This window comes from Lysobacter sp. GX 14042 (assembly GCF_021390425.1).
Classification (GTDB): Bacteria; Pseudomonadota; Gammaproteobacteria; order Xanthomonadales; family Xanthomonadaceae; genus Novilysobacter.
The window spans coordinates 165,013-614,128 of record NZ_JAJUWY010000002.1 but is presented as its reverse complement, the minus strand read 5'-3'; the positions used below and the strand labels follow the sequence as shown (position 1 = coordinate 614,128).

410 protein-coding genes, 2 tRNA genes, 1 other RNA gene, 2 pseudogenes and 1 riboswitch (1 of these 416 cut by a window edge) are annotated in these 449,116 nt (G+C 70.6%); of the genes and pseudogenes, 194 read left to right on the top strand and 221 right to left on the bottom strand.

All coding sequences use genetic code 11. The features are described 5' to 3' along the window. Positions 1-341: 341 nt before the first annotated feature. Both LY625_RS06225 and LY625_RS06220 read right to left on the bottom strand, forming a co-directional pair. The gene (locus LY625_RS06225; protein ID WP_096009710.1) at positions 342-743 is read right to left on the bottom strand and encodes a hypothetical protein; all 402 of its coding nucleotides are present in this window, start codon (positions 741-743) and stop codon (positions 342-344) included. Between the two features lie 842 nt (positions 744-1,585). After that, a complete protein-coding gene (locus LY625_RS06220) occupies positions 1,586-2,080 on the bottom strand; it encodes a hypothetical protein (protein WP_233738317.1) in 495 nt (164 codons plus the stop codon). Positions 2,081-3,108: 1,028 nt separating this feature from the next. Here LY625_RS06220 and LY625_RS06215 point away from each other — a divergent pair. Next, a complete protein-coding gene (locus LY625_RS06215; protein WP_233738316.1) occupies positions 3,109-4,125 on the top strand; it encodes an integron integrase in 1,017 nt (338 codons plus the stop codon). Between the two features lie 390 nt (positions 4,126-4,515). Further along, positions 4,516-4,812: a hypothetical protein gene (locus LY625_RS06210; RefSeq protein ID WP_233738315.1), complete on the top strand. Its 297-nt coding sequence runs from the start codon at positions 4,516-4,518 to the stop codon at positions 4,810-4,812. A gap of 75 nt (positions 4,813-4,887) precedes the next feature. On the opposite strand, the gene cfa is transcribed toward LY625_RS06210, so the two are convergent. The 10 genes from cfa to LY625_RS06160 all read right to left on the bottom strand — a co-directional run bounded on the left by cfa (position 4,888) and on the right by LY625_RS06160 (position 16,282). Continuing rightward, positions 4,888-6,096: a cyclopropane fatty acyl phospholipid synthase gene (cfa, locus tag LY625_RS06205; RefSeq protein ID WP_233738314.1), complete on the bottom strand. Its 1,209-nt coding sequence runs from the start codon at positions 6,094-6,096 to the stop codon at positions 4,888-4,890. A 106-nt stretch (positions 6,097-6,202) separates the two neighbouring features. After that, a complete protein-coding gene (gene plsB, locus LY625_RS06200; protein WP_233738313.1) occupies positions 6,203-8,806 on the bottom strand; it encodes a glycerol-3-phosphate 1-O-acyltransferase PlsB in 2,604 nt (867 codons plus the stop codon). Further along, positions 8,806-9,693: a hypothetical protein gene (locus LY625_RS06195; RefSeq protein WP_233738312.1), complete on the bottom strand. Its 888-nt coding sequence runs from the start codon at positions 9,691-9,693 to the stop codon at positions 8,806-8,808. Before LY625_RS06195 ends, plsB begins: the two co-directional genes overlap by 1 nt. A 180-nt stretch (positions 9,694-9,873) precedes the next feature. Beyond that, positions 9,874-10,746: a 5'-nucleotidase, lipoprotein e(P4) family gene (locus tag LY625_RS06190; protein WP_233738311.1), complete on the bottom strand. Its 873-nt coding sequence runs from the start codon at positions 10,744-10,746 to the stop codon at positions 9,874-9,876. Positions 10,747-10,880: 134 nt separating this feature from the next. Then, on the bottom strand, positions 10,881-12,659 hold the full coding sequence (locus LY625_RS06185; protein ID WP_233738310.1) for a S8 family serine peptidase: 1,779 nt from the start codon (positions 12,657-12,659) through the stop codon (positions 10,881-10,883). Positions 12,660-12,823: 164 nt separating this feature from the next. Continuing rightward, complete coding sequence (locus LY625_RS06180) at positions 12,824-13,012, bottom strand: hypothetical protein (protein WP_233738309.1); 189 nt, start codon at positions 13,010-13,012, stop codon at positions 12,824-12,826. Beyond that, positions 13,009-13,281, bottom strand: coding sequence for a hypothetical protein (locus LY625_RS06175; protein ID WP_233738308.1), 273 nt, complete (start codon positions 13,279-13,281; stop codon positions 13,009-13,011). Before LY625_RS06175 ends, LY625_RS06180 begins: the two co-directional genes overlap by 4 nt. A gap of 59 nt (positions 13,282-13,340) precedes the next feature. After that, positions 13,341-14,672: a CBS domain-containing protein gene (locus tag LY625_RS06170; protein WP_233738307.1), complete on the bottom strand. Its 1,332-nt coding sequence runs from the start codon at positions 14,670-14,672 to the stop codon at positions 13,341-13,343. Positions 14,673-14,747: 75 nt separating this feature from the next. Further along, on the bottom strand, positions 14,748-15,074 hold the full coding sequence (locus LY625_RS06165) for a hypothetical protein (RefSeq protein WP_233738353.1): 327 nt from the start codon (positions 15,072-15,074) through the stop codon (positions 14,748-14,750). Between the two features lie 26 nt (positions 15,075-15,100). Beyond that, positions 15,101-16,282 (bottom strand): fatty acid desaturase, encoded by a 1,182-nt coding sequence (locus tag LY625_RS06160; protein WP_233738306.1) that lies wholly within the window; start codon positions 16,280-16,282, stop codon positions 15,101-15,103. 141 nt (positions 16,283-16,423) lie between these two features. Between LY625_RS06160 and mutM the strand changes: the two genes are divergently transcribed. The 3 genes from mutM to LY625_RS06145 are packed head-to-tail and all read left to right on the top strand — an operon-like array spanning position 16,424 to position 19,879. Further along, a complete protein-coding gene (mutM, locus tag LY625_RS06155) occupies positions 16,424-17,236 on the top strand; it encodes a bifunctional DNA-formamidopyrimidine glycosylase/DNA-(apurinic or apyrimidinic site) lyase (RefSeq protein WP_233738305.1) in 813 nt (270 codons plus the stop codon). 36 nt (positions 17,237-17,272) lie between these two features. Continuing rightward, positions 17,273-17,857, top strand: coding sequence for an ECF-type sigma factor (locus tag LY625_RS06150; protein ID WP_233738304.1), 585 nt, complete (start codon positions 17,273-17,275; stop codon positions 17,855-17,857). Positions 17,858-17,890: 33 nt separating this feature from the next. Beyond that, on the top strand, positions 17,891-19,879 hold the full coding sequence (locus LY625_RS06145; protein WP_233738303.1) for a serine/threonine-protein kinase: 1,989 nt from the start codon (positions 17,891-17,893) through the stop codon (positions 19,877-19,879). Positions 19,880-19,884: 5 nt separating this feature from the next. On the opposite strand, the gene LY625_RS06140 is transcribed toward LY625_RS06145, so the two are convergent. Continuing rightward, a complete protein-coding gene (locus LY625_RS06140) occupies positions 19,885-20,508 on the bottom strand; it encodes a thymidine kinase (RefSeq protein ID WP_233738302.1) in 624 nt (207 codons plus the stop codon). A gap of 9 nt (positions 20,509-20,517) precedes the next feature. Next, on the bottom strand, positions 20,518-21,117 hold the full coding sequence (locus tag LY625_RS06135) for a hypothetical protein (protein WP_233738301.1): 600 nt from the start codon (positions 21,115-21,117) through the stop codon (positions 20,518-20,520). On the opposite strand from LY625_RS06135, the gene LY625_RS06130 reads away from it, so the two are divergent. From LY625_RS06130 to LY625_RS06115, 3 genes are all read left to right on the top strand, one after another. Further along, positions 21,116-23,095 (top strand): UvrD-helicase domain-containing protein, encoded by a 1,980-nt coding sequence (locus LY625_RS06130; RefSeq protein WP_233738300.1) that lies wholly within the window; start codon positions 21,116-21,118, stop codon positions 23,093-23,095. The two genes, LY625_RS06135 and LY625_RS06130, sit on opposite strands and share 2 nt — an antisense overlap. A gap of 638 nt (positions 23,096-23,733) precedes the next feature. Then, positions 23,734-31,311, top strand: coding sequence for a cell surface protein (locus LY625_RS06120; protein WP_343223466.1), 7,578 nt, complete (start codon positions 23,734-23,736; stop codon positions 31,309-31,311). 47 nt (positions 31,312-31,358) lie between these two features. Next, positions 31,359-33,227 carry a S8 family peptidase gene (locus LY625_RS06115; RefSeq protein ID WP_233738299.1) on the top strand — a complete coding sequence of 623 codons (1,869 nt, stop codon included), beginning with the start codon at positions 31,359-31,361 and terminating at the stop codon, positions 33,225-33,227. Positions 33,228-33,477: 250 nt separating this feature from the next. Here the strand turns inward: LY625_RS06115 and rpmG are convergent, their stop codons facing one another. The 7 genes from rpmG to LY625_RS06080 form a co-directional block, all read right to left on the bottom strand. Beyond that, positions 33,478-33,642 carry a 50S ribosomal protein L33 gene (gene rpmG, locus LY625_RS06110; protein ID WP_052631863.1) on the bottom strand — a complete coding sequence of 55 codons (165 nt, stop codon included), beginning with the start codon at positions 33,640-33,642 and terminating at the stop codon, positions 33,478-33,480. Between the two features lie 14 nt (positions 33,643-33,656). Next, the gene (rpmB, locus tag LY625_RS06105) at positions 33,657-33,893 is read right to left on the bottom strand and encodes a 50S ribosomal protein L28 (RefSeq protein WP_233738298.1); all 237 of its coding nucleotides are present in this window, start codon (positions 33,891-33,893) and stop codon (positions 33,657-33,659) included. A gap of 268 nt (positions 33,894-34,161) precedes the next feature. Next, entirely contained in the window at positions 34,162-35,889 is a 1,728-nt protein-coding gene (locus tag LY625_RS06100) for a DUF885 family protein (protein WP_233738351.1), read from the bottom strand. A 177-nt stretch (positions 35,890-36,066) separates the two neighbouring features. Beyond that, positions 36,067-37,020: a ParB/RepB/Spo0J family partition protein gene (locus LY625_RS06095; RefSeq protein WP_233738297.1), complete on the bottom strand. Its 954-nt coding sequence runs from the start codon at positions 37,018-37,020 to the stop codon at positions 36,067-36,069. Beyond that, entirely contained in the window at positions 37,017-37,835 is an 819-nt protein-coding gene (locus tag LY625_RS06090) for an AAA family ATPase (protein ID WP_233738296.1), read from the bottom strand. The genes LY625_RS06095 and LY625_RS06090 overlap by 4 nt, the downstream gene beginning before the upstream one ends. A gap of 129 nt (positions 37,836-37,964) precedes the next feature. Next, a complete protein-coding gene (gene rsmG / locus LY625_RS06085) occupies positions 37,965-38,627 on the bottom strand; it encodes a 16S rRNA (guanine(527)-N(7))-methyltransferase RsmG (RefSeq protein ID WP_233738295.1) in 663 nt (220 codons plus the stop codon). Next, a complete protein-coding gene (locus tag LY625_RS06080) occupies positions 38,624-39,229 on the bottom strand; it encodes a 4'-phosphopantetheinyl transferase superfamily protein (protein ID WP_233738294.1) in 606 nt (201 codons plus the stop codon). Before LY625_RS06080 ends, rsmG begins: the two co-directional genes overlap by 4 nt. A gap of 78 nt (positions 39,230-39,307) precedes the next feature. On the opposite strand from LY625_RS06080, the gene LY625_RS06075 reads away from it, so the two are divergent. Together LY625_RS06075 and LY625_RS06070 are read left to right on the top strand one after the other, a co-directional pair. Next, positions 39,308-40,648 (top strand): AMP-binding protein, encoded by a 1,341-nt coding sequence (locus LY625_RS06075; protein WP_233738293.1) that lies wholly within the window; start codon positions 39,308-39,310, stop codon positions 40,646-40,648. A 126-nt stretch (positions 40,649-40,774) separates the two neighbouring features. Continuing rightward, positions 40,775-41,044 (top strand): GlsB/YeaQ/YmgE family stress response membrane protein, encoded by a 270-nt coding sequence (locus tag LY625_RS06070; RefSeq protein WP_233738350.1) that lies wholly within the window; start codon positions 40,775-40,777, stop codon positions 41,042-41,044. A gap of 155 nt (positions 41,045-41,199) precedes the next feature. Here LY625_RS06070 and xth read toward each other — a convergent pair whose 3' ends face one another. The 4 genes from xth to LY625_RS06050 all read right to left on the bottom strand — a co-directional run bounded on the left by xth (position 41,200) and on the right by LY625_RS06050 (position 45,179). Continuing rightward, entirely contained in the window at positions 41,200-41,976 is a 777-nt protein-coding gene (gene xth / locus LY625_RS06065; protein ID WP_233738292.1) for an exodeoxyribonuclease III, read from the bottom strand. 21 nt (positions 41,977-41,997) lie between these two features. Further along, positions 41,998-43,029, bottom strand: coding sequence for a type VI secretion system protein TssA (tssA, locus tag LY625_RS06060; protein WP_233738291.1), 1,032 nt, complete (start codon positions 43,027-43,029; stop codon positions 41,998-42,000). Positions 43,030-43,113: 84 nt separating this feature from the next. Continuing rightward, entirely contained in the window at positions 43,114-44,382 is a 1,269-nt protein-coding gene (locus LY625_RS06055) for a heme biosynthesis HemY N-terminal domain-containing protein (RefSeq protein WP_233738290.1), read from the bottom strand. Further along, entirely contained in the window at positions 44,379-45,179 is an 801-nt protein-coding gene (locus tag LY625_RS06050; RefSeq protein ID WP_233738289.1) for a uroporphyrinogen-III synthase, read from the bottom strand. Before LY625_RS06050 ends, LY625_RS06055 begins: the two co-directional genes overlap by 4 nt. 75 nt (positions 45,180-45,254) lie before the next feature. Between LY625_RS06050 and LY625_RS06045 the strand changes: the two genes are divergently transcribed. The 5 genes from LY625_RS06045 (at position 45,255) to LY625_RS06025 (ending at position 48,388) form a co-directional block, all read left to right on the top strand. Next, the gene (locus LY625_RS06045; protein ID WP_233738349.1) at positions 45,255-45,749 is read left to right on the top strand and encodes a YiiD C-terminal domain-containing protein; all 495 of its coding nucleotides are present in this window, start codon (positions 45,255-45,257) and stop codon (positions 45,747-45,749) included. 46 nt (positions 45,750-45,795) lie between these two features. Next, the gene (locus LY625_RS06040) at positions 45,796-46,212 is read left to right on the top strand and encodes a hypothetical protein (RefSeq protein ID WP_233738288.1); all 417 of its coding nucleotides are present in this window, start codon (positions 45,796-45,798) and stop codon (positions 46,210-46,212) included. A 63-nt stretch (positions 46,213-46,275) separates the two neighbouring features. Beyond that, complete coding sequence (locus LY625_RS06035) at positions 46,276-46,713, top strand: rhodanese-like domain-containing protein (protein ID WP_233738287.1); 438 nt, start codon at positions 46,276-46,278, stop codon at positions 46,711-46,713. A gap of 87 nt (positions 46,714-46,800) precedes the next feature. Further along, positions 46,801-47,340: a protein-export chaperone SecB gene (secB, locus tag LY625_RS06030; RefSeq protein WP_233738286.1), complete on the top strand. Its 540-nt coding sequence runs from the start codon at positions 46,801-46,803 to the stop codon at positions 47,338-47,340. Between the two features lie 16 nt (positions 47,341-47,356). Beyond that, a complete protein-coding gene (locus LY625_RS06025; RefSeq protein ID WP_233738285.1) occupies positions 47,357-48,388 on the top strand; it encodes an NAD(P)H-dependent glycerol-3-phosphate dehydrogenase in 1,032 nt (343 codons plus the stop codon). Positions 48,389-48,487: 99 nt separating this feature from the next. Here the strand turns inward: LY625_RS06025 and LY625_RS06020 are convergent, their stop codons facing one another. Then, entirely contained in the window at positions 48,488-49,042 is a 555-nt protein-coding gene (locus LY625_RS06020; protein WP_233738284.1) for an Ax21 family protein, read from the bottom strand. Positions 49,043-49,332: 290 nt separating this feature from the next. Here LY625_RS06020 and wrbA point away from each other — a divergent pair, with 290 nt between their 5' ends. From wrbA to LY625_RS05990, 6 genes are all read left to right on the top strand, one after another. Beyond that, positions 49,333-49,932 (top strand): NAD(P)H:quinone oxidoreductase, encoded by a 600-nt coding sequence (gene wrbA / locus LY625_RS06015; RefSeq protein ID WP_233738283.1) that lies wholly within the window; start codon positions 49,333-49,335, stop codon positions 49,930-49,932. A gap of 57 nt (positions 49,933-49,989) precedes the next feature. Continuing rightward, positions 49,990-50,709, top strand: coding sequence for a GTP cyclohydrolase II (ribA, locus tag LY625_RS06010; RefSeq protein ID WP_233738282.1), 720 nt, complete (start codon positions 49,990-49,992; stop codon positions 50,707-50,709). 153 nt (positions 50,710-50,862) lie between these two features. Continuing rightward, on the top strand, positions 50,863-51,546 hold the full coding sequence (locus tag LY625_RS06005; RefSeq protein WP_233738281.1) for a hypothetical protein: 684 nt from the start codon (positions 50,863-50,865) through the stop codon (positions 51,544-51,546). 77 nt (positions 51,547-51,623) lie between these two features. Beyond that, positions 51,624-52,625, top strand: coding sequence for a glutathione S-transferase family protein (locus LY625_RS06000; protein WP_233738280.1), 1,002 nt, complete (start codon positions 51,624-51,626; stop codon positions 52,623-52,625). Between the two features lie 5 nt (positions 52,626-52,630). After that, complete coding sequence (gene glk, locus LY625_RS05995; protein ID WP_233738279.1) at positions 52,631-53,614, top strand: glucokinase; 984 nt, start codon at positions 52,631-52,633, stop codon at positions 53,612-53,614. Positions 53,615-53,695: 81 nt separating this feature from the next. Beyond that, complete coding sequence (locus tag LY625_RS05990) at positions 53,696-54,040, top strand: GFA family protein (protein ID WP_233738278.1); 345 nt, start codon at positions 53,696-53,698, stop codon at positions 54,038-54,040. Positions 54,041-54,105: 65 nt separating this feature from the next. Here the strand turns inward: LY625_RS05990 and LY625_RS05985 are convergent, their stop codons facing one another. Continuing rightward, complete coding sequence (locus tag LY625_RS05985) at positions 54,106-56,226, bottom strand: TonB-dependent copper receptor (RefSeq protein ID WP_233738277.1); 2,121 nt, start codon at positions 56,224-56,226, stop codon at positions 54,106-54,108. A gap of 60 nt (positions 56,227-56,286) precedes the next feature. Next, a complete protein-coding gene (locus tag LY625_RS05980) occupies positions 56,287-56,679 on the bottom strand; it encodes a DUF2946 family protein (RefSeq protein WP_233738276.1) in 393 nt (130 codons plus the stop codon). Positions 56,680-56,900: 221 nt separating this feature from the next. Here LY625_RS05980 and nirK point away from each other — a divergent pair, with 221 nt between their 5' ends. The 3 genes from nirK to LY625_RS05965 all read left to right on the top strand — a co-directional run bounded on the left by nirK (position 56,901) and on the right by LY625_RS05965 (position 60,747). Beyond that, the gene (nirK, locus tag LY625_RS05975) at positions 56,901-58,274 is read left to right on the top strand and encodes a copper-containing nitrite reductase (protein WP_233738275.1); all 1,374 of its coding nucleotides are present in this window, start codon (positions 56,901-56,903) and stop codon (positions 58,272-58,274) included. A gap of 150 nt (positions 58,275-58,424) precedes the next feature. Further along, on the top strand, positions 58,425-60,236 hold the full coding sequence (locus LY625_RS05970; protein ID WP_233738274.1) for a DUF885 domain-containing protein: 1,812 nt from the start codon (positions 58,425-58,427) through the stop codon (positions 60,234-60,236). Positions 60,237-60,330: 94 nt separating this feature from the next. After that, positions 60,331-60,747, top strand: a complete 417-nt coding sequence (locus LY625_RS05965; protein WP_233738273.1) for a BON domain-containing protein — start codon at positions 60,331-60,333, stop codon at positions 60,745-60,747. A gap of 148 nt (positions 60,748-60,895) precedes the next feature. Here the strand turns inward: LY625_RS05965 and sstT are convergent, their stop codons facing one another. The 3 genes from sstT to LY625_RS05950 are packed head-to-tail and all read right to left on the bottom strand — an operon-like array spanning position 60,896 to position 63,542. Next, positions 60,896-62,128 carry a serine/threonine transporter SstT gene (gene sstT, locus LY625_RS05960; protein ID WP_233738272.1) on the bottom strand — a complete coding sequence of 411 codons (1,233 nt, stop codon included), beginning with the start codon at positions 62,126-62,128 and terminating at the stop codon, positions 60,896-60,898. Between the two features lie 32 nt (positions 62,129-62,160). After that, positions 62,161-63,039, bottom strand: coding sequence for a DUF817 domain-containing protein (locus LY625_RS05955; RefSeq protein WP_233738271.1), 879 nt, complete (start codon positions 63,037-63,039; stop codon positions 62,161-62,163). A gap of 8 nt (positions 63,040-63,047) precedes the next feature. Further along, positions 63,048-63,542, bottom strand: a complete 495-nt coding sequence (locus LY625_RS05950; protein WP_233738270.1) for a tRNA (cytidine(34)-2'-O)-methyltransferase — start codon at positions 63,540-63,542, stop codon at positions 63,048-63,050. Positions 63,543-63,650: 108 nt separating this feature from the next. On the opposite strand from LY625_RS05950, the gene LY625_RS05945 reads away from it, so the two are divergent. From LY625_RS05945 to LY625_RS05935, 3 genes and pseudogenes are all read left to right on the top strand, one after another. Then, positions 63,651-66,518, top strand: coding sequence for a pitrilysin family protein (locus LY625_RS05945; protein ID WP_233738269.1), 2,868 nt, complete (start codon positions 63,651-63,653; stop codon positions 66,516-66,518). Positions 66,519-66,620: 102 nt separating this feature from the next. Further along, positions 66,621-66,935 (top strand): annotated as a pseudogene (locus LY625_RS05940) (DUF4156 domain-containing protein); the annotation flags it as partial. A gap of 158 nt (positions 66,936-67,093) precedes the next feature. Then, entirely contained in the window at positions 67,094-68,110 is a 1,017-nt protein-coding gene (locus tag LY625_RS05935; protein ID WP_233738268.1) for a 3-oxoacyl-ACP synthase III, read from the top strand. A 176-nt stretch (positions 68,111-68,286) separates the two neighbouring features. Here the strand turns inward: LY625_RS05935 and LY625_RS05930 are convergent, their stop codons facing one another. Beyond that, positions 68,287-69,126, bottom strand: coding sequence for a hypothetical protein (locus LY625_RS05930; protein WP_233738267.1), 840 nt, complete (start codon positions 69,124-69,126; stop codon positions 68,287-68,289). A 182-nt stretch (positions 69,127-69,308) separates the two neighbouring features. On the opposite strand from LY625_RS05930, the gene LY625_RS05925 reads away from it, so the two are divergent. The 6 genes from LY625_RS05925 (at position 69,309) to LY625_RS05900 (ending at position 78,040) form a co-directional block, all read left to right on the top strand. Then, positions 69,309-70,175 carry a M15 family metallopeptidase gene (locus tag LY625_RS05925; protein ID WP_233738266.1) on the top strand — a complete coding sequence of 289 codons (867 nt, stop codon included), beginning with the start codon at positions 69,309-69,311 and terminating at the stop codon, positions 70,173-70,175. Positions 70,176-70,321: 146 nt separating this feature from the next. Beyond that, a complete protein-coding gene (locus tag LY625_RS05920) occupies positions 70,322-71,803 on the top strand; it encodes a hypothetical protein (RefSeq protein ID WP_233738265.1) in 1,482 nt (493 codons plus the stop codon). Between the two features lie 31 nt (positions 71,804-71,834). Next, complete coding sequence (gene tssM / locus LY625_RS05915) at positions 71,835-75,623, top strand: type VI secretion system membrane subunit TssM (RefSeq protein ID WP_233738264.1); 3,789 nt, start codon at positions 71,835-71,837, stop codon at positions 75,621-75,623. After that, a complete protein-coding gene (tagF, locus tag LY625_RS05910; protein ID WP_233738263.1) occupies positions 75,623-76,633 on the top strand; it encodes a type VI secretion system-associated protein TagF in 1,011 nt (336 codons plus the stop codon). The genes tssM and tagF overlap by 1 nt, the downstream gene beginning before the upstream one ends. Before the next feature lies 1 nt (position 76,634). After that, positions 76,635-77,432, top strand: a complete 798-nt coding sequence (locus LY625_RS05905) for an OmpA family protein (RefSeq protein ID WP_233738262.1) — start codon at positions 76,635-76,637, stop codon at positions 77,430-77,432. 77 nt (positions 77,433-77,509) lie between these two features. Beyond that, positions 77,510-78,040 (top strand): gamma carbonic anhydrase family protein, encoded by a 531-nt coding sequence (locus tag LY625_RS05900; protein WP_233738261.1) that lies wholly within the window; start codon positions 77,510-77,512, stop codon positions 78,038-78,040. Here LY625_RS05900 and aroE read toward each other — a convergent pair. The 4 genes from aroE to LY625_RS05880 all read right to left on the bottom strand — a co-directional run bounded on the left by aroE (position 78,037) and on the right by LY625_RS05880 (position 81,421). Further along, the gene (gene aroE, locus LY625_RS05895; protein ID WP_233738259.1) at positions 78,037-78,891 is read right to left on the bottom strand and encodes a shikimate dehydrogenase; all 855 of its coding nucleotides are present in this window, start codon (positions 78,889-78,891) and stop codon (positions 78,037-78,039) included. The two genes, LY625_RS05900 and aroE, sit on opposite strands and share 4 nt — an antisense overlap. 110 nt (positions 78,892-79,001) lie before the next feature. Next, positions 79,002-79,994 (bottom strand): porphobilinogen synthase, encoded by a 993-nt coding sequence (hemB, locus tag LY625_RS05890; RefSeq protein ID WP_233738258.1) that lies wholly within the window; start codon positions 79,992-79,994, stop codon positions 79,002-79,004. A 94-nt stretch (positions 79,995-80,088) separates the two neighbouring features. Further along, positions 80,089-80,337 (bottom strand): hypothetical protein, encoded by a 249-nt coding sequence (locus LY625_RS05885; RefSeq protein WP_233738256.1) that lies wholly within the window; start codon positions 80,335-80,337, stop codon positions 80,089-80,091. A gap of 52 nt (positions 80,338-80,389) precedes the next feature. Next, positions 80,390-81,421 carry a pteridine-dependent deoxygenase gene (locus LY625_RS05880; protein ID WP_233738255.1) on the bottom strand — a complete coding sequence of 344 codons (1,032 nt, stop codon included), beginning with the start codon at positions 81,419-81,421 and terminating at the stop codon, positions 80,390-80,392. A gap of 102 nt (positions 81,422-81,523) precedes the next feature. On the opposite strand from LY625_RS05880, the gene LY625_RS05875 reads away from it, so the two are divergent. The 9 genes from LY625_RS05875 (at position 81,524) to LY625_RS05835 (ending at position 88,538) form a co-directional block, all read left to right on the top strand. Then, on the top strand, positions 81,524-81,793 hold the full coding sequence (locus LY625_RS05875) for a phosphopantetheine-binding protein (RefSeq protein ID WP_233738254.1): 270 nt from the start codon (positions 81,524-81,526) through the stop codon (positions 81,791-81,793). Between the two features lie 7 nt (positions 81,794-81,800). Then, positions 81,801-82,499, top strand: coding sequence for a ketosynthase (locus LY625_RS05870; protein ID WP_233738253.1), 699 nt, complete (start codon positions 81,801-81,803; stop codon positions 82,497-82,499). 41 nt (positions 82,500-82,540) lie between these two features. Then, entirely contained in the window at positions 82,541-82,837 is a 297-nt protein-coding gene (locus tag LY625_RS05865; RefSeq protein WP_233738252.1) for a hypothetical protein, read from the top strand. Further along, positions 82,834-83,799, top strand: a complete 966-nt coding sequence (locus LY625_RS05860; RefSeq protein WP_343223465.1) for an acyltransferase — start codon at positions 82,834-82,836, stop codon at positions 83,797-83,799. The genes LY625_RS05865 and LY625_RS05860 overlap by 4 nt, the downstream gene beginning before the upstream one ends. Then, positions 83,729-84,382, top strand: coding sequence for a LolA-related protein (locus tag LY625_RS05855; RefSeq protein WP_233738250.1), 654 nt, complete (start codon positions 83,729-83,731; stop codon positions 84,380-84,382). The genes LY625_RS05860 and LY625_RS05855 overlap by 71 nt, the downstream gene beginning before the upstream one ends. Further along, complete coding sequence (locus LY625_RS05850) at positions 84,379-86,730, top strand: MMPL family transporter (RefSeq protein WP_233738249.1); 2,352 nt, start codon at positions 84,379-84,381, stop codon at positions 86,728-86,730. Before LY625_RS05855 ends, LY625_RS05850 begins: the two co-directional genes overlap by 4 nt. Further along, positions 86,727-87,167 (top strand): phosphotransferase, encoded by a 441-nt coding sequence (locus tag LY625_RS05845; protein ID WP_233738247.1) that lies wholly within the window; start codon positions 86,727-86,729, stop codon positions 87,165-87,167. Before LY625_RS05850 ends, LY625_RS05845 begins: the two co-directional genes overlap by 4 nt. A 59-nt stretch (positions 87,168-87,226) precedes the next feature. After that, on the top strand, positions 87,227-87,961 hold the full coding sequence (gene fabG / locus LY625_RS05840; RefSeq protein ID WP_233738245.1) for a 3-oxoacyl-ACP reductase FabG: 735 nt from the start codon (positions 87,227-87,229) through the stop codon (positions 87,959-87,961). Between the two features lie 100 nt (positions 87,962-88,061). Continuing rightward, positions 88,062-88,538 carry a hypothetical protein gene (locus LY625_RS05835; protein WP_233738243.1) on the top strand — a complete coding sequence of 159 codons (477 nt, stop codon included), beginning with the start codon at positions 88,062-88,064 and terminating at the stop codon, positions 88,536-88,538. A 20-nt stretch (positions 88,539-88,558) separates the two neighbouring features. Here LY625_RS05835 and LY625_RS05830 read toward each other — a convergent pair whose 3' ends face one another. From LY625_RS05830 to LY625_RS05820, 3 genes are read right to left on the bottom strand one after another with little or no spacing between them, the layout of a single operon-like run. Continuing rightward, a complete protein-coding gene (locus LY625_RS05830) occupies positions 88,559-89,395 on the bottom strand; it encodes a glycosyltransferase family 2 protein (RefSeq protein ID WP_233738348.1) in 837 nt (278 codons plus the stop codon). Then, a complete protein-coding gene (locus tag LY625_RS05825; RefSeq protein ID WP_233738242.1) occupies positions 89,376-90,215 on the bottom strand; it encodes a beta-ketoacyl synthase chain length factor in 840 nt (279 codons plus the stop codon). Before LY625_RS05825 ends, LY625_RS05830 begins: the two co-directional genes overlap by 20 nt. After that, positions 90,212-91,414: a beta-ketoacyl-[acyl-carrier-protein] synthase family protein gene (locus LY625_RS05820; protein WP_233738240.1), complete on the bottom strand. Its 1,203-nt coding sequence runs from the start codon at positions 91,412-91,414 to the stop codon at positions 90,212-90,214. Before LY625_RS05820 ends, LY625_RS05825 begins: the two co-directional genes overlap by 4 nt. Before the next feature lie 265 nt (positions 91,415-91,679). On the opposite strand from LY625_RS05820, the gene LY625_RS05815 reads away from it, so the two are divergent. Continuing rightward, a complete protein-coding gene (locus tag LY625_RS05815) occupies positions 91,680-94,013 on the top strand; it encodes a DPP IV N-terminal domain-containing protein (RefSeq protein WP_233738239.1) in 2,334 nt (777 codons plus the stop codon). A gap of 166 nt (positions 94,014-94,179) precedes the next feature. Here the strand turns inward: LY625_RS05815 and LY625_RS13485 are convergent, their stop codons facing one another. The 3 genes from LY625_RS13485 to LY625_RS05800 form a co-directional block, all read right to left on the bottom strand. After that, complete coding sequence (locus LY625_RS13485) at positions 94,180-95,718, bottom strand: hypothetical protein (RefSeq protein WP_343223464.1); 1,539 nt, start codon at positions 95,716-95,718, stop codon at positions 94,180-94,182. A 257-nt stretch (positions 95,719-95,975) separates the two neighbouring features. Beyond that, on the bottom strand, positions 95,976-96,428 hold the full coding sequence (locus LY625_RS05805) for a DUF3597 domain-containing protein (RefSeq protein WP_233738238.1): 453 nt from the start codon (positions 96,426-96,428) through the stop codon (positions 95,976-95,978). Between the two features lie 45 nt (positions 96,429-96,473). Beyond that, entirely contained in the window at positions 96,474-96,926 is a 453-nt protein-coding gene (locus LY625_RS05800) for a PA2169 family four-helix-bundle protein (protein WP_233738236.1), read from the bottom strand. Between the two features lie 198 nt (positions 96,927-97,124). Between LY625_RS05800 and LY625_RS05795 the strand changes: the two genes are divergently transcribed. Continuing rightward, on the top strand, positions 97,125-97,706 hold the full coding sequence (locus LY625_RS05795; RefSeq protein ID WP_233738235.1) for a hypothetical protein: 582 nt from the start codon (positions 97,125-97,127) through the stop codon (positions 97,704-97,706). Positions 97,707-97,715: 9 nt separating this feature from the next. Then, positions 97,716-99,911 carry a DNA helicase II gene (uvrD, locus tag LY625_RS05790; RefSeq protein WP_233738234.1) on the top strand — a complete coding sequence of 732 codons (2,196 nt, stop codon included), beginning with the start codon at positions 97,716-97,718 and terminating at the stop codon, positions 99,909-99,911. A gap of 88 nt (positions 99,912-99,999) precedes the next feature. On the opposite strand, the gene chaB is transcribed toward uvrD, so the two are convergent. The 5 genes from chaB to LY625_RS05765 all read right to left on the bottom strand — a co-directional run bounded on the left by chaB (position 100,000) and on the right by LY625_RS05765 (position 103,083). After that, a complete protein-coding gene (gene chaB / locus LY625_RS05785) occupies positions 100,000-100,227 on the bottom strand; it encodes a putative cation transport regulator ChaB (protein WP_233738233.1) in 228 nt (75 codons plus the stop codon). A gap of 118 nt (positions 100,228-100,345) precedes the next feature. Continuing rightward, positions 100,346-100,738: a DUF805 domain-containing protein gene (locus LY625_RS05780; protein ID WP_233738232.1), complete on the bottom strand. Its 393-nt coding sequence runs from the start codon at positions 100,736-100,738 to the stop codon at positions 100,346-100,348. Positions 100,739-100,863: 125 nt separating this feature from the next. Continuing rightward, positions 100,864-102,294 (bottom strand): MFS transporter, encoded by a 1,431-nt coding sequence (locus LY625_RS05775; RefSeq protein WP_233738228.1) that lies wholly within the window; start codon positions 102,292-102,294, stop codon positions 100,864-100,866. Positions 102,295-102,374: 80 nt separating this feature from the next. Next, the gene (locus LY625_RS05770) at positions 102,375-102,770 is read right to left on the bottom strand and encodes a cupin domain-containing protein (RefSeq protein ID WP_233738226.1); all 396 of its coding nucleotides are present in this window, start codon (positions 102,768-102,770) and stop codon (positions 102,375-102,377) included. Positions 102,771-102,792: 22 nt separating this feature from the next. Further along, positions 102,793-103,083, bottom strand: coding sequence for a DUF2782 domain-containing protein (locus LY625_RS05765; RefSeq protein WP_233738225.1), 291 nt, complete (start codon positions 103,081-103,083; stop codon positions 102,793-102,795). Positions 103,084-103,161: 78 nt separating this feature from the next. Between LY625_RS05765 and polA the strand changes: the two genes are divergently transcribed. Next, positions 103,162-105,981, top strand: coding sequence for a DNA polymerase I (gene polA, locus LY625_RS05760; RefSeq protein ID WP_233738223.1), 2,820 nt, complete (start codon positions 103,162-103,164; stop codon positions 105,979-105,981). Positions 105,982-106,422: 441 nt separating this feature from the next. Here the strand turns inward: polA and hemF are convergent, their stop codons facing one another. After that, a complete protein-coding gene (gene hemF, locus LY625_RS05755) occupies positions 106,423-107,361 on the bottom strand; it encodes an oxygen-dependent coproporphyrinogen oxidase (RefSeq protein WP_233738222.1) in 939 nt (312 codons plus the stop codon). Between the two features lie 31 nt (positions 107,362-107,392). Then, complete coding sequence (locus tag LY625_RS05750; RefSeq protein WP_233738347.1) at positions 107,393-109,762, bottom strand: S9 family peptidase; 2,370 nt, start codon at positions 109,760-109,762, stop codon at positions 107,393-107,395. Positions 109,763-109,958: 196 nt separating this feature from the next. Between LY625_RS05750 and LY625_RS05745 the strand changes: the two genes are divergently transcribed. The 3 genes from LY625_RS05745 to LY625_RS05735 all read left to right on the top strand — a co-directional run bounded on the left by LY625_RS05745 (position 109,959) and on the right by LY625_RS05735 (position 114,617). Then, positions 109,959-110,231 carry a YcgL domain-containing protein gene (locus LY625_RS05745; RefSeq protein WP_233738221.1) on the top strand — a complete coding sequence of 91 codons (273 nt, stop codon included), beginning with the start codon at positions 109,959-109,961 and terminating at the stop codon, positions 110,229-110,231. Then, the gene (locus LY625_RS05740) at positions 110,224-113,673 is read left to right on the top strand and encodes an ankyrin repeat domain-containing protein (protein WP_233738220.1); all 3,450 of its coding nucleotides are present in this window, start codon (positions 110,224-110,226) and stop codon (positions 113,671-113,673) included. Before LY625_RS05745 ends, LY625_RS05740 begins: the two co-directional genes overlap by 8 nt. A gap of 80 nt (positions 113,674-113,753) precedes the next feature. Continuing rightward, positions 113,754-114,617 (top strand): energy transducer TonB, encoded by an 864-nt coding sequence (locus LY625_RS05735; protein WP_233738218.1) that lies wholly within the window; start codon positions 113,754-113,756, stop codon positions 114,615-114,617. Between the two features lie 130 nt (positions 114,618-114,747). Here LY625_RS05735 and rho read toward each other — a convergent pair whose 3' ends face one another. Together rho and trxA are read right to left on the bottom strand one after the other, a co-directional pair. Continuing rightward, complete coding sequence (gene rho / locus LY625_RS05730; protein WP_233738216.1) at positions 114,748-116,511, bottom strand: transcription termination factor Rho; 1,764 nt, start codon at positions 116,509-116,511, stop codon at positions 114,748-114,750. A gap of 246 nt (positions 116,512-116,757) precedes the next feature. Next, positions 116,758-117,084, bottom strand: coding sequence for a thioredoxin TrxA (trxA, locus tag LY625_RS05725; RefSeq protein WP_233738209.1), 327 nt, complete (start codon positions 117,082-117,084; stop codon positions 116,758-116,760). A 207-nt stretch (positions 117,085-117,291) separates the two neighbouring features. Between trxA and rhlB the strand changes: the two are divergent. The 9 genes and pseudogenes from rhlB to rpoH all read left to right on the top strand — a co-directional run. Beyond that, positions 117,292-118,863, top strand: a pseudogene (gene rhlB, locus LY625_RS05720) (ATP-dependent RNA helicase RhlB); the annotation flags it as partial. Between the two features lie 321 nt (positions 118,864-119,184). After that, positions 119,185-119,874, top strand: a complete 690-nt coding sequence (gene ftsE / locus LY625_RS05715) for a cell division ATP-binding protein FtsE (protein WP_233738206.1) — start codon at positions 119,185-119,187, stop codon at positions 119,872-119,874. After that, the gene (ftsX, locus tag LY625_RS05710; protein ID WP_233738204.1) at positions 119,871-120,791 is read left to right on the top strand and encodes a permease-like cell division protein FtsX; all 921 of its coding nucleotides are present in this window, start codon (positions 119,871-119,873) and stop codon (positions 120,789-120,791) included. The genes ftsE and ftsX overlap by 4 nt, the downstream gene beginning before the upstream one ends. Positions 120,792-120,824: 33 nt before the next feature. Then, entirely contained in the window at positions 120,825-121,667 is an 843-nt protein-coding gene (locus tag LY625_RS05705) for a response regulator (RefSeq protein WP_233738202.1), read from the top strand. A gap of 56 nt (positions 121,668-121,723) precedes the next feature. After that, entirely contained in the window at positions 121,724-122,572 is an 849-nt protein-coding gene (locus LY625_RS05700; RefSeq protein ID WP_233738200.1) for an N-formylglutamate amidohydrolase, read from the top strand. Next, positions 122,563-123,756, top strand: coding sequence for a tyrosine/phenylalanine carboxypeptidase domain-containing protein (locus LY625_RS05695; RefSeq protein WP_233738198.1), 1,194 nt, complete (start codon positions 122,563-122,565; stop codon positions 123,754-123,756). Before LY625_RS05700 ends, LY625_RS05695 begins: the two co-directional genes overlap by 10 nt. Further along, positions 123,753-124,838, top strand: a complete 1,086-nt coding sequence (locus LY625_RS05690; RefSeq protein ID WP_233738196.1) for a hypothetical protein — start codon at positions 123,753-123,755, stop codon at positions 124,836-124,838. Before LY625_RS05695 ends, LY625_RS05690 begins: the two co-directional genes overlap by 4 nt. 7 nt (positions 124,839-124,845) lie before the next feature. Beyond that, a complete protein-coding gene (gene ung / locus LY625_RS05685) occupies positions 124,846-125,649 on the top strand; it encodes a uracil-DNA glycosylase (RefSeq protein ID WP_233738194.1) in 804 nt (267 codons plus the stop codon). A 108-nt stretch (positions 125,650-125,757) separates the two neighbouring features. Further along, on the top strand, positions 125,758-126,639 hold the full coding sequence (gene rpoH, locus LY625_RS05680; protein WP_233738193.1) for an RNA polymerase sigma factor RpoH: 882 nt from the start codon (positions 125,758-125,760) through the stop codon (positions 126,637-126,639). Between the two features lie 80 nt (positions 126,640-126,719). Here the strand turns inward: rpoH and LY625_RS05675 are convergent, their stop codons facing one another. Next, the gene (locus LY625_RS05675) at positions 126,720-128,930 is read right to left on the bottom strand and encodes a primosomal protein N' (RefSeq protein WP_233738191.1); all 2,211 of its coding nucleotides are present in this window, start codon (positions 128,928-128,930) and stop codon (positions 126,720-126,722) included. 435 nt (positions 128,931-129,365) lie between these two features. Between LY625_RS05675 and LY625_RS05670 the strand changes: the two genes are divergently transcribed. Genes LY625_RS05670 through sppA form a run of 4 tightly spaced genes read left to right on the top strand, consistent with a single transcriptional unit; the run spans position 129,366 to position 134,396 of the window. Continuing rightward, positions 129,366-130,412 carry a hypothetical protein gene (locus tag LY625_RS05670; RefSeq protein WP_233738189.1) on the top strand — a complete coding sequence of 349 codons (1,047 nt, stop codon included), beginning with the start codon at positions 129,366-129,368 and terminating at the stop codon, positions 130,410-130,412. Beyond that, positions 130,399-131,043 carry a DUF3106 domain-containing protein gene (locus LY625_RS05665; RefSeq protein ID WP_233738188.1) on the top strand — a complete coding sequence of 215 codons (645 nt, stop codon included), beginning with the start codon at positions 130,399-130,401 and terminating at the stop codon, positions 131,041-131,043. Before LY625_RS05670 ends, LY625_RS05665 begins: the two co-directional genes overlap by 14 nt. A 25-nt stretch (positions 131,044-131,068) precedes the next feature. Beyond that, the gene (locus tag LY625_RS05660; RefSeq protein ID WP_233738187.1) at positions 131,069-132,469 is read left to right on the top strand and encodes an MATE family efflux transporter; all 1,401 of its coding nucleotides are present in this window, start codon (positions 131,069-131,071) and stop codon (positions 132,467-132,469) included. 31 nt (positions 132,470-132,500) lie between these two features. Continuing rightward, entirely contained in the window at positions 132,501-134,396 is a 1,896-nt protein-coding gene (gene sppA, locus LY625_RS05655) for a signal peptide peptidase SppA (RefSeq protein WP_233738186.1), read from the top strand. Between the two features lie 45 nt (positions 134,397-134,441). On the opposite strand, the gene LY625_RS13375 is transcribed toward sppA, so the two are convergent. Further along, on the bottom strand, positions 134,442-134,570 hold the full coding sequence (locus LY625_RS13375) for a hypothetical protein (protein ID WP_255703311.1): 129 nt from the start codon (positions 134,568-134,570) through the stop codon (positions 134,442-134,444). 86 nt (positions 134,571-134,656) lie between these two features. Here LY625_RS13375 and LY625_RS05650 point away from each other — a divergent pair, with 86 nt between their 5' ends. After that, positions 134,657-135,433 (top strand): SDR family oxidoreductase, encoded by a 777-nt coding sequence (locus LY625_RS05650; RefSeq protein WP_233738185.1) that lies wholly within the window; start codon positions 134,657-134,659, stop codon positions 135,431-135,433. Here LY625_RS05650 and LY625_RS05645 read toward each other — a convergent pair. Then, a complete protein-coding gene (locus LY625_RS05645) occupies positions 135,421-135,924 on the bottom strand; it encodes a winged helix-turn-helix transcriptional regulator (protein ID WP_233738183.1) in 504 nt (167 codons plus the stop codon). The two genes, LY625_RS05650 and LY625_RS05645, sit on opposite strands and share 13 nt — an antisense overlap. Before the next feature lie 137 nt (positions 135,925-136,061). On the opposite strand from LY625_RS05645, the gene LY625_RS05640 reads away from it, so the two are divergent. Together LY625_RS05640 and alr are read left to right on the top strand one after the other, a co-directional pair. Continuing rightward, on the top strand, positions 136,062-137,372 hold the full coding sequence (locus tag LY625_RS05640; RefSeq protein WP_233738181.1) for a D-amino acid dehydrogenase: 1,311 nt from the start codon (positions 136,062-136,064) through the stop codon (positions 137,370-137,372). Continuing rightward, the gene (gene alr, locus LY625_RS05635; RefSeq protein ID WP_233738180.1) at positions 137,351-138,487 is read left to right on the top strand and encodes an alanine racemase; all 1,137 of its coding nucleotides are present in this window, start codon (positions 137,351-137,353) and stop codon (positions 138,485-138,487) included. The genes LY625_RS05640 and alr overlap by 22 nt, the downstream gene beginning before the upstream one ends. Before the next feature lie 34 nt (positions 138,488-138,521). Here the strand turns inward: alr and LY625_RS05630 are convergent, their stop codons facing one another. From LY625_RS05630 to LY625_RS05605, 6 genes are all read right to left on the bottom strand, one after another. Next, complete coding sequence (locus LY625_RS05630; protein WP_233738178.1) at positions 138,522-139,331, bottom strand: DUF4124 domain-containing protein; 810 nt, start codon at positions 139,329-139,331, stop codon at positions 138,522-138,524. A gap of 93 nt (positions 139,332-139,424) precedes the next feature. Further along, positions 139,425-139,988, bottom strand: coding sequence for a Sua5/YciO/YrdC/YwlC family protein (locus LY625_RS05625; RefSeq protein WP_233738176.1), 564 nt, complete (start codon positions 139,986-139,988; stop codon positions 139,425-139,427). Next, positions 139,988-142,444, bottom strand: coding sequence for a DNA topoisomerase I (locus tag LY625_RS05620; RefSeq protein WP_233738175.1), 2,457 nt, complete (start codon positions 142,442-142,444; stop codon positions 139,988-139,990). The genes LY625_RS05625 and LY625_RS05620 overlap by 1 nt, the downstream gene beginning before the upstream one ends. A gap of 157 nt (positions 142,445-142,601) precedes the next feature. Beyond that, positions 142,602-143,090 carry a DUF494 family protein gene (locus tag LY625_RS05615; protein ID WP_233738174.1) on the bottom strand — a complete coding sequence of 163 codons (489 nt, stop codon included), beginning with the start codon at positions 143,088-143,090 and terminating at the stop codon, positions 142,602-142,604. A gap of 66 nt (positions 143,091-143,156) precedes the next feature. Next, on the bottom strand, positions 143,157-144,317 hold the full coding sequence (dprA, locus tag LY625_RS05610; RefSeq protein ID WP_343223463.1) for a DNA-processing protein DprA: 1,161 nt from the start codon (positions 144,315-144,317) through the stop codon (positions 143,157-143,159). A 96-nt stretch (positions 144,318-144,413) separates the two neighbouring features. Continuing rightward, positions 144,414-145,571, bottom strand: coding sequence for a LysM peptidoglycan-binding domain-containing protein (locus tag LY625_RS05605; RefSeq protein WP_233738173.1), 1,158 nt, complete (start codon positions 145,569-145,571; stop codon positions 144,414-144,416). Between the two features lie 167 nt (positions 145,572-145,738). Between LY625_RS05605 and def the strand changes: the two genes are divergently transcribed. The 3 genes from def to rsmB are packed head-to-tail and all read left to right on the top strand — an operon-like array spanning position 145,739 to position 148,473. Then, positions 145,739-146,251, top strand: coding sequence for a peptide deformylase (gene def / locus LY625_RS05600; protein WP_233738172.1), 513 nt, complete (start codon positions 145,739-145,741; stop codon positions 146,249-146,251). Between the two features lie 9 nt (positions 146,252-146,260). After that, positions 146,261-147,175, top strand: a complete 915-nt coding sequence (gene fmt, locus LY625_RS05595; RefSeq protein WP_233738169.1) for a methionyl-tRNA formyltransferase — start codon at positions 146,261-146,263, stop codon at positions 147,173-147,175. After that, a complete protein-coding gene (gene rsmB / locus LY625_RS05590; protein WP_233738168.1) occupies positions 147,172-148,473 on the top strand; it encodes a 16S rRNA (cytosine(967)-C(5))-methyltransferase RsmB in 1,302 nt (433 codons plus the stop codon). Before fmt ends, rsmB begins: the two co-directional genes overlap by 4 nt. A 2-nt stretch (positions 148,474-148,475) precedes the next feature. Here rsmB and LY625_RS05585 read toward each other — a convergent pair whose 3' ends face one another. Continuing rightward, a complete protein-coding gene (locus tag LY625_RS05585; protein ID WP_233738166.1) occupies positions 148,476-149,273 on the bottom strand; it encodes a glycosyltransferase family 2 protein in 798 nt (265 codons plus the stop codon). Between the two features lie 75 nt (positions 149,274-149,348). Between LY625_RS05585 and LY625_RS05580 the strand changes: the two genes are divergently transcribed. Continuing rightward, positions 149,349-150,188 (top strand): glycosyltransferase family 2 protein, encoded by an 840-nt coding sequence (locus LY625_RS05580; RefSeq protein WP_233738164.1) that lies wholly within the window; start codon positions 149,349-149,351, stop codon positions 150,186-150,188. Positions 150,189-150,191: 3 nt separating this feature from the next. Here the strand turns inward: LY625_RS05580 and LY625_RS05575 are convergent, their stop codons facing one another. From LY625_RS05575 to LY625_RS05565, 3 genes are read right to left on the bottom strand one after another with little or no spacing between them, the layout of a single operon-like run. Further along, the gene (locus tag LY625_RS05575) at positions 150,192-151,703 is read right to left on the bottom strand and encodes a PH domain-containing protein (RefSeq protein WP_233738163.1); all 1,512 of its coding nucleotides are present in this window, start codon (positions 151,701-151,703) and stop codon (positions 150,192-150,194) included. Next, entirely contained in the window at positions 151,687-152,274 is a 588-nt protein-coding gene (locus tag LY625_RS05570) for a PH domain-containing protein (RefSeq protein WP_233738161.1), read from the bottom strand. The genes LY625_RS05575 and LY625_RS05570 overlap by 17 nt, the downstream gene beginning before the upstream one ends. Continuing rightward, entirely contained in the window at positions 152,274-153,206 is a 933-nt protein-coding gene (locus LY625_RS05565) for a lauroyl acyltransferase (RefSeq protein ID WP_233738345.1), read from the bottom strand. Before LY625_RS05565 ends, LY625_RS05570 begins: the two co-directional genes overlap by 1 nt. Positions 153,207-153,240: 34 nt before the next feature. Between LY625_RS05565 and dtd the strand changes: the two genes are divergently transcribed. The 3 genes from dtd (at position 153,241) to LY625_RS05550 (ending at position 156,812) form a co-directional block, all read left to right on the top strand. Then, positions 153,241-153,681, top strand: a complete 441-nt coding sequence (dtd, locus tag LY625_RS05560) for a D-aminoacyl-tRNA deacylase (protein ID WP_233738159.1) — start codon at positions 153,241-153,243, stop codon at positions 153,679-153,681. 111 nt (positions 153,682-153,792) lie between these two features. Then, complete coding sequence (gene rpoD, locus LY625_RS05555; RefSeq protein WP_233738157.1) at positions 153,793-155,685, top strand: RNA polymerase sigma factor RpoD; 1,893 nt, start codon at positions 153,793-153,795, stop codon at positions 155,683-155,685. A gap of 554 nt (positions 155,686-156,239) precedes the next feature. Beyond that, entirely contained in the window at positions 156,240-156,812 is a 573-nt protein-coding gene (locus tag LY625_RS05550; protein ID WP_233738155.1) for an NADPH-dependent FMN reductase, read from the top strand. Between the two features lie 141 nt (positions 156,813-156,953). Here LY625_RS05550 and cueR read toward each other — a convergent pair whose 3' ends face one another. Both cueR and LY625_RS05540 read right to left on the bottom strand, forming a co-directional pair. Next, a complete protein-coding gene (cueR, locus tag LY625_RS05545) occupies positions 156,954-157,349 on the bottom strand; it encodes a Cu(I)-responsive transcriptional regulator (RefSeq protein ID WP_233738153.1) in 396 nt (131 codons plus the stop codon). Beyond that, entirely contained in the window at positions 157,346-159,838 is a 2,493-nt protein-coding gene (locus LY625_RS05540) for a heavy metal translocating P-type ATPase (protein ID WP_233738151.1), read from the bottom strand. The genes cueR and LY625_RS05540 overlap by 4 nt, the downstream gene beginning before the upstream one ends. Before the next feature lie 305 nt (positions 159,839-160,143). On the opposite strand from LY625_RS05540, the gene LY625_RS05535 reads away from it, so the two are divergent. From LY625_RS05535 to hemC, 4 genes are all read left to right on the top strand, one after another. Next, the gene (locus LY625_RS05535; RefSeq protein WP_233738149.1) at positions 160,144-161,415 is read left to right on the top strand and encodes a DUF2254 domain-containing protein; all 1,272 of its coding nucleotides are present in this window, start codon (positions 160,144-160,146) and stop codon (positions 161,413-161,415) included. Positions 161,416-161,521: 106 nt separating this feature from the next. Continuing rightward, a complete protein-coding gene (locus LY625_RS05530) occupies positions 161,522-162,211 on the top strand; it encodes an alpha/beta hydrolase (RefSeq protein ID WP_233738148.1) in 690 nt (229 codons plus the stop codon). Between the two features lie 3 nt (positions 162,212-162,214). After that, positions 162,215-162,931 carry a LytTR family DNA-binding domain-containing protein gene (locus LY625_RS05525; protein WP_233738146.1) on the top strand — a complete coding sequence of 239 codons (717 nt, stop codon included), beginning with the start codon at positions 162,215-162,217 and terminating at the stop codon, positions 162,929-162,931. Between the two features lie 72 nt (positions 162,932-163,003). Further along, positions 163,004-163,930 carry a hydroxymethylbilane synthase gene (gene hemC, locus LY625_RS05520; protein WP_233738144.1) on the top strand — a complete coding sequence of 309 codons (927 nt, stop codon included), beginning with the start codon at positions 163,004-163,006 and terminating at the stop codon, positions 163,928-163,930. On the opposite strand, the gene LY625_RS05515 is transcribed toward hemC, so the two are convergent. Beyond that, positions 163,927-164,580 (bottom strand): DUF481 domain-containing protein, encoded by a 654-nt coding sequence (locus tag LY625_RS05515; RefSeq protein ID WP_233738143.1) that lies wholly within the window; start codon positions 164,578-164,580, stop codon positions 163,927-163,929. The genes hemC and LY625_RS05515 overlap by 4 nt on opposite strands. Positions 164,581-164,671: 91 nt before the next feature. Continuing rightward, positions 164,672-166,426 carry an SLC13 family permease gene (locus tag LY625_RS05510; RefSeq protein ID WP_233738141.1) on the bottom strand — a complete coding sequence of 585 codons (1,755 nt, stop codon included), beginning with the start codon at positions 166,424-166,426 and terminating at the stop codon, positions 164,672-164,674. A gap of 198 nt (positions 166,427-166,624) precedes the next feature. Between LY625_RS05510 and LY625_RS05505 the strand changes: the two genes are divergently transcribed. Continuing rightward, the gene (locus LY625_RS05505; RefSeq protein ID WP_233738139.1) at positions 166,625-167,602 is read left to right on the top strand and encodes a YafY family protein; all 978 of its coding nucleotides are present in this window, start codon (positions 166,625-166,627) and stop codon (positions 167,600-167,602) included. A gap of 12 nt (positions 167,603-167,614) precedes the next feature. Here the strand turns inward: LY625_RS05505 and LY625_RS05500 are convergent, their stop codons facing one another. Continuing rightward, positions 167,615-168,340, bottom strand: coding sequence for a DUF481 domain-containing protein (locus LY625_RS05500; protein WP_233738138.1), 726 nt, complete (start codon positions 168,338-168,340; stop codon positions 167,615-167,617). 143 nt (positions 168,341-168,483) lie between these two features. On the opposite strand from LY625_RS05500, the gene LY625_RS05495 reads away from it, so the two are divergent. The 10 genes from LY625_RS05495 (at position 168,484) to hslU (ending at position 178,736) form a co-directional block, all read left to right on the top strand. Then, a complete protein-coding gene (locus LY625_RS05495) occupies positions 168,484-168,813 on the top strand; it encodes a hypothetical protein (RefSeq protein ID WP_233738354.1) in 330 nt (109 codons plus the stop codon). Positions 168,814-168,887: 74 nt separating this feature from the next. Continuing rightward, complete coding sequence (locus LY625_RS05490) at positions 168,888-170,999, top strand: prolyl oligopeptidase family serine peptidase (RefSeq protein WP_233738137.1); 2,112 nt, start codon at positions 168,888-168,890, stop codon at positions 170,997-170,999. Between the two features lie 214 nt (positions 171,000-171,213). Continuing rightward, the gene (locus LY625_RS05485) at positions 171,214-173,370 is read left to right on the top strand and encodes a S9 family peptidase (RefSeq protein ID WP_233738136.1); all 2,157 of its coding nucleotides are present in this window, start codon (positions 171,214-171,216) and stop codon (positions 173,368-173,370) included. Positions 173,371-173,389: 19 nt separating this feature from the next. Then, entirely contained in the window at positions 173,390-173,800 is a 411-nt protein-coding gene (locus LY625_RS05480) for a YbaN family protein (protein WP_233738135.1), read from the top strand. A gap of 46 nt (positions 173,801-173,846) precedes the next feature. Continuing rightward, the gene (locus LY625_RS05475) at positions 173,847-174,176 is read left to right on the top strand and encodes a lipoprotein (protein ID WP_233738134.1); all 330 of its coding nucleotides are present in this window, start codon (positions 173,847-173,849) and stop codon (positions 174,174-174,176) included. Beyond that, positions 174,169-175,059, top strand: a complete 891-nt coding sequence (gene dapF, locus LY625_RS05470) for a diaminopimelate epimerase (RefSeq protein WP_233738133.1) — start codon at positions 174,169-174,171, stop codon at positions 175,057-175,059. The genes LY625_RS05475 and dapF overlap by 8 nt, the downstream gene beginning before the upstream one ends. Next, positions 175,056-175,724 carry a DUF484 family protein gene (locus LY625_RS05465; RefSeq protein WP_233738128.1) on the top strand — a complete coding sequence of 223 codons (669 nt, stop codon included), beginning with the start codon at positions 175,056-175,058 and terminating at the stop codon, positions 175,722-175,724. The genes dapF and LY625_RS05465 overlap by 4 nt, the downstream gene beginning before the upstream one ends. 33 nt (positions 175,725-175,757) lie before the next feature. After that, positions 175,758-176,645 carry a tyrosine recombinase XerC gene (gene xerC, locus LY625_RS05460; protein ID WP_233738127.1) on the top strand — a complete coding sequence of 296 codons (888 nt, stop codon included), beginning with the start codon at positions 175,758-175,760 and terminating at the stop codon, positions 176,643-176,645. A gap of 135 nt (positions 176,646-176,780) precedes the next feature. Beyond that, positions 176,781-177,332 (top strand): ATP-dependent protease subunit HslV, encoded by a 552-nt coding sequence (hslV, locus tag LY625_RS05455; protein ID WP_233738124.1) that lies wholly within the window; start codon positions 176,781-176,783, stop codon positions 177,330-177,332. Between the two features lie 3 nt (positions 177,333-177,335). Continuing rightward, entirely contained in the window at positions 177,336-178,736 is a 1,401-nt protein-coding gene (gene hslU / locus LY625_RS05450) for an ATP-dependent protease ATPase subunit HslU (RefSeq protein ID WP_233738123.1), read from the top strand. A gap of 12 nt (positions 178,737-178,748) precedes the next feature. On the opposite strand, the gene LY625_RS05445 is transcribed toward hslU, so the two are convergent. From LY625_RS05445 to LY625_RS05435, 3 genes are all read right to left on the bottom strand, one after another. Further along, positions 178,749-179,147 carry a hypothetical protein gene (locus tag LY625_RS05445; RefSeq protein ID WP_233738122.1) on the bottom strand — a complete coding sequence of 133 codons (399 nt, stop codon included), beginning with the start codon at positions 179,145-179,147 and terminating at the stop codon, positions 178,749-178,751. Continuing rightward, positions 179,126-179,947: a hypothetical protein gene (locus tag LY625_RS05440; RefSeq protein ID WP_233738120.1), complete on the bottom strand. Its 822-nt coding sequence runs from the start codon at positions 179,945-179,947 to the stop codon at positions 179,126-179,128. The genes LY625_RS05445 and LY625_RS05440 overlap by 22 nt, the downstream gene beginning before the upstream one ends. 99 nt (positions 179,948-180,046) lie before the next feature. Then, positions 180,047-180,505, bottom strand: a complete 459-nt coding sequence (locus LY625_RS05435; protein WP_233738115.1) for a nucleoside deaminase — start codon at positions 180,503-180,505, stop codon at positions 180,047-180,049. Between the two features lie 89 nt (positions 180,506-180,594). On the opposite strand from LY625_RS05435, the gene ubiE reads away from it, so the two are divergent. The 3 genes from ubiE to LY625_RS05420 all read left to right on the top strand — a co-directional run bounded on the left by ubiE (position 180,595) and on the right by LY625_RS05420 (position 184,394). Continuing rightward, positions 180,595-181,362 (top strand): bifunctional demethylmenaquinone methyltransferase/2-methoxy-6-polyprenyl-1,4-benzoquinol methylase UbiE, encoded by a 768-nt coding sequence (gene ubiE / locus LY625_RS05430; protein WP_233738113.1) that lies wholly within the window; start codon positions 180,595-180,597, stop codon positions 181,360-181,362. 82 nt (positions 181,363-181,444) lie between these two features. Beyond that, the gene (locus LY625_RS05425; protein ID WP_233738112.1) at positions 181,445-183,388 is read left to right on the top strand and encodes a M1 family metallopeptidase; all 1,944 of its coding nucleotides are present in this window, start codon (positions 181,445-181,447) and stop codon (positions 183,386-183,388) included. A gap of 274 nt (positions 183,389-183,662) precedes the next feature. After that, positions 183,663-184,394, top strand: a complete 732-nt coding sequence (locus LY625_RS05420; RefSeq protein ID WP_233738110.1) for a hypothetical protein — start codon at positions 183,663-183,665, stop codon at positions 184,392-184,394. 22 nt (positions 184,395-184,416) lie between these two features. Here the strand turns inward: LY625_RS05420 and LY625_RS05415 are convergent, their stop codons facing one another. Further along, positions 184,417-185,349: a carbohydrate kinase family protein gene (locus LY625_RS05415; RefSeq protein ID WP_233738108.1), complete on the bottom strand. Its 933-nt coding sequence runs from the start codon at positions 185,347-185,349 to the stop codon at positions 184,417-184,419. A gap of 265 nt (positions 185,350-185,614) precedes the next feature. On the opposite strand from LY625_RS05415, the gene LY625_RS05410 reads away from it, so the two are divergent. From LY625_RS05410 to LY625_RS05355, 12 genes are all read left to right on the top strand, one after another. Continuing rightward, entirely contained in the window at positions 185,615-186,661 is a 1,047-nt protein-coding gene (locus LY625_RS05410) for a rod shape-determining protein (protein ID WP_233738106.1), read from the top strand. A 55-nt stretch (positions 186,662-186,716) separates the two neighbouring features. Further along, positions 186,717-187,658 (top strand): rod shape-determining protein MreC, encoded by a 942-nt coding sequence (gene mreC / locus LY625_RS05405; protein ID WP_343223468.1) that lies wholly within the window; start codon positions 186,717-186,719, stop codon positions 187,656-187,658. Further along, positions 187,655-188,140 (top strand): rod shape-determining protein MreD, encoded by a 486-nt coding sequence (mreD, locus tag LY625_RS05400; protein WP_233738105.1) that lies wholly within the window; start codon positions 187,655-187,657, stop codon positions 188,138-188,140. The genes mreC and mreD overlap by 4 nt, the downstream gene beginning before the upstream one ends. A gap of 3 nt (positions 188,141-188,143) precedes the next feature. Beyond that, the gene (gene mrdA / locus LY625_RS05395) at positions 188,144-190,024 is read left to right on the top strand and encodes a penicillin-binding protein 2 (protein WP_233738102.1); all 1,881 of its coding nucleotides are present in this window, start codon (positions 188,144-188,146) and stop codon (positions 190,022-190,024) included. Beyond that, the gene (gene rodA / locus LY625_RS05390) at positions 190,021-191,133 is read left to right on the top strand and encodes a rod shape-determining protein RodA (protein ID WP_233738101.1); all 1,113 of its coding nucleotides are present in this window, start codon (positions 190,021-190,023) and stop codon (positions 191,131-191,133) included. Before mrdA ends, rodA begins: the two co-directional genes overlap by 4 nt. A 98-nt stretch (positions 191,134-191,231) precedes the next feature. Continuing rightward, complete coding sequence (mltB, locus tag LY625_RS05385) at positions 191,232-192,401, top strand: lytic murein transglycosylase B (RefSeq protein WP_233738099.1); 1,170 nt, start codon at positions 191,232-191,234, stop codon at positions 192,399-192,401. Next, on the top strand, positions 192,398-193,633 hold the full coding sequence (locus LY625_RS05380) for a septal ring lytic transglycosylase RlpA family protein (RefSeq protein WP_233738097.1): 1,236 nt from the start codon (positions 192,398-192,400) through the stop codon (positions 193,631-193,633). Before mltB ends, LY625_RS05380 begins: the two co-directional genes overlap by 4 nt. Before the next feature lie 49 nt (positions 193,634-193,682). Next, positions 193,683-194,915, top strand: coding sequence for a D-alanyl-D-alanine carboxypeptidase family protein (locus LY625_RS05375; RefSeq protein ID WP_233738095.1), 1,233 nt, complete (start codon positions 193,683-193,685; stop codon positions 194,913-194,915). Beyond that, a complete protein-coding gene (locus tag LY625_RS05370) occupies positions 194,900-195,193 on the top strand; it encodes a DUF493 family protein (RefSeq protein ID WP_233738093.1) in 294 nt (97 codons plus the stop codon). The genes LY625_RS05375 and LY625_RS05370 overlap by 16 nt, the downstream gene beginning before the upstream one ends. Then, entirely contained in the window at positions 195,181-195,864 is a 684-nt protein-coding gene (gene lipB / locus LY625_RS05365; protein ID WP_233738091.1) for a lipoyl(octanoyl) transferase LipB, read from the top strand. The genes LY625_RS05370 and lipB overlap by 13 nt, the downstream gene beginning before the upstream one ends. A 15-nt stretch (positions 195,865-195,879) precedes the next feature. Next, positions 195,880-196,893: a lipoyl synthase gene (gene lipA / locus LY625_RS05360; RefSeq protein WP_233738090.1), complete on the top strand. Its 1,014-nt coding sequence runs from the start codon at positions 195,880-195,882 to the stop codon at positions 196,891-196,893. Between the two features lie 363 nt (positions 196,894-197,256). Then, positions 197,257-199,419: a carboxy terminal-processing peptidase gene (locus tag LY625_RS05355; protein WP_233738344.1), complete on the top strand. Its 2,163-nt coding sequence runs from the start codon at positions 197,257-197,259 to the stop codon at positions 199,417-199,419. Positions 199,420-199,442: 23 nt separating this feature from the next. Here LY625_RS05355 and LY625_RS05350 read toward each other — a convergent pair whose 3' ends face one another. The 4 genes from LY625_RS05350 to LY625_RS05335 all read right to left on the bottom strand — a co-directional run bounded on the left by LY625_RS05350 (position 199,443) and on the right by LY625_RS05335 (position 203,965). Then, positions 199,443-200,759 (bottom strand): ABC transporter permease, encoded by a 1,317-nt coding sequence (locus tag LY625_RS05350; RefSeq protein ID WP_233738088.1) that lies wholly within the window; start codon positions 200,757-200,759, stop codon positions 199,443-199,445. 12 nt (positions 200,760-200,771) lie between these two features. After that, positions 200,772-201,932 (bottom strand): ABC transporter permease, encoded by a 1,161-nt coding sequence (locus tag LY625_RS05345; RefSeq protein WP_233738086.1) that lies wholly within the window; start codon positions 201,930-201,932, stop codon positions 200,772-200,774. Positions 201,933-201,945: 13 nt separating this feature from the next. Further along, positions 201,946-202,638: an ABC transporter ATP-binding protein gene (locus LY625_RS05340; RefSeq protein ID WP_233738084.1), complete on the bottom strand. Its 693-nt coding sequence runs from the start codon at positions 202,636-202,638 to the stop codon at positions 201,946-201,948. A gap of 67 nt (positions 202,639-202,705) precedes the next feature. Further along, on the bottom strand, positions 202,706-203,965 hold the full coding sequence (locus LY625_RS05335) for an efflux RND transporter periplasmic adaptor subunit (protein ID WP_233738083.1): 1,260 nt from the start codon (positions 203,963-203,965) through the stop codon (positions 202,706-202,708). Positions 203,966-204,177: 212 nt separating this feature from the next. Here LY625_RS05335 and LY625_RS05330 point away from each other — a divergent pair, with 212 nt between their 5' ends. From LY625_RS05330 to LY625_RS05315, 4 genes are read left to right on the top strand one after another with little or no spacing between them, the layout of a single operon-like run. Next, a complete protein-coding gene (locus tag LY625_RS05330) occupies positions 204,178-205,092 on the top strand; it encodes an ABC transporter ATP-binding protein (RefSeq protein WP_233738081.1) in 915 nt (304 codons plus the stop codon). Then, positions 205,092-205,868 (top strand): ABC transporter permease, encoded by a 777-nt coding sequence (locus LY625_RS05325; protein ID WP_233738080.1) that lies wholly within the window; start codon positions 205,092-205,094, stop codon positions 205,866-205,868. Before LY625_RS05330 ends, LY625_RS05325 begins: the two co-directional genes overlap by 1 nt. 57 nt (positions 205,869-205,925) lie before the next feature. Further along, complete coding sequence (locus tag LY625_RS05320) at positions 205,926-207,191, top strand: sensor histidine kinase (RefSeq protein WP_233738079.1); 1,266 nt, start codon at positions 205,926-205,928, stop codon at positions 207,189-207,191. Then, positions 207,188-207,790 (top strand): response regulator transcription factor, encoded by a 603-nt coding sequence (locus tag LY625_RS05315; RefSeq protein WP_233738078.1) that lies wholly within the window; start codon positions 207,188-207,190, stop codon positions 207,788-207,790. Before LY625_RS05320 ends, LY625_RS05315 begins: the two co-directional genes overlap by 4 nt. Positions 207,791-207,806: 16 nt before the next feature. Here LY625_RS05315 and LY625_RS05310 read toward each other — a convergent pair whose 3' ends face one another. The 7 genes from LY625_RS05310 to LY625_RS05280 all read right to left on the bottom strand — a co-directional run bounded on the left by LY625_RS05310 (position 207,807) and on the right by LY625_RS05280 (position 213,983). Next, entirely contained in the window at positions 207,807-209,189 is a 1,383-nt protein-coding gene (locus tag LY625_RS05310; RefSeq protein WP_343223461.1) for a leucyl aminopeptidase family protein, read from the bottom strand. Continuing rightward, complete coding sequence (locus LY625_RS05305) at positions 209,186-209,914, bottom strand: HAD family hydrolase (RefSeq protein WP_233738076.1); 729 nt, start codon at positions 209,912-209,914, stop codon at positions 209,186-209,188. Before LY625_RS05305 ends, LY625_RS05310 begins: the two co-directional genes overlap by 4 nt. 38 nt (positions 209,915-209,952) lie before the next feature. Further along, positions 209,953-210,987 carry an AI-2E family transporter gene (locus LY625_RS05300; RefSeq protein ID WP_233738343.1) on the bottom strand — a complete coding sequence of 345 codons (1,035 nt, stop codon included), beginning with the start codon at positions 210,985-210,987 and terminating at the stop codon, positions 209,953-209,955. Positions 210,988-211,088: 101 nt separating this feature from the next. Next, complete coding sequence (locus LY625_RS05295) at positions 211,089-211,523, bottom strand: hypothetical protein (RefSeq protein ID WP_233738074.1); 435 nt, start codon at positions 211,521-211,523, stop codon at positions 211,089-211,091. A 40-nt stretch (positions 211,524-211,563) separates the two neighbouring features. Beyond that, positions 211,564-212,109, bottom strand: coding sequence for a phage holin family protein (locus LY625_RS05290; RefSeq protein ID WP_233738067.1), 546 nt, complete (start codon positions 212,107-212,109; stop codon positions 211,564-211,566). Positions 212,110-212,138: 29 nt separating this feature from the next. Continuing rightward, a complete protein-coding gene (locus LY625_RS05285) occupies positions 212,139-212,477 on the bottom strand; it encodes a hypothetical protein (RefSeq protein WP_233738342.1) in 339 nt (112 codons plus the stop codon). A gap of 123 nt (positions 212,478-212,600) precedes the next feature. Continuing rightward, a complete protein-coding gene (locus LY625_RS05280; RefSeq protein WP_233738341.1) occupies positions 212,601-213,983 on the bottom strand; it encodes a Do family serine endopeptidase in 1,383 nt (460 codons plus the stop codon). Between the two features lie 479 nt (positions 213,984-214,462). Between LY625_RS05280 and LY625_RS05275 the strand changes: the two genes are divergently transcribed. The 3 genes from LY625_RS05275 to LY625_RS05265 all read left to right on the top strand — a co-directional run bounded on the left by LY625_RS05275 (position 214,463) and on the right by LY625_RS05265 (position 217,982). After that, on the top strand, positions 214,463-216,613 hold the full coding sequence (locus tag LY625_RS05275) for an adenosylcobalamin-dependent ribonucleoside-diphosphate reductase (RefSeq protein WP_233738065.1): 2,151 nt from the start codon (positions 214,463-214,465) through the stop codon (positions 216,611-216,613). A gap of 10 nt (positions 216,614-216,623) precedes the next feature. Further along, a complete protein-coding gene (locus LY625_RS05270; protein ID WP_233738063.1) occupies positions 216,624-217,433 on the top strand; it encodes an NrdJb in 810 nt (269 codons plus the stop codon). 138 nt (positions 217,434-217,571) lie between these two features. Then, positions 217,572-217,982, top strand: coding sequence for a hemerythrin domain-containing protein (locus LY625_RS05265; protein WP_233738061.1), 411 nt, complete (start codon positions 217,572-217,574; stop codon positions 217,980-217,982). A 7-nt stretch (positions 217,983-217,989) separates the two neighbouring features. Here LY625_RS05265 and LY625_RS05260 read toward each other — a convergent pair whose 3' ends face one another. The 3 genes from LY625_RS05260 to LY625_RS05250 form a co-directional block, all read right to left on the bottom strand. Continuing rightward, positions 217,990-218,709: a hypothetical protein gene (locus LY625_RS05260; protein ID WP_233738060.1), complete on the bottom strand. Its 720-nt coding sequence runs from the start codon at positions 218,707-218,709 to the stop codon at positions 217,990-217,992. A gap of 51 nt (positions 218,710-218,760) precedes the next feature. After that, on the bottom strand, positions 218,761-219,567 hold the full coding sequence (locus tag LY625_RS05255; protein ID WP_233738059.1) for a hypothetical protein: 807 nt from the start codon (positions 219,565-219,567) through the stop codon (positions 218,761-218,763). A gap of 78 nt (positions 219,568-219,645) precedes the next feature. Next, the gene (locus LY625_RS05250) at positions 219,646-220,947 is read right to left on the bottom strand and encodes an APC family permease (RefSeq protein WP_233738057.1); all 1,302 of its coding nucleotides are present in this window, start codon (positions 220,945-220,947) and stop codon (positions 219,646-219,648) included. Between the two features lie 105 nt (positions 220,948-221,052). On the opposite strand from LY625_RS05250, the gene LY625_RS05245 reads away from it, so the two are divergent. The 3 genes from LY625_RS05245 to LY625_RS05235 all read left to right on the top strand — a co-directional run bounded on the left by LY625_RS05245 (position 221,053) and on the right by LY625_RS05235 (position 224,480). Then, positions 221,053-222,921, top strand: a complete 1,869-nt coding sequence (locus LY625_RS05245; protein ID WP_233738055.1) for an FUSC family protein — start codon at positions 221,053-221,055, stop codon at positions 222,919-222,921. A gap of 59 nt (positions 222,922-222,980) precedes the next feature. Further along, complete coding sequence (locus tag LY625_RS05240; RefSeq protein WP_233738054.1) at positions 222,981-223,820, top strand: N-acetylmuramoyl-L-alanine amidase; 840 nt, start codon at positions 222,981-222,983, stop codon at positions 223,818-223,820. 78 nt (positions 223,821-223,898) lie between these two features. Next, the gene (locus LY625_RS05235; protein WP_233738053.1) at positions 223,899-224,480 is read left to right on the top strand and encodes a hypothetical protein; all 582 of its coding nucleotides are present in this window, start codon (positions 223,899-223,901) and stop codon (positions 224,478-224,480) included. A gap of 38 nt (positions 224,481-224,518) precedes the next feature. Here the strand turns inward: LY625_RS05235 and LY625_RS05230 are convergent, their stop codons facing one another. Both LY625_RS05230 and LY625_RS05225 read right to left on the bottom strand, forming a co-directional pair. Beyond that, positions 224,519-225,721, bottom strand: coding sequence for a PQQ-dependent sugar dehydrogenase (locus tag LY625_RS05230; RefSeq protein WP_233738052.1), 1,203 nt, complete (start codon positions 225,719-225,721; stop codon positions 224,519-224,521). 4 nt (positions 225,722-225,725) lie between these two features. Then, on the bottom strand, positions 225,726-226,223 hold the full coding sequence (locus tag LY625_RS05225; protein WP_233738051.1) for a hypothetical protein: 498 nt from the start codon (positions 226,221-226,223) through the stop codon (positions 225,726-225,728). 215 nt (positions 226,224-226,438) lie between these two features. Between LY625_RS05225 and LY625_RS05220 the strand changes: the two genes are divergently transcribed. The 9 genes from LY625_RS05220 (at position 226,439) to LY625_RS05180 (ending at position 233,165) form a co-directional block, all read left to right on the top strand. Next, positions 226,439-226,846: an EF-hand domain-containing protein gene (locus LY625_RS05220; RefSeq protein WP_233738050.1), complete on the top strand. Its 408-nt coding sequence runs from the start codon at positions 226,439-226,441 to the stop codon at positions 226,844-226,846. A 117-nt stretch (positions 226,847-226,963) separates the two neighbouring features. Further along, the gene (locus LY625_RS05215; protein ID WP_233738048.1) at positions 226,964-227,695 is read left to right on the top strand and encodes an HAD family hydrolase; all 732 of its coding nucleotides are present in this window, start codon (positions 226,964-226,966) and stop codon (positions 227,693-227,695) included. A gap of 78 nt (positions 227,696-227,773) precedes the next feature. Continuing rightward, the gene (locus tag LY625_RS05210; protein WP_233738047.1) at positions 227,774-228,178 is read left to right on the top strand and encodes a hypothetical protein; all 405 of its coding nucleotides are present in this window, start codon (positions 227,774-227,776) and stop codon (positions 228,176-228,178) included. Positions 228,179-228,255: 77 nt separating this feature from the next. Then, positions 228,256-228,699, top strand: a complete 444-nt coding sequence (locus LY625_RS05205; RefSeq protein ID WP_233738046.1) for a hypothetical protein — start codon at positions 228,256-228,258, stop codon at positions 228,697-228,699. Between the two features lie 115 nt (positions 228,700-228,814). Beyond that, entirely contained in the window at positions 228,815-229,417 is a 603-nt protein-coding gene (locus LY625_RS05200) for a hypothetical protein (protein ID WP_233738044.1), read from the top strand. Between the two features lie 27 nt (positions 229,418-229,444). Continuing rightward, positions 229,445-230,440, top strand: a complete 996-nt coding sequence (gene dusA, locus LY625_RS05195) for a tRNA dihydrouridine(20/20a) synthase DusA (protein WP_233738042.1) — start codon at positions 229,445-229,447, stop codon at positions 230,438-230,440. 137 nt (positions 230,441-230,577) lie between these two features. Further along, the gene (locus LY625_RS05190; RefSeq protein ID WP_233738040.1) at positions 230,578-230,952 is read left to right on the top strand and encodes a hypothetical protein; all 375 of its coding nucleotides are present in this window, start codon (positions 230,578-230,580) and stop codon (positions 230,950-230,952) included. 64 nt (positions 230,953-231,016) lie between these two features. Next, complete coding sequence (locus LY625_RS05185; RefSeq protein ID WP_233738039.1) at positions 231,017-231,700, top strand: response regulator transcription factor; 684 nt, start codon at positions 231,017-231,019, stop codon at positions 231,698-231,700. A 61-nt stretch (positions 231,701-231,761) separates the two neighbouring features. Beyond that, a complete protein-coding gene (locus LY625_RS05180; protein ID WP_233738037.1) occupies positions 231,762-233,165 on the top strand; it encodes an ATP-binding protein in 1,404 nt (467 codons plus the stop codon). Here LY625_RS05180 and LY625_RS05175 read toward each other — a convergent pair. Next, positions 233,162-233,917 carry a M90 family metallopeptidase gene (locus tag LY625_RS05175; protein WP_233738340.1) on the bottom strand — a complete coding sequence of 252 codons (756 nt, stop codon included), beginning with the start codon at positions 233,915-233,917 and terminating at the stop codon, positions 233,162-233,164. The two genes, LY625_RS05180 and LY625_RS05175, sit on opposite strands and share 4 nt — an antisense overlap. Before the next feature lie 17 nt (positions 233,918-233,934). Then, a complete protein-coding gene (locus LY625_RS05170) occupies positions 233,935-234,201 on the bottom strand; it encodes a hypothetical protein (protein WP_233738036.1) in 267 nt (88 codons plus the stop codon). A 142-nt stretch (positions 234,202-234,343) separates the two neighbouring features. On the opposite strand from LY625_RS05170, the gene LY625_RS05165 reads away from it, so the two are divergent. The 10 genes from LY625_RS05165 to LY625_RS05120 all read left to right on the top strand — a co-directional run bounded on the left by LY625_RS05165 (position 234,344) and on the right by LY625_RS05120 (position 241,304). After that, positions 234,344-235,177 (top strand): biotin--[acetyl-CoA-carboxylase] ligase, encoded by an 834-nt coding sequence (locus tag LY625_RS05165; RefSeq protein ID WP_233738035.1) that lies wholly within the window; start codon positions 234,344-234,346, stop codon positions 235,175-235,177. Further along, the gene (locus LY625_RS05160; RefSeq protein WP_233738034.1) at positions 235,170-235,910 is read left to right on the top strand and encodes a type III pantothenate kinase; all 741 of its coding nucleotides are present in this window, start codon (positions 235,170-235,172) and stop codon (positions 235,908-235,910) included. Before LY625_RS05165 ends, LY625_RS05160 begins: the two co-directional genes overlap by 8 nt. Before the next feature lie 22 nt (positions 235,911-235,932). Next, entirely contained in the window at positions 235,933-236,640 is a 708-nt protein-coding gene (locus tag LY625_RS05155) for a hypothetical protein (protein WP_233738033.1), read from the top strand. Positions 236,641-236,655: 15 nt separating this feature from the next. Further along, a tRNA-Thr gene (locus LY625_RS05150) sits at positions 236,656-236,731 on the top strand. 18 nt (positions 236,732-236,749) lie between these two features. Then, complete coding sequence (gene rocF / locus LY625_RS05145) at positions 236,750-237,673, top strand: arginase (protein ID WP_233738031.1); 924 nt, start codon at positions 236,750-236,752, stop codon at positions 237,671-237,673. A 126-nt stretch (positions 237,674-237,799) separates the two neighbouring features. Further along, positions 237,800-237,949: an entericidin A/B family lipoprotein gene (locus tag LY625_RS05140; protein ID WP_233738026.1), complete on the top strand. Its 150-nt coding sequence runs from the start codon at positions 237,800-237,802 to the stop codon at positions 237,947-237,949. A gap of 169 nt (positions 237,950-238,118) precedes the next feature. After that, a complete protein-coding gene (locus LY625_RS05135; RefSeq protein WP_233738024.1) occupies positions 238,119-238,319 on the top strand; it encodes a CsbD family protein in 201 nt (66 codons plus the stop codon). 95 nt (positions 238,320-238,414) lie between these two features. Further along, a complete protein-coding gene (locus LY625_RS05130; protein ID WP_233738022.1) occupies positions 238,415-239,761 on the top strand; it encodes a tryptophan--tRNA ligase in 1,347 nt (448 codons plus the stop codon). After that, positions 239,758-240,090, top strand: a complete 333-nt coding sequence (locus LY625_RS05125; RefSeq protein ID WP_233738020.1) for a hypothetical protein — start codon at positions 239,758-239,760, stop codon at positions 240,088-240,090. Before LY625_RS05130 ends, LY625_RS05125 begins: the two co-directional genes overlap by 4 nt. A gap of 74 nt (positions 240,091-240,164) precedes the next feature. Then, on the top strand, positions 240,165-241,304 hold the full coding sequence (locus tag LY625_RS05120; RefSeq protein ID WP_233738018.1) for a sensor domain-containing diguanylate cyclase: 1,140 nt from the start codon (positions 240,165-240,167) through the stop codon (positions 241,302-241,304). A 56-nt stretch (positions 241,305-241,360) separates the two neighbouring features. On the opposite strand, the gene LY625_RS05115 is transcribed toward LY625_RS05120, so the two are convergent. The 8 genes from LY625_RS05115 to LY625_RS05080 form a co-directional block, all read right to left on the bottom strand. Next, entirely contained in the window at positions 241,361-242,758 is a 1,398-nt protein-coding gene (locus LY625_RS05115; RefSeq protein WP_233738017.1) for a dihydrolipoamide acetyltransferase family protein, read from the bottom strand. A 58-nt stretch (positions 242,759-242,816) separates the two neighbouring features. Further along, positions 242,817-243,815, bottom strand: a complete 999-nt coding sequence (locus LY625_RS05110) for an alpha-ketoacid dehydrogenase subunit beta (RefSeq protein WP_233738015.1) — start codon at positions 243,813-243,815, stop codon at positions 242,817-242,819. Beyond that, the gene (gene pdhA / locus LY625_RS05105) at positions 243,812-244,885 is read right to left on the bottom strand and encodes a pyruvate dehydrogenase (acetyl-transferring) E1 component subunit alpha (protein WP_233738014.1); all 1,074 of its coding nucleotides are present in this window, start codon (positions 244,883-244,885) and stop codon (positions 243,812-243,814) included. The genes LY625_RS05110 and pdhA overlap by 4 nt, the downstream gene beginning before the upstream one ends. Positions 244,886-245,066: 181 nt before the next feature. Further along, positions 245,067-245,636: a lysozyme inhibitor LprI family protein gene (locus tag LY625_RS05100; protein ID WP_343223460.1), complete on the bottom strand. Its 570-nt coding sequence runs from the start codon at positions 245,634-245,636 to the stop codon at positions 245,067-245,069. A 669-nt stretch (positions 245,637-246,305) separates the two neighbouring features. Then, on the bottom strand, positions 246,306-247,136 hold the full coding sequence (locus LY625_RS05095) for a hypothetical protein (protein WP_233738011.1): 831 nt from the start codon (positions 247,134-247,136) through the stop codon (positions 246,306-246,308). A gap of 114 nt (positions 247,137-247,250) precedes the next feature. Next, positions 247,251-247,964, bottom strand: a complete 714-nt coding sequence (locus LY625_RS05090) for a hypothetical protein (RefSeq protein ID WP_233738010.1) — start codon at positions 247,962-247,964, stop codon at positions 247,251-247,253. 29 nt (positions 247,965-247,993) lie between these two features. Beyond that, complete coding sequence (locus LY625_RS05085; RefSeq protein WP_233738009.1) at positions 247,994-250,747, bottom strand: calcium-binding protein; 2,754 nt, start codon at positions 250,745-250,747, stop codon at positions 247,994-247,996. A 25-nt stretch (positions 250,748-250,772) separates the two neighbouring features. Further along, on the bottom strand, positions 250,773-253,331 hold the full coding sequence (locus tag LY625_RS05080; RefSeq protein ID WP_233738008.1) for a type VI secretion system Vgr family protein: 2,559 nt from the start codon (positions 253,329-253,331) through the stop codon (positions 250,773-250,775). Between the two features lie 232 nt (positions 253,332-253,563). Between LY625_RS05080 and LY625_RS05075 the strand changes: the two genes are divergently transcribed. The 3 genes from LY625_RS05075 (at position 253,564) to LY625_RS05065 (ending at position 257,784) form a co-directional block, all read left to right on the top strand. Then, positions 253,564-254,406, top strand: a complete 843-nt coding sequence (locus LY625_RS05075; RefSeq protein WP_233738339.1) for a tryptophan 2,3-dioxygenase family protein — start codon at positions 253,564-253,566, stop codon at positions 254,404-254,406. A gap of 84 nt (positions 254,407-254,490) precedes the next feature. Next, positions 254,491-256,068: an AbgT family transporter gene (locus LY625_RS05070; protein ID WP_233738007.1), complete on the top strand. Its 1,578-nt coding sequence runs from the start codon at positions 254,491-254,493 to the stop codon at positions 256,066-256,068. Between the two features lie 141 nt (positions 256,069-256,209). Next, on the top strand, positions 256,210-257,784 hold the full coding sequence (locus tag LY625_RS05065; RefSeq protein ID WP_233738006.1) for a peptide MFS transporter: 1,575 nt from the start codon (positions 256,210-256,212) through the stop codon (positions 257,782-257,784). A 94-nt stretch (positions 257,785-257,878) separates the two neighbouring features. Here the strand turns inward: LY625_RS05065 and LY625_RS05060 are convergent, their stop codons facing one another. Beyond that, positions 257,879-258,421 carry a MarR family winged helix-turn-helix transcriptional regulator gene (locus tag LY625_RS05060; protein WP_233738004.1) on the bottom strand — a complete coding sequence of 181 codons (543 nt, stop codon included), beginning with the start codon at positions 258,419-258,421 and terminating at the stop codon, positions 257,879-257,881. A 105-nt stretch (positions 258,422-258,526) separates the two neighbouring features. Between LY625_RS05060 and hppD the strand changes: the two genes are divergently transcribed. From hppD to LY625_RS05045, 3 genes are all read left to right on the top strand, one after another. After that, on the top strand, positions 258,527-259,612 hold the full coding sequence (hppD, locus tag LY625_RS05055) for a 4-hydroxyphenylpyruvate dioxygenase (protein ID WP_233738001.1): 1,086 nt from the start codon (positions 258,527-258,529) through the stop codon (positions 259,610-259,612). A 67-nt stretch (positions 259,613-259,679) separates the two neighbouring features. Continuing rightward, positions 259,680-260,981: a homogentisate 1,2-dioxygenase gene (gene hmgA, locus LY625_RS05050; RefSeq protein WP_233737994.1), complete on the top strand. Its 1,302-nt coding sequence runs from the start codon at positions 259,680-259,682 to the stop codon at positions 260,979-260,981. 69 nt (positions 260,982-261,050) lie between these two features. Beyond that, positions 261,051-261,650 carry a lectin gene (locus tag LY625_RS05045; protein WP_233737993.1) on the top strand — a complete coding sequence of 200 codons (600 nt, stop codon included), beginning with the start codon at positions 261,051-261,053 and terminating at the stop codon, positions 261,648-261,650. Positions 261,651-262,272: 622 nt separating this feature from the next. Here the strand turns inward: LY625_RS05045 and lpxC are convergent. From lpxC to LY625_RS04970, 15 genes are all read right to left on the bottom strand, one after another. Continuing rightward, a complete protein-coding gene (lpxC, locus tag LY625_RS05040; protein WP_233737992.1) occupies positions 262,273-263,184 on the bottom strand; it encodes a UDP-3-O-acyl-N-acetylglucosamine deacetylase in 912 nt (303 codons plus the stop codon). Positions 263,185-263,541: 357 nt separating this feature from the next. After that, complete coding sequence (gene ftsZ, locus LY625_RS05035; protein ID WP_233737988.1) at positions 263,542-264,747, bottom strand: cell division protein FtsZ; 1,206 nt, start codon at positions 264,745-264,747, stop codon at positions 263,542-263,544. Between the two features lie 65 nt (positions 264,748-264,812). After that, the gene (gene ftsA / locus LY625_RS05030) at positions 264,813-266,060 is read right to left on the bottom strand and encodes a cell division protein FtsA (RefSeq protein WP_233737987.1); all 1,248 of its coding nucleotides are present in this window, start codon (positions 266,058-266,060) and stop codon (positions 264,813-264,815) included. Beyond that, positions 266,057-266,779, bottom strand: a complete 723-nt coding sequence (locus tag LY625_RS05025; RefSeq protein WP_233737986.1) for a cell division protein FtsQ/DivIB — start codon at positions 266,777-266,779, stop codon at positions 266,057-266,059. The genes ftsA and LY625_RS05025 overlap by 4 nt, the downstream gene beginning before the upstream one ends. After that, a complete protein-coding gene (locus LY625_RS05020) occupies positions 266,776-267,756 on the bottom strand; it encodes a D-alanine--D-alanine ligase (protein WP_233737984.1) in 981 nt (326 codons plus the stop codon). The genes LY625_RS05025 and LY625_RS05020 overlap by 4 nt, the downstream gene beginning before the upstream one ends. After that, positions 267,753-269,195, bottom strand: a complete 1,443-nt coding sequence (gene murC / locus LY625_RS05015) for a UDP-N-acetylmuramate--L-alanine ligase (RefSeq protein ID WP_233738338.1) — start codon at positions 269,193-269,195, stop codon at positions 267,753-267,755. The genes LY625_RS05020 and murC overlap by 4 nt, the downstream gene beginning before the upstream one ends. Before the next feature lie 8 nt (positions 269,196-269,203). Next, positions 269,204-270,394 carry an undecaprenyldiphospho-muramoylpentapeptide beta-N-acetylglucosaminyltransferase gene (gene murG, locus LY625_RS05010; protein ID WP_233737983.1) on the bottom strand — a complete coding sequence of 397 codons (1,191 nt, stop codon included), beginning with the start codon at positions 270,392-270,394 and terminating at the stop codon, positions 269,204-269,206. Continuing rightward, positions 270,391-271,752 carry a putative lipid II flippase FtsW gene (gene ftsW / locus LY625_RS05005; RefSeq protein ID WP_233737982.1) on the bottom strand — a complete coding sequence of 454 codons (1,362 nt, stop codon included), beginning with the start codon at positions 271,750-271,752 and terminating at the stop codon, positions 270,391-270,393. Before ftsW ends, murG begins: the two co-directional genes overlap by 4 nt. Beyond that, the gene (gene mraY / locus LY625_RS05000; protein WP_233737981.1) at positions 271,752-272,831 is read right to left on the bottom strand and encodes a phospho-N-acetylmuramoyl-pentapeptide-transferase; all 1,080 of its coding nucleotides are present in this window, start codon (positions 272,829-272,831) and stop codon (positions 271,752-271,754) included. The genes ftsW and mraY overlap by 1 nt, the downstream gene beginning before the upstream one ends. Further along, the gene (murF, locus tag LY625_RS04995) at positions 272,821-274,317 is read right to left on the bottom strand and encodes a UDP-N-acetylmuramoyl-tripeptide--D-alanyl-D-alanine ligase (protein WP_233737980.1); all 1,497 of its coding nucleotides are present in this window, start codon (positions 274,315-274,317) and stop codon (positions 272,821-272,823) included. The genes mraY and murF overlap by 11 nt, the downstream gene beginning before the upstream one ends. Next, positions 274,314-275,795 (bottom strand): UDP-N-acetylmuramoyl-L-alanyl-D-glutamate--2,6-diaminopimelate ligase, encoded by a 1,482-nt coding sequence (locus LY625_RS04990; RefSeq protein WP_233738337.1) that lies wholly within the window; start codon positions 275,793-275,795, stop codon positions 274,314-274,316. The genes murF and LY625_RS04990 overlap by 4 nt, the downstream gene beginning before the upstream one ends. A 20-nt stretch (positions 275,796-275,815) precedes the next feature. Further along, positions 275,816-277,678 carry a penicillin-binding protein 2 gene (locus LY625_RS04985; protein WP_343223459.1) on the bottom strand — a complete coding sequence of 621 codons (1,863 nt, stop codon included), beginning with the start codon at positions 277,676-277,678 and terminating at the stop codon, positions 275,816-275,818. Next, the gene (ftsL, locus tag LY625_RS04980) at positions 277,675-277,941 is read right to left on the bottom strand and encodes a cell division protein FtsL (RefSeq protein ID WP_233737979.1); all 267 of its coding nucleotides are present in this window, start codon (positions 277,939-277,941) and stop codon (positions 277,675-277,677) included. The genes LY625_RS04985 and ftsL overlap by 4 nt, the downstream gene beginning before the upstream one ends. Beyond that, positions 277,938-278,894: a 16S rRNA (cytosine(1402)-N(4))-methyltransferase RsmH gene (gene rsmH / locus LY625_RS04975; protein WP_233738336.1), complete on the bottom strand. Its 957-nt coding sequence runs from the start codon at positions 278,892-278,894 to the stop codon at positions 277,938-277,940. Before rsmH ends, ftsL begins: the two co-directional genes overlap by 4 nt. 11 nt (positions 278,895-278,905) lie before the next feature. Continuing rightward, positions 278,906-279,352, bottom strand: coding sequence for a division/cell wall cluster transcriptional repressor MraZ (locus LY625_RS04970; protein ID WP_233737977.1), 447 nt, complete (start codon positions 279,350-279,352; stop codon positions 278,906-278,908). A 477-nt stretch (positions 279,353-279,829) separates the two neighbouring features. On the opposite strand from LY625_RS04970, the gene rnpB reads away from it, so the two are divergent. Further along, positions 279,830-280,197: RNase P RNA component class A (gene rnpB, locus LY625_RS04965), an RNA gene on the top strand. A 593-nt stretch (positions 280,198-280,790) separates the two neighbouring features. On the opposite strand, the gene LY625_RS04960 is transcribed toward rnpB, so the two are convergent. The 23 genes from LY625_RS04960 to LY625_RS04850 form a co-directional block, all read right to left on the bottom strand. Beyond that, positions 280,791-282,239 carry a sigma-54-dependent Fis family transcriptional regulator gene (locus tag LY625_RS04960; protein WP_233737976.1) on the bottom strand — a complete coding sequence of 483 codons (1,449 nt, stop codon included), beginning with the start codon at positions 282,237-282,239 and terminating at the stop codon, positions 280,791-280,793. Next, entirely contained in the window at positions 282,236-282,634 is a 399-nt protein-coding gene (locus LY625_RS04955; protein WP_233737974.1) for a response regulator transcription factor, read from the bottom strand. Before LY625_RS04955 ends, LY625_RS04960 begins: the two co-directional genes overlap by 4 nt. A gap of 12 nt (positions 282,635-282,646) precedes the next feature. Next, positions 282,647-284,068 carry an RNA polymerase factor sigma-54 gene (rpoN, locus tag LY625_RS04950; protein ID WP_233737971.1) on the bottom strand — a complete coding sequence of 474 codons (1,422 nt, stop codon included), beginning with the start codon at positions 284,066-284,068 and terminating at the stop codon, positions 282,647-282,649. Between the two features lie 155 nt (positions 284,069-284,223). Further along, on the bottom strand, positions 284,224-284,850 hold the full coding sequence (locus LY625_RS04945) for a response regulator transcription factor (protein ID WP_233738335.1): 627 nt from the start codon (positions 284,848-284,850) through the stop codon (positions 284,224-284,226). 103 nt (positions 284,851-284,953) lie between these two features. Next, complete coding sequence (locus LY625_RS04940; RefSeq protein ID WP_233737969.1) at positions 284,954-285,529, bottom strand: PilZ domain-containing protein; 576 nt, start codon at positions 285,527-285,529, stop codon at positions 284,954-284,956. Continuing rightward, positions 285,526-285,819 carry a hypothetical protein gene (locus tag LY625_RS04935; RefSeq protein WP_233737968.1) on the bottom strand — a complete coding sequence of 98 codons (294 nt, stop codon included), beginning with the start codon at positions 285,817-285,819 and terminating at the stop codon, positions 285,526-285,528. Before LY625_RS04935 ends, LY625_RS04940 begins: the two co-directional genes overlap by 4 nt. Positions 285,820-285,826: 7 nt before the next feature. Next, positions 285,827-286,240 carry a flagellar export chaperone FliS gene (gene fliS, locus LY625_RS04930; protein ID WP_233737966.1) on the bottom strand — a complete coding sequence of 138 codons (414 nt, stop codon included), beginning with the start codon at positions 286,238-286,240 and terminating at the stop codon, positions 285,827-285,829. 22 nt (positions 286,241-286,262) lie between these two features. Then, the gene (fliD, locus tag LY625_RS04925) at positions 286,263-287,600 is read right to left on the bottom strand and encodes a flagellar filament capping protein FliD (RefSeq protein ID WP_233737964.1); all 1,338 of its coding nucleotides are present in this window, start codon (positions 287,598-287,600) and stop codon (positions 286,263-286,265) included. Positions 287,601-287,862: 262 nt separating this feature from the next. Continuing rightward, positions 287,863-289,035, bottom strand: a complete 1,173-nt coding sequence (locus LY625_RS04920) for a flagellin (RefSeq protein WP_233737963.1) — start codon at positions 289,033-289,035, stop codon at positions 287,863-287,865. 244 nt (positions 289,036-289,279) lie between these two features. Continuing rightward, the gene (locus LY625_RS04915; protein WP_233737961.1) at positions 289,280-289,795 is read right to left on the bottom strand and encodes an RES family NAD+ phosphorylase; all 516 of its coding nucleotides are present in this window, start codon (positions 289,793-289,795) and stop codon (positions 289,280-289,282) included. Beyond that, positions 289,792-290,160 carry a DNA-binding protein gene (locus LY625_RS04910; protein WP_233737959.1) on the bottom strand — a complete coding sequence of 123 codons (369 nt, stop codon included), beginning with the start codon at positions 290,158-290,160 and terminating at the stop codon, positions 289,792-289,794. Before LY625_RS04910 ends, LY625_RS04915 begins: the two co-directional genes overlap by 4 nt. A gap of 51 nt (positions 290,161-290,211) precedes the next feature. After that, positions 290,212-291,405: a flagellar hook-associated protein FlgL gene (gene flgL, locus LY625_RS04905; RefSeq protein ID WP_233737958.1), complete on the bottom strand. Its 1,194-nt coding sequence runs from the start codon at positions 291,403-291,405 to the stop codon at positions 290,212-290,214. 28 nt (positions 291,406-291,433) lie between these two features. After that, the gene (gene flgK / locus LY625_RS04900; RefSeq protein WP_233737957.1) at positions 291,434-293,317 is read right to left on the bottom strand and encodes a flagellar hook-associated protein FlgK; all 1,884 of its coding nucleotides are present in this window, start codon (positions 293,315-293,317) and stop codon (positions 291,434-291,436) included. A 2-nt stretch (positions 293,318-293,319) separates the two neighbouring features. Further along, positions 293,320-294,426, bottom strand: a complete 1,107-nt coding sequence (gene flgJ, locus LY625_RS04895) for a flagellar assembly peptidoglycan hydrolase FlgJ (RefSeq protein WP_233737955.1) — start codon at positions 294,424-294,426, stop codon at positions 293,320-293,322. A gap of 6 nt (positions 294,427-294,432) precedes the next feature. Next, entirely contained in the window at positions 294,433-295,548 is a 1,116-nt protein-coding gene (locus LY625_RS04890) for a flagellar basal body P-ring protein FlgI (protein ID WP_233737954.1), read from the bottom strand. Between the two features lie 10 nt (positions 295,549-295,558). Beyond that, positions 295,559-296,305 carry a flagellar basal body L-ring protein FlgH gene (locus tag LY625_RS04885; RefSeq protein WP_233737952.1) on the bottom strand — a complete coding sequence of 249 codons (747 nt, stop codon included), beginning with the start codon at positions 296,303-296,305 and terminating at the stop codon, positions 295,559-295,561. Between the two features lie 95 nt (positions 296,306-296,400). After that, the gene (gene flgG / locus LY625_RS04880) at positions 296,401-297,186 is read right to left on the bottom strand and encodes a flagellar basal-body rod protein FlgG (protein ID WP_233737950.1); all 786 of its coding nucleotides are present in this window, start codon (positions 297,184-297,186) and stop codon (positions 296,401-296,403) included. Between the two features lie 24 nt (positions 297,187-297,210). Beyond that, positions 297,211-297,957, bottom strand: a complete 747-nt coding sequence (locus LY625_RS04875; RefSeq protein WP_233738334.1) for a flagellar basal body rod protein FlgF — start codon at positions 297,955-297,957, stop codon at positions 297,211-297,213. 55 nt (positions 297,958-298,012) lie between these two features. After that, positions 298,013-299,233, bottom strand: a complete 1,221-nt coding sequence (gene flgE / locus LY625_RS04870) for a flagellar hook protein FlgE (protein ID WP_233737948.1) — start codon at positions 299,231-299,233, stop codon at positions 298,013-298,015. A 28-nt stretch (positions 299,234-299,261) separates the two neighbouring features. Then, a complete protein-coding gene (locus LY625_RS04865; protein ID WP_233737947.1) occupies positions 299,262-299,930 on the bottom strand; it encodes a flagellar hook capping FlgD N-terminal domain-containing protein in 669 nt (222 codons plus the stop codon). Positions 299,931-299,949: 19 nt separating this feature from the next. Continuing rightward, entirely contained in the window at positions 299,950-300,357 is a 408-nt protein-coding gene (gene flgC / locus LY625_RS04860) for a flagellar basal body rod protein FlgC (RefSeq protein WP_233737945.1), read from the bottom strand. Positions 300,358-300,370: 13 nt separating this feature from the next. Then, positions 300,371-300,733: a flagellar basal body rod protein FlgB gene (gene flgB, locus LY625_RS04855; protein ID WP_233737943.1), complete on the bottom strand. Its 363-nt coding sequence runs from the start codon at positions 300,731-300,733 to the stop codon at positions 300,371-300,373. 237 nt (positions 300,734-300,970) lie between these two features. Continuing rightward, the gene (locus tag LY625_RS04850; protein WP_233737941.1) at positions 300,971-301,924 is read right to left on the bottom strand and encodes a chemotaxis protein CheV; all 954 of its coding nucleotides are present in this window, start codon (positions 301,922-301,924) and stop codon (positions 300,971-300,973) included. A gap of 188 nt (positions 301,925-302,112) precedes the next feature. On the opposite strand from LY625_RS04850, the gene flgA reads away from it, so the two are divergent. From flgA to LY625_RS04830, 4 genes are all read left to right on the top strand, one after another. Then, positions 302,113-302,799 carry a flagellar basal body P-ring formation chaperone FlgA gene (flgA, locus tag LY625_RS04845; RefSeq protein WP_233737940.1) on the top strand — a complete coding sequence of 229 codons (687 nt, stop codon included), beginning with the start codon at positions 302,113-302,115 and terminating at the stop codon, positions 302,797-302,799. A gap of 76 nt (positions 302,800-302,875) precedes the next feature. After that, complete coding sequence (gene flgM / locus LY625_RS04840) at positions 302,876-303,193, top strand: flagellar biosynthesis anti-sigma factor FlgM (protein ID WP_233737939.1); 318 nt, start codon at positions 302,876-302,878, stop codon at positions 303,191-303,193. After that, on the top strand, positions 303,190-303,546 hold the full coding sequence (locus LY625_RS04835; RefSeq protein WP_233737937.1) for a flagellar protein FlgN: 357 nt from the start codon (positions 303,190-303,192) through the stop codon (positions 303,544-303,546). The genes flgM and LY625_RS04835 overlap by 4 nt, the downstream gene beginning before the upstream one ends. Continuing rightward, positions 303,543-304,817 (top strand): ATP-binding protein, encoded by a 1,275-nt coding sequence (locus LY625_RS04830; protein ID WP_233737935.1) that lies wholly within the window; start codon positions 303,543-303,545, stop codon positions 304,815-304,817. The genes LY625_RS04835 and LY625_RS04830 overlap by 4 nt, the downstream gene beginning before the upstream one ends. Positions 304,818-304,844: 27 nt before the next feature. On the opposite strand, the gene LY625_RS04825 is transcribed toward LY625_RS04830, so the two are convergent. From LY625_RS04825 to LY625_RS04805, 5 genes are all read right to left on the bottom strand, one after another. Then, positions 304,845-306,584, bottom strand: a complete 1,740-nt coding sequence (locus LY625_RS04825) for an EAL domain-containing protein (protein ID WP_233737934.1) — start codon at positions 306,582-306,584, stop codon at positions 304,845-304,847. Between the two features lie 31 nt (positions 306,585-306,615). Beyond that, entirely contained in the window at positions 306,616-308,043 is a 1,428-nt protein-coding gene (locus tag LY625_RS04820; RefSeq protein ID WP_233737932.1) for a M28 family peptidase, read from the bottom strand. Between the two features lie 69 nt (positions 308,044-308,112). After that, positions 308,113-308,547 carry a large conductance mechanosensitive channel protein MscL gene (mscL, locus tag LY625_RS04815; RefSeq protein ID WP_233737931.1) on the bottom strand — a complete coding sequence of 145 codons (435 nt, stop codon included), beginning with the start codon at positions 308,545-308,547 and terminating at the stop codon, positions 308,113-308,115. Positions 308,548-308,616: 69 nt separating this feature from the next. Continuing rightward, positions 308,617-309,327 carry a fumarylacetoacetate hydrolase family protein gene (locus LY625_RS04810; protein WP_233737929.1) on the bottom strand — a complete coding sequence of 237 codons (711 nt, stop codon included), beginning with the start codon at positions 309,325-309,327 and terminating at the stop codon, positions 308,617-308,619. After that, positions 309,327-309,614, bottom strand: coding sequence for a hypothetical protein (locus LY625_RS04805; protein ID WP_233737928.1), 288 nt, complete (start codon positions 309,612-309,614; stop codon positions 309,327-309,329). Before LY625_RS04805 ends, LY625_RS04810 begins: the two co-directional genes overlap by 1 nt. A 71-nt stretch (positions 309,615-309,685) precedes the next feature. On the opposite strand from LY625_RS04805, the gene LY625_RS04800 reads away from it, so the two are divergent. Next, positions 309,686-310,051 carry a Rieske (2Fe-2S) protein gene (locus LY625_RS04800; RefSeq protein WP_233737926.1) on the top strand — a complete coding sequence of 122 codons (366 nt, stop codon included), beginning with the start codon at positions 309,686-309,688 and terminating at the stop codon, positions 310,049-310,051. Positions 310,052-310,066: 15 nt separating this feature from the next. On the opposite strand, the gene LY625_RS04795 is transcribed toward LY625_RS04800, so the two are convergent. The 4 genes from LY625_RS04795 to thiS all read right to left on the bottom strand — a co-directional run bounded on the left by LY625_RS04795 (position 310,067) and on the right by thiS (position 313,750). Next, positions 310,067-311,905 (bottom strand): SLC13 family permease, encoded by a 1,839-nt coding sequence (locus LY625_RS04795; protein ID WP_233737924.1) that lies wholly within the window; start codon positions 311,903-311,905, stop codon positions 310,067-310,069. Between the two features lie 26 nt (positions 311,906-311,931). Next, entirely contained in the window at positions 311,932-312,666 is a 735-nt protein-coding gene (trmB, locus tag LY625_RS04790; protein ID WP_233737917.1) for a tRNA (guanosine(46)-N7)-methyltransferase TrmB, read from the bottom strand. Positions 312,667-312,668: 2 nt separating this feature from the next. Continuing rightward, a complete protein-coding gene (locus tag LY625_RS04785; protein WP_233737915.1) occupies positions 312,669-313,466 on the bottom strand; it encodes a thiazole synthase in 798 nt (265 codons plus the stop codon). A gap of 83 nt (positions 313,467-313,549) precedes the next feature. Continuing rightward, positions 313,550-313,750 (bottom strand): sulfur carrier protein ThiS, encoded by a 201-nt coding sequence (gene thiS / locus LY625_RS04780; protein ID WP_233737914.1) that lies wholly within the window; start codon positions 313,748-313,750, stop codon positions 313,550-313,552. A 90-nt stretch (positions 313,751-313,840) separates the two neighbouring features. Between thiS and LY625_RS04775 the strand changes: the two genes are divergently transcribed. From LY625_RS04775 to LY625_RS04750, 6 genes are all read left to right on the top strand, one after another. After that, positions 313,841-315,682, top strand: coding sequence for an autotransporter domain-containing protein (locus LY625_RS04775; RefSeq protein WP_233737913.1), 1,842 nt, complete (start codon positions 313,841-313,843; stop codon positions 315,680-315,682). Between the two features lie 42 nt (positions 315,683-315,724). Continuing rightward, positions 315,725-315,798: transfer RNA gene (locus LY625_RS04770), tRNA-Gly, on the top strand. 59 nt (positions 315,799-315,857) lie between these two features. Next, positions 315,858-316,742, top strand: a complete 885-nt coding sequence (rimK, locus tag LY625_RS04765; protein ID WP_233737912.1) for a 30S ribosomal protein S6--L-glutamate ligase — start codon at positions 315,858-315,860, stop codon at positions 316,740-316,742. Between the two features lie 123 nt (positions 316,743-316,865). After that, positions 316,866-317,342, top strand: coding sequence for a hypothetical protein (locus LY625_RS04760; protein ID WP_233737911.1), 477 nt, complete (start codon positions 316,866-316,868; stop codon positions 317,340-317,342). A 255-nt stretch (positions 317,343-317,597) separates the two neighbouring features. Next, positions 317,598-318,281 carry a response regulator transcription factor gene (locus tag LY625_RS04755; protein WP_233737910.1) on the top strand — a complete coding sequence of 228 codons (684 nt, stop codon included), beginning with the start codon at positions 317,598-317,600 and terminating at the stop codon, positions 318,279-318,281. Continuing rightward, positions 318,268-319,608 (top strand): HAMP domain-containing sensor histidine kinase, encoded by a 1,341-nt coding sequence (locus LY625_RS04750; RefSeq protein WP_233737909.1) that lies wholly within the window; start codon positions 318,268-318,270, stop codon positions 319,606-319,608. Before LY625_RS04755 ends, LY625_RS04750 begins: the two co-directional genes overlap by 14 nt. A 9-nt stretch (positions 319,609-319,617) precedes the next feature. Here the strand turns inward: LY625_RS04750 and LY625_RS04745 are convergent, their stop codons facing one another. From LY625_RS04745 to metF, 3 genes are all read right to left on the bottom strand, one after another. Next, on the bottom strand, positions 319,618-320,193 hold the full coding sequence (locus LY625_RS04745; RefSeq protein WP_233737908.1) for a hypothetical protein: 576 nt from the start codon (positions 320,191-320,193) through the stop codon (positions 319,618-319,620). A 44-nt stretch (positions 320,194-320,237) separates the two neighbouring features. After that, positions 320,238-320,909, bottom strand: coding sequence for a hypothetical protein (locus tag LY625_RS04740; RefSeq protein WP_233737907.1), 672 nt, complete (start codon positions 320,907-320,909; stop codon positions 320,238-320,240). A gap of 105 nt (positions 320,910-321,014) precedes the next feature. Beyond that, the gene (gene metF, locus LY625_RS04735) at positions 321,015-321,839 is read right to left on the bottom strand and encodes a methylenetetrahydrofolate reductase [NAD(P)H] (RefSeq protein ID WP_233737906.1); all 825 of its coding nucleotides are present in this window, start codon (positions 321,837-321,839) and stop codon (positions 321,015-321,017) included. A 123-nt stretch (positions 321,840-321,962) separates the two neighbouring features. On the opposite strand from metF, the gene LY625_RS04730 reads away from it, so the two are divergent. Beyond that, a complete protein-coding gene (locus LY625_RS04730; RefSeq protein ID WP_233737904.1) occupies positions 321,963-322,520 on the top strand; it encodes a DUF3228 family protein in 558 nt (185 codons plus the stop codon). Between the two features lie 13 nt (positions 322,521-322,533). On the opposite strand, the gene LY625_RS04725 is transcribed toward LY625_RS04730, so the two are convergent. From LY625_RS04725 to ahcY, 3 genes are all read right to left on the bottom strand, one after another. Next, on the bottom strand, positions 322,534-323,478 hold the full coding sequence (locus LY625_RS04725; RefSeq protein ID WP_233737902.1) for an ABC transporter substrate-binding protein: 945 nt from the start codon (positions 323,476-323,478) through the stop codon (positions 322,534-322,536). A gap of 33 nt (positions 323,479-323,511) precedes the next feature. Beyond that, on the bottom strand, positions 323,512-325,548 hold the full coding sequence (locus LY625_RS04720; protein ID WP_233738333.1) for a TonB-dependent receptor: 2,037 nt from the start codon (positions 325,546-325,548) through the stop codon (positions 323,512-323,514). 447 nt (positions 325,549-325,995) lie between these two features. Beyond that, on the bottom strand, positions 325,996-327,441 hold the full coding sequence (ahcY, locus tag LY625_RS04715) for an adenosylhomocysteinase (protein ID WP_233737900.1): 1,446 nt from the start codon (positions 327,439-327,441) through the stop codon (positions 325,996-325,998). Between the two features lie 59 nt (positions 327,442-327,500). Next, positions 327,501-327,580: riboswitch (S-adenosyl-L-homocysteine riboswitch) on the bottom strand. 169 nt (positions 327,581-327,749) lie between these two features. On the opposite strand from ahcY, the gene LY625_RS04710 reads away from it, so the two are divergent. Both LY625_RS04710 and LY625_RS04705 read left to right on the top strand, forming a co-directional pair. Further along, a complete protein-coding gene (locus LY625_RS04710; protein WP_233738332.1) occupies positions 327,750-329,393 on the top strand; it encodes a LysM peptidoglycan-binding domain-containing protein in 1,644 nt (547 codons plus the stop codon). Between the two features lie 182 nt (positions 329,394-329,575). Beyond that, entirely contained in the window at positions 329,576-332,044 is a 2,469-nt protein-coding gene (locus LY625_RS04705) for a prolyl oligopeptidase family serine peptidase (RefSeq protein WP_233737898.1), read from the top strand. 188 nt (positions 332,045-332,232) lie between these two features. Here LY625_RS04705 and metK read toward each other — a convergent pair whose 3' ends face one another. The 5 genes from metK to LY625_RS04680 form a co-directional block, all read right to left on the bottom strand. Then, complete coding sequence (gene metK, locus LY625_RS04700) at positions 332,233-333,450, bottom strand: methionine adenosyltransferase (RefSeq protein ID WP_233737897.1); 1,218 nt, start codon at positions 333,448-333,450, stop codon at positions 332,233-332,235. 195 nt (positions 333,451-333,645) lie between these two features. Then, positions 333,646-334,644: a tRNA dihydrouridine synthase DusB gene (gene dusB, locus LY625_RS04695; protein ID WP_233737896.1), complete on the bottom strand. Its 999-nt coding sequence runs from the start codon at positions 334,642-334,644 to the stop codon at positions 333,646-333,648. A 21-nt stretch (positions 334,645-334,665) separates the two neighbouring features. After that, positions 334,666-335,607: a ribokinase gene (locus LY625_RS04690; RefSeq protein WP_233737895.1), complete on the bottom strand. Its 942-nt coding sequence runs from the start codon at positions 335,605-335,607 to the stop codon at positions 334,666-334,668. Positions 335,608-335,610: 3 nt separating this feature from the next. Then, the gene (locus tag LY625_RS04685; protein WP_233737894.1) at positions 335,611-336,909 is read right to left on the bottom strand and encodes a nucleoside transporter C-terminal domain-containing protein; all 1,299 of its coding nucleotides are present in this window, start codon (positions 336,907-336,909) and stop codon (positions 335,611-335,613) included. A gap of 85 nt (positions 336,910-336,994) precedes the next feature. Continuing rightward, a complete protein-coding gene (locus LY625_RS04680; RefSeq protein ID WP_233737893.1) occupies positions 336,995-338,131 on the bottom strand; it encodes a GGDEF domain-containing protein in 1,137 nt (378 codons plus the stop codon). A 108-nt stretch (positions 338,132-338,239) separates the two neighbouring features. Here LY625_RS04680 and LY625_RS04675 point away from each other — a divergent pair, with 108 nt between their 5' ends. The 4 genes from LY625_RS04675 (at position 338,240) to LY625_RS04660 (ending at position 341,843) form a co-directional block, all read left to right on the top strand. Then, entirely contained in the window at positions 338,240-339,208 is a 969-nt protein-coding gene (locus LY625_RS04675) for an aldo/keto reductase (protein ID WP_233737892.1), read from the top strand. 77 nt (positions 339,209-339,285) lie between these two features. Beyond that, a complete protein-coding gene (gene gcvT / locus LY625_RS04670) occupies positions 339,286-340,404 on the top strand; it encodes a glycine cleavage system aminomethyltransferase GcvT (protein ID WP_233737891.1) in 1,119 nt (372 codons plus the stop codon). 71 nt (positions 340,405-340,475) lie between these two features. After that, the gene (gene gcvH / locus LY625_RS04665; protein WP_233737889.1) at positions 340,476-340,871 is read left to right on the top strand and encodes a glycine cleavage system protein GcvH; all 396 of its coding nucleotides are present in this window, start codon (positions 340,476-340,478) and stop codon (positions 340,869-340,871) included. 462 nt (positions 340,872-341,333) lie between these two features. Then, positions 341,334-341,843 (top strand): histone H1-like repetitive region-containing protein, encoded by a 510-nt coding sequence (locus LY625_RS04660; RefSeq protein ID WP_233737888.1) that lies wholly within the window; start codon positions 341,334-341,336, stop codon positions 341,841-341,843. 103 nt (positions 341,844-341,946) lie between these two features. On the opposite strand, the gene LY625_RS04655 is transcribed toward LY625_RS04660, so the two are convergent. Further along, a complete protein-coding gene (locus tag LY625_RS04655) occupies positions 341,947-343,374 on the bottom strand; it encodes a serine hydrolase domain-containing protein (RefSeq protein ID WP_233737884.1) in 1,428 nt (475 codons plus the stop codon). Between the two features lie 69 nt (positions 343,375-343,443). On the opposite strand from LY625_RS04655, the gene LY625_RS04650 reads away from it, so the two are divergent. The 3 genes from LY625_RS04650 to LY625_RS04640 are packed head-to-tail and all read left to right on the top strand — an operon-like array spanning position 343,444 to position 347,343. Next, entirely contained in the window at positions 343,444-344,049 is a 606-nt protein-coding gene (locus LY625_RS04650; protein ID WP_233737882.1) for a LemA family protein, read from the top strand. Between the two features lie 22 nt (positions 344,050-344,071). After that, complete coding sequence (locus LY625_RS04645) at positions 344,072-345,982, top strand: M48 family metallopeptidase (RefSeq protein WP_233737881.1); 1,911 nt, start codon at positions 344,072-344,074, stop codon at positions 345,980-345,982. Next, positions 345,979-347,343, top strand: coding sequence for an Npt1/Npt2 family nucleotide transporter (locus LY625_RS04640; RefSeq protein WP_343223458.1), 1,365 nt, complete (start codon positions 345,979-345,981; stop codon positions 347,341-347,343). Before LY625_RS04645 ends, LY625_RS04640 begins: the two co-directional genes overlap by 4 nt. Positions 347,344-347,370: 27 nt before the next feature. Here the strand turns inward: LY625_RS04640 and LY625_RS04635 are convergent, their stop codons facing one another. Next, positions 347,371-349,824: an acyl-CoA dehydrogenase gene (locus LY625_RS04635; protein ID WP_233737880.1), complete on the bottom strand. Its 2,454-nt coding sequence runs from the start codon at positions 349,822-349,824 to the stop codon at positions 347,371-347,373. 143 nt (positions 349,825-349,967) lie between these two features. On the opposite strand from LY625_RS04635, the gene LY625_RS04630 reads away from it, so the two are divergent. Together LY625_RS04630 and LY625_RS04625 are read left to right on the top strand one after the other, a co-directional pair. Further along, positions 349,968-350,597: a TetR/AcrR family transcriptional regulator gene (locus tag LY625_RS04630; protein WP_233737879.1), complete on the top strand. Its 630-nt coding sequence runs from the start codon at positions 349,968-349,970 to the stop codon at positions 350,595-350,597. A 60-nt stretch (positions 350,598-350,657) separates the two neighbouring features. Beyond that, a complete protein-coding gene (locus tag LY625_RS04625) occupies positions 350,658-352,448 on the top strand; it encodes a phosphoenolpyruvate carboxykinase (GTP) (protein ID WP_233737878.1) in 1,791 nt (596 codons plus the stop codon). Between the two features lie 525 nt (positions 352,449-352,973). Here LY625_RS04625 and LY625_RS04620 read toward each other — a convergent pair. From LY625_RS04620 to LY625_RS04600, 5 genes are all read right to left on the bottom strand, one after another. Then, positions 352,974-355,805, bottom strand: coding sequence for a TonB-dependent receptor (locus tag LY625_RS04620; RefSeq protein WP_233737877.1), 2,832 nt, complete (start codon positions 355,803-355,805; stop codon positions 352,974-352,976). Positions 355,806-356,075: 270 nt separating this feature from the next. Next, complete coding sequence (locus LY625_RS04615) at positions 356,076-357,386, bottom strand: aspartyl/asparaginyl beta-hydroxylase domain-containing protein (protein WP_233737876.1); 1,311 nt, start codon at positions 357,384-357,386, stop codon at positions 356,076-356,078. A gap of 98 nt (positions 357,387-357,484) precedes the next feature. Further along, on the bottom strand, positions 357,485-360,361 hold the full coding sequence (locus LY625_RS04610) for a TonB-dependent receptor (RefSeq protein ID WP_233737874.1): 2,877 nt from the start codon (positions 360,359-360,361) through the stop codon (positions 357,485-357,487). 256 nt (positions 360,362-360,617) lie between these two features. After that, positions 360,618-361,457 carry a hypothetical protein gene (locus LY625_RS04605; protein WP_233737872.1) on the bottom strand — a complete coding sequence of 280 codons (840 nt, stop codon included), beginning with the start codon at positions 361,455-361,457 and terminating at the stop codon, positions 360,618-360,620. A 115-nt stretch (positions 361,458-361,572) separates the two neighbouring features. Beyond that, positions 361,573-362,493 (bottom strand): Hsp33 family molecular chaperone HslO, encoded by a 921-nt coding sequence (locus LY625_RS04600; protein WP_343223457.1) that lies wholly within the window; start codon positions 362,491-362,493, stop codon positions 361,573-361,575. Positions 362,494-362,570: 77 nt separating this feature from the next. On the opposite strand from LY625_RS04600, the gene mtgA reads away from it, so the two are divergent. Genes mtgA through LY625_RS04585 form a run of 3 tightly spaced genes read left to right on the top strand, consistent with a single transcriptional unit; the run spans position 362,571 to position 364,793 of the window. After that, a complete protein-coding gene (mtgA, locus tag LY625_RS04595; protein ID WP_233737871.1) occupies positions 362,571-363,314 on the top strand; it encodes a monofunctional biosynthetic peptidoglycan transglycosylase in 744 nt (247 codons plus the stop codon). A 50-nt stretch (positions 363,315-363,364) separates the two neighbouring features. Next, entirely contained in the window at positions 363,365-364,405 is a 1,041-nt protein-coding gene (locus tag LY625_RS04590) for a glycosyltransferase family 2 protein (protein ID WP_233737869.1), read from the top strand. Further along, complete coding sequence (locus tag LY625_RS04585; RefSeq protein WP_233737867.1) at positions 364,365-364,793, top strand: CBS domain-containing protein; 429 nt, start codon at positions 364,365-364,367, stop codon at positions 364,791-364,793. Before LY625_RS04590 ends, LY625_RS04585 begins: the two co-directional genes overlap by 41 nt. A 56-nt stretch (positions 364,794-364,849) precedes the next feature. Here the strand turns inward: LY625_RS04585 and LY625_RS04580 are convergent, their stop codons facing one another. From LY625_RS04580 to LY625_RS04570, 3 genes are all read right to left on the bottom strand, one after another. Beyond that, positions 364,850-366,931, bottom strand: a complete 2,082-nt coding sequence (locus LY625_RS04580) for an AsmA family protein (protein WP_233737866.1) — start codon at positions 366,929-366,931, stop codon at positions 364,850-364,852. 7 nt (positions 366,932-366,938) lie between these two features. Further along, on the bottom strand, positions 366,939-367,343 hold the full coding sequence (locus tag LY625_RS04575; protein ID WP_233737864.1) for a hypothetical protein: 405 nt from the start codon (positions 367,341-367,343) through the stop codon (positions 366,939-366,941). A gap of 88 nt (positions 367,344-367,431) precedes the next feature. Continuing rightward, positions 367,432-369,036, bottom strand: a complete 1,605-nt coding sequence (locus LY625_RS04570; protein WP_233737863.1) for a peptide chain release factor 3 — start codon at positions 369,034-369,036, stop codon at positions 367,432-367,434. Positions 369,037-369,217: 181 nt separating this feature from the next. Here LY625_RS04570 and LY625_RS04565 point away from each other — a divergent pair, with 181 nt between their 5' ends. Beyond that, a complete protein-coding gene (locus LY625_RS04565) occupies positions 369,218-370,342 on the top strand; it encodes an HDOD domain-containing protein (RefSeq protein WP_233737861.1) in 1,125 nt (374 codons plus the stop codon). 91 nt (positions 370,343-370,433) lie between these two features. Beyond that, a complete protein-coding gene (locus LY625_RS04560; RefSeq protein ID WP_233737859.1) occupies positions 370,434-371,204 on the top strand; it encodes a DUF1521 domain-containing protein in 771 nt (256 codons plus the stop codon). Here the strand turns inward: LY625_RS04560 and LY625_RS04555 are convergent. The 3 genes from LY625_RS04555 to LY625_RS04545 all read right to left on the bottom strand — a co-directional run bounded on the left by LY625_RS04555 (position 371,182) and on the right by LY625_RS04545 (position 376,708). Further along, the gene (locus LY625_RS04555; protein WP_233737857.1) at positions 371,182-372,093 is read right to left on the bottom strand and encodes a M23 family metallopeptidase; all 912 of its coding nucleotides are present in this window, start codon (positions 372,091-372,093) and stop codon (positions 371,182-371,184) included. The genes LY625_RS04560 and LY625_RS04555 overlap by 23 nt on opposite strands. Positions 372,094-372,166: 73 nt before the next feature. Next, on the bottom strand, positions 372,167-375,226 hold the full coding sequence (locus LY625_RS04550) for a ligand-binding sensor domain-containing diguanylate cyclase (RefSeq protein WP_233737856.1): 3,060 nt from the start codon (positions 375,224-375,226) through the stop codon (positions 372,167-372,169). Between the two features lie 99 nt (positions 375,227-375,325). Next, on the bottom strand, positions 375,326-376,708 hold the full coding sequence (locus tag LY625_RS04545; RefSeq protein WP_233737854.1) for an L-serine ammonia-lyase: 1,383 nt from the start codon (positions 376,706-376,708) through the stop codon (positions 375,326-375,328). Between the two features lie 92 nt (positions 376,709-376,800). Here LY625_RS04545 and LY625_RS04540 point away from each other — a divergent pair, with 92 nt between their 5' ends. Both LY625_RS04540 and LY625_RS04535 read left to right on the top strand, forming a co-directional pair. After that, positions 376,801-377,040 carry a glutaredoxin family protein gene (locus LY625_RS04540; RefSeq protein WP_233737853.1) on the top strand — a complete coding sequence of 80 codons (240 nt, stop codon included), beginning with the start codon at positions 376,801-376,803 and terminating at the stop codon, positions 377,038-377,040. Positions 377,041-377,210: 170 nt separating this feature from the next. After that, entirely contained in the window at positions 377,211-380,654 is a 3,444-nt protein-coding gene (locus LY625_RS04535; protein WP_233737852.1) for an ATP-binding protein, read from the top strand. Here LY625_RS04535 and hemE read toward each other — a convergent pair. The 4 genes from hemE to LY625_RS04515 form a co-directional block, all read right to left on the bottom strand. Continuing rightward, on the bottom strand, positions 380,641-381,714 hold the full coding sequence (gene hemE, locus LY625_RS04530) for a uroporphyrinogen decarboxylase (RefSeq protein WP_233737850.1): 1,074 nt from the start codon (positions 381,712-381,714) through the stop codon (positions 380,641-380,643). The two genes, LY625_RS04535 and hemE, sit on opposite strands and share 14 nt — an antisense overlap. Before the next feature lie 124 nt (positions 381,715-381,838). Further along, positions 381,839-382,093 (bottom strand): WGR domain-containing protein, encoded by a 255-nt coding sequence (locus tag LY625_RS04525; RefSeq protein WP_233737846.1) that lies wholly within the window; start codon positions 382,091-382,093, stop codon positions 381,839-381,841. Between the two features lie 10 nt (positions 382,094-382,103). Then, positions 382,104-383,276, bottom strand: coding sequence for a 3-dehydroquinate synthase (gene aroB, locus LY625_RS04520; protein ID WP_233737845.1), 1,173 nt, complete (start codon positions 383,274-383,276; stop codon positions 382,104-382,106). Beyond that, the gene (locus tag LY625_RS04515) at positions 383,273-383,815 is read right to left on the bottom strand and encodes a shikimate kinase (protein ID WP_233737839.1); all 543 of its coding nucleotides are present in this window, start codon (positions 383,813-383,815) and stop codon (positions 383,273-383,275) included. Before LY625_RS04515 ends, aroB begins: the two co-directional genes overlap by 4 nt. 122 nt (positions 383,816-383,937) lie before the next feature. On the opposite strand from LY625_RS04515, the gene LY625_RS04510 reads away from it, so the two are divergent. The 5 genes from LY625_RS04510 to LY625_RS04490 are packed head-to-tail and all read left to right on the top strand — an operon-like array spanning position 383,938 to position 387,025. Next, on the top strand, positions 383,938-384,141 hold the full coding sequence (locus LY625_RS04510; protein ID WP_233737837.1) for a dodecin family protein: 204 nt from the start codon (positions 383,938-383,940) through the stop codon (positions 384,139-384,141). 57 nt (positions 384,142-384,198) lie between these two features. Then, positions 384,199-384,804, top strand: coding sequence for a pyridoxamine 5'-phosphate oxidase (pdxH, locus tag LY625_RS04505; protein ID WP_233737835.1), 606 nt, complete (start codon positions 384,199-384,201; stop codon positions 384,802-384,804). Continuing rightward, the gene (locus LY625_RS04500; RefSeq protein ID WP_233737833.1) at positions 384,801-385,598 is read left to right on the top strand and encodes an ABC transporter substrate-binding protein; all 798 of its coding nucleotides are present in this window, start codon (positions 384,801-384,803) and stop codon (positions 385,596-385,598) included. Before pdxH ends, LY625_RS04500 begins: the two co-directional genes overlap by 4 nt. A 60-nt stretch (positions 385,599-385,658) precedes the next feature. Next, positions 385,659-386,033, top strand: coding sequence for a PA2779 family protein (locus LY625_RS04495; protein ID WP_233737831.1), 375 nt, complete (start codon positions 385,659-385,661; stop codon positions 386,031-386,033). Next, complete coding sequence (locus LY625_RS04490) at positions 386,033-387,025, top strand: PA2778 family cysteine peptidase (protein WP_233737829.1); 993 nt, start codon at positions 386,033-386,035, stop codon at positions 387,023-387,025. The genes LY625_RS04495 and LY625_RS04490 overlap by 1 nt, the downstream gene beginning before the upstream one ends. Positions 387,026-387,072: 47 nt before the next feature. On the opposite strand, the gene LY625_RS04485 is transcribed toward LY625_RS04490, so the two are convergent. Next, a complete protein-coding gene (locus LY625_RS04485) occupies positions 387,073-387,585 on the bottom strand; it encodes a DUF4426 domain-containing protein (RefSeq protein WP_233737827.1) in 513 nt (170 codons plus the stop codon). Continuing rightward, complete coding sequence (proC, locus tag LY625_RS04480; RefSeq protein ID WP_233737826.1) at positions 387,575-388,411, bottom strand: pyrroline-5-carboxylate reductase; 837 nt, start codon at positions 388,409-388,411, stop codon at positions 387,575-387,577. The genes LY625_RS04485 and proC overlap by 11 nt, the downstream gene beginning before the upstream one ends. A 203-nt stretch (positions 388,412-388,614) precedes the next feature. On the opposite strand from proC, the gene LY625_RS04475 reads away from it, so the two are divergent. Together LY625_RS04475 and LY625_RS04470 are read left to right on the top strand one after the other, a co-directional pair. After that, entirely contained in the window at positions 388,615-389,652 is a 1,038-nt protein-coding gene (locus LY625_RS04475; RefSeq protein WP_233737822.1) for a type IV pilus twitching motility protein PilT, read from the top strand. A gap of 22 nt (positions 389,653-389,674) precedes the next feature. Then, positions 389,675-390,844, top strand: coding sequence for a PilT/PilU family type 4a pilus ATPase (locus LY625_RS04470; RefSeq protein WP_255703306.1), 1,170 nt, complete (start codon positions 389,675-389,677; stop codon positions 390,842-390,844). Between the two features lie 15 nt (positions 390,845-390,859). Here the strand turns inward: LY625_RS04470 and LY625_RS04465 are convergent, their stop codons facing one another. From LY625_RS04465 to LY625_RS04455, 3 genes are all read right to left on the bottom strand, one after another. Continuing rightward, on the bottom strand, positions 390,860-391,768 hold the full coding sequence (locus tag LY625_RS04465; RefSeq protein ID WP_233737820.1) for a DUF72 domain-containing protein: 909 nt from the start codon (positions 391,766-391,768) through the stop codon (positions 390,860-390,862). 63 nt (positions 391,769-391,831) lie between these two features. Continuing rightward, the gene (locus tag LY625_RS04460) at positions 391,832-392,269 is read right to left on the bottom strand and encodes a response regulator (protein WP_233737819.1); all 438 of its coding nucleotides are present in this window, start codon (positions 392,267-392,269) and stop codon (positions 391,832-391,834) included. Next, positions 392,266-394,059, bottom strand: coding sequence for an ATP-binding protein (locus tag LY625_RS04455; protein WP_233737810.1), 1,794 nt, complete (start codon positions 394,057-394,059; stop codon positions 392,266-392,268). The genes LY625_RS04460 and LY625_RS04455 overlap by 4 nt, the downstream gene beginning before the upstream one ends. A 165-nt stretch (positions 394,060-394,224) precedes the next feature. On the opposite strand from LY625_RS04455, the gene LY625_RS04450 reads away from it, so the two are divergent. The 3 genes from LY625_RS04450 to LY625_RS04440 are packed head-to-tail and all read left to right on the top strand — an operon-like array spanning position 394,225 to position 396,274. After that, the gene (locus LY625_RS04450; protein WP_233737808.1) at positions 394,225-394,800 is read left to right on the top strand and encodes a YqgE/AlgH family protein; all 576 of its coding nucleotides are present in this window, start codon (positions 394,225-394,227) and stop codon (positions 394,798-394,800) included. Beyond that, positions 394,797-395,327, top strand: a complete 531-nt coding sequence (gene ruvX / locus LY625_RS04445; protein ID WP_233737806.1) for a Holliday junction resolvase RuvX — start codon at positions 394,797-394,799, stop codon at positions 395,325-395,327. The genes LY625_RS04450 and ruvX overlap by 4 nt, the downstream gene beginning before the upstream one ends. Continuing rightward, complete coding sequence (locus LY625_RS04440) at positions 395,324-396,274, top strand: aspartate carbamoyltransferase catalytic subunit (RefSeq protein ID WP_233737805.1); 951 nt, start codon at positions 395,324-395,326, stop codon at positions 396,272-396,274. The genes ruvX and LY625_RS04440 overlap by 4 nt, the downstream gene beginning before the upstream one ends. Here the strand turns inward: LY625_RS04440 and LY625_RS04435 are convergent. Both LY625_RS04435 and mgtE read right to left on the bottom strand, forming a co-directional pair. Continuing rightward, a complete protein-coding gene (locus tag LY625_RS04435; protein ID WP_233737804.1) occupies positions 396,259-397,143 on the bottom strand; it encodes a DNA ligase in 885 nt (294 codons plus the stop codon). The two genes, LY625_RS04440 and LY625_RS04435, sit on opposite strands and share 16 nt — an antisense overlap. A gap of 154 nt (positions 397,144-397,297) precedes the next feature. Further along, positions 397,298-398,659 (bottom strand): magnesium transporter, encoded by a 1,362-nt coding sequence (mgtE, locus tag LY625_RS04430; protein ID WP_233737803.1) that lies wholly within the window; start codon positions 398,657-398,659, stop codon positions 397,298-397,300. Between the two features lie 145 nt (positions 398,660-398,804). On the opposite strand from mgtE, the gene LY625_RS04425 reads away from it, so the two are divergent. Continuing rightward, positions 398,805-399,191, top strand: coding sequence for a hypothetical protein (locus LY625_RS04425; protein ID WP_233737799.1), 387 nt, complete (start codon positions 398,805-398,807; stop codon positions 399,189-399,191). 1 nt (position 399,192) lies between these two features. Here the strand turns inward: LY625_RS04425 and ptsP are convergent, their stop codons facing one another. The 13 genes from ptsP to LY625_RS04360 all read right to left on the bottom strand — a co-directional run bounded on the left by ptsP (position 399,193) and on the right by LY625_RS04360 (position 409,245). Beyond that, the gene (gene ptsP, locus LY625_RS04420; protein ID WP_233737796.1) at positions 399,193-400,926 is read right to left on the bottom strand and encodes a phosphoenolpyruvate--protein phosphotransferase; all 1,734 of its coding nucleotides are present in this window, start codon (positions 400,924-400,926) and stop codon (positions 399,193-399,195) included. A gap of 9 nt (positions 400,927-400,935) precedes the next feature. Continuing rightward, entirely contained in the window at positions 400,936-401,202 is a 267-nt protein-coding gene (locus LY625_RS04415) for an HPr family phosphocarrier protein (protein ID WP_233737794.1), read from the bottom strand. Between the two features lie 12 nt (positions 401,203-401,214). Beyond that, complete coding sequence (locus tag LY625_RS04410; RefSeq protein ID WP_233738329.1) at positions 401,215-401,607, bottom strand: PTS fructose IIA subunit family protein; 393 nt, start codon at positions 401,605-401,607, stop codon at positions 401,215-401,217. Beyond that, the gene (rapZ, locus tag LY625_RS04405; protein ID WP_233737793.1) at positions 401,604-402,512 is read right to left on the bottom strand and encodes an RNase adapter RapZ; all 909 of its coding nucleotides are present in this window, start codon (positions 402,510-402,512) and stop codon (positions 401,604-401,606) included. Before rapZ ends, LY625_RS04410 begins: the two co-directional genes overlap by 4 nt. After that, complete coding sequence (gene hprK / locus LY625_RS04400; RefSeq protein WP_233737792.1) at positions 402,505-403,485, bottom strand: HPr(Ser) kinase/phosphatase; 981 nt, start codon at positions 403,483-403,485, stop codon at positions 402,505-402,507. Before hprK ends, rapZ begins: the two co-directional genes overlap by 8 nt. After that, positions 403,482-403,943: a PTS sugar transporter subunit IIA gene (locus LY625_RS04395; RefSeq protein ID WP_233738328.1), complete on the bottom strand. Its 462-nt coding sequence runs from the start codon at positions 403,941-403,943 to the stop codon at positions 403,482-403,484. The genes hprK and LY625_RS04395 overlap by 4 nt, the downstream gene beginning before the upstream one ends. Before the next feature lie 4 nt (positions 403,944-403,947). Further along, positions 403,948-404,277, bottom strand: a complete 330-nt coding sequence (gene raiA / locus LY625_RS04390) for a ribosome-associated translation inhibitor RaiA (protein ID WP_233737791.1) — start codon at positions 404,275-404,277, stop codon at positions 403,948-403,950. Positions 404,278-404,347: 70 nt separating this feature from the next. Further along, on the bottom strand, positions 404,348-405,766 hold the full coding sequence (locus LY625_RS04385; RefSeq protein ID WP_233737789.1) for an RNA polymerase factor sigma-54: 1,419 nt from the start codon (positions 405,764-405,766) through the stop codon (positions 404,348-404,350). 76 nt (positions 405,767-405,842) lie between these two features. Then, positions 405,843-406,562, bottom strand: a complete 720-nt coding sequence (gene lptB / locus LY625_RS04380) for an LPS export ABC transporter ATP-binding protein (RefSeq protein WP_233737787.1) — start codon at positions 406,560-406,562, stop codon at positions 405,843-405,845. Then, positions 406,562-407,134 (bottom strand): lipopolysaccharide transport periplasmic protein LptA, encoded by a 573-nt coding sequence (gene lptA / locus LY625_RS04375; RefSeq protein WP_233737786.1) that lies wholly within the window; start codon positions 407,132-407,134, stop codon positions 406,562-406,564. The genes lptB and lptA overlap by 1 nt, the downstream gene beginning before the upstream one ends. Next, the gene (gene lptC, locus LY625_RS04370; protein ID WP_233737785.1) at positions 407,121-407,687 is read right to left on the bottom strand and encodes an LPS export ABC transporter periplasmic protein LptC; all 567 of its coding nucleotides are present in this window, start codon (positions 407,685-407,687) and stop codon (positions 407,121-407,123) included. Before lptC ends, lptA begins: the two co-directional genes overlap by 14 nt. Then, the gene (locus tag LY625_RS04365; protein WP_233737784.1) at positions 407,684-408,238 is read right to left on the bottom strand and encodes an HAD hydrolase family protein; all 555 of its coding nucleotides are present in this window, start codon (positions 408,236-408,238) and stop codon (positions 407,684-407,686) included. The genes lptC and LY625_RS04365 overlap by 4 nt, the downstream gene beginning before the upstream one ends. Next, on the bottom strand, positions 408,238-409,245 hold the full coding sequence (locus LY625_RS04360) for a KpsF/GutQ family sugar-phosphate isomerase (protein ID WP_233737783.1): 1,008 nt from the start codon (positions 409,243-409,245) through the stop codon (positions 408,238-408,240). Before LY625_RS04360 ends, LY625_RS04365 begins: the two co-directional genes overlap by 1 nt. Before the next feature lie 181 nt (positions 409,246-409,426). Between LY625_RS04360 and LY625_RS04355 the strand changes: the two genes are divergently transcribed. Then, positions 409,427-409,672, top strand: coding sequence for a BolA family protein (locus LY625_RS04355; protein WP_233737782.1), 246 nt, complete (start codon positions 409,427-409,429; stop codon positions 409,670-409,672). Continuing rightward, complete coding sequence (gene murA, locus LY625_RS04350; protein ID WP_233737781.1) at positions 409,660-410,916, top strand: UDP-N-acetylglucosamine 1-carboxyvinyltransferase; 1,257 nt, start codon at positions 409,660-409,662, stop codon at positions 410,914-410,916. The genes LY625_RS04355 and murA overlap by 13 nt, the downstream gene beginning before the upstream one ends. Here the strand turns inward: murA and LY625_RS04345 are convergent. From LY625_RS04345 to purM, 4 genes are read right to left on the bottom strand one after another with little or no spacing between them, the layout of a single operon-like run. After that, entirely contained in the window at positions 410,909-411,607 is a 699-nt protein-coding gene (locus LY625_RS04345; RefSeq protein ID WP_233737780.1) for a DUF3108 domain-containing protein, read from the bottom strand. The genes murA and LY625_RS04345 overlap by 8 nt on opposite strands. Beyond that, positions 411,607-412,377 (bottom strand): DUF3108 domain-containing protein, encoded by a 771-nt coding sequence (locus LY625_RS04340; protein WP_233737779.1) that lies wholly within the window; start codon positions 412,375-412,377, stop codon positions 411,607-411,609. Before LY625_RS04340 ends, LY625_RS04345 begins: the two co-directional genes overlap by 1 nt. Positions 412,378-412,385: 8 nt before the next feature. Next, a complete protein-coding gene (gene purN, locus LY625_RS04335) occupies positions 412,386-413,069 on the bottom strand; it encodes a phosphoribosylglycinamide formyltransferase (RefSeq protein ID WP_233737778.1) in 684 nt (227 codons plus the stop codon). Positions 413,070-413,073: 4 nt separating this feature from the next. Then, on the bottom strand, positions 413,074-414,099 hold the full coding sequence (gene purM / locus LY625_RS04330; RefSeq protein WP_255703332.1) for a phosphoribosylformylglycinamidine cyclo-ligase: 1,026 nt from the start codon (positions 414,097-414,099) through the stop codon (positions 413,074-413,076). A gap of 273 nt (positions 414,100-414,372) precedes the next feature. Between purM and LY625_RS04325 the strand changes: the two genes are divergently transcribed. Genes LY625_RS04325 through hda form a run of 3 tightly spaced genes read left to right on the top strand, consistent with a single transcriptional unit; the run spans position 414,373 to position 417,338 of the window. Continuing rightward, a complete protein-coding gene (locus LY625_RS04325) occupies positions 414,373-415,431 on the top strand; it encodes a DUF2066 domain-containing protein (protein ID WP_343223467.1) in 1,059 nt (352 codons plus the stop codon). Between the two features lie 3 nt (positions 415,432-415,434). Continuing rightward, a complete protein-coding gene (locus tag LY625_RS04320; RefSeq protein WP_233737776.1) occupies positions 415,435-416,589 on the top strand; it encodes an AI-2E family transporter in 1,155 nt (384 codons plus the stop codon). After that, on the top strand, positions 416,586-417,338 hold the full coding sequence (hda, locus tag LY625_RS04315; RefSeq protein ID WP_233737775.1) for a DnaA regulatory inactivator Hda: 753 nt from the start codon (positions 416,586-416,588) through the stop codon (positions 417,336-417,338). The genes LY625_RS04320 and hda overlap by 4 nt, the downstream gene beginning before the upstream one ends. 8 nt (positions 417,339-417,346) lie before the next feature. On the opposite strand, the gene murU is transcribed toward hda, so the two are convergent. Genes murU through LY625_RS04300 form a run of 3 tightly spaced genes read right to left on the bottom strand, consistent with a single transcriptional unit; the run spans position 417,347 to position 420,614 of the window. Further along, the gene (gene murU, locus LY625_RS04310) at positions 417,347-418,096 is read right to left on the bottom strand and encodes an N-acetylmuramate alpha-1-phosphate uridylyltransferase MurU (RefSeq protein ID WP_233737774.1); all 750 of its coding nucleotides are present in this window, start codon (positions 418,094-418,096) and stop codon (positions 417,347-417,349) included. A gap of 8 nt (positions 418,097-418,104) precedes the next feature. Beyond that, on the bottom strand, positions 418,105-419,115 hold the full coding sequence (locus tag LY625_RS04305) for a phosphotransferase (protein ID WP_233737773.1): 1,011 nt from the start codon (positions 419,113-419,115) through the stop codon (positions 418,105-418,107). Between the two features lie 8 nt (positions 419,116-419,123). Beyond that, positions 419,124-420,614, bottom strand: coding sequence for a M20 family metallopeptidase (locus LY625_RS04300; RefSeq protein WP_233738327.1), 1,491 nt, complete (start codon positions 420,612-420,614; stop codon positions 419,124-419,126). Between the two features lie 224 nt (positions 420,615-420,838). On the opposite strand from LY625_RS04300, the gene LY625_RS04295 reads away from it, so the two are divergent. Then, positions 420,839-421,150, top strand: a complete 312-nt coding sequence (locus LY625_RS04295) for a ComEA family DNA-binding protein (protein ID WP_233737772.1) — start codon at positions 420,839-420,841, stop codon at positions 421,148-421,150. Between the two features lie 202 nt (positions 421,151-421,352). Beyond that, positions 421,353-421,952, top strand: coding sequence for a HutD family protein (locus LY625_RS04290; RefSeq protein WP_233737771.1), 600 nt, complete (start codon positions 421,353-421,355; stop codon positions 421,950-421,952). On the opposite strand, the gene LY625_RS04285 is transcribed toward LY625_RS04290, so the two are convergent. The 12 genes from LY625_RS04285 to LY625_RS04230 form a co-directional block, all read right to left on the bottom strand. Beyond that, a complete protein-coding gene (locus tag LY625_RS04285) occupies positions 421,946-423,439 on the bottom strand; it encodes a sulfite reductase subunit alpha (RefSeq protein ID WP_233737770.1) in 1,494 nt (497 codons plus the stop codon). The two genes, LY625_RS04290 and LY625_RS04285, sit on opposite strands and share 7 nt — an antisense overlap. Then, positions 423,436-424,464, bottom strand: a complete 1,029-nt coding sequence (locus LY625_RS04280; RefSeq protein ID WP_233737769.1) for an FAD:protein FMN transferase — start codon at positions 424,462-424,464, stop codon at positions 423,436-423,438. The genes LY625_RS04285 and LY625_RS04280 overlap by 4 nt, the downstream gene beginning before the upstream one ends. Before the next feature lie 3 nt (positions 424,465-424,467). Next, a complete protein-coding gene (locus tag LY625_RS04275) occupies positions 424,468-425,301 on the bottom strand; it encodes a DUF4198 domain-containing protein (protein ID WP_233737768.1) in 834 nt (277 codons plus the stop codon). A gap of 47 nt (positions 425,302-425,348) precedes the next feature. Further along, positions 425,349-425,864: a DUF2271 domain-containing protein gene (locus LY625_RS04270; protein WP_233737767.1), complete on the bottom strand. Its 516-nt coding sequence runs from the start codon at positions 425,862-425,864 to the stop codon at positions 425,349-425,351. Between the two features lie 13 nt (positions 425,865-425,877). Then, a complete protein-coding gene (locus LY625_RS04265) occupies positions 425,878-426,516 on the bottom strand; it encodes a PepSY-associated TM helix domain-containing protein (protein WP_233737766.1) in 639 nt (212 codons plus the stop codon). 97 nt (positions 426,517-426,613) lie between these two features. After that, positions 426,614-426,934: a non-heme iron oxygenase ferredoxin subunit gene (locus LY625_RS04260; protein ID WP_233737765.1), complete on the bottom strand. Its 321-nt coding sequence runs from the start codon at positions 426,932-426,934 to the stop codon at positions 426,614-426,616. After that, the gene (locus LY625_RS04255) at positions 426,931-427,512 is read right to left on the bottom strand and encodes a GNAT family N-acetyltransferase (RefSeq protein WP_233737764.1); all 582 of its coding nucleotides are present in this window, start codon (positions 427,510-427,512) and stop codon (positions 426,931-426,933) included. The genes LY625_RS04260 and LY625_RS04255 overlap by 4 nt, the downstream gene beginning before the upstream one ends. Positions 427,513-427,518: 6 nt before the next feature. Continuing rightward, positions 427,519-428,742 carry a cysteine desulfurase gene (locus LY625_RS04250; protein WP_233737763.1) on the bottom strand — a complete coding sequence of 408 codons (1,224 nt, stop codon included), beginning with the start codon at positions 428,740-428,742 and terminating at the stop codon, positions 427,519-427,521. Beyond that, positions 428,739-430,043 (bottom strand): Fe-S cluster assembly protein SufD, encoded by a 1,305-nt coding sequence (sufD, locus tag LY625_RS04245; protein ID WP_233737762.1) that lies wholly within the window; start codon positions 430,041-430,043, stop codon positions 428,739-428,741. Before sufD ends, LY625_RS04250 begins: the two co-directional genes overlap by 4 nt. Continuing rightward, positions 430,040-430,801 carry a Fe-S cluster assembly ATPase SufC gene (gene sufC / locus LY625_RS04240; RefSeq protein WP_233737761.1) on the bottom strand — a complete coding sequence of 254 codons (762 nt, stop codon included), beginning with the start codon at positions 430,799-430,801 and terminating at the stop codon, positions 430,040-430,042. The genes sufD and sufC overlap by 4 nt, the downstream gene beginning before the upstream one ends. Positions 430,802-430,932: 131 nt before the next feature. Beyond that, the gene (gene sufB, locus LY625_RS04235) at positions 430,933-432,390 is read right to left on the bottom strand and encodes a Fe-S cluster assembly protein SufB (protein WP_233738326.1); all 1,458 of its coding nucleotides are present in this window, start codon (positions 432,388-432,390) and stop codon (positions 430,933-430,935) included. A gap of 44 nt (positions 432,391-432,434) precedes the next feature. Further along, positions 432,435-432,893, bottom strand: coding sequence for an SUF system Fe-S cluster assembly regulator (locus LY625_RS04230; RefSeq protein ID WP_233737760.1), 459 nt, complete (start codon positions 432,891-432,893; stop codon positions 432,435-432,437). Positions 432,894-433,041: 148 nt separating this feature from the next. On the opposite strand from LY625_RS04230, the gene LY625_RS04225 reads away from it, so the two are divergent. Continuing rightward, positions 433,042-433,521 carry an SET domain-containing protein-lysine N-methyltransferase gene (locus LY625_RS04225; protein WP_233737759.1) on the top strand — a complete coding sequence of 160 codons (480 nt, stop codon included), beginning with the start codon at positions 433,042-433,044 and terminating at the stop codon, positions 433,519-433,521. Between the two features lie 11 nt (positions 433,522-433,532). After that, positions 433,533-435,758, top strand: a complete 2,226-nt coding sequence (locus tag LY625_RS04220) for a DUF5916 domain-containing protein (protein ID WP_233737758.1) — start codon at positions 433,533-433,535, stop codon at positions 435,756-435,758. Between the two features lies 1 nt (position 435,759). Here the strand turns inward: LY625_RS04220 and LY625_RS04215 are convergent, their stop codons facing one another. From LY625_RS04215 to LY625_RS04200, 4 genes are read right to left on the bottom strand one after another with little or no spacing between them, the layout of a single operon-like run. Next, positions 435,760-436,509: a hypothetical protein gene (locus LY625_RS04215; protein WP_233737757.1), complete on the bottom strand. Its 750-nt coding sequence runs from the start codon at positions 436,507-436,509 to the stop codon at positions 435,760-435,762. A gap of 2 nt (positions 436,510-436,511) precedes the next feature. After that, the gene (locus tag LY625_RS04210) at positions 436,512-437,069 is read right to left on the bottom strand and encodes a DUF1439 domain-containing protein (RefSeq protein WP_233737756.1); all 558 of its coding nucleotides are present in this window, start codon (positions 437,067-437,069) and stop codon (positions 436,512-436,514) included. A gap of 59 nt (positions 437,070-437,128) precedes the next feature. Further along, positions 437,129-437,710 (bottom strand): M23 family metallopeptidase, encoded by a 582-nt coding sequence (locus tag LY625_RS04205; RefSeq protein ID WP_233737755.1) that lies wholly within the window; start codon positions 437,708-437,710, stop codon positions 437,129-437,131. A 36-nt stretch (positions 437,711-437,746) separates the two neighbouring features. After that, on the bottom strand, positions 437,747-438,982 hold the full coding sequence (locus tag LY625_RS04200) for a DUF2272 domain-containing protein (protein ID WP_233737754.1): 1,236 nt from the start codon (positions 438,980-438,982) through the stop codon (positions 437,747-437,749). A 126-nt stretch (positions 438,983-439,108) separates the two neighbouring features. On the opposite strand from LY625_RS04200, the gene LY625_RS04195 reads away from it, so the two are divergent. Continuing rightward, a complete protein-coding gene (locus tag LY625_RS04195) occupies positions 439,109-439,546 on the top strand; it encodes an OsmC family protein (RefSeq protein WP_233737753.1) in 438 nt (145 codons plus the stop codon). A gap of 27 nt (positions 439,547-439,573) precedes the next feature. Here LY625_RS04195 and LY625_RS04190 read toward each other — a convergent pair whose 3' ends face one another. Then, positions 439,574-440,452: a PhzF family phenazine biosynthesis protein gene (locus LY625_RS04190; RefSeq protein WP_233738325.1), complete on the bottom strand. Its 879-nt coding sequence runs from the start codon at positions 440,450-440,452 to the stop codon at positions 439,574-439,576. Between the two features lie 140 nt (positions 440,453-440,592). Here LY625_RS04190 and LY625_RS04185 point away from each other — a divergent pair, with 140 nt between their 5' ends. The 5 genes from LY625_RS04185 to LY625_RS04165 all read left to right on the top strand — a co-directional run bounded on the left by LY625_RS04185 (position 440,593) and on the right by LY625_RS04165 (position 447,715). Then, positions 440,593-443,172, top strand: a complete 2,580-nt coding sequence (locus LY625_RS04185) for a bifunctional aspartate kinase/diaminopimelate decarboxylase (RefSeq protein ID WP_233737752.1) — start codon at positions 440,593-440,595, stop codon at positions 443,170-443,172. Beyond that, positions 443,169-444,569, top strand: coding sequence for a UDP-N-acetyl-alpha-D-muramoyl-L-alanyl-L-glutamate epimerase (murL, locus tag LY625_RS04180; RefSeq protein WP_233737751.1), 1,401 nt, complete (start codon positions 443,169-443,171; stop codon positions 444,567-444,569). Before LY625_RS04185 ends, murL begins: the two co-directional genes overlap by 4 nt. Then, a complete protein-coding gene (murD, locus tag LY625_RS04175; RefSeq protein WP_233737750.1) occupies positions 444,550-445,941 on the top strand; it encodes a UDP-N-acetylmuramoyl-L-alanine--D-glutamate ligase in 1,392 nt (463 codons plus the stop codon). Before murL ends, murD begins: the two co-directional genes overlap by 20 nt. A gap of 171 nt (positions 445,942-446,112) precedes the next feature. Then, a complete protein-coding gene (locus LY625_RS04170) occupies positions 446,113-446,451 on the top strand; it encodes a helix-turn-helix transcriptional regulator (protein WP_233737749.1) in 339 nt (112 codons plus the stop codon). Continuing rightward, the gene (locus LY625_RS04165; protein ID WP_233737748.1) at positions 446,441-447,715 is read left to right on the top strand and encodes a type II toxin-antitoxin system HipA family toxin; all 1,275 of its coding nucleotides are present in this window, start codon (positions 446,441-446,443) and stop codon (positions 447,713-447,715) included. The genes LY625_RS04170 and LY625_RS04165 overlap by 11 nt, the downstream gene beginning before the upstream one ends. Before the next feature lie 23 nt (positions 447,716-447,738). Here the strand turns inward: LY625_RS04165 and LY625_RS04160 are convergent, their stop codons facing one another. Further along, positions 447,739-448,731 (bottom strand): polyprenyl synthetase family protein, encoded by a 993-nt coding sequence (locus tag LY625_RS04160; RefSeq protein WP_233737747.1) that lies wholly within the window; start codon positions 448,729-448,731, stop codon positions 447,739-447,741. A gap of 84 nt (positions 448,732-448,815) precedes the next feature. Beyond that, positions 448,816-449,116: the end of an MFS transporter gene (locus LY625_RS04155; RefSeq protein ID WP_233737746.1), read on the bottom strand. The gene runs 1,385 nt beyond the window's last position; 301 of the gene's 1,686 nt are visible here — the last part of the coding sequence; its start codon lies off the right edge, out of view; the stop codon is at positions 448,816-448,818.

The following is a 449,116-nucleotide window of genomic DNA, read 5'->3' as shown; positions in this document are numbered from 1 at the left end:
CCACGACGTTTCCTTCCTGTAAGAGTCCACACTCTCTTGGAACTCTAATGCGCACGAACTCCCCTGTCGCAAGGCTTACTGAAATAGCCTGTGGAGATTCTCCACGAAACGCGTATCCGTCCACGTAACCCGCATATCGGACGACACCTGAAATACGATCCTGCGTCTGTCCGTGGCTATCGAGTATCTGATACCCGATCAGTGCCATTAGCCCGAAGACGATGACTCCGAGCCAGAGCATCTTCTTGCCCGAAGTCAGAAGTAGGTAGCGGCGAGTCGAGAACAAGGCCTAACGCCGGAATTAAGCCGACCCGCGAAGCGGGTTCGGCTTGAATGACTTGTTAGGCCTGCTGCCAGATCTGTGCGGAACGGAACGCATAGAGGAATACCGTCAGATCAATGGGCAACACAAGAGCTGTGTTGACCAAATAGGCAGCAAGCCCAGCTCTTTTACCGTGCTCAGCCTGAAGTGAAGAGATGAAGCGCCCCGACCAAAGCAAGCTGCCAACACTTACCACGAAGAAAACTGCCCAGAACCATGGATGAAGAATGGGGCGCTGAACGATGTAGCCATAGCACGCTACGAACATAAGGCCGCTGGCGAGCGCAAGCGCCAGGCCACCATAGGTCTTCCTTGGGCCACGAAACTCTAGATCTGATCGGATAGAGCGGACACGCAGAACCAGCCCGTAGAGATAAAGGAGAAGAAAAAGTGAGGCGTAGATCGTGATGGCTATGCGCATTGCTGATTGCAGGCCTAACACCTAAGTTAAGCCGCGCCGCGCAGTGGAGCAAAGCACATGGCAAGCTCTTCCTGCCATGTGCTTTGCGTAACGAAGCGGTGTCGGCTTGAACGCATTGTTAGGCCCTTCCGCGACCATGGTTTCCCTGCTAGTTCTGGAGCTCTGCATAGCGGCTACGAGATGCCACCAGCAGAACGACCAAGGAAAAAGCCAAGCCAATTGCAACGAATGTCCAAGCTACATACCACGGCCAGACGATGCCTGGATAAAGCCACGTTGCTACCCAGGCGAGGCCAAACCACAGCGCGCACTTGAGCAAGGTCTTCACGAGCCCCCGGCGTGAGATTGCGCCGAGTTGCTCGGATGGTGCGACTACGAGCTGCTCGTGATCAGACATAAGGGCCTAACACCAGAGTTAAGCCGTGCCGCGAAGCGGCATCGGCTTGAATGAATCGTTAGGCGCGCGACCGACGCACCAGAAGCACTGCCGACGAGATTAGAGAAGTCACTGCGAGCAGGCCAAACGCCGCAAGCGCGAGGCCCAGCCCTGTACTGTCGACGCCTCGACACGCTCCAGCGATACAGAAGCTCTTGACCGCAAAGTAGAGCACGGCGGGGAAGCTAAACAGACCCACAAGGCCCGAACTGAACGCAACGCGCTGAAGCCAGTCTCGGGTGAGCCGGCCCAGGACTATCGCGACAAGATGAGTCAGTGCGATGAGTGCAGCCACTAGAATCCAGACCATTCAAAGCCTCTATGCCACTCGCGATTGCGGCCTAACGCTTGAGTTAAGCCGAGCCGCGAAGCGGCTTCGGCTTGAACGAATTGTTATACGTGACCGTCAAGGCCGCCACATGTCCATTGCGATCATGAGCGAATCGTTGGCCACGTTGAAGTTGTTGAGCTGATCTTGCAGGTGATATGCCCACTTGGGGCCATGAAAATAGTTGTTACGAAAGCGGTAGATGACAATGAACAAGGCAACCACCGAATCCACAGGACCAGGGTTGGCGCCAGATAGCACGGCCTTGACTAGATCAGGGCTGTCATTTGGCCGAAGGTTGAGGCTGTGGAAGTGGTGCGTGAAATTGCCCTGGGAGTAGTAACGATTCTTGATGTAGTCCAGTGCTGTGGAAAAGGCGGATGAGTTGAGCCTGCCCTGAGCATTGAGGTCGCGGATCCATGCGGCAACTGCATTGGACGAGCCGTTTGCGTGTAATGCCTCTGCCTCGAAGTAGCTCCACAACAGTGAGAAGTGCATTGGAGCGGCACGCTCCGGCTCTGTCAGGGCGCTAAAGCCCATAGCTTTTTGTTCCAGCCACCGGATTGCGTCCATCACGTATAACACCCAAGTTAAGCCGAGACGCGCAGTGGAGCAAAGCACATGGCAAGCTGCACCTGCCATGTGCTTTGCGGAACGAAGCGGATTCGGCTTGAACGAATTGTTAGGCCTCTCATAGTCCCTCGAGGAACGGGTACGAGAGGCCCGCAAGCAGATTAAAGGTAAGAAGGCCTAGTAGAACTGGCTTGTGAAGATTTTGGCTGTGCCTGATGCAAAAAAATAGCGTAATCACAGAAATTAGCAGAGCGAGGCCGATGAGCGGAGTGAGTGAGACTAGAGCGTATCCGCGTCCGCCTTCGAAGCTAGACATATCCCGCGTAAGAAAGTAGGAGAGGGGCACAGCTCCTAGCACCACTGCGAGAATCCCAAGCATCCAAAACGCGGGTGCGAAGATTGAAGGGTCTTGATGGTCGTTCACAACAGTCCTTGTTGGTGGATGGGCCTAACACCGGAATTAAGCCGACCCGCAACGCGAAGAACGGTAGAACGACGCGCTTGCCGGTGCGGTGATGTTGCCGAAGTCACGAAGCGGGTTCGGCTTGAATGACTAGTTAGGAGGCAAATGTAGCAGACCGCGATGACCTTGCCGCCGCGACGCCGTGGCCGAGTGACGATCCGAAAGCCGGCGAACCCCAAGCGCAAGTCCCTGCGACGTTTGGCCGATCCGAAGTCGGCGACGGCCGGGTCGCTACGACGTTGCTGCCGAAGCAAAACAGGCAGAGTTGCGAGCGCCCCGAGCGACGAGGCCACTGTAACTGCCGCAGCCGGCGAACCCACCGCGCACGCGATCTGCAATGTTGCCGAGGCGGCAAAACGCAACGACCCGGCGCAGTAGCCAACTTACAGAAACCACTGCCGCCTAACACTAAGTAGATACGAAAAATCCATGATAGCGCCGGGATGCACAGCGGCCGGGCTGCCTGCAAAACAGAAAAAACCTACCCCAGATCAGTGACTTGCCTGCTCCCGCTCCCCCGGGCTGGCTGCCACCCTGCAGGCAATTGTGGCGAATTTTGGGTGCTATGTCTTATCACCGGAAAAGTGGGGTGATATCAAGTCCAGCGGCTGCAGCCGGCCAAGGGGCTCCGCGGCTGCTGGACCAGGTCCGTGCCGCACTGCGCGTGCGCCACTACAGCATCCGCACCGAGCGCGCCTACCTGCAGTGGATCCGTAGGTTCATCGTGGCCAACGGCAAGCGGCATCCGCGGGACATGGGGCCCAGGGAAGTCGAGGCCTTTCTCTCCATGCTTGCGGTGAAGGGGAACGTCGCTGCCAGCACGCAGAACCAGGCGTTGTCGGCGCTCTTGTTCCTCTACCGCCAGGTGCTCGGCATCGAGTTGCCCTGGATGGACGAGGTCGTTCGCGCCAAGCGCCCCCAGCGCATCCCGGTGGTGCTGACGCGCGAAGAGGTCACGCGTTTGCTTGCGCTGATGGAGGGGCGCTACGGGTTGATGGAGTCCCTCCTTTACGGCACCGGCATGCGCCTGATGGAATGCGCCCGGCTGAGGGTCAAGGACGTGGACTTCGGCAGGAATGAAATCTGCGTGCGCAACGGCAAGGGTGGCAAGGATCGGAGGGTCCCGCTGCCCCGCAAGCTTGAGGAGTTGTTGCGGGCGCAAATCGCCAGGGTCGAGGTGATCCACGCGGAAGATCTTGCGGCAGGCCACGGGGAGGTCCACCTGCCCCACGCGCTTGCGCGCAAGTATCCGAACGCAGGGCGCGAGTTGGGCTGGCAGTATGTATTCCCCGCCAGGGGCAGGTCACGCAATCCGCGCACTGGCCTCACGGGGCGCCACCATCTGGACGAGGGAGGCCTGCAGCGGGCGGTAAAGGCTGCCCGCTTCCAGGCAGGTATCACCAAGCCCGCCACCTGCCACACCCTGCGCCATTCCTTTGCCACCCACCTGCTCGAAGCCGGCCACGACATCCGCACGGTTCAGGAGCTGCTGGGCCATAAGGACGTCGCTACCACGCAGATCTATACGCATGTGCTGGGGCGCGGCGCGGGCGCGGTCCTCAGTCCGCTGGACCGGGAATGAGCCAAGCCACCCCTCTGGCAGTTGGGTTCGATCTTTCTCGTGGTTGATGCGTCTGGACCAGCAGGTCCGGAGCACACCTCGAGGAGATATCCATGCAGCTTCATTCATTCCGCAACGGTGCCATCGGCATCGCGCTGGCCCTGTCCTTTTACCGTTCCGGCCCTGTTGGCAGCCGGCGATGCCGGTGCCGCCCCTGCCGGATCCTCGCAGCGCGCAGTACCAAGCCGTCCCCCGGTATTGGCTCCGGCGCCGGACCCGGACACCCAGTACTTGCTGCTGCGTATCCTGGATCGGCTCCGGGCGATGGAGGCTCGACTTACGCCCGGTACGGTCACCTTGTCGTCGGGGATCTTCTCGCTGCCAGCGAATGCGCGCTCCGTTGATTGGTAGTTGCTCAACAATGACACGACGCCACAAACCGTCACCGTGACCGTGTATGAGACGTGGATCGGGCGGGAGAAGGAGGTGGTGGCGCCTGGTCCCGTCACCGTCACGCTGGCACCGGGTCATACGACGCACAACGCGAACTCCGTTCCGACCATCTTCCAGGTGGGCCACAGTTACGAAGTCGTGGTGACCGGCGGCAGCCCCAAGGTCCTGCCAGTCGTGATGGTCTGGTCGGACATGGGCAACACTGTGATCCCCGGTACCCAGATCCACGCGGGGGAATGGATCCGGGTCGATTGAGCGCGATTGCCGGGGCGGTCAGCGTGGCAGGTATCTTCTGCCACGTTGGCCGGGACGTCTGGCCAACCAGACGGTTCAACTGATTCGCCGATATCCGCCGTCGACTCCCTCTGGCGACAACACCCACTGCCAAAGCTGGATGTTCCTGGCCCGGAACGCGCCCGCGCACGACAGCAGGTAATACCGCCACTTCCGCCGGAAGGTCTCACCCAACCGTTCGGCAAACCGCGGCCATGCGGCCTCGAAGTTGCTGTTCCAGGCCATCAGGGTGGGGTCGTAGTCGGCGCCGAAGTTGTGCAGGTCCTCGACGACGAACAGGCCGGCGCTCGCTTCGCCCACCTGGCCGATGGTGGGGAGTTCGCCGTTCGGGAAGATGTGCTTGTCGGTGAAGCGGTCGGTGACCGCGCTGCGCTGCAGTTTCCCGATGGTGTGCAGCAGGAACAGCCCGTCGTCGGCCAGGCAGCGGCGGGCCACCTGCATGTACTCGCGGTGGTTGCGCCCACCCACGTGCTCAAACATGCCCACGCTGACGATGCGGTCCACCTTGCCGCCAAGGTTGGACGGTTCCAGTTCGCGGTAGTCCTGCAGCCGGAACTCCAGCGGCAGGTCCCTGAAGCGGTCCGTGGCGTAGGTCGCCTGCTGCTTCGAAATGGTGACCCCGATGGCCTCGATGCCATGGTGCTTCGCGGCGTAGCCCATGAAGCTGCCCCAGCCGCAGCCGATGTCCAGCACCCGCATGCCCGGCTGCAGGCCGAGCTTGCGGCAGATCAGTTCGAGCTTGGCTTCCTGGGCGGCGGCGAGGTTGTCGGCGTCCTTCCAGTAGCCGCAGGAGTAGGCCATCCACGGGTCGAGCATGGCCTGGTAGAAGTCGTTGCCCAGGTCGTAGTGGGCGCGGCCGACCTCCCAGGCGCGGCTGCGGTTCTGGCGGTTGACCAGGCGGGCCTGCAGGGACAGCCAGGCCAGGCGGGCGGGCTGGACTTCGCGGTCGACGTGGGCGCGCAGCAGGCGGTCGAAGAACAGGTCCAGCCGGTCGCAATCCCAGGCGCCGGCCATGTAGGACTCGCCCAGGCCGAGGTTGCCTTCGGCGATCGCGCGGTCGAGCGCCTGCGGGTCGTGCAGGCGCAGGTCCCAGGGGCGGTCGCCGTTGATGCGGATGCCGGCGCGCTCGAGCAGTTCGGCCGCGAGGCGCTGCGGCGCGGTGTCCAGCGGCAGCGGCGGGCGCTCTTCGCCGGAGGGTGGAGCGCCCTGCCGGGGCAGGGCCGTAGTGGATTGCGGCGGTGTCATGCGCGTTCCCTCCAGCTGGGTCGCGGCATGTGCGGGCCGCGGCGGTCCCGCGACTGCTCCGCCGCCGCTCCATCCTAGCGCTGCCCGCGGAAGGTTGCAGGTCCGCTCAATCCTCCGGCATCGCCTCGTCATCCGGCCGCGCGGCCTCGGGGCTGACCTTCTCGATGCTGTGGCGCAGCTCGCGGCCGAGGATGAACTTGGCGTCGCGGGCCCAGCCTTCCAGCTCGCGGTCGAAGGCCAGCTTGCCGTTCTCGTCCAGTTTCACCAGGCCCAGTTCGCGCAGCTTCTGGATGAAGCCGCGGAACAGGGTCTTGTCGAAGAACTCCGGGGCGGCCGGGGCGTAGAGCAGGCTCAGGCGCTGGGCGGCGAGCTGGCACAGGCTTTCCAGCTGGCCGCTGGACAGGGTGCCGCTGCCGTTCTTCACCAGCACCGAAACGGTGATGTAGTAGCGCTCGAAGGCCTGTTGCAGCGAGTGGCCGATCGCGCGCAGGCGGAACACCTCGTCGGACTGGCCGGCGGCGCGGGTGAGCACGGAGGGGTCGTCGGCATTGCGGTCGAGCAGGCCCTCGCGCACGAAGATGTCGATGGTCGCGTCCAGCCGCTGCTCGAACTCCTCCGCGTTCCAACGGATGAACAGCTCCTTGCGCAGGAACGGGTACACCGTCCGGCCCAGCCGCCGCACGGTGTCCACCGACATGCGGCGGTTGTGCTGGAAGCAGCAGGCCACCCAGCCGGCGGCGGTGAACAGGTGCAGGACGTTGTTGCGGTAATAGCTCAGCAGCACCGCGGTGTCGCCGCCCACGTGCAGTACGTCGCCCAGTGGGTGGACCGTGCGGGTGAGCATGCCGATCTCCTCGCCGTGGGCGATGATCTGCCCGGGCGTATGCGGGGTCACGGTGACCCGGTCGGAGTACGGCAGCTCGGCCAGCAGGGTCTTGGACAGGGTGATCTGCGCGGTGAGGTCGGCCACGCTCATGGCGTGCTTGGGCGTGGACAGCAGGGCCAGCGCCAGCAGGTTGACCGGGTTCACGTCGGCGGCGCGGTTGATGTTGACCTGGATCTGCCCGGCCAGTTCCTCCACCGTCCCCGACAGCCAGGACGGGCGCTCATCGTCGGACAGCGGCCGCCCGTCCCATTCGGGAGCGCGCGCGGCCAGCACCTCGCCCAGGCGGATCGGTTCGCCGAAATTCACCACCACCTGGCCGTAGTTGGAGCGCAGGACCTTCGGTATCGAGCTGAGCAGCTGCCAGATCGATTCCTTTTCCTTGGGCTTGCCGGACAGCTCGTCCAGGTAGCTGTCGCCTTCCATCAGCTTCTCGTAGCCGATGTAGACCGGCTGGAACAGCACCGGGCGGGTCGGCTGGCGCAGGTAGGCCCGCACGGTCATGGCGATCATCCCGCCCTTGGGCGGCAGCAGCCGGCCGGTGCGCGAGCGCCCGCCTTCGACGAAGTACTCGATCGAGTAGCCACCGGCTACCAGTTGCGCCACGTACTCGCCCAGCACCGCCGAGTACAGCGCGCTGCCGCGGATGCTGCGGCGGATGAAGAACGCTCCGCCTTTGCGCAGCAGGGTGCCGATCACCGGCAGGTTGAGGTTGATGCCGGCCACGATGTGCGGCGGAACGATGCCGCGGGTGTACAGCAGGTAGCTCAGCAGCAGGTAATCCATGTGGCTGCGGTGGCTGGGCACGTAGACCACCTCGTGCCCGGGCGCGGCCTGCTTGAGCTTGTCGAGGTGGTGGACCAGCACCCCGCGGTAGATCCGGTTCCAGACGAAGGTCAGCAGGAAGCTGGCCGAGCGCACCACCGGGTGCGAGTAGTCGGCGGCGATCTCGTAGGCGTAGCCGTAGGCCTTCTTCCAGGCGTCTTCCAGGCTGGAGTTGTCGCGCCGGGCCTGGTCGGCGATGGCGTCCTTCACCGCCGGCACGGCCAGCACCCGGTCGATCAGCAGCCGGCGGGTGGACAGGTCCGGGCCGATCACCGCCGCGCGGATGCGGCGGAAGTGCGCACGCAGCACGCGGGAGATCTTGCGCACCGTGCGCTCGGGCGGCAGCTCCTCGGCCAGTACCTGGCGCAGGCTGATCGGCTGGGCGAAGCGCACGGTGGTGTCGCGCCCGTTGAGGGCGATCGCCAGCAGCCGGCGGAAGCGGCCGACCAGTGCCCAGTTCTCCGAGAACAGCACGCTGAACCAGCTGCTGTTCTTGTCCGGCGCGCGGCCGACGAAGATCGACACCGGCACCAGTTGCACGTCCAGACGCGGGTCGGCGCGGTGGGCCTCGAGCAGGGTGGCCAGCGAGGCGGAATGGGTCTTCGATACCGCCGGGCGGCCCAGCGGCTGCTGCAGCGGGCCCAGGGTGCTGACGTTGCGGCGCGACAGCGCCAGGTAGCCGCGGCGGCCCAGCAGATCGCCAGGCAGCGGCTGTAGCGGCGCTGGCAGCCCGGCCTCGTGGCAGGCGCGGTCCAGGATCAGGATGTTCGACAGCCCGTAGTCCTCGAGGACGTAGCAGACCTCGCGATCACCGATCTCGTCCAGGTGGGCGGCCACGTCGGGGGGCTCGATGCTCAGCGAGATCCACGGCGCGAGCACGCGGCCGAGCAGTCGCGCCCACCACGGCCGGCGCTGTCCGGGGCGGCGCGCGGCCGCGGGCGGCGCGGGGTCGCGGTCGGGCGGGGGGAAGGGCAGGTCGTTCTGGTCGGCCATCGGCCGCATTATGCCGGCTGCGGCGGTGGCGCCGCCGTGCCCAGTGCGGCCTCCAGCCGCTCCAGGGTGCGCGCGGGGTACCACTGTCCTTCGCGACGCTCCATCAGCAGCACCGCCCGTACCGTGTGGCCGCCCAGTTCGTACTCCAGACCGACCTTCGCACGCTCGCCGGTCTGCTCCACCAGTTGCAACCGCACGCTGTCCAGGGCGGCATCCGCGTCCAGCCCGTACAGCTCCAGGACCTGCTTGAAGCGGCCCATGAGCGGCCCCAGCCGCTCCAGGCTGCGCTCCATGCCGGTGCGGCGCAGGGCGTCGGGAGCGGCCAGGCCGGTGGTCCGGGCGGCGCCCACCAGCTGCGGCAGGGCCTCGCGCGCCAGCGCCGGGTCACCCAGCGGCGCACTGCGGCCCCAGTCGGCCAGCGCCGTCACCATTTGGGTGTAATGGCTGCGTTGTTCGACGCTGTAGTCCTCGGCGGAGGCGACGTACTGGGTGGCGAACAGGCCCAGGGTGGCGGCCGCGGTGCGCAGTTCGCGGTGGGCCCCGGCGAACTGCCGGTTGTAGCCGGCCAGCAGGGTCTTTTCCGACTGTGGCGCGGCGAGGGTGGCGAGCAGTGCCGGCAGGTGCTCGTCCAGCGGCAGTGCACTCAGCGGCCAGGTGCTGGTGCCGGCGGCCCAGGCCTCGGCGGCCTGGCGGTGCAGCGCGGGCGGCACCGAGTGGCGCGCATAGGCGGCCGGATCGTTGCGCCGCAGGTCGTCGACCAGCCGGGTGACCGCCTCGACCGGCGTGCCGGCGGTCTCGATGGCCGGGGACTCGGCGTTCCGGCAGGACGCCAGCACCAGCGCGAAGGCGGCGGCGAGCAGCAGCGGCGCGAGGTGGCGTAGCGGAGCCAGGGACATGCGTTGCCGGCTTTCTCCTGACGGAAAAGAAAAAAGGAGGCCTGGAGGCCTCCTTGAAACCGGCCGTGGCCGGAACGACATGGCGCCGGCCAAATGGCCGGACGCCGGCAGCTTAGCCGCTGCCCGATGCTGACGCAATGCGTGCGGATTGGCGTTCAAGTGCTTGATGCACCGTGGCGCTCAACGCGCCGGCCGGAGCGCACGGAGCTTGGCTGCGCGCTGCGCCTGCGGCGGCAGGCTCCAGTCGTTGCCGAACACCGCCGGCTGCCAGTCCCCATAGGTCGGGTTGGGCAGCATCCACCAGCGCTCGCCGAACCAGTCGCCGTGCTCGCTCATCAGCCGGTCACGGCCCGGCGGAGTGTTGTCGGACACCTCGACGAAATCGCCCAGCTGGTCACCGAACTGCATCAGCACCCGGTGGCTGCGGCCGACCAGCTGGCGGCGGCATTGCTTGTCGCCCGACGAGGCTTGGGTGCAGCCCGGCACTTCGGCGCCCTTGCCCAGGAACACGTGTTCGCCCGCCACCGGCAGGCCGACCTTGCGCAGGTTGGCCAGGCTGGGTGCCTGCTGCGCCTCGGTCCGGTTGCTCAGGTAGAAGACGGTGACCCCGCGCGCCTGCGCCGCGCGGGTGAATTCGAGCACTCCGGGGATTGCGTCCGCCTTGCCTTCATCGACCCATGCCGCCCAGGTGCCGCTGTCGTAAGTGGTGCCGTCGAGCACCATCCGGGCCTGGTAGGGCGAGTTGTCGAGTACGGTTTCGTCGATGTCGACGATCACCGCCGGCGGCAGGTCCGCCGGTGGGTTGGCCCGTTCGGACGGGACCAGCGCATCCCAGTGCGGATCGGCCAGGGCCCGGTCCAGCTGCAGCAGCGCCGCCCGCCAGGTCTGGATCGAGGCGGCGCGGTATTCCTGCGAGGCCTGCATCCACAGCACGGCGTTGAGATTGTCGTCGGCCTGTGCGCCCGGGCTCGCAAGCCGGGCGGGCTGGTGGACGCAGCCGGCGAGGACGAGGACGGAGGCGAGCAGCAGGGAGCGTGGCAAGGTCGGGTGCATCGGGGAACTCGGGTCGCGGGACTCGGCGCAGTCTAGCCATTACCGCGATGCGGCCCAAAACAGCGCGACCGCCGGGGAGGCGGCCGCGCGTGCCGGGAGGGCGGATGGCATCGGTCACCCGCCGCCCGCGCAGGTCAGAAGGTGATGCTCCAGCTGTTGATGTAGCCGGTATCCCCGCTGTAGTGATCGCGCACCCGCAAGCGCCAGGTGCCGTTGATCTGCTCACTGGACAGGTTGAGGTTGGCGTAGCCGATCACGTTGTCGGCGCTGTCGCTGCCGTTGGCGCTCTTGATCCGGTAGGTGGAGCCGTCCGGTGCGACCAGGTCGACCTGCAGGTCGCCGCGGTAGCTGTGCCGGATGTCCACGTCCACCCGGGTCGGGTTGGGTGCGTTGCCGCTGCGGCCGGAGATGCTGATCGGGCTGTCGACCGTGCCGGGACTCGGGATCGCGTAGTCGCCGCCGTTGCTGTAGGTCTGCGTGCCGCCGCCCGGATCGCCGGGCTGGCCGGGGCCACCCGGGTTGCCGCCGCCGGCGACCGCGGCGACTGCCGCGTTCGCATCGACGATGCCCGCCCCGCAGCCGCTCGAGCAGCTGCCGGGCAGCGACCTCGCGGTGCTCTTGAGCGTCTGCTCGACCTGCGCCGGGGTCAGCCCGCCACCGGCGGCGGCCTGCATCAGCGCGACCACGCCGGCCACGTGCGGCGCCGCCATCGAGGTGCCGGACATCAGGCTGTAGCCCTCGGCCGAGGGGGTGGTGCTGCCGGTGTTGATGGTCGAGGCGATGTCGCTGCCGGGTGCCGAGACATCGATCAGGCTGCCGTAGTTGGAAAAGCTCGAGCGCGCGCCCTGGCGGGTGGTGGAGGCCACGGAGACCACGTTGGAGCAGTTGCCGGGGTTGAAGCCGCTGACGTTGGCATTGGAATTGCCGGCCGCCACGACGACCGTGGTGCCGCGGTTGACCGCCGAATTGATCGCGCTCTGGTAGGTCGACGAACAGCTGCCGCTGCCGCCCAGGCTCATGTTGATGACCTCGGCGGGATTGGCATTGGCCGGCACGCCGGAGACGCTGCCGCCGGCGGCCCAGACGATGCCGTCGGCAATGTCCGACAGGTAGCCGCCGCCCCGGCCCAGTACGCGCACCGGCACCACCCTGGCGCCATGCGCGACGCCGGCCACGCCCTTGTTGTTGTTGGTGACCGCGGCGATGGTGCCGGCCACGTGGGTGCCGTGCCAGCTGGAGCTGTCGCCGCCGTAGTAGTCGCCCGGGTCGCTGGGGTCGGAGTCGCGGCCGTTGCCGTCGCCTGCCACCGTCGCGTCGCTGATGAAGTCGTAGCCGGGCAGGATGTTGGCGTTGAGGTCGCTGTGGTTGGTGATGCCGGTGTCGAGCACGGCCACCACCACGCCGGCGCCAGTGGTCCGGTCCCATGCCTGGTTGGCGCGGATGCCCCCGGTGGATTCGAAGTAGTGCCACTGGTTGCTGGTGTAGTAGGTGTCGTTCGGGGTCAACGCCGGGTACATCTTCTGGTCGACCTCGACGTACTCCACCGCGGGGTCGGCGGCCAGCCGGCGCATCAGTGCCTCGGCATCGGCGCGGTCGAGCTTGCGTGCGGTCTGCAGCACCTCCGCCCCGGTGGCGGTCCGGCGGAGCTTCTGCAGGCCCAGTGCCGACCCCTGAAGGGAGGCGCGCCCGGCAGTCTGCAGCGACTGTTGCAGCGCGCTGTCACTGCTGCGCTGGGGGCTGCCCTCGCGGTACTTGACGATGAAACGGTCGTGGCTCTCGCCCGATTCCAGGCTCGAGGTATTGATCACCGCATCGCCCGCGGCGGATGCGGTTGTGGCGGCCACGGCGAGCACGGCAGCGGTGGCGACGGCGAGCGCCGTACGGCGCAGGGAACGACGGTCAGCTGTGGACATGCGGATACCTGCTGTTGAAGGGCCAGCCCGACAGTCAAGGGACCGCCGGGAGCCCGAGCATCCGCCATTCGGCTGACGTTCAGCGTCAAAGATGGGTCAAATTTGTCACGGGAAAGTCATGAACTGTGCCGCGTGTCACTGCCGTGCCGGAGTGGCGGGCCGGCTCAGCCGTGCGGCCGCATGTCCGCCGGCCGAAGGGCGGGTGCCGCTGGCGGTGCCAGGGGGCGCGGTGCGGGCTGGCCGGCCTGGACGGTCGGTGCTGCCGTATCGAGCAATCCGTAGGGTCCGCCCACCAGCACGCCGGTGGGCGGCGGGTAGCTCGGGGCGGTCCAGCTGCCCGCGCGCGGGGTCATGACGCCACCTCCCCGAACGGCGGATCCGGCACCAGCATCATGCGCGGGCGCTGGTAGCTCCAGGCGCTGTACGCGGACTCCACCACCCGGGTCCAGGTGCCCAGGTGGCCGTAGTTGCGCTCCCAGCATTGCGACAGGGTCGGTTCGATCTCCGCCCAGGGGCGCGCACCGAAATAGGCCCGGGCTTCGATGCCGAGGGTGCAGGCTGCGGCCATCGCGGCACCGTCGCGGCCCTCCGCATCAGGGGAGTGACGAGGCTGTCCTTTCATCACGCGGCTCCTGTCGCGACCGGGCCGATGAGTGTCGGCCCGAAGGCATTAAGCCGCGGTCAATTCGGCGTTCGCGTGGCATCGGGAGTCGCTGTGGCGGCGGTGCGGGTGTCGGCCAGGTCGCCGGCGATCGCCGCCAGCAGGTCGTTGGCGGTGAACAGGCCGGCCACCCTGTCGTCCGCATCACAGACCACCGCCAGCGGGATCGGATGCCCGCGCACCAGCTCCAGTGCCTGCAGTGCGGTCGTGGCCTCCGGGACCCGCAGCGGCTGGCGCATGGCGCGATCGAGCACGCTGCCACCGTCCTCGAGCAGTGCCGCCAGCAGGTCGCGTGACTGCACCACGCCCCTGAGGTTGTCCAGCGCGCCCTCGGATACCAGCATGCGCGTATGGCTGGTCGAGGCCAGCACTTCGCGGGCGTGGTCGCGTCCCGCGGCCGCGTCGATCCACACCACCCTGTCGCGCGGCACCATCAGGCTGGTCACCGGTCGCTCGGCCAGGCGCAGCACCCCGCGGATCATGTCCTGCTCGGCCGGGTACAGGCCGGTGGCCGGTGCCTGGCCGGCCAGGCGGTCGCCGGGGGTGACCGCCGGTCCGGGCGCATTGCCGGCATCCTCGCCGCCGAGCAGGCGCATCACCGCGTCGGTGGTCCGTTGCCGCGCCGGTATCCCGCCCACGGCCTTGGCCTGCTTGCGCCTGGCCCACTGGTTCAGCGTCTCGATCAGGATCGAAAAGCCGATCGCCGCATACAGGTAGCCCTTGGGGATGTGGAAGCCCAGGCCGTCGGCGACCAGGCTGAACCCGATCACCAGCAGGAATCCCAGCGCGAGCACCACCACCGTGGGGTGGCTGTTGACGAAGGTGGTGAGGGGCTTGCTGGCCACCAGCATCAGCATCACCGCGACGATCACCGCGGCCATCATCACCGGCAGGTCGTTGACCATGCCGACGGCGGTGATGACCGAGTCCAGCGAGAACACCAGGTCCAGGGCAACGATCTGCACGACCGCCATGCCGAAGCCGGCGTACGCCGGGTTGGCGCCGGACCCGTTTTCGCCGCCCTCCAGGTGGGCGTGGAGCTCGGTGGTCGCCTTGTAGAGCAGGAACAGGCCACCGCCCAGCAGGATCAGGTCGCGCCCGGAAAATCCCCGGTCGAAGACCGTGACCAGCGGCCGGGTCAGTCCCATGATCCACGACAGCACGGCCAGCAACGCCAGGCGCATGCCCAGTGCCAGGCTCAGGCCGAGCACCCGCGCCTTGTCCCGGTGCTCCGGCGGCAGCTTGCCGACCAGGATCGCGATGAACACCAGGTTGTCGATGCCGAGCACCAGCTCGAGCACGACCAGGGTCAGGAACCCCGCCCATATGGCGGGATCGGCCAACAGCTCCATGGACAGCACCCTCGGCAGCGAAGCGGCGAGTGTCGCGCCGGGGCTGTTCAGGTGCCGTGGTGACGTTCGGCCGGGTCAGTGCGCCGGCGGCGCCGCCAGCTCCCGCGCGTCCAGCTGGCCGTCCCCATTGCGGTCCTGGCGGGCGAAACCCGCAGCCAGCGCGGCCTGGTGCCGCTCGCGGGTGACCGGCGCGCCACGCCCGCCCGGCAACTCGTCGCCGCGCAGGACACCGTCGCCGTCGGCGTCCATCCTGTCGAACGCATAGCCCATCCATTGCTGGTACTCGGCCAGCGAGACCCGGCCGTCACCATCGGCGTCCATGCGCGCCAGGTAGCCCGCGCTGTCGCCGACCTGCGCCGCCAGCGGAAGGCTGGCGCAGGCCAGGCAGGCCGCCGCGAGCAGCGCGGGAACGGGGCGCACCGCGCGGCTCAGGCGGGCTGCACCAGCGTGTAGCCCTTGAGTCGGGCGGAGAACTGCTGCAGCGCCTTGATGCCGCTGGCCTCGGCCTCGGTGCACCAGCTGTGCAGGCGGGCAAGGGTTTCCTGGGCGTCGTGGGAGCGCTCGTCGAGCACCTGCTGCAGGCGCTGGCGGTAGGCCGCCAGGGTCGCCATCTGCGGGCGCTCGTCGAGCCAGGCCTCGAGCCGCGCGCGCTTGTCGGCGTCCAGCCAGCGGCCGCCGTCGGCCAGGCCGCGACGCAGCTTGCGCGGCAGCCGGGCGTCGGATTCGCGCAGCGCCGGCAGGGTCACCCGGCGGTAGTAATCGGTCATCGCCTGGAAGCGGATCGCCAGCAGCGCCCGCAGGGTTTCGCGGTCGGGCATGGCGATGTTGGGGCGCACGTCCAGCGTCGGCGCGACCCGCAGTACCTTCGCCAGCCGCAGCGCCTGCAGCGCGCGGATCGCCGACCAGCCGATGTCGAACTCGAAGCGGCGCATCGAGAACCGTGCCGAGCTCGGGAACGCGTGGTGGTTGTTGTGCAGCTCCTCGCCGCCGATCCAGAACGCCCAGGGAGTCAGGTTGGTGGCCTTGTCGGTGGTCTCGAAGTTGCGGTAGCCCCACCAGTGGCCTAGACCGTTGACCACGCCCGCGGCCCAGAACGGGATCCAGGCCATCTGCAGCGCCCACATCGCCACGCCGGCGAAGCCGAACAGGGTGAAGCTCAGGACCAGCAACAGCACCGGGCCCATCGTCGCGTGCGGGGTGTAGAGCCGGCGCTCGATCCCGTCATCGGGACAGCCCCTGCCGTACTTCTCGATCGACGCGCGGTCGGCGCGCGCCTCGCGGTACAGCTCCACGCCGCGCCAGAACACCGTGCGGATGCCACGGGTCTGCGGGCTGTGCGGGTCCTCCTCGGTCTCGCAGGTGGCGTGGTGCTTGCGGTGGATGGCCACCCACTCGCGGGTGATCATCGAGGTGGTCAGCCACAGCCAGAAGCGGAAGAAGTGGCCCAGCGCCGGGTGGAAGTCGACGCCGCGGTGGGTCATCGAGCGGTGCAGGTAGAGGGTCACCGAGAAGATGGTGAGCTGGGTGGCGACCAGGAAGTAGGCCAGCAGCCAGCCAGGGCTGGCCTGCAGCAGGCCGCCGGCGAGGAAGTCGAGCAGGGAAGCGGGCATCGGGGAAACGGACTCCGGGGAGCGGGTGTGTGCGGTGCGCCCTCCATCATGCCACCGCGCCGGCCGCGAATCGCGGCGCTCCCGCCATGTGCGGCGCCTCGTTCAGTCGCCCGCGGCCATGGCCGGCACTAGACTTCCGCGATGCCCGAACTGCCCGAAGTCGAGACCATCCGAGCCGGCCTGGAGCCGCACCTCACCGGTCGTGCCGTGACCGCGGCGACGCTGCGCCGGCCGGACCTGCGCTGGCCGATCGCCGCGGAGGTCGCCTCGCTGCTGCCCGGCCACCGGATCACCGCGGTCCGCCGGCGCGCGAAGTACCTGCTGCTGGACACCGGTGCCGGCAGCGCGCTGCTGCACCTGGGCATGTCCGGCAGCCTGCGGGTGTTGCCCGGCGATACGCCGGTGCGCGCGCACGACCATGTCGACCTCGCTCTGGACGACGGGCGGGTATTGCGCTTCAACGACCCGCGGCGTTTCGGCTGCCTGCTGTGGCAGGCCACCGGGCAGGTGCACCCGCTCCTGGCCCGGCTCGGGCCCGAGCCGCTGGGCCCGCAGTTCCACGGCGACCACCTGTTCGCCGCCAGCCGTGGCCGCCGCGGGCCGATCAAGGCCTTCCTGATGGACCAGACGGTGGTGGTCGGAGTGGGCAACATCTACGCCGCCGAGGCACTGTTCGCCGCCGGCATCTCGCCGCTGCGGCCGGCCGGCTCGGTCTCGCGCGAGCGCTACCGGCGCCTGGCCGCCGAGGTGCGGGCGGTGCTGCAGGCGGCGATCGGGCGCGGTGGCACCACGCTGCGCGATTTCGTCAGCCCCGATGGCAGTGCCGGCTATTTCGTGCAGGACCTGGCGGTCTATGGCCGCGGTGGCAAGCCGTGCCCGCGCTGTGGCGCGCGGCTGCGCGAGGCGCGGATCGGCCAGCGCGCCAGCGTGTGGTGCGGACGCTGCCAGCGCTAGGGCGCTATAGTCCCGCCGTACCTTCGAGGGACGACGATGGCTGATGACGCCGACATCACGCGATTGCTGGATGCAGCGCGCGGCGGGGACAGGGAAGCACTGGACCGGGTCCTCGCGACTCTGTACCGCGAACTGCGCGGCATGGCGCGACGCCAGCTCGCCGGCCAGTACGGCCAGACCCTGGACGCGACCGCCCTGGTCCACGAGGCCTACCTGAAGCTGGCGGGCCGCAGCGGTACCCATTTCGACGACCGCGCGCACTTTTTCGCCTACGCCGCCTCGGCGATGCGCTCGGTGGTGGTCGACTACGCCCGCCAGCGCATGGCGCGCAAGCGCGGCGGCGACCTGCACCGGGTAACCGACCTGCCCGAGGACCTGGAGGGCGGCCTGCGCTTGGACGACGACATGCTGGCGCTGGACGTGGCCCTGCAGCAGCTCGCGCGGGTGGACGAGAAGCTCGCCCGGGTGGTCGAGCTGCGTTATTTCGCCGGGCTGGCCGAGCAGGAGATCGCCACCCTGATGCAGCGCTCCGAGCGCAGCATCCGGCGAGACTGGCAGAAGGCGCGGATGTTCCTCATGGCTGCGTTGCGCGAGGACCCGCACCCGGCCGCGGAAGACTGACCATGGGCTGCGCCGCCCGCCAGGAGTGCCGGCATGGACCCTGAGCGCTGGCAGCGCATCTCCGCCGAGCTCGACCTGCTGCTGGAGCTGCCGCCCGGCGCGCGCACGCAACGGCTGGACGACCTGGCCGGCGTGGATGCCGGCCTGGCCGCGGAGTTGCGGCGGATGCTCGAGCTGGAGGACGTTTCCGCCGACTTCCTGTCCGAACCGGTGCTGGCGCCCGCCGGGATGGTGCTGCCGGGCAGCGCGGTCGGGCCCTATCGCCTCGAGCACCTGCTGGGGGAGGGCGGCATGGGCCAGGTGTGGCTGGCCGCGCGCGCCGACGGGCTGTACCAGCGCCGCGTGGCGCTCAAGCTGCTGCGCCCCGGACTGGCCGACAAGGACCTGCAGGCGCGCTTCACCCGCGAACGCGAGATCCTCGCCCGGCTCGAGCACCCGCACATTGCCCGGCTGCTCGATGCGGGCATCAGCGCCAACGGCCTGCCTTACCTCGCCCTGGAGCGCGTCGACGGCATCCCGGTGACCGACTGGTGCCGGCGCCACCGACCGAGCGTGGCCGACCGGCTGGAGATGTTCCTGCAGGTCTGTGCCGCGGTCAGCCACGCCCACGCGAACCTGATCGTCCACCTTGACCTGAAGCCGTCCAACATCCTGGTGACCCCCGCCGGCGAGGTCCGTCTGCTGGACTTCGGTATCGCCAAGCTGCTCGACCTGGAGGCCGCGCTCGAGCGCACCCGCACCGGCACCCGCGCCTTCACCCTGCACTACGCCGCCCCCGAACAGGTCCGCGGCGAGCCGGTCAGCACCATGACCGACGTGTATTCGCTGGGGGTGATCCTGTACGAGTTGCTGGTCGGGGCCCGGCCGTACCGCCCGGTGCGCGACAGCGATGCCGCGATGGAGGAGGCGATCCTGCTGCAGGAGCCGATGCGCCCCTCGAGCGCGACCGCCTCCAGGCGCGGGCGCGACCTGTTCGGCGATGACGAGGCGGCGCGGCGCCGGCACGCCCGGCGCCTTTCGGGGGACCTGGACAACATCGTCTGCAAGGCGCTGGGCAAGTCGCCGGACCAGCGCTACCCGTCCGTCGAGGCACTGGCGCAGGACCTGCGCCGCCATGCCACCGGCCGCCCGGTGCACGCCCGGCCGCCGAACCTGCGCTATCGCCTCGGCAAGTTCCTGCTGCGCCACCGCTGGCCGCTGGCCACCGGCACCCTGACGTCCCTGGTGGTGCTCGCCGCGTTCGGCCTGGTGGCCTGGCAGGCCCGGCAGTCGGCCGCGGAGGTGGGCCGTGCCCAGGCGATGCAGGCCTTCATGGTCGGGGTGTTCGAGCACGCCGACCAGGGGCCGGCGGGGCAGCCGGTTTCCCTTCGCGAGCTGCTCACCCGGACGGTGGAGCGCGCCGACCGCGAGCTTGCGGGACAGCCACTGTCACGCGCGGAGGTGCTGGCCATGGTGGCGCGGGTGCGGCTGGGCCTGGGCGACCTGGACGAGGCATCGGTGCTGCTGGCCAGGCAGGAGCGCCTGTTGCGGGCGGCCGACGACGTGCCGCCGGCCCTGCGCCTGCAGTCCCGGCTCCAGCAGGGAAGGCTGCTGTCGCTGCGCGGCGAGCCGTCGCGCTGCATCGAGCTCATGCACCGTGGCCATGCCGATGCGGTCCGCAAGCAGGCCCACCTGCCCATCCTCGCCGCGGCGTACCACGCACAGCTGGGCCGCTGCCACCGGCAGGCGGGGGAGCTGCAACAGGCCAGGATGATGTTCGAGCGCGCGCTGGTCCTGCGCCGCGCGCATCCGGGGCCGACCGCCGCCGACGAGGTCGGGATCCTCGTCGAGCTGGCCGGCCTGCACGCCGACGCCGGACGGAGCGGCATGGCCGGAATCGAATTGCGTGCCGCGCGCCAGCGACTGCTCGCCGACGGCGCCCCGGACCATCCGATGCTGGCCGACATCGACCGGCAGCTTGCGATGCTGCAACGGGCATCGGCAAAGGTGCGGGCCCCGGAGCCGGTCGCGACCGCCGACTGAGCCGGTCAGTCCAGCGGAAGCGACGGCTGCAACGGCTCGATCACCCCTTCCCCGCGCACCACCCGCTTGTACTCCGCCCGCGATACCGACATGTAGCGCTCGTTGCCGCCGATCTCCACCTGCGGCCCGTCGCGCACCGCGCGGCCCTGGCCGTCGACCCGCACGGTCATGGTCGCCTTGCTGCCGCTGTGGCAGATGGTCTTGATCTCGCTGATCTCGTCGGCCCAGGCCAGCAGGTACTGGCTGCCCTCGAACAGCTCGCCGCGGAAGTCGGTGCGCAGGCCATAGCACAGCACCGGGATGCGGTACGCGTCGACCACCTCGCTCAGCTGCCAGACCTGCGCGCGCGACAGGAACTGCGCCTCGTCCACCAGCACGCAGTGCAGGGCGCCGTCGCGGGCGATGTCGGCGGCGACCAGCGCCTGCAGGTCGTCATCCGGGCCGAAGCCACTGGCCGCCGCACTCAGGCCGATGCGCGAGGCGACGGTGCCGCTGCCGGCCCGGTCGTCCAGCCGCGGCGCCAGGATCGCCACCCGCATGCCGCGTTCGCGGTAGTTGTGCGCCGACTGCAGCAGGGTGGTGGTCTTCCCCGCGTTCATCGCCGAATAGTAGAAGTAGAGCTTGGCCATCGCGCCAGTTTACGGCGCGTCGTCCTCTTCATCCGGGGTCCGCAGGCTCTCCAGCTCGCCCACGTCGACGTTCCCGGTCCGCGGCTCCATCCAGACCTGGTCGTGCCAGGCCTGGTACTGCTGCGGGTCCCAGTACACCGGGTCGTAGAACCGGGTCCCGTCGATGCCGATGGACGTGCCGTTCGGACCCGGCACCTCGATGCGCAGGTGGCCGACCGGATGGCCGGTGCGGCTGCCGGTGATCTGGCGCCGCGCATGGCGCAGTTCACGGTCGATCCGGGGGCGCGCCGCCTCGTCGCCATACCGCGCATAGACCGCCCCGCCTTCCTCCAGCGCGCGGGCCCGGGCCGGCTCGTCGAGCCGGGTCCAGTAGCGTTCGCGCAGGGTCAGGAAGCCGCGGTAGCCGCGCTCGGCTGCCAGGTCCATCCACGCGTAGGCGAGGGCGCCGTCCCGCGGCACGCCCTGGCCGGTCCACAGCATTTCCGCGACCATGCCCTGGGAGGGCTTGTCGGCATAATAGGCGGCCCTGCGGAAGTACTCGAAGGCGCGTTCGTATTCCCGGGCGCGGTAGGCCTCCACCCCCAGCAGGCGATAGCGCGTAACCCCCATGCACGGCCTCAATCCCCAGCAGCGCGAAGCGGTCGCGCACACCGACGGTCCCCTGCTCGTGCTCGCCGGCGCGGGCAGTGGCAAGACGCGCGTGATCGTGGAGAAGATCGCCCACCTGATCGGCTCCGGCCGCATGCCGGCCAAGCGCATCGCGGCGATCACCTTCACCAACAAGGCGGCCAAGGAGATGCGCGAGCGCGTGGCCAAGCGCATCCGCGGCGACGCGGCCGAGGGACTGACGATCTGCACCTTCCACGCGCTGGGGTTGAAGTTCCTGCAGATCGAGCATGCGAAGCTGGGGCTGCGGCGCGGCTTTTCGATCTTCGACGCCGATGACTCCGCGGCGCAGGTCAAGGACCTGGTTGGCAGTGGCGCCAAGCCCGATGCCGTGGACGACGTGCGCAACCTGATCTCGCGGGCCAAGAACGCGGGCCTGTCGCCGGAGCAGGCGCTGGCCGAGGCGCGCAGCCCGCGCGAGGTCGACGCGGCGACCGTGTACGGGCTCTACCAGGCGCGCCTGGGCAGCTTCAACGCGGTCGATTTCGACGACCTGATCCGGCTGCCGGTGCAGTTGCTGGAATCCGACTCCGAGTGCGCGCTGGCCTGGCGCGAACGCATCGGCTACCTGCTGGTCGACGAGTGCCAGGACACCAACGATGCGCAATACCGCCTGCTCAAGGCCATCGCCGGGCCACGCGGGCTGTTCACCTGCGTGGGTGACGATGACCAGTCGATCTATGCCTGGCGTGGCGCCAACCCGGATAACCTGCTCGAGCTCGGCCGGGACTATCCGGCACTGCGGGTGGTCAAGCTGGAGCAGAACTACCGGTGCTCCAACCGGGTGCTGCGCGCGGCCAACGCGCTGATCGCGAACAACCCGCACGAGCATCCCAAGACCCTGTGGAGCGAGCAGCCCGATGGCGAGCGGATCCGGGTCTGGGAGTGCCGCGACGCCGCCCACGAGGCGGAGAAGGTCGCCGCCGAGATCGAGTTCATCGCCAACTCGCGGCAGGCGCCGTGGAGCGATTTCTGCATCCTGTTCCGCGGCAACTTCCAGTCCCGCGCGCTGGAGAAGGCGCTGCAGCTGTTGCGTGTGCCCTATCACCTGACCGGCGGCACCGCGTTCCTGGAGCGCGGCGAGGTCAAGGATGCGCTGTCCTGGCTGCGGCTGGTCGCCAATCCGGACGACGATGCGGCCTTCCTGCGCGCGGTCACCAGCCCCAAGCGGGAAGTGGGGGCGACGACCCTGGCCAGGCTGGCGGAACTAGCGCGCAACGCCCACATGCCGATGTCGCGCGCGATCGAGTCGGTCGGCGCGCTCAAGCAGCTGCCTCCGCGTGCCGCCAATGCACTGGACGGCTTTGCCGGGATCGTGCGCGGGCTGCGCGCCGATGCGCAGCGGCTGGCGCCGGCCGACCTAGTGCGTGAGCTTGCCCATCGTTCGGGGCTGCTGCAGGCGATCCGCGCACAGTGCCGGGACGAAGCCGGCTACCAGCGCCGCAAGCAGAACCTGGAAGAGTTGGCCGGCTGGTTCGATGGCGGCAAGGGATCAGGCCCAGGCGAACTGGCCGCCCAGCTCGCGCTGCTGTCGCATGCCGACAAAGGCGATGCCGGCAACCAGGTCCGGCTGATGAGCCTGCACGCGGCCAAGGGCCTGGAGTTCCGCTACGTCTTCATCGTCGGCGTCGAGGACGGCACCCTGCCGCACGAGGCCAGCATCGAGGAAGGCCGCCTGGACGAGGAGCGACGCCTGCTCTACGTGGGCATCACCCGGGCCAAGGAGCGGCTGTGGCTGTCGCATTCGGTGCGGGCGCAGAAATGGGGTGAAGTGCTGCGGCTCAAGCCCAGCCGGTTCTTCGATGAGCTGCCGGCCGCCGAGGTCCAGCGCGATGGCGCCGATCCGGCGGCTGACGCCGAGCGCAAGAAGGAGCGCGCAAGCGCCGGACTGGCGGCGATCAAGGCGCTGCTCGACGCCTGACGCCCTCTTGATCGCGGTGAACTGTCCGTAAACCTCGGGTTTGCCCGCGGCCGGAGGGTGGATCGTGCGCAAATCGGACGCGAGTGGCGCTTAATGACGCGTCGCGTCAGAGGGTGATGGGTGTCACCTTGTTGCCGGACCTTTCTTTGCTTATCAAGCGTTTAAGTTGATCAATTGGGCGTATTTTGACGCAGCGCGTCATGACGGGTTGCGCTTCTGGTCAGGTTCTGTGCTATCGCTTTCCCCATGCAGTCGTGGCTGAACCGCGCCTGCACGACGTCCCGGATCGCGGCCCGCCGCGCCTTACTGGAAGCCACAGGGGAGACCTGCGCATGTCCGTCTCGAAGTCGAAGTCCCGCCGCCCTGCCGCCACGAAATCCGTGCCGCACCGCGCGCCTCTCTATCTCGCCCTCGCCGCCGCCCTGAGCATGCTCAGCGTGCCGGCACTTGCGGCTGATGAATGCGAAATCACGAGCAGCGGAGGCTTGGCGTGCGGCGAAGGTGCCGAGGCGTCCGGGTCAAGTGCCACTGCGGTCGGCCCGTACAGCCGTGCATCCGCCGCCCTCTCCACCGCAGTCGGCAACAACGCCCACGCACGGGGCGCCCGCTCCTCTGCCTTGGGCAACGGTGCCCAGTCGGTGGGCATCGGGAGCGTCGCCGCAGGCGATGGGGCCTATGCCCTTGGCCGGGATTCGGTGGCGCTGGGATCCGGCTCGATCGCCGAGCGCGCCAACACCGTATCGGTGGGAGCCGAGGGCGATGAGCGCCAGATCACCAACGTCGCCGCGGGTACCGAAGCCACTGACGCGGTGAACCTCGCCCAGCTCGAGGAAGTCGCCGAGGTCGCCGAGGAGACCGCGCAGTATTTCCAGGCCAATGGCGAGGGCGAAGCCAGCGCCAGCGGCAGCAATGCGGTCGCGGCCGGTTCCGGCGCCAACGCCGCTGGCGCCGGAAGCGTGGCGATGGGCGCCGACAGCAGCGCCGCCGGTTACTCCTCCGCGGCGGTGGGCAAGTCCGCCTCCGCCGATGGCGGGTATGCGACGGCAGTCGGCGGCTTCTCCGACGCCAGTGGCTTCAACTCCACCGCCGTCGGCAACTTTTCCGATGCCAGCGGTTTCAGCAGCACTGCGCTGGGTGGCGATGCCGTGGCCAGCGGTAGCGAGAGCCTTGCGCTGGGCAGTGGCTCGACGGCCAGCGGCGCCAACAGCGTCGCGCTGGGCAACAACACGACCGCGACCCGCGACAACAGCGTGGCCGTGGGCGGGCGCCAGGTCACCGACGTGGCCGACGGCACCGAGGACACCGATGCGGTGAACCTTGGCCAGCTCAACGAGGTCGCCGAGGTGGCGGAGAACACCGACCGCTACTTCAAGGCCAGTGGCGAGGGGGAAGCCACCATAGAGGGCGAGGAGGCGGTGGCCTCCGGGGCGAATGCGTCTGCCACCGATTACGGCAGTGCCTTCGGGTCTACCGCGGGTGCGTACGGTTTCGGTTCGTCCGCGTTCGGAAGCGGCGCGATGGCCTTCGGCATCTATGCCAATGCCTCCGGCTACGGATCGGCTGCGGTTGGGGACTCCAGCACCGCCGTCGGCGGCTGGCTGTACTACGAGGACCCGGTGACAGGCGAGGTCCTGCTTGACCAGACAACGACCGCCGGCGAGGTGGGTGCCTCCGCGTTTGGCGCCGGCGCACTGGCGATGGGCGCCTTCTCCACCGCGAACGGCGCGGGCGCGGTCGCCAACGGGCTGCAGTCGACGGCAGTCGGCTACAGCAGCCAGGTCGACAGCGACTACGCCACCGCGGTCGGCGCCTTCAGCAACGTCACCGGTGCGTACGGCACGGCGGTGGGTTATGGCAGTGATGCAAGTGGCGATTACGGTCTCGCGGTGGGCGGCATCGCCGATTACGGCGACCTCATCATCGGCTGGCCCGGGTTGATCCTGCAGACGACCGAGGCCTCCGGCGTGGCTTCCACCGCCCTGGGCAACGGAGCGGTCGCCTCGGGCCTCGGCGCCACGGCCACCGGTACCCTTGCCGAAGCAACCGGCCTGCAGTCCACCGCGCTGGGCACGCTCGCCGCCGCCGCGGCCGACGGTGCGAGCGCCCTGGGCAGTGGCAGCTACGCCGCCGCCGTCGATTCGACGGCGGTCGGGTTCCTGGCCTACGCGGATGCGGAGAACAGCGTGGCGCTGGGCGCCGATTCCTACACGGACCGCGCGAACACGGTTTCGGTGGGCGATGCCGGCAACGAACGCCAGGTGACCAACGTCGCCGCCGGCACCGAGGACACCGATGCGGTGAACCTCGCGCAGCTGGAGGAGGCGACCGAGCACACCGGCTACTTCAAGGCCACCGGCGAAGGCGAAGCCTTCGTCGCCGGCGAGGATGCGACCGCTGCTGGTTCGGATGCCTATGCGGGTGCTGACTACGCCACGGCGGTGGGTTCCGGCAGCAATGCCCTCGGCCTGGGCGCCTCGGCCTTCGGCAGCGGCGCCTTCGCCGATGGCGAATTCGCCACCGCGAACGGTTACGGTGCCACGGCCGAGGGCGACAACTCGCTGGCCAGCGGCAGCAATGCCTCCGCCACCGGCGACTCCAGCGTCGCGGTCGGCGGCGAGCTCTACATCGTCGATGAGGTCACCGGCGAGGTGATTCTCGACGGCGGCCCGACCATGGCCGACGGGATGGGCGCGGTGGCACTCGGCTCGGGTGCCCAGGCCAATGGCGCCTTCAGCCTGGCCAATGGCACGGCGGCGGTTGCCGATGGCCTGCAGGGTTCGGCGGTCGGATACAGCAGCAGTGCCGCTGGCGATGCGGGCTCGGCTTTTGGCGGGTTCAGCGAGGCGGCCGGATTTGGCGCCAGCGCGTTGGGGTACGGGGCGGTGGCCTCGATGGACGGCAGCACCGCGGTCGGATTTTCCTCGACCGCCAGCGGCGAGTCGAGCGTGGCGGTAGGCGAGGGCTCGCTGGCCACCGGCTACAACAGCGTGGCGGTGGGTGGTGCCAGCTTCTTCGGCCTGCTGCCAACGGAAGCGGCCGGCGATTACGCCACCGCGATAGGTGCCGCAGCCTGGGTGCCGGGTTACAACAGCACCGCGGTCGGCAGCTGGTCGACCGCTTCCGGCGACAACGCACTGGCGCTGGGCGCGGATGCCACGGCCTCGGCCGAAGGCAGCGTCGCTCTCGGCCAGGGTTCCACGGCCGACCGCGCCAACACGGTTGCCGTCGGCGACCGGCAGATCACCGATGTCGCAGCGGGCACCGAGGGCACCGATGCGGTGAACCTGGACCAGCTCAACGCAGTCGCCGACGTGGCCGGGAACACCGACCGCTACTTCAAGGCCTCGGGTGAGGGCGAAGCCTGGGTTGATGGCGAGGAGGCGACCGCCTCCGGTTCCAACGCCACGGCCGGCGCCGACTACGCCACGGCGGTCGGTTCGGCCAGCAGTGCGTTTGGCATGGGGGCCTCCGCCTTCGGCAGCGGCGCCCAGGCCTTCGGCGTATTCGCAACGGCTACCGGCTTCAACGCGGTCGCCATCGGCGATTCCAGCACGGCGATCGGTGGAACCCTCTACTACGAGGATCCGGTCACCGGCGAGGTCGTCTTCGAACAGACGACCTCGGCGGGCGATTTCGGTGCCAGCGCACTCGGTGCGGGCGCCCAGGCGAACGGGTTCCTGAGCACGGCGGTGGGTGCCGCCGCGGTTGCCGACGGTGCACAGGCGATCGGCTCGGGTTACAGCAGCTCGGCGTCGGGTGATTACTCTTCCGCCTACGGCGGCTTCAGCTCGGCCGGCGGCTACCAGTCCACGGCCATGGGCTACGGCGCCGAAGCCGCCAGCGATTACGCCACCGCAGTGGGCGTTGCCGCCCTGGCAAGTGGTGCCGGCAGTGTCGCGGTCGGCGAATACAGCGAAGCCAGCGGCGCCGAGAGCGTCGCGGTCGGCGGCACGGCCTACGGCCTCATCTCCACCGAGGCAACCGGTGACGGAGCATCTGCATTTGGCGCCGGCGCCTGGGCGTCCGGTGACGAGAGCACCGCGGTCGGCTGGATGAGCAGTGCCGACGCGGCCGGCTCCACCACCCTGGGTGCTGGCACCTGGGCCGCCCAGGTGGACTCCACGGCCATCGGCTTCGGCGCCTACGCGGCAGCCGCCAACAGCGTGGCGCTGGGCGCGGGCTCGGTTGCCGACCGCGCAAACAGCGTGTCGATGGGTGAGGCCGGTGGCGAGCGCCAGGTCACCAACGTTGCGGCCGGTACCGAGGGCACCGATGCGGTGAACCTGGACCAGCTCAACGCTGTCGCCGATGTCGCCGGGAACACCGACCGCTACTTCAAGGCGAGCGGCGAGGGCGAGGCTTTTGTTGATGGCGAGGACGCCACGGCCGCCGGCTCGGATGCCATGGCCGGCGCGGACATGGCGACCGCAATCGGTGCCGGGAGCACCGCCTGGGGTGTCGGCTCGGCTGCCTTTGGCGCGTTTGCCTTCGCCGATGGCGAGTACGCGCTCGCTTCCGGCTACGGCGCCACGGCGACCGGGAACAACTCGGTCGCAAGTGGCAGCAATGCTATCGCCGCGGGTGACTCGAGCGTCGCGGTTGGTGGCGAGCTCAACATCGTCGACGAGGTCACCGGCGAGGTGATCCTAGAGGGTGGACCGACCCAGGCCAACGAGATGGGTGCGGTCGCCCTGGGCTCCGGTGCCCAGGCCAACGGCGCCTTCAGCCAGGCCAGCGGCACGGCCGCCATCGCCGACGGCACCCAGGCTTCCGCGGTGGGCTACAGCAGCTACGCCGGTGCGGACGGTGCCTCGTCCTTCGGCAGCTTCGCCGAGTCGAGCGGCTTCCTGTCCTCCGCCCTGGGCTACGGCGCGGTCGCGACCGGCGACTACGACACCGCCGTCGGCGCGGCAGCCACGGCCAGTGGCGGCGGCAGCACCGCGGTGGGTGAGTACGCGCAGGCCACCGGTGCCGAGAGCACCGCCGTAGGCGGCAGCACCTTCTTCGGGCTGATCAGCACCCAGGCAAGTGGCGAGGGCAGTGCCGCCTTCGGCAACGGCGCCTGGGCGACCGGGGTCTTCTCCACCTCGATCGGCCACAACAGCTATGCAAGCGGTGAGTACGGCCTCGCCCTGGGTGCCAATTCCTTCGCGACGGCCGCCAACAGCGTGGCCCTGGGTGCCGACTCCTACGCCAACCGCGCCAACACCGTGTCGGTGGGCGACGCCGGCATGGAGCGGCAGATCGCCAACGTCGCGGCGGGTACCGAGGACACCGATGCGGTGAACCTGGCCCAGCTCGAGGCGGTGGCCGAGGTGGCCGGGGAGACCAACCGCTACTTCAAGGCAACCGGCGAGGGCGAGGCCTTTGTCGACGGCGAGGAGGCGCTCGCCTCCGGGTCTGATGCCTACGCGGGGGCCGATTACGCCACCGCGGTCGGCTCGGCGAGCAACGCGCTCGGGGTTGGCGCCTCGGCCTTCGGCAGCGGGGCCATGGCGCTCGGCGAGTACGCCACCGCCAACGGCTTCAATGCCTCGGCGGTCGGCGCCAACTCGGTGGCCAGCGGCAGCGGTGCCACGGCGGCCGGGGACTCCAGCGTGGCCGTGGGTGGCGACCTCTACCTGGTCGATGAGAACGGCGAGGTGATCCTTGAGGGCGGTCCGACCCAGGCCAATGAAATGGGCGCGGTGGCACTGGGCGCGGGTGCCCAGGGCAACGGTGCCTTCAGCCTGGCCAACGGCACCGCGGCGATCGCCGACGGCACCCAGGCCTCCGCGGTGGGTTACAGCAGCTACGCCGGTGAGGACGGAGCCTCGTCGTTCGGCAGCTTCTCCGAATCGACCGGCTTCCTGTCTTCCGCGATCGGTTACGGAGCGCTCGCCAGCAGCGACTACGCGACCGCCGTCGGTGCGGCAGCGACGGCCAGCGGAGCCAACAGCACCTCGCTGGGCAGCTACAGCACCGCCAGCGGCACCGACAGCACCGCCGTCGGTGCCGATGCGATCGCCAGCGGCACCAACAGTGTCGCGGTCGGCGGGGCGCTGTTCGGCTACCTGCCGGCCGAAGCCTCCGGGGCGTACTCCACCGCGGTAGGCGGAGGCGCATGGTCGCCCGGCACCTACAGCACCGCGCTGGGCAACGCTTCGATGGCAATCGCCGACAACAGCGTCGCCCTCGGTGCCGACTCGCTCGCCGACCGTGCCAACACCGTCTCGGTGGGCGACGTGGGCAACGAGCGGCAGATCACCAACGTGGCCGCCGGTACCGAGGCCAATGACGCGGTGAACCTGGCGCAGCTGCAGGCGGTCGCGGATACCGCAGGCGAGACCGGCCGCCACTTCAAGGCGACCGGGGAAGGGGACGCGGCGGTGATCGGCGAGGAGTCGCTTGCCGCCGGTGCCGATTCGCTGGCCGAGGGTGACTACGCCACCGCGGTCGGCTCGGCCAGCACCGCAAGCGGCGAGGGGGCCAGTGCCTTCGGTTCGGGTGCAGTGGCCATGGGTGCCCAGGCCACCGCGACCGGTGCCAACAGCATCGCGACCAGTGAGTACGCCACCGCGACCGGTGCCGAAAGCGAGGCCACCGGCCTGTACGCGACGGCTACTGGCGCAGCGGCGATCGCCAGCGGCGAGGGTGCCGTGGCCACCGGTACGCTGAGCGAAGCGTCCGGTTCGGAGGCGACCGCCAGCGGCTTCTACGCGACGGCCTCGGGTGAGCTGGCGACAGCCGTCGGCGCCGAGAGCAGCGCCAGCGGTGTGGCCGGCGCGGCCTTGGGCTACGCCGCCGATGCTTCGGGCATGTTCTCCACCGCCCTGGGCAGCATGTCGACGGCCAACGGCCGCAACAGCACCGCGGTCGGCAACAGCGCACGTGGCGCGGGCGTGGACTCGACGGCAGTGGGTGCGGACAGCCTGGCGGTGGGTGCCGGGTCGACCGCGCTGGGTCAGGGCGCCGTGGCCGTTGCACGCAACAGCGTGGCGATCGGCCAGGACGCCATCGCCGACCGCGAAGCGACGGTGTCGGTGGGGGCCGATGGCGAGGAGCGCCAGATCGTCAATGTCGCCGCAGGCACCATGGCGACCGATGCCGCCAACATGGGCCAGCTCGGTGCGATGGCATCGGCGCTGGGCGGCGGAGCCGGCTTCACCGGCGGCGCGTTCACCCCGCCGAGCTACATGATCCAGGGCAGCAGCTACGGCAATGTCGGCGCGGCCTTTGCCGCCGTGGATGCGAGGTTGAGCGAACTGCAGGTGTCGATCGACGGTATCGACTTCGTCACCGGGCCCCAGGGGCCCCAGGGGCCGCAGGGCCCGGCGGGTCCGGCCGGCCCGCAGGGACCGGGCGGCGAGAGTGGCCCGAAGGGCGATCCGGGGGCACAGGGTGCGCCGGGGCAGGCGCTGGTCCGCGGCTCGGGCGAGGGCCTCTCGACCGGCAACAATGCCTACGCCTACGAAGACGGCGATATCGCGATCGGCAACAACAGCAAGGTGGATGCGGCCAACAGCACGGCGCTGGGCAGCAACAGCCACGTCTCCGCCGAGGCAAGCAACGCGGTGGCGATAGGTGCGGACACCAGTGTGGAGGCGACCGGTGGTACCGCCGTTGGCCAGGGTGCAGTGGTCACCGCGGAAGGCGCGGTTGCCCTGGGCCAGGACTCGGTGGCGGACGAGGCGAACACGGTGTCGGTCGGTTCCGCCGACAACCAGCGCCGCGTCACCAACGTAGCGGCTGGAACCGCGGCCACCGATGCGGCCAACGTCGGCCAGGTCCAGTCCGGTGATGCGGCGACGCTCGCTTCGGCCCAGGCCTACTCCGATGCCGGCGCCACGCAGACGCTGAGCTCCGCGAATGCCTACACCGACACCACCGCCACGCAGACGCTGACCTCGGCGAATGCCTACACCGACCAGCGCTTCACCGTCCTCAACGACGACTTCAACCAGCTGCGGGCGCAGGTCGACCACCGCTTCTACGAGGTCGATAAGCGCTTCGACCAGATGGGCGCGATGAGTGCGGCGATGTTGAACATGGCCACCAGCGCGGCCGGCGTGCGCACCCAGAACCGCATCGGCGTCGGTGTCGGCTACCAGGGTGGCGAGTCGGCGCTCTCGGTCGGCTACCAGCGCGCGATCTCCGACCGCGCCACGATGACCATCGGCGGTGCGTTCAGCGGCGATGACACTTCGGTGGGTGCGGGCGTCGGCTTCGGCTGGTGACCCGCCCCGTCCTCTACGCGACAGTTCCAACTGGAGAAGGAAAGGATATGACCGTGAACACCAAGACCCTCCGTGTATCCCTGCTGGCGTCGGTGATCGCCGCGGCAGTGGCCGGACCCGCCGGCGCCGTCGACCGCACGCCCCTGGAGGCGCGTCCGATGGCGGCCGCCGTGGCGCAGCAGGATGCGGGGGCCCGGCTGATCGTGAAGTACCGCGACAGCCGTGCCGCTCCCGCCACCAAGGCCCAGACCGTGGAGTCCGCCGCCCGGCGTGCCCACGCCTCGCGCCTGGTCCGCAACAGCGCCGATGCGGCAAGTGCGGCTCCGGCCGCGCGCCACCTGCGCAAGATGTCGATGGGCGCCGATGTCGTGGCGCTGTCGCGCAAGCTCGACGACGCGCAGCTGCAGGCGCTGGTCCGCGAACTGCAGGCCGATCCGGCCGTGGAGCATGTCGAGATCGACCAGATGCTCCAGCACACCGGCACGGCGCGGGTGACCACCGACGTGCAGCCGCAACTGGTCCCCAACGATCCCTATTACGCCCAGTACAACTGGCACCTGCAGAACACCGCGGGTGGCATCCACGCCGAGAGCGCCTGGGACGAGTCCACCGGCGAGGGCGTGGTGGTGGCGGTGCTCGACACCGGCATCATCCCGCACCCGGACATGGACCCGAACATGCTCGAGGGTTACGACTTCATCACCGATGCCTGGGTGTCGCGCCGTGCCACCGACGATCGGGTGCCGGGTGCGCACGACTACGGTGACTGGAACGACGATCCGCTCGAGTGCGACGTGACCGGCAGCTCCTTCCATGGCACCCACGTGGCCGGCACCGTCGCCGAGCTGACCAACAATGGCGAGGGCATGGCAGGTGTCGCCCACGACGCCAAGGTGTTGCCGGTTCGCGTGCTGGGACGCTGCGGTGGCTACACCTCCGACATCGCCGACGCGATCGTCTGGGCCGCCGGTGGCGAGGTGCCAGACGTGCCGACGAACCCGAACCCGGCGGAGATCATCAACATGAGCCTGGGCGGCAGCGGCGCCTGCCGCAGCGTGTCGCAGGATGCGATCAACGTGGCCACCGGCATGGGCACCCTGGTCGTGGTCGCCGCCGGCAACAGCAACGGCGACGTGGCCAACTTCTCCCCGGCCAGCTGCGACAACGTGGTCAGCGTCGGCGCCGCCCGGATCAACGGCGGCCGTGCGTCCTACTCCAACTACGGATCGCTGGTCGACCTGGCGGGTCCGGGCGGTGGCGGTGGGGTCGACGGGAACCCGAACGGATACGTGTGGCAGGCCAGCAACGACTCCGACACCTCGCCGGAGCTCGGCGTTGCGACCTACATGGGCATGGCCGGTACCTCGATGGCCTCTCCGCACGCCGCCGGCGTGGCCGCGCTGGTGCAGTCGGCGGTGGTCGCCAGTGGTGGCGAGCCGAAGACACCAGCCGAACTGGAGCAGATCCTGGTCGAGAGCGTGCGCGCCTTCCCGGCCGCCCCTGACCGGCCGCTCGGTGCTGGCCTGCTGGATGCCCCGGGCGCGATCGCGCTGGCGCTGGGGGATCCGGGGGATCCGGGCGAGCCCGGTGACCCGGACGAGCCCGATGCCATCGAGCTGACCAACGGCGTGGCCCTGACTGGCCTTTCCGGCGCCGCCGGCAGCAGCGTGCTGTACAGCATCGAGGTTCCCGCCGGTGAGCGCCTGCTGAGCGTGCTGACCTATGGTGGCAGTGGCGATGTGAGCGTCTACGTCAGCGCCGGCGAAGCGCCGACCGCCGCTGATCACGACAGCGGTTCGTCGCGCCCCGGCACCAACGAGACGGTGCGCATCAGCAACCCGCAAGCAGCCACCTACTACGTGCTGGTGGTCGGCGAGCGGGCCTTCAGCGGCGTGTCGCTGCAGGCGCGTTACTGAGTAGAGAGGGATCGCACTGCCGCAGGGACGCGGCGCGGGACCCCGGCTTCGGCCGGGGTTCTTTTTGCCCGGCGTTCCGGTTGCCCAGAGGCGGATGGCAACGGCAGCCCGGTACGAAAAAGCCCGCCGGGAAGGCGGGCTTTTTTGCCCCGCCTGGGCGGGGGGCATCGCGGAAGCGTCTGGATCCCCGCGTTCGCGGGGATGACGCGCCGGCAAAGGTGGCTGCGCATGGCGCAGCCACGCCGGTGCGTCACTTGATCTTGCCTTCCTTGTAGATCACGTGCTTGCGGACGACGGGATCGTACTTCTTGATCTCCATCTTGGCAGGCGTGTTCTTCTTGTTCTTGTCGGTGGTGTAGAAGTGACCGGTACCGGCCGAGGAGATCAGGCGGATCTTGTCGCGCTTGGAAGCCATGGTTCAGTCCTCCCTCAGATCTTTTCGCCGCGGGCGCGGAGGTCGGCGAGCACGGCATCGATGCCGTTCTTGTCGATGGTGCGCAGGGCGGCAGCGGAAACACGGAGCTTCACCCAGCGGTTTTCGCTGGCGACCCAGAAGCGGCGCTCATGCAGGTTCGGCATGAAGCGGCGGCGGGTCTTGTTCATGGCATGCGAGACGTTGTTGCCGGTCGTCGTACGCTTGCCGGTGACTTGGCATACACGGGCCATTACGCACCTCGTAGGGGTTCGGTTGGGCCTCCCTTGGCCAGGGAAGCGGCGGCCCCGCCGGGCCACGGATGTGGCTGGCGCGCGATACGGGAACACTTCCGCGCGGAGCGGCGCTGGAACCGACGGCCCGGAATCGCGCTTCCGGGGGTGCCGCCTTGCCGATCATTCGTCGGCCGGACACAGCGAGCCGGGCATTATGCCCCCGGCGCCCCGTAGGGCGCAATAGCCGCCTGCGGGCGGCGTATTGCGCCCACAGCTCCGTCGCACCCTACGCGTCGGTGGGGGTGGCGTTTGTCGCCTGGTCGGCGATCCAGTTGCGGACCTGGTCTTCGAGTACGGGGAGGGGCACCGAACCCAGCGCCAGCACCATGTCGTGGAACGCCTTGATGTCGAAATCCGCGCCCAGGGCCTGCTCGGCCTCGCCGCGCAGGCGCACGATCGCCAGCTCGCCCAGCTTGTAGCTCAGCGCCTGGCCGGGCCAGGAGATGTAGCGGTCGACCTCGGTGGTGACCTCGTGCTCGCTCAGTGCGGTGTTGTCGCGCAGGTAGGCCAGGGCCTGCTCGCGGGTCCAGCCCTTGGCGTGGACGCCGGTGTCGATCACCAGCCGGGCGGCGCGCCACATCTCGTAGGTCAGCCGGCCGAAGTGCTGGTAGGGGGTCTCGTAGATGCCCATTTCCTCGCCGAGCTTCTCCACGTACAGGCCCCAGCCTTCGCCATAGGCGGAGATGTAGGTGTGGCGGCGGAAGTCGGGCAGCACGTCCTGCTCGGCCGCCAGCGCGCCCTGCATGGCGTGGCCGGGGGCGGCCTCGTGCAGGGTCAGCGCGGGCAGGTTGTACAGCGGCCGGGAGGGCAGGTCGTAGGTGTTGACCCAGTAGGTGTTGTTGCCGCCGCGGCCGGCGGTCCAGAACGGGGCGATCTCCGGCGGCACCGGGACGATGGTGAAGCGTGCCCGCGGCAGGGTGCCGAAGTAATCGCCGATCACCGCGTCGATGCGTTTGGCGATCCAGGCGGCGTGGTTCAGCAGCTCCTGCGGGGTATCCACGTAGAACTGCGGGTCGGTGCGCAGGAAGTGGATGAACTCCGCGAAGCTGCCCTCGAAACCGGCCTCGGCGATCACCCGGTCCATTTCCGCGCGGATGCGCGCCACCTCGTCCAGGCCGATCCGGTGGATCTCGTCGGGGGTCAGGTCGAGGGTGGTGTATTCGCGGATCTGCTGGGCGTAGTACGCCTCGCCGCCGGGCATGTCGCTGGCGCCCAGGGTGGTGCGTGCCTGCGGGACGTATTCGTCACGGAAGAAGGCGAGCAGCTCCTGGTGGGCCGGGACCACGCTGTCGCGGATCGCCTCGCGCGCCGCCTCGCGCAGCTGCTCCTGCTCGGCGGCGGGGATGCTGGCCGGCATGCGCTTGAACGGCTCGTACAGCGGCGATGCGGTGGGATCGTCGAGTTCGGCGACCATGGCGATCGACACGTCGCGCCCGTCGAGCACCGCGTGCGGCACGCTGAAGCCGCGCGCCAGGCCGGCCCGCATGTTGTCGATCTGCTGGTCGAAATGGCGCGGGACGTCGTTGAGCCGGCTGATGTAGTTGCGGTAGTCGGCGGCACCGGTCATGGAGCGGCGCGCCATGAACGCCAGGCTGGACCAGAACGAGGAGTCCGAGTTGAACGGCATCTCGTAACCGCGCAGGCGGACCTCGGCGGCCAGGTTCTCCAGCTGCGGCCGGTACACCGCCAGGTGGATCCGGTTCTCCGGCGAGAGCTGCCCGACATCGAGTGTGTCCAGTTCGGCCAGCACCTGCTCCCATTTCTCCAGCCGCGCCTGCTGGCTGGCCGGGTCGACCGAATACAGGCGCCCGTTGTCGCTGTCCTCGCCGCGACCGAACTGCGCCTGCCGCCAGCTCCATTCCGCCTCATGGATGCGGGTGAAACGGCGGTCGGCCTCGGATTCGGGAACGGCTTCGGTCGCCGCCGTGCCGCATTCGCAGGCGGCCTGGGCCAGGACCGGCGCGGACAGCGCAAGGCCGATGGCAAGGACGAGGGGGGCAATGAGCGGCTTGGGATTCACGGGGCACTCCGCAGGCGGTGACCGGCCCATGGTCGCACTACCGCCGCGCGGCCGGCTGTGCCGGAAGTGCCGTGCAGGGGCGGACGGGCGACCCCCAACCCCCCCCCCCGCTCAGTCGCGGGTGCGCAGGCGTCCGAGCACGCCCTCGAGCGAATCCAGGTCGCTGTAATGGATCACCAGCCGGCCCTTGCCGCCACGCCCGTGCAGCACGTTGACCCGGGTGCTCAGGGTTTCCGAGAGCTCGCGCTCGAGGCTGGCGATATCGGCCTGCGGGCGTGGCTGCACGGTACGGCCGCGCTTGCGCTCGGGTACCCGGCCCAGGGCGAACTGCTGGGCGCGGTGCTCGACCTCGCGCACCGACCAGCCGTTCCCGGCCGCCTCGCGGGCCAGCTTGACCGCCAGTTCGGGCGCCAGGGTGAGCAGCGCGCGGGCGTGGCCCATTTCCAGCTGGCGCTCCTCGACCAGGGCGCGGATCGCCGGCGGCAACTCCAGCAGCCGCAGCATGTTCGACACCGAGGCACGCGAGCGGCCGACCGCATCGGCGGCCTGGGCGTGGGTCAGGTCGAATTCGTCGATCAGCCGCTGCAGGGCGTGGGCTTCCTCCAGCGGATTGAGGTCCTCGCGCTGGATGTTCTCGATCAGCGCCATCGCGACCATGGTCCGGTCATCGACCTCGCGCACGACCACCGGCACCTCGGACAGTCCGGCCTGCCGGCTGGCGCGCCAGCGGCGCTCGCCGGCGATGATCTCGAACACCTTGCTGCCGCGGCCGTCGGCGCCGTCGATCTCGCGCACGACGATCGGCTGGATCACGCCCTGGGCGCGGATCGACTCGGCCAGTTCGGCCAGCTTGTCCTCGTCCCAGTGCTGGCGCGGCTGGTAGCGGCCGGGAACCAGGGCGTCGACCGGCAGCGTGCGCAGCCGGTCACCCTTGCCGGCCTCCAGCGACGGCGCCTGGGCCTTGGGGCCGAGCAGGGCCTCGAGCCCGCGCCCCAGGCGCTTCTTCGCCGCCGTCTTGCTGGCCGGGGCCCGGGTTGCGGGTGGCTTGGGCGGCTCGGCGCTCATGCGGCGGTCTCCGGATCGGTTCGTGGTTCGCCGGGCGCCGCCCGGCGGTCGCGCTCGCGCTGGCGGCGCAGCAGTTCACCGGCCAGGCCCAGGTAGGCGATGCCGCCGCGGCTGGCCTTGTCGTAGCCGACGATGCTCTGGCCGTGGCTGGGTGCCTCGGCCAGGCGCACGTTGCGCGGGACGATGGTGCGGAAGACCTGCTCGCCGAAGTGTTCGGTGAGCTCGGCCGACACCGCGTTGGCGAGGTTGTTGCGCACGTCGAACATGGTGCGCAGCACGCCCTCGATCTCCAGCCGCGGGTTGAGCGATTCGCGGATCGCCGCGATGGTATCGAGCAGCGCGCTGATGCCTTCCAGTGCGTAGTACTCGCACTGCATCGGCACGATCACCGAATCGGCCGCGGTCAGCGCGTTGAGGGTCAACAGCGACAGCGCGGGCGGGCAGTCGATGATCACGAAGTCGTAGTCACCGGCCACCGGGGCGAGGGCGTGGGCGAGCTGGCGCTCGCGCCCGTCGGCCGCCATCAGCCGGATCTCGGCCGCGGTCAGGTCGATGTTGCCCGGCAGCAGGTCGAAATCCTCGGCGGTGCGCACGATCGCCTCGGCCGCCGTGTTCTCGCCCAGCAGCACCTCGCATACCGAGGTTTCCAGCTCGCGCTTCTCGACCCCGCTGCCCATGGTCGCGTTGCCCTGCGGATCCAGGTCCACCAGCAGCACCTTGCGCGGCATGCGCGCCAGGGCGGCGGCCAGGTTGACCGCGGTGGTGGTCTTGCCGACTCCGCCTTTCTGGTTGGCGACGGCGATGATGCGGGCCATTCGGCGCGTCCCCTCGGGTGGCTGCTGGGTGGAGAAGGAAGGTGCGGACCGCGGGCGGGCAATCCGGGCCGGACCCGGGATTATGCCCGCCCCGTGGCCGGGCTGCCGAGCGCCCCGGCGCGGCCGTCTTCAGCCGGGGCCGGCGCGCCCGACCTCCACCAGGTGGCGTTCGGCGTCCAGTCCGGGCACCTGCAGCCGGTGCGAGCCGAGCAGCCGCCATCCCGGCGGCAGCGCGGCCAGTTCTTCCGCCGGGTGCACGCCCTTCATCGCCAGCAGGCGGCCGCCGGGGGCGAGCAGGTGCCCGCCCAGCTGCAGGATCAGCGGGATCGTCGCCAGTGCGCGGGCGGTGATCGCGGCATAGGCGCCGGGCCGGTCCAGCGCCTCGATCCGGGTTTCCGCCACGTCCACGTGCCCGAGGTCGAGCCGGCGCACCACCTCGCGCAGGAAGCGGGCCTTCTTGCCGTTGCTTTCCACCAGCGTCACGCGCAGGCCCGGGCAGGCGATCGCCAGCGGGATGCCGGGCAGGCCCGGGCCGGTGCCCAGGTCGGCCAGGCGGCCGCCGGTGGCGGCCAGCGGGGTGGCAAAGGGCCGCATCGCCAGCGAGTCGATCAGGTGCCGGTCGACCATCTCCAGCGGGTCGCGCACCGCGGTGAGGTTGTAGGTGCGGTTCCAGCGCGCCAGCAGCGCGAGGTAATCCAGCAGCGGTGCGTGCGCGGCCGGCACGACAGCGAGCGCGTCGAGACCGGCCGCCAGGCGGTCGGCGGCGGAAGGGGGCAGGAGGCCGTCGTTCATGGGCGCGCAGTATGCCGCGCGGGCGCCGCGGCCGGCGACGGGAGCCAGGCCAGCATGCCCAGGTAGCCAGGCGACAGCTGCAGCTCCAGCAGCTGCCACCGGTCGGGCGCGCCCAGGTCGGGGTCGCATTCGACCAGCTGCAGGCGTCCCTTGTCCTCGCCGAATGCCAGCCGGGCCAGCCCGAAGGCCAGTCCCCGCCCGTGTGCCTTGAGTACGGCTTCCTTCGCGCACCACAGGCGCACGAAGTCGCGGGTGCGCGCGTCGCCGTCGCGGCCGGCCAGCCAGGCGGCTTCGGCCACGGTGAAGTGGCGCCGTGCCAGTTCGAGCGCCTTCGGCCGCGGGCGAAGGCATTCGATGTCGATGCCGACCCGCATCCCTCGCGCCAGCGCGAACGCCAGCAAACCGCCGGAATGGCTCCAGTTGCAGTCGAATCCCGGTGGTGATTGCAGCATCGGGCGGCCATGGGCGCTGCGGGTGATCAGGACCTCGCCGGGCGCGCAACCCAACCGCCCGGCCAGCCACCGGCACGCCAGCGGTTCGGCGGCCTCGCCCGCGGCGAGGGGCGTGGTGTCCCAGTACGGTGCAGGGGGCAAGGTGGGCATCGCGGGTTGGCGGCTGTCGGGGAGGCCAGCGTAAAGTAGCCGCCGGGGGCGGCGCTGGCCGCTGGAACAGGCAACCGCATGTCCGCAGTCATCGAACCAGTCGCCGAACAAGTGGGCAGCCCCCTGGTCGCCGGCGATCCGCAGCAGCCGTTCGCCTTCGGCCCGGAAGGGATCGTGAGCCGCGGGCTGTTCCTGCGGCACGTGCGGGCGGTGGCGGCGACACTGCCGCAGGCCGGATTCGCGATCAACCTGTGCGAGGACCGCTACCGGTTCCTGGTCGCCTTCTGCGCCGCCGCGCTGCGCGGCCAGACGACGCTGCTGCCAAGCTCGCGCGCACCGGCCGCGGTGGCCGCCGCGCAGGCCCGCCACCCGGGAAGCTACTGCCTCGGGGACGGGCCGCGAGCGCTGCCGCCGGAGCGCTTCCATTGCCTGCCGGCGCGGTTGCCGGAACTGGGCGATGGACCCACCGTGATCCCCGCCGATGCCCTGGTGGCGATCGGCTTCACCTCCGGCAGCACCGGCCAGCCCGGTGCCCATGCCAAGCACTGGGACTCGTTCCGGACCAGCACCCGGCAGAACCTCGCCGCGCTGGAGGGCCTGCTCGACCCGTCGGGCAGCTGGCTGGTGGCGACCGTCCCGCCGCAGCACATGTACGGCATGGAGTTCTCGGTGCTGCTGCCATTGCTGGCGCCGGTGGCGGTGCATGCCGGCCGGCCGTTCTTCCCCGGCGAGGTGGCGCGCGCGCTGGCCGATCCGCCGGCCCCGGCGCTGCTGGCCACCACCCCGGTGCACCTGCGCGCGCTGATCGAGTCCGGTGCCGGGTTTCCGCCGCTGGCGGGCATCGTCTCGGCGACCGCGCCGTTGCCACGGGCACTTGCCGCGGCCGCCGAGGCACGCTTCGGCTGCGAGGTGCGCGAGGTGTTCGGCTCCACCGAGACCTGCGTGTTCGCCCGCCGCCGCACCGCCCATGAGGACGCCTGGACTCCGCTGGCCGGAGTGCGGCTGGCGCCGCGTCCGGATGGCACCGCCGTGCACGCCCCGCACCTGGCCGAGCCGGTGGTGCTGGCCGACCTGTTCGAACTTCACCACGATGGCCGCTTCGAGCTCCGCGGGCGCCAGGCCGACCTGCTGGAGATTGCCGGCAAGCGCGCTTCGTTGGCCGAGCTGACCTCCACGTTGCTGGCGGTGCCGGGGGTGTCGGACGGAGTGGTGCTGCAACTCGAACCCGACACTGCCGGGGTGCGCCGCATCGCGGCGGTCGCGGTCGCCCCGGGGCTCGACCGCGCGGCGGTGCTGGCGGCCCTGAAACCGCAGTTCGACCCGGTCTTCCTGCCCCGCCGGCTGCGCCTGGTCGATGCCCTGCCACGCAACGCGACCGGCAAGCTCCCGCGGCAACGGGTGCTGGAACTGTTCGACTGAACAGGCGGGATTTCCGCCCGTTCAGCACAGACGTCCCCATCACGCAAGCCCCAACAGACTGGCCGTGCCCCCGCAGTCAGGGGTTTGCGCTATCCACAAACCGGACGGACGAAGGAGAACAGCATGATCAGTTTCATCATTTGGCTGATTATCGGCGGCATCATCGGCTGGATCGCCAGCCTCATCATGAAAACCGACGCCCAGCAGGGTGTCTTCCTCAACGTCATCGTCGGCATCGTCGGTGCGCTGCTCGGTGGCTGGCTCGCCGGCATGCTCGGGATCGGCGGCGGCTCGATCAACGACGGCATCAGCTTCGTGAGCATCCTGGTCTCGCTGATCGGCGCGATCGTCCTGCTTGCAATCGTCAACCTGTTCCGTCGCGGCCGGGTGCGCTGAGTTCCCACGCGAGACAGGAGCGTCCCTCCTCCGTCCGCGGATCAGGTCCGGATCAGGTCCTTTCCCGCGCACGGCAGATCGGGGAGGCGACGCCTAGATGCGGAAAAGGCCCGGGAGTTTCCCGGGCCTTTTCCGTTTGCGGCGCGCGGCCGGCGTCAGGCTGGCGCAGCCAGCCGGACCCATGCCGGAGCGTGGTCGCTCGGGCGCTCCAGGGCGCGGGGCTCACGGTCGATGCCGGCGCCGATGCAGCGCGTGCGCAAGGCATCGGACACGAGGGTCAGGTCGATGCGCAGGCCGAGGTTCCGCCGGAACGCCGCCTGCCGGTAATCCCACCAGCTGAACTCGGCCGGGCCGTCGTGGTGAAGGCGATAGGCATCATGCAGTCCCAGCGCCAGCAGCCGCTGCAGTTCGGCCCGTTCCTGCGCCGATGACAGGATGTGGCCCTCGTGCCAGACCTCCGGGTCGTGCACGTCGCGGGCATCCGGGGCGATGTTGAAGTCGCCCAGTACCACCAGCTCGGGGTAGCGCTGCAGTTCGGCGGCCAGCCAGTCGTGCACCGCCTCCAGCCAGCGCAGCTTGTAGGCGAACTTGTCGCTGCCCACCGACTGGCCGTTGACCACGTACAGGTTGACGATGCGGATGCCGTCGACGGTGGCGGCGATCACCCGCTTCTGGTCGTCCTCGAAACCGGGGATGCCCATCTGCACGTCCACGGCGGGCAGGCGGCTGAGGATGGCGACGCCGTTGTAGGTCTTCTGGCCACTGAACACGCTGCGGTAGCCGGCCGCGGCGAGCTCGGCGTCAGGGAAACGGTCGTCCGGAAGCTTCGTCTCCTGCAGCCCCACCACGTCGGGACTGGCGGCTTCCAGCCACTGCAGCAGGTGTGGAAGGCGGACGTTGAGGGAATTGACGTTCCAGCTGGCGATTTTCATCGCACCAGTCTAGCCGCCGCCTCAGTCCCCGGTCGCCGGCTCGGCGCTGTCGAGCAGGTCCTCCAGCTGTTCCAGGGTGCCGTGGTCCCTGACCACCCGGCGCAACCACACGTGCAGCGGCATCTCGCCCCAGTGCGCCGCTTTCTCGGCCAGGTAGGCGACCGGGCTGTGCGGCTCGGTGCGGCGGAAGTACTCGGCGACCTCGCGCAGGCGGGCGATCGCCTCGCGCCGGCTGGCGATCGGGCCGACCGGCGCCGCCTCTGCTGGCGGCGCGATGTCGGCGGTGGAATCCCCGGCAAAGGACTCGACCGTCGGCGCGGCGCCGTCGAGCAGCACGCCGGCCTCGCGGGCAAACCGCCGTCCGGCGGTGCGGACGCCGTCGAGCGTATCGCGCAGCGCGCCAAAGCCCGGGCCGTCCATCCCGAGCCGGAAGTCCACCGCCGCCTCCATCGCCGCCAGCGCCTCGGCGCACTCGTCGAGCCGCTCGACCAGCCGGACGTAGAACTCATGGGGGGTATCGCGGCGCGCGGCATCGATCGTGGCACTGTCGGGTCCCTCGGCTTCGGCCCCGCGTGCAGCGGCCGCCTCGATCTCCGCCAAGCCATAGCTGCCGCGCGGGGACTGGACCAGCGGCAGCTCGCGCAACCAGCGCGCCGAATGGGTGATCAGCCAGGCCAGGTTGCCGATGCGCGGCTCCGCGTCGCCGTCCTCGGCAAGCGGGTACAGCGCGTCCCAGTAACGCTCGCACAGGCCGGCAACCAGCCGGTAGCCCCGCGCCAGGCCGGTGAAACCGTGGTTGCGGGCCTGGGCCTCGGCCCACCAGCCGGCCAGCCGCAGGTCCTTGCTGCGCGTGCGCAGCAGCTCCCCGGCCTGCCGCTCCACCGCGGGCCAGTCGGACTGCTTGAGGTCGGTGATCCATTCGCCCTGTTCCAGCGAGGGATCGTCGGCGCGCCGCGCCTCGGCGATGGCGTCGTACTCGGGGGAGAACGAGAGGTCCTCCCCACCCGGGCCCGGACCGGCGACCGGCTCGAGCAGTGCATCCAGCTCCTGCATGGCAATCCGTTGCGTTGCTTGGGTACCGCGGATCCTAGCGGATCGCGCCTGGCCGATCACGCCTGGTCAATGAGGCCGGCAGGCTCACTCCGGCGTGCGTGGCAGTCCGTGCCCGTCGCGCAGTTCGCTGGCGGGTTGCGGGGCGGGATCGCCCGGCGCCACCGGCGGATCCTCCGGCAGCGCGCTGACCGGTTCGCCGCGCGCGGCCTGCAAGGCGTTGGAGTAGGCGATGCGGGCGTGGCGGTCGCGCCCCGCCTGCGCCTCGGCGTGGCCCAGCTCCTCCCACGCCTCGCTCCCGCCGCCGTGCGCCAGCGCCGCCCGGGCGTGGTCGTGGGCCTGGGGCCACTGGCCGCGGGCGCGGGCCAGGCGGGCCTGTGCCAGCAGCAGGCCGGGGCTGTCGGGATGCTCGCGCGCCCACTGCCCGGCGCGACGCTGGCGCTCCTCCAGCCGCCCGACCGGCAGGCGCCCGTAGAGGCTCGCCAGGGACTCGTCCCAGCCGGCATCCAGTGCCCGCTCCACGCTGCCGGTGGCCGCGTCTTCCCAGCGCAGGTCCGCGGCACGCCGGGCATAGGCGGCAACGATCGCCGGATCCTGGCGGGCCGCGGCGGGCATCGCTTCCCAGCGGTCGGCAAGGGTGTTGGCATCGCCGGCCTGTTCGAGTGCGCGCGCCGCCCAGCGCGCCTGCAGGCGGTCGAGTTCGGTGGCGGGCAGGGCGTGCTGGCTGCGCAGTGCGCCGAGCATGCCGTAGGCCTCGTCCGGCCGCCCGGCGGCGTCGAGCGCGCGTACCCGCAGGGCCAGCCCGTGTGGCGGCAGGGGTTGCGCGGCGGGCTCGTCCAGCGCCCGCAGTGCATCGTCCGCACGGCCATCGCCCAGCGCCGCCTCGGCCTGCAGCACGGCGCGTTCGCTCGGCCGACCGTCGAGTGCCTGCAGGTGGCGCTCCAGCCGCGCCCGGTCACCGGTCGCCATCGCCGCGCGCGCAGCGGCGATATGGGCCAGGCGCGCGCTGCCGTCATCGGCGATCACCGGTGAGCGGGCCGCCTCGTCCAGGCGCTGCGCGGCGCGTTCCCAATGTCCCAGCTCGTAGGCTTCCAGGCCTTCATACAGGCGGCTGCGGGCGGTACGGCGGCGACGCCGGCGCAGGCCGAGCACCGGGGCGGTCACCAGCTTCCACAGCAGCCACAGCGCCAGCAGCACGCCCGCGCCCACCAGCACCACCACGGCCAGGGTGGTGGTGTAGTCCATGCCGCGGAAACGCACCAGCACGTAGCCGGGATCCTGCATCAGCATCTGCGCGACCAGCGCGCCGAGCAGGGCCAGCACGATCCAGAACAACAGGTTTCGGAACAGCTTCATCGTGGGGTCTCCTCGGGCCCGGGGGCCGGTGATCGCGCGAGTCTGCCGCGCACGCGGGCAAACGCCGGTGAAGCCGCCAGCACGGCGGCCGCGGCCACCATGTCGGCGGGGCGTGCGCTGGCGGCGCGGTGCCTGTCGGCAAAACCCAGGTCGGCGGCGAGCGTGGCCAGCCGGTCGCTGGCGGCGATCACCGGCAGGGCCCGCAGGCGGTCCAGCGCCGCGGCACCGGCGGCCTCGACCACCCGCTGCAGCGCCTCGCCGCTGGAAACCGCCAGTACCGCCGGTGCGTCGAGGGTGTGCAGCCGCGCCAGTTGCCGCGGTGGCAGCGGATGCGGGACGCGTTCGTAGACATCGGCGCGCAGCACCAGCGCGCCGCGTGCCTCGAAGGCCGGGACCAGGGTTCCCCGTCCGCCCGGGGCGGTGACCAGTCCCAGGCGCCTGCCGGCCAGCCGCTGCAGCCCGGGGAGCGCCAGCAGGCCTTCGCTGTCCATGCGCGCGGGGGAGTCGACCGTGTCCACTCCCGCACGCCGCAGGGCTGCCGCGGTGCCGGCGCCGACCGCGAACCACTGCTGGCCGGGTTGGCGATGCAGCGCCTGCAGCGCGCCCGCCATGCCTGCCGCGGCCGGGCTGGTGAACACCACGAACGGCGCCGCCAGGGCCGCCTGCAGTGACTCGCGTGCGGCCCTGGAATCCCGCGGCTGGACCGACCATGGCGAGAGCGCGACCACCGCTCCCCCATGTCGCGCCGCCGCCCTGCGCACCGGGCCGTGCTGGCCGGTCGGGCGCAGGGAGATCACGTACCATTCCGGTGGGCCGGAGCGTTGGGTGTGGCTGTGCATCGCACCAGCTTGGCACGACCCTTCAACCCCTGCATCCGTCCGGCGCCGACCATGACCACTCCGCTCCAGCACCTGCAGCAGCACTACGACTCGATGCCGCCGGTGGCGGTGATGCAGCTGTCGATCGAAGGCTTCGCGGAACACCGGCTGGGCCTGCGCGCGCCGCTGGCGCCCCACGTCAACGACAAGGGCTGCGCCTTCGGCGGCAGCCTGGCCTCGCTGATGACCCTGGCCGGCTGGGGCCTGGTGTGGCTGGAACTGGACGCGGCCGGGATGGAGGCCGACATCTACGTCGCCGACAGCACCATCCGCTACCTGGCGCCGCTGTATGACGAGCTGCGGGTGACCGCCGAAGCCGCAGCCGATGCGGACTGGGGCGCTTTCGCTACCCGGCTGCGCGAGCGCGGGCGCGCCCGCATCGAGCTGGTCGCCAGGGTGCCGCTGCCCGATGGCCGGGTCGCGACCACGTTCACCGGCCGCTACGTCGCCATTGCCCGCCCGCTCGCGGCCGCCGGCGCCACCGGCTAGCATTGCCGACTGGCATTTGACGGTCCGTTCCGGGCCCGGAATCTCCATGCGCCTGATCAAGCTGCTGCTGCTCGCGAGCGTCATCGCCGTCACCGCCTGCGCCACCGGTGGTTCCGCCTCGGATGCGCTGGAGAAGGCCCAGTACGCGTGGTCGGGCGCGATCCGCTGGGGGGATTTCGCCGGCGCCCGGAACCTGGTCGATCCGGAGGTGCGCCAGGCAAGGCCGCTGAGCGAACTGGAACTGGCCCGCTACGAACAGGTCCAGGTCTCGTCCTACCGCAGCAGCGGTGCCAGTACCGACATCGACGCCGGCATTGCCGTGCGCGAAGTGCGCATCGGGGTGATCAACCGCCACACCATGGCCGAGCGCGAGGTCAGCTACCGCGAGCAGTGGCGATGGGATGACCAGGCACGCACCTGGTGGCTGACCAGCGACCTGCCGGACCTGTGGGGCGGCAACTGAGGTTTTGCACCGCGGCTGCGCGGTGGGCGACAATCGCCGCCCCGCATTGCCGGTCCCCTGCCCGTGAGCCCTGAAGAACTGCTGGCCTTCGCCAGTCGAAACCTGATGCTGTCGCTGGCCCTCGCGGGGCTGACGGTGGCCATCGCCTGGGTCGAGGTCACCCGGCTGTTCCGTGGCTACAAGTCGCTGCGTCCGGGCGAGCTGTCCGCTTTGGTCAACCGCGAGGACGCGCTGGTCGTCGACCTGTCGCCGATCAACGACTACCAGAAGGGCCACATCGCCGGCAGCAAATCGGTGCAGCCCAGCCAGTTCGACCCCGAGAACAAGCTGCTGGCCAAGGCCCGCTCGCTGCCGGTGGTCGTGGTGTGTGCCAACGGAATGGGCGCCGGCAACGCTGCCCGCCGCCTGGTGAAGGCCGGGTTCGAGCGGGTGTATGTACTCGACGGCGGGATCCAGGCGTGGCGGCAGGCCGACATGCCGCTGGTCAAGGGCCGCGGCTGACGGCTGCGGAGCCACGGCGGGAGGTGGGGAGCGGGTGGCGGCGCATGCCATAATCGGTTCCTTTCCGCCTTCACGCTGGAGTCACCCATGTCCGAAGAGAACCTCAACGGCGCCGCCGCCGGTGCCGCCGCCCAGCCCGATGGCCAGACCGGCCCGTCGTTCACCGTCGAGAAGATCTACACCAAGGACGTCTCGTTCGAGGTCCCGGGTGCCCCGGCGGTGTTCTCCGAGCAGGCCCAGCCGCAGCTGCAGATGAACCTCAGCCAGAACGTGCAGCGCGTGGGCGACAACGCCTACGAGGTGGTGTTGGGCGTGACCCTGAACTGCACTGTCAACGAGAAGCCGGCCTACCTGGTCGAGGTCAAGCAGGCCGGCGTGTTCGGCGTCTCCGGTTTCGAGGCCCAGCAGCTGGACGCCATGCTCGGCGTGCACTGCCCGAACATCCTCTACCCGTATGCCCGCCAGCTGATCAGCAGCCTGATCCAGACCGGCGGCTTCGCCCCGTTCCTGTTGCAGCCGATCAACTTCGAGGCGCTGTACGCCGAAGGCCTGCGCCAGCGCGCCGCGCGCCAGGAGCAGGGTGCCCAGGAGAGCCTCGGCGACGCCGAGACCCAGGGCAACGCCTGACCGCAGCGGCATGGGCATGAACGAGGGCACCGTGAGGGTGCCGGTAACGGTGCTGGGCGCGGGTTCCTGGGGGACCGCCCTGGCGGCCCTGGTTGCCCGGCACGGACATCCCACGGTGCTGTGGGGCCGGGACGCGGAGGCTGTCGCGGCCATCGACTCCGGGCAAGGAAACCCGCGCTACCTGCCGGGGATCGCGTTGCCTGACGGGTTGCGGGCCACCACCGACCTGGCCGCCGCGCTGCGCGGCGCCGGGCTGGTGCTGGTGGTCACGCCCTCGCATGCCTTCGCCGACACCCTGCGCGCGCTCGCGCCGCACCGGCCGGAAGGCGCCGGCGTGGCCTGGGCGAGCAAGGGCTTCGAGCCGGGCAGCGGCCGCTTCCTGCACGAGGTCGCGGCGGGGTTGCTGGGCCCGGACGTCCCGCTGTCGGTGGTCACCGGCCCGTCCTTTGCCAAGGAGGTCGCGCTGGGCCTGCCGACCGCGGTCACCGTCCATTCCGAGCAGGCGGCGTTCGCCCAGCAGGTCGCCGACGTGCTCCACGGCCCGTCGTTCCGCGCCTACACCGGCAACGACATGCTCGGCGCCGAGCTGGGTGGGGCGATGAAGAACGTGCTGGCGGTGGCCACCGGCGTCGCCGACGGCATGGACCTGGGGCTGAATGCCCGCGCCGGCCTGGTGACCCGTGGCCTGAACGAGATGCTGCGGCTCAACCGCGAGCTCGGCGGCCGCCCGGAAACCCTGATGGGCCTGGCCGGGATGGGCGACCTGGTGCTGACCTGCACCGGTGACCTCTCGCGCAACCGCAGGCTCGGTCTGGCATTGGGCCGCGGGCAGGGGATCGAAGAGGCGGTGCGGGAGATCGGCCAGGTGGTCGAATCGATCCAGACCGCCGACGAGGTGATGCGCCTGGCGCGCCGCCACCAGGTCGAGCTGCCGATCGCCGAGGCGGTGCACGCGGTGCTGCATGGCGAGATCAGCCCGGCCGAAGGCCTGGCGCAGCTGATGGCGCGCGAGCAGAAGGCGGAATACGCCACCCCGCTGCTGGGCTGAGGAAAGCACGGACAAAAAAGAAGGCCCCGGCTGATGCCGGGGCCTTGGTCGCGACCCACTGGGGGGGGAGAGAGAGGCGTCGCGTAAACGCAGGTCCGCTCAGAACGACATGCGCGGACCGATGAACCACTGGGTGTCGCCGTCGACGAACTTCACGTCGCCGCTCAGGCCCCAGGTCGGGTTGAACTTCACCAGCGCGCCGAGGCGGCCGTAGAAATCGCCGCTGTAGGTGTCGCCGTCCTCGTAACCGGCCAGCGCGTAGCCCTCGAAGTTGGGGGCCAGGCTGCCATGCACGCCGGCCTCGACGCTCCAGCCGTCGAAGTCCGCGCCGCGGCCGGCATCGAACTTCTCATAGGCGACGCGGGTCAGCAGGTCGGCGCGCGGCGAGATCGCGTGGTTGTAGCCCACGCCGGCACGCCACTGGTCGAAGTCGATGTTGGTGTGGTCGATTTCCTGGTTGGAGAACTCGCCAAACAGGTGGAAGTTCGGTGCGATCGCGCCGGAGCCCTTGATGGCCCAGCCGTCGGCATCGGCGCCGTCGACGTCGGTGGCGGCGTAGCCGGCCTCGAGATAGTTGTAGGAAACACCGTCGGCGGCGGAGGCGGCGAACGGCAGCGCGGCAATCAGGCTCAGGGCGAGCAGGGACTTCTTCATCGGGGTATTCCCTCTTGTATTCGAATCCGGACTGGCGGTCGCCGCGGCAGGCGCCACGGATCGGGGGGTTCCGCCAGCAGGGGCGAGTATCCGGGGAGGTCCCAAATCCCTCCTGAACCGCCATCCCGGCAACGGCTCGGCTGACATGCCCTGTTCAGTTTTGCCCACAAGGGTCCGGAAGAGCCCGTGGAACCGGGGACGGAATGCAACAATCCGTTTCCGCCGCGCGCGGTGGGAACCCGTGCGCGGCCCTTACATTGCCGGTCCCCACATGATTCCGAGGAGACACCATGGCGAAGGTCCTGGTCCTGTACTACTCCGCCTACGGCCATATCGAGCAGATGGCCGGGGCAATCGCCGAAGGTGCGCGCGAGGCCGGTGCCGAGGTGGATGTCCGCCGCGTGCCGGAGCTGGTTCCTGAAGACGTCGCCCGGCAGGCGGGGTTCAAGCTCGGCCAGCAGGCTCCGCTGGCCCGGGTGGAGGAGCTTGCGGACTACGACGCGATCATCATCGGCACCGGCACGCGCTTTGGCCGGATGTCATCGCAGATGGCGAGCTTCCTGGACCAGTGCGGTGGCCTGTGGGCCAGTGGTGCGCTCAATGGCAAGGTGGGCGGGGCGTTCACCTCCACGGCCAGCCAGCACGGCGGCCAGGAAACCACGCTGTTCTCGATCCTGACCAACCTGATGCATTTCGGCATGGTCACCGTGGGCCTGCCCTACAGCTACCAGCCCCAGGCCACCCTGGACGAGGTGGCCGGCGGCAGCCCGTACGGTGCCACCACGCTGGCTGCCAGTGACGGTTCGCGCCAACCCTCGAAGATCGAGCTCGACGGGGCTCGCTACCAGGGACGCCACATTGCCGGGATCGCCACCAGGCTGTTCGGCTAGGCGCGGCACAATAGGCATACGCGGCGCGTTGCCGCGAGCCCCACTGCAGGATCCACGATGCCCGACCGCAAGCCCGACCCCAGCGCCGCTCCGGCCGGCGATGTCGCCGCCACCACCCTGGCCCACCAGGACCTGGGTGGCGAGGTGGCGCCATTGCCCGGAAGCAATCCGGAGCAGTGGGTGCGGCTGGTCGATTCCTGTGACCTGCCGACCCGCTGGGGCAACTTCCGCCTGCACGGTTTCGTCGACCTGCGCAGCGGGCAGGAACACGTCGCCCTGAGCCTGGGCGGGCTGGACGACGGCGCCCCGGTGCTGGCCCGGGTGCATTCGGAGTGCCTGACCGGCGACGCCTTCGGCAGCCGGCGCTGCGACTGCGGCGCCCAGCTGGAGTCGGCCATGCAGCGCATCGCCACCGAGGGCCGCGGGATCATCCTCTACCTGCGCCAGGAAGGACGCGGGATCGGCCTGGTCAACAAGATCCGCGCCTACCACCTGCAGGACGAGGGTGCCGACACCGTCGAGGCCAATCAGGCGCTGGGCTTCGCCGCCGACCTGCGCAACTACGACCTGGTGGCGCCGATGCTCGGTCGATTCGGCGTCGGCGCGGTGCGCCTGATGACCAACAACCCGCGCAAGGTCGCCGCCTTGCAGGCCGCCGGGGTCGCGGTCGCCGAGCGGCTGCCGATCCGGGTCGGCCGCAATCCGGCCAATCAGGGCTACCTGGACACCAAGCGCAGCAAGCTGGGGCATTTGCTCGATCCCGACGCAGGGGCGTAGCGCGGTCGCATTCCCGGCGACGTGATTCCCACGCCCGCGGAAACCGCTTGCACGAAGCTGAACGGCCCTACCGTTAGCGTTCGTTCACTCCATGAATGAACGCTCATTTAAAATCGACATCCGGACGCCATCCCGGCGTCATGAACCCCTGAAATGAAGAACGAGCTCAGATTCGTGGGCGCCATTGCCGGCCGGTACGCCGGCCTGGCGTTGCTGACCGCCTTGCCGGTCCTCCTGTTCCACCTCGACACCCTGTGGCTGGGCAACAACATCGGCGAGTGGTCGCTGGTCGAGCTGGTGGCCGAGGCCTTCGTGTTGAGCTGCATCCTCAGCTTTGCCCGGCTGGCGCGGCACAGCGCCGTCGACCGCCGCTTCGCGGTGCTTGTCGCCGCCTTCTTCGCCTGCGTGCTGGTCCGTGAGCTGGACGCACTCCTCGATCTGGTGTTCGACGGACTGTGGCAACTGCTGGTGACCGTGATCGCCGTGTCGGCGCTGGCGTGGGCCTGGCGCGATGTTCCCGGCACGGTGGTGCCGATGCGCCACTTCCTGCTGTCGCGCCAGGGCTCGACGATGGCCGCGGGGCTGGCGATCGTGCTGGTGTTCTCGCGGCTGTTCGGGATGGGCGACATCTGGAGCCAGTTCGTCGACCTCGAGAGCGCCCGCGTGGTCAAGAATGCGATCGAGGAGTGCACCGAACTGCTTGGCTACACCCTGGCCATGGTCGCCAGCGCGGGCTATCGCCAGCGCCGGATGCGCGCGCTGCGCCGGCAGGCGGTCCGGGCACAGCCGGACCTGCCGGAGATCGAGGCGCCGCTCCCCGCCGCGCAGCCGCGGTAGGCTCGGCCTCCGCTGGTATGGTGACCTGCGGCGCGGGCCTGCCGCCGCAGGACCGCCGCACATGCGAGGAGGCGTCGATGGGCCTGTTGATCGATGGCCGCTGGGTCGACCAGTGGTATGACACCAAGAGCAGCGGCGGCAAGTTCGTCCGCAGCCGGTCGCAGTTCCGCAACTGGGTAACCGCCGACGGCAGCGCCGGCCCCAGCGGCGGCGAAGGATTCCGCGCCGAGGCCGGCCGCTACCTGCTGTACGTCTCGCTGGCCTGCCCCTGGGCCCACCGCACGCTCATCTTCCGCCAGCTCAAGGGCCTGGCGGGGATGATCGACGTCGCCGTGGTCAACCCGTACATGGCGGAGAACGGCTGGACCTTCGAGCCGGGTCCCGGGGTGACCGGCGACCCGCTCGGCGACTCCGACTACCTGTACCAGGTCTACCTGCGCGCCGACCCGTCCTACAGCGGCCGGGTGACGGTGCCGGTGCTGTGGGACCGCGAGCGCGGGACCATCGTCAGCAACGAATCCGCCGACATCATCCGCATGCTGGACTCGGCCTTCGACGGAGTGGGCGCGGCGCCGGGTGACTACGCGCCGCGGGAGCTGCTGGAGGCGATCGACGAGGTCAACGCCCACGTCTACGACACGGTGAACAACGGCGTGTACAAGGCCGGCTTCGCCACCGCGCAGGACGTCTACGAGCGCGAGGTCACGCGGCTGTTCGAGTCGCTCGACGGGCTGGAGGAACGGCTGGCGACCCGCCGCTACCTGCTCGGCGAGCGCATCACCGAGGCCGACTGGCGGCTGTTCACCACCCTGGTGCGCTTCGACCCGGTCTACCACGGCCACTTCAAGTGCAACCTGCGCCGCATCGCCGACTACCCCAATCTGTCGGGCCACCTGCGCGAGTTGTACCAGTGGCCCGGCATCGCCGGCACGGTCGACTTCGACCACATCAAGCAGCACTACTACCGCAGCCACCCGACCATCAATCCCAACCGCATCGTGCCGCTGGGACCGGTGCAGGACCTGGGTGCGGCGCACGGGCGCGGGCACCTGCAGGCTGCGGCGCGTCCGGGAGCGTAGTCGCCATGGCGCGCCACCTGGCCCTGATCGCCGACATCGGTGGCACCAATGCCCGCTTCGGGTTGACCGACCCGGCGGCGGAGGCGCCGGAGCTGCTGCAGCCGCTGGCGCTGCGCAACGCCGACTTCGCCAGCCTGCAGCAGGCCGCCGGGCATTACCTGGCGACAGTCGGCGTGCAGCCAGGGCGTGCCGCGATCGCCCTGGCCTGTCCGGTCGCGGGGGACCAGATCCGCCTGACCAACCGCGCCTGGTCGTTCAACCGCGGCGAGCTGCAGGCCGCGCTGGGGCTGGACGACTTGGTGCTGCTGAACGATTTCGGTGCCATCGCCCATGCGGTGCCGGCACTGGGCGAGGGCGACCGCGTCCGCCTGTGGGGCCCGGCCCGTGATGCGCTCACCGGACCGGTCAGCGTGCTCGGCCCGGGAACCGGACTGGGCGTGGCGATGCTGGTCGGTTCGCCGGCCAACGGTTGGCACGTGGTCGAGACCGAGGGCGGGCACGTCAGCTTCGCCCCGCTGGGCGAGGAGGAGCAGGAGATCGCGCGCTGGACCAGCGCCCGCCACGGACGCACGTCCTGGGAACGGCTGCTGTCCGGCGCCGGCCTTGCGACCCTGGACGCCGTGCTGCGGACCACGCCCGGCGGCCGGGACCCGACCGTACGCGAGCCGGCCGAGGTGGTCGCCGCGGCGCTGGGTGGCCATGACGTCGCCGCGCGCCGCGCGCTGGCGCGCTTCTGCGCCATCCTCGGCAGCGTCGCCGGTGACATCGCCCTGGTGCAGGGTGCGCGCACGGTGATGATCGCCGGCGGCATCGTGCCGCGCTTCGTGCCGTTCCTGCGCTCCAGCGCGTTCCGTGAGCGCTTCCTGGCCAAGGGCCGTTTCGCCGCCTACCTGGAGCAGGTCCAGGTGCAGGTGGTGACCCATGCCCATCCGGGCCTGCTGGGCGCGGCGGTGGCGCTGCGCATGCCGGCGCGGGACGGTGGTGCATGAGCGTGCCGCTCAGCGACGGCGTGCACCATCCATCGGATCGGAGCACCCTTGGCGCCCCACCCACCTGACCGGAGAACACCCATGCACAAGGGAAGCTGTCATTGCGGCGCCGTCCGCTTCACCGTTGACGGCGGGATCGACCAGGGCATCGAGTGCAACTGTTCGCACTGCAGCCGCAAGGGGTTCCTGCTGTGGTTCGTGCCGCGGCCCGCGCTGACGATCAGCGAAGGCGAGGACCGTCTCACCACCTACACCTTCAACAAGCACGTGATCCAGCACCGGTTCTGCCAGGTGTGCGGGTGCCAGCCGTTCGGGCTGGGGAAGATGCCGGATGGGACCGCGATGGCGGCGATCAATATCCGGTGTCTGGAGGATGTGGAACTGGATGAGGTGAAGCGGGTGGCGGTAAATGGGCGGGAGTTCTAGCGGCGGACTTCGTTGCGGCACATCGGGGGCGGCGGCTTGCGCACGCCGCCCCCGGGGACCCGCCGCTACCAGTTGTAGTTGAGCTTCACCCAGGCGGTACGCCCGGGTTCGTTGATCCGCACCGGGTCGGCGGGGTAGCCGAAGTCGGCGTTGCCGGCCAGGTTGAGGTGCTCGCTGTAGGTGCGGTCGAACACGTTGTCGACGCCCGCGGTCAGCTGCAGCTTTTCGTTGAAGCGGTAGCCGCCATTGAGCGCGAGGGTGGCGAAGCCGGGACTGGCATCCAGGTCCTGGCCGACCACGTTGCCGTAACCCGGGGCGACCCGGTCCTGGCCGTCGACCGCGCGCAGCAGTACGCCGGCCGACCAGCTGCCGTTTTCCCAGGCCGCGGTCAGGCGCGCCTCCAGCGGGGTCATCTGCGGCATCGGGCGGTTGGCGTCACGGATCTCGCCGCGGGCGTAGGCCAGGGTGCCGCCGAGCTTCCACTGGTCATCGGGCCGGTACTCGATCCCCAGCTCGGCGCCGCGGATGTCGGCATCGACGTTGCCGACCGCGCTCATGCCGCCGTGCATGTAGTGGAACTGGATGTAGTCGTTGATCCGCCCGGCATAGGCCGACACCCAGGCATCGAAGCTGGCGCCGCGGTACTGCAGGCCGACGTCCAGCTGGGTGGTCTTCTCGGTGTCGACGCCGGCGAAGGCGTTGGCCGCGTCGATCGGGCCCCGGCCTCCATCGAACATGTCGGGCGAGAACAGCTCCCAGTAGTCGGGCATGCGCTCGGTGTGGCCCAGGCCCGCGTACCAGGTCAGCGGGGCGTCCGCGGCGTCGCGCTCGTAGCGCACGAAGCCGGCGGTCAGGGTCTCCTTGCGCTCCATCCCGGCGGTCGGGTTGGGCATCGCATGGCCGCCGCCATGGCCGTGGCCGCCGCCGGAGAGCACGTGACGCTCGTCGGTGGCGCTGGCGCGGTCGACGCGGGCGCCGGCGATCAGCCGCGTGTAGTCACCCTGGAACCAGGTTCCCTCGGCGAACACGCCCAGGTTCTCGAAGCGGGCGTCGGTCGTCCATGGCGTCGAGCGGAAGGCGCCGCGGCCCATCGCGCTGCGGTTGCGGTGGCGGCTGTCCTGGTAGTCCATGCCGGCGGTCAGCTCCCACTGCGACGCGCTCCACTCCAGCGCCGCGCGCCCGCCGGCGGTGCGCCGCTCGACGTTGGAGGCCATCGGCATCGGCATCGAGCTGTCCGGGTTTGGCTCGCGCAGGCTGTAGTTGTCCATCACGTGGTCGGCGAGGTTGTGGTACGCGGTCGCCTCGAAGTGGTGCAGGTACTCGCCCAGGTCGTGCTTCTCGAAGCGCAGGCCGAAGTTCTCGCGCTTGAAGCGGCTGCCGTCCATGCCGCGGGTGGCGTAGCGCGACTCGCCGTCGCCGAAGCCCGCGGAGACCTCCAGCAGGGTGTCTTCGTCGGGCGTCCAGCCGGCCGCCAGGTCGGTGTTCCACTTCTCCCAGGCCGAGCCGACCCGGTTGCCGTCGCCGTCCTTGTAGTCGTCGGAATCGGAACGGTTGCCGCTGAAGCGCAGGTAGCCCAGGCGGTCGCCGTAGGTCGCATCGATCACCTGGTCGTTGCGCCCGAAGGAGCCGCCCAGCAGGCTGCCGGCGAGCTTCACCGTCGGCTCCTCGAAGTACTCGCGGTCGCGCTCGAAGCGCACCGTGCCGGCGGAGGCACCCGGGCCCCACAGCACGGTCTGCGGGCCCTTGATCACCACCAGGTTGTCGTAGGTCTCCGGCGAGACGTAGGACATCGGGTTGTCCATGCGCGAGGGGCAGGCGCCGGGCATCGCGCCGTCGTTGGTCATCAGGTTCAGCCGCGAGCCGAACATGCCGCGCAGCACCGGGTCGCCGTTGGTGCCGCCGTTGCGGACCGCGGAAAAGCCGGGGATGGTCTTGAGGTAATCGGCGCCGTCGCTGGCCGGGACCGGCTGGCGCGGGATCTTGGGGCTGGCCTCGAACTGCAGCGGCGAGACCGGGGCCAGCGCGGTGACGATGACCGCGTCGAGGTTGACCGGATCGATCTGCAGGCCGCCGTCGGGACCGGTTTCGGCGAGGGCGGACGGGGCGGCCAGCGCCAGCACGAGGGCCTGGGCAATGGCGAGGGACAGGCGCGACGAAACCTTCGCCGCGTTGCGGGAATTCGACATGGAACACTCCTGGATACAGGCGGGCGCGGCACGGCGGCGCGCGCGTGATGGGCGCTGTACTCAGGCGTGGGGCGGGCCACGCGAACCCAGGCCCCACGGGTGGCGCCAGGCCAGCAGGGGATTGGCCGCGCGTACCGGCAGGCGGGTGTCGTGGCGCCCGGAGGGCAGCGTCAGGTGTGCCGGCGCCGGGGGCACCGTCGAAGCCAGCAGCGGGCAGTAGCCGCAGTCGTAATGGGCCGCGCCGCCCGGCTGCGGCACCGTTGGCGCCGCGGGTGTGCCCGGCCCGCCATGGCCCGCGTGGCCGCCATGGCCGCCGTTGGCGTGCATCGCATGCGCCACTCCCGCTGCCGGGCCATTGCCCGCAAGCCGGCCGAGCGAGGGCACCAGCGCCATCAGCATGATGGCGGCCAGTGCCAGGCGGAGCATCCAGCGGTGGAGGGGGAGGTGCCTCATGGCAGGGAGAGTCTGGCAGGCGCGCGCGGGTGGCGACATGACGCGGATCAAGACGCAGGCGTATGGAGCGGTGCTGCGGTATGGCCCCCGGCTTTGCGCAGCTGAGCCATACCTGTCCGTACGGCGGAACTTGACGCAAGTCATGGCCGCACATCGGGCGGCTGCCTATGGTGCACCCCGAACGAGTCGACCGACTCGGATTACGCGAAGGAAGAAGACTGATGAAAGACCTGGTTCTGCTGCTTGCCCTGGCAACGGCCGCCGGCTTCACCCCCCAGGCCCTCGCCCAGAGTTCCTCGGCGGTAACGCCTGTCGCGGATGTCACCTTCACCCTGAAAACCGCGATCGATGAAGGACGCCTGGTCTTCGTCGGTGAAGCCGGTGCGATCAAGGGCGTGGTGAATCCCGAACTGAAGGTGGAGGAAGGCGCGGTCGTCGCGATCACCATCATCAACGGCGATGGCGCGATGCACGACATCGCGGTGCCGGACTTCGGCGCCCAGTCCGACCACCTGGTCGGCCAGGGTTCGGCGACCACCATCGTGTTCCGCGCCAACAAGGCAGGCACCTACGAGTACCTGTGCACGATTCCCGGGCACAAGGCGGCGGGCATGTTCGGCAAGCTCACCGTCGGTGACGTGGAGGAAGTGGCCTCCACCGCCGCGGACGTGGCCAAGGACCCGACCGAAGTCGGTGAGAAGGTGGGCGACCGCGCCGCGCAGCACGTCACCTACGACCTGCTGACCACGGAGCTGGAAGGCAAGTTGTCCGACGGCAGCACCTACCGCTACTGGACCTTCAACAACACCGTCCCCGGTCCGATGCTGCGCGTGCGCCACGGCGACACCGTCACCATCAACCTGAAGAACGACGAGAGCAGCATCAACATCCACTCGGTGGACTTCCACGCGGTCACCGGTCCCGGTGGCGGCGCGGCGGTGACCCAGGTGGCGCCGGGCGAGACCAAGAGCTTCACCTTCAAGGCGCTGCAGCCGGGCCTGTACGTGTACCACTGCGCGACCCCGATGATCGCCCACCACATCACCAACGGCATGTACGGGATGATCCTGGTCGAGCCGGAAGGCGGCCTGTCCGAGGTGGACCGCGAGTTCTACGTCATGCAGGGCGAGCTCTACACCGTGCAGAAGCACGGCTCGCGGGGCCTGCAGGAGTTCTCGCTGGAGAAGCTGCTCGACGAGAGCCCCGAACACCTGATGTTCAACGGCTCGATGACCTCCCTGACCAAGGACCACGTCATGAAGGCCAACGTCGGCGAGACCGTGCGCATGTACTTCGGCGTCGGTGGCCCGAACCTGGTCTCCAGCCTGCACCTGATCGGCGAGATCTTCGACCGAGTGTATGACCAGGCCTCGCTGACCAGCCCGCCGCTGACCGACGTGCAGACCACCCTGGTGGCGCCCGGTGGCGCGACGATGGTCGAGTTCAAGGTCGATTACCCGGGCCGTTACATCCTGGTGGACCACGCCCTCAGCCGTGCCGAGAAGGGGCTGGCCGGCTTCCTCGACGTGGAGGGCAAGGCCGACCCGGCGATCTTCAACAGCAACGAGAAGATCGACGCCAGCTCGGGCCACTGAGCAACCGCAGTACCACGGAACCGGGCCGCCTGTGCGGCCCGGTTTCTTTTTGCCCGTGCTGGGACTGACCAACGGCACGGCGCCGGGGGCCATGGAGGCGGCTACCATCAGCCGGTCGCGGCCTGGCCGCCCCTCACGCGGAGTTTTCCCATGCGCAACAGCACCCTTGCATTGGCCCTGGCGGCCAGCTTCGGCCTTCTTGCCGGCTGCCAGGCCCCGGCAACCCCCGCGCAGGACGGCGGTGGCACGGGTGTTGGCGCCACGGCCGGCGCGGAGGACACGCGCTTTGCCGAAGCGGCGGAGTCGCTGCTGATGCGCGCGCTGGAGCGTAGTCCGGAGTGGTCGATCTACGCCGGCCGTTACGACAACGCCGGGCAGCTTACGATCCCGGACGCCGCCCGCCGGACGGAGGACCTCGCCTTCGCCAGGGCCGCGCTGGCCGAACTGGCGGCCTTCGATCCTGAGCAGCTGCCGGCGGCGCAGCGCATCGACCACATGCTGCTGGTCAACCACTTCGAGTCGATGGTCTGGTACCAGCAGGAGTTCCGCGACTGGGCCTGGGACCCGTCCAACTACAACGTCGCCGGCACCGTCGCGCTGTTGCTCAACACCCCGTACGCCGACGAGGACGAGCGCCTGCGCGCGGTGATGGCGCGGCTCGAGCACGTCCCGGCGTATTACGAGGCCGCCCGCGCCAACATCGACGACCCCACGGCCGAGCACGTGGAACTGGCGATCGTGCAGAGCCGCGGTGCGCTGAGCGTGTTCGACGACGGGCTGCGCGGGCGCATCGATGCCTCGGGCCTGGATGCCGGCGACAGGGACCTGTTCAACCGGCGCATCGATGCCGCGCGCGGCGCGATCGAGGGCTGGATCGGCTGGCTCGAGGGCGAGCAGCAGCGACTGGCCGCCAGCGGTGACGCGCGCTCGTTCCGCATCGGCGAGGCGTTGTACGGACAGAAATTCGCCTACGACATCCAGTCCCACTACACCGCCGCCGAGCTCTACCAGCGCGCGGTCGGGGAGAAGGAGCGCCTGCACGCGCAGATGGACGACATCACCCGCGAACTGTGGCCGAAGTATTTCTCCGGCACCGCCATGCCGGAGGACCGGCTGAAGCGGGTGGGCATGATGATCGACCACCTCGCGGCGCGGCACGTCGAGCGCGGGGAGTTCGTCGACGAGATCAAGCGGCAGATCCCGCAGCTGGGCGAGTTCGTGCGCGAGCACGACCTGCTCGACCAGGACGAGAGCCGCCCGCTGGTGGTGCGCGAGACTCCCGAATACATGCGCGGCGGTGGCGCGGGTGCCTCGATCAGCGCGCCGGGCCCGTTCAACCCGACCGCCGACACCTACTACAACGTCAGTCCCCTGGATGCCTACAGCGACGAGCAGGCCGAGAGCTTCCTGCGCGAGTACAACCACTGGGTGTTGCAGGTCCTCAACATCCACGAGGCCATCCCTGGCCACTACACCCAGCTGCTGCATGCCAACAAGAGCCCGAGCCTGGTCAAGAGCCTGCTCGGCAACGGCGCGATGATCGAAGGCTGGGGCGTGTACGCCGAGCGGATGATGCTCGAGCAAGGCTGGGGCAACCAAGAGCCGGAGATGTGGCTCATGTACGACAAGTGGAACCTGCGCGTGGTGACCAACGCGATCCTCGACTACGCCGTGCACGTGGACGGGATGACCGAGGACCAGGCCATGGACCTGCTGCGCCGCGAGGCGTTCCAGGAGCAGACCGAGGCGGCCAACAAGTGGCGCCGGGTAAGGCTGTCGCAGGTGCAGCTGGCCAGCTACTTCACCGGTTACGCGGAGATCTACGACCTGCGCGAACAGCGCAAGGCCGAGTTGGGCGACGCGTTCAGCCTGAAGGACTTCCACAACCGTTTCCTGTCCTACGGCAACGCCCCGGTGTCGGCTATCGCCGAACTGATGCGCGAGCAGCATCCGGAAGACTGAACGGAGGCAGGCGGCGGCTAACTTCCGCCTCACGGGTCGTGAACACTCCATCCGGAGACTCGGGAGCCATCACCCCAACACGTGGAGCTCGCAGATGAAGAACACCCGTACCCCGCAGACCACCCTCGCCATTGCCCTGGCAACCGGCCTGATGTTCGCCGCCGGCGGCGCCATGGCCAACGACCCGGCGCAGGCCCAGCATGCCGACCACGCGATTGCCCAGGACAGCACGCTGACCAACACCGAACAGCTCGACCGCGCCGACTCCGATCAGCCGGGCACCGACACCTGGATCACCACCAAGGTCAAGGCCAGCCTGCTTGCCGACAGCGACACCGCCGGCACCCAGATCGAAGTCGAGACCAACAACGGCGTGGTCGGCCTGTCCGGCAACCTCGACAGCCAGGCGCAGGTGGATGCGGCCAAGCGCATCGCCGAGGGCATCGAAGGCGTGACCGAGGTCGACGCCAGCGACCTGCACTACGGCACTATGGCGGATTACGAGGAGTAATCCCGCGCGTCGGCTGGAATGACGTGCCAGCAGGAACGACAGGAGCGTGGCGCGAAGGCGCCACGCTTTTTTTTGGTCGCGTGGAGCCACTTGGCGGGGGGATCTGGAGCTGCCGCCCCGCCTGTAGCGGCTGCCTTTCAAGTCGCGGTCAGCCTGGAGTTCCAGCCGGCGCCGGCGGAAGCCGCGGCGACTCCGGTGCCGCCGCAGCCGTGAACAGCACATCCGTCGACGAGTTCAGCGCTGTTTCCGCCGAATCCTGCACCACTCCGACGATGAAGCCGATCGCCACCACCTGCATCGCCAGGTCGGTGGCGATGCCGAACAGCCCGCAGGCCAGCGGGATCAGCAGCAGCGAGCCGCCCGGGACGCCGGATGCTCCGCAGGCCCCTACCGTCGCGACCAGACTCAGTAGCAGGGCGGTGGGCAGGTCGACCGCGATGCCCAGTGTGTGCACCGCCGCCATCGCCAGCACGGTGATGGTGATCGCCGCGCCGGCCATGTTGATGGTCGCGCCGATGGGGATGGACACTGCGTAGGTTTCCTCCGGCAGTTCCATCCGGCGGCACAGTTCCAGGTTGACCGGGATGTTGGCGGCCGAGGAGCGGGTGAAGAAGGCGGTGATGCCGCTCTCGCGCAGGCAGGTGAGGACCAGTGGGTAGGGATTGCGGCGGGTCCTGAGGAACACGATCAGCGGGTTGCCTACCAGTGCCATGAACAGCATGCAGCCCAGCAGCACCGCCAGCAGTCGGGCGTAGTCCAGCAGCGCGGACAGCCCGGTCTCGGCCAGGGTCGCGGCGACCAGGCCGAAGATGCCCAGCGGTGCCAGCCGGATCACCAGCCGCACCACCCAGGTGATCGCATCGGACAGGTCGGACAGCGCCGCGCGGGTGGTGTCCGAGGCGTGCCGCAGCGCCAGGCCCAGGCCGAGCCCCCACGCCAGCAGCCCGATGTAGTTGGCGTTGACCAGGGCGTTGACCGGGTTGTCGAACACCTGCATCAGCAACGTGTTCAGGACCTGGCCGATGCCCTCCGGCGGCGTCAGCTCGATGCCTTCCGGCAGCACCAGCTGCAGCGTGGTCGGGAACAGGAAACTGGCGATCACCGCCACCAGTGCCGCGGTGAAGGTGCCGACCACGTACAGCAGCAGGACCGGGCGGATGCCGGTCTGCTGTCCCCGCCGGTGGTTGGCGATCGCCGCCGCGACCAGCACCAGGACCAGGATCGGCGCGACCGCCTTGAGCGCGGAGACGAACAGCGTGCCCATCAGTCCCGCCGCCGCGCCGGCGCGGGGCGAGGCGAGCGCCAGCAGCGTGCCGGCGATCAGGCCGATGACGATCTGGGTGACCAGGCTGGGGTGGCGCAGGAAGGCGGGAAGCGGCATGGCGGGGCCGTCGTGGCGGAAACGCCCGATTGTCACCGAGCCGGCACCGCGGTGCGAGGGCCGATGGTCCCCGGCTCTTCACCGGGACGATGGACGATCGACACCAGCACGACCGACAGGATCATCAACAGGAACCAACTGCCCAGCTTGGCCAGCCCGACCATCTCCCAGCCCGCCTCCTGGCCCGGGTACACCCAGGCCCTCCCGAAGGTGCCCAGGTTCTCGGCCAGCCAAATGAACAGAGCGACCAGGAAGTAGCCCAGCAGCAGGGGCATCGAGCGTCGCCGGCGGTCGGTGGTGAACCAGAACCATCCGCGCCCGAACAGCACCACGGTGGCGGCGAACAGCAGCATCCGGATGTCCGGCAGCCAGTGGTGGGCGAAGAAGTTGACGTAGATCGCCGCCGCCAGCACCCAGGTCGTGCACGGCGGCGGATAGCGGCGTACGCGGATGTGGAACACCCGCTGCACCCGGGCGATGTAGCTGCCCACGGCGGCATACATGAAACCCGAGAACAGCGGCACACCGCCGATCCGCAGCAGGTTGTCCTCGGGATACAGCCACGAGCCGTGGGCGGTCTTGAACAGCTCCATCACCGTGCCGGCGACATGGAACAGGAAGATCACCCGTGCCTCCTCCCAGCTCTCGAGACGGAACGCCAGCATCAGTGCCTGGATCGCTACTGCGCCCAGCACCAGGAAGTCGTACCGTGCCAACGGTGCCTGTGCGGGCCAGTACAGGTGGGTGGCCAGGATCAGCGCCAGCATCGCCCCGCCGAACAGGCAGGCCCAGCCCTGCTTGAGCCCGAACCAGAGGAACTCGAACGCGGCGTGGCGCCAGGGGCCGCGGTCGGCCCATGCCTGGACCCCGGAAAGCCGGCGGCGCCCCCACGCCTCCAGCGGCAGGCGCATCCCCGTGATCACGCGTCCGCCGCACCCGCGAAGCCGAGCTGCCGCCAGGCCTCGAACACCGTCACCGCTACCGCGTTTGACAGGTTGAGGCTGCGGTTGCCGGGGCGCATCGGCAGGCACAGGCGCTGGCCGGGCGGCACCGCCTCGAGCACCTCGCCGGGCAGCCCCGCGGTTTCGCAGCCGAACAGGAAGGCGTCGCCGGCGCGGTAGGCGGGCGTATCGAAACGCGTCGTGCCGCGCGTGCTCAGCGCGAACAGCCGTGGCGGCGTGCCTGTGCCGCCGGTCCGGCCTGCAATGGCGGCCAGGGCGGCGTCGAGGTCGTCGTGCACCTGCACCGCGGCGTACTCGTGGTAGTCCAGCCCGGCCCGGCGCAGCTGCCGGTCCTCCAGCGTGAAGCCCAGTGGGCGCACCAGGTGCAGCCGGGCGCCGGTATTGGCGCACAGCCGGATCACGTTGCCGGTGTTGGGCGGGATTTCGGGCCGGAACAGGATCACATCGAGCATCGGTGGAGTTTACGGCCACGACTTGTGACCCATGCCATCCGCCTTGCGCGCGGCTACGATCGGCCCCTGGTGCCCGACCGGGCGAACCGCCGAAACAAGGAGTGTCCGATGACCGTGTTGCTGCGAAAGGGCGTGCTTGCCCTGGCCCTGTCCACCGCCCTGGGCACCGTCGCCCTCGCACCCGTGCCGGCCGTGGCGCAGGCGGCGCCGGCGCCGGCCGGCGTCGACATTCCCTACGAGGAATTCACCCTTCCCAACGGTCTGAAGGTGGTCGTGCACACCGACCGCAAGGCGCCGATCGTCGCGGTCAACATCTGGTATCACGTCGGCAGCAAGGACGAGCCGAAGGGCCGCACCGGCTTCGCCCACCTGTTCGAGCACCTGATGTTCAACGGCTCGGAGAACCACCGCGGCGAGTACTTCGAGCCCTTCGAGATGGTCGGCGCCACCGACCAGAACGGCACCACCAACACCGACCGCACCAATTACTTCCAGAACGTGCCGACCACCGCGCTGGACACCGCGCTGTGGATGGAGTCTGACCGCATGGGCCACATGCTCGGGGCGGTCGACCAGGCCACCCTGGACGAGCAGCGCGGGGTGGTGCAGAACGAAAAGCGCCAGGGCGAGAACCAGCCCTATGGCCAGGTGTGGACCAAGCTGATGGCCGCGCTGTACCCGGCCGGCCACCCGTACCACCACAGCGTGATCGGCTCGATGGCCGACCTCAACGCCGCCTCGCTGGAGGACGTGCACCAGTGGTTCCGCGCCTGGTACGGCCCGAACAACGCGGTGCTGGTGCTGGCCGGCGACATCGACCTGGCGACCGCGAAGGAGAAGGTCGCGAAGTACTTCGGCGACATCCCGGCCGGACCGGACATGGCGCAGCCCGCGGTGGATGTCGCCAGGCGTCCCGCCGACACCCGCGAGGTGATGGAGGACCGGGTCCCGCAGCCACGCGTCTACCGCGCCTGGAACGTCGCCCAGACCGGTACCGTCGAGGCCGACCGCCTGCACCTGCTGGCCAACGTCCTGGGCAGCAGCAGCACCTCGCGGCTGCAGCGCCGGCTGGTCCATGAGGAGCAGCTGGTCGACAGCATCAGCGCGTTCATGAGCGAATCGCAGCTGGGCTCCAACTTCATCGTGCTGGCCAACGTCAAGGCCGGGGTCGATCCCGCGGTGGTCGAGCAGGCGATCGACGAGGAGGTCGCGCGGATGATCGCCGAGGGCCCGACCGAGGCCGAGCTGGAGCAATCGAAGACGGTGTTCCGTGCCGGCTTCATCCGCGGCGTGGAGCGCATCGGCGGCTTTGGCGGCAAGGCCGACGTGCTGGCCAGCTGCGAGGTCTACACCGGCGACCCGGGCTGCTTCCGCGGCTCGATGGACAGCATCGCCAGCGCGACCCCGGCCCAGGTCCAGGCGCTCGCCGGCAAGTGGCTGGACGAAGGCTCGCACACCATCGTGGTGGCGCCGGGCGAGCGGACGCCGTTGCCGGAAGACCCGGCGGTGGATCCGGAGCCGCTGGCGATCCCCGTGATCGACCCGGCCTATTCGACCAGCGACAGCGTGGTCGACCGCGCCACCGGCGTGCCGTTGCCGGAGGAGTTCCCGGAGCTGGTGTTCCCCGAACTGCAGCGCGCGACCCTGTCCAACGGGCTGAAGGTGATCCTGGCCGAGCGCCACACGGTCCCGGTGGTGCAGTTCAACCTGCTGCTGGACGGCGGCTACAAGGCCGACGTCGCGGGCGAGCGTGGCCTGGGCACGTCCAGTTTCGCCATGGGCATGCTCGACGAGGGTGCGGGTGAATACGACGCGCTGGGCTTTGCCGCGCGCGCCGAGTCCCTGGGCGCCAACCTGGGCGCCGGCGCCTCGCTCGATGGGGGCAGTGCCAGCCTCTCGGCGCTGAAGGACCAGCTCGACCCGTCGCTGGGACTGTTCGCCACCATGTTGCGCGAGCCCCGCTTCGACCCGGCCGAGATCGACCGGGTCAAGGCCAGCTGGATCGCCGGCATCCAGCAGGAGAAGGCACGACCGAACTCGGCCGCGCTGCGCGTGCTGCCGCCGCTGCTGTACGGCGAAGGCCATGCCTACGCCATGCCGTTCAGCGGCTCCGGCACCGAGGACTCGATCGCTGCGCTGGGCCGCGACGACCTGCTCGACTACCACCGCGACTGGGTGCGGCCGGAAGGCGCGACGCTGGTGGTGGTCGGCGATACCACGCTCGGTGAGTTGCTGCCGATGCTCGAGCGCCACCTCGGCGACTGGAAGGGCACCGGCCAGGCACCGGCCCCGGTCGAGGTTGCACGGGTGGCCCTGCCCGACAGCCCGCGGGTGTTCCTGATCGACCAGCCCGGCGCGGTGCAGGCGAACATCTTCGCCGGCCAGCTGGTGCCGTCGACCCGGTCCCCGGACGCCACCGAGCTCGATCTGGCCAACACCGTGATCGGCGGCCAGTTCAGCTCGCGGCTCAACATGAACCTGCGCGAGGACAAGCACTGGGCCTATGGCGCCTACAGCTTCGCCAGCAATGCGGTGGGCCAGCGGCCGTGGATCGCCTTCTCGCCGGTGCAGATCGACAAGACCGCCGAGTCGCTGGCCGAACTCAACCGCGAGATCAGCGAGTTCGCCACCGGCGAGGTGCCGCCGACCGCCGAGGAGGTCGCCAAGGTCAAGGCGACCGAGATCCGCAGCCTGCCGGGTGCCTACGAGACCGCCAGCTCGGTGGCCGGGACGATCGCCGGCATCGTGCGCTACGACCGCCCCGACGACTACGTGTTCCAGCGCCGCGACGAGATCGCCGGGTTGAGCGCGCCGCAGCTCGCCGACGTGGTCCAGCGGACCCTGGACCCGGCCGCGCTGACGTGGGTGGTGGTCGGTGACCTGGGCGAGATCGAAGTGCCGGTGCGCGGACTGCAGCTGGGCCCGGTCCAGGTGCTCGATGCCGATGGCCGCCCGGTGGCCCCGGCCGCCGAGTGACCGCAGCCGCGGGCGCAGGCGGCCGTGGCAATGCCACGGTTCAGCCTGCGCTCCGCGGCGCCGGCCAGAATCGCCCCACCCGCACCTGCCAGGAGTTCCACCATGCGCCTGTCCTCCCCGGTCCTCGCCGCCCTCGCCGTCGCCAGCCTGTCCGCCGGTTGCACCTGGGTGCACATGGCCCCCGGCGCCAGTGCGGTGCGGGTAATGCCCGCCGGCAGTCCGCCGGCCTGCGACAAGCGCGGCGACATCGCCGTCTCGGTCAAGGATTCGGTGGCTTTCTACGGCCGCAATCCGCTGCGCGTGCGCGAGGAGCTGGAAACCCTGGCGCGCAACGAGGCCCCCGCGCTTCAGGCCGATACCATCCAGCCGCTGGTCGAGCCGGTGAACGGCGAGCAGCGTTTCGTCGCCTACCACTGTGGTGCCAATCCCCCGGTCCCCGCGCCGTCCCGGGACACCCGCGGCGATGCGACCACCTATCCGATCGGCGGCTGAGCGGTTTCCGTCGCCCACCGTTAATGCACGGCATCCGGCGAAGCGTTAATCTGGCGTGATCCCTGCGGTACGGTAGCCCGCCCATGCTCTTCCAACACGTTGCCATCGCCGGCCTGGCCCACATCGACGCTCCGCGTCGGCTGAGCTCGGTCGAGATCAATGCACGCCTGAAGCCCACCCTCGACAGGCTGGGCATCCGGGCCGACGTGTTCGGCGATGTCGCCGGGGTGCATGAGCGGCGGCTGTGGGACGGCGACATGAACGCGTCCGATGCGGCCACCCTGGCGGCGGTGAAGGCGCTGGCCGATGCCGGCATCGATCCGGACAAGGTCGGCCTGCTGGTCAACACCTCGGTCAGCCGCGACTACCTCGAGCCGTCCACCGCCTCGATCGTGTCCGGCAACCTGGGACTGTCGGAGGACTGCCAGAACTTCGACGTCGCCAACGCCTGCCTGGCCTTCATCAACGGCATGGACATCGCCAGCCGGATGATCGAGCGCGGCGAGATCGACTACGCCCTGGTGGTCGACGGCGAGACCGCCGACCTGGCCTACGAGAAGACCCTGGAGCGCATGATGCGCGCCGACTCGACCGCCGAGGACTTCAGGAACGAACTGGCCACCCTGACGCTCGGCTCGGGTGCGGCGGCCATGGTGATGGCGCGCGCGGAGCTGGTTCCGGGCGCGCCGCGCTACCGCGGCGGGGTGACCCGCGCGGCCACCCAGTGGAACAAGCTGTGCCGCGGCAACATCGACGGCATGGTCACCGACACCCGCATGCTGCTGCTGGAAGGCGTCAAGCTGGCGCAGAAGACCTTCCAGGTCGCCACGACCAAGCTGGGCTGGGCCGCCGACGGGCTGGACGAGTACGTCATCCACCAGGTCAGCAAGGTGCACACCGCCGCCTTCACCAAGGCCATGGGCATCGACCCGCGCAAGGTGCTGACCATCTTCGGCGAGCACGGCAACATCGGCCCGGCCTCGGTGCCGATCGTGCTCAGCAAGCTGCGCGAGATGGGCCGCCTGCAGAAGGGCCACCGGATCGGGCTGCTGGGCATCGGCTCGGGCCTGAACTGCTCGATGGCCGAGGTGGTCTGGTAGACCCCGTCCTCCCCGCGCACGCGGGGATCCATGGACGTTCGGTTTTTCGGAGAAGGCTGGTTGGCCGGTTTCTTCGGAGCTTTCGGGGGAGCCGGTCAGCGGGGGTGTTGCTCCGCCATCACGCCGCCGCTTTTACTCGTTTCTCACTCCTCTTCACTCGTTCCTTGTCCTCGCCATCACCCCGCCGGACAGGCCGGGTCCCGCCCTGCGTAGACCTCGCAGATCGCCTTCCGGCAGGCCACGCCCCTGGCGGTGTTGGCCGGGGGACACTCGCGCAGGTTCAGCTGGATCTGCCAGGACCTGAATTCCGCGCCCGGGGCCTGTGCCTGCGGCGCGGCAATCGCACCCTCGCGCGCCAGTTGCCCGACCATCCGGTCCATCCCTGATTGCGGGTGCGGCCCGGCCTCCGGGCGGGTGTTGATGTGCCCGAGCAGGGTCGCGAGCAGGGCGGGGGAATCGCCGCTCGTGGCCGGTGTCGCCGCGCGTGGGCGCGGCGTTGCGTGCCGGTCGGCAGGCGCACGGCTTTCGGCAAACGGGTTGCGTGCGCCCGCTGTGTTCCCGGCGTTCGCCAGCGATGCAAACGGCGAGTCGGGGGCGGATCCGGCAGCCTCCACCTCCGTCGCCGCGGCGGTCCCGCCCGGTGCGGGCGACGGGGCCGCGCGCGGGATGGCCGAAGGCCCCAATGCGACTTCCGTGGGCAGCGCCATGTCTTCGATGATGGTGGCCGCGCCGCTCGCCCGGGCATGCCCGTCGCCGGGAGGAGTGGCGGCGGTCGGCGCCATCACTGCCGGCTCCGGTGCCGGCCGCTGCAGCCACGCCATCGCGGCCGCGACCAGGGCGAGTGCGGCCAGCGCCAGCAACCAGGTCCGCGCGCGGGCAGGCGGACGCGCCGGCGCCCCGGCGGGGGCGGCATCGATCGACGGAAGAATGCGTTCGCACGCGACGGCGTGGTTCGCGGGCTCCGGGCCGCCGGCCAGCAGGCTCGGGCGGCGGGTCATGGCATCGTGCCGTTCCACCTGGTCTCCTTTCCTTGCCGGTCCGCCCGGCACGCCGCATCGCCGGGGACACGGGCGCCGGCATTCTGGGCTGCCGGCGTCCGGGCCGTCAATTGCGCCCTGGCCGGGGCCGCTGGTCATCGCCGCTCCCGGCAGGGACAATCCGCCTCCGGACCACGGAGGGCCCAGGGATGGTGCTTTGGATGGCGGTGTTCTTCCTGCTCAGCGTGGCGGCGGCCTGGCTGGCGCTGTTCCCGGCGGCCCGCGACGGGGTGGCGGCCGGGGTCGGGCGCGCGCTGGGACGGCTGGCCTGGGTCGGCGGACGGATGCAGGCCGGCGCTGGCCGCCGGGCGGATGGCATCACCCGGATGCTGCGGCAGCGCGTTCGCGGGCTGGCGGGATTCCTGCACCGCCACCGCCGGCTGGCCGTGCTGGCCCTGGTGTTGCTGGCGTTGCCTCCGCTGCTGGTCATGACCGTGCGTCGCGAGGTGGTGCTCGAAGGACTCGACCCGGCGGTGGTCACGGCCGCCGACCGCCATGTCCTGGACCTGCTGCGTGGTGAGCGGCTGGCCCCGCCCCCGGACCTGCCGCCCGCGGTGTTCACCGCCGCCGAGGCGGAACTGCAGCGCAGCGCCGCGGGCGCGGCGGTGCCACGGGCAATCGCCAGTGCCGACCGGCGCTGGGACCGGGTCGACGCCGGGTTGCGCCAACAGCTGCTGGCGATCCACCAGGCGATGGCCCGGCAGGGCTACCGCATGGTGCTGGTCGAGGGCTACCGCAGCCCCGGGCGCCAGGCCGAGCTGGCGCGCCGCGGAAGCGGCACCACCCTGGCCGGCGCCGGCCGCAGCTGCCACCAGTACGGCCTGGCGGTCGACAGCGCGCTGTATCGCGACGGGCGCCTGCAGTGGGACATGGGCGACCCGTGGACCCGCCGTGGCTATCTGCTGTACGGCCGGCTGGCCACCGACGCCGGGCTCGAATGGGGCGGCAACTGGCGCAGCCTGAAGGATTACGTGCACGTGGAGGCGCGCGATGCCTGCCGTGAGGCCCGCCGCGCCGCCGGTTATTGAGCGGTGTTGGCGGGTGAACGCGTCCGCCAGTCCTGCTATCTTCCCGCGACGGCGCACGGAAGTCGCCGGATCCCCGTTTCCCGACGGGGCTGCCAGGGAGCAAGGCCGATGTCCGCATCCACCGCTGGTGCCCACCGGAGGCCGTCGTGAAAGCGGCGCCGCTGTTGCGCGTGCTCGGCCTGGGTGCGCTGGTGTTCGGGCTCACCTGGCTGGGCGCGGTGGCGTACTGGCGTGCGGCCGGGGCCGAGGTCACGGCGGGGCGCCTGGTGGCCTGGTTGCTGGTCCTGCCGTTGTTGCTGCTGGGGGTGGTGCTCGGAGGGCGGGCACTGCTGCGCCGCCGCCGGACGGCCGGCGCTGCCGGGAAGAACGAAGCCCCGCCCGTGGCGGCTGCCGCTTCCGGGCCGAGGCGCCCGCTGCTGATCCATTCGACCGCGACCTGGACCCGCCTCGGCACCGATCCGGCCGCCCTCGCCGATGCCCTGGCACGCCCCACGCGTCCGCCGCTGCACCCGGACCTGCGTGATTCGATGGGGTTGCCGGTGTTCGCGGCGGGAATCGAAGAAGCCGATCCCGGCTCCGTTGCCCACGTGCTGGCGGCGGGGCCCGGCGGGCTCCGCAATGCGGCGCCACTGCATGCGTTGCGCGCGCTTGCGCTGCTCGATCCGGTGGCGGAGGCGCTGCTGCTGGCCGCGCGTGCGCTGGATGCCGCGGAAGCGCCGCCACGCACGGCGGCGGGCACCGCGGACGGCCTGCATCCGCATGCGATGCACCATTCGCGCTCGGCGCAATCGCAGGCGGAGACTCCCTGGGCGCCACCGCTGCAGGTACACCTGCTGTTGCCGGCCAGCTGGGCGCCCACCCTGCATGAAGCGGCCGTGGCGCGGGTGGTGGCGCTGGCAGGCACGGCCGGCCTGGGCGGGGATCGGGTCGCGGTCCAGCTGCACTCCGTCGCCGAGGCCGGGCAGTGCTGGCACCTGCTCGACCGCCTTGCGGCGGCCGACCCGGAGCCGGGTGCCCGCCACCTGCTGCTGGCCACCGATTCGATGCTGGACCCGCGCGTAATCGCGCAGCTGGAAGCCCAGGGCGCCCTGCTGGTGAGCGGCCATCCGGAAGGGCGGATCCCCGGCGAAGCCGCGGCCGGGCTGCTGCTCACGCCGGCCGGTGACAGTGCGGACCCGGACCGCCCGCTGAGGCTGCACGCGTGTTGCCATGCGCCCGCCAGCCGCGGGCGCGCCGCCGCCGCGGACTCCGCGCGCCTGCTCCGGACCGCGCTGGAAGCCGCCACGCTGCAGGCCGGACCCGACATCTTGGTGTTCACCGATGCCGACCATCGCCCCAGCCGGGCGGTGGAAGCCGCCGGGGCCATCACCGGCGCACTGCCGGAGTCCGACCCGGTCGAGGTGGCCCGCCACCTTGGCATCGCCTGCGGCGATACCGGCATTGCCGCACCGCTGGTGCTCCTGGCAGCCGCCGCCGCGCAGGTGCGCCAGGCCGGAGCGCCAATGCTGGTGCTGGCGCTGGCCGGTGACACCCGGCGCACTGCCCTGGCGCTCTCCGCGGCACCGGAAGCGGCCGGCCACTCCGCAGCCGTTGCAGACCCCTCCATCGCCGAAGCGGTGACCGCATGAACATGGACGTACCGCGATGAGAAGTTTCTGGATGAACCTGCGCTACTGGTTGAGCGACTACCGCGTGCTCGGTGCGCTCGCATTGCTGGCCGCGGGCGCGGTGGCGTACTTCGGCAAGGACGGCCTGCTCGCGGCCGGTGGCTGGCTGCTGGCGGCCGTGGTCGTGGCGGTGCTGGCCTGGCTGCTGCTGATGGCGGTGCGGCGTTACCGGGCACGCAGGGCCGGTGCCGGGCTGGACGCGATGGTGGCCGGCCAGGCCGACCAGGCGGTCGCCAGCGCCGAACCGGCGGCGAAGGCGCAGGCCGAGGCATTGCGTGGGCGCATGGCCGAGGCGGTCAAGGCGATCAAGACCTCGCGCATCGGCCAGGCCCGCGGCACCGCCGCCCTGTACGAGCTGCCGTGGTACGTGATCATCGGCAACCCGGCCGCCGGCAAGAGCACCGCGATCCTCAATTCCGGGCTGCGCTTCCCGTTCGAGGACAACCGCAGCGCGGTGATCCACGGCTTGGGTGGCACCCGCAACTGCGACTGGTACTTCACTACCGAGGGCATCGTGCTCGACACCGCCGGGCGCTACTCGGTCAGTGCCGAGGACCGGCTGGAGTGGCTGACCTTCCTCGACCTGCTGAAGAAGCATCGGCCGCGCGCGCCGATCAACGGGATCCTCATCGCCGCCTCGATCGCCGAGCTGTCGGGCAGCAAGCCCGAGTTCGCCATCGACCTGGCCAAGAACCTGCGCCAGCGCGTGCAGGAGCTGACCGAGCGGCTGGAGGTCCACGCCCCGGTCTACGTGGTGTTCACCAAGGCCGACCTGATCAACGGTTTCTCCGATTTCTTCCAGGGCCTGGACCCGTCCGAGCGCGAGAACGCCTGGGGCGCCACGCTGCCCTACGGGGTCGGGGCGCAGGACGATGCACTGGCCACCTTCGACCGCCACTTCGACGAGCTCGCCGACGGGTTGCGCGAGACCGGGCTGGCCCAGATGGCAATGGCCCGCGGACGCGAGCTGGCGCCGGGGCTGCTGACCATGCCGATGGAGTTCACCGGCATCAAGCCGGCGCTGCGGACCTTCATCGCAACCCTGTTCGAGGAAAACCCCTACCAGTTCAAACCGGTGTTCCGCGGCTTCTACTTCACCAGCGCGCTGCAGGAAGGCGTGGCGGTGCAGCCGGCATCCGAGCGCGTCGGCCGCCAGTTCCAGCTGGATGCCGGCACCGGCGATGCCGCGCCGGTGCCGCCGGCGGATGCCAGCTATTTCCTGCAGGGCCTGTTCCGCCGGGTGATCTTCGCCGATCGCGGGCTGGTCAGGCAGTACGCCAGCCGGACCCGGACCCGGTTGCGGCACGCGGCGTTCTTCGGGGCGGTGCTGCTGCTGGGCGGAGCGCTGGCGGCATGGACCTGGTCCTACACCGGCAACCGCCAGCTGGTCGCCGACGTCGCCGCCGACCTGGACAAGGCGGTCGCGGTGCAGGAGGGCTCGTTCGGCCTGGGCTCGCGCATCGAGGCGCTGCTGGTGCTGCAGGACCGGCTCGAGCAACTCGAGCGCTACCGCCAGGACCGTCCGCTGGGGCTGGGTTTCGGCCTGTACCAGGGCGGGGCGATGGAGGCGAAGCTGCGCCAGGAGTACTTCGACGGCATGCGCCAGGTGATGCTCGTGCCGGTGGCCACCCGGCTGGAGGACTACCTGTCGCAGGTGGTCGCCAACCGCGCGGCGCTGCGTCCGCCGGTCGGCGCCGCGGCTGCCGGATCCGGTGGCCACGGCCCCGGTACGGACGAGGACGGAGCCGATGCCAGCGCTGGCGCCGGTGGGAGCCCGGCCCGGCTGTACGAGGAGGCCTCGCCGACCGACTCGCAGGACGCCTACAACGCGCTCAAGACCTACCTCATGCTGGCCGATCCGGCCCGGGTGGAGGGCGTGCACCTGGGCGACCAGCTGACCCGCTTCTGGCGTGGCTGGCTGGAGGCCAACCGCGGCGACATGCCGCGCGAGGACATGCTGCGTGCGGCGGGCCGGCTGATGAGCTACCACGTGCGCCAGGCCGACCGGCCCGGCTGGCCCCTGGTGGATGCGCGCTACGGCCTGGTCGACGACAGCCGGCAGGCACTGCGGCAGGTCATGCGCGGCGCGTCCGCGCGCGACCGGGTGTATGCCCAGATCAAGGCCCGCGCGGCAACCCGCTTCAGTCCCGCCACCGTTGCCGGCTTGCTGGGCGAAGACCATTCCGGGGGGCTGCTCACCGGCAGCCACCAGGTCTCCGGCGCGTTCACCCGCAAGGCCTGGGAAGAGTACGTCGCCGATGCGATCGCCGAGGCCGCCGGTACCGAGCTCAGCAGCACCGACTGGGTACTCGAGTCGACCGTGCAGAACGACCTCACCCTCGCCGGCAGCCCGGAACACATCACCCGCGAGCTGACCGGGCTGTACAAGACCGAGTACGCCGGGGAGTGGCAGCGCTTCCTGCAGGGCGTGAGCGTGGCCCGCTTCGGCGACTTCGAGGACGCGGTGGAGCGCATGAACAGCCTCGGCGATCCATCCGCCTCGCCGCTGCGCGCACTGCTGCAGGCGGTGAACCGGGAAACCGTGTGGGACAACCCGGCCGCTGCCAACGCACTGGCCGGAGCCGCACGCGGCGGCATCGTCGCCTGGTTCAACCGGGTGGTGATGCGGCGCAACCCCACTCCGGTCGCGGTGCAGGTCGACTCCGGCACCGGCGCATCCGGGGCGCAGGAGCCGGCCGGGGCGGGGCCGGTCGGTCGCCAGTTCGCCGGGCTGGCCCGGCTGCTCGCCGGGCATGAAGGCGGCCCGCCACTGCTGGACCGCTACTTCGAGGCGCTGGGCGCGGTACGCAGCCGTTTCAACGCCCTCCACACCCAGGGCGACCCCGGTCCGGGCGCGCGCAAGCTGATGCAGCAGACGCTCGATGCCGAGGGTTCGGAACTTTCGGTCGCCCTGCGGCTGGTCGACGAGCAGATGCTCAACGGCCTGGAAGCGGGCCAGCGCGAGGTGCTGCGGCCGTTGTTGCTGCGCCCGCTGGTGCAGGGCTTCGCCGCGCTGGTCGCGCCGACCGAGGCCGAGCTCAACCGCACCTGGGCGGCGCAGGTGCACCAGCCGTTCGAGGACGGGATCGGCCGGCGCTATCCCTACGCCGCCGGCGCCGACGTCGAGGCCGCGCGCGGCGACATCGACCGGATCTTCGGGCCTTCCGGGGCGATCGCGCGCTTTGGCGAGGAGGCCCTGGGCACGCTGGTGATCCGCCGTGGCAATACCCTGACCCCGCGGCGCTGGGCCGACATCGGCATCAGCCTGAGTCCGGAACTGGTCGGCGGCTACGGGCAGTGGGTGGGCGGGAGCGCGGCCGACAGCCCGCAGATGGTGTTCCAGGTGCTGCCGATGGCGGCCACGGGGCGCGAGTACTCGCTGGTGGTCGACGGCCAGCGCATGCGCTACCGCAACACCCCGCCGCAATGGCACACCTTCCAGCTGCCCGGCGAGGGGGTGCCCGGGGTGGAGATCACCGCGGTCACCGGCGACGGGCGCGAGGTGCAGGTGTTCAACGCACCCGGCGCCGGTGCCACCGAGGCCATGTTCGCCGCCGCGGAGGCAAGCCGGATCGGCGATCAGCACTACCGGCTGGCCTGGAAGCGCGACGGTGCCGAAGTGGCCGTCGAGCTGCGCATCGTCAGCGCGGTGCAGCCCAATGCCACCGCCAGTGATTCGCTGGGCCTGCGCCTGCCCCCGCAGGTCGCTGGCACGCTGGGACCGGAGCCCGCCGGCAGTTCCGGCGGCGGCGTGGTCGCCAGCCCGGCCGGAGTGCCGTGATGGGCGTCGCCGAACTCCAGGACATCCGCCTGCCGGTCGGCTGCTTCGGCAAGCTGCCCAGCCGCGGCGACTTCGTCGGTGGCGACGGCAACCACCAGCTGATGCAGATGCTCGACCGCTGGACCGGTCAGGCGCTGGAGCAGATGGCCGGCAATCCGGCCTGGCGCCAGCTCTACGACCAGGCGCGGCCATTGCACTTCGCTTTCCTGGGTTCGGGCAGTCGGGTCGTCATCGGCGGGCACTTCCTGCCCAGCCGCGATGCCTCCGGCCGGCGCTTCCCCTTCCTGATCGCGACCCGGCTGGAGGTACTGCGGCCGCTGTCGTTCATCGGCCGCAGCCCGCTGGCGCTGGCACGGCCCTGGTCGCTGATGGCGCGGCTGGGGCAGCAGGCGCTGGGGGCCGACGATACCGCGGCGGCGCTGCGCGAGATCGCCGCCACCCGATTGTCGATCAGTGCCGAGCCGCAGGCCTGGGATGCCGCCTTCGCCGACTTCCTCGAGCTGCAGGACCTGGGCACGCTGCAGGCGCTGCTGCAGGGTTCCGGCCATCCGCGGCTGTGCCTGAGGCGGATGCTGCCGGCGCTGGGATTGCTGATGCAGCCGGTGGCGGCGGCCGGTGGCGGCGTCGACAAGGGCCTTTCGCTGCCGCTGCCCGCCGACGGCCTGTACCGCCCGCTGGTGGCGGCGTTCTGGCTCGACCTGGTGTCCGGCTTCCTGGCACGCGCCGACTTCGAGCTGGTGCTGCTGGTGCGGGAGGGCGGCGGTCTCGACGGGGAGGGCGGCCCCCGGCTGCTGGTCGGCCTCAACGGTGCCGATGGCCGCACCCTGCACGCCGCGCTCGATCCCGCCGAGGGCGCCGAGCGCTTCATCGCGATCGACGACGCCGACTGGGTCGACGAGCCGCTCGCCGCCGATTACGGACTCAACAAGCTGGCCAGCCACCTCGATCGCGGGGACCTGAGCCTGCGTACCGCGCGCGAGGCCTTCAACCGTACCTTCCTGGGGATCTGACATGCGCCACGTTTCCCGACGCTCCAACGTCCAGCTGCGCCTGGCCGCCGTGCTGCTGCTGCCGCTGCTGCTGGCCGCGACGCCGGCATTGGCCCGGGGCCCTGCCGTGGCGCCGGTCATCGCCGCCGGCACCGTGCCCGACGAGGCCACCCGCGCCGCGGTGCTGGCCCGGCTGCACGAGCTGTACGGCAGCGCCCGGGTCGTGGATCGGATCGAGGTCGGCGCGGTGGTCGCCCCGGCCAACTGGGGCGAGCGGGTCGCCGGAATGCTGGATCCGGCGCTCACCGGTGTTTCCGGCGGCGAGCTGGTGATCGAGGGCAGCAGCGTGCGCATCACGGGCCAGGTCGGCAACGAAGCCCGGCGCCAGCAGGTCGCCAGCGTGCTGGCCACCGCCGCCGGGCCCGGCTACCAGGTGCGCAACGGCCTGCAGGCCGGGGGCGGCGACAGCCAGGCGGTACTCGACCAGGCCCTGGCCGACCGGATCATCGAATTCCGCAGCGGCAGTGCCGAGCTGACCGCGGGTGGCCGGGCGATCCTCGACGAGATGGCCGCGGCGCTGATGGAGATCGGCGACCAGCAGGTACAGGTGATCGGCCACACCGACAGCGTCGGCTCGCGGCAGGCCAACGTCGCGCTGAGCCTGCAGCGGGCGATCGCGGTCAAGACCTACCTGGAGGCCGCCGGCGTGAATGCCGACCACCTCGGCGTGCAGGGCTTCGGCCCCGACCGCCCGGTCGCCGGCAACGACACCGACGAGGGCCGCGCCCGCAACCGCCGCATCGAATTCCGGGTGTTGTAGCGCCGTACCCGCTTCCGCAGCCCGGGCAAGCAAAGCGCACCCGGGTTCGCACCGACGCCCCCCGCTACAATCCCCGGATGAACATCCGACCTTTCCAGACCCACCACCCGGTGCTCGGCGAGCGCGTCTACGTGGACCCGGCCGCCACTGTCATCGGCCGCGTCGAACTCGGCGACGACGCCTCCGTCTGGCCCGGCTGCGTGGTCCGCGGCGACGTCAACTTCATCCGCATCGGCGCCCGGACCAACGTCCAGGACGGCACCGTCATCCATGTCAGCCACGAGGGCCCGTACACGCAACCCGGCGGCTTTCCGACCGAGATCGGCAATGACGTGACCATCGGCCACGGCGCGATCGTGCATGCCTGCCGGATCGGCGATTACTGCCTGATCGGCATGGGCGCGAAGATCCTCGACGGTGCGGTGGTCGAGGACTACGCCTTCGTCGGCGCCGGCGCGCTGGTCGCGCCGGGCAAGACCGTGCGCAGCGGCGAACTGTGGCTGGGAAATCCGGCGCGGATGGCCCGCAAGCTGTCCGACACCGAGATCGAACAGCTGCGCTACAGCGCCGGCCACTACGTCCGCCTCAAGGACATGTACCTGGGCTAGGCGGAGGCGAGGGGCGAGCCGAATTCCCTGCGCAGCTCCCCGTACACCTCGTCGGTGTACGGGCGCTTGCCGTGCCAGATCCTGAAGCTGTCGGCGGCCTGCTCGACCAGCATCCCGAGGCCGTCGAACAGCCGGTCGGCGCCGGCCGCGCGTGCCCAGGCCAGGAAGCCGACCGCGGCCCGCCCGTAGGACAGGTCGACCACGTCGGTGCGCGGGGTGAGCATGCTGCCGGGCAGCGGGACCGGTTCGCCGCCTCCGTCGCCGTGGCCGATCGAGGTGGCGTTGATGATCAGGTCGAACGGGCCGAGGTCGTCCATGTCCGCGTAGTAGCGCGGGTGCACCCGCGCCGGGTCGGCCAGCAGGTCGGCCAGGGCGTCGGTGCGGGCGTCGGTGCGGTTGACGATGAACAGCGCGGAGATGCCGGCGTCCAGCAGGGCCGGGGCGACCCCGTGGGCAGCCCCGCCGGCGCCGATCAACAGCACCTTGCGCCCGCGCAGGTCCTGGCGGCGACGCTCGGTGAGGTCGCGCACCAGGCCGCTGCCGTCGGTGTTGTGCCCGCGCCAGCCGCCGTCGATGCGCGCCAGGGTGTTGACCACGCCGCAGCGCTTCGCGGTCGGGCCGAGTTCGCTGCACAGGCCGTACGCCGCGCGCTTGTGCGGCAGGGTGACGTTGAGGCCGCGACCACCGGTGCCGGCGAACTTGGCGACCTGGTCGGCCAGCTGCTCCGGCGGACAGTCGATGCTGCCGTATTCCAGCTCGATGCCGGCCTGGCGTGCGAAGGCCTGGTGGATCCGCGGGGACAGCGAATGGGCCACCGGGTGGCCGATGACGGCGTAACGGGCTGCGGACATGGCGACTCCATGCGGGGACGGGGGCCGGCTCGAAACCGGTTCCGCCGCAGTCTAGGCCCGTGCGCGTGCAAGCGTCGTCCCCGCGCTCCCGGTCCCTGCCGGACGCCCGCTCAGCCCTCGCGCAGCCAGCGCGCGGCGTCCAGCGCGAAGTAGCTCAGCACCCCGTCGGCGCCGGCGCGCTTGAAGCCCAGCAGCGCCTCCAGCGTGCACTTGCGTTCGTCCAGCCAGCCATTGGCGAACGCGCCCCGCAGCATCGCGTACTCGCCGCTGACCTGGTAGGCGAAGGTCGGCACGCCGAACTCGTCCTTCACGCGGCGCACGATGTCCAGGTACGGCATGCCCGGCTTGACCATGACCATGTCGGCGCCTTCCTCCAGGTCGCGGGCGACCTCGTGCAGCGCCTCGTCACTGTTGCCCGGGTCCATCTGGTAGGTGCGCTTGTCGGCCGCGCCCAGCGCCGCGGAGGAGCCGACCGCATCGCGGAACGGGCCGTAGAAGACGCTGGCGTACTTGGCGCTGTAGGCCAGGATCCGGGTGTGGATGTGGCCTTCCTGCTCCAGCGCGCTGCGGATGGCGGCGATGCGCCCGTCCATCATGTCGCTGGGGGCGACCACGTCGGCGCCGGCTTGGGCGTGCGAGAGCGCCTGCTTCACCAGCACCTCGACGGTCTCGTCGTTGAGCACGTAGCCGCTGTCGTCGACCAGGCCGTCCTGGCCGTGGCTGGTATAGGGATCCAGGGCGACATCGGTGATGACGCCGAGCTCCGGGAAGCGCTGCTTGAGCGCGCGGATCGCGCGCTGGCACAGGCCCTCCGGATCCCAGGCCGCCTCGGCGGTGGCCGACTTGGCCTGCGGCGCGGTGACCGGGAACAGGGCCAGGGCGGGGATGCGCAGCTCGCTGGCCTGCTCGGCGACCTTCAGCAGCTCGTCGATCGACAGCCGCTCGATGCCCGGCATCGACGGCACCGGCTCGCGGCCGGGCGGCTCGTGGACGAAGACGGGGTAGATCAGGTCGTCGGCGGTGAGGACCGACTCGCGCATCAGGCGGCGCGAGAACTCGTCCCGGCGCATGCGCCGGGGGCGGGAGAAGGGGTGGGTGCTCATGGGGGCGATTGTACGCCGTGGGGTGGTCTGGTCCCGGGGGTGATCCGGGTCCCGGGTACGGCCTTTGGCCTTGCCCGGGCTACGACTTCCCGGGTCAGATGATGCCGCCGCCGATGGAGAGGCGGAAGACGGCGACCACGATGACGATGGCGTTGAGCAGCAGGCCGGTCTTGGCGCGGCTGCGGTTCCCCGGCGAGGTCACCGCCATGCCGATGGCGGCGATGATCACGCCGATGGCGGCGAAGGGGATCAGGAACCAGTTGCCCCAGCCCAGCAGCGGGATGAGGGCCACGAGCATCCACAGCAGCGAAACGATGCCCCACAGCAGGCTGATCAGTCCCATTGGTTCGCCCTATCGTTAGTTTGGTTGGGGGAGGATAGCGGGTCGGGGGCGCTCAGCGCGGGGCGTCGTGGGTGCCGTCGATCTCGATGCGCAGTTCGCGCCGGCAGACCGCGGCGTGCAGCAGCAGGTACGGGACGCCATCGCCGAGCCGCTGGCGCAGCAGCGCATCGGCCGGGCCCAGGGCGTCGGCATCGCGTACGTAGACCTTCAGCCGCGAGCCCGGCCCGAAGCCGGGCGGCAGGCAGGGCCGGTGCACGCGGGCGGCGCCGATCAGCGCCTCGAAGTTGGCCAGGGTCTCGTCGAGCTGGGTCTCCAGCGAATCGACGTGGCGCGACTCGTGGCCGACGATCGCGGCGGTGCCTGACAGCAGCAGCGGCATGTCGCTGCCGTCGGGCGGCAGCATGGCGCGGGCGAAGCTGGGCGGCTGCGGACCGTAGCGGCGCGGGTAGCGGTAGGCGCTGAGCTGGCGCGGGTTCTCCAGCGGGGTGCCGGGCCGGATGCCGGCCAGCCAGTAGACCTGCAGGCGGCGGTCGCCATCGCGGCGGCCGATCGCGGTGGCGGCCGGCAGCCCGCGGGTATCGAATTCGCCCAAGCCCGCCGCACGGCCGACGCAGAAGCGCCGGTAACGCTCGGCGTCGTCTTCGCCCAGGGTGATCGCGTCGAGGTAGTTCCAGATCCGCAGCAGGTGCGGGTGGCCGTGGCCGGCGACGAAGCCAAGCAGCTGCCGGTAAGCCTGTTCCGCCGCGCCCTCCAGGCCTTCCGGGCCTACCTCGCCGATCTCGATGGCGCCGAACTGCAGCCCCCCGCCATCGGCCCAGGCGATGCCGCCGGCGCGCCCGCGCCGGACCGGCCCGGCGGTACGCCAGACTTCCAGCGGCGCCGGCCCATGCGGCTGCAGGGAGACCCGCAGGAAGCGCGGATCGTCCGCCACGGGCGCGTCTTGGCCGAATCCGAACACCGCCAGGACATCGTCGTCGGTGAGCACGGTGGCAGGGTCGGTATGGTGGTATTCGACCGCCAAGCGCGGGTTCGCGCCCGGGTCTGCGGCGCCGGCTGCGGGGCCGCGTGATGCTGCTGGGATCATCCGCCGATGATACGCGCCTGCCGCACCGGCGGTCCCTGCGGCTTGCGCTGGCGGGGCGGATGACTGATCTTTCCCCGGCTTGTCCCTGCAGGAAGTACCCCGATGTCCGCACAGACCCCCGCCGAAAACGAGCTCGCCCGCCTGCTGGTCGAAAGCCTGAACCTGGAGGACGTCGAGGCCGGCGCGATCGACCCCGCGGCGCCGCTGTTCGGTGACGGGCTGGGGCTGGATTCCATCGATGCGCTCGAGCTGTCGCTGGCGATCAGCAAGCGCTACGGGGTGCAGCTGCGCTCGGATGGGGAGGACAACCGCCAGGTGTTCGCTTCGCTGCGCGCGCTGTCGGCGCACGTGGAGAGCAACCGCGCCGCCTGAGGCCGCCATGGACCGCCTGGTGCCGGTGCGGCTGCTGCTGGCAGTGGCCTATCCGTTGCTCGCCCACGCCGCCAGCGTCCGCCACGACGGCATGCTGGCCGGGCTGGCCTTGCTCGACCTGGCGCTGGTCCTGATGCTGGAGCCGCTGGCGCGGGGCCGGGCGTGGGCATGGGCGTTGCTGGCCGTCGCCGCCGGGGTGTTGTGGCAACTGCGGACCGGAGCGGTGCCGGAACTGCTGCTGCTGTTCCCGCCGATGCTGTTCACCGCGGTGCTGGGCTGGTGGTTCGCGCGCTCCCTGGCTGCAGGCCGGACACCGCTGATCGCCCGCATCATCGCCGCGCTGGAGGGCGGGCCAGACGGGTCGCTGGAACCGGCGCTGGCGCGCTACGCCCGTGGCCTGACCGCCGCCTGGGCGGTGCTGCTGGGGAGCATGACCCTGTCCAACCTGGTGCTGGCACTGCTGGCCGAACCCAACGGACTGCTGTTGCGCGCGGGGCTCCCGCCGCCGCTGCCGGTATCGCAGCAGGCCTGGTCCACGGTCGCCAACCTGCTCGACCACGGTGTCATCGCAGCGTTCTTCGTCGTCGAGTTCCTGTGGCGCCAGTGGCGGTTCCCGGAGCGCCGCCAGGGGCCGCTGGCGTTCGCCCGGGCGATGCTGCGGCTGGGACCGGCATTCTGGCGCGACCTGTTCCGCCGGGCACCCTAGGCGGCTGGCTTATCCTTGCCGCGCAAAAGCCGGAGCCGCGCGTGTCGACCACCTTCGCCATTCCCCGTGACCATCCCTGCCTGCCCGGGCACTTCCCGGGGCGGCCGGTGGTGCCCGGAGTGGTGGTACTGGAGAAGGTGCTGGCGGCGATCGCCGAGTCGCATGGCCCGCTCCATGGACCCTTGCGGCTGCCGCGGGTCAAGTTCGTCCAGCCGCTGCTGCCGGGTGAACGGGCGCGGATCGAGCTGGGCGGCGAAGCGCCGCGCTGGCGCTTCCGGGTGTTGCGTGGCGAGGCCCTGCTGGCCAGCGGCGAAGTCCGCGCCGGGGACGGGGAATGAACGCGGACTGGAGGCAGCGCCCGGAGGGCGGCGGCCGCATCGCGATCTGGATGATCCGCGGTGTCGCCCGCCATGGTGGCCGGGCCGTCTCACGGGCGCTGCTGCTGCCGATCACGTTGTACTTCCTGCTGGTGCGTGGCCCGGAGCGGCGCGCTTCCAGGGACTGGCTGCGCAGGGTGGGCGGGCGCCGCGCCGGACTGTGGAGCACGGCCCGACACATCCATGCCTTCGCCTCGACGATCCTCGACCGGGTGTTCCTGCTCGGCGGCGAGCTGGAGCGTTTCCGGATCGAAGTGGAAGGGGCGCAGGCGCTGCACCGGCAGCTGGAAGCCGGCCGCGGGGTGCTGATGTTCGGCTCGCACCTGGGCAGCTTCGAGGTGTTGCGGGTGCTGGCCCGCACCCGGCCGGAGATCCGCCTGCGGGTGGTGCTGGACGTCGGCCACAATCCGGCGATGACCCAGCTGCTGGACGCGCTCAATCCCGAGGTCGCGCGGACCGTCATCGACGCCGGGCGCGACGGACCGGGCGTCGCGCTGGCGATCGCCGAGGCACTGGAGCAGGGCGCGCTGGTGGCCCTGCTGGTGGACCGCGCCCACGAAGGCCAGGCGAGCGTGCCGGCGGAGTTCTGCGGCCACCCGGCGCCGTTCCCGCAGGCACCGTGGCTGATCGCCGCCGCCACCGGCGCGCCGGTGGTACTGGGCTTCGGCCTGTACCGTGGCGGCAATCGTTACCGGCTGGTGTTCGAGCCGTTCAGCGAGGGCATCCGCATGCGCCGGCAGGATCGGGCGGTGGCACTGCCCGCGCTGGTGGGCGACTACGCCGCGCGGCTGGAGCACCATGCCCGCAGCGCGCCGTACAACTGGTTCAACTTCTACGACTTCTGGCAGAACGATGAAGCATGCGATCACCGCAGCGATGCTGTTGGCACTGGCCGGCACCTGGCCGGCCGCCAGGGCGGCTGAGCCGTCGACCGGCACCGGCGTCGAGGCCGGCTGGATCCTCGAGCGCCTGGTGCGCCCGGCCCCCTCGCGCACCCCGTTCGTCGAGCTGCGCCAGTCGCGGCTGCTCAAGACGCCGTTGCGGCTGGAGGGCGAGTACCGGCGCCCTGCCGACGACGTGCTGGTGCGCGAGGTCCAGGTCCCCTATGCAGAAACCACGACCCTGCGCGACGGCGAGGCGGTGATCGAGCGCGCCGGCCGCAACCCGCGCCGGGTGTCGCTTGACGGTGCGCCGGAACTGGCAGGCCTGCGCGGCAGCTTCGAGGCGCTGCTGGCCGGCGACCGCGACGTGCTGGAGCGCGAGTTCGACCTGCGCGCCGAAGGCGGCCGGGAACGCTGGACGCTGCACTTGGCGCCGAAGGACGCCGCACTGCGCCAGCTGGGAACGTTGATCCTGAAGGGCCGCGGCAGCGAGCTGCGCTGCATCGAGGCGGTTCCGGAGGCAGGGGCGCCACAGCGCACGCTGCTGGCCGGCGCGGCGATGGACGCGCACGGTCTCGAGGCGCCGGAGGCGCTCGCCGCGCTGTGCCACGCGCCGGCCCGATGAGCCGGGCCGCCCGCTGGACCCTGGTGCTGGCGTGGCTGGCGCTGCTCGCGCTGGCCGGCGCCTGGCTGGCCGGCAACCTGGAGGTCGCCGGCGACCTGCGCCGCTTCATGCCCGAACCGCGCACCGCCGAGCAGAAGCTGCTGCTCGAGGGGCTGGGCGAGGGCCCCGGCTCGCGACTGTTGCTGATCGCCCTGGAAGGCGCGGAGCCGCAGCAACTGGCCGCGCAGTCCGCGGCGATCCGGCAGTCGCTTGCCGCCGATCCGCGCTTCGCCCTGGTCGCCAACGGCGAGGCGGCAACCCTCGACCAGATCCCCGAAGGACTCCGCCCGTACCGCTACCTGCTGGCCCCGACCCTGGACCGGCAGGCGCTGGACCCGGATTACCTGCACGAAGAGTTGCAGGCACGGCTGCAGGACCTGGGCTCGCCGGTCGGCCAGTGGCTGGAGCCGCTGCTGCCTTCCGACCCGACCCTGCAGACCCTCGCCCTGGCCGAACAGTGGCAGGGCGCCGCCACCCCCACGCGGCGGCACGGGGTGTGGTTCGACCCCGCCGGCGCCCGCGCGCTGCTGCTGGTCCAGACCATGGCGCCGGGCTTCGACCCGGACGGGCAGGCGCAGGCGGTGGAGGCGCTGCGCGAGGCGTTCCGCCAGGCGCGCGGGGAGAGCGGCTCGGACATCGTCATCACCGGACCGGGCGCGTTCGCGGTCGAGGTCGGCGGCCGGACCCGGGAGGAGGCCGCGCGGCTGGGCAGCATGGACACGGTCGCCTTCGTGCTGTTGCTGCTGATCGCCTACCGCAGCTGGCGTGCGCCACTGCTGGGCGCGCTGCCGCTGGCCAGCGGCGGGCTGGCGGGGCTGGTCGCGGTGGTCGCCGGTTTCGAGGCGGTGCACGGCATCACCCTGGCGTTCGGCTTCACGCTGGTGGGAGTGGCGCAGGACTACCCGATCCACCTGTTCAGCAACCAGCGCGCCGGACAGTCGGCCTGGACCAGCGTGCGCGCGCTGTGGCCGGCGCTGGTGGTCGGCGTGCTCTCGACCTGCATCGCCTACCTGGCCTTCCTGGCGGCGGGGGTCGAGGGGCTGGCGCAGCTGGCGGTGTTCACCATCACCGGGCTTGCGGTGGCGGCGCTGTCGACCCGCTACGTACTGCCGGCCCTGCTGGATGACGGCAGCGGCCGCGGCGCGTTCGCCGACCCGGCGGAGTCGAGGCGGATGCAGCGGCTGTGGAGCGCAGTGCAGTCATTGCCGCGGTTGGGCGGCACCGCCGCCCTGGTGATCGCGATCCTTGCCGCCGGCGTGGTCTGGTGGATGCCGGGCCACTTCTGGCAGAACGACCTGTCGCGGCTGACACCGGTGCCGGAGGCCTCGCTGCAGGCCGACGCGGTGCTGCGCCGCGAACTGCGCGCCCCGGACGTGCGCCACCTGGCGGTAGTCCGCGGCGCCGACAGCGAGGCGGCGCTGCAGGCCTCCGAACACCTGCTGCCGGTACTGGAGGCGCTGCGCCGCGACGGCGTGCTGGCCGGCTACGACCTGGCCGCGCGCTACCTGCCCAGCGCGGCCACCCAACGGGCCCGCCAGGACCGCCTGCCGGAACCGGCCGCGCTGCGTGGGGCGCTGGAGGATGCGGTGGACGGCACGCCCTTCCGCGGCGACGTGTTCGAACCTTTCCTGGCCGATGTCGAGACCGCCCGCACCGCCGCCCCGCTGGTACCGGAAGCCCTGGCCGGCACCCCGTTGGCAGTGCCGCTGGAGGGCCTGCTGCTGCCCTACGGGGACGAATCGATCGCCCTGGTCTCGCTGAGCGGGATCACCGACCTGCACACGCTCGAGGCCGCGCTGGCGTCGCACGGGGCGCGACTGCTGGACCTCAAGGCGGCCTCCGAGTCGCTGGTGGCCGAATACCGCACCCGACTGCTGTGGACCCTGCTGGGGGCCTTCGCACTGCTGGGACTGGTGGTCGCCGTTGCCCTGCGTTCGCCGCCGCGCGTGCTGCGGGTGCTGGCGCCGATGGTGCTGACCACGCTGGTGGTGCTGGCGGTGCTGCGCGCGGCCGGGGTGGAGCTGAACCTGTTCCACCTGGTCGCGTTGATCCTCGCCGCCGGCCTGGGCCTGGACTACGCGTTGTTCTTCGACCACGCCGGTGATTCGCGCGCCAACCAGGTGCGGGCGCTGCACGCGATCATCATGTGCAGCCTCACCACCCTGCTGGTCTTCGCGGTGCTGGCGAGTTCGTCGATACCGGTGCTGCGGGCGATCGGCGGTACGGTGGCGCTGGGCGTGGTCGGGAACTTCGTTCTGGCGCTGCTGATCGCGCGGCGGCCGGTTGCCGGCCGGGAGGCAGCGGCATGAGTGCCGGTGCCCTGCCCGATGCCGCGGCGATCGAGGCGCTGGTCCCGCACGCCGGCGCCATGTCGCTGTGGGACGAGGTCGTGGGCTGGGACGCCGAGTGGATCCAGCTGCGCACCTGGCGCCACCGCGACCCGGCCCACCCGCTGCGCGCGGACGGCCGCCTGCACGCCGTTCACCTGTGCGAATACGGTGCCCAGGCGATGGCCGTCCACGGCGGGCTGCGCGCCCGGGCCGCGGAGGCGGACGCGCGTCCGGGGCTGCTCGTGGGGCTGTCCGGCATCGAACTGTGCATCGACCGCATCGACCGCCTGCCCGGCGCACTGGAGTGCGAGGCCCACTTGCTGATGGACAGCCCGGCCGGTTGCCAGTACCGCTTTGCCCTGCACCATGCCGGCACCCGGCTGGCGGAGGGACGGGCGACGGTCATGCCGGGCTGAGCCGGCAGCGGCCGCAGCCGCTACGCTGGCGCCCCCGGAACAGCCGCAAGGAGCCCCCGATGTCAGTCCCCCACCTGCGACGCGCGCTGGTCACCGGCGCCAGTGGCGATATCGGCAGTGCCATCGCGATGCGGCTGGCGGCCGACGGCCTGCACGTCATCGCCCACGCCAACAGCAACCTGGCGCGCGCCCGGGAACTGGTCGAGGCGATCCATCACGAGGGCGGAAGCGGCGAGGCGGTGGCCTTCGACGTCGCCGACCACCAGGCCACCGGTCAGGCCATCGAGACGCTGCTGGCGGACGGCCCGGTGCAGGTGCTGGTCAACAATGCCGGCATCCACGACGACGCGCCGTTGGCCGGCATGGACCCCGTGCGCTGGCGCCGGGTGATCGACGTCAGCCTGCACGGCTTCTTCAATGTCACCCAGCCACTGCTGCTGCCGATGGCGCGCCAGCGCTGGGGGCGGATCGTCAGCGTGTCCTCGGTGGCGGCGGTGCTGGGCAACCGTGGCCAGGCCAACTACGCCGCCGCCAAGGCCGGCCTGCACGGGGCCTCGAAGTCGCTGGCGCGCGAGATGGCCAGCCGTGGCATCACCGTCAACGTGGTGGCGCCGGGCGTGATCGAGGGCCGCATGACCGCCGACGCGATCCCGGCGGAGACGGTGAAGCAACTGGTGCCCGCCGGCCGTGCCGGACGCCCGGAGGAGGTCGCCGCACTGGTCGGCTTCCTCTGCTCGGACGGAGCCTCCTACGTCAACGGCCAGGTGATCGGGGTCAACGGAGGAATGGGATGAATGCTTCATCCGCCGATGCGGCGTGGTTCACCCCGCGCTTGCCGCGGCAGCCGGATACTTGCAGGCCCACGCCGCCGGTGTTGCATCCGCTGGAGCCGAAATGAAGAACGCGATCGTATTCCGAACCTTCCTGCTGCTGAGCCTGGCCCTGCTGGCCGCCGGCTGCGCGAGCACCTCCAAGGTGATGCTGGCGCCGGCCCGCGCGCCGATCCACCCCGAGCAGGTGCGGATCTACTACACGCCGCCGACCGGCGCGTTCGAGGAGATCGCCGTGCTGGAGACCGCCAGCGGCGGCTTCACCTGGGGCGACCAGAACAAGATGAACGAGGTGATGCACAAGCTGCGCGTGGCCGCCGCCGAGGTCGGGGCGAACGGCCTGCTGCTGCAGGACGTGCGCCAGGGCTACAGCGGTGGCGGGGCGAGCGTCGGGGTTGGCAGCGGGCGCTTCGGTGGCCGCAGCTACACCAGCGGCGGCATCGGCGTGAACGTGACGCCGACGCCGAAGCAGGCGGCGGCGATCGCCATCTACGTACCCGGCCAGCCGGCTGCCCCGGTGAATCCGGCGCCGGTGCGCTGAGGCCGACCGGCCGCGCCCGCTCAGCGGGTGCCCAGGGGTTCCTGGCTGGCCAGCCGCGCGAACTCGCCGCTGGGGTCGTCGATCAGCGGCGGGTGGGCGCGGATGCTGCGGTGGACCTCCAGCATGTTGCCGCGCTGCAGGACGCAGGCGACCACGTGGCCGGTGATGCGGCTGAAGTCCCGCAAGGGCCGGAAGTGGCTGGCGCGGAACACCTCCGGCTGGCCCGCGGCTTCTTCCTCGGCCTGGACGCAGGCATAGCGCGACTCGATCGGGATCGACACGCAGCGGGTGCCCAGCTGCTGGGCGGCGGACATCAGGATCTGCGCCTCGAACACGAAGTCCTCGCCGGGCACGTCGCCCAGCGCGGCGACCTCCGCCGGATACAGGCGCTGCCCGCTCTGGGTGTCGGCGATCCGGTAGCCGGTGCCCCAGGCGATCCCCCAGTCCCCGAACGCGTTCGCCAGCCGGCGGTAGGCCGGCTGCTGCGAGCGCTTGCGCAGGCGCGCGCCGATCACGATGTGCCCCGGGTAGCGGCGCGCGGTGTCGAGCATGCGCGGGATGTCCGCCGCGGAATGCTGGCCGTCGCCGTCCATGGTCAGCACGCCGGAGCGGCCCTGCCGCAGCGCCTCGGCGAAGCCGTCGCGCAGGCTCGCCCCCTTGCCCTGTCGCGTGGCATGGCGCAGCACGGTCACCGGCAGGCCGCTGATCCGGGCGACGGTGTCATCGTCGGAACCGTCGTCGACCACGATCACGTGCGGGCATTCGGCGAGCGCCCCCTGCACCACGTCGCGGATGCGCAACGATTCGTTCAGCGCGGGAATGACCACCGCAATGTCGTCACGATTCATGCGCGCCACCTTGCCGGCCGGCTTGTTCATCGAAAGTGATTTCGAGGCGGCGGCCGGCACCGGCGTCCAGTGTCGCTCCGGTCGTGCCGCGGGCGAGGGCATCGAACAGCGGTAGCATCGGCGAGCTGGCGTTGCCGACGGCGTGGCGGGCGAGCGGGCCGGCCGCGTCGACATCCGCGTCGGCCGCCCCGTGGTTTGCGCCATGGCCGGCCAGCCGCGCACGCAGCCGCGGTGCGCCGGACCGGGCCTCGCGCCCGAGCACCAGCGCGCACCCGAGCAGGCCTTCGCTGCGTACCACCCCGCCCAGCGGCCCAATGGCGGCCCCGTCATAGCCCACCAGCAACACCGCCGGGGCGCCACAGGCGAGCTGGGCCAGCGCTTCCAGCAGTCCCTGGGCAAAGGTCCCGGGGCCGGCGCTGAGCGCGGTGGCCGGGTGCATGGCCCCGGTGCCGATGGTCCAGTAGCCGGCGGCGGCGTTGTGCACCGAGTTGTGGAAGCGGGTCGGGGAGATCGCCGCCGGGCTCGCGGCCAGGGTCGCGGACATGTAGTCGGCGATCACCAGGTCCCCCTGGCTGGAGGCGAACACCGAGGGCAGGCTGCCCGGCTCGCGGCCGGCATCGCGGCACGCGGCCAGCGCGACTTCCAGTGCGACGGCAACGGTTTCCGGCGCGCGCCGGCGCTCGTTGGCTGCCAGCAGTTGCGGGGAGGGCTTCGCCGGCGCCTGCTCCGGCAGCACGCCGGCGCGGGCGAAGGCCAGCGCGGCTTCCCAGGACGGCAGCCCGCGGCTCCAGAAGCCGATGCCCTCGATCGTGCAGGCCAGGCTGCTCATCGGCCGAACACCAGCGAGCAGTTGTTGCCGCCGAAACCGAAGGAGTTGTTCATCGCGTACCCCACCGGCGCGCGCGCACCGGCCAGCCGCACCTGCGGGCCGCAGGCCGGGTCGGGCGCGGTGCTGCCCAGGGTTCCCGGCAGCAGCCCTTCGCGCAGGGCGAGCAGGGCGAACACCGATTCGACGATCCCCGCCGCGCCCAGGGTGTGCCCGGTCCAGCCCTTGGTCGAGGAGGCGTGCAGCGCCGGCGGGAACAGCGCCGCCACCGCGGCCGCCTCGACCCGGTCATTGGCCGGTGTCGCGGTGCCGTGCAGGTTCAGGTAGCCGACCTGGCCGGCGCCGATGCCGGCACGTGCCAGCGCATCGCGCATCGCCAGCCGCGCCCCTTCGCCTTGCGGATGCGGGTGGGACATGTGGTGGGCATCGCTGGACTCGCCGTAGCCACACAGTTTCAGGACGTCGTCGCCGGTCGCGGTGCGCTCGAGCAGGGCGAAGCCGCCGGCCTCGCCCAGTGACAGGCCGTCGCGCGCCGTGTCGAACGGACGGCAGGGTCCAGGCGAGACCAGCTGCAGCGAATTGAAGCCGTACAGCACGCTGCCGCACAGGGTGTCGACGCCGCCGACCAGCACCGCATCGGCCAGCCCGGCGTGCAGCAGCCGTGCCGCCTGGGCGAACACCTTGGCGCTGGACGAGCAGGCGGTCGCTACCGTCATGCAGGGTCCGGCCAGGCCGGTGGCCTCCTGCACGAAAGCACCCAGTGCATGGACGGTATGGATCGCCGGGCGTGCCAGGTCGGGCGGGAACGAGGCGGTCCCATCCGCGGCCGGTTGCAGCCGGGTGTAGGCCTCCTCGGTGGCGCCGATCGCCGAGGTCGAGGTGCCGACCACCACCGCGACGCGGTCGCGACCGTGGCGCCCGGCAGCCGCGGCGATCGCCTCCGGCAGGCCGTCGGCCTGCAGCGCCATCCACGCCAGCCGGTTGTTGCGGCACTCCCAATGGGCCAGCACGTCGGGCAGCGGGCTGTCCTCGACGCCCTCGACCCGGCCGATCCAGCATGGCAGCGGTGCGCCATCGACCAGCGGCCCGAAGTCGTTGCGCCGCAGGCCGCTGCGGCCGGCGACCAGGGCGTCCAGCTGTGCCTGGACCCCACGGCCCAGGGCGGTGGTCGCCGTCCAGGCGCGCACCGCCACCGGCTCCATCGGCGCCGGTGGCGCGGCGGAGTGCCGGCGGAGGGGGGCGGAAGCGGGCGGGGTGGAGTCTGGCAACGCTGGCGACACGGGTTTCCCTGGCTGCAGCGGGCTCCCCACCCGCCGGTACCGCCGCAGTATGCCAGCGGGCCCGTGCGGGGCGGCAACGCGTTCAGGCGCCGCCGGCGCCGGGCCGACGCGGGTGCGGCCCACCCCTGGTGGCCGATCCGGGTAAGGTTGCGGCGATGTGTTCCAGCTCTGAGATCCGGGGATTCCGATGAAGACCACGCGTCCCGGCCTGCGCCTGCTCGGCGCGGCCCTGGGCGGCCTGCTGGCCGCCACCGCCACCGCCACCGCACAGCCCTCCCAGTCCGATGCACCCGTGATGTTGACCCACGACGACTACGCCCGCGCCGAAGCCTTCATGGGCTACAACGCCACTCCGCTGCTCGACCACGCGGTGACCCGGGTGGAGTGGCTCGACGACGGCCGCTTCTGGTACCGCGACCATGACGCGCGCGGCGACCACTACCGGATCTTCGACCTGGCGACCGGCCAGGCGCGCGAGGCTTTCGACCACGCGGTCGTGGCCGCTGCGCTCAATGCGCTGGGCGGCAAGGTGCACGAGGCCGGCAAGCTCGAGCTCACCGCGCTGGACTTCGATGCCGATGGGCGCCTGGAGTTGACCATCGCCAGGCAGCAGTACCGGTGCGAAGGCGAGGGCGAGGCCCTGTCGTGCACGCAGCGGGAGGCGGGCGGCGGCGAGCCGGCGGTCGCGTCCCCCGACGGTCGCCTGGGCGCCTTCATCCGTGACTGGAACCTGTGGGTGCGCGAACTGGACACCGGGAAGGAAACACAGCTCACCACCGACGGTACCGAGCACTACGGCTACGCCACCGACAACGCCGGTTGGACCCACAGCGACCGCGCGATCCTGGTCTGGTCACCGGACTCGACGCGGATCGCCACCTTCCGCCTGGACCAGCGCCAGGTCAGCGAGATGGTGATGGTGCGCACCGCCGTGGGCGCCCCGGGGGTGGAACGCTGGAAGTATCCGTTCGCCGGCGACGAGCACGTCAACATGATCGAGCGGGTGGTGATCGACGTGCCCGCCCGCACGCTGGTGCGGCTGGACATGGAGCCCGACTTTCACCGCTCCACCCTGTGCGACCACATCAGCTGCGATGGCGGCTGGGAGGACGTTCAGTGGGCGCCGGATGGCGCATCGCTGGCCTTCGCCTCCACCTCGCGCGACCACCGCGACACCTGGCTGCGAATCGCCGACCCGCGCACCGGCGCGGTGCGCGAGGTCTACCACGAGCACGCGCCGAGCTACTTCGAGAGCGGCAACGGCAAGGTCAACTGGCACTACCTGCCGGGCAGCGGTGAGTTCCTGTGGTTCTCCGAGCGCAGCGACTGGGGCCATCTGTACCTGTATGGCCTGGACGGGACGCTCAAGCACGCGGTGACCACGGGCGAGGACAACGTCACCCAGGTGCTGCGGGTGGACCCCGACAGCCGCACGGTGTGGTTCCGCGGCGTCGGCATGGAGGACGGGCGCGACCCGTACTACCAACACTTCTACAAGGTCAGCCTGGATGGCGGCGAGCCGGTGCTGCTGACACCCGAGAACGCCGACCACACGGTCTTCCTGTCCCCGGACGGCCGGCACTTCGTCGATGCGCATTCCACTCCGGCTACCCCGCCGGTGACCGTCCTGCGCAGCAGCGGCAATGGCCGGGTGCTCGCCACTGTGGCCCAGGCCGAGGCCGGCCGCCTGTACGCCGCCGGCTGGATCCCGCCCGAGTCGTTCACCGTGAAGGCTCGCGACGGAGTGACCGAGCTGTACGGGATGCTGTTCAAGCCGACCGATTTCGACCCGTCGCGCAAGTACCCGGTGGTGAACTACATCTACCCCGGTCCGCAGACCGGCTCGGTCGGCAGCCGCAGCTTCAGCCCGGCCCGCCGCGACCACCAGGCCCTGGCGGAACTGGGCTTCATCGTGGTCACCCTCGACGGGCTGGGCACCCCGTGGCGCTCGAAGTCCTTCCACGACGCCTTCGATGGCGACATCGGCGACAACACCCTGCCCGACCAGGTCGCCGGCCTGCGGCAACTGGCCGAACGCCACCCATGGCTCGACCTGGAGCGCGTCGGCGTCTGGGGCCACTCCGGCGGCGGCTACGCCACGGCCGATGCGCTGTTCACCTATCCGGAGTTCTACAAGGTCGGCGTGTCCCAGGCCGGCAACCACGACAACCGCAGCTACGAGGACGACTGGATCGAGAAGTGGATGGAGCTGGAGGTGCGCGGCGCCGACGGCACGCCCATCTACGAGGCCCAGGCTAACCAGAACCGCGCCGGCAACCTGCAGGGCAAGCTGCTGCTGGCGCACGGGATGATGGACGACAACGTCCCGGTGACGAATACCCTGCTGCTGGTCGACGCCCTGGTGAAAGCCAACAAGGACTTCGACCTGATCGTGTTCCCGCACGCCCGCCATGGCTTCGGCGAGGACGATGCCTACATGACCCGCCGCCGCTGGGACTACTTCGTCCGCCACCTGATGGGGGCCGAGCCGCCGCGCGAGTACCGGATGAAGGCCCCCTGATCGCTTCATTCCCGCGAATGCGTGCATCCACCCTCAGTGGAGCAGCTTGAATCCTTCCGGCGCCCTGTCCGGCACCGGCGCGTCGCAGTGATACATGTCCATGTAGACCTCGACCTTTGAATCACCGCAGTCGAGTTCATACCGGTCGACTATGTGGTATTCCGGGTCACGGCTCCGGCGACACTTGCATGGGCGTGTCCGAGGGGGCCGTGGTTGCGTTGGGCGGTTCGATCGTCTCTGGCGGGATACTCCGCGCGCCCTCCGGGACCGGCAAGGCGCCGACCCGCCGCAGGGCCGCAACCACCGCTTCCCGATTGCCATCCTCCGCCCAGCCGGACACGCTTTCGGCCACCTCGCCCGACTTGAGGAAATAGAACACCGGCGTACTGCCGGTTTCGATGAAGCGCCACGAGGTGGGCTGGTCGATCAGGCCGATGCGCTGTTCGGGGTGGCTTGCTTGCCACTGTTCGATCGGACCCAGTGGCAGGTTTCCCGGCGGCGCGACGATCCAGGTCGCGTGGCGGGCGAACAGGTCGCCCAGCTCGGGGTCGTTGCTGATCGCTTCCGCCGCGGCCTTCGAGAACCCACAAAGCGGATGCGAAACCACGAGCACCTGGTACTCCGTATCCAGGTCGATCGCCTCACGCCGGAGCACGCTGCCTTCCGGATGCCAGGTCAGCAAGCCCGGGCCGCTGCTCGTTGGTCCGTCTACGGCCTCGACCGCGGGTACCCGCCGCGCTTCAAGGCCGGGGTGTAGATCGTGGAACGCGCGCGCCTCATCGAGCAGGCGCGCGGCGACAAGGACCTCATGGGTACGCTCGAGCTGTTCGGGTGTGGCGCCCGAACGGCGTTCCAGCTCCGCGGTGATCGCCAGCAGCTCGCGAGCCGGCGCTTCCTCGTCCAGATAGAAGGCGACTGTGGACAGCGATTCGAACAATCCCTCCAATGCTGCGTCGTCCAGTGCTTCCGGGCGGGTTTCACCGTAGACCGCCAGATAGCGCTCGCGCAGGGCGCGCCCCCTTTCCGCAGAGGGTCGATCACGGTAAACGGTGTCAGCCAGGTCCTGGAGCGTGCCCGCATCTGCATCCAGGGGCTCCGCGGCGTTGGCTCCGGATTCCGCCGGGGCGGACACTCCGTTCTCATCCGACTGCCCTTGGCGACACGCTGGATCGCCGTACGCGATGCTGTAGCTGCTTTCGAAACACGTCACCAGCGCGTCCACCACCTCGAGGTTCGGAGGCCAGCGAAACTTCATCTCCGGTTGCCCGGGGGCCGAAGGAAAGGTGACGTATCCGTCGATCAGCGGCGGGAAGCCGGAGCCTTCGGGAACCGGGATCGCCGCCAGTTCCCGGCGGGCGGCCAGCAGACGGTCCATGTCGCGCTCGAGGAAGGCGATGCTGGCGTCCACGTAATGGTTCCAGCCGGCGGGGTCTTCCGCAGGCTTGCGGCGCGCCGCCCTGAACAGGCGCGCGGCTTGGACGTACTGCCCGGCCGAAGCGCGCATCTGGCCTTCGTGCCAGGCCAGGATTCCGCCTTCCACGCCGTGGCGGTCGCGATAGGCGCGGATCAGGTCTGCGGTATCCAGTTCGCAGCCCGGCTCGCGGGCGATTTTCCGCCACCCGCCGCCCCCGTCAGTGAGATCCTGGTCGAACGCCTGCTCGTCGAGCTCGAGCATCGCTTCCAGGTCGTAGTCACATGCCGCCATGGCCGGAACTGCGCAGGTGGTTGCCGCCAGCGCCAAGGCCAGAAGAAGAGTTCCCCGCATTCCTTGCCTCCCCTTGGATGCCTGTTCCCCGGCTCGACTCTACACACAGCAGTCGACAGGAACTCCTGGAGGCTACTTCGTCCGCCACCTGATGGGGGCCGAACCGCCGCGCGAGTACCGGATGGCCCCGGGCCAACCGGCAACCCCGTGCAAACCGGAACGGAGGCCGGCCCCGGACTGGCCGGGGCCGGTGAACTTCAGTCCTTCAGCTCGTCGGGTACCTTGCCGCCGTTTTCGGCCAGCTTGCGCATTACCGCCCGGTGCAGGGCGATGTTCTGCTCCGCGCTGCCATGCGCCCCGGCATTGACGCCCAGTTCGGCCGCCAGTTCCTTGCGCGCTTCCAGGCTGGAATCGAGGTCAAGCAGCTTCAGCAGGTCGACGATGGAGTGCCGCCAGTCGCTCTGGCCGCCCTTCTCCGCGGCCATGGCGGTGAGCACGGCTTCGACATCGACGGGCGCGGGTGCAGGGCTTGGCGCGGGGGCCGGAGCCGGCGCAGCCCGCGGCGCGGGCGGCGGCGCGACGGCAGGGCCGTTCCTGCTGCCACCGGAAACACCGGCTGCGGGCGCGCGGTTGCCTGCGGGGTTGGGCGTCGATGCGGATGCGGTCTTGCGGCTGAAGATGCGGTCGCGGATCTTCGAGAACAGCCCCATGGGCTACCTCCTTGAAGGCGGGTTACGGGTGGTGTCGCGCGCGGCTCAGCGCGTGCCCTTCATGGCGAACTTGCGGTTGCGCATGGTGTTGTGGCATTCGGTGACCTGCGGCATGTACTTCTGCGCGGCGGCGCGGGCGGCGGCCGGGGTGTCGCTGTCCTCGAGCGTGTCCTTGAACGCCCCGAGCAGGCGGTCCTCCAGCTCTTCCAGTTCCGCCACGTAGGCGTAGTCGGTATTGCCCAGCGCGGCACGGGCCTTGGCATAGGCTTGGCGCATCGAGCCGACCATGGTGCCGTGGTCGGCGGGATCGCCACCCGCCACCGCAACTTCGCTGGCCAGGCCGCTCGCGATTTCGCGCTTGTGCTCGCCCATGCGCCTGAAGAGGTCCGCCAGCTCGGCGTTGTCCACCTTGCCGGCCGCCTCGCTGTAGAACTCGCTGCCGTCCCGGGCGATCTCGATCAGGTCGTTCAGGGTGTGCTGGATCTTCTTGTCGGTCATGTCGGGTTTCCTTGAAACGGGCCGTCCAGTCTTTCTGCCAGGCCATGAAGTCCTTGTGCAGCCGATGCGTGGTTGAAGCCGGCAGGCGTTCCGCTGTCTACGGCATCCGCAGACACACCGCCTCCGGCGCGGCTCTGAAGGAACCTCCGCGGCGTCCGGCGGTCCAAGCCGCGACTGTTTCCCAGGGAAAGGGACGGAATGGACGAGCGCGGTGCGCATTACACAGCGATGGTTGTCGCGCTTGGGGTGCCGGTCCTGGCATTCCTCGCCTTGCAGCGGCCGGTGGCTCATCGGCAGGTTTCCGGCTCCGGTGCGCCCATGCAGGTCGTGCTCGTCGCCAACATGCCGCCGCCTCCCCGGGTGCAGGAGATTCCATTGCCACCGGCGCAGAAGGAACAGGTGATCCAACGCACCCGGGAGCCCTCCCGGGTGCGGGCCGGTGACATGCGCCCTGATCCGCACGCCCGGGCCGGGGCCGAGGATCTGGCCGGCACTACGCTGAACCTGCGATTGCCGGAGCGGGAAACCACCGGGTTCCGTTCCTCGGCGGCGCCGTCCACCAGGGCCTGGCAACCGTCGTTGCCCAGGCTTCGCGTGCGGATGGAGGATGCATCGTTCGGCGGCCGGCTGGGCCGCATGCAGAAGGCGGCGACGTGCAGCGAGCTGCGGATGATGCTGGACGGACCGGGCGGCTCGGCAGTTGGCGCCAGCCGCGAGCTGGTGATGCGCGAGTTGCGTGAGCTGGGATGCCTGCGCCGGGGTGCCGGGCAGGGCCGGTAGAATGGCGCGATGGATGTTTCCCACCTGCTCGACGGGCTGAACCCGGCCCAGCGCGAGGCCGTATCCGCGCCCCCCGGCCATTACCTGGTCCTAGCCGGTGCCGGTTCCGGCAAGACCCGCGTGCTGACCCACCGCATCGCCTGGCTGCACGAGGTCTTCGGGGTGCCGATGCACGGCATCCTCGCAGTCACCTTCACCAACAAGGCGGCGGCCGAGATGCGCCACCGGGTCGATGCCCAGCTGGGTGGCGGTACCCGCGGGATGTGGATCGGCACCTTCCACGGCATCGCCCACCGGCTGCTGCGGCTGCACTGGCGCGAGGCGAAGCTGCCGGAGGGCTTCCAGGTGCTCGATTCCGACGACCAGCTGCGGCTGGTCAAGCGGGTGGTGCAGGGGCTGGAGTTGGACGACAGCCGCTTTCCGCCGCGGCAGATCGCCTGGTGGATCAACGCGCAGAAGGACGAGGGCCGGCGGCCGCAGCACATCCAGGCCGACCCGGGCGACCAGTGGGCCGACGTGATGCTGCGCTGCTACGCCGCCTACCAGGAGCGCTGCGAGCGCGCCGGGCTGGTCGACTTCGCCGAGCTGCTGCTGCGCGCCCACGAGCTGCTGCGCGACAACCCGGCGTTGCTGTCGCACTATCGCCACCGCTTCGGCCAGGTGCTGGTCGACGAGTTCCAGGACACCAACGCGATCCAGTACGCCTTCGTGCGGGTGCTGGCCGGCGACAGTGGGCAGGTGTTCGTGGTCGGCGACGACGACCAGTCGATCTACGGCTGGCGCGGGGCCAAGGTCGAGAACGTGCAGAAGTTCCTGAAGGACTTCACGCTCCCCGACGGCAGCGCCGCGAAGACCATCCGCCTGGAGCAGAACTACCGTTCCTCGGCCAACATCCTGGACGCCGCCAACGCGGTGATCGCGCACAACCCCGGACGGCTGGGCAAGAAGCTGTGGACCGACAGCGGCAGCGGCGAGCCGATCGACCTGTACGCGGCCTACAACGAGATCGACGAGGCGCGCTTCGTGGTCGAGCGGCTGCGCCAGTGGGTGCGCGACGGCGGCAGCTATGGCGAGGTGGCGATCCTCTACCGCAGCAATGCCCAGTCGCGCGCCTTCGAGGAGGCGCTGCTGTCCGAGCAGGTGCCGTACCGGGTATACGGCGGGCAGCGCTTCTTCGAGCGCGCCGAGATCAAGGACACCCTGGCCTACCTGCGGCTGGTCACCAACCGCAGCGATGACGCCGCCTTCGAGCGCGCGGTCAACACGCCGGCCCGGGGCATCGGCCAGCGCACCCTGGACGAGGTCCGCCTGCGCGCCCGCGCTGACGGCGCCCCGCTGTGGGTGGCCGCGCGCTGGCTGAGCGAGGAGCCGGTGCTGGCCGCCCGCGCCCGCAATGCACTGGCCGGTTTCCTGCAGCTGGTCGAAGCCATCGAGGCGGAGATCGCCGACATGGGCCTGCAGGAGAAGATCGACCACGTGCTCGCCCGATCCGGGCTGCGCGAGCACTACGCGAAGGAATCCAAGGGCCAGCTCGATTCGCGCACCGACAACCTCGACGAGCTGGTGTCGGTGGCTTCGCGCTTCACCCGCAGCGACGACGAGGACAGCGAGGCCATGCCCGAACTGGTCGCCTTCCTGTCCTACGCCGCACTGGAGGCCGGCGAAGGCCAGGCCGAGGCCGGCGAGGAGGGCGTGCAGCTGATGACCCTGCACAGCGCCAAGGGCCTGGAGTTCCCGCTGGTGTTCCTGGGCGGGCTGGAGGAGGGGCTGTTCCCCAACAACAAGTCGATCGAGGAATCCGGCCGGCTGGAGGAGGAACGCCGCCTGGCCTACGTCGGCATCACCCGTGCCCGCGAGAAGCTGGTGCTGAGCTACGCCGAGGCCCGGCGCATCCACGGCATGGACATGTACGGCGTGCCCTCGCGCTTCCTGCGCGAGATCCCGCCCGCGCTGCTGCACGAGGTGCGCCCCAAGGTGCAGGTCTCACGCCCGGTGGCGGGGGCCGCCCCGCGCCGCAACTTCGGCCACGCGGCGATCGAGGCCCCCCCGCTGCCGCTGGGTGCCAACGTGCGCCACGCCAAGTTCGGCACCGGCGTGGTCACCGACTACGAGGGCAGCGGCGCCCACGCCCGGGTGCAGGTCAACTTCGACGACGCCGGCAGCAAGTGGCTGGTGCTGGCCTACGCCAACCTGCAGCCGGCCTGACGTCATGCCTGCGAACGCGGGCATCCATGGACGTTCGTGACGCAGGCAGTGGATTCCCGCGTTCGCGGGCATGACGATGCGGGCGCTCCTACTTCGCGTGCCACTTGTCGTCATCCCCCTTCTCGTACTTCTCCTTCACCGCCGCCCACGCCACCTTGTGCGCGGTCTCCTCGCGCGAGGTGTCGCCGCGACGGTCGTCGGGATCCTTGTACTCGTCCCAGGCGCTGTTGAACGCCTCCTTGTAGATCTCCTGCGCGTGCTTGGGCACGTTGTCGCGGACGGAGTCGGGGAGGTCGGAGATACGGTCGTAAGGCATGACAGCCTCCTGCTGGCAGTGGCTACGACTATCCGCAAGGCCGGTTAAGTCGCCGCGAACGCCGTGGAAAGGCAGACGGCGCCCAGGGGCGCCGTCTCAATGCTGCCCTGGGAGGCTCTCAGGCCAGTGCCGGAGCCCCGCCCTCTTCGCCGATTTTCGGGTCGGGTCCAAAGCGATTGTTGCTGTTGGTGCCCTCTCTGACCGCGAACACCAGAAGGACCAAGATACCGACAAGTGGAACAAACATGATCAGCAGCCACCAGCCACTCTTGTCGATGTCGTGCAGCCGGCGGACGCTGACGGCCAAGCCTGGCAGGAACACCGCCAAGCCATACAGCGTACCGAAGAGGCCCCAGCCACTTTCCGCGTCGAGCGTCCCGAAGATGACGTCGATGACTGCGATCAGGATGGTCGCAATCAGGCTGAAGAGAGTGAACATCCAGTATTCCTTCCGACGGGCTCGCCCCTCGAAGCCCACGTAATTTTTCAGCACCTTCAAATACCAGTACATGTGGTTCCCCTAGTGTCTTGAATGCGTGGCCTTTCCCCTGCACACGCGCGGCGATAGTAACAACGGGCATGGTTCCGCGGTGGCTCGTGGAAACATTCCGGCTACCTTCCGCCATAACTGTGCGATCAGGTCGCCGACCGCTGCTCCACCTTCGGCTCCGCCACCTCACGCCCCTCGCGCGCACGCGACGCCATCTCCGATCCTGCGTTCCTGGGCAGCTTCGCCATCATCCACGCCGAGGTTGCCGACACCACTCCGATGCTCAGGAAGGCGAAGGTGAAGTTGATCGCCGCGCTGGTCGGCTCGCCGGTGGCCAGGCTCGACACGGTCAGCGCGTAGCCGCCCAAGGTGATCCCCAGCGCCAGCGAGACCTGCTGGGCCATTGCCGCGAAGCTGCTGGCCTGGCTCATGCGGGCCTGGTCGACCTCGGCATAGGCGATCGCGTTGAGGCTGGTGAACTGCAGCGAGCGGAAGCAGCCGGAGGCCAGCAGGATGCCGACCATCAGCGGGTAGGGGGTGTCGGCGCGGAACAGGCCGAAGGCGCACAGCATCAGCGAGGCGATCAGCGCGTTGGCGATCAGGACCGGGCGGAAGCCGAAACGGTTGAGGATGCGTCCGGCCAAGGTCTTCATGAACATCGAGCCGGCCGCCGAGGTGAAGGTGATCAGGCCGGACTGGAACGGGCTCAGGCCAAAGCTGGTCTGCAGCATCAGCGGCAGCAGGAACGGCAACGCCCCCACGCCGATGCGGAACAGCGAGCCGCCGAGCACCCCGGTGCGGAAGGTCACCTGCTTCAGCAGCCGCAGGTCGATCAGCGGGTGCGGGTGACGCAGCGAGTGCCTGACGTAGCCGCCCAGCAGGACCACGCCGACCAGCAGCGCGCCCAGCGAGAGCTGCACGCTGAGCAGGTGCCGGCCCAGGGTGGAGAAGCCGAACATCGCCAGCCCCAGACCGCTGGCCGAAAGCGAGAACCCGCGCCAGTCCAGCGGCTTGACCGGCTGCTTCAGCAGCGGGATGTAACGGCGCGCCAGCCAGATGCCCAGCAGTCCCATCGGGATGTTGATCAGGAAGATCCAGCGCCAGTGGGCGTAGGTGGTGATCAGCCCGCCCAGCGGCGGACCCAGCATCGGCCCCAGCAGCGCCGGGATCGACAGCCAACTCAGCGCCTGTACCAGTTCGGCCTTGGACACGCTGCGCAGCAGCACCAGCCGGCCGACCGGCACCATCATCGCCCCGCCGCAGCCCTGCAGGAAGCGCGCGGCCACCAGCCCGCCCAGCGACTGCGAGACGGCGCAGGCGACCGAACCGAGCAGGAACACCCCGATCGCGCCCATGAACACCGGGCGCGCGCCGAAGCGGTCGGCGACCCAGCCGCTGACCGGGATGAACACCGCCAGTGCCAGCATGTAGGTGGTCAGCGCCAGCTTCAGGCCGACCGGCTCGACGCCGAACTCGGCCGCGATCACCGGCAGCGAGGTGGTGATCGCGGTTGAATCCATGTTCTCGATGAACAGGGCGGTGGCGATGATCAGCGGCAGCAGGCGTTCGCGGCGCAAGGCTCCGTCCAGGCTGGCGGGGGGGGTAAACGACGACAGCCGGCACGAAGCCGGCTGTCGGGAGTCATCCGGGTACGCGGTTATTCCGTCGTGCGCCCGTCGAAGTGTTCCTCTTCGGACTCGGCGGCGGGCTTGTCCGGATGGACCACGTCCAGCCGGTGCTCCGGCGGCCCGTACAGGGTGTACAGCTTCAGCGGTGAATCGCCGGTGTTGAGGACGTTGTGGCGGGCGCCGGCCGGCACGATGACCGCGAAGTCGTCCTCGACCCGGTGGGTGGTGCCGTCGATCACCACCTCGCCCTCGCCTTCCTCGAAGCGCAGGAACTGGTCGTGGCCCTCGTGCACCTCGGCACCGATCTCCTCGCCGGGCTTGAGGGTCATCAGCACCAGCTGCATGTGCTTGCCGGTGTAGACCACGCGACGGAAGTCGTCGTTGCCGGTGGTGAGTTTCTCGATGTCGTCGACAAAGCCTTTCATCGGCTGCTTCTCCTTGGGGGTGTCAGTTCCACTCGAACAGCTTCCAGTACACCGCCGGGACGTTCTCGTCCGGGTTGCCGTCGCGGTCGCTGTCCATCAAGTAATAGACCGGCCCGCGCCCGGGCGTGACCTTCACCACCTGCAGGCGGCCGTTGACCCGGTATTCCTCGATCACGTCGCCGTTTTCGGCCACGGTGCGCGTGACCTCGGGGTTCTGCAGGGCGAGGGTCGGATCCTCCGGGGCCGCCGGGACGCTGGCGCAGGCGGCGAGCAGCAGGGCGGACAGGGCAGCGGTGACGGCGGCGGTGCGCATGGCGGGAACTCCTGTCGGGCGGACCCGTTCAGCATACGCCGCCGGGGTGGCGCCGGCAGTCCACGTAGAATCGGCGGGATGAAACGACTGGTCCTGATCGACGGCTCGAGCTACCTGTACCGGGCCTTCCACGCATTGCCGCCGCTGAGCAACGAGGCCGGCGAGCCCACCGGCGCCCTGTTCGGCGTGGTCAACATGCTGCGCGCCACGCTCAAGGAGAAGCCGGACTACGTCGCCTTCGTGGTCGACGCGCCCGGCAGGACCTTCCGCGACGACCTGGACGCCGAGTACAAGGCCAACCGCCCGCCGATGCCCGACGAGCTGCGCAGCCAGCTGCAGCCGATGTGCGACATCGTCGAGGCGCTGGGCATCAGCATCCTGCGCATCGACGGGGTGGAGGCCGACGACGTGATCGGCACCCTGGCGGTACAGGCGGCCGATGCCGGGGTGGACGTGACCGTGTCCACCAGCGACAAGGACTTCGCCCAGCTGGTGCGCCCCTGCCTCGACGGCGAGGGCGCGCCGTGCCCCGGCATCGGGCTGGTCAACACCATGAGCGGCAGCCGCCTGGACAGCGTCGAGGCGGTGGTCGGCAAGCACGGCGTGCGCCCGGACCAGATCATCGACTACCTGGCGCTGATGGGCGACAAGATCGACAACATCCCCGGGGTCGAGAAGTGCGGTCCCAAGACCGCGGCCAAGTGGCTGGCCGAGTACGGCGACCTGGACGGAGTGATCGCCAACGCCCATGCCATCAAAGGCAAGATCGGCGAGAACCTGCGCGCGGTGCTCGAGCGCCTGCCGCTCAACCGCGAGCTGACCACCATCCGCCTGGACGTGCCGCTGGAGGTCCGCCACGACCAGCTGCTGCTGCGCGAGCCGCACGTGGACGACCTGCGCACGCTGTACACCCGGTACGGCTTCCGCCAGGCCTTGCGCGACCTGGAAGGCGAGGGTGGCCAAGCCAGCGTCGCGGCCGATGCCGCAGGCGACCGCATCGGCCTGCGCGCCACGGCCGCCGGCTACGCGCGCAATGCCGCCGCGCCCGCGCCCGACGTCGATCCGGCGCTGGCCGCGCCCGGCGAGTACGAACTGGTGCTGACACCCGGGCAACTCGCGGACTGGGTCGCGCGGGTGGAGGCGGCCGACGAGTTCGCCTTCGACGTGGAGACCGACTCGCTCGATGCCCTGTGCGCGCGGCTGGTGGGCATCAGCCTGGCGGTGGAGCCCGGCCGTGCCTGCTACATCCCGGTCGGCCACGGCTATCCCGGCGCGCCGGCACAGCTGGCGGTGGAAACCGTGCTGGCCGCCCTGCGCCCGGTGCTGACCGACCCGGCGAAGCGCAAGATCGGCCACCACGGCAAGTACGACCTGCACGTGCTGCGTTGCCATGGGCTGGCGGTGGCCGGCTATGCCGACGACACGATGCTGGAAAGCTTCGTGCTCAACGCCACCGCGACCCGGCACGACATGGACTCGCTGGCCAGCCGCTACCTGGGCTACCAGACGCTCACCTATGCCGATGTCGCCGGCAAGGGCGCCAAGCAGATCACCTTCGACCAGGTCGGCGTGGACGAGGCGCTGCGCTACGCCGCCGAAGACGCCGACATCACCCTGCGCCTGCACCGGGTGCTGGGCCCGAAACTGGCCGCCGAACCCGCCCTGGAGCAGGTCTACCGCGGGATCGAGATGCCGCTGGTGCCGATCCTGGAGCGGATCGAAGCCAACGGGGTGCTGGTGGACGCCGGGGAGCTGCGCCGCCAGTCCGCCGACCTCGCCGCCCGCATGCTCGCCGCCCAGCAGAAGGCGACCGCGCTGGCCGGGCGCAGCTTCAACCTCGACTCGCCCAAGCAGGTCTGCGCGCTGCTGTACGACGAACTGAAGCTGCCGGCGCTGGTGAAGACGCCCAAGGGGCAACCCTCGGCCAACGAGGAGGCCCTGGAGGCGATCGCCGACCTGCACGAGCTGCCCAGGGTGATCCTGGACTACCGCAGCCTGGCCAAGCTGCGCGGCACCTACACCGACAAGCTGCCGCAGATGATCAACGCCGACAGCGGACGGCTGCACACCAGTTACCACCAGGCCGGCGCGGCCACCGGGCGGCTCGCCTCGTCCGACCCGAACCTGCAGAACATCCCGATCCGCACCGCCGACGGCCGGCGCATCCGCCAGGCCTTCGTCGCGCCGGAGGGCCGGCGCATCGTCGCCTGCGACTATTCGCAGATCGAACTGCGGATCATGGCCCACCTGTCGGCCGACCCTGCGCTGCTGCGCGCCTTCGGCTCCGGCCAGGACATCCACCGCGCGACCGCCGCGGAGGTGTTCGGCAAGGCGATCGACCAGGTGGAGCCCGGCGAACGCCGCGCCGCCAAGGCGATCAACTTCGGCCTGATGTACGGCATGAGCGCGTTCGGGCTGGCCAGGCAGATCGGCGTGCCGCGCGGCGAGGCGCAGGACTACATCGGCCTGTACTTCAGCCGCTATCCGGGGGTGCGCGAGTACATGGACCGCACCCGCGAGCAGGCGCGCGAGCAGGGATACGTGGAGACCGTGTTCGGCCGCAGGCTGTACCTGGACAACATCCACGCCCGCAACCAGGGCCTGCGCGCCGGCGCCGAGCGCGCGGCGATCAACGCCCCGATGCAGGGCACCGCGGCGGACATCATCAAGCGGGCGATGATCGACATCGATGCCTGGCTGGCCGGACAGCGCAATGGCGGCGGAAGCCCGGCGTTGATGATCCTGCAGGTGCACGATGAACTGGTGTTCGAGGTCGACGCGGGCTTCGTCGATACCCTGCTGGCCGAGGTGCCCGCGCGCATGTGTGCAGCGGCCGAACTGGCGGTGCCGCTGCTGGTCGAGAGCGGAGTCGGGGCCAACTGGGACGAGGCACACTGACCTCCCCCCGCAAGGTGTCGCACAATGGCATTTGCCGCCGCGCCTTGACAAAAATGAACGGGCGTGTTTTGCACGATTCCAAGGCTCTGAATTTGCCCTGAACCCTTCTGTTCCAAGGCCCGGTGCCTTCACGTGCCGTGCATGTTTCAAATGCTCATATAGCCCTCGACAGGTGCAACGCCTGTCACCGATCTCTCCCTCCCCTGGAGTGATCCCGGGAACGGAAAACGACCCCTCCCCAGGTCTCCGTTCCCTGTCCCGAGCCCCGCCGGCCCCCCTCCGGCGGGGCTTTTTATTGGTTCTTCGCCCGCCGTGCGCGCGTACGCACCGGCCCCGTCACGCCCGAACCCCTCATGCCCGCACCCCCGCCATGCCCGCGTACGCGGGCATCCATGGACTCTCCCCGGGTGCGCTTCGCTTACCCGGGCTACGGGCTACGGGCTACGGGGCGGGAAGCCAGTCGCGGGGCTTGAGGTACTCGTCCAGCCTGGCTTCGGGGCTGCCCGGCTCGGGCTGGAAGCCGTACTCCCAGCGCACCAGCGGCGGCAGGCTCATCAGGATCGACTCGGTCCGGCCACCGGACTGCAGGCCGAAGTGGGTGCCGCGGTCCCAGACCAGGTTGAACTCCACGTAGCGTCCGCGCCGGTAGAGCTGGAACTGGCGCTCACGCTCGCCGTACTGGCTGTCGCGGCGGCGCTCGACGATCGGCAGGTAGGCGTCGAGGAAGCCGTCGCCGACCGCGCGCAGGTAGCCGAAGTCGGCCTCGAAGTCCTCGTTGAGGTCGTCGAAGAACAGCCCGCCGACGCCACGGCACTCATCCCGGTGTTTCAGGAAGAAGTACTCGTCGCACCAGCGCTTGTGGGCCTGGTAGCGCGCCTCTCCGCCGTATGGCGCGCACAGTTCGCGGGCGGTGCGGTGCCAGTGCAGCACGTCCTCGTCGAAGGGGTAGAAGGGCGTCAGGTCGAAGCCGCCGCCGAACCACCGGGCCACCGTCTCGCCGTCGCGCTGGGCGTGGAAGTGGCGCACGTTGGCGTGGGTGGTCGGCAGGTAGGGGTTGCGCGGATGGAACACCAGCGACACGCCGGCCGCGCGCCAGGAGGCGCCGGCCAGCTCCGGCCGGTTGGCGGTCGCCGAGGGGGGCAGGCGGGTGCCGGAGACGTCGGAGAAGCCGATGCCGGCCTGCTCGAACACCGTGCCCCCGCGCAGCACCCGGGTCCGTCCGCCGCCGCCCAGCAGGCCCTGTCCGTCGCCGGGGGGCGTCCGTTCCCAACGGTCCTCGACGAACCGCGCGCCGCCGTCCGCCTGTTCGATCGCCGCACAGATGCGGTCCTGCAGTCCGGTCAGGTAGTCCCGGACGTCTTCGAAGTCACGTTCGCTCATGCCGGTGCATTCTACGCGGCGGGCGCGGAGCCTACTTCAGGGCGTCCTCGAACAGCTCCAGGATCCGCCGGTACTCGTCGTACCAGCTGTCGGGATGGACGAAGCCATGGCGCTCCAGCGGGTAGCTGGCCAGCTCCCACTTGTCCTTGCGCAGCTCGATCAGGCGCTGCGCCATCATCACCGAGTCCTTGTAGAACACGTTGTTGTCGATCATCCCGTGGGCGATCAGCAGGCGGTCCTGCAGGCCCGCGGCGAGCTCGATCGGCGAGGAGCGCAGGTAGGCCTCCGGGTCGAGCTCGGGGGTGTTGAGGATGTTCGAGGTGTACTGGTGGTTGTACTGCGACCAGTCGGCCACCGGGCGCAGCGCGGCGCCGGCCTTGAACGCGCCCGGCTCCTTGAACAGCGCCATGAAGGTCAGGAAGCCGCCGTAGCTGCCACCGTAGATGCCGGCGCGGTCGACGTCGCCCTGCCGGTGCTCGCCCAGCCAGGCCAGCCCGTCCAGGTAATCCTGCAGCTCCGGAGTGCCCATGTCGCGGTAGATGGCGGTGCGCCAGTCGCGGCCGTAGCCTTCCGAGGCGCGGAAATCCAGGTCCAGCACGATGTAGCCGCGCTGCACCAGCAGGTTGTGGAACATCTGCTCGCGGAAGTAGTTCGGGTAGCGTGCGTGCACGTTCTGCAGGTAGCCGGCGCCGTGGACGAACATCACCACCGGGTACTTGCGGCCCGGCTCCATCTGCGCGGGCCCGTAGTACTTGCCCCAGATGGTGCCGGCGCCGTCGGTCGAGGGGATCTGCACGATTTCCGGCTCGATCCACTGGCGGGCACGGAACTCCGCGGTGCGGGTGTCGGTCAGCTGCCGGGCGCCGCCGCCGGCCACTTCGACCACCGAAAGCTGCGGCGGCAGGTAGGCCAGCGAGTGGCGCACCAGCAGCTGCGAGCCATCCGGGGACAGGGCGAAATTCTCCACGCCGTCCAGCGAGGTCACCTCGCGTACCGGGCCGCCGTCGCGGTCCACCGCGCAGACCTCGTAGTCGCCGGGCCAGTTGCGGTTGCAGGTGAAGTAGAAGGTGCGACCGTCAGCCGACAGTTCCGGCGCGGAGACCTCCCACTCGCCCGAGGTCAGCGCGCGCGGGGTGCCGTTGCCTTCGGCGAGGTACAGGTGCGAGTAACCGGTCTGTTCCGACAGCAGCCACAGCGCGCCATCGGCGGTCCAGCCGAAGTCGTTGAAGCCCCAGTTGATCCAGGCCGGGTCGGTCAGGCGGTGGCGGCTGGCCAGCGATGCCCCGGCCGCCGCGCCGGCGCGCGGAGTGACCGTGGCGATCCAGCGGTCCTTGTTGTCCACCGCGCGCAGCAGCACCGCGGCGGCGCTGCCGTCGTCGCGCCAGGCGATCGCAGGCCCGGAGCCGTACGCGTCGCGCTCCACCCGGAGCGCGCGGTTGCCTTCCAGCGGGGGCAGTTCGGCCTTCTCGCGCAGCTCCGCCAGCGGGTCCCTGGCAATGCCGGGCAGGCCATCGAAGGACAGCTCGGACACCGCGCCGCTGGAGGTCTCCACCAGCCACAGGCGATGCGGGACCGGTGCGTTGCGGCCGACCCGGGTGCGGACGTCCTCGAACTCCTCGTAGCCCGACTCGGTGACGTACCTGGGCATCTGCCCGGCCTTGCCCTTGTCGGCGCCCTTGGCCTCGGTGACCACCAGCAGCCAGTCGGCGTCGGGCGAGAGCGCGCTGTCGACGATGACCAGGTCCTCGCCCAGCCAGGCTGTCGGCGGGGCGCGGGTGGGATCGACCTCGCGCCAGGCCTCTTCCTGCTCGCGCACTGCCTCGCGGCGCGCGCGCTCGGTGGCCAGGGTGTCGATCAGCCGCAGCTGGCGGTCGCGCAGCTCGTCGGCCCTGGGCTCGGTGGCCGGGTCCTTCGCCGCCTGGACCGCCGCCGCCTGGCTGGTGCCCAGCCCGGGCTGCCACTGGAACCACTCGTTGCCGGCGCGGAAGACCAGGTTGCCCTGGCGGCTCCACTGCGGGCGCGACTCGCGCGCCTCGGTGCGGGTGACCTGGGTCAGTGCGCCGCTGCGCAGGTCGCGCACGAACACGTCGCCATTGCGGACGAAGGCCATCCGGCTGCGGGTGGCGTCATAGGCGGGCAGGGGGCCGTCCAGTTCTGCCCGGGCGGCGCCGTCGATGCGCTCGGGGGTGCCGCCGGCGATTCCCGCCTGCCAGGTGTCGCGGATGGCCTCGCCGTCGCGCTTGAGGTTGTACTGCACGCGCTGGCCGTCCCAGGCCCACCAGGCCGCCTCGACCGGCGGGCCGATCCAGTCGGGGTCCGCCATCGCCTGGTCCAGGGTGATCGGAGTCGCGCCGGTGGGGGCTGCGGTGGACTGGGCGAGGGCATGGGGCGCAACGCCCATGAGCAGGGCGAAGGCGAGCAGGCTGTGGCGCATGGGTGCTACCGGACGTGGAAAACCGGGGGAGCGTAGCAGCGCCCCGCGCGGGCCCTCGCGGGCCGATGGTCACGTCAGGCGGGCCTTTCGCGCGCGCGCGTGTTCGCCCGCCCGCGGGTTGTGGGTATCCTGTTCCACAGCCCCGCCCGCGCGCCGTACCCCAATGCACGCCTACGTCTACAAGAGCCTGCGCAAGGACGACACCTATGTGTTCCTTGCCGCACGCGATGCGTTCGACCGCATCCCCGCGGGGGTGCGGGACGCGCTCGGGCGGCTGGAGCTGGTGCTGGAGGTCGACCTGTACCCGGGGCGCAGGCTGGCCCGGGCCGATGCCGGCACGGTGATGGAGGCGTTGTCCACGCGCGGTTTCCACCTGCAGGTGCCGCCGCGGCCGGACCTCGATCCGATGACGGAGGACTGGGGCACCGATGCCTGAGTCCCCGCCTCACGTTCCCTTTGTTGCGGCACTGCTGGCAGTGGCGGTCGTCCTCGCCGCCCTGGTGGCGGGCGTGCCGGTAGCGGCCGCCCCGGCCGGCTGGCTGCTGCAGCCGGTCCTGGCGCTCGCGGCCCGCGGCCGGCGCAGCCATCGTGTGCCCGGGGTCATGCAGTTGCGCGCCGGGGCCTTGCCGTTGCTGGCCCTGTGGGCGCTTGCGCTGGGCGGGTTTGCACTGATGCTGGCCTGGCCGCTGTCGGCGTTGCTGTCCAGTGGCGCGCTCGGGCCGGTCCTGATGGCCAGCAGCGTGGTGGGGATCGCGCTGCTGGTGCTGTGGCGCCTGTGGCCGCTGTGGCAGGGGCTGGAGCGTGATGGCGGCTCGCTGGGCGACCACCGGCGCGCGCTGCCGGGGCTCGAGCCGGGAGTCTGGCGTGGCCTGGGCGTGGCGACCGGCGTCGCCGCCGTGGCCGCGCTGGTCCTGCTGCTGGCCTGGCCGGGCCTGTTCACGGGCGGCCCCCGCTGGGCACTGGCGGGGCTGCTGCTGGCTGTTTCCGTTGGTTTGCACCTGTGGCTGCAGTACGTCGCACCGGCGCCGGCGATCACCTGGATGGAGGACGATGAAACCGCGCGCGCAAGGGACGAGGTGGAGCCCGCCACGCCCGTGGCGCCAGGCACGCTGGCCGGGACCCTGGTTCCGGGAGCCGACGGAACCGTGCAGGCCGCACCGGATGCATCCGGTGCGGCCACGGGCGTCCGGTCCGGGCACGCGGCAGGGGCCTCCATGGAGGTGGCCGAACCCGCGGCGCCGGCCGAACCGCTGGAGCCGGCGATGTATGAGGCGGCGCGGAACGGCCGCGTCGAGCAGGCGCTGGAACTGCTGGAGGCCGGGGCCGATCCGCACGCGCTGCCGCAGCCCGGCGATCGCGACCAGCGCAGCCTGGCGGCGCTGGCCGCGGTGCTTCCCGACCTGAGGCTGCTGCGTGCGCTGATCGCCCGCGGAGTCGACCTCAACCTGGCCCATGCCGGGCTCACTCCCCTGCTGGCGGCCACCCGCGACAGCTGGCACGGCCGGCCCGACGCGGTCACCACGCTGCTGGCCAATGGCGCCGATCCGCGCACCCGCGATGCCGGCGGCAACACCCCGCTGCACTACGCCGCCCGCAGCTCGGACCCGGGCGTGGCCGCCCTGTTGCTGGATGCCGCCGCCGAGCTCGAGGCGGTCAATGCCGACGGCTGGACGCCACTGGGCCTCGCCTGCGCCGCCGGCAACTGGCGCCTGGCGCGCTTCCTGCTCGAGCGTGGCGCCAAAGCCGAACCTCCCGATGCACAGCCGTCCCTTCTCGCCGCCGCCGCGGTGGAGGACGACGACCCTGCCGGCGTGGCCCTGTTGCTCAAGTACAAGGCGCGGGCAGGTGCCACGGGCCGGGGCGGACGGACGGCATTGCACGAGGCCGCCCTGGCCGGCCACCCTGCGATCGCCGCGGCGTTGCTGGCGGCGGGCGCGGATCCGGCGGGGCGTGATGCCCAGGACCGGCAGCCGGTCCACGAGGCGGCCCGTGGCGGTCACCTGGGCCTGCTGGAGTTGTTGCTGGAGAAGCTGTCACCCGACGACCTGGCGGCGGCGGTGCTGCTGCCCGACGACGCCGGCCGTGACCTGTTGATGCTTGCCGCCGGCCTGGAAGGCGCGGAGCCCGGGCTGCTGCAGGCCCTGGTGGCCGGTGGCGCCGATCCCTCCCGGCGCGACGATGAGGGCCGCAGCGCCCTGGACCGGGCGCTGGACGCCCGGCGCTGGCCGCTGGTCGCGGTACTCGACCCGTCGCGGGTGTTGCCGGTCGCCGGTGAAGAGCCGGAGGGCGAATCCGGGCGCGCGCCATTGACCCTGCTCCGCGAGGCCCTGGCGGAGGGCCTGGAGGACGGGATGGCGGCGGTCGCCGCCCGGCTGTCGCCACGTGAACTCGGAGCGCTGCTCCATGATGGTGGCGGTGCCCCGCCGGCGCACCAGGTCGTATGGTTGCTGGCCCGCGGTGCCGATCCCGAAGTGCGCGACGGCCTCGGCAACACGCCGCTGTTCGACTGGCTGGGCCAGGGGACGGCCGCGATCGAGCCGGTGCGCGCGCTGCTGGCGGCTGGCGTGTCGCCGGCCGGAGCGGGGGGACTGGCCCGCTGGCTGGGCGCGTGTGCCGCCGGCAACGGCCGGGGTCGCGGGCCCGAGGCGGAGTTGTTCGCGCTCGAGTTGCTGGAGCGTGGCGCCGACCCGTTCGGCGCCGGACCCGCCGGCGACCCGCCACTGACGCTGGCCGTGCGCCTGGACTGGAGCCGCCTGGTGGACCGGCTGCTGGGCGCCGGCGCCGACCCCGACCTGCGTGACAGCCATGGCATGGGCCCGCTGCACCTGGCCGCGGCCCTGGGCCGCGACTCGATGCTGCGCCAGCTCATCGCCCATGGCGCCAATCCGGAACTGTTGGCCGCCGACGGCCAGAGCCCGCTGGGCGTGGCGCTCTCGGCCGGCCGGCGCGACCTGGCCGACTGGCTCGACTGGCGTGGCTGGCCACTGCCGCGCCGGCGCCTGCTCGATGCCGATATCCCGGCGGCGGCGATCGTCGGCGACGCCGACGCGGTGCGCCGGCTGCTGGAACTGGGCCTGCCGGTCGAAGCGGTCGACCGGCAGGGCTGCACCGCGCTGCTGCGGGCCGCCGGAGGCGGCCATGGCGCACTGGTCGACCTGCTGCTGGCGCGCGGCGCCAACCCTTCCTGCACCGCCGGCACCGGCGCCACCCCGCTGTCGGCGGCGGTGAGCATGCGCAAGGCCGCGATCGTCGACCAGCTGATCGCCGCCGGTGCCGAAATCGAACAGCGCCTGCCCGACGGGCTGACCGCGTTGATGCTCGCCTGTGCGCTCGGCCTGCCGGACATGGCCGCGCGCCTGCTCGGCGCCGGCGCCGACATCCACGCCACCGACGATCACGGCCGCACCGCGCTGCACTGCGCGGCGATGTTCGGCTTCTCCGCCGGCGACCGCGCGCGGCTGGTCGCGCTGCTCGATGCCCTGCTGCTGGCCGGCGCGGAATCCGACCTGGAGCACGAGGCCGGCGGCGCCACCCCGCTGCTGCTGTTGCTGGGCGCACGCGCCGAGCCGGGCAGCACCGCCGACGAACAGGTGCTGCTGGCGGGCCTGGAGTTGCTGCTCGACAACGACGCCCGGCTCGACGTGCGCGACCCGCGTGGCTTCGGCCCGCTGCACCTGTCCGCCCTGCACGGCCTGCTGGACGTGGCCCGCTGGCTGCTGCGCCGCGGTGCCGACCCCGGCCAGCGCGACGGCCTCAACCGCACCCCGCGCGAGATCGCCGTCATGCGCGGCTTCGTCGACATCGCCGCCGAGATCGAGCCGCCGCCGGCGGCGCCGGGGGACGTTTCGATGGCGCGGTTCCTGCGCGAGCGGGACTGATCACCGGAATGCGTGCGTTGCTTGCCCGCCGCGCTTTCCGCAGCTAGCCTGCGGATCGACCGGGGAAGGGAGGCAGTACCATGGGGTTGAAGGGAATTCTTGTCGCGTCGGTGCTCGGCTGGGGTCTCGCCGTCGCGCCAGCGACGTTTGCAAAGCAGCCGGATGCGGCGTTGCTCGAGCGCGTCGAAGCCAGCCTGGTGGTGACGGGCACGGTCGACATCGAGCCCGATGGCAGCGTTTCCGGCTACGCGCTGGACCAGCCGGAGCAGATCCCGGAGTACGTACGCGCGGCACTGGCCGGGCGCGTGCCAGCCTGGCGTTTCGAGCCCGTTCTGGTGGAGGGTGAACCGGTCCGTGCACGCAGCCCCATGAGCGTGCGGATGCTGGCCAAGCCGGTAGGGGAGGAAGGCCTTGCCATTTCAGTCTCCGGGGCGAGCTTCGGCGAGAGCGGCGATCATCCCGCGCCGGCCAGGAAGCGCTTCGCGCCTCCGCGATATCCGACAGGGCCGCTGTACGACGGTGTGCAGGGCGACGTGTACCTGCTGCTGAAGGTCAATCTCCAGGGTGCCGTGGACGACGTGGCAGTCGAGCAGGTCAACCTGCGCACACTGGTGCCGGAAGGCCGCATGGAGGCGATGCGCCGGGAGTTCGCAAAAGCCAGCACGCGTGCGGCGCGTGCCTGGCGCTGGACCCGCACCGATGCGGAGAATGCGCCTGAAGAGGGGTATTGGACCTTCCGGATGCCGGTGGCTTTCAGCATAGGGCGCCCGGGTGACGACATGGAGCCGGAATACGGCCAATGGCAGCCGTATCTTCCGGGCCCGCGTCACCGCCCTGGCTGGGTTCCCGAGTCCGACGCCAGCGCCCCGGATGCGCTTCTTGCCGGTGAGCCGCAAGCTTTGGGCCGCGGGCCGAAGTTGCTGACGCCATTGTCCGATAGCTGAGCACCCGGGTGGGAACGCAGAATGCCCCGCGTGTGCGGGGCATTCCGGTTTCCCGGGCCGTGGATCCCCGCGTGCGCGGGGATGACCGGCAGGTGCGTGGGACGGACGATGGATGGCCGCGGCGAGGTGTTCAGCGCTTCATCGAAGCGAAGAACTCGTCGTTGGACTTGGAGCTCTTCATCTTGTCGAGCAGGAACTCCATCGCGCCGATCTCGTCCATGCCGTGCAGCAGCTTGCGCAGGATCCAGATCTTCTGCAGCAGCTCGGGCTCGATCAGGTAGTCCTCGCGGCGGGTGCCGGAGCGGTTGATGTCGATCGCCGGGTAGACGCGCTTCTCGGCGATGCGGCGGTTCAGGTGGACCTCGGAGTTGCCGGTGCCCTTGAACTCCTCGTAGATCACCTCGTCCATCTTGCTGCCGGTGTCGACCAGCGCGGTGGCGATGATGGTCAGGCTGCCGCCTTCCTCGACGTTGCGCGCCGCCCCGAAGAAGCGCTTCGGCCGGTGCAGGGCGTTGGCGTCCACGCCGCCCGACAGCACCTTGCCCGAGCTGGGGACCACGTTGTTGTACGCGCGCGCCAGGCGGGTGATCGAGTCGAGCAGGATCACCACGTCCTTCTTGTGCTCGACCAGGCGCTTGGCGCGCTCGATCACCATCTCGGCGACCTGCACGTGGCGCGCGGCCGGCTCGTCGAAGGTCGAGCTGATCACCTCGCCGCGCACGGTGCGCTGCATCTCGGTGACTTCCTCGGGCCGCTCGTCGATGAGCAGCACGATCATGTGCACGTCGGGATGGTTGTGGGTGATGGCGGTGGCGACCTGCTGCATCATCATCGTCTTGCCGGCCTTGGGCGGGCTGACGATCAGGGCGCGCTGGCCCTTGCCCTGCGGGGCCATGAGGTCGAGGATCCGGCCGGTGATGTCCTCGGTGGAGCCGTCGCCGCGCTCGAGCTTGAACTTGCGCCGCGGGAACAGCGCGGTCAGGTTCTCGAACAGCACCTTGCCCTTGCTGGCCTCGATCGGCTCGCCGTTGATGGTGTCGACCACCGCCAGGGCGAAGTAGCGCTCGCCGTCCTTGGGCCAGCGGATGCGGCCGGCGATGTGGTCGCCGGTGCGCAGGTTGAAGCGGCGGATCTGGCTGGGCGAGATGTAGGTGTCGTCCGGGCCGGCCAGGTAGCTGGCCTCGGCGGCACGCAGGAAGCCGAAGCCGTCGGGCAGGATCTCCAGCACGCCGTCGGCGGCCACGCCCTCGCCGTGCCGGGTCAGCACCTTGAGCACGGCGAAGATGACGTCCTGCTTGCGGGCGCGGGCAACGCCGTCGGTGATCGACAGCTGCTCGGCGATCTCCAGCAGCTTGTGCGCCGGCATCCGCTTCAGGTCGGTCAGCGAATAGGTCGGGAAGCCTTCCGGGACCTGGGGATTGGGCCTGGGTACGAAGTTTTCGTTGCCGCCTTCGTCGGCCGGCAGGCCGTCGCGGCTGCGCGGGCGGTCGCGGCGGTTGCGGTTGCGGTCGCGACGGTTGTTGCGGCCGCCGCCGGCATCCTGGCGATGGCCGCCGTTCTCCTGGCGCGGGCTGTTGCCTTCGGACCCGCCGCTGCCATTGCCACCGCCGTCGGCGCCGGCCGCCGGCCGGGGCTCCGCCGCGGGCGATGGTGAGGGTGCGGCCGGCGACGCAGCTGCAGGGGCGGGCGCCGGCGTGGCGGCCGGTGCAGGAGGTGCGGCCGGGGCGGGCGCAGGCGCCTGGGCGGCGGTCGCCGGCGCGGCCTTCGGCTGCGGTGAGTCGGGCGCGGTCGGCGCCGGAGCGTCGGCCTTGCTGGTGGTGGCCTTGGTGGCGCGCTTGCGCACGCGCTTCTCGGCGGTGGCGCCGGTGCCGGCGTCGGGGGTGGTATCGGACAAGCGGGAATTCCTCGCCAAGGGGGAAGCGCCCGCGGCAGGGGCCGTCAGGGCGTTACTGGGGACGTTGATCCGGAAGGACGTGCGGCGGTGCGGACCTCGCGGCCGCCGCCAGGAGCGGGGCCGCGGCAGCCGAAAAACGCCGGTTCCGCGAAACTAGCACTGCCCGGTGGCGTCACGCAAGCGCCGGGAAGGCGCGGCGGCGGGCGGTTCAGGTGCCGCGCACCGCCGGGGCGCGCGGCGTTGGCGTCAGAGCGCCTTGTCGATCATCTGCGCGAGCTGGGCCTTGCCCACCGCGCCGATCTGGGTGGCCTGCACCTGGCCGTCCTTGAACAGCAGCAGCATCGGAATCGAGCGCACGTGGTACTTCATCGCGGTGGCGCGGTTGTGGTCCACGTTCACCTTGGCCACCCTGACCTTGCCGGCGTACTCGTCGGCCAACTGGTCCAGGGCCGGCGCGATCATCCGGCACGGGCCACACCACTCGGCCCAGAAGTCGACCAGCACGGGCTCGGGCGACTGCAGAACGGCGGTCTCGAAATCGGCATCGCCGACCTGCATGACTTTATCGCTCACAACGATCTCCTGCGGGGTAATGCCTGGATTGGGCCCCGGCCGCGACGGCCGGGCAGGCGCTACGTTAGACTGGGCTGTTTCGCGACGGCGTCAAGGCCATCGCACGCTGCGGTCAGGGACACACACTGGCCGACCCCGGCAGTCTGCAGTCGCAGGCGCCACCCACGCAAGCGCGCGCGACCGGCGCCGCTGCCACCCGGCCTACGCATGAGCGACAAACCACTTACCGACGTTTCCTTTTCTTCATTCGAACTGCACCCGGCGCTGCTGGCGGGGCTCGAATCCGCCGGCTTCACCCGCTGCACCCCGATCCAGGCCATGACCCTGCCGGTCGCGCTCAAGGGCGGCGACGTGGCCGGCCAGGCCCAGACCGGCACCGGCAAGACCCTGGCCTTCCTGGTCGCGGTGGTCAACCGGCTGTTGAGCCGGCCGGCCCTGGCCGAGCGCAACCCCGGCGACCCGCGCGCGCTGATCCTCGCGCCGACCCGTGAACTGGCGATCCAGATCCACAAGGATGCGGTGAAGCTCGGCCCCGAACTGGGCCTGAAGTTCGCGCTGGTCTACGGCGGCGTCGACTACGACAAGCAGCGCGAGCTGCTGCAGCAGGGCGTGGACGTGATCATCGCCACCCCCGGCCGGCTGATCGATTACGTCAAGCAGCACAAGGTGGTCAGCCTGCACGCCTGCGAGATCTGCGTGCTAGACGAGGCCGACCGGATGTTCGACCTGGGCTTCATCAAGGACATCCGCTTCCTGCTGCGGCGCATGCCGATCCGCACCGAGCGCCAGACCCTGCTGTTCTCGGCCACCCTCAGCCACCGCGTGCTGGAGCTGGCCTACGAGCACATGAACGAGCCCGAGAAGATGGTGGTGGAGTCCGAGCACATCACCGCCGCCCAGGTCCGCCAGCTGATGTACTTCCCCTCCGACGAGGAGAAGATCCCGCTGCTGCTGGGCCTGCTGTCGCGCAGCGAGGGCGCGCGCACCATGGTGTTCGTCAACACCAAGGTATGGGTGGAGCGGGTCGCCCGGGCGCTGGAGCGCGGTGGCTACCGGGTCGGCGTGCTGTCGGGCGACGTGCCGCAGAAGAAGCGCGAGACCCTGCTGGCGAAGTTCCAGAAGGGCCAGCTGGAAGTACTGGTGGCCACCGACGTGGCCGCCCGCGGGCTGCACATCGACGGCGTGAAGTACGTCTACAACTACGACCTGCCGTTCGACGCCGAGGACTACGTGCACCGCATCGGCCGCACCGCGCGGCTGGGCGAGGAAGGCGACGCGATCAGCTTCGCCTGCGAGCGCTACGCCATCGGCCTGCCGGACATCGAGGCCTACATCGAGCAGAAGATCCCCACCGCGCCGGTCGACGCCGACCTGCTGGTGGCGCGCCCGCGGCCGAAGCGCGAGGCGGTGGAAGGCGAGGAGCACGAGAGCGTCAGCGCGATCTTCAAGGAGGCGCGCGAGCAGCGTGCCGCCGACGAGGAGCGCCGTGGTGGCGGTCGTCACGCTGGCGGCCGGGACGGCCGCGGCGGCGCCGGTGGGCGGAAGCCGGCCGGGGAGCGCCCGCGCCGTCGTTCCGACGGAGACGCGGCGGCAAGCGCCCCGGTGGTGGAGGGAGCGCCGCAAGCGGCCCCGGCCGCCACGGTCGCGCAGGCACAGCCGGCAGCGGTCCCCCCGGGCGCGCCTGCAGCCGATGGCGAGGCACCGCGCAAGCGTCGTCGCCGGCGCCGCAAGCCGGCCGGCGAACGCGCCGGCAGCGAAGGCGGGCAGCAGGCCACCGGACCGGACACCGGCACCGCCGGCAAGGGTGAGGGCGGCCGCCGCCAGCCACCGCGCGCGGAAGGCGAGCGGCGCCGTCGCGGCGCCGGCCAGGAGGCCAGGCGTGGGCCGGCGCATGCGCAGCCGCAGTCCTCGGCCCCGCCTGCACCGAAGGCGGCCAGCGCTCCTGTCACGCCGAAAGCGGCTCCTGCCGCGGCTGCGAGGCCGGGCCTGATCGGCCGGCTTGGCCGTGGCATCCGCTCTTTGCTCGGCGGCGGCAACTGAGGCTGGCCGCCGGCGGCGTTCGGCCGTAGCCTTCGCCTGCCTTCCCGAGCACCGCCGCCGATGCCCGTCCTGCGTTTCGACAATGTCAGCAAGCAGTATCCCGGCGGGCAGCAGGCGCTCTCGGAAGTCGGTTTCCAGGTCGACGCCGGCGAGATGCTGTTCGTCACCGGGCATTCGGGTGCCGGCAAGAGCACCCTGCTCAAGCTGATCCACCTGGCCGAGCGCCCCAGCCGGGGCGCGGTGCTGTTCGATGACCGCAACCTGCTGCGGGTGCGCGGCAGGCAGGTCGCCCTGCACCGGCGCCGGGTCGGCGTGGTGTTCCAGGACCACCGCCTGCTGGCCGACCGCAGCGTCGCCGAGAACGTCGGCCTGCCGCTGCTGCTCCAAGGCCTGCGCCGCGGCGAGATCGCCAAGCGGGTCCGCGCGGTGCTCGACCGGGTCAGCCTGGGTGCCCGCGCCACCGCGCTGCCGGCGCAGCTGTCGGCCGGCGAGCAGCAGCGGGTGGGCATCGCCCGCGCGATCGTCGGCGAGCCGGCGCTGCTGGTGGCCGACGAGCCCACCGGCAACCTCGACCCGACCCTGGCGGCGGAGATCATGACGCTGTTCGAATCGCTGCCCGAACGCGGCACCAGCGTGCTGGTCGCCAGCCACGACCTGGGCCTGGTCAAGCGCATGCGCAGGCGCGTGCTGGTGCTCGACGGCGGGCGCCTGGTCGACGACATCGCCCCCGACGAGCTGGCCGCGCCATGAGCACGCGTTCGTCCTTCGCCACCTGGCTCGACCACCACGGCTACAGCCTGGTGGCCAGCGCCGGTCGCATGGCGCGGCGGCCCTGGTCGACCCTGCTGACCGTTGGCGTGATGGCGGTGGCGCTGGCCCTGCCGCTGGGCCTGTGGGCTACCCTCTCCAACGTCGAGCGCTTCGCCGGCGACGTGCAGCAGGCGCGCGAGGTCAGCCTGTTCCTGAAGACCGGTGTCGAACTGCCGAGGGCGCGCGCGCTGGCCGATGAGCTGCGCGCCCGTCCCGATGTCGCCGCGGTCGAGCTGCGCGACCCGGACCGGGGCCTGGCCGACTTGCGCGAGGCCACCGGGCTGGGCGAGGCGATCGACGTGCTGGGAGCCAACCCGCTGCCGAGCCTGCTGATCGTGCGCCCCACCGGTGACGAACGCGCGCTGGCCGGGACGCTGGAACAGCTGCCCGAGGCCGACCTGGTGCAGCACGATGCGGCTTGGCGCGAGCGGCTCGATGGCTGGCTGCGCTTCGGGACCCGGTTGGCCTGGGTACTGGCGGCGATGCTCGGGCTTGGCGCGCTGCTGGTGGTCGGCAACACCGTGCGGCTGGACATCCAGCAGCGCCGCGAGGAGATCGGCGTGCTGCAGCTGCTGGGCGCGACCGACGGCTTCATACGGCGCCCGTTCCTGTACCTGGGCGCCTGCTACGGGGTGATGGCCGGGTTGCTGGCCCTGGGCCTGCTGACCGCTGCGGAGCTGGCCCTGCGCACGCCGCTTGCGGACCTGGCGCACAGTTACGGTAGCGGCTTTGCATTGCGTGGATTCGGGCTGCAGCATGGAGCGATCATCCTGGTTGCCGCGGCGCTGCTGGGGTGGCTGGGGGCCGGGCTGGTCACCGGGCACTTCCTGCGCCAGACCCGTCCCACCGACACCTGACGGCGGGGCCGTGAACCCCCTGCAGGCCTGCCCATGACACGTACCGCCGGAAAGCTCAGCCACGTCGTCAGCGACGCGCCACGGGTGATGGTGGTGGACGGCTCGAGGCTGGTGCGCAGGTTGATCGGCGACGTCTTGGCCGGTGAGCTCGGCAACGCCACCGTGGTCGGCTGTGCCAGCATCGCCGAGGCACGCCAGGCACTGGACGCGGGGGCGGTCGACCTGGTCACCACCTCGCTGGCGCTGCCCGACGGCGACGGCAACGAGCTGGCCCGCGCGGTGCGCGAGGCGGCCGGGCAGGCGTACGTGCCGGTGATCGTGGTCTCCGGCGATGCCCAGTCGCACCTGGAGGCGCGGCGCTTCTCCGAGGACGTCACCGACTACTTCGACAAGGCCCTGGGGCACGCCGCCCTGGCCGCCTTCATCCGCGGCTACGTGCAGCCCGAGCCGATCCCCGACGCGCGGGTGCTGTACGTGGAGGACAGCCGGGTGGTGGCGCTGGCGACCAAGCGCATGCTCGAGCGCCAGCAACTGCAGGTGCTGCATTTCGCCGGCGTGGAAGAGGCGCTCGACTATCTGCAGCAGCGCCGCGACGCCGGTGACGGCGACCTCGGCGCCGACCTGCTGCTTACCGACGTGTACCTGAAGGGCGAGCTCGACGGCCACGACCTGCTGGACCGGGTGCGCGGGCACTTCGGCTACGGCAAGCGCCGGCTGCCGGTGCTGGTGATGACCGGGGACGCCAACCCGGAGAACCAGGCGCTGCTGCTGCGTGCCGGGGCCAACGACCTGGTGCTCAAGCCGATCGAGGAGCGCCTGCTGGCGACCAAGGTGCTGTTCCAGCTGCGCCTGTCGCGGTTGCCTGCCCACGCCTGAACGCGCCGGAGGCCCGCTCACGGGTCGATGATGCCGCCGATGGAACCATGCCCGGCATGGATGATTCGAAGGTTTACGGGGACTGGTTCGATACATGCGCCCGCCTGGTCAGTGCCCGCCGTGTCCCGGAATGGGACCTGGTGGTCGGCCACGGTCCGGTGATCGCCACCGCCGTCCACGACGGCCACCGCATGCGCCCGGCACTGGTCCCGCACCTGGCGGTGGACCGGGCGGAACGGCGGCGCGACGAGGACCCGATGACAGGGCTGTTCACCGAGGTCGGTGACGTGCGCCTGCGGGTGCGCACCTCGCGTTTCGAGGTCGACCTCAACCGCCCGCGCGGGCTGGCCCTGTCCACCGACCCGGCCGACACCTGGGGCATCCGGTTCTGGAAGGGCCCGCTGCCGCGGGAGGAACTGGAGCGCTCGCTGGCCATCCACGATCGCTTCCGCGCCATGTTCAGCGAACTGATGGAGCGGATGATCGACCAGTGGGGCTGCGTGCTGGTGCTCGACATCCACAGCTACAACCACCGCCGCGACGGCACGCATGCCGCGCCGGCGGATCCGCAACGCAACCCCGACATCGACCTGGGCCTGACCACCTTGGATCCGGACCGCTGGGGCGCGGTGGCCGAGCGCTTCACCCGGGAGTTGGGCCGCCATCCGGTCAACGGGCGCAAGCCCGACGTCCGCGCCAACGTGCGCTATCCCACCGGCGGCGACTTCCCCGAGTGGGTCTACTCCAACTGGGGGCCGGCGGCCTGCACTGTTTCCATCGAGTACAAGAAGGTCTACATGGACGAGTGGACCGGCCAGGTCGACCTGGAGGCGATGGAAGACCTGCGCGGCGGCCTGCAGGCGGCGGTCGACGCGGTGCGCCCGGAGTTCCTGGCGTGCCGCTGAGCAGTGCGCCGCTGAGGCCGCTGCCGCCAATCGCCGCCCGGGTGGACAACGCCCTGGCGGACATGGACGGCGAGGTCGACTGGTTGCTGGCGCTGTCGCCGATCGACAACGAGGCGATGTGGCACGCCTTTGCCGACAGCGGCTACCGGTGGTTGCCGGAGCTGAAATACATCGACCTGGAGGTGGACCTGCGAGAGGTCCGCGAACGTCTGCACGCGATGCCCGTCGACGAGGTCGAGTCGCCCCTGTTGTCGGCGCTGCTGGCCGAGAAGCGGCGCGAACTCGAGCGCCAGGTCGAACTGGTGCGCCTGCGCGGCACCGACGGCTTCCTCAACGCAAGCCTGGACCTGTTCGGCGGGGTCGACGCCCCGTTGCTGGAGTGCGCCGAGGCGATCATGCGTGACGTGCGGCCGGGTGCGCCGCTGAAGGCCGATGCCGGCATCGACGACGTGCTCGAGGCGGTCGAGGCCGAGCGCGACTGGTACCGCGAGAGCCAGCCGGGCTTCGATTTCGACGTGGTGGTCGACACCGACCTGAACTCGATGATGATGGTTTCCCACGGCACCTTCTACGTGGACGGGGATGTGCGCCTGCCGCACGCCCGGGTGCAGCCGCTGGTGCAACACGAGATCGGCACCCACGTGGTGACCCGCCACAACGGCGGCAGGCAGCCGCTGCGCCAGTTGCAGGTCGGGCTGGCGCACTACGATCCGCTGCAGGAAGGGCTGGGGGTGCTGGCCGAGTACCTGGCCGGCTTCCTGCCCGGCGAGCGCCTGCTGGTGCTCGCGGCGCGGGTGATCGCCACCGACATGGCGATGAACGGCCATGGCGTGCCGGAGATCTTCGACCTGCTGCACAACACCCACGGCATGGCGACCGACGACGCCTTCGATGTCGCCGTGCGGGCGTTGCGCGGCGGCGGCCTGACCAAGGACGCGGTGTACCTGGGCGGTTTGCGCGACCTGCTCGACAGCCTGGCCGACGGCGCCGACCTGGCGGACCTGTATGCCGGCAAGTTCGCGCTCAGCCACCTGGCCGTGCTCGGGCAGCTGGCCGAGGAGGGCTGGGTCGGTGCGCCGCAGGTCCTGCCGCGCTTCTTCCACCATCCCGGCTTCGCCGAGCGGCTGGAGTGCTGCCGCTCGATCAGCGTCGCCCAACTCCACCACGAGGTGCCCGTGGCATGACCGCCGTTCCTTCCATTCCCGACCCCGCGCGGCCGATCAGGCTCGGCTTCGTCATCAACGAGATGGCAAGCGAGCAGGAGAACTACACCACCATCCGGTTGGCCCGTACCGCGGTGAGCCGTGGCCACCAGGTCGCGCTGATCGGCCTGGGCGGCTTCATCTACGACGCCAACGACACCGTCCGCGCCCACGCCCACGTGCCCTCGGCGGAGCAGTACGGGAGCGATGCCGAACTGCTGGAGGAACTGCAGGGCGAGGGCGCTTCCACCGAGCGGATCTCGGTGGAGGAACTGGACGTGCTGATGCTGCGTTCCGATCCTGCCGACGAGGTCGAGGAGCGTCCCTGGGCGCCCAACAGCGGCCTGCTGTTCGCGCACCTGGCGGCGTTGCGCGGGGTGCTCGTGCTGAACGACCCGACGCACCTGGCCCATGCCTCCAACAAGACCTACTTCCAGCACTTCCCCGACGAGGTGCGGCCGGCGACCTGCATCACCATGGACCCGGAGGAGATCAAGTCCTTCATCAACGCCCACGAGGGCCACGGGGTGATCAAGCCGCTGCAGGGCTCGGGCGGGCAGGGGGTGTTCGTGGTGACGCCGGAAAGCGGCGGCAACCTCAACCAGATGATCGACGCGGTGATCCGCGACGGCTACGCGATCGTCCAGGAGTACCTGCCGCGCGCCACCGACGGCGACCTGCGGCTGCTGACCCTCAACGGCCGGCCCCTGCATATCGACGGCACCTATGCCTGCATCCGGCGCTACAACGACAGCGGCGATGCGCGCAGCAACATCAGCGCCGGTGGCAAGTACGAGCTGGTGACGCCCGACGCGGACGCGCTGCGGATGGCCGGCATCGTCGCGCCCAAGCTGATCCGTGACGGGATGTACCTGGCCGGCTTGGACATCGTCGGCGACAAGATGATGGAGATCAACGTCGACACGCCCGGCGGCCTGAACATGATCGAGGACCTGAGCGGACTGCCGTTCGCGGCCTGGATCATCGCCGACCTGGAGCGCAAGGTCCGGCTGCGCGACTACTACAAGCGCACGCTGACCAATACCGAGCTGGCGATGATGTAATACGCGGATGGGCACCTCCGTCGACACCACCGGGGCCGCCACCGGCCGCATCCAGCTGGAATCCTCGTGGAAGCAGCGGGTGGGCGACTACCTGGCGCGCCCGGACATGCGTGGGCTGGCCGACCACCTGCGCGAGCGCAAGCGTGCCGGGGTGCAGGTGTTCCCGCCCGGCGGGGAGATCTTCAGCGCACTCGATGCCACGCCGTTCGACCGGGTGCGGGTGGTGGTGCTGGGCCAGGACCCCTATCACGGCCCGGGGCAGGCGCACGGGCTGTGCTTCTCGGTGCGGCCGGGGGTGCCGGTGCCGCCCTCGCTGGTGAACGTCTACAAGGAGCTGCAACGCGACCTGGGCATCCAGCCGGCTCCGCACGGTTGCCTGCTGCCCTGGGCGCGCCAGGGCGTGCTGCTGCTCAACTCGGTGCTGACGGTGGAGGCCGGCCGCGCCGGTTCCCACCAGGGACGCGGCTGGGAGGGCTTCACCGACCACGTGGTCGAGACCCTGGCACGCGAGCACGAGGGGCTGGTGTTCCTGCTGTGGGGCAGCTATGCGCAGAAGAAGGGGGCGGTGATCGACCGCAACCGGCACTGCGTGCTGCGGGCGCCGCATCCCTCGCCGTTGTCGGCGCATCGCGGATTCATCGGCTGCGGGCATTTCTCCAAGGCCAACCGGTATCTGGCCGGGCGCGGCGGGACGCCGATCGACTGGGCGCTGCCGGCCAGCGCCGGGGCGGCCTGGGGGGGGAGACGGGTTGGTGGTGCCTTGAGGGCGGGTGCTGTTGATGGGGAACTTACGGCGAGGGGCGCACTCTAAGTCCGCAGCATGTGGCCGGTTCCGGCGAGCGATAGTTCCATGAACAGAACGCCGGGGCGCCACAAACCGCATTAGCGACCATCTATCACAACTGGTAAAATCATCGCCATGACTGATATTGCCGCCTCACAGGCGCTTGTCGCCAACAACCTGCCGGTTCCCGGCAGTGCACTGGGTTCGCTCGACGCCTACATCGGCGCGGTGCACCGCATCCCGGTGCTGACCGTGGACGAAGAGCAGCAGCTCGCGCGCCGTTTCCGTGACGAGGAAGACCTTGCCGCCGCCCGCGAGCTGGTGCATTCGCACCTGCGTTTCGTGGTCCACGTGGCCCGTGGCTACAACGGCTACGGCCTGCCGTTGGCGGACCTGATCCAGGAAGGCAACATCGGCCTGATGAAGGCCGTCAAGCGCTTCGATCCCGACCACGGCGTGCGCCTGGTGAGCTTCGCGGTGCACTGGATCCGTGCCGAGATGCACGAGTTCATCCTCAAGAACTGGCGCATCGTCAAGGTCGCCACCACCAAGGCCCAGCGCAAGCTGTTCTTCAACCTGCGCAAGAGCAAGAAGCGCCTGGGCTGGATGAACGCCGAGGAAGTCCGGCTGGTGGCGCAGGACCTGAACGTGTCCGAGCGCGAGGTGCTGGAGATGGAGTCGCGCCTGTCGGGCCGCGACATCGGCTTCGATGCCCCGTCCAGCGACGACGAGGACCACGCCCCGCCGTCGCCGGTGGCCTTCCTCAGCACCGACGAGGAGGACCCGTCCGAGCTCTACGAGCGCGAGGACGAGGAGGACAGCCAGCTGACCCTGCTGCGCGAGGGCCTGTCCACCCTGGACGCGCGTTCACGCGACATCGTCGCCCGGCGCTGGCTGGGCCAGGACAGCAAGGTGACCCTGCAGGAACTGGCCGACGAATACGGCGTGTCCGCCGAGCGCATCCGCCAGATCGAGGCCAACGCGCTGAAGAAGATGCGGGCGCTGTTCACCGCCTGAGCATCATCCACGAGTCTCACGGTGGGCGGCCCGGGAAACCGGGCCGTCCGCTTTTCCGCCCCCCGTGGGTGGGTTGCGGATCAGTAGAGGTCGACCGGGTCGACGTCCAGCGACCAGCGCACCTTGCGCGCTTCCGGCAGGGCGTGGATCGCCGGCAGCGCCGCATGCAGCGCGGCATGCAGGGCCGGGCGTCCGGGCGAGGACAGCAACAGCTGGGTGCGCTGGTAGCCGGCGCGGCGCGGCATCGGGGCCGGCAACGGGCCACTGAGCTCCAGTTCCTCGCCGGCCACCTGCTCGATGCGTTCGCGCGCCGCCCGCAGGAAGCCGTCGCAGTCGGCGACCTGTTTCGCCTCCGCGCGCATCAGCGCCAGGTGGGCGAACGGCGGGAACCCGGCCGCCGCGCGCAGCTCCAGTTCCTGATCGGCAAAGGCGTGGTAGCCGCCCTGCAGCAGAGTGGCCAGCAGCGGATGGTCGGGGTGGTGGGTCTGCAGCAACACGCGGCCGGCCTTCGCCGCGCGGCCGGCACGCCCGGCGACCTGGATCAGCAGCTGGGCCAGCTTCTCCGGTGCGCGGAAGTCGGCGCTGAACAGCCCCTCGTCGATGCCGACCACCGCCACGAGGGTGAGATTGGGCAGGTCGTGGCCCTTGGCCAGCATCTGGGTGCCCACCAGGATGCCGGGTGCGTCGCCGAACTCCGCCAGGCGCTTCTCCAGCCCGTCGCGCTGTCGGGTGCTGCCGCGGTCGATGCGGACCACCCGCTGGCCGGCGAAGCGCTCCTGCAGCACCTCCTCGATCCGTTCGGTGCCCGCGCCCTGCGGCTGCAGGCCCAGGCCGCCGCAGTCCGGACAGGCGCCGGGGGCAGGGCGGCGCGCGCCGCAGTGATGGCACTGCAACCGGCGGCCGGCGGCGTGCACGGTCATCGGGGTGCCGCGCTCCTCGCTGCTGCAGCGGGCACAGCAGGCGCTCCAGCCGCAGTCGTGGCACAGCAGGACCGGGGCGTAGCCGCGGCGGTTGCGGAACACCAGCACCTGGCCCCCGGCATCGAGCTCGCGCTGGACCGCGTCCAGCAGCTCTGGGGACAGGCCGGCCTGCAGCGGTCGCTTGCGCACGTCCACCACGCGCACGGCGGGTGGACGTGCCCCGCCGGCGCGCTGGTGCAGGCGCAGGTGGCGGTAGCGTCCACCCTGCGCGTTGGCCAGTGACTCCAGCGACGGGGTCGCGCTGCCCAGCACCACCGGCACCCCGAGTGACCTGGCGCGGTACAGGGCGAAGTCACGGGCGTGGTAGCGGATGCCGTCGAGCTGCTTGAAACTGCTGTCGTGCTCCTCGTCGACGACGACCAGGCCGGCCTCCGGCAGGGGCAGGAAGACCGCCGAGCGCGTTCCCACCACCACCCGGGCCTGTCCGGAAAGCGCCGCCGCCCAGGTGCGCGCGCGCTCGCCGTCGGCCAAGCCGGAATGCAGCACATGGACCGGTACTCCGAGGCGGGTGCGGAAGCGCGCCAGCAGCTGCGGGGTCAGGCCGATCTCCGGCACCAGCACCAGGGCCTGGCGGCCGCGCGCCAGGCAGCCGGCGATGGCGTGCAGGTAGACCTCGGTCTTGCCGCTGCCGGTGACGCCGTCGAGCAGGAACGGGGCAAAGCCGGCTGCCGTCGTGATCGCTTCGATCGCCGCCAGTTGGTCTGGATTGGGCGGCGGACCGTCGACGCCACCGGGCGCGGCCGGAGAGCCCTCCAGGATCACCGCCTCGGCAAGGCCGCGGCGCTCCAGGGCGCGGGCGGCCCCGCGCCAGCCCTCGAGCCGCGCCGCCAGCAGGGCTTCGTCCACCGCGCCCGCGGCAAGCGCCGTGGCCAGGATCCGCGGGCGCCCGGCACGCATCGAGGCCAGCGCCCCGCGGCCGTCGGCGGTGAGCTGCCAACCTCGGCGGCGGATGTCGGGCAGCGGCTCGCCATGACGCAGCGGGCCGGGCAGCGCGGTCGCCAGCACTTCGCCCAGCGGCGCATGGGTATAACGCGCCAGCCAGCGCAGCGAGGCCAGCAGCTCGCCGGCCAGCAAGGGGGTGTCATCGAGGTTCGCCAATACCTGCTTCAGCCCGTCGGGCGCATCCGCCCCGGTGCCGTGGCCGGCGACCACCCCGACCAGCTCCCGGCGGCCGAAGGGCACCCGCACCCGGCAGCCCACCTCCGGCAAGGCGCCGGATGGGGACAGGTAGTCGAACAGCCGCGGAAGTGGAACCGGCAGGGCGATCCTGAGCACCTGGCCGGCGTTCGCGGCAGGGTCGTCGGAAGCCATGGCGGACAGTCTATCGGGCCTGCCGCAGTGCGGGCGCGGGGGTCAAGCGGCAATTGTCGCGTACTCCTGTCGGATTTCTTCGCAATCGGTCGCAAGTGCATGCCAGCAAAGGAGAACCCCGCTTATCCACATGCCCTGTGGACAACTCTGTGCATTGTTCGTCGGCAACGTTGCGCAACCCCGGTGCCATAAGCCCCCGGGTTGGGTTGGTGAAAAAAGCGCCAAGACCTGTTTTCCGTAAGGAATCAACCACTTGGTCGTGAAACATTCGCGTAACGAATGCGTGGATCTTGCTGAACACCGGTTCAGACGTGGCTTGCATGCCTGTGCAAAACCCTTCGTGGCACCCAAGCCCCCACCGGACAGGGGCCGTGGGCTCGTGAAGGACAAGTCAAGTCCTCGGAGAGCGGGTCCGCGCCGGTATGATCGACACCGATGACGAGCGCTGCCACGACTCCTGGACCCCGGCCTGCGGGCTCGCCCGCGCTGGCTGCGTTCCTGCGCGGAATCGAGCGTCGTGCCGCGGTGCTTGCCGAGCTGCAATGCGGCGACCCCGACCGTGGCGACCGCGCCCTGGCGGCGGCCATGGCGGAGTTCCAGTTCACCGCCGCCAGCGAGGATCCCGCTGCCGGACAGGTCATGGCGGCGTGGCCGGCGCGGTTCTGGAGCCTGTTGCTCGCCCACCCGGAACTGCGCAACCACGCGCCGGTCCGGGTCGAGCTGTCGGCGACCGACAGGCTGGCCTCGCTCGGCTCCGGTCCCCGCGCGGCGTTGCTGCTGAGCCTGGCCGCCAGCCTGGAGCAGGACGCCGCCGCAGAGGTGATGGGGGTCGCCTCCGGCAGCTACGAGCTTGCCGTGCGCCGCGCGCTGGCGCAGCTGAGCGGCAGCGAGGACCAGGCGGCACTGGCCAGCCAGTGGCGCCGGTTGCGCGAGCAGGTGCATCACCGGATCAAGAACCTGCCGGCCGGCCGCCAGCGTTTCCTGGCCGAGGCGCGTGCCGAGGCACTGGCCGGCGGCGGGATCGAGGCCGGCAGTATCGCGATGCCCGAGCCGTTGCCGGCATCCGGCCGCCCGCGCTGGCTGGTGCCGGCGCTGTGGGGCCTGCTGGCGTTGTGCGCGATTGCATTCGTGGCGACATTCTTCGGCGACGCGCTGCTCAGGCGCCTGGCCGGTCCGGAGGAGGGCGAGGTGTGGAGCGGTTCGCTGCAGGCCGGGGAGGAGCCGGCCTCGCGCTACGGCCGGCAGCTGGAGGTGCTGACCCATCGCGATTTCGAGCTGCTGGCCGACCCCGACGGGATGGCCGAGGCCGGACAGCTCGGCTTCCATTCCTGGCTCGCGGCCCAGGGCGTGAGCGCGGCCACCCCGGGCGCCGGGCCAGGCCTGGCACGGGGAGACATGCAGGCTGCCGCGCGCGGCGGCGCGGCTGCTGCCGGCGACGCGCCCGCCGGTGAACATGTGGAGACCGACCATGAGCCGCACTGACCGTCGACGGCGCTGGGGCCTGCTGCCGGCACTGCTGGTCGCCGGCGCGGCGGCTGCCGTCCCGCCCGGCCTCGAGGAACTGGCGGACGCCTGGGACAGTCTCGATCCCGGGCGCCGCCAGCAACTGCAGGAGCGGGCGGCAACCTGGGAGCGCTGGGACAGCGTGGCGCAGGAGGCCTTCCTCGGCCGGATGACCGGATGGGACGCGCTGGACCGCGAGGAGCGGGCCGCCGGCCGGGTGCGCTACCAGGCCTGGCGGGAGCTGCCCAACTACGACCGCGCCCGCGTGCGTGCGGCCGCGAGTGGTTACGCGCAGCTGCCGCCGGACGAGCAGCAGGCGCTGCGCGGGGAATTCGATGCGCTGGACGCCAGCGAGCGGCGCGGTTGGCTGCTGGGTCCGGAGCTGGGCGCCGACTATCCGGCCCTGCAGCCGTTGCTGGCGCAGGTTCCAGGCGACGAGCACGACGCGCTCCTGGACGCGCTGCGCGGGCTGGACAGCCGCCAGCGCGGCGACCTGGCGGTGCTGGTGCAGCGCACCGCCCCGCAGGACCGCGACCAGCTGCGGCGCGAACTGGTATCCACCGCCGCCGAGAGCCGCGGCCAGTGGTTGCGCACCCGGCTCGGGCGCTGACGTACTTCCCGCTGACGTATTCCCGATGCCCGCCCCGCACCCGTCTTCCGGGCCGCGCTTCCGCCATGAAGTCGGCCGTACCGCCACGCTCGCCGCGCCACTGGTCGCCGGGCACCTGTCGACCGGCCTGATCGGCTTCGTCGACAGTGTGATCGCCGGCCACCACGGCACCGACACCCTGGCCGCGGTGGCGGTCGGCACCGCGTTGTTCTGGCTGCCGGTGATGGTGCCGATGGGCACGCTGATGTCGGTGCCGCCGGCGGTCTCGCGGCTGGACGGCAGCGGCCGGCGGGCGGAGGTGGGCGCGCTGTTCCGCCAGGCGCTGTGGCTGGCGGCGGGACTGGGCGTGCTGCTGTTCGGCTTCATGACCGTGGTGGTGCATGCCCTGGAGCCGCTGGGGATCGCTCCGGGGATCGTCCCCGGGGCCACGGCGTTCATCCACGGGATCCGCTGGGGCGTGCCGGCGCTGACCCTCTACCTGTGCATGCGCTACCTGAGCGACGGGCTGCACTTCACCCTGCCGAGCATGGTGCTCGGCTTCGGCGGGCTGCTGGTGCTGGTGCCGGTCGGCTACGTGCTGACCTGGGGGCTGTTCGGCTTTCCCGAGCTGGGTCCGGCGGGGCCGGGCTACGCCTCGGCGGTGATGCTGTGGTGCCAGGCGATCGCCTTCGCGGCGTACCTGTGGCGGGCCCGGCGGTTCGCCGATCTTGGCTTGTTCGCGCGTTTCGACCCGCCGCGCCGGGCGCCGATCCGCGGCCTGCTGGTGGTCGGCCTGCCGATCGGGGTGACGGTGGCCATGGAGGGCGGACTGTTCGTGGTCACCGCGCTGCTGATCGGGCGGCTGGGCGAGGTGCCCGCCGCGGCCCACCAGATCGCGATCAACGTCGCCAGCCTGTGCTTCATGGTGCCGATGGGGCTGGCCGAGGCGACCACCGTGCGGGTCGGCCATGCTCTGGGGCGCGGGGACGGCGACGGAGTGCGCCGGGCGGCCCGCGCCGGGCTGCTGATCGTGCTCGGCACCCAGGCGGTCTCGGCATCGCTGCTGTTGCTGGGCAACGAATGGGTGGTCGGCTTCTATACCGCCGATGCCGCGGTGGCCACGCTGGCGGCCGGGTTGATGCTGTACGCCGCGGTGTTCCAGTTCCCCGACGGGGTGCAGGTGATCAGCGCCGGCGCCCTGCGCGGCCTGGGCGACACCCGGGTGCCGATGCTGCTGGCGGCGGTTTCCTACTGGGGCGTGGGGATGGTCCTGGGCAGCGTGCTGGGTTTCGGCCTCGGCGGGCTGGTCGCGCCGATGGGACCGCGCGGCATGTGGATCGGGCTGATCGCGGGATTGCTGGTCGCCTCGGTGCTGCTGGGCCTGCGTTACCGCCATTCGGCCAGCGGATTACCAACGGCGCATGCCGGGGAAGCGCCGAACCGGTAGTCTGCGCCGATCGATACGGAGTCCACCGAAAATGAACCAGCCCGCCCGTCGCGGCCCCATCGCCCGGTTCTTCATCGGCGTCTGGGACGCGATGAACTTCACCCGGCGGTTGATCCTCAACCTGCTGTTCTTCTTCCTGCTGTTCCTGTTCATCGCCATCCTCGGCTCCGGCGAGGGGCTGGCGCCGCTGCATGGGCGCACCGCGCTGGTGATCGCGCCGGAAGACCGGCTGGTCGAGCAGTACACCACCGACCCGTTCACCCGTGCCCTCGCCGAGGGGATGGGCCAGCGGGGCGGCGAGCTGCAGCTGCGCGACCTGCTGGCCGCGCTCGACCACGCCGCCGGGGACGGCAACATCGAACGGGTGGTGCTGGACCTGGACGGGCTGACCGGTGGCGGCATGGCCTCCTGGCGCGAGGTCGCCGCGGCGGTGGACCGCGTGCGCGAAGCCGGCAAGCAGGTGGTCGCCTTCAGCGAGGGGATGATGCAGGGCCCGTACCTGGCCGCCTCCCATGCCGACGAGCTGTACGTCGACCCGATGGGTGGAGGCGTGCTGCTGGAGGGCTTCGCCAGCTACCGCCAGTACTACCGCGAGGGTCTCCAGGACAAGCTCGGCGTCGACATCCACCTGTTCAAGGTGGGCGAGTACAAGTCGGCCGCCGAGCCGTTCATCCTCGACGCGGCCTCGCCGGAGTCCAAGGAAGCCGACCTGTACTGGATGAACGACCTGTGGCAGCGCTACCTCGCCGACGTCGGCGAGGGGCGCGGCCTCGACCCGGCGCGACTGGCGGCCGACGTCGACAGCCTGCCGGAGGGCATTGCCGCGGCCGGCGGCGATGTCGCCCAGTACGCGGTCGCCCACGGCCTGGCCGACGGGCTGATGACCCGCGAGCAGTTCGGCGACCTGATGACCGAGCGCGGGGTGGCCGATGCCGATGCCGAGTACGGCTACCGCCAGATCTCGCTGAAGGACTACCTCGCGCACCGGAAGGGCGCGATCAAGAGCGCCGGCGATGCCCGCCCGCAGGTGGCGGTGGTGGTCGCGGCCGGCCCGATCACCGACGGCGACCAGCCGCCCGGCACGATCGGCGGCGAATCGACCTCGGCACTGCTGCGCGAGGCGCGCGACGACGAGCACGTCGAGGCCGTGGTACTGCGGGTCAGCTCGCCCGGTGGCGGGGTGTTCCCGTCCGAGCAGATCCGCCGCGAGGTGGTCGCGCTGCAGGAGGCGGGCAAGCCGGTGGTGGTGTCGATGGGCGACGTGGCGGCTTCGGGCGGCTACTGGATCAGCATGGATGCCGAGCGCATCTATGCCGACCCGTCGACCATCACCGGCTCGATCGGCATCTTCGGCATGTTCCCGACCCTGCCGCGGGCGCTGGACAAGGTGGGCATCCACACCGACGGCGTCGGCACCACCCCCATCGCCGGTGCCTTCGACATCACCCGGCCGCTGGACCCGCAGGTGGGTACGGTGATCCAGTCGGTCATCGAGAAGGGCTACCGCGACTTCACCGGCAAGGTGGCGCAGGCGCGCGGGCAGAGTGTCGACCAGATCGACCAGGTCGCCCGCGGCCGTGTCTGGAGCGGGGCCCAGGCGCTGGACCGCGGCTTGGTCGACGAGATGGGCTACCTGGGTGATGCCGTGGCGCATGCCGCCACGCTCGCCGGGCTCGAGGAGGACCATTACCGGGTGCGCTACATCGAGAAGCAGGGCAGCCCGTTCCAGCAGTGGATGGGCGGCTTCGCCTCCAGCGGCATCGGCGCCATGCTGCTGCGCGACTCCGACCTGGTCCGCGGCCTGGTGACCGCCGCGGTTCCGGGTGTCGAGCGCGACCTGGCGCTGTTCCGCGACGCGCTGGCGCGCGACCCGGGCGTGCCGGTCAAGACCCTGGCCCACTGCTTCTGCGACCCCGAGGGCCTGTAGGGCGCCGATAGCCGCCCTCTGGGGCGGCGTATTGCGCCGGAAGCCTCAACCGCGCTGGTCGGCGGCCTGGGGTTCGGGCGGCTGCTCGGGGTCCGGGGGTTCGGGGCGGCCGCAGGCGGCGAGCATGAGTGCCGCCACCATGGCGGTGGCGGTGGCGTACCAGGTCCTGCGCATGGCGGTCTCCTTCGTGCGGAGAGGGGCGACGCCGCTATCCTAGGGCCGGCCGCGCCAAGGCGGCGTACACCGATCCGAGGAGCACGATGGACCCCAGGCGCTGGCGGCTGGACGGACAACTGGCGGTGGTGACCGGCGGCAGCGCCGGCATCGGCCGGGCGATCGCCCGCGAGCTGGCGGGTTTCGGCGCCGACCTGCTGCTGGTCGGGCGCGATGCCGACGCGCTGGATGGCGTGCGCGAGGAACTGGTCGAGCTGTTCCCCGGTCGCAGCGCGCATGTCCACGTTGCCGACCTCGCGGACGCCTCCGCGCGTGGCGAGCTGCTGGACCGCATCGAGGACCTCGGCGAGGGCCCGCACATCCTGGTCAACAACGCCGGCGGCAACCTGCCGCGGGCGGCGACCGACTACGCCGAGGACGAGTACCGGGCGATCTTCGAGCTCAACGTGTTCGCCGCCTTCGAGCTGTGCCGGCAGCTGCACCCGCTGCTGGCCCGCCACGGCGCGGCCAGCATCGTCAACGTCGGCAGCGTGTCGGGCAGCACCCACGTGCGCACCGGCGCGCCCTACGGCATGAGCAAGGCGGCGCTGCACCAGATGACCCGCAACCTGGCCGTCGAGTGGGCCGGCGACGGCATCCGGGTCAACGCGGTGGCGCCGTGGTACATCCGCACCCGGCGCACCTCCGGCGCGCTGGCCGATGCCGACTACCTGGACGAGGTGCTCGAGCGCACCCCGCTGGGCCGCATCGGCGAGCCGGAGGAGGTGGCCGCGGCGGTCGCCTTCCTGTGCCTTCCGGCGGCCGGCTACATCACCGGCGAGTGCATCGCGGTGGACGGCGGCTTCCTGCGCTACGGCTTCTGAGCCCGCTGCCCGCGGTCGGGGATGGGCAGGCTCAGGGTTTCCTTGGCCTCTTCCATCACGATGTAGCTCTTGGACTCGCGCACGTGCGGCAGCGCCAGCAGGGTGGTGCCCAGCAGCTTGCGGTAGGAGGCCATCTCCGAGATCCGCAGCTTGATCAGGTAGTCGAAGTCACCCGAAACCAGGTGGCATTCCAGCACGTTGGGCAGCTTGAGCGCGGCGGCGCGGAAGTCCTCGAAGATGTCGCCGGACTTGTAGGCCAGGCTGATCTCCACGAACACCAGCAGCCCGGCCCCCACCTGCTGCGGATCCAGCCGGGCGTGGTAGCCGGTGATGATTCCCTCGCGCTCCAGCCGGCGGACCCGCTCGGTGCACGGGGAGGTGGACAGGCCGATCCGCTCGCCCAACTCGGTGAAGGAGATCCGCCCCTCCTCCTGGAGGATGCGCAGGATCCGGCGGTCGATCTTGTCGAGTTCACGGCTGCGTACGGGCATCTGCGGCTGGACAGTGGCTGAACCTACCGGAAGTATCCCTGTTTTATCGCGCCAAGTCAGGAAAAACGTCGGTGGACGCCGGCCTATACTCCCGCCCTGTCGGCGGCGGGCCCGAGCCGCCCCTCGGAGCGATGTCCATGCGTGTCCTGGTGCTGGGTGGTGGCGTGATCGGCGTGTGCAGTGCCTGGTACTTGGCCCAGGCCGGCCATGAGGTGGTGGTGCTCGACCGCCAGCCCGCGGTGGCGCGGGAAACCAGCTTCGCCAATGCCGGCCAGGTCTCCCCCGGCTACGCCTCGCCGTGGGCCGCGCCCAAGGTGCCGCTCAAGGCGGTCAAGTGGCTGCTCTCGCGCCATGCCCCGCTGGCGATCAAGCCCACGCTGGACCCGCGCCAGTACCTGTGGATGGCGCGGATGCTGCGCAACTGCACCGCCTCGCGCTACGCCGTCAACAAGGCGCGCATGGTCCGCCTGGCCGAGTACAGCCGCGACTGCATGGTCGAGCTGCGCAGGGCGACCGGCATCCATTACGAGGAGCGCCAGCTCGGCACCCTGCAGCTGTTCCGTACCCAGGCCCAGCTGGACGATGCGGCCAAGGACATCGCCGTGCTCCGGGAGTACGGCGTGCCCTACGAACTGCTCGACCGCGCCGGAACGGTGGCCGTCGAGCCGGGCCTGGCCCATGCCGGCGCGTCGATCGCCGGTGGCCTGCGGCTGCCCCACGACGAGACCGGGGACTGCGAGATCTTCACTCGCGAACTGGCGGAGATGGCGCGCCAGGCCGGGGTCGAGTTCCGGCTGTGCACCCGGATCGAGCGCATCGAGCATGACGGCGGCCGGGTGACCGGAGTGCAGGTCGACGGCGCGCTGGAGGTCGCCGACCGCTACGTCGTGGCCCTGGGCAGCTACAGCGCGCCGATGGTCCGGCCGCTGGGCCTGGACCTGCCGGTCTACCCGCTCAAGGGCTACTCGCTGACCCTGCCGATCCTGGACGCCGCGTGCGCGCCGGTTTCCACCGTGCTCGACGAGAGCTACAAGATCGCGATCACCCGCTTCGACGACCGCATCCGCATGGGCGGCATGGCCGAGGTGTCCGGCTTCGACCTGTCGCTGTCCCCGCGCCGCCGGGCGACCCTGGAGAAGGTGATCAACGATCTCTATCCCGGTGCCGCCGACGTGCCGGCGGCCGAGCTGTGGACCGGCCTGCGCCCGGCCACCCCGGACAGCACCCCGGTGGTGGGCGCGACCGCCTGGCCCAACCTGTACCTCAACACCGGCCACGGCACCCTGGGCTGGACCATGGCCGCCGGCTCGGGCCGCTACCTGGCCGACCTGATGTCCTCGCGCCAGCCGCAGATCAGCACCGAGGGCCTGGACATCAGCCGTTATGGCGGCCGCAAGGCGCGCCCCATTTCCCAGGAGCTGGAGCCTTGCGCCCCGCCCGCGCGCTGATCGACCTGCAGGCGCTGCGGCACAACTACCGCCTGGCCCGGCGGCTGGGCGGCGGGCGCGCGCTGGCGGTGGTCAAGGCCGATGCCTACGGCCATGGCGCGGTGGCCTGCGCCCGTGCGCTGGAAGCGGAGGCCGACGGCTTCGCGGTGGCCGCGATCGAGGAGGCGCTGGAGCTGCGCGAGGCCGGCATCACCGCGCCGATCCTGCTGCTGGAAGGCTTCTTCGAAGCCGCCGAGCTCGAACTGATCGACCGCCACCGGCTGTGGACCGTGGTGCAGGCGCCCTGGCAGGTCGAGGCGATCGCCCGCGCGCGCCTGTCGGCCCCGCTGCAGGTCTGGGTGAAGCTGGATTCGGGCATGCACCGCCTCGGCCTGTCCCCGGCGGAGTTCACCGGTGCCTGGCGGCGCCTGCGTGCCCTGCCACAGGTCGCCGGACTGGTCGCGATGACCCACTTCGCCCGTGCCGACGAACTCGACAGCAGCCGCACCGCGGAGCAGGCGGCCGTCTTCAGCGATGTGCTCGCGGGTCTGGACGAGCGTCCGGTGGCCAGCCTCTGCAACTCCGCCGCCATCCTGGGCTGGCCCGCTGTCCTCCCCACCCCGCCTGCGGACCGGGACGCGGATGCGGAACGGAGCCGGGAGGAGGGCGGCACTTCCTGGGCGCGCCCCGGCCTGATGCTTTACGGCGCCAACCCGTTCGCCGGTCCCCACGCCGGGGCCGACCTGCTGCGCCCGGTCATGACCGTCGAGTCGAAGCTGATCGCGGTGCGCGAGCTGGCCGCCGGCGAGCCGGTCGGCTATGGCGCCCGCTACGTCACCCCGATGCCGATGCGGATCGGCGTGGTGGCCATGGGCTACGCCGACGGCTATCCGCAGTTCGCCCCCGATGGCACCCCGGTGTCGATCGACGGCCGGCCGGGCCGGCTGGCGGGGCGGGTCTCGATGGACATGCTGACGGTGGACCTGTCCGGCCATCCCGACGCGACCGTCGGCACCCCGGTGCAGCTGTGGGGCGACAGGGTGCGGGCCGACGAGCTGGCGCGGCACTGCGGCACCAGCGCCTATGAACTGCTGTGTGGCCTCAAGCGGATGCCGAGGGGCATTCGCGGGGCATAGGCGGGACTGCCGACAGCCGGGTCACGGCGGACGGTCAGCAGTCGCTCTCCATCCGCAGGGCGATCCGCTTGCGCTCGGCGGTGATCTCGCGCTGTTCGCCCTGCAGCGCATGGTTGAAGCGCTGGCGCAGCGTCCAGCTGCGCTCGCGCAGCAGCTCGCATGCCTCGTGCTGCGGAAGCAGACGGCAACTGTCCTGTACCCAGGTACCTCCAGCGGCGTAGGGAACGCCGCCGTGATGGTGCCAGTGGCCGCCCTGTTCCGCCGGCGGCGCCTGTGGCGGGCGCGGCTGGTTGCGCGGCAGTTCCGGCGAGGGGCGGCCCACGCCGTCGAAATGGAAGCCGCTGCCGGTCGGTGCACCCGCCGCGGCCGGCCGCACCGGTGCGCCGATGGGCGGCCGCATGCGTGGCGGCGCTTCCCGCCGGGGCGGCTGCGGATGACGGGAGTGGACGCCGTAGCCCAGCGTCCACAACGGCACCCAGCGCGGATTCCCCTGGCCGTCGTCGCTGGTGTAGGTGTCCCCCTCCGGCGTCGTGCACTCGTACATCGGCGCCGGGGCACGAGCGATGACCGTGCGGGTCGCAGCGGCGGCCGCGGGTGGCGGCGCAGGCTCCGCCGGTGCGGGCGGCGCGGGTGGCGGTGACGGCGGGTCGACCGGGCGCTGCAGGGTGGTCACCCGGCGCTCGGTCTGGCCGGCGGCGCACGGGCTGTCGCGGATCACCGGCTGCCCCCGGGCATCGGTGCAGTGGTAGATGGTGACCGCCTCCGGGTCGGCGGACTGCGGCTCCGCGGAGCCGGCGCCTGTGGGCACCAGCGCCAGTGCCACCAGCACGGGGAAGGCAGGCAAGGTCAGGACGGATCGGCCATGCATGGGCGCATCTTGCCTCAGGCCGCCATCGCCGCGGGTGAGCGGGACCGGTAGGCCTGACCGGCCCCGGGTTCAGGGGCGAAGTACTTTCCCGCTGCGGGCATCGCGGATCTCGGTGGGTGTCGCCAGTCCGCCGGTCTCGCCCTCCACGACCGCATCAAGGGAGGCAAGCAGCCGCGGATCGAGTGCCTCGCGCCTCCGGGCAGGTGGCCGGCCGGCCAGGTTGGCGCTGGTCGACACGATCGGGCTTCCGGCCTCCCGGCACAGCGCCGCCACCACCGGATGGGCACTGACCCGCAGCGCGACGCCGGCATGCGCGCCGCAGATCCAGCGCGGGACCCGAGCGGTGACCGGAACGATCCAGGTGTTGGGGCCGGGCCAGCTGTCGTGGACGGCATGCTGGCGGGACTCCGGCAACGCGGCCCAGTCGGCGAGCCCGTCGAACTGCCCGGCCGAGGCGGCCACCAGGATCAGCCCCTTGGAAACCGGCCGCTGCTTGAGCGCGAGCAGCCGCTCCACCGCGCCCTGGTTGAACGGGTCGCAACCCAGGCCCCACACGGCCTCGGTCGGGTAGGCGATGAGACCGCCCCGCGCCAGGGCAAGGACCGCAGCATCAAGGTCGGTCCGGCCAGGCATCAGTCGGCGGTCTTGGCGACCTTCTTCGCGGCGGTCTTCCTGGCGGCCTTCTTGACGGTCTTCCTGGCGGCCTTTTTCGCCGCGGTTTTCTTCGCCGCCTTCGTCGCTTTCTTCGCGGCGGCCTTCTTCGCCACCTTCTTCGCTGCCTTCTTGGCGAAGCGACCGCGTGCCGGCTTGCCGGTTTCCTCCAGCAGGCGGGTGGCCTCCTCCTGGCTCAGCGAGGCCGGCTCCGCATCCTTGGGGATCTTGGCATTGAGCTGGCCGTTGCTGATGTACGGGCCGAAACGCCCGTTGAGAACCTGGACATCGCTGCCCTCCCACTGGCGGATGATCCGGTTGCGGGCGATCTCCTCCTTCTCCTCGATCAGGAACACCGCCCGGTCGAGTTCGATGGTGTAGGGGTCGTCTTCCTTCTGCAGCGAGGCGTAGGTGCTGCCGCGCTTGGCGAAGGGGCCGAAGCGGCCGATGCCGACGGTGACAACCTCGCCGTCGTGCTCGCCCAGGGTGCGCGGCATCTTGAACAGCTCCAGCGCCTGCTCCAGGGTGATCGAGTAGATGCTCTGGCCCGGCTGCAGCGAGGCGAACTTCGGCTTCTCCTCGTCCTCGACGGTGCCCATCTGCACCAGCGGGCCGTACTTGCCGATGCGCGCGCTGACCGGACGGCCGCTGGCCGGGTCGTCGCCCAGGATGCGGACACTGCCGGCGTCGACCTTGTCCAGCGACTCCTTCTTGTCCTCGACCAGCTGCTTGAACGGCGCCCAGAAGCGCTCCATCAACGGGACCCATTCCTCCTCGCCGCGGCTGACCGCGTCGAGCTCGTCCTCCAGCTTCGCGGTGAAGTCGTAGTCCACGTAGCGGGTGAAGTGGCCGGAGAGGAACTTGCTGACCGCGCGGCCGACGTCGGTCGGGCGAAAGCGGCGGCTTTCCAGTTCCACGTACTTGCGGAACAGCAGGGTGGCGATGATCGAGGCGTAGGTGGAAGGCCGGCCGATGCCGTACTCCTCCAGCGCCTTGACCAGGCTGGCCTCGGAGTAGCGCGGCGGCGGCTCGGTGAAGTGCTGGTTGGCGATGACCGCTTCCAGCGGGATCCGGTCGCCGGGCTGCATCGGCGGCAGCTTGCGGCCCTCGTCCTCGGCATCGGCGGCGCGCTGGTCGCGGCCTTCCTCGTAGACTGCCAGGAAGCCGGGGTCGACCACCGTGGTGCCCGACACCCGGAAGGAATGCTCGCTTCCGGCGGCCAGGTCGATGGAGACGGTGTTGAGCGTGGCCGGCACCATCTGGCTGGCGACCGCACGCTTCCACACCAGCTCGTACAACCGGCGGCCGTCATCGTCCAGGAACCGCGCCACCTGGGCCGGCGTGCGCAGGGCGGAGGTCGGGCGCACCGCCTCGTGGGCCTCCTGGGCGTTCTTGGTCTTGGACTTGTAGAAGTTCGGCTTGTCGGGGACCGCGCCGGTGCCGAAGTCACGCGCGATCACGTCGCGGATCTCGGACAGCGCCTCGCCCGACAGGTTCACCGAGTCGGTACGCATGTAGCTGATCAGGCCGACCGTGCCTTCATCGCCGAGTGCCACGCCCTCGTACAGCTTCTGCGCCACCTGCATGGTGCGCTTGGTGGTGAAGCCGAGCTTGCGCGCGGCCTCCTGCTGCAGGGTCGAGGTGGTGAACGGCGGTGCCGGGCGGCGCTTGCGCTCCTTGCGGCTGACGTCGGTGACCTGGAGCACCCCGCCGGCATCGCGGGCAATGCGGTTGCGGGCGTCCTCGGCGGTCCCGCCATCGGTGATGGTGAACTGTTCGAACTTCGCCCCGTCCAGCTTCACCAGCCGGGCATTGAAGACCTGCGAGGGGTGCCGGCACTCGGCCTCCAGGCTCCAGTACTCGCGCGCGGTGAAAGCCTCGATCTCCTCCTCGCGCTCGACGATCATCCGCAGTGCCGGGCTCTGCACCCGGCCGGCGGACAGCCCGCGCTGGACCTTGCGCCACAGCACCGGCGAGAGGTTGAAGCCAACCAGGTAGTCCAGCGCCCGGCGCGCCTGCTGCGCATCGACCAACGGCACCGCCAGTCCGCGTGGACTGGCGATCGCTTCCTTGATCGCGCGCGGGGTGATCTCGGTGAACACCACCCGCTGCAGCGGCTTGTCCTTCAGCAGGCCGCGCTCGCGCAGGATCTCGGCGATATGCCAGCTGATCGCCTCGCCCTCGCGGTCCGGGTCGGTGGCCAGGTAGAGGTTCTCGGCGGATTTTGCGGCCTTGGCGATGGCGTCGACGTGTTTCTGGTTCTTCTCGATCACGTCGTAGCGCATGGCGAACCCGGCGTCGGGGTCGACCGCTCCCTCCTTGGGCACCAGGTCGCGCACATGGCCGTAGGAGGCCAGCACGGTGAAGTCCTTGCCCAGGTACTTGTTGATCGTGCGCGCCTTGGCGGGCGACTCGACGATTAGGAGGTTGCGGGCCATCGGGGGAAAGAGCCTGTCGGTTGGGGGCGGGGCGAGGCGTGAAGGCGGCGCGGTGGCGCAGGTACGCCGCCACGGCCGGCCTGCCGCGGGGCGCGCACTATATCAAGAGGTGTCACGCGGCCGTGGGGCGCCAGGCAGCACCACCGCCGCGGGCCGGTCAATGCACCGGTTCCGGGTCGTCGGCGTACATCTGGGTTTCCATCCAGGCATACGCGGCTTCGCTGCCGGGCTGGTCGAACAGCACCATGAGCACGACCCATTTCAGGTCGTCCAGGTCGAGTTCGTCCTGGTCCAGGGCCATGGCCCGGTCCAGCACCAGTTCGCGCTGCCCGGCGTCGAGCACCCGGTGCTGCTCCAGGAACAGCAGGAACCCCCGGCACTCCGCATCCAGCCGGTCCAGTTCCGGGCCGGCATAGATCCGCACCGGCGCGTCGGCACGCAGCGGCTGCGGGACCGGGCGCTGGCGCGCCAGGTCGTCGAGCCACTCGAAGGCCTTGTTGATCTCGGCGGGGCTGAAGCCGGCCTGGCCGAGCTCGGCGATCAGGGCATGGCTGTGGAGGTGCTCGCGGTCGCGGACCAGGTCCGCGTCTTCGGCGAAGTAGTGCTCGAACAGGTACAGCAGGACGTCCAGGATGCTTTCTTTCATTTCCTCGGCCTGCGCGGCTCGCGCGGTGGTCGACGACGGGGTGCGCAGCGCTGGGGGTTCGGGGCCTCAGCCGGTGCGGTACCAGCGGCCGTGGCGGGCCGCGACGCGTCCTTCCAGTTCCAGCGCCAGCAGCATGGACGACACCTCGGTGGGGGTCAATCCGCTGCGGACGATCAGCTGGTCCATACTGCTGGGGTCATGGCCCAAGGCCTGCCACAAGGGGTTGTGGGAGGGTGCCGGGGCCGCGGGGGCGGCAACGTCGCCGGCCTCCCCACAGATGGGGGCGTCCAGCCGCACCCGCAAGTCGGCCGCGAGCCGGGCCGCCACCGGGGCGACCAGCTCCAGTACCTCGCCGGGGCCTTCCACCAGCGCCGCGCCGTCGCGGATCAGGCGGTGGCAGCCACGGACGGCGGGATTGCGGATCGAGCCGGGGTAGGCCATGACCTCGCGCCCGCATTCGCCGGCCAGTCGCGCGGTGATCAGCGCCCCGGACCGCTGCGCCGCCTCCACCACCACCGTCGCGATGCCGAGCGCGGCGAGGATCCGGTTGCGGCTGGGGAAGTGGCTGCTGCGCGGTCCGGTACCCGGCGGATGCTCGCTGACCACCGCGCCCTGCCGTACCAGCCGTTCATGCAACCCGGCATTGCGGTGCGGGTAGGGCACGTCGGGCCCGGTGCCCAGGACGGCGTAGCTGCCGCCGCCGACCGCCAGCGCCGCCTGGTGCGCGGCGGTGTCAATGCCGGCGGCCATGCCGCTGGCCACCACCAGCCCGGCGCGGGCCAGCGCCGCCGCCAGTTCGCGCGCGGTTTCCAGCCCGCCGGGGCTGGGCGCGCGGCTGCCGACCACGGCCACCGCAGGACGCCACAGCAGTGCCGGGTCGCCGTCGACGAACAGCACTGCGGGCGGATTGGGGCCGCGCCGCAGCAGGGGCGGGTAATCGGGGTCGTGCCAGCCCAGCAGCTGTCGCCCGGGGGCGGCGAGCCAGTGGCGGCCGCGCTCCATCAAGGCGGCATCCGGGCAGTGCAGCCGCGCCTGTTGCAGCCTGGTCAGCCCGCAGCTGCGCCACAACGCAGGACCGGCGGCCAGCGCCGCGGCCGGGCCGGCGAGCTCGAGCAGGCGGCGGATGCCTTTGCTGCCGGAGCAGCCGGCGAGCCGCAGCAGGGCCTCGGTGTCGGGGTCCCGGGTGTCGGGCGGGGCCGGGCGGGCGTCGGTGGTGAGCATGGTCATGCCCGCCAGCGTGCACCGCATGCGAAGACGGCGCCCTAGGGCGCCGTCGCGTTGCGTCGTGGGAATTTTCCCCGCCGGGGCCGCTCCCGGGCCGTATCAGTACGGCGCGTCGGGGTGCTTGAGTTCCTGGCCGATCTGCACCGGGCGGATGCCCTCCATCACCAGCGCATAGCTCACGTTCTCGAAGGTACGGAACACCATCAGGTGCGCCGCGTACTCGTCGGGGAGCCGGACCCGGTCGCCGCGGGCGAAGCTGTCGCCGCTGCGGTCCCAGGGTCCCTTGGACACCCGGTCGGGTGCCGTGTCGCCCTGGTGCCAGGTCGAGAACACGGTGCCGTTGTCGATGCCGTCGCGGGCACCGACCGACAGGGCCACCACGTCGCGCGGGCCACCGGTACGCAGCATGTCGGCCACTGCCAGCACCCGGGCGCGGCCGTACTCGAACTGCTGGCGCGGCGGGTGCGGGAAGAACTGCAGGTCGTAGGGCTGGGCCTCGACCGGGACCAGGCGGTCGCCGACCCGGACTTCGCGGCCGTTGCTGTCGAGCACGAAGGTGGATGCCTCGATGCCACCGACCTCGCCCCGGCTGATGGTGCCGGTCCCCTGGCGCATCAGCTCGTAACCCAGCAGCTCGTGGCCATGGTCGGGGACCACGGCGTTGGTCCACATCTGCTCGAAGTCGAGGTTGCGCTTGCCGCGGAAGTCGAGCCGGTCGCGGTGGAACAGGTCGCAGCAGGCGGTGCGGTCCAGGCGGGTGTAGCGCTGGATCGGCCGGACCACCGCGTAGCGCTGCCCGGGCTGGGCATCGGGCAGGCCCTTCACGTAGGCGACCTGGCCCTCGGCGCTGCGCAGGCGGTTCTCCTCGAGCCCCACCACGTACGGCAGGTGCTCGAAGGCGTCGACCACCCGCAGGTCCTTCAGGAACGGTTCGATCTCCGACAGCGGCACGCCGGTCAGCGGGCTGGCGGCGCGCGGGCCCGGCTGCACCTGCGCGGCGGCCACGCGGTCGAGGTAGGCCAGCGAGACCACGTCGCCCGGGTAGATCAGGTGGGGGTTGGCGATCTGCGGGTTGGCCTGCCAGATCTCGGGCCACAGCCACGGGCGCTCGAGGAAACGGCCGGCGATGTCCCAGAGGGTGTCCCCCTTCTGGACCACGTAGGTATCGGGGTGGTCGCCCCGCAATTCGGCGGCCACGGCGTAAGTGGCAATGGTCAGCAACGCTGCGGCGATGACCGCGCGGATCGGTTTCAACATGGCGTGTACCTGGCTCCCCTTCAGGTGCGCCCGGGCGTCATAAATCGACGCGGGCAGGGCACTATAGCCCAGAAAATACGCACCGTTGCAAGGTTCCAGACAGGCTTGCGCGTTAGAATGGGCACCCGTTGCTTGTGTCTGTGACAGGCACCCCCATTTCCAACGCCATGGCCCAGCTTCCCATCCTAGAGTTCCCGGACCCGCGCCTGCGGACCGTCGCCGCGCCGGTCGACGTCGCCCAGGTGGCCACGCCGGAGTTCCAGCAGCTCCTCGACGACATGTTCGAGACCATGTACGCCGCGCCGGGCATCGGCCTGGCGGCCAGCCAGGTGGATGTCCACCAGCGCTTCATGGTGATCGACGTGAGCGAGGAGCACGACCAGCCGCTGGTGTTCATCAACCCGGAGATCACCGAGCGCTCCGGGGAGCAGGTCTGCCAGGAGGGTTGCCTGTCGGTGCCCGGCATCTTCGCCGACGTCACCCGCTCCGCCGCAATCACCGTCCGGGCGGTCGGCCGCGATGGCCAGCCGTTCCAGATGCAGGCCGAGGGCCTGCTGGCGGTCTGCGTGCAGCACGAGATGGACCACCTGCTGGGCAAGCTGTTCGTCGACTACCTCTCGCCGCTGAAGCGCGAGATGGTCCGCAAGAAGCTGGCCAAGGCCCGCCGCAAGGCGGCGTAGGGCCGGGTCTTGAGGATCGTCTTCGCCGGCACGCCGGAATTCGCCGTCCCGTCGCTGCGCGCCGCCGCCACCCGGGCGGAACTCATCGCCGTCTACACCCAGCCCGACCGGCCGGCCGGCCGCGGGCGCGGGCTTGCCGCCTCGCCGGTCAAGCAGGCCGCGCTGGAGATGGGCGTGGAGGTCCGCCAGCCGGTGAACTTCCGCGACCCCGCCGACGTCGAGGCCCTGCGCGCGTTGCAGCCGGATCTGATGGTGGTGGTGGCCTACGGGCTGATCCTGCCGCAGGCGGTGCTCGACATCCCCGCCGAGGGTTGCTGGAACGTGCATGCTTCGCTGCTGCCGCGCTGGCGCGGGGCGGCGCCGATCCAGCGGGCCATCCAGGCCGGCGACGCCGAGACCGGGGTGTGCCTGATGCGGATGGAGAAGGGCCTGGATACCGGCCCGGTGCTGCTGGAGCAGCGCACCGCCATCGCGCCCGACGAAACCGGTGGCCGGCTGCACGACCGGCTGGCGGAGATGGGCGCCTGGGTCCTGGCCGACGGGCTGGGCCTGCTGCGCGCCGGCCTCTCCCCCAGCCCCCGGCCACAACCGGCGGAGGGCGTGACCTACGCCCGCAAGCTCGACAAGGCCGAGGCCAGGCTGGACTGGTCGCGCCCGGCACGCGAGCTGGCCGACACCGTGCGCGCGTTCAATCCATGGCCGGTCGCCGAAGCGCAGCTGGCGGGCGAACGGGTGCGCATCCACGCCGCGCGCGCGCTGGACCTCGACCACGCCGCGGAGCCGGGTGCGGTGCTGGCCGCCGGGCGCGACGGCATCGACATCGCCTGCGGCCACGGCGCATTGCGCCTGCAGTCGCTGCAGCGCGAGGGCGGCCGGGCGGTCAGCGCGGCCGACTACCTGAACGGCCGGCCGGGCCTGGGATGAAGGCATCCCCGGGAACCGCGACCCGGGTGGCCGCGGCCCGCGTGCTCGACGCGGTGCTGCACCACGGACGCTCGCTCAAGTCGGAACTGGCGGCGGTCCTGCCGACGCTGGCCGACCCGCGCGACCGTGCCCTGGTCGAGGCGGTCTGCCTGGCCGCGCTGCGCCAGGCCCCGCGCTACGACGCCGCGCTCGCCAGCTGGCTGCCGCGCCCGCTGGCGCGCAAGGACCGGCCGCTGCGCGCGTTGCTGCTGGCCGGATTCGCCCAGCTCGACCCCCTTGGCCTGCCAGCGCATGCCGCGGTGGCTTCCACCGTCGAGGCCGCCCGCGTCCTTGGCCGGGCCCACCAGGCCAAGCTGGTCAATGCCCTGCTGCGCCGTGCCCAGCGCGAAGGCCTGCCACCGGCCGCGCCGGGCGCCGGCTGGCCGGACTGGCTGCTTGCCCACCTGCGGCGGGACTGGCCCGGGCGGCACGAGGCGATCCTGGCCGCCTGCGCCGCGCCGCCGCCGATGTGGCTGCGGGTCAACGCCCGGGCCATCGGGCGCGATGCCTATCGCACGCAGCTGGAGGGGGCCGGCATCGAGTCGGCGGTCGACCCCCGGCTGCCCGACGGCCTGCGTCTGGACCGGCCGGTGCCGGTCACCGCGCTGCCCGGCTTCGCGGACGGCCGGGTTTCGGTCCAGGACGGCAGTGCGCAACAGGTGGTCGAGGCGCTGGCGCCGCCCCCGGGTGCCCGCGTGCTCGACGCCTGCGCGGCGCCGGGCGGCAAGCTGGCGCACCTGCTGGAGCGCGATGGCTCGCTGCAGGTGCTGGCGCTGGACTCCGCCCCGCTGCGTCTCGAGCGGATGGCCGGGAACCTCGCGCGCCTGCGCCTGGACGAAGGTGCACGGCTCCAGGTCGCCGATGCCGCGGCAACGGAGCCGTGGTGGGACGGCCGGCCTTTCAATGCCGTCCTGCTCGACGCGCCCTGCTCGGCCACCGGTGTGATCCGCCGCCACCCCGACGTGCTCCTGCACCGCCGCCCGGCCGACCTGGCGGCGCTGGTCGGGTTGCAGGGGCGCCTGCTGGACGCGCTGTGGACGACCGTCGCGCCCGGTGGCGTGCTGCTGTACGCGACCTGTTCGATCCTGGCGGTGGAGAACCGGGACCAGGTGGACGCCTTCCTGGCCCGCACCCCCGATGCCGCGGCGGACCCGCTGCCGGAGGATTTCGGCCATGCCTCCGGCGCCGGCCGCCAGCGGCTGCCGGGCGAGGACGGGATGGACGGCTTCTTCTACGCGCGGCTGCGCAAGGCGCGCTGAGCTCAGTCCGCGGACTTGCCGCGCGGCGGCTCCAGCCCGTTCTGCAGCAGCCACAGGCGGACCGTCTTCTGCCTCGCGGTCCAGGCGGTGACATAGGCGTAGACCAGTCCCGGCCAGCCGTCGAGGAAACCGCCGCGCAGCACATAGCCGCGGAAGAAGCGCCACGCCGGCCCCAGCAGCAGCTTGCCCAGGCTGGCGCGCTTGCCGCGGGCATGGGCGTGCTCGGCCATCATCCGTGAGTACTGCATGCCCTTGGCCAGCTGGTGGTCGAAGGAGCGGAACGGACGGTGCAGCAGGTCGCCCGGCAGGGTGACCACCTCGCCATCGACCGTGGCGGTCTCGTGGATCTCGCGCTCGCCGCGCCAGCCGCCGCGGCGGCGGTCGAACAGCCGCAGCTTGCGGTCCGGGTAGGCATTGCCATGGCGCAGGTAGCGGCCGAAGTACTCCGAGCTGCGGGCGAAACGGTAGCCCGCCGCACCGGCGAAGCCGCGGCGCTGTTCGGCGCGGATCGACTCCGCCAGCCGCGGGTCCAGCGACTCGTCGGCATCCAGGCTGAGGATCCAGTCGTGGCGGGCCTGCTCCACGGCGTACTGCTTCTGGCTGCGGAAACCGTCGAACGGCCGCACCAGCACCCGCGCCCCGGCCGCCTCGGCCAGCTCCCGGGTGGCGTCGGTGGAGCCGGAGTCGACCACCACGATCTCGTCGCAGAACGCCAGCGAGGCCAGGCACTCGCCGATCCGGTCGGCCTCGTTCCAGGTGATCACCGTGGCCGAGATCTTCGGCGGCTGGATGTGTTCCATGGGCGTGCATGCCGTGGGCGGGGGCGACAGGGTACCCTTGCCGCCCCTGACCCGGACACCAAGGTCGTGCCCCAGATGCCCGCAGCCAGCGTCGTGTTCACCACCTACAACCAGCCCGACTGGCTGGAGAAGGTGCTGGTGGGCTTCGGTGTCCAGGACCGTACCGATTTCGAGGTGCTGGTGGCCGATGACGGCAGCCGCGACGAGACCCGCCAGCGGATCGAGGCGATCGCCGCCAGCCTGCCGGTCACCGTGCGCCACCTGTGGCAGCCCGACGAGGGTTTCCGCAAGTGCGAGGCGATGAACATGGCGATCACCGCCGCCGCCTCGGATTACCTGATCTTCACCGACGGCGACTGCATCCCGCGCGCCGACTTCGTCTCCACCCACCTCAGGCTGCGCGAACCCGGGCGTTTCCTGTCGGGCGGCTACCACAAGCTGCCAATGGACACGAGCAAGGCGATCGGCAACGAGGACATCCGCAGCCAGCGCTGCTTCGACGCCCGCTGGCTGGCGGCCCACGGGATGCCCGGTTCCTACCGCAACATCAAGCTGACCGCCGGCCCGGCGCTGCGCCGGATGCTGGACACGGTGAGTCCGGCGCGGGCCAGCTGGAACGGCCACAACGCCTCGGGCTGGAAGGCCGACATGCTGGCCATCAACGGTTTCGACGAGCGCATGCGCTACGGCGGCCAGGACCGGGAGTTCGGCGAGCGGCTGGAGAATGCCGGCATCCGCGGCAAGCGCATCCGTTACCGCGCGATCGTGGTCCACCTGGACCACAAGCGCGGCTATGCCACGCGCGAGAGCATCGAGTTCAACCGCAGCCTGCGGGCCCAGACCCGCGCCAGCGGCCGCAGCTGGACCGAACACGGGATCGCCAAGGGGCCGCCGCCGGGACAGGCCACGGCCTGACGGCTACCAGCGCAGCGGCCTGCGTGCCAGCTCGCCGGCCAGCAACTGCCGCAGGGCCAATGCCCTTCGCAGCGGCAGGAAGCGGATCCGCAGCGGCGCCCGCATCCCGCGCGCGCCGGCCGTGTCGAGCACCAGCGTCGCGGTGCCGCAGCGGCGGTCGACCACGTTCCGGCTGACCTGCAGCGACTGCAGTTTGTCCAGTTCGGCCCAGTACCAGTGCCGGCTCCACCAGCCGGTACGCAGGGCCACCAGCCGGCCGTTGAAAGCCCAGCCCATGCGCGCGGCCTGGCGCCGGGCCCTGAACCCGGCCCAGGGCAACCAGGCCAGCGCCAGCGCCCCGGGCAGGCCGAAGCGCCAGCACGACAGGCTGGTCACCAGCACCACCAGCGGCAGCGCGGGCCAGAACAGGCGCCACCAGGTGGCGTGCCCGAAGTGCACCCAGTCCAGGGTGTCCCATCCCGCCCGCGGGAGCAGCCGGGTGACCAGCGCGGCGCACTGTTCCGCGGTGCCGACCGGCGCGAGTTCGCGCAGCGCCCGGGCCTGCTGCTGACCGCCGCCAGTGGCGATGTCGACCTCCAGGCTGCGCCGGCGCAACAGCCGGTGCACGACGCCCTCGTGCATCCGCCAGGCCTGGATCCGCCGGCGCGGGGCACTGCTGCGCCAGCGCGCCAGCAAGCCGCGCTCCACCGTCAGGCGCCGCCCGTGCGCGGCCAGGGTGAAGCCGTAGTACTGCAGCATCGCCAGCACCACCGACAACAGGCGCACCGCGGCCAGGGCGAGCAACAGCAGCACGCCCCCGGCGGCGATCCACTGCGGCGTGTTGAAGGCGTCGGTATCGACCCAGCCGAACAGCCAGCTGAAGAGGGTCTCCCACACCACCGCGGACTTGCCGCCCAGCTGGCCCATCGCCGCGAACGCCGCGGCCACCAGCACCATCCCGCGGTTGGAGATGATCCCCAGGCGCAGGACCTCGCCCGGGGGCAGATGATGCAGCACCGAGCCGGTCCCGTCCGCGGCGGTCCCGTCCGTACCCGGTGTCGCGGCCGCAGCCGCGCCCCGGTGGCGGATCAGGTCCTCCAGCGCGAGTGCACGATCCAGCCGCAGCACCCGCATTTCCGCCTCGGGCTTGTTGCCACCGGCCGACTCCAGCCGCACCGCGGCCACGTCGAACAGCCGGTGCAGCAGGGTCTGGTCGACCGCCACGTTGTGGATGCGGCCGTAGGGCACCACCCGCACGTTGCGCGACAGCAGCCCGGTACGCAGCACGAGCTGGTCGCCACCGGCGTGGTAGCGGAAGGTGAAGTAGCGCCACAGCGAGGCGATGATCAGCGCCGCGACCCCGACCAGTGGCCACAGCTCGTTGCGGTCGCCGCGGCCGAACAGGAACAGCGCCAGCAGCGGCACCAGGAACTGCCGCAGCTGGGCGATCAGCTCGAACAGCCACGACATCGGGTGCAGCCGGCTGCCCGGCTGCGCCCGGGACCCGTCCGCAGGCAGCTCAGCCGGCGTCGTCATCGTCTTCGATCTGCCGCGACAGCCGGTCGCGCAGGTACTCGGCATCGGCCGCATCCAGGTGCGGCACGGTCACCGAACTGTTGGCGGTGCCCGCCGTGTGCACCACCAGGGTGGCCAGCCCGCGCCGGCGCTGCAGCGGCCCGCGCTGGATGTCGAGGTGCTGTACGCGGGTGGCCGGTACCCGGTTCTCGCGCCACCACAGGTGGCCGCGGCGCACCGCCAGTCCCTGCCGGTCCAGCCGCCAGAAGGTGCGCCGGTACTGGCGTGCCGCGAGCCAGCTGCCCCAGCCGCCAAACACGACCAGGCCCGCTGCGGCGCCCTGCATCACCGCCACCAGGGTGGAAGGCGCGTCCAGCACCGTGCTGGCCAGCAGTCCGGCCAGTCCGCCGGCCGCCAGGCCCGCCAGCGCGAGGACAAGGCCGGTGTCGAGCAGGAACAGCAGCCGCGCCGTGCCCGGCAGCGGGCGCCAGCCGGTATCGGCGGGCCAAGACCGCAACCCGCCCGCCCGGTCGTCGACGCCCGCGACCGGTACCTGGCTTCCGGGTGGCGGAATCACGGGTCGTGAGGGCATCAGCGGTAGCACTCCGGCCAGTAGGGGTTGTCCTCGCCGCGCCCGGAGGGCGTCATCGAGTAGCGCTTGTAGGTCCACTGGTACTGCGAGGGATCCCGGCGGACGATCTGCTCGATTTCGGCGTTGAGTGCCGCCACCGCGAGCCGGGGATCGTCCGCGCCCACTGCCGCGGCGGCGGGGCGCACGTGCACCGCGAACCGCGGCCGGCCATCGGGACCATGGCCGGGCAGCCGTTCGCACCAGGCCATCAGCACGCTCGAGCCGCTGCGGTGGGCCAGCCGGCCCAGCAGGGTCATGGTCGCCGCCGGTACGCCGAAGAACGGCGCGAACTCGCCCTCGCCACCGCGCGGCTGCTGGTCGGGCAGGATCCCGACCACCCCGCCGGCGCGCAGGGAGCGCAGGAGCTGGCGGACCCCGGTGGCCTCGGCACGGACCTGGGTGACCCGGTCGGCGTCGGCCCGCACCCGCTGCAGGAAGCCTTCCAGCACCTTCGAATCCGGCGGGGCGTACAGGATCGACAGCGGCGTGCGCGCGGCCAGCCACTGGTTGAGCAGCTCCCAGTTGCCGAAGTGCGGGGCGGCCACGATGACCCCCCGGCCCGCGGCGATGGCCGCGTCCAGGTGCCCGCCGCCGTGCTCCTGCACCACCAGCTGTTCCAGGTTGTGGTTGGCCGGGCGGACCCACAGCCGCACGGTTTCCAGCGCCTGGCGCGCGGTGCCGTGGAGGATGGCGCGTTTGAGCGCCGCATGCTCCTCCCCTTCCAGCCCGGGGAATGCCAGCCGCAGGTTGCAGGCGGTCACCTTCGACTCGCGCCCGTCGGCGGCCAGGTTGCGCGTGGCGAACCAGTCGCCCATGCGCCACAGCCAGCGCCACGGCAGCCGTCCCACCAGCAGGGCGCACAGGTACAGCAGGCGGGCAGCGAGTCCGGTCATCCCGGGCAGTGTAGCCACCGGTTAAGCTGTGGCGATGCTCGCGCTTATCCAACGGGTCGAACGGGCCTCGGTAACAGTCGATGGAGAGGCGGTCGGCGACATTGCCGGCGGCCTGCTGGCACTGGTGGGCGTGGAGCCCGGCGACGGTGCGGCCCAGGCCGGGAGGATGGCCCGCCGGCTGCTCGGCTACCGGGTATTCGCCGATGCCGGCGGGCGCATGAACCTCGCCCTGTCCGACACCGGTGGCGGGCTTCTGCTGGTCAGCCAGTTCACCCTGGCGGCCGACACTTCCAGCGGCATGCGCGCGGGCTTCAGTACCGCGGCGGCGCCCGGTGAGGCTGAACCGGTGTTCAACCAGTTGGTCGCGAGCTGCCGTGGCGCGCACCGGGGGAGGGTGGAAACCGGGCGCTTCGGTGCCCATATGAAGGTGGACCTGGTCAATGACGGCCCGGTGACATTCCTGCTGCGGGCCTGAACGGCCTGCCGCGCATACCGCGCTCCGGCCGTGCCTGACAGGTGGGGAACCCCCGCCGCTGGTATACTGGAGCGTTTCTCCCCATCCCCAAATCCACGGTGGCGCAGCCCTATGGCCAATGAACGTCCGGCCCCCCAGTCCGACATCAAGCAGCTGATCAGCAAGGGCCTGGAGCAGGGCTACCTGACCTATGCCGAGGTCAACGATCACCTCCCGGACGACATCGTCGACCCGGAGCAGATCGAAGACGTGATCGCGATGATCAACGGCATGGGAATCGAGGTCCACGAAGTGGCCCCCGATGCGGACTCCCTGTCGCTGGGCGACAGCAGCACGAGCAGCAACGAAGTCGACGAGAGCACCGCCGAGGAGGCCGCCGCCGCCCTGACCGGGCTCGACGCCGAAGGTGGCCGCACCACCGACCCGGTGCGCATGTACATGCGCGAGATGGGCACCGTCGAACTGCTCACCCGCGAGGGCGAGATCGCCATCGCCAAGCGCATCGAGGAGGGCCTGAACCAGGTCCAGGCCTCGCTGGCGCTGTTCCCCAGCACCATCGAGCTGGTGCTCGAGGACTGGGAGCTGCACAAGGCCGGCAAGAAGCGCCTGCCCGAGCTGCTGGTCGGCTTCCTCGACCAGCTCGAGGACCCGACCGTCGCCGCCTCCCCGGTCACCCTGGTCGAGGAGAAGGAAGAAAAGCCCGCCAAGGACGAGGACGCCGACGAGGCGGACGAGGACGCCGACGAGGAGGAAGAGGACGACAGCACCACGACCGAGGAGGCGCCCTCGGGCCCGGACCCGGCCGAGGTCGAGCACCGCTTCGAGGCGCTGGTCGAGCTGTTCGGCAACTTCGAGAAGGCGTACGCCAAGCACGGTGCGGGGCACAAGACCGTCACCGGCCTGCGCCAGGACATGGCCGACATCTTCGTCACCTTCAAGCTGCCGCTGCCGCTGACCGACGTGCTGGTGCAGAACCTGCGCGACACCCTCAACGACATCAAGCGCCACGAGCGCCGGATCCTCGAACTGGCCACCCGCCGGGCGAAGATGCCGCGCAAGGACTTCATCCGGGCCTGGGACGGCAACCAGGAGAACCTGGGCTGGGTCGACGAGATGCTCAAGCGCAAGCAGAAGTGGGCTTCGGCCCTGCGCGAGGTGAAGGACGAAATCGTCGCCGAGCAGCAGGCGATCCTGGACATCGAAAAGCGCATGCGCATGACCTTGGGCGACCTGCGCGACATCAGCCGCACCATGGCCTACGGCGAGGCCAAGGCGCGCAAGGCCAAGCGCGAGATGGTCGAGGCCAACCTGCGCCTGGTGATCTCGATCGCCAAGAAATACACCAACCGCGGCCTGCAGTTCCTGGACCTGATCCAGGAGGGCAACATCGGCCTGATGAAGGCGGTCGACAAGTTCGAGCACCGCCGCGGCTTCAAGTTCTCGACCTATGCCACCTGGTGGATCCGCCAGGCCATCACCCGCTCGATCGCCGACCAGGCGCGGACCATCCGCATCCCGGTGCACATGATCGAGACCATAAACAAGCTCAACCGCATCTCGCGTCAGATGCTGCAGCAGTACGGCCGCGAGCCGACGCCGGAGGAGCTTGCCCGGGAGATGGAGATGCCCGAGGACAAGATCCGCAAGGTGATGAAGATCGCCAAGGAGCCGATCTCCATGGAGACCCCGATCGGCGACGACGAGGACTCCCACCTGGGCGACTTCATCGAGGACACCAACGCCGAGTCCCCGGTCGAGAACACCACCAACATCAACCTGTCCGAGACCGTCCGCGACGTGCTCGGCGGGCTGACCCCGCGCGAGGCCAAGGTCCTGCGCATGCGCTTCGGCATCGACATGAACACCGACCACACCCTCGAGGAAGTCGGCAAGCAGTTCGACGTCACCCGCGAGCGCATCCGCCAGATCGAGGCCAAGGCCCTGCGCAAGCTGCGCCACCCCAGCCGCTCCGAGCAGCTGCGCAGTTTCCTCGACACCGAGTAGGGTGCAAAGACGGCAAGAAGCAGGAGCCCCGCGAGAGCGGGGCTTCGTCGTTTCCGGCGATACAAGTACGTCCGCCCTGTTTCCGCATGGGTGCTGCGGCAGGTTGCCCGCACTGCTACGATCCGCCCACGGGCCTATAGCTCAATGGTTAGAGCAGGGGACTCATCGAAAAGGTGCCGCCGCGGCGTAATCCGCGGACGGGATCGGGATGAATTCAGGGAAACCTCAGCGGCGGCAGCGATGCCGGACGGTGGCAACCCTGAGCCAAGCCGGCGGTACACCGCCGGAAGGTGCAGAGACTACCTGGGGGCTGGAGTGCCCTTGATCACAGGCTAGAGCGTCCCGCACCCCACCCGCCCGAGGCGGAGGGTGAAGAGATAGTCCGCTCCGGGGGGAAACCCGCGGGTACAGCGAATCCCTTGGTTGCAGGTTCGAGTCCTGCTGGGCCCACCATCCCTCCGTTCCGATCACCACTCCTGGCGTACCCTCGACCGGCGGTCGTCTCCGGCCGCGGCAGCATCCACCGATGCCGTCATCCAAGCCGGGAGAGAACGATGAAGACCTACAACGTCGGATACCTGATCGGAAGCCTCGCCACCGGGTCGATCAACCGCAAGCTGGCCAACGCGCTGATCAAGCTGGCGCCGGAGCAGCTGAAGTTCCATGAGATCTCCTACAAGGACCTGCCGCTCTATAGCTACGACTACGACGCCGACTACCCGGAGGCCGGGCGCAACTTCAAGAAGGCCATCGAGTCCTCGGATGCGATCCTGATCGTCACCCCCGAGTACAACCGCTCCATCCCCGGCGGGCTGAAGAACGCGATCGACTGGGCCAGCCGTCCGTGGGGCACCAACTCCTTCGCCCACATCCCCTCGGCCGTGATCGGCACCTCGCCCGGCGCCATCGGCACCGCGGTGGGCCAGCAGCACCTGCGCAGCATCCTGGGCTTCCTCAACTCGCCGCAGATGAACTCGCCCGAGGGCTACATCCAGTTCAAGGAAGGCTTCTTCGACGAGGCCGGCGAAGTGGCCGACCCGGACACCGCGAAGTTCCTGGCCGGCTACATGGAGGAATTCCACCAGCACATGGCCCGGGTACTGACGGTGCTGCCGCGGGGCGCGTGACGCCGTCACCTCGAGGCTGGCCCAGGACCACCGGCAGTGGCGAGCCGGCCTACACCACGCGCGGCGCGCCGGGATCTCCGTCGCGCACCCGGTGGCCCCCCCCAGCCGTGCCCGATCCTGGCCGACAACGGTCCGGCGAGCCTACTCCGGCGGCTGCTCCAGCCCCTGCAGGATCGGGCAGTCCGGTCGCTCGTCACCGGCGCAGCAATCGCTGAGCGTCTGCAGCGTATCGGCCATCTGCTCCAGGCCCTCGATCTTCCGGCGCAGTCCGGCAATGTGTGCCTGGGCCAGCCGCTTGACGTCGGCGCTGTGGCGCGCGCGGTCACGCCACAGTCCCAGCAGATCGTGGATCTCCGCGACCGGGAAACCCAGGTCGCGCGCCCGCCGGATGAAACGCAGCACGTGGACGTCGGACTGCGAGTAGGTCCGGTAACCCGAGGCCGTGCGGCTGGCCGGCGGGACCAGCCCGGCCTGCTCGTAGTAGCGGATCATCTTCGCCGACACACCCGAGGCTTTCGCCGCCTGTCCGATGTTCATGCCCGCGCCTCCATGACCGGTGCCCGGAAGCCCCGCAACCGCAACGCATTGCCCAGCACGAACACGCTCGACAGCGCCATCGCCCCGGCGGCGAACACCGGCGACAGCAGCACCCCCCAGGCCGGATACAGCACCCCGGCCGCCACCGGCACCAGCGCGGTGTTGTAGGCAAAGGCCCAGAACAGGTTCTGCCGGATGTTGCCGATCGTTGCCCGCGACAGCGCGATCGCATTCGGGATGCCCAGCAGGCTGCCGGACATCAGCACCACGTCGGCGGCCTCGATGGCCACGTCGGTGCCGGTGCCGATCGCCAGGCCGACATCGGCCTCGGCCAGCGCCGGGGCGTCGTTGATGCCGTCGCCGACGAAGGCCAGCCGGCCGTGCGCGGCCTTCAACCGGCGCACCGCCTCGACCTTGCCCTCCGGCAGGACTTCGGCGACCACCTCGTCGATCCCCAGCCGCCGGGCGATGGCGCGAGCGGTGCGCTGGTTGTCGCCGGTGATCATCGCCACCTTCAGGCCCAGGGCGTGCAGTGCCGCGATGGCCCGCGGGGTATCGGCCTTGACCGGGTCGGCGACGGCGATGACCGCCGCCAGCCGGCCGTCGATCGCGGCGTACAGCGGCGACTTGCCCTCGTCGCCCAGCCGCTGGGCGATGTCGGCGAAACAGTGGACGTCCAGCCCCAGCCCACGCATGTGGCGGTCCGCGCCCACCTCCACGCGGGCGCCGGCGACGGTGCCGCGCACGCCCATGCCGGTGACCGACTCGAAGTCCTCCAGCGCCGGCAGCGCGATGCCTTCGTCCCTGGCGGCCTCTACGATGGCGCGGGCGATCGGGTGTTCGGAGCTGGACTCGACGGCGGCGATGCGGCCCAGCACGTCGGCGCGGGTGAAGCCCTCCGCCAGCTCCAGGTCGGTCAGCGCCGGACGACCCTCGGTCAGGGTGCCGGTCTTGTCCACCGCCACCACCTTCGCGTCCTTCAGCAGCTGCAGCGCCTCGCCGCGGCGGTACAGCACCCCCAGCTCGGCGCCGCGGCCGGTGCCGACCATGATCGAGGTCGGCGTGGCCAGGCCCATCGCGCAGGGACAGGCGATGATCAGCACCGCCACCGCGTTGACCAGCGCAAGGCCCAGTGCCGGCGAGGGCCCGAACACCAGCCACACCAGGAAGGTCAGCGCCGCCACGATCATCACCGCCGGCACGAACCACAGGGTCACCCTGTCCACCAGCGCCTGGATCGGCAGCTTGGAACCCTGGGCCTGCTCGACCAGGCGGATGATCTGCGCCAGCACGGTCTGGCCGCCCACCGCGGTCGCGCGCAGGCTGAAGGCGCCAGTCTGGTTGACCGTGCCGCCCACCACCGTGCTGCCGACGGATTTCTCGACCGGCACCGGCTCGCCGGTGATCATCGCCTCGTCGACGTAGCTCCGGCCGTCGATCACCTCGCCGTCGACCGGCACCCGCTCACCGGGGCGCACCAGGACGGTGTCGCCGGCGACCACCCCGGCGATGGGCAATTCCACGGTGGCGCCATCGCGCAGCACCCGTGCGGTCCGCGGCTGCAGGCCGACCAGGCGCCTGATCGCGTCCGAGGTCCGGCCCCGGGCACGCGCCTCCAGGACGCGCCCGAGCAGGATCAGGGTGACGATCACCGCGGCCGCCTCGTAGTAGACGTTCACCGTGCCGGCCGGCAACAGCCCGGGGGCGAAGGTGGCGAGCACCGAATAGGCGTAGGCGGCACCGGTGCCCACCGCCACCAGCGAGTCCATGTCCGGCGCCAGCCGGACCAGTGCCGGCACACCCTTGCGGTAGAAGCGCCGGCCCGGAACCGCCAGCACCAGGGTGGTCAGCAGGAACTGCAGGTACCAGCTCCACTGCAGGCCGATGCTGCGCTCGACCAGGCCGTGCACGCCGGGGACCAGGTGCGAGCCCATCTCCAGCAGGAACACCGGCAGGGCCAGCGCCGCCGCCAGCAGCAGGTCACGCCTGAGCGCGGCGTGTTCGGCCTCCTTCTTCGCCGCGGCTTCCTGGTCGGCGCCTCCGACGCCGGGTTCGATCACCCGCGCCGCGTACCCCGCCCCGCCCACCGCGGCGACCAGCGCACCGGCGTCCGCCACCCCGCGCACGCTCGCCCGCCCGGTGGCCAGGTTGACGGTGGCCTCCTGCACCCCCGGCACCGCCCTGAGTGCGCGTTCGACGCGCCCTACGCAGGAGGCGCAGGTCATGTCCTCCACCGCCAGCTCGACACCCGCGGCGGGGACCTGGTAACCGGCTTTCTCGACCGCCCGCACCAGTGCCAGGCGGTCGATCGGGCCGGAGGCCTGGATGTCCGCCCGTTCGGCGGCCAGGTTGACGGCGACGCCCGCGACACCGTCGACCCGGGCGAGGGCGGCTTCCACCCGGCCGACGCACGAGGCGCAGTTCATGCCCTCCACCGGCAGGGTGATCCGGGCGGGGCGGCCGCGGCCGTGGTCATGGCGTGTGTTCATGGGGGGCTTTCCGGCTGTGGTTTCCGACATGCCCCCAAGCCTAGGCCTTCCCACGATGGGAAGGTCAAGCGCCGCGAACAGCCGTGCCGGCAGGCCGCGGTACCCGCTCAGGAAGAGATGCAGTTGAGGTGGTGGATGCGCATGCTGCCTCCGGCGGCCGGCCGCCCGGTGGACGTGTCCGCCGGACTGTGCGGGGCCGCGAATAAGCAGGCGGTGACGGCCTGCCCGGGCGGGACGCCACGGAACATTGACCCGGCGGGCCGCAGGCTCGGCTTTTCCCCTCGCCGTGGAGGACCGGGCCGCCGATGAGCACACGACTGCAATGGGCGTCGCTGCAGGTGCTGCGGCGCCTGTGGTTCCGGGCCACGGCCTTCTCGGCGATCGCGGTTGCCGCGGCCCTGCTGGCGACGGTGGTGGAGCCGGACGTCCCGCCCGGGCTGGCTGCGCGCATCGACGTGGAAGCGGTCGGCACCCTGCTCGACATCATCGCCACCAGCATGCTGTCGGTGGCGATCTTCTCGCTCACGGCACTGGTCGCCGCGCATGCCAGCGCGACCAGCAACGCGACCCCGCGGGCGACCCGGATCCTCAGCGAGGACAACCTCTCGCAGAACGCGCTGGGCACCTTCATCGGTGCCTTCATCTACAGCTTGGTCGGGATCGTGGCGCTGCAGGCCGGCCTGTACGACCAGCGCGGCCGGGTGTCGCTGTACGTGGTGACCCTCGCCGTGCTGGCGGTGATCGTGGTCGCGTTGCTGCGCTGGATCGGACACGTGCTGGGCATGGGGCGGGTCGGCGAGATCACCGCGCGGGTCGAGAAGCGAACCGCCGAGGTCATGCACCGCCAGCACGCGAGCCCGCACCTGGGCGGCACCCCGCTGGCGCCCGGAGCGGGCGTGCCGGAAGGCGCGGTCGCCCTGTATGCCGGACGTTCCGGGCATGTGCGCAACATCGACATGCGGGCGCTGCAGCAGACCGCCGGGCGGACCGGCCTGCGGGTGCACGTGGCCAGCCTCCCCGGCACCTACGCCGACGCCTGCCGGCCGCTGGCCTGGGTGGTGGGCGGGCGCCCCGACCGTGCCTGTCGCGACGGGCTGCGCGAGGCGTTCGCGGTCGGCGATACCCGGACCTTCGACCAGGACCCGCGGTTCGGGATGATCGTGCTGGCGGAGATCGCCGTGCGCGCGCTGTCGCCGGCCTTGAACGACCCGGGCACGGCGATCGACGTGCTCGAGCGGGCGGCCCGCTTGCTGGCGATCCGGGCCGGACCGCGCGAAACGCCCGCGCAGGTCGACTACCCCGACGTGCACGTGCCGGCGGTGCCGCTGGCGTCGCTTTTCGAGGACGTGTTCGCCCCGATCGCCCGTGATGGCGCCGGCATGGCCGAGGTCGGGGTGCGCCTGCAGGAGGCGCTGCACGGGCTGGCATTGCTGGGCGACGCGGAGCTGGCCCGGCTGGCGGCATGCCACTCGGCGGCCGCGCTCGAGCGGGCCCGGCAGCGGCTGGAGTTCGCTCCCGACCTGGAGCGGGTACGCCAGGCAGTCGCGCCGGTGCAGGCGCTCGCCCCGCGCCGCTGAGCGCCTGCCGTCCTTGCCGCATCGATGCCGTGCCGCGGGGGCGCGGCCCGGCCGCCTGTCCGGCCACGCCATGCATTCGCGGCGGTCCTTGGCCACAATGGTGCCCATGGACAAGACTGCATTGCTCGAGACCCTCGAGTGCGAGACCGGCCCCTCCCCGCAGTGGTCGGTGATCTGGCTGCATGGCCTGGGCGCGGACGGGAACGACTTCATGCCGATCGTGCCCGAGCTGGTGCGCCCGGACTGGCCGGCGCTCCGCTTCGTCTTCCCGCACGCGCCGGTCCGCCCGGTGACCGTCAACAACGGCGTCCCGATGCGCGCCTGGTACGACATCCGCGATTTCGACCTGGCCAACCGCGCCGATGCCGCCGGGGTGGACGAGTCCGTCGCCCGGGTCGAGGCCCTGATCGCCCGCGAGGGCGAGCGCGGCGTCCCGGCGGAGCGGGTGATCCTGGCCGGGTTCTCGCAGGGCGGGGCGGTCACCCTGGCCGCGGGCCTGCGCCGCCGCGAGCCGCTGGCGGGACTGGTGGCGCTGTCCACCTACCTGCCGCTCGCCCCGGACGTCCTGCAGGCACTCGGCTCCACCACCGGCGCGGAGGCCCGCCGGCAGCCGGTGTTCATGGCCCACGGCAGCCATGACCCGGTGGTGCCGCTGCAGGCCGGACGCATGAGCGCGAAGATCCTCCGGGACCTGGGCGTGGAACTGGAGTGGCACGAGTACCCGATGGCGCACCAGGTCTGTGCCGAGCAGATCGGCCATCTGGCCGAGTGGTTCGGCAGGCGGTTGAAGGGCTGAGCGGTGCGGGTGGTGCTCGCCGACGACGAGCCGCTCGCCCGCGACCGGCTGGCGGCATTGCTGGCCGCCTTCGACGATGTCGAACTGGTCGCCCGGGCCGCCGATGGCGAGCAGGCGCTCGCCGCCTGCGCCGAGCACCAGCCGGACCTGTTGCTGCTGGACATCGCCATGCCCGGCATCGATGGCATGGAGGCGGCGCGACGGCTGCGCCGGTTCGGCTCGCCCCCCGCGGTGGTGTTCTGTACCGCCTACGACGGCCACGCGGTGTCCGCCTTCGAGGTCGATGCGGTGGATTTCCTGGTCAAGCCGGTGCGGGTGGAGCGCCTGGCCGCGGCGCTGGCCCGTGCCCGCACCTTCCTGGCCGGCCGGTGCCAGGCCGCCGGTGCCGGCCGCCGCCACCTGTGCTCGCGGGTCGGCGGCAGCATGAAGCTGATTCCGCTGGAGGAGGTGCATTACCTCCAGGCCGAGGAGAAGTACGTGGTGGTCGCCCACGCCGGTGGCGAGCACCTGATCGAGGAGTCGCTGAAGTCGCTGGAGGAGGAGTTCGGCGCGCGCTTCATCCGTATCCACCGCAGCTGCCTGGTGGCGCGTGAGCGGATCACCGGCCTGCACCGGACACCCGACGGGCGCCACCTGGTGGGCCTGCGTGGCGTGGAGGCGCCGCTGGAGGCCAGCCGTCGGTGTGCGCCGGGCCTGCGCGAGGTGTTGCGGGAGCTGTGACGCGGGTGCGGCAGACCCTGTGCGGCCGGCGGCCTTGCTCGGGCCACGTTCGGGCGGTGCGATAATCGCGCCATGAAGACCCTCCGCATCGCCACCCGCAAGAGCCCGCTCGCCCTGTGGCAGAGCGAACACGTCGCCGAGGCGCTGCGCGCCGCCCACCCGGGACTCCAGGTCACGCTGGTGCCGATGAGCACCCGCGGCGACGAGGTGCTGGACCGCTCGCTGGCGGCGATCGGCGGCAAGGGCCTGTTCCTGAAGGAGCTCGAGGTCGCGATGCTGCGCGGGGAGGCCGACTGCGCGGTGCACTCGCTCAAGGACGTGCCGATGGAACTGGAGCCGGGTTTCGCGCTGCCGGCGATCCTGCCGCGCGCCGAGCATGCCGACGGCTTCATCAGCAACGGTTTCGACGACCTGGAGGCGCTGCCGCCGGGTGCGGTGGTCGGCACCTCCTCGCTGCGCCGGCAGGCCCAGGTGCGCGCGTTGCGGCCGGACCTGGTGCTGCGCGACCTGCGCGGCAACGTGAACACCCGGCTGGCCAAGCTCGACGCCGGCGAGTACGACGCGATCATCCTCGCCTGCGCTGGCCTGCAGCGGCTCGGGCTGGAGGCGCGCATCCGCTCGAAGCTGGCCGCACCGCAATGGCTGCCGGCGCCGGCGCAGGGGGCGATCGCGATCGAATGCCGGGACGACGCCGGTGATGTCGCCGCGCTGCTGGTGGCGCTGGACGACGCGTCCACCCGCCGCTGCGTGGAGGCGGAGCGGGCGATGAACCAGGCACTGCACGGCAGCTGCCACGTGCCGGTCGCCGCGCTCGCGCTGGAGCAGGGCGCCGGGCTGCACCTGCAGGGCCTGGTCGGCTCGGCGCAGGACGGCCGGGCGGTGCGGGCAGAGGCCAGTGGCGGTGATCCGCAGGCGCTGGGTCGCGAAGTCGCCGCACTGCTGCTCGAACGCGGGGCCGGTCCGCTGCTGGACCTGGAGCCGGACGCAGCCGGCGCCTAGAACCGGCGGTGCAGCTGCACCGAGGATTCCGCCGATTCCAGTCCGCTGCGGCCCATCTCGTCGTGGCGGATGGCGAAGTCGGTTTCCAGCATCCAGTCCGGCCACAGCGCCACATCCAGCCCGACCGATTGCTTGACGAAGGTCTGCCCCTGGCCGGCTTCCCACTGGATCAGCTGGTTCCAGTGGGCGCGCTCGCCGAAGCGGTAGCCGAAATCGAGCGCGCCGCGCATGACCGGCCCGGGCAGGTGGATGCCATCGTCGCCCAGCGGTGCCATGCGGTAGCCGGCCCCGACCTGCACGGCGATGCGCGCCGGGCCATCACGCAGGGCCTGCACGCCGTACCGGGTGCCGATGCGCCAGTCGTTGGCGTAGCTGGCGCGGGAGTCGCGCGGGGTGGCCGGGGCACTCAGGCCGATCCACGGCTCGCTGCCCGGCAGCGGGCCGGCCCCGGTTTCGCTGGCGAACTGCAGCGCCACCGGCCCCGGCGAACGCCACTCCTCGTCTCCACAGCGCAGCGAATAGCACCACAGGCGCATGCGCGCGGGATCGGCGCCGAGCGCCGCCACTTGCGGGGCGGGTTCAGCGGTTGCGGTCGCGGGCAGGGTGACGAACGGGCCGGCCAGCAGGGCCAGCCCCAGGGCGCCGAGCATGGCGGGTCAGGGCAGTGGCGGACGGCCTTTCATTATGCCGACCGCACTCGCTTGCCGGGCGCTGGACCTGAACGGCGGCGGGACCGCGGGCTCAGAAAGGGAAAAAGCGTGGAATCAGCACAACCGCCGCGATCCAGAAAATCAGGTTGAGCGGCATGCCGATGCGGATGAAGTCGGCGAAGCGGTAGCCGGCCGCCGCGTGGACCATCGCGTTGGTCTGGTAGCCGACCGGGGTGGCGAAGGAGGTGGAGGCGGCGAACGCCACGGCGACCAGGAACGGCTTGGCGTCCACCCCCAGCGACTCTGCCGTGGCGATGCCGATCGGCACCACCAGTACCGCCGCGGCGTTGTTGCTCATGACCTCGGTGAGTATCGAGCTCAGCAGGTACACCACCGCCAGGCAGGCCACCGGCCCCATCCCGCCCACCAGGCCGATCGCGTTGCGTGCCAGCCAGGACGCGCCGCCGGAGTGTTCCAGTGCGATGCCCAGCGGCAACACGCCGGCCAGCAGCATGACGACCTTCCAGTCGACCGCGGCATAGGCCTCGTCGGGTTTCAGGCAACGCAGCACCACCAGCGCGACGCAGCCCAGGATCGCCGAGGCCACGATCGGCAGCAGTCCCAGTGCCGCGGTGCCGATCACCCCGGCCATGACCAGCGCCGAGGTCCAGGCCCGGCGGGCATCGATCCGCGGCTGCGCGCGCTCGCCGAGCACGATCAGCCCGGGATCGTCGCGCAAGGTGCGCAGGGCCTTCTCGGTGGAGTCCACCAGCAGGATGTCGCCGACTGCCAGCGGCATGTGGTCCAGGCGCTGGCGCAGCGGTGCGCGCTGGCGCTGCAGGCCATGCACGCGCACCCGGTAGACGTGGCCGAAGCGCATGCCCGCCAGGGTGTGGCCGATCAGGTGCGAGCCGGGGGCGACCATCACCTCGGCGTGCAGGCGCTCGGCCCCGGCGTGGCCTTCCAGGTCACGCGCGACCTGGTCGTGCTCCAGCTTGAGTTGCCTGCGCAGCGCCTGGATCCGGCTCCACTCCCCGCGCAGCAGCAGGCGGTCGCCGGCTTGCAGTTCGACATGCCGGCTGGGCTGGACCACGCCATCGCGGATCACCTGCAGCACACTGACCGGGCCGGCGTCCGCCGGCACCACGTCGCGGCCGCGCTGGCCCACCGCCGGCGACTTCTCGGGGACCAGAAGCTCGACCATGAAGGGCCCGCCATGTCCGTCGGTGTCCATTTCCGGCACGCCCAGGTCGGGCAGCAGGAAGTTGCGCACCAGCATCAGGTAGGCGGTGCCGATGCCCACGAAGATCACGCCCAGCGGGGCGAACTCGAACAGTCCGAATCCGGCGCGGCCGGATTGGATCGCCAGCGAGTTCACCAGCAGGTTGGTCGAGGTGCCCACCAGGGTGCACACGCCGCCGAACTGCGCCGCGTACGACAGCGGGATCAGGTACCGGGACGGCGCCTTGCGGCTGGCGATCGCCGCGCTGATCACCAGCGGCAGGAACACCGCCACCGCCGCGGTGTTGTTGACGAAGGCCGAGACGAAGGCCACCACCAGCATCATCACCAGCGCGAACAGCCACGGCCAGCGGATCCGCGCCAGTGCCTCGCCCATGCCCAGCAGGGCCCCGCTGCGCTGCAGGCCGGCGCTGAGCACGAACATCGCCGCCACGGTGATGGTCGCCTGGCTGCTGAAGCCCGACAGCGCCTCCGGCGGGCTCACCAGGCCGAGCACCAGCAGGCTGGCCATGACCAGCAGCGCGACCACGTCCACCGGGAGCTTCTCGGTGACGAACAGGTAGATCGCGCCGGCCAGCACCGCCAGCGTCAGCCACAGCTCCATGCCCATCAGCGGCGCCCTCCCCGCGGGAAGGGGCCGGCGTGGCCCGCAGGGGGCCTCAAGGCGTGGTGACCGGGCGGATGCACATGCCGCGCATTGTGCCCGCCACCGCGCCGGCCGGCGAGCAGGGGCGCCCCGGGGGCGCTGGCGGCTGCCCGGGGCCGGTGCCATGCTTGGGCGGCACCTCTACCGGCAGCGTCCATGGAACGAATCGAACGCATCCACGCATTGCACCGCCTGTTCTCGTCCTCGCGCTACCCGGTCAAGGTCGCCCGGCTGCAGGAAGAGCTGGAGTGCTCGCGGGCTACCGTCTATCGCGACATCGCCTATCTGCGCGACCAGCTGATGGCGCCGGTGGAGGGCGATGGCGAGGCCGGTTTCCGTTACGACCGCGGCGAGGACGACCGCTTCGAGCTGCCGGGACTGTGGCTGAGCTCGGAGGAACTGCACTCGCTGCTCGCCGCCCAGCAGGTGATGCGGCGCAGCGGCGGTGGCGTGCTGTCGGAGGCGCTGGCCCCGCTGCAGGAACGCATCGAGAAGCTGCTCGACGAGCATGCCGGCGGGCGCCGGGTGCCGGTCGAGCGGGTCCGGGTGATCCCGCACCGCACCCGCCGGCTCGACCAGACCGCCTTCCGCCACGTCGCCACCGCGGTGCTGGACCGGCGCCGGCTGGCCTTCGAGTACCGCGCCCGCTCCACCGACCAGCACACCCGCCGGGTGGTCTCGCCCCAGCGGCTGACCCACTACCGCGACAACTGGTACCTGGACGCCTGGGACCATGAGCGCGAGGGCCTGCGCAGCTTCGCCGTGGACCGCATCACGGCTGCCCGGCCGATGGAAGAACCCGCGATCGACCAGCCCGAGGAGGACCTGGACCGCCAGCTCGCCTCCAGCTACGGGATCTTTTCCGGCGAGCCGCGTGGCTGGGCCACCATCCTCTTCAGCCCGAAGGCCGCGCGCTGGGTCGCCGACGAGCACTGGCACTCGCGCCAGGAGGGCCGTTTCCTGCCCGACGGCCGCTATGAATTGAAGCTGCCCTACAGCTCCGGACGCGAGTTGCTGATGGACGTGCTGCACTACGGCAGCGATGCGGAGATCGTCGAGCCGGCGTCGCTGCGCGAGCAGGCACGGACGCTGCTGTCGCTGGCGACCGCCAATTACGACTGCGTGCCGGGCTGAGCGGGGCGCCGCTCAGAACCCGTAGACGACATTGACCGTGGTCAGGGTATCGGTCTTCCGGGTGCCGGGCAGTGCATCGGTGTTGTGGCGCACTTGCAGCCCGGCCTTCAATGCCAGCGCATCGCTCATCCTGACCGCCACTCCCACGTCGTTGCGGGCGAACGTGTTCTCCTGCCCTGCCTCGACCAGCAGCGTGTCGTAGGCCAGCGTCGACGGGTTGAACTGGTGGCTGAATTCCAGTTGGCCGCGGGCGATGGCGCCGTTCTCGTGCACGCGCACGCCCTGCAGTTTGGACCAGCGATAACCCGGGCCGATCTCGAAGCGCAGCTGCGTTGCCTCCTGCTTCACCAGCTCGTGGCTGTAGCCGATCGCGATGGCCGACTGGTACTCGTAGGCGGCGAAGTGGTCGCGTTCGGTGCGCACCGAGCCAGACCATTGCCTGCGGTCATCCATGCGACGGCCGAGCTTGCCGAACGCCTCGTAACGCGATGCGCTTTCGATGCCGTCCTGCTTGCCGTACAGCAACGACAGACCCATCGCGTGTTCCCACAAGGGGTCCTCGCGGGTCAGGCCGAGCTTGCCGTTGAGCGTCTGGCTGTCGGTGTTTCCGCTGGCCAGGGCCAAGCCCAGCTCGCCCTCGCCGTGCCAGCCACGGCCTTCAGTCGCCGGGTTGGCGACGGCAGCAAAGGGCGTGGCGAGCCCCGCGGCGGCGGCAAGGGTCAGGAACGGCAAACGCATCGAGGACTCCGGTGACAAAGAAAACGGCCGAACAGGGCCGGCCGCGGGGCCATTATCCATGCAGGCGGGCGAACGATCACCCGGTCGCAACCGGTGAGATGGCGGGCCCTGAAGCTGTCGCTCCAGTCCCGCGGAGCCCCGCCATGAACCGTTCCGACATCCGCCGCAAAAGCCCGGTCGACGACGTCCTGCGCTTCGCCGTTGCCATCGGCGCCACCCTGGTGGTGCTGATCCCGGCGGCGCGGGGGTATTCCGCGGTGGGCTGGCTGCCGCTGTGGTTGCTGGGCATGCCGCTGTGTGCATGGGCGTGCCTGCGGCTGGCCGCGCGCCTGGATGCTGCCGCCGGTCATGCGGCACCCGCCACGCGGGTTCCGCCACGTCCTGCCGTCTTGCGACGCCTGCCCGCCGCGCAGCCGGCGTACCGCCGGCGACGCGTCCCCACCCGGCGCCGGCGCGACGCCCGCACCGCGTGACTTCGGGCACGGCAGCCGGGGCCCCGGGCTGTGCTAGCGTCCGCGGTTTGAGCCGCACAATCACCGGAGCGCCCATGTCCAAGCTGTCGCAGGCCTGCCAGGCCGCCGTCCTTGCCGCCGGCATCCTTGCCATGGGCGCCGCCGGCGCCCAGGAGGCCACCGTGAACGATCCCCATCTCTGGCTGGAAGAGGTCGAGGGCGCGAAGGCCCTGGACTGGGTCCGCGCCCGCAATGCCGAAGCCGAGGCCGAACTCGCCGCCACGCCGGAATTCCGCCAGCTCGAGGCCGACATCCGCGCCATCCTCGACTCCGACGCCAAGATCCCCGGCGTGCAGAAGATCGGGCAGTACTACTACAACTTCTGGAAGGACGCCCGGCACGAGCGCGGCCTGTGGCGGCGCACCACGCTCGAGGAGTACCGCAAGGACGCGCCAGCCTGGGAAACCGTCCTGGACCTGGATGCGCTCAACGCCGCCGAGGGCGAGAACTGGGTCTGGCACGGCGCCAACTGCCTGGAGCCGGAGTACCGCCGCTGCCTGGTCGCGCTCTCGCGCGGCGGCGCCGACGCCGACGTCACCCGCGAGTTCGACCTGGTCGACAAGGACTGGGTGGAAGGCGGTTTCTTCCGCGAGGAAGCCAAGGGCGGCATGAGCTGGATCGACCAGGACACGGTCTACGTGTTCACCGACTTCGGCGATGGCAGCATGACCGAGTCCGGCTACCCGCGGGTGGTCAGGCAGCTCGCGCGCGGGCAGGCCATGGACGAGGCGGTCACGATCTACGAAGGCCAGGCCGATGACATGTACATCTCCGCCTACCGCGACCTGACCCCGGGGCACGTGCGTGACTTCGTCAGCCGCACCCTGGCCTTCTACAACGACGAGCTTTACCTGCGCCAGGCCGACGGCAGCCTCGAGAAGATCGATGCGCCCAACTCGGCCAACAAGAGCGGCTACCGCGAGTGGCTGACCCTGGAGCTGCGCGAGCCGTACACCGCCGGGGGCACCACCTACCCGGCCGGTAGCCTGATCGCCACGAAGTTCGACGAGTTCATGGACGGCGGGCGCGGGTTCACGGTGCTGTTCGAGCCGACCGAGCGCAGCTCGCTGGCCGGCTACAGCTGGACCCGCAACCACCTGGTGCTCAACGTGCTGGAGGACGTCAAGAACGTCGTCACCGTGCTCACCCCGGGCGAGGGCGAGTGGGCCAGCCGGCCGTTCGGCTCGACCGAGGGGATCGGCACCATCGCGGTGGGCGCCGTCGACCGCGACACCTCCGATGCGGTGTGGGTGACCGAGACCGGCTACCTGACCCCGACCACGCTGTCGATCGCCGACGTTTCCACCGACGCCCCGGCGCAGCCGCTGAAGTCCAACCCGGCCTTCTTCGACGGATCCACGCATGTCGTCGAGCAGCACTTCGCCACCAGCGAGGACGGCACGAAGGTCCCGTACTTCCTGGTCCGTCCGCAGGACATGCAGGCCGACGGCTCCACCCCGACCCTGCTGTACGGCTACGGCGGTTTCGAGATCTCGCTGACCCCCGGCTACAACGCCGCGGCCGGCAAGGCGTGGATGGAGAAGGGCGGCGCCTATGCCGTCGCCAACATCCGTGGCGGTGGCGAGTACGGCCCGCGCTGGCACCAGGCCGCGCTCAAGGCCAACCGGCACAAGGCCTACGAGGACTTCGCCGCGGTGGCGAAGGACCTGGTCGCCACCGGTGTCACCGTTCCGGAGAAGCTCGGCATCCAGGGCGGCAGCAACGGCGGCCTGCTGATGGGCAACATGCTGACCCAGTACCCGGAGCTGTTCGGCGCGATCGTGGTGCAGGTGCCGCTGCTGGACATGCAGCGCTACCACAAGCTGCTGGCCGGCGCCTCGTGGATGGCCGAGTACGGCAACCCCGACAAGCCGGAGGAGTGGGAGTTCATCAGGACCTTCTCCCCGTACCACCTCTACGACCCGGCGAAGGACTACCCGCCGACCCTGTTCACCACCTCCACCCGTGACGACCGCGTCCACCCCGGCCATGCCCGCAAGATGATGGCGGCGATGCTGGAAGGCGGCGAGGACGTGCGCTACTACGAGAACATCGAGGGCGGCCACGGCGGCGCGGCGAACAACCAGCAGGCCGCGCACATGAGTGCGCTGGCGTATACGTTCCTGTGGCAACAGCTCAACGACTGAGAGCGAGAAACGAGTGAAGAGGAGTGAGGAACGAGTAAAGGCGTGAGTTCCCGCGGTTGCGGGGAAGGCGGTGCATGAGTGGAGTGGCGCGAGGGGATGATCGACCAGGACGATGGCGGCGCAGATACTGCCCCGACAGCCTGGATCCCCCTCGTTTCTCACTCCTCTTCACTCGTTCCTCGCTCTTGCCCTTGCCCAACCAAGGCCCCATCCCATGAAGCCCACCCTGCTGCTGGTTGCCGTGATGACCCTTTCCACCCCGACCCTGGCGCAGGAGCTGCCGGCCCCGCCCGACGCCGAGAAGCGCGTGCACACCGTCACCGCGCCGCACGGCGCCGAACGCGCCGACGAGTACTACTGGCTGCGCGACGACGACCGCAAGGATCCGGCGATGCTGGCCTACCTGGAGGCGGAGAACGCGTACGCCGATGCGTACATGGCGCGGCTGAAGCCGGTCGAGGACCGGCTCTACAGGGAGATCGTCGGCCGCATCAAGCAGGACGACAGCTCGGTGCCGTACCGCGAGCGCGGCTGGTGGTACTACAGCCGTTTCGAAACCGGCCAGGACTACCCGGTCTACGCCCGCCGGGAAGGCGCGATGGACGCGCCGGAACAGCTGCTGCTCGACGTCAACGTGATGGCCGCGGGCAAGGACTATTTCAGCGTCGGTGACTGGGAAGTCAGCCAGGACAACCGGCTGCTGGCCTGGGCCGAGGACGACGTCGGTCGCCGCCAGTACGTCATCCGGGTCAAGGACATCGCCACCGGCGAGGTGCTGGACGACGAGATCCGTGGTGTCTCGGCCAACCTCGTCTGGGCCGACGACAACCGCACGCTCTTCTACGTCGAGAACGATCCCGAGACCCTGCTCACCGTGCGGGTGAAGAAGCACGTGCTCGGCACGCCGGCCAGCGACGACGTGCTGGTCTACGAGGAGCACGACGACAGCTTCTACATGGGCATCGGCCGCACGCGCGATGACCGCTTCATCTGCATCGGCGTGGAGAGCACCGTCTCCAGCGAGACCCGCTGCACGCCCGCCGACAACCCCGGCGAGTTTCGCGTACTGGCCGCGCGCGAGCGCGACGTTGAGTACGACGCCGACCACCACGGCGGCCGCTGGGTGATCCGCACCAACGCCCCGGGCCCGGACGGCACGCCCGCGGCCAACTTCAAGCTGATGACCGCGCCCAGCGACGCGACCTCGCGCGCCCAGTGGCAGGAGTGGATCGGCCACGACGAGGACGTGTTCATCGGCGGCTTCGAGCTGTTCGACGGCTTCACCGCCATCGACGAGCGCTCCGGCGGGCTGGAACGCATCCGCCTGCTCAGCGGCGCGCCCGGCCAGGCGGCCGGTGCGGCCGAGTACGTCAAGGCCGACGAGACCGCCTACTCGATGGGCCTGTCGACCAACTCCGAGCCCGACACCGACTGGCTGCGCTACAGCTACACCTCGCTGACCACCCCGGCGACCACCTACGAGCTCAACACCAGGACCGGGGAGCGCCGCACGCTGAAGCAGCAGCCGGTGATCGGCTACGACCCGGACCAGTACACCACCGAGCGGGTCTGGGTCACCGCCCGCGACGGGGTGAAGGTGCCGGTCTCGCTGGTCTACCGCAACGGCTTCCAGAAGGACGGGACCGCGGCCCTGCTGCAGTACGGCTACGGCAGCTACGGCGCCTCGATGGACCCGAGCTTCAACCTGCCGGTGGTCAGCCTGCTCGACCGCGGCATGGTCTACGCCATCGCCCACATCCGCGGTGGCCAGGAGATGGGTCGCAAGTGGTACGACGACGGCAAGCTGATGGCGAAGAAGAACAGTTTCACCGACTTCATCGACGTCACCCGCGGGCTGGTGGAGCAGGGCTACGCCGCCCCCGACCGGGTCGCCGCCTACGGTGGCAGCGCCGGCGGGCTGCTGGTCGGCGCGGTGGCCAACATGGCGCCCGACGACTATGCGGTGATCCTGTCGCAGGTGCCGTTCGTCGACGTGGTCACCACCATGCTGGATGCCTCCATCCCGCTGACCACCAACGAGTACGACCAGTGGGGCAACCCGGAGACCAGTGTCGAGGCCTACGAGTACATGCTCAGCTACTCGCCCTACGACAACCTGGAGGCCAAGGCCTATCCGGCGATGTTCGTCGGCACCGGCCTGTGGGATTCGCAGGTGCAGTACTGGGAGCCGGCCAAGTACGTGGCCCGGCTGCGTGACCTGGACACCTCCGAGGCGCCGGTGCTGTTCCGCACCAACATGGACGCCGGGCACGGCGGCAAGTCCGGCCGTTTCCGCCGCTACCGCGAGCTGGCCGAGATGTACGCCTTCCTGCTCGATCGCCTGGGCGTGGCCGAGCCGGCGACGCCGTAAGCGCCCCTACAATGGCGGGATGTCCGAACTCCCGCCGAATCCGCCGCCCTCGCGCCTGCGGTGGGCCTGGTGGCTGCTCGCCTGGCTGAGCCTGGGCCTGGGCCTGGTGGGCGTGGTTTTGCCCGGGCTGCCCACCGTACCGTTCATCCTGCTGTCGGCGTATGCCGCCGCCCGGGGATCGGAGCGGCTGCATGCCTGGTTGCTGGCGCATCCGCAGTTCGGGCCGATGATCCTCGACTGGCAACGCCACGGTGCTGTTTCGCGCCGGGCCAAGCGGATGGCGGTGGGCCTGATGACGCTGGCCGCGGTGATCATGTTCCTCACCGCGCCACGCTGGTGGATGGCGGCCACCGGCACCGGGATCATGGCTACCGTCGCTGCCTGGCTGTGGCGTCGGCCGGAGCCGCCGGGCGCCCGTTCCGGGAACTGAGCCGCGCGGGGCGCCATCTCCACCATCGCGGGCTTAAACTGCCGCAATGAGACCTGCATCCGCACTGCTGTTGATCGCGCTGCCGCTGGCCCTGGCCGGTTGCGGCAACAAGGGCGCCCTGGTGCTGCCCACCCCGGAGCCGCCGACCGTCGAGGTCGAACCGGAGGGCGGAGTGCCGGTCGAGACCGACGCACCCGATACCCTGCCCGCGCAGATTCCGGGTGGGACGTTGCCCGACCCGACCGAGGCCGATCCGTTGTTGCCGACCGGGGCGGGCGGCTTCGATCCGTTCAATCCCCCGGTCGATCCGGCAACGGTGCCGGTGGATGCAGAAACCGACGCGGATGCCGGCGACAGCGGGAACCGGGATGGCTGAGCCCGCCACCGCGGTGCCTGCGGCCGCAGGCTCCGGGCGCGCGCTGGCCTTCAGCAAGATGCACGGTGCGGGCAACGACTTCGTCGTGCTCGATCGCCGTTGCGGCGCCGTGCCGCCATCACCCGAGCTGTGCCGGGCGATGGCCGACCGCCATACCGGCGTGGGCTGCGACCAGATCCTGACCGTCGAGGATGCCCAGCGTCCCGGCGCGCTGGCCGGGTACCGGATCTGGAACGCCGACGGATCGCCGGCCGGGCAATGCGGCAACGGGGCGCGCTGCGTCGCCGCCTGGGTGCTGCGCGACGTGCGCCGGCGCGGCGATGACGAGCCGCTGCGCTTCCACCTCGACAGCCCCTCTGGCCGGCACGAGGTCGAGGCTTTGGGCAATGGCGGTTTCCGGATCGCCCTGGGGGTGCCGCGTTTCGAGCCGGCGGCGGTGCCGCTGACCGGCTTCGACGCCCCGCGCGAGCGCTACGTCATTGCCGCCGGCGGCTCGATCCTCGAGGTGGGCGCGGTGTCGATGGGCAATCCGCACGCGGTGATCGAGGTCGACGACATCGACAGCGCCGGGCTGGAGGTGATCGGGCCACGGGTGCAGGGTTACCCGGGCTTCCCTGACTCGGCCAACGTCGGCTTCGTCCAGTTGCTGGCGCCGAACCGGATACGGCTGCGGGTCTACGAGCGCGGGGTCGGCGAGACCCTGGCCTGCGGCAGCGGTGCCTGCGCGGCGGTGGCGGTGCTGGTGCGCCGTGGCCGCCTCGCGCGCGAGGCGGCGGTGGAGTTGCCCGGCGGTACCCTGCAGGTGGCCTGGCCGTCCGACGGGGCCCCGATGACCATGGCCGGACCGGCCGAATTCGTGTTCGAAGGAGAATGGGCCGCATGAGCGAGACCACCGACACCCTGGGCGCCCACGAGGTCGCCGCCTGGCTGCGGCGCCACCCGCGGTTCCTGCAGCAGTTTCCCGACCTGGCGCTGACGCTCGAGGTTCCGCGTGAGAACGGCCAGGCCGCCTCGCTGGCGAGCTACCAGCTCGAAGTGCTGCGCGAGAAGAACCGCGAGCTGTCGCGACGCCTGCAGGAATTGTTCGCCAACGCCCAGGAGAACGAGCGCTTGGCGGTGCGGACCCACCAGCTGACCCTGGCGCTGATGCGCCAGGCGAGCGCCGGCGGGGTAGTGCGGGCAATGGCCGCGAGCCTGGCCGAGGATTTCGCCGGCGACCGCGTGCGCATCGTCCTGTTCGAGCCGGTGCAGGGCCTGGAAAGTGCCCACTGGCTGAAAGTGGTGGCGCCCGACGCCGCCGGCCTGAAGCCGTTCCGCGACTGCCTCGCCGACGGCGAGCCGCTGTGTGGCCGCCTGCAGCCGGACAAGCACGCCTTCCTGTACGGCGAGGATGCCGACCAGGTCCAGTCCAGCGCGCTGCTCCCGCTGCCCGGCGTCGGCCTGGTCGCGGTCGGCAGCATCGATCCCAACCGCTTCTTCCCCGGCATGGGCACGCTGTTCCTGCGGATGATGGCCGAGGCCTTCGCCACCGCCCTGTCCCGCCCGTAACGTCGTTCCCGCGCACGCGGGAACCCACCCCGGATGCCCACCCCCGACCACTACCTCCAGCATCTGTCCGTCGAGCGACGCCTGTCGGCGAATACCCTCGACGGCTACCGTCGCGACCTGGCGGCGCTGGTGCAGTGGGCCGAAGGCGAGGGGTACGCACTGGAGTCGCTGGACGCCAACGCGATCCGCGCCTTCATCGCCGCCGGGCACCGCGCCGGGCTGTCGCCCACGAGCCTGCAGCGGCGCCTGTCCGCCTGCCGTGGGTTCTACGCCTGGATGCTGCGGCAGGGTGTGGTGGCGGCGAACCCGGCGGCCGGCGTGCGTGGTCCGAAGGCCGCGCGCAGGCTGCCGCAGGTGCTTGATCCCGACGAAGCCCAGGTGCTGGTCGAGGTCCCAACCGATGCGCCGCTGGGCCTGCGCGACCGTGCATTGCTGGAGCTGTTCTATTCCTCCGGGCTGCGCCTGTCGGAGCTGTGCGGCCTGCACTGGCGCGACCTCGACCTGGCCGACGGCCTGGTCACCGTGATGGGCAAGGGCAGCCGCCAGCGCAGCGTCCCGCTCGGCTCCCACGCCCGCAACGCGCTGGCCGACTGGCGTCGGTCCACCGGCGCCGGCGCGGCGGACCCGGTGTTCCCGGGCCGCAACGGCCCGATCACCCCGCGCGCGGTGCAGCTGCGGGTCCGCAAGCTGGCCCGGCAGCAGGGCCTGTTCAAGCGCGTCCACCCGCACCTGCTGCGGCACAGCTTCGCCAGCCACATCCTGGAATCCTCCGGCGACCTGCGCGGCGTCCAGGAACTGCTCGGCCACGCCGACATCGCCACCACGCAGATCTATACGCATCTGGACTTCCAGCATCTGGCGGGGGTGTATGACGCGGCGCATCCGCGGGCGCGGAGGCGAGGAACGAGTGAAGAGGAGTGAGAAACGAGTAAAAGCCCGGTGCGCCTGCTTTTGCCCTTACTCGTTTCTCACTCCTCTTCACTCGTTCCTCGGCTCTTGCCTCCCGCCGATCCACCCCCACACAAGGGGGAGTCAGCCCGCTGCCGAAGCCTCCCCATGGATCCCAGCCAGAACCCGAACGTCTTCCACGCCACCACCATCGTCTCGGTACGCCGGGGCGGCCACGTTGCCGTCGCCGGCGACGGGCAGGTGACGCTGGGCAACACGGTCATGAAGTCCAATGCGCGCAAGATCCGGCGCCTGGGGCGCGACAACCAGGTGATCGCCGGTTTTGCCGGCGCCGCGGCCGATGCCTTCACGCTGTTCGAGCTGTTCGAGGCCAAGCTGGAGAAGCACGGCCAGCTCACCCGCGCCGCAGTGGAGATGGCCAAGGACTGGCGCACCGAGCGCCGCCTCGGGAAGCTCGAGGCCCTGCTGGCGGTGGCCGACCGCGAGACCTCGCTGGTCATCAGTGGCACCGGAGACGTGATCGAGCCTGACGACGGAATCATCGCCATTGGTTCGGGCGGCATGTACGCCCTGTCCGCGGCCCGGGCGCTGATGGCGCACACCGACCTGGATGCGAAGACCATGGCCACCGAGGCGATCCGCATCGCCGGCGAGGTCTGCATCTACACCAACGGCAATGTCGTAGTCGAAGAAATCTGACCCATGTCCAATACCAACACCCCCGCCACCATGACCCCGCGCGAGATCGTCCAGGCGCTCGACAGCCACATCGTCGGCCAGCACGACGCCAAGCGCGCGGTCGCCATCGCCCTGCGCAACCGCTGGCGCCGCAGCCTGCTCGCCGAGGACCTGCGCAACGAGGTGATGCCCAAGAACATCCTGATGATCGGCCCCACCGGGGTGGGCAAGACCGAGATCGCGCGGCGCCTGGCGAGCCTGGCCAACGCGCCGTTCGTGAAGGTCGAGGCGACCCGTTTCACCGAGGTGGGTTACGTCGGCAAGGACGTCGAGCAGATCATCCGCGACCTGGCCGACACCGCGGTCAAGATGTTCCGCGAGCAGGCCAAGCAGCGCGTGCGCACCCGGGCCGAGGAGCGCGCCGAGGACCGGATCCTCGACGCGCTGCTGCCGGCCCGCGAGAAGCAACCGACCGGCTTCGGCTTCGGCTCGTCGGGCCAGGCCACCACGACCATCGACATCGGTGCCGAGCCCTCGGCGCAGGAATCGGAAACCCGCACCAAGCTGCGCCGCCAGCTGCGGGCCGGCGAGCTGGACGAGCGCGAGATCGACATCGAGACCACGATGAACGTGGGAGTCGACATCATGGCCCCGCCGGGCATGGAGGAGATGGGCCAGCAGCTGCGGCAGATGTTCTCGCAGATGGCCGGCGCCAAGACCCACAAGAAGACGCTGAAGATCAAGGCTGCCCGCCCGATGCTGATCGAAGAGGAAGCCGGCCGGCTGGTCAACGAGGACGAGGTCCGCGAGCAGGCGATCGAGGCCTGCGAGCAGCACGGCATCGTGTTCCTGGACGAGATCGACAAGGTTGCCAAGCGCAGCGAGGCCGGCATGAGCGGCGGCGACGTCAGCCGCGAGGGCGTGCAGCGCGACCTGCTGCCGTTGGTCGAAGGCTCCACGGTCAGCACCAAGTACGGTTCGGTGAAAACCGACCACATCCTGTTCATCGCCTCCGGTGCCTTCCACTTGGCCAAGCCATCGGACCTGATCCCGGAGCTGCAGGGCCGGTTCCCGATCCGGGTGGAGCTCGACTCGCTGGACAAGGCCGACTTCATCCGCATCCTCACCGAACCAAGGGCGGCGCTCACCACCCAGTACGTCGAGCTGCTGAAGACCGAGGGTGTGTCGCTGGAGTTCAGCGCCGACGCGATCGAGCGCATCGCCGAGATCGCCGCGACGGTCAACGAACGCCAGGAGAACATCGGCGCCCGCCGGCTGCACACCGTGCTCGAGCGCCTGCTGGATACGGTCAGCTACGAGGCCCCGGACCGCGGCGGCCAGTCGGTCGCCATCGACCGCGCCTATGTCGACGAGCACCTGGGCGAGCTGGTGCAGGATCCGGACCTGAGCCGCTACATCCTGTAGCGGCGGGCGCAGCTACTCGCGGAACAGCGGCTCCAGGCTGGCGCGCGAGAGCGGGACGAAGCGGTACTCGCGTCCGTCCAGCCGCAGTTCGACCTCGTAGTCTTGCGGGCTGTCCCACAGCGGCTGCCCGATGGCGGCCCGGTCGCCGCTGGCGCGGTGGAACACGTGCACCTGCAGCGGGCGGGCGCCGGCCGGGCGGTCCAGCGCGAGGAAGGCGAGGATCGCCGCGTGCTGCTCCTGCGGGTCGCCCGCAGCCGTCACCGCGCGCCAGGCATCCCTATGGCGCTCCTCGGAACTCGTCTGTTCACCGTTCATCGGGGTACCGCTGCAGGCCGGCAGGATGCTGGAGCATGCCACCAGCAGCCCGGCCAACACCAACCCGCGCGGGGTCAGTCGAGGTTCTCGATCCATGTCTCGAGCAGGTCCAGGTGGCGCTCGCGAACGTCCATGCCGGTGTGCATGATGCTGTCGGTGTCCTTCGCGGCCTCGGGGCCGGCACTGCCGTTGTATTCGTCGGGCAGGCCGATCATGTGGCCGAACTCATGGGCGGCGCCGACCTGCGGGTCAGTGGCGCCCTTGTTGACCGGCTTCACGTCCTCGCTGTCGAACACGCCCTTGTTCTGGCTGGGAATCACGTAGCTCTGGCTGAAGCCGCCGTCCTCGATGCGGATGATGTCGACGGACCAGTTCTCCTGGCCGTCGAGCCGCTCGAGCACGCCACCGAACAGGCCGCTGCGCCGCTCGTTGATGTCCAGGTTGATCGACAACTCGACTTCCTGGCCATCATCGGTGGTGATGGCATGGCCGTCCCAGGACTCCAGTACCACCTGCTTGTAGTCCTCGATGAACTGCTGCTTCTCGTCGGCGGTCCAGTCGAGGCCGTCCTCGCCATCGACGAAGTTGAAGTCGATGCTCATGTCCAGTTCAAGCGCGTAGGTGCCGTCCGGGTTGCGGTACAGCTGCAGGTCGTAGGCATCGCGCACGCCGCCGGCGGTGACGCTGTCCTCGGAGGCGACCAGTTCGCGCCCGCCGGTTTCACGACCCGGGCCGGCGCTGGCGCGGTCGGCTGCCGCCAGCATGCGCGAGACGCCGTCCGCCACCGAGGTGCGGTCGGCGGCGGTCGCCAGCCCGTCACGAAGGGGCGCCGCCTCCGGCTGCCAGGCCAGGCCGGCCAGGGTGGAAGCATTGATCTCGTTGCCGATGCCGAACATGTGCGCGTCCCGGTGGTTCGAGGGAAGGCCAGTGTCGTCACGCCGCAGGCGGCGCGCCAACTGGGGCGTACCCTTGGCGTTGGCCGCCGGCTTCCGGCGCTACTGCGGATCTTCCCCGATGTCCTCGTTCCAAAGGCCCGGGTTTGCGGCGATCCAATCGCCCATCATCTTGATGCAGCGCTCGTCGGCCAGGTCGATGACGCGGACCCCGGCTTCGCGCAGCCAGTCCAGCCCGCCGGGGAAGTTCACCGATTCGCCCACCACCAGGGTGCCGATGCCGAACTGCCGGACCAGGCCGCTGCAGTACCAGCACGGCGCCAGGGTGGTGACCATGATGGTGTCGCCGTAGGAGCGCTGGCGGCCGGCCTTTCGGAAGGCGTCGGTCTCGGCGTGGACCGAGGGATCGCCCTCCTGCACGCGGCGGTTGTGGCCGGCGCCGAGCAGGCTGCCGTCGGCGTGGTAGAGCGCCGCGCCGATCGGGACGCCGCCTTCGGCCAGGCCGGTGACGGCCTCGTCTAGGGCGGTGTCGAGCATGGCGCGGTACTGGTCGATGTCCATTGGATGGCTCCGGGCGGTGGGACGCCCATCCTGTCAGTCCGGGCGCCCGCATGCGAACGCCGCCCGCTATCCGGTGCGATAATCCGCCCATGAACGAGACCCCCGGCAGCAAGCCCGACGGCACCACCCACTTCGGTTTCCGCGACGTCCCCAAGGGGGACAAGCAGAAGCTGGTGGGGCAGGTGTTCTCCTCGGTCGCGGGCAACTACGACCTGATGAACGACCTGATGTCGCTGGGCATCCACCGGGCATGGAAGCGCTACTTCGTGGCGACCTCGCAGGTGCGCCGCGGCGACCGCGTTCTGGACCTGGCCGGCGGCACCGGGGACATCGCCGCGCTGCTGCGCCCGCGGGTCGGCGAGGCCGGCTCGATCGTGCTGGGCGACATCAACGGCGAGATGCTGCGGGTCGGCCGTGACCGGATGCTGGACCGCGGCCGGGTCGACGGTTTCGAGTACGTGCAGTGCAATGCCGAATCGCTGCCCTTCCCCGATGCCAGCTTCGACCTGGTGACCATGGCCTTCGGGTTGCGCAACGTGACCGACAAGGACGCCGCGCTGCGCGAGATCCGCCGGGTGCTCAAGGTCGGCGGGCAGGCGCGGGTGCTGGAGTTCTCCGAGGTGAAGCCGGAGTGGTTCCGGCCGGTCTACGACTTCCATTCCTTCCAGGTGCTGCCGCGGCTGGGCCGGCTGTTCGCCGGCGACGAGGACAGCTACCGCTACCTGGCCGAGAGCATCCGCAAGCACCCGCCGCAGGAGGAGCTGAAGGCCATGATGGAAGCCGCGGGCCTGGAGCGCTGCAGCTACCGCAACCTGTCGGCCGGCATCTGCGCGGTGCACACCGGCTACGCGTTCTGAGGCGACACGCCAGCTCCGGCACTTCGCGCCCGCTTCACCCGGCGGCTACACTCCGCGGTCCCGACGCAAAGACGGTTCCGCCATGCGACTTCCGATCATGACCTTCTGGCTGGCCGCCGCGGTGGCGGTGTCCGGCTGCTCGCGCGAGACCCCGCAGACCGGTGACTCCGCCCCCGAGGGCTCGGCTGCCCCGGTGGCCGCCGTGGTCGAGCACGATCCATTCTCCTACGCCGAGCCCGGCAAGGTCCGCATCGACGACCTGGCCCTCGAGCTGGCCATGGACTTCGACGCCCATACCCTTTCCGGCAGTGCCACCTACACGCTGGACTGGCGCGACGGCGAGGCCCGCCAGCTGGTGCTCGATACCCGCGACCTGGACATCGACAAGGTCACCGGCGAGCGTGGCGACGGCAAGTGGCAGGACCTGGAGTTCGACCTGGCCGCCGCCGACTCGCGGCTGGGCAGCAAGCTGACCATCCAGGCCCCGGACCGCAACCCGCGCATCCGCGTCAGCTACACCACCTCGCCGGGCGCCTCCGGCCTGCAGTGGCTGACCCCGGCGATGACCCAGGGCGGCAAGCAGCCTTTCATGTTCAGCCAGTCGCAGCAGATCCACGCCCGCTCCTGGGTGCCGCTGCAGGACACCCCGCAGGTGCGCTTCACCTACACCGCCCACGTCACCAGCCCGGATGACGTGATGGTGCTGATGAGCGCCGACAACGACCCGGACGCCAGCCGCGACGGCGACTACCGCTTCGAAATGCCGCAGGCGATCCCGTCCTACCTGCTGGCGATCGCCGCCGGCGACCTGGTGTTCGAGCCGATCAGCGAGCGCTCCGGGGTGTGGGCCGAGCCGGACATGGTGAAGAAGGCGGTTGCCGAGTTCGCCGACACCGAGAAGATGATCCAGGTCACCGAGAAGCTCTACGGCCCGTACCGCTGGGGCCGTTACGACCTGCTGATCCTGCCGCCGTCGTTCCCGTACGGCGGCATGGAGAACCCGCGCCTGACCTTCATCACCCCGACCGCGATCGTCGGCGACAAGTCGCTGGTGTCGCTGATCGCCCATGAACTGGCGCACAGCTGGTCCGGCAACCTGGTGACCTTCGCCACCCCGAAGGACCAGTGGCTCAACGAGGGCATCACCAGCTACGTCGAGAACCGCATCGTCGAGGAGCTCTACGGCAAGGACTTCGCCACCATGGAGGCGGCGATCGCCCAGAACGACCTGCGCGCCAGCCTGGCCGACATGGACCCGCAGGCCCAGGCGCTGGCGATCCGCCCCGAGGTCGAGGTCGACGCCGACTCCACCTACACCGCGGTCGCCTACGACAAGGGCGCCTGGTTCCTCATGTTCCTGGAGCAGCGCTTCGGCCGCGAAGCCTTCGACGCCTTCCTGCGCCAGTACTTCGACGATTTCGCCTTCCAGTCGGTGACCACGTCGACCTTCGCCGACTACGCCGGCGAGCACCTGCTGGGCAAGCATCCCGGCAAGGTGACCGAGGCCGAACTGGAGCAGTGGCTGTACGAACCGGGCATTCCGGATTCGGCGCCGGTGTCGGCCTCGACCCAGTTCGATCGGGTCGACACGCTGCGCCAGGCCTGGCTGGACGGCGAAGGCCTGCCCGCGAAGGACGCCACCGATGCCTGGACCACCCAGGAGTGGCTGCACTTCCTCGACAGCATGCCGCCGACCCTGGAGCAGGCCCAGCTGGCCGAGCTCGACGCCGCCTACGGCTTCACCGGCACCGCCAACGGCGAGATCGCGATGCGCTGGTACCCGCTGGCGGTGCGCAGTGGCTACACCCGCGCCAACGGCGAGATCGCGGAGTTCCTGGAGAAGATCGGCCGCCGCAAGCTGATCATGCCCACCTACGCCGAACTGGTGAAAACCCCCGAGGGCCTGGCCCTGGCCGAGCAGGTGCTGGAAAAGGCCCGCGCCGGCTACCACCCGATCACCACCGCCTCGGTGGAGCGGGTGATCGCCGTGGCCAAGGGCGAGGCAGGAGCGCCGGTCGCCGAGTGAGGGCGGCGATCAGGTGACGTTACGCGGCCGCCCGAGGGCGGCCGCTTTGTTTCCGACCGCCTTGCGAACGCCGATTGGTCATCCCCGCGATCCGGTCGTCATCCCCGCGAACGCGGGGATACAAGGACGTTGGGCGAGAAACGAGTGAAGAGGAACGAGGAACGAGTAAAAGCGCCAAGCTTCTGCTTTTGCCTCTGCCCTTACTCGTTCCTCGTTCCTCTTCACTCGTTCCTCGCTCTTACAATCCCCCCATCCACCATTCCCGGGACCTCCCATGAACCTCAACATCGCGCTCCTTTTCACCGTCATCGCCCTCGGCCTGGCCGCCTGCCAGCCGGCTGCCGATCCGGAGGCCGAGCGGGCTCGCCAGGCCGCGGTCGCCGAGCAGGCCGCGGCCGACATGGCACGGCAGTTCGAGGAGCAGTACGAGGCGGAGAACTGGCAGCTGGCCAAGGCCCACGGTGACGTGCTGCTGGCCCAGTACCCGGAAAGCGAGGCGGCGGCCTCGATCAAGGAGCGGCATGTGGATGCGTCCAAGCGTGCAAACGAAGCGCGGGAGGCCGAGCGCACCGCGGCGCTGTGGGCCTACCAGCGCGAGGCGCAGGCCACCGGCGGGGCGCAGCTTTCGGCCGCGATCTACGCGAAGGACAACGTCAAGACCGACGACGGCAGCGCCCGGCCGGTGCGGCTGATCTTCCGCGACCATCCGGAGTGGGGCACCAGTGCCTACCTGACCCTGGAGCGCGGTGACTTCGACTGCTACTCCGGCTGCAGGCTCAAGGTCACCCTGGATGATGCGGATCCGGTCACCATGGACGGCAGCCGCCCCGACACCGACGAGGCGATCGCGATGTTCATCGAGGACGAGAAGGCGCTGTGGCGGCATGCCATCGCGGCCGACGTGCTCCGCATCGAGTTCCCGGTGAAGGCGGGGGGCACCCGCACCGCGGTGTTCGAGACCCGCGGGCTGGATCCGTCCGAGCTGCCGAAATGGCCGCAGCAATGACCACCGCGGTTGCTACACGTCGTCAGAGGGCGTACCCGAACTGCTCCCGGAACTCCGCCGCGAACTCGTCGAAGGAGAAACGCTGGTTCTGCGTTCCGTGGTGTTCGACGTTCAGCGCGCCCATCAGGTTGCCGATGCGGCCGATGGTCGGCCAGTCATGCCCGCGCAGGATGCCGAAGATCAGCCCGGCGCGGAACGCGTCGCCGCAACCGGTGGGGTCGGTGATGCTGCGCTCGCGCGCCGGCGGGATCTCGTGGGCCTGGCCGTCGGCGTGGATCACCGCGCCGCGCGGGCCGCGGGTGGCGATGTAGGCCTTCACCTTGCCGGCGATCTCGGCCTCGCTCCAGCCGGTGCGCTCGGCCAGCAGGTTGGACTCGTAGTCGTTGACGGTGACGTAGTCGGCCTGCTCGATGAACGTGCGCAGCTCGGCGCCGTTGAACAGCGGCATGGCCTGGCCGGGGTCGAAGATGAAGGGGATGCCGCACTCGGCGAACTCGTGGGCGTTCTGGATCATCCCCTGGTAGGCATCGGGGCTGATGATGCCGATCTCCACGCCGGGGACGTCGCGCACGTGGTTCTCGTGCGAGCGCTCCATCGCGCCGGGGTGGAAGGCGGTGATCTGGTTGTTGTCCAGGTCGGTGGTGATGAAGGCCTGCGGGGTGAACATGCCGGGCAGTTCGCGCACCCGCGACAGGTCGATGCCCTCGCGCTCGAAGTGCGCGCGGTAGGGGGCGAAGTCCTGGCCCACCGTGGCCATCGGGACCGGGTTGCCGCCCAGCAGCTTGAGGTTGTAGGCGATGTTGCCGCCACAGCCGCCGAATTCCCGGCGCATGCGCGGGACGTAGAAGGAGACGTTCAGCAGGTGGACCTTGTCCGGGAGGATGTGGTTCTTGAACTGGTCCTGGAACACCATGATGGTGTCGTAGGCCAGCGAGCCGCAGATCAGGGCTGACATTCGGTCGCGCTCCGGGAGGCCGCGGGCGGGGCGGCAAGGCAGGCAGGTCGGGTGGAGGGCGGGCCGCGCTCGGGGCGCCAGGCACACGCTCAACCTGCGGATTCTACCGCTGCCTCCGCGTCGGCGGCCAGCCATGCCGGGCCGCGAGTGGCTGCCGCCGAGGGGCCGAAACCGCCGCAGGACGTTGATTCTCCTTGCTGCAGCAGGGGGGCGTTGTTAGATTAGCCGGCCGCCTCCGCGTCCCTGATCCCCCGGCTACCCGACGATGTTCAAGAAGTTCCGCGGCATGTTCTCCAACGACCTGTCCATCGATCTGGGCACGGCCAACACCCTCATCTACGTGCGTGGGCAGGGCATCGTCCTCAACGAACCCTCGGTCGTCGCGGTACGCCAGGACCGGGTGATCGGCGGCAACCGTTCGGTCGCCGCGGTCGGCACCGAGGCCAAGCAGATGCTCGGGCGAACCCCCGGCCACATCACCACCATCCGGCCGATGAAGGACGGCGTGATCGCCGACTTCACCTATACCGAGGAAATGCTCAAGCACTTCATCAAGAAGGTGCACAAGAGCCGGTTCCTGCGTCCCAGCCCGCGGGTGCTGGTGTGCGTGCCCTGCGGTTCGACCCAGGTCGAGCGCCGCGCGATCAAGGAATCGGCCGAGGAGGCCGGCGCGCGCGAGGTCTACCTGATCGAGGAACCGATGGCCGCGGCGATCGGCGCCGGCATGCCGGTCACCGAGGCGCGCGGCTCGATGGTGGTCGATATCGGCGGCGGCACCACCGAGGTGGCGGTGATCGCCCTCAACGGCATCGTCTACGCCGCCTCGGTGCGCATCGGTGGCGACCGTTTCGACGAGTCGATCATCGCCTACGTGCGCCGTACCTACGGCACCCTGATCGGCGAGGCCACCGCCGAGCGGATCAAGGTCGAGCTCGGTTGCGCCTATCCGCAGGAAGAGAACACCTCGCTGGAGGTCACCGGCCGAAATCTCGCCGAGGGCGTGCCGAAGATGATCACCATCACCGCCAACGAAGTGCTCGACGCGCTGCGCGAGCCGTTGGCCGGGATCGTCACCGCGATCAAGCTGGCACTGGAGCAGACCCCGCCGGAGCTGGGCGCGGACGTGGCCGAACGCGGCATCGTGCTGACCGGCGGCGGTGCCATGCTCAAGGACATCGACCGGCTGATCAGCGAGGAGACCGGCCTGCACGTGCAGGTCGCCGACGAGCCGCTGACCTCGGTCTGCCGCGGTGGCGGCCGTGCACTGGAGCTGGTGGACATGCACGGCAACGAGTTCTTCGCCGCCGAGTGATCCGGCCTTCCCGTTCCCGGCGCCCGGAGGCGCTGCCACCCGACCGTTGAGCGCCGTGCCAGCACTGGGCACCCACAGTCCCAACCGACAAGGCGAAGTCGTCGCCACCCTGAAGCTGCTGGGCTACCTGGCGCTGGCGGCACTGCTGATCGTGCTCGACCACCGGGGTGGCTGGCTGGCGGGGATGCGTGGACAGGCCTCGCTGGTGGTGCAGCCGCTGTGGTCGGTCGCCGGCTGGCCCGGCCGCGCGGCCCGCCGGGTCTATGACGATGCCGGAACGCTGGCGCAGCTCACCGCCGACAACGAGCGCCTGCGCAACGAGCTGCTGGTCAGCAGTGCGCGCATCACCCGGCTGCAGACCCTGGCCGACGACAACGCACGCCTGCGCGCACTGCTGGGCGTTGCACAGAGCGGAGGGCTGGACGTGCAGCTGGCGCCGATCCTGGACATCGACCTGGATCCGGCGCGACAGCGGCTGGTGCTCGACGCCGGCAGCAACCAGGGCGTGCGTACCGGGCAGAGCGTGCTCGACGCCGGAGGGCTGGTGGGGCAGGTGATCGAAGCGCGGCCGCTGCATGCCACCGCACTGCTGCTGACCGATCCAGCGCACGCCGTGCCGGTGATGGTCGCCCGCAGCCAGGTCCGGCTGGTCGCATACGGCCAGGGGCGCAGCGACCTGCTGCGGGTCCCCGGCATCCCGCTGTCCTCGGACGTGGAGATCGGCGACGAGCTGCTGACTTCGGGCCTGGGCGGGCGGTTCCCGCCCGGCTTTCCGGTCGGGACCCTGGTCGCACTCCAGCCCGACGAGAGCGGTGCCTTCCTGGTGGGCGAGGTCAGGCCGGCGGCGCAACTGGACCGGGGCCGCGCCGTGCTGCTGCTGCGCGAGGTGCCCAGCCCCCCTCCCGAGGACGCCGGGCTGCTCCCCGGCGAGGCACCCGCCGCGCCGGGAGCGGCGGCGGACACCGGCGACGCTCCGGAACCGGAGCCGGAACCATGAGCCGCCGCGACCGGTCCTGGTTGCTGCCGGCCAGCGTGTTGCTCGCCATCGTGCTGGGCCTGCTGCCGCTGCCCGCGCTGCTGCAGCCGCTGCGCCCGTACTGGCTGGCGCTGGTGGTTGCCTACTGGGTGATCGAGCGGCCGGACCGTGCCGGACTCGGGCTGGCATTCGCCTGTGGCCTGCTGGCCGACCTGGCGTTCGGCAGCCTGATGGGCGAACAGGCGCTGCGGCTGGTTGTGATGGCCTTCATCCTGCAGCGCTTCCGCGCGCGCCTGCGCTTCTTCCCGCCCTGGCAGCAGGCGCTGTCGATCGGCGGGTTGCTGCTCAACGACCGCATCATCGACGCCATACTCAACATCGCCCTGGGCCTGCCGCCGGTGCCCCGGCTGGCCTGGCTGGCGCCGGTCGTGGCGATGCTGCTCTGGCCGCCGGTGTTCTGGCTGCTGGATGCGATGCGGCTGGGCAACTGGCGAAGGGGCTGAGCCATGCGCCCACGCCGCCTCAAGAACCTCCAGCAGGAGGCCGCGCAGTTCCGGCGCCGGGCCCTGGTCGCCCTGGCCGGCGTGGTGCTGGGCCTGGGCGGGGTGGCCGCCTGGTATTTCAACCTGCAGGTGGTGCGCCACGACGAGTTCGCCACCCGCTCGGAACAGAACCGGATCAAGCTCAAGCCGGTGGTCCCGGGCCGCGGACTGATCTTCGACCGCAAGGGGCGGGTGCTTGCCGACAACGTCCCGGCCTGGCGGCTGGAGGTCACCCTGGGGGAGGCCGGGGATCCGGCGGGCTGGTTGCCGGAGCTGGCCCGTGTGGTCGACCTCGGCGCCGAGGACATCGACGCCTTCCACAAGGCGCGGCGCGGCGTCCCCGGCTTCCGCACGGTGCCGCTGAAGGTCCGCCTGTCGGAGGAGGAGGTCGCCCGGTTCGCGGTCGAGCGCTGGCGTTTCCCGGGCGTGGAGGTGGTGTCGTACCTCAACCGCCGCTATCTCCATGGCGAACTGTTTGCCCACGTGATCGGCTACGTCGGCCGGGTCGACGAGGACGAGCTGGCCAGCCTGGGCCCGGAAATCGTCCACTTCAGCCATACCGGCAAGACCGGGCTGGAACGGGCCTACGAACCGGCGCTGCGCGGGCAGGTGGGCCACGAGAAGGTCGAGACCAATGTCGAGGGGCGGCCGATGCGGCTGCTCGGCCAGGAGCCGGCGCGGCCGGGCGCGGATCTCAGGCTGTCGCTGGACCTGGACCTGCAGCGCGCGATGGCCGCCGCGTTCGGGGAGCAGGAAGGCTCCGCGGTGGCCATCGATCCGCGCACCGGCCAGGTGCTGGCGATGGTCAGCCTTCCGTCCTATGACACCAACCTGTTCGTCAACGGCATCTCGCATGCCCAGTACGACGCGCTGACTTCCGATCCGTCGCGGCCGCTGTTCAACCGCAACGTGCTCGGCGGCGGGCCGCCGGGATCGACCGTCAAGCCGATGATCGCGCTGGCGGGGCTGGACTACGGGTTGCGCACGCCGGAACAGCGCTTCTTCTCCAGTGGCGAGTTCCACATCCCCGGCCAGGCGCGCGGCTACCGCGATGCCGCGCGCGGCGGGCACGGCTGGCACGACCTGCGCGAGTCGATCGCCTGGTCGGTCAACACCTACTACTACCAGCTCGCCATGGACATGGGGATCGACCGCCTGTCCGCGGCGATGCGGCGCTTCGGTTTCGGCGAAAAGACCGGCATCGACCTGGTGGGCGAGAGTCGCGGCTCGGTGCCCTCGCGTGACTACAAGCGTTCGGTCAGCACCGAGCCGTGGTATCCGGGCGAAACGGTGATCGCCGGCATCGGGCAGGGCTACTGGGTCGCCACCGCGCTGCAGCTGGCACGCGCCACCGCCGCCATCGCCGACGGGGGCAGGCTGCACGAACTGCGGTTGGTGGCGGCCAGGCGCGACGGCTACGGCGCACCCTGGCGCGAGCTGGGGCCGACTGCGGTGAGCCAGGCCAGCGACGATCCGGCGCATGTGCGCGTGGTGCAGGAGGGCATGATCGCCACCATGCACGGTGCCCGCGGGAGCGGGCGCCGCGCCGCGGTCGGCGCCGGCTACACGATGGCCGGCAAGACCGGGACGGCGCAGCGCTCGAGCCGGCGCGGCAACATCAGCGCCGACCCGCGCACGCTGCCCTACCACCTGCGGCACACCGCGCTGTTCGTCGGCTATGCGCCGGCCGAGGATCCGCAGATCGCGGTGGCGGTGATGGTCGAGCACGGAGGCTACGGAGGCAGCGCGGCGGCGCCGATCGCGCGGCAGATCTTGGACGCCTGGCTGCTGGGGAAGATGCCCGAGGGGCTGGAACCCGACGCCGTTGCGGAGCCGGGCCCATGAGCGTGCTGCTGCGCTGGCTGCTGGACATGCTGCGCGACGTGCTGCGCACCCTGGACCTGTCCCTGGTGGCGGCGCTGCTGGCGCTGTCGGTGATCGGCCTGGCGGTGCTGTACAGCGCGGGAGGAAAGTCCGAGGCGATGGTCACTGCCCAGGCGCTGCGTGACGGCATCGGTTTTGCCGCGATGTGGGCGCTGTCGCGGGTCCCGCCGCGGCAGCTGCGCAACTGGACCCCGCTGGTCTATGCCGCCTCGCTGGTTCCGCTCGCGCTGGTGCTGGTCATCGGGACCGGCAAGCACGGCAACCACTGGCTCAACCTGGGGGTGTTCTACTTCCAGCCCGCCGAGGTCGCCAAGCTCAGCCTGCCGATGATGATGGCCTGGTACCTCAACCACCAGCCGCTGCCGCCGCGGTTGCCGGTGCTGCTGGTGGCGGGCGTGCTGCTGGCGCTCCCGACCGGGCTGGTGATGCTGCAGCCGGACTTCGGGACCGCGGTGCTGGTGGGCATCAGCGGAGCCTTCGTGCTCTACCTGGCCGGGCTTTCGTGGTGGTGGTTCGTGGCTGCCGGCGCGAGCGTGGTGGTCGCCGCGCCGGTGGCCTGGTTCTGGTTCCTGATGCCCTACCAGAAGGACCGCATCCTGACCTTCATCGACCCGGAGCGCGATCCGCTCGGGGCCGGCTGGAACATCATCCAGAGCCGCATCGCCATCGGTGGCGGCGGCATGACCGGAAAGGGCTGGGGCCACGGCTCGCAATCGCACCTGAACTACATTCCCGAGCACACCACCGACTTCATCTTCGCCGTGCTCAGCGAGGAGTTCGGCTGGGTCGGGGTGGTCGTCACGCTGGGGCTGTACGCCTTCGTCATCGCACGCTGCCTGTGGATCGCCTCCCAAGCGCGCGACGGCTACTCGCGCCTGCTGGTCGGGGCGCTCGGCCTGTCGCTGTGCGTGTACGTGCTGATCAACGGCGGGATGGTGGCCGGGGTGTTGCCGGTGGTGGGCGTGCCGATGCCGCTGCTCAGCTACGGCGGCACCTCCGCGGTCTCGCTGCTGGCCGGGCTGGGGGTGGTGATGGCGGTACGCGCGCACCGCCCGGTGCACCAGCGCTGAGCAGCTGAACGGCAGCTGATGGCGGTCCGCCGGTGCCGGCCCCGCGGGGCCGGCAGGGGTTCAGGAGGCCCCGGTGGGCCGTGCTAACCTCGCCGACGATGACCAGTCCGCTTGCCCGACGCGCCCTGGTGGGCGCACTCGTCCTGACGCTCGCCGCATGCGCGACGCAGGCCCCGCCCACCCCTCCGGTGCAGCCGGCGGAACCGGCGGCCCCCGCAGGGCCCGCCCCGCAGCCCGAAGCGGTGCCCGAGCCCGAGGTCTCGCAGTACCAGCCACTGGACGTCGCCCGGCCCGAGTTCATCCGTACCACCGCGGCCCGCTACGACGTGGATCCGGCCCATATCGAACGGGTGCTGGACGGCGCGGAGATCCGCGACAGCATCATCACCGCGATGTCCCGCCCGGCCGAGGCCAAGCCGTGGAAGGACTACCGCCCGATCTTCATCACCGACGCGCGGATCAAGGCCGGGCGCGCCTTCCTGGCCGAGCATCGCGCGGCGCTGGACAGGGTGGAGGCGCAGTACGGCGTCCCGCCGGAGATCATCGTCTCCATCCTCGGGGTGGAGACCAGCTTCGGCGGCAACATGGGCAGCTACCCGGTGGTCGACGCCCTGTACACCCTGGCGTTCGCCTACCCGCGTACCGGCGAGCCGGAGAAGATCGCCCGGGAGAACAGCCGCGAAGCGTTCTTCCGCGACGAGCTCGGCCAGCTGTTCGCAATGGGCGGGGAGACCGGCCTGGACATCACCACCCTCAAGGGCAGCTATGCCGGGGCGATGGGCTGGGGCCAGTTCATGCCGTCCAGCTACCGCGACTACGCGGTGGACGGCAATGGCGATGGCAAGGTCGACCTGTTCAACAGCCTGGATGACGTGTTCGCCTCGGTCGCCAACTACTTCGTCGAGAAGGGCGGCTGGCAGCGCGGCGGCCCGGTGGTGGTGCGCGCCGATCGCGCCGCCGGCGCCGCGGACTTCGAGGCCGAGGGCCTGGAGCCGCGCTACAGCCTGGCCCAGCTGGCGGCCCGAGGCTACACCGCGGCCAGCCCGGCCGCACACCGTGCGGACGGGGTGTCGCTGGACGCCACTTTGCTGAACCTGGATGGCGTGGACGGCCCGGAGTACTGGCTGGGCTTCAACAACTTCTACGCGATCACCCGCTACAACATCTCCAAGCACTACGCGATGGCGGTGTACCAGCTGGCCGAGGCGATTGCCGGGCGCGACCCGCTGGCCGCCGCCGGCAACGGCGCCGGGCGCGTCGAAGCATGATCCGGCTGCTGGCGGCGCTGCTGGTCCTGGGCCTGGCGGCCTGTTCCAGTGCCCCCCGCAAGCCGGACCCCGCCCCGGGCTCGGCGGGTACCGGCGATTCGCGGCGCTCGCCCTATCCGGCGGCGCAGGAAGACCCGTCCAAACGCGGCCACTACACCGCCGGCGGCCTGTATGCGCCGCACATCGCCGATGCCGCGCCGGACATCCGGATCGACGTTGACCGGATCCCCGAGCCCGAGGTGGTCGCCGAACCGCGCTCGCTTTACGGCAACCGGCCGACCTACAGCGTGCTGGGGCGCGAGTACAAGGTGTTCGATGACCCGGCCGGCTTTGTCGAGCAGGGCATCGCCTCCTACTACGGCACCAAGTTCCACGGCCGCAAGACCTCCAACATGGAGGTGTACGACATGTACGCCTTCACCGCGGCGCACAAGCACCTGCCGCTGCCGAGCTTCGCCCGCGTCACCAACCTGGACAACGGCCGCTCGGTGGTGGTGCGGGTCAACGACCGCGGCCCGTTCCACGAGGGCCGGGTGGTCGACCTGAGCTATGCCGCGGCGGTGAAGCTGGGGATCGACCGCAGCGGCACCGGCCGGGTCGAGGTGCGCGCGCTGGTGCCCGACGACCTGGGTCCGGCGGTGGCGCCGGTCGACACCCGGGTGGCCGCGGTCGAGGCGCCGCCGCCTTCCAGTTCCATGGACAGCCTGGTGGCCGCGCTGCCGGCCGCTGCCGCCACGGCGGCCGCCGACGGCCCGCTGCCGGATACCGCGGCCGCGCCCGCCGCGCCCGCCGACCGTCAGTACCGGTTCGACATGAACGCCGATGGCAAGGCGATGACCGCCGACCAGTTCGACGCCTGGATGCGCGAGCGCCAGGTGCGCGTGGCCACCGGCCGACCGGGTGCGCCGGACGGGACGGCCGCTCCCGCTGCCGCCCCGACGGGCGTATCCTCCGCATCCCCGCAGGCCGGATCCCCGGCCATGGTGGAAACGGCCGCGGGTGCCGGCGTGGTGCTGCAGGTGGCGAGCTTCGCCGCCCGCGACAATGCCGACCGGGCGCTGGAAACGCTGCGCGGTGCCGGTATCGACGGCGCGAGCATCCACGATGCGGTGGCCAATGGCCGCCGGGTCTGGCGCCTGCGGGTCGGTCCGCTGGCCGGGGACGCCGCCAGCGCGCTGGCGCCGCGGATCGTGGCGCTGGGTTTCGACCGGCCGCAGCCGGTGCGCGAATAGTCCAACAGAACAGGTACGCCGGCCCGCAGCCGGCCGGAGTTATACAACGATGAAGTTCCCCCGCCTCCTTCGAGCGTTCGGCCTGGCCGCGCTCGGCACCCTTGCTGTCGGCCTGGCCACCGCGCAGGAACCGGTACCGGTGCCGCAGCCGGGTGCGCAGCCGGGCGGCGTCGACACGGCGGCCGGGCCGATGCCGGTGCCGCCGGCGCCCGAGCCGGTGGCCGAGGCCTGGGTGGTCATGGACGCGGCCAGCGGCAAGGTCCTGGCCGGCGAGAACATCGACGTGCCGCTGCCGCCGGCCAGCATCACCAAGGTGATGACCAGCTACGTCATCGCCGCGGAGATGGCTGCGGGCAAGATCAACCGCGACGACCAGGTCAGGATGAGCGAGAACGCCTGGCGCAAGGGCGGTGCGGCGACCGACGGCAGCTACTCCGGCTTCGACGTCAACCAGAGCGCGCCCCTGGTGGAGATGGAGAAGGGCATGGTGGTGCAGTCGGGCAACGACGCCGCCATCGCCCTGGCCGAGCACGTCGCCGGCAGCGAGCAGGCCTTCGCCGCGCTGATGAACCAGCACGCCCAGCGGCTCGGGCTGCGCAACACCCACTTCGTGAACGCCACCGGGCTGCCCGGCGAGGGCCACCTGTCCACCGCCCACGACCTCGCTCTGCTCGGCGCCGCACTGGCCCGCGACTACCCCGAGGCGTACTCCTACAACGCAATCAAGGAGTTCACGGTCGGCTCGATCACCCAGCCCAACCGCAACGTGCTGCTGTGGCGCGATGCCAGCGTCGACGGCATCAAGACCGGGCACACCTCGGCGGCCGGCTACTGCCTGATGGCCTCGGCCAAGCGCGGTGACCAGCGCCTGGTCTCGGTGGTCCTGGGCTCGAGCTCGGAGAAGCAGCGCGCCGACGACAGCCAGGCGCTGCTGAACTGGGGCTTCCGTTTCTTCGAGACCCACACCCTCTATGAGCCGGGCACCGCGGTGGCCACCCAGCGGGTGTGGAAGGGGCAGGCCGACGAGCTTGCGCTGGGCGTGGCCTCGCCGGTGCTGGTGACCGTGCCGCGCGGCCGCTACGAGCAGCTGCAGCCGGTGATGGACGTGCCCTCGGTGCTGGTCGCGCCGTTCGAACAGGGCCAGCAGGTCGGCACCGTGCGGGTGACGCTTGATGGCGATGTGCTCGCCGAGCAGCCGCTGGTGGCATTGGAAGCCGTCGAGCGCGCCGGTTTCTTCAAGCGCATCTGGCACGAGATCCTGATGTGGTGGGACTCGCTGTGAGCACCGACGGCAAGGGCCCGGAGCAGCAGGGCTTCGAGTTCCCGGGCACCTTCGAGCTTTCGGCGATGGGCGCGGCGGACAAGGACCTGCAGACGGAGTTGCCCGCGCGGCTGCTCGATGCCGGCATCGAGGTGCTGACCGAGCAGGTCAACTGGCGGCACTCGTCCAACGGGCGCTACGTCTCGGTGCGGATTGCGTTCCGCGCCGACTCGCGCGAGCAGTACGACCTCGCGCACCAGGTGCTGCGCGACCACCCTGAGGTGAAATGGACGCTGTAGCGGTGGAAGCCCCGGCCGCGCTGCCGGTGACCCGACCGGTACGGGTGCGCGACCTGGGCCGCCGCCCTTACGAGCCGGTGTGGCGCGCGATGTCGGCGCTGACCGACGCCCGCGGGCCCGGGACCCCCGACGAGTTCTGGCTGGTCGAGCACGATCCGGTGTTCACCCTGGGCCAGGCCGGCAGGGAAGAACACGTGCTGATGCCCGGCGACATCCCGGTGCTCCGCGTCGACCGCGGCGGCCAGGTGACCTACCACGGTCCGGGACAGATCGTCCTGTATCCGCTGCTGGACCTGCGCCGGCTCAGGATCGGGGTGCGCGAGTACGTGTGCCGGATCGAGCAGGCGATCATCGACACCCTGGCCGACTGGAACATCGGCGCTGTGCGCCGCGATGGCGCGCCCGGCGTGTACGTGGCCGGGGCCAAGGTCGCCGCGCTCGGGATCCGCGTCCGCCGCGGCTGCAGCTTCCACGGCCTGGCCTTCAACATCGACATGGACCTGGCGCCGTTCCGGCGCATCAATCCCTGTGGTTACGCGGGGTTGGAAGTGGCCTCGATGGTAGACTTCGGGGGTCCTTCGTCGCTGGATGCGGTCAAGCCGGTGCTGGTGACGCACCTGGCCGCGCAGTTCGGATTGGTGGCCGAGCCGGCCGATCCGCCGGCCCCCTGAAATCCGAAATCCCCCATGACCGACGCCAGCAACAAGTCCATTCCCCTTGCCGTGGTGGGCAGCGAGGCTCCGGCCCCGCTGCAGCCGGGCGTGAAGCAGGTCGCCGGCGACAAGATCGCCCGCTCGCCGGTGCAGTTCGCCGAGGCCCCGGTGCTGCGCAAGCCGTCCTGGATCCGGGTGCGGATCCCCTCCGGTAACGCGGTCGCCCAGCTCAAGTCGAAGCTGCGTGCCAACCGCCTGGTGACGGTCTGCGAGGACGCCAGCTGTCCGAACATCCACGAGTGCTTCGGCCACGGCACCGCCACCTTCATGATCCTGGGCGATGTGTGCACCCGCCGCTGCAGTTTCTGCGACGTCGCCCACGGCCGACCCAAGCCGCCGGACGCCGACGAGCCGCGGCGGCTGGCGGGGACGGTTGCCGACATGGGGCTGAAGTACGTGGTGGTCACCAGTGTCGACCGCGACGACCTGCGCGATGGCGGCGCGCAGCATTTCGTCGACTGCATCCGCGCGGTGCGCGACGCCAGCCCGGGCACGAAGATCGAGATCCTGACCCCGGACTTCCGTGGCAAGGGGCGCATGGACCGGGCGCTGGAGATCCTCGCCAGCGCGCCGCCGGACGTGTTCAACCACAACCTGGAAACCGTGCCGCACCTGTACCGCAACGTGCGTCCCGGCGCGGACTACCAGTGGTCGCTGACCCTGCTCAGGCGCTTCAAGGCGCAGCACCCGGCGGTTGCCACCAAGTCCGGGATCATGCTCGGCCTGGGCGAGACCCTGGAACAGGTGCAGGAGACCCTGCGCGACCTGCGCGCGCACGACGTGGAGATGGTCACGATCGGACAGTACCTGCAGCCCAGCGCGCACCACCATCCGGTGATGCGTTACTGGACGCCGGAGGAGTACAAGGCGCTGGAGGTGTATGGGATGGCGCTGGGCTTCACCCACGTCGCGTCCGGTCCGCTGGTGCGCTCGTCCTACCACGCCGACCGTTCGGCGGCGGAGGCCGGGCTGGTGGCCACGGCCTGACGGTGCCCCGGCCGGGCGTTGCCGCCTGCCCGCCGCCCACCCTTGCCGCGGCCTTCGCGCCGGGGGTGCTTTGATCGCTCCGGCGCCTGCCGCGCCGCCATTTCGACGCACGCCGCGCGGCCTGAATGGATCCCGCGCCGCCGGGCACGACCGGCGACTTCCGGCACTGTCAAACGTGTCATTGTTGGCCAACGCTGGGTCACAGGGCCTGGCTTCCCCACGCCTATCCGGGCAACCGCACACTTCATGAATCTCAAGACCCCGCTGCTCGCTCTCCTGCTGTCGCTGCCGCTGGCCCTGCTGGCCCAGGTGGAGGCGCCGCCGACCATGCCGGCCGATCCGCCGGCGACCCTGCCGCAGCCGGTGGGCGCGGACGGGGAGGCGCGGGAGGCCACGCCCGACGGCGAGCCCAGCGCGCCGGTGCCGCTGCCCGCCGCCCCGACCGAGGACCAAGCCACCGCCGCCAAGCTGGTGTTCGGACTGCTGTCCGACAGCCGCTACGCCTACCGTCCCAAGCCGCTCGATGACGCGCTGTCCGAGCAGATCCTCGAGCGCTACCTGGAAGCCCTGGACGGCGGCAAGCAGTTCTTCCTGGCCAGCGACATCAAGCAGTTCGACCGCTACGGGACGCTGCTCGACGATGCGATCCGCAGCGGGCAGATGGAGCCGGCCTACGCGATCTTCGCCCTCTACCGCGAGCGCGTCGCCGACCGCATCGCGCATGCCCGCGGCCTGCTCCACGAGGACATCTTCGACTTCACCGCCGACGAGCGCTTCGATTACGACCGCGAGGATGCGCCCTGGCCGGCGGACCAGGCCGAACTCGACGCGCTGTGGCGCAAGTCGGTGCGCAACGACTGGCTGCGCCTGAAGCTGGCCGGCAAGGAGCCCGAGGGCATCCGCGAGACGCTGGACAAGCGCTACGTGAACCTGCTCGACAACATCAACGAGCTGGAAGGGCGCGATGTCTTCCAGACCTTCATGAACGCCTATGCCGGGGCGATCGATCCGCATACCGCGTACTTCACCCCGCGCACGGCGGAGAACTTCAACCTGTCGATGTCGCTCTCGCTGGAGGGCATCGGCGCGGTGCTGCAGAAGCAGGACGACATGACTGCGATCCGCGAGATCATGGCCGGCGGGCCGGCGGACAAGTCGGGCCTGCTCGGTCCCGGCGACCGCGTGGTCGGCGTCGGCCAGGGCACCAGCGGCCCGATGGAGGACGTGATCGGCTGGCGGCTGGACAACGTGGTCGAGAAGATCCGCGGGCCGAAGGGCTCGCAGGTCCGGCTGGACGTGATCCCGGCCAAGGCCGGGCTGGACAGCGAGCCGGTGCGGGTGGTGATCACCCGTGACCAGGTCCGGCTGGAGGACCAGGCGGCCAAGTCCGAGATCTACGAGATCGAAGGCGAGGGCGGCATGGCCGACCGGCGGATCGGGGTCATCGAGCTGCCGGGCTTCTACCAGGATTTCGAAGGCCGGCGGATGCGCCTGGACGACTACGCCTCGGCGACCCGCGACGTGGCCCGGCTGCTGCGCGGCTTCGAGGACGAGGGCGTGGACGGGGTGGTGCTCGACCTGCGCAACAACGGCGGCGGCTCGCTGAACGAGGCGATCGAACTGACCGGCCTGTTCATCGACGACGGCCCGGTGGTGCAGGTGCGCGAGTCCGGCGGCCGCATCAGCGTGGAAGGCGACGAGGACGAGGGCGTCGCCTGGGCTGGTCCGCTGGCGGTGCTGGTCAACCGCGGCTCGGCGTCCGCCTCGGAGATCTTCGCCGGCGCCATCCAGGACTACGGCCGCGGTCTGGTGATCGGCGAAACCACCTTCGGCAAGGGAACCGTGCAGAACCTGGTCAACCTGGACCGCTGGCCGGCCAACGAGGCCGAGCGCTTCGGCCAGGTCAAGCTCACCGTGGCCCAGTTCTTCCGGGTCAGCGGCAGTTCGACCCAGAACAAGGGCGTGGTCCCGGACATCCATTTCCCGACCTCAGTCGATGCCACCGAGTACGGCGAGAGCACCTACGACAACGCATTGCCGTGGACCAAGATCTCGGCGGTCGAGCACACCCGCTACGGCGACTTCGGCCCGCTGCTGGAGCGACTGGATGCGCGGCACCACGAGCGTGTGGCCGGCGACATCGAGTTCAGCTGGTGGAAGGAGGACGTCGAGCGCTTCCGCACCGAGTCGGAGAAGAAGTGGATCTCGCTCAACGAGGCCGAGCGCCGCACCGAGCGCGAGGCCAGCGAGGCCCGCCGCGAGGAGCGCCAGCGCATCCGCGAGGAGTTGGGCTTGGCCTCAGACCCGCTGGCCGAACTGGCCCTGTCGGATGACGGCCTGACCGCCAACGAGCGCGACATTGCCACCGACACCGCCCGCGAGAAGGCCGCCGAGGACCGCCCCGACCCGCTGCAGCACGAGGCCGCGGCGATCCTGGCCGATGCACTGAACCTGCTGACCAGCGACGGTCAGCTGTCCAGCCTGGTCCTGCCACCCACCGCGAACGCGGCGCACTGGACCAACTGACGCGGTAGCCGCGGGGTGCCAGCTCACCCCGCCCGCAACGCATCGGTCACCGGCAGCCTTGCCGCCCGCAGTGCCGGGAACAGGCCGCCCACCAGTCCGATCCCGAGTGCCCACTTCATCCCGGTCCACAGCAGTTCGGGGGTGACCTTGAACTGGAACACCACCTGGCTGAAGTTGCTGCCCAGGGTGGACACCGTGTAGCCGTTGAACACCAGCCAGGCCAGTCCGGCGCCGAGCACCCCGCCCAGTAGCGCTAGCAGCATGGTCTCCAGCATCACCGCCAGCACCACCGGCAGGCCGCGGAATCCCAGCGCGCGCAGGGTGGCGACCTCCCGGGCGCGCCCGGCCACCGCCGCGTACATGGTGTTGAGCGCACCGAACACCGCGCCGACCGCCATGATCGTGCCGATCACCCGCCCGAGGATGTCGATCAGCTTCGCCAGCCCCTCGGACTGGCGGCGGTAATAGTCGGCGGTGGTGAGCACGTCCAGCTTCAGCCGCGGGTCGCCGGCCAGGGCGGCCTTGAGCCGGTCGAAGCCGTCGCCCTGTTCCAGCCGGGCGGTGACCGACTGGAAGGCCGGCCGGTTGTAGGTGGTGGCGACCACCTCGGCATCGGCCCACAGTTCCGATTCGTGCGCATCGCCGCTGGCAAAGCGCCCGACCACGGTCCACTCCTGGTTGCCGAAGCGCACCGCGTTGCCGATCTCCAGGCCGCGGAACTGCTGCGCGGCGCCGCTGCCGACCACCAGTTCGCGCAGGCCGGGATTGAACCGGCGACCCGCGACCAGCTGCACCTGCTGGCGCAGCTCCCAGGCGGTGTCGCCGACCCCGCGCAGCTGCACGTTGGCATCGGTGCCGTCGGCCATGGTCGGCAACGACACCACCTGCGACAGCTCCGGCGAGGCCAGCGGGCGTCCGCCCTGGCCGCTGGCGATGCCGTCCAGGGCAGTGATCAGCGGCACCTGGTCGCGGGTGATCACCGAATTGGTCTCGGCCATCGCGCCGCCGCGCAGGATGATCGCCGTGTTTTCGTCACCGGTGCTGTTGAGCGTGGCCGAGAAGCCCGCGCCCATCGCCAGCATCGCCACCAGCACCCCGACCACCCCGGCGATGCCGATGATGATCACGCCCGAGGCGCCCCAGCGTTGCGGCAGGCTGGAGACGCCCACGCTGGCGACCGCCAGCGTCTGCCGCCCGCGCCGGGCCAGCAGCAGCCAGCCGGCGAGCAGCGCCACCCCGGCAAGCACGCCCCACCAGGGCAGCATGACCCAGGCGGCCAGCCCGAGCGCCAGCACCAGCACCATGCCGAGATTGCCGGACCATTTCCTGATCTTCTTCATCGTCGCCTCTCCTCAGCGTCCGGCCAGTGCATCGACGATCTTCAACCGCTTGGCGCGCAGCGCCGGCAGCAGCCCGACCACCAGCCCCAGCCCGACCACCAGCGCCAGCGCCACCAGCCAGGTCTCGGTCGGGATCGCCTTGCCCGGCAGCAGCCCCTGGCTGTAGCCGGCCATCCAGGCCACCAGCGCCTGCGCCAGGGCCATGCCCAGCAGCCCGCCCAGGCCGATCAGCAGCACCGACTCGGCCAGCACCAGCATCAGCACCGTGCGGTCGGTGAAGCCGATGGTCTTGAGCACCGCCAGTTCCGGGATCCGCTCGCGCACCGCCTGGGCCATGGTGTTGCCGGTCAGCAGCAACAGGGTGAAGAACACCGCGCCCATGATCGCGGTGACGATCAGGCCGACATCGGCGAACTGCTTCATGAACGACTGGGTCCAGGCCGCCTCGGTCTGGGTCTTGGTCTCGTGGTCGGAGTTGGCCGAAATCGCGTCGATCGCCCGCCCCACCCGGTCGGCCTGCGACGGGTCGGCCACCCGCACCATCATCCAGCCGATTTCATCGCTGATGTAGTCGTTGGCCTCGTTGAAGTACTCCCAGTGGAACATCAGCTGGTTCTCCTGCTGCTTCATCGCCTCGTCCTCGACGTGGAAGATGCCGCGCAGGGTGAACTGCCAGTCGTTGCTGCCGTCCCGGGGGAAGATCGTGGCCTGCAGCGGGATGGTGTCGCCGATCGTCCAGTCGAACTTCTCCGCCAGCGCCCCGCCCACCACCGCCCCGGTGCGGTCGGCGCGGAAGGCCTCCAGTTGCTCGGGGGCGATGGCGAACTCCGGGTACATCCGGAAGTAGTCGTCGCTGACCGCGAAGTTGGGGAAGAAGTTCTGCATGTCGCGGTAGACGCCGCCGAACCAGTTGCCGAAGGCGACGTCCTCCACGCCGGGCACCGCCTCGATCTGCGGCAGCAGCCGGTAGGGCAGCGACTGGGTGATGGAGAGCTTCGATGCGACCACCAGCCGGTCGGCGCCGGTCAGGCTCTGGCCGGAGTTGTTGAAGGCCACCCGGACGCTGTCGAGCATGCCGAACAGCAGGAACGCGGTGACCACCGACAGCAGGGTCAGCACGGTGCGCATCCGGCTGCGCGCCAATGCCGACCAGATCAGGTGCAGGTATTTCATCGCCGCCTCCGGGTCACTGCGCGGCCAGGGCCGCGTCTTCCACCAGCACGCCCTTGTCCAGGTGCAGGGTGCGCCTGGCGTGGTCGGCGGCCTTGGGGTCGTGGGTGACCATCACGATGGTCTTGCCGTGCTCGCGGTTGAGGGTCTGCAGCAGCGCGAGGATCTCCTCGGCGGACTGGCGATCCAGGTCGCCGGTGGGCTCGTCGCAGATCAGCAGGGTCGGGTCGGACACGATTGCCCGGGCGATCGCCACGCGCTGCTGCTGGCCGCCGGACAGCTCGTTGGGGCGGTGCTTGCCGCGGTCGGCCAGGCCCACCAGCTGCAGCGCGATCGCGGCGTTCTTCCGCCGCTGCGCCGACGTCAGCTTGGTCAGCAGCAGCGGCAGTTCTACGTTCTTCTGAGCGGTCAGCGCCGGCATCAGGTTGTAGAACTGGAACACGAAGCCGACGTGGTTGCTGCGCCAGTGGGCCAGCTGGCCGGCACCCATCGCGTCGATGCGCTGGCCGCTGATCTCGATCTCGCCCCCGGTCGGGGTGTCCAGTCCGCCGACCAGGTTGAGCAGGGTGGACTTGCCCGAACCGGACGGGCCCATCAGGGCGACGAAGTCGCCTTCCGGGATCTCCAGATCGATGCCATGCAGTACCTGGACCTTCTCCGGGCCGCGCTGGTAGGTCTTGGTGAGCTTGCGGGTGGTGACCAGTGCCATGTGGATGTCCTTGGTATCGATGTGCAAACGTCCATGGGTTCCCGCGTTCGCGGGAACGACGATGAAGCTAGTCCTGGGCGGGGGCGATGCGGACCTCCGATCCGTCTTCCAGTTCGTCCGGGGGCGACAGCACCACCGTTTCGCCGCCCGCCAAGCCGGAGGTGACCTCGCGGTCGCCGCCCAGGGTGCGGCCGGGCTCGATGGTGCGCTGTTCGACCCGCGCGCTGTCGCCATCCCGCCCGGTGAGCACGAAAGCCACCGGGGTGTTGTTCCGGCGGGCGATGGCGGCCCCCGGGACCAGCACGGCCGGCCCCGCATCGTTGCCCTCCCCGGGTTCCGGAGCGCGCTCGAGGAAGCTCACCCGCACGCCCATTTCCGGCACGATCCGCGGATCCTGCTGGTCCAGCCCGATGCGCACCTTGACCGTCGCCTTGCCGCGGTCGGCGGTGGGGATGATCGCGATCACGTGGGCCGGGATCCTCCAGTCCGGGTAGGCGTTGAGCGTGGCCTCCACCGGCATGCCCGGCTCGACCCGGCCGATGTAGGACTCGCCGACGTCGACCTCGACCTCCAGCGACTCCATGTCGACGATGGTGCCGATGCCGGTGCGGGTGAAGCCGCCGGTGGCCATCGGCGAGACGATCTCGCCCGGCTGGGCGGCCTTGGCGGTGACCACGCCGGCAAACGGCGCGCGCACGATGGTGTTGTCGACGCCGAGTTCGGCGATGTGCAGCTGGTCGGCCGCGACGCCCGCCTGGCGCCCCATGCTGGCCAGCTGGGCCCGGAGTGCATCGCGCTCGGCGAGCGCCTGGTCGTACTGCGCCTGCGAGACCAGTTGTTGCCCGACCAGGCCGCCCAGCCGGGTGGCGTTGGCCTCCGCTTCGCGCAAGCGGGCGCGGGTCGCGTCGGCATTGGCACGGGCGGCGCCGAGCTGCTGGGTGGCGAGCGCGCGCTGGGCATCGGCATCGACCGGGTCCAGCCGCGCCATGACCTGGCCTTCCTCGACCCGCTGGCCTTCCTCGATCAGCACCTCGCGCACCCGGCCGGTGATCTTGGCCGACACCGTGGCCATGCGCCGTGCCACCACGTAGCCGGTGGCGTCAAGCACCGAGGCCGCCGCGCCGGCCTGGCCGCCGATTGCCGTGGCGGTGGCGGTCCGGACCTGGGGCACGTCGCCGCGGGTGAGCAGGAACCAGGCTGCCAGTACCGCCAGCAGCACCGCGGCACCCACCCCCAGGCCGATGAGCAGCCCCCGGCGCGGCTCGCGCGGCGGCGGCGCGCCGCGGTCGATCCTGAGTTCCTTCAACAGCTCGGCATTGCTGCTCATCGTCTCCCCTGCGAAGGCGCGGGCCCGTCCCAGGGCCGGAGTGCCGAGTCTGCACCGCCCGGCGGCCGCTGTCAGGTGACGCCCGTCACCCGGTGTGCCTGCATCCCTCCCGCCGGCATGACGACTGTCATTGGCAGACGCTGACCGCCGCGACTGCCGGCGCCGGCGGGGGAGGGCGAGCATGGTCCACACATCGCAGAGCAGGGGCCGTCATGCACGCCGTCCAATCCATTCCACTGGCGCAACTTCGGGGCGCGGTGAAGCGCTACGGCGCCGTCACCGCGCTCGAAGGCGTCGATCTCGAACTGCACGCCGGCCAGGTGCTGGCGCTGCTGGGCGCCAACGGCGCCGGCAAGAGCACCGCCATCTCGCTGCTGCTGGGCCTGCTGGAGCCCGATCATGGGGATGCAGTGCTGCTTGGATCACCGCCGCGGATGCTGTCCGCACGCCAGCAGGCCGGGGTGATGCTGCAGTCGGGCGCGATCGCCGACACGCTCAAGGTAGCCGAGCTGCTGGAGCTGACCCGCAGCTACTACCCGGCGCCGCGCGGCGTGCAGGACTGCGTCGACATCGCCGGGCTGCAAGGCCTGCTGGCCCGCCGTTACGGCCAGCTGTCGGGTGGCCAGCAGCGCCGGGTGCAGCTGGCGCTGGCGATCTGCGGCCGGCCACGGGTGCTGTTCCTCGACGAGCCGACCACCGGGCTGGACATCCAGGCGCGGCAGTCGCTGTGGCGCGGGGTGCGCGAGCTGGCCGCCGATGGCGCTTCGATCCTGCTCACCACCCACTATCTGGAGGAGGCCGAAGCGCTCGCCGACCGCGTGGTGGTACTGGCGCACGGACGGGTCGTGGCCGACGGCAGCCTGGACGAGGTCCGGGCGCGGGTCTCCCAGCGGCGCATCCGCTGCACCAGCGGCCTCGATCCCGCCGAGGTGGCGCGCTGGCCCCGGGTACGGGCGGCCACGCGGGAGGAGGGAAAGCTGGAAGTGGTCACCGATGCCGCCGAGGACGTGGTGCGGCGCCTGCTCGCGCAGGATCCGGAGCTCACCGGACTTGATGTGAGCCGCGCCGGCCTGGCCGAAGCCTTTCTGGAGATCACCCGTGAACAACAGCTGCAGGAGGCCGCCTGATGAACGCCATTGCCGACGCCAACCTCCATCGTCCGCGGCAGCGGATGTTGCGCAGCTACCTGCTCGAGGCGAAGTACGAGTTCCTGCGCCTGCTGCGCGCGCCGATGTTCTCGCTGCCGACGCTGCTGTTTCCGGCGATGTTCTACCTGCTGTTCGGAGTGGTGATGAATCGCGGCAACCCGGCCGCCGCCACTTACCTGTTCGCCACCTACGGCGTGTTCGGGGTGATGGGCGCGGCGCTGTTCGGCTTCGGGGTCACGGTGGCGATGGACCGCGAGCGCGGGCTGCTGACGCTCAAGCGCGCACTGCCGATGCCGCCGGGTGCGTACCTGCTGGGGAAGATGGCGATGGCGGCGATGTTCGGGCTGATGGTGGCGTCGCTGCTCGCGGCCCTGGCTGCGCTGGCGGGCGGGGTGTCGCTGCGGCCCGCGCAATGGGCGCTGCTGTTGCTGGTCCACGTCGCCGGGGCGGTGCCCTTCGGCGCGCTCGGGCTGTATATCGGCACCCTGTCCAGTGGCGGCGCCGCCCCGGCGGTGGTCAACCTCGTCTACCTGCCGCTGTCGCTGCTGTCCGGATTGTGGCTGCCGCTGGCGATGCTGCCGGGTGTATTCGCCACCCTTGCTCCGGCATGGCCGCCGTACCACGTCGGACAGCTGGCGCTGAAGGTCGTCGGGATGGATGCGGGCCAGCCGGTCGCGCTGCACCTGGGCGTGCTGGCGCTGGTCAGCGCCGGCTTCTTCGCCCTGGCCCGGGCGCGGCTGGTCCGCAATGGTTGAACCGGCGCCATGATCCGGCGCCGGACCGGGGCGCGCCAGGTGCGGCATCATCGCGCCATGGACCACAGCAGGACCCGCGCCACCGTCATGTTGCGTCGCTGGCTGTCACCGGCGCCGGACTCGCTGCTGGCGTGCGCCGCGCGGCGGGGGAGCGCGCCGTGGACCGAGTGGGTGCACCTGCTGTGGACTGCCTGGGTGTTCATCACCCCGATGTTCACGCCGTCGGGGTACGACACCCGCTGGATCGGGCTGACGCTGCTGTCGTATCCCCTGTTCCTGGTGCTCTACGGGCTGACCCTGTTGCGGCCGGAACGGAAGATGTGGCTGCCGGCGTTGGGCATGGTCGTGCTGTCCATGCTGCTGTTGCGCTGGTATCCGTCGGGCCTGAGCTATTTCGTGTTCGGCTGCGTGATGCTGCGCGGTGCCAGGGGCCACGGGCTCGTGCGCTATCTCGCCATGCTGGTGTTGCTCAACGGGGCCCTGCTCGCGATGGCGCTGGCGCTGGGCTATCCATGGCAGGCGGTGGCGTGGCTGCCCGCGGTTACCGTCATCATCGGCCTGGTGGTCCACGCCGATGCCGTGAACCGGCACAAGGACGCGGCACTGAAGCTTTCGCAGGAGGAGGTGCGGCGGCTGGCGACTGCGGCCGAGCGCGAGCGCATCGGGCGTGACCTGCACGACCTGCTCGGTCACACCCTGTCGCTGGTGGCGCTGAAATCCGACCTGGCGGCCAGGCTGATCGAACGCAACCCGGACAGGGCACTGGCCGAGATCTCGGAAGTCAGCCGGGTCAGCCGCGAGGCACTGGCCCAGGTGCGCGCGGCAGTGACCGGCATCCGCTCGGCCGGCCTGGCCGCCGAACTCGCCTCGGCCAGGTTGTTGCTGGAGTGCGCCGGGGTCGCGATGCGCCACGAGGTGGGGTATTCCGGAGTCGATGCGGCCGCGCTGCCGGTACCGCTGGAAACCGCACTGGCGATGGTGCTGCGCGAGGCGGCGACCAACATCCAGCGGCATGCCGGGGCGACCCGCGCGGAGGTCACGCTGCAGGTCGACCGCGACCGGGCCGTGCTGTGCATCAGCGACGACGGACGCGGCGGCGCGGACGTGCCGGGTAACGGGCTGGCGGGCATGCGCGAACGCGTGGAGGTGCTTGGAGGGCGGCTGCGGGTCGACTCGTCGCGGCGGCGGGGTACCACCGTGGAGGCGTGCATCCCGGTCCGCGCCGTCGGGCCTGCGCCGGCGGCCCCGGCGCCGGACAGGGGTGCCCGGCGCGACGGGTCCGCACCTGCGTCGCCCGCGCTGGCAGGAGCCCTGCGGCGATGATCCGGATCGTCCTTGCCGAGGACCAGTCGATGCTGCGCGGTGCACTGGCGGCTTTGCTGGGCCTGGAGCCGGACCTGGAGGTGGTCGGCACCGCCGCCGATGGAGAGGCCGCCTGGCGCGAGCTGCAGCGCCACGGCCCCGACCTGCTGGTGACCGACATCGAGATGCCGGGACTGACCGGCCTGGAGCTGGCCGGGCGCATCCAGCGCCACGGACTGGCGACAAAGGTGGTGATCGTCACCACCTTCGCGCGTGGCGGCTACCTGCGCCGCGCGCTGGACGCCGGGGTGCAGGGCTACCTGCTCAAGGATGCGCCGGTCGGGCAGCTGGCCGGCGCGTTGCGCCAGGTACATGGCGGCGGCCGGGCGATCGACCCGCAACTGGCGCTGGAGGCCTGGTCGGAGGCCGACCCGCTCACCGATCGCGAACGCCAAGTATTGCGCCTGGCCGGAGAAGGCCACGCGGCGAACGACATCGCCGGCCGGCTCCATCTCTCGCACGGCACGGTGCGCAACTACCTCTCGGAGGCCATCGGCAAGCTGGGCGTCGGCAACCGCATCGAGGCATACCGGCTGGCCCGGCAGAAAGGCTGGCTGTAACAACCGGGACCGGAACTCACCCCGCGAACAGCCGCCCCAGCATCGCGAACGCCGAGCGCAACCCCTGCGCCTCGCCACCCACCGGGCGGCCCGGACTGTCACCCTCGTTCCACGCGAACGTGTCCAGGTGCGCCCACGCCTGGCCTTCCGGCACGAAGCGCTCCAGGTACAGCGCGGCGGTGATGCTGCCGCCCATCTTCGACGGCCCGCCGTTGGCGATGTCGGCCACGTGGCTGGTGAGGTAGCGCCAGTACGGGCGCCACAACGGCATGCGCCACACCGGGTCGCGTCCGGCCGTGCCGGCCTCCAGCCAGGCCTGCGCCACGGCATCGTCGTTGCTGTACAGCGCCGGCAGGTCCGGACCCAGGGCGATGCGCGCCGCGCCGGTGAGGGTGGCGAAGTCCAGCAGCAGGGCCGGCTTGCGTTCGGCCGCGAAGGCGAGCGCGTCGCACAGCACCAGCCGGCCCTCGGCGTCGGTGTTGTCGATCTCCACGCTGATGCCGGCGCGGGTGGCGATGACCTCCCCGGGGCGGAACGACTCCGGGCCGATGGCGTTCTCCACCGCCGGGACCAGTACGTCGATCCGCAGCGGCAGGCCGGCGGCCATGATCCACTCGGCCAGGGCCAGCGCATGCGCCGCGCCGCCCATGTCCTTCTTCATGTTGCGCATGCCGGCGGCCGGCTTCAGATCCAGCCCGCCGGTGTCGAAGCACACGCCCTTGCCGACGATGGCCACCAGCGGATGCGCCGGATCCCCCCATTGCAGGTGGATCAGCCGCGGCGCGCGGTGGCTGGCGCGGCCGACGGCGTGGATGGCCGGGAAGTTGCGCTCCAGCAGCGCCCCGCCGGTGGTCACCTCCAGCGTCGCGCCGGCACGTTCGGCCATCTGGCGGGCAATCTCCTCCAGTTGCTCCGGCCCCATGTCCTCGGTCGGGGTGTTGACCAGATCGCGCACCCGCAGGCAGGCGGCCAGGGCAAGCTGCGCGGCGCGGCTGTCGCCGTCGAGCACCAGCCGCGCAGGCTCGCGTGCGGGCTTGCGGTACCGGGCGAAGCGGTACGCGCCCAGGCCCCAGCCAAGCTGCAGGGCGGCCACGGTCACCGGGTCGTGCGTGCCGGCCAGCCGGAAGCATGCGGCCGGCAGCGCATGCGCGGCATGGCCGTAGCTGGCCGGATCATGCGGATCTCCGATGCCCAGCACCGCCCCGGCCGGTGCGCCGTCACTGCCGGGCAGGACCAGGGCGGTGTGCGGCCGCGCCTGGAAGCCGTGGCCGCGGACCCAGGCGCCGATGCCGTCGGGCTGCCTCGACAGCCAGTCCTCGAGCTGCGCGGCGCCGACCAGGTGCAGCGGCAGGCCGTCGCCGCCGGGGACGAGGCCGGGAAGGAGTGCGGGGTCGGTCATCGGGTGGGCTCCGTGTCGTGGGTCGCCTCCAGCCAGTCGGCCAGGGCGGAAAGGGTGGGGAACTGCAGTTCCGGTGCCGGGACGTCGACGGTCCAGCTTGACAGCCGCCCGGACGCGTCGGGACGGTTGATCCAGCATGCCTGCAGCCCGGCGTCGCGGGCCCCGGCGACATCGCACAGCGGGTCGTCGCCGACGTGCAGCACCTGCCCGGGCGGCAGGCCCAGCCGCTCGCACGCGGCCAGGAAGATGCCGCGGTCCGGCTTGGGCGCGCCGTGCTCGCCGGCGCCGAGCTGGAACGCGAACAGGTGGTCGATGCCAATGGTGCGCAGGCAGGCGTTGCCGTTGCTCACCGCGGCCAGCGGCACCCGTGCGGCCAGCCGCTCCAGCGCGGGCAGGCTGTCGGGATAGTGCTCGACCCTGCAGCGGGCGGCGAAGTAGGCGTCATAGGCCGGTGCCGCCAGGGCGGCATCCTCCCCGGCCTCAGCGAGCATGTGCTCGAGCATCCAGCGCCGCTGCGCGCTCATGTCATGGGCCAGTTGCGGACGCTCCAGGTCCAGGCGCCGGCGCAGCCGGCGGCGCTCGTCGGCCGGCCAGCGTTCGGCCGCGCGCGGGGCGTGGCGGGCGAGGAAGGATTCCAGTGCGGACTCGGCCAGCGCGATTGCCGGCGCGATCGGCCACAGCGTGTCGTCGAGGTCCAGGGTGATGGCGCGGATGGGGGCGTGCACGCTGCACATTGTAGTGCCGGGGCGCGGCGGTGGCCGGCTCACTCCAGCAACCGGGCCCAGCCTTCCAGGCCGCTGATGCGGGCCAGCACGATCTTCACGCACACCAGCATCGGCACCGCCAGCAGCAGGCCGATGATCCCCCACAGCCAGCCGAACAGCAGCAGCGCCAGCACCAGCACCAGCGGCGACAGGCGCATCTGCCGGCCCAGTACGATCGGGGTGATGATCTGTCCCTCCAGGGTGTGCAGCCCCAGGTAGATGCCGGCCGGCAGCAGTGCCGACCACAGTCCGTCGTAGGCCACGAAACCCATCAGCAGCATGATCAGCATGCCCACCAGCGGCCCCACGTAGGGGGCGTAGTTCAGCACGGCCGCCATCGTGCCCCACAGCAGGGCCTCGGCCAGCGGCACCCCCAGCAGGTACAGCGAACCTGCCAGCGCCAGGCCGACGGTGAAGTTGATCACGCTGATGGTCAGTACGTAGCGCGAGATCTCGTACTCGATCGACTGCAGGATCCCGACGGTGATCCGCTTCTGCTGGCGCGTTGGCAGCAGCGAAAGCGCATTGCGCTGCAGGTTCTGCCCGAACACCATGAAGAAGAACGTCAGCAGCACCACCGCGAACACCGAGGCCAGCATCCGCGGAGTGGCGGTGAGCGAGCGGTAGGGATCGTTGACCTCGGTGCGCACCACCTCGACCTTCTGCCCGCCGTCGGCGGCACGGGCGATGTCCGCGGCGGCCTCGTTGGCGGCCTGCATCGGCCGGGTCATCTCGCGCAGCTGGGGCGCGACCTTGCGGATTTCCCGTGGTACCTGGCGCACCCACTCGGATGCCGGCTGCACCAGCTGGTTGGCCAGTGCCACGGTGCCCGCCAGTCCGGCCAGCAGCACCAGCACCGCGCCGATCACCCGGGGAACATGCAGCCGTTGCAGGCCACGGATCAGCGGGTTGCCGATCAGGGCGAAGAACGCCGCCAGCAGGACCGGCAGGATCACCGCCTGGGCGGCCCACATCGCCGCGGCGACCGCGAGGGTGGTGAGCACCAGCAGCGCGGCCGGGGCGCGGGGGCGCAGCGGTGGAAGCGGCGGTTCGGCAGGACCCGGCTGCGGGTCCGGGGCAGCCCCGGGAACGGTGCCGGACCCGGCGGTTCCGCCAGGCACCGGCACCGGCGTGCTCACGGTTCGGCGCCCGCCGCGCGCGCCGCCTCGGCGGCCCGGGCGATCCGTTCGCTGGCCAGCTGCTCGGCGCGCAATCCGGCGGCGACGCCGCCCAGTACTCCGCCGCCATCGGCGGCAACCGCAGCGGTTTCGGCGGCCGATCCCGCCTCCTCCGCCGCGGCATGGGCGCTGGTGCCGGCGAGCAGCCCCACCAGGCTGGTGGCCATCGACATCAGGCGCATGGCGTTGCTGCCGCTCGCCAAGCGGCGGCCCGGCTCGACCAGGCCGAGCACGAACCCGGACCCCAGCCCCGCCAGCACGATGCGGCCCGGCGTCCAGGCGGCCTTCCAGGACGCCTTGAGCTGGCGCAGGTCGGCGCCGACGCGGCGCTCGTTCGCCTCGATGGCGTTCTCGGCCTGTTCGACCTTCTTGATCAGTTGCTCGAAGCGCATCTTGCCCTCCCCCGGCCCGTCATCAGGGTCATGCCCGCCATCAGGGCGGGGTGACCTCCACCCCGCGGCTGTCCCTGGCCGGCTGCCCGGTGGCGTCCCCGGCAGCTGCCTGTTCGGCGTCTTCGCGCGCCGACCGTGCCGAGTCGGGGTCGGAAACGAACCGCGACAGCTCGCCGATGCCCAGGCGGGCCAGCTGGCGGCGCGTGGCCTGCAGCCGGGTGTGCTCGTAGTAGCCGATCGCCAGCCAGCCGCCGATGCCGGCGATCACCAGGCTGGCGAGCGCCGGCAACAGCATCGACAGCCACCATGACAGCCCGGTGGAGCGCAACAGCATCACCAGCGTGCCCATCAGGAACAGCCAGGCGGTGACGCCGCCGACCAGCGCCACGCCGCCCGCGACCGCCGCACGTCCGGCGGCGCTGCGGGCGAGGGCGACGTCGGCGGCGACCAGGCTGCGCAGCGACTTGGCCACCTCGCCGGCCGCATCCAGGCTCGCCCGGCTGCCCTCGCCGATTTCGCGCAGCGCCTGCAGCAGGTCGGGGCGGGGATCGACCTCCTCCCCGCCCGCGTCGGCAGCACCTGGCACCGGATTATCCGGCGTCGACACGCCGGGACTCAGCGGTCGCCGCCGCGCGCCAGCTTGGCAATCAGCCAGCCGGCGGCAAGGGCGCTGCCGAAGGCCACCAGCGGCCGCTCGCGGATCAGGTCCGCGGCGCTGTCACACAGTTCGCGGCCCTTGTCCATGATGTCGTCGTACTGCTCGCGCGCGGCATCGCCGAGCTCGCTGGCGGCGGCCCGGCTGGCGCGGGCACCGCTGGACAGGTTGCTGCGGACCTGCTCGGTGCCGTCACGCAGTTGCTCGCCGGCGGCCCCGGCCGCCTGCCGCAGCGCGTCGCCGCCGTCGACGGCGGCCTGCTTGAGGTGGCTTCCGGCCTCGTTGAGGTGGCCCTTCATGTTGTCACGGCCGCTGGCGGCCTCGCTGGTGCCGGTGGAGGTGGGATTGTTGCCGGTGGCGGTCGGGTCGGTCGCGCTCATGCAGGTGCTCCTGTACGGGATCGGTTCGTGGGGAATGTCGTGTCATCGCATCGGCAGGACGCCGGGCCGGTTGCCGCGCACGATCTGCAGCGCCAACTGTGCCGGCGCCCGTGTGAAGCCCGTGCGGAAGCCGCCCAGGTCGGCGAAGCTGCCGGCGCTGCTGGCGACCACGACATCGCCGGCACGCAGGCCGTTGTCCTCGGCCCGGCTGCCGGGCTCGACCGCTTCCACCAGCACTCCGGACAGGCCCGCTTGGCGCAGGCGTTCGGGCAGGTCGGCGAAGCTGGCGCCGGCGAGCCGCGGATCCAGGTCGGCGCCGGCGATCGCGCCCGGCTGGGCGAGCAGGGTCGCGGTCAGCTGCAGCGGGCGGCCATCGCGGTGGATGTCCAGCAGCACCTTGCTGCCGATCCCCTGCAGCCCTTCGAAGTTGCGCAGCCCATCGCGGTCGTGGATCGTCTGGCCGTTGGCCGCGGTGATCACGTCGCCTGGCTTCAGGCCTGCGCGCGCGCCGGCGGAACCGGTGTGGACCCGGGTCACCACGGTGCCGCGGACATGCTCCAGGCCGAGCGCCTGTGCCAGGCGGGCGTCCAGGTCCTGGGTGTCGATGCCCAGGGTGCCGCGGCGGACTTCGCCGGTGGCGACCAGCTGGTCCATCACGCTGCGCGCGAGGTTGGCCGGGATCGCGAAGCCCAGCCCGATGTTGCCGGCCATCGAGCCGCGCGGATTGAAGCTGGCGGTGTTGATGCCGACCAGCTGGCCGTCCAGGTTCACCAGCGCGCCGCCGGAATTGCCCGGGTTGATGGAGGCGTCGGTCTGGATGAAGTCCTGGTAGCCCAGCCCGCGCAGCCCGCTGCGCCCGACCGCGGAGACGATGCCGCTGGTGACGGTCTGGCCGATGCCGAACGGGTTGCCGACCGCCACCACGAAGTCCCCGACCCGCAGCGAGGACGAATCGGCCAGCGCGACCGCGTGCAGGTCGCCGGTGGCGATCTTCATCACCGCCACGTCGGTGTCCGGGTCGGAGCCGACGAACTCGGCCTCCAGGACCCGCCCGTCGTGCAGGGTCACGGTCACCTCGTCGGCGCCCTCGATGACGTGGTGGTTGGTGAGTACCAGCCCGCGCCGCGCGTCGACGATCACCCCGGAGCCGAGCGACTGCTCGATCCGCTCGCGCGGCACGTGCGGGAACATCCGGCGGAAGAACGGGTCGTCCATGAACGGGTTGCGCACCCGTACCCGTTGCCGGGTCTGCACGCTGACCACCGCGGGGGTCACGCGCTCCAGCATGGGAGCCAGCGAGGGCAGGGCCTCGCCACCGACCGCCTGCGGAAGCGCGACCGGAGTGGCCGGGGCTGCCGGGAGGGCGCTGGCCGGCGCGGCGACGGCCGGGGTGGCCAGGCCGTCGCGGACGAGGAGGGCCACCAGGCCTCCGAGGCAGGCGGCAAGGATGATCAGCAGGAAGGTACGCGGGGTGCTTGGCATGGCAGTCGATCGTATGGGCTGGAATCGCGGGCGGCACATCGCGCCGCCCGCAGGCCGGCGAGTGTGGCCACGGCCCATTTAATCACCGGTGAAGCCGGCATCCGGCTGCCGGCGCCTTCCATGATCGTGGGCGCGACGCAACCCGTTGACGCAGGCGGGGGGCTCGCGTAGCTTGCTCGACGTCGGTCGGCCACAAGATCTTGTGGTCGGCCTGTTGAAAAGGCCCAAGCATAGGGGTTTGCGAGGGCTGGCCCGCGTGCTGCGAAAGTCGCTCGAACAAAGGCTTTGCGGCCCCGATGGAGCAGTCCATGGACATCCATCCGATCCATTGAAACCACCTTTTCGCTGGCGTCCCGCACGCCGGCGGAACCGCGGTCCGCACCCGCCGGACGGCATCTGACTTGATTGGAGACAGCACAGGCATGAGCACGGTACGTCTGGAGGCAGTGAAGATGGACACGGTCAAGGACATTCCCCTGCAGCCGGCGTCGCTGGATATCTGGGACAAGAAGTACCGCCTGAAGACCAAGTCCGGCGAGGCGGTCGACGAGGACATCGACGCCACCTACCGCCGCGTGGCGAAGGCGCTGGCCGAGGCCGAGCCGTCCGCGGAGAAGCAGCAGTACTGGATGGAGCGCTTCGCCTGGGCGCTGCGCCGCGGGGCGATTCCCGCCGGCCGCATCACCTCCAATGCCGGTGCGCTGGCGCACAAGCCGGCCACCAGCACCATCAACTGCACCGTGTCGGGGACCATCGAGGACTCGATGGACGGCATCCTGCAGAAGGTCCACGAGGCCGGACTGACCCTGAAGGCCGGCTGCGGCATCGGCTACGAGTTCAGCACCCTGCGCCCGCGCGGGGCGTTCGTTGCCGGCGCCGGCGCCTACACCTCCGGCCCGATGTCCTTCATGGACATCTACGACAAGATGTGTTTCACCGTCTCCTCCGCCGGCGGCCGCCGTGGCGCGCAGATGGGCACCTTCGACGTCAGCCACCCCGACGTGCGCGACTTCATCCGCGCCAAGCGCGAGGACGGCCGGCTGCGCCAGTTCAACCTGTCGCTGCTGATCACCGATGGCTTCATGCAGGCGGTGGCCGATGACGGTGACTGGCCGCTGGTGTTCCCGGTCAACATCAAGGAAAAGGGCGACGTCGACCTCGATGACGCCACCCAGGTGCTCTGGCGCGAGTGGCCGACCCACCGCAACTACATCGCCCGCGAGGACGGCCTGGTTGCCTGCAAGGTCTACGGCCACGTCAGGGCCCGGCACCTGTGGGACATGATCATGGTCTCCACGTATGACTACGCCGAGCCGGGCTTCATCCTGATCGACCGGGTCAACGAGATGAACAACAACTGGTGGTGCGAGGACATCCGCGCGACCAATCCCTGCGGAGAGCAGCCACTTCCGCCCTACGGCGCCTGCCTGCTGGGCTCGGTCAACCTGACCAAGTTCGTGCGCAACGCGTTCACCGACCAGGCCGAATTCGACTGGGACGAGTACCGCGAGGTGGTGCGGGTGTTCACCCGGATGCTCGACAACGTGGTGGAGGTGAACGGCCTGCCGCTGGAGGAGCAGCGCAACGAGATCATGCGCAAGCGCCGCCACGGCATGGGCTTCCTCGGCCTGGGCTCGACGGTGACCATGCTGCAGATGAAGTACGGCAGCGCCGCGTCCTGCGAATTCACCGAGCGCATCGCCCGCGAGATGGCGGTCGCCGGCTGGGAGACTGGCCTGGAGCTGGCGAAGGAAAAGGGCGCCGCGCCCATCATGGACGAAGTGTTCGAGGTCACCGCCGGCATGCTGCGCAAGCGCCCGGAGATGGCCCGCGACGGCTGGAAGGCCGGTGACAGCATCACCGGCAAGGTGCTGCACGCGAAGTACTCGCGCTACATGCAGCGCATCGGCGAGGTCGCCCCGGAACTGGTGGCGCAACTGGCCGAGACCGGCGCGCGCTTCACCCACCACAGCTCGATCGCGCCCACCGGCACGATCTCGCTGAGCCTGGCCAACAACGCCTCCAACGGCATCGAGCCGTCGTTCGCCCACCACTACAGCCGCAACGTGATCCGCGAGGGCCGCAAGACCAAGGAGAAGGTCGACGTGTTCTCCTTCGAACTGCTGGCCTACCGCGCGCTGGTCAACCCGAAGGCGATGCCGTTCTCCGACGAGCCGGGCGAGAAGCTGCCGGAGTACTTCATCGCCGCCGACGACGTCACCCCGAAGCAGCACGTCGACGTGCAGGCCGCCGCGCAGAAGTGGGTGGACTCCTCGATCTCCAAGACCGCGAACGTCCCCACGGACTACCCGTACGAGGACTTCAAGGACATCTACACCTACGCCCACTCCCAGGGCCTGAAGGGCTGCACCACCTTCCGCTTCAACCCGGCCGCCTTCCAGGGCGTGCTGGTCAAGGAGAAGGACCTGGAGAACACCACCTACCGCTTCGAGCTCGAGGACGGCAACACGGTCGAGCTCAGGGGCAACGAGGAGGTCGAGTACGACGGCGAGACCCACACCGCCGCCAACCTCTTCGACGCCCTGAAAGAAGGCTACTACGGCAAGTTCTGAGGACATCCCCATGGCCACCCGGATCGACAAGAAAATCACCGGCTACTCCGTCGCCCTCCCCGAGGACAAGGCGAAGCAGGCCGACACGCCGGCCGCCCCGGCCACCGGCGAGGAGCGCGGCGCCAAGGTCATCCAGATGCACGAGAAGATCGAGCGCCCGGAGACCCTGGTCGGCACGACCTACAAGCTCAAGACCCCGCTGTTCGAGCACGCCCTGTACGTGACCATCAACGACATCGTGCTCAACGCCGGCAGCGAGCACGAGCACCGCCGGCCGTTCGAGATCTTCATCAACTCCAAGAACATGGACCACTTCCAGTGGATCGTGGCGCTGACCCGGATCATGTCCGCGGTATTCCGCAAGGGCGGCGACGTGACCTTCCTGGTCGAGGAGATGAAGGCGGTGTTCGACCCGCGCGGCGGCTACTTCAAGGCCGGCGGCGTGTACATGCCCTCGCTGGTGGCCGAGCTGGGCTCCATCGTCGAGGAGCACCTCAAGGCGATCGGGATGATCCAGGAGCCCGGGATGAGCCCCGAGCAACGCGCGCTGATCGAGGAAAAGCGCGCTGCCTACGCGCAGCTCGAGTCAAAAAAAAACACTGACGAACCCGTAGCCCCGCGCGACGAGCACAGCGGGGAGCTGTTCCCGGAGCCGCGCGTGCACGCCCCGGCGCGCGACGAGGACGTGGCGGTGACCGGGGATGGCGGCGCCTCGTTCCCGCCTTCGGCGACCATGTGCCACAAGTGCTCGACCAAGGCGATCGTGATCATGGACGGCTGCGCGACCTGCCTGAACTGCGGCTACAGCAAGTGCGGCTGACGGCCGTAGCCCGGGTAAGCGAAGCCCCATAACCCGGCCAAGCGAAGCGCACCCGAGGAGCCGACCCCCTCAAGTCCCGCCCCCCGCCGCCGTTCACGAGGCCGAGGCACCGCCCCCCACCGGTGCTGCGGAGCCCCCTTGGACATCCAGCGCTACACCAACGCCCACGTCGAGATCCTCGGGCAGATCGACGCCCTGCGCACGCTCATCGGCGCCGGCATCGCCGAGCAGTCCGGCGCGATCGCCAGCCTGCTGGTGAACATCGCCAGTGGCATCAAGTTCCACCTGGCCGCCGAGGACCGGGTGCTGTACCCGGCCTTCGCCGCCTCGCAGGATCCCGGCGCCATGGCACTGGGCCGGCGCTACCAGGACGAGATGCAGGGGCTTTCCGCCGACTTCGCCGAGCTGGTGCTGAAGTGGCGGGTCGGCCCGCGGATCGCGGCGGACCCGGAAGGTTTCCGCGCCCATGCCAACGCGGTGTTCAAGGCCTTGTTCGAGCGGCTGACGCGCGAGGAACGCGAGCTCTACCCGATGGCCGAGCGGCTGTAGGCAGGCCTCACCGGCGCAGGTGCTCCGGGACGTCCTCCGGCACCCGCCACAGGTAGACCACCGACTCGCCGACCTGCAGCGACTCCTCGGGCAGCCAGTCGCCCATGTGGTAATTGTGGCCGACGATGCGGGTGCCCGGGGCCAGTGAAAGCAGCTTCGGTCGCAGCCGCAGGTTGAGGTCCGGCAGCAGGTACAGCGATACCACCGTGGCCTGCGACAGGTCGGCCTCGAACATGTCGTCCTCGACGAAGCGCACCAAGTGCGCCACGCCGGCCTCGGCGGCGGCGTGGCTGGCGTACTCGACCAGCAGCGGGTCGATCTCGATCCCCACGCCCCGCGTGCCCCACTGCCGGGCGGCGGTGATCGGGATCCGCCCGTCGCCGGAGCCGAGGTCGTAGAGCACGTCGTCGGCGCCGACTTCGGCCACCCGCAGCATTTCCGCGACGACCTCGTGCGGGGTCGGCAGGTAGATCACGTCCGGCTCGCGCAGGGGGTCGCGGGGTTGGCCATCGGGAGAGAGCGTGGTGACCGACCACGGATCCGACGTCGGCACCGGTGCCGGGGTGGAGTCGGCGGCCACCGGGGCGAGCTCCACCGGGCCGTTGGCCGCGGTGGAGGGCACGGGATCGGCCGCCGGCGCGTTGCCGGTGGGCGCAGGCGTGCAGCCGGCAGCCAGCACCGCCAGCAACAGGACGCCGGCCAGAGGAGCGGGGATGGGCCGGTTCACGCGGTGTTCCTCGCCGGATGAGGGGCCGGCCACCCTGCCATCTGTGCCCGGCTAGAAGGCCACGGTCAAGCCGGCGACCGGCCCCTTGAACTCCTGCCGCAGGCCGAGCATGCCGTCCGAGCCGTACTTGTCCACGTCGAGGCGGAACCAGTCGTAGCCCACGTGCACGCCGAAGCGGTCGGTGAAGCGGTACTCGACGAGGGCGTTGGCGCGGCTGAGGTCGCCGTCGTAGTCGCCGAAGTCACCCCAGTCCGCATCCAGGTACTGGCCCTGCACGATGAGGCGCCAGCGGTCGGCCGGGCTGTAGGTCAGGCGCGTGCCCACCACCGGTGCAAAGCCGTCGGTCCTTTCGCGCGCGGACCACTCGTCGTCGCCGAGCGCCGCGTTCGCACGGGCCTCCATGCCGGCGTACGCCACGCCCAGCTGCAGGCCCCAGCTGACGGTGTCGGTCTCGACCACGGCGAAGTCGTAGGCCAGGCTGGCGATCTCGAACTCCACGTCGCTGCCGATGAAACTGCCGGCCGGGATCGTCTCGCCGCCGTAGCCGATGTCATCGGACAGCGTCCAGCGGCGGTCCTTGTCGTAGTTGAAGTAGTCGAACACCAGGCGGTGGCGCTCGGCAAAGCGGAACTGGCCGGACAGCCGCGGCACCACCTCGGTGCCGCCGAAATCGAAGTCCTCGCGGAAAGTGATGGGCTCGCCCTCGAACTCGCCATCGCCGCGGAGCTGGCTGTCGGCATCGGCCCACATGCCGCCGACGCGCAGCACCACGCGCTCCTCCTCGATGGCGTGGGCGGGCAGGGCGAGCATGACGGCGGCGCCGCCCAGTGCGAGGGTCATAAGGGTCTTGCGGAACATGTGCGGCTCCGTGGGGGAACGGGCTCCCATGAAGCCTTCCGCCGGGTCGCGCCGACGTGAATCGCCGCCCGTCCGCGGTTACCCCGTGCGGCGGAAGCGGTAGACCAGGGCGCCGACCAGCAGTGCCAGCAATCCGGCCAGCAGGTTCTCCACCCTTGCGCTGCTCAGCAGCCCCAGCGACAGCAACACGGCGAGCACCGGGATCAGTGGCCCGCCGGGCAGCCGCATCGCGCCGGGGGCGTCGCGGTGGCGCCGCTGCAGCACCAGCACCGACACCGCGGTGCCGATATAGGTCAGCAGCCGGGCCACCACCGACAGCAGCGCCAGCTGCACGAACGAGCCGGTCAGCGCCAGCAGCAGCGACAGCACGCCCAGGGTGAGCACCGCCGCCGCCGGGGTGCGGAAGCGCGGGTGGATGCGGGCCAGCCAGCGCGGACCGAAGCCGTCCATCGCCAGGGCGTGCAGGTAGCGGGGGCCCATCATGATCGTGTTGCTGTTGGTGCCCAGGATCGACACCGTCGCGCCCACGGTCAGCACCAGCGCCAGCCAGCCGCCGCCGAACAGTGCCGCCGCATCGGCCAGCGGCGTCTGCGACTGCCCCAGGCCGGGCAGGGTGCCCAGGGCCACCCACTGGACCGCGAAGTAGATCAGGGTGACCGTGGTGATCATCGCCAGCAGCGCGAACGGCACGTCGCGGCGCGGATTGCGGTACTCGCCGGCGGCCGCCGGCAGGTTCTCGAAACCGGCGTAGGCGAACAGCAACAGCAGCGCCGCCTCGCCCAAGTCGCGGACCGGGATCGGCCCGGGTACCGGCGCCATGATCGACATGTCCACGTACATCGCGCCGATGCCGATGAACATCGCCAGCGGCAGCAGCTTGGCGATCGCCAGGAACACGCCGGTACGCGCCGCCGCGCGCACCCCGACGATGTTGACGCCGACCAGGAAGGCCAACGAGCCGACCACGATCGCGATCCGTACCGCGCCGCCCGCGGCTCCCGGCCAGAAATGGGTCACCGCCTCGGCCAGGCCATTGCTGAGTGCGGCGGCGCTGGCGATGCGGGTCAGGAACAGCATCCAGCCGACCTGGAAGCCCAGGAACGGGCCGAACGCCTCGCGCGCATACAGGTAACCGCCGCCGGGCTGGTCGAAGTAACTCGATGCCTGGGCATAGCACAGCACCAGCAGCGCGACCGCCGCTCCGGCCAGCAGCACCGCCCACAGGCTGGCCGGGCCCAGCAGCAGGGCCGCGGCGGCTGGCAGCAGGTAGATGCCGCTGCCGATGACGTCGTTGATCGCCAGGCCGAACAGCTGCCAGCGGCCAACGGCCCGGCGAAGGGTCGGAGCGTCGTTCGGGCCTGCAGTGTCGATCCCGGCCATGTGTTCTCCCCACCCCTGTGTCGACCCGGCAGAGTGCATGATCGTCACCCCAGCGTCCATCCGGACGAGGTCCAGCCCGCGGCCCCGCCCCAACCAGGAGTTCCGATGCCCGTACCCGGTCCCGACGCCCCGGAGTCCCTGCCGTCGCCGGCATGGACCGCACGCGGGATGCTGCGCAGCATGTGCGGGTTGCGGCCACAGGCACGCTCGCGGTTCGTGTTCTCCTCCCGTGCCGCGCTGTGCCTGGGCATGCCGGTACTGGCAGGCTGGCTTGCGGGTGACCTGCAGGCCGGCATGATGGCGGCCACCGGCGGCTTCACCGGCCTGTACGGGCGCGGCCGTCCGTATCCCAGCCGGGCGATGGAACTGGCCATCATCGCGCTGGCCTTCGCGCTGTCGGTCGCGGTCGGCATCGCGGTATCGGCCACGCACTGGGCGGTGGTGCCCACGGTCGCGCTGATCGCGATGGTCGCGACCTGGCTGGGCAACGCGCTGAAGATCGGTCCGCCGGGCCCGTACATGTTCCTGCTGGCCTGCGCGGCGGCGGCCGCGATGCCGGCCGACCATCTCGATCCGGCCAGGGCATTCGGCCTGGTGCTGTGCGGTGGCGCGTTCGCCTGGTTGATGCAGATGTCCGGCGTGCTGGTGCGCCCGCGGGGGCCGGAGCAGCGGGCGGTCGCCAGCGCCGCGGCCCGCGTCGCCGGCTACATCGAGGCGATCGGTTCCCCACTCGCCGGCGCGGAACGCCAGCTTGCGGCGCAGGCACTCAACGAGGCATGGCACGCGCTGGTCCGCTACCAGCCGGCCCGGAGCGTGCCGGGCGGCGCGCTGGCCGGGTTGCGCCAGCGTGCGCGCGGCTTGAACGTACTGTTTGCGGAGGCGATGGAGGCCGCCGCCGGCGGCACGCCGCTGTCCGGCGATGCGCCGGCCCGTGCACGCCGGCTGGGCGACCTGGCGGTCGAGCCGCCCGCCATCGAGGCGGCAGTTGCCCGCGGCGAGGTCCCACTGGGCCAACCAGGCGCGCTGGCAGCGCTGCGCGAGTCGCTCCGGCTGCGCTCGATGTCGACCCTGGTGGTGGGCCGGGTCGGGCTGGCCGCACTGCTGGCCGGCGCCGTCGGCGCGCTGCTGGACCTGGAGCGCGCCTACTGGGCGGTGGCCGCGGCGGTGCTGATGCTGCACCAGGGCATGGAATGGTTCCGGCTGGTCCAGCGCAGCATCGAACGCCTGGCCGGGACCTGGGCCGGCCTGCTGCTGGCCGCGGCGGTGTTGTGGTTCCAGCCGCAGGGCCTGTGGCTGGTGGCGTTGATCATGCTGTTGCAGTTCACCGTGGAGATGCTGGTGCTGCGCAACTACGCACTGGCGGTGATCTTCATCACCGGCGCCGGCATGACCCTGGCGACCGGGGGGCTGCCAGTGCCCGACCTGGGCAGCTACCTGCTGGCACGCGGCGTGGATACCGCGGTGGGCTGCGCGGTGGCGCTGCTGGTGTTCCGCCTGGCGTGGCCGCAGGCCTCGGCGGCGCTGATCCCGGAACAGCTTTCGCGGACCCTGGCGGCCACCGATGCCGTGGTGGAGCACCTGGCGGCGGGGGACGTCACCAGCCCCGCGGCGCGCGAGGCGCGGAGCGAGCTGCAGCACCGCGGCTTCGCCTTGTCGAAGGCCTACGACACTGCGACGGCCGCCACCCGCCGGCCGAGGATGTCGGCCGAGCGGATGTGGCCGGCGATCGCCGCCACCGAGCAGCTCGCGTTCCGGATACTGGGTTCGTGCTGGGCAATCGAGCGCCTCGACCGGGAAGCGGCGCGCGCGAGGGCCGGCTCGATGTTCGGCGAAGGCGGGCTGCAGGCGTTGCGGACCGCGCTGGAGCAGGCCGCGGCAGCGGCGGACGGCGGCCCGGCGCCGCAGGCGACCGCGCGGCTGCCCGGCTTCGTCGAGGCCGAGGTCGCGGACCTGTGCCGCAGCCTGCGCGGTTGATTCGGCTTGCGCCGGCTTGCATCGGGAGCCACGCAGGGCACTATCCAGGGTTTCCCGGAATGAAACACCACCATGTCGGAATCCAGCGGCCGTCCCGGCCGGGTGCCAGCGTGCCGGTCGGGCGCGGCATGAAGCGCCTGCGTCCTGCCGCCGCCCTGTTCGCCGCGGTGCTGCTGGCCGCCTGTGCCAGCGCGCCGGAACGCAACCCGGTTGCCCGGTGGGAGGGCTCGCCGAACCACAGCCCGCGCTGGGCGCGCGCGATCGTGTTGCACCACACGGCGATGGACAGCGCACAGGGGGCCATCCGCACCCTGCAGACCGGCAACTCGGGTGGGCCGGTCAGTGCGCACTACCTGATCGGCGATGACGGGGTGATCCACCAGCTGGTGGCCGACGGCGAGGCCGCGTGGCACGCCGGCAACAGCCGCTGGGCCGGCGTGGACGAGCTCAATGCCTGGTCGATCGGGATCGAGCTGGACAACGACGGGCGCGAGCCGTTCGCCCCGGCACAGGTCGACGCACTGCTGGTGCTGCTGGAGGAGCTGACCGTCCGCCTGCGCATTCCCCGGCACATGGTGCTGGGGCATTCGGACATCGCGCCCACCCGCAAGGACGATCCCAGCGTGCACTTCCCATGGAAGGTGCTGGCCGATGCCGGCTTCGGGCTGTGGCCACGCGAGCCGCTGCGGCCCGCGCCGCCGGGGTTCGATGCCTGGGTGGCGATGCGCCTGGTCGGCTACGACCTGCGCGACCCGGAAGCGGCCCTGGCTGCGTTCCACCGGCGCTTCCGCGGCAACGAGGCGCGCCACTGGCTGCCCGGCGATGCCGAGATCCTGTTCGACCTGCAGCAGCAACTGCTGGCATTGCCGGCGCAGGCACCCGCGCCACCGGCGCACTGACCCGGACGGTCGCGCTCACCGGCTCTCCACGCGGCTCGATCAACCCTGCAAGCCGGGCCAAAGGCAGTGGAGAAAGGCATGAACACCCGTACGCTCCTGGCGGCCGCGCTGGCCGCCCTGCTGTTCCCCTTCGTGGCACCCGCGCAGGAAACCACCGATCCGCCAGTCCGGGCCGGCCAGGACACCACCTCGCGGCAGCTCGAGCAGGCCACTGCGGAAGATCCGTGGGGCGAGGCCGAACTGCCACCCCCGGTCAACCCCGAGCCAGCGCCCGAGGACCCCCGCGTCCCGACCGCGGAGCAGCTCGAGCACCCGATGGCCACCCCGCCCGAACCCGATGTGCCGCCGCCGGACGTCGATCGCGCGCCGCTCGACCCGGCCGGACGCTGGGGCCAGCTGGATGCCGACGGTGACGGCCGGATCAGTGCCGAGGAAGGCCGCATCGACGCCGATTTCCACTCCAGCTTCGAGATGATGGATACCGACAGCGACGGATTCATCGACCACACCGAACTCGAGCGCTCCGGCAACACGGGCGGCGGCCGCGGGAACGATGCCGCGGATGAACCGACCCGCGGTGATGGCGACGGCCAGGCGGTCGACAGCGACGACCACACCGAAGGCGCCGGCAGCGATCCGGTGCCCGAGGAAGGCGACTGACCCGGAGCGGTGGGCCGGAGCAGCGCCCGGCCTGCCCGTCAGGTGCCGGGCAGAACTTCCGGCGTCGTGCCCTGGTCCTCCGGCGGTGGCGGCGGACCCAGGCGCAGCAGGCGCGCGCCCTCGCCATCCTCCAGTACCCAGATGGCACCCCCCGGCCCCTGCTCGACGGCGCGTATCCGCTGGCCGCCGAGGTCGATGCGCTCGGCTTCATGCGCCATGGTGCCGTCAAGCTCCACCCGGATCAGCGCCTCCGATGACAGCCCGGCGATGAACGCGTTCCCCCGCCACTGCGGAAACGCCTCGCCCTTGTAGACCAGCAGCGCGCCGGGCGAGATCACCGGGGTCCAGTCCAGCACCGGGGCGATGAACTCAGGGCGGGTGTCGTGGTCGGGGATCGGCCGCCCGTCGTAATGGTCACCATTGGAAACCAGCGGGTAGCCATAGTTGCCGCCACGTTCGATCAGGTTGAGCTCGTCGCCGCCCTTCGGTCCCATCTCGACCTCCCATAGCCGGCCCTCGGCATCGAAGTCGATTCCCAGCGGGTTGCGCAGCCCCAGTGCCCACACCTGGGCGGCGACCCCGCCCTGGTCGGCGAACGGATTGTCGGCGGGAGCGCTGCCGTCATCGTTGAGCCGCAGCAGCTTGCCGAGGCTCGACTCCATGTCCTGTGCCGGGTCGAATTTCTGCCGGTCGCCGGAGCTGATCCACAGGTGCCCGTCAGGGCCGAACAGCAGCCGGTGGGCGTAGTGGCCCTGGCCGCGGACCTTCGGCACCTGGCGCCAGATCACCTCCAGGTCCTCGAGCGCGGGCCCTTCGGGCCGGTCCACCAGCCGCGCCCGGGCCACCGCCGCACCACGGGTGTTGCCTTGCCCGGCTTCCGCATAGCTCAGGTAGACCAGCCGGTTGCCGGCGAAATCGGGGTGCAGCGCGACATCGCCCAGTCCGCCCTGGCCGCCGTAGGCCACCTCGGGCACGCTCGCGACCGCGGTGGCATGGCCGTCGGCATCGACCCGCTGCAGGGTGCCGGCCCTTTCGGTGACCAGCAGCGCGCCGTCCGGGAGGAAGGCCATTGCCCAGGGCTCCTGGAATACACCAGCCTCGTCGATCACATAGGGGCCTGCGGGCCCACTGGCGGCCTGCGGCGCGGGCGCGCTGTTGCCGGGTCCGCTGCTGCAGCCGGCCAGGATGGCGAGGCAGGTCGCGGCGAGCAGCCGCTGGTGCGGACGGAAAAACGTGGACATGGGATCAGCTCGCCGAGCAAGGGGCCTCGAACGGTAGCCGGACCGCACCAGCGCCGGCAATCTGCGGGCCTACCCGGTCGAGCACCCCGGCCGGCGCGTCGATTACCAGCAGGATCTCGCCGGCCTCGATGCGGCCTTCGAACCGCTGCCTGACCGGGTCGGGCAGCGAGGACCCCATCAGCGCCGCCGACCACGACCCCACCGCCGCGCCCGCCACCGTGGCCGCGGCGGCCCCTGCCAGGGTTACGCCCAACGGGGGAATGGCCACCGCGACTAGGCCGGCCAGCAGCCCGGCGCCGGCGCCCATGCCGGCGCCGCGGGCGGCCGCCGGTAGCATGTCGCTGTCGGCCTGCTTGCGGTTGTCCGGGACCGCGTCCAGCTCGATGTCCGAGCGCGCGACCAGGAGGATGTCGTCGTCATCGATGCCCGCGCTGCGCGCCGCGGCGATGGCGCGGCGGGCGGTAGGCAGGTCGGGGGTGGTGTACACGTGTCGGGTCCGCATCGAAGCCTCCTTCGTGGCGTGGTGTCTGCCGCATCGCACCCCCGCGAGCATCCGGCCCGCGCGGTGACCCGAAAGTGACGGGCGGGGTGCCGGTGCAGGTGAACGCAAGGCCGCGGTGTAGACGCGATGTTCATTTCCCGGCCGTCACCGTCTGCCCGTGCCGTCGGCTCCCCCGGGCCGCGGGCACCCCCAACAGACCAGAACGAGGACGTCCGATGAAGATCCGTTTCCGCAGCCTTTCCCCGGCCCTTGGCCTTGCAGCCGCCCTCGCGCTGGCGCCCACGGCATTCGCGCAGGATGCCGTCGACGCCGGCATCGAGACCACCGCCACCACCCAGGCACCGACCAGCTGGAACGACATCGATACCAATGGTGACGGCGTGATCAGTGCCGAGGAGTCGGCGGCCACGCCGGCGCTGGCCGGGATCTTCGCCGAGGCCGACGCCAACGCCGACGGCGAGCTGACCGGCGAGGAGTACCGGGCGTTCGTCGCCGCCGGCCAGGCCGAAGCCGCGGCCGGCAGCACCGCCGCCGATGCCGGTGACGCGGTCTACGACGATGTGACCGGTGATGAGCCGACCGGCGAGGCGGATGCCGACGCCGGGGCCGACATCGAGGAGTAAGCCGGCGCCCGCCGGACTCCAACGGAGGGCGGCCCGCGGGCCGCCCTCCTTCGTTTCAGCAGTGGTTGGCCGATCGCCGTCATTCCCGCGGTGCCCTTCCGGAGCGATACTTCGCCCATGGGAGACATCGCGATGGTCGGCTTCGATGCCGACGACACCCTCTGGCGCAGCCAGGATTACTTCGACGAGGCGCAGCTGGAGTTCGAGGGCATCCTCACCGGCTACCTCGACCTGGACGACATGCAGGTCCGCCAGCGCCTGCACGAGGTCGAGGGCGGCAACATCGGCGTGTTCGGCTACGGCGTGAAGGGCATGACCCTGTCGATGATCGAGGCGGCGGTCGAGCTGACCGGCTCGCGCATCAGTGCCGCCGACATCGGCAAGGTGGTCGCGCTGGGCAAGCGCCTGCTCCAGCACCCGGTGGAACTGCTGCCGGGCGTGCGCGAGGCGGTGGAGGCGGTGGGGCGCCATTACCCGCTGGTGCTGATCACCAAGGGGGACCTGTTCCACCAGGAGGCGAAGGTCCGCCAGTGCGGCCTGGCCGGGCTGTTCCGGCGGATCGAGGTGGTCAGCGAAAAGGACCCCGGGACCTACGCCCGGCTGCTGGAGGAGTTCGGCCTGCCGGCCCGGCAGTTCGCGATGGTGGGCAACTCGGTGCGCTCGGACATCCTGCCGGTGCTCGATCTGGGCGGGTGGGCGGTGCACGTCCCCTACCACAGCACCTGGATCCACGAGCAGGCCACCACGCCGGATGCCGGGCACCAGCGCCTGTGCACGGTCGCCAATGCCGCCGAGGTGCCGGGCGCACTGGAGGCACTCGCGGCGCGGGCGTACGCACCGCCCGGCTGAAGGCGCGCCGGGCACGTTGCGGCATCGTTCATGCCGGCACGGGCATGTTCGGCCCGGACACCAACGGAGGGCCCGCCCATGCTCGCAACCCGATTGATCGCACCGGTCCTGGCCGTGGTACTGGGCGCGCTGGCGGTTTCCACGCCAGCGCCCGCCAGGGCCAGCGACGACCTCATCCGCGTCCTGGTCGATGTCGCCGATGTGGTCATGCGCGGCGACCAGGCCTATTACCGCCACGGTCGCTACGGCCACAACGACCGCCTGGTCGTGGTCCGCGACCACCACGGCCGTGCCAGCTACTACCGCCACGTGCCGCGCCAGTACCGCCGCGGCGGGCCGCCACACGGGGTGGCCCACGGCTATTACCGCAACGCCCCCGGCCGGGCCAACTGCAACAGCAACGGCAAGTGCAAGGTCACCTATTACGACCCGCGCAAGGACAGGAAGCGAAACCACAACAGTCGCAACAGCCGCGGCTGGTGACACCCGGAGGCCGGCCATGCGCCGGCCTCCGGCTTTCTGCGCTAGCCTGTCGCCCCTACCCGAGCGGAGCACACCGGATGCGTGGAATCCTCGTTGCCGCCCTCCCGGGCCTGCTGGTTGCAGGCCTTGCCCTCGCCCCGGCCCATGTCCTGGCCGACACTCCCCTGGACTGCCAGTTGCGCTATGACCTGTCGGGCTGGTCGGCGTTCTACAAGACCGCTTCGGGCACCGGCACCGTCAGCTGCAGCAACGGCCAGTCGATGAACGTGAAGATCCGTGCCAAGGGCGGCGGCATCAGCTTCGGCAAGACCCGGATCGTGGACGGGCGCGGCGAGTTCTCCGGCGTGCGTGGTCTTGACGAGGTGCTCGGTGCCTACGTCACGGCCGAGGCCCACGCCGGCGCCACCCGCAGCGCGGGCGCGCAGGTCATGACCAAGGGCGAGGTCTCCCTGGCGCTGGCGGGCAAGGGCGAGGGATGGAGCCTGGGTGTCGCGTTCGGCAAGTTCGTGATCGAACGCTGAGCCAGTTTGAACGCAGGCCCTGCGCGGAAGGGCCTGGCGTCCCGGTTTCAGAGGGGGTTAACCCGGACTGGCCAACGATGGCGGGCCCGAAGCTGTTGCTTCCCCGGAGCCCCGGATGTCCTACACGATCGCGCCTGCCACCCGTGGCGTCACCCGCCGCATGATCGCGCTGGCCACCGGCCTGGCGACCCTGCTGGGTACCGGCCAGGCGGTCGCACAGGACTACGCCTTCGGATGGAACCCACGCACCGGGGACGGGTGGATCGACACCTGGCTGGGCGACGTGAACCGGTACGGTGCCCGTTACCGCGCGCCCTTCATCGACGAGATGGTCCGCTACCACGCTGCCCCCCGCGCGCTGGTGGTGGAACTGCTGGACGCGCGCTGGGCTCCGGGCGACATCTACTACGCCTGTGCCGTCGCCAAGATCGTCGGCCGCCCGTGCCGCCACGTGGTCGGCGAATGGGAGCGCAACCACGGCGAAGGCTGGGGCGCGCTCGCCAGGCAACTGGGGATCACGCCGGGTTCCAACGGCTTCCACCGCCTCAAGCGCGGCTTCGTTCCGACCTACGACCGCTGGTCACGGCCGATCTACATCGATGGCGACATGCGCGACGAATACCCCGGGCGCAAGCTGATGCCCGAGCCCGCACGCGCGCAATCCGCCAGCGGCCGGCGCCAGGCGCGGCAGCCGTCCCGCCGCGTCAACGGGGGCTGACGGCGCCTCCGCCGGTACAATCCGGCGATGGGAAATCCGCTGTATCCGCAAGAGCAGGCGCGTTACGACGCCTCCCTGCGCCTGTCCGTGGCCCCGATGATGGACTGGACCGACAGCCATTGCCGGGTGTTCCACCGCATCCTGGCGCCACACGCGCGCCTGTATACCGAAATGGTCCACGCCAACGCGGTGATCCACGGTGACCGTGCCCGGCTGCTGGCGATGGACCCGACCGAGCACCCGCTGGCCCTGCAACTGGGCGGAAGCGAGCCGGCGCTGCTGGCGCAGGCGGCGCGGATCGGCGCCGAACTGGGGCACGACGAGGTCAACCTCAACTGCGGCTGTCCCTCCGACCGGGTGCAGGCCGGGCGCTTCGGTGCCTGCCTGATGCGCGAGCCGGCGCTGGTGGCCGAGTGCGTGGCGGCGATGATCGCCGGGTGCGACGTGCCGGTGACCGTGAAGTGCCGGCTGGGCGTGGACGATGACGACGAGTACGGGCGCTTCCGCGGCTTCATCGACACGGTGGCCGAAGCGGGGTGCCGGACCTTCATCGTGCATGCGCGCAATGCCTGGCTGCAGGGGCTCAGCCCGAAGGAGAACCGCGACATCCCGCCGCTGCGCCGCGACTGGGCCTGGCGGCTCAGGCGCGAGCGCCCGTACCTGCAGGTGGTCGTCAACGGCGGCATCGCCGATGCCGATACCGCCACCGCCCAGCTGGCCCACGTCGACGGGGTGATGCTCGGCCGCGCCGCCTACCACACGCCCTACCTGCTGCACGAACTGGACTGTGCCTGGTACGGGGTTGCGCCGCGGCCGCGCGCCGAGCTGCTGCGGGCAATGCGTCCCTACGTGGAAGGAGTGCTGGCCCGCGGCGGGCAACTCAAGCACATCACCCGCCACGTGCTGGGTCTGTTCGCCGGCCAGCGTGGCGGGCGGGCCTTCCGCCAGGTGCTCAGCGAGGGTGCGCACCGGCACGGCGCGGACTGGTCGCTGGTCGAGCGGGCACTGGAGCCGACCGGCTGAAACAGCCGTGGGGCAGACACGGCGGACGCGCAGTGCGAGACTGAACGCGACAACGCCGTGAAGAAAAAGTTCAGATCGGATTCACCGCAGCGTTCCAATCATGGAATGCCGCTCACGACCGGTCGCCTGCCCAGCCCATGTCCGTCCGCTCCTCCACCTGTGCCGCATCCCTGCTGGTGGTGCTCATCGCCACCACGGCGAGCGGCGATGCGTGGGCGCAGCGGACCCGCGACAAGGCCCGGGAGTCGCATCGCGACCTCGCCCGGCGCCCGCCGCCGGCGCGGGCCACCGAGCCCCGCGGGCACGCCAGCGAGCGACAGGCCCTGTCGGACGCCGTCCGGCGGGTGGAGCGGCGCACCGGGGGCCAGGTGCTGAGCGCCGAGATGGTGCCGTACGAAGGCCGCGACATCAGCCGGATCAAGGTCGTCGATTCCAGTGGCCGGGTCCGGGTGTACCTGGACGACCCCGCCAGCAACCACGGCGCACGCCGTATACGCAGCGACGACAACTGACGCGCCACCCTTCGGGTAGGATCCCTGTTCAGGGAATTCATCTGCACGTATCCGAGGAGTGACCATGCGTATCCTGCTGGTGGAAGACGAGGCCCCGCTGCGCGAGACGCTCGCCGCACGGCTCAAGCGCGAAGGATTCGCCGTGGACGCGGCCCAGGACGGCGAAGAAGGCCTCTACATGGGGCGCGAGGTGCCGTTCGACCTGGGCATCATCGATCTCGGGCTGCCGAAGATGTCGGGCATGGAGCTGATCCGCGCCCTGCGCGACGAGGACAAGAGCTTCCCGATCCTGATCCTGACTGCCCGTTCCAGCTGGCAGGACAAGGTCGAGGGGCTGAAACAGGGCGCCGACGACTACCTGGTCAAGCCGTTCCACGTCGAGGAGCTGCTGGCGCGCATCAACGCGCTGGTGCGGCGTGCGGCGGGCTGGAGCAAGCCGACCTTGGAATGCGGGCCGGTCACGCTTGACCTGGCGGCGCAGACCGTCAGCGTGCACGGCCAGAACGTCGACCTGACCAGCTACGAGTACAAGGTGCTCGAGTACCTGATGATGCACGCCGGCGAGCTGGTCTCGAAGGCCGACCTGACCGAGCACATCTACCAGCAGGACTTCGACCGCGACTCCAACGTGCTGGAAGTCTTCATCGGAAGGCTGCGCAAGAAGCTCGACCCGGACGGCACCCTCAAGCCGATCGAGACCGTGCGCGGGCGCGGTTACCGCTTCGCCATCCCCCGCAGCGGCGAATAGGCGCCGGCGCAACGCGCGCCGGCCGCTCGCACCGGCCGGCGCGAGCCGCTAACCTGCCGTCATGTCGATCATGAACTGGGGCCGCCCGCGCTCGCTGCAGGCGCGCCAGGTGATGGCTGCCAGCATCGGCCTGGTGGCCTTCCTGGCGTTGGCCGGCGTGGCCCTCGACCGCGCCTTCCTGGAAACCGCCGAGAACAACCTCTACCAGCGCATGCGCAGCTTCGCGCTGGCCTACGCCGACAGCGACTTCGCCCGCGACGGCACCTTCATTCCTCCCTATGCCACCCCCGACCCGCGGTTCGACCGTCCGGGCAGCGGCCTGTACGCCGAGGTCGTGCTGGCCGACCAGAGCTGGGCCTCGGCCTCCTCGGTCGGGCCCTTGCTGCCCGACGGCGAGATGCTGGCGGTGGGGCAGGAGGTGTTCGACGGGCCACTGGAGATCGTCGAGCTCAACGGCGAGCCCGGCGAGGCCTACCGCTATGGCCGCGGCCTGATCTGGGCCGGCACCGACGTGGACGAGGGCGAGATGCCGTATACCGTCTACATCCTGGAGGACACCGCCGCGCTGAGCCGCCAGGTGGAGGTCTTCCGCGCCGCGCTGTGGCGTTACCTGGGCGGTGCCGGGGTGATCCTGCTGCTGGGCCAGGTGCTGATCCTGCGCTGGAGCCTGCGCCCGCTGCGGCGGGTGATCTGGGAACTCAAGCGGGTGCAGCGTGGCGATGCCTCGCGGATGAGCGAGCGCCACCCGCGTGAGCTCGAACCGCTCGCCGAAAGCATCAACGCCTTCATCGAGAGCGAGCGCGAGAACCTCGACCGCCAGCGCAACACGCTGGCCGACCTGGCCCACAGCCTGAAGACGCCGCTGGCGGTGCTGCGCACCCGGCTGGACGCGGGTACCTCGGAGGGCGAGCTGCGCAAGGAGGTCGACGTCCAGCTGCAGCGCATGACCGAGCTGGTGTCCTATCAGCTCGCCCGGGCGGCATCCGGGGGCCACGCGCTGTTCTCGGCCCCGGTGGACATCGAGCCGGAGGCCGAGTCGCTGGTGAAGAGCCTGGAGAAGGTCTACGCCGGCAAGGGCGTGCTGTGCGAGTTCGACCTGGCCGGGGGCGTGCAGTTCCATGGCGAGCGCGGCGACCTGCAGGAGCTGCTCGGCAACCTGTTGGAGAACGCGTTCAAATGGTCCTCCTCGCGGGTGCTGCTGACCGCGCGACCGGGCGAGGCCGCAGCCGACCGTCGCCCGGGACTGGTGCTGGTGGTCGAGGATGACGGGCCGGGCATCGATGCCGACAAGGTGGCCACGGTGCTGCAGCGTGGCGTGCGCGGGGACGAGCGCGTGCATGGCCACGGCATCGGCCTGGCAATCGTCCAGGACATCATCCGCGCCTATCGCGGCACGCTCGATGTCGGGCGCTCCGGCGAGCTGGGCGGTGCCCGCTTCGAGGTGCAGCTGCCCTCGCGGCTTTAGCCGGCCGGGTGCGGCCCGAAGGGCGGCGGGCCGTACAGCCGCTCCAGGTGGTGGGCAACTGCCGGCAGCGCGGCGCGCAGCGTGGCCGGGTCGCTGAAGTGGTACTCGGTGGCGACGGCGAAGAACTCCTCCTCCGCCTCCGCGGCGTAGGGGTCGATCGCGGTCGCCGCTCCGGCATCCACCTGCCGGCAAAAATCCTCGAATGCGGCCTGGAAGTCACGGGCCCATTCGCGCTGCCAGTCCCGCGGCAGCGGCGGGGTGCCGTCCATGGCCCCGTCGAGCACGTCGAGCTTGTGCGCCATCTCGTGCGCGGCCACGCAGAAACCGGCGTGCGGGTCCGCGCAGTCGGCCAGCACGTCGGCCCATGACAGCACCAGCGGGCCGGCTTCCCAGGCCTCGCCGATCAGTTCGTCGTGCCACTCGTGCAGCACCCCGGCGGCGTCCACATGGCTGCGCTGCACGCGGAACGCCTCGGGGTAGACCAGCAACTGCGACCAGCCATGCAGGCCTTCCTCCCCGAACTCCAGCAGCGGCAGGCAACACAGCGCGGCCAGCAGGCAGCGCTGGGATCCGTCGAGTTCCAGGCCGTCCAGCGGGGTGATCGACTTGCGCTGCAGGAACAGCCCGGCCAGTCCGCGCAGGCGGTCCCGGCGTGCCGGTGGCAGCGCCGCCAGCCAGGGTCCCTGCTGGCAGGCGTCGGCCCAGACGGAGTCGGGAACAGGTGCCGGGCGCCCGCGCAGCCGGCGCAGCAGTGCGCGCAATGCGCCGGTCAGCGCAGCATGCCGGGCAGGAAGCTGCGCCAGCTTGGCGCAGGCAGCTGCTCGGTGACCTCGCCGCCGCCGCCCTGGAGGACTGGCGTCGCGCGGGCTTCACGCATCCCGGTGGACGCTTCGGCGCTGCCCGACGCGGATCCTTCGCTGGCGACCCCGGTGCTGCGGGCTTCCGGGCAATCGCTGCCATCGGGCACGGCCGGGGCATTGGCCGCCAGCGCGGTACCGGGAAGCAACAGCAGCAGGCTGAGGATCGTTCGGCTCATGCTGACCACCCTTGACAAGTCCTTGACTATAACGCGAACGCGCCGCGCGGGTTGACCGGGCCACCGGCGGCACGACGCCGGCCCGTGCAAGACCCGGCCAGCCCGGGCATGCTCTGGCGTCCCACGCCCGCGACGTCCCGCCATGGCCGACCCGCTCGACAGTGACCTGATCCTCGCCCGCCTCGGGCCCGCCGTCCGGGCCCGCATGGCGTCCCTGGACGTGCAGCCGCAGGTGGACTCCACCAACGCCGAGCTGTTGCGCCGACCGATGCCCGAGGGTGGGCTGGCCGCGGTGCTGCTGGCCGACAGCCAGCAGGCCGGGCGCGGACGGCGCGGCAAGGACTGGGCGTCGCCTCCCGGGGGCAACCTGTACCTGTCGCTCGCGCGTGGCTTCCCCGGCGGACTCGCCCGGCTGGAGGGACTCAGCCTGGTGGCCGGGATCGCCGCGGCAGAGGCGCTGCATGCGCTGGGCTACCAGGAGGTGCGCCTGAAGTGGCCCAACGACCTGGTGGTTGCCGGGCACGGCGGGAGAAGCGGCGGGTTGCGCAAGCTGGGCGGGCTGCTGGTCGAGGGCGCCGGTGCCGGTACCGGCCAGGTACGCGCGGTGCTGGGCATCGGGATCAACGTGCGGATGCCGCCGCTGGAGGAAGTGATCGACCAGCCCTGGATCGACCTGGCCACGCTCAGCGGGCGTGCGCCGGCACGCAGTGACCTGGCGGCCGCGGTGCTCGGGCACTGGATAGAGGCGCTGGACGTGCTGGACCGCGACGGGTTCGCCGGATTCCTGCCCCGGTTCCGCGCGCTGGATGCGCTGGGCGGCCGGGCGGTCGAGCTGCACCTGGCGGGTGGGGCGGTGGCCGGACACGCATGTGGGCTCGCGGCCAACGGAGCCCTGCTCGTGCGGCTGGAGGACGGTACCGAGCGTGCCTTCCACTCCGGCGAGGTCAGTGTGCGCCAGGGTCCGGTCGATGTCTGAGTGGCTGTTCGACCTGGGCAACACCCGCCTGAAGGCGGCGCCCCTGCGGCCCGACGGCGGCGTCGGCGAGGTGATCGCCCTGGACCATCACGACGACGGTTTCGAGGCCGCGCTTGGCGATGTCCTGCCGGCTCGCCTGGAGGCCGCCTTCGTCGCCGCGGTGACCGGGCCGGAAACGCGGCTGCGGCTGGCCCGGGCGCTGGGCGGGCGCTGCGGGCGGATCAGCTTCGCCGCCAGCGCCGCTCGCCTGGGCCGGCTGGTGGTGGGCTACCCGCGGCCGGAGCGGATGGGCGTGGACCGGTTCCTGGCCCTGCTTGCCGCCAGCAGCGATGGCGGTGGGCCGGCGCTGGTGTGCGGGGTGGGGACGGCGCTGACCGTGGACCTGCTCGATGCCGGGGGGCGGCACCTGGGCGGTCGGATCGCACCGTCGCCGGAGTTGATGCGGCAGGTCCTGCACCAGCGTGCCGCGCATCTGCCGACGCAGGGCGGCCAGTACGGCGTTTTCGCCACCGATACCGCCGACGCGCTGGCGTCGGGCTGCCAGGGCGCCGCGGTGGCGCTGGTCGAACAGAGCATGGCCGAGGCCGTCCGGCGCCTGGAAGGGACCCCGCGGCTGCTGCTCCATGGCGGTGGCGCGGCCGCGCTGCAGCCCCGGCTGTCCGGGGCGCGTCCGCGTCCGCTGCTGGTGCTGGAGGGGCTGGCCCAATGGGCACGGATGCAGTCCGCGCAGTGACGGCGCCGCCTACAATCGCCCCATGCTGACGCGCGCACTTCTGGTCCTGCTGCTGGTGCTCAACCTCGGGGTCGCCCTGTGGTGGCTGGCGCGACCGGCCGTGGTCGCCGGCGGGCACGATGCGGCGGTCGGCAACGCGCCGCTGCTCGAACTGGTGGACCGCTCCGCCAGCGTGGATGGCCTGGTGGCGGGCAGCGCGACCGGCACGCCCGACTCCCCGGGCGGGGTGCCCGAGCCGGGCGCCACGCCGGAAACCTGCCACCGCTTCGGCCCGTTTCCGGACGCCGACATGGCCGCGGGCGCGCTGGCGCGCCTGGAGCCACGGGTGGTGGTCGCCCGGCTGCGCCGCGAATGGCCCGGCGCCGGCGACAGCTGGCGGGTCTACCTGCAGGCGCCGGGCGTGGAGGCCGCGGAGGAAGCGGCGCAGCGTATCGCCGGGGCCGGGTTCGACGACTACTACGTGGTGCGCGAGGGCGCGGACGCGGGCATCGTCGCCCTGGGCCTGTACCGCGCCCGGGCACGCGCCGACGCCCGGGCCGACAGCCTGCGCAAGGCCGGGTTCACCGTGCAGGTGGAGCCGGTCGGGGGCGGCGACCCCGAGTACTGGGTCGAGGTCGCCGCGGCTGCCGGCTTCGACCCAGGCTCCACGGCTGCCGCGGTGGCGGCGCCCGGGGTGGAGGCGCGCAGCTGCGAGGGCCTGGTTCCGGTGGACCCGGCCGGGGCGCGTTAGAATCGGACGTTTCCCGCCGGCTTAGCTCAGTTGGTAGAGCAACCGCCTTGTAAGCGGTAGGTCGTCAGTTCAAGTCTGACAGCCGGCACCAGAGTCAAGGAGTCCGACCATGCCCCGCAACTATCCACCCGTATCCCTGATAGGCGTCCCGACCGATGTCGGCGCAGGCGAGCGGGGCGCGCGGATGGGCCCGGAGGCGCTGCGCATTGCAGGCCTGCTGGAGGCCCTGCAGGCCCGGGGGCTCGAGGTCGCCGACCGCGGCAACGTCGCCGGCCCGGCCAACCCGTGGCACGGGCCGGTCAACGGTTACCGACACCTGCCGGAAGTGGCCGAGTGGAACCGCCTGACGATGGAGGCGGTGTACGCGGAACTGTCCGGGGGACGCATCCCGATCATGCTCGGGGGCGACCATTGCCTGGGCCTGGGGTCGATCACCGGGGTGGCGAGATACTGCCGCGAGCAGGGCAAGAAGCTGCGGGTGCTGTGGCTGGATGCGCACACCGACTTCAACAGCGCCGACGCCACCCCGTCGGGCAACATCCACGGCATGCCGGTGGCCTGCCTGTGCGGCATCGGCCCGCGGGAGCTCACCCACCTCGCCGGCGAGTCCCCGATGATCGAGCCGGCGCAGGTGCGCCAGATCGGCATCCGTTCGGTCGACGAGGGCGAGAAGCGCATGGTCCGCGACCACGGGCTGCCGGTATTCGACATGCGCTACATCGACGAGGTCGGCATGCGCCGGGTGATGGAGGAGGCGCTGGCGGACATGGACGCCGACACCCACCTGCACGTCAGCTTCGACGTCGACTTCCTGGACCCGTCGATTGCCCCCGGGGTGCCGACCACCGTGCCCGGCGGGCCGACCTACCGCGAAGCGCAGCTGGCGATGGAGATGATCTGCGACACCGGGCGGATGGGCTCGCTGGACATCGTCGAGCTCAACCCGATCCTGGACGTGGACAACAAGACCGCGCTCGTCGCCATCGACCTGGTCGAGAGCCTGTTCGGCAAGTCCACGCTGCTGCGCCGCTGAGCTGAACGCGGCATCCCCGGCGCGGCCATGTTGCACGCCGGCTTCACGACCCTCCACGCAATGATGCCGCCACGGCCGTGACCTGCGGCCACTGCCAACAGGCACATCGCCGACGAGGAGGAAGCCATGAAGCGTTTGACCACCCTGATGCTGCTGTCGCTGTTTTCGCTGGGACTGACCGCGTGCCACACCGTCGCCGGTGCCGGCAAGGACATGCAGTCGGCGGGCTCGACGATCGAGGACACCGCCGAGGATTGCCGCGACGGCAAGTGCTGAGCCTGCGCGACGCGTGGCTGGAAAGGGCCGGAGCGATCCGGCCCTTTTCTGTTCGGCGGGCCGGTGCGCGTGAAGACGGCGCTTAACGCGGTGACCACCGTGGATGAACACGGGCAGGGGCAGTCTGGGGCGGAAGGGACGAGCCTCGTCCCCAAACCAGGAGACGCGAATGAACACTGACATCATCGCCGGCAAGTGGAGCCAGGTTAAGGGCAAGGCGCAGGCGCGCTGGGGCGACCTGACCGACGACGTGTTCGATGTTGCCGAGGGCAACGCCGAATACCTGTCCGGCAAGCTCCAGGAGCGCTACGGCTGGAACCGCGAGCGCGCCGACGACGAAGTCCGCGAGTTCGGCCGCACGCTGGGCTGAGCGCACGCGAGGTTGTGAAGGAAGGCCCGGGCCAGTGCCCGGGCCTTCTGCCATCGGGGCTAAACTGGACCGCTCACGCAATCCAGTGTTCCGCAATGCATCCCACACGCGTCCTCACCGGCATCAAGCCCTCCGGCACCCCACACCTGGGCAACTACGTCGGCGCCATCCGCCCGGCCGTCGCCGCCAGCCGCGGGGCCGGCATCGAAAGCTTCTTCTTCCTCGCCGACTACCACGCACTGGTTTCGGTCACCGAGCCGGCGCGGCTGCAGGACGCGACCCTGCAGATCGCCGCTTCCTGGCTGGCCGCAGGCCTGGAGCCGGAGCCGGGCAAGGTGTGGTTCTACCGCCAGTCCGACCTGCCGGAGACCACCGAGCTGGCTTGGCTGCTCAGCTGCGTGGCCGGCAAGGGCCTGCTCAACCGGGCACACGCCTACAAGGCGGCCAACGACCGCAACCGCGAGGCCGGCGCCGATGAGGACGCCGGGGTCAACGCCGCGCTGTACATGTACCCGGTGCTGATGGCCGCCGACATCCTGCTGTTCAACGCCCACCGGGTCCCGGTCGGACGCGACCAGATCCAGCACATCGAGATGGCGCGCGACTTCGGCCAGCGCTTCAACCATCTCTACGGCGAGCACTTCACCCTGCCCGAGGCGGCCATCGAGGAGCACGTGGCGACGTTGCCCGGCCTGGACGGGCGCAAGATGAGCAAGAGCTACGACAACGTCATCCCGCTGTTCGCCCCGCGCGAACAGTTGCGCAGGCTCGTGTTTTCGATGGTCACCGACTCGCGCGCCCCCGGCGAGCCGAAGGACCCCGCGGGATCGAACGTGTTCGAGCTCTACCAGGCGTTCGCCAGCGCCGCCGAAACCGGGACGATGCGCACGGCCTTCGCCGAGGGCATTGCGTGGTCGCAGGCCAAGGAGGCGCTGTTCGAGCGCATCGACGCCGAGGTCGCACCGCTGCGCGAGCGTTACCAGGCCTTGGTGGCGGCGCCACAGGAGATCGAGGCGCTGCTGCAGGAGCACGCCGCGCGGCTGCGCGAGGAGCAGGTCGCCCCGCTGATGCGCGAGTTGCGCGCGGCGGTCGGGCTGCGGCCGCTCACCGTGCCGGGCGCCACCGGGGCCGGCGGCCGGCGGGTGCGCGCCGCGGCGGCACCGGTGTTCAAGCAGTACCGCGAGGATGACGGCCGTTTCGGCTTCAAGCTGGTCGACGGCGAGCGCACCCTGTTGCTTGCCGAAGGCTTCGCCTCGCCCAAGGAGGCTGGCCAGTTCATCGCCAGCCTGCGAGGGGGCCGCTACGAGGCCGACGACGCCCGGTTGCAGCGCGGCGAAGGCGTGGCCGTCGAGGATGTGCGCGCGGCGCTGGCCGCGATGGCAGAGGCGGACGAGCGCAAGGCCCGCGCCAGGGCCGAAGCCGGCGGAGGGCAGGGCGCGTGAGCCCGGACATCGAACTGAACCTGACGCTGATCCTGTTCCTGCCGTGGTTCGTGATCCTGACCGTGCTGTTCTGGAAGTTCCCGCGGGAGCCGAAGGACGCCGCCCGCCGCGCCTATGACGTGATCGCGCTGGTGGTCGCGCTGGGCCTGTTCCTGGCCAGCGTGTACTGGGCGCAGGCGTATGCCGACCCGGCGCAGGGCAAGATGTGGAAGCAGATCCTGGCCACCGCCCTAGGCTACGCGGTGTACCTGGGTGCGATGGCGGTCGCCTTCGTGGCACGCCGGTTCTGGCTGCGGCGGCGGACGCCCGCCCGCACCAACGCCGGCTGAGCGGCCGGCAACCGCTCACGGGAACGGTGCGCCGACACGGCTAGGATTGGCGGTGCTTTCCCTCCAGACCGCCGATGCCCGACGCCTTTTCCGACAGCCCGTCCAGCATGCCGGCTCCCCGTTCACCCGCTCCCGGTGATCCTGCCCTGGCGGGCGAGGCCGCGCGGCAGGCCGCGCTGGATGCCTACCGGCTTTTCGATACCGGCCCCGAACCGGCGCTGGACGACATCGTCCGGCTGGTAACCCGGGTGTGCGACGTCCCCGGCGCGGTCCTGTCGCTGATCGACCGCGACCTGCAGCGCTTCAAGGCGCGGATCGGCATCGACTGCGACAGCACGCCGCGCCGGGTGTCCATCTGCGACCACACCATCCGCACGCCGGAAACGCCGCTGGTGATTCCCGACGTCGCCCGGGACCCGCGTTTCGCGGACCTCACGCTGCGCATCGGGGGCGAGCCGGTGCGGTTCTACGCCGGCGTTCCGGTGCTCGGCCGCGAAGGCCACGCCCTGGGTGCGTTGTGCGCGATGGACGTACGTCCACGCGAGCTGGCCGACGAACAGCTGGATTCACTGCGCATCCTGGCCCGCCAGACCCGGCACCTGCTCGAGCTGCGCTGCTTCGCCCGCGACCAGCGGCGCCTGGCCGAGGAGCGTGCCAGCACCCTGCGCAAGGCGGAAGCGTCGCGGCAATACCTGCAGGAGGAGATGGCGCAGATCCTCCAGAGCGCGCGAATGGATCCGCTGACGGGCCTGCTCAACCGCGCCGCACTGCAGCAGCTGCGCAGCGACCCGGATGCGCTGCGGAGGCTGGATGCCGGTCCGTATTGCCTGGTGGTGCTGGACATCGACCACTTCAAGCGGATCAACGACACCCATGGCCACCGCGAGGGCGACCGTGCGTTGCGGGCGGTCGGCGAAGCGGTGGAGGCCTCGATCCGCCACGACGACGTCGCGGTGCGCTTTGGCGGCGAGGAGTTCCTGCTGGTCCTGCCGGAAACCGGGGTGGAGGCAGCGGTCGAGGTGGCCGAACGCATCCGTGCGGCGGTGGCGGGGCTGGAACTGCCCTTTTCGCCCGCGTTGACGGTGTCGGCGGGGGTGGCTGCCGGTGACCCGGCGCTTGGCCAGCCGGAGGCGGTGTTCGAGCGTGCCGACCGGGCGCTGTACCGGGCCAAGGAAGGCGGGCGTGACCGGGTCGTCGTTGCCGACGCGGATTGACGGAAGAAAAAGGGGCGGCCCGGAGGCCGCCCCTTTCCACATCGATCCCGACCGGGTCAGTTCGGCAGCGACAGGTCGTCCAGCAGCGCCTTCAGGAAGCGCGCGGCCTCGCCGCCGGTGGCGGCACGGTGGTCGAAGGTCAGCGAGATCGGCATCCGGCGGTGCACCTCGATGCCGCCCATCACCGCGACCACGTCGTGCGACAGCTTGCCGGCGCCGACGATCGCCACGCACGGCGGCACCACCACCGGGGTGGCGTAGCGGCCGGCGAACATGCCGAAGTTCGACAGGCTGATGGTGTAGCCCGACAGCTCGCTGGAGGGGATGCTGCGGTCCTCGACCTGCTGGCGCAGGCGCTGGATCGCCGAGCGCACGCCGCCGGCATCGAGCACGTCGGCATTGCGCAGCGCCGGCACGAACAGCCCGTCGTCGGTATCCACGGCGATGCCGATGTCCACGTGCGGGTGCAGGGTGCGGGTCAGGCTCTCGCCGTCGAACCAGGCATTGAGCGCCGGCACCGCCTTGGCCGCCGCGCAAATCGCACGGATCAGGCGGGCGGTGATGTCCTGCTTGCCGATCCAGGCATGCAGGTCGGCATCGTCCACCAGCGTGGTCGGGACCACCTTGCTGTGCGCATCGGCCATGACCCGGGCCATGTTGCGGCGCACGCCCTTGAGCTGCTCGGGCTGGCCGCTGGCGGCCGCGCCCGGCGGCTGGGTGCGCATCGGGCGCCCGGACTGGGACACCGTGCTGCGCTGTGCCGGGGCGGGAGCGGCGGCCGGAGCCGGGGCCGCACGGTCCACCGCGCGCTGCGCGGGCGCGGCGCCAGCGGCTGCGGAACCATCCGCCGCGGCCTTCTTGACGGCAGCCATGGTGACCACGCCGTCGGCGCCGGTGGCCTGCACGCGGCTGATGTCGACCTTGAGCTTGCGCGCCATCGCCCGCACCGCGGGCATCGCCTTGACGCCGCCGGCGTTGCTGGCCTGCTCGGTATGCACCGCGTCGGAGGACTGCATGGCACCGACCACGGTGCCGGCATCCTGGCGGACCTCACCCTTGGCGGCGGGTTCGCCGTCGGCCTGGATCGCGCCGCCTTCATCGGAGGCGACCACCCGGTCGTCCGGCGCCGGGTCCTGGCTGCCCACGCCCTTGTCGCCACCGCCGTGGTGGTGGCCGGTGTCCTGGCCCTCGGCGCGCTGCGGCATCGACGGGTCGATCTCGAACTCGGCCAGCATGGCCCCGGTGTTGACGATGTCGCCGGCCTTGCCGGCCAGCTTCAGCACCTTGCCCGAGACCGGGGAGGGCACCTCGACCACGGCCTTGGCGGTCTCCATCGAGACCAGCGCGTCGTCCAGGCGGATGGTGTCGCCTTCCTTGACGGTCCACTCGACGATGGTCGCGTCCGGCAGGCCTTCGCCCAGGTCGGGCAGGTAAAAGGTCTTCTTGTTGCTCATGGCGTTTCCCATTGGGCGGGCCGTGGCCCGCCGGTGGTTGGGTGGATGCGCGGGCGGCTCAGCCGTGCTGCATCGCGCGGCGGGCGGCCTCGACCACGCGGTCGACGCTGGGCAGGAACTTCATCTCCAGCCGGAACAGCGGGATGTGCGTGTCCGGCCCGGTGACGCGCTCGACCGGGGCGACCAGGTCGAACATCGACTCCTCGGCCAGGCGGGCGGCGATCTCGGCGCCGAAGCCGGCGGTCTTCGGTGCTTCCTGGACGATCACGCAGCGGCCGGTCCGGCTGACCGATTCGGCGATGGTCGCGAAGTCCAGCGGACGCAGCGTGGCGACGTCGATGACCTCGGCGCTGATGCCCTCGGCGGCCAGCTTGTCGGCGGCCTCCAGGGCTTCCTTCACCTGCGCGCCCCAGGTCACCAGGGTCACGTCGGTGCCGTCACGCAGCACGTAGCACACGTCCAGCGGCAGGGCCTCGCCGTCGTCGGGCACCATCTCCTTGTACTGGCGGTAGATGCGCTTGGGCTCGAAGAAGATCACCGGGTCGGCCTCGCGGATCGAGGCCAGCAGCATGCCGTAGGCGCGCTGCGGCGAGGACGGCATCACCACCCGCAGGCCGGGCACGTTGGTGAAGATCGACTCGTTGGCCTCGCTGTGGTGCTCCGGCGCGCGGATGCCACCGCCCCACGGCACGCGCAGCACCATCGGGCACTCCAGCCGCCCGCGGGTGCGGTAACGCATGCGCGCGGCATGGCAGACGATGAAGTCGACCATCGGATAGACGAAGCCGTCGAACTGCGCCTCGGCGATCGGCCGCATGCCCTGGCTGGCCATGCCCACCGTGAGGCCGGCAATGGTGGTCTCGTCCAGCGGGGTGTCGATCACCCGCTGGCTGCCGAACTGGGCGTGCAGCCCGGCGGTGGCGCGGAACACGCCGCCGTTGACGCCCACGTCCTCGCCCAGCACCACGACGCTCTTGTCGTTGCGCATCTCGTAGGCCATGGCCTGGGTCAGCGCCTCGATCAGGGTGATCGGGGTGGCCTGCTCGTTGGTGCTCATGCGCGGCCCTCCCGCTCGATGGCTTCTTGCCGTTGCGCCAGCAGGTCCGCCGGCGGATCGGCATACAGATAGTCGAACATCGCCTCCACCGGCTGCACCGGGGTGTTGAGGTAGGCGTTGATCTCCACGTCGACCCGGTCCTCGCACTCGGCGAGCCAGGCCTTCTCCTCGTCCTCGCTCCACACGCCGGCCTCGGTGAGGAAGGTGCGCAGGCGGGTCATCGGCTCGCGCGTCCAGCCGTCCTTGACCTCGGCCTCGTCGCGGTAGCGGCTGGCGTCGTCGGCGGTGGTGTGGTCGTGCAGGCGGTAGGTCATCATCTCCAAGACCGTGCCGCCCTCGCCGTTGCGCGCGCTCTCGGTTGCCCGGCGCATGCCCTCGAGCACCGCGATCAGGTCGTTGCCGTCCAGCTGCAGGCAGTGCAGGCCGCCGGCCAGGCCCTTCTGGGCCAGCGTCTCGGCCCCGGTCTGCGCATGGCGCGGCACCGAGATCGCCCAGCCATTGTTGATCACGCACAGCACCAGCGGCGACTTGAACGCACCGGCGGAGTTCACCGCGGCGTAGAAGTCGGTCTTGGACGAACCGCCGTCACCGCAGCAGGCCACCGCCACCCGGTCCTGCCCGCGCAGCTTGAACGACAGCGCCGCACCGGCCGCCATCAGGCACTGGGTGGAGATCGGCACGCACCACGGGTAGTCCCCGCGCGGGCCCTCGAAGTCATTGCCACGCTCGTCGCCGCCCCAGTACAGCAGCACCTCGCGCGGCTTCACCCCGCGCATGAACTGCGCGCCGTACTCGCGGTAGCTGGGCGCGAACACGTCGTCGGGCTTCATCGAGGCGCCGATGCCCACATGCGCGGCCTCGTGGCCCAGGCTGGCGGCGTAGGTGCCCAGCTTGCCCGTGCGCTGGAGCTTGATCGACTTGCTGTCGAAGGTGCGCACGAACAGCATCTGCTTGAACAGCGGCACCAGGGCCTTGGGATCCTGCAGTCCCTCCGGCAACTCCCTGACGAGCTTGCCGTCAGGCCCCAGGTACTGCAGGTACTCGATCTCGAACGATGCGGCGACCGTCATGCGACGCGTTCCTCGGTCAGGCGGAAGACCCGCAATTGTAGCCGGGGTGGGTGGGGTGGTGCCTGTCTGGGGGAGGTGGGCGACAGGGTCGCACTGGTGTGCAAGTCTGGCGTCGGCTCCCGGCGGGTTGTACCAATGCGGAGCGGCGAGCAGGCGCCGTGATCCTCACTTGTGGGCGCCGTCAGTAGCTCCGATCCAGCGCCAAACGCGCCAGGCATTCGGTCTTTGTCGTGTTGCGCATACCTTCCAGAAACTCGCAGTGCTTCTCGGCGTATTGCGTCCACTTGTCTCCGGGAGCGGATGCGAGTGCGTCAAGAACCGCCTCTCCGTTGTAGCCGGAGCGCTCCAGCGCACGAAGCACCCTGAACAGCAGGTTGTCGCCTTGCTCATTGCCAAGCCGATCCAGTTCGATGGCCCGGTCTTCTGTCAGGCTCGCGAGGCAATCGGTCCTTTCGATCTCTGCCTCGTTACCGCCGGACTCCTCATGGAGCCGGTCGCAGTGCTCGTCGCGGAAGGCCAGCCACGACCTCTGCACATCAAGCAGCGCTGATCTCCTGTCACCGGCGACAGAGAGCCTCTCCCGGTAAAGCGTGTTTAGCCGTGCGTCGGCACCCGCGAGCCGAACAGAAGCGCACGTCATCAGATCCTGTGCGGATATGCTATTGCATGGGTCCTCGCTCTTCCCTCTTGCATTGGCCGTGCACAACAGGCAGCCAGAAATAAGCAAGAAAGCTATTCCCGACGATTGCATTTCAATCCTCCTTCGAGAAGTTCGGCTCCCCTTTTCCGCCGCTTCGGCAGTCCGCCCGGGTTTCGGCTCCTCTAGCGCAGGGTTGATCCCGAACTGACGATCTCGCGGGGAGAGCGGAGCCATTACCGCAAGCACAACCTGCCCTGCGCCTCAACCTGCAGGCTCAAAGTGCTGGTTTCTTATTAATTCATGATGCTGATGATCCGATCTATCTCACTTCTTGAAAGGACCTGCTGTCTCGGAGTGTGGGTCTCAATCGTGATGTTTGTGTAGATGAACTCACCATCGTGTAGTGGCGAGTAAGTGATGCTGCACGTGGAGGTAGGTCGGTAGACGGAATCATTTCGATCATCACAATCTACTTCGGCAGTATAGAGGGTTCGGCTGTCCAGAACGATATCTTGCATTTCATAAAGTGAACTGGCGGTACTGACCGTGACGGACATGTTTGTTTTGGCAGGACCGTGCGTGATTCGTACGTCGATTCCATTGTCGACGAGGAATTCGCTGCTTTTTGAGCGGCAAACCAGGCCCGCTTCGCGATGGTTGGGTGCAGCAATGCGCAGGCACTTGGTCGCGGGATACATCTCCTAAAAGAATGCGTCGTCTCGAAGCTCGATCCCTTGAAGGCCTGGCCTGCCTGGAATGGTTTCTGCCGAGTCGCTCGGCTCATGCAATAAAGAGCATGCGGTTGCAACGAGTGCGTACAACAGGGTCACGGTTTTCATGGGATATACAAGGTGTATGTTGCCTGCGCTCAACTGCTACCGGGTTCCTGTCCAGCCCGGATCGGAAATTTAGAAGATTCAATGGGAAGAGTCGACGTAACTGGAAACACCGCCGTAGGTATCCTTCGATCTCATCTTCCCTAACTCGCGATGCAAGGGCAGGTTTGATCGTGATCTGGGTGTACGTAGTGTCCGTCAGTTTGAGGAACTCGTCTTCAGTGGATGCAGTCACCTCGATGGCAAGCAAGGGGGTGATAGCCTGATCGATGAATTTATAGTACGTCCAAGTCGAGATGGATTCTCCACTCCCTGGCGTCACCGAGTACAGAATTCCATTGTGGCTCTCGCACGAAAAGAGAGTTGGATAGTCACCAACCGGATGGTATTGGTTTCGTGTTTTGTCCCTAACCCAATAGAAGGTGCCTTCACCGCCCTTTCCAGTGCCGGTACTCACCGACAGGTCCGGCGTGCCGTCCCCATCCAGATCGATTTGGTTCTCCATGTCCAATGAATAGGCGGTGGAGTCGTAGGAAATGCTGAATGTCTGGCGTGATTCGCCCGCTACGAAGGTTTCGATGTTGACTATGCCTTTGCTAGTTGAGTCACCGCATGAGCGCGCTGCAATGGCGATGCCATCATTGTCGTGGGCCTTGATCGTGAATTCCGCGCTGTGAGCGCAGTCCGAGGCTGCCGCACCTGCAGAGGATGCAGAGCAACCAATTGGTGCTGTTGCTAAGAGCAGTATTAAAGGCACAATTGCACTGCAGTTCATCGCACAATGCTCGCTTTGCTGTTTCTATTCGCCGCCTGCGTGCAGGAAACGTCGCCCTGTCGTATCGATTTATCATTGCTTGGTCTCAGCATCCAGCCACACAGGGGAGCCTCATCAGGGGACCACCTTCTCAACGAGTTCGTGCGAAAAATCGTCGAGCCGCCAGAATGCGAGGGCGTTTTCACTCACAAGATGCCCAGCAAACTCAAAGCCTGTCATTGTCAATTCGACTTGGAGGGTCGATGAAAGAATGTGAGTGGATACATCCAACGTGGTTTCGTCGCCCTCGCCGCTCTGGCACCTGAGGATTCGATGCTCCTTGAAGTCAAGGCCCTTGGGGTGCTTGCAGTCTCCCACCTTGGCGGCAGCGCCCTCCAGCCAGAGTAGAGACGTGGAGTAGGTGTGTACCCATTGGTCGCTTGAAGCATCCTCGATCGTCTCCATGGATGCCGCTGACTTGCCTCGGCAATAATTGCCGACGGAAACGACCTCGACATCCTCGATGGCACGAATTAGCGTGCAATCGATAAAGAGGGTTCCGCCCTGCATGTCGATGATGGGGGTGAGTGTCTTGTAGTGGGTGCGAGATGAGAACGTCTCGTGAATCAACAGGGGGTGTCCGGCCGCATCTTCGTCCAGATAGGAATAGTTCGACCCGTGTTTGCCGATAAAGCCTTGTTCGGTGGCTAGGGAAAGAACTGTTTCATGCGGAGCCGGCGCAGCGGTGCGCGCTGCGGCGTCTTCACCATCAGATACTGATAAGCCGCCCAGGGTCTGTCGTGTGGCGTTCGAAGGCTGACAAGCACAGAAAAGCACTATGATCATCATGCCGATTCCGCCAATAGAACGTGTTTTTCCTAGCATCTAGATGCCTCAAGAATATCTTCAAATAGCTCCGCGTAGGCTTGAATGACTGCGGCCTTATCGGTTCCGTTGATCACACGCCGGGCGTTGAAGTAGTCGGTGGCTGCTTCATTGATGTACCGGGTGATTCTGCGGCCTGTGAATACTCCTGAAAACATGCCGTGGATCATGCAGCCGGCGGCATGCTCAGGCTCCAATGCAAGGTCGGGTCGCTGGGCCAGATCTATGCCGAGGTGGTCGCCACACAGCTGGTATTTGACCTTCCAGGTCAGCTGGACATATCCCCTGCCGCGGTACTTGTAACCATCGCCTTCTTTCGTGTTCCCCATACGCACCGCTCGATCCTTGTGAGCCCGCGTGCCCGCAAGAACAGGATCGTACTTGTTGAAGTATGAGTGCGGTCCTCCTTCTGTCCTAGGCTCAAAATATGTCTCGCGCCACAGCGTTTCGTGACGTGCCGTAGCCAGCATGTATGCCACATGGGGAATGAAATATTCCTGCCCCGTAGAGGCATAATAGTTGACGATTCCCTCTATCAGGACGCGGAGGTGCTGTTCAGATGCCGCGTCTAGTTGCTTCCCCGAGGAGTTCCCGAACTCTCCATGTCTGGTCCTATAGATGTCCATGAATGTGTTGACATTCAAGAATCGACAGCTGCACGCGAAGTTTGCGATCAAGCCGATGGGGTGTAGGTGCTGCACTCTGCCTTGAGTCGGGAATCCACTCTTGCTCTTAATGTCGCCCCAGAACTGCAGCGTCTTGATCCGCCCCTTCTCCTGCTCCCAGTCTTCCCTCCTAGAACTGGGAATCAGCTCGTCAATCGCATCCCAGCGATCCATCGGTCCCGCCCACTCGCTGTGGTGCTTGATCACCAGGTGCGACAGTGCCTGCGCCAGCCATGGCTTGCCGAGCGCGCGGCGCAGCTCCAAAGGCGTGATGCCATCCTTACCATCGGCATCGATTGCAGCGCAGAGGGAGTCGAACAGCGGACTTTGCTCCGCGCTCTGGGTCAGCGACTCCAGCTGCTTCTGCTCACTCGCCGTGGCCTGAGGGTCCCGGATGATCGCGCGGGCATAGAGATCTTTCGGCTGTAGTGTGCCGGCGTCCATCAGCACGAAGCCGGGCCATGCCCAAGGCGAGCAAAGCGCAACGTTGGGGTGATCCTTCTCCCGCACCCATCCCTCCATCGTCCCAGCCGATCCTCCTCCAGCGGTAGCACGGAACCAGCGGGTCCCATCCGCCTCCAAGGCGGTGGCTTCGACCGATCTGGCCCTGAGTACGCGGGAATGCGACACCACCGGATCGGAGGCGTTGGCCAGCTTCAGGGGGAAGTCCGACCACACGAAGGCAGGGCCGTAGATCGGGTTCGATGCGTTTGTGGCCTGGCCGTCCACCCAGACGTCTTCGCCGGCGGGCTCCAGGACCTTGCGGTAGCTATAACCGGCTTTGTTGGCCGCGGACAATGCGTTGTACTGCTCAAGCGTGATTTCGCTTCCGTCGTCCGGACGTACGGCCGAGATGAACAGTCGGCCGTCGGCGTAGGCACGGGTCGCCGGAGTAAAGCCCGTCAACATGCTTCGCTCAACGGTATGGATAGTGCCGCGAGTGCCTTTCGCCCAGCGTTCGCCGGCATTGCTTCCGACACACACCGCCGCCTCACCGACGGCAAGCTCGATGTCCGGCGCCGTCGGTTGAACGAGTCGGGCGCCGCACCTTATGTGCAGGAAGGTCTTTTGCTTCGCGTCGAGTTGCGCATCACGTGCGCGACTCTCGCCGATGAAGGCCTCCAAGTCGTCTCCGGTGAAGACATCGACCTGGACCAAGGGGCGGTTGGCCCTCGACGCAGCAAACGGATCCATGTCGCCATGTCGCTGGTACTCGCCGGGATGGCCGACCAGTTCGCCGGCCATGATCGCAGCGGGCTCCTTCAGCACGACGACGGTGCCCATGGCGCTGGGCGTGGTGAGCCGATCCAGCTCCGGCAGGTAGACACGTCCGACGTGCCGTCCGGCGGGAACAGTGTTCCCCCTTATAATTCCTGAGATCGCGTGGAACCCCGCGTGACTGCCCACGGACGCTCCCAGCGTCAGCCGCGTGCCGCGTGGAAGCAGGGCGATCGGCCGATGACTTGCATCGCGCACCCTCAGGCCAGTTACCCCGGGTGCGAGCCTTTCTTCGTTGTCCCGGGCCTTCTCGCCGACGACGTACTCCTCCGCGCCGTCCCAGAAGGCTGGCCGCTTGTAGCCGATGTCGGTGGAGTAAGCCTTCCAGTTCTGCAGGTGCATGTACAGGCTGTAGAACACCAGTGAAGGCTCAGCCAGCGCCTGCGATGCCGCATCGGCACCAGCCGTGGCCTTGTGGTCCCGGTCGATCCTGGGTATTGCGGGAAGCTGCAACCGGTGACGAACCAGCACAAAGCCCGTGGAATACCGGGCTGGCGCCCGGCTGCTGTACTCGACGACGGGATACTCGTCGTCGATGCGGTAGGCGAGAACCTCGCCATCCGCAATGCACCGCACGCCCGCATCCTGGTCGAGGGTAGCGCCGGTTTCGCGACCAAAATGGAGACCGCCATGCCACTGACCATTGGCACCGATCGGGAAAAATCCGTCTTCCGCGCGTGCCAGTGCCCTGAAGTACGTTTCCGCGCTTTCTGACTCGGGCACGGTCGCGTCGTCTGCCTGGGAAATGGCGAAGGGATAGGCGAATTTTGTCGTGGGCGCTGGCGCGCCTTTGGACCTACTCATGCAGGCGTCCTTGTCTGCGTTGTGATCAACCGGAGAAATCCAGCATCCGATCCGGCTCCAGCTTCAGCAGGCCGTCGGGCAGCGACAGCCGGACATCCCCACTGTTGCCCCCCTTGAACGGCAATTGCCCCGCCTTCACCGTGAACGTACCCGGGCAGGCAAAGGTGATGTCGCCGCCCTCCAGCGTGACCCGTGCCTGCCCCGCCTGCAGGACGATCTTCTCCTTGGCCAGTACGTCGATTCGCTCGTCGGTGGCGGTGATGCTCACCGATCGGTCCGCCAGCAACTCCAGCGGCCCCGCATGCGCCTGCAGGCTCAGCGGGCCGTTTGCCGCGATCGCCTTGAGCGGGCCTCGCTGGGCGAACAGGGCCAGGTGTCCTCCACTCACTCCGGCAAAGGTTTGCCCGGCGACCAGGTGCAGGTCCTGCTGGGCGGTGATGTGCAGGTTGCCGCTAGCGTGGGCGACGGCGCTGGCGTCGGTGGCAAGGGCGATGGCGTCCGGGGACTCGGCCAGCAGTACCGGCCGGGCGAAGCACTCCACCGGGGCGCCGCCTTGGCGCTGGTCGCCGGCCGGTTTCGTCGCCGGCTGCCCGGCGATGGCGCCGGCGTAGCGGCCGTCCTGCTCCGGGTCTACGGCGGCGACGAAATCCGATTGCGCCGTATTGGCCGTGAGCGGGGCGACCCCGCTGCCTTCGGCTGCATCGCTCAGAGCTTGCGCGGTGAGCTCGGCCCCCCTGAGCTGGGCGACGGCTTCGTTCGCGTCCAGCTGGGTGGAGGTCGCGCCGGGCCGGGCGGTGGTCGACAGCAACACGCCGCGGGCGGCGCGCAGGTTGGCCCAGCCCAAGGTGGCGAAGTCGAAGCCCTGCCCGCGCAGGCCGCCGCGGGTGGCGTTGTCGTGCTCGACCAGGTAGCCCAGTTCCAGCCGGCTGTCGGCCAGGCTGGTGTGCAGGCGCTGGCGGAGCTGTCCCGTCGCGTCGTCCACCAGCCATTGCTGCGTTCCGCCGCCATCCAGTGACTGCGTGTGCAGGCCGGCGATCGTCCCCGGGTGGTTGCTCGCGTCCGCGAGTGCGAACGGCGGGGCGACCGCGCCGTTGTACAGCTGGCCGGTGATGACCGGCCGGTCGATGTCGCCGTGCAGGAACTCGACCAGCACCTCGCTGCCGATGCGGGGCAGGGCATGGCTGCCCCAGTTCGGGCCGGCGACCCATTCGGCCACCCGCACCCAGGTACCACTGGTGTGGTCGCCCGGGGCATGGCCGTCGGGGAATGCCGCGGAGCCGGTGTCGGCCAGCCCACCGGGGTTCGGCCGGGGACCGCGTTGCCAGGGAAACTGGATCCGCACCTGGTGGTCGCGGGTGGAGGTCACGGCCGTGTCCGGCAGTCCGACGACGCGGGCGGTCTGCATCCCCGCTGCGGTCGGCTTTGCGACCGGGTTCGGAACGATCGCGGTCGCCGCGGGTACCGCAAGGAAACGGTTGCGGTAGCTGCCGCGCTCCAGGTCGGGTGCATCCAGCAGCTCGACGATGCCGCTGCCCAGGTTGTTCGCCGCGACATGCTCGACGGCCAGTGGCACGAACTGCTGTCCGGAAAGGCCCGGATGCTGCAGCAGCGTGAACACCGCACCGGCCGCCAGCCCGCGCCCGCTGCCGGCCCCGGCGTGCAGGCGCCGTGGCAGGCGCAGGGCGTCCAGCCGCAGGCCGGCAAAGGTTTCGGCCTGGTCGCGCTGCTCGAAGCGGCCGCTGCCCGGCACCTCGTATACCTCGCGGGCAGGCAGGTGCGGGCCCGCCGGTCCGGCTTCCACGCTCGCGGCCATCGCCTCGACCTGGTCCGGCTGCCAACTGGCCGCGGTGACCGCGTTGGCGGTGGCCTGGCGCTGCTCGGCGAAGTGGCTGATCGCGTCGTGCGCCTCGGTGATGTCGCTACGGTGGAAGCGCAACGCGGGCGGGTCGGCCGCTACGGCGTCGGCATCCTGGTCGTAGACCACCAGCGTGTGCAGTGGTGCGCCATCCTCGATGGCGGCCTGCGCGTGCTCGAAGCGCCATGCCAATCCCGCCCCGGCCAGCAGGCGGAAGACGAAGGCGTGGTCGCTCTCGCGGTACTGGGTGGTGACCGGCGGCCTGGGCAGGGTCCGGCCGACGTCGACCCGCAACGCCGCCTGCGGGTAGTCGTCGAGTATCCGTTCGAGCACGTCCAGCGCATCCAGGTCCTGGAATATCAGGGCGTTGCGGCGCAGGTGCAGGAACGCGGTCCAGGGCTCGACCACCAGCCGGTAGCGGGCCAGGCCGCCGTCGCTGCCCAATTCAAGCACCCGGGTGCAGTGGCCGTGCCAGTGGCGGTGACGGCCATCCGCCCTGCGCAGGCGCAGGGTCACCGCGCGGCCAAGCAACGGGCCCGGATCGAGAAAGGCATGGGTGGAAAGGCAGTCGACCTGGAAGCGGAAGTCTTCGCAGACCGCCTCGCGGCCGCTGAAGCGCTCGGCAACGAAGACATTGCCGGGCCCGGTGTCGATCTCGACCAGGCGGTCGCGCTGCGAGGGCAGGGCGCCCGGCACCGCGGCCGGAAGCCTGGAAAGGACGCTGTCCATGGCGTTCGATCCCAAATCCGTTTGGTGATGTGCGGCCCATCAGGGCCCACAGTGGTCGAGCATATCAGGGCGGGGAAAGGCTGTGTTTCCGGGCACCACGACCCGTCATTCCCGCGTACGCGGGAATGACGTTGTGGGGGATGACAGTACCGGGTGCGTTACGCTTCGGCCTTGCAGCAGTGGACGACTCCGGGGACGCGGGATGAGGACTGAAGAGGACCGGCACGACGGCATGCACGGCAATCAGCGCGACCTGGAGGCCGGCATCCACACCGACCTGGCCGGTCGGATGAGCTATGGCGGTTACCTGCAGCTGGAGCGCCTGCTGTCGGCCCAGCAGCCGGTGTCGGAACCCTCGCACCACGACGAGATGCTGTTCATCATCCAGCACCAGACTTCCGAGCTGTGGCTGAAGCTGGTGATCCACGAGCTGTCCGCCGCCGTCGCCCACCTGCGGCGCGACGAGGTCTGGCAATGCCAGAAGGTGCTCTCGCGCTGCAAGAAGGTGTTCCACCAGCTGACCGAGCAGTGGTCGGTGCTGGAGACCCTGACCCCCAGCGAGTACATGGGGTTCCGTGACCTGCTGGGCCCCTCGTCCGGCTTCCAGTCATTGCAGTACCGCACCGTCGAGTTCCTGCTGGGCAACCGGAATGCCGACATGCTCAAGGTGTTCGCCCATGACGCGGCCGGGCAGCAGCGCCTGCGCGCGGTACTCGAGGCGCCCAGCCTGTACGACGAGTTCCTGCTGTACCTGGCCCGCTGGGGCCATGCGGTGCCGCAGCGCAACCTGGAGCGCGACTGGACCCGCACCCACGTCGAGGATCCGGAGCTGTCGCCGGTGTTCGAGGCGATCTACCAGGACACCGCCCGCTACTGGCGCGAGTACGCCCTGGCCGAGGACCTGGTCGATCTGGAGAGCCAGTTCCAGTTGTGGCGCTTCCGCCACATGCGCACGGTGATGCGGATCATCGGCTTCAAGCAGGGGACCGGCGGTTCATCGGGGGTGGGTTTCCTGCGCCGCGCGCTGGAGCTGAGCTTCTTCCCGGAGCTGTTCGCGGTACGCACCCGCCTGTAGGCCGGTGCCGTGGAGGCGTTCAGGGCAGGTGAGGGCGCTGTTAGGATGCGGTGAATCCGTATTCCGTCGACTCCAGGAGCCGGCATGAAGCAGCAGGTCCCCGCAGCGCCCCGGCGCAATTTCGTCACCCGCTTTCTCGATGGCGTCGAGCGCGTCGGCAACCGCCTGCCGGACCCGGCGGTGCTGTTCCTGTTGCTGATGCTGGCCACCTGGGCGATATCGGCGTTGCTGTCGAACGTCAGCTTCAGCGAGATCGACCCGCGCAGCGGCGACCCGGTGGTGATCAACAACCTGCTTTCGGGCGCCAGCCTGACGGCATTCATGGCCACGCTGGTCAGCACCTTCGTCAACTTCGCGCCCTTGGGCGTGGTGCTGGTGGCGATGCTGGGCCTCGGCGTGGCCGAGCACACCGGCTTCATCAACGCGCTGCTGCGCGCGATCCTGAGCATCACCCCGAAGCTGCTGCTGACCCCGGCGCTGATCGGCGTGGGCATCCTGAGCCACATCGCGGTGGACGCGGGCTACGTGCTGGTGATCCCGCTGGGCGCGGTGATCTTCTACGCGGCAGGACGGCACCCGTTGGCCGGCATCGCCGCGGCCTTTGCCGGGGTGTCGGGCGGGTTCTCGGCGACGTTCTTCATTCCCTCCAGCCTGGATCCGATGCTGGCGGCGCTGACCCAGGAGGCGGCGCGCATCGTCGCCCCGGCCGCGGAGATCAGCCCGCTCAACAACTTCTACTTCACCAGCGCCTCGACCGTGCTGGTGGTCCTGGTGGGCTGGTACCTGACCGACAGGGTCATCGAGCCCCGCCTGCAGGCCACCGCGGTGGACGGGGACGCCAGCGACATGCCGACCATGGAACCGCTGGAGCCGAACGAGCGCCGCGGCCTGTGGGCGGCGGTCGGGGCGATGGCGGTCGCGATCGTGCTGTTCGCGCTGACCCTGCTGCCGGAGGGCACCCCCTGGGCCGCCGATCCGGCAACGCTTGCCCCGGGCACCCGCCCGCTGCTGGCGTTCACCGCGCCGCTGATGCAGTCGATCGTCGCGCTGATCTTCCTCTTCTTCCTGATCCCGGGCGTGGTGTACGGCTACGTGGCCGGTACCGCGAAGAGCCACCGCGACATCATCGAGGGAATGAGCAAGGCGATGAGCGGCATGGGCTATTACATCGTGATGGCCTTCTTCGCCGCGCAGTTCATCTACGCCTTCAGCCAGTCCAACCTCGGCGTGCTGCTGGCCATCAAGGGCGCCAACACCCTGCAGTCCATGGGCCTGCACATGTCGCTGACCCTGGTCGGCATCGTGCTGCTGTCGGCCGCGGTGAACCTGCTGGTCGGTTCGGCCTCGGCCAAGTGGGCGTTGATCGGCGCGATCATGGTGCCGATGCTGATGCAGTTGGGGATCTCGCCCGACCTCACCCAGGCCGCCTACCGGGTCGGCGACTCCAGCACCAACATCATCACCCCGCTGCTGCCGTACTTCCCGCTGATCGTGGTGTTCTGCCAGAAGTACGTGAAATCCGCCGGCGTCGGCACCCTGCTGGCGCTGATGCTGCCGTTCTCGATCACCCTGCTGGTGGTGTGGACGGCGTTCCTGGTCGGCTTCTGGGCGCTGGGATTCCCGCTCGGAGTCGGCTCCAGTTATGCCTGGCCTGCCGGTTGAGGCAGATGAACCGGGGGCGGGCACCCCGTGCCGGACAAGTTGCGGTAAGTTTCACCGTCGCCCCGGCCCACGCGGGGGTTGATTCAAGGGCACGCGGCCAGGCGCCGGTTGCCGTACCAACATCGGGGAGTACTCAAACCAGTGGCCACTAACCCTTACGCAGCCGAGGAGCAGAAGACGATCCTCGGCCATCCGCGCGGGCTGTTCGTACTGTTCTTCGCCGAGATGTGGGAGCGCTTCTCCTACTACGGCATGCGCGGGCTGCTCATCTTCTACCTCGTGCAGCACTGGATGTTCTCGGACTCCGAGGCCTCGGTGATCTACGGCGCCTACACGGCGCTGGTGTACATCGCGCCGGTCGTCGGCGGCTACCTCGCCGACCGCTACCTGGGGCAGCGCAAGGCAGTGCTGTTCGGCGCCGTGCTGCTGACCTTCGGCCACTTCCTGATGGCCTTCGAGGGCGACGGCGGGCAGACCGCGGCCGAGATCAACATCTTCTGGCTGGCGCTGTCGTTCATCATCGTCGGCTCGGGCTTCCTGAAGGCGAACATCTCGGTGATGGTCGGCCAGCTGTACCCGCGCACCGACATCCGCCGCGACCCGGCGTACACGATCTTCTACATGGGCATCAACACCGGCGCGATGCTGGGTTCGCTGATCGCCGGTTACCTGGGCCAGACCTATGGCTGGGCCTGGGGCTTCGGTGCGGCGGGCGTGGGCATGCTGCTCGGCCTGGTGGTGTTCGTGATCGGCAAGCCGCTGCTGATGGGCCGCGGCGAGCCGCGCGACCCGGCGCGGCTGGCCGCGCCGGTGGTCGGCATCAAGTTCGAGTGGCTGCTCTACGTCCTCAGCTTCCTGACCGTGGGCCTGGTCTGGTTCATGATCCAGCACCAGGAGCTGGTCGGCATCCTGCTCGGCGTCGCGGGGGCGATCCTGGTCCTGTACGTGCTGCTCACCGCGGTGTTCAAGCTCGAGCGCGAGGAGCGCAACCGCATCGTCGCCGCGCTGTACCTGATCGTCGGTTCGATCCTGTTCTGGGCGCTGTTCGAGCAGGCCGGCGCATCGCTGAACCTGTTCACCGACCGCTCTGTCGACCGCCACATCCTCGGCTGGGAAGTCCCGGCCTCGATGTTCCAGTCGCTGAACTCGATGTACATCATCGCCCTGGCGCCGCTGTTCGCGATGCTGTGGCTGGCGTTGGCCAAGCGCGGCCTGGAGCCCTCCACCCCGGCGAAGTTCGCCATCGGCGTGGTGCTGGTGGGTGCCGGCTTCCTGGCCCTGGTGGCCGGGGCCCACGCGTCCGTCGCGGGCGCCACGCCGGTGATCTTCATCTTCCTGCTCTACCTGATCCACACCATGGGCGAGCTGTGCCTGTCGCCGGTGGGCCTGTCGGCGATGAACCGGCTGACGCCGGCGCACATGGCCAGCCTGATCATGGGCACCTGGTTCTTCGCCTCGGCCACCGGCAACTTCGCCGCCGGCCTGATCTCGGCCGCGACCGGCGGCGAGGGCGCGGGTCCGGAGAAGGTGCTGGAGGTCTACTCCAACGTCGGCTGGCTGGCGGTGGGCGTGGGCGTGGTGATGATGGTGATCGCCCCGCTGGTGAAGAAGCTGATGCACCTGGATACCCTGCGCGACGAGGACGAGCTGGCCGGAACGGCCGAGCTGGCGGAGTCGCAGGCCGCGGGGATGGACGTCAAGCACGAGACACGCTGAGCGTCCGCGATGCGGCAAGGAGCGGCGGCCTGCGGGCCGCCGCTTGCGTTTCCGAACGGCACGCCTGCGATGCGGCGCCACGCGGGCGTGGGCGTCACTCCCGGCGGGCGGCGGGGGCCGGCTCCCGGACCTCGATGTCCACGGCGTCCAGCCGGTCGAGCAGGGCGAACAGGGCCTCGCGCTCGCGTGGCTCCAGGTGGCCGAACAGGCGCCGCTCGAACTCCAGCGCCAGCGGCGCGACCTCGGCATAGATCGCCTGGCCCGCCGGGCTCAGGTGCAGCACGGCGCGCCGCCGGTCCCCGGCGTCCACCTCGCGCTCGAGCCGGCCGGCTTCCACCAGCCGGGCGACGGCGCGGCTCACCGCGACCTTGTCCATCGCCGTGCGCTGGGCCAGCTCGCCGGCCGACAGACCGGGCGACAGGCCCAGCACCGCCATCACCCGCCATTCGGTGATCCCCAGGTCCAAGCGGTCGGCGTAGATCCGCGCGATCGCGCTGCTCAGCCGATTGGACAGCACCGACAGGCGGTAGGGCAGGAAGTTCTCCAGCTCCAGCGTGGACCCGCGCTGGCCGGGCCCGTGCTGGTCGGCCCCGCGCTGGTCGGCCCCGTGCGGGGCGGAACGGTCGGCAACGGCCATGCGGCCCCCTTGCATATGGTTTCAAGTGAAACTATAAATCCTCATCCACCCCACGCAAGCCGCGCGTCGTCCGCACGGTGCCTGCACGAACACCAGGAGTACGCCATGAGCGCCCAGCCCAACCTCGGCATGGAAGTCACCACTTTCGAGAACCCGATGGGAATCAACGGGTTCGAATTCGTCGAGTTCGCCGCGCCGGCTGGCGAGGGCGCGCGCATGCGCACCTACCTCGAGCAGCTCGGCTTCACCGCGGTGGCAAGGCACCGCCAGCGCGCGATCACCCTGTTCCGCCAGGGCACGATCAACTTCCTGCTCAACGAGGAGCCGGGCTCCTTCGCCGCCGACTTCGCCGCCGGGCACGGCCCGTCGGCCTGTGGCTTCGCGATCCGCTTCAAGAAGGATCCCGCCCAGGTGCTCGAACACGTGCTGGCCAACGGCGGCGAGAAGGCCGACCACAAGGTCGAGACCGGCGCGGTGTCCTTCCCGGCGATCAAGGGCATCGGCGACTGCATGCTGTACCTGGTCGACGACTCGGCCGGCAACGTCTACGCCGACTACGAGCCGCTGCCCGGCGTGGACCAGAACCCGCGCGGCTTCGGGCTGACCTTCATCGACCACCTGACCCACAACCTGTTCCTGGGCAACATGGGCAAGTGGTCGGACTACTACGAGAAGCTGTTCAACTTCCGCGAGATCCGCTACTTCGACATCAAGGGCAGCAAGACCGGGCTGCTGTCGAAGGCGATGACCGCGCCGGACGGCGTGGTGCGCATCCCGCTCAACGAGTCCAGCGACGAGAAGAGCCAGATCAACGAGTACCTGCGCGACTACAAGGGCGAGGGCATCCAGCACATCGCGCTGTTCACCGACGACATCTACGAGTCGATCGAGAAGATGCGCGAGGCCGGCGTGGAGTTCCTCGACACCCCGGATACGTACTTCGATGTGATCGACCAGCGCATCCCCGCCCACGGCGAGGACGTCGAGCGCCTGCGCAAGAACAGGATCCTGATCGACGCCGACATGGAAACCAAATCGCGCCTGCTGCTGCAGATCTTCGGCCAAAACGCCTTCGGCCCGATCTTCTTCGAGATCATCCAGCGCAAGGGCAACGAGGGCTTCGGCGAGGGCAACTTCCAGGCGCTGTTCGAGTCGATCGAGCGCGACCAGATGAAGCGCGGGGTGCTGTAGGCAGCAACCCTCACCCAATCCTCTCCCGCTTGCGGGAGAGGGTAAACGCGACGACAAGGTGACCCCTATGCAGCAGCGCGGCTACATGTCCGGTTTCGGCAACGAGTTCGCCACCGAGGCGATCGAGGGCACGCTGCCCATCGGCCGCAACTCGCCGCAGAAGGTCGCCCACGGCCTGTATGCCGAGCAGCTGACCGGCACCGCCTTCACCGCGCCGCGCGGCAGCAACCGGCGCAGCTGGCTGTACCGCATCCGTCCCGCGGCGATGCACGGCCCGTTCCAGCCGCTGCCCGGCAACGGCCGCTTCCACAACGACTTCGGCGACGGGCCGGTGACCCCGGACCAGCTGCGCTGGGACCCGCTGCCGATGCCGGCCGACGACGCGTCCACCGATTTCCTCGATGGGCTGTTCACCATGGCCGGCAACGGCGGGCCGGCGGCAATGACCGGCATGGGCGTGCACCTGTACGCGGCCAACCGGTCGATGGAAGGGCGCTTCTTCTACGACGCCGATGGCGAGCTGCTGGTCGTCCCGCAGTACGGCCGGCTGCGCATCGCCACCGAGCTGGGCGTGCTGGAGGTCGAGCCGCAGGAGATCGCGGTGATTCCGCGCGGGGTGCGCTTCCGGGTTGAACTGCCGGACGGCGCCGCGCGTGGCTATGTCTGCGAGAACTTCGGCGCATTGCTCAAACTGCCGGACCTGGGGCCGATCGGCAGCAACGGGCTGGCCAACCCGCGCGACTTCCTGACACCGGAAGCACGCTACGAGGACGCGGAGGGCGACTACGAGCTGGTCGCCAAGTTCCAGGGCCACCTGTGGCGCGCCGACCTCGGCCACAGTCCGCTGGACGTGGTCGGCTGGCACGGCAACTACGCGCCCTACAAGTACGACCTGCGCCGCTTCAACGCCATCGGCTCGATCAGCTACGACCACCCGGACCCGTCGATCTTCCTGGTGCTGCACTCGGCCAGCGACACCCCGGGCACCAGCAACATCGACTTCGCGATCTTCCCGCCGCGCTGGCTGGTGGCGCAGGACACCTTCCGCCCGCCGTGGTTCCACCGCAACATCGCCAGCGAGTTCATGGGCCTGGTGCACGGCGCCTACGACGCCAAGGCCGAGGGCTTCGTGCCCGGCGGCGCCAGCCTGCACAACTGCATGACCGGCCACGGGCCGGACGCGGCGACCTTCGACAAGGCCTCCGCCGCGGACCTGTCCAGGCCCGACGTGGTGACCGACACCATGGCCTTCATGTTCGAGTCGCGGGCGGTGATCCGCCCGACCGAACAGGCGCTGGAAGCCGCCCACCGCCAGCGCGGCTACCAGGCCTGCTGGGCCGGATTGCACAGGAACTTCACCGCGTCCTGAGCCGACCGGTTCGCGTCCGCTTCACCACCGGCCGCTAGCCTGCGGGCGTTCCGCAACGGAGTCGCCCGCATGAACGCCACGCTTTCCCTGGCAGCCCTGCTGTCGCTCGCACTCGCCGCCTGCGGCGGCGAACCTCCCGCCGACACGCGGCCCACACCGGCCGCCGGGGACCCCGGCGGAGGCCGCGATGTCCCGGGCGATGGCATCTCCGACGACATCGACGAGGCCCGCTACGACGGCGTCGGCCCGGCCCGCTTCGGCATGAGCGCCGCGGAAGTCCGCGCCGCCTGGCCCGGCGAGCTCAACGGCGGCCCCGGCGACGAGGGCGAGGCGTGCTACCACCTCAACCCGGTCGGCCAGCCGGACATCGCCTACTTCGCGCTGATGTTCGGCGACGGCCGCTTCGTGCGCTACTCGGTGGCCAACCAGACCATGACCGCCCCCGGTGGCGGACAGGTCGGCATGGACGAGGCGGCGCTCGAACAGCTGTACGGCCCCGGCATCGAGCGCAGCGCGCACAAGTACGTCGAAGGCGGCGAGTACCTGCGGATCGATCAACCCGGCGGCGGAGAGGGCGTGCTGATCTTCGAAACCGACGCCGCCGACACCGTCACCGAGTGGCGCGTCGGGCTGCTGCCGCATGTGCTTTACGTGGAAGGTTGCGCCTGAGGGGGGAGGGATAGGCTTCGGAGAGGTCGCGGGGGGAGCCGGCTGCTGCGAGGGGGGTGCTCCGCGCTCCTGACGGCATCCATGCCTTTAAGTCGCGGCGCAGGCCCGCTCCGCGGTCCGGCCCGGCGCAGCGCGCCGGGCGTTCAGCCGGGCGCGCGGCTTCACCCATGGCCTGCTCTCTGCACCCCCCTCGCAGCAGCCGTCTCCCACCACGACGCTGCTCCTGCGGGGGCTTGGTGTGGGCTTCGGGGACGGCACCGTGTGCGGGTGGTGCGGGCCTGGTGACAGGTCGGGGTCCCGGGCGCGGCCTGCGGTCTGACCGGGTTACGTGGGTGGAGATCACCACACACAAACACCTCCTCCACCGTCATCCCCGCGCACGCGGGGATCCATCGGTAGCGGTGTACTTTCAGGAAGGCGTGCCTCCGAAGCCATCGTCAACTGTCGGAGCCGGCCGTCTTGGGGACGGGCCGCCCGACTTCAAAAAGGGCCGAAGGCCCGTCAGGAGGGCGGCCTGTCCCCCACGGCAGCCGGCTCCCCCGCGAAGGCTCCGAAGGACTACGCGCCCACCCGGAAAACCCCAACGTCCATGGATCCCCGCGTGCGCGGGGATGACGGAGCGTTACGCCGGCTTGAGGAAGCCGATCGGTGCCGCCGCCCCGGCGGTCTCGTCCTCGAAGGTGACCACCTCCCAGGCGGACTGCTCGGCCAGCAGCGCGCGCACCAGCTTGTTGTTGAGCGCGTGGCCCGACTTGAAGCCCTCGTAGGCGCCGATGATCGGATGGCCGGCCAGGTACAGGTCGCCGACGGCGTCGAGGATCTTGTGGCGGACGAACTCGTCGGCGTAGCGCAGGCCGTCCTCGTTGAGGACGCGGAACTCGTCCAGGACGATGGCGTTGTCCATCGAGCCGCCCAGGCCGAGGTTGCGCTCGCGCATGTACTCCAGGTCGCGCATGAAGCCGAAGGTGCGGGCGCGGCTGACTTCCTTGACGTAGTTGGCGCTGGAGAAGTCGATCTCCACGCTGGACTGGCTGTCCGGGATCGCCGGGTGGTCGAAAACCACGGTGAAGGCGACCTTGAAGCCGTCGAACGGCTTGAAGCGGGCGACCTTGTCGCCTTCGGTCACCTCGACCTCGTGCTTGATGCGGATGAAGCGCTTGGGGGCGTCCTGCTCGACGATGCCGGCCGACTGCAGCAGGAACACGAACGGACCCGCCGAGCCGTCCATGATCGGGACCTCGGGGGCGGACAGTTCGACGAAGGCGTTGTCGATGCCCAGCCCGTGCAGGGCCGACATCAGGTGCTCGACGGTCTGGACCTTGGCGTCCCCGCAGCTCAGGCCGGTGCACAGGGTGGTCTCGGTGACCAGGTCGGCACGGCCGGGCACCTCGACCACCGGGTCCAGGTCGATGCGGCGGAACAGGATGCCGGTGTCCACCGGGGCCGGGCGCAGGGTCAGGAAGACCTTGTTCCCGCTGTGCAGCCCCACGCCCGTGGCGCGGATGACGTTCTTCAGGGTGCGCTGGCGGAGCATGGGGGCAGTGTAGGGGGGTGGTTGAAAGCGGCGGAAGATTAACACGGGGGCGGCTGAAACCCGGATGAAACGGGGGAGAGCCAGGAACGAGTAAAGAGGAGTGAGAAACGAGTGAGGGCGCGTTGCCGGCTTATGCCGGCATCCGGCAGCGCCACGAAAGCGAGGAGCCGTATTTCAGCGGCGTCATCCCCGCGTACGCGGGGATCCAGGGACGTCCATGGGTTCCCGCGTCCGCGGGAACGACGGCCGGTCCGCGGGAACGACGGAGCAGCGACGGCCAGCGGAGGAGCAAGCCCCGCTCCTACTCACTCCTCACTCCTCTTCACTCACTCCTCGCTCCCCCTCGTTCCTCGCTCTTCAGTCGGCCTGGCGGCGCAGGAACGCCGGGATGTCCAGGTAGTTGTCGTTGCCGAAGTCGGCGGCGGCGACGGCGGGTTCGGCGGCCGGGGCCGGGCTGCTGGCGCGCAGGTTGCTGACGAAGCTGGGGGCGCGGGTCGGGGCCTGGGCCTCGTCCTCGACCATCTCGGCCTGGCCGGTGGTGCCGTTGCGGACCAGCTTGATCGGGGCGCGCACTTCGTTCTCGCGGCCGTTGCGGGCCACGCCGCGGTTCAGGCCGGTGGCGACCACGGTGACCTTGACCTCGTCCTGCATGTCCGGGTCGAGCACGGTGCCGATGACCACGGTGGCGTCCTCGCTGGCGAAGGCATCGATGGTGCGGCCGACCTCGTCGAACTCGGCCATGGTGAAGTCCGGGCCGGCGGTGATGTTGACCAGGATGCCGTTGGCGCCCGACAGGTTGATGTCGTCCAGCAGCGGGTTCTGCACCGCGGACTCGGCGGCGGCCTGGGCGCGGTCGTCGCCGCGGGCGGCGCCGGTGCCCATCATCGCCAGGCCCATCTCGCTCATCACGGTGCGCACGTCGGCGAAGTCGACGTTGATCAGGCCGGGGCGGACGATCAGGTCGGCGATGCCCTGGACGGCGCCCAGCAGGACGTCGTTGGCGGCGCGGAAGGCCTGGATCATGGTCGCGTTGCGGCCCAGCACGGTGATCAGCTTCTCGTTGGGGATGGTGATCAGCGAGTCGCAGTGGTGGCTGAGTTCCTCGATGCCCTTGAGCGCGACCTGCATCCGGCGGCGGCCCTCGAACGGGAACGGCTTGGTGACCACGGCCACCGTCAGGATGCCCATCTCCTTGGCCAGCTGGGCGACCACCGGGGCGGCGCCGGTGCCGGTGCCGCCGCCCATGCCGGCGGTGATGAACACCATGTCGGCGCCTTCCATCGCGTCCATCAGGCGCTCGCGGTCCTCCAGCGCGGCCTGGCGGCCGACTTCGGGGTTGGCGCCGGCGCCCAGGCCCTTGGTGACGTTGTCGCCCAGCTGCAACTGCAGCTTGGCGCCGCAGTTCTTGATCGCTTGGGAGTCGGTGTTGGCGGTGATGAACTCCACGCCATCGACGTTGTTGCTGACCATGTGGGCGACCGCGTTGCCGCCGCCGCCGCCGACGCCGATGACCTTGATCACCGCATTGGGCGCCATGTTCTCGACCAGTTCGAAGTTCGCCATGTCCGTGTCCTCTCTTGTGGGGGTCTTGGGTGTTTGAATTCAGGTGGAAGTGTTGAAGCGGGAAATCAGAACGCGCCGCGGTACCAGTCCTTGAGCCGGTTCAGGAACGTGCCCGCGCGCCCGGCCGACAGCACCGGTCTTCGGGGGTTCTCGATCTGGCTCCCCATCAGCAGCAGGCCCACGCCGGTGGCGTGCACCGGGTTGCCGACCACTTCGCCCAGGCCGGTGACGTGTTGCGGGATGCCCAGCCGCACCGGCATGTTGAGCATCTCTTCGGCCAGTTCGATCACGCCTTCCATCTTGGCCGCGCCTCCGGTCAGGACCATGCCGGCACGTACGTGCTGCTCGAAGCCGCTGCGCCGCAGCTCGGCCTGGACCATCTCGAAGATCTCCTCGTAGCGCGCCTGCACCGCCTGGGCGAGCGAGGCGCGCGGCATCCGCCGCGGGGGGCGGTTGCCGACCGAGGGCACCTGGATGGATTCCTCGGCGGTGGCCATCTGCGCCAGGGCGCAGGCGTAGCGCACCTTGATCTGCTCGGCCTCCGGGGTCGGGGTGCGCAGCATGTGCGCGATGTCCTCGGTGACCTTGTCGCCGGCGATGCCCAGGCTGGCCGAATGGGCGATCGCGCCGTGCACGTAGACCGCGATGTCGGTGGTGCCGGCGCCGATGTCGACCAGCGCCACGCCCAGTTCGCGTTCGTCGTCAGTCAGCACCGCGTTGGCCGAGGCCAGCACGCCCAGCACCAGGTCGTCGACCTGCAGCGCGCAGCGCTCCACGCACTTGGTGATGTTGGTCGCCGCCGACTGGGCGCAGATCACCAGGTGGGCGTGGACTTCCAGCCGCACCCCGCTCATGCCGACCGGGTTGCGGATGCCTTCCTGGGAGTCGTCGAGCACGTAGTCGCGCGGGATCGCGTGGAGGATCTTCTGGTCGGCCGGGACCGCGACCGCCTTGGCCGCGTCGAGCACCCGCTCCAGGTCGCCGTGGGTGACCTCGCCGTCGCGGATCGGGGTCACGCCCTGGGAGTTGCGGCACTGGATGTGGCTGCCGGAGATCGAGGCGTAGACCGAGTTGATTTCGCAGCCGGCCATCAGCTCGGCTTCCTCGATCGCCCGCTGGATCGACTGCACGGTGGAGTCGATGTCGACCACCACCCCGCGGCGCAACCCGCGCGATTCGTGGCTGCCGATGCCGATTACCTCGATCGGATTGTCCGCCCCGGCGCCGGGTACGTACTCGCCCACCAGCGCCACCACCTTGGAGGTGCCGATGTCGAGGCCGACGATGAGCGACTTGTCACCCTTGCGATTCATGATGCTTCCTGTGGTTGCGCCGGGACTTCCGCCCAGCGCAGTGCGAAACCGTTGGTGTAGCGGAGGTCGGCCTGCTCCAGTTGCTGGCCGGGCTGGGGCAGCAGGCGCGGCAGCAACCGGGCGAAGCGCGCCAGCCGGCTGCGGGCCTGGCTGCGGCCGACCACTACCCGGGTGCCGTTGTCGAGCGCCAGGGTCCAGCTGCCGCGCGCGTCCAGGTCGAGCGCGCGCACGTCCAGGCCCTGCTGCCGGAACAGCCCGTGGGCCTGGTTGAACAGTTCGACCACCTCGCCGGTCCGGCCGTCCGGGCCGTGCAGCAGCGGCAGCGTGGCCGGGACCTCGGCGCCGGCGGCGTCGAACAGCGTGCCCTGCACCGACAGCAGCCGGTCCTCGCCCCAGCGGGCGAACGGCACGTGTTCGACCAGGCTGACCTCGAGCACGTCCGGCCAGCGCTTGCGGACCTCGGCGCGCTCGACCCAGGGCAACGCGGCGACCGCGCCGCGGGCGCCGTCCAGGTCGACCGCGAAGAAGCCCTGGCGGGCGTAGGGCAGCAGCGTCTCGCGCAGGCGGGCGTCGTCGACGCGCTCGAACTGGCCGGTCGCGCGCAGGGTGGTCAGCGGCCAGCGCTCGGCGCCGATCCAGCCCTTGAGCACGGCCACCACCGGCAGCGCGACCAGCGCCACCGCGAGGACCCAGACCACCAGGCGGGCGATCGCATTCACTGCCGCGCGCCCTCCCCGACCGTCGCCTCGAGCACGCGCCAGCACAGCGTCGGGTAGTCGACCCCCAGCTGCGCGGCGGCCTTGGGCACCAGCGAGTGGCTGGTCATGCCCGGGGCGGTGTTGACCTCCAGCAGGTACAGCGCGCCGCTGGCGCGGTCGCGCATGAAGTCGACCCGGCCCCAGCCGTGGCAGCCGGCGGCCACGAAGGCGGCGCTGGCCAGGCGGCGGATCTCGTCCTCGGCCGCGCCCTCCAGCCCGGGGCACAGGTAGCGGGTGTCCTCGGCCTGGTACTTGGCGTGGTAGTCGTACCACTCCCCGGCCGGGACGATGTGGATCGAGGGCAGCGCAGCATGGGCGTGGCCGTCGAACAGGATGCCGACGGTGAGCTCATCGCCGTTGATCATCTGCTCCATGAGCATCTCGCCGGGGTAGCGCGCGGCGAGTTCGACCGCGGCCTCCAGGCCGGACTCGTCGAGCACCCGCGACACGCCCACGCTGGAGCCTTCCGAAGACGGCTTGACGATCACCGGCAGGCCCAGCGCGCGGGCCGCGGCGCGCACGTCGGCGCCCTTCTCCAGGCGCACGTAGCGCGGGGTCGGCAGGCCCTCGGCCAGCCACACCTGCTTGGTGCGGATCTTGTCCATGCTCAGCGCGCTGCCGAGCACGCCCGAGCCGGTGTAGGGCACGCCCAGCGCCTCGCACAGCCCCTGCAGCACGCCGTCCTCGCCGCCCCCGCGGTTGCCGTGGAGGATGTTGAACACCCGGTCCACCCGGCCTTCGCCGATCGCCTCGACCAGGGCCGGGATGCCATCGACGGCGAAGGCGTCGACGCCGCGCGAGCACAGCGCTTCGAGCACGTTGCGGCCGGAGTCCAGCGACACCTCGCGCTCGGCGCTGGTGCCGCCCATCAGCACCGCGACGCGGCCGAACACCGCCGGGTCGGCGAAGCGGGCCGGGGCGAGCACGGGCGCGGTCATCGCGGGTCCTCCTGGCGGCCGCGGAGGCCCTCGCGGGCGACCTGCTGGGCCACCTGGCCGATGTCGCCGGCGCCCATCATCAGCAGCAGGTCGCCGTCGCGCAGCACGTCGGCCAGGACTTCGGGCAGTTCCTGCGCCGGGCCGACCACCACCGGATCGATGCGCCCGCGGGCACGGATCGCGCGCGCCAGCGCGCGCTCGTCGGCACCGGCGATCGGCGCCTCGCCGGCGGCGTAGACCTCGGTCAGCACCAGCGCGTCGATCTCCGACAGCACCGCGGCGAAGTCGTCGAACAGATCGCGGGTGCGGCTGTAGCGGTGCGGCTGGAAGGCGACCACGATGCGCCGGTCCGGCCAGCCGCCGCGGGCGGCCTCGAAGGTCGCCGCCAGCTCCTTGGGGTGGTGGCCGTAGTCGTCGACCACGGTGACCAGCCCGCCGCCCGGCAGCGGGGCCTGGGCCAGCAGGTTGAAGCGGCGGCCGATGCCGGCGAAGGCCTCCAGCGCACGGGCAATGGCCTGCGGCTCGATGCCCAGCTGCCAGCCGACCGCGGCCGCGGCCAGGGCGTTGAGCACGTTGTGCCGGCCCGGCAGCGCCAGCATGATCGGGCAGCGGGCGCCGTCGGGCAGCACCAGGCTGAAGCGCATGCGCCCGCCGTGCTGCTGCACGTCCTCGGCGCGCACCTCGGCCTCCGGCGAGACGCCGTAGCTCATCACGTGGCGCGGGGTCGCCGCGGCCAGTTCGGCGACTTCCGGATCGTCGATGCACAGGATCGCCACGCCGTAGAACGGCAGCCGGTGCATGAACTCCAGGAACGCCGCCTTGACCTTGGCGAAGTCGCCTTCGTAGTTCTCCAGGTGGTCGGCGTCGATGTTGGTGACCACTGCCATCTGCGGGTTCAGCCGCAGGAAGCTGCCGTCGCTCTCGTCGGCCTCGGCCACCAGCCAGTCGCCACCGCCGAGCCTGGCGTTGGCGCCGGCCGCCAGCAGCTGGCCGCCGATCACGAAGGTCGGGTCCAGCCCGCCCTCGGCCAGCACGCTGGCGGTCAGCGAGGTGGTGGTGGTCTTGCCGTGGGTGCCGGCGATGGCGATGCCGCGCTTGAAGCGCATCAGCTCGGCCAGCATCTCCGCCCGCGGCACCACCGGGATCTGCCGCGCGCGGGCCTCGACCAGTTCCGGGTTGTCGGCGCGGATCGCGCTGGAGACCACCACGCAGTCGGTGCCGACCACGTTCCCGGCCTCGTGGCCCTGGTGCACGGTGATGCCCAGGCCCTGCAGCCGGCGGGTGACCGCGTTGTCGGCGCGGTCCGAACCCGACACCGCGTAGCCCAGGGTGCCCATGACCTCGGCGATGCCGCTCATGCCGGTGCCGCCGATGCCGATGAAGTGCACGCGCTCGGCGGCGTGGGCGAGGTCGCCCCGGTCCTGCATGCGGCGGCGCAGGGTACTGCTCATGCCTTGGATTCCATTTCGAGGACGGCCGAGGCCACCGCGTCGGCGGCGTCGGGACGGGCCAGCGCGCGGGCGGCCTGTGCCATCGGCAGCAGGTCGGCTCGCTCGGCGAGGATTTCCAGCGTGGCCGAGAGCCGGCGGGCGAACTCCAGCGGCGCCTCGCCCTCCGGCAGCAGCTGGGCGGCGCCGCGATCGACCAGGTACTCGGCATTGCGGGTCTGGTGGTCGTCGACCGCGGCCGGGAACGGCACCAGCAGCGAGCCGACGCCGGCCGCGCACAGCTCGGCCAGGGTCAGCGCACCGGCGCGGCAGACCACCAGGTCGGCCCAGGCATAGGCCTGCGCCATGTCGGCGATGAACGGCTCCAGCGAAACCTGGAAGTCGTCGTCCCCGCGTACGCGGGAACCCTCATCGGCCCCGTCGTTCCCGCGTACGCGGGAACCCATGGACGCCACCCCCTCTCCCGGCGCGAACCCCGCATTGCGGTAGGCCTCGCGCGCATCCTCGATCTGCTGCTCCCCGCACTGGTGGCGCACCTCGCAGCCGCCGATGCGCCCGCGCAGCACCGCCAGCGCCGACGGCAGCGCGCGGTTGAGCGCGCGGGCGCCCTGGCTGCCACCCAGCACCAGCAGCCGCAGCGGGCCCTGGCGACCCTCGAAGCGCTGCTCCGGCGCCGGCACCGCCGCGATCGCCGCGCGCACCGGGTTGCCCACCACCTGCTCGTTGTCGAAGGTGTCCGGGAAGCCGGTCAGCACCCGCCCGGCCCAGCGCGCCAGCACCCGGTTGGTCAGCCCGGCGGCGCGGTTCTGTTCGTGCACCACCAGCGGGATGCCGGCCAGCTTCGCGGCCAGTCCGCCCGGGCCAGCGGCGAAGCCACCGAAGGACACCACCGCCCGCGGCTGGTGGGTGGCCAGCAGCTTGCCGGCCGCGCGCAGCGCGCCCAGCAGGCGGAACGGCGCGGCCAGGGTGGCGGCCAGTCCGCGGCCGCGCAGGCCGGCCACCTCGAGGGTATCGATGGCGATGCCGTGCTGCGGCACCAGCCGGGTTTCCATGCGCCCGGCCGCGCCCAGCCAGCGCACCGGCACGCCGCGCGCGCGCAGCGCGTCGGCCACCGCCAGTCCGGGGAAGATGTGCCCGCCGGTGCCGCCGGCCAGGATCATCACCGGACGCCCGCCCGCCACGCCACTCATGCCAGGCCTCCCAGGGTCGGCTCGACCCGCTGGCGCAGGCGGCTGGTGCCGCGGCTGGCGACCGGTGCCGGCATGTCCAGCGCCGGCTCCGCCACGGGGTTCCCGTCGCGGCGCTTGCGCCCGCGGAGCGGGGCCGGCGCGGCGGGCGTGTCCGCCGTCGCCGGGGCACTGGCCGCGACCGGCGGCGTCTCGCCGCGCAGCAGCGCGACCTGGCGCCGGGCGCGGTCGAGCTCGTAGCTCACCCGCAGCAGCAAGCCCATCGCCATGCAGGTCATCAGCGCCGAGGAGCCGCCCGAGGAGATCAGCGGCAGGGTCAGGCCCTTGGTCGGCAGCAGCCCGAGGTTGACGCCGATCGAAACGAAGCTCTGCAGCCCCACCCACAGCGCGATGCCGAAGGCGCAGTAGCCGGCGAAGTGGCGGCGCATGCGCACGCACTGCAGGCCCAGCCACAGGGCACGGCCGACCAGCCCGGCGAACAGGGCGATCACCACGCACACCCCGAAGAAGCCGAACTCCTCGGCGATCACCGCCAGGATGAAGTCGGTATGCGCCTCGGGCAGGTAGGACAGTTTCTGCACCGAGCCGCCCAGGCCGACCCCGAACCACTCTCCGCGGCCGACCGCCATCAGCGCGTTGGTCAGCTGGTAGCCGGCGTTGAACGGATCGGCCCAGGGGTCCAGGAACGAGGTCAGCCGGCGCATGCGGTAGGGCTCGGCGATCGCGATCACCGCCAGCACCGGCAGCAGCAACAGCATCGGGCCGAACATCCGCGGCATGTTGACCCCGCCCAGCACCAGCATCCCGCCGGTGATCGCCAGCAGCAGCGAGGCCGAGCCGAAGTCCGGCTGGGCCAGCAGCAGCGCGACCATCACCAGCACCGCGCCGATCGGCTTGAGCATCGCCTTCCAGGTCGCGGTGACCTCGTCGCTGTAGCGCTTGAGGTAGCTGGCCAGCCAGACGATCAGCAGCAGCTTGACCGCCTCGACCGCCTGGAAGCCCGACACCCCCAGGTTGACCCAGCGCCGGGCGCCGTTGACCTCGCTGCCCAGGCCGGGGACGAACACCGCGATCAGCAGCGCGAAACAGCCCAGCAGCAGCCACTGGCCGTGGTGCTCGATGGTCTTGAGCTCGGTGCGCATGACCCACACCGCCAGCGCCGTGCCCAGCGCCAGGAACATGCCGTGGCGCACCAGGTAGTGGAAGGGACCGACGCCGTAGTCGACCGCGATCGCGATCGAAGCCGAGCCGACCATCACCACGCCCACGCAGCCCAGCGCGCAGGCGATGGCCAGCAGCCAGCCGTCGAAGCGGCCGCCGATGGCGTCGATGCGGGTGGCCTGGCGCGCGGATTCGTTCATCAGCGCACCTTCAACGTGGCCAGGCCGACCAGCACCAGCACCACCGAGATGATCCAGAAGCGCACGATCACGCGCGGCTCCGGCCAGCCCTTGAGCTCGAAGTGGTGGTGGATCGGCGCCATCCGGAAGACGCGCTTGCCGGTCAGCTTGAACGAGGCGACCTGGATCATCACCGACAGGGTCTCGATGACGAACACGCCGCCCATGATCACCAGCACCAGCTCCTGGCGGGCGATCACCGCGATGGTGCCCAGCACCGCGCCCAGCGCCAGCGCGCCGACATCGCCCATGAACACCATCGCCGGATAGGTGTTGAACCACAGGAAGCCCAGCCCGGCCCCGGCGATCGCCGCGCAGATGATCACCAGCTCGCCGGCCCCCGGCACCCGCGGGATCTGCAGGTAGTCGGCGAAGTTGGCGTGCCCGGAGGCGTAGGCGAACACCCCCAGTGCGCAGGCGACCAGCACCGTGGGCATGATCGCCAGCCCGTCCAGCCCGTCGGTCAGGTTGACCGCGTTGGAGAAGCCGACGATCCAGAAGTACGCGACCACGATGATCCCGGCGCCGATCGGCAGCGCCAGGTCCTTGAACAGCGGCACGTAGAAGGTGGTCAGCGCCGCGGTATCGGCGGTGAAGTACAGGAACAGCCCGGCAGCCAGGCCGAAGACCGACTGCAGCAGGTACTTCCAGCGCGACTTCAGCCCGTTCGGATCGCGCTTGGCGATCTTGATCCAGTCGTCGTACCAGCCGATCGCGCCGAAGGCCGCCATCACCGCCAGTACCAGCCATACGTACTTGTTGCGCAGGTCGCCCCACAGCAGCACCGCGGCCAGCACGGTGAGCAGGATCAGCCCGCCGCCCATGGTCGGGGTACCGGCCTTGGAGAAGTGGCTCTCCGGACCGTCGGTGCGGATCGGCTGGCCCTTGAACTGCGCCAGCCGGCGGATCACCGCCGGGCCCCACCACAGCGACAGCGCGAGCGAGGTCAGCGCCGCCAGGATGCCGCGGAAGGTGAGATAGCCGAACAGCCCGAACACGCTCTCGAGCTGTTCCAGCCAGCGCGCCAGTTCAAGCAGCATGGTCGGCGCCCTCCCGTGCGTGGCCACCCGGCCCCGTTCCGCCCGCCAGCAGCGCACGCACCACCCTGTCCATCGCGCTGCCGCGCGAACCCTTCACCAGCACCCTGATTTCCTTCTGTTCACCGTCGTTCGCACCGTCATTCCCGCTCGTTGCTCCGTCGCTCCCGCTCGTTGCTCCGTCGTTCCCGCGAACGCGGGAACCCATGGACGTCGCCAACGCGCGACGCACCGCCTCCGCCACCTCGTCATGGCGCCCGAGCACCACCCCGCCCTCGCCGAACGCCCGCGCCGCGGCGGCCGCCAGTCCGCCCAGCGCAAACAGCCGGGTGATGCCCGCCGCCTTCGCCCGGCGTCCGGCCTCGGCATGCATCGCCTCGGCGTCGGCACCCAACTCGCGCATGTCGCCCAGCACCAGCCAGCCCTCGCCCGGGCCTTCGGCCAGGGTGTCGATGGCCGCGGCCAGCGAGCCGGGGTTGGCGTTGTAGCTGTCGTCGATCAGCAGTGCGCCGCCGGCCAGCGGGTGGGCGGCCAGGCGGCCCTCGACCGGGCGCGCGGCCGCCAGCCCGCGGGCGAGGGTGGCGGCCGGCACACCCATCCCGAAGGCCAGCGCGGCGGCGGCCAGGGCGTTGCGCACGTTGTGGCGTCCACGCAGCGACAGCGCGACCGGCGCCTCGCCAGAGGGGGTGACCAGCACGAACCGCGAGCCGTCGGCGGTGGCGCGCACATCACGCGCGGTGATGTCGGCGCTGGCCTCCAGCCCGAAGCGGACCAGCCGGCGGCCGTGGGCGCGCTCGGCAAAGAACGGGGCGAAGGCGTCGTCGGCATTGATCACCGCCACGCCGTCGCGCGGCAGGGCGTCGTAGACCGCGGCCTTGGTGTCGGCGATCGCCAGCAGGCTGCCCATGCGCTCCACGTGCGCCGGGGCGATGTTGTTCACCAGCGCCGCATGCGGGGGCGCGATGCGCGCCAGGTAGGCGATGTCGCCCGGCTTGCCGGCGCCCATCTCGTAGACCGCCACTTCGGCGTCCTCGGGCGCGCCGAGTACCGCCAGCGGCAGGCCGATCTCGTTGTTGAAGTTGCCCGGGTTGCCGTAGACCTCGGCGAAGGCCCCGGCCAGTACCGGCAGCAGCAGCGACTTGACGCTGGTCTTGCCGTTGCTGCCGGTGATCGCCACCACCCGGGTATCGCGCCCGCGCTGCACCCCGGCGGCCAGCTGCGCCAGTGCCAGCCGGGTGTCGGCGACGCGGACCTCCGGCAGGCCGGCGTTGACCGGCCGCGAGACCAGCAGGCCGGCGGCGCGATCGGCGATGCTGCCGTCGAGGTGCTCGTGGGCATCGAAGCTCTCCCCGCGCAGGGCGACGAACAGCACCTTTCCGGCCTCCGGCAATGCGCGGGTATCGGTGGCCAGGGTGTCGACGGTCGCGTCGGCCCCGCGCAGGGTGCCGCCGGTCAGGCGGGCGACCTCGGAGAGCGTCAACGGCTTCATGTCCAGCGCTCCAGTGCCGCACGCGCGACCTGCGCGTCATCGAAGGGATGGCGCACGCCGCCGATTTCCTGGTAGGGCTCATGGCCCTTGCCGGCGACCAGCACGATGTCGCCCGCACGGGCACCGGCGACAGCGCGGTCGATGGCCTTGCGGCGATCGCGCTCGACGACCAGCCGCTCGCCGTCGGGTTCGCTGCCGAAGCCGGGAAGGATGTCGGCCACGATCGCGTCGCCGTCCTCGCCGCGCGGGTTGTCGTCGGTGACGATCACGATGTCGGCGCCGTCGCGGGCGATCGCCGCCATCTGCGGACGCTTGCCGCGGTCGCGCTCGCCGCCGCAGCCGAACACGCACGACACCCGACCGGCCGCATGCGCGCGCACCGCCTCCAGTGCCTGCTGCAGGGCATCGGGGGTGTGGGCGTAGTCGACCACCACCAGCGGCCGTGCCCGGCCATCGGCGGAGGCGCCGCCGAGCCGGGTCATGCGGCCGTGGACCGGCTGCAACCGGCCCAGCGCCGCGGCGATCGCCTGCGGGGCGACGCCCAGCGCGAGCAGCGCACCGGCGACCGCCAGCAGGTTGTCGACGTTGAAACGCCCCAGCAGCGGCGAGCGCACGGTGTGCTGCTCGACCGGGGTCGCCAGCTCGAAGCCGATGCCGGCATCGTCGAACTGCAGCTCCACCGCCGACAGTCCGGCTTCGGCAACCCCGCGCGAGGACACGCCGACCCGGCGCACGCCCTCCGGCAGCGCCGCGGCCAGTTCGCGGCCGAAGGGGTCATCCAGGTTGACCACCGCCGCCTTCAGCCCGGGCCAGGCGAACAGCCGCGCCTTGGCCGCGCCGTAGGCCCGCATGTCGCCGTGGTAGTCGAGGTGGTCGCGGCTGAGGTTGGTGAACACCGCCACGTCGAAGTGCACGCCGTCCACCCGCCCCTGGTCCAGGGCGTGGGAGCTGACCTCCATCGCCGCCGCGGTGGCGCCGGCGTCGCGCAGCTGGCCGAGCAGCTCGTGGGTCTGCAGCACCAGCGGGGTGGTGAAGCCGGTGGGCACCAGCTGCCCGTCCAGGCCCACGCCCAGGGTGCCGAGGGTCGCCGCGCGCACCCCCAGCGCCGCCCAGGCCTGGGCCAGCAGCTGCACGGTGGAGGTCTTGCCGTTGGTGCCGGTCACCCCGACCACGTCCATGGCCGCGCTGGGCCGGCCGTGGAATTCGTCCGCCATGGCGCCCAGCCGGGCGCGCAGGCCGGGCACGGCGATCGCATCGGCCGGCGCGGGGTATTCGGCGGGTGCCGGCGGCTGGTACAGCACCGCCGCGGCACCGGCCTGGCGGGCCTGCTCGACGAAGGCCAGGCCGTGGGTGCCGAAGCCGGCGATCGCCACGAAGGAATCGCCCGGGCCGACCTGGCGGCTGTCCATCACCAGCCCGGTGACCTCCAGCGCGGGGTCCAGGCCCGGCACGTCCGGCAGCAGCCGGGCCAGCGGCATGGCCGGGGCGCGGCGACGGCTCACGGTCGGCCTCCGCCGGTGACGGCGGGCGCGGCGGTGGCCAGCGGCAGGACCGGGGTGGGTTCGCTGGCGCCGCGCTTCTTCGCCTGGGCGGCGATCCAGGTTTCGATGTCGTCCGGCGGCACGTCCATCAGCCGCAGTGCGCCTTCCATCACCGACTTGAACACCGGGGCCGCGGTCGCGCCGCCGCCGTAGCCATGGCCCTTGCTGGCGTCGGGCTCGTCGATCAGCACCGCCATGGCGAAACGCGGGTTCTCCACCGGCACGACGCCGGCGAACAGCGCCACGTAGTCGCGCGAGTAGCCGCCGGTGCTGCTGAACTTGCGCGCGGTGCCGGTCTTGCCGGCGACGTGGTAGCCCAGGATCGCCGCCCCGGTGGCGGTGCCGCCGGTCTCGGTGACGGTCTGCATCATGTGCAGCAGCGAATCCGACAGCGCCGGCTCCATGATCTGCTCGCCCTCGCCCGCACCGCCCTTGACGAAGGTCGGGGTGAGCCGCCGGCCACCGTTGGCGATGGCGGCGTAGGCGACGGCGATCTGCAGCGGCGTGGCCGACAGCCCGTAGCCGTAGGACATCGTGGACTTGCTGGTGCCGCTCCATTGCGCCGGCGCGGCCAGCAGGCCCGACGCCTCGCCCGGGAAGCCGCTGCCGGGCTTGCGGCCGTAGCCGAAGCGCTGGATGAACTGGTGGAAGTAGCCGTCGGGCAACTCGCGCGCCAGCTTGGCCGAGCCCACGTTCGAGCTCTTGGTCAGCACGCCGGTGGCGGTCAGCGCACCGTAGTTGCGGAAGTCGTTGATGGTGTAGCGGCCGTTGGAGATGTACCCCGGCGAGGTGTCGACGATGGTGTCCGGGGTGACCAGGCCGTGCTCCATCGCCGCGGCCACGGTGATCGGCTTCATCGTCGAACCCGGTTCGACCACGTCGGTCACCGCGCGGTTGCGGCGGGCATCGCCGCTCTGCCCATCCAGCTGGTTGGGGTTGTAGCTGGGCAGGTTGGCCATGGCGAGGATCTCGCCACTGTGCACGTCCAGGATCACCACCGAGCCGGCCGCAGCCTTGGCCTCGGTGATCGCCCGGCGCAGCTCGCGGAAGGCCAGGTACTGGATCCGCCGGTCGATGCTCAGCACCAGGTCGCGGCCCGGTTCGGGGGCGCGCAGCAGGTCGACGTTCTCGATGATCCGGCCCTGGCCGTCGCGGATCACCCGCTTGGCGCCCGGGGTGCCGCTGAGCCAGTCCTCGAAGGCCAGCTCCAGGCCTTCCTGGCCGTGATCGTCGACGTTGGTGAAGCCCAGCACGTGGGCCAGCGCCTCGCCCTGCGGGTAGAAGCGGCGGTACTCGCGCTGGCTGTACACGCCGGGGATGCCCAGTTCCAGCACCTCCCCCGCGGCGGCCGGGTTGATGCGCCGGCGCAGGTACATGAATTCCTTGTCGGCGCGCTGGCTCAGGCGGCTGGCCAGGGTGTCGGCCGGCACCGACAGCGCGGCGGCCAGCTCGCCGATGCGATCGGTGTGCTGCAGCAACTCCTGCGGGTTGGCCCACAGCGACTCGACCGGGGTGGACACCGCCAGCGGCTCGCCGTTGCGGTCGGTGATCATCCCGCGCGAGGTGGCGATCGGCAGCTCGCGCAGCGCCCGCGCATCGCCCTGGCGCAGGTAGAACTCGTTGTCGACCACCTGCACATGGAACGCGCGCGCGACCAGGGCGATGCCGCACAGCGCGAGCACCCCGCCGACCAGCGCCACCCGGTGGGTGGCGTTGTAGCCGATGGTGCGGCGCGCGCCGGGCTTGCGGCCGCGCCCGCGCACCCGCTCCAGCAGCGCGCCGACGGCGCCGGGAGCTTCGCGGTTCCCGCGCGCGCTCATGGCTGCACCACCACGATCTCGCCGTCGCCGGGGAACTTCATCCCCAGCCGCTCGCGGGCGACCTGGTCGATGCGGTTGGCCTCCGCCCAAGTGGCCTGCTCGAGCTGCAGGCGCCCGAAGTCGATGTCCAGCTCGTCGCGCACGTTCTCCAGCCGGCTGAGCTCGACGAACAGCACGCGGTGCTGGTGCCGCGCATGGACCACCGCCAGGGCGCTGGCGACGACGGCCACCACCAGCACGGTCAGCAGCAGGTTGCGGGTCATGCGGCACCCCCGGCAGGCAGCTTCTCGGCCACCCGCAGCACCGCCGAGCGCGCGCGCGGGTTGCCGGCGAGTTCCCCTTCGCCGGCCTTGATCGCGCCGCCGATGGCGCGCAGCCGGGCGGTGAACTCCGGCGCCACCGGCATCCGGCGGTTGGCCGCCGGCGGCCTGGCGTGGCGGTTGATGAACTGCTTGGTGATGCGGTCTTCCAGCGAATGGAAGCTGATCACCGCCAGCCGCCCGCCCGGGGCCAGGCAATCCAGCGCGGCATCGAGCCCGGCGTGCAGGTCGTCGAGCTCATGGTTGATGTGGATGCGGATGGCCTGGAAGCTGCGCGTGGCCGGGTGGATCCGGTTGCGGTCGGCGCCCGGCTTGCCGCGCGGCACCACCGCGGCGATCAGCCCGGCCAGCTCGGCGGTCCGGGTCAGCGGCGCGTCGGCCCGGCGGGCGACGATCGCCCGGGCGATGCGCCGGGAGTGGCGCTCCTCGCCCAGGGTCCACAGCACGCCGGCGATCTCCTCCTCCCCGGCACGCGCCAGCCAGTCCGCGGCGGTCTCGCCACGGCTGGAGTCCATGCGCATGTCCAGCGGACCGTCCTTGCCGAAGCTGAAACCACGGCCGGCGACGTCGAGCTGCGGCGAGGACACGCCCAGGTCCAGCAGGATCCCGTCCAGCCCGGTGGCCGCGTCCCAGCCGGCCATCGCGGTGAAGCTGCCATGGAAGATCGCGACCCGCGGGTCCGCGCCGAAGTCGCGGCGGGCGACCTCGATCGCCTCCGGGTCCTTGTCCATCAGCAGCAGCCGGCCGTCGGCATCCAGGCGCTCGAGCACCCCGCGGGCATGGCCACCGCGGCCGAAGGTGCCGTCCAGGTAGCGCCCCCCGGCCCGCACCGCCAGCCCGTCGAGGACCTCGCGGTACAGGACGGGAAGGTGGCCGGAAGTCGTCGCGCGCTCCATGCCACCGGCGCTCACAGTGGCAAATCCAGCAGGTCGTCGGTGAGGTCCTCGTCGGACAGCACCGCCCTGACCTGCGCCGTGTGGGCCTTCTCGCTCCACAGCTCGAACTTGTCGCCCATGCCCAGCAACACGGCCTTGCGCTCGATGTCGATCGCCTCGCGCATGCTCTTGGGCAGGGTGATGCGGCCGTTGCCGTCCAGTTCGACGACCGTGGCCGCGCCCACCACCTTGAACTGCATCAGCCGGTTGGCGGTCTTGACCTTGGGCAGGCGGTTGACGTGGTCGCGCAGCGGCTCCCAGGCCTCATAGGGGAAAATCCACAGCGAGCCGCCGTCGAACGGGTTGTAGGTGATGACCAGCCGGTTGCCGTGATCACGCGCGACCTGGTCGCGGAAGGCGGTGGGAACCGCCATCCGTCCCTTGTCGTCGATCGTGATGGCGGTCTCGCCCTGGAACATCGCCTGCCTGCTGGTGGTTGTCGCGCCCTTGCCTGGGCACCTGCGGATGCATACGGCCCGGATTACCGTCTGCAGCCACTGAAAACCACAAAAAACCCGGTTTTCCCTCGGATGTCCACCTTAAGGATGGGTCAGGGCGAAGTCAACGAGTCGTGCGCCGGATTTTCGCCAACACCATCAATGACTTGCGCCAGACTTGAGATGCTTTCTCAAGATACCGGGGCTAGCTGTTGTTTAGGCAGGCTTTTCCCCATTTGGCACTTGTGGAGGGGGCGTGAAGCCCAGTGCCGGCGTGACCGCGTTCACTTTCCGCTGCAGCGCAGCAGAGGCGAGGAACGAGTGGAGAGGAACGAGGAACGAGTGGCAGCTGCAACGCCAGCCGCTCGAACGCGCCTTGACGGGCACTGCTGAACACACGGGCCACCCCACCGTTCCCCACTCCCCCAACCGCGGCCCGCCCCGTTAGACTTCCCCCGCGGAGTCGGCCAGGCAGTCGCGTCATCCCTCCGGGGATGCCGAGGAAAGTCCGGGCTCCACAGGGCACGGTGCCAGGTAACGCCTGGGCGGCGCGAGCCGACGGAAAGTGCAACAGAGAGCAGACCGCCGAACGGTCCCGGGTTCGAAAGGGCGCGGGACGCGTGGCAAGGGTGAAACGGTGCGGTAAGAGCGCACCGCGAGTCTGGCAACAGACCGGCACGGCAAACCCCACCGGGAGCAAGACCAAATAGGGAGGCAATGCCGCGGCCCGCGGTGTCTCCGGGTAGGTTGCTTGAGCGTATCGGTGACGATGCGCCCAGAGGAATGACTGTCCACGACAGAACCCGGCTTATCGGCCGGCTCCGCGCTTTTTCCTTCCCCGTCATCCCCGCGCACGCGGAAGTGGTCTTCGGAGAGGTCGCTGGGGGAGCCGGCTGCTGCGAGGGGGGTGCTCCGCGCTCCTGACGGCATCCATGCCTTTAAGTCGCGGCGCAGGCCATCCATGGCCTGCTCTCCGCACCCCCCTCGCAGCATCCGTCTCCCACCACAACGCTGCTCCTGCGGGGGCTGGGTGTGGGCTTCGGGGACGGCACCGTAAGCGGGTGGTGCGGGCCTGGTGGCAGGACGGAGGTCCCGGGTGCGGCCTGCGTGGGTACGTGGGTGGAGATCGCCACACAACAAACACCACCCCCTCCACCGTCATCCCCGCGCACGCGGGGAGCCATGGACGCGGTGTCGTATCCGGAAGGCGTGCCTCCGAAGCCATCGACACCCGCCGGAGCCGGCTGCCGTGGTGGGACGGGCCGCCCGACTTCAAAAAGGGCCGAAGGCCCGTCAGGAGGGCGGCCCGTCCCGCCACGGCGGCCGGCTCCCCCGCGACGTATCCGAAGGACCACGCGCGCGCCCCGGAGAAGCAAGACCAACGTCCATGGTTCCCCGCGTGCGCGGGGATGACGGGAGGCTATCGATCGATGCCGTATTTGCGGAGCTTTTCGACCAGCGTGGTGCGGCGCAGGCCAAGCTTGGGGGCGGCGTGGGCGACGACGCCGTCGGCCTCGTCCAGAGCCTGTTTGATCAGTTCGAGCTCGATGTCCGCCAAGTGGGACTTCAGGTCCAGGCCGCCGGGTGGCAGGGTCGCCAGTGGCGAGAGCTGGCTGGGGTCGACGGAGCCGGTGGCCGCGCGGGCGGCGACGGGTTCGGGCGGCGGCTCGGGCGCGGTCATCGGGCGCAGCGGTTCGGGTTCCGGCGCCGGAGGGGCGTCGGCGCGGTAGCGCGCGGGCAGGTCGTCGGCGCGGACCTTGTCGCCGGGGTGCAGGACCGCCAGGCGCTCGAGCAGGTTGGCCAGCTCGCGCACGTTGCCCGGCCAGCGGTAGTGGCGCAGGACCTCGAGCGCGTCGGGCGCCAGGGCGACCTTGCCGCGGCCGGAGCCGGCCAGCTGGGCGGTGATGGAGGCCACCAGCGCCGGCAGGTCGTCGGCGCGCTCGCGCAGCGGCGGCATCTCGATGGGGAACACGTTGAGCCGGTAGAACAGGTCCTCGCGGAACTTACCCTCGGCGATGTGGGTTTCAAGGTTGCGGTGGGTGGCGGCGATGACCCGCACGTCGCACTGCATCAGCTGGTTGCCGCCGACCCGCTCGAAGGTCCGCTCCTGCAGCACGCGCAGCAGCTTGACCTGCATCGCCAGCGGCATGTCGCCGATCTCGTCGAGCAGCAGGGTGCCGCCCTCGGCCATCTCGAAGCGGCCCTTGCGCTGGGTCAGCGCGCCGGTGAAGGCGCCTTTTTCGTGGCCGAACAGCTCGCTCTCCAGCAGGTCCGGCGGGATCGCGCCGCAGTTGATCGCGACGAACGGCTTGCCGGAGCGCTTCGAGCGTTCGTGGATCGCGCGGGCGGCGACCTCCTTGCCGGTGCCCGATTCGCCCAGCACCAGCACCGTGGTGTCGAACGGCGCCACCTGGTCGATCATCCGGTTCAGCCGCAGGGTCGCCTCGCTGCGGCCGGTCGGACCGCCTTCGGCGGTGCGCTCGCGCTGCTCGTCGTCGCCCAGGCGCTTGAGGCTGGCCTTGCGCAGGGATTCCTGCAGTTGCGCGCGACGCACCGGGTAGTCCAGCGGCCACACGGTTTCCGGGTGGAAGCGGGCGCGCCAGCCAGCCTCCGGTTCGTGCCCGGGCAGCAGCAACAGCGGCGGGTGCAGGGCCTGGGTGCCGAGCCAGTCGACGAAACCCGGCCAGGCCGGATCACCGTCGACGTCGCCGACCACCACCGCCACCCAGTCGCTGGGCCGGGCGCGGTCCAGGTCGATGTCGCCGGGCTCGGCCAGCCGCGGGTTGAAGTCCATGAACTCCAGCAGGGTGGCCAGGCGCTCGGCGCGCTCCATGTCCCGGTCGAGCACGAGGATCCGCGATTCACTCATGACGCCGCGCCCCCCTCGGCAACCTCCGTGTTGGCGAGCGCCTCGAGCAACGGCAGCACTTCGTTGATGTAGGCCAGCTTGCTGACGAAGGCGTCGGCGCCGGCGCGCAGGGAATGCTCGCGGTGCTCGGCGTCATCGAAGTGGCTGGCGATCACCACGTAGGGCGGCTTGTCCTGGGCCTTGATCAGCCGGGTGGCCTGCAGCCCGCCCATCTCCGGCATGGCCAGGTCCATCAGCACCGCGTCGGGGCGCAGCCGGTCGCACTGCTCGATCGCCTCGATGCCGTTGTGCGCGGTGCCGGCGACGCGGATCCAGTCGACCCGGCGCAGGTGCCGCAGCGCGGCGTTGATGAAGCCTTCGTGGTCGTCCACCAGCAGGATGTCGAGGGTACGCATGGATGTCTCCGGTCAGGCGGTGGCACGCAGGGGTTGCGCCGGGCGGCGGCGCGAACGGGCGGGACCGATGTTCAGCTGGTCACGGTACTTGGCGACGGTACGCCGCGCGATGCGGATGCCGCGGCGGGCGAGCAGGGCGGCGATGGTGTCATCGGCCAGCGGGGCGTGCGACGGCTCGTCGTCGATCAGCCGCTTGACCATCGCCTTCACCGCGGCGCCGGATACCTCGGCACCTTCCAGCCGCACCGCGAACAGGCGCTTGAGTTCGAAGGTACCGCGCGGGGTCTGGATGTACTTGCCGGTTGTGATGCGCGAGACGGTGGACTCGTGCATGCCGATCTCGTCGGCGACCTCGCGCAGGGTCAGCGGGACCAGCGCCTCGTCGCCACGGGCGAGGAAGCCGGCCTGGCGCTCGACCAGCACCTTCGCGGTGCGCAGCAGGGTGTCGTCGCGCATCGCGATCCCGCGTACCAGCCAGCGGGCCTCCTCCAGCAGGCCGCGCAGGGCGGCGTGGCCGCTGCCGCCGCCCAGCGCGGCTTCGCAGTGGGCCGACACGCGTACCCGCGGGGCGCCGCGGGTGTTCAGGGCGACCCGCCAGCCGCCATCGAGGTGGCGCACCACCACGTCCGGGATCACCACGCCGTCCGGCGCGTCGGGCGCGTCCTCCACCGGCTGCGGACGCAGGGCGAGGATCAGCCCGCAGGCGCGTGCGATGTCGGCGGGATCGGCGCCGAGCGCCTGCGCCAGCGCCGCGTGGTCATGGGCCGCCAGCAGGTCCAGGTGCCCGGCGAGGATGCGGTCGGCGAGCAGGCGCCCGGCCGGGTCCGGGTCGCCGGTCAACGGCAGCCGGGCGAGTTGCGCACGCAGGCACTCGCCGGCGTCGGCCGCGGCCATGCCCGGCCACGGGCCGGCCAGCAGCCGCTGGCGGACGTGGAGCAGGGCGGCGGGATCGACCGCCAGTGCCTCGGCGCCGTCACGGGCGAGGCGGTCGACCGGCTGCTCCAGGTAGCCGCGATCATCGCAGTGGTCCAGCCACCACTGGGCCAGCAGCAGGTCGCCGCCGTCCCATTCCATCGCCAGTTCCTGCAGCAGGCGGACCCGCGGGTCGGTGGAGCTGCCGGCGGCGATGCGTGCCATGCCGTCGTCGTCACCGCCGATGCCGGCGCCGGTGCCGGAGGTGAAGGCGGGATCGGGCAGTTCGTCGAAGGCGGCGGCCTCCAGCGCAGCGGTGTCCAGTTCGGCCGCCTGGGCCTCGATGCCGGTCTCGCCGGCTTCGTCGTCCTCGTCGTGTTCCAGCAGCGGGTTGCGGTCCAGCGCCTGGCGCAGTTCCTGCTCCAGTTGCGGCGCGGTCAGCTGCAGCAGCCGGATCGACTGCAGCAGTTGGGGCGTCAGGTTGAGGCCCTGGCTGAGCTGGGCACGCACGCTGGTCTTCACGGTTTCTCCTGCGGCACCGCAATGGAACGGATCCTGCAGGGGAAATGGTGCGCCGCCGGTGACGTAAAGCGAATCGGGGCCGCCCTCAACCGGGTGGGGGCACACCTGCGCCCTGTAGGGCGATTCCCTACAGGACGACGGAACTCCGTCGCGTCCTACAGCGCCGTGGCGTCCAGCCGCATCGCCAGGCGCAGCAGCTCGGTGGCGTTGCGGCAGCCCAGGGTCGCCATCATCCGCGCCCGATGGGTTTCCACGGTCTTGACGCTGATGCCCAGGTCGGCGGCGATCTGCTTGCTGGTCCGCCCTGCGCCCAGCGCGGCAAGGATCTGCCGTTGGCGCGGCGGCAGCGAGTCGACCCCGCTGGCCGGCTGCGCCGGGGCGCGCAGCAGCGGTGCGGACACCTGCGGACTGAGATAGGTCCGCCCGGTCGCCGCGGCGCGCACGGCGATCTCCAGCTCGGCCGGCGCCGCCTCCTTGACGACGAAACCCGAGGCGCCGCGGTCCAGCGCCTCGCGCACGTGGCTGGAGTCGTCATGCATGGACATGATCACCACCGCGCTGCCCGGGCAGCGCAGGCGCAACTCGGCGAGCGCATCGAAGCCGTTGCGGCCGGGCATCGACAGGTCGAGCACGATCACGTCCGGGGCGTGCTCGCAGGCGCGGATCACCACCTCGTCGGCACTGGCGGCCTCGGCGACCACCTCGATGCCGTCGAAGGACTCCAGCAGCCGGCGCAGGCCGGCGCGGATCAGGGTGTGGTCATCGCAGATCAGGACACGCAGCACGCGGCACCTTGCAGCTCCGCCGGGAATCCGGCGCGTGGCGGAAACCTTAACGGAGCCGGGCGGCTCGTGCAGCCGGCGCGCGGTGTATCCGGGCGGCGGGTCAGCGCGGCTGGCGGCGCTCGGCCACCGCGCGCCGGTGGATGCGGAACAGGTGCCGCTCCAGGGCGGCGGTGAGCGCCGGGGTGTGGCCACTGAAGCGCAGCCACAGCCGGTGCAGTCCGTCGTCGCGGTCGCTGCCGACCACGCGGGCCGGCAACTCCAGGGTTTCCGGCAGCCAGTCGCAAGGCCGCACCCGCAGCATGCCGGGCTGCCCGGCCGTCACGCCCGGCGGGTCGTCGCCCAGCACCAGGCAGGCCCCATGGGCGGACCACTCCAGTGGCCGCACCGGATCGGCGTCGGCGTGGCGGCTGGCCAGCCCGGCGACCAGGGCGGTCAGCAGGTCGAGCTTGGCCTCGATGCGCTGCACGGCCAGGTCATGCAAGCCGCGCTCCTCGGGCTCCTCGCGGCCGTGGCTGTCCTCGACCACCGCGATTGCGCGCAGCAGGGCCTCGCTGCGCAGGCAGGCAAGGCGGCTGGTTTCGGCGTCGCCGCTGCCGGCAACGAACGCGGCCGGGCGCAGCTCGCCACAAGCCAGCGAGTCGCCGAAAACCGCTGCGTGGCCGGCGGCCGCGTTCATCGGTGCGCCCCGCCGGCGGCCTGGCGGTAGGCATTGCTGCCGCGGCGCTGGCCGCGCAGGCGCTGCAGCGCATCGGAGGCCTCGCCACGCGCCTGCTGCAATTCGGTGAGCAGCAGGCGTTGCTGGTCGAGCAGTTCCTGCCAGGCCTCGCGCCGGCCGGCTTCGATCCGGCCGGCGGCGATCGCCTGCTGGACCTCGCGGGCGTGCCCGCCGATCAGCTCGCCGGCTTCGTCCAGGCGGTCCTCGGCGATCGCGTTGCGGATGGCGGCGGCGGGCAGTTGCGGGATCATCGCGGCCTCACTGGGTCACGGCGGCCGGGGCCGGCGCGTCGGGATCGATCGCTTTCCAGGCCCCCTCGATGTCGCCCAGCAGCTCGTCGATCTCGGCCAGCGGCACGGCGTCATTGCCGGCGTTGGCTTCCACCAGCTTGCGCTGGAAATAGTCGTAGAGCGACTGCAGCCCGGCGGCGATGTCGCCCCCGGCCTTCAGGTCCAGCGTGCCGGACAGCCCGGCGATGATCGAACTGGCCTCGTTGATCGCCTTGCCCTTGCGCGCCAGGTCGCCGCGGCCGATGCAGGCCGCCGCCAGGCGGACCCGCTCGCGGGCGCCGGCAAGCATCAGCGACACCAGCTGGTGGGGACTGGCGTCCAGGACGGCGCTGCTGGCGCTGGTCTGGCGGTACTGGTTGGCGTAGGTGCGGGCGCTGTGCATGGGAGCCTCGAAGCCGGGTGCGTTACGGGTTCTGGAAGTTCAGGGTGGACAGCTGCTGGGTCAGGAAGCTGCTGATCGAATTCATCTGCGCGACCATGCCGTCCAGCGCGCTGAACTGGCGGATGTAGTTGGCCTCGGTGCGCTCGATGCGCCGGTCGAAGGCCTCGCGCTCGGTCTCCAGCAGTTTCAGCCGCGAGTCCAGTGCCTCGGTGCGGCCCTTGATCAGGCCGTCGTCGCCGACCCAGGACTTCAGCGAATCCTTCAACGGCTGGCGCAGGCTGCCCTCGTCGCCGAACAGCCGGGCGACCGCTTCCGGGTCCTTGGCGATGACGGCATCGAAGGTGGCCCCGTCCAGGCTGAGGGTCCCGTCGACCTTGGTCTTCAGCCCCAGCTTGGCCAACTCGCCGTAGTGCTGGCTGATCATGTTGCGCAGGCTGGAGGTCATCCCACGGGGCGCCGAGTCGCCGCTCAGCGCCGCGCCGGGGGTGTCTTCGCCGCCCGCCGCGCTCTGGGTGCGCAGGGCGCCGATCGCCGTGTTGTAGGCGCTGATGAAGCCGAGCATGCTCGCCTTCAGCGTGCTGGCATCGGACTTCATCTCCAGGGTGAACGGCTCGCCGGGCTTGGCCTCGGTGAGGTCCAGGGTCACCCCGTCGATCAGGTCGTCCAGATGGTTGCTGCTGCTGGTCCGGGTCAGGCCATCGACGATGACCACCGCGTCGTTGCCAGGATCGGCCACGGTCATGCTGTCGCCGGTGGTGGCCAGCGCGTCCAGGCCATCGCCGCTGGCTGAAATGGTCAATCGGCCCTCGGTGCCGGTGCCGGTGGCGGCCAGCACGAGTACTTCGCCCTCGTCGCCACGCACCAGGGTAGCGGTGAGGCCTTCGCCCTGCGCGGCCTTGTTGATCGCATCGCGGATATCGGACAGCGTGCCCTTGCCTTCCGCGATCTCGACCGTCAGCGGCTCCTCGCCGCCAAAGTCGATGCTCAGTGTCCCGTGCCCGAGCTGGGCGTCGGCGGCACGAGGGGCGGATTGCAGCTTGTGCGTGGTGGCCAGGCTCTCCACCGAGACCCGGTAGCTGCCCAGGGCCGCCTTGCTGTTGGCGGTGGCGGTGAACCCGGCCTTCTCCGGCACGTTGACCTTGCGGCCCGGCATCGCACCGTCGCCGGCGAACTTTTCCAGCGCGCTCTGCACGCCCGAAAGCCCGGAACTGATCTTGCCGAAAGCCGAGATCTGCGCCTGGGCGGTGCTTTCGATGCGGTTGAAGCGCGCATCGCCGGGCGCACGCTCGGCGGCGACCAGCTGGCTGATCAGGTTGTGGTCCAGGCCGGACGCGATACCGATGCTTGAAAGGGTTGCCACCTGCGTCTCCTCGAGCGGTGCCTTGCGGTCGATCCAGCAGTGCCAGCAAGAAGCGTTCCGACGGATCCCTGGCGCGCCGCGCCTGCGTTCCGTTCAATCCCGGTAACGGCAAAACCACCTGGACCTTTAGCTTTTCGGTGATCCGCGTCACATCCACCGTCGTTCCCGCGAACGCGGGAACCCAAGGACGTACCAAACAAAAACCGGCCAGCAGCTTCCGCCACTGGCCGGTCCCGGAGAGAGAACTCCGATGTTGCAGCGATCAGCGCAGCAGGCTGAGCACGCTCTGCGGCGCCTGGTTGGCCTGGGCCAGCATTGCGGTACCGGCCTGCTGCAGGATCTGGGTCCGCGACAGGTTGGCGGTCTCCTTGGCGTAGTCGGCGTCCATGATCCGGCTGCGCGCAGCCGACAGGTTCTCCGAGCCGGTCTGCAGGTTGGTCACGACCGAGGAGAAGCGGTTCTGGATCGCACCCAGGTCGGCGCGGGCGTCGTTGACCGACTTCAGAGCGGCATCCATGGCGAGCAAGGCCTTGTCGGCGCCACCAGGCGTCGAAATATCGAGGTTCTTGAAGCCGACGTTGTCCGTAACGGTCACGTCATCCGGGTCGCTTTCCGTGGTGTAAGTCCCAGCAGCCGCGAGCCCGGTGGCGCCGGCCGTGGCGCTATCACTCATCTCGATTTTGATATCGGAGCCATCCAGGGTGCTCAGAGTGACGGCACCATCGTCGCCGGCAGTGGCGGTGACTCCGGTCTTGGATGACGCGGCGTTGATGGCTTCGGCTACGGCGGTGCCACGGGCGGTGAAGGCGTCGGCCTCACCGGCCGGGATCGCTGCAATCTCGACGCCATTGATCTTCAGGTCGCCCTCGGCGATGGCGGTGACTGCTGTCGGAGCCGCGCCCGCAACCGAGAGCGACTGGTAGCTACCAAGCTTGTCGATGTTCGCATTGGCAATGGCGGCAATGTCGATCGTCTCACCCTGGTTGGCGCCAACCTGGAACGACTGGTTGGTGAAGCTGCCATCGAGCAGTTTGGTCCCATTGAAGTTGGTGGTATCGGCGACGCGGTCGATCTCCGCCTTCAGCTGGTCCACTTCCTTCTGCAGGGCGGCGCGGTCATCGGTGGAGTTGGTCGCGTTGCGCGACTGCACGGCCAGCTCACGGATGCGCTGCAGGTTGTTGCCGATCTCGCCCAGCGCGCCCTCGGCGGTCTGCGCCAGGGAGATGCCGTCGTTGGCGTTGCGGGCGGCCTGGTCCATGCCGCGGACCTGGGTGCTGAAGCGCTGGCTGATGGCCAAGCCGGCGGCGTCGTCCTTGGCGCTGTTGATGCGCAGGCCCGAGGACAGGCGCTGGATGGTGTTGCCGAGGTCCGCGCTGTTGGTGCTCAGGTTGCGCTGCGCGTTGAGCGACATCACGTTGGTGTTGATGACAGACATTTGAGGTCTCCTGGATTCGGAAGTCCGGCGTTTCGCGCCGGTTGGCGTTGCAGGGGCCTGCCGTGATCCGGTCCTGTCCGCTGCTGTTTTGGATATCGGCCCGGGGGCGGGAGGCTTTAGGCCGTTTTGAAACTTTTTTGCTTTTTCCTGCGTTCGCTGCTAGGGCGCGGCGCAGGCATGCAGATGCCTCGCCCCTGTTATCGGGCGGGGCTCGGGGAACTGAAGGGTGTCGCGGACTTGCTGCTTACGCAGCCCAGCTGGACTGGTCTGTCGGGATGAGTCCCTTGGGGTCATGCGCCGCCAGCCATTCCGGCTCAAGACGGTCGTTGAACAGCACCACGTTCAAGCCGGCGGGCTCAGCGAGGCTGGGAAAGATCAGGCCGATCTCGTCGCCATCCCTCAGCATGTCTCCCAAGGCCCAGCTCGGTGGCTCCAAACCATCCACGAACATCTGGCGCCAGTCGGTACCCCAGTCATGCCACAGCGGATCCCACGTGTCGTCGAGAAGCCGCAGGTCCACGAGGTCGGGCAACTCCGATACGTATGTGATGAGGGTGAAGGGATCCGAAAGGGGATCGTCTTGCCGGTACTCGGCCGCGCTGGTCTGAATATCCAGGCTCAAGTACAGCGCTTCAATGCCCTGGCGGTTGAAGCGTCCGCCGGACCTGGCGGCCCCGGCACCACTCATCGGCTGGGAAGCCCAACGCGGGTTGTGGGCACGATAAAGCGGGGTGCCGACACCCAGCCGGGAGTACCTCATCCGTTCTGGCCGCCGGAGATGGATTGCAGGTAACGCAGTGCCTTGCCGGTGTCGCCATCTTGGACCGCCTCAAAAAGCGTCCGTTGGCCAAGTACCCGGATCGGCGTGTTCTTCATGTGGAAGGCCGCGTCCCCGGCATCCGGCTTGATCGCGACCAGGGCCATGAACACGCGGTTGTAGTCGCGCATGCGTTCCTGGGTGCGCGGGCTGTCCGGGTGCAGGCGCATGGTGTTGCGATGCACGCCCAGGGCGGTCGCCATGGTCGCCAGGTCCAGGTCCAGCAGCGATGCGAACTTTGCCGGCGACAGCCAGGTCTGCCCGGGTTCGCGGAACAGTTCGGTGGAGTCCTGCAGGACTGCTGACATGGTGCGCGCTCCTGTGCACAGGTTCGTGCACAGTATACGCACGTGCGTGCGTTACAGCTTGTTGAACAACGACAGCCCCTGAATGCGCAGGGTCACCTGCTGGGCCGCTTCCAGCGCGTTGAGCTGCATGCCCAGGCGGGTGGCGGCCTCGGCGTAGTCGGTGTCGCGCAGGCCCGAGAGGGTCGACTCCAGCGCCAGGGCAGTGGACTCGCGGCTTTCGGCGGCGTTGTCCAGGGTGGACAGGCGCGCGCCGGTGCTGGCGCGGGCAGCGAGCAGGTGCTCCTGGGCACTGCCGAGGTCGCCCAGCGCACCGCTGAGGATGTTGGCGCGGCGCGCATCGGCCGCCGGATTGCCGCCGGGGGTTTCCAGCAGGTCGGCGATGCCGTCGAGCGTGGCGAAGATGTCACGGGTGCCGGACGGCTCCAGGCTGAAGCTGTCGCCGGCCGCGGGAGCGCCGCTGAGCTGCATCTGCACGCCGCCGGCGCTGATCGCCTGGCCGGATTCCCAGCTGCCGCTGGCGATCTCCGCGCCCCCGGCGTCCAGCACCCGGTACTGGTCCGGTGCGGTGAACTCGGCGGTGATGCCTTCGCCGTTCCAGCTGCGGTGGTCGGTCACGCTGGCCTGCTTGAGGACCCCGCTGCCGGTGTTGGCGTCGCCAGCGCTGGCGCGGACGATGCCGTCGCCAGTGGGCATGCGCATGAACAGTGCGCTGCCCGGGTCGGTGTCGGCGACTGACAGGCCGGGTGCGACCTCGATGTCGTTGCGCCCGTCGTTGCCGGCGTAGCTCACGTTGCCGGCGCCGTCGGTGAAGGGCACCACGCCGTCGCGGGTGCCGGCGAACAGCGCACGCCCGGCGCCGTCCTGGCGGTTGGCGATGTCCAGCAGCTGGGAGCGGATTTCGCGCATCTCCACCGCGATCAGCCGCCGGTCCTGGTCCGACAGCGTCGGGGTGTTGGCGCGCACCACCAGGTCACGGGCGCGGCCGAGCTGGTCGCCGGCGTCCGACAGCGCGGTTTCCTGCATCTCCAGCCGGCGCTGCGCGTGGCCGGCATTGCCCTTGAACTGCCCAAGCGAGGCCAGCGCATGGTCCAGCTGCTGCGCCGCCGTCGCCGCCGCGGGGTCCTGCCCGGCCCGGCTGAAGCGCATGCCGCTGCTGATCTGCTCGCTGGTGCGGGCCAGTTCGGACTGGCGCTGCATCATCGCCTGCAGCCCCTGCAGGTACATCCCGGCGGTGGAGATCCTCATCGTGGCCTCATGCGGTCATGTCCGTGGCTCAGCGGCGGACCGCGCCGAGCAGGGTCTGGAACAGGGTGTCGGCGGTGGCGATGACCTGGGCGGCGGCCATGTAGGCCTGCTGGTAACGCAGCAGGTTGGCGGCCTCCTCGTCCAGGTTCACGCCGGAGATGGACTCGCGCTCGGCGCTGACCTGGGTGTCGATCGCGGTCTGTGCCTCCAGCGCCAGCTCGGAATGGCGGGCCTCGCCGCCGACCTTGCCGGTGAACTGCGCCAGGGCGGTGCCCAGGTCCAGGGTGCCGCCGGCCAGCAGGTCGAGTTCGTCGAGCCCGGCCAGCTGGCGGGCGTTGGCGTTGTCGGCCGAGCGCGGCGGGGTGGGGGCGGCGCTGAAGCGGTCGCCGGGCGCCGGGGTGCCGTCGATGTCGAGTTCCCAGCCCTCGCCGCGGATCGGCTGGCCGGGCTGCCAGGCCACCGGGGTGCCGCCGTTGACGGTGTACTGGCCGGCATCGATGAACTCGATGGTGGCGGTGGCCGCGCTGGCGAAGGCGGCCGGGTCGGTGATGCGGCTGGCGCCGGGCGTGGCCTTGCCGAGGTTCGCGGCGTCGGCGGTGGCTTCCAGCGGCGCGGCGGCGGCGATGGCGTAGGGGTCTTCCAGCACCATCTGCAGGCCCGCGGCGGCGCCGGCGGTCGGACGCAGGGAGAAGCGGTCGCCGCTGGCCGGGGTGCCGTCGACTACCAGTTCCACGCCACCGACCTTCAGCGGATCCCCGGCGGTGCCGCTGCCGCTCAGCGGGACCGGCTGGCCGGTGTCGGCGCGGGTCGCGCTCCAGGCGCCGCCATCGAAGCGCAGCACCAGGTCCTGGCCGGTCAGCGCGCCGAGGTCGCCGATGCGGCTGGTGAAGCCGGCATCGCCGGTGTTGCCGGCATGGCGGTCGACCCGGGGCGGGGGCAGCTCGAACATGTCCGCGCCGGGCTTGCCGTTGTAGTCCACGCCGGCGCGCTGGGTGGCGTTGAAGCCTTCGGCGAAGGTGGCGGCCAGCCGCCCGAGCTCGGCGCGCGCCGGATCCAGCACCCGGTCGCGGAACTCCAGCAGCCCGCCGATCTCGCCCGACACCGCGCTTCCGCCCAGCGGCATCGGCTGGCCGGTGGCGCCCTGCAGCGACAGCTGCAGGCGATCGGCGCGGTACGGGTCGGGCAGGGTGCCCAGCTCCATCGACCGGGCGCCCAGCACCAGGGCCTGGCCGCCGGTGGTGAACACGTTCACCGAGCCGTCGTCCTGGGCCACGGTTTCCACCCCGACCAGTCCGGCGAGCTCGCCCAGGCGCAGGTCGCGCTGGTCAAGCATGTCCGGGGAGGCGTTCGGGCCGGCGGCGGCGATGTCGCGGTTGAGCCTGGCGACCTCGCCGGCCAGGCGGTTGGCGGTGCCGACCTGGGCCTTCAGCCGGTCGTTGACCTCGCTGTCGAGCTGTCCCATCTGCCGGTCGAGCTGGTTCCAGCGCGTGGCCAGCTGGGTGCCGGCGGACAGCAGGGCGCCGCGCGCGGCCGACGAGGCCGGCTCGGCGGTCACGCCCTCGGCCGCGGCGAAGAACTCCGACCACGGCAGGGCCAGCCCGCTGACACTGTCGGACACCACCGTGTCCAGGCGTATCGCCAGCCCGGACAGCTGCTGCAGCCGGCCCATCTCGCCGCTGCTGTCGAGCTGGCGGCCCAGCACCAGGCCGTCGGCCAGGCGCTGCAGCCTGGCCACGTCGACGCCGGCGCCGAACTGGCCGGGGCCGGTGTTCTGGCCGATGCGCGCCTGCATGTCCACCCGTTGGCGGCTGTAGCCGGGCGTGCTGGCGTTGGCGACGTTGTGGCCGACCGTGTTCAGGGCCCGCTGGAAGGCGAGCAGTGCCGAGCTGCCGGTGGAAAGCATCGAACTCATGGTCAGCCCCGGGTGCCGTTGCCACCGCGCATGGCGACCATGCGGCCGGCCGGCAGCCCGTCGCCCGGCAACGCATCGAGTGCGCGGCGCAGGGTCGGACCGTTGGCGATCGCGCTGATCTTGGCGGCGTAGGAGGGATCGGTGGCGTAGCCGGCCTTCTGCAGGGCCCGGGCGAACTGCGCCGGGTCCCCGCCGGAGGCCAGGGCGCCGGCGTAGCGCTGGCTGCGCATCAGCTTCGCGTAGTCATCGAAGCTCTGCTGCACCGAGTCGTAGGCGCGGAAGTTGTCGCGGATGTCCACCCGCTGGCCGCCGTAGTACTCGTGGGTGCCGGAGGCGACCTTCGCGCCCTTCCAGCCACCGGTGGCCTTGATGCCGAACAGGTTGTGCGAGTCCGCGCCACCGACCAGCCGGCGGCCCCAGCCGGTTTCCAGCGCGGCCTGGGCGACCAGGGCCCTGGGCGACACGCCGAGTTCTTCGGCGGTCTCGCAGGCGGCCGGCCAGATCGACTTGACGAACGCCTCGGGGCTGCTGGCGTCCAGCTTCACCGGGCCGCGGTTGGCCGGCGGGACGGGCAGGGCCGGCGCGGCGAGCGGCGCGGCGGCGTCGATCGACACTCCGCTGTCGGTGCCGGCCAGCGACAGCACCGGTTCGGTCATCGGCAGGTCCTGCATCAGGCCCTTGTGCATCAGCATCGGATTGCGCGCCGGCAGCGCCATCGCGCCGGCGGACGCCATCGGCATGTCGATCGCCGCGGCACCCAGCTGGAAACCGGCGCCGCCGGCACGCCCCGCAGCCGGCAGCGGCAGGGCCCCGCCGGCATCGGCGTCCACCTTTGGCTGCAGGCTGCGGCCGAGCTGCTTCTCGATCATCGGTGCCAGCCCGAGGCCACGGCCCCGGGTGAGCTGGTCGGCCAGTTTCTGGTCGTACATGTCGCGATAGGTGGTGTCGCCACCGAACATCGCGTCGCCCATGCCGGTCTCGCGCATGGACTTGATCATCATCCGGGCGAACTGCGACTCCAGCTCGCGCGCGGCCGTGCGCACCCGCTCCGGCGAGGTGGCCGAGGCGGGCTGCTGCAGCGACATGGCGGTGGCGGATTGCAGGTGCATGGCCGGTCAGATCACTTCCAGCTCCGCCCGCAGGGCGCCGGCGCGCTTGAGCGCCTCGAGGATGGCGACGATGTCCCCCGGCGCCGCGCCAACCGCGTTGACCGCGCGCACGATCGCCTCCAGCGAGCTGCCGCCCTCGAACAGGAACATCCGGTCGCTGCCGGTCTCGGTGGCCTCGATGGTGCTCTGCGGGGCGACCACGGTCTGGCCGCCGCCGAAGGCGCCGGGCTGGCTGACCACTGCGCTCTCGGTGATCGACACGGTGAGCGAGCCGTGCGAGACCGCCGCCGGCAGCACGCTGACCTGGCCGCCCATGACCACGGTGCCGGTGCGCGAGTTGACGATCACCTTCGCGGCCGCCATGCCCGGGCTGACCTCCAACGATTCCAGCTGGGCCAGGAAGCCGATCCGGTCGCCCGTCGGCGGATCGACCTGGATGGTGACGCCGTCGATCGCGCGGGCATGCCCGGGGCCGAAGGCGCGGTCGATCGCCTGCACCACGCGCGAGGCGGTGGTGAAATCGAATTCGTGCAGGTTGAGGGTGACCGTGCCGCCGGCCGCGCCGCCGCCCGCCATGCCGGCGGCGACCGCGCGCTCGACGATGGCGCCGTTGGGGATGCGGCCGGTGTTGGGCGCGTTGACCGAGATCCGCGAGCCGTCGCGCCCGGAGGCGCCGAAGCCCGAGACCACCAGGCTGCCCTGGGCGATCGCGTAGACCTGCCCGTCGGCGCCCTTGAGCGGGGCCATCAGCAGGCTGCCGCCGCGCAGCGAGCCGGCGTTGCCGATCGAGGACACGGTCACGTCGATCGGCTGGCCGGGCTTGGCATGCGGCGGCAGCTCGGCGGAGATCGCCACCGCGGCCACGTTCTTGAGCTGCGGATTGACCCCCGGCGGAATGCTGACGCCGAGCTGGTCGAGCATGGTCTTCAGGCTCTGCACGGTGAACGGGGTCTGGCTGGTGCGGTCGCCGCTGCCATCCAGTCCCACCACCAGCCCGTAGCCGACCAGCGGATTGCCGCGGACCCCCTCGACCTGCGCCAGGTCCTTGATCCGCTCGGCGTGCGCCGGCGTGCCGGCGAGGACCAGGGCGGCGAGCACCAGCAGGCTCCGGAAGATGTGCATGGTGGTGGCCTCAGTAGGGGAAGGCGGCGGAGTTGAAGAAGCGCCCCAGCCAGCCCATCGCGTTGGAGCGCGCCAGGGTGCCGCGGCCGCCATAGGCGATCTGCGCATTGCCGACGCGGTCGGAGGTGATGCGGTTGTCGGGACCGATATCGGCGGTGCGCACGATGCCTTGAACCTGGACCAGCTCATCGCCCTGGTTCAGGCGCATCTGCTTGCTGCCGCTGACCAGCAGGTTGCCGTTGCCCAGCTCGCGGACCACCTGCACGGTGATCTCGCCATCCAGGCGGTTGCTCTGGGTGGAGTCGCCGGCACCGGCGAAGTCGCGGCCGGCCTCGACCTCGGCCTGCAGGATCGGCGTGCCGTTCACGGTCACCGGGCGGCCGCCGATGATCGGCGCGCCCAGGCTGAAGCCGCTGTCCTTGGTCACCGCGGTCTGTGCGCGGCTGGAGGAGGAGGTGCGCTCGACCAGCACGATGGTCAGCAGGTCGCCGACCTGCCGGGCCTTGTTGTCTTCGAACAGCGACATCCCGCGCGGCGCCGCATGGCTGGCGCCGGCGTAGATCGAGCCGGTGGACTGGGCGGCCGGGGCGGGGTAGCCGGCCGGGGGCGCCACCATTGCCGTGTCGATGCCGGGGTAGGCGGCGACCGGCGCGTAAGGCTCGAACGGGCGCACGTCGCCCATCACGGTCGCGCAGCCGGTGAGGGTGAGGAGGCAGAGGACGGCGATGACGTCGTTCCCGCGTACGCGGGAACCCATGGACGTTCCGCGCCGGACGGCAATGTCCTTGGATTCCCGCGTACGCGGGAATGACGGGGACGTACGCGGGAATGGCGGGAAAATGTTCATCGCCATCACAGGTTCTGGTTCAGGAAGCCGAGCATCTGGTCGGTGGTCGAGATCGCCTTGGCGTTGGTCTCGTAGGCGCGCTGGGTCTCGATCATCGACACCAGCTCCTCGACCACGTTGACGTTCGAGCTCTCCAGCGAACCCTGGATCAGCAGGCCGGCGCCGTTCTCGCCGGGAGCGCCAAGCTGCGCCGGGCCGCTGGCGCCGGTCTCCACGTACAGGTTCTCGCCCTTGGCCTGCAGGCCGGCGGGGTTGATGAAGTCGGCGATGGTCAGCGCGCCGATCTGCATCGCCTCGGCTTGGCCGGCGACCTGCACGCTGACCGTGCCGTCGGCGCCGATGGTCACGCTCTGCGCGCCTTCCGGGAACTGCAGGCCGGGCTGCACCGGGTAGCCGGCGTTGGTGACCATCTCGCCCTGGGCATTGATCTGGAAGCTGCCGTCGCGGGTGTAGGCCGGGCTGCCGTCGGGCAGCAGGACCTCGAAGAAGCCACGCCCGTTGATCGCCACGTCCAGCGCGTTGCCGGTCTGCGCCAGGTTGCCCTGGGTGAACTGCTTGGCGGTGGCGGCCACGCGCACGCCGGTACCGGTGGACAGGCCGGACGGCAGCTGGGTCTGCTCGCTGCTCGCGCCGCCGGGCTGGCGGACGGTCTGGTAGAGCAGGTCCTCGAAACTGGCACGGTCGCGCTTGAAGCCGGTCGTGTTGGTGTTGGCGAGGTTGTTGGAGATCACCGCCATGCGCGTCTGCTGCGCGTCGAGGCCGGTCTTGGCGATCCACAGGGCCTGGGTCATCGGTCAGTCCTCCGGGTGTACGTGTCAGCGCGCCGACAGCAGGGAATTGGCGGCCTGCGCGTTCTCGTCGCTGCTCTGCAAGACCCGTACCTGCATCTCGAACTGGCGCTGCAGCTGGATCATCGAGACCAGCGCGCCGGTCGCATCGACGTTGCTCTGCTCCAGCGCGCCGGTGGTCAGGACCTCGCCGGCGGCGGGTGGCAGCGGCTCGGCGCCGGCCGGCAGGTGCATCAGCCCGTCCTCCCCGCGCTGCAGGGCGGCGGTGGGCGCGCCGGCGACCTGCAGCCGGGCGACTTCGGCGATGTTGGCCGGCGGTTCGCCCAGCGGCACCACCGAGATCGTGCCGTCGTTGCCGATGTGCAGGCTCTCGTGCGGCGGGATCGCCACCGGCGCGCCCTGCTGGTCGAGCACCGGCAGGCCGGAGGCGGTGGTGAGCAGGCCGTTGGCGGTCAGCGTCAGGTTCCCGGCGCGGGTGTAGCCGGTGCCGCCACCGGGGGCCTGCACCGCCAGCCAGTGGTCCTGGTCCAGGGCGATGTCGAGCGGGTTGCCGGTCGAGTCGATCGCGCCCGGGACCGCGCTCACCCCCAGCGCCTGGAAACTGGCGGCGGTCCGCGAGGCGTGCCCCGGGCCCCCGACCGGCGCGGCCATGGTGCCGGCCAGGGTGGCCTGGAAGCCCACCGTGTCCGCATTGGCGAGGTTGTGCGATACCGAGCCCTGCGCACGCAGGGTCGCGCTGGCACCGGTCATCGCCACGTACATGGCCTTGTCGATCATGGGTGTTCCCTCTTCCGTCGTTCCCGCGTATGCGGGGATGACGATGACGCGTTTAGCGGATGTTGATCACCGTCTGGGTGACCTGGTCCTGGGTGGAGATCATCTGGGCGTTGGCCTGGAAGTTCCGCTGGGCGGTGATCATGTTCACCAGCTGCTCGGTCAGGTCGACGTTGGAGGCCTCCAGCGCGCCGCCCTGGACCAGGCCGAACTCCGAGGAGCCGGCGGTGCCGACCCGCGGGTCGCCCGAGGCGGCGGTCTGCGACCAGGCGTTGTCGCCGATCGACTGCAGGCCCTGCGGGTTGGCGAAGTTGGTCATCGCCACCTGGCCCAGCGGGGTGGACACGCCGTTGGTGTAGCGCGCCTGCACCACGCCCTCGGCGGTGATCTCGATGCCGGTCAGCCGGCCGGTGGCATGGCCGTCCTGCGACAGCGCCGAGACCGAGAAGCGGTCGCCATACTGGCTGGTGCTGCCCAGGTCCACGGTGACCTCAAGCGGCGCGGCGCCGTTGCCCGGGTCATGGGCGCCCAGCGCCACGCTGGCCGGCGAGGGCGAGACCAGCGCGCCGGTGTCGGAGTACTGCAGGGTGGTCGGGCCGCCGACCGCCTCGCCATCGATCGAGGTGTGCACCTGCCACTCGTTGGGGTTGGCGGTCTTGACGAAATGGAAGCTCTGGGTGTGCGCCGCGCCCAGCGAGTCGTAGACGGTGAGCGAGGTGGTGTGGTTCCAGCTTTCCGGGTCGGCGGCATCGAAGGTGCCGACGGTCGGCACCTCGGCATTGGCCGGCAGGTTGGTGCCCACGGTCACCTTGCCGCTGGCGCGCGGCGGGGCATCGCCGGTGGCCAGCTGCAGGTCGCCCAGCCGGCCGGTGTCGAAGCCGGTGCCGCTGGCATTGGGCGGGAACACCTGCAAGCGGTGGCCGGCCGGGTTGACCACGAAGCCGTCGTCGTCGGCGCCGAAGTTGCCGGCACGCGAGTACACGGTCGCGCCGCGTTCGGACAGGGTGAAGAAGCCCTCGCCGCTGATCGCCAGGTCCAGCGCACGGCCGGAGAACTCCACGTTGCCCTGGCCGAACTGCTGGGCGACGGTGGCCAGCTTCACGCCGGCCCCGACGGCGTTTCCCGACAGGCCATAGGTGGAGACCGGGAACAGGTCGGCGAACTCGGCGCGCGACTGCTTGAAGCCGGTGGTGTTGGCGTTGGCGATGTTGTGCGAGGTGACGTTGAGGTCCTGGGTGGCGGCGTTCATGCCACTGCGGGCGACGTGGAAGCTCATGGCGTGCTCCTGGAGAGTGTTGGATGCGTCAGCCGACGCGGCGGACCGAGGAAAGGGGGTGGCTGCCGAGGCCTTCGAGGTTCAGCACCAGGCCGGTCGGCTCGATGGAGACGCTCTCGACCTTCGCCGCCAGCCGTACCTGCAGCGAGCGGGTGTCCTCGCCGGCGCCGCTGCTGGCGCGGAAGGTGTAGTTGCCGGCCGGCGCGTTGCCGCCGTCGGCCGCGCGTCCGTCCCAGGCGAACTCCAGCGCACCGGCGCCGGTGGCCTCCAGCTCCAGCCGCTGGACGGTCACGCCGGCCTCGTTGACGACCTCGACCACGACCGGGCCGGAGGTCTCCGCGGCGATCTCGCCCGACACCCCGCCACCGCCGGACAGGGCGACGCTGTCGACTTCCACCAGCGCGTCGTGGCCGACCAGCGCGGCCGCCCGCAGGGCCTGGTCGGACTCCATCACGCTGGCCATCGAGCCCATCGCCAACTGCATGTCGCCGATCCCCTGCACCGTGGAGAACTGCGCCAGCTGGCCGAGGAACTGGGTGTTGTCGAGCGGGTTGAGCGGGTCCTGGTGCTTGAGCTGCTCGGTCATCAGGCGCAGGAAGTCGGCCTGGCCGAGGCCGGTGTCGCGCTGGGTGGGCTGGTTGGCCAGGCCCATCGCGCCCCAGGGGTTGTCGTTGCTGGTGCTGCCGATCGCGGTCATTGCGGGCTCCGGTCAGGGATCACTTGCCCATCCCGAGCGTGGCGGTGGCCAGCTCGCGGGCGGTGTTGAAGACCTCGACGTTGGCCTGGTAGCTGCGCGAGGCGGAGATCATGTCGACCATCTGCGCGACCGGATCGACGGCGGGGGCATAGACGTAGCCGTCGCCGTCGGCAAGCGGATGGCCGGGCTCGTAACGGCGGATCGGGGCGGCGTCGGACTGGGTGACTTCCAGCACGTCCACGCCCGACAGTTCCGGCTTGCCGGCCACCGGGGCGACCGCGAACACCGGCTGCAACGGGCGGTAGACCTCGTCGGGGTTGCCGGTGACCGAGTCGGCGTTGGCCAGGTTGCTGGCCACCGTGCTCAGGCGGACCGACTGCGCGGTCATGGCGCTGGCGGCGACATCGAAGATGGGAAGGTTGCTCATGCGCGCGCCCCGGTCACTGGCCGGTGATCGCGGTCAGCATCCCGCGCACCCTGGATTCGACGAAGGACATCGAAGCGCGGTACTCCAGCGCCGCCTGGGCGAAGCCGGCGCGGGCGCGCTCGGGATCGACGGTGTTGCCGTCGAAGCTGGGCTGGGAGGAGGGTGCGTCGAACCGCGCCGCGGCCGCGGCGGCGGCCACCGGATCGCTGCCGGCCGGCTGCGCCGGCCCGGTGGCCATGCGCAGGGCGGCATTGAAATCCAGGTCCTGGGCCTGGAACCCGGGCGTATCGGCGTTGGCGATGTTGGCCGCCAGCACCTGCAGCCGCTGCTCGCGCAGCGCCAGGGCAGTGCCGTGGATACCAAGGAAATCGGACATCGGGCCCTCCGGGACGGTTCTTCCCCGGGGGTCAGGCAAGCCGCGTGCCAGAAGATCGAGAAACGAGCAAAAGCGGGAAACGAGTGAAGAGGAGTGAGGAGTGAGGGATGAGCAGGCACGGCAGGGGCCGTCCCCACCGTCGTTCCCGCGGACGCGGGAACCCACGAACGTCCTTGGCTCCCGTGTTCGCGGGTACGAGGGGATCAGGCAACCGCCTGTCGCGCCTCTACTCGTTCCTCACTCCTCTTCACTCGTTCCTCGCTTACCCCGCTCCATCCGCACGGCGATCCGCTGGGCCAGCTCGGTCTCCGAGTACTTGGGCACGAAGTCGTCGGCGCCCACCTGCTCGACCATCGCGTGGTTGAACACGCCCGACAGCGAGGTATGCAACAGCACGTACAGGTCGGCCAGGGCCGGGTCGCGCCGGATTTCCGTCGTCAGGGTGTAGCCGTCCATGGACGGCATCTCGATGTCGGAGATGACCATGGCGTAGCGCGAGGATGGCGCGACGCCGGCGTCGGCGAGCTGGCGCAGGTGCTCCAGCGCCTGGCGGCCGTCGGAGAGCAGGGTGGCGGCCAGGCCGAGCTGGTCGAGCACCTGGCGGATCTGGTTGCGCGCCACCCGCGAGTCATCGACCACCAGCACCTCGTTGCTGGCGCCGGCGACCGGTTGCAGCGGCTGGATGGCATGCAGTTCGCTGCCGCGCGGGGCGGATTCGGCGAGCACGCTTTCCACGTCGATCAGCTGGATCAGCTCGCCCTGGTAGCGGGTCACGCCGGTCAGGTAGTGGCCTTCGCGGCCCATGTCCGGCGGTGGCTGGATGTCCTCGACGGCGATGTTGACGATGCGCTCGACCCCGGCCACCAGGAAGCCCTGCACGCTGCGGTTGAATTCGGTCACCACCAGGTAGGCCGGCTCGGCGCCGCCGGTGTCGTGGCCGGCCTGATGGCCAATCGCACGGGCCAGGTCGAGCACCGGTACCGTCCGCCCTCGGACGTCGGCCGCGCCGCGGAACGCGGACGGCAGCTGCGGCAGGGTGAACAGCGGCGGGCGCGGGATCACTTCCTGCACCTTGAACACATTCACGCCAAAAAGCTGGCGCGGCCCCAGGCGGAAGAGCAGCAGGGCCAGCCGGTTGTGGCCGGCCAGCCGGGTGCGCTGGTCGATGCGGTCAAGCAGTTGCTGGCTCATGCACCGGATGACGGCCATCGCGACGCGGACTTGAGCCGGTCTTCGGCCCGGCACCCGTCACGCCCGCGCATGCGGGGCATCCACCGGTCTTCGGCCCGGCACCCGTCATGCCCGCGCACGCGGGCATCCACGGACACGAAGGCACGGGTCTTGCCTCTCCCCCGGCGAATCCATCGAAGGAGGGCCGGATGCACATCGGTTCCGCCATTACCGTCCTGCGGCATTGCCTGCTGGCGCTCGTCCTGGCGGGGGCATGGGCCGGCGCGCCGGTCGCCGCGCAGGAAATCACGCCGCCCGCCGATATCGCGGCAGCGGCGCTGTCCGCGCTCGGCCTGCAGGACACCGCCTCGGAGGCGCGGGTCGACCCGGCCCTGCGGCTGGCCGCCTGCAGCACCGCGCTGGCGGCTGCGTCCACCGGGCCGCGTACCGTCCAAGTGGCCTGCAACGACACGCCCGGCTGGCGGCTGTATGTCCCGGTGCGGGTCAGCCGCCAGGCGGCGGTCGCCGTGCTCACCCGCCCACTGGCCGCGGGCGAGGCGATCACCGCCGGAGACGTGGCGGTCCGCCAGCGCGGCATCGGGTCGGCCGATGCGGGCATGCTGGTGGATCCGGCGCAGGTGGTCGGCCGGACCGCCACTCGCGCGCTGGCGCCCGGCGCTCCGCTTGCCGATGCCGACGTGGCGCAAGGCCGGCTGCTGCAGCGCGGCGATCCGGTGGTGCTGGTCTCGCGCAGCGGCGGGATCGAGGTCCGCATGCCCGGTCGTGCGCTCGGGCGTGCCGCGCCCGGCGGCACCGTGGCGGTGGAGAACACCGGCTCGCGGCGGATCGTGCGCGGCCGGCTGGTGGGGGACGGCGTGGTGGAGGTGGTGCGCTGAACGGGATCGCCGACGACGCTAAAGTTGCCTGCGTGCCGGTCGTTATCCGGATTGACCGAGCAATCAGGAGCGTGTCATGAACCACAAGATCCAGGGCCTGCCGCCAGCGATGCCGCGCGCCGTTGAAACCGGTGCCGCGGTGCCTGCGCGCAGCCCGGCGGGCGGTGACCGCTCGCAGGCGGTGGACGCCTCCCCGGCTGCCGACAGCATGCGCCTGACCGGCGAGGCGGCGGGCCTGCAGGCGCTGCAGCGTGAGCTGGGCAGCGCCCCGGCCGGCGTCGATGTCGAGAAGGTCGAGCAGGTCCGCGCCGCGCTGGCCGACGGCAGCTACCGCGTCGATGCGCAGCAGGTGGCCGACCGCCTGCTGGCCTTCGAGTCCGCACTGCTGAAATGAACCTGACCGGGCAGCCATCGCCGGCGGTCGACCCGCTGGACACGCTGGAGGGCGCCCTCCAGGCGGAGCGCCGTGCGCTGCTCGAGCACGACGTGGATGCCCTGCTGGCGTCCACCCAGGCCAAGCTGGTGGCGCTGAAGCGGGTCGAGCAGCATTCGCTCGACGCGGCGGCGGCCGCGCGCGTCACCGCGTTGAGCGAGCTGAACCGGGCCAACAGCGTGCTGCTCGCGCGCCGGCGGCGCGAGGTGACCTGGGCGCTGCGGCACCTTGGCCGCACCGAGGCGACGGGTGTGTACGATGCGGGGGGCAGGTCCGCCGCACGTGCACAGGCCCGATGCCTCGGAGTGGGATGAACCAGCCGCCTGACGCCAGCCCCGAACCGACCGCCTGGAGCGCCGACGCGCGCTGGGCCCTGGCGATGGCCGATGCCGCCGTCGTCCTGCTCGATCCCGACGCCACCGCGCGCCATGAAAATGCCGCCGCGCGCCGGCTGGTCCGGCGCCTGGCCAACGCCGTGGACGTTCCTGACGATCCTTCGGTTTCCGCCTGGCCGGCCGGCGAGGCCGCGCGCGAGTTGCTGGCGCTGGTGCCCGACGGCGCCTGGGACAGTGCCTGCGTGGACGGCCGCTGGCGCGGCCAGGTGAGCGCCGGCAACCCGCCGCTGCTGCTCGAAATCAAGCTGTTCTGCGACCTGGCCGCCAGCCCGGCGCGGCGGCTGGCGGTGTTTGGCGACGTCACCGCGCGCGTCGAGCGCGAGGACGAGCTGCAACGCGCGCAGAAGAAGCTGGCCGGCACCCGCGAGCAGCTGCTGCAGGCCGAGAAGATGGCCTCCATCGGGCAGCTTGCCGCCGGCGTGGCGCACGAGATCAACAATCCGATCGGCTACGTGCATTCCAACCTGGGCACGCTGCAGGAGTACACCGGCGCGCTGTTCGGCCTGATCGATGCCTACGCCGAGGCCATGGCCGACGGGGATCCGGCCAGCCACCGCGAGGCCCTGGCCGCCGCCCGCGAGCAGCTGGACATCGACTTCATCACCGGCGACCTGCCGCCGCTGCTGAAGGAGTCGCGCGAAGGCATCGAGCGGGTCACCCGCATCGTCCGCGACCTGAAGGATTTCTCCCACGTCGAGCGCGATGCGCCGATGCGCCCGGCCGACCTGCAGCAGGGCCTGGAGTCGACCCTCAACATCGTCTGGAACGACCTGAAGTACAAGGCGCGCATCGAGAAGCACTTCGCCCCGATGCCGCCGGTGGAATGCCATCGCTCGGAGATCAACCAGGTGCTGATGAACCTGCTGATCAACGCCGGGCAGGCGATCGACGAGCGCGGCACCATCGTGCTGGCGACCGGGGCCGGCGATGGCGAGGCCTGGATCAGCATCAGCGACTCCGGCTGCGGGATGCCGCAGGAGGTGATCGACCGCATCTTCGATCCGTTCTTCACCACCAAGCCGGTCGGCCGCGGCACCGGGCTGGGCTTGGCGATCTGCTACGGCATCATCGCCAAGCACCACGGGCGCATCGAGGTCTCCAGCACGCTGGGCGTGGGCAGCACGTTCCGGGTGGTGTTGCCGGTGGCCCAGCCGGGCGGCGCCACCGCCACGGACCCGCCGGGCGGCTGATCGCGGCATCCGGCACGGGCGGAGTGGTCAGAACGCCTGCGGGCCGGGCTGGCGGGCCTCGTGGTCGCGGAAGGCGGCCTGGATGTGCTCGCGCAGCTCGTCGTCGTCCCAGGGCTTGGTCAGGAAGCGGTAGATCGCCCCGCGGTTGATCGCCTCGGTGATGCTCTTCAGGTCGGTGTAGCCCGACAGCACCATGCGCACGGTGTCGGGGTAAAGGTCGCGCACCCGGCCGAGGAACTCGGTGCCGCTCATGTCGGGCATGCGCTGGTCGGAGACGATCACCTGCACCGGGTTGGAGCCCAGCAGGTCGAAGGCCTCGCGCACGCTGTTGGCCGCCAGCACCCGGTAGCCGTCGCGGCGGAACAGGCGCACCAGCGAGCGCAGCACGTTCTCCTCGTCGTCGACCAGCAGCAGGGTACGCTCGGGATGGGTGCTGGCGAAGGCCTGCGGCAGCAGGAAACGGCGGCGGATCAGCTCGTCCAGGCCTTCCGCCGGCAGCGGCTCGCCGAACAGGAAGCCCTGGAAGAAATCGCACTGGTTGCGGCGCAGGAAGCCCAGCTCGGCCTCGTTCTCCACGCCCTTGGCGATGATCTTCATGTCCAGACGGTGGCCCATGGCGATGATGCCGCGCACGATCGCCGCGCTGCGGGTGTCGCTGGGCGCGTTGCGGATGAAGCTGCGGTCGATCTTCAGCCGGTCCATCGGGTGCTGGGCGAGTGCCGACAGGCTCAGCCCGCCCAGGCCGAAATCCATCACCGTCAGCGTCGCGCCCAACTCGCGCAGCCCGGCGAGGTTGACGAACACCTGGCGGGTGTCCTGGGCCAGCACCCGCTCCGGGATCTCCAGTTCGATCGCCGCCGGCGGCACGCCGTGGCGGTGCAGCAGCCCGCCCAGGCGGTCCACGCACTCCGGGTCGCCCAGCAGCGACTCGGGCAGGTGCATCGCCACGCCCAGGTAGTCCAGGCCCTGGGCGCGCCAGCGGGCCAGCTGCCCGACCGCCTCCACGGTGGTCCACCAGCCCAACCGCTGGGCCAGGCCGACCCGCTCGACCATGTCCATGAAACGGTTCGGCGGCAGCAGGCCGTGCCCCGGGCTGTTCCAGCGCAGCAGCGCGCTGAAGCCGCAGATCCCGCCGTCGGTGGCGGCCACGGTGGGCTGGTAGTGCAGTTCCAGTTCGTGGTTGTCCAGCGCCTCGGCGAAGCGGCTGGCGAAACCGTCGCCGGCCGGCTGGCGGGCATCGCGGCGCTCGTACAGCGCGACGCTGTCGAGCCCTTCCTCCTTGACCTGCAGCAGCGCGTGCTCGGCGCGCGCCAGCAGCTCGGCGGAGTTGCGCGCATGGTCGGGGAACACCGCCACGCCGATCGAGAGGGTCACCGGGATGGTATAGGGCGGCAGCGACAGCGGCATGTCGAACGCGCCGCGCACCGCGTCGGCGACGGCGGTGCCGTCGGGCTCGCCCTCGCGGTAGCCGAAGCCGGCGATGAACTCGTCGCTGCCGCGGCGCCACAGCCAGGCGTCCGCCGGCAGCGCCTGGCGCAGCCGCTGGCCGATCGCCGCCAGGGCCTGGTCGCCGACCTCCTCGCCCATGTTCACGTTGATCGAGCGGAACATGTCGACGTCGATGTGCAGCAGCGCCACCCGGCGGCGGGTGGCGCTGGCCGCGGCCAGGGCGGTGGTCAGGCTGGGGCCGTTGGCGCCCAGCCGGTGCACGCCGGAGACCGGATCATGGGAGACGTAGCCGAACTCGTCGTAGCGCTGCGGGCTCATCGCACTGGCCGGCCGGACGCGGCGGTGGCGGTCAGTCGTCCTTCGGCGCCGAGCCGAAGTCGCCCTCGGCCTGCGCCGCCAGGTACGCAAATACCGCATAGGCGGCGACGTTCTGCGCCAGCGCCGCCGGGTCGATCTTGTCGAGGGTGTCGTCCGGGGTGTGGTGCAGGTCGAAGTAGTCGGTGCCGTCCTGCGCCAGGCGGGCCCACATCAGGCCCTTGCCGGCGAAGGGGATCAGGTCCGGTCCGGGGCCACCGGCGGAGCCGGCGTACTCGATGCCCAGCGGCGCGAGCGCTTCGGCGATCTGCCGCACCGCGCCTTGGGCGTGGTCCGGCGCACCGGAGCTGAGGGCGTAGATGCGGCCGGCGCCGAAGTCGCTCTCGGCGGCGATCAGGTGGTCGGTCACCTCGCCGGCGTACCGGTCGGCATACGCGCGGCCGCCCCACAGGCCCTGCTCCTCGTTGGCGAAGGCGACCACGCGGATGCTGCGCGCCGGGCGCTGCTCCAGGTCGCCGATCAGCTTGCCGGCGGCCATGGTGATGCCGATGCCGGCACCGTCGTCCACCGCGCCGGTGCCCAGGTCCCAGGAATCCAGGTGGGCGACGATCATCACCTTCTCCTCCGGCTTGCTGGCGCCGGTGATCTCGCCAATGACGTTCTGCGAGGTGTACTCGCCGTCCCAGCCCACGTCCAGGGCCAGGCGCACGCGGATCGGCTTGCCCAGCGCCAGCAGGCGAGTGAGCTGCTGCGCATCGGGCAGCGACAGGGCGGCGGCCGGGATCGGCTCCAGACCCTCGTCGAACCGGGTGTTGCCGGTATGCGGGTTGCGGTGCAGGTCGGTGCCGGCCGAGCGCATCAGGAAGCCGTCGGCGCCGGCGCGTATTGCCGCGGAGGGGCCACGGCTGCGCAGGGTGCCGCCGGGACCGTAACCGGCGCCGTCGCGCGCGCGCTCCATCTCGTAGTCGACGAAGGCGATCCTGCCTGCGAGGGAACCGGCCGGCGCGGCCTCCAGGGCTTCCAGGTCATCGAAGCGGACGATCTCGCCCTCGACGGTTCCACCCGGGCTGCCGCCCAGGGCGGTCAGGGTCAGTGGCTGGGCATGCTCGCCCACCACCTCGCCGCTCTCGCTGTGGCGCACCCACTTGGGGAAGGTGACCGGCTCGGTCCAGACCTTGTCGTAGCCCAGTTCGTGGAACTTGGCGATGGCCCACTCGACCGCGCGGGAGTCGGCCTCGCTGCCGGCCATGCGCGGGCCGACCTCGGTGGTCAGCGACTCGGTGATGCGGTAGCCCAGCTCGCTCGCCAGTGCCTGCTCGCGCAGCCGGTCCGCGGTGGCGAAACTGTGCTGCGGGATGCGGGTCTCAGCCTGCGCGGACTGCCCGGCGGCGGGTGCGGGAGCGGTGGCCAGCCCGAGGCCGGCGGCCAGGGCGACGGAGAGCAGCAGCGGGGCAAGGCGCATCGGCGGACTACCGGTAGGGAGATGGCGACCGAGCTTAACAGTGGCCTTCCACGCCGCTTGTGCCTCAAGTCACGCGCGCGGCCGGGCGAGGGCGTCGCGGATCTCGCGCAGCAGGACCACTTCCTCGCTGGGCTCGGCGGGCTTGTCCTCGACCGGTGCCTCCTCCTGCTCCTTCTTCAGGCGGTTGTAGCCCTTGAGCATCATGAAGATCACGAAGGCGATCAGCAGGAAATCCAGCACGGTCTGGATGAAGGCGCCATAGGTCAGGACCGGTGCCGCCGCTTCCTGGGCTGCGGCCAGGTTGGCGTAGTGGTGGCCGTCGAGGGCGATGAACAGCTGGGAGAAGTCGACCTTGCCCAGCGCCATGCCGACGATCGGCATGATGATGCCGTCGACCAGCGCCGTGGTGATCTTGCCGAAGGCGCCGCCGATGACCACCGCGGTCGCCAGGTCGATGACATTGCCGCGGGCAATGAATTCCTTGAATTCGCTCACCATCCCCATTGCTGCGTTCTCCGTTGCTGCGGGACATCCGCCGTGCCGGGGGAATATAGCGCTGGAAGGCGCCCGTGGTTACCGCGGGAGGATTTTCCCGGAGAACTCCACCACGCCCTCGAGCGCGGCGGTGAAGCGGTCGCCGGGCTGCAGCGCGGCGACCCCGGCGGGCGTGCCCATGAACACCAGGTCGCCGGCCTTCAGCGCGAACAGCCGCGAGATCTCGTGGAGGATCTCCGGAACGCTCCAGACCAGGTCATCGAGCAGCCCGCGTTGGCGAAGCTCGCCGTTGACCCGCAGCGACAGGGCGCGCCCGGACAGCGCCCCGGCCTCGCCGGCCGGCACCAGCTCGCTGATCGGGGCGGAATGGTCGAAGGCCTTGCCGGTATCCCAGGGCAGGCCCTTGGCCTTGGCCGCGGCCTGCAGGTCGCGGCGGGTCAGGTCCAGGCCGACGCCATAGGCCAGGACCAGCGCCCCTGCCGCGGCGGGGTCGAGCACGCCATCGGGCGCATCACGGCCGATCGCGACCACCAGCTCGACCTCGTGGTGCAGCTCGGAGGTTCCGCTCGGATAGGGGACGGCGCCATCGTTGACGAGGGCATCGGCCGGCTTGCAGAACAGTACCGGATGGCCGCGCGTCGCCGGATCGGGCATCGCGGCACCCATTTCCCGGGCATGGTCGGCGAAGTTGCGGCCGACGCAGAAGATGCGCCGGACCGGGAAGGTGGCACCCGCCGGCGAACGTACCGGGACGCGGACCGGCGCCGGTGCGGCGATGAGGTCGGTCATCAGGGGCGCGGCAGGTGCCGGCTGTCGACCACCCGGTATTCGGCCGACATCACCTCCCCGGTCACGGGCCGGCTGCGCAGCCCGCGCACCTGGCGCAAAACCAGGCCGGCCAGCAGCATCACCGTGCCGACCACCGCCCCGACCACCACCAGGCCCGCCAGTACCGCCAGGCCCAGCACCCCCAGGACAATGCGCAGCACGCGGTGCCGCGGCTTGCGCGGCCCGAAGGCGGCCCGCACGCGGGACTGGAACTGGTGGCTGTGGAAGCGGAACGCGTGAACGGTCATCGGGTCGGTCGTGGGAGAATGCGCTGTGTAGCGGATGTGAAACGTACCAGTCCCCAGCCAGCGAGGGTGTGATGGAACCGTTAAACGATGGTGTGGATCCCGCCTCCGGCAAGCTTGCGATCGCCTCCCTGGACCAGCTCGCCGACGGCAGCCTGCTGGAAGTGGAGGCGGCGGTCGACGGCGGCGCCGAGTCCCTGATCCTCTACCGCGAGGGCGACGCGGTGCGGGCCTGGTACAACGTCTGCCCGCATGCCGGCCGCCGGCTGGACTGGGCGCCGGGGCAGTTCCTGCGCAGCAAGGACGGCCTGGTGGTCTGCGCGGTGCACGGGGCCAGCTTCGAACTGGGTGCCGGCGAGTGCCTGGGCGGCCCTTGCCGCGGCGAATCCCTGCGCGCGGTGCCCGTCGTGGTGAGGGACGGTGATGTCTGGCTCGCCTGACGCTCGCCGGAATCGCTAGAACAGCAGGTTCACCATCACCACCGACACCAGCGTGTAGACCAGCGACAGCGGCCCGCCGACCTTCCACAGCTCGCGTGCGGTGTAGCCGGCCGGGCCGGTGACCATCGAGATGACCGGGTTGGACGCGGTCATGAAGTTGTTCGAGGCCGAAAGCGCCACGATCAGTGCGAACGCGGTCGGGTCCCCGCCCGCCGCCAGTGCCAGGTTGATTGCCAGCGGCACCATCACGATCGCCGCGCCGACATGGCTGATCACCAGCGAGAACGCGGTGGTCAGCAGGCCCAGCGCCAGCTGCAGCAGCCAGCCCGGGGTGGCCGCGGGCAGCTGCTCGATGCTGTGCCCGGCGACCCAGGCCGCTGCGCCGGAGGAGTCCATCGCCCAGCCCAGCGGGATCAGGCAGGCCATCAGGAACACGGTCTTCCAGTTGATCGACGCGTAAGCCTCGTCGATGTGGATCACGCCGGCCAGCAGCATGCCGGCCACCCCGGTCATCAGCGCGATCGACACCGGCAGGTTCGATGACAGCGCCACCAGCATGGTGACGGCGAAGATGCCCAGTGCGATCTTCAGCTTGTGCGGGCGCTGCTCGCCCTTGGGATAGTCGGTGACCACCACCAGGTCGCGGCTCTTCGCCGATTCCCCTAGGTCGCTCCAGATGCTGTGCAGCACCAGCATGTCGCCGGCGCGCAGGGCGACGTCGCGCACGTTCTCGCGCAGCACCTGCTTGTCGCGGTTCACCGCCAGCAGGCTCAGGCGCAGGTTCTTGCGCAGGGCCAGTTCGCTGGCGGTCTTGCCCAGGAAGCGCGAGGTCGCCGGCACCACCGCCTCGGAAATGCCGGCGCGGCTGGGGTTGAACAGGTCGCCGAAGTGCCGCAGCCGGGTCGACATGCGCAGCATCTGGTTCTGCGCGAAGTCGGCGACCTGCTGGCGCGAACCCATTGCCCCGAGCACGCTGCCGACCCAGATGCGCGCGTCCGCCGGTGGCGACAGGCGCGACTCGTCCTTGGTCTTGAGCGCAAGCAGCAGCGGGGCGCCGTGCAGCGCCTCCGCCTCGCCCAGCGACATGCCCACCAGCGGGCTGTCGGCGGTGACGGTCAGCTCGTAGACATCGCCCTCGATCCCGTAGGTCTTGGCGAAGTAGCTCTGGGTCCTGGCCGGCGTGGCGCCCTTGCCGTTGCCGTCGTGCAGGCGCTTGTTGCCCCAGAAACGGAAGTACACCAGGCAGGTGGCCAGCAACGCCAGGCCGATCGGCAGCGGGGCGAACATCTGCAGCGGCTCCAGCACCGCCGCGCCGGAAGGCAGGTTGGAATTGGCCGCCAGCAGCAGGTCGTTGAGCAGGATCAGCGGGGAGGTGCCGACCATGGTCAGCGAGCCGCCCATCACGATCGCGCAGGCCAGCGGCAGCAGCAGCCGCGGCAGGGTCAGCCCGGTGCGCGAGGACAGGCGCGAGGCCACCGGCAGGTACAGCGCCAGTACCGAGGGGTTCTGCATCACCGAAGAGTTCAGGCCGGCAATCGCGCCGGTCAGCGTCAGCAGCCGCTCCTCGCTGCCATGGGCGCGGCGCAGCAGCCACGAGGCCAGGCGGTTGAGCGCGCCGGTACGGTCCAGCCCCGCGCCCAGGATCATGGTGGCGATGATGCTCATCACCGCGTTGGAGGAAAAACCGTTGAAGATCTCCTGCGGCGCCACCAGTCCGGTCAGTCCCAGCAGCACCAGCACCACCAGCGCGACCACGTCCGGGCGGATGCGCTCGAAGACGAACATCACCATCGTGAAGCCCACCAGCCCGAGGACGAGCTTCATGTCGGTGGTGAGCGCCAGCGCGGTGTCCATGCCCTGCTTCTAAAGCCTCGTGTGCCTCAACTGCGGTCGTAGAGCAGGTCCCACACCCCGTGGCCAAGCCGCAGGCCGCGGGCTTCGAAGTGGGTCTGTGGACGCCACGGCGGGCGTGGCACGCTGCCGCGCGGGCCAGCACGGTTCGCCAGCCCCGCAGTGGCATCGAGCACGTCCCACATGTGCTCCGCATAGTCCTGCCAATCGGTGGCCAGGTGCAAGCGGCCGCCCGGGGCGAGCTTGCGCACCAGCAGGGCGGCGAACTCCGGCTGCACCAGCCGGCGCTTGTGGTGGCGCTTCTTGTGCCAGGGATCGGGGAAGTAGATCCGCACCTCGTCCAGGCTGCCGTCGGCGACCTCGTTGACCAGCACCTCCACCGCGTCATGGTGGTAGAGGCGTACGTTGCCGGCGCCATCCTCGTCCAGCGCGTTGAGCAGCCGGCCGACCCCCGGCGCATGGACCTCGATGCCGATGTGGTCGCGGCCCGGGTCGTGCGCGGCGGCGAAGCGCAATGCCTCGCCGTTGCCGAAGCCGATCTCCAGCACCCGCGGTGCGCTGCGGCCGAAGGCCTGGTCGAAGTCACGCACAGCGCCGGTGTAGTCGAGCCCGAAACGTGGCCACGACTCGTCGAACGCGCGCTGCTGCGCCGGCGTGAACCGGCCCTGGCGCAGCACGAAACTGCGCACCTGGCGTTGGCCCTCGGTGACCGTAAACGGCTTGGGAGGGGCCCTGGTGCCGGGGCTCGGGGTCGGGTCGGCCATGCTCAGCCGATCAGGCCGTCGACCGGCGAGGAGGCGCTGGCGAAGCGCTTGCGCGGAATCCGTCCGGCGCGGAACGCCGACCTCCCGGCCTCCACCGCCAGCTTCATCGCGTGCGCCATCAGCACCGGATCCTTCGCGCCGGCGATCGCGGTGTTCATCAGCACCCCGTCGCAGCCCAGCTCCATAGCGATGGCGGCATCGGAGGCGGTGCCCACGCCGGCGTCGACGATGATCGGCACCTTCGCGTTGTCGACGATCTCCAGCAGGCTCCACTTGTTCTGGATGCCCAGGCCGGAGCCGATCGGGGCGGCCAGCGGCATCACCGCCACGCAGCCGATCTCCTCCAGCTGGCGGGCCAGGATCGGGTCATCGGAGGTGTAGACCATGACGTCGAAGCCATCGGCGACCAGCAGCTCGGCGGCCTTGAGGGTCTGCACCACGTCCGGATAGAGGGTCTTCTGGTCGCCCAGGACCTCCAGTTTCACCAGGTTGCGCCCGTCCAGCAGCTCGCGCCCCAGCCGCAGGGTGCGCACCGCCTCCTCGGCGGTGTAGCAGCCGGCGGTGTTGGGCAGGATGGTGTACCGGTCCGGCGGCAGCACGTCGAGCAGGTTCGGCTCGCCCGGCTCCTGGCCGATGTTGGTGCGGCGGATGGCGACGGTGACGATCTGCGCGCCGGCGGCATCGGTGGCGCGGCGGGTCTCGTCCAGGTCCCTGAACTTGCCGGTACCGGTCAGCAGGCGCGAGGCATAGGCCGTGCCGGCGATCACCAGCGGGTCGTTTGCGGTGTTGGAAGCGGTCATCCGGCGATTATCGCACCGCCGGGGAGCACGTGGGCTCCGTCCGGAGCTTTCGACCTGACCGGCTCTTGCGGTCTGGAGCGGCCTCAGCCGCCGCCCAGGGCGTGCACGATCTCGATGCTGTCGCCGTCGGCCAACCGGTGTTCGCCGTGGCGGCTGCGCGGGACGATGCTGCCGTTGACCTCCACCGCCACCCGCCGTTCGGCCAGGCCCTCGGCCTCCAGGAGCGCAGTGATGGTGGTGGATGCCGCGAGCTGGCGCGGCTCGCCATTGAGGGTGATGTCCATGCCGGTGATTGTCGCCCGCCGGGCTCCGTGCTGCCATAGTGTTCCGGATGCGCCGGCGGTTCCGGCGCACCCCCTCACAAGGAGCAGTCGATGACCCGTCCCATCCGCAGCATCCTCGCCGTGGCCCTGGCGCTTGCCGCCGCTCCGGCGCTCGCGCAGTCGCACGGCACCAGCGACAACGACAGCCCGTACTCGCAGACCGTGTTCTTCGGTGACAGCCTGACCGACTCGGGTCATTTCCGTCCGGCACTGGTGGGCGCGGTGGGTCCGGACGCGGCGATCCTCGGCCGCTTCACCACCAACCCGTGGCTGGTCTGGTCCGAGTACCTGGCCGGTTACTACGGCACCACCGCCGCGCCCGACGGGCAGGGCGGCAGCAACTACGCCGTCGGCGGGGCGCTGGTCGATACCGACACCGTGGGCCCGCTCGGGCCCACGCCGTCGATGACCACCCAGTTGCAGGCCTACCTGGCCACGACCGGTGGCGTCGCCGACCCCAATGCGCTGTACACCGTATGGGGCGGGCACAACGACCTGTTCGCAGTGGCCCAGGGCGCGCCGGTGGCCAACATCGGGGCGGCCGTGGCGGCGCAGGTCGGCATCATCGGCAGCCTGCAGGCGGCGGGCGCGCAATACGTGCTGGTGCCCAGCATTCCGGACCTGGGCCTGACCCCGTCCGCGCGTGCCCAGGGCGCGCAGGCGCAGGCCGGGTTGACGGCGATCTCGACCGCCTACAACGAGGCGCTGTACGGCGCGCTGGCGCAGAACAACCTGCGGGTGATCCCGCTGGACATCTTCCACCTGTTCCAGGAGGTCGCCGCCGATCCGGGCTCCTTCGGCTTCAGCAACATCACCGGCACCGCCTGTCAGCCGCAGATCACCGCCCAGTCGGTCACCTGCCACCCGGGGACCTATGTCAGCCCGGACGCGGCGACCAGCTACGCCTTCGCCGACGGCGTGCATCCCTCCGGCGGTGCACACGGGGTGATTGCCGGCTATGCCACCTCGGTGCTCGAGGCGCCGCGGCAGATGGCGGTGCTGGCCAACTCCGCGGCGATGACCGGCCGCGCCCGTGCCGAGCGCGTCGGCGCACGGCTGCAGGGCGCCAGTGGCGAGGGCAGCGGCTGGTGGATGGACCTGCGTGGGGATTTCCAGCGCTACGACCACGGCACCCTGTATGACGGCGCCGGGCCGGCGCTGACCCTGGGTGCCGACTGGACCCGCGGAAACCTGACCTGGGGTGGCTTCCTGGGCTACGGCGCGGGCAAGTACGACTGGGGCCGCCGCGGTGGCAGCTTCGACCAGGACGAGACCAGCATCGGCGGCTACCTGGGCTGGCGCTCCGGCGGCGCCTGGGTGAACCTGCAGGCCAGCTACACCGACGTGGCCATCGATGTCGCCCGCAACGCCAACCTCGGTCCGCTGACCCGCGTGCACCGCGCCGACGTGGACGGCAGCAACGTCAGCCTCGGGCTGGATGCCGGCTACGAGTTCGGCCAGGGCGCGCTGCGCCACGGTCCGGTCATCGGCGTGCTCGCCCAGCGCATCGAGATCGACGGCTTCGCCGAGAGCGACGCCGCCCTGTCGAGCTCGCTGGCCTATCCGGACCAGAAGTTCGACTCGCTGATCGGTACCGCCGGCTGGCAGCTGCGCTACGCCGCCAACCCGGCCTTCGAGCCCTACGCCCGCCTGACCGTGGACCGCGAGTTCGAGGACCACGCGGAGCAGGCCTTCGGCCGCCTGCAGTCGATGCCCGGTACCGGCCTGTTCGCGGTGCCCGGCGTGGCTTTCGACGACAGCTACGGCACCGCCACCGTCGGCGTGCGCACCCGGCTGTTCGGCCTGGACGCCAACCTGGGCGCCAGCCTGACCGCGGGGCAGGGCGACGCCCACCACACGTCCGCCTTCCTGACGGTCGGGCGCGGGTTCTGAGGGGATTCCCTGCGGCCCATGCAGGGCCTACACTTGTCGGACGCGGGTGTAGCTCAATGGTAGAGCAGAGGCTTCCCAAGCCTACGACGAGGGTTCGATTCCCTTCACCCGCTCCAGTTCCACGGCGGCCCGGCACATCCGGGCCGCCGTTTTTCGTTCCCCCGCCGGAACCCCGATGAAGCTCGCGATCCTCTCGCGCAACAGCAAGCTCTACTCGACCCGGCGACTGGTGGAGGCGGCACGCGGGCGTGGCCACAGCGTGCGCGTGCTCGACCCGTTGCGCTGCTACATGCGCATCCAGCCCGGCGGCTTCGCAATGCGCTACAAGGGCAACCCGGTATCGGGCTACCACGCGGTGATCCCGCGCATCGGCGCGTCCATCACCCGCTACGGCACGGCGGTGTTGCGACAGTTCGAACTGATGGGCAGCTACAGCCCCAACCCGGCCGACGCGGTGCTGCGCGCGCGCGACAAGCTGCGCGCCCACCAGCTGCTGGCCGCTGCCGGCATCGGCATGCCCGCCACGGTGTTCGGCGACAACCCCGATGACACCGCCGACCTGCTGGCGATGCTCGGTCCGGCCCCGCACGTGATCAAGCTCAACGAGGGGAGCCAGGGCGCGGGGGTGATGCTGACCGAGAAGCTGTCTGCCTCGCGCGGGGTGGTGGAGGCGCTGCGCGGCCTGCACGCGCAGTTCCTGGTGCAGGAGTTCGTCGCCGAAGCCAGGGGAGCGGACCTGCGCTGCCTGGTGGTGGGCGACAGGGTGGTGGCCGCGATGCGGCGCAAGGCACCGCGAGGGGAGTTCCGTTCCAACTTGCATCGCGGCGGCACCGCCAGCCGGGCCCGCCCGACCCGGGCCGAGCAGCAGCTCGCCGTGCGCGCCACCGCGGTCCTGGGCCTGGAGGTCGCCGGGGTGGACATGGTCCGCTCGTCGGCCGGCTCCCTGGTGCTGGAGGTCAATGCCTCGCCCGGGCTGGAGGGAATAGAGGAAGCCAGCGGGATCGATGTTGCCGCGGCGATCATCGACCACGTGGGGCAGCGTGGCCGCGGCCCGGGGTGAGCCGGGCCCCGGCCGCATGCTACGGTCGCCACGTGCCGGGATCGCGGAGGCGGTGTCGGCGCGGTGGGCGCCCGGCGTTGGCTTGTGCGCGACAGCAATAATCCAGGGGGAGAACAGCAAAAGATGAAGAACCGTATTTGGCAGGCGGGTATCGCCGCGGCCCTCGCCACCCTGTGCCTGGGCGCGACGGCGGGTGAGGTCGACCTCTCGCAGGGTGAGCCGCTACAGGCGCAGCAGGCCGGGGTGGAGAAGGAGTTCGCCGCCAATGGCCGTTATGCCGAGATCGAGCCCGAGCAGCAGCAACGCGCACGGGAACTGCTGCGCCGGATGGGCGAGCTGGTCGGCGAGGACGGCCGGGCCGGGGCCCTGGGCCAGGGCCGCAAGGTCGAACTGTTCAACCTGCAGGAAGAACTCAACGCGATCCTGGACCGGGCGGCCGCCGACAGCCGGCTGGTCTGTCGCCGCGAGCGCCACGTCGGCAGCAACCGTCCGGTCAATACCTGTGCCACCGTCGCCGAGCGGCGCCGGCTGCGCGAGGGCGGACAGGAGATGTTCCGTTCGATCCGCCCCGCGCAGCCGCCGCCGAACCAGGAGTTCTGAGGCGCTCGTGGGCGCGGACTGCCCGATGATCGCCTTCATTACATTTGGTTAACACCGGTTTAATGGCAGAGCGCCTAACTTCAGCTTCCTACCGGAGTCCGGCGGCACCGGCCGCAGGCAGTCCAGTATCGGGGTGACACCCTTTGGCCCAGGTGCGGTTTCCGTGCCTGGGTTTTTTGTACCCTGTCCGCGCACGCGTCCATGACGCCGCGACCGGCAGCCTGTCGCGATCCAGAACCAGCAGGAACGACCTACATGCGCATCCTCGTCATCGAAGACAACCGCGACATCGCCGCCAACCTCGGGGACTTCCTGGAGGACCGCGGGCATTCGGTGGACTTCGCCGCCGATGGCATCACCGGGCTGCACCTGGCGGTGGTGAACGACTTCGACGCGATCGTGCTCGACCTCAACCTGCCGGGCCTGGACGGCCTGGAGGTCTGCCGCAAGCTGCGCAACGAGGCGCGCAAGCAGACCCCGGTACTGATGCTGACCGCGCGTGACACGCTGGAGAACAAGCTGGCGGGCTTCGATTCCGGCGCCGACGACTACCTGATCAAGCCGTTCGCGCTGCAGGAGGTCGAGGTCCGCCTCAACGCGCTGTCCCGGCGCGGGCGCGGGGTGCAGACCCGGGTGCTCAACGCCGCGGACCTGGAATACAACCTCGACACGCTGGAGGTCCGCCGCCAGGGCAAGCTGCTGCAGCTCAACCCCACCGCGCTGAAGATCCTGCAGTCGCTGATGGAAGCCAGCCCGGCGGTGGTCACCCGGCAGGAGCTGGAGACCCGGGTGTGGGGCGAGGAACTGCCCGATTCCGACAGCCTGCGGGTGCATATCCACGGCCTGCGCCAAGTGGTCGACAAGCCGTTCGACACCCCTCTGATCCAGACCCGCCATGGCATCGGCTACCGGATCGCGGAACTCGATGCCGCAAGCTGAACCTGCGGTCCCGCTACGCAGGCCGCGCCACCGGCGGCGGCTGCGCACCCGCATCATCCTGTCCTTCGTCCTGCTCGGCTTCGGCCTGACGCTGCTGTTCGCGTGGGCGACCAACAGCACCCGCGCCCGGGTCGAGAACCAGCTGGTCGAGGACATCATCAACCGCAACATCGAAAGCGCGGCGCGGCAGTTCGAGCTCAATCCCGGCAATCCCGAGTTCCCGGTCGACCAGATCCGCGCCTTCGTCTATCCCACCGACCGGCTTGATGCGGTGCGGCGCAGGCGGCCGGACTGGTACGCCCTGGAGGACGGGATCACCCGGATGACCGGCGTCGATGAGGCCGGCCAGGAGTTCTCCTACATGCTGGGCGTGCGCAAGACGCCCAATGCCTGGTTCTTCCTGGCCTACGACACCACCGAGGCCAAGCGCAGCGAGGTGAAGTTCAACCGCGCCATCTACGGCTCGGTGCTGCTGCTGACCCTGCTGTCACTGGTGGTCGGCTGGTGGTCGGCCTCGCGGGTCATGAGCCCGGTCTCGGAGCTGGCGCGCCGGCTCAAGGGGTCCGGGCGCAGCTCGCAGCCGGAAGCGCTGGCGGTGCATTTCCCCGACGACGAGGTCGGCCAGCTCGCGGAGGCACTCGACGATTACGCCACGCGCCTGACCGAGGTGGTGCAGCGCGACCGCGAGTTCAACGCCGACGTCAGCCATGAGTTGCGCACGCCGTTGGCGGTGATCAAGGGTGCGGTGGAACTGCTGCTGTCGAGCCCGGAGCTCGACGAAAAGAGCCGGACGCGCCTGCTGCGCATCCAGCGCGCCGAGCAGCAGTGCACCGACCTGATCAGCGCGCTGCTGCTGCTGTCGCGCAACGAGCGCGGGCACGGCCTGACCGATGTGGCCCGGGTGGCGGCGCAGTTGCTCGACAGCCACCGCGCGCAGCTGGCCGGCAAGCCGGTGGAACTGCGGCTGGTGGGCGAGGGCGGGCCGGTGGTCGATGCCCCCGAATCGGCGGTCACGGTCGCCCTGGGGAACCTGATCGGCAACGCGGCCAAGTACACGGCCGAAGGCGAGGTCGTGGTGCGTCTGCACCGGAACTCGGTGGAGATCCACGACTCCGGACCGGGACTGAGCGAGGAGGACGCGGCCAACCTGTTCCGCCGCGGCTACCGCGGAGCGCATTCCGGTGCATCGCAGGGCGGCGGCATCGGCCTGTCGATCGTGCGCCGGCTGTGCGACCTCTATGGCTGGGATGTTCGCGTGCGTTCGGGTGGCGAGCGCGGGGTCATCGCGACCTTGTGCTTCGATGAGCCGGAAGCGGCGTTGCCGTAGCCTGGCGGCTCAGCCGGCCAGCCACACGCAGCCGAAGTGCTGGTGCAGGTTGAAGGTGGTGCGGGTGGCGTCGCCGCCGGGCTGCAGTTGCTCGAGCTGGAGCGCGACCGGCGCGGGCGTCGTTGCACGGCGGCCGTCATCGAGCACGCTCCAGGCCCGGGGCGCCCGGCGCTGCACCACCGGGGCGACATGCAGCAGTGGACGCCCGACCAGGGCCTGCAGGCGGTTCATGACTTCGTTGCCGCTGCGCCCGGTCATGCCGGTCCAGTGGTAGACGCCGGCGAGCCGGTTGACGTCGCCGAGGTCGATCGCGGCCGAGACCTCCCAGACCAGTTCGCGCACGTTCCGCGCGCAGCCCGTGTGCAGCACCTGGCCGGCCGCCGTGGCGCCAGCGGCGGCGGCCCGGGCGCCGACGTCTTCGCAGCTGCGATCGGTGAATACCGCGCGGCCATCGGGCCCCGCGCACTGGCGGACCTGGGCGTGTGCCGGCGGGACCCAGGTCGCCGCCGGAAGGAGTGCCGCTGCCGCGAGGACGGCAAGCGCGCCAGTGCGCGGGCGGCCAAGCCGGGAAGAAAGTACAGCCATTCCGGCAGGCTACTCCAGGTGAAGCCCGCGTCAAAGCGCGTGCATCAGAAGCGGATGAAGTAACAGCCCTGGTGTGGCGTGAGGCGGAAATCGTGGACCCGGGTGCGCCCGCCGTCACCCAGTACCACGTGCAGGCGTTCGGCACTGGCGGCGGCCCCCCTACCGGCAAGCCGGGCCAGCCCGCCGCCAGTGCCGTAATGGCGGATGTCCTGCAGCGGCAGCGCGGCCAGCGATTGCAGGCGCGCCATCACCGACGTGGCCTCGCGCGTGCCGCTCCCTGCCCAGTGGTAGCTCGCGGCGATCCGGTTGACGTCGCCCTCGGACCAGGCCGCGCGCAGGTCCATCACCAGCTGGGTCGGGGAATGTGCGCAGCCGCGGCCGGTCGTGCGGGGCAGGGGCGATGGTGGCGCCGCGTTGTCGCGGGCGAGCGGGATGGGCACCTCGGCGGGAGAAGGGGATACATGGGAGGCGATCGCCGCGAGCGGGGCCGGTGCGTCACCGCCGCCGTCGCTGGCCAGCCGCATCAGCAGCTCGCCTTCCACCGGTGCCGGCGTGGCGGAGAAGACGGTGCAGTCCTGGTCGGTGTAGACCCGGGTGCCGTCGGGCCGTTCGCAGCGCTGGATGCCGCTGCCGCGCTCCTGTGCCTGCAGCGGGCCAGGCGCGGTGGCGGTCGCGAGCAGAAGCAGGCCGGAAAGCGCGGGGACTAGAGGGTGCATCGATACGCACGGGCGGGGAGTGCGCTCCATGCTTCGCCTGCCCCTGTCATCGCACCGTGGGCGCAAGCCCCTGGAACTTAACGGCGGCACGCCATCCGCTGAACCTCAGGACAACCGCTCGAGCACCCGCAGCGTCGGCTTCGCCAGGTTCAGGGTGTAGAAGTGCAGCCCGGGGGCGCCGCCGTCGAGCAGCCGGCGGCAGAGCTGGCCCACCACCTCGGCCCCGAACGCCCGCACGCTTTCGACATCGTCGCCGAAGGCCAGCATCCGCTGGGCCACCCAGCGCGGGATCTCCGCCCCGCACATGCCGGAGAAGCGACGGATCTGGCTGAAGTTGGAGATCGGCATGATGCCCGGCACCACCGGCACGTCCACCCCGGCGGCACGGACGTCATCGACGAACCGGAAGTACGCGTCGGCGTTGTAGAAGTATTGGGTGATCGCGCCATCCGCTCCGGCCTTCACCTTGTCGATGAAATGTTTCAGGTCGACGTGGGCGTCGGTCGCCTGCGGATGCGTTTCCGGGTACGCGGCGACCTCGATATGGAACCAGTCGCCGGTCTCGTTGCGGATGAACTCGACCAGCTCGCTCGCGTGGCGAAGGTCGCCGGGGCTGACCATGCCCGAGGGGAGGTCGCCGCGCAGGGTCACCAGGCGGCGGGCGCCCAGCGCCCGGTAGAGCTTGAGCAGGCCGCGGATCTCCTCGCGCGAGCCGCCCATGCAGGTGATGTGCGGGGCGGCCTGGAAGCCGTGCTTGCCGCGCAGGCGGCGGATCGCCTCCGGGGTGTGGCTCAGCGTCGAACCGCCGGCACCGAAGGTGACGCTGACGTACTCCGGGGCCACAGCGGCCAGCCGGGTCGCGGCACGGTCGAGTTGCGCGCGCTGCGGGTCGTTCTTGGGTGGATAGAACTCGAAGCTGACGGGAACCATGGGCGGGCGCCGGTGTTGGGTTCCGCTTGACTATATCGCTTCATCGCGATTGATGCGTCATCGGCCTGCTCGCCACCCGCGTCCCGGCCCGGTACGCTGCCGCGGTCCCGCCAGGTGCCCGCCATGTCCATCGTCCTGACCCCCTTCGCCCGCCGTCGCCTGTTCCCCGCGCAGGGGCGCGGCAACACCATCCAGGACTGCACGCCCGACGGGTTCGAGCGCCGCATCAACGAGGAGGCGCCGCTGCAGGTGTTGCCGGGTTATGCCCCGTTCTGCCGCCTGCACGTGCACCGCAACTGGACGTCCACCCGCTGCCTGACGGTGCCGGTGACCGACGCCAACCGGCACCTGCTGCGCAGCGCCTACGAGGCGCGCTCCAGGGACGAACTGCCAGTGCTGGTGCGCTGGTTCGAGGGCGTGGAGCCACCGGTCGCGGAGTACCTGGTGGTGATCCTCTACAGCCGGGATCAGCTGGAGAAGGAGGGGCAGCCGATCGACGGCGACTGGGGCGTGGTCGGCTGCCTGTACACCATGGAACCGGAGGAGATCCCGATGGCGCCGATCACCATGATGCGCAACGCGCTGGGGGTGGAGGAGGGCGGCTCCGGCGTGCCGCTGGACCGCGGCGCCTACCGGCGCGCGGTGGAGTTCTGGGAGAACAACGCCAACTGGCGCCCGTAAGGGCGCCCCCGGGCTATTGCGCCAGCCGCCGCGCGAAATCCTCAAGGGTGTCGCGCAGCACGGTGTAGCCGCCGCTGGCCAGGTACCAGCCCGGCGGGTCCAGCTGGAATACGCGGCCGGCCTGCCAGGCCGCGGTCGCGGTGACCGCCTCGTGTGCGGACAACTCGGTGGCCTTCGCGTCGGCGCCACCGGTGGCCAGGCCGCGGTCCAGCACCAGCAGCCAGTCCGGTTCGGCATCCAGCGCGCTGGCAAGCACCCTGGCCTGTTCTTCGCGCGCCGCGGCCGCTTCCGGGGAGCCCGGCTGCGGGCGCGGGCCACCGGTCGACGGGGCCTGGGCGGGCAGCACGGAGGACAGGCCCAGCGCATCGTGCACGATGCCGAAGCGGGCGCCCGGCGCGTGCGCGATCACGTTGCCGTTGATCGTGAACAGCACCAGGCCGGTCGAGCCCGCGGCCGCGGCGGCAACCGTGTCACGGCGATCGCGAAGTTCGGCGATCCGCTGCGCGGCGAGCTCCTGCCTGCCGTACACGCGGCCCAGGGTTTCCAGGCCCGTGGTGACGTCGTTGAAGAAGTCGCCGGTCGAAGGCGTCAGGTCGAGGGTGGGGGCGATGGCGTTGAGGGCATCGTAGGCCGACGCGGACCGGCCGCCGACCAGGATGACATCGGGCTCGAGCGCCCGTACCGCGTCCAGGTCGGGCTCGAAGAGGGTGCCCACCTTGCCGTAGCGTGCGTCGGCGAACCCGGCCAGGTGCGCGGGAAAGCGTGCATCGGGCACCCCGACGACGTCGACCTCCAGTGCCTGCAGGTTGTCCAGCATCGCCAGGTCGAACACCACCGTGCGTACCGGATGCGCCGGCACCGTGGTCACGCCTTGCGCGTGCTCGACCTCGACCGGTCCGGCCTGCAGCGGCCCGGAGGCCGCCAGCAGCGCGCCGACGAGCAGATGGATCATTCGCATGTGGGTACTCCGTTGGGTCGGGGGCGGGCGTGCTCAGAAGTCCAGCTTCACGCCGATGTTGATGCGGCGGCCGTCGAGCACCACGCCGTAGGTGTCGTTGGTCACCGTGCGGTTGGTCAGGTTGTACAGGCCGAGCTTCAGGTCCACCTGCGGGGATACCCGGTAGACGATGCCGGCATCGGCGGTGGCATAGCCCGGGGTGCCGGAGGACATCGAGGTGCGGCTGAGGAAGTCGCTGGTCTTGCCGCGATAGTTGCCCTGCGCCCAGACCGTGAGCTGGTCGCCGGCCGACCAGTCCAGGCCGAGGTTGGCCATGTGCTCGGGGATCTTGTTCAGCGGCTGGCCGATGAACTCGCCGCTCTTCTGCTCCGAGTCGGTGTAGGTGTAGCTGGTGCTCATGCGCAGGGCGTCGGTCAGCCAGTGGTCCAGCGACAGCTCCACGCCCTGGATCTGCGCCTCGTCGACGTTCTTGCGGGTGCTCAGGAACAGGTAGTTGTTGCCACCGAAGGCGCATGACCAGGTGGACGGGTCGTCGCGGTCGCCGCCGTTGTCGCACAACCGGTCCTCGGCGATCTTGTCCTTGTAGCGGGTGTGGAAGGCCATTACGGCGGCGGTCAGGCCGGCGGGGCGGTTCTCGTAGACGAAGCCGAGCTCGTAGTTGACGCTCGTCTCCGGCTCAAGCTCCGGGTTGCCGATGATCAGCGCACGCGGGTGCGGTGCCGGCGAGCCGGCGCCGCCGGTGCCGCGGCCGAAACCCTCGGTCGCCGCGGCCAGCGACGGCTGGGTGTAGCCGGTGGAAATGCCGCCCTTGATGGTGAGGTTGTCGGTGAAGTGCCAGTTGCCGTACACGCGCGGGGAGACGTGGCCACCGAACAGCTCGTCGTCGTCATAGCGCACGCCGGTGGTGAGGTTGAAATCGTCGGTGATGCGCCACTCGGCCTCGGCGAACACCGCGGCGATCCAGCGGTCCACGCTGCGCACCGCGCCGGGAATGTCGGAGGTCAGCAGGCCATTGGTCTCGTCGACGAAGTCCTCGACCTTGTAGCGCCCGCCGAAGGTGTAGGTATGACGCTCGCCGAAGTACGTCGCCTGGGTGTTGAGGGTGGTGACCTCTTCCTTCCTGGTCTGTTCCTGCACCCGGTCGGAGACGTCGTGCTGCAGGTAGGTGTTGATGGACAGGTTCCCGTAGTTCCCGTCGTGGGCCACCGTGTAGATGTCCTTGTCGTAACGGTAGTAGGTACCGTCGGCATCGTCGGGCAGGCTGCGGCCGCGGGTATGGGTGTAGTCCAGGCGCGAGGTGTCCCACGAGAAGGACAGGCGGTCGTCCTGGCTGGCCTGCCAGGTCAGCTTCGCGCCCAGGGTGCGGCGCTTGGACTCGGGCGTGCTGGCCGCCGAATCGCTGCCGCCGGCGTAGTCGCTCTCTTCGGTGGTCCGGTAGGAGCCGTTGACCTGCAGGCCGAGCACGTCGCCGACCAGCAGTCCGCCGAGGTAGAAGTCCGAGTTGAAGGCATCATTGCTGATGTCGTTGCGCGAGACGGTGTAGTCCATCCCCACGCTGCCGCCCCATGCCTCCGGCGCGACCCGGGTGATCACGTTGACCACGCCGCCCATCGCCTCCGATCCGTACAGCGAGGACATCGGCCCGCGGACCACCTCGATGCGGTCGATCATCGCCAGCGGCGGCAGGCCGATCTGCTTGCCGCCGTCGGTGCCGTTGGTGTTGACCGCGCGGCCGGCCGAGACCGGGCGCCCGTCGACCAGGAACAGCGTGTAGGCCGAGGTCATGCCGCGCACGCTGATGTCCTGCATGATCCCGCCGCCGGTGACGTACAGGCCGGGGATGTTGCGCACCGCGTCGTTGATGTCGACGTAGGCCTTCTTCTCCAGTTCCTCGCGGGTGACCACCGAGATGCTGGCCGGCGCGTCGGCGATCGCCTGCTCGAAACCCGCTGCGCTGCGCACGGTCACGGTCGACAGGTCGGTCGGCTGGTCGCCGTTGGCGGACGCCACGGGCGCGCAAAACGCGGAAAGGGCAACGGCGAGCGGCGTCCAGCGCAGCGCGGAATACATGTTCGACACGGGGATCTCCAGAAGGGGGAAAACGGGCCGCGCATCGGCAAGGCGCCGGGCCCGGAACCATCGCGGCATCGCTGCTGCGAAACGACCGGGCGAATAGTAATGAGATCGATTCCCATTCACAATAGGGCGAGGAACGAGGAGCGAGGAACGAGTGGAGAGGAACGAGGAATGAGTAAAAGCGGGGTGGGTGCCTGAGTCCGGCGTGCGCTCGAGTACAGGTCATCCCCGCAAGTGCGGTGACCCCGCAGTGCGGTCATCCCCGCAAGTGCGGTCATCCCCGCAAGTGCGGTCATCCCCGCGAACGCGGGGATCCATGGACGTCCTTGGGTTCCCGCGTCCGCGGGAACGACGAGGGGGTGAAAAACGACGAGGGGTGAGGAACGACGACGGGACCCGCTTTTACTCGTTCCTCGTTCCTCCCCCCTCGTTCCTCGCCCCTCAGTACCTGTAGTGGTCCGGCTTGAACGGGCCGTCCACCGACACGCCGATGTAGTCGGCCTGCTCCTTGGAGAGCTTCGTCAGCTTCACGCCGATCTTTTCCAGGTGCAGCCGGGCGACTTCCTCGTCCAGGTGCTTGGGCAGCAGGTAGACCTTGTTTTCGTAGGTGTCCTTGTTGGCCCACAGGTCGATCTGCGCCAGGGTCTGGTTGGCGAACGAGTTCGACATCACGAAGCTGGGGTGGCCGGTGGCGCAGCCCAGATTGACCAGGCGGCCTTCCGCCAGCAGGAAGATCGCGTTGCCGCCAGGGAACACGAACTTGTCGACCTGCGGCTTGATGTTGATCCGCTCGATGCCCGGGGTCGCCTTGAGCGCATCGACCTGGATCTCGTTGTCGAAGTGGCCGATGTTGCAGACGATGGCCTGGTCCTTCATTGCCGCCATGTGCCGGGCGGTGATGATGTCCTTGTTGCCGGTGGTGGTGACGTAGATGTCGCCGCGGCCCAGGGTATCCTCAACGGTGGTGACCTCGTAGCCTTCCATCGCCGCCTGCAGGGCGCAGATCGGGTCCACTTCGGTGACGATCACGCGCGCGCCGTAGGCGCGCAGCGAGTCCGCGCAGCCCTTGCCGACGTCGCCATAGCCGCACACGACCGCCACCTTGCCGGCCAGCATCACGTCCATCGCGCGCTTGAGGCCATCGGCCAGCGACTCGCGGCAGCCGTAGAGGTTGTCGAACTTGGACTTGGTGACCGAGTCGTTGACGTTGATCGCCGGCACCAGCAGCGTGCCGTCCTGGGCCAGCTGGTAGAGCCGGTGCACGCCGGTGGTGGTCTCCTCGGAGACGCCCTTCCAGTCGCGCACCACGGTGGTCCAGAAGCCCGGGCGCTCGGCGTGCACGCGCCGGAGCAGGTTCTTGATCACCTGCTCCTCCTGGCTGCCCGACGGGGTGTCGATCCAGTTGCTGCCGTTCTCGAGCTCGAAGCCCTTGTGGATCAGCAGGGTGACGTCGCCGCCGTCGTCGACCACCAGCTGCGGGCCCAGGAAGCCACCCTTGCCATCGGGGAAGGACAGCGCGTCCAGGGTGCAGTCCCAGTACTCCTCCAGGGTCTCGCCCTTCCAGGCGAACACCGGGGTGCCGGTGGCGGCGATCGCCGCGGCGGCGTGGTCCTGGGTGCTGAAGATGTTGCACGAGGCCCAGCGCACGTCGGCGCCGATGTCCTTGAGGGTCTCGATCAGCACCGCGGTCTGGATGGTCATGTGCAGCGAGCCGGTCACCCGGATGCCCTCGAGCGGGGCATCGGCGGCGTGCTTGCGGCGGATCGACATCAGGCCCGGCATCTCGTGCTCGGCGATGTCGATTTCCTTGCGGCCCCAGTCGGCCAGCGTGATGTCGGCGATCTTGTAGTCGCCGTCCTGGGAAAAGGTCCTGGCTTGTGCGTTCATTCTCAAAGCTCCGGTCTGTGCTCCCTCTCCCGCCCGCGGGAGAGGGCTGGGGTGAGGGCAGCAACCGGGCGCCGTTCATGCATGGAATCCACCGAGCCTGGCCGCGTTCTGTGTCGCGGTCGCAGCGCCCCTCGGCGGATGGGCGATTCTACCGTGAAGCACCCGGCCAGGCAGTGCCGGAGGGTGCGCAGGCGGGCGGCCAAGGGTTGACCCCAGATGCCGGCGCCGGTCCGTGCCTGCGACGATCCGCGGGCAGGCCGGCCCAACGCCGGCGTACCACCACTCAGTGGAGAACCACCTTGGTCCACATGATCCATGACGGCGGCGGCGCCAGCTCGCCCATCTCCCACCAGCAGGACCCGGCGCGGCTCGATCCGGTCCAGCATCGCGTCGGCAGCGGGGATACGGTGCAGTCGCTGGCGGCGCAGTACTCGGTCAGCCCGGAGGCGATCCTGGCGGCCAATCCCCGGCTCACCGGCGACCGGCTGCCGCAGGGCGAGCAGATCGAGATCCCGCCGCCGCCGCAGAGCGTTGCCGGCGAGGTCGACCAGGGCAGCGCGAACCACTCCACGACCGACGTCAAGGTCACGGTCAAGAACGATGACGGCAGCATCGCCTGGAAGCCCAACAGCGAGTCGGTCACCCTGACCGACAAGCAGAAGGCCGAGCTGGGCAACAGCCGGCCGGAAGGGTCCCCCAAGGGCACCAACGGCTTCTCGGTCACCCTCAGCTCCGAGTCCTCGGTCACCCTGACCGAGAGCCAGAGCGACACCCACACCTCGTTCTCGGTTTCCACCCAGACCCAGGTCGGCCTGTCGGGCGAGGCCGGCTACGGCGGTCCGCGCGGCCTGGATGTCAGCGGCGGGGTGGATACCGGTTTCAAGAGCACCTACAAGGTGTCGCTGCCCGGCGAGGCCACGGTGGAGCAGGCCGCCACGGTCAACCCGTTCGACCCGACCACGATCCCGGTCGGCGGCAGCGTGACGGTCGACGGCAGCAACTTCGTCAACACCTCCTTCGAGGCCTCCTTCCGCTATATCGGCACCAAGACCGACATCAGCGACGCCGAAGGCGTGAGCTACCAGGTCGAGCGCGTGGACGAGGACACCGTGCGGGTCACCGCCGGTCCCACCGAGACCATCAACGCCTTCAACGGCGTGGGCCTGAAGGTGGGTGACGTCTCGGTCATGGCCGGCCGCGAGGACCAGCTGCACGGCGCGCAGCTGCAGACCGCCGAGTTCGACATCTCCACCGCGGAGGGCCAGGCCGCATTCGAACACTTCAACGCCACCGGCCAGGTGGCCCACGAGACGCCCGGGGTATCCAATGTCGCCACCCTCTCCCGGATCGACTACTCCTCGCAGACACAGCTGCGCGCCGAACTGGGCAAGCACGTGAAGATCGACCTGGGCGGGCAGGCCAACCTCGGCAGTTCGGTCCAGGTGACCTACCCCGACGGCTCGTACTCGCTGACCACCGACCTGAGCTATGGCGGCAACGTGCCGCTGACCATCGAGCGGCGCTTTGATGCCGGTGGCAACGAACTGCCGGGCGAGCGCAGCTACCGGTTCGAGGTCGGGGTGACCGGCGAGAACGAGCAGCTGCTCAACGTGGTCCTGACCGGCAACGTCCAGGCCAATGGCCCGGTGGAGGCCGGCGACACCGCGACGCTGACCTTCAGCGAGGAGGAGATGCAGGCGCTGGTCAACCAGACCGAAGACGCCGTGGATACCTACGAGTCCGGCGCGCACGACCTGCGGATCATGGTGGAGGACTACGACGGCAACCGGGGCGTGGAGCCGATGGATTTCGCGGTTTCCCTGGCCCGCAACCTCAACAACGATTCCTACGGGTTCGCCTACAAGCTGTTCTCGATCTCGTCGGCGGCGGACGGGGACATCGCCAACGGGTACGAGAAGATCCAGGCACAGGTCGAGGCCGAGGCTTCCTGACCGGCCGGATGCCACGCTTCTTGCATCAGGGAGGGGCCGCATCGCGGCCCCTTTTTCATGTCGGACCACTTGCCCCGTGTGGCGGCTTTCCTCTTCCACGACTTTCGTCACTGCAGTGGCAACGGCGATACGTGTGATGGTGGCCGGATGCCGCCGCTGCGGCCCGTTCCCGGAGGAAACGCATGAACCCAGTCCTGCGGCGCGCCTGCGCCACTGCCCTGCTTGCCGGCCTGCTGCCGCTGGCGCTATCCGCCACCGCCCAGCCGGCGACCAGCCTGGAAGCCGGGTCCGGCTACCAGTTGCCGGTCCCCGCGCTGCAGGCGCTGGTCGATGCGCCGCGCCCGCCGCAGGCCTCGCTCAGTCCGCGACGCGACCTGCTGGCCTTCATCCAGACGCCATCGCTGCCGGGCATCGAGGTGGTCGCACAGCCGGAACTGCGCCTGGCGGGAATGCGCATCCATCCGCATACCTGGTCGCGCAGCGCGTTTTCGTTTGGCAGCGGGCTGTCGCTGCGTGACGTGGATGGCGAGCGCGAGCGGCCGGTGCAGGGGCTGCCCGGGAGCCTGGCGATCGCCTCGATCGCATGGTCGCCGGACCAGCGCCACCTCGCCTTCAGCCAGGTCGACAACGTGGCCGGGGAGGTCCAGCTGTGGCTGGTCGACGTGGCCACCGCACGTGCCCGCCAGCTGACCTCCCGGCCGCTCAACGCGGTGGCGGGATCCGGCTTCACCTGGATGCCCGACAGCGGCAGCCTGCTGGTGATGCTGCGCCAACCGGGCGCTGGAGCCCCGGCGGCGGACGGGGTGCCGGGTGGCCCGAACATCCAGCAGACCGATGGCGGCGCGGTGCAGCAGATCCGCACCTACCAGGACCTGCTGTCCAGCGAGGCCGACGCGCAGGTGTTCGAGCATTACCTGCGCTCGCAGCTGGCGCTGGTCGGCATCGATGGCGACGTGCGGACCCTCGGCGCGCCGGCGCTGCATGTCGGCGCCTCGCCGTCGCCGGATGGCCGGCACCTGCTGGTGCAGTCACTGGAGCGCCCGTTCTCCTACCTGGTCCCGTACCACCGCTTCCCGCGCCGGATCCAGGTCCTGGACACCACCGGCGCGCTGGTGCACGAACACGCGCGGCTGCCGCTGATCGAGGGCCTTCCGGTCGGCAACGACGCGGTACCCACGGGCATGCGCTCGGTCGGCTGGCGCAACGATGCACCGGCCACCCTGGTCTGGGTCGAGGCCCAGGACGGCGGCGACCCGGCGGTCGAGGCCGAAGTACGCGACCGGGTATTCGCCCTGGCGGCGCCGTATCGCGGCGAGCCGCAGGTCCTGGCGGACCTGTCGATGCGCTACGCCGGCATCAGCTGGGGCGATGGCGACCTCGCGCTGGTCAGCGAGCGCTGGTGGAAGGACCGCGGCACCCGCACCTGGAAGATCGCGCCGGACCGGGCGGACGGACAGGCACTGGTGTTCGACCGCTCCTACGAGGACCGCTACAGCGATCCGGGCCGGCCGGTGACCGCGCTCGATGCGAACGGCCGCTCGCGGCTGGTGGTGACCGATGGCGGGGAGATCTTCCTGGAGGGCGCCGGTGCCTCGCCGGAGGGCGACCGTCCGTTCCTCGACCGTTTCGATCCTGCGTCCGGCCAGGCGACCCGCCTGTTCCAGTCGCAGGCGCCGCATTACGAGTCGGTGCAGGCGATGCTGGACGATGAGGGCCACCGGCTGCTGACCACCCGCGAGACGCCTACCGAGGTGCCGAACCTGTACGTGCGCGAGCTGGGCGCGAGCGACGGGGCGTTGCGCGCGCTGACCGGCTACCCGCACCCGACGCCGGAACTGCGCGACGTCAGCAAGGAGAAGATCCGCTACACCCGCGCCGACGGCGTCGAGATGACCGCCGACCTGTACCTGCCGGCCGGTTACGACCCCACCCGCGACGGTCCGCTGCCGATGCTGATGTGGGCCTACCCGCGCGAGTTCAAGTCGGCCGATGCCGCCAGCCAGGTCATCGGCTCGCCGCACCGCTTCAACGCCATCAGCTACTGGGGGCCGCTGGGTTTCCTGGCCCGGGGCTACGCGGTGCTGGACGGGCCGAGCATGCCGATCGTGGGCGAGGGCGATGCCGAGCCCAACGACACCTACATCGAGCAGCTGGTCGCCAGTGCCCGGGCGGCGGTCGACGAGGTGGTGCGCCGCGGGGTGGCCGACCGTGACCGCATCGCCATCGGCGGACACTCCTACGGCGCCTTCATGACCGCGAACCTGCTGGCCCACTCCGACCTGTACCGCGCCGGCATCGCCCGCAGCGGCGCCTACAACCGCACCCTGACCCCGTTCGGCTTCCAGGCCGAGGAGCGCAACTACTGGGATGCGCAGGAGACCTACCTGACGATGTCGCCGTTCAACCACGCCGGCGACATCGACGAGCCGATGCTGATCATCCACGGCGAGGACGACAACAACTCCGGCACCTTCCCGATGCAGAGCGAGCGCATGTACGCGGCGATGAAGGGCCTGGGCGGCACCGCCCGGCTGGTGATGCTGCCGAAGGAGTCGCACGGCTACCGCGCGCGCGAGTCGGTCCTGCACATGCTGGCCGAGGAGGACGCCTGGCTGGAGAAGTACGTCAAGGACGCCGGCCCGCGTGACTGACCCACGCGGTCCGCACGCCGGGTAGGGCGCAATAGCCGGGGCCGAAAGGCCCCGGAGCCCGCGCCCTGCCTCCGGCGTATTGCGCCGGATGGAAAACAAACGACATACCCCCGGGTCCGGGGGTATGTCGTTTTCATGCGTCTCGGCGCAATACGCCGCCCGGGAGGGCGGCTATTGCGCCCTGCGGGTCAGAGTCCGGCGGCCTCGCGCAGCTCGCCGGCCTTGTCGGTCTTCTCCCAGGAGAACAGCGTCGCCTCCTGCGTGTTGCCCTGGCCGTCGGTGTAGCGGTAGGCCTTGGGCTTGCGGCCGAAATGGCCGTAGGCGGCGGTCGGCTGGTAGATCGGGTGGATCAGGTCGAGCATGGTCACGATGCCGTACGGGCGCAGGTCGAAGTGCGCGCGGATCAGCTGCTCGATCTGCTCGTCATCGACCCGCCCGGTGCCGAAGGTCGTCACCGAAATCGAGGTCGGCTCGGCCACGCCGATCGCATAGCTGACCTGGACCTCGCACTTGCGCGCCAGGCCGGCGGCGACCACGTTCTTGGCCACGTAGCGCGCCGCGTAGGCGGCCGAGCGGTCGACCTTGGACGGGTCCTTGCCGCTGAACGCGCCGCCGCCGTGGCGGGCCATGCCACCGTAGGTGTCGACGATGATCTTGCGCCCGGTCAGGCCGCAGTCGCCCACCGGACCGCCGACCACGAAGCTGCCGGTCGGGTTGATGTGCACCTTGCCCTTGGGCAGCGACTCCAGCCAGCCCTTGGGCAGCACCGGGCGCAGGATGTGCTCGCGCACCGCCTCGATCAGGTCGATGCGCTTGACGCCCGGATCGTGCTGGGTGGACAGCACCACCGCGTCGATGCCGGCGATGCGGTCGTCGTCGCCGTAGCGCAGGGTGACCTGGCTCTTGGCGTCCGGGCGCAGCCACGGCAGCGGTGAATCCTTCTTGCGGCGGATCTTCGCCTGCTGCTCCACCAGCCGGTGGGCATAGAAGATCGGCGCGGGCATCAGCTCGGGGGTCTCGTCGCAGGCATAGCCGAACATCAGGCCCTGGTCGCCGGCACCCTGCTTCTCGGGGTCCTTGCGGTCCACGCCCTGGGCGATCTCCAGCGCCTGCTTGCCGATCATGTTGATGATCGCGCAGGTGTGCCCGTCGAAGCCGACGTTGGAGTTGTCGTAGCCGATGCGGTTGATGACCTGGCGCGCCAGCGCCTCGATGTCGACCCAGGCATTGGTCGTGACCTCGCCGGCGACGATCGCCGCACCAGTCTTGACCATGGTTTCGCAGGCCACGCGGGCGCGCTTGTCCTGGGCGAGGATGGCGTCGAGGACGGCGTCGGAGATCTGGTCGGCGATCTTGTCGGGATGACCCTCGGACACCGATTCGGAAGTGAACAGGTAACTGGACATCGGCGATGTATCCCTGCATGCGGATAAAAGGATGGCCGCGGATGATACAGCCACGGCCGTGTTGGCGCATTCTGGCTGCTGCCGGGTCTGCCCCTGGTAAAGACGCGGGCGCTCCCGGACGGGTGGCCGCCGCGCGGCCTGGGACGCAACGTGGCAGCGGACATGGCAGCAACCCGGTGTCCCGGGCGCCGGGAATCAGGCCGCGGCCAACAATGCCGGGGCCACGCCCGCGGCGAGCGCATCGAAGTAGTCGCGGGTCAGTTCCAGCTGCGCCCGGGCGCTTTCGGCACGGTTGACCACTGCGCGGAAGGCGGCGTTCTCCGGGCGGTCCTTCGCGTACCAGCCCAGGTGCTTGCGGGCTATCCGCACGCCCTTGGGCTCGCCGTAGAACGCGTGCAGGTGCTCCAGGTGGCCGAGCAGGATGTCGCGCACTTCCCGGAGCGCTGGCGGCGGCAGTTCCTCGCCGGTGGCCAGGTAATGGGCGATCTCGCGGAACAGCCACGGCCGGCCCTGGGCCGCGCGGCCGACCAGCACCGCGTCGCAGCCGGTGTGGGCCAATACCGCCCTGGCCTTACGCGGGGAGTCGATGTCGCCGTTGGCCATGACCGGGATCGACAGTGCCGCCTTGACCTCGGCGATCGTGTCGTACTCGGCCACGCCGTTATAGTGCTGGTCGCGGGTGCGGCCGTGGATCGCCAGCGCGGCGATGCCGGACGCCTCGGCGATGCGGGCGATCTCCAGCGCGTTCCTGTGGTCCGCCGCCCAGCCGGTGCGGATCTTGAGCGTCACCGGCACGTCCACCGCGCCGACGACGGCCTCCAGGATCTCCGCGACCAGGGCCGGCTCGCGCATCAGCGCCGAACCGGCCCAGGCGTTGCAGACCTTCTTGGCCGGGCAGCCCATGTTGATGTCGATGAGCTGCGCCCCGTTGCCCACGTTGTGCCGGGCCGCCTCGGCCATCACCGACGGGACCGTGCCGGCGATCTGCACACTCACCGGGGCGGGCTCGCCGTCGTGGTCCATGCGGTGGCGCGACTTGGGCGTGTCCCACAGCCGCGGGTCCGAGGTGGTCATCTCCGACACGCACAGCCCCGCGCCCAGGCGCTTGCACAGCACCCGGAACGGCTTGTCGGTGACGCCGGCCATCGGGGCCAGGACCACCGCAGGTTCAATGGTGTGGGGCCCGATCCGCATGGGCGCGATTGTACCGGCCCCCTACGGGACGAGGTACGGCATCGCCGCGGCCGCCCCCTGGCGCTCGGTCGAGGCGCCCGCGTAGCGGCAGGCGAAGGCGACGTGGTCGGCGAAGCGGCCCGTGCCCCGGGCCAGCGAAGCGGCCAGGGCGCCGTTGAACGCGTCGCCGGCCCCGGTGGTGTCGACGACGCGGACGGCGGCGGCCGGAACCCGGTAATGGGCTCGCGCATCACCGCGTAGGTGCCCGCCGGCATGGGAAACGAAGCAGCCGGCGGCGCCAAGCGTCACCACCACCGTGCCGTGGGGCAGCAAGCGCCGGCACAGCGCGTGCAGCCCGTCGTCGGCAAGGGCCGCGACGTCCGCCGCGCCCATCTGTTCGCCGCAATGGCGGGCCAGCTGGGTGCAGAACTCCGACTCGTTGGGAGTGAGCACGTCGGTGAGCGCGAGCAGTTCCGGCGAGACGTCGGCATCGGCCGGTGCCGGGTTGAGCATCGCCAGCGCGCCACCGCCGCGGGCGTGGCCGAAGGCGGCCAGGATGGTGGCCGGTGGCGATTCCATCTGGGTGAGGACCACGCCGGCACTTGCCAGCAGCGCGGCGTGCCGCGCGACGGAGCCGGTGTCCAGGTCGGCATTCGCCCCGGCCCCGAACGCGATCGTGTTGTTGCCCGCCGCGTCGACATAGATGCCGGCGGTTCCGGTGGGCTGCGTGGAGACGGTGGCGTGCAGTTCGATCCCGTCGTCCGCGGCAAGCTGCCGCGCCAGCCGCCCGCCGGCGTCGTCGCCGATCGCGCAGACGAACGCGGTGGCGGCACCGGACCGGGCCGCCGCGGTGGCCTGGTTGAAGCCCTTGCCGCCCGGTCCGGTGCTGTAGCGCGCCGCCAGGGTCTCGCCCACGCGCGGGTGCACCGGCAGCGACCAGACGTGGTCGACGTTGAAGGAACCGACGACGACAACCGCGGCCATGCCTCAGGCCCCCAGGTTGGTCAGCACGCCGGCGATGGTGGCGGTCATCAGGGTCGCCAGGGTGCCGCCCAGCACCGCGCGCAGGCCGAACCGCGCCAGGTCCTGCCGCCGGTCCGGCGCCAGCCCGCCGATCCCGCCGATCTGGATCGCGATCGAGGAGAAGTTGGCGAAACCGCACAGGGCGTAGGTGGCGATCAGCCGGCCCTGCTCGGTCAGGGTCACGTCCGCGTTCTGTCCGGTGACGATCTCCGACAGGTGCAGGTAGGCGACGAACTCGTTGAGCACGATCTTCTCGCCGATCAGCCCGCCGACCGCGACCGCGTCCTGCCACGGCACGCCGATCAGCCAGGCGACCGGCGCCAGCAGGTAGCCGAGCAGGGTGGCCATGCTGGTGGGCCGGCCAAGCGCGTCGGCCAGTCCGGTGACCTCGCCCATCCAGGTCAGCGGCCAGTCGATCATGGCGATCAGGGCGATGAAGGCCAGCAGCATCGCGCCGATGTTCAGCGCCAGCCGCAGGCCGTCGCCGGCGCCGGCGGCGGCGGCATCGATCACGTTGCTGGTGGTCTTCTCGACCTCCATCTTCACCGTGCCGCGGGTCAGCGGCACGCCGGTTTCCGGCACCAGCAGCTTGGCCACCACCATCGTTGCCGGCGCGGCCATGATCGAGGCCGCCAGCAGGTGCTTGGCGTAGAACGCCTGGGCCACCGGGTCGCCGCCACCGAGCATGCCGACGTAGGCCGCCAGCACGCCGCCGGCGATGTGCGCCATGCCGCCCACCATCATGGTCAGCAGCTCGGATTCGGTCATCCGGCTGATGTAGGGGCGCACGGTCAGCGGCGCCTCGGTCTGGCCGATGAACACGCTGGCGCTGACGCTGGTGGTCTCCGCGCCGGAGACGTTCATCACCTTGGTGATCGCCCAGGCCATCGCCCGCACGATCGCCTGCATCACCCCCAGGTGGTACAGCACGCTCATGAAGGCGGCGAAGAAGATGATCGTCGGCAGCACCTGGAAGGCGAAGATGAAGCCGTAGGTCTCGACGTTCATCAGGCTGCCGAAGATGAACTCCGAGCCGACGTTGACGAAGCCCAGCAGCCGGACGAAGCCGTTGCCCAGCGCGTCGAACACGTCGCGCCCGCCCGGCACCAGCAGCACCAGCGCGGCAAAGCCGATCTGCAGGGTGATGCCGGTCGCCACCAGGCGCCAGTCGACCCGGCGCTTGTGGCTGGAGAACAACCAGGCGATGCCGATCAGCACCGCGAGCCCGAACAGGCCGAAGCCGATGCGCCCCAGAACGTCCATCCACAATCCCCGGGCGCGGACCGCGCGCCGCCAAACGACGCAGGTTACGGCCGCAGGGACCCGCTGGGCAACTTCCGCGTGGCGGTCAGTCGTCCCGGGCGATCACCCGGTTGCCGCCTTCCAGCTTGGCCTGGCGCAGGCGGCGGTCGGCCCGGCGCAGCAATTCGGCCAGGGTCCGCCCGTCGCCGGGAGCGGCGGCGATGCCCGCGCTGAAGCTCAGGTGCATCCGGGTGCTGCCGCGTCCCGGCAGGAAGGGGAGGGTGGACAGCCCGCGGCGGATCGCATCCAGGCGTTCCCATGCGGTGCCGGCCGGCTGCTGCAGGACCAGCAGGAGTTCGTCGCCGCCCAGCCGGACCAGCCATTCGCCGCGCCCCGACAGTCCGCGGATCACGTCCACCGCGTGGCAGATGGCGCGGTCGCCGGCGTGCTCGCCTTCCTGCTCGTTGATCCGCCGCAGCCCGTCGAGGTTCAGCAGTGCCAGGCTCAGGCTGCTGTCCTGCACGCGGGCCTCGGCCAACAGTGCCGGGGCGCGGTGCACCAGCCAGGTGCGGTTGGGCAGCCCGGTGAGGCCGTCGTGGCCCGATGCCAGGACGACCTGCTGCATCCGGAATGCGATCACCGCGGTCACCGCCGTCACCAGGCCCAGCAGGGTCAGGCGCTGCGCCTGCGCGCCAAGCGTGACCAGGCCGTACTCGCTGGACAGCAGGCGTTCGGGCGACGCTGCAGCCGTAATGATCCAGATGACCAGCGCACCGTACTGCAGCAGCGCCAGTGCGCCGGCGACGACACTCACCCGCCCGTCCCCGCGCAGCGCGGTGAACATGATCGCCAGGGTGTAGCAGCACCACACCACCATGCTGTTGAGGCCGGCCGGCGGGTGTTGCCAGGCGAGCATCGCCAGCACCAGGGTGACCACGGACACGTCGAAGGCCGTGGTCAGGAACGGCAGCCATCGATACCGGCGCGGCCCGCGGGCCAGCTGCAGCCACAGCAGGGACAGCAGGTTGATCGTGACCGCCCCCGCCAGTCCGCTGAGGGTTTCGCCCAGGCTACCGCCGCCAAGGATGTTGGCCAGCGGCAGCAGGAGCAGGAGCGCCGCCACCACCAGGCGCACGCGGGCAACCAGCAGCTCGCCGCCGGCGCCGAGCTCGAGCACGAGCGCGTCCGGGCGCGCCGCCAGGCGCGCGAGCAGTTCGCGAAGACCGTGCAGTCCCTGCATCATCGGTGTCCAGGTCCTCCCGTGGCCCCGGGCCGAGCATACCGCGCCCGTCCAGCCCCCCGGGCGCTGGCTACACTGCAATGCCCCGATGCCCTCTCCCCGGAGATCCCCATGGAATACCGTCGCCTCGGCTCGTCCGGCCTGCAGCTGTCCGCGCTGTCCTTCGGCGCCTGGGTCACCTTCGGCAGCCAACTCGGCCGCGGCACCGCCCGCGACCTGGTGGCCGCCGCCTGGGACCACGGGATCAACTTCTTCGACAACGCCGAGGGCTATGCCAATGGCGAGGCCGAGCGGATCATGGGCGACGTGATCGCCGACCTGCGCCTGCCGCGCGACGGGTTCTGCGTGTCCAGCAAGGTCTACTTCGGCGCCACCGATGACCCGCGACCCACCCAGAAGGGGCTCTCGCGCAAGCATGTCGCCGATGCCTGCAATGCGGCGCTGCGGCGCCTGCGGGTGGACTGCCTGGACCTGTACTACTGCCACCGGCCCGATCCGCAGGTGCCGGTCGCGGAGACGGTGTGGGCCATGGACACCCTGATCCGCCAGGGCAAGGTGCTGTACTGGGGCACCTCGGAATGGCCGGCGGAGCTGATCCGCCAGGCCCACGAGGTCGCAACGCGCCACCACCTGCATGCCCCGACCATGGAGCAGCCGCAATACAACCTGCTGCACCGCGAGCGGGTGGAGCGCGAGTACGCACCGCTGTACCAGGACTTCGGCATGGGCACGACCGTGTGGTCGCCGCTCGCCTCCGGCCTGCTGACCGGCAAGTACAACGACGGGATCCCCGAAGGCTCGCGCCTGGCCCGCGAAGGGCTGGAGTGGCTGCAAAGGGAGGTGGTCGGCGAGCAGCAGGCGCGGCTGCAGCGTGCCCGGGCGTTCACCGCCGCGGCCGGCGGGCTTGGCGTGCGCCCGGCACCACTGGCGATCGCCTGGTGCCTGCGCAACCCGCGGGTGTCGTCGGTGATCCTCGGCGCCAGCCGGGTGGAGCAGTTGCTGCAGAACCTGGAAGCGCTGGAGCTGGCCGGACGCCTGGGCGAGGCCGAGTGGGCACAGGTGGAGGCGGCGGTCGCCTGAGCGGCCACTCCGGCGCCGGCGTCGGAAAGCCCGGGCCGATCCGGGATAATGCCTGCTTCCCTCCACCGTGGACCGCCATGACCCGCAAGACCATCCTCAACGACAGCCACCGTGCGCTCGGCGCGCGGATGGTGGACTTCGGCGGCTGGGACATGCCGCTCAACTACGGCTCGCAGATCGAGGAGCACCACCATGTGCGCCGCGATGCCGGCATGTTCGATGTCAGCCACATGGCGGTGATCGACCTGCACGGCGCGCGTGCCCGCGAGTTCCTGCGCCGGCTGCTGGCCAACTCGATCGACAAGCTGAAGGTGCAGGGCAAGGCGCTGTACTCCTGCATGCTCGACGAGGACGGCGGAGTGATCGACGACCTGATCGTCTATTACCTGGGCGAGGACTTCTTCCGCGTGGTGGCCAATGCCGGTACCCGCGAGAAGGACCTGGCATGGATCGAGCGCCACGCCGCCGCGTTCGGTGTCGAGGTCAGGCCGCGCGACGAGTTGGCGATCATCGCGGTACAGGGGCCGCAGGCGCGGGCCAGGGTCACCGCGCTGGTATCCGAGGAAGAGCGCGGGACGCTCGAGGCGCTCGGCCGCTTCGCCACCGCCACGGTGCGCAGCCAGGCAGGTGCGGAGCTGTTCGTCGCGCGTACCGGATACACCGGCGAGGACGGCTTCGAGATCGTGTTGCCGGCCACCGGGGCGGCGGCGCTCTGGCAATCGCTGCTGGACGCCGGGGTCAAGCCTGCGGGACTGGGCGCCCGCGACACCCTGCGGCTGGAGGCGGGCCTGAACCTCTACGGCCAGGACATGGACGAATCGGTGACTCCATACGAGGCCGGCCTGGGCTGGACGGTGAGCCTCGATGAAGGACGTGACTTCATCGGTCGTGCCGCGCTCGAGGAACAGAAGTCCGCTGGCGTGCCACGCCAGCTGGTCGCGCTGGTGATGGACGAGCGCGGCGTGTTGCGCCACGGGCAGAAGGTGCTGACCCCCGCGGGTGAGGGCGAGATCCTCTCGGGCACGTTCTCGCCGACCGCATCCAGAGCGATCGCCCTGGCACGGGTTCCCGCGGGTGATTTCAGCCCCGGCGCGGAAGGCGTGCGGGTCGACATCCGCGGCAAGGACGTCCCGGTCCGCGTGGTGGCCACGCCGTTCGTGAAGAACGGCCAGCCGGCAGCCGGGATCGCCGGCTGATCCTTCCCCTTTCCATGCCCGGGCGCCCTTACACTGGCGCCCTTCCATTCCCCTGCGGAGAGAGCAGTGCCATGAGCGAGATCCCCGGTGACCTGAAGTTCATGAAGTCGCACGAGTGGGTGCGCGTGGAGGGCGACGGCAAGGTCACCGTCGGCATCTCCGACCACGCACAGGCCCAGCTTGGCGACCTGGTGTATGTGGAACTGCCCGCGGTGGGCGACCACTTCGACGCTGCGGCCGCCTGTGCGGTGGTGGAGTCGGTCAAGGCGGCTTCCGACATCTACGCGCCGGTTGCCGGCACCGTGGTCGCGGTCAATGAAGCACTGAACGACACCCCGGAAACCGTCAACGAGGATGCCTTCGGCGAGGGCTGGCTTTTCACCCTCGAGATCGACGATGCCGGGCAGCTCGACGGCCTGCTAGACGCCGATGCCTATGGCGAGATGGTCGAGGCCGACGAAGGCTGATTCCCGTCTCGCGACGGCATGCAATTTCGAACCCGCATCCCGAAAAGGTGCGGGTTTTTTTCTGCCTTTGGCGGAACAACGCACGCAGGTGTTGTTGACACCCCATTGCCACGTGATTAGGTTTCGCCAAGCAGACGTCTCCTGCGGAAGCAAGTGAGAGAAACCTACGCGACAACGCGCGCTGCAGCCCCAGGCCTTCTCCAGCAGGACGAACGGTACGGGCTGGTTTCCCTTACGCACCGGTATACCCATGACGTCATCCTTCCGGCCCACGCCCCAGACCACGCTTCATGCGATGGCACGCGCACGCGCGCGCGCACCGCAGGGAGCGTGGCTGGCGAAGGGCCATCTCCGATCCGTTCCGGTGCGCGCTGCACTGGCGGTTGGCCATGGGCGCAGCCCACGGCATTTGCTTGGTACTGGGCTGTTACCCCCGATAGACCACTGACGAGGAGCCACCACATGGCCACCAGGAAGACCGCAAAGACCACCGCCACCGCCGGCGGCGCAACGGACAACACCAACCCGGGCGAGACCACCACCAGCGCCGGTTCCACCGGCAACGGCGTCGCCGCACCGAAGAAGGCGACGGCCGCGAAGAAGGCCACTGCGAAGAAGGCCACTGCGAAGAAGGCCACTGCGAAGAAGGCCACTGCGAAGAAGGCCACTGCGAAGAAGGCGACCGCGAAGAAGGCCACCGCGAAGAAGGCCACTGCGAAGAAGGCGACCGCGAAGAAGGCCACCGCGAAGAAGGCGACCGCGAAGAAGGCCACCGCGAAGAAGGCCACCGCGAAGAAGGCCACCGCGAAGAAGGCCACCGCGAAGAAGGCCACCGCGAAGAAGGCCACCGCGAAGAAGGCCGCTGCCAAGGCGCCGACGGCAAAGAAGGCAACGGCAAAGAAGGCCGCCCGCCGGGCGAAGAAGGCCGAGCAGCCACGGCCGATGCCGGTGACCCCGTCGCCGATGATCTGACCGGCGGCACCCGGCAAGTCGAACCCTCTCCCGCGGCCCAGGCGGGAGGGGGTTTTTTGATGCCGGGCGATTTACCGGCGGCGCTTCCGCCGCGGGACGGGTCCTACTGCGGTGCGGCCGAGGCGCGGCCCGAGCTGCTGCCCGGCGCCTGGGAATCCCCGGCCTTCTCGGCATACATCCGCGAAGGGTCGAAGTCGATGCTCAGCCACGCGGTGAGCTCGGAGGGAATGTCGAAGGCGCGGTCGAGCATGGTCGGCAACAGCCCCGACGGAATGGTGCTCTCACCGTTCCACATCACCGCGATGCCCAGGTCCAGCTCGGGCACCACTGCGATCATCCCCCGATACCCTTGCACTGCACCGGCGTGGTAGGCGATCCGGTGGCCGCCGTAATCGTACACGCGCCAGCCGAGCCCGTAGCCGGCCGACTCCAGGCGCGCCCGGCGCCAGGCCGAGGTGCGGGTCTGGTAAGGCGTGTCGACCAGCGGTGCGTGCAGGGTTGCCAACAGGGGCGCGGGAATCACGTCGGGGCGGTGGCCGGTCTGCGCCAGCAGCCACTTGGACATGTCGCTGGCGCTGGCATTGACTCCCGCCGCCGGCTGAACCTCGTAATAGGTCGGCTTGGGCATGACCGATACCCAGCCGCCGCGGCCGCGGACATGTGGCCGGGCCCAGCGGGCGCTGGACTCGATGCCTTCCAGCCCGACACTGGCATCGTTCATGCCCAGTGGCTTGAGCAGGCGGCGCTGGATCTGCTGGCCATAGAAGTCGCCGGTGGCGGCGAACATGATGTCGCCCACCAGGCTGAAGGCCACGTTCTGGTAGGCGTAGCAGGTCCCCGGCTCGCACTGCAGCGGCGCACTGGCGAGCTTGCGGGTCAAGTCGCGGTAGGACACGTAATGCTCGAGGTCGCTGTCGAAGGTGTTGCGCGACAACCCGACGCGGTGGCTGAGCAGGTCGGCCACGGTGATCTGCTCGGCGGCGCCCGGCCGGCTGAGCTGGAAATCGGGCATGTAGTCGACCAGCTTGCTGTCCCAGCGCATCGCCCCGTCGGCAACCAGCAGTCCGGCCATGGTGCCGGCGAAACCCTTCGACAACGAGGCCAGGCGGAACACCGTATGCGCATCGACCGGCTCGGCGTCGCTGACGTCGGTGATGCCGTAGCCGCGCGCGCTGAGCACCTTGCCGTTCTGGACGATCGCCATGGCCATGCCGGGTACCCGCTGGCCGGCCACCATCTGCTGCGCCATCGCCTCGAAGGTCGCCACGTCGAAACCCGCCGGGAGCGCCGGGCCCGAGTCCAGCGCCGATTCGATCGGCGGGAGCATGTGGGCTGCCGTCGGCACCGAGGCCACGTTGGCGGCGGCCGGAAGATCGCCCGTCGCCGCGGCGACGGACGCTTCCTGCGGGCTGTCGTCTTGCCGGGCGCCGGAAGGAGTCTGGGCGCCGGTGCCCACGGCCAGGCTCAGCAGGACCCCGAGGGTCAGCAGCCGGCGACGGGTACGGGGCGAGCGGTGCGGACTGTCTTTCATCGGCTGCAGCGCCTGCGTATGCTGGGTCACCCGATCATAACGCCGGTTTCCCGAGGTTCGCGAACAATCATGTTCAGCTTCCTGATTCTATTGGCTTTGGTGATTGCCGTCGTGGCGTGGGGCGTGGGCGCGTACAACGGCCTGGTGGCGGGGCGCAACGCCTGGCGCAATGCGTTCGCGCAGATCGACGTGCAGTTGCAGCGGCGCTTCGACCTGATTCCCAACCTGGTGGAAACGGCCAGGCGCTACCTCGCGCACGAGAGCGAAACCCTGGAGGCGGTGATCGCCGCCCGCGGCGCCGCGGTCAGCGGCCTGGCGGCGGCCAAGGGCAAGGCCGGCGATGCCGGCGCGATGGCACGGCTGGGCGAGGCCGAGGGCGTGCTGGAAGGGGCGCTCGGCCGGTTGATGATGGTCAGCGAGGCCTACCCGGAACTGAAGGCCGACCGGACCATGGCCCAGCTCACCGAGGAGCTGACCAGCACCGAGAACCGGCTGGCGTTCGCCCGGCAGGCCTACAACGATGCGGTGATGGCCTACAACAACCGGCGCGAGATGTTCCCGTCCAGCCTGGTCGCCGGCAACTTCGGCTTCGAGCCGGCGGCGATGCTGTCGATCCCGGCCGACCGGCAGGAGATGCGCCAGGTGCCGCAGGTGCGCTTCGGCGAGGGCGCCTGACGCCCTTCCGTAGCGCGGTCCGATGAACTTCTTCGAGCTCCAGGCCGCCGCCCGGCGTGACAGCCGGCGGCTGGTGGTCCTGTTCGCGCTCGCGGTGCTGATGATCGTCGGCGCGCTGGAACTGGCCGCCTGGCTGGTCGTCGGCCCCTCGCCCAAGGTGCTGGCGTGGGTGGCGATCGCCGCCCTGGGCATCATCGGGTCCGGTTCGCTGTACCGGCTTTCCACCCTGGGCGGGGGTGGGGAGGCGGTCGCGCAGCAGCTTGGCGGCGAGCGCGTGCCCGAGGACACCCGCGATCCGGACCTGCGCCGGCTGCGCAACGTGGTCGAGGAGGTCGCCATCGCGTCCGGGGTGCCGGTCCCCGGGTTGTACGTGCTCGAGCACGAGGCGGGCATCAACGCCTTCGCCGCCGGCCATTCGACATCCGATGCGGTGGTCGCGGTCACCCGCGGCGCGCTGGAGCGGCTCAACCGCGACGAGCTGCAGGGTGTCGTCGCCCACGAGTTCAGCCACATCCTCAACGGCGACATGCGGTTGAACATGCGGTTGCTCGGGGTGCTGTTCGGCATCTCGGTGATCGCGCTGATCGGGCGCCGGGTCATGGAATTCAGCGTCGTCGGGCCGGACCTGCGCGGGCGCAACCGGGGCATCTTCATCCTGTGGCTGGTGATGTTCGGTCTGGTTGCGCTGGTGGTCGGCTGGGTCGGCCTGGCGTTCGCCCGAATGATCCGCGCCGCGGTCTCGCGCAGCCGCGAACGCCTGGCCGATGCCAGCGCGGTGCAGTTCACCCGCCAGCGCGCCGGGCTGGCCGGGGCGCTCAAGAAAATCGGCGGGCTGACGGACGGCTCGGAGTTGTCCTCGCGCGGCGATGCGGAGGAGGTCAGCCATATGCTGTTCGGGGAGGGCGTCGCCTACGGCAGCCTGGGTGCCCGGCTGTTCGCCACCCATCCGCCGCTGCTGGAGCGCATCAGCGCCCTGGATCCGGCTTTCCGGCCTGCCGAGCTCGAGCGGCTGGCACGTGGGTGGGCGCAGCATCCGCCGATGGGCCTGGACGAGGACCTGCACCTGGGGCTGCACGGCGGCGGCTTGCCGGGCGCGGGCAGCGCGCAGCATGTGGCACCCGAGGGCGTTTCCGGGCAGGTCGGCACGCCGGGCCCGCACGATCAGCGCAACGCCGACAGCATCCTGCGCGACCTGCCCGCCGACCTGCGACGCCTGGCCCGCGAGCGTGAGCGGGTGATGGCGCTGGTGCTGGCCCTGTTGCTGGATACCGATGAAGGCATCGCCGCCCGTCAGCTGGAGGAGATCCGCAGCCGTCTCGGTCAGTCGATCGCGGTCGATGTCGCGCAACTGCACCGGCAACACGTCGCCGGTCTGCACCCGATGCTGCGGATCCCGCTGGCCGAGCTGGCCTTCCCGGTCCTGCGTCGGCGGCCGCGGCCGCAACTGGAGACCTTCCTCGATGCGGTGCAGGCAGTGGGGATGGCGGATGGAAAGCTGTCGCTGTTCGAGTACTGCCTGGGCCGCCTGCTCACCCTGCAACTGCGTGAGTCGCTTGCGCCGGCCCGCTATGCCGGGATCGGCCGCCGCCAGCCACGCGCGGTGCGCAGGGAGATCGCGACCCTGCTGGCGGTGGTCGCGGACGCCGGCCACGGTGACGGCATCGGTGCCCGCCACGCCTATCTTGCCGGCATGCAACGGATCCTGCCCGGCGAGCACATCGACTACCGCCCGCCCGCCAATGCACCGGCGGCACTGGAGCAGGCGTGGGTGCCGCTGGACGCGCTCGATCCGCTGGCCAAACGCGTGCTGGTGGAGGCGGTAACCGCGGCCATCGCCCACGACGGCCGGATCAGCGTGGTGGAGTCGGAACTGCTGCGGACCGTCTGCGCCATGCTCCACTGCCCCTTGCCGCCACTGCCGGGACGTCCGTGAACACCGTTGCCGATGGCCGGCTGCGCCGCTTCCGCCGCGCGCTGGCCGACTCACCGCCGCTGTGGTGGTCGCTGCTGTATTTCTTCAGCCTGTTGTGCGGCTACTACGTGCTGCGCCCGGTGCGCGACGCCATGGGCGCCTCGGGCGATGCCGCGACGGTGTTCCCGCGCTGGCTGGTGGACTGGTCGGCCGGGCACGGCTTCATGCTTGGCGAATACAACCTGCAGGTGCTGTTCACCGGCACCTTCGTGGCGATGGTGCTGCTGCAGCCGGTCTACGGGGCGCTGGTGGCGCGCTTCCCGCGCCGGGTGTTCCTGCCGGCGGTGTACCTGGTGTTCATCGCCTGCCTGGCGGGGTTCTACTGGTTGTTCCACACCGGGATATCGGGGCGCGGGGCGGCGTTCTTCATCTGGGTCGCGGTGTTCAACCTGTTCGCCGTGACGGTGTTCTGGTCGTTCATGGCGGACGTGTTCGACAACGAGGACGCCAAGAGGGTGTATGGCTATATCGGCGCCGGCGGGACCATCGGCGCGCTGACCGGCCCGGCCATCACCCGCTTCCTGACCGAGCCGCCGGAGTTCGTTCGCCCCTGGTTCGAGCCGGTGGAAGTGGCCAGCCTGTTGCTGGTCTCGGCCGGCTTCCTCGCCGTGTGCCTGCTTTGCATCATGCGCCTCCGCCCCTGGGCCCTGCGGCGGGAACGCCAGCAGGGCAGCATGACCGGAGGCGCGCCCATGGGCGGCTCGGTGATGGCGGGACTGCGGCTGGTGTGGGAACGCCCGTTGCTGCGCGCACTGGCATTGCTGATGTTCTTCGGCGTGGGCGTGGGCACGCTGCTGTACAACGAACAGGCGGCGATCGTGCGTGCGGCGTTCGATACCGACGAGGAGCGGACCGCCTTCTATTCCATGCTGGATGGCGCGATCAACACCCTGACCCTGCTGGTCCAGCTGCTGCTGACCCGCTGGCTGCTGCGTCGCTACGGGGTCGCGCCGGCGCTGCTGGGGCCGGCGCTGGCAATCCTGCTCGGCTACTGCCTGCTGGCCGGCTCGCCCTTGCCGCTGATGGTGGCGATCGTGCAGGTGGTGACCCGGGCCGGCGAGTTCTCGCTGGCCAAGCCCGCGCGCGAGACGCTCTACACCCGGGTCGACCGCGAGTCGCGCTACAAGGCCAAGGCCGCGATCGACACCGTCGTCTACCGGGGCGGCGACCTGGCCTTCGCGTGGGTGCACAAGGCGCTGGCGGTGCTGGGCTCCAGCGTGGTGTTCCTGGCCGGCATCGGCGTCGCCGCCGGCATGACCACGGCCGCGTGGGCCGTGGTGCGCGCCCAGCGCAAGCTGCCGGACGAGGGTAGGGCGCAATAGCCGCCCAATGGGGCGGCGTATTGCGTACTACGCCGGGTTGCGGGCGACGAAGGCGGCGGAGGGCAGCTCGGCGGGGTCGAAGTCGTCGACGCTGATCGCGTCCACGGTCATCTCGCGCAGGTCCTCGAGCTGCTGGCGCTCGGCGTCGGTGATCCAGCCACGCTGCACGCCTTCGGCCAGCTGCCCGGCGTAGGTCAGTGCCTCGATGTCGCTGTTCTTGAGCGCCTTCATGAACTTGCGCTCCACCGGCTCGGCGGCGACCACGGCCTCCAGGTAGCTGTTGATCCGGCCACCGGGGTTGTTCGGGCCGGGGGTTGTGAACACGCCCTCGGCCAGGCGCTCGCGTGCCTCGTTGGGCACCATCAGCAGGCTGGCGGCGCGACGGCCGAGGCGGTCGCTGGGGGCCTGGGCGCGGCGGCCGAGGGGGAACACCAGCAGCCACAGCAGCCAGCCCACCGGGCGCACCGGGAAGTTGCGCAGCGCGCCCGACAGGGCGATCTCCATCTTGTGGACGGAGTCATGGAAGGCCCAGGCCAGCAGTGGGCGGTCGGCTTCCGGGCAGCCCTGGTCCTGGTAGCGCTTGAGCATCGCGCTGCACAGGTACAGGTGGCTGAGCACGTCGCCCAGGCGTCCGGACAGCGACTCCTTGAACTTGAGCTTGCCGCCGAGCATCAGCATCGAGGTGTCGGCGCACAGGGCCAAGGTGGCCGAGTAGCGGTTGAGCTTGCGGTAGAAGCGACGGGTGTAGTCATCGCCCGGCGCCTTGCCGAAGCGCGCGGCGGTCAGGCCGAACCAGAACGAGCGCACCGCGTTGGAGATGGCAAAGCCGATGTGGCCGAACAGGTTGCGGTCGAACTCCACCAGCCGTTCCTGCGGGTCGGGCAGGGTGGTGGCCTTCATCTCCTTGAGCACCCATGGATGGCACAGGATCGCGCCCTGGCCGAAGATCATCAGCGAGCGGGTCATGATGTTGGCGCCCTCGACGGTGATCGCGATCGGGGAGGCCTGCCAGTCGCGTCCGGCGAAGTTGCGCGGGCCGAGGATGATGCCCTTGCCGCCGATCACATCCATGATGTCCCTTGCGAGCTCGCGGCCCATCTCGGTGCAGTGGTACTTGGAGATGGTCGAGGGCACCGCCGGCAACTCGCCGCGGGCCACCGCGGCGGCCGAGGCCTCCGAGAGCGCGCTGGTCGCATAGGCGCGCCCGGCGATCCGTGCCAGCGCCTCCTGCACGCCCTCGAAGCGGCCGACCGACAGCCCGAACTGCTTGCGGATGCGCGCGTAGGCGCCGGTGACCACGGCGCCGATCTTCGCCCCGCCGCTGGCGGTCGAAGGCAGGGTGATGGAGCGGCCGATCGACAGGCACTCCACCAGCATCTGCCAGCCCTTGCCGGCATAGGCCTCGCCGCCGATCAGCTGGCTGAGCGGGATGAACACCTCGCGGCCATGCAGCGGGCCGTTCTGGAACGGGTTGTTGAGCGGGAAATGGCGGCGGCCGATCTCCAGCCCCGGGGTGTCGCGCGGCAACAGCGCCAGGCTGATGCCGATGTCCTTGACGTCGCCCAGCAGCGCGTCCGGGTCGTACATGCGGAACGCCAGGCCGATCAGCGTCGCCACCGGCGCCAGGGTGATATAGCGCTTGTCGAAGGTCAGCTTCACGCCGACCACCCGGGCGCCGTTCCACTCGCCTTCGCAGACGATGCCGAAGTCCGGGATCGAGGTCGCATCCGAGCCGGCCCACGGCCCGGTCAGGGCGAAGCAGGGCACTTCGCGGCCGTCCGCCAGGCGCGGCAGGTAGTGGTCTTTCTGTTCCTGGGTGCCGTAGTGCAACAGCAGCTCGGCCGGCCCCAGCGAGTTGGGCACGCCGACGGTCGAGCTGACCGTGGAGGAGATCGAGGCCAGTTTCTGGATGACTTTGTGGTTGCCCAGCGCCGAGAAGCCCAGGCCGCCGTATTCCTTGGGCACGATCATCCCGAAGAAGCGGTTCTTCTTGATGAACGTCCACAGCTCCGGCGGCAGGTCGGCGCGCTCATGGGTGATGTGCCAGTCGTCCACCATCCGGCACAGCTCCTCGACCGGGCCGTCCAGGAAGGCCTGCTCCTCGGCGCTCAGCGTGGCCGGTGGCTGGTCCAGCAGCACCTGCCAGTCGGGACGGCCGGAGAACAGCTGGCCTTCGAAGCCCACGGTGCCGGCCTCCAGCGCGACGCGCTCGGTTTCCGACAGCGGCGGCAGGATCTTCGTATAGAAGTCCAGCAGCGGCCGGGTGATGGAATTCAGGCGGATCTGCGGCAGCAACAGCGGGACCGCGATCAGGGCGGTCAGCACGGCGACGACCAGGGTGGCCATGCCGTTCGCACCCAGTGCCCAGCAGGCGAGCAGGCCGGCCGCGGTGAGCGCGGTCCAGGTCGCCAGGCGAAGTCGGTGGTAGGCGGCGAATCCGCCGATCAGCAGGAAGACGATGAACGGTGCGGCGATGCTCATGGGTTCGCTCCGGCGCGGTGGCGCCTCTACATACGGCCGAGTATGTTTCGCCGTGAAGGGGGATGTCAAACGCTTGTTTGGTTCCGTGCGTGGGGGCGGTTCCGCGTCCCGGCGGGGGCCCCGGTTGCTACACTCCCGTCCCCATGAGCCCAGCCCGCACGCACAGCAAGGATGACACCGCCACCCGTGCCGGGGCCACCGGCCGCGGCGAGCGTGGCAATCGCCTGAGCGCGGAAGACTGGGCCGCCGCCGCGTTGGAGCAGATCGCCGAGCAGGGCGTGGCCTCGGTGGCGGTCGAGCCGCTGGCCCGCCGGCTGGGCGTGACCAAGGGCAGCTTCTACTGGCACTTCCCCTCGCGCGAGGCGCTGCTGGTCGCGGCCCTGGAGAGCTGGGAGCGCAACGAGCAGGAAGCGGTGTTCGGGCAACTCGAAGCGGTCCAGGACCCGCGCGAGCGCCTGCGCGCGCTGTTCTCGCTGGTCGCCCACGAGTACAAGGCACACGTGGTGTATTCCGAATTGCTGCGCGCGATGGACCACCCCGCGGTGCAGCCGGTGATCGGTCGTGTCTCCGAGCGCCGCCTGGAGTACCTGGCCACCGTCTTCCGCCAGGCCGGACTGCCGCGTACCGCGGCCCGCCACCGGGCCCGGCTCGCCTATGCCGCCTACGTCGGCTTCCTGCAGCTCAACCTGCAACTGGGCCAGGCGCGGGTGCAGCAGGAAGAGTTCGACGACTACGTGGAACACATGATGGCGACGCTGATCCCGTCGTCCTGATCTTTCCGGGCCCGGCGCCCGCCGGGCTTTCCCTTCAGTCCACCGGCGGAGGTCCAGCCCGTGAATGCGGTTTCCGAAGTTTCCATTGCCGGCAGCGCCGGCAGTTCCCTCAAGGCGCTCAATGACTGGGTGACCGAAGTCGCCGCGCTGACCCGGCCCGAGCGGATCCACTGGTGCGATGGCAGCGATGCCGAGAACGCCGCCCTGGTCGCCGCGATGGAAGCCGACGGCACCCTGGTCCGCCTCAACCACGACACCCATCCGGGCAGTTGGCTGCACCGCTCCGACCCGGACGACGTGGCCCGCGTCGAGCACCTGACCTTCGTGTGCACCCCGGAGCGTGACGAGGCCGGCCCGAACAACCACTGGATGGCCCCTGCCGACGCCCACGCGAAGATCGACGCGCTGTTCGACGGCTGCATGGAAGGGCGCACGATGTACGTGATCCCCTACTGCATGGGCCCGATCGACTCGCCACTGTCGCGTTGCGGGGTGGAGATCACCGACAGCCCCTACGTGGTCGCCAACATGCGGATCATGACCCGCATGGGCGCGCCGGCACTGGCACGGATCGAGCGCGAGGGCACTTTCGTCAAGGGCCTGCATTCCACCGGCGAGCTCGACCCGGACCGCCGCTTCATCATGCACTTCCCCGAGGAGCTGGCGATCAAGTCCTACGGCTCCGGCTACGGCGGCAACGCGCTGCTGGGCAAGAAGTGCCACGCCCTGCGCATCGCCAGCCACCAGGCCCGCAGCGAGGGCTGGCTGGCCGAGCACATGCTGATCCTGGGCGTCACCAACCCGCAGGGCGAGACCCACTACATCGCCGCCGCGTTCCCGTCGGCCTGCGGCAAGACCAACCTGGCGATGCTGATTCCGCCGGAGGGCTACCGCAGGGATGGCTGGACGATCAACACCATCGGCGATGACATCTGCTGGATGCGCCCGGGCAAGGACGGCCGCCTGTACGCGATCAACCCGGAGGCGGGCTTCTTCGGCGTCGCCCCGGGCACCTCGGCCAAGTCCAATCCGAGCGCGCTGGCCAGCATCCAGTCCAACACCATCTTCACCAATGTCGGCGTGACCGCCGACAACCAGCCCTGGTGGGAAGGCCTGGGCGAGGGCGAGCCGGTCACCGACTGGCGCGGCGATCCGTACGACGCCGACACGCGCCCGGCCGCGCATCCGAACGCCCGTTTCACCGTCAGCGCGAAGCAGTGCCCGAGCTGGTCGCCCGAGGCCGAGAACCCCGAGGGCGTGCCGATCAGCGCGATCGTCTTTGGCGGCCGCCGTCCGTCACTGGTTCCGCTGGTGTTCCAGGCCCGCGACTGGACCCATGGCGTCCTGGTGGGCGCCGCGATGGGCTCGGAGACCACCGCCGCCGCGACCGGCGCGGTGGGCGTGATGCGCCGCGATCCGATGGCGATGAAGCCGTTCTGCGGCTACAACTTCGCCGACTACTTCAGCCACTGGCTGTCGTTCGACGACGGCAACAACAAGCTGCCGCAGATCTTCCACGTCAACTGGTTCCGCAAGGGCGAGGGCGGCGACTTCCTGTGGCCCGGCTTCGGCGACAACCTGCGGGTGCTGGAGTGGATGATCGGCCGGGTGAAGGGCGAGGCCGCAGCGGTCGAGACCCCGATCGGTTGGCTGCCGGCCGCCGAGGACCTCAACCTCGACGGCGTGGAACTGACCGGCGAGGCGCGGCAGAAGCTGTTCGGCTTCGAGCGCGAGGGCTGGAAGAACGAGTTCGACAGCATCGGCGAGTACCTGGACAGCTACGGGCCGCGGATGCCGCAGGCGCTGAAGGATGAGCAAAAGCTAATTTTGGTGAAGTTGAGCGTCTCGTAAGATTGCTGTGGGTGCGTAGTTGTGGCATATCGGTGTAGCCCGAAAGGGCTGCGTGACATTACTCAAAGGAGATCGCATGACTCGTTTTGCGAAGCTGTGTGCCTTGGGGTTGATGCTGGGGTAAGTGCCTCCGCATTCGCTGCGAGTACGATGCTGGACGCGATTGGCATCGGAACTACGTACGGGGAGGCGCGAGCAGATGCTATTTCACAGGTTGAAACTCAGTGCGATGCAATGGGGGGAGCTATTTGGAATTTCGAAGTAGTTAACGCGTCCACCCCGGGCGGAAACTGGCACGTTCACGTTTTAGCGGAATGTCGCTTCTGGCGCTCCAGTAATTGAGCTGCGTCATTGAGGCGGAACAATGAAGAGGCCCTGCAATTGCAGGGCCTCTTCTATTGCATGTCGTATCGCTATTTGGATCACGCAGCTTACTGTCGCAAGAGTCCCTGTGCCAAGTGATGAGCCCAAAAAACCACGGCCCCTTTCGGGGCCGTGGCGGTGTTGCTCAGCAATGCCGATGGATCAGAAGCGCTGCTGGTACTTCATGTACACGAAGCGGCCGATGTCGTAGCCACCGTAGTACGCATAGTTCGAGTTCGGCTGGCTGTGCATGACCGGGCCGTACGAGTCGAACACGTTGTTGGCACCAACCGACACCTTCGCGTTCCACGGGGCATTCCAGCTGACCTGGAGATCATGGAAGGTGGTGCCACCCACACGGTGGTACGAGACAACCTCACCCTGGGTATCCGGAGCTTGGTACTCGGGGATGTTGCAGCGATCGGCGTAGCACGAGTCCTTGGTGCCCGAGTAGTAACGCGTGCCCCAGTTGGCGGCGAAGTCACCCATCGACCAATTCAAGTTCAGGTTCGAACGGATCCGGAAATAGCTGCCGAAGCCGTTGTACTGCGAAACCGGAATGTCCTCGTCATTGGTCGCCTTCATCTCGTACTTGCTGACGTAGGTGGTGGCCCACTGCAGGCCGAAGCGGCCGTAGTCAGTGTTGACGCGGTAGCCGACGTCGACGTCAAAACCTTCGGTATTGGTGAAGCCGGCGTTGCGGTAGCCGTAAGTCAGGTCGTCGACGATGCCGGTGACCGGGTCACGCGTGAAGCCAGCGCAGCGCGATTCGATCAGGGCGACGTAGCAGTCGAACAGCATCTGGTTCGGCGTATCGGAAACAACGGTGTCCTTGATTTCGATGTTCCACCAATCGACGCCGATGCTCAGGCCCTCGACGTAGCTGGGGCTATATACGATACCGAGATTCTTGGACTCGGATGTTTCCGGTTCCAGATACGGGTTCGAGCCGTTTGTAAATGGAACCGGCGTCTGGTCAGCACGCGAGTCGGTCGGCACGAAGCCCTGCTTCAGCTGGCGGTAGTCGGCAGCCACGTCCTGAAGGCAGCGAGCATTGCCGCGAGCGTCCCCATAAACGCTATCGCACGGATCATGGAAGTTGGTGGTAAAGGTCTGCGAGCCGCCGCCGTACAGATTGGAGATGGTGGGGGCGCGGAAGCCTTCGGCGTAGGTACCACGAACCATCAGGTCGTTGAACGGACGCCACTTGAACCCGAACTTGTTGTTGGTGGTATCACCAAAGGTGTTGTAGTCCGAGTAACGGCTGGCGACGTTGATCGTCAGCTCTTGGGCGAACGGCATGTCGGCCAACACCGGGATGTTGAGCTCGCCATAGAACTCGTCCAGCGCATAAGTGCCGTAGGTCGGCCCGGACGCCAGGTTGGTCGAGTCGCCCGACTGCGCGATGGCATCCGGGGTGAACCCGCCCTGCTCCTTGCGGTACTCGTAACCCACAGCGAAGCCGAGATCACCGGCCGGGAGGGTGAACAGCGAACCGGCCAGGTTGGCGAAGTAGCTGTTGGTCTCGGTGCCGCCGAGAGCGTGTTCGGTCTTGAACAGATAGTTCTGCACGCGCGGATCATCGAGGGAATGCTCGACGGCGCCTGTACCGAAGCCCGCGAACGGGTTCCAGGCGACGCAGTCGGCGATCGGCGCTTCCGGCGTACCGCAGACAATCTGGCCCTGGTCATTGACAAACGACGCACCCACCGCGTTCTGCACGTGGGGGATGTAGAAGTTGCCGTTGTTGACGACCTTCAGATCGGTCTCGTTGTACAGCGTGCCGACATCCCAGTCGAAATAACGGTCGCCGACGTCGAACGAGCCTTCCAGCGCGGCGGTGAAGCGCCAGGTGGTCAGGTCGCTCTGGGTGCTGCGGGGCACTTCCCAGCCGCGGCGGCGCCAGTCGATGGTCTCGCCAACCGGGTTGAACACGCTGTCGGCGTGCATCTCCGCATCGACCGCGACGGACTGCAGCGGATAGCCGGCAATCTGGCGGAAAGAGTCACGCTGGTTGTATGACATGTCGCTGGTGAAGCGGACATTGTCGGTGATCTCGAAGTCCGCGGTGGCGAACAGCGAACGGCGTTCCTGCGGGGTGCGCAGGTGCATCTGATCGCTCGAACGGCTGGTATCGTCGTTGGTCTGGGCGTGGAAGTCGGATTCGTCCAACGCATCGCTGCCGCGGTTCGGTGCATACCACGGATCAGCCGCAGCAGCGCCCTGGCGACGCCAGTTGCCCCACTGCCCGACGGTGGTCAGTCCGCTAGTCGGAACGCCCGGACGGGTATTCTCGGAGAACCAGCGGTCCTTGGCCCAGACCTCGTCCTCCTGATGGTACTCGGCAGCGATGGTGACCGAACCACGGTCACCCGAGAAGCCGGTGACGAAGTCATAGTTCTGGGTGGTGCCGTCGCCGTCGCTGTACTGGCCGTAGTACGCGTTGACCTCGGCCCCATCGAAGTTCTTGCGGGTGATGATGTTGATCACGCCGGCCATCGCGTCGGAGCCGTAGATGGACGAGGCGCCGTCCTTCAGGACCTCGATGCGCTCAACGACCGCCGACGGAATGGTGGATACGTCCTGGTAGCCGTTGGTGCTGATGCCGAGGCGCTTGCCATTGACCAGAACCAGAGTGCGCTGGGCCCCCAGGTTGCGGAGGTCGACATAGGAACCCCCGGCTTCCTGGTTGGCGGTCAGCGGCGAGGCGCGGCTGAAGGCCGGGCTACCAACCGCGGAAACGTTCTGCAGGATGTCGGCGACAGTGCTGAAGCCCTGGCCTTCGATGTCCTCGCGGGAAATCATCAGGACCGGCTGCGAGGTCTCGATGTCAACCTGGCGAATGCGCGAGCCGGTGACCTCGATGCGGTCGAGGGTGGTGGCTGCCTGCCCGGAGTCTTGGGCAAACGCGACGCCGGTACCGGCGACGCTGGTGGCGCCCGCGACGAGCGCGAAGGTGATCGCGTCGCGGAGCTTGTGGGTCTTGAACTGCATCTCTCTCTCCAAGTCAGTCTTGGTGTCCCATGGGACCTTCCCGGGTGCGACAAAGGGTTGCGCCAAACCGGCAAGGCGGGTCCGATGGTAGACGTGCTGGAGGAATAATTAAAGACCCATTAAGACAGTCTTAGATTCATGTTACGCGACCTCTGGAGCCCAGTAAAAACAACGAGATGCGGCGGTGGCGGCAGATTGGGCAAGGTTGGGGGCACGGCCGGGGTGTACCGATCCTGCCCGTGTCGCCGGATTTCGGGATGCTTCGGCCCTTCACGCCAGGGTGGTGCGGTCCAGTTCACCCAGTCCTTGGACGAGCGCGGTCAACGCTTTTTGCTCGGGAATGGTGAGGTGCGGGTTCCACACATCGAACAGCAGCACGACCCGGGTCTTATCGCTGTGGTTCCAGGCTTCGTGCTCGAAGGTGTCGTCAAAAGTGAAGCAGCAGCCGGGTACCCAGACGTGTAGGTGGTCCGCGACCCGCAGGCGGCAGTCGCGTGGCACAACCACTGGCAGATGCGTGACTGCCCGGGTGTTGGTGACCCCGTGGTGCGGCTTGATGTGCGAACCCGGGCCAAGGACGGAAAAAAGCGACTCTGGCGCGTGGCCGGGAATCCGGACGATGGGCACCCTGTCGAGCGCCTTCATGGTGCGGGGGCACCGGCTCGCATTCGCCTCATACCGACGGCCGTGGCGATGGAAAAAGAAGGCATCCCACTGCGGTGCGCCAGTGTTCTTGCTTCCCGCCAGGTAACTTGATTCCAGCCCCGGGGGCGGCTCGCCTAGGAAAGGTTCCAGTTGTGGGGCATCCGCCAGCACCCCGTGCAGTTCGGCAGTGATCGCGTCGATGGCGCCTTCCAGGTCGGCATACCATGGGAACAGGTCGGGGGCGAATACCGGTGTTTCGGGCAGGCCCGGGAAGTAGAGGAACTGCGGTCTCTGACGTGGATCGGACGGCGCAAACTTCAGGTCACCCAGGTAACCGGCGACGCATTGCCCCACGCGGGCCATGGCTTCGGGGCCGAACTGTCTTTGGAGGGGCTCCATCATCGAGGCAATCAGTGCGCGGCGGCCGCCACGCGCGACTTCCATGGCGTGCTCCACGGCACGTCGCAATCCTGGCGCGGTGGTGCGGGGCGAGGTCCACTGGCCGTGCTGCTGGGCCGTCACAATCGCTCTGAAGTACTCGTTGGCGGCGCGCTCGCGCTGGCCAAGGCGTTCATGCACCAGGCCGAGGTGCAAACGTGCGACAAAGAAGGTTGGATCGTCGGCGACAAGACCTGCGAACAGTTCCCGGGCGCCCTCGAGGTCGCCATCATGGAGCAGTACCACCCCGAGGTTCTTGCGGGTCGTCGGATCACCGGCGTTGGCCTCCAGTGATTGTCGCAACCGGGCACGTGCGGTGTCGGCGTGTCCCGTGGCAAGGTCGCTCATGGCCAGGTAGTTCAATGCTTCCGCATCGCCGGAGCTCTGCTCCAGCAGGCTGGAAAACAAGTCCCGGGCGCGCATGCCGTTGCCGCGTAGCGCCGCTTCGCGCGCATGTTCGCGCAGGGTGTCCAGTGATTCGTGATCTGCGGGAGTCATGGGCTGTCCTGTCAGTCTGCCTGCCGCGGGGCAAGGCGGGAGCCGTAAAAAGAACGGCCCCGTTTCCGGGGCCGCTCCTTGACGCTATCCGCTGCGCATCAGAAGCGCTGGCGGTACTCCATGTAGTAGAACTGCCCCGGGGTGTCGTACTGCGTGTCGAAGGAGTTCGCGAACGCCTGGAAAGACAGTGGCGGCGCCTTGTCGAACACGTTGTTGACACCGACGGCGACCGTGCCGTTCCACGGCAGGTCGTAACGGACCTGCACGTCGTGGTAGGTCGTCGACGGCAGGCGGTTCTGCGGATCGGCACCCGCCTCGATGCGGCGGTCCGGATCACTGCAGGCCGACAGTGCGAAGGTCGGGCAGGACTCCACCAGGCCAGAGTAGTAACGGGCGGTCCAGCTTGCCCCGAAGTCCGCGTAGTTCCAGTTCACGCCCAGGTTGGAGCGCAGGCGCCAAGTCGGGGCGTCCTGGCTGTACTCGCCGACCACGTTGTCCCACTCGCCCTCGGGGGTGGAGCGCGACTCGTAGCGGGAGATGTACGAGTTGTCCCAGACCATCGTGAAGCTGCCGTAGTTCGTCTCCGGCATGCGGTAGCGCGCCGTGACGTCGAAGCCTTCGACTTCCGTCTGGGCCAGGTTGAGCAGGCCGCGGTTGAAGTTGTTGATGGTGCCGAAGTTGTCGCGGGTCAGCCCGCCCAAACCATTGGCGATGTCGCAGAAGCCCTGGTCACCCTCGACAAAGCACTGGTCGAGGATGTAGGTCGCCGAAGGTCGGCTGATCGCGTTCTCGATGCTGATCTCCCACCAGTCGACCGAGACGTCGAAGCCCTGCAGGTAACCCGGGCTGTAGACGAAGCCCAAGGTCTTGTTGGTAGCGGTTTCCGGCCCCAAGTCGACGTTGGATACCCAGTCGAACGGGTACGGGGTCTGGCCGTTGTAGCCGTCGCCGGAGTTGGTGCGCTGGACGAAGCCGGCCGGCACGCCAGCGGCGGCACAACGCTGCTGGACCTCCGGGCGAGAGAAGTACGGGCTGTCAGCCGAGCAGGGATCACCGTAGCTGTCATACGACGCCGCGGCACCACCAAACAGGTTGCCGATGGTCGGCGCACGGAAGCCCTCGGCCCAGTTGCCGCGCACCAGCAGGTCCTGGAACGGCTTCCACTTGAAGCCGAACTTGCTGTTGGTGGTGTCGCCGAAGTTGCTGTAGTCCGAATAACGGGTTGCGATGCTGAACTCCAGCAGTTGCGCTCCCGGCATGTCGGACAGGACCGGCAGCAGCAGCTCGAGGTAGAAGTCGTCGAGGTTGTAGGCGCCGGAGGTCGGTTGGCGCGCGTTGCCCGACGACAGCCCCGCGGAGACGAACGCGTCCGGGTTGTCGTAGCCGGCTTCCTTGCGGTGCTCGTAACCGGCCGCGAAGCCGGCCATGCCGCCCGGCAGCTGGAACAGGTCACCGCTGATGTTGGCAGTGTAGCTCTTGCTGGTGTTCTGGTACTTGTCCTTGGCGGTGAACAGGATGTAGTCCAGCTGGTCCTGCGTGATTTCGCCGGGGCTGCTCAGCGGGTTGAACGGTACGCAGCCTTCAAGAACAGCGTCGGGAGTGCCGCAGTAAACCACGCCATCGTCACCCATGAAGGATGCGCCGGTGGCGTTCCGCAGCGCCTGCATGTTGACGTCGCCGATCTGGGTGTCGATCTGGTCGTTGCGGTTGAACGCATAGCCGACATCCCAGTCGAAGAAGCGGTCGGCGAAGTCGAACGAGCCCTGGAAGCCGCCATAGAAGTGCCAGGTCTTGACGTCCTGCTCGTAGAAGCGCTCCTGCTCGACCAGGCGGCGGCTCCAGTTCAGTTCACGAGCATTGGCGGTTCCGCGGGTGGGGTTGTAGTAGCTGTCGGCCGACAGGCCCCGCTCGCCCGACAGGTAGTTGCCTTCGCCCAGCGGGAAGCCGGCCAGCTGCTGCGCCGACAGGCGCTCGTTGTACAGCGCGTCGCTGACGAACGTGAGATTGTCGGTGATGTCGTAACGGCCCTGGACATACAGCGAGGTGCGTTCCTGGGGAGTCCGCAGGTAGTTGTCCTTGGCGTAGTTGTAGGCGTCGGCGGTACCGAAGGGGTGGTAGTTGGTCAGGTCACGGCCGTCAGCACCCTCGTTTATCACCCAATTCTCGACATCCTCGGCCGCATTGATGTCGCCGGTCGGATTGCCGTCCTCGTCGATGAGTTCCCAGATCTGGCCGTAGTTGGAGAACGAGCTGTACTGCGAGGAGCCGAAGCCATAGACGGGGTCACGCGAGATTGCGCGATCGCCCGCCGAAACCGCCTTCTCGTCGGTGTGCGAGATGCCCATGACGATGTTGCCGCGGTCGCTGCTGGCGCCCAAGGTGAAGTCGGCAGTGGTGCGCTCGCCGTCGCCTTGGCTGTACTGGCCGTAATAGACGTGGCCCTCGGCGCCCTCGAAATCCTGGCGGGTGATGAGGTTGACCACGCCGGCAATGGCGTCGGAGCCGTAGATGGAGGAGGCGCCGTCCTTGAGGATCTCGACCCGCTCGATCATCGCCGATGGGATGGTGTTCAGGTCGACGCTGCCGCCCAGGCTGGAGACCCAGCGGCGGCCGTTGACCAGCACCAGCGTGCGGGATGAGCCGAGGCCGCGCAGGTCGACGCCAGCCGAGCCGTCACCGCCGTTGTTGACCTGGGTGTTGATCGGTGCGCCGTTGGTGGAAATGGTTTGCAGCAGGTCGGCGACCGAGGTGCGGCCGGACTGCTCGATGGACTCGCGGTCCAGCACCAGGATCGGCTGCGACGTCTCCGCGTCCACCTGGCGGATGCGCGAACCGGTGACCTCCACTCGATCAAGCGTGGTGGCGGTCTGCCCGGAGTCCTGGGCGACAGCGATGCCGGTACCGGCGACGCTGGTGGCGCCCGCTACAAGCGCGAAGGTGATCGCGTCGCGGAGCTTGTGGGTCTTGGGGTGCATCTCTCCCTCCAAAAGTCTTGTTCTGAGATCCCATGGGAACCCTCCCCGGCAGCAACAGGCCAAAACCGGCAAGGTGGGTCGATGGTAGCGGGCAAACAGGCCAAATTAAAGCTGCGTTAAGGCTTGCTTCGCGCAAACCTAACAACTTAAAAAATCAATGCGTTACGCGAGCGCATCCGCCGCTGCCGTGAGGGCAGCGTGAAAGAGGGGTGATGCCGGGGTGGCCGCGGAGCGGCGGGACGGTCGCGAGAACCCGTCAGAGATCCTGCTCGTACCGTACGTAGGGCACGGTGCCCTCGTCCTCGGTTTCCGCGCCGCGGGCGAACGGGTTGCCGCTGCGGGTGAGCTTCTCGGCGCCTACGCTCAGCCGTCCGCTCCAGGGGGTGCGCCAGGTGAAGCCCAGGCCGAGGCCTTCCCAGCTGCCGGCCTGGTCGGGGTTGTCGACCACGCGGCCGACGATGTTGGCGCCGAAGTCACCATAGCCGGCACCGACGGTGAGGCTGACGCTGTCCCAGCGCCCGGCCAGCGCCGGCACTTCAACGGCGGGGACCAGCCGTGCGCGGGCCCAGGTGCCGCCGATCGAGACGGTGGCCTCGCGGCCGATGTGCTGTTCGCCGTAAACGGTGAGGGTGTTCTCGTCCACGCGGTTGGCGGCACGGCCCGGGCTCAGCCAGGCGGGGAGCGAGGCGCGTGCCTTGCCCACGGCCACGCCGAACTCGGTGCGGCCGCGGCTGAGGCTGGCGCCGGCCTGGGCCGCGCCGTGGTCACGCGCGCCGACGCTCGCCAGCATGCAGTTCTCGGCGAGGTTGCCGATCGCCATGCCCAGCGCGCCGGTGCCGTTGCATACCAGGCCCAGTTCGTCGCCGGCCTTTACGCCGAACGCCGCTTCCAGGGTGTTGCCGCCCAGCTGCCAGCGGCTGCCGGCCAGCGACGCATCACCGGTCGGCTCCAGCAGGAGGACCGCCTCGACCCGGCCGTTGTCGTCCCAGATCGGCAGCGCGGCGGTGCCTGCGTCCTTCGCCTGCGCATGGGCACTGCCTGCCGCGCCTACGGCGAGCAGCAGTGCCAGCGTCAATCGGGACAGAGGCGTGCGCATGATGTCTGGTACGACCGGTGCCGGCCGCCGAAGTTCCCCCTCGGAGTTGCCACCGAGCTTATGGGGTTTATGGTTCTTTAACAATAAAGGCGGTGTGAAGGGGTCCACGGAACCGTCATTGGGTACGGCCGGGCGCCTCCAGTCCCTTCGCCTCGGCTTCCAGCAGCTGGCGCAGCCGTGCTTCGGTCACCTGGTACTGCTGGCCGCAGAACTCGCAGGTGATCTCCGCCGATCCCGGGGTGTCGCTGGAGCCGGCGGCGGCGAGTGCCTCGTCCTCTCCCAGCGAGACCAGCATCGCCTCGACCCGCTCGGCCGAGCACGAGCAGCCAAAGCGCAGTGCGCGTCCGCCCAGCAGTTGCACGCCGTCCTCGTGGAACAGGCGGTTGAGCAGGGTGTCGACCGGAACGTCCAGCAACTCGGTGGAGGTGAGGGTGTCGAACAGCGCGCTGCTGCGGGTCCAGCCGTCGTCGTCGCCTTCGTCCCCGGGCAGCTTCTGCAGCATCAGGCCGGCGACGGCGGACTCGCCGGCGGCAAGCAGCAGGCGGGTGGGCAACTGCTCGGACTGGCGGAAATAGTCCTCGAATGCGCCGGCCAGTGAATCCGCTTCCAGACCGACCAGGCCCTGGTAGCGGACCGGGTCGCGACGCCCGGGCGCCGGTGGGTTCTCGATGGTGATCGCCAGCAGGCTGTCGTCGCCGAGTGCCGAGAGCTGGCGCGGCACCGGCTCGCCCCCGGGCGCCAGCCGGACGAGCCCACGGACGGTGCCTGCCGCGGTGCACTCGGCGAACAGGGTGCGCAGCGGGCCCTGGCTGCGCAGCTGGACCGACAGCCGGCCGTCGACCTTGGTGTGGCCGGTGAACAGCGCGGCCGCCGCGATCGCCTCGCCCAGCATTTCCATCGCCGCCGGCGCGGCGGCCAGCTCGCCGCGCATGCGTTGCAGCACCTGGTCCCAGGCTTCATCGAGCCGGACGTGGACGCCACGCACGCCGGCGCGGTCGATCAGGAAGCGGGTGAGGCGGTCGGTCGCATCGCTCATCGGGTTGCTCAGTGGATCGGGAGTGTCGACACACCATAATGGCGCCGGGCCAGGGCGGTGTCTGCAGGGGGACGGCAATGGGAGCGAAGCGCAGGAAGGAGACCGGGACCGTCCGGCGCCCGGGTCTGTTCCGGCGCCTGCTGCGCAGGCTGGTGCTGCTGGGGGTGTTCCTGGTGCTGGCGAGCGTGGTGCAGGTGCTTGCGCTGCGTTTCATTGATCCGCCGTTCTCGGCCTTCATGCTGGCGCGCCAGCTGGAGGCGGCATCGGCCGGCCAATGGGGCGGCGCGGTCGACTACCAGTGGCGCGATGCGCGGCAGATATCGCCGTACCTGCTGGTGGCGGTGATCGCCTCGGAAGACCAGCGCTTCGCCGAGCACCGCGGCTTCGATCTGGACGCGATCCGCAAGGCGGCCGAGCGCAATGCCAGCGGAGGAAAGCTGCGCGGCGCCAGCACCATCAGCCAGCAGACCGCCAAGAACCTGTTCCTGTGGAGTGGCCGCAGCTGGGTGCGCAAGGGGCTGGAAGCCTGGTACACCCTGCTGGTCGAGACGCTGTGGCCGAAGCAGCGGATCCTCGAGGTGTACGTGAATATCGCCGAATTCGGCGACGGCGTGTATGGCGCGCAGGCGGCGGCGCACCGCTACTTCGGCGAGGACGCCGCGAGTCTCACCCCCGCCGAGGCCGCGCGCCTGGCCGCGGTGCTTCCCAGCCCGCGGCGCTACAGCGTCGCCAACCCCGGTCCCTACGTGCAGCGCCGCACCGGGCAGATCCAGCGGCAGATGCGGCAGATCGGTGGCACCGGGTATCTGGAGCGGTTGTGAACCCGGTAAGCGAAGCGCACCCGGGTTGCCGCTCCACGTACCATCCAGCCATGAACGCGTTCCCCGAGCATGAACGGCTGACGGTCGTCGTCGCCGCCTTCAACGAGGCCGACAGCCTGCCGCTGCTACAGCCGCGCATCCTTGCCGCGCTGGAGGATGCCGGTGCCCGCTTCGGGCTCGAGGGCCGGGTGCTCTATATCGACGACGGCAGCCGGGACGGCACCTGGGAGGCCATGTGCAGGCTTGCCGCCGCCGATCCGCGCATCGGCCTGTTGCGGCTGTCGCGCAATTTCGGCAAGGAGGCGGCGCTGACCGCCGGGCTGGACCGGATCGAACACGGCGCGGCGTTGATCCTGGACGCGGACGGACAGGATCCGCCGGAGTTGATTTCCCGTTTCATCGAGCGCTGGCGCGAGGGCTACGACGACGTCCATGGCACGCGCCTGGCGCGCGAGGGCGAAGGCTGGGTCAAGCGCGGCACCGCGCACCTGTTCTATCGGGTGATCGGCCGGCTGTCGAAGACCCCGATCCCGGCGGACACCGGCGATTTCCGGCTGCTGTCGCCGCGCGCGCTCGAGGCTTTGCGGCAGCTGCGCGAGCGGCACCGTTTCATGAAGGGGCTGTTCGGCTGGATTGGCTTCAACCGCATCGCGGTGGAGTACCAGCGCGAGCCGCGCTCGGCCGGGCGCAGCAAGTTCAACCTGTGGCGGCTGTGGAACTTCGCGCTGGAGGGCATCACCGGTTTTTCCACCGCCCCGCTGCGGCTGGCGACCTACCTGGGGCTGCTGACCGCGCTGGTGGCGTTCGGCTACGGCGCCTGGGTCATCGCCAAGGCGCTGGTGTTCGGCGACGCGGTCCAGGGCTGGCCGACGATGATGGCGGTGATCCTGTTCCTGGGTGGCGTGCAGCTGATCGCGCTGGGGATGATCGGCGAGTACCTGGGGCGCCTGTACATGGAGTCCAAGCAGCGCCCGCTGTACCTCGTTGACACCTGGCTGCCGCCCCCCGGGGTAGGCTCGGTCCGGGTCCAAGGCGTAGGAGGTGAGAGCCATGCGCAACGTGAGGCACCTGCTGGAGGTCAAGGGCAGTGAGGTGTACTCCATCGGGCCGGATGCCCCGGTGGTCGATGCCATCCGGTCGATGGCGCAGCAGGGGATCGGTGCCCTGGTCGTGCTGCAGGGCGACCGGTTGGCCGGCGTGGTGTCGGAACGCGACTACGCACGCAAGGTGGTGCTGCAGGGGCGTTCCTCGTCCAGCACCCGGGTCGACGAGATCATGACCGCGGACGTGGTGCAGGTGGGCCCGGAGGACACCGTCGACCGCTGCATGCAGCTGGTCACCGACCGCCGCCTGCGCCACCTGCCGGTGGTCGAAGGCGACCGGGTGGTCGGCGTGGTGTCGATCGGCGACCTGGTCAAGGCGGTGATCGAGGCCCAGCAGGAAGAACTGGACCAGCTGCAGCGCTATATCGCGGGGTGATCCGGGCGGGTTCCCGGCGGTGAGATTCGGCGCAATACGCCTTGGGCTATTGCGCCCTACTGGGCGTATTTGCCGCCGCAGGAGGAATCCTCGCCGGGACCGAGCTCCAGCGTCGCCAGCAGGGCCGCCGGCGGCGCGATGCTCCCGAGCGTCAGCGCCACCGCCGCGCGCAGCGCGATCGGGCCGGGGTCGACGCCGAAACCGGGCTCCAGGAAGGTGCCCCGCACCAGCAGCGGGGTGCGGAAGGCAAGCAGGCTGCGGTCCTTGGGCCGCGGCCTGATGGTCAGGTCCAGGCGCTCCTCGCCCAAGTCGATGCTGCCTTCGCCGACCAGGATGGTGTCGGTGGTATCGAAGGCCAGCGAGCGCGCCTGCATCACCCCGTCGGCCACCTCGAAGTCGGCGAACGCGCAGCGGATCGGGATCATCCGGTCGCCACCCAGCTTGAACTTGATGATCTCGGCCAGGTCGATGCCGGACAGTTCCATGACCAGGTTGCTGATCGAGCCGCGGCCGGTACCCAGTGCCACCTCGCCATCGGCGCTGCCCAGCATGCGCGCGATCGAGTTGCCGTTCCCGCCCACGGTGGCGTGGCCACTGACGCGGCCCACGGCGTTCTGCAGCATCTCCACGTCCGGCAGCAGGTGCGCGAGATCCAGGCCGGCGGCGTTGATGTCGGCGTCGGTGCGGATCGCGTCCTGGCGGGCATCCATCCGGATGGTCGAACGGATCGTGCCGCCGGCGACGCCGAAGTCCAGCGGATCCAGCCGCAACAGCCCGGCCTCGAGCACCAGGTGGGCGTCCATGTCGTCCAGCGGCAGCATGGGCGAATTGATCCGGCTCGCCTTCAGGCGTACGTCCGCATCCATCGAGCGCAGCTTGCCCAGCTCATAGGGGTGGTCCGGCAGCAACCGCCCCTGGGCCCGGCGCTCCCGGGCGTGGGCGGCCAGTTCCGGGTTGGTGGTTTCCCCGTCGCTGTCGTCGGGCGGGGCACCGATGAAGCCGGCCAGGTCGTCGAAATCGAGCCGCGATGAATGCAGGTCGGCCTGGAGGAACGGGCGCTCGCCCCCGGTGGTGAAGGCCGCGTCGCCACCCAGGTCGCTTTCGCCGACGACGCCGGTGAAATCGTCGTAGTGCCAGATGCTGCGCGGACCGTCGAGCTCGCGGGTCAGCCGGCCATCGAGCCGATAGGGCGGAGTGGGCGGCAGTGCGACGCCGACCAGCGGGAACAGGTCTTCCAGGTCCTGGCCGGCGAGCTCGAACTGCAGGTCGAAGTCACGCAGCCGCAGCGGGTCCAGCAAGGTTCCGCGGGCGTGCGCGCGGGTGGCGCCGGCGCGGGCCCGCACGTCGATCCGGTAGGGGGCCTCGGTTTCCATCAACTCCAGGGGGGACTCGCCGTTGCCCTCCAGGGTGAACTCGTTGCCCTCCCAGGTACCGCCGCCGGAGATGAAGATGTCCGGGTTTTCGACCGCCGCGCGCCCGGCGGCATCGCCGTCGCCTCTGTCTTCACCGGCCGTGGCCGCGGCGCGGTCGGGTGCCGTGTCGATCGCGGACAGGTCGGCGACGGTCCGGCTGCCCTCGGGCGTGCTGGCGATGCCGACCAGGATGTCGGTGTCGTTCGCGGCGTCCAGGTAGCGCAGCGCGCCGGCCTCGACCACCGCGCGCCCCGGGCGGAGCTCCCAGCGGCTCTCGCCCTTGTCCTCGAGGTCGAAGGTCCAGTTGCCGGTGCCTTCCGCGCCGCGCTCCAGCAGGATCCGCGGGCTGTCCAGGTGGAGTTCGGGCAGTTCCACCCTGCCGCGCAGCAGGGGCAGCAGCGCGAGCTTGAATTCCAGCCGCTCGGCGCGCGCCATGTCGGCCTGCTCCGACCAGTCCGCGTTGCCCAGCCGCAGCCGGTCGGCGCGGATCGTCGGCACCAGGCCCAGGTCGACATCGAGGTCGCCGCCGATCTCGAACTCGCGACCGGTCGCGGCTTCCACGCGGCGCTCCACCGGCCCCTTGAACCAGTTCCAGTCCCACAACAGCACCAGCACGACGATCGCCAGGACCAGCACGGCCAGCGCGGTCAGCCATGGGTGGCGTGCCGGGGTTTTCCACCACTCACGCGTGGCGTCAGGGTTGCGCGCTGGCGGGGAGCCGGCCACGGGCGGATCAGTCCCGCTCGCAGGCGAACGGACCACCCTCGTCCTGCCCCAGCGTTGCGCCGCTTTCGCCCAGGCTGAACTCCAGTGCCTCGCCGGCATACAGCGGCGGACTGCGCTCGGCGACAGGCAAGTCGATCACCCTGCCATCCAGTGCGGTCACCCGGGCGCGCTCCCCGGTCACCTCGACCGTCCAGCCGCCGTCGCAGCGGTAGCGGGTGAGGCCATCGTTGGCCTGGTCGCCCAGGTCGCTCGCGCCGCGCGGGTCCGCGGGATGCCGCTCGCCCTGGTCCGGGGCGACCTGGGTGGCGGCGAATTCCGGTTCGGTTTCGTTGTTGTCCGCTCCGCAGGCGGCAAGGCCGAGGGCCGCGGTCAACGCGAAGAGGGGCAGGAGGCGTACGGTGCGGCAGGCCATGGGCGGATCCGTGGGTGGATTCGCACCCACCTTCCGCACGCCGCGGTAAAGCAGCGGTGAACGCGTTGCGCCGCGTTCACCGGCATGTTCAGGACGGATCGACCGATTGCGCGTGCTCGCGGGTGGCGCGGAACTCCACGTCCGGGGCCCGTTCCTGGGCCAGTTGCAGGTTGACCCGGGTCGGCGCCAGGTAGACCAGGCCGCCGGCGGCGTCCAGCGCCAGGTTGGTGGCGTTGCGGTCGCGGAACTCCTCGAGCTTCTTCTCGTTGTCGCAGTGGATCCAGCGCGCGGTGGCGACCGAGACCGACTCGAAGATCGCGTCCACCCCGTACTCGGCCTTCAACCGGTAGGCGACCACGTCGAACTGCAGCACGCCGACCGCGCCCAGGATCAGGTCGTTGCCCAGCAGCGGCTTGAAGAACTGGGTCGCGCCTTCCTCCGACAGCTGGGCCAGGCCCTTCTGCAGCTGCTTGAGCTTGAGCGGGTCGCGCAGGCGGGCGCGGCGGAACAGTTCGGGCGCGAAGTTCGGGATTCCGGTGAAGGCCAGCCGCTCGCCCTCGGTGAAGGTGTCGCCGATGGAGATGGTGCCGTGGTTGTGGATGCCGATGACGTCGCCGGGCCAGGCTTCCTCGGCGACCTCGCGGTCGGAGGCCATGAAGGTCAGTGCGTTGGCCAGCTTCATGTCCTTGCCGGTGCGCACGTGGAAGGCCTTCATGCCGGCCTGGAAGCGGCCCGAGCACACCCGCATGAAGGCGACCCGGTCGCGGTGCTGCGGGTCCATGTTGGCCTGGATCTTGAACACGAAGCCGGCGAGCCGGTCCTCCCCGGGGGCGACGTCGCGGCCGGTCGTGGCGCGCGGCCGCGGCGACGGGGCATGGCCGACGAAGAAGTCCAGCAGCAGCTGCACGCCGAAGTTGTTGACCGCCGAGCCGAAGAACACCGGGGTCAGCTCGCCCGCGAGGTAGGCGTCCAGGTCGAACGGATGGCTGGCGCCCTGCACCAGTTCCAGCTCCTCGCGCAGCTCGGCCAGGACCGGTGCGCCCAGCCGCTGCTCCAGGCGCGGGTCGTCGATGGAGGCGAAGATGGTCGAGTCCTGGCGGGTGAAATTGCGCCCCGGCTCGTACAGGTGGACCTCGCCGCTGACCAGGTGCACCACGCCCTTCAGGCGCTTGCCCATGCCGATCGGCCAGGTCACCGGCGCGCAGCGGATGCCCAGCACCGATTCGACCTCGTCCAGCAGTTCGATCGGCTCCTTGCCCTCGCGGTCGAGCTTGTTGATGAAGGTCATGATCGGCGTGTCGCGCAGCCGGCAGACCTCCATCAGCTTGATGGTGCGCTCCTCCACGCCCTTGGCCACGTCGATCACCATCAGCGCCGAGTCGACCGCGGTCAGCACCCGGTAGGTGTCCTCGCCGAAGTCCGCGTGGCCCGGCGTGTCGAGCAGGTTGACGATGCGCCCGTCATAGGGGAACTGCATCACCGAGCTGGTCACCGAGATGCCGCGCTCCTGCTCCAGCTTCATCCAGTCCGAGGTGGCGTGGCGGGCCGCCTTGCGGCCCTTCACCGAGCCGGCCATCTGGATCGCGCCACCGAACAGCAACAGCTTCTCGGTCAGCGTGGTCTTGCCCGCATCGGGGTGGGAGATGATGGCGAAGGTGCGGCGGCGCTGCGCCTGGACGGAAACTTCGGACATGGAGGCAGGCGCCGGTGGCGCCGGGTGTCGAGGCAAGGGAAGCCGGCGATTATACGGCCGCACCGGCGGCTGCACCGGTTTGTGACGGGCTTCGCGGCCACGCGCTCAAGTCCACGCCACGGTGGCCGTCAACAGCCGTGGCGGGACAGCCCGCATGCCCTTACTCCCTGGAGGAACACCGGTGCTCATCCTGATCTGCGGCGAAGAGTCCGCCCGTGTCGACGAGCTGCGCGAGACCCTGTCGGATTTCGGCCTGGACTGGAAGGTGGAGGCGATCGAGAGCGCCGCGCAATACGCCGAGGCCGCCGGACGCGAGCACGTGGAGGCGCTGGTGTCGACGCTGCCGCGCGACGAGGCCCGGGGCCAGGCATTGGCGGAACTGCGCGCGGCGCACCCGGGGGCGGTGCGGATCATGCTGCTCGAGCCCGGGCAGGGCGACGACGCGCTGCACCTGCTCGACCGCGCCCATCGCGTGCTGCGCCGCCCGATGGACCCCATCGGGCTGGTCGACGCGCTCGAGAGCGTGATGGAACTGCGCGAGGTGCTCGACAACCCGGAACTGAAGCAGGCCATCGGCCGCATCGAGACCCTGCCGGCGCCGCCGCGGCTGTACCTGGAACTGGTGCGGCTGATGCGCGACCCGGAGGTCTCGATGGCGGCGGTGTCCGAACTGCTGGCGCGTGATCCGGCGATCGCCGCGCGGGTGCTGCGCCTGTGCAACTCGGCCTATTTCTCCGCCGGCCGCGAGGTCACCGACATCCGCGCCGCGAGCACCCGCCTGGGCCTGCAGACCCTGCGCCAGGTGGTGCTGGCCAGCGAGGCGCTGGCGCACGACGAGATGGACGAGGCCGAGCGGGAGGCGATGCAGGCACGGGCGTTGCAGGTCTCGCAGCTGGCGTCCCGGTTCCTCGGCGGCTCCAGCGCGGAGCTGGCCGCCACCGCGGGCCTGCTGGCGGAGGTCGGCCGCCTGCTGCCGGCCGCCAACCAGGAGGACGCGGACGAGGAGGGCGGGGAAGCCGCGGAGCCGGATCCGGCCGCGGACCAGCAACACGCCTCCGCGGGCGCCTACCTGCTGGGCCTGTGGGGCCTTCCGGACCCGATCGTGGAGGCGGTGGCGTTCCAGTACGGCCCACGCCGCACCCGCACCGGCGGCTTCTGGGTGACCGGCGCGGTGCACGTGGCCAGCGCGCTGGTCAACGGCACCGAGGTCGACACCGAGTACCTGCGTTCGGTCGGCCAGCTCGACAAGTTGCCGCGCTGGCAGGAGCTGGCGGAAAACAGCGCCGGGACCGGCCGCGCCGCCTGACCTCGGGCCGACCCGAGGTAGGGGCGGACCCAGTTGGCAATCCGCCATGGCCGGCCTTTACTGGCGCCATCCATAAAACAGGGTGGACGTCATGCAGGCCGGCCAGATCACGATCGACAACCTCACCGTCAATCCAGAAGCCCTCGACGGCCCGATCAAGGCGCGGGCCAAGGGCAACGAGTTCTTCTACGAGAACACGAACTACGACATCCGCCTGACCGACACCGGCACGGTGGACATCACCAGCAAGACGACCGGCGAGAACTACCGCATCTGGGGCGACCCGCACGTGGCGATCGACGGCAAGCACGCCTTCGACTTCTACGGCGACACCACCTTCCTGCTCGAGGACGGCACCAAGGTCACCATCCAGACCAAGCCACAGCACGACGACGCCCGGGTCACCTACGCCTCGACCGTGACCATCACCGACGGCACCACCGGCCAGACCACCCAGGTCACCGGCGTGGACCCGTTCACCCGGGGCGACCTCGCCGTCAGCCACCACATCAGCGACGCCGCCGCGGTGGAGGCGCGCGCCGACGACGGCAACGTGATCCGCGAGAACCCGTTCGGCGCCGGCTTCCTCGGGGTCGACGGCAACGGCAAGCTGGGCGTGGTGGTCGACCAGGAATACATCAACCTCACCGATCACCGGCTCAATGGCACCGAGGTCGCCGGGCAGCAGTTCCAGGCGCTGTTCACCGCCCTGCAGTCGTTCGCCAACCTGCTGTCGATGTTCCAGGGGCTGATGTCGGTGAGTTTCTCCGGCAGCGTCGATTCAGGCGCTGACGAGCCGGCGGTCAACTTCAACCTGCCGACCAGCTTCGAGTTCACGCTCAAGGGCCCGAACGCGTTCTGAGCCCGTCCTCCGGGGCGGGCCCGCCGGGCGCGGGCAGGCCGTCCATGCGGAAGGGGAGTGACTCCAGTCGCATGCCGCGATTGGCCTGCACGGCGAAATGCAGGTGCGGGCCGGTCGAGTAGCCGCTGTTGCCGGAAAGTCCGATGGGATCTCCCGTGCGTACCTGCTGCCCCGGCGCGACCAGCACGCCGCCGGCCTGCAGGTGCGCATACAGCGCCATGGTCCCGTCGCGGTGCAGGATGCGGACGAAGTTGGCCGCTCGGGCGTGCCGGCTGCGGTCGCCTCCGCTCGTGCTTCGCCGGCCTTCCACCTGCATCACCACGCCATCGCGCGCGGCCAGCACCGGGGTACCCGGCGGCACCGCGAAGTCCAGCGCGTAGCGGTTCTCGTCGTCGTCGTGGCTGAAGGCGCCGCCGAAGCCCTGGTCCACCCGCGCCGCGGCGGCCAGCGGCAACGCGTACTCCACGTCCCCAGGCCGGGTGCTGGGATGGCCCGGGATGCTGTCCATGCGCAGCCGGAACCGGGCCGGCCCCGCGCCATCGCCCGCCCGCAGCACGGCGACCACGCGGCTGCCGCCCGCCGGCACGATCGCCCGCGCCGGCAGCAGCGGCCGGGATGTGACATTGCTGCCCTCGTGGTAGTCCACCAAGACCTCGGCCGGGCCGGCCAGGCGGTTGTCGGCCCACACGAACCAGTGGCCGCCACGGTCCTCGACCCGTAGCGTCGCGACCGCACCGTCAGCGGGCGACGTCGCCGCACCCGCAGCCTGTGCCCGCGCGGCAGGGGGATGCAACGCGCCCCCGACCAGCACCGCAAGCGCGCATAGCGCCATTGCGCAGCCCCGGTGGCGGGGCGCGCGGCGGCCGGTGGCGGCGGGGACGGACGGCATGGCGCGAGTCTACGATGCCGGCGCGTTGCCCTGGCCGACTGCACGTGGCGCATCCTGCCCGGACTCGCCCGGGTCAGGGATCCTCACCGAGGGCCAGCACCATCGGTGAGCCCAGCAGTTCCAGGTCGCCGGCCGCCAGCAGGGCACCGGGACCGGCCTGGAGTTCGGTGACCAGCGTGCCGGTGCGGGTGGAGGCGGTGGGCCGGAACATCGCCCAGCCATCACGGCCGTGGCGCTTGACGTGGTAGAGCGCCCGGTCGGCCAGTTCCACCATCGCTTCCCAGCCCAGCGGTTCGCCATCGGTGCGACGGAACAGCGGGTACTCCGACAGGCCGATGGAGGCGGTCAGGCCCAGGTGGCGATCCCCGCCGATGCCGAAGGTGGTGCTCGACACCAGGTGCCGCAGGCGATCGCCCAGCGCCGGCACCTGGCCGGACGGCATCGGGCGGAACACCAGCAGGAACTCCTCGCCGCCCCAGCGCACCACGTAGTCGCCGCTGCGGACGATCGACTCCATGCGCCGGGCCACGTCCTCCAGTACCCGGTCACCGGTGGCATGGCCGTGCAGGTCGTTGATCTGCTTGAAATGGTCGACGTCCAGCATCGCGAACACCACGACCTCGTCCCGCGCCGCGCCCGCGGCGAGCTGCCGGTCGTAGTAGTCCAGGTCGGCCGGAAGCTGGCGGGCCAGGTAGCGCCGGTTGCGCAGGCCGGTCAGCGGATCGGTCAGGCTGGCCTGCTCGAGCTGGCGGTTCGACTCCGCGAGCGCCGCCGTCCGTTCGCCGACCAGCGCCTCCAGCTCGCGCTGGCGCTTGCGGTAGCGGTAGCGCTGGTACCGGTACCCGGCGTGGACCAGCAGCAGTGCGAGCACGGCGAGCAGCGCGCGGAAACCGGCGGTCTCGTGGAAGTGCGGGCGGATGCCGAACTCCAGCCGGGCCGGCGCCGGCGCCCAGACATCGGCGTTGTTGCTGCCGAGCATCTCGAACACGTAGTCGCCCGGCGGCAGGTTGGTGTAGCGCACCTGGCGGTCGGCCGGCCCCGCGGTCCGCCACTGCCGGTCGTAGCCTGCGAGCCGGTAGCGCGCCCGGTTGCTGCGGGGGTCCTGATAGCTGAGGACATCGAAGGCCAGGGTGATGTCGCGCTCGTCCGCGTCCAGGGCCACCGGTGCGTCGCGTTCCAGGGCCCGCCACTGCTCGCCGACCTGCACGCCGGCCACGTGGACACCGGGTGGCACCGGGTTGCGGACGATGGCCGCGGTATCGAGCGCGAGCACGCCATCGCGGGTCGGCAGCCACAACGCGCCATCGGCGATGAAGCCGTCCGCCAGGCCCGAGCCGTTGCAGCACAGCCCCTGCTGGCCGCCATTGGGCATTCCCCGTTCGTTGAGCAGCACTTGGCCGCGTACCCGTTCGATGTGCCCCCCGGCGAAGGCATCCAGGTCCTCAAGTGGCACGCGGTATACCCCGTGCATGCCCGAAACCCAGAGAAAGCCCGCGTGTTCGAGCGCCTGGAACGCGGTGCCCGGCGGCAGCCCGGTCGACTCGTCCAGGCGATGCCAGCGGTTCTGGTGGCGGAGCAGGAGCGTGGCATCCAGGTTCGTCAGCAGCAGGCGTCCGTCGGCGAGCTCGGCAAGGGTCTGCAGGTGTATGTCGTCCGGCAGGTCGCTTGCCTCGGGAGCGGGGACGAAGCGCCGGCCGTCGAACTCCAGCAGGGTGTCGATGGTCAGCGCCAGCCGGCGGCCATCACGGGTGATCCGGAATTCCGCCACCGGGCCGGGAAGGCCATCGGCTGCGCCGAACTCCTGCAAGCTCGTCCCGTTCCAGCGCAGCAGGGGACCCAGGGTGGTGATCCACAGGTTTCCGTCACGATCGCGGGCGAGCCCCGACACGGGCGACCGGATGCCGCGCGCCCACGCCGGCACTTCCGCAGGCGCGCCACTGCCGGGGCGGTACACCGCCAGGCCGTTGCGCAGGCCGATCCACAGCTGCCCCGGTTCGGCGTACAGCGTGCGCAGCGCGTTCGAGCTGGCCACCGGGCCCGCGGCCGGGCGGGTAAAGCGGCCGTCGGTGCCCAGATGGGCCAGCCCGTGATTGGTCCCCACCCAGGTGCCGTCGCCATCGGGGTCGGGCACCAGGGTCCAGACCGTGGCGTCGGGGAGCCCTTCCTGGGTGCTGTAGCGGCGGGTCCAGCCGTTCCACGCCCGGCTCACGCCGTTGGACAGGCTGCCCAGCCACAGGTTGCCTTCGCGGTCCTCGAAGGCATTGAACAGGTTGAACAACCCGTTGCCCCGGGTCGCCGGAACGGTTTCGATGCTGCGGTCCGGGCGGATCCGCAGCAGGCCCAGATCGCCACCGCTCCAGATGTTGCCGTCGCTGTCGCGGTACAGGAACTGCAGCGGCAGGGCCTCCTCGCCGGCGGCGCCGGGAACTCCCCGCCACCCGTCCGGGCCGTGGATGTACAGGCCGCGGTTGGTCGCGGCCCATACCTCGCCGCCCACTTCCAGCAGCCCCTGCACCACCGGCGCCTCGCCGCCGGGCCAGACGGTGGAGGTCCAGTCGCGGCCGTCCCACAGGTGCACGCCGGTGGCGCCGCCGGCCCAGAGGATCCCGTCCCGTAGCAGCACTGCGCTCGCCGGTGCGCTGCCGGGGAGGGGCCGCAGGCCTTCGGCGTCCACGCGCGCCGCCCCCGAGCTGGTCGCCGCCCAGACGGATCCGTCGGCGGTCAGGTACAGGCCATTGACCGTCGGTGCCTGGCCGCCGCCGAGCCATGGCACCGGGTGGAAAGCGCCGCCGCGCAGGAGCGCCATGCCGCCGCGGGTGCCGATCCACATGTCGCCCGAGGCGTCGACCGCCAGCGCGGTGGCGACCGGATGGGGAATCGCCGCATCGGTGTCCGGCGAATGGGTGGTGAAGCCGATCCCGTCGAACCGCGCCACCCCGGCCTGGGTGGCCACCCAGATGTAGCCGTCGGGGGTCTGGGCGATGTCGACCGCGCTGATCTGCGGCATGCCCTGCTGGACCGACCAGGTGTCGCGCACGTAGTGGTGGAAGGCCTTGCCCGGGTCCAGCGCGAGAGCGGCCCGTGGCAACAGGCAGGCCGTCAACACGACGGCCAGCAGCAGGCGCAATGGCATGGATCCTCCTTGCCACCGCCGCCCTCGGTCGGGCCGCTGGTTTCGCGGGGCGTTGTCGGTAACGGCCGCCGCGGGAGGATCTTTAGCGCTCCCGCGGGCTCAGCACTCGATGACGTTCACCGCCAGCCCGCCGCGGCTGGTTTCCTTGTACTTGTCCTTCATGTCGTTGCCGGTCTCGCGCATGGTCTTGATGACCTTGTCGAGGGTGACCTTGTGGGTCCCGTCGCCGCGCATGGCCATGCGGCTGGCGTTGATCGCCTTGACCGCGCCCATCGCGTTGCGCTCGATGCAGGGGATCTGCACCAGGCCGCCGATCGGGTCGCAGGTCAGGCCGAGGTTGTGTTCCATGCCGATCTCGGCGGCGTTCTCGACCTGGCCGGGGGTACCCCCGATGGCCGCGGTCAGGCCGGCCGCGGCCATCGAGCAGGCCACGCCCACCTCGCCCTGGCAGCCGACCTCGGCGCCGGAGATCGAGGCGTTCTCCTTGTACAGGATGCCCACCGCGGCGGCGGTCAGCAGGAAGGTGTGGATGCCGGCACGGTCGGCGCCGGGGACGAAGCGCTCGTAGTACTGCAGCACCGCCGGGATCACCCCGGCCGCGCCGTTGGTCGGGGCGGTGACCACGCGGCCGCCGGCGGCGTTCTCCTCGTTCACCGCCAGGGCGAACAGGTTCACCCAGTCGAGCATGGTCAGCGGATCGGCCGCCATTGCCTCGGGCAGCGCCGACAGGTGCGCCAGCAGCCCGGGGGCGCGGCGGGTCACCTTCAGTCCGCCGGGCAGGGGGCCGCCGGAGCGCAGGCCGCGCTCGATGCAGGACTTCATCGCGTCCCAGATCCGGTCCAGGCCGGCCTCGATCTCCCCGCGGCTGCGCCAGACCTGCTCGTTGGCCAGCATCAGCCCGGCCACACCCAGGCCGGTCTCGCGCGCGGTGGCGATCAGCTGGTCGCCGCTGGAGAACGGATAGGGCACCGCGGTGGTGTCGGCGACGATCCGGTCCTCGGCCGCCTCGTCCTGGTTGACCACGAAGCCGCCGCCGACCGAGTAGTAGTCGCGGGTCGCCAGCACGTTGCCGTCCACGTCGTAGGCGGTGTAGCGCATGCCGTTGGTGTGGAACGGCAGCTTCTGGCGCTTGTTCATGATGAGGTCGCGCTTCTCCTCGAAGGCGATCCCGTGGCGGCCGAGCAGGCGGATGCGGCGCTCGCCGCGGATCCGCTCGAGGATCCCGGGGATCAGGTCCGGGTCGACCCGGTCCGGCCAGTGGCCCTCCAGCCCGAGCATCACCGCCTTGTCGGTGCCGTGGCCGCGCCCGGTCAGCGCCAGCGAGCCGAACACCTCCGCGCGCACCCGGGTCACGCGGTCCAGGTGCCCCGCGTCGTCCAGCCAGTGCTCGACGAAGCGGGCCGCAGCGCGCATGGGGCCAACGGTATGGGAGGAGCTCGGCCCGATGCCGATCTTGAACAGGTCGAAACAGCTGACGGCCATGGCGAAAAAAAACCTGGGGGCGGGGGACCCCGGGGGCGCCGTACTATATCCGACCCCACCGTATGCCGGCCCGGCATGGAGCGGCATTCCACATGGCCCTGATCCTGTACCAGCGTGACGACTGCCACCTGTGCGACCTGGCGATCGAGGTCCTGGCGGCCGCGCGTGCCGGCGACTTCCGCAACGTCTTCATTGACGGCGACGCCGCGCTGGAGGAGCGTTACGGCCTGAGGGTCCCGGTGCTGCGGCACGTGGAGACGGGACGCGAGTTGGGCTGGCCTTTCGACGTGGCCGCGGTGGGTGCCTTCGTGGCCCACCCGGGATCCGGCTAGTCGCGACCGGTCAGGCCACGGAGGGACGGGAAATGGGGACAGGCAGCCGCGGCGCGGGGCCGCGAAACCGCCGGATCGCGGCGGCAGTGTTCGGGTGGTGGACATTGCTCGCGCTCGCCGTGGCGGCCGGGCCGGCAACGGCGCGCGCAAGCGCCGGGGCGGTCCCGTCGATGCCACAGCCGCGCGTGCTCGGCGCGGCCGACGGGCTGCCGTCCACCTCGGTCAACGGCATCGCGCGTGACCGCGAGGGGCATGTCTGGGTGGCGACCGCCGACGGGCTCGCGCGTTACGACGGCATCGGCTTCCGTAGCTGGCGGCACGATCCCGGCGATCCGCGCACGCTGCCGGGAAACTACGTCACCGTGCTCCACGTGGACCAGGCGGACCGCGTCTGGGCGGCGGTGGAAGGGCGCGGGCTGAGCATGCTGGACACCCGCCGCGAGGGGTTCCGGCATTTCCATCCCGAAGCCGACGTTTGGGCGATCGCCAGCCGCGGGGAGGCGGTCTGGTACGGCACCTTCGGCGACGGCCTGTACCGGCTCGATGCCGCCAGTGGCGCGGTCGAGCGGTTTGCCGGCGGGCCGTCGGGCCTGCCCGCCGACACCATCCTGGCGCTGGCCTTCGATGCCGGCGGCCGGCTCTGGGCCGGTACCACGCGTGGCCTGGCGCGCTTCGACGGCCAGCGCTTCCAGCCGGTTCCGCTGCCGGGCGATGCGCCCGACAGCCTCATCTATTCGCTCACCGCCGAGGACGAGGCACTCTGGATCGGCGCACGCAGCGGGGTGTACCGGCACCTGCCCGGCGCGGGCTGGTCGATTCCGCAGTGGTCGGCGCAGTTCGCCGGTGGCAATTCGGTGTTCTCGGTGAAGTCCGACGGCGAGCGCGGCTATTGGCTGGCGAGCCAGCAGGCCCTGTGGCACGCCCCGGCCGACGGTGTCCCGTACCGGGTCCCGCTGGGCACCCGCGGCGCGGTGCGGCCGCTACAGCAGATGCTGCGGCAGGAAGACGGGGCGCTGTGGTTCCCGGTCGCCGGGGTCGGCCTGGGCTTCCTGCGCGCGGACTGGCGCCGGCTGGCGGTGTTCTCGCGCGAGCGCGGCGGACTGCAGGGCGATTCCTACCGCGACATCGTCCCCGCCGCTGCCGGCGGGCTGTGGCTGCTGGCGCGCGGCGGCGAGCTCGAGCACCTGGCCGCGGATGGAACCCTGCGCCCGGTGGCACCCCGGCTGCATGCCGGCCTGGCCGCCCTGCGGCCGCTGACCCTGGCCGAAGACCGGCAAGGGCGCCTGTGGATCGGCGGCAGTGGCCAAGGCCGGCTGGCGCGGCTGGATCCGGGCACGGGCGAGCTGCTGGAGTGGACGCCCGACGACACGGAGGACCCGACGATGCGCGGGCCGGTCGACCACCTGGCGATCGCCCCGGACGGCACGCTGTGGCTGGCCAGTGCCGGCGCCGGCCTGCAGCAGCGCGACGTGGCGAGCGGACGAGTGGTGCGCGACATTCCCGGCGGTGCGACGCACGGGCTTCCCGCCGCCGACCTGGAAGCGCTGGGCTTCGATCCCGAGGGTCGCCTGTGGGTCGCCGGCGGCTTCGGGCTGCGGTACTGGGATGATGCCGCCGCGCGCTTCCGGCCCGCGCCGGGCATCGCCGCCGACGACCGGGTGTTCGCCTTCGCGTTCGCCTCGCCGCAGGAGCTGTGGCTGCAGCACCTGTCAGGGCTCGAGCAGTACCGCGTGCATGACGGGCGCTGGCAGCTACGCCAGCGTGCCGGCGCCGCCCAGGGCATTCCGCCGGTGGAAGGCTCCGGACTGGCGGTCGATCCCGACGGGCAGGTATGGCTGGCCAGCATGCGCGGGCTGTATCGCTGGGACCCGGGCGCGCAGTGGCTGCGCCGGTTCGGCCTGGCCGATGGGCTGGGCAGCGAGGAGTTCCTCGACCAGGGCATGGTGCTGGCGCCCGGTGGCGTACTGGCGGCCGCCCTGGCCAATGGCTCGGTGCTGTTGATGGACACCCTGGCCCCCGATCCGCCGGCGCGGCAGCCGACCCTCGCGCTCGATTCGCTGTCGGTGCGCCGGGAGGGCGCCTGGCACCCGATTGATCCGGACCGGCCCGGACTGCGGCCCGGCGACCGTGAACTGCGGGCCAGGCTGAGCCTGCTGGCCTTCGACGACCCCAGGGCCACGCGCTTCCAGACCTGGCTGGTCGGCCACGACAGCGGCTGGATCGGACAGGCCGGCAATGGCGAGCGGGTCTGGGCCGGCCTGTCACCGGGCGACTACACGCTGCGCGCCCGTGCCTTCGACGCCGCCGGCAATGCGTCCGCCGAGCGCAGGCTGGGCTTCGCGCTGCCGCCGCCGTGGTGGCGTACCGACCGGGCGCTGGCGGGCTGGGCGGTGCTGGCAGTGTTGCTGGCCTTCGCCGCCATGTGGGCGGTGCGCCAGCGGATCGCCCGTCGCGCGCGCCAGCGCGCCGCCGCCCGCGAGCGGGAACTGGCCCTGCAGGCCTCGCAGGCCAAGAGCCGGTTCCTGGCGACCCTGGGCCACGAGGTGCGCACGCCGATGACCGGGGTACTGGGCATGACCGAACTCCTGCTCGATACGCCCCTGGACGAGGGCCAGCGGGCCCGCGCCGAGTCGATCCGCGGCGCCGGCGAACACCTGCTGCGCCTGCTCGATGACGCCCTGGACCTGGCGCGGATCGAGGCCGGCCGGCTGGAACTCGACGAGGCGCCGTTCGCGGTCCGCGAGCTTGCCGCCACGGTCGCCGCGCTGGTCGAGCCACTGGCGCGCGGGCGCGGGCTGGCCTTCGCCTGCGACGTGGCCGCGGACGTGCCGGCCGCGGTGCGCGGTGATGCGACCCGGGTGCGGCAGGTCCTGCTGAACCTGCTGGGCAATGCGGTGAAGTTCACCGAACGCGGCAGTATCCGTCTGGAACTGTCGACCGCCCCCGGCGGCAGCCTGCGCCTGGCCGTGCGCGACACTGGCCCCGGGCTGCAGCCCTCGCAGGTCGAGCGCCTGTTCCGCCGATTCGAACAGGGCGATGGGCCGCGCACCGCCGCGCGCTACGGCGGCAGTGGCCTGGGGCTGGCGATCTGCCAGGAGCTCGCCGCCGCCATGGGCGGGCGGATCGCGGTCGAAAGCACCCCGGGCGAGGGCACCCGCTTCGAGGTCATCCTCCCGCTGCCGGCGGTGCCGTTGCCCGCGCCCCAGCCGCCGGCCGCGCAGGCGATGCGGGCGCTGTCGCTGCTGCTGGTGGAGGACGACCCGGTGGTCTCGGAGGTGATCGCCGGCCTGCTGCGGGCCCAGGGCCACGCGGTCACCGTCGCCGGCCATGGCCTGGCGGCGATGGCGGAGGCCGCGGTGCTGCGCTTCGATGCCGCGTTGCTGGACCTGGACCTGCCAGGACTGGACGGGTTGAGCCTGGCCCGGCACCTGCTGGCGCAGGGCACCGACATCCCGCTGGTTGCGATCACCGCCCGCGCCGACCAGGAGGCCGAAGGGCAGGCCGCGCAGGCGGGCTTCCGCCACTTCCTGCGCAAGCCGGTGACCGGCCGCCACCTGGCGCGGGCGCTGGCGGCGGTGGCCGGTGAGGCGAAGACCGGTCTCAGCGCGCGCTGAGCGCGTGCACCGCCTCCACCAGCACGGCGACGTGGTCGGGGTTCATGTCCGGCGACATGCCGTGGCCGAGGTTGAACACGTGGCCCTCGCGCGAACCGCCGTTGCCGTCGCGGTAGGCGTCGAGCACCCGCCCGGCCTCGCGGCGGATCGCGTCGGGGTTGCCGTACAGCGTCGCCGGGTCGAGGTTGCCCTGCAGGGCAACCCTGCCGCCGGCGCGCCGGGCGGCTTCGTCCAGGTCGATGGTCCAGTCCACCCCGACCGCGTCGGTGCCGGTGGCGGCCAGTTCGGCGACATAGGCACCGTTGCCCTTGCCGAACAGGATCAGCGGCGTGCGCGCGTCGCCTTCGCCGCGGTCGAGCTCGGCGGCGATGCGCGACATGTAGCGCAGCGAGAACTCCCGGTACATCGGCGGCGACAGCACCCCGCCCCAGGTGTCGAAGACCTGCAACGCCTGGGCACCGGCCGCGCGCTGCGCGGACAGGTAGGCGATGACCGAGTCGGTGACCACGTCCAGCAGGCGGTGCATCGCCGCCGGCTCGTTGAGGGCGAGTGCCTTGACCCGCGACCAGGTCTTGCTGCCGGCGCCCTCGACCATGTAGCAGGCCAGCGTCCACGGGCTGCCGGAGAAGCCGATCAGCGGCACCGCGCCGTCGAGCTCGCGGCGGATCAGCGAGACCGCGTCGGTGACGTAACCCAGGTCGGCGGCCATGTCGGGCACCGACAGCCGGTCGATGTCGGCGGTGCTGCGCACCGGGCGCTCGAATTTCGGCCCCTCGCCCTCGGCGAAGTACAGGCCCAGCCCCATCGCATCGGGAATGGTGAGGATGTCGGAGAACAGGATCGCCGCGTCCAGCGGGAACCGGCGCAGCGGCTGCAGCGTGACCTCGCAGGCGATCTCGGGGTTCTTGGCCATGGCCAGGAAGCTGCCGGCCTTGCGGCGTACCTCCAGGTACTCGGGCAGGTAGCGCCCGGCCTGGCGCATCAGCCACACCGGGGTGTGGTCCACCGGCTGGCGGCGCAGTGCACGCAGGAAACGGTCGTTGCGAAGCGGGCTGGACAAGTCGGGCTCCTCACGGACGGATGACGCACGGGCCGGTCGGCCCGGGGGGACCCGCCATGGTACGCGATCGCCGTTGCTTCCCCTCCCGTGCCCGCGGGTCACCGCCGGGCGGGGCCGCCCCGGCTCACCGGGGAGCCCCGCTCCCTTGGCTGAACACCACCTGGAACCCGCGGCCGACCTGCTGGTCGCGCGCCTTCTCGAACGCGGCGAAGGCGGACTCGCGCTCGAGGAACTGCTGGCGCCGCAGTTGGCTGCGTCCCCCGATGACCCCGCTCTCGCGCACCAGCGTCCAGCCGCCGAGCAGGTCGGGTTCGAGCATGAGCTGGACGAAGCGGGGAGCCTCGTCGCCTTCGGGGCGTTGCTGCATCAACAGGCGCATGGTCTGCATTCTAGATCGCGGTCCCGCCCGGCGTTGGCCGGGGATCCCTGGGGTGCAATAGCCGCGGTTGCGGCGTATCGCGCCGGAACGCTTCCAGCGTCGCGATGATCGGATCTTCCGGAACGCCCGCAACCACCCGCGCCCGGCCCGCGGCGGTCCACAGGATGAAGCGCAGCCCCGCGGCATCGGCCTTCTTGTCCAGGCGCATCCGCGCCAGCAGTGCCTCCGGTCGCAGGCCGGACGGCAGCGTGGTCGGCAGCTCCAGGCGCTGCAGCAGGCCGCGTAGGCGCTCGCCGTCGCCCCGCGGTGCGAGCTCCAGTCGCGCGGACAGGTCGGCGGCCAGCACCATGCCGACCGCGACCGCCTCACCGTGGTTCAGGCCATCGGCGGCGCCGGCGTACCCCTGTTCGGCCTCGATGGCGTGGGCGAAGGTGTGGCCGAAGTTGAGCAGGGCGCGCTCGCCGTGCTCGTACGGATCGCGCTCGACCACGCCGGCCTTGTACTGGCAGGAGCGCATGATGGCAGCGGCCAGCGCGGCGTCGTCGCGGGCCAGCAGCGCGTCGGCATGTGCCCCGATCCAGTCGAGGAAGCCGGCGTCGAAGATCGCCCCGTACTTCACCACTTCGGCCAGGCCGGCGCGCAGCTCGCGATCGGGAAGGGTACGCAGAGTGCTGGTGTCGGCGATCACCGCGCGCGGCGGATGGAACGCACCGGCGAGGTTCTTGCCGGCCGGCAGGTCGACCGCGGTCTTGCCGCCCACCGAGGAGTCGACCATCGCCAGCAGGGTGGTCGGCAGCTGGACCACGTCGATGCCGCGCATCCAGCACGCCGCCGCGAAGCCGGCGAGGTCGCCGACCACGCCGCCGCCCAGCGCCAGCACGGTGGCGTCGCGGGTCGCACCCAGGCGGGCGAGGGCGTCCAGCACTTCGCCGAAGCGGGCCAGGGTCTTTTCGTGCTCGCCGGCCGGCATCGTGTACCGGGCGATCGCCAGTTCCGGCCGGGCACCGGCGAGGGCGTCGATCACCCGCTCGGCATGCAGCGGGGCGACGTTGGCGTCGCTGGCCAGCAGCACGTGGCGGCCACGCAGCTGGCCGGCCAGCAGGGCACCGTTGGACAGCAGACCGGAGCCGACATGGATCCGGTAGGGCCGGGTCCCGGAGACCTCGAGGGTGGCGGTGCTCATGCGGTTTCCCCGGGGCGCCAGGCTCCCTCCAGCGTGGCGTGGAGCCGATCCGCGACCTGCCGCGGTGACAGCCCGTTGGTGTCGATGCGCAGCCCGGCCACGGCGGCATAGAGCGGGTCGCGCACGGCCGCCAGTTCGCGCAGGCGTGCCGCCGGGTCGGGACACTGCAGCAGGGGGCGGCCGACATCGCCGTGCAGGCGCGCCAGCTGTTCCCCGGCGCCGGCATGCAGGTGGATCACGAAGGCGCGGCGGCGGAGCAGGTCGCGGGTGGCGGGATCGAGCACCGCTCCGCCCCCGGTGGCCAGCAGCTGGCCGGCGGCGCCCAGCAGGCGCGCGAGCGTCTCGCGCTCCATCCGCCGGAACCCGGCCTCGCCGTGGCGCCGGAACACCTCGGCGACCGGCATGCCCGCGCCGCGCTCGATCTCCGCGTCGGTGTCCACCGCGCGTAGGCCGAGCAGGGGCGCCAGCAGCGTGGCGACGGTGCTCTTGCCGGCACCCATGGGGCCGACCAGGGCGAGGTTGGGGGCGGGCTTCGGCATGCACGTCATGTGGCGATTCTATCCAGCACGATCACCCGTCCGATGCGCGGGCTTTACAGCGCAGCTGCGACGGTCAGCGGTTCCGGCCGCATGGCGGCCGCAAAAACGGAAAGGAGAACGGCATGGCCGTAGCCAAGGTCATCGAGATCTATTCATCGTCCGACAAGAGCGTCGAGGACGCCGTCCGCAGCGGCCTGAAGAAGGCCTCCGGGAGCGTCAAGAACATCCGCGGGGCCTGGATCAAGGAAACCAAGGTCCAGGTCGACGGCGAGGGCAACATCACCGAATGGCGGGTCGCCATGAAGGTGACCTTCGTCGTCGACTGACCGCCCGGATCGCGGCGGGCGTGGGCAGCGCCCGCCGTCCGGTCCACAATGCGGATCATGAATACCACGCCCGAACTGCTCAGCGAAGCGCTCGCCACCTTCGATGCCCTGTTCGAACGGGCAGGCATCGCCGGCGAGCCCGATCCGACCGCGATGGTGGTCGCCACCGCCGGCCTCGATGCCCGTCCGTCCGCGCGCATGGTCCTGCTCAAGGCCCACGACGCGCGCGGTTTCGTCTTCTACACCCACCTGGACGGCCGCAAGGGCCGCGAACTGCAGGACAACCGCCAGGCCGCGCTGCTGTTCCACTGGCCGCGCGTCGACGAAGGCGTGCAGGTCCGGATCGAAGGGCCGGTCGAGCGGGTGTCCGACGAGGAGGCCGACGGCTACTTCGCGAGCCGCAGCCGCGGCAGCCAGATCGGCGCGTGGGCCTCCAAGCAGTCCGAGACCATGGAAACCCGCCAGCGCTTCGCCGAGCGCATCGCCGAGGTCGAGCACCAGTTCGAGGACCGCGAGGTGCCGCGTCCCCCGCGCTGGTCGGGCATCCGGGTGCGGCCGATGTACTTCGAGTTCTGGTACGCCGCCGGCCACCGGCTGCACGAACGGGTGCTCTACGAGAGCGACGTCGCCGGCGAGTGGAGCAAGCGGATGCTGTATCCGTGACCGGCCCCCGGCGGATCGTCTGCCTCACCGAGGAGCCCACCGAAGTCCTCTACGCGCTGGGCGAGCAGGACCGGATCGTCGGCATCAGCGGCTTCACCGTGCGCCCGGCCCGGGCCCGGAAGGAGAAACCGAAGGTCAGCGCGTTCACCAGCGCGAAGATCGGGAAGATCCTGGAACTGGAGCCGGACTTCGTGGTGGGTTTCTCCGACATCCAGGCCGACATCGCCGCCGAACTGGTCCGCCATGGGGTGGAGGTGTGGATCAGCAACCACCGCAGCGTGGACGGGATACTCGACTACATCCGCCGGCTGGGGGCGCTGGTCGGCGCCGCCGGGCGCGCCGGCGCCTGGGCCGAGGAGCTGCAGCGTGGGCTGGAACGGATCCAGGCCGACGCCGCCCGCCTGCCGCGCCGGCCGAAGGTCTACTTCGAGGAGTGGGACGAGCCGCCGATCACCGGCATCCGCTGGGTCGCCGAACTGGTGCGGATCGCCGGCGGCGACGACATCTTCCCCGAGCGGGCCGCCGAGCCGCTGGCGAAAGGCCGGATCCTGGAGGACCCCTCGGAGGTCGTGCGCCGGGCGCCGGACATCATCTTCGGCTCCTGGTGCGGCAAGAAGTTCCAGCCCGCGACGGTCGCCGCGCGCCCCGGCTGGGGTGCGATCCCCGCGGTGCGCGACGGCGAGCTGCACGAAGTGAAGTCGCCGGTCATCCTGCAGCCCGGGCCGGCCGCGTTGACCGACGGGGTGGCGGTGCTCGCACGAGTGATCCAGGCCTGGGGCGAACACCGGGCCTGACCCTCGACCGTTCACGCTGCGTATGGCATACCTTCGGCCTCCCCTGACCCGGAGTCCTCCATGCTGCGCAAACTCATCCTTACCCCGTTCCTGATCGCCGCGCTTTCGTTGTCGCTGGTGGCCAACACGGCGACTGCCGGCGTCATCGGCACCCAGCAGGCGATGAGCGCGGAGCTTCGCGCCGCCAAGGAAACCCGGGTCCGTTCCTCGATCGCCCGCGACGACGTGCGCCAGGCGATGCAGCGGCTGGGCGTCGATCCGGCCGACGCCGATGCCCGCATCGCCTCGCTCAGCGATGCCGAACTGCTGCAGCTGGAGGGTGAGCTGGACCGGCTGCCGGCCGGTGGCGGCGCGCTGGCGGTGATCGGCGCGGTGTTCCTGGTGCTGCTGATCCTGGAGCTGGTCGGCGTCACCAACGTCTTCACCCGCATCTGATGCGGCTCCGCCCGGGCGGGCGGGCACGACTGGCGGCGGTGGGCCTGGCGCTCGCCGCCGCGCTCGTGTCCGCTGGGTGCTCGGTCAACCCACACTGGCAGCTGGCCCGCGGGGACAGCCCCGCGGGAACGCTGCTGCTGGACGCCCCGTTCCATCCGCAGACCGAGTACCAGTGCGGCCCCGCCGCGCTGGCGACGGTGCTGGGTGCCAGCGGGGTGGAGTTGGCGCCCGAAGCGCTGGTGTCGCAGGTCTACCTGCCCGGCCGCGAAGGCAGCCTGCAACTGGAGCTGGTCGCCGCCACCCGGCGTGCGGGGCGGATCCCGTACGTCATCGACCCGGAGCCGGAGGCATTGCTCGACGAACTGCGTGCCGGGCGACCGGTGCTGGTGCTGCAGAACCTGCTGGTACGCACGGTACCGCGCTGGCATTACGCGGTGGTGGTCGGTGCCGACGCCGGGGCGAACCGGCTGGTGCTCAACAGCGGGACCGAACAGGGGCTGGAGATGCCGGCACCGGGGTTCCTGCGCACCTGGGACTGGGCCGGGCGCTGGGGACTGCTGTCGCTGCGTCCGGGCGAGTTGCCGGCCCGCGCCGACCCGGTGCGCTACCTGGCCGCGGTGGCCGACTTCGAACAGGTTGCCGGCAGCGGGGCGGCGGCACCGGCCTACCAGGCCGCACTCGAGCGCTGGCCAGCCGAGCCGCGCGCCCACCTGGCGGCCGGGAACCAGGCCTACGCGGCCGGCGAGCTGGTCGCCGCCGCCGGGCACTACCGCGACGGCCTGGCCCTGGCGGCGGCCGATCCGGTGCTGGGCAACAACTACGCCAGCGTGCTGGGGGAACTGGGCTGCCGCGCCGAGGCGATCGCCGCGCTCGATGCCACGCTCCGGGCGTACCCGGCGGACGGGCGCTGGCTGTCGGAGCTGGAGGCGACCCGCCGGGAAATCATCGCCGTCGATGTCCCGGGGCCGACGTCTTGCCCCGCGTCCCCGTAGCCCGGGTAAGCGAAGCGCACCCGGGAGATGCGGCGGGCGCCCACGCCTCAGAACTCGTGGCTGAACCGCAACGTCGCCGGCGGCTCGCCCTCGCGCCGGACCTCGACCACGAAGCTCAGGGTCTCCGGCGGAGACACGCGGAAGGTGCCCACGTGGTCGACCAGGTCGCCGGCCACCAACTCGCGCAGTTCGACCCGGCCACGCTGACCGCGAAGGTCGGTGGTGCTGGCGGTGACCCGGGCCGGCACCGATACCTGCCGGCCGTCCTCGCCCTGGCGCACGCCGACCATCAGCATGACCAGGTCGTCGCCGCGCGGGATGCCGTAGCGCGCGGCCATCGCCTCGCCCAGGTTGCGGGTGGGGATGACATTGGCGCGGATGGTGGTGTCGCGTACCTGGAGGATCGCCTCGCCCGGCTGCATGGGCGCCGGGGCGGGTGCCGTGCCGCCACAGGCGGCCAGCAGCAGGGCGCAGAGTACGGCGAACCCGCGGCGGTTGACCCGTGGCCCGGGTAAACGCAGCGCACCCGGAGCCCGCCCCACGTGGAAGTCAATCATCATTCGCCACCGACAGCTCGGCCCCGCGGCGGGTCGCGGCCGCGACCGCGCGGTCCACCAGCGCCCGCAGTCCGCCTTCCTCGAAGGACTCGATTCCGGCCTGCGTGGTCCCCCCCGGCGAGGTCACCCGGCGGCGCAGCGTGGCCGCGTCCTCGTCCGATTCGGTCAGCATCCGCGCCGCGCCCAGGATCGTCTGGTTGGCCAGCCGCGCGGCGACCTCCCGTGGCAGGCCCTGCCTGGCCCCGGCGTCGGCCATCGCCTCGGCCAGCAGGAAGATGTAGGCCGGGCCACTGCCGGATACGCCGGTCACCGCATCCATCAGCGCCTCGTCGTCGATCCACTCCACCGGTCCCACCGCGCCGATGAGCTCGCCGGCCTGGGCCCGCTGGTGATCCGCCACGTGAGGGTTGGCATACAGGCCGGTCATGCCGGCGCCCAGCAGCGAAGGGGTGTTGGGCATCGCCCGGACCACCGGCACCGCGCCGCCGAGCCAGTCGGCGACCTGGCGCGAGGTGATCCCGGCCGCGACCGAGACCGCCAGCGGCCGAAGCTGCTGCGCCAGCGCCGCCAGGGCGTTGCACGCCGGCCGCATGCCCTGCGGCTTGACCGCCAGCACCCAGACCGTGGCGCCATCGACCGCCTCCTCGGGGGTGGCGAAGCACCGCACGCCGAAGTCCGCGGCCAGGCGCTCGCGGTTGGGGGCATTGCGGTCGGCCACCCGGATCCGCTCCGGCGGCGTGCCGCGGGCGACCATCCCGCCAACCAGGCTGCGTGCCATGTTTCCGCCGCCGATGAAGGCGACGACCGGGGGGGTGTCTTGTCCGTGCATGTCCGGCCCGTCAACAAAAAGGGGCTGCACAGTGTAGGGGCCGTGGTGCCGGGGCGGGTCGGCCGAGCTGTGATGGCCGCCGGATTGCACGCCCTGCCGCGGGGCTATACTCGCCCGCAGGGGGCGCGTCGGCGACGGTCGCGTCATTTCAAGACAGGCGGCGCCGGTCCCGGCGCCACCTGCAAGGTGCGCGGGGAGCACGCATGGACATCGCCGAACTGCTGGCGTTCTCGGTCAAGAACAAGGCCTCCGACCTCCATCTCTCGGCCGGCATGCCGCCGATGATCCGGGTCGATGGCGACGTGCGCCGGATCAACATCCCGGCGCTGGACCACAAGGCGGTGCACGCGCTGGTCTACGACATCATGTCGGACAAGCAACGGCGCGATTACGAGGAGTTCCTCGAGGTCGACTTCTCCTTCGAGATCGCCGGCCTGGCGCGTTTCCGCGTCAACGCCTTCAACCAGAACCGCGGCGCCGGCGCGGTGTTCCGCACCATCCCCTCCGAGGTGCTGACCCTGGAGGACCTGGGCACGCCGCGGATCTTCAGGGAGCTGATCGACCAGCCGCAAGGCCTGATCCTGGTCACCGGCCCGACCGGCTCGGGCAAGTCGACCACGCTGGCGGCGATGGTCGACCACATCAACAAGCACGAGTACGCGCACATCCTCACCATCGAGGACCCGATCGAGTTCGTGCACACCTCGCAGAAGTGCCTGATCAACCAGCGCGAGGTCCACCGCGACACCCACGGCTTCAACGAGGCGCTGCGCTCGGCGCTGCGCGAGGATCCCGACTACGTGCTGGTCGGCGAGCTGCGCGACCTGGAGACCATCCGCCTGGCGCTGACCGCGGCCGAGACCGGACACCTGGTGTTCGGCACCCTGCACACCTCCTCCGCGGCCAAGACCGTGGACCGCATCATCGACGTGTTCCCCGCCGGCGAGAAGCCGATGGTCCGCTCGATGCTGTCGGAGTCGCTGCGCGCGGTGATCAGCCAGGCGCTGCTGAAGAAGGTCGGCGGCGGTCGCACCGCGGCCTGGGAAATCATGGTCGGCACCCCGGCCATCCGCAACCTGATCCGCGAGGACAAGGTCGCGCAGATGTACTCGGCGATCCAGACCGGCCAGAACGCCGGCATGATGACCCTGGACCAGCACCTGCAGGACCTGGTCAAGCGCGGCATGATCCTGCGCCCGCAGGCCCGCGAGTACGCCCGGGACAAGCGCCTGTTCGACTGAGCGTCCGACTGAGGGCCACACCATGAGCACGACCGCATCCGGCAACACCGGCGCCAGCGCCGCCAGCCCCATCGACTTCACCTCGTTCCTGAAGCTGATGGCCCACCAGAAGGCCTCCGACCTGTTCATCACCGCCGGCATGCCGCCATCGATGAAGGTCAACGGCAAGCTGCAGCCGATCACCCAGAACCCGCTCACGCCGCAGCAGAGCCGGGACCTGGTGCTGAACGTGATGAACCCCACGCAGCGCGAGGAGTTCGAGAAGACCCACGAGGCCAACTTCGCCATCGGCTTGGCCGGGGTGGGGCGGTTCCGCGTGAGCTGCTTCTTCCAGCGCAACCAGGTCGGCATGGTGCTGCGGCGCATCGAGACCAAGATCCCGACCTTCGAGGAGCTCAACCTGCCGCCGGTGCTCAAGTCGCTGTCGATGACCAAGCGCGGGATCATCCTCTTCGTCGGCGCCACCGGCACGGGTAAATCGACCTCGCTGGCGGCGATGATCGGCTACCGCAACGCCAACTCCACCGGGCACATCATCACCATCGAGGACCCGATCGAGTTCGTGCACCGCCACCAGGGCTGCATCATCACCCAGCGCGAGGTCGGCATCGACACCGACAGCTGGGAGAACGCGCTCAAGAACACCCTGCGCCAGGCGCCGGACGTGATCATGATCGGCGAGGTGCGCACCCGCGAGGGCATGGACCACGCCATCGCCTTCGCCGAGACCGGCCACTTGGTGCTGTGCACGCTGCACGCCAACAACGCCAACCAGGCGATGGACCGGATCATCAACTTCTTCCCCGAGGACCGGCGCAACCAGCTGCTGATGGACCTGTCGCTCAACCTCAAGGGCGTGGTCGCCCAGCAGCTGATCCCCACGCCCGATGGCAAGGGCCGGCGGGTGGCGATGGAGATCCTGCTGGGCACCCCGCTGGTGCAGGACTACATCCGCGACGGCGAGGTCCACAAGCTCAAGGAAGTGATGAAGGAGTCGGTCCAGCTGGGCATGAAGACCTTCGACCAGGCGTTGTTCGAGCTCTACCAGGCCGGCGAGATCAGCTACGACGACGCGCTGCGCTTCGCCGATTCGCAGAACGAGGTACGGCTGCGGATCAAGCTCGCCCAGGGCGGCGACGCCAGCACCCTGTCGGCGGGCCTGGACGGGGTCGAGGTGGCGGAGCTGCGCTGAGCGCCCGGCCCGCGCCTAGGAAAGCGGCCGCACCTGGTCGCGTGGCGGGCAGGGCACCGGCAGTCCGAGCCTGGCCATCAGCCCCTGGGCATCGAACGGCGCGTGCACCTTGATGTCGTTGTCGAAGTAGCAGTACACGTCGCGCGCGCCGGCGGCGGGGGCCGGATCGCCGGCCCGCTGCGCATCGGCGGGTTCGCCGCCGCCGGCCCAGGCGGTGATCCGCTCCGCCCAGCGGTCCAGTGCCGCCGGCGAGTAGCCGCTGGCGTACAGCTCCTTGTCGCCGTGCAGGCGCAGGTAGAGGAAGTCGGCGGTGACGTCCTCCAGGTAAGGCCAGCGGCCGGCGGTATCGGCGACCACCAGGGCCACGTTGTGCCGGCGCAGCAGCCCGATCGCGTCGGGATCGCGGAAGCTGTGGTGGCGGACTTCCAGTGCATGCCGCAGCGGCCGCTCGGGAGCGGGCTCCAGCCAGGTGCGTTCGCGCATGCGGTCGGGGTCGTGCCCATTGGCAAGGCGCAGCGCACTGCCGGTATCGTGCGGGAGCATGCCGAGGAAGCTGTCGAGCAGTCCGGCATCGAAGCCCAGCGAGGGTGGAAGCTGCCACAGCACCGGCCCCAGTTTCGGCCCCAGCGCCAGCAACCCGGAGGCGAGGAAGTTGGCCAGTGCCTGGCGTGCATCGCGCAGGCGCAGCATGTGGGTGATGTAGCGCGGCCCCTTGATCGAGAACACGAAGGAAGCGGGCGTCGCTTCACGCCAGGCGGCGTAGCTGGAGGGTCGCTGCAGCGAGTAGAACGAGCCATTGAGCTCGATGCTGTTGAAGCAGCCGGCGGCGTATTCCAGTTCGCGGCGCTGGACCAGGCCGGGCGGATAGAACACGCCGCGCCAGGGCGGATAGCGCCAGCCTGAGATCCCGATGCGCAGTGCCATGCGCCGCACCGTGCCGGGTGCGGCGTGGAGGGCCGGTGCAGGTGCCCGGCCGGGCGGTGCGCCTCAGCCCGCCGGCGCCTCGTTGAACACCGCCCAGAACTGGCCCAGCGTCTTGACCGCGGTGAAGAACTGGTCGGCGTCCACCGGCTTGACCACGTAGGCGTTGACGCCCAGGTCCCAACTCCGCGCCAGGTCGCTCTCCTCGCTGGACGAGGTCAGCATGACCACCGGGATGCGGCGCAGCGTTTCGTCCTCGCGCATCTGCTGCAGCACTTCCAGCCCGTCCATGCGCGGCATCTTGATGTCCAGCAGCAGCACCGCGGGGTTGCCTTCCCGGCGGTCGGCGAAGCGGCCCCGGCGCAGCAGGTAGTCCAGCGCCTCGACGCCGTCCTCGACGTGGACCACCGGGTTGACCAGGTTGGCTTCCTGCAGGGCGTCGAGCGCCATTTCGGCGTCGGCGGGGCTGTCTTCGGCCAGCAGGATGGTGCGGATGTGGCTCATTTCCGGGGCTCCGGTGAAGGATTGTCCAATGTAGCGGGAAGGGTGAAGTGGAAGGTGGCGCCGGCACCGGGTTCGGCCTCGGCCCAGATGCGGCCGCCGTGGCGGGCAACCACCCGCCGGGCGCTGGCAAGGCCGATGCCGGTGCCCTGGTATTCGGACGCCTTGTGCATGCGCTGGAACACGCCGAACAGCTTGCCGGCGTACTGCATGTCGAAGCCGGCGCCATTGTCGCGGACGCTGAAGTGATGGCTGCCGTCGTCCTGGCGTTCGTGCCCGACCTCGATCAGCGCCGGGTTGCGTATGTCGCTGTACTTGACCGCATTGCCCAGCAGGTTCAGCCACACCTGCCGGAGCATGTTCTCGTCGCCGACGAGGATCGGCAAGGGAGCGATGCGCCATTCGACCCGGCGCTCCGGCGCATCGGTGGCCAGGTTGGCGTCGAGCATCGCGCGCGTCTCCGAGACCAGGGTCTGCAGGTCGACCGGCTGCAGGCGCATCGCACTGCGGCCCAGCCGCGAGTAGACCAGCAGGTCGTCGATCAGCTCGGCCATCCGCCGCGCGGAGCCGCCGATGACCTCCAGGTAGTGCCGGCTCTTCTCGTCGGCGCTGTCGCCCAGGCGCTGGCCCAGCTTGTCGGCGAACCCGGCGATGTGGCGCAGCGGGGCGCGCAGGTCGTGGGAGACCGAGTAGCTGAAGGCCTCCAGCTCGCGGTTGACCTCCGAGACCTGCTCGACCTTGCCTTCCAGCTGGCGGTTGAGGTGGCGCACCTGGTTCTCGATCGCCTTCTGCGCGGTGACGTCGCTGAGCGTCACCAGCACCACGCGTTCGTCGCGGTCGGGCAGCGGCATGCGCCGGGCGTTGAGCAGCATCACCCGCTCGCTGTCGTCGCTGGTGCGCTGGCGCTGCTCGTGGTCCCACAGTTCGCGGTCGCGGTACAGCACGTCGTTGAGGCGCTGCAGGATGACCGGTTCGTTCCAGGCGCCCTCGCCGATCGATGCCAGTGCCTGTCCGCCCAGTTCCGCCCGCGGGTCGCCGGTGTAGAGCTCGGCGAAGGCGGTGTTGTGCATGACGATGTCCTGCGCCTCGTCGAGCAGCACGATCGGTTCGCGGACGGTCTGCATGACCGCGCTGGCGCGCAGGCTGGCCTGTTGCAGTTCGCGCTGGACCTCCAGTCGCTGGCGCAACTGGCGCTGCAGCAGCCAAGCCAGCAGCCCGAGCAGGGCGATCTGCAGGATCATCGTCGCCCAGGTCAGCTGGACGCTGCGCTCGCGCATGCGCCCGGCGTTGCGGCTGCGCTCGCCCAGTTCGTCGTGTTCGTGGGCGATGATGCTCGCGGCGATGTCGCGTACCGGGAACCGGGTGACCGTTTCCTCCGCCACGTGCACCATTTCTTCCGGGTTCCGGCTTTCGGCGATGCGGGCAGTGAGCTGCCGGCGCTGGGCGATCACCGCGCGCAGCTCGCCGATGCGGCGTTGCTGGGCGGGGCTCTGGCCGGCCAGCGCCGAGACGGCCTTGAGTTGCTCGTCCAGCTCCAGGCCGCTGTCGTGCAGGCGTGCGCGTACCAGCGGGGTGTCGATGCCGGCGGCCAGGGCCAGGGTCGCCGACTCGATGTCGCGGATGGCGTAGCTCAGGGCGTTGATGGAGGCCTCGACCTGGCGGGCGTCTTCCAGCCGGCGGGCGGATTCGGTTTCGCCGCTGATCACCGAATACAGGAAGCCCAGCGGCAGCACCACGACCACCATCATGGCGATCACCAGCGCCGGCAAGTGCCACCGCGTCCACCTGTCCATGGCGCCTTGTGCTGCCTGCATCAATCGCCCCCCGTGTATCCATGGCGCACGGCAATGCCCGTGCGCGACCCGGCATGATGGCGGCCGGCGGTGCCACGGGTCAAACCGCGTTGCCCTGGTCGCGGGGCGGCCCGATGCACGGCCTTGATGCCGCGCCGGGCTAGAATGCCGGCCATGCTGACCCCGGTTTCCAACTTCGCCAACCAGTTGCTGATCGCCTTGCCCTCGCTGGCCGGCAGCGGTTTTTCCCGCAGCGTGGCGCTGATCTGCCAGCACGACGAGGACGGAGCAATGGGGATCGTGGTCAACCGCGCCTCGGAGTACACGATCGGCGAGGTGCTCGGGCAGATGGGCGTGGAGGGCGGCAGCGCCGAGCTGCGTGCCCGGCCGGTCCTGGCCGGTGGGCCGGTGCACCCGGAACGCGGCTTCGTCATCCATGACGGCGGCATGCACTGGGACTCCTCGCTGGAGATCGCCGACGGCCTCTACCTGACCACCTCGCGGGAGATCCTCGAGGACATGGCGGGAGGCGGCGGGCCGGAGCACGCCGTGGTCGCGCTGGGTTGCGCCGGCTGGGAGTCGGGACAGCTCGAGCAGGAGCTGGCCGAGAACGACTGGCTGACCGCGCCGGCCGACCCGGAGCTGTTGTTCCAGCTGCCCCTGGAGACCCGCTGGGAAGCCGCCGCCGGACGCATCGGCGTGGACTTCACGCACCTGGCCGACTACGCCGGCCACGCATGAGCGGCGGCAGCGCGCCAGGCGCGACGATCGCGGCCGGGGCCACGGTCATGGGTTTCGACGTGGGTTCCAGGCGCATCGGCGTGGCGGTCGGCAGCCCGTTCGGCGAGGGCGGCCAGGCAGTGGCGGTGGTGGATGTGCGCGAGGGCGTTCCGGACTGGGCCGTGCTCGACCGCCTGCACCGCGAGTGGCAACCCGGTGGCCTGGTGGTCGGCGATCCGCTGACCCTGGACGACGGCGACCAGCCGGCGCGCGTCCGGGCCCATGCCTTCGCCCGGCAACTGCAGGCCCGCTACCGGGTGCCGGTGGTCCTGGTCGACGAGCGTTCCAGCTCGCGCGAGGCCGCCCGCCGCTTCGCCGACGCGCGTGCCGCCGGGCGCCGCCGCCGCCGCGATGCCGCCGCGCTGGACGCCATGGCCGCCGCGGTGATCGTGGAACGCTGGCTGGCGGCACCGCACGACGCGGTCGACATCGGCCGGCTGCCGCCGACGCCGGCGATCACGGCAGAAGACCAGGGGACACGCGCATGAACCGCAGCTTCGACGCCGACCGGCACCTGCTCGACCTGGCCGGCATGTCCCGGGAGCGGATGGAACTGCTGCTGGGACGGGCCGACCACTTCGCCCGCGGCGGGGCCGTGCCGCGGGCGCTGGACGGGGTGGCGGTGTGCAACCTGTTCTTCGAACCCTCCACCCGCACCCGTCTGAGCTTCCAGCTGGCCGCCCAGCGGCTGGGCGCACACGTGCTCGGCTTCGACGTGTCGAGCTCCTCGGCGAGCAAGGGCGAGACCGACCTGGACACCCTGCGCACGCTCGAGGCGATGGGGGTACGCGGCTTCGTGGTGCGCCATCGCGAGGATGGCGCGGTCCGCGCGCTGGCCGGACGCGCCGGTGCGGACACCGTGCTGGTCAATGCCGGCGACGGCCGCAGCGCCCACCCCACCCAAGGCCTGCTCGACATGCTGACGCTGCGGCAGGCCAAGGGCCCGGACCTGGCGCGGCTGAAGGTGCTGGTGGTGGGCGACGTGCGCCATTCCCGGGTCGCCCGCACGGACCTGGATGGCTTGCGCACCCTGGGCGTGGAGGACATCCGCGTCTGCGCCCCGGCGGAGCTGCTGCCGGAGCCGGAAGTGCTGGCCGGCTGCGAGGTGGTACCGGGACTGGACGATGCGATCCGGGGCGTGGACGTGGTGATGCTGCTGCGCCTGCAGCGCGAGCGGATGGTGGAGGGGCTGGTGCGGTCGCTGGACGGTTACCACCGCGAATACGGCCTGGATGCCCGCCGGCTGGCGCTGGCCGCCCCCGGCGCGGTGGTGATGCACCCGGGCCCGGTCAACCGTGGGGTGGAAGTCACCGACGAGGTGGCCGACGGCCCGCACTCGCTGATCCTGCGGCAGGTCGCCAACGGCGTGGCGGTGCGGATCGCGGTGCTGGAGGCACTGCTGGGTGGCCCGCAGGCGCCTCACGGCGTCGCCTGAGCCGGCGTCGCCGCGGGCTGCGGATCGGGCGGGGGCATCTCGTGGCGAACCCGCAGGAACCGGGCGAATCGCGGCACGCCGTTCGAGGTGAGCCCGTTGTAGCGGTAGGTCACCCAGCTGCCCCTTGGCGGCGGGCGTGCCCGCTGCGCGTCGCTGAGGCCGCTGCCCAGCCGGAAGCGCAGGCCGTCCGCGCGCTCGACCACCAGTGCGCCGACCAGGCCCGCGTACTTGCCCCGTCCGTCGGTGTAGCCCACCACCCGCGCTTCCGCGTCGTCGTACGGCTTGTATTTCAGCAACTGCTCGCTGCGGCCGGCGCGGTAGGCCGAGTCGCGGTGGTGGAGCATCAGTCCTTCGCCCCCGGCGGCGACCACCGCCTCCAGCCGCCGGTCGAGTTCGCCGCTGCCGGCCACGCGCACCTGGTCGACCAGCTGCAGCGAGTTGCTGCCGCTGCCGCTCACCAGTTCCCGCAGCGCCCGCAGGCGGGCGTCGAACCCGCCGGGGTGCCGGGGCAGGTCGAAGGCCATGAAGCGGACCTGCCGCCACAGCTCCGGGTCCGCGGTGGCGCTGCGGACCAGCCCGCTGAGTTCCTCGAAGCGGCCGCGTGAGATCCACAGTTCGCCGTCGATGGGCTGGTCCGGCCAGCCCCGCGTGAACCACCCGGGGGGCGTGATCCGGTAGCCCCCGCGGGTCCACAGCGCGGCCCCGTCCCAGCGCCCGCGGACCCCGTCGAGCTTCTCGCTGACCCAGTACTCCCGGGGATCGATGCCCTCGGCGTAGGGGACCGCCAGCATCAGCTGCGGCGGGGCGGCGCGTGCCGGGCCTGCGGCCACGATGGCCAGTAGGCAGCACAGGAACAGGAGTCGGAACATCACGGCGCACCATCCGGGAACACGCGCCCAGTAAAGCGGCGCCCTGCAGGCCCGCCAATCAGCCGGATGCCCGGGCACCGGTAGGCGCCACCCCCGCCAGGCGGTGGGCCTGGCCACCGCCATCGTGGCCTGCCCGCCGGCCGGCGCGGCAGCGCTAGTGCAACAGGATCAGGGTTGCCAGGCCCAGGAAGCTGACGAAGCCCATCACGTCGGTGATGGTGGTCAGCAGCACGCCACCGGCCAGTGCCGGGTCGAAGCCCAGGCGCTTGAGGTTCAATGGCACCAGCACGCCGGCGGTGGCGGCGGTGAGCAGGTTGATGGTCAGGGCGGTGCCGATCACCAGCGACAGCATGGGACTGTGGAACCAGGCCAGCACGATGAGCCCCAGCCCTGCCCCCAGCAGCAGGCCGTTGATCATCGCCACGGCGATTTCCTTGCGCAGCAAGACGCGGAAGTTGGAGGTGCCGATCTGCCCCAGCGCCAGGCCGCGGATCATCAGCGCCAGTACCTGGGTGCCGGCATTGCCGCCCATGCCGGCAACGATCGGCATCAGGATCGCCAGGGCGACGATCTCCTCGATCGAGTCCTCGAAACGGCCGATCACGCTGGCGGCGATGAAGGCGGTGCCCAGGTTCACGCCCAGCCACACCAGGCGGCGCCGGAAGGCGCGGATGGCCGGGCTGAACAGGTCCTCGTCCTCGTCCAGGCCGGCGGCGCTCAGGGCCTGGTGCTCGGCCTGCTCGCGGATGATGTCGACCACGTCGTCGATGGTGATCCGGCCGAGCAGGATGTAACTGTCGTCGACCACCGGTGCGCTGAGCCAGTCGCGGTCGGAGAACCGGCGCGCCACCTCGCTGGCCGATTCGTCGACCTCGATCGCCGGCTGTTCGTCGTCGAGCAGCTGGTTGATCGGAGTGGCGGCATCGTGGGTCAGCAGCTGCGCCAGGCCGATCCGGCCCAGGTACTTGTGGCGGCGGTTGACCACGTAGAGGTAGTCGGTGTGTTCGGGCAGTTCGCCGCGCAGGCGCAGGTAGCGCAGGACCACGTCGACGGTGGTGTCGGCGCGCACCGTCACCACGTCCGGGTTCATCAGCCGGCCGGCGGTGTCCTCGGGGTAGGACAGCACCTGCTCCAGGCGCTCGCGGTTCTCCCGGTCCATCGACTTGAGGACCTCGTCGATGACCGTGGCCGGCAGGTCCTCGACCAGGTCGGCGAGGTCGTCGATGTCCAGGTCCTCGACCGCGGAGACGATCTCGTCGGGGTCCATGTCCGCCAGCAGGCTTTCGCGGACCTCGTCGCCCACGTGGACCAGCACCTCGCCGTCGTCGTCCGGGTCCACCAGGCCCCAGACGATGATGCGCTTGCCCAGCGGCAGCGACTCCAGCAGGTTGCCGATCTCGGCCGGGGAGAGGGTGTTGACCAGGCGCTTGACCGGTCCCAGCCGCCCGCTTTCAAGCGCGTCGGAGAGCAACCGCAACTGGTGCGACGTCTTGTCGTGGCGGTCGGCTTCGGCCAATGGGCTACTCCGGGTCGTAAGCCGCAGCCGCGGCGGCAATCAGGCGTTCATGGCGGCAATTATCCCCGTTGCCGTGCGGCTTGCCCACCGCGGCGTTGCCTGTCGTGGTATTGGTATCGCCCCGCCGCAGCCGCTGACGCCGCCGATGCACGCATGTTTCCGCCGTGTCCTTCCCGCCGCCGCCCTCGTGGCGCTGCTGGCCGCCTGCGGGCGAGCCGACGAGGTGCCCGCGCAGCTGCCGTTCCTGGAGCCGGGGGTGGCGTTCACCGTCGAGCCGCTGGCCGGTGCCAGCTGCGATGGCGGCGCCTATCGCGCCGTCGCCCGCTGGGAGGTGCCGTCCTCGCTGACCTCGAAGGTCGAGATCCAGGTCAGCGACCAGCGCCAGGTGTTCGCGCGCAGCAACGACGCCGCGGGGGCCGAGGAGACCGGCCAATGGACCTCGGACGGGATGCTGTTCGTCCTGCTGGACCGTGAGACCGGGATGCTGCTGGCGGCGCTGCGTGCCGGCCCCGGCCCCTGCAACGGCGGCTGAGTCAGGCGCCTTCGATCCGCGGTTGCTGGCGGGTGATCCAGCGCTCGATCGCCGGCCGGTCGGGCGCCCGCATCAATGCCGGGAGCCGTGCCCGCAGCCGTGACAGGTCACAGGCGCGCAGGACCTGCCGCACATCCAGCAGGGTCGCCGGATGCAGGCTGAACTGCTCCAGCCCCAGTGCCAGCAGCAGCGGTGACAGGTCCGGGTCGCCGGCCAGCTCGCCGCACACCGACACCGGCCGCCCGTGCACCTTGCCGGTGCGGATGACGTCGCGCAGCACCCGCAACACGGCCGGGTGCAGCGGGGTGTAGAACTCGCCCAGTGCCTCGTTGTCGCGGTCGGCGGCCAGCAGGTACTGCACCAGGTCGTTGGTACCGATCGAGAGGAAGTCCACGTCGCCGATGAGGGTCGACAGCGCCAGCGCGGCGGCCGGCACCTCGATCATCGCCCCGACCTGGATGCCCTCGGCCACGCCATGGCCCGCGGTCCGCAGCTCCACCGAGAGCCGGTCGATCACGGTGCGCACGTGCCGGACCTGCTCGCGGCCGGCGACCATCGGCACCAGGATCCGCAACCGGCCGTAGGCCGAGGCGCGCAGCAGCGCGCGCAACTGGGTCTCCAGCAGTGCGGGCCGCGCCATCGCCAGGCGGATGCCGCGCAGGCCGAGCGCCGGGTTGGGCTCGTCGCGCAGCGCCAGCCCGGTCCGGTCGGCCTTGTCGGCGCCCAGGTCGAGCAGGCGGATGGTCACCGGGCGTCCGTCCATGGCCAGCAGGACGTCGCGATACGCGTGGAACTGCTCGTCCTCGCCGGGCACCACGGTGCGCTGCAGGAACAGGAACTCGGTGCGGTACAGGCCGATGCCGGCGGCCCCCAGCGCGTGCGCCCGGGCGACGTCGCCGGGCGACTCGGCGTTGGCGTACAGCCCGATCTCCACCCCGTCCAGGGTGCGAGTGGGTTCGCGACGCAACCGGCGCAGCGCGCGCAGCTCGCGCGCGACGGCCCGGCGGCGCTCGCGGTGGCGGCGCAGGTCGGCCGGCCCGGGCGCGGCCACCACCTCGCCGCTGGTGCCGTCGACGGTCAGCACCTCGCCGTCGCTGAGCCGCTGCAGCAGGCCGGGAACCCCGACCACCATCGGCAGGTGCAGGCTGCGGGCCAGGATCGCGCTGTGCGACAGCGGGCTGCCGCCGGTGGTGACCACGGCGACGACGCCCTGCTGCTGCAGCTGGGCCAGCTCGGCCGGCGGCACCGTCTCGGCCACCAGCACCTCGCCGGCCATGCCGGCGCGGCCGTCGTGGCGTGCGTGCAGGCTGGCGTGGATGCGCCCGATGACCTGGTCGACGTCCTCCACCCGGCTGCGGAAATACACATCGTCCATCGCCCGGAAGCCGGCGGTGATGCGCTCGCGCTGCAGGTGCAGGGCGTAGTCCGCGCTCAGCTGCTGGCCGCGGATCGCCTCGTCGAGCCCCTGCAGCAGTTCGGGGTCCTCCAGCAGCAGGGCATGCAGGTCGAGGAACTGGCCCAGCTCGGGGGCCAATGCGTCCTGGAGGCGTTCGCGCAGGGCCTGCATCTCGGCGCGGACCCGCCCGACGGCCTGGTGCAGGCGTTCCAGTTCGGCGTCCACCTGGTCGGCGGCGATGTGCTGCTCGCCGACTTCCAGGACGTCCGGCAGCCGCACCCAGGCGCGGCCGAGGGCGCTCCCGCGCGAGGCTCCCTGGCCCTGGAACTGGCGGCGCATGCGCGCTCCTCAGGCCTCGTCGAAGTGCCGCTCGAACAAGCCGGCGGCCGCGTCCGCGCAGGCCTGCTCGTCCTCGCCGCTCACCCGCAGCAGCACCCGCGTGCCACGTCCCGCGGCCAGCAGCATCACGCCCATGATGCTCTTGGCGTTCACCTCCCGGCCCTTGGCGACCAGCGTGGCGCTGCAGGCGTAGCCCGACAGCAGCTGGACCAGCCGGGCGGTGGCCCGGGCGTGCAGGCCGAGCTGGTTGCCGACGATGAGTTCGCGCTCGATCATGGCTGCTCCGTATCAGGCATCGTCCAGCACCACGCCGTTGCGGGCACCGGCGGCGGCCACGGCGGGCAGCTCGTCGAGCGCCAGTTCAGGGTAGTTCATCACCCGCAGCAGCATTGCCAGGCTGGCGCCGGACACGCGCCGTACCGGGGTCCCCAGCCGTGACAGCTCGGCGGCCAGGTTGGCCGGGCTGGCGCCGTACAGGTCGGTCAGCACCAGCACGCCCTCGCCGCGGTCGACCTTGCGCATGGCCGCGCTGGCCGCGGGCAGTACCTGCGAGGGGGAGGCGTCGAAGGCCACCTCCAGCGTGGTGGCCGGCAGCGGCAACCGCGCCAGCAGGCGTTCGGCGGTGGCCAGCAGTGCCGGCCCCACGCCCTCGTGGGTGACCAGTAGCACGCCGACCATCAGTCCAGCTCCCGGTGGTGCACGGCGACCTCGTCCCAGCCCTGGTCGCGGGCGCGCTCGGCCATCGCCTCGGCCAGGTAGACCGAGCGGTGCCGCCCGCCGGTGCAGCCGAAGGCGACGGTGACGTAGCTGCGGGTGTTGCCGGCGCGCAGCCGTGGCAGCCAGGTGTCGAGGAAGCGGCCGACCTGATCGGCGAACTCCTGCACCTCCGGCTGGTGGTCCAGGTGCTCGGCGACCGCGCGGTCGCGCCCGGACAGCGGACGCAGCACCGGGTCCCAGTGCGGGTTGGGCAGGCAGCGGGCGTCGAACACGAAGTCCGCGTCCGGTGGCACCCCGTGGCGGTAGGCGAAGGATTCGAACAGCAGCGAGACCGTGGAGTCGTCGCCCAGGCCGAACTCGGTGATGATCCGCCGGCGCATCTGGTGCACGTTCATCGTGCTGGTGTCGATCACCAGGTCGGCCATCTGCCGCAACGGCCGCAGGACCTGCCGCTCCAGCGCGATGGCATCGGCCAGCGACAGGCCGTAGTGGCTCAGCGGGTGCCGCCGGCGGGTGTCGGCGTAGCGGCGCAGCAGCACGTCGCTGTCGCTGTCGAGGAACATCAGCCGCGGGTCCAGGCCGAGCTTGCCGACCTCCGACAGCCACCCGGGAATCGCGGTCAGGTCGCCATGCGTGTTGCGCACGTCGATGCCGACCGCCAGCAGCGTGGGTCCGCCGCCATCGCCGGCGACCGAGTGCACGAAGTCCGGCAGCAGCGCCGCGGGCAGGTTGTCGACGCAGTAGTAGCCCAGGTCCTCGAAGGTCTTCAGGGCCACCGACTTGCCCGAACCGGACATGCCGCTGACCACCACCAGGCTGGTGGCGGCCTGCAGGACCGGGTCGGACAGGGAAGGGGAGGTGTCAGCCATCGCCGCGCTCCAGGAAGCTGCTGTGCCGCGCAATGAAGGCGGTCGCCGGGTCCATGCCCTTGGAGCGCAGGCTGTGCAGGCGCGTGGCGGCTTCGGCCAGCACTGCCAGATTGCGCCCGGGCATCACCGGCAGGGTGGTCATGGGGACGTCCAGGTCGAGCACCGGTCGCACCCGGTTGTCGCCGGTCAGCCGCTGCAGGCCGTCCTCGCCCGCAACCGCGCCGGGGCCGGCGACGCGCTGCAGGTGGATGATCAGCCGCAGGTACTTGTGCGGCTTGACCGCGGTGTCGCCGAACATCTGGCGGATGTCGAGCACCCCGAGCCCGCGCACCTCCAGCAGGTCGCGGAGCATCTCCGGGCAGCGGCCGTCGAGCACGTCGGGCGCGATCTGGGTGAACTCGGGCGCGTCGTCGGCGACCAGCCGGTGACCGCGGCTGATCAGCTCCAGCGCCAGCTCGCTCTTGCCCGAACCGGCGTCGCCGGTGATCAGCACGCCGATGGAGTAGATCTCCATGAACACCCCATGCAGGGTGATCCGGGGCGCCAGTGCCCGCGCCAGGTGGTACTGCAGGTGGTTGAGCAACTCGTGGCCGCGCAGGCTGGAAACCCACAGCGGGGTGGCCGATTCGTCGGCCGCCTCGACCAGGTCCGGCGGGCAGTCGCGGTCCTTGCTGACCACCAGGGCCAGCGGGGCGGAGCGCATCAGCTTCCCGATGGTTTCCCAGCGCTGGCGCGAATCCAGCTCGTCCAGCCAGGCCAGTTCCTCGGTGCCGAGGATCTGCACCTTGTTGGGGTAGATGGTGTTGAGGTAGCCGGCAAGCGAGGGGCGGCGGTCGCTCGACTCGACCGCTTCCAGGCTGCGTCCGGCGCCGTCCTGGCCGGCGAGCCAGCGCAGGCCCAGGCGCTCTTGTTGCCGGGCGAACAGTTCGCCGGCGCTGATCCGCGCCCGCGGCAGGGAGCCGTCCGCGTTCATGCCTGGATCCGGCGGGCGCCGTCCAGCAGCCGGCGCGCCAGCTCGCCGTGGTCGGCGGCCTGGCGCAGCCACTCACGGAAGCCGTTGTCGGAAAAGCGCTCGGCCAGTTCGGCCAGCAGCTCCAGGTGGCCCTGCATCGAGCCTTGCGGCACCGCCATCGCCAGCACCAGGTCCACCGGCTCGCCGTCGGCGGCGCCGAAATCGACCGGCGGGGACAGCCGCAGGAAAGCGCCGCGGGCCTGTTCCAGTCCGTCGACCCGCGCGTGCGGGATCGCCACTCCGTGGCCGATCGCGGTGCTGGCCAGGCGTTCGCGCTCGGCCAGGCCGCTGCCGATCATGGCGGCATCGGCCGGTGGCCCGGCAAGCAGCCGCGCGGCGGCCTCGATGACCGCCGCGCGGTCGCCGGGCGTGTCGACGATCGCCACGCGCCCGGCTTCCAGCAAACCCTGCAATGCCATGGTGTCAGCCGAACCCGCCGCTTCGGGCCAGGCCCTCGTTGCGGCGCGCTTGGTCATGCTGCTTTTCCTTGGCCCGCACCAGGGCGCGCTCGAGCTTGTCGGTGAGCAGGTCGATGGCGGCGTACATGTCATCACCCACGGCATCCACGTGCAGGCTGCGGCCGTGGCGGGTGACGGTGGCCTCGGCACAGTGGCGCGGCTTGTCCAGCTTCAGCTGGACCCGGATGTCATCGGACTGCTCGAGGTAGCGCTGGACCCGCTTGAACCGGGTCTCGACGTAGTCGTGCAGGGCGGCGGTGACCTCGAGACCGTGGCCATGGACTTCGATACGCATCGGCACTACCTCCATACGTCACTGCGGGAGGCCAGCATATCGCAGCCGCAGCGGGGTTCCATGACCCCCGTCAGGCCATTCGCACGCGGTCCTGGGAGGAGGCGATCCCCATTGCTTCGCGGTACTTGGCGACCGTCCGGCGGGCGACCGGAACCCCCGCCTCCTTGAGCGCGCTGGCAAGCCTGGCGTCCGACAGCGGCTTGCGCGGGTCCTCGGCGTCCACCAGCTTGCGGATCATCGACTGGATCGCGGTGCTGGACGTCTCCCCGCCGGTGCCGGCGCCCACGCCGGAGGCGAAGAAGGCCCGCAGCGGGATGGTGCCGCGCGGGGTGCGGGCGTACTTGCGGGCGATCGCGCGGGACACGGTCGATTCGTGCAGGCCGATCTCGGCGGCCACCTCGCGCAGGGTCAGCGGGCGCAGCGCGCCGTCGCCGAACTCCAGGAAACCCGCCTGCTCGCGGACCAGGCAGCGGGTGACCTTGAGCAGGGTCTCGCCACGCGCCTCCAGGCTGCGCAGCAGCCATCGCGCCTCCTGCAGGTGGCCCTTGAGGTAGCTCGCATCGGCCGTGCTGGCGTGGCGGATCATGCCTTCGTAGCCGCGGTGGATATGGACCCGCGGGCGCATGCTGTCCGACAGGCCGACCCGCCATACCCCGCCCTGGCGCCAGATGACCACGTCGGGGCTGACGTAGGTATCGCCGGAGACCCCGCCGAGCGCCGCGCCGGGCCGCGGGTCGAGGGAGCGCAGCAGGGCGATCGCGGTGGTCACGTCGCCGGGTCCGCAGCCCAGTTCGGCGGCCAGTGCCGCCGGCTCCATCCGCGGCAGCCGTTCCAGCGCGCTGCCGGCCAGTCGCAGGGCGATGTCGCGGCCCGGCGTGTCGGGCCCGAGCACGTCCAGTTGCAGGCACAGGCACTCGGACAGGTCGCGGGCGCCCACCCCCACCGGGTCGAAGCGCTGGACCTGCGCCAGCACCGCCTGGATCTCGGCATCCGAGGGAGCCGGGCCGTCGAGGCCGGCGACCACCGTTTCCGGGGCCTCGCGCAGGTAGCCGTCATCGTCGATGGCCTCGATCAGGGCCACGGCGATCTGGCGGTCGCGCGGGGACATCGGCCCCAGGTGGAGCTGCCAGAGCAGGTGGTCCTGCAGGCTCTCGCTCCCGGCCACCTGCTCGGCGGGAGCGTATTCGTCGTCCGGATCGGCCGGCCCGGTGCGCTGTTGCCAGGCTTCGCCGTGGTCCCACTCGTCGGGGCTGGGGCCGTCGTCGTGGCCGGCCTGCTCCCCGGCGCCGGCATCCGGCGCAGCATCGCCACCGGACGCGCCCTCCTGCCCCCCGGCTTCCACCCAGTCGAGCAACGGATTGCTTTCCACCGCCTCGGCGAGCTCCGCCTCGAGCTCGATGGCGGACATCTGCAGCAGGCGGATGGCCTGCTGCAACTGGGGTGTCATCACCAGTTGCTGGCCGAGGGTGACCTGGAGGCGGGGTTTCATCTTCCGTGAGCTTAACGTGGCCTGTCGTATCGGACGGCCGTGCTGCGACTCCGGGCGTGCCCACAGCCCTGAATGCTCAGAGGCGGAAGGTGTCCCCCAGGTAGACGCGCCGGACGTCGGGATCTGCGAGCAGTGCGTCCGGAGCCCCCTGCGCGAGCACACCGCCGTCGGCGAGGATATAGGCCCGGTCGCAGATACCCAAGGTCTCGCGCACGTTGTGGTCGGTGATCAGCACGCCGATGCCGCGGTTCTTGAGGTGGGTCACGATCCGCTGGATCTCCCCGACCGAGATCGGGTCGACGCCGGCGAACGGCTCGTCGAGCAGCATCAGCCGCGGCTTCCCGGCCAGCGCCCGGGCGATCTCCACCCGGCGCCGCTCGCCGCCCGACAGGCTCGCGCCCGCCTGGGTGGCGACGTGGGTCACCTGCAGCTCCTCCATCAGCGCCTCCAGCTCGCGCCGGCGGCCGGCCCGGTCCAGGTCGTCGCGCAACTCCAGCACCGCCATGATGTTGTCGGCGACGCTGAGCTTGCGGAACACCGAGGGCTCCTGAGGCAGGTAGCCCACGCCCAGCCGCGAGCGCCGGTACATCGGCTCGCCGCTGATGTCGCGACCGTCCAGCTCGATGCGCCCGGCATCGGCGGGCACCAGGCCGACGATCATGTAGAAGCAGGTGGTCTTGCCGGCGCCGTTGGGGCCGAGCAGCCCGACCACCTCGCCCGCATCAAGGGTCAGGCCGAAATCGCGCACCACCTCGCGCGAGCGGTAGGACTTGCGCAGCCCCTGGGCAACCAGCATCAGCCTTCTCCCCCGGAGCCGTTGCCATTGCCGGCGTCGTCCGGTGCGGGCGTGGCACCGCCGGCCTGGCCGCCGCTGCGCGGCATGATCCGCATCTTCACCCGGCCCGCGTCCGTGCCGCCGCTGGTGACCTGGCCGCTGACCATGTCGTAGACCACCCGCTCGCCGCTGAGGACGCCGCGTGGCTGTTCGATCCGCACGTTGCCGGTAAACACCATGACCTCGCGGGTGACGTCGTAGTCCATCCGCCCGGCGACCGCGTTCATCGGCGTGCCGTCGTCCATCTGCTGGCGCAGCGTGGCCGGCCCGCCGGTCAGCACCACCCGCGAGGGCTCGCCGCCGCGCACGGTGATCTGGGCCTGGTCGGCCTGCGCGTGCAGGGTTCCCTGGATGATGGTCACCCCCCCTGACAGCAGGGTGGGGGCGGAGTCGTCCAGCGCGGTCTCGGCCTTGCCGGCGTCGATGTCCATCGGCTGGTTGCGGTCGGACTGGCGGGCAGGCGCGGCCGGGCTCGCGGCCAGCAGCAGGGCCGCCAGGAACCAGCCGGCCTTGTGGGAATCAATTGCGTACATAGCGGATGCGGACCTCCGATTGGAGTGTGTAGCGTGCCGTGGCCAGATCCCCGTCCAGGCCGGTACCACGGATGGTCGTGCCGGGCTGCACGAGGGTCACCGGTTCGCTGGAGGCGATGCGGTCATCCTCGGGGAACACGTCCAGTGCCTGGGTGCTCAGGGTGGATTGCGCGCGTGCGACGCCGTCGCTGCGGGCCAGCACGTCGCCGCGCAGGCGCAGTTCCTCGCCCCGCGCGCTGAGCCAACCGGTGCGGGCGCGGACTTCCCAGGCATCGCCCCCCTCATCGCGCGGGGGGATCAGGAACAGCGGGGTCGCGACGGTCATCTCGCGGGTGCCGGGATCGCGGGCGAGGGCGGGCGCGCGCAGGGTGAAGGACTCGTGGCCCTGGGCATCCAGGGCGACCATCTCGAAGTCCTCGAGCAGGTAGTCGGGGCGGTCGCCCGTGGCGGTGCCCGGTTCGGGCGGCGGGGCGTCCTTGCCGGACAGCAGCAGCCAGCCGCTGGCGGCGGCCGCGCCCAGCAGGACCACGGTGGCGACCACGCGCCAGTTCATGCCGTGCCCCCGGCGCGTGCCCCGGCCGGCCGGACCAGGTCGGCCAGCAGCCCCTCGACGTGGCCCTGGGCCTGCAGCAGCAGGTCGCAGAACTCGCGCGCCGCGCCGGCGCCGCCGCGCGCGCCGCTGCGCCAGTGGACCCTGCCGGCGACCCACGGGTGGGCATCGCCGGGCGCGGCCGACAGGCCGACATGGGCCATCACCCGCAGGTCGGGCAGGTCGTCGCCCATGAAGGCGACCTGGTCCATCGACAGGCCCAGCCTGGCCGCGATGTCCTGCACCCGGGCCAGCTTGTCGGGCACCGCGGTATGCACCTCGGTGACGCGCAGCTCGGCCGCGCGCTGCTCGACCACCGTGCTGGTGCGCGCGGTGACGAAGGCGACCTTGATGCCGAAGCGGCGCAGCAGCACCAGCCCCTGTCCGTCGTGGACGTGGAAGGACTTGCTCTCGCGGCCGGCGGTGTCGAAACCCAGTCGCCCGTCGGTCAGGGTGCCGTCGACATCGAAGCAGGCCAGCCGGACGCGGGCGGCGGCGCGGATCACCTCGTCCATCAGACCACCCGTGCCCGCAGCAGGTCGTGGATGTTCAGTGCGCCGACCACCCGCCCGTCGGCGTCGACCACCAGCAGACCGCCGATCTTGTGCGCCTCCATCAGCTGCGCCGCCTCGGCCGCCAGTGCCTCCGGGCCGATGGTGCGCGGGGCGCGGGTCATGACTTCGGCGATCGGCGTGCTGCGCACGTCCACCCCTGCATCCAGGCTGCGGCGCAGGTCGCCGTCGGTGTAAAGCCCGAGCAGCCGGTCCTCGCCATCGACCACGGCGGTCATGCCCAGCAGCTTGCCGCTGATCTCGGCCAGGGCCTGGCTGACGGTGGCCTCGCCGCGCACCTTCGGTACCCGGTGGCCGGTATGCATGATGTCGCTGATGTGCAGCAGCAGGCGGCGGCCCAGGGCCCCGGCGGGGTGCGAGCGGGCGAAGTCGTCGGCGGTGAAGCCGCGGTGCTCCAGCAAGGCGACCGCCAGCGCGTCGCCCATCGCCAGCGAGGCGGTGGTGCTCGAGGTCGGCGCCAGGTGCAGCGGGCAGGCCTCCTCGGGCACGCTCACGTCCAGGTGGACGTCGGCGGCGCGGGCCAGGGTGGAGTCGGCGCGGCCGGTCATCGAAACCAGCGGGTTGCCCTGGCGCTTGAGCACCGGCAGCAGCATCAGCAACTCGTCGCTCTCGCCGGAGTACGACAGCGCCAGCACCACGTCGGCGTCGGTGATCATGCCCAGGTCGCCGTGGCCGGCTTCGCCGGGGTGGACGTAGAACGCCGGGGTACCGGTCGAGGCCAGGGTCGCGGCGATCTTGCGGGCGACATGGCCGGATTTGCCCATGCCGGTGCAGACCACGCGCCCGGGCGTGGCCAGCATCAGCCCGCAGGCGCGGGTGAACTCGCCGTCCAGCCGTGCCGCGACCGCCTGCAGTGCTTCGGCCTCGATCCGGAACACCCGACGGCCACTGGCGGCGAATCCGGAATCGCCGGGCTCTCGGGTCTGGGGCGGGACGGCCGGTTCGCTCACGGGCAAGGTGTCCTTGTATGCGGGCGGCCGATTCTACCGGGACCCGCGGTGACCGCGGCGGCACGGCAGCCGCGCCCGTTCAGCGGCGGCGGGCGTGGCGGCGATGTCGCACAATAGCGGGTCCGACCCATCCGGCCGTCCCGCCCCTCGCGTGGGCCGGTCCTGCACCGGTAGCCGTGAATTGAACCCCGAGACCATCAAGACCCTGATCGAGCAAGGCCTGCCCGGCGCGCGCGCGGACGTGCGCGGCGACGACGGCGTGCATTTCGAAGCCACCGTGGTGTGCGAAGCCTTTGCCGGCAAGCTGCCGCTGGCCCGCCACCGCATGGTGTACGCCACGCTGGGCGAGCGCATGGGCGGCGAGATCCATGCCCTCGCGCTGCAGACCCTGACCCCCGGCGAGGCGGGTGGCGCGTGGCACGGATAATCGTCGGCGGCGGGGTCCGCCTGGACGGGGACGTCCGGATTTCCGGGGCCAAGAACGCGGTCCTGCCGATCCTGTGCGCCACGCTGCTGGCCGACGCCCCGGTTCACGTGTCCAACGTGCCGCACCTGCATGACGTGGTGACCACCGCCAAGCTGCTGGCCGAACTGGGCGCGGGCATCAGCATCGATGCCGGCTGCGGCATCACCGTGGATCCGACCACCGCCAGCGGCCACGTCGCCCCGTACGATCTGGTGCGCACCATGCGCGCCTCGGTCCTGGTGCTGGGGCCGCTGCTGGCGCGCCATGGCCGGGCCGAGGTCTCGCTGCCCGGCGGCTGCGCGATCGGTTCGCGGCCGGTCGACCTGCACATCCGCGGCCTGCAGGCGCTGGGCGCGGAGGTCGAGGTGGAGGGCGGCTACATCAAGGCCCGTGGCGAACGCCTGCGCGGCGCGCACCACACCTTCCCGGTGGTCAGCGTCGGCGCCACCGAGAACGTGCTCATGGCCGCCACCCTGGCCGAGGGCACCACGGTGCTGGAGAACGTCGCGCGCGAGCCGGAGATCGTCGACCTCGCCCGCTGCCTGCGGGCGCTGGGCGCGCGGATCCGGGGCGAGGGCAGCAGCCGGATCGAGATCGAGGGCGTGGAACGCCTGCACGGCGGCGAACACGCGGTGGTGCCCGACCGGATCGAAACCGGCACCTTCCTGGTCGCCGCGGCGATGACCGGTGGCCGGGTGACCGCCCGGCGCGCGCGCCCCGACACCCTGGACGCGGTGCTCGCCGCGCTTGCGGAGGCCGGGGCCGAGGTGGCCTGTGGCGAGGACTGGGTCAGCGTCGACATGCACGGCCGGCGGCCGCGCGCGGTGGACATCACCACCGCCCCGCACCCGGGCTTCCCGACCGACATGCAGGCGCAGTTCATGGCCCTGAACTGCATCGCCGAGGGCACCGGGATCATCAACGAGACGATCTTCGAGAACCGCTTCATGCACGTCAACGAACTGCTGCGGCTGGGCGCCGACATCCGCGTGGACGGTCCCACCGCGGTCGTGCGCGGGGTCGAACGGCTGAGCGGCGCACCGGTGATGGCCACCGACCTGCGGGCCTCGGCCTCGCTGATCCTGGCCGGCCTGGTGGCCTCCGGCGAGACCACCATCGACCGCATCTACCACCTCGATCGCGGCTACGAGAACATCGAGGAGAAGCTCTCCGGCCTGGGTGCGCGGATCCGGCGGGTCAGTTGACCGACACCACGGTCAGGTTGATGGCGTCCTCGCCATCCTTGCGCTGCTGGATGCGCGCCGGGACCGGCATGCCCTCCACCACCCACACCAGGGTCTGCTTGTCGCCCTCGTCGTGGACCAGCCGGGTGGCCTCGCGGGACTGGCCGCCGATGCTGATCTGCTCGGTGCCGGCCTCGCGGTAGTTCAGCTGCTTGACCCGGCCGTCGTCGACCATGCGGTACTTGAGCGGCTTGCCGGCCTGCCAGTCCCGTACCAGTGCCAGGTTGATCAGCAGGGCGTCCATGTCGCCGGCCTGCAGCTTGATCGGCCCGGCACGGTCGGACTTCACGTCGCCGCTCCATTGCGCGACGCCCTTGCCCCAGTCGTAGCGGGCGGTCTTGTCGCTGGATTTCACCAGCACCTTGGAACGGTCGCGGCTGGTGAGCGGCCGCCACTGGTCGCCCTGGGCCTCGAATACCGTGCTCTGGCTCAGGCTGGCCAGGGCGTTGCTGATGTCCAGGCTGTAGCGCCAGCGGCCGGCGCCCTCCGGCGCCAGGGTCATGGTGCCGGTGGCCTTCATGCCCATGTAGCTGGCCTGGTAGTCCGCATTGAAGGCCTCCAGCGCGAGCGCCGGGGCGGTGGCCAGGGCCAGCGCGGCACCGGCGGCGAGGACGGGCAGGCGGGCGCGCGGTGCTGTGGTGTGGCTCGGCATCAATCGATTCCTCTGTATTCGATCAGGCGAAGGTCGTAGGTGTCCTCGCCGTTCTCGCGCTGGAGCATGCGGATCGGCGTGGGCACGTTGCGGACCACCCAGATGATGGTCTCCTCGTTGTCGTCTTCCACCCGCTCCACGCGCATGGCGTTGTAGCTCAGCTCGCCGGCCCTGACCGACTCGAGCTCATCGGCGACCACGTAGGTGTGCTCGCGGGTGCGCCCGTCGTCGACGAACCGGTAGTTGAGTGTCTTGCCCGGCGCCGCGTCGCGGATCACCGCCAGGTTGATCAGCAGGCCGGTCATGTCGCCGTCCTGCAGCTCACGCGGGCCGCGCCGCCAGTCGTTCTTGACGTCGCCCTGCCAGCGTGCCTGGCGCGAGTTCCAATCGTAGGTGCCGACCGTCTGCTTGCGCGTGAACACGGTCTTGTTGACCGTCGCCTGGGCCACCGGGCGGTAGCGGCCGTCGACCACGTCGAACACGCTGCTCTGCTCGGCATTGATCCCCACCGCGCCGATCAGCCCACGGGTGCCGCGCATCACCAGGTCGGCGCGCCAGCGGGCGCCCTGCTGGCGTACCGCCTGCATGGTCGCCTCGCCCAGGTGCTTGCCGCCGCGGTAGACCCGGTAGCTGGCCACGAAGGGCTGCAGCACGTCGGCATCGGCGATCTGTGCCTCGCGCTCGGCCGGAACCGGTTGCGAAGCGGTGTCCTGGGCCTGGGCGGCCAGCGGCAGCAGCAGTGCAAGCGGAAGGGCGAGCAGGTGGCGCATGGAGGGGCTCAGTCGGGTTGAAGATCTGGACGATGCAGCAGGTCGGCTGAATCGAGGCGCAGCGGCGCAGGCAGGGGTTCACCATCGAACATGACGGCCGAGGATGACAGCCGGATGCGGCCGGCGGCCAACAGCCGCAGGGTGGCCAGCATCAGGGGGTGTTCGCGGCCGAGCACCCGCGCCGCCAGGCCCGCTTCGTCGTCACCGGGCAGGACCGGCACCCGGGCCTGGCTGATCACCGGGCCGCCGTCGAGCTCGGTGGTGACGAAGTGCAGGCTGCAGCCGTGCTCGGCGACGCCGGCCTCCAGTGCTTGGCGGTGGGTGTGCAGGCCGGTGAAGGCGGGCAGCAGGGAGGGGTGGATGTTGATCATGCGCCCGGCCCACGCGGCGACCGCCGCGGGGCCGATCAGGCGCATGTAGCCGGCGCAGACGACCAGGTCGGGCGCCACGGCGGCGATGCGCTCGAACAGCGCGGTCTCCCAGCTGTCGCGGTCGGGCCAGTCCTTCGGCGAAACCGCGGAGCCGGGAATGCCGGCTTCACGCGCGCGCCGCAGGGCCGGCGCCGCCGGGCGGTCGGAAAACACACCGGCTACGCGGGCGTCCAGGCGTCCGGCCGCGATCGCATCGATGATCGCCTGCAGATTGCTGCCGCGCCCGGAGGCGAGCACGGCGATGCGGTAGTCCCCGGCCATCGCGTCAGCCGATGCGCACCCGCTCGCCAGTGCCTGCGGCGATCACCTGGCCGATCCGCCGGTGGGCCAGTCCGGCGGAGTCCAGGTCGCCCTCGACCGTCGACGCGGCCGCGGGCGGGACCACCAGCACGAAGCCGATGCCGCAGTTGAAGGTGCGCCACATCTCCGCGTCGGCCACCGCGCCCTCGCGCTGCAGCCAGTCGAACACCGGGGGCAGCGCCAGCGCGGTGGCGTCGACCTCGATGCCCAGGCCCTCGGGGACCACCCGGATGATGTTCTCGCTCAATCCGCCGCCGGTGATATGGGCCATGCCGTGGATCGAGTCGCCATGCGCGCCGCGCAACAGCTCCAGCACCGGCTTGACGTACAGCCGGGTGGGCGCCATCAGCGCGTCCAGCAGCTTCGCGCCGCCCACCTCGATGCCCTCGACGTCGCCGGCGCGCGCGAGGATGCGGCGGACCAGGGAATAGCCGTTGGAGTGCGGCCCGGAGGACCCGATGCCGACCAGCAGGTCGCCGGCCCGGACCCGGGCGCCGTCGCGCAGCTGCGACTTCTCCACCGCGCCGACGGTGAAGCCGGCCAGGTCGTACTCGCCCGGGGCGTACATGTCGGGCATCTCGGCGGTTTCGCCGCCGATCAGCGCGCAACCGGCCTCCTCGCAGCCCCGGGCGATGCCGCCGATCACCGCCGCGGCGGTGTCGATGTCGAGCCTGCCGGTGGCGAAGTAGTCGAGGAAGAACAGCGGCTCGGCGCCCTGCACCAGCACGTCGTTGACGCACATCGCCACCAGGTCGATGCCGATGGTGTCGTGGCGGCCGAGCTGCTGCGCCAGCTTGAGCTTGGTGCCGACGCCGTCGGTACCGGAGACCAGCACCGGCTCGCGGTACTTGCCCGACAGGTCGAACAGTGCTCCGAAGCCCCCCAGCCCGCCCATCACTTCCGGCCGGAAGCTGCGCCGGACCAGCGGCTTGATGCGCTCGACCAGTTCGTTGCCGGCGTCGATGTCGACGCCCGCGTCGCGGTAGGTCAGCGGCTTGCGGTCGTCCTGGGCGTTGGAGGTCACGGCGGGCTCATGGTGGGCGGGGAGGGCGCGATTCTAGCAACCGCGCGGGCATCCCCGGGCGCCCCGATGGACGCGCCAGCCCCCATGCGGCACCATTTCGGGCTGCTGATGCTGCAACCTGCGGAGCTTCCCATGGCGCGTGCGACCGGCCACCTGATCGAACATCCACGCGCTGCGGCCGTCCGCTGGCTGGCCACGCTGGCGCTGCTGCTCGCCGGCCTGCTGGCGGCCCTTCCGGCGATGGCCCAGCAGGGCGGCGACCGGGCGGGGGCGGCGGAGATGTATTCGGCCGAGGTCGAGGTCAACAGCCAGGCCGAGGGCGAGCGCGAACGCGGTTTCGGCCAGGCCCTGGCACAGGTGCTGGGCAAGCTGTCGGGCGACCGCTCCACCGCCTCGGCTCCCGGGGTGCGCAGCGAACTGCGCCAGGCCGGCCAGTACGTGAAGGGCTACGACTACCGCCAGGACGAGGGGCGTTCGGCCAGCGGCGCGCCGACTTTCAAGACCACCCTGGTGGTGCAGTTCGACCCGGACCGGGTGGAGGCCTTGGCCGCGGCCCTGGGCCTGCCGGTGTGGCCGACCCCGCGACCCAGGCCGGTGTTGTGGCTGGCGATCGACGACGGCAGCGGCCCGCGGCTGGTGGGCGTGCCGCAGGCCGAGGCCGCGCGTCCGACCCTGGACCGGGCGCGCACGCGCGGCTACCAGCTCGGCCTTCCCGGCGGCAACGCCGCCGAGCGCGCGCTGGTGGCGGCGATCTGGCGCGGCGATGCCGGTGCGATCCGGTCGGCCTCCTCGCGCTACCGCTCGCCGATGCAGCTGGTCGGCAAGATGTACCGGCAGGACGGGGGGTGGCGGGCCGACTGGACCTTCATCGACGACGGCGAGGTGCTGTCGCAGTGGTCGGAGGACGGGGGCAGCCCGCGCCAGGTGCTGTCCAGCGGCGCCGATGGGGCCGCCGATGCGCTGGTCGCCCGGTACGCCAAGCGCATCGAGGCCGGGGAGGCCGGCGAGTACCACGTCGCCTTCACCGGCATCGACAGCGCCGAGGACTACCTGCGCCTGTCCGGCTACCTCCAGGGGCTGGCGGTGGTCCGCGCGATCCGCCCGCTGCAGGCGGATCCCGGGCGGATGGAGTACCGGCTGCAACTGGCCTCCGGGCTTCCGGGTTTCAACCTGATGGTCGAGGGCGACGACGTGCTGGTGGCCGAGCATCCCGCCGGGACGCTCGACGATTCCGGCTTCGGTAGCGTGCCGTCGGCTCCCGCACCCGCGTCGGGCGTGGCCACCTACCGGTTGCGCTGACCCATGCAGCCGATCACCGACCCGCTGCAGGAGATCGCCCGTTTCCTGCGACGGCTGCAATGGGCCGCCGTCGCGCTGTTCACGCTGTGGCTGCTGTGGCTGCTTTCGCCGGTCCTGACCCCGTTCGTGGTCGGCGCCCTGCTGGGCTGGCTGGGGGATCCGCTGGTCGACCGGCTGCAGCGCTCGGGCCGCTCACGCAACACCGCGGTGATCCTGGTGTTCACCGCGATGACATTGATGCTGGTCCTGGTGGTGCTGTTGCTGGTGCCGATGATCCGCGACCAGATCCAGACCCTGGTCGCGGCGCTGCCGTCCTACCGCGGCTGGTTGCTGGCCACTGCGCTGCCGTGGCTGGAGGCGCGCACCGGCATCGACATCTCGGCCTGGCTGGACTTCAGCCGGCTGTTCGACCTGCTGCGCCACAACTGGGAACGCGCCGGCGGGTTCGCCAGCGCCGCGCTGGGTTACGTCTCGCGTTCGGGCTTCGCGCTGGTGGCCTTCGCCGCCAACCTGGTGCTGCTGCCGGTGGTGACCTTCTTCGCCCTGCGCGACTGGGACCTGCTGGTGGCGCGGATCGCCTCGCTGATCCCGCGCGACTACCTGCCGACCGTCAGCCGCCTGGCGACCCAGTCCAGCGACGTGCTGGGCGGATTCCTGCGCGGGCAGTTCCTGGTGATGCTGATCCTCGGGGCGATGTATGGCCTCGGCCTGTGGGCGGTGGGCCTGGACCTGGGCCTGCTGATCGGCATCATCGCCGGCCTGCTGACCTTCGTGCCCTACGTCGGGCCGGCCAGCGGGCTGATCCTGGGGTGCGTGGCGGCGCTGGTGCAGTTCGGCGACTGGCCGCACATCGCCGGGGTGCTGGTGGTGTTCGGCGTGGGACAGGTGATCGAGAGCTACTGGCTGACGCCGAAGATGGTGGGCGACCGGATCGGCCTGCACCCGGTGGCGGTGATCTTCGCGGTGATGGCCGGCGGCACGCTGTTCGGCTTCCTGGGCATGCTGATCGCGCTGCCGTGCGCGGCGATCGCCAACGTGCTGCTGCGCTACGCCGAGGAGCGCTACACCCACAGCCGGCTGTACGCCGGACATGACGTGGGGATCCTCACCGGGGACAGCCGCATCCCGGCCTACCCGCGGGAGCCGGAGCAGGAGTGAAGCCGGACCGGCCGCGCCGCACGGCGGAGCCGCCGCAGCTGCCCCTGGCGCTGCGGTACCCGGCCGACCAGCGGCTTGAGACCTTCGTCGACCTGCCCGCGGGCGTGGCGGACCAGCTGCGCGCGTTGGCCGGCGGCGCGGCCGGTTCGACCTACATCGCCGGCGCGCGCGGCACCGGCAAGACCCACCTGTTGCTGGCGACCTGCGCGCTGGCGCATGGGACCGGCCGCCGTGCCGCCTACCTGCCGCTGGCCAGCGCCGCCGGCCGCCTGGGCGAGGCACTGGACGCACTGGAAGGCAACGACCTGGTGGCGCTGGATGGCCTGGAGGCGGTCGCCGGCTCGCGCCCGGATGAGCTGGCGCTGTTCGATGCCCACAACCGCGCCACTGCCGCAGGGGCCCGGCTGCTGTACGCGGCCCGGGGCAATCCCGACGAGCTGCCACCGGGGCTGCCCGACCTTCGCTCGCGGCTGTCGCAATGCACGCGGATCATCCTGCAGCCGCTGGACGAGGAGGGCCGCCGCGAGGTGCTGCGCCAGCGCGCCCGCCGTCGTGGCTGGGTGCTCGAGGAAGCGGCATTGGACTGGCTGTTGCGCCGGGTCGAGCGTGACCTCGCCGGCCTGACCGCGCTGCTGGACCGGCTGGACCGCGCCTCGCTGGCGGCCAAGCGCCGGATCACCGTGCCGTTCCTGCGCGAGATCCTGGCCGAGGCCCCCGGGGTCCCGGTGGATCCCCACCAGCACCGGTAGGCGCGGCTTCAGCCGCGGGCTGGCCCGGTGCCGGCCAGCTCCCGGTCCAGCGCCTCGAGCCGCTCCGGGGTCCCCACGTCGGTCCACCGTCCGCGGTGGTGCTCGCCGGTCACTCGCCCGTCGGCCATCGCAGCACGCAACAGCGGTGGCAACCGGAACCGCGGCGGGTGCGCTCCGGCACCCGGTGCATCGCCGATGATCCGCGCCCAGTCGTGCAACAGGGCGGGCCGGTAGACACCCAGTCCGGCGAAGGTCAGCGTCGGTGCGTGCGCGTCCTCGCCTGCCCCCGGCCCATCGGACACCCGGCCGCCGGGGTCCAGGACGAAATCGCCGCGCCGGTGGTGCTCCGGATTGTCGACCAGCACCAGGTGCGCAAGGCCGTCCGGCTCCCGGGGCAGGGCGGCGAAGTCGTGGTCGGTCCAGATGTCGCCGTTGACCGCCAGGAACGGCGCATCGCCGCCCGCCGCCAGCAGGTCCAGCGCGTGCAGCATGCCGCCGCCGGTTTCCAGCGGAGTGGGACCCTCGTGGACGAAGTGGAGCCGCAGGCCCCAGCGCGAGCCGTCGCCGAGCACCTGCGGGAACCGCTCGGCCAGCCAGCTGGTGTTGATGGCCACCTCGCGCACGCCCATCGCCGCGAGCTTTTCCAGGTGCCAGGCGACCAGCGGCTTGCCGCCGGCAGGCAGCAACGGCTTGGGGGTGTGCACGGTGAGCGGGCGCATCCGCTCGCCCAAGCCCGCCGCGAAGATGAGGGCACGCATCGCCCGACTCAGGCGCCGGCCATGGCCAGCCGCGGGCGCACCAGCCGGTCGATGAGCGAGGCCAGCGGCGCCAGTTCGGGATACCGCGGCAGCACCCCGTCCAGGTAGCCGAAGAAGCGCGGTACGTCGGCCAGGTACTTCGGCTTTCCGTCGCGATGGTGCAGGCGGGCGAAGATGCCGATCACCTTCAGGTGGCGCTGCACGCCGATCCAGTCGATGTCGTGGCGGAAACGGTCGAGGGCCGGGAGCGGCAGGCCCGCCGCCGAGGCGCGTGCGTGGTAGCGGGCCAGCCACTGGTCGATGCGCGCCTGCGGCCAGCTGATGAAGGCGTCCTTGAACAGGCTCATCGGGTCGTAGGCGACCGGTCCCTGGACCGCGTCCTGGAAGTCCAGCACCGCCACCGCGCCGTCGGCGAGCGGCATCAGGTTGCGCAACATGTAGTCGCGGTGCACCAGGACCCGGGGCTGGGCCAGGGCGGCGTCGATCAGCCGGCGGTACACCCGGTCCAGGACCTCCAGTGCGCCGCGGTCCAGCTCCAGGCCCAGGTGGCGGCCCAGGTACCACTCGTCGAACAGGCGCAGCTCGCGTGCCAGCAGGGCTTCGTCGTAGGCGGGCAGGCCATCCGGGATCGCGATCGCCTGCAGGCGCAGCAGCTGGTCGAACGCGGCCTCGAACATCGCGTCGGCGCTGGCATCGTCGACTGCCTGCAACGCGGTGCGCCGGCCCAGGTCCTCCAGCAGCAGGAAGCCGGCATCCGCGTCGCGGGCGAGCACGCGCGGCACCCGCACGCCGCCGCGCTCGAGCAGCCCGTGCATGCGCAGCCACGGACGCACGTCTTCCAGAGCCGGTGGCGAATCCATCACCACCAGGCTGGGCCCGCCGGTGCCGGCGGTCCGCCAGTAGCTGCGGAAGCCGGCATCGGTGGAGGCGCGCTGGAGCGACAGGCCCGGCTGGCCGGTGGCGAGGCGCGCCCAGTCCAGGCGCTGCCGTTCGCGCGTGGTGTCGACCGTGGCGGACATGGGTGGGCTCAGCAGCAGCCGTGGTCGCCGTGGCGGGTTCCGCTGTCGGCCGCAACCGCCGCGCCGCGGGTCTCGCCACGCTGGCCGGCGGCGTGGTGGCGGGCGATCACGTGGGCCACGCAGGCGGTGACCTTCTTGCCCATCGGGATGTGCAGGAACTCGTTGGGGCCGTGGGCGTTGGAGTGCGGCCCGAGCACGCCGGTGATCATGAACTGCGCGCCCGGGAACTTCTCCCCGAGCATGCCCATGAACGGGATCGAGCCGCCTTCGCCCATGTACATCGCCGGCTTGCCGTAATGCGCATGGCTGGCCTGTTCGACCGCCTCCGACAGCCACGGGGACATCGCCGGGGCATTCCAGCCGGTGGAGGACTTCTCCAGGTCCAGTTCCACGTGGGCGCCGTTGGGCGGGTTGTCGAGCAGGGCGTGCCGGAGGAGCTCGCCGGCCTTCTTGCCGTCCAGGGTGGGCGGCAGGCGCAGCGAGAGCTTCACCGCGGTGTGCGGGCGCAGCACGTTGCCGGCCGAGTCCAGCGAAGGCATGCCGTCGATCCCGGTCACCGACAGCGCCGGACGCCAGGTGCGGTTGAGCACCAGCTCGGCCGGGTCGTCGTTCATCGGCGTCATGCCGTCCAGCAGCGGGAACTTGTCGAACACCGCGGTGCCCAGCACCCGGGCCGCCTGGCGGGCCTGGGCGACGCGCTCGGCGGGGATCTCCACGTGCAGCGCCTCGATGATCCGGCCGCTGTCCTCGTCCTCGATCCGCGACAGCAGCTGGCGCAACAGGCGGAAGCTGGAGGGGACCACGCCGGAGGCATCGCCGGAATGCACGCCCTCGTCCAGCACCTTCACGGTGAAGTTGCCGCCGGCCAGGCCGCGCAGCGAGGTGGTGCACCACAGCTGCTCGTAGTTGCCGCAGCCCGAGTCCAGGCAGACCACCAGCGAAGGCTGGCCGATGCGCCCGGCGAGGTGGTCGACATAGGCCGGCAGGTCATAGCTGCCGGACTCCTCGCAGGCCTCGATCAGCACCACGCAGCGTGCGTGCGGCAGGCCCTGCTCGCGCAGCGCCATGACCGCCGTCAGCGAGCCGTAGATCGCGTAGCCGTCATCGGCGCCGCCGCGGCCGTACAGCCGGTCGCCCTTGATCACCGGCTTCCACGGGCCCAGGTCGTCGTCCCAGCCGGTCATCTCCGGCTGCTTGTCCAGGTGGCCGTACAGGAGCACGCAGTCCTCGTCGCTGCCGCCATTGGCGGCCGGGATCTCGATGAAGATCAGCGGCGTGCGGCCTTCCAGGCGCACCACCTCCAGCTGCATGCCCTCGATCGACTGCGCCTTGGCCCAGCCCTCCATCAGCTCGACCGCCTGGTCCATGTAGCCGTGCTCGACCCATTTGGCGTCGAACATCGGCGACTTGTTGGGGATGCGGATGTACTCGACCAGCTGCGGGACGATCTCCTCATCCCACTTGGCCGCGACGAAGCGCTCGATGGACGCGGAGTCGATGGCGGAATCTGGGTTGCTGGATGCCATGATCGGGCCTCGCTGTGTGGGGCCCGACAGTTTACCGCCGCAGGGCGGGTGGGGGTTTTCCGACCGGGTCCGGCGGCGTTGCCCCACCGGGCGATGGCCGGCGTGGCGATCGCCAGGGGAGCAGGGCGGCGGGACACTTCGGGTTGCCGGGCCCGCCCCGGTGGATGGATCCACAAACCGCACAATGGAGTGTCGCCATGAAGTCCCTTTCCAGTTCCGCATTCCCCCGGCGCGTGCGCGCCCTGCTGGCCACCGCCGTGCTTTCGCTGGCGCTTGCCGGCCCCGGCTTCGCCGCCGAGACCGTCGACATCAACACCGCCGATGCCGAGACCATCAACCGGGTGCTGGTGAACATCGGCCCGTCGAAGGCCCAGGCGATCGTCGACTACCGCGACGAACACGGCCCGTTCAAGAGTGCCGACCAGCTTGCCCAGGTCAAGGGCGTCGGCCTGAAGACCGTCGAGAAGAACCGCGACCGCATCGTGCTCAAGGGCAGCAGCGGGTCCTGAGCCCGGCTGCAGGACGCACGACCAAGGGGCCGCGCCTGGCCCATACGGAGGGATCACCGTCCCTTCCGCCGGAGCAGGATGCCCCGGCACCGGGGAAGCCCGGACCTGTGTCGCTGCCCCGCCACGAAAGGACTCGTGGCGGGTGCCTGCGTGGCTCCGGACGCTGGCGCTAGACTGGCCGGCCGTCCGGAGCCCCATGCAGATGGAAGCGCGACTGACCCTCCTTCCGGCCAACGGCTACCGCCGGGAGCGCTGGCGCAACGGCGCGGGCTGGACCCGCGAGATCGCCCGCGGCGGTTCCGGCGCGGCGGGATGGGACTGGCGCCTGTCGATCGCCGAAATCGACGCGCCGGCGGAGTTCTCCCGTTTTCCCGGCATCGAGCGCGAGCAGCTGCTGCTCTGCGGCGAGGGGCTCGCACTGGAAACCGGCGGCCGGACCGTACGGCTCGACCCGCCCCACGGGCGCCACCGTTACCCGGGCGAGGACGCCGTCCGCGGCGTGCCGCTGGGCGGCCAGGTGCGGGCGTTCAACCTGATGTGGCGGCGCGCCAGCATCGCCGCGGAACTGTGGCACCGGCCCCTGGTCGGTTCGCTGGTGGTGTTCGCCGACGCCGGCAGCACCTGGGCGGTGCACCTGCTGGCGGGGCAGGCACGGCTGGGCGGTGCCGCGGATGGTGCCTTGCTGGAGGCCGGGGACAGCGCCCTGCTGCATGCGGGCGCGCAGCGGCTGCGGCAGCCGCTGGACGGGCACGGCGAGGCATTGCTGGTGCGCCTGGTGCCGAAGGCGGCCGGCCCTCAGTAGACGTCGCGGCAATAGCGCCCGTCGGCCGCCAGCCTCTCCAGTGCCTCGCGGCCCAGCAGCGCTTCCAGCGCGGCGTCCACGCCGGGAGCCATCCCGCGCAGGCTGCCGCAGACATGGATCGAGGCGCCATCGGCGATCCAGCGCCGCAGTTCATCACCGTGTGCGCCGACCAGGTCCTGGACGTAGCGCGCTCCGCCGCTGTCGCGGGAAAACGCCAGGTCCAGCCGCTGCAGCGCGCCGCGCTCGCGCCAGTGTTCGAGTTCCGTGCCGTAATGGCGATCGTGTGCGGCGGTGCGCTCGCCCAGCAGCAGCCAGTTGCGGTGCCGCCCGGCCCCGATGCGCTCGCGCAGCAGGGCGCGTAGCCCGGCCACGCCGGTCCCGTTGCCGACCAGGACCAGCGGACGCGCGTCGGACGGGGCATGGAAGCGCGGGTTGCTGCGGATGCGGACCTGCACGTCGGCGCCGACCTCCAGCCCCCGGGCCAGCCAGCCACTGCCCAGCCCGGGGCTGCCGTCGGCGCGCTGTTGTTCGCGCACCAGCAGCCGCAGGTGGCCTTCGGCGGGGATGGAGGCGATCGAGTACTCGCGTGGCGAGTCCGCGCCGGGCGGCTGCAGCACGGCGATGTCGCCGGCATGCCAGGCCGGCACCGTGCCGGATGCCGGCTCCAGTACCAGGTCGTGCACCGGGGCCCCGGGGCTGCCCGGGTTGAGCAGGGTGCGCGATGCCAGCCGCCACGGCTGCGCCTGCGGCCCGTCGCCCACCGCCCCGACACGGACACCCAGGCGGTCGAGCTGGTCGCGCCAGCGCTGCAGCGCGGCCGGTTCGTGGTCATCGACCTCGATCATCCCGAACAGCGGCCGGGCGCCGGCCCGCTGGAACCAGTCGTCGAGCATGTGGCCGAACGCACAGAAATCACCGTAGGCGCGATCCCCCAGGGCCAGCAGTCCGTACTCCAGCTGCCCGAGCCGGATCGAGGCATCACCCAGGCACTGGCGCACGAAGCGTGCCGCATTGTCCGGCGGATCGCCTTCGCCGGTGGTGCTGGCGACCAGCAGGAGGCGGCGGGCGTGCCGCAGGGTGGCGTGGTCCAGCGCCGACAGCGGGAGCAGGGCGACCGCGCTGCCGGCAACCCGGAGTGCATCGGCGGCCTGGCGTGCGAGCGCTTCGGCCTGGCCGGTCTGGCTGGCGTGCACCACCAGCCACTCGGCGTCACCCGGCCCGACCAGACCGGCCTGCGCGGCATTGCCGGCGTCCGTCAACGCGCGGAGGCGGACCACGCCGATCAGTGCCGCCTGCCCGAGCAGCAGCGCGCCGGCGCCCCACAGGCGAGCGGTCCCGGGCAGCTGCCATCGCCACGGCTCGGCCTGGCTGCAGGCCAGGGCCACCGCCAGCGCGGCAAGCAGCAGCACCAGTGCCAGGTTGCCGGCCAGGCCGGCATCGACGCGCAGCCGGCGGCGGTGCGACAGCGCACCGGTCATGGCGTTCATGGCTGCACCACGTGGCCGGCAAAAGCCGGGGTCATCGCGCTGCCGAAACCCTCGCCCTCATGCCACACCAGCAGGGCTGCCAGGCCGCGGGTCCGGGCCCACTCCAGCCCCTGCCTCGGGCCGAGCACCTGCAGGGTGGTGGCGAGCGCGTCTGCCTGCATGGCCTGCGGGTGCAGCACGGTCACTGCTGCCAGGGCGTGGGTGACCGGCGCGCCGGTACGCGGGTCGATGATGTGGGACACGCTGCGGCCGTCGCGCTCGTCGCGGTGCCGGTAATCGCCGGAGGTGGCGACCGCCAGCCCGTCCAGGCGCACGACCAGCTGCACGTCGTCCAGGCGCGAGTCGTCCGGGGCGGGGCGCTCGACCGCGACCCGCCATGGGCTGCCGTCGGGCTTGCGGCCGTGGCCGCGCAACTCGCCGCCGACCTCGACCAGGAAGCTTTCCACCCCGGCCCCGAGCAGCCATTCCGCGACCCGGTCGACGCCGTAGCCCTTGGCGATCGCCGACAGGTCCACGTTGACCCCGCCGGGTTGCCACAAGCGGCCGTCGGGCAGCAGCCGCAGGTGCTGCCACCCTACCCGGGCGCGCGCGGCCGCCAGCGCCTCCGGTGGCGGAGCGGCGGCCTGCGGTCCGGCAGGTCCATAGCCCCAGGCGTCCACCAGTGGTCCCACGGTGGGGTCGAAGGCACCCGCGCTCTCGCGCGCCAGCGCCAGTGCCGCATCCACCACCTGCGCCGCCGGTGCCGGCAGCGGATGCCAGCTGCCGGCAGGCGCCCGGTTGTAGCGGCTCAGGTCCGAATCCGGTTCCCAGGTGCTCATCTGCGCGACCACCTCGTCCAGCCGCGCCTGCACGCCCTCACGCAGCGCCGGCAGGCGGCCAGGGGCGGCGGCCACCGTCACCGACCAGGTGGTGCCCATCGTCCGCCCCGACAGCTGCTGCAATGGCGTCGCGCTGCCGGCCAAAGGAACCAGCAGCACGGTCACCAGCACGATCGGCAGCAACAGGCGCACGGGACGGAAGGGCATCGGTCAGAGCGGCAGGACTTCGAAGGTGGCGACGTAGCCCAGCCGGCGCTGGCTCGCCTGTGGCAGCGTGGTCCGGTCATCGCTGCTGCCGGTTTCCAGCCAGTACATGCCGGCTTCCGGCCAGGTCACCTCGAAGCGGCCATCCGCCCCGGTGGTCGCCGCCAGGCTGTCCTGGCTGTCGCGGTAGCGGGTGCCGCCGGGCACGATCTCGATCTCCAGCCCGGCCGCCGGCTCGCCGTCGAGCAACAGCTGGAAGGTGGCCGCCTCGCCCGCGTACAGGTCGTTGGGATGGGTCACCGGCACCAGTTCGATGCCCTGGCCCGTGGTCGCGAACACGTCCTGGCTCGGCGCACCGACCGTCACGAAGGTCTCCACCCGGCTCAGGGTCTGCGACGCCTCGACATCGCTGGCGCCGGCCGGGATCGCCGTCTCGAACTCCGCCGGGCTGCCGCGCCAGCGCTTCGACTCGCCGTCGAGCGTGTAGCGGGCGAACAGGCCGTCATTGACCACACTCAGCCGGTAGGTGCCTTCCTGCTCCAGCTGCAGGTCGAACACGCTGCGGTACTTGCCGGTGGCCGGGTTCACCGGTTCCAGGCTGCTGCCGTCGGGCGCGGTGATGCGCAGGTTGTCGAGCCGCAGCGGCACGTGGTTGAAGTAGAACAGGTCGTTGGACACCGCCGCGTCGACGGTCATCCAGGCCCCGGTCTCGGAAAACACCGTGGCCGACGGCTTCAGCCATGCCTTGTGGGCGAACGCGGGCGGCGCCAGGCAGAACGCCAGGGCGGCGGCCAGGCCAATCAGGTGCAGCTTCTTGGACTTCGTCGATGGCGTCTTCATTGGGCGGTTCCTGTCGGTAGCGGAAATCGGTCGTGCAATCGGATGTGTCATGGGCGGAGGGTCAGCCGAACTTCACCAAGCTCGCTGCTGCCGGCGGCATTGGCCTGCTGGCGCGCGGCGGCGGGCCAGGTGAAGGGGATGCGCACCACCTCGCGCCCGCCGACCTCGCGGGCGGCCTCGACCACCAGCTCGTATTCGCCGGCCGCGAGCGTGCCCAGCGGCGCCTGGCCGGCCTCGAAGCGCAGCTGGTGCTGGCCGGCCGGGCGGGTCGCGCCGCTGACGCCGTCCACCGGCATCGACAGCCCGCGGCCGCTGCGCCGCCACCACTGGCGCATGTCCTTGAGCCACTTGGTGCCCTCGTCGGCGGCCATGTCGTCGTCGTACCAGACCGCCAGGTTGGCGGCGACGCTGTGGTCGGGGCGGGCGATCCACACCGCCACGTAGGGGCGGTGGTATTCGGCGACGTCCAGCCGCGGGATCTCCAGGGTGACGTCCAAGCCGGCGGCCGGTGCGGCGGCGGGCAAGGCAAGGGCGGCGAGCAGGGCAAGGCGGGGCAGGGTCATGGGCGTCCTCGGATCAATGCATGAACAGCAGGATCAGCAGCACCGGCACTACCACGCCGGTGGCGACCAGTGGCCAGGTGGACGTGCGCTGGCGGGCGTGCAGCCACAGCAGCCACAAGCCGGTGAGGGCGAACAGCACGCAGGCCACCGCCAGCAGGTCGATGAACCAGCGCCAGGCCGCGCCGGTATTGCGGCCCTTGTGCAGGTCGTTGAGCCAGGCGACGGTGCCGCGGTCGGTGCGCTCGTATTCGAAGTCGCCGGTCTCCCGGTCGATCGCCAGCCAGGCATCACCGCCGGCGCGCGGCAGGGAGACATAGACCTCCAGCTCGTCCCATTCCCCGGCGCGGCCGCCGGCGCGGATGCCATGGGTGTCGGCCAGCCAGCGCGCGACCGGCACCGGCAGCGGCGCATCGGCCGGCACGCCGGCGAGCCCGGCGGACAGTTCCGCCGGCAGCGTGCCGGTGGTCACGCTGACCCTGGCCGTGGATTCGATCTGCGCGGCGTGGTTGAGGGTGATGCCGGTGGCGGCGAACACCAGCAGTCCGGCCAGGCTCACCGCGGCGCTTATCCAGTGCCAGCGGTGCAGGGTCTTGAGCCACCAGGAGCGGCGGCTGGCGGCCATGGCGGTGCTGGCGTGGGGAGTGGCGGCCATCGGCGGTCCAGATCAACGGGGCGCGGTCGTGCCGGCATCCGGGAGGGGGCGCATGATAGACGCAAACAAGAATGATTCGCAATAATGCAGGGCGGTCTCAGCGGTCGTCGCGGGTCCAGACCACGCCGTCTTCCACCTTCACCGGAAACTTCGCGACCGGTTCATAGGCCGGGGCGCACAGCGCCCGGCCGTCGCGCAGGTCGAACTTCGCCCCGTGCAGCACGCACTCCACCGTCCCCGCCTGCGGGTCGACCGCGCCGGCCGACAGCTCGTAATCCTCGTGGGTGCACTGGTCCTCCACGGCATGGAAGTCGCCATCCAGGTTGACCACCAGGATCGGCGTGTCGCCATCCCAGGCCACGGTGGATTCACCGGGCAGCAGCTCGGCGGTGGTGCAGACCCGGATCCAGTCACTCATGCCTGTATTCCTCCCACCGCAGGCGCGGCTCCAGCCGCGATCCCGGTCGTCCCGGCCAGCGGCTTTTCCAGGACCTCGAACCGCAGGTCGTCGCGCAGGGGTACGCCAAAGCGCGGGTCGGTGGCGGGGAACGGGCGGATCTCGCCGGTACGCCGGTAGCCACGCCGCTGGTACCAGGCGATCAGCTCGGTACGCAGGTCGATCACGGTCATCCGCATCAGCGGCAACCGCCAGTCGACCCGTGCCACCCGTTCGGCTTCGGCCAGGATCGCGTCGCCGATGCCGGCGCGCTGCGCCCGCGGGGACACCGCGAACATGCCGAAGTAGCCGCTGCCGTCCTCTTCGGCCACGTGCGCGCAACCCAGCGCCTCGCCGTTCCGTTCGGCCAGCAGGATCCGGCTGCGCGCGCGGGTGATGTCGGCCCGCAACACTTCCGGCACGATGCGGTTGCCCTCCAGCAGGTCGGCCTCGGTGGTCCAGCCGGCACGGCTGTCCTCGCCGCGGTAGGCGGAGGTGACCAGGGCGAGAAGGGCGGGAATGTCGGCGACGGTGGCGTCGCGGAACCGGAGTTCGCTCATTTCGGATCAGGCCAGAAGTCCGCGCACCTTCACCAGTGCCGCGGCGAAGGCGTCGATCTCCTCGAAGGTGTTGTAGAACGCCGGCGAGGCACGGCAGGTAGCCGGCACGCCGAAGTGCTGCATCAGCGGGTGCGCGCAGTGGTGGCCCGAGCGCACCGCCACCCCCTCCAGGTCGAGCAGGGTGGCCAGGTCGTGGGCGTGCGCGCCCTCGACCAGGAAGCTGACCACCGCGGCCTTCTCGCGCGCGCGGCCGAAGATCCGCACCCCGTCGATCGTGTCCAGCCGCGCGGTCAGGTGCGCCAGCAGCGCCTGCTCGCGGGCCTCGATGTTGTGCATGCCGATGCCGGACAGGTAGTCGCAGGCCGCGCCCAGGCCGATGAAGCCGGCGATGTTGGGGGTGCCGGCCTCGAACTTGTGCGGGGCCTCGTTGAACACGGTGCCGTCGAAACGGACCTCCTTGATCATTTCGCCGCCGCCCAGGAACGGCGGCATCCCCTCCAGGTGTTCGCGGCGCGCCCACAGCGCGCCGGTACCGGTCGGGCCGGCCATCTTGTGGCCGGTGACGGCGTAGAAGTCGCAGCCGATCGCGGCCACGTCGACCGGGCGGTGCGGCGCCGCCTGGGAACCGTCGACCAGGGTCGCGATGCCGCGCCTGCGGGCCATGCGGCAGATCTCGCGCACCGGGTTCACCGTGCCCAGCACGTTGGAGACGTGGGCTACGGCCAGCAGCTTCACCTCGCCGGTCAGCAGCGATTCCAGCTGGTCCAGGTCCAGGTCGCCGCGCCCGTCGATGTCGGCGACCTTGAGCGTGGCCCCGCTGCGCTGGGCAATGAGCTGCCAGGGCACGATGTTGGCGTGGTGCTCCATGCGGGTGACCACGATCGCGTCCCCCGCCTTCAGCCGCGGCAAGGCCCAGCTGTAGGCGACCAGGTTGATGGCGAAAGTGGTGCCGCTGCACAGCACCAGTTCGTTGGCGCGCACGTTGAGGAAACGCGCCAGCTTGCCGCGCGCGCCCTCGAAGGCCTCCGTGGCCTCGCTGCCCAGCGCGTGCACCGCGCGGCTGACATTGGCGTTGTGGTGGCGGAAGAAGTCGTCCACCGCCTCGATCACCTGCCGCGGCTTCTGCCCGGTGTTGGCCGAGTCCAGGTACACCAGCGGCTTGCCGTGCACGCTGCGCTCCAGCACCGGGAAGTCGGCGCGGACCGCCGCCCAGTCCACGGCTTCGCTCACGCCTCCATCCCCGCCGCCACCGACTGCAGCAGCACCTCGTCCAGCCGCGCGCCCACCGCGTCGCGCACCGCCTGGTCGTCGATCACCGACAACGGCTCGCGGCAGAACGCGGCGGTCAGCAGCCCCTGCGCGCGCTCGGCGGGAATGCCGCGCGAGCGCAGGTAGAACATCGCGGTCGGGTCGAGCTGGCCGACCGTCGCGCCGTGCGCGGCCTGCACCTCGTCGGCGTGGATCACCAGCATCGGCTGGGTGTCGATCTCCGCGCCCTGGGACAGCAGCAGGTTCTTGTTGGACAGGTTGGCGTTGGTGCCGTCGGCGCCCTCGCGGATCAGGATGCCGCCATGGAACACCACCTTGCCGCGGTCAGCGCCGATGCCGCGCCAGGTCAGCTCGCAGCCGGTGTCGCGGGCGTCGTGGTCCACGCTCAGCCGGGTGTCCAGGTGGCGTCGGCCGTCGGCCAGCAGCACGCCGTTGGCCTGCGCCTGGGCACGTGCGCCGCGCAGGGCGATGTTGAGCTCGTGCCGCGACAGCGCGGCGCCCAGCTCCAGGTCGATCCGGCGGTATTGCGCGTCCGTGCCGAGCACCGCATCGGTCCGGTGGAACAGGGTGGCGCCGGAGGATTCCTGCTGCAGGCGCGCATGGCGCAGGCGCGCGGCGTCGCCCAGTTCGACCTGCATCAGGCTGTTGGCCAAGTGGCGGTGCTCGCCGCCCCCGACCAGCTGCTCGATCACGTCCAGCCGCGCGCCGGGCGCGAGCTCGATGCGGTGGCGCAGGTGCCACGCACGGTCCTCGGAATCGGGGGTGCCGATGAAGACCAGCCGCACCGGCCCACCACCGCGCGCCTCGGGCCCGGCCCGCAGCACCACCCCTTCGGTGGCCAGGGCGGTGTTGAGGCGGGCGAAAACCTCGGCCGGCTCTTGGTAGCGGCGCGACAGGGCGCCGGCGGCCACCGGGTCGCCTTCCTCCAGCAGCTGCGAGAGCGGGTGCGCGCTCACCCCGGCCGGCAAGCCCTCCAGGTCGGAGTGCGCGGCATCGTAGCGGCCGTTCACGAACACCAGGCGCGGGGCGGGAATGTCGGCCAGCAGCGCGGCATCGAATGCCAGCGCCTTCCCGGCCGGGGCGAAGCTGCGACGCTCCAGCGCCCGCAACGGGGTGTACTTCCAGGCTTCGCTGCGCGGGCCCGGCAGGCCGTCGCGCAGCGCGCCGGCGAGTGCCTCCCGGCGCAGCGGACCCAGGCCGGCGGCCTCGCGGCCGGGCAGCGCGTCGAAGCCGCGCGCCAGGTTCTCCATCAATGCGCTCATGCCTTCTCCGGGATGATCCGGTCGCTGATCCACTGGTAGCCGTGCTCTTCCAGCTGCAGCGCCAGTTCCGGCCCGCCGGACTCGACGATCCGGCCGTCGGCCAGCACGTGCACCACGTCGGGCTTGATGTAGTCGAGCAGGCGCTGGTAATGGGTGATCACCAGGAAACCCCGGTCGGCCGAGCGCAGCGCGTTGACGCCATCGGCGACGGTCTTGAGCGCGTCGATGTCCAGCCCGGAGTCGGTCTCGTCCAGGATCGCCAGCCGCGGCTCCAGAAGCGCCAGCTGGAAGATCTCGTTGCGCTTCTTCTCGCCGCCGGAGAAACCCTCGTTGACGGCGCGGTGCAGCAGCTCGTCCTTCAGGTGCAGCACGGCGAGCTTCTCGCGCACCCGCTTGAGGAAGTTCATCGAGTCCAGCTCGTCCTCGCCGCGCGCCCTGCGCTGGGCATTGAGCGCGGTGCGCAGGAAGTAGGTGTTGTTCACCCCGGGGATCTCGACCGGGTACTGGAAGGCCAGGAACACGCCGGCGGCGGCGCGTTCTTCCGGCTCCAGTTCCAGCAGGTCCTTCCCGTCGAAGCTGACCGAGCCGGCGGTGACCTCGTAGCCCTCGCGTCCGGCCAGGATGTTGCCCAGCGTCGACTTGCCGGCGCCGTTGGGCCCCATCAGCGCGTGCACCTGGCCCGCCTGCAGCTCCAGCGACAGGCCCTTGAGGATTTCCTTGCCGGCGACGCTGGCGTGGAGGTTTTCGATCTTCAGCATGTGGGATCTCGCTCCTGTTCTTTTGTCCCCCTCTCCCGCTTGCGGGAGAGGGTTGGGGTGAGGGCAATCAAAAGCCCCTCATCCGCCCTTCGGGCACCTTCTCCCGCGAGCGGGAGAAGGGATGTGCGTGGTCAGCCGACGGCGCCTTCCAGGCTCACTTCCAGCAGCGCCTTGGCCTCGACGGCGAACTCCATCGGCAGCTCGCGGAAGACCTGCTTGCAGAAGCCGTCGACGATCATCGACACCGCGTCCTCCTCGCCGATGCCGCGCGAGCGGCAGTAGAACATCTGGTCGTCGCTGATCTTGGAGGCGCTGGCCTCGTGCTCGACGGTGGCGGTCGGGTTGCGCACCTCGATGTAGGGGACCGCGTGGGCGCCGCACTTCTTGCCGATCAGCAGGCTGTCGCACTGGGTGTAGTTGCGCGCGCCCTCGGCCCCGGCCAGCACCTTGACCAGCCCGCGGTAGGTGTTCTGCCCGTGCCCGGCGCTGATGCCCTTGGAGATGATCGTGCTCTTGGTGCGCTTGCCGATGTGGATCATCTTGGTGCCGGTGTCGGCCTGCTGGCGGTGGTGGGTCAGCGCCACCGAGTGGAACTCGCCGCTGGAGTCATCGCCGGTGAGCACGCAGGACGGGTACTTCCAGGTGATCGCCGAGCCGGTCTCGACCTGGGTCCAGTGGATCCGGCTGCGCGCGCCGCGGCATTCGCCGCGCTTGGTCACGAAGTTGTAGATGCCGCCGACGCCGTTCTCGTCGCCCGGATACCAGTTCTGCACCGTGGAGTACTTGATGTCGGCGTCTTCCAGCGCCACCAGTTCGACCACCGCGGCGTGCAGCTGGTTCTCGTCGCGCATCGGCGCGGTGCAACCTTCCAGGTAGGACACCTGGGCACGGTCCTCGCAGATGATCAGGGTGCGCTCGAACTGGCCGGTGTGGCCGGCGTTGATGCGGAAATAGGTGCTCAGCTCCATCGGGCACTTCACGCCCGCCGGGATGAACACGAAGCTGCCGTCGGAGAACACCGCCGAGTTGAGCGCGGCGAAGAAGTTGTCGCCCACCGGCACCACGGAGCCCAGGTACTGGCGCACCAGTTCCGGGTGGTCCTTGATGGCCTCGGACATCGAGCAGAAGATGATCCCCTTCTCCGCCAGCTCCTTGCGGAAGGTGGTGCCGACCGAGACCGAGTCGAACACCGCGTCCACCGCCACCCCGGCCAGCTTCGCCCGCTCGTGCAGCGGCACGCCGAGCTTGTCGTAGGTGTCGAGCAGTTCCTGCGGGACCTCGTCGAGCGACTTGTATTTCGGCCCCTTGGGCGCGGAGTAGTAGCTCAGCGCCTGGAAGTCGATCGGGGCGATGTCGAGCTTCGCCCAGTCCGGCATCGGCATGGTCAGCCAATGGCGGTAGGCCTCCAGCCGCCACTGGGTCATCCACTCTGGCTCCTCCTTCTTGGCGGACAGGGCACGGATGGTGTCCTCGTCCAGGCCGGGGGGCAGGCTGTCGGTTTCGATGTCGGTAACGAACCCGGCCGTGTACTTGCGGCCGAGCTGCTCGTGGATTTCGCGGTTGGCCTCGGGGAGCACGGCCGTCGCGATGTCGTGGTCGGTCAATTGGGTGGCCATGTGGCTGCCTGTTGGAATCAAGTGTTGGCCAGGCGCAGGTCGATTCGCCGCGCCGGCGGCGGGGAGGAGGGGACGGGCGGCGCGAGCATCTGCGCCAGGGTCACGTCGCGCAGCGCGGCGATCACCACGTCGTTGATGTGGCGCCAGCCGGCGCGGATGTCGCACTGGTCCTGGATGCCGCAGTTGCCGTCATGGACGCTGCACTCGGTCATGCCCAGCGGGCCTTCCATCGCCTCGACGATCTCGATCAGCTGGATCTCGCCGGAGCCACGCGCAAGCCGGTAGCCGCCGTTGGCGCCGCGGAAACCCTCCACCAGCCCGGCCTGGGCCAACGGCTTGAGCACCTTGCTCACGGTGGGGGTCTCCAAGCCCGCGCGCTCGGCCAGCTCCGGGGCGCTCAGCACCCGCTCCGGCTCGGCGGCGAGCACGGTCAGCACCACGGTGGCGTAATCGGTGAGCTTGGTGACGCGGAGCATGGCGGGACGGCGGGAAGGGGGTAATCAGGACCGGAATTGTACGGATTGCGGGGGGTGCCGGGCAAGCCGCCGCCGCGGCGGGGTTCATCCGTGGCGGCGCGTGCCGCTCGGGCACAATGCGCGGATTCCCACCCAGCAAGGAGCCGCGATGCCGGCCAAGCTCACCGCCCGGCGTTCCGCCATCCACGGCAACGGCGTGTTCGCCACCGCACCGATCCGCAAGGGCGAGCGGGTCATTGAGTACACCGGCTGCCTGCGCACCCACGAGGAAGTCGACGCCGGCGAGCAGGGGGATGTCGAATCCGGCCACACCTTCCTGTTCACGCTCAACGACGAGTACGTGATCGACGGGACCGAGCGCGGCAACGTCGCGCGCTGGATCAACCACAGTTGCGCGCCCAACTGCGAGGCGGTGCTGCACGAGGACGAGGGCGATGACCGCCGCCGCGACCGGGTGTTCATCGAGGCGATCGCCGACATCGCGCCCGGCGACGAGCTCACCTACAACTACGGCATCACCCTGGCCGAGCGCCACACGCTGCGGCTGAAGAAGATCTGGGCCTGCCGCTGCGGCGCGCCGGACTGCACCGGGACGCTGCTGCAGCCCAAGCGCCGCCGCCGCGGCTGACGGATCCGGCCATGCGCCTGCTCCTGCCGGTCCTGCTGTCCGTCGCGGCGGTGTTGCCGGCGCAAGCCGTCGAGATCGACGGCCACCTCTCGCCGGGCGAATGGGACGGCGCGCTGGAAATCGGCGACTTCCGCCTGACCGAGCCGCTGTCGGAGCAGCCGGCGCCGTACCCGACCCGCGCCTGGGTGCTGTCGACCCCCGAAGGCCTGGCGATCGCCTTCCGCAACGGGCAGCCGCCCGGCATCGCGCGCACCCGCCAGCGCACCCGGCGCGACGAGGCCAGCCAGGTCGACCGGGTCAACGTCATGGTCGACTTCGATGGCGACGCGCGTACCGCCTACAACTTCGTGATCAGCCTGGCCGGCGGCATCGCCGACGAGGTGGTCACCGCCGAGAGCAGCTTCAACGACGACTGGGACGGCGTATGGCTGCACGCCGCCAGCGAGGACGAGGCCGGCTGGAGCGCGGAGTTCCTGATCCCCTGGCACACCGCGCCGATGCGCAGGGCCCACGGCGGCACCCGGCGGATCGGCCTGTACCTGGACCGGGTGGTGGCGGCGACCGGCGAGCGCATGGCCTGGCCCACGGCGAGCTGGCATCGCCCGCGGTTCCTGTCGGATTTCGCGCCGGTCGAGCTGGAGGCCCACGACCAGTCATTGCTGGCGGTCACGCCCTACGTGGTCGGGGTGTACGACAACATCACCGGTGGCAGCGACTTCGATGCCGGCGGCGACCTGTTCTGGAAGCCCAGCGGGCAGTTCCAGCTCGCCGCGACGGTCAACCCGGACTTCGGCCATGTCGAGAGCGATGACCTGGTGGTCAACTTCAGCGCCGAGGAAACCTTCTACAGCGACAAGCGGCCGTTCTTCACCGAGAACCAGGGCATCTTCGATTTCGGCCTGCTGATCGACAACAGCCAACTGGTCTACACCCGGCGGGTCGGTGCGGCGGCCGACGACGGCAGCGGGCCGGCGGGTATCGACGCGGCGCTCAAGCTCAACGGGCGCGCGGCCGGCTTCGGCTACGGCCTGCTGCTGGCGGAGGAGGAAGGCGCGGCAGGGCGCTCGTTCGCCGCGGCACGGGTGGAGCGCGACCTGGGTGGCCAGCACGTCGGCCTGATGGCGACCCGGGTGGAGCGGCCCTGGCTGGGCCGCGAGGCGCGCGTGGTCGGCCTCGACCATCGCTGGCAGCCGACCGCTTCGCTGACGGTCGCCTCCAACCTCGTCGGCAGCGACGTCCGCCAGCCCGGCGCCGACCGCAGCGATCTTGGCGCCACCGCCATCGTCGACTACCAGATGGCCGGCGGCTGGCGGCAGCAGTGGCTGGCGATGCACTTCGGCGAGGAGCTGGAACTCAACGACTTCGGTTACCTCAGCCGCAACGCGCTGGACTACCTGCACTACCAGCTCAGCCGCCGCATCACCGCGCTGCCGGAAGGCTCCGCCTACGCCTCGCACGACTACCGCGGGCGGATCATCGGCATCGACAACAGCGATGGCCTGCGGTTGCAGCGCCAGTTGCGGCTGATCCGCTCCAGCCGGCTGCGCAATGGCGGCAGCGAGTACCTCGAGCTCGACATCGACGCTCCCCGCTACGACGACCTGATCACCCGCGGCGGCCACCCGCTGTGGCAGCCGGGGCGCTGGACCCTGCGCTGGAAACGCGGGCGCCCGCGCCTTGGCCCTTGGGAGTGGGCGCTCGAGGCCTGGGCGCGGGGCGGCGGGCTGGCCGGCAACGACCGGATCGGCTACGGCCTGGAACTGGAGCCGACCCTGCATCTTGGCGACACCCTGCGTGTGTTCGCCGGGGTGGGTGCCGAGTACGTGCCCGACTGGCTGGTGTGGCAGGACGGCGACCGGATCGGCCGCTTCGAACAGCGATCGCTGGAGCTGGATGCCGGGCTGGACTGGGCGATTGGCCTGCGCCAGGAGTTGCGGGTGAAGCTGCAGGCGATCGGCATGGAAGCCGCGGCGACCGGCACCGTCGAGGTCCTGGCGGATGGCCGCACCGTCGCCAGCGCCGAGCCGGCGGCCGACTTCAGCCTGCGCAACCTCGGTTTCCAGGTGCGCTACCGCTACATGCTCGCGCCGCTTTCGGACCTGTACGTGGTGTACGGGCGCGGTGGCTACGCGCTCGACGGGTTCGCCGCCAGCCCGTATGACCAGCTCGGCGATGCCTTCCGCCTGCGCGACGACGAGCAGCTGCTGGTCAAGCTGGCCTACCGCTTCGAGCTGTGACTCAGCGCTGGACCTCGCGCAGGTCGGCCGAGTCGATGCGCCAGCTCCCGCTGCCGTCGTTGGGCTGGCGCAGGGTGTAGCTGCCGGTGTACTGCACGGTGCTGCCGTCGCGCCGGGTGGCGTCGAGGGTCACCGGCACGCGGATGTAGCGCGAGCCGGCGGCGCCCTCCGGCCGGCCGGGTTCCATCATGTGCACGCGCACGTCGGCGGTGTCGGCGAAGCCGCTGGCGAACTGCTCCAGCGACTGCCCGCTTGCGCTGCCGTCGCCGGACCACAGCCGGTGCGCGCCCGCGTAGTCGGCCGAGCTGATCGCCGAGTAGTAGCGGCGGATGGTCGCCATCGCTTCGTCGGCGCTTGCGCCCTGTGCCGGCACGGCCTCCGGGCCCGGCGCGGGCGGTGGCGGGACGGCCGCGGCATCCGGACCCTCGGGCAGTACAAACCCGGCGACGGTGTCCGGCGGGGCGCCGGACAGCTCCGCGGACCCGTCCGCGAAGCCGCCATCCACAAGGCCGCCATCGGCGTCCGTGTCCTCCGCGGCCTGGACCTCGGCCGCGGCCGCCGGCGGCAGGTCGCGGCTGCCGCTTCCGGGTGCCGGCATCCCGGTGATGCTGCCGGCGGGGTCCCCTGCGGGCGAGGGGAGGTCCGGCACTTCGTGGCCCGGAGCGGCCGCCCCGGGATCGTCGGCCTGGCCGGAGCCGCAGGCGACCAGCGCCAGCACGAGGATGGGAGAAAGGGCGGTCGCCTTGCGCATCATCACTGTCCCAGGTTGAGTACCACCACCCCGTCGCGGATGGTGGTGGAGTCGATCCGGCGCCCGGCAATGCGCTCGACCAGCGAGTCGCTGAGCCGGTAGACCGGTTCCTGGCGCGCGTAGTCGGCCAGCCAGGCCTGCAGCAACTCGGCGCCGGTGGCATCGACCGCCGCGCCGGGCCCGTCGACGTCCAGCGCCTCGATCACCGGCTCGTGCAGGTGCAGGCCGCGGGTCGCCGGGTCGTAGCGCAGCCCGCTGCTCAGGGCGAGGTGCCCGCGGGCGCTTCGCCTGCCGGAGGCCCCCAGGGTGACGTCGAACTCCAGCCGCAGCCGGTTCGCGTTGTAGGGGATCGACAGGGTCGGCTCGGTCAGGTCCAGCGTGACCAGCCCGCCGAGGCGCTCATACCGGCGCGGAAAATGGCCGTCCAGCGCGTGCTGCAGCTGGGGCTGGGTGAAGGTCACCTGGCTGCCGAGCATGGCGCCCAGCATCCCGAAGCTGGAACAGGCGGCGGCTGCCATCGGCAGCAGCAGGGTCACCAACAGCACGCGCAGCTTTCGCATCCGGCAGCTTCCAGACCTTGGGTGGAGCCCACCATAACCACAGCCGGCGTCAAGCGGAATCAGGGCGCGCCCGCACGCAGCCGGGGCAGGGGATCCAGCGCGCCATCGGCGCCGTAGATGCCGTAATGCAGGTGGGTTGGGGTGCCGCGCGCGTTGCCGGTATCGCCCACCACGCCCAGGGCCTGGCCGGGCCGGACCACGTCACCCTCCTGCAGCCCGTCGGCCCAATCGTCCAGGTGCGCGTAGTAGTAGCGCTCCAGGCCCGGGCCGAGCACCCATACCTGCCGTCCGCCCAGTCCGGTCTCGCGGATTGCGCTGACGATCCCGCGGGTACTGCTGACTACCGGGGTCCCGCGCGCGGCGAAGATGTCCACGCCCTCGTGGCGGCGGCCACCGCTGCGGCCGGCGCCCCAGGTGTCGGCGATGGCACCGGGGGACACGCCCATGACCGGCACCGGGAGCGCCTGTGCCGGCCCGGCGCGCGACAGTTCCCACAGGGTCCGCGGACGCTCCATGAAGGGTTGTTGCCAGGCCCACCACCCGGCGCCGGCCAATGCGCCCAGCACCAGCGCGGTCCGCAGCAACCCGGCCAGGGCGGACAGCAGCCGGGACGCGGCGGGGCGGGGGCGTCGGGCAGCCATGCCGGACAGCGTAGGCATGGTGCTGCCCATGGGATGTCAATCGCCGGTGGACGGCGGTTCGACGGCGGCGCCGGGGGCGGAGGGCGCAGTGGCGCGCAGCGGGGCCGGTGCGGGATTGCCGGTCCGTGCCGCCCACCTGCGCCAGGCCTGGAACAGTCCCAGTACCGCCGGACTGCGGTCCAGGCCCGGGGTTCCGCTGGCCGCCATCCGCGGCCGCAGCACGCTGAACCAGCGGTGGGCCCCGGGCAGCTCCGCCTGCGGGCGCGGCCGGCCGGCGTCATCGGTCGCCACCACCGTCAGCGAGACCGCGTTGGCGACATTGCCGCCGATCGCGTACAGCCGCCGGGCGGCCGGTTCGGTCGCCACCACCAGGTCGCAGTGCATGGCCCGCGACCCGCCAGCGCCGGTGCGCAGGTCGGCGATGCCGGTGAACTCCGAACCGGCGCGCGCGGTACACAGCAGGTCGCCCGGCGCCGGCACCACCTCGTCCAGGTCATGGGCGATGAAGGGGCCAGGTGCACCCTCGCGGGCGTCCACCGCCTGGAGCACGTAGTCGTGGTGCAGGCCGCTGCGGCGGAAGCCGGGCACGCCGGCCTCGCAGGCCAGCCAGGACACGAACGCACCCGACCAGGCCGTCGCCCACCCGGCCCCGGAAACGCCGAACTCCACGATCGCCTGCCGCCGCAGCACGTCCTCGCCACCGGGCACCGCGCTCCAGTAACCGGCGATTGCCGCATCGACCGCCGGCGCATCCTCCATCAGGCCCAGCTGCGCGGCGCGCCGGCCGGCGCGCTCGCCGACGCTGAAGTTGCGCGCCGGGTCGATGATCCGGAAACCGTCTTCGCCGGTCGCCTGTGGCACCGCGGTGTCCTGCCCGGCCGACAGGTCCAGCACCGGCAGGCCGAACGCGGCCCATTCCGCGGCGGCCAGGTCGATCATGCGCTGGCGCGGGTCGCCGGCGACGCGCCGGCAACCGCCGTCGAGCACCTGCCAGGTGGCCACCGGAATCTCGGCATAGCGGCCGTCGGGCAGGCGCCGGTAGAGCGGTTCGGCGAACATCCCCAGCCTGGCGCGCAGCGCGGGCCGCTCGTCGCCCTCCAGCAGCCGCACCCGGCGTGCGGGGTCGGCGCTGCCAACCGGGCGCTCAAAAACGGGGATCGCACTGTCCGGGGCACTGTCGGGGGTGTCACCGGCCTCCTGCGCCCGGGCGCCCGGAAGCAGCGCGGCGACGATCATCGGGACGGCGAGGGCGGCCAGGGCGCTCTTGCGCATGCGGTGCTTCCGTCGTGGGCAGGCCAGTCTGGCCGCGCCGGCGTGAAAGGCCCGGCAGCCGCGCGACGCACGGCTAACGCGGCGGGGTCCAGACTGGCCGCTCCCCCGAGACACCAGGAGTCAACGATGGCCATTTCCCGCCATGCGATCGCCCGCTGGGAGGGCGACCTCAAGAACGGCCAGGGCGATCTGAGCACCCCCGCCAGCGGCCTGATGGACAACACCGGCTACGGCTTCAACAGCCGCTTCGGCGATGCCAGGGGCACCAACCCCGAGGAGCTGATCGCCGCCGCCCATGCCGGCTGCTTCACCATGTACCTGTCGAACGTGCTGGCCGAGGCCGGCCACGTGCCGACCCGCCTGGAGACCCGCTGCGAAGTCGACCTGTCCACCGAGGGCGGGCCGTCGCTGTCGGAGATCCGCCTCACGCTGGAGGCCGAGGTGCCGGGCATCGACGAGGCGGAGTTCCAGCGGTGCGCCGCGGACGCACGCGACAACTGCCCGGTGTCCAAGGCGCTGCAGGCAGTACCCAAGTCGCTGCAAGCCACCCTGCGCAAGGGCTGAGCCGGGCCGGCGGCCGGATCGCGGCGGCTACCAGTCGATGTGCCCGCGCACCACCGGGCACACCTTGCCGCCGGACCACACCTCGCCGTCGGCATCGATTCGCAGCTGCAGGCGGGCGTCGAAGCCGACCTCGCGGCCCTGGCTGACGGTGTAGGCGCCGTCACGGCCGGGTACCGCGCGGTTGTGCTGCAGCCAGGCGGCGAGGGTGGCGTTGGCCGCGCCCGAGGCCGCGTCCTCGAAACGCTTGCCGGCCCCGACCAGCGCCCGCACCACCAGGTCGTAATCCTGCCCGGGATCGGCACGGGCGAAGGCGCACAGGCCCATGCTTCCGGTGCCCTCCGCCAGGTGGGCGATTGCCTCCCAGTCGGGCTCCGCGCGGCGCAGCGCGTCCTCGTCGGCAACTTCGGCCACCCACCAGCGGCGGCCGCCATCCATCAGCGCAGGCGGCAGCCGCCCCGGGGCGAACGGACGCAACGGCGCGGCCAGGGTCGGGGCGCCACGCTCACCGACCGCCACCACCCGGGCACTGGGCGCGCGTACCGCGATCGCCCGGTCGGCACCGTCGCCGGTCACCGCCAGGGGCAGCACGCCGGCCAGGCCTTCCTGCCAGACATGGCCGTCGACCACCCCGGCCATTCCGGCATCGAGCACCGCATGGGCGGTGCCGACACTGGGGTGCCCGGCGAACGGGACTTCCTGGGCGGGACTGAACATCCGTACCCGGTAGCCGGCCCCGGGCCGGGTGGGTGGAAAGACGAAGGTGGTCTCCGGCCGGTTGTTCCAGCGCGCGATCGCCTGCATGGCCGCGTCGCCGAGGCCGTCACAGTCGAGCACCACGGCCAGGGGGTTGCCGGCACCGGGGCGGTCGGCGAAGACATCGAGCTGGAGGTAGCGGCGCAGGGACATCGGCACGACGGGGATGCGGCGGGCCATTGTAGGCGGGCGGCATGGCGCGAACGGCCACGGATCGGGCACGATTGCGGCTTTCGCGGTCAACTCCATCCGCTGTGCCGGGTCCCTGTCGGCGCGTGTCCAAGGTTTCACGAATGCAACCCAAGCAAGCCTGGCTGGTACTCAAGTTCGGCGGCACCTCGGTGTCCAGCCGTGAACGTTGGGACACCATCGGTGCGCTGGCGCGAAAACGCGGTGCCGAAGCCGATGCGCGGGTGCTGGTGGTGGTGTCGGCGCTGTCGGGCGTCACCAACGAGCTGCAGGCGGTCTGCGAAGGCGACGACGCCGCGGCGCGTGCCGCGGCGCTGGCCGGGCGCCACCGTGCATTCGCCATCGAACTGGGGCTGGATGCCGACGCGGTGCTCGGCGACCGCCTGGCGGTGCTGGAGGCGCTGGCCGTCTCGCCCGCCGCCGCGCGCGGACTCGAGTGGCAGGCCGAAGTGCTGGCACAGGGCGAACTGCTGTCCTCGACCCTGGGGGTGGCCTACCTGGCCGCGCAAGGCCTGGACATCGGCTGGTGCGACGCCCGCGACTGGCTGCATGCCGCGCCAATGCCCAACCGCAGTGCCTGGGGCGAGCGGCTGTCGGTCAATTGCCGCCGCGAGCCCGATCCGGCGCTTGCGCGTGGCCTGGCTTCGCGCCCGGAACGGGTGTTGCTGACCCAGGGGTTCCTCGTCCGCCATCCGGACGGCGGTACCGCCCTGTTGGGCCGGGGCGGTTCGGATACGTCGGCGGCCATGTTCGGCGCGCTGCTGCGGGCCCGGGCGGTGGAGATCTGGACCGACGTGCCGGGCATGTTCAGCGCCAACCCGCGCGAGGTCCCCGATGCCCGCCTGCTGACCCGGCTCGACTACGCCGAGGCGCAGGAGATCGCGACCACCGGGGCCAAGGTCCTGCATCCGCGCTCGATCCGCCCATGCCGGCGGGCCGGCGTGCCGATGGCCATCCGCGATACCCGCAGGCCCGGCCTGCCGGGCACCCGCATCGACGGCGGCGCCGGCAACGTCCCGGGCGTAAAGGCGATCAGCCGCCGCGACGGGGTGGTGCTGGTATCGATGGAAACCGTCGGCATGTGGCAGCAGGTCGGCTTCATGGCCGACGTGTTCGACCTGTACAAGAAGCACGGCCTGTCGGTTGACCTGATCGGCTCTTCGGAGACCAACGTCACCATCTCACTGGATCCCAGCGAGAACCTGGTCACCGGCAACGTGCTCGAGGCCCTGGCCGCCGACCTGGCGAAGGTCTGCCGGGTCAAGGTCATCGTCCCGTGCACCGCCATCACCCTGGTGGGCCGCGGCATGCGCTCGCTGCTGCACCGGCTGTCGGACGTGTGGGCGACCTTCGGCCGGGAACGCGTGCATCTCATCTCGCAGTCTTCGAACGACCTCAACCTGACCTTCGTGATCGACGAGGCCGACGCCGATGGCCTGCTTCCGATCCTGCACGCAGAACTGATCCGGAGTGGCGCGATGCCTGTACTCGACGCGGGGGTGTTCGGCCCCAGCTGGCGTGAACTCGACGGCACGCTGCCGCCGCGGCCGGCGCCGTGGTGGGACGGCCTGCGGACACGCCTGCTGGAGCACGCGCGTGCCGGCACGCCGCGCTACGTCTATCACCTGGATACCGTGCGCGAGCGGGCCCGCGCCCTGCGCTCGAGCAACGCAGTCGACCGCTGCTTCTTCGCCATCAAGGCGAACCCGCACCCGGCGATACTGGCGGTGCTGGTGGAAGAGGGTTTCGGACTGGAGTGCGTGTCGGCGGGCGAGCTGGCGCATGTGTTCGATTGCATCCCCGGCCTGTCGCCCTCGCGGGTGCTGTTCACCCCCAGCTTCGCCCCGCGGCGCGAGTACGAGGACGCCTTCGACCGCGGCGTGACCGTCACCATCGACAACGTCGAGGCGCTGCAGCGCTGGCCGGAGCTGTGGCGTGGCCGCGAGGCCTGGCTGCGGCTGGACCTGGGCCGTGGCGACGGCCACCACGCCAAGGTCCGTACCGGCGGGGTGGCCGCCAAGTTCGGCCTGCCGCTGGCGCGTTTCGAGGCGTTCCTGGACGCGGCGCGGGCACTGGACCTGCGAATCACCGGCCTGCATGCGCACCTGGGCAGCGGCATCGAGCACCCGCAGCACTGGCGCGAGGTCTACGGCGAGCTGGTGGCGCTGGCCGACCAGGTCGGCAGCGTGGAAAGCATCGACATCGGCGGCGGCATGTCGGTGCCCTACACGCCGGACGCGCGGCCGTTCGACCTGGACGCCTGGCGTGCCGGGCTGGACGCGATCAAGGCCGCTTGCCCGGCCTACCAGGTGGTGATCGAGCCCGGTCGCTACCTGGTCGCCGAAGCCGGCGTGCTGCTGCTGTCGGTGACCCAGGTGGTGGAGAAGGACGGCGTGCACCGCATCGGCGCCGACGCCGGCATGAACGCGCTGATGCGCCCGTCGATCTACGACGCCTGGCACGGCATCCACAGCCTGTCGCGCGCGGCGGATGCGGCGACCCGTGTATTCGACGTGGTCGGCCCCATCTGCGAGAGCGGAGACGTGCTCGGCCACGCCCGCGCGCTGCCGCGCGATACCGCCGAGGACGACGTGCTGCTGGTCGCCGACGCCGGGGCCTACGGCATGGTGATGGCCAATACCTACAACCTGCGGCAGTTGCCGGCAGAGGACGTGATCGAATGAAACCCGAGATGCCGCGGCGCTCCGAGCACGACGCGAACCCACGCTTCCGCTTCGAGCGCGACGCGATCCGCAGCTTCCGCTTCGTGCGCTGCAGCCTGGACCACGGCACCGGCGAGGCGCGGCTGGTCTATGCCTTCGACGACGGGCCGGAGCTGGTGGAGACGGTACGCTTCCCGGGCGCGCCGTTCACCATGGACGCCGCCCGCGAACAGGCCGTGGAGCGCGCGCTGCGACTGCTGCACCTCATCGCCGGCATCAGCTACTACAAGGCCGCGGTGCCGGAGCGGATCGAAGTCGAAAGCTACCTGGTCGACACCGATACCGCCGCGTTGCTGGAATCGGTCTACCTCAACGGCCTGGGCGAATTCGCCTACCGCAACGGGCTGGACCTGGCCGGGCGGATCCGCTTCCCCGGCGTGCAGGCGCCGGGCACCCGCATCCCGATGATCGGCCTGCGCTCGCACGCGCTGGTGGCGATCGGCGGTGGCAAGGACTCGCTGGTCAGCATCGAGGCGCTGCGTGGCGTCGGGGTTGGCCAGACCGTGTCCTGGGTCGGCGGTTCGCAGCTGATCGCCGCCTGCGCCGCGCGCACCGGCCTGCCGACCCTGAACATCGGCCGCGAACTGGCCCCGGAGCTGTTCGAGTACAACCGCCAGGGCGCCTGGAACGGCCACATCCCGGTGACTGCGGTGAACTCGGCGATCCTGGTGCTCGCCGCGCTGCTGCAAGGGGTCGACCAGGTGGTGTTCTCCAACGAGCGCTCGGCCAGTTATGGCTCGCTGATCGAGGGCACCGGCGAGGTCAACCACCAGTGGTCGAAGGGCTGGGCGTTCGAGTCGATGTTCGGCGAATACGTATCCGCCCACATCGCCGCCGACCTGCACTACTACTCGCTGTTGCGTCCGCTGAGCGAACTGGCGGTGGCGCGCCGGTTCGCCGCCGGGCAGCACTACGACGCGCACTTCTCCAGCTGCAACCGCAACTTCCACATCCTCGGCGAGCGCCCGGTCAGCCGCTGGTGCGGGGTCTGCCCCAAGTGCCACTTCGTATTCCTGGCGCTGGCGCCGTTCATGAGCAAGCCGCGGCTGATGGGCATCTTCGGGCGCAACCTGCTCGATGATCCCGAGCAGCAGGCCGGCTACGACGCGCTGCTGGAGTACCACGACCACAAGCCCTTCGAGTGCGTGGGCGAGGCGCGCGAATCACGCGCGGCACTGGCGGCGCTGGCGGCGCGGCCGGAGTGGCGCGAGGACGCGCTGGTCAAGCGCTTCGCCGAGGAGATCGCGCCGCAGCTGGATCCGTCGGAGCTGGCGCTCGAGCCGTTGCTGATACCGGAAGGGCCGCACCGGATTCCCGAGGCGGTGTGGGAGCGGCTGGGTGCGCATTTCACAGCTTGAGGGCCGCCGGGTCGCGCTCTGGGGCTGGGGACGCGAGGGCAGGGCGGCGTGGCGGGCGATCCGCGAGGCACTGCCGGGACTGCCGCTGACCCTGTTCTGCCGCGCCGACGAGGTCGACGGCGCGCGCGGCGTGGATCCCACGCTGGTCGTGGAGTCCGGGGCCACGGGCGAGCGACTGGCCGCCTTCGAGGTGGTGGTGAAGTCGCCTGGCATCAGCCCATACGGCGGGGCTGCCGCCGCTGCAGCCGCGCGCGGCACCCGCTTCCTCGGTGGTACGGCGCTGTGGTTCGCGGGCCAGGCCGGCGCCGATGGCGTGGTCGCGGGCACTGCCTGCATCACCGGGACCAAGGGCAAGAGCACCACCAGTGCGCTGATGGCGCATCTGCTGCGTGCCGGTGGCCACCGCACCGCGCTGGCCGGGAACATCGGCCTGCCGTTGCTGGAACTCGGGGATGCGCCGGCCGACTACCGGGTCATCGAGCTGTCCAGTTACCAGACCGGTGACGTCGCCGACAGCGGCGCCCGGCCCGCGGTGGCGGTGGTGCTCAACCTGTTCCCCGAACACCTGGACTGGCACGGCTCGCACGCGCGCTACCTGGCCGACAAGCTGCGCCTGGTCAGCGATGCCCACCCGAAGCTGGTGGTGCTCAATGCCAACGACCCGCGGCTTGCGACGCTCGAACTGCCGCACAGTGAAGTGCGCTGGTTCGGCAGCGCGGAGGGCTGGCACCTGCGTGGCGATGTCCTGTTCCGTGGCATGCGGGAAGTGATGGACACCGCCACGCTGCCGCTTCCGGGCCGGCACAACCGGGGCAACCTGTGCGCGGCGCTGACCGCGATCGAGGCGCTGGGCCTGGATGCCGCCGCGTTGGCGCCGCATGCCGCGGACTTCGCGTCGCTGCCGCACCGACTGCAGCTGCTGGGCGAGCGCGACGGGCTGGCCTGGGTCAATGACTCGATCAGCACTACCCCGCAGGCGACGCTGGCGGCGCTGGACTGCTTCCGCGACCGGCCCGTGGCCGTGCTGGTGGGCGGGCACGACCGCGGCCTGGACTGGACCGGCTTCGCCGGGGCCCTGCGTGACCGCGCCCCGGCGGCGGTGGTGACGATGGGCGCCAACGGGCCCCGGATCCACGAGTTGCTGGCGCCGCTGGCGGCGGGTGGCCGGTTCGGGCTGGGCGCGGCCGATGGGCTTGCCGACGCGGTCGCCCGGGCGCGCGTGATGCTTGGGAAGGGTGGCGTGGTGTTGCTGTCGCCGGGGGCGCCCAGCTTCGGGCCGTACCGGGATTACGTGGAGCGGGGCCGGCATTTCGCGGCCCTGGCCGGGTTTGACCCGGACGCGATCAGCGGGATTCCCGGCCTGGGCGTGTAGCAGAACTGCCTCGGTACTCCGCCTGCGAAAGACTCCACCACCCCCCGGCCTTCTGCTCCCTCGCCCCATGAGCGGTGTCCTTCCCGTTCCCGGCGACATTGCCCGGAAAGTTGTCCTACAGATAAGACATTTCGTTTGATATGTCTTACCTGTAGGACTACATTGGCCACTATGGCCAAAGCCACCACCCGCACCTATTCCCGCTACAGCCGGCATGCCCTGGCCCTGCTGGGCGGTTTGCTGCGCGCTGCGCGCATCGAAAAGAAGATCGGCACCCAGGCCTTGGCCGAGCGGGCCGGGATCTCCCGCGACCTGCTGTATCGCATCGAGAAGGGCGACCCGCGCTGCGAGATCGGCGTCGTGTTCGAACTGGCCGCCATCCTCGGCGTACCGCTGTTCGAACCCGGGCTGGGCGCCTTGCAGAAGCGACGCCACGAGATCGAAGACCGGCTGACCCTGCTTCCCAAAGCCGTGCACGCGCCGCGCGACGAGGTGAAGGATGACTTCTGACGTCGCCGTTGCCGCCCCGCGCGAGGCCTACGTCTGGACCTGGCTGCCGGACCGTGCCGAGCCGGTGGTGGCCGGGCGGCTCGCGCCCACGCCGCAGGGCCTGCAGTTCAACTACGGCCGCAGCTGGCTGGCGCGGGACGACAAAGTGCCGCTGTATCTGCCGGAGCTGCCGCTGGAGCCGGGTGTGTTGCCGCTGCCGACGGGCCTGGTCATGCCCGGCTGCCTGCGCGATGCCGCCCCGGATGCCTGGGGACGGCGGGTCATCCTCAACCGCGTGCTGGGCCGGGCCGGCCACGACGCGGATCCGGCGGTCCTCGACGAACTGAGCTACCTGCTGCAGTCGGGCTCGGACCGGATCGGTGCGCTGGATTTCCAGCCGTCGTCATCCGCCTACGTCCCGCGCGAGGGTGGCGGTGCGACGCTGGAGGAACTGCTGCAAAGCGCCGAACGGGTGGAGCGGGGACTGCCGCTGACGCCTGCGCTGGCGCAGGCCATCCAGCACGGCAACTCGATCGGTGGCGCACGGCCCAAGGCCGCGCTGGATGGCGACGGGCGCAAGTGGATCGCCAAGTTTTCCGCCAGCACGGACGTGCAGCCGGTGGTGAAGATGGAGTTCATCGCCATGCGGCTGGCAGCGCTGGCCGGCGTGGACGCGGCGCCGGTGCGGCTGGTGCAGGCGGGCGGCAAGGACGTGCTGCTGGTCGAGCGCTTCGACCGCGTCGCGCAGGCCGACGGCCGCTGGCGCCGGCGCGCGCTGGTATCGGCGCTGACCCTGCTGGAACTCGACGAGATGATGGCGGCGTACGCGAGCTACGAGGAACTGGCGGAGATCGTGCGGCATCGTTTCACCCGGCCGCGGGCGACGCTGCGTGAGCTGTTCGCGCGGCTGGTGTTCAACATCCTGTGCGGCAACACCGATGACCACGCGCGCAACCATGCGGCCTTCTGGGATGGCGCGCGGCTGTCGCTGACGCCGGCCTACGATATCTGCCCGCAGGTACGCACCGGACAGGAGGCCACCCAGGCGATGAAGATCCTGGGCGACAACCGCTTCAGCCGATTGATGGTCTGCGTGGACGCCGCTTCCCGGTTCCAGTTGTCGGAGGTCCAGGCGCGGAGCATCATCGACGGGCAGTTGCGGATGGTCCGCCGGCATTGGCGGGGCGTCTGCGACGAGGCACGGCTGGGCGAGGCGGAGCGCAACGCGCTGTGGGGGCGCCAGTTCCTCAACCCGTTCGCCCTGCAGGGCTACGGGGAAGCCTGAGGGAGCAGCGGCCTGCGCGCGGCTCAGTGGTCGCGGCTGATGGTATAGGCAGCCAGCCCACGCAGGGCGGCCACGTATTCGTTGTCCCCGATTCCGTCCAGCGCGGCGATCGCGCGTTCGGCGAAGCCGCGCCCGCGCCCGCGGCTGTAATCCAGTCCGCCGGTGGCCTGGATGGCGGCCAGCACCTGCGGCAGGGCGCCGGTGTCGCCGTCCTGGATCGCCTTGCGCAGCGTCGCCGCGGTTTCCGCGTCACTGTGGGCGATGGCGTGGATCAGCGGCAGGGTGGCCTTGCCCTCGGCCAGGTCATCGCCCAGGTTCTTGCCCAGCGTCTGCGCGTCGGAGGCGTAGTCGAGCACGTCGTCGGCGATCTGGAACGCGTAGCCCAGGTACAGGCCGTAATCATGCAGCCTGCGCTGGGTGGCTTCGTCGGCGCCTGCCAGCAGGGCGCCCAGGCGGGTGGCGGCGGCGAACAGCACCGCGGTCTTGCGCTCGATCACCCGCAGGTAGGCCGGCTCGTCGGTGTCAGGGTTGCGCACGTGCAGCAGCTGCAGCACTTCGCCCTCGGCGATGCGGTTGGTGGTGTCGGCGAGGATGCGCTGGACCTCCATCGACTCCAGTTCGACCATCAGCTGGAAGCTGCGCGAATACAGGAAGTCGCCGACCAGCACGCTGGTGGCGTTGCCCCACACCGCGTTCGCGGTGCTGCGCCCGCGGCGCAGGTCGGACTCGTCCACCACGTCGTCGTGCAGCAGGGTGGAGGTGTGGATGAACTCGATCACCGCCGCTAGCTGGTGCGCATCGGCGCCACGATGGCCCAGCGCGCCGGCCGCCAGCAGCACCAGCATCGGCCGCAGCCGCTTGCCACCGGCGTTGATGATGTACTCGGCAACCTGGTTGATCAGCACCACGTCCGATGCCAGCCGCCGCCGGATCAGGGCGTCGACCGCCTCCATGTCCTCGCGCGCGAGTGCCTGGATCTGGGGCAGGGAAGGGGCGGTGCGGGTCTGGGCGTGCATGGGCAAAGGGGGGTGCGGAGCGACCACGGAGTATAGGTGGCGGGGGGCGGCATGAACCGGCATTCCTGCGGGCGGGTGGGCGCCCTACGTCGGCCGGGTGGAATCGGTCACCGGCTCCGTGAGTGCCTGCGGCCCGGAGGCCGGCACGGTGTGCAGGTCGCTGGTCTGCCGTTCGATCATCCGCCGCACCCGCGGCCCGTCGGGGCCGCAGTGCAGCGCACGCAGCTGCGCCGGGATGGTCGCATCGTCGTGGGTGAGGCGGCTGTTGTGGCGGACGTATTCGAGCCAGGTCGGCGTCGCATAGCGCTCGATCCAGACCCGTGGGTCGGCCAGATCACGCAGCACCCGCCAGTTGCGGGCGCCGTCGCGGCGCCGCATGCGCCGC

Excerpts from the sequence above, each read along its gene's own strand:
- LY625_RS05550 (WP_233738155.1), top strand. The coding sequence starts at position 156,240 with ATGAAGACCTACAACGTCGGATACCTGATCGGAAGCCTCGCCACCGGG.
- LY625_RS05160 (WP_233738034.1), top strand. The coding sequence starts at position 235,170 with ATGTCTGAGTGGCTGTTCGACCTGGGCAACACCCGCCTGAAGGCGGCG.
- LY625_RS05565 (WP_233738345.1), bottom strand. The coding sequence starts at position 153,206 with ATGACCGGACTCGCTGCCCGCCTGCTGTACCTGTGCGCCCTGCTGGTG.
- LY625_RS04745 (WP_233737908.1), bottom strand. The coding sequence starts at position 320,193 with ATGGCTGTACTTTCTTCCCGGCTTGGCCGCCCGCGCACTGGCGCGCTT.
- lptC (WP_233737785.1), bottom strand. The coding sequence starts at position 407,687 with ATGAACTGGCGCGTGGTCGCCACCGTGGTCCTGCTGGGCGCGGCCGCC.
- ftsW (WP_233737982.1), bottom strand. The coding sequence starts at position 271,752 with ATGAACGAATCCGCGCGCCAGGCCACCCGCATCGACGCCATCGGCGGC.
- LY625_RS05320 (WP_233738079.1), top strand. The coding sequence starts at position 205,926 with ATGGACCACAGCAGGACCCGCGCCACCGTCATGTTGCGTCGCTGGCTG.
- dusA (WP_233738042.1), top strand. The coding sequence starts at position 229,445 with ATGGGAAATCCGCTGTATCCGCAAGAGCAGGCGCGTTACGACGCCTCC.
- LY625_RS05740 (WP_233738220.1), top strand. The coding sequence starts at position 110,224 with ATGCCTGAGTCCCCGCCTCACGTTCCCTTTGTTGCGGCACTGCTGGCA.
- murU (WP_233737774.1), bottom strand. The coding sequence starts at position 418,096 with ATGCGTGCCCTCATCTTCGCGGCGGGCTTGGGCGAGCGGATGCGCCCG.
- LY625_RS04570 (WP_233737863.1), bottom strand. The coding sequence starts at position 369,036 with ATGTCCGAAGTTTCCGTCCAGGCGCAGCGCCGCCGCACCTTCGCCATC.
- LY625_RS04615 (WP_233737876.1), bottom strand. The coding sequence starts at position 357,386 with ATGACTCCCGCAGATCACGAATCACTGGACACCCTGCGCGAACATGCG.
- lptB (WP_233737787.1), bottom strand. The coding sequence starts at position 406,562 with ATGCTGGTTGCCCAGGGGCTGCGCAAGTCCTACCGCTCGCGCGAGGTG.
- LY625_RS04260 (WP_233737765.1), bottom strand. The coding sequence starts at position 426,934 with ATGAGTGACTGGATCCGGGTCTGCACCACCGCCGAGCTGCTGCCCGGT.
- murF (WP_233737980.1), bottom strand. The coding sequence starts at position 274,317 with ATGAAGCCGTTGACGCTCTCCGAGGTCGCCCGCCTGACCGGCGGCACC.
- LY625_RS05805 (WP_233738238.1), bottom strand. The coding sequence starts at position 96,428 with ATGGGGCTGTTCTCGAAGATCCGCGACCGCATCTTCAGCCGCAAGACC.
- LY625_RS04750 (WP_233737909.1), top strand. The coding sequence starts at position 318,268 with ATGCCGCAAGCTGAACCTGCGGTCCCGCTACGCAGGCCGCGCCACCGG.
- LY625_RS04395 (WP_233738328.1), bottom strand. The coding sequence starts at position 403,943 with ATGGCATTGCAGGGTTTGCTGGAAGCCGGGCGCGTGGCGATCGTCGAC.
- LY625_RS04265 (WP_233737766.1), bottom strand. The coding sequence starts at position 426,516 with ATGGCCGCCACTCCCCACGCCAGCACCGCCATGGCCGCCAGCCGCCGC.
- LY625_RS05905 (WP_233738262.1), top strand. The coding sequence starts at position 76,635 with ATGCGCCACGTTTCCCGACGCTCCAACGTCCAGCTGCGCCTGGCCGCC.
- LY625_RS05315 (WP_233738078.1), top strand. The coding sequence starts at position 207,188 with ATGATCCGGATCGTCCTTGCCGAGGACCAGTCGATGCTGCGCGGTGCA.
- LY625_RS05115 (WP_233738017.1), bottom strand. The coding sequence starts at position 242,758 with ATGAGCAACAAGAAGACCTTTTACCTGCCCGACCTGGGCGAAGGCCTG.
- LY625_RS05645 (WP_233738183.1), bottom strand. The coding sequence starts at position 135,924 with ATGCCCGTACGCAGCCGTGAACTCGACAAGATCGACCGCCGGATCCTG.
- LY625_RS04290 (WP_233737771.1), top strand. The coding sequence starts at position 421,353 with ATGGAAGCGCGACTGACCCTCCTTCCGGCCAACGGCTACCGCCGGGAG.
- LY625_RS04890 (WP_233737954.1), bottom strand. The coding sequence starts at position 295,548 with ATGCACATCTTCCGGAGCCTGCTGGTGCTCGCCGCCCTGGTCCTCGCC.
- wrbA (WP_233738283.1), top strand. The coding sequence starts at position 49,333 with ATGGCGAAGGTCCTGGTCCTGTACTACTCCGCCTACGGCCATATCGAG.
- LY625_RS04190 (WP_233738325.1), bottom strand. The coding sequence starts at position 440,452 with ATGTCCCTGCGCCGCTACCTCCAGCTCGATGTCTTCGCCGACCGCCCC.
- LY625_RS05310 (WP_343223461.1), bottom strand. The coding sequence starts at position 209,189 with ATGACCGACCCCGCACTCCTTCCCGGCCTCGTCCCCGGCGGCGACGGC.
- rpmB (WP_233738298.1), bottom strand. The coding sequence starts at position 33,893 with ATGGCCCGTGTATGCCAAGTCACCGGCAAGCGTACGACGACCGGCAAC.
- LY625_RS04345 (WP_233737780.1), bottom strand. The coding sequence starts at position 411,607 with ATGCCGAGCCACACCACAGCACCGCGCGCCCGCCTGCCCGTCCTCGCC.
- LY625_RS06195 (WP_233738312.1), bottom strand. The coding sequence starts at position 9,693 with ATGTCCCTGGCTCCGCTACGCCACCTCGCGCCGCTGCTGCTCGCCGCC.
- LY625_RS05165 (WP_233738035.1), top strand. The coding sequence starts at position 234,344 with ATGGCCGACCCGCTCGACAGTGACCTGATCCTCGCCCGCCTCGGGCCC.
- LY625_RS05350 (WP_233738088.1), bottom strand. The coding sequence starts at position 200,759 with ATGAAGAAGATCAGGAAATGGTCCGGCAATCTCGGCATGGTGCTGGTG.
- LY625_RS05950 (WP_233738270.1), bottom strand. The coding sequence starts at position 63,542 with ATGCTCGATGTGATCCTGTTCCGGCCCGAAATCCCGCCCAACACCGGC.
- LY625_RS05335 (WP_233738083.1), bottom strand. The coding sequence starts at position 203,965 with ATGAGCAGCAATGCCGAGCTGTTGAAGGAACTCAGGATCGACCGCGGC.
- LY625_RS05495 (WP_233738354.1), top strand. The coding sequence starts at position 168,484 with ATGAACCGTTCCGACATCCGCCGCAAAAGCCCGGTCGACGACGTCCTG.
- LY625_RS05765 (WP_233738225.1), bottom strand. The coding sequence starts at position 103,083 with ATGCGCACCGCCGCCGTCACCGCTGCCCTGTCCGCCCTGCTGCTCGCC.
- LY625_RS04910 (WP_233737959.1), bottom strand. The coding sequence starts at position 290,160 with ATGTCAGCAGTCCTGCAGGACTCCACCGAACTGTTCCGCGAACCCGGG.
- xerC (WP_233738127.1), top strand. The coding sequence starts at position 175,758 with ATGCCCACCCCCGACCACTACCTCCAGCATCTGTCCGTCGAGCGACGC.
- chaB (WP_233738233.1), bottom strand. The coding sequence starts at position 100,227 with ATGCCTTACGACCGTATCTCCGACCTCCCCGACTCCGTCCGCGACAAC.
- rsmG (WP_233738295.1), bottom strand. The coding sequence starts at position 38,627 with ATGAACGACGGCCTCCTGCCCCCTTCCGCCGCCGACCGCCTGGCGGCC.
- LY625_RS04920 (WP_233737963.1), bottom strand. The coding sequence starts at position 289,035 with ATGTCTGTCATCAACACCAACGTGATGTCGCTCAACGCGCAGCGCAAC.
- LY625_RS04450 (WP_233737808.1), top strand. The coding sequence starts at position 394,225 with ATGCCGGCCATGCTGACCCCGGTTTCCAACTTCGCCAACCAGTTGCTG.
- LY625_RS06225 (WP_096009710.1), bottom strand. The coding sequence starts at position 743 with ATGCGCATAGCCATCACGATCTACGCCTCACTTTTTCTTCTCCTTTAT.
- LY625_RS05880 (WP_233738255.1), bottom strand. The coding sequence starts at position 81,421 with ATGATCCCAGCAGCATCACGCGGCCCCGCAGCCGGCGCCGCAGACCCG.
- LY625_RS04495 (WP_233737831.1), top strand. The coding sequence starts at position 385,659 with ATGCTGCGCAAACTCATCCTTACCCCGTTCCTGATCGCCGCGCTTTCG.
- LY625_RS05690 (WP_233738196.1), top strand. The coding sequence starts at position 123,753 with ATGACCGCCGTTCCTTCCATTCCCGACCCCGCGCGGCCGATCAGGCTC.
- LY625_RS04820 (WP_233737932.1), bottom strand. The coding sequence starts at position 308,043 with ATGCGCCTTGCCCCGCTGCTGCTCTCCGTCGCCCTGGCCGCCGGCCTC.
- LY625_RS04810 (WP_233737929.1), bottom strand. The coding sequence starts at position 309,327 with ATGACCGACCTCATCGCCGCACCGGCGCCGGTCCGCGTCCCGGTACGT.
- LY625_RS05185 (WP_233738039.1), top strand. The coding sequence starts at position 231,017 with ATGCGTATCCTGCTGGTGGAAGACGAGGCCCCGCTGCGCGAGACGCTC.
- LY625_RS05980 (WP_233738276.1), bottom strand. The coding sequence starts at position 56,679 with ATGAGGCACCTCCCCCTCCACCGCTGGATGCTCCGCCTGGCACTGGCC.
- LY625_RS04660 (WP_233737888.1), top strand. The coding sequence starts at position 341,334 with ATGGCCACCAGGAAGACCGCAAAGACCACCGCCACCGCCGGCGGCGCA.
- LY625_RS06175 (WP_233738308.1), bottom strand. The coding sequence starts at position 13,281 with ATGAAAGGACAGCCTCGTCACTCCCCTGATGCGGAGGGCCGCGACGGT.
- LY625_RS04220 (WP_233737758.1), top strand. The coding sequence starts at position 433,533 with ATGCGCCTGCTCCTGCCGGTCCTGCTGTCCGTCGCGGCGGTGTTGCCG.
- LY625_RS04850 (WP_233737941.1), bottom strand. The coding sequence starts at position 301,924 with ATGAGCCAGCAACTGCTTGACCGCATCGACCAGCGCACCCGGCTGGCC.
- LY625_RS05485 (WP_233738136.1), top strand. The coding sequence starts at position 171,214 with ATGAAGCCCACCCTGCTGCTGGTTGCCGTGATGACCCTTTCCACCCCG.
- purN (WP_233737778.1), bottom strand. The coding sequence starts at position 413,069 with ATGGCCGGGGACTACCGCATCGCCGTGCTCGCCTCCGGGCGCGGCAGC.
- LY625_RS06170 (WP_233738307.1), bottom strand. The coding sequence starts at position 14,672 with ATGGAGCTGTTGGCCGATCCCGCCATATGGGCGGGGTTCCTGACCCTG.
- LY625_RS04545 (WP_233737854.1), bottom strand. The coding sequence starts at position 376,708 with ATGGCCGTCAGCTGTTTCGACCTGTTCAAGATCGGCATCGGGCCGAGC.
- LY625_RS05575 (WP_233738163.1), bottom strand. The coding sequence starts at position 151,703 with ATGACGACGCCGGCTGAGCTGCCTGCGGACGGGTCCCGGGCGCAGCCG.
- ribA (WP_233738282.1), top strand. The coding sequence starts at position 49,990 with ATGCCCGACCGCAAGCCCGACCCCAGCGCCGCTCCGGCCGGCGATGTC.
- LY625_RS06220 (WP_233738317.1), bottom strand. The coding sequence starts at position 2,080 with ATGGACGCAATCCGGTGGCTGGAACAAAAAGCTATGGGCTTTAGCGCC.
- LY625_RS05155 (WP_233738033.1), top strand. The coding sequence starts at position 235,933 with ATGCTGACGCGCGCACTTCTGGTCCTGCTGCTGGTGCTCAACCTCGGG.
- LY625_RS04475 (WP_233737822.1), top strand. The coding sequence starts at position 388,615 with ATGGACATCGCCGAACTGCTGGCGTTCTCGGTCAAGAACAAGGCCTCC.
- LY625_RS05700 (WP_233738200.1), top strand. The coding sequence starts at position 121,724 with ATGGATGATTCGAAGGTTTACGGGGACTGGTTCGATACATGCGCCCGC.
- rpoH (WP_233738193.1), top strand. The coding sequence starts at position 125,758 with ATGACTGATATTGCCGCCTCACAGGCGCTTGTCGCCAACAACCTGCCG.
- LY625_RS04160 (WP_233737747.1), bottom strand. The coding sequence starts at position 448,731 with ATGCACGCCCAGACCCGCACCGCCCCTTCCCTGCCCCAGATCCAGGCA.
- LY625_RS05605 (WP_233738173.1), bottom strand. The coding sequence starts at position 145,571 with ATGTTGAAACCGATCCGCGCGGTCATCGCCGCAGCGTTGCTGACCATT.
- LY625_RS06180 (WP_233738309.1), bottom strand. The coding sequence starts at position 13,012 with ATGACCCCGCGCGCGGGCAGCTGGACCGCCCCGAGCTACCCGCCGCCC.
- raiA (WP_233737791.1), bottom strand. The coding sequence starts at position 404,277 with ATGCGTATCGAAGTCCATGGCCACGGTCTCGAGGTCACCGCCGCCCTG.
- LY625_RS04200 (WP_233737754.1), bottom strand. The coding sequence starts at position 438,982 with ATGCGCAAGAGCGCCCTGGCCGCCCTCGCCGTCCCGATGATCGTCGCC.
- LY625_RS04985 (WP_343223459.1), bottom strand. The coding sequence starts at position 277,678 with ATGAGCGCGCGCGGGAACCGCGAAGCTCCCGGCGCCGTCGGCGCGCTG.
- LY625_RS04775 (WP_233737913.1), top strand. The coding sequence starts at position 313,841 with ATGACCCGTCCCATCCGCAGCATCCTCGCCGTGGCCCTGGCGCTTGCC.
- aroE (WP_233738259.1), bottom strand. The coding sequence starts at position 78,891 with ATGTCCGCAGCCCGTTACGCCGTCATCGGCCACCCGGTGGCCCATTCG.
- LY625_RS04230 (WP_233737760.1), bottom strand. The coding sequence starts at position 432,893 with ATGCTCCGCGTCACCAAGCTCACCGATTACGCCACCGTGGTGCTGACC.
- LY625_RS05345 (WP_233738086.1), bottom strand. The coding sequence starts at position 201,932 with ATGAAATACCTGCACCTGATCTGGTCGGCATTGGCGCGCAGCCGGATG.
- LY625_RS04605 (WP_233737872.1), bottom strand. The coding sequence starts at position 361,457 with ATGCGCACGCCTCTGTCCCGATTGACGCTGGCACTGCTGCTCGCCGTA.
- lpxC (WP_233737992.1), bottom strand. The coding sequence starts at position 263,184 with ATGCTCCGCCAGCGCACCCTGAAGAACGTCATCCGCGCCACGGGCGTG.
- LY625_RS04320 (WP_233737776.1), top strand. The coding sequence starts at position 415,435 with ATGCAGCCGATCACCGACCCGCTGCAGGAGATCGCCCGTTTCCTGCGA.
- LY625_RS04575 (WP_233737864.1), bottom strand. The coding sequence starts at position 367,343 with ATGGCCTGCCGCACCGTACGCCTCCTGCCCCTCTTCGCGTTGACCGCG.
- flgL (WP_233737958.1), bottom strand. The coding sequence starts at position 291,405 with ATGAGGATCTCCACCGCCGGGATGTACCTGCAGGGGCTGCAGGCGATG.
- LY625_RS04460 (WP_233737819.1), bottom strand. The coding sequence starts at position 392,269 with ATGAGCCACATCCGCACCATCCTGCTGGCCGAAGACAGCCCCGCCGAC.
- LY625_RS04270 (WP_233737767.1), bottom strand. The coding sequence starts at position 425,864 with ATGACCCTGCCCCGCCTTGCCCTGCTCGCCGCCCTTGCCTTGCCCGCC.
- LY625_RS05745 (WP_233738221.1), top strand. The coding sequence starts at position 109,959 with ATGCACGCCTACGTCTACAAGAGCCTGCGCAAGGACGACACCTATGTG.
- flgE (WP_233737948.1), bottom strand. The coding sequence starts at position 299,233 with ATGAGCTTCCACGTCGCCCGCAGTGGCATGAACGCCGCCACCCAGGAC.
- LY625_RS04295 (WP_233737772.1), top strand. The coding sequence starts at position 420,839 with ATGAAGTCCCTTTCCAGTTCCGCATTCCCCCGGCGCGTGCGCGCCCTG.
- LY625_RS06025 (WP_233738285.1), top strand. The coding sequence starts at position 47,357 with ATGAACGAGGGCACCGTGAGGGTGCCGGTAACGGTGCTGGGCGCGGGT.
- LY625_RS04760 (WP_233737911.1), top strand. The coding sequence starts at position 316,866 with ATGAAGAACCGTATTTGGCAGGCGGGTATCGCCGCGGCCCTCGCCACC.
- ftsA (WP_233737987.1), bottom strand. The coding sequence starts at position 266,060 with ATGAATCGCAAGGGTGACAAGTCGCTCATCGTCGGCCTCGACATCGGC.
- cfa (WP_233738314.1), bottom strand. The coding sequence starts at position 6,096 with ATGACACCGCCGCAATCCACTACGGCCCTGCCCCGGCAGGGCGCTCCA.
- LY625_RS05665 (WP_233738188.1), top strand. The coding sequence starts at position 130,399 with ATGAGCCGCACTGACCGTCGACGGCGCTGGGGCCTGCTGCCGGCACTG.
- ftsZ (WP_233737988.1), bottom strand. The coding sequence starts at position 264,747 with ATGGCGAACTTCGAACTGGTCGAGAACATGGCGCCCAATGCGGTGATC.
- fabG (WP_233738245.1), top strand. The coding sequence starts at position 87,227 with ATGTCAGTCCCCCACCTGCGACGCGCGCTGGTCACCGGCGCCAGTGGC.
- LY625_RS04675 (WP_233737892.1), top strand. The coding sequence starts at position 338,240 with ATGGAATACCGTCGCCTCGGCTCGTCCGGCCTGCAGCTGTCCGCGCTG.
- LY625_RS04325 (WP_343223467.1), top strand. The coding sequence starts at position 414,373 with ATGGCCCAGCAGGGCGGCGACCGGGCGGGGGCGGCGGAGATGTATTCG.
- LY625_RS04585 (WP_233737867.1), top strand. The coding sequence starts at position 364,365 with ATGCGCAACGTGAGGCACCTGCTGGAGGTCAAGGGCAGTGAGGTGTAC.
- LY625_RS05795 (WP_233738235.1), top strand. The coding sequence starts at position 97,125 with ATGGACGAGCGCGGTGCGCATTACACAGCGATGGTTGTCGCGCTTGGG.
- LY625_RS06000 (WP_233738280.1), top strand. The coding sequence starts at position 51,624 with ATGGGCCTGTTGATCGATGGCCGCTGGGTCGACCAGTGGTATGACACC.
- ftsE (WP_233738206.1), top strand. The coding sequence starts at position 119,185 with ATGCCCGTCCTGCGTTTCGACAATGTCAGCAAGCAGTATCCCGGCGGG.
- LY625_RS04600 (WP_343223457.1), bottom strand. The coding sequence starts at position 362,493 with ATGAGCGATGCGACCGACCGCCTCACCCGCTTCCTGATCGACCGCGCC.
- mltB (WP_233738099.1), top strand. The coding sequence starts at position 191,232 with ATGACCAGTCCGCTTGCCCGACGCGCCCTGGTGGGCGCACTCGTCCTG.
- LY625_RS05540 (WP_233738151.1), bottom strand. The coding sequence starts at position 159,838 with ATGAACACACGCCATGACCACGGCCGCGGCCGCCCCGCCCGGATCACC.
- ung (WP_233738194.1), top strand. The coding sequence starts at position 124,846 with ATGGGCACCTCCGTCGACACCACCGGGGCCGCCACCGGCCGCATCCAG.
- LY625_RS05800 (WP_233738236.1), bottom strand. The coding sequence starts at position 96,926 with ATGACCGACAAGAAGATCCAGCACACCCTGAACGACCTGATCGAGATC.
- LY625_RS04620 (WP_233737877.1), bottom strand. The coding sequence starts at position 355,805 with ATGCAGTTCAAGACCCACAAGCTCCGCGACGCGATCACCTTCGCGCTC.
- LY625_RS04685 (WP_233737894.1), bottom strand. The coding sequence starts at position 336,909 with ATGGACGTTCTGGGGCGCATCGGCTTCGGCCTGTTCGGGCTCGCGGTG.
- LY625_RS05325 (WP_233738080.1), top strand. The coding sequence starts at position 205,092 with ATGAACGCCATTGCCGACGCCAACCTCCATCGTCCGCGGCAGCGGATG.
- LY625_RS05860 (WP_343223465.1), top strand. The coding sequence starts at position 82,834 with ATGAACGCGGACTGGAGGCAGCGCCCGGAGGGCGGCGGCCGCATCGCG.
- LY625_RS05480 (WP_233738135.1), top strand. The coding sequence starts at position 173,390 with ATGTCCGAACTCCCGCCGAATCCGCCGCCCTCGCGCCTGCGGTGGGCC.
- proC (WP_233737826.1), bottom strand. The coding sequence starts at position 388,411 with ATGCACGGACAAGACACCCCCCCGGTCGTCGCCTTCATCGGCGGCGGA.
- LY625_RS04490 (WP_233737829.1), top strand. The coding sequence starts at position 386,033 with ATGCGGCTCCGCCCGGGCGGGCGGGCACGACTGGCGGCGGTGGGCCTG.
- sufD (WP_233737762.1), bottom strand. The coding sequence starts at position 430,043 with ATGAGCGCATTGATGGAGAACCTGGCGCGCGGCTTCGACGCGCTGCCC.
- LY625_RS05270 (WP_233738063.1), top strand. The coding sequence starts at position 216,624 with ATGGCCACCCGGATCGACAAGAAAATCACCGGCTACTCCGTCGCCCTC.
- LY625_RS05045 (WP_233737993.1), top strand. The coding sequence starts at position 261,051 with ATGAACGCCACGCTTTCCCTGGCAGCCCTGCTGTCGCTCGCACTCGCC.
- LY625_RS04725 (WP_233737902.1), bottom strand. The coding sequence starts at position 323,478 with ATGCGAATGATCCATCTGCTCGTCGGCGCGCTGCTGGCGGCCTCCGGG.
- LY625_RS05855 (WP_233738250.1), top strand. The coding sequence starts at position 83,729 with ATGAAGCATGCGATCACCGCAGCGATGCTGTTGGCACTGGCCGGCACC.
- LY625_RS04805 (WP_233737928.1), bottom strand. The coding sequence starts at position 309,614 with ATGACCGTTCACGCGTTCCGCTTCCACAGCCACCAGTTCCAGTCCCGC.
- LY625_RS04225 (WP_233737759.1), top strand. The coding sequence starts at position 433,042 with ATGCCGGCCAAGCTCACCGCCCGGCGTTCCGCCATCCACGGCAACGGC.
- murL (WP_233737751.1), top strand. The coding sequence starts at position 443,169 with ATGAAACCCGAGATGCCGCGGCGCTCCGAGCACGACGCGAACCCACGC.
- ruvX (WP_233737806.1), top strand. The coding sequence starts at position 394,797 with ATGAGCGGCGGCAGCGCGCCAGGCGCGACGATCGCGGCCGGGGCCACG.
- metF (WP_233737906.1), bottom strand. The coding sequence starts at position 321,839 with ATGGTTCCCGTCAGCTTCGAGTTCTATCCACCCAAGAACGACCCGCAG.
- LY625_RS05505 (WP_233738139.1), top strand. The coding sequence starts at position 166,625 with ATGGAACGAATCGAACGCATCCACGCATTGCACCGCCTGTTCTCGTCC.
- LY625_RS04285 (WP_233737770.1), bottom strand. The coding sequence starts at position 423,439 with ATGAACGCCATGACCGGTGCGCTGTCGCACCGCCGCCGGCTGCGCGTC.
- LY625_RS05580 (WP_233738164.1), top strand. The coding sequence starts at position 149,349 with ATGCCCGCAGCCAGCGTCGTGTTCACCACCTACAACCAGCCCGACTGG.
- LY625_RS04340 (WP_233737779.1), bottom strand. The coding sequence starts at position 412,377 with ATGCGCCACCTGCTCGCCCTTCCGCTTGCACTGCTGCTGCCGCTGGCC.
- LY625_RS05410 (WP_233738106.1), top strand. The coding sequence starts at position 185,615 with ATGTTCAAGAAGTTCCGCGGCATGTTCTCCAACGACCTGTCCATCGAT.
- rocF (WP_233738031.1), top strand. The coding sequence starts at position 236,750 with ATGCCCCGCAACTATCCACCCGTATCCCTGATAGGCGTCCCGACCGAT.
- dprA (WP_343223463.1), bottom strand. The coding sequence starts at position 144,317 with ATGACCATGCTCACCACCGACGCCCGCCCGGCCCCGCCCGACACCCGG.
- LY625_RS04720 (WP_233738333.1), bottom strand. The coding sequence starts at position 325,548 with ATGTATTCCGCGCTGCGCTGGACGCCGCTCGCCGTTGCCCTTTCCGCG.
- LY625_RS05170 (WP_233738036.1), bottom strand. The coding sequence starts at position 234,201 with ATGAGCCGAACGATCCTCAGCCTGCTGCTGTTGCTTCCCGGTACCGCG.
- LY625_RS04935 (WP_233737968.1), bottom strand. The coding sequence starts at position 285,819 with ATGATCCCGCAACTGCCCGCCGCCGCCATCCGCAACGCGATCGCCGAG.
- LY625_RS05235 (WP_233738053.1), top strand. The coding sequence starts at position 223,899 with ATGAACACCCGTACGCTCCTGGCGGCCGCGCTGGCCGCCCTGCTGTTC.
- LY625_RS04730 (WP_233737904.1), top strand. The coding sequence starts at position 321,963 with ATGTCCATCGTCCTGACCCCCTTCGCCCGCCGTCGCCTGTTCCCCGCG.
- LY625_RS05640 (WP_233738181.1), top strand. The coding sequence starts at position 136,062 with ATGCGTGTCCTGGTGCTGGGTGGTGGCGTGATCGGCGTGTGCAGTGCC.
- LY625_RS06150 (WP_233738304.1), top strand. The coding sequence starts at position 17,273 with ATGGCTGATGACGCCGACATCACGCGATTGCTGGATGCAGCGCGCGGC.
- LY625_RS04550 (WP_233737856.1), bottom strand. The coding sequence starts at position 375,226 with ATGCCATTGCGCCTGCTGCTGGCCGTCGTGTTGACGGCCTGCCTGTTG.
- LY625_RS05465 (WP_233738128.1), top strand. The coding sequence starts at position 175,056 with ATGAGCGAGACCACCGACACCCTGGGCGCCCACGAGGTCGCCGCCTGG.
- LY625_RS05475 (WP_233738134.1), top strand. The coding sequence starts at position 173,847 with ATGAGACCTGCATCCGCACTGCTGTTGATCGCGCTGCCGCTGGCCCTG.
- LY625_RS05180 (WP_233738037.1), top strand. The coding sequence starts at position 231,762 with ATGTCGATCATGAACTGGGGCCGCCCGCGCTCGCTGCAGGCGCGCCAG.
- LY625_RS05205 (WP_233738046.1), top strand. The coding sequence starts at position 228,256 with ATGCGTGGAATCCTCGTTGCCGCCCTCCCGGGCCTGCTGGTTGCAGGC.
- LY625_RS05620 (WP_233738175.1), bottom strand. The coding sequence starts at position 142,444 with ATGGCCCGCAACCTCCTAATCGTCGAGTCGCCCGCCAAGGCGCGCACG.
- flgJ (WP_233737955.1), bottom strand. The coding sequence starts at position 294,426 with ATGCACCTGCAATCCGCCACCGCCATGTCGCTGCAGCAGCCCGCCTCG.
- ahcY (WP_233737900.1), bottom strand. The coding sequence starts at position 327,441 with ATGAACGCACAAGCCAGGACCTTTTCCCAGGACGGCGACTACAAGATC.
- LY625_RS05130 (WP_233738022.1), top strand. The coding sequence starts at position 238,415 with ATGCATCCCACACGCGTCCTCACCGGCATCAAGCCCTCCGGCACCCCA.
- LY625_RS05215 (WP_233738048.1), top strand. The coding sequence starts at position 226,964 with ATGGGAGACATCGCGATGGTCGGCTTCGATGCCGACGACACCCTCTGG.
- LY625_RS05075 (WP_233738339.1), top strand. The coding sequence starts at position 253,564 with ATGCACGGCAATCAGCGCGACCTGGAGGCCGGCATCCACACCGACCTG.
- LY625_RS05275 (WP_233738065.1), top strand. The coding sequence starts at position 214,463 with ATGAGCACGGTACGTCTGGAGGCAGTGAAGATGGACACGGTCAAGGAC.
- LY625_RS06135 (WP_233738301.1), bottom strand. The coding sequence starts at position 21,117 with ATGGGGGTTACGCGCTATCGCCTGCTGGGGGTGGAGGCCTACCGCGCC.
- LY625_RS06160 (WP_233738306.1), bottom strand. The coding sequence starts at position 16,282 with ATGCCCGCTTCCCTGCTCGACTTCCTCGCCGGCGGCCTGCTGCAGGCC.
- dtd (WP_233738159.1), top strand. The coding sequence starts at position 153,241 with ATGCTCGCGCTTATCCAACGGGTCGAACGGGCCTCGGTAACAGTCGAT.
- mutM (WP_233738305.1), top strand. The coding sequence starts at position 16,424 with ATGCCCGAACTGCCCGAAGTCGAGACCATCCGAGCCGGCCTGGAGCCG.
- LY625_RS05845 (WP_233738247.1), top strand. The coding sequence starts at position 86,727 with ATGAGTGCCGGTGCCCTGCCCGATGCCGCGGCGATCGAGGCGCTGGTC.
- flgG (WP_233737950.1), bottom strand. The coding sequence starts at position 297,186 with ATGACCCAGGCCCTGTGGATCGCCAAGACCGGCCTCGACGCGCAGCAG.
- ftsX (WP_233738204.1), top strand. The coding sequence starts at position 119,871 with ATGAGCACGCGTTCGTCCTTCGCCACCTGGCTCGACCACCACGGCTAC.
- LY625_RS06130 (WP_233738300.1), top strand. The coding sequence starts at position 21,116 with ATGCACGGCCTCAATCCCCAGCAGCGCGAAGCGGTCGCGCACACCGAC.
- LY625_RS04755 (WP_233737910.1), top strand. The coding sequence starts at position 317,598 with ATGCGCATCCTCGTCATCGAAGACAACCGCGACATCGCCGCCAACCTC.
- LY625_RS05060 (WP_233738004.1), bottom strand. The coding sequence starts at position 258,421 with ATGGCCGTTGCCGACCGTTCCGCCCCGCACGGGGCCGACCAGCGCGGG.
- LY625_RS04610 (WP_233737874.1), bottom strand. The coding sequence starts at position 360,361 with ATGCACCCCAAGACCCACAAGCTCCGCGACGCGATCACCTTCGCGCTT.
- LY625_RS05200 (WP_233738044.1), top strand. The coding sequence starts at position 228,815 with ATGTCCTACACGATCGCGCCTGCCACCCGTGGCGTCACCCGCCGCATG.
- LY625_RS06075 (WP_233738293.1), top strand. The coding sequence starts at position 39,308 with ATGTCCGCAGTCATCGAACCAGTCGCCGAACAAGTGGGCAGCCCCCTG.
- mtgA (WP_233737871.1), top strand. The coding sequence starts at position 362,571 with ATGGGAGCGAAGCGCAGGAAGGAGACCGGGACCGTCCGGCGCCCGGGT.
- LY625_RS05435 (WP_233738115.1), bottom strand. The coding sequence starts at position 180,505 with ATGGACATCGACCAGTACCGCGCCATGCTCGACACCGCCCTAGACGAG.
- mraY (WP_233737981.1), bottom strand. The coding sequence starts at position 272,831 with ATGCTGCTTGAACTGGCGCGCTGGCTGGAACAGCTCGAGAGCGTGTTC.
- LY625_RS05670 (WP_233738189.1), top strand. The coding sequence starts at position 129,366 with ATGACGAGCGCTGCCACGACTCCTGGACCCCGGCCTGCGGGCTCGCCC.
- thiS (WP_233737914.1), bottom strand. The coding sequence starts at position 313,750 with ATGGACATCACCCTCAATGGCGAGCCGCGCCAGCTCGCGGCATCCACC.
- LY625_RS05120 (WP_233738018.1), top strand. The coding sequence starts at position 240,165 with ATGCCCGACGCCTTTTCCGACAGCCCGTCCAGCATGCCGGCTCCCCGT.
- LY625_RS05020 (WP_233737984.1), bottom strand. The coding sequence starts at position 267,756 with ATGACCGCGCCCGTGCTCGCCCCGGCCCGCTTCGCCGACCCGGCGGTG.
- LY625_RS06115 (WP_233738299.1), top strand. The coding sequence starts at position 31,359 with ATGACCGTGAACACCAAGACCCTCCGTGTATCCCTGCTGGCGTCGGTG.
- LY625_RS04515 (WP_233737839.1), bottom strand. The coding sequence starts at position 383,815 with ATGCCGAAGCCCGCCCCCAACCTCGCCCTGGTCGGCCCCATGGGTGCC.
- LY625_RS04255 (WP_233737764.1), bottom strand. The coding sequence starts at position 427,512 with ATGAGCGAACTCCGGTTCCGCGACGCCACCGTCGCCGACATTCCCGCC.
- LY625_RS05570 (WP_233738161.1), bottom strand. The coding sequence starts at position 152,274 with ATGCCCTCACGACCCGTGATTCCGCCACCCGGAAGCCAGGTACCGGTC.
- LY625_RS05190 (WP_233738040.1), top strand. The coding sequence starts at position 230,578 with ATGTCCGTCCGCTCCTCCACCTGTGCCGCATCCCTGCTGGTGGTGCTC.
- LY625_RS06215 (WP_233738316.1), top strand. The coding sequence starts at position 3,109 with ATGTCTTATCACCGGAAAAGTGGGGTGATATCAAGTCCAGCGGCTGCA.
- LY625_RS05140 (WP_233738026.1), top strand. The coding sequence starts at position 237,800 with ATGAAGCGTTTGACCACCCTGATGCTGCTGTCGCTGTTTTCGCTGGGA.
- LY625_RS13485 (WP_343223464.1), bottom strand. The coding sequence starts at position 95,718 with ATGGCGGCATGTGACTACGACCTGGAAGCGATGCTCGAGCTCGACGAG.
- LY625_RS04865 (WP_233737947.1), bottom strand. The coding sequence starts at position 299,930 with ATGACCGCGATCGGCAGCACCAGCAACGACAACCCCTGGGGCGCGATG.
- LY625_RS04425 (WP_233737799.1), top strand. The coding sequence starts at position 398,805 with ATGCACGCATGTTTCCGCCGTGTCCTTCCCGCCGCCGCCCTCGTGGCG.
- flgA (WP_233737940.1), top strand. The coding sequence starts at position 302,113 with ATGCACATCGGTTCCGCCATTACCGTCCTGCGGCATTGCCTGCTGGCG.
- LY625_RS06005 (WP_233738281.1), top strand. The coding sequence starts at position 50,863 with ATGAAGAACGAGCTCAGATTCGTGGGCGCCATTGCCGGCCGGTACGCC.
- LY625_RS04645 (WP_233737881.1), top strand. The coding sequence starts at position 344,072 with ATGAACTTCTTCGAGCTCCAGGCCGCCGCCCGGCGTGACAGCCGGCGG.
- LY625_RS06055 (WP_233738290.1), bottom strand. The coding sequence starts at position 44,382 with ATGAAGCTGTTCCGAAACCTGTTGTTCTGGATCGTGCTGGCCCTGCTC.
- LY625_RS05100 (WP_343223460.1), bottom strand. The coding sequence starts at position 245,636 with ATGCAATCGTCGGGAATAGCTTTCTTGCTTATTTCTGGCTGCCTGTTG.
- LY625_RS04825 (WP_233737934.1), bottom strand. The coding sequence starts at position 306,584 with ATGAGCCCGCAGCGCTACGACGAGTTCGGCTACGTCTCCCATGATCCG.
- LY625_RS05535 (WP_233738149.1), top strand. The coding sequence starts at position 160,144 with ATGAGCACACGACTGCAATGGGCGTCGCTGCAGGTGCTGCGGCGCCTG.
- dusB (WP_233737896.1), bottom strand. The coding sequence starts at position 334,644 with ATGCGGATCGGGCCCCACACCATTGAACCTGCGGTGGTCCTGGCCCCG.
- hemB (WP_233738258.1), bottom strand. The coding sequence starts at position 79,994 with ATGAGCACCCACCCCTTCTCCCGCCCCCGGCGCATGCGCCGGGACGAG.
- LY625_RS04465 (WP_233737820.1), bottom strand. The coding sequence starts at position 391,768 with ATGGCACTGCGCATCGGGATCTCAGGCTGGCGCTATCCGCCCTGGCGC.
- hemC (WP_233738144.1), top strand. The coding sequence starts at position 163,004 with ATGAAGACCCTCCGCATCGCCACCCGCAAGAGCCCGCTCGCCCTGTGG.
- LY625_RS05820 (WP_233738240.1), bottom strand. The coding sequence starts at position 91,414 with ATGGAGCCGGTGGCGGTGCGCGCCTGGACGGCGACCACCGCCCTGGGC.
- LY625_RS05340 (WP_233738084.1), bottom strand. The coding sequence starts at position 202,638 with ATGGCACTGGTCACCACCCGCAAGCTCACCAAGACCTACCAGCGCGGC.
- LY625_RS05965 (WP_233738273.1), top strand. The coding sequence starts at position 60,331 with ATGAAGAACACCCGTACCCCGCAGACCACCCTCGCCATTGCCCTGGCA.
- flgM (WP_233737939.1), top strand. The coding sequence starts at position 302,876 with ATGAACCACAAGATCCAGGGCCTGCCGCCAGCGATGCCGCGCGCCGTT.
- trmB (WP_233737917.1), bottom strand. The coding sequence starts at position 312,666 with ATGGCCGACCCGACCCCGAGCCCCGGCACCAGGGCCCCTCCCAAGCCG.
- LY625_RS05985 (WP_233738277.1), bottom strand. The coding sequence starts at position 56,226 with ATGTCGAATTCCCGCAACGCGGCGAAGGTTTCGTCGCGCCTGTCCCTC.
- LY625_RS05825 (WP_233738242.1), bottom strand. The coding sequence starts at position 90,215 with ATGAGCAGCCTGGCCTGCACGATCGAGGGCATCGGCTTCTGGAGCCGC.
- LY625_RS04710 (WP_233738332.1), top strand. The coding sequence starts at position 327,750 with ATGATCCATGACGGCGGCGGCGCCAGCTCGCCCATCTCCCACCAGCAG.
- LY625_RS05135 (WP_233738024.1), top strand. The coding sequence starts at position 238,119 with ATGAACACTGACATCATCGCCGGCAAGTGGAGCCAGGTTAAGGGCAAG.
- LY625_RS05245 (WP_233738055.1), top strand. The coding sequence starts at position 221,053 with ATGCCCGTACCCGGTCCCGACGCCCCGGAGTCCCTGCCGTCGCCGGCA.
- LY625_RS04510 (WP_233737837.1), top strand. The coding sequence starts at position 383,938 with ATGGCCGTAGCCAAGGTCATCGAGATCTATTCATCGTCCGACAAGAGC.
- LY625_RS05415 (WP_233738108.1), bottom strand. The coding sequence starts at position 185,349 with ATGTCAGCCCTGATCTGCGGCTCGCTGGCCTACGACACCATCATGGTG.
- LY625_RS05970 (WP_233738274.1), top strand. The coding sequence starts at position 58,425 with ATGCGCAACAGCACCCTTGCATTGGCCCTGGCGGCCAGCTTCGGCCTT.
- xth (WP_233738292.1), bottom strand. The coding sequence starts at position 41,976 with ATGAAAATCGCCAGCTGGAACGTCAATTCCCTCAACGTCCGCCTTCCA.
- LY625_RS05070 (WP_233738007.1), top strand. The coding sequence starts at position 254,491 with ATGAAGCAGCAGGTCCCCGCAGCGCCCCGGCGCAATTTCGTCACCCGC.
- LY625_RS05295 (WP_233738074.1), bottom strand. The coding sequence starts at position 211,523 with ATGCGCTTCGAGCAACTGATCAAGAAGGTCGAACAGGCCGAGAACGCC.
- LY625_RS05925 (WP_233738266.1), top strand. The coding sequence starts at position 69,309 with ATGGCGGTGTTCTTCCTGCTCAGCGTGGCGGCGGCCTGGCTGGCGCTG.
- lipB (WP_233738091.1), top strand. The coding sequence starts at position 195,181 with ATGGACGCTGTAGCGGTGGAAGCCCCGGCCGCGCTGCCGGTGACCCGA.
- LY625_RS05440 (WP_233738120.1), bottom strand. The coding sequence starts at position 179,947 with ATGTTCGGCATCGGCAACGAGATCAATGCTTCCACCCTGGCCGGCCTG.
- LY625_RS05110 (WP_233738015.1), bottom strand. The coding sequence starts at position 243,815 with ATGAGCACCAACGAGCAGGCCACCCCGATCACCCTGATCGAGGCGCTG.
- LY625_RS05615 (WP_233738174.1), bottom strand. The coding sequence starts at position 143,090 with ATGAAAGAAAGCATCCTGGACGTCCTGCTGTACCTGTTCGAGCACTAC.
- sufC (WP_233737761.1), bottom strand. The coding sequence starts at position 430,801 with ATGCTGAAGATCGAAAACCTCCACGCCAGCGTCGCCGGCAAGGAAATC.
- LY625_RS06145 (WP_233738303.1), top strand. The coding sequence starts at position 17,891 with ATGGACCCTGAGCGCTGGCAGCGCATCTCCGCCGAGCTCGACCTGCTG.
- gcvT (WP_233737891.1), top strand. The coding sequence starts at position 339,286 with ATGACCCGCAAGACCATCCTCAACGACAGCCACCGTGCGCTCGGCGCG.
- LY625_RS05815 (WP_233738239.1), top strand. The coding sequence starts at position 91,680 with ATGAAGACCACGCGTCCCGGCCTGCGCCTGCTCGGCGCGGCCCTGGGC.
- LY625_RS13375 (WP_255703311.1), bottom strand. The coding sequence starts at position 134,570 with ATGCGCAGGACCTGGTACGCCACCGCCACCGCCATGGTGGCGGCACTC.
- LY625_RS05675 (WP_233738191.1), bottom strand. The coding sequence starts at position 128,930 with ATGGCTTCCGACGACCCTGCCGCGAACGCCGGCCAGGTGCTCAGGATC.
- LY625_RS05095 (WP_233738011.1), bottom strand. The coding sequence starts at position 247,136 with ATGAACTGCAGTGCAATTGTGCCTTTAATACTGCTCTTAGCAACAGCA.
- LY625_RS05780 (WP_233738232.1), bottom strand. The coding sequence starts at position 100,738 with ATGTACTGGTATTTGAAGGTGCTGAAAAATTACGTGGGCTTCGAGGGG.
- LY625_RS05330 (WP_233738081.1), top strand. The coding sequence starts at position 204,178 with ATGCACGCCGTCCAATCCATTCCACTGGCGCAACTTCGGGGCGCGGTG.
- LY625_RS05625 (WP_233738176.1), bottom strand. The coding sequence starts at position 139,988 with ATGCCTGGCCGGACCGACCTTGATGCTGCGGTCCTTGCCCTGGCGCGG.
- rapZ (WP_233737793.1), bottom strand. The coding sequence starts at position 402,512 with ATGGCTGACACCTCCCCTTCCCTGTCCGACCCGGTCCTGCAGGCCGCC.
- LY625_RS04555 (WP_233737857.1), bottom strand. The coding sequence starts at position 372,093 with ATGCCGTCCGTCCCCGCCGCCACCGGCCGCCGCGCGCCCCGCCACCGG.
- aroB (WP_233737845.1), bottom strand. The coding sequence starts at position 383,276 with ATGAGCACCGCCACCCTCGAGGTCTCCGGGACCCGGCCCTACCGGATC.
- LY625_RS06185 (WP_233738310.1), bottom strand. The coding sequence starts at position 12,659 with ATGTCCACAGCTGACCGTCGTTCCCTGCGCCGTACGGCGCTCGCCGTC.
- hslV (WP_233738124.1), top strand. The coding sequence starts at position 176,781 with ATGGATCCCAGCCAGAACCCGAACGTCTTCCACGCCACCACCATCGTC.
- LY625_RS05875 (WP_233738254.1), top strand. The coding sequence starts at position 81,524 with ATGTCCGCACAGACCCCCGCCGAAAACGAGCTCGCCCGCCTGCTGGTC.
- LY625_RS05935 (WP_233738268.1), top strand. The coding sequence starts at position 67,094 with ATGCTCTTCCAACACGTTGCCATCGCCGGCCTGGCCCACATCGACGCT.
- LY625_RS04540 (WP_233737853.1), top strand. The coding sequence starts at position 376,801 with ATGGCCCTGATCCTGTACCAGCGTGACGACTGCCACCTGTGCGACCTG.
- LY625_RS04970 (WP_233737977.1), bottom strand. The coding sequence starts at position 279,352 with ATGTTCCAGGGCGAGACCGCCATCACGATCGACGACAAGGGACGGATG.
- LY625_RS04470 (WP_255703306.1), top strand. The coding sequence starts at position 389,675 with ATGAGCACGACCGCATCCGGCAACACCGGCGCCAGCGCCGCCAGCCCC.
- murG (WP_233737983.1), bottom strand. The coding sequence starts at position 270,394 with ATGAGTGGCGTGGCGGGCGGGCGTCCGGTGATGATCCTGGCCGGCGGC.
- LY625_RS04940 (WP_233737969.1), bottom strand. The coding sequence starts at position 285,529 with ATGAACGCGGCCGCCGGCCACGCAGCGGTTTTCGGCGACTCGCTGGCT.
- LY625_RS05420 (WP_233738110.1), top strand. The coding sequence starts at position 183,663 with ATGAACCTCAACATCGCGCTCCTTTTCACCGTCATCGCCCTCGGCCTG.
- hmgA (WP_233737994.1), top strand. The coding sequence starts at position 259,680 with ATGCAGCAGCGCGGCTACATGTCCGGTTTCGGCAACGAGTTCGCCACC.
- LY625_RS04560 (WP_233737859.1), top strand. The coding sequence starts at position 370,434 with ATGCAGGCCGGCCAGATCACGATCGACAACCTCACCGTCAATCCAGAA.
- ubiE (WP_233738113.1), top strand. The coding sequence starts at position 180,595 with ATGAACGAGACCCCCGGCAGCAAGCCCGACGGCACCACCCACTTCGGT.
- LY625_RS04305 (WP_233737773.1), bottom strand. The coding sequence starts at position 419,115 with ATGTCCGCCACGGTCGACACCACGCGCGAACGGCAGCGCCTGGACTGG.
- LY625_RS05375 (WP_233738095.1), top strand. The coding sequence starts at position 193,683 with ATGAAGTTCCCCCGCCTCCTTCGAGCGTTCGGCCTGGCCGCGCTCGGC.
- flgC (WP_233737945.1), bottom strand. The coding sequence starts at position 300,357 with ATGAGCAACCTTCCCATCTTCGATGTCGCCGCCAGCGCCATGACCGCG.
- LY625_RS05090 (WP_233738010.1), bottom strand. The coding sequence starts at position 247,964 with ATGATGATCATAGTGCTTTTCTGTGCTTGTCAGCCTTCGAACGCCACA.
- LY625_RS06090 (WP_233738296.1), bottom strand. The coding sequence starts at position 37,835 with ATGGCCCGCATCATCGCCGTCGCCAACCAGAAAGGCGGAGTCGGCAAG.
- tssM (WP_233738264.1), top strand. The coding sequence starts at position 71,835 with ATGAACCTGCGCTACTGGTTGAGCGACTACCGCGTGCTCGGTGCGCTC.
- hppD (WP_233738001.1), top strand. The coding sequence starts at position 258,527 with ATGAGCGCCCAGCCCAACCTCGGCATGGAAGTCACCACTTTCGAGAAC.
- dapF (WP_233738133.1), top strand. The coding sequence starts at position 174,169 with ATGGCTGAGCCCGCCACCGCGGTGCCTGCGGCCGCAGGCTCCGGGCGC.
- LY625_RS06080 (WP_233738294.1), bottom strand. The coding sequence starts at position 39,229 with ATGCCCACCTTGCCCCCTGCACCGTACTGGGACACCACGCCCCTCGCC.
- hprK (WP_233737792.1), bottom strand. The coding sequence starts at position 403,485 with ATGAACGCGGACGGCTCCCTGCCGCGGGCGCGGATCAGCGCCGGCGAA.
- LY625_RS05285 (WP_233738342.1), bottom strand. The coding sequence starts at position 212,477 with ATGAAGGGCCACCTCAACGAGGCCGGAAGCCACCTCAAGCAGGCCGCC.
- LY625_RS06140 (WP_233738302.1), bottom strand. The coding sequence starts at position 20,508 with ATGGCCAAGCTCTACTTCTACTATTCGGCGATGAACGCGGGGAAGACC.
- LY625_RS04835 (WP_233737937.1), top strand. The coding sequence starts at position 303,190 with ATGAACCTGACCGGGCAGCCATCGCCGGCGGTCGACCCGCTGGACACG.
- sppA (WP_233738186.1), top strand. The coding sequence starts at position 132,501 with ATGAACCAGCCCGCCCGTCGCGGCCCCATCGCCCGGTTCTTCATCGGC.
- LY625_RS05850 (WP_233738249.1), top strand. The coding sequence starts at position 84,379 with ATGAGCCGGGCCGCCCGCTGGACCCTGGTGCTGGCGTGGCTGGCGCTG.
- LY625_RS04960 (WP_233737976.1), bottom strand. The coding sequence starts at position 282,239 with ATGAGTGAATCGCGGATCCTCGTGCTCGACCGGGACATGGAGCGCGCC.
- flgK (WP_233737957.1), bottom strand. The coding sequence starts at position 293,317 with ATGAGTTCGATGCTTTCCACCGGCAGCTCGGCACTGCTCGCCTTCCAG.
- LY625_RS04650 (WP_233737882.1), top strand. The coding sequence starts at position 343,444 with ATGTTCAGCTTCCTGATTCTATTGGCTTTGGTGATTGCCGTCGTGGCG.
- LY625_RS05500 (WP_233738138.1), bottom strand. The coding sequence starts at position 168,340 with ATGCGTTTGCCGTTCCTGACCCTTGCCGCCGCCGCGGGGCTCGCCACG.
- LY625_RS05990 (WP_233738278.1), top strand. The coding sequence starts at position 53,696 with ATGCACAAGGGAAGCTGTCATTGCGGCGCCGTCCGCTTCACCGTTGAC.
- LY625_RS04990 (WP_233738337.1), bottom strand. The coding sequence starts at position 275,795 with ATGCCGCTGGCCCGGCTGCTGCCGGACGTGCCGGGCCTGGACCCCGCG.
- LY625_RS04690 (WP_233737895.1), bottom strand. The coding sequence starts at position 335,607 with ATGGCCGCGGTTGTCGTCGTCGGTTCCTTCAACGTCGACCACGTCTGG.
- LY625_RS05510 (WP_233738141.1), bottom strand. The coding sequence starts at position 166,426 with ATGGAGCTGTGGCTGACGCTGGCGGTGCTGGCCGGCGCGATCTACCTG.
- LY625_RS05870 (WP_233738253.1), top strand. The coding sequence starts at position 81,801 with ATGGACCGCCTGGTGCCGGTGCGGCTGCTGCTGGCAGTGGCCTATCCG.
- LY625_RS04485 (WP_233737827.1), bottom strand. The coding sequence starts at position 387,585 with ATGATGATTGACTTCCACGTGGGGCGGGCTCCGGGTGCGCTGCGTTTA.
- secB (WP_233738286.1), top strand. The coding sequence starts at position 46,801 with ATGTCCGAAGAGAACCTCAACGGCGCCGCCGCCGGTGCCGCCGCCCAG.
- rodA (WP_233738101.1), top strand. The coding sequence starts at position 190,021 with ATGAGCGTGCTGCTGCGCTGGCTGCTGGACATGCTGCGCGACGTGCTG.
- plsB (WP_233738313.1), bottom strand. The coding sequence starts at position 8,806 with ATGCGGCCGATGGCCGACCAGAACGACCTGCCCTTCCCCCCGCCCGAC.
- ftsL (WP_233737979.1), bottom strand. The coding sequence starts at position 277,941 with ATGACCCGCAACCTGCTGCTGACCGTGCTGGTGGTGGCCGTCGTCGCC.
- rimK (WP_233737912.1), top strand. The coding sequence starts at position 315,858 with ATGAAGCTCGCGATCCTCTCGCGCAACAGCAAGCTCTACTCGACCCGG.
- pdhA (WP_233738014.1), bottom strand. The coding sequence starts at position 244,885 with ATGACGGTCGCCGCATCGTTCGAGATCGAGTACCTGCAGTACCTGGGG.
- LY625_RS04455 (WP_233737810.1), bottom strand. The coding sequence starts at position 394,059 with ATGGACAGGTGGACGCGGTGGCACTTGCCGGCGCTGGTGATCGCCATG.
- sstT (WP_233738272.1), bottom strand. The coding sequence starts at position 62,128 with ATGCCGCTTCCCGCCTTCCTGCGCCACCCCAGCCTGGTCACCCAGATC.
- pdxH (WP_233737835.1), top strand. The coding sequence starts at position 384,199 with ATGAATACCACGCCCGAACTGCTCAGCGAAGCGCTCGCCACCTTCGAT.
- LY625_RS05650 (WP_233738185.1), top strand. The coding sequence starts at position 134,657 with ATGGACCCCAGGCGCTGGCGGCTGGACGGACAACTGGCGGTGGTGACC.
- LY625_RS05660 (WP_233738187.1), top strand. The coding sequence starts at position 131,069 with ATGCCCGCCCCGCACCCGTCTTCCGGGCCGCGCTTCCGCCATGAAGTC.
- LY625_RS04215 (WP_233737757.1), bottom strand. The coding sequence starts at position 436,509 with ATGCGCAAGGCGACCGCCCTTTCTCCCATCCTCGTGCTGGCGCTGGTC.
- LY625_RS05735 (WP_233738218.1), top strand. The coding sequence starts at position 113,754 with ATGGGGTTGAAGGGAATTCTTGTCGCGTCGGTGCTCGGCTGGGGTCTC.
- LY625_RS05240 (WP_233738054.1), top strand. The coding sequence starts at position 222,981 with ATGAAACACCACCATGTCGGAATCCAGCGGCCGTCCCGGCCGGGTGCC.
- mreD (WP_233738105.1), top strand. The coding sequence starts at position 187,655 with ATGAGCCGCCGCGACCGGTCCTGGTTGCTGCCGGCCAGCGTGTTGCTC.
- LY625_RS05490 (WP_233738137.1), top strand. The coding sequence starts at position 168,888 with ATGTCCAAGCTGTCGCAGGCCTGCCAGGCCGCCGTCCTTGCCGCCGGC.
- LY625_RS04590 (WP_233737869.1), top strand. The coding sequence starts at position 363,365 with ATGAACGCGTTCCCCGAGCATGAACGGCTGACGGTCGTCGTCGCCGCC.
- rsmH (WP_233738336.1), bottom strand. The coding sequence starts at position 278,894 with ATGGAGCGCGCGACGACTTCCGGCCACCTTCCCGTCCTGTACCGCGAG.
- LY625_RS05515 (WP_233738143.1), bottom strand. The coding sequence starts at position 164,580 with ATGCTCGGCGCCCTGGGGCTGGCCCTGCTGGCCGGCCCGTTCGTCACC.
- LY625_RS04635 (WP_233737880.1), bottom strand. The coding sequence starts at position 349,824 with ATGAGCATCGCCGCACCGTTCATCGTCTTCCTGCTGATCGGCGGATTC.
- ptsP (WP_233737796.1), bottom strand. The coding sequence starts at position 400,926 with ATGCGCCGCCAGTTCCAGGGCCAGGGAGCCTCGCGCGGGAGCGCCCTC.
- LY625_RS04655 (WP_233737884.1), bottom strand. The coding sequence starts at position 343,374 with ATGAAAGACAGTCCGCACCGCTCGCCCCGTACCCGTCGCCGGCTGCTG.
- LY625_RS05585 (WP_233738166.1), bottom strand. The coding sequence starts at position 149,273 with ATGGAACACATCCAGCCGCCGAAGATCTCGGCCACGGTGATCACCTGG.
- LY625_RS04915 (WP_233737961.1), bottom strand. The coding sequence starts at position 289,795 with ATGAGGTACTCCCGGCTGGGTGTCGGCACCCCGCTTTATCGTGCCCAC.
- mrdA (WP_233738102.1), top strand. The coding sequence starts at position 188,144 with ATGCGCCCACGCCGCCTCAAGAACCTCCAGCAGGAGGCCGCGCAGTTC.
- LY625_RS04705 (WP_233737898.1), top strand. The coding sequence starts at position 329,576 with ATGAACCCAGTCCTGCGGCGCGCCTGCGCCACTGCCCTGCTTGCCGGC.
- LY625_RS06040 (WP_233738288.1), top strand. The coding sequence starts at position 45,796 with ATGCGCCTGATCAAGCTGCTGCTGCTCGCGAGCGTCATCGCCGTCACC.
- gcvH (WP_233737889.1), top strand. The coding sequence starts at position 340,476 with ATGAGCGAGATCCCCGGTGACCTGAAGTTCATGAAGTCGCACGAGTGG.
- LY625_RS04170 (WP_233737749.1), top strand. The coding sequence starts at position 446,113 with ATGGCCAAAGCCACCACCCGCACCTATTCCCGCTACAGCCGGCATGCC.
- fliS (WP_233737966.1), bottom strand. The coding sequence starts at position 286,240 with ATGCACAGCGCCCGCACCTACGCCAACCAGTACCGCCAGACCAGCGCC.
- LY625_RS04630 (WP_233737879.1), top strand. The coding sequence starts at position 349,968 with ATGAGCCCAGCCCGCACGCACAGCAAGGATGACACCGCCACCCGTGCC.
- LY625_RS04535 (WP_233737852.1), top strand. The coding sequence starts at position 377,211 with ATGCCACAGCCGCGCGTGCTCGGCGCGGCCGACGGGCTGCCGTCCACC.
- LY625_RS04795 (WP_233737924.1), bottom strand. The coding sequence starts at position 311,905 with ATGGACACCGCGCTGGCGCTCACCACCGACATGAAGCTCGTCCTCGGG.
- LY625_RS05080 (WP_233738008.1), bottom strand. The coding sequence starts at position 253,331 with ATGGACAGCGTCCTTTCCAGGCTTCCGGCCGCGGTGCCGGGCGCCCTG.
- LY625_RS05445 (WP_233738122.1), bottom strand. The coding sequence starts at position 179,147 with ATGGATCGAGAACCTCGACTGACCCCGCGCGGGTTGGTGTTGGCCGGG.
- LY625_RS05750 (WP_233738347.1), bottom strand. The coding sequence starts at position 109,762 with ATGGGCGTTGCGCCCCATGCCCTCGCCCAGTCCACCGCAGCCCCCACC.
- LY625_RS04415 (WP_233737794.1), bottom strand. The coding sequence starts at position 401,202 with ATGATCGAGCGCGAACTCATCGTCGGCAACCAGCTCGGCCTGCACGCC.
- tssA (WP_233738291.1), bottom strand. The coding sequence starts at position 43,029 with ATGCAGGAGCTGGATGCACTGCTCGAGCCGGTCGCCGGTCCGGGCCCG.
- hslU (WP_233738123.1), top strand. The coding sequence starts at position 177,336 with ATGTCCAATACCAACACCCCCGCCACCATGACCCCGCGCGAGATCGTC.
- lptA (WP_233737786.1), bottom strand. The coding sequence starts at position 407,134 with ATGTACGCAATTGATTCCCACAAGGCCGGCTGGTTCCTGGCGGCCCTG.
- LY625_RS05425 (WP_233738112.1), top strand. The coding sequence starts at position 181,445 with ATGCGACTTCCGATCATGACCTTCTGGCTGGCCGCCGCGGTGGCGGTG.
- LY625_RS04830 (WP_233737935.1), top strand. The coding sequence starts at position 303,543 with ATGAACCAGCCGCCTGACGCCAGCCCCGAACCGACCGCCTGGAGCGCC.
- polA (WP_233738223.1), top strand. The coding sequence starts at position 103,162 with ATGAAACGACTGGTCCTGATCGACGGCTCGAGCTACCTGTACCGGGCC.
- LY625_RS05900 (WP_233738261.1), top strand. The coding sequence starts at position 77,510 with ATGAACATCCGACCTTTCCAGACCCACCACCCGGTGCTCGGCGAGCGC.
- glk (WP_233738279.1), top strand. The coding sequence starts at position 52,631 with ATGGCGCGCCACCTGGCCCTGATCGCCGACATCGGTGGCACCAATGCC.
- hemF (WP_233738222.1), bottom strand. The coding sequence starts at position 107,361 with ATGAGCGAACGTGACTTCGAAGACGTCCGGGACTACCTGACCGGACTG.
- LY625_RS05250 (WP_233738057.1), bottom strand. The coding sequence starts at position 220,947 with ATGGCCGGGATCGACACTGCAGGCCCGAACGACGCTCCGACCCTTCGC.
- LY625_RS05255 (WP_233738059.1), bottom strand. The coding sequence starts at position 219,567 with ATGTTCCGCAAGACCCTTATGACCCTCGCACTGGGCGGCGCCGCCGTC.
- LY625_RS05230 (WP_233738052.1), bottom strand. The coding sequence starts at position 225,721 with ATGTCCACGTTTTTCCGTCCGCACCAGCGGCTGCTCGCCGCGACCTGC.
- LY625_RS05085 (WP_233738009.1), bottom strand. The coding sequence starts at position 250,747 with ATGAGTAGGTCCAAAGGCGCGCCAGCGCCCACGACAAAATTCGCCTAT.
- LY625_RS04740 (WP_233737907.1), bottom strand. The coding sequence starts at position 320,909 with ATGCACCCTCTAGTCCCCGCGCTTTCCGGCCTGCTTCTGCTCGCGACC.
- cueR (WP_233738153.1), bottom strand. The coding sequence starts at position 157,349 with ATGAACATCGGACAGGCGGCGAAAGCCTCGGGTGTGTCGGCGAAGATG.
- uvrD (WP_233738234.1), top strand. The coding sequence starts at position 97,716 with ATGGATGTTTCCCACCTGCTCGACGGGCTGAACCCGGCCCAGCGCGAG.
- LY625_RS06020 (WP_233738284.1), bottom strand. The coding sequence starts at position 49,042 with ATGAAGAAGTCCCTGCTCGCCCTGAGCCTGATTGCCGCGCTGCCGTTC.
- rpoD (WP_233738157.1), top strand. The coding sequence starts at position 153,793 with ATGGCCAATGAACGTCCGGCCCCCCAGTCCGACATCAAGCAGCTGATC.
- LY625_RS04440 (WP_233737805.1), top strand. The coding sequence starts at position 395,324 with ATGAACCGCAGCTTCGACGCCGACCGGCACCTGCTCGACCTGGCCGGC.
- LY625_RS06095 (WP_233738297.1), bottom strand. The coding sequence starts at position 37,020 with ATGAGCGCCGAGCCGCCCAAGCCACCCGCAACCCGGGCCCCGGCCAGC.
- LY625_RS04955 (WP_233737974.1), bottom strand. The coding sequence starts at position 282,634 with ATGCGTACCCTCGACATCCTGCTGGTGGACGACCACGAAGGCTTCATC.
- flgB (WP_233737943.1), bottom strand. The coding sequence starts at position 300,733 with ATGTCCGATTTCCTTGGTATCCACGGCACTGCCCTGGCGCTGCGCGAG.
- LY625_RS05380 (WP_233738097.1), top strand. The coding sequence starts at position 192,398 with ATGATCCGGCTGCTGGCGGCGCTGCTGGTCCTGGGCCTGGCGGCCTGT.
- rsmB (WP_233738168.1), top strand. The coding sequence starts at position 147,172 with ATGAAGGCATCCCCGGGAACCGCGACCCGGGTGGCCGCGGCCCGCGTG.
- LY625_RS04280 (WP_233737769.1), bottom strand. The coding sequence starts at position 424,464 with ATGCCCTTCCGTCCCGTGCGCCTGTTGCTGCCGATCGTGCTGGTGACC.
- LY625_RS04680 (WP_233737893.1), bottom strand. The coding sequence starts at position 338,131 with ATGATGCAGGGACTGCACGGTCTTCGCGAACTGCTCGCGCGCCTGGCG.
- rpmG (WP_052631863.1), bottom strand. The coding sequence starts at position 33,642 with ATGGCTTCCAAGCGCGACAAGATCCGCCTGATCTCCTCGGCCGGTACC.
- LY625_RS05225 (WP_233738051.1), bottom strand. The coding sequence starts at position 226,223 with ATGCGGACCCGACACGTGTACACCACCCCCGACCTGCCTACCGCCCGC.
- LY625_RS04165 (WP_233737748.1), top strand. The coding sequence starts at position 446,441 with ATGACTTCTGACGTCGCCGTTGCCGCCCCGCGCGAGGCCTACGTCTGG.
- LY625_RS04385 (WP_233737789.1), bottom strand. The coding sequence starts at position 405,766 with ATGAAACCCCGCCTCCAGGTCACCCTCGGCCAGCAACTGGTGATGACA.
- def (WP_233738172.1), top strand. The coding sequence starts at position 145,739 with ATGGCCCAGCTTCCCATCCTAGAGTTCCCGGACCCGCGCCTGCGGACC.
- LY625_RS06190 (WP_233738311.1), bottom strand. The coding sequence starts at position 10,746 with ATGCACCCGACCTTGCCACGCTCCCTGCTGCTCGCCTCCGTCCTCGTC.
- LY625_RS04800 (WP_233737926.1), top strand. The coding sequence starts at position 309,686 with ATGGAACCGTTAAACGATGGTGTGGATCCCGCCTCCGGCAAGCTTGCG.
- LY625_RS04525 (WP_233737846.1), bottom strand. The coding sequence starts at position 382,093 with ATGCGCCTGTTGATGCAGCAACGCCCCGAAGGCGACGAGGCTCCCCGC.
- LY625_RS04205 (WP_233737755.1), bottom strand. The coding sequence starts at position 437,710 with ATGGCTGCCCGACGCCCCCGCCCCGCCGCGTCCCGGCTGCTGTCCGCC.
- LY625_RS05705 (WP_233738202.1), top strand. The coding sequence starts at position 120,825 with ATGACACGTACCGCCGGAAAGCTCAGCCACGTCGTCAGCGACGCGCCA.
- LY625_RS04785 (WP_233737915.1), bottom strand. The coding sequence starts at position 313,466 with ATGACCGCTTCCAACACCGCAAACGACCCGCTGGTGATCGCCGGCACG.
- nirK (WP_233738275.1), top strand. The coding sequence starts at position 56,901 with ATGAAAGACCTGGTTCTGCTGCTTGCCCTGGCAACGGCCGCCGGCTTC.
- LY625_RS05210 (WP_233738047.1), top strand. The coding sequence starts at position 227,774 with ATGCTCGCAACCCGATTGATCGCACCGGTCCTGGCCGTGGTACTGGGC.
- LY625_RS04365 (WP_233737784.1), bottom strand. The coding sequence starts at position 408,238 with ATGGACGAGGTGATCCGCGCCGCCGCCCGCGTCCGGCTGGCCTGCTTC.
- LY625_RS05955 (WP_233738271.1), bottom strand. The coding sequence starts at position 63,039 with ATGCGCCTGCCGCTGGAGGCGTGGGGGCGCCGCCGGCTTTCCGGGGTC.
- LY625_RS04435 (WP_233737804.1), bottom strand. The coding sequence starts at position 397,143 with ATGTTCCGACTCCTGTTCCTGTGCTGCCTACTGGCCATCGTGGCCGCA.
- LY625_RS04210 (WP_233737756.1), bottom strand. The coding sequence starts at position 437,069 with ATGCGAAAGCTGCGCGTGCTGTTGGTGACCCTGCTGCTGCCGATGGCA.
- LY625_RS04185 (WP_233737752.1), top strand. The coding sequence starts at position 440,593 with ATGCAACCCAAGCAAGCCTGGCTGGTACTCAAGTTCGGCGGCACCTCG.
- LY625_RS05220 (WP_233738050.1), top strand. The coding sequence starts at position 226,439 with ATGAAGATCCGTTTCCGCAGCCTTTCCCCGGCCCTTGGCCTTGCAGCC.
- LY625_RS04275 (WP_233737768.1), bottom strand. The coding sequence starts at position 425,301 with ATGAAGACGCCATCGACGAAGTCCAAGAAGCTGCACCTGATTGGCCTG.
- LY625_RS04195 (WP_233737753.1), top strand. The coding sequence starts at position 439,109 with ATGGCCATTTCCCGCCATGCGATCGCCCGCTGGGAGGGCGACCTCAAG.
- LY625_RS05945 (WP_233738269.1), top strand. The coding sequence starts at position 63,651 with ATGACCGTGTTGCTGCGAAAGGGCGTGCTTGCCCTGGCCCTGTCCACC.
- mscL (WP_233737931.1), bottom strand. The coding sequence starts at position 308,547 with ATGGGGATGGTGAGCGAATTCAAGGAATTCATTGCCCGCGGCAATGTC.
- LY625_RS05885 (WP_233738256.1), bottom strand. The coding sequence starts at position 80,337 with ATGGGACTGATCAGCCTGCTGTGGGGCATCGTTTCGCTGCTGTGGATG.
- LY625_RS05835 (WP_233738243.1), top strand. The coding sequence starts at position 88,062 with ATGAAGAACGCGATCGTATTCCGAACCTTCCTGCTGCTGAGCCTGGCC.
- LY625_RS05530 (WP_233738148.1), top strand. The coding sequence starts at position 161,522 with ATGGACAAGACTGCATTGCTCGAGACCCTCGAGTGCGAGACCGGCCCC.
- metK (WP_233737897.1), bottom strand. The coding sequence starts at position 333,450 with ATGTCCAGTTACCTGTTCACTTCCGAATCGGTGTCCGAGGGTCATCCC.
- tagF (WP_233738263.1), top strand. The coding sequence starts at position 75,623 with ATGGGCGTCGCCGAACTCCAGGACATCCGCCTGCCGGTCGGCTGCTTC.
- LY625_RS04885 (WP_233737952.1), bottom strand. The coding sequence starts at position 296,305 with ATGGGTTCCCGCGTACGCGGGAACGACGTCATCGCCGTCCTCTGCCTC.
- LY625_RS05770 (WP_233738226.1), bottom strand. The coding sequence starts at position 102,770 with ATGAAAGGCTTTGTCGACGACATCGAGAAACTCACCACCGGCAACGAC.
- lipA (WP_233738090.1), top strand. The coding sequence starts at position 195,880 with ATGACCGACGCCAGCAACAAGTCCATTCCCCTTGCCGTGGTGGGCAGC.